This is a genomic window from Streptomyces kryoterrae (assembly GCF_054072135.1).
In genome coordinates this window covers 2,868,769-3,330,141 of record NZ_CM133358.1, presented here as the reverse complement: position 1 = coordinate 3,330,141, position 461,373 = coordinate 2,868,769, and the positions used below count along the sequence as shown (strand labels likewise).

Below are 461,373 nucleotides of genomic sequence, written 5' to 3'. Positions count from 1 at the left end.
CCGCGCTCGGCGAGGTCGGCGGAGGCCTCGTACGCGGCGAGCATGACGCGCTCGGCGATGCGCGTGGAGAGGGCCTTAGCCTCGGGCGAGTCGAAGGGGACGCGCAGCTTGAAGAAGACGTCCTGGAGGCCCATCGCGCCCAGGCCGACCGGACGCCACCGCGCGTTCGAGCGGCCCGCCTGCTCGGTCGGGTAGAAGTTGATGTCGACGACCCGGTCGAGGAACGTGACGGCGGTACGGACCGTCTCGTCCAGCCGCTCCCAGTCGATGTCCCCGTCGACCACGAACGCGCCGAGGTTCACGGAACCCAGGTTGCAGACCGCCGTCTCCCCGTCGTCCGTGACCTCGAGGATCTCGGTGCACAGGTTCGAGGAGTGGACGACGCTGCCCGGCTCGGCCGTCTGGTTGGCGGTGCGGTTGGCCGCGTCCTTGAAGGTCATCCAGCCTTGGCCGGTCTGCGCGAGCGTACGCATCATGCGGCCGTACAGATCGCGGGCCGGGATGGTCTTCCGGGCGAGCCCGGCCTCCTCGGCCGCGCGGTAGGCGGCGTCGAACTCGTCGCCCCACAGGTCGACCAGTTCTGGTACGTCGGAGGGGGAGAAGAGCGACCAGAGCGCGTCCGCGTTCACCCGGCGCATGAACTCGTCCGGGATCCAGTGCGCGAGGTTCAGGTTGTGCGTACGGCGGGCGTCCTCGCCCGTGTTGTCGCGCAGCTCCAGGAACTCCTCGATGTCGGAGTGCCAGGTCTCCAGGTACACCGCGGCGGCACCCTTGCGCCGACCGCCCTGGTTCACGGCGGCGACGGAGGCGTCCAGCGTCTTCAGGAACGGCACGATGCCGTTGGAATGCCCGTTGGTGCCGCGGATCAGCGAACCGCGGCTGCGGATCCGGGAGTACGACAGCCCGATGCCACCGGCGTGCTTGGAGAGGCGGGCGACCTGGTGGTAGCGGTCGTAGATGGAGTCCAGCTCGTCGACGGGCGAGTCGAGGAGGTAGCAGGACGACATCTGGGGGTGCCGGGTACCGGAGTTGAAGAGTGTGGGGGAGGAGGGGAGATAGTCGAGGCGGCTCATCAGCCGGTAGAGCGCGGCGACTTCGTCGAGGGCGCGAGTGGTGTCGTTCTCAGCGAGTCCGCTCGCGACGCGCAGCATGAAGTGCTGGGGCGTCTCGATGACCCGGCGCGTGATCGGGTGGCGCAGAAGGTACCGGCTGTGGAGGGTGCGCAGCCCGAAGTACCCGAAGCGGTCGTCGCCCTCGACGTCGATCAGCGTGTTCAGGCGGTCCGTGTGCAGCCGTACGAACTCGGCGGTGCGGTCGGCGATCAAGCCCTCCCGGTGGCCGACCGCGACCGACTCGGAGAAGGACGTGACGCCCTGTGAGGCGGCCTCCGCGGCGATGGTGACGGTCAGCAGGCGGGCGGCCAGCCGGGAGTAGGCGGGGTCCTCGGAGATGAGGCCGGCCGCGGCCTCGATGGCCAGCTCGCGCAGCTCCGGCACGTCGGCCCGCGCGGACCGGCCGCGCAGCGCGGCGGCGGCGACCCGGCCGGGGTCGGCGTCGGGCAGGTCTGCGGTCAGCTCGGTCAGGGTCCGCAGCAGCGCGGCACCGGGACCGTCCGTCTCCACCGGGGCCACTCGGGTCGCTGAAGCCGGTTCGGCTGGCGCGATGGTCACGTGGGGGCTCTCCCTCGCTCGGCACGGGGCCTTGCGGAGGGCAGCGGGGCACACGGACGCCTTACGGGTACGCGTGCGTCCACCGGCCCACTCCACGAGGCCCGGACGTCGGGCGCCCGGACCGGTCGGCCGGGCGCGCTGTCGACAGGTCCTCGGACTGGACACGCGCACAAACGTGCACGAGTACACCGTTGCGGGACAGTTCCGGATTCACACCGGATTCCCCTGCGGCGACAGCGAGCATGAGCATACATCTTGTGCCGGACCCTGGAAGCACCCCCACATGTTGTGTCGTATCGGAGAGTTGAGCGCTTTGGGGCGACGAGGGAGATACGAGGGGGATGCGAGGGAGATACGACGACGGGCCGCCGGATCTCTCCGGCGGCCCGTCGTGGAAGGCGTTCGTTCAGTGGGTGGAGCCCGCCGTGGCGGACGGCAGTTCGACCGCCACGCCCGGATCTCCTGCGTCCGCCGTGTAGTCCGACGGCTTCGTCTCGTCCACACCGTCCGGGGCCTTCAGCGCCTTCAGTACGAAGGTGAGGACCACCGTGACGACGAGGTTCAGGACGAACGCCGTCAGGCCGAGGTAACCGATCTCACCGATCCCCGGGATCTCCTTCGCGCTGCCGCCGAAGTGCTTCTGCGTCGGAGACGCGACCCCGTACGCCGCCAGCGTGCCGTACAGCATGCCGACCGCCCAGCCGGCCAGCAGGGCCCAGCGGTGGAACCAGCGGGTGAACAGGCCGCCGACCAGGGCCGGGAAGGTCTGGAGGATCCAGATGCCGCCCAGGAGCTGGAAGTTGATGGCGACCGTCTTGTCCATGGTCAGGACGAAGACCAGCGCGCCCACCTTCACCAGGAGCGAGACCAGCTTGGAGACCTTGGTCTCCTGTTCCGGTGTCGCGTCGGGCTTGAGGAAGTCCTTGTAGATGTTGCGGGTGAAGAGGTTCGCCGCCGCGATGGACATGATGGCCGCCGGGACGAGGGCCCCGATGCCGATCGCCGCGAAGGCCACGCCCGCGAACCAGGACGGGAACATGTCCTCGAAGAGCTGCGGGATCGCCAACTGGCCGTTGGTGACCTTGACCCCGGCCGCGATCGCCATGAAGCCCAGCAGCCCGAGCAGGCCCAGCATCAGCGAATACAGGGGCAGGATCGTGGAGTTGCGGCGGATCACGTCACGGCTGCGGCTGGAGAGGACGGCCGTGACACTGTGCGGGTACATGAACAGCGCGAGCGCCGAGCCGAGCGCCAGCGTGGCGTACGTCCACTGCGAGGCCTCGCCCGGGGCGAGGGCGCCGCGTGGTTTGCCGGTCGCCGGACTGGTCTGGGAGAAGGCGTCGCCCGCGGCCTTGAAGATGTCGTCGAAGCCGCCCAGCTTGATCGGGATGTAGATGATCGCGACCGCGATGACGAGGTAGATCAGCCCGTCCTTCACGAACGCGATCAGCGCGGGCGCCCGCAGTCCGGACGAGTAGGTGTACGCGGCCAGCACACCGAAGGCGATCAGCAGCGGCAGGTCCTTGACGAACCAGTTGGTGTTCTCGCCGCCGCCGACGCCCATCACGTCCAGCACGGCCTGGATGCCGACCAGTTGCAGCGCGATGTACGGCATCGTCGCCAGGATGCCGGTGACGGCGACCGCCAGCGACAGCCCCTTCGAACCGAACCGGCCGCGCACGAAGTCCGAGGTGGTGACGTACCCGTGCTTGTGCGAGACGGACCACAGACGGGGCAGGAACACGAACATCAGCGGGTAGATGAGGATCGTGTACGGCACCGCGAAGAAGCCGGCCGCGCCCGCCGCGTAGATCGCCGCCGGTACGGCCACGAAGGTGTACGCCGTGTAGAGGTCGCCGCCGAGCAGGAACCAGGTGACCCAGGTGCCGAACGACCGGCCGCCCAGGCCCCATTCGTCGAGGCTGTTCTGGTTCTCGGCCTTGCGCCAGCGCGCGGCCATGAAGCCGACGACCGTGACGGCCAGGAAGAAGATGATGAAGACGGCGAGTGCCACGCCGTTCACGCCGTCGTTCACGCGGACGCACCCCCGTCCTTGGCAGCCGCCCTGCGGGCGCGCTGGTCACGCTGCCAGAGCTGGTACGCGGTCATCGTCAGCGCGGTGGAGATGATCACCCACAGCATCTGGTACCAGTAGAAGAACGGGATGCCGATGAAGGCCGGATCGACCTTCGCGTACGAACCCACCCACAGCATCGCGACGAAGGGTGCGAAGAGGCAGAGCCCGATGACGACGCGGATCGGAGTCACCACCGGTTGTTCTGTGACCGGTTGTCTCACTTCAGGCGCTTCTGGCATGTCAAGACTCCGTCCCCTCACCGATTCCTGTGATCACCTTCCTGTGATCACCTGTGCAACGCGCAGGAATCTAGGGGACGGTCAGGCTTTATGGAACCCCGTCCGCATAACGGAAAACCCCTGTTGGTGAGGGGAATGTGTCAGCCGCGGCGGAACCCGTTCGCGTGTGCGGTCAGTCCAGTGGCCGCTTGAGCCGCGCGACGAACTTGTACCGGTCGCCCCGGTAGACGGACCGCACCCATTCCACCGGCTGGCCGTCCTTGTCCAGCGAGTGCCGGGACAGCATCAGCATCGGCAGGCCCACGTCGGTGCCGAGCAGACCGGCCTCGCGCGGGGTGGCCAGCGAGGTCTCGATGGTCTCCTCGGCCTCCGCGAGGTGGACGTCGTACACCTCGGCGAGGGCCGTGTAGAGGGACGTGTACTTCGCGAGTGACCTGCGCAGGGCCGGGAAGCGCTTCGCGGAAAGGTGGGTGGTCTCTATCGCCATCGGCTCGCCGTTCGCCATCCGCAGCCGCTCGATGCGCAGGACGCGCCCGCCCGCCGTGATGTCGAGCAGCCCGGCGAGGGCGTCGTCTGCGGTGATGTAGCCGATGTCGAGGAGCTGCGAGGTGGGTTCGAGACCCTGGGCGCGCATGTCCTCGGTGTACGAGGTGAGTTGCAGCGCCTGGGAGACCTTCGGCTTGGCGACGAAGGTGCCCTTGCCCTGGATGCGTTCGAGCCGGCCCTCGACGACCAGTTCCTGGAGGGCCTGACGGACGGTGGTGCGGGAGGTGTCGAACTCCGCCGCCAGCGTGCGCTCGGGCGGGACCGGGGTGCCGGGCGCCTGGGTCTCCGTCATGTCGAGCAGATGCTTCTTCAGACGGTAGTACTTGGGCACGCGCGCGGTACGGACGGTAGCCCCACCCTCGTTCTCCGCACTGCTCACGTCGGTGCTCATGCTCCGCCTTCCCGGCTCCTGGTGCCGCTTCGGCCGGCATTCCGCCGGTCCAGGTGCACATCGTGGCACGGTCGGCGCCGCGATTGACCTGTGAACGGTCTCTACGGACCCCACCGACCCTCACGCGCTCCGTGATCCCCTCTGTATACCTTCACGCCCCTCGCTGGTCTAGTCCACCGCACGGAAAGCCCCGGCCAAGGTCACGCTCCGGCACTCCTCCGAAGTGGTCTACCTCGTGCCGGATGGATATGCAGGATATTTCCGCCACGTTCTTACTTAAAGGTTCCTGCATATGTAGGTCGCATAACGGCTGGTCAAAGGCGTTCCAGCACCCTTGACACGTTGTTTGGTCTGAGCCAAGCTCCGCCTACTGGTCTACACCATTGGTCCAGCTCCTGAGGAGGTTGGCGTGAAGCGCAAGCTGATAGCCGCGATCGGTATCGCGGGCATGATGGTCTCCATCGCGGCATGCGGGGACAGTGACAGCGGCAGCTCGGACAACTCGGGCGCCGACGCCAAGGAGCTGACCGTCTGGCTGACCGTCGACGCGCAGAACAACTGGCCCGAGCTGGTGAAGGCCGCCGACGCCGCGCTGGTCAAGAAGCACCCCGACATCAAGATCAACCACGAGTACTACGGCTGGCCCGACAAGAACGCCAAGCTCGACGCCGTTCTCGCCACCGACAAGGCCCCCGACGTCGTCGAGATGGGCAACACCGAGATGCTCGGTTACATGGTCAAGGGCGCCTTCGCCCCCCTGGACCCGGCGAAGTTCGACAACTCGGCCGCCTGGCTGGACGGCCTCAAGGCCTCCGTCACCTACGACGGCAAGACGTACGGCGTGCCCTACTACGCCGGTGGCCGCGTCGCCAACTGGCGCAAGGACGTGGCGGCTTCGGTCGGCGTCAAGTCCGTACCGAAGACGTACGCCGAACTCACCTCCGATCTGGACAAGATCCAGAAGAAGGAGGGCGGCAAGTACAACGCCTGGTACCAGCCCACCCGTGACTGGTACGCCGGCATGTCCTTCGTGTACGACGCCGGCGGCTCGATCGCCGAGGAGTCGGGCGGCCAGTGGAAGGCGAGCCTCTCCTCCCCGGAGTCCGTCAAGGGCCTCACCGAGTTCAAGAACGTCATCGACAAGTACATGCACGGCGACAAGACCAAGGACGAGTCCGACCGCTACATCGTCTACGGCCAGGGCAGGACGAGCATGATCTTCGCCGCCGCCTGGGAGGGTGCTACCGCCGAGACGCCGGAGAACGACAAGACCGGCAAGCTCAAGGGCAACACGGAGAACTTCGTGATGCCCGGCCCGTCCGGCAAGAGCATGCCGGTCTTCCTGGGCGGTTCGGACCTCGCCGTCCCGGTGAAGTCGAAGGCGCAGACGGTCGCCGCCGAGTGGATCAACGCCTACACCGGTCCGAGCGGCCAGAAGGGCCTGATGGCCAAGGGCAACCTGCCCAACAACAAGACCGACCTCGCCACCCTGAAGAGCGACCCGGCGACGGCGGTCCCGGCGACGGCGGCCGAGTCCAACTGGTTCGTGCCGATGGCGCCGGGCTGGGGCCAGGTCGAGAAGGCCCAGATCCTGCAGACGATGCTGCAGAGCATCGGCACCGGCAAGAAGTCGGTCGAGGACGCCGCGAAGGAAGCGGACGCGGCGATCGACAAGGTCATCAACGTCAAGTAGCGAGCCGACGCGGGGCCCCGCCACGGGGAGGGCCCCGCTCGCCCGTCACCTGAAGGACGTGCAGGTCCTGCAGGACAAGGACCTGCAGGACCTGGACGACCGCAACGACCGTACGACCTGAGGGACCGCTGAGGAGCGCGCGGATGAGTGCCGCTGAAACGACCACCCCTGCCAAGCTGCCGCCGTCGACGCGGCACGCGCCGCCGACGCCGCCGCCCGGTACGGACGCAGCGCCGCCCCGAAGACGGCCCTCGAAGGCCACCGCCGCGATTCCGTGGGCCCTGCTCGCGCCCTGTCTGCTGATCCTCGCGCTGGTCCTCGGCTATCCCCTCGTGCGTCTGGTCACCCTGTCCTTCCAGAAGTTCGGGCAGTCCCAGCTGTGGGGTTTCCAGCCGGCCGAGTCGGTGGGCTTCGACAACTTCAGCACGGTGCTCGGCGACAGCGAGTTCTGGGACGTCGTCGTCCGCACGATCGTCTTCGCCGTCGGGTGCGTGGTCCTCACGATGGTCGGCGGCATGCTGATCGCACTGCTGCTCCAGCGGGTGAGCGGCTGGATGAAGACGCTCATCAACATCGTCCTGGTGGCCAGCTGGGGCATGCCGATCATCGTGGCGACCACCGTCTTCAAATGGCTGTTCGACTCCGACTACGGCATCGTCAACGCGCTGCTGAGCCGGCTGCCCGGCGTCGAGCTGATCGGCCACAACTGGTTCGCGAGCGGACCGCAGGGCCTGGCCGTGATCATGCTGCTCGTGGTCTGGGGCGCGGTGCCGTTCGTGGTCATCACACTAGGCGCGGGGCTGACCCAGGTCCCGAAGGAGCTGGAGGAGGCGGCCCGGCTGGACGGCGCGGGCGCCTGGGGCGTCTTCCGTTACGTCACCCTCCCGATCCTCAAGCCGATCATCGTGATGCTCACGACCCTGTCGGTCATCTGGGACATGGGCGTGTTCCCGCAGGTGTTCGTCATGCGGAACGGTCACCCGGAGGCCGAGTTCCAGCTCCTGACCACCTACTCCTACGACCGGGCCTTCGCCGTCAACGACTACGCCCAGGGCTCGGCGATAGCCCTGCTCACCGTGGTGCTGCTGCTCGGTGTCGTCGCCGTCTACATGCGCCAGATGCTGAAGATCGGAGACGTCGAATGACCAGCGTGACCAGCACGACCAGCGTGACCGGTATGAGCGCGGTGGCCCCCTCCGCGTCCCGGAAGCCGGGGAAACCCGGGAAGCCCCGGAAGTCGAAGGCCGGCTGGAACCTGCTGGGCCTGTTCGTCTTCCTGACGGCCGGCTTCCCTGTCTACTGGATGCTGAACACGGCGTTCAAACCGGCGAAGGACGCGATCGACCCCGACCCGAGCCTGCTGCCGACGGGCTTCACCCTCGCCAACTTCCGCCGCGCGCTCAACATCGCCGACTTCTGGGGCCCGGTCGGCCGCAGCCTCATCGTGTCCCTGACGGTGGTGGTGATCGGCATCGTCGTGGGCATGCTGGCGGCCCTCGCCATCTCGCGCTTCGCCTTCCGCGGCCGGAAGATCGTCATCGTCGGCATTTTGGCCGTGCAGATGGTCCCCCTGGTCGCGATGATCATCCCCGTGTTCCTGCTTCTCAACGACCTCGACCAGTACGACCGGCTGTCCGGCCTGATCATCACCTACCTCACCTTCATCCTTCCGTTCACGGTGTGGACCCTGCGCGGCTTCATCGTCAACATCCCGAAGGAACTGGAGGAGGCCGCGATGGTCGACGGCTGCTCCCGCACCACCGCCTTCCTCCGGGTGGTCTTCCCCCTGCTGGCCCCCGGCCTGGTCGCCACCTCGGTCTACGGCTTCATCCAGGCCTGGAACGAGTACCTGTACGCCCTGATGCTGATGAGCCAGAAGAACCAGACCGCCACCGTCTGGCTCGGCAACTTCACCACCAAGCACGGCACCGAGTACGCCCCGATGATGGCCGGCTCCACGATGATGGCCGTGCCGATCGTCGTCCTCTTCCTCCTCGTCCAGCGCAAGATGGCCGCGGGCCTGACCGCGGGCGCCGTGAAGGGATAACCCCACCCGATGACGACACTCGCCCGCCGCCCGGACACGCTCACCCGTGACGCGCTCACCGTCCTCCAGCCCGGCTTCACCGGCACCACCGCCCCCGACTGGCTGCTGCGCCGCCTCGCCGAGGGCCTCGCCTCCGTGGGCCTGTTCGGCCGCAACATCACATCCCCCACCCAACTGGCCGCCCTCACCGCCCAGTTGCGCGCCGAACGCGAAGACGTCCTGGTCGCGATCGACGAGGAGGGCGGCGACGTCACCCGCCTGGAGGTCCACACCGGCTCCTCCTTCCCCGGCAACCACGCCCTGGGCGCGGTCGACGACGTCCAGCTGACCCGGCAGGTGGCGTCCGAGCTCGGCCACCGCCTCCGGGCCTGCGGGGTCAACCTCAACTGGGCCCCGTCTGCGGACGTCAACTCCAACCCCGCCAACCCCGTCATCGGCGTCCGCTCCTTCGGCGCCGACCCGGAGCTGGTCGCCCGCCACACCGCGGCCTACGTCACCGGCCTCCAGACGGCGGGCGTCGCCGCCTGCACCAAGCACTTCCCGGGCCACGGAGACACGTCGGTCGACTCCCACCACGCCCTCCCACGCATCGACGCGAGCCGCTCCGTCGTCCTCGACCGCGAGCTGTCCCCGTTCCGCGCCGCGATCGCCGCCGGCACCAGGGCGGTGATGAGCGCCCACATCCTGATCCCGTCCCTGGACGCCGACCGCCCGGCCACCCTCTCCCACCCCGTCCTCACGGACCTCCTGCGCGGCGAACTCGGCTACACCGGCCTGATCGTCACCGACGGCATGGAGATGCAGGCCATCGCGGGCACCTACGGCATCGAACGCGGCAGCGTCCTCGCCATCGCCGCCGGTGCCGACGCCATCTGCGTGGGCGGTGGCCTCGCGGACGACGAGACGGTACGCCGCCTGCGCGACGCCCTGGTCAAGGCCGTCCGTACCGGCGAACTCCCGGAAGAACGCCTGGCGGACGCGGCGGAACGCGTCCGGACCCTGTCCCGCTGGACGGCGACACCACCGCGGGAGCCCTCCGCCACCAGGCTCACGGACGTCGGCCTCCTCGCCGCCCGACGCGCCGTGGAGGCGACGTACCCGGCGGACTCCGCCCCGTTCGAACCCCTCCGCGAACCCCCGTACGTGGCCGCCTTCACCCCCGTGGCGAACTTCGCCGTCGGCAACGAGACCCCGTGGGGTGTGGCAGCCGAGCTGGTACGTCTCCTGCCCGGCACCCGCACCGGCACCTTCACCGGCGAGGCCGCGGCCCAGGCGGCCCTGACCGAGGCGGGCCCGAGCCGCATCGTCGCCGTGGTCCGGGACGAACACCGCCACCCGTGGATGTCGGCGGCCCTCGACACCCTCCTCACCGCCCGCCCCGACACGATCGTCGTCGAGATGGGCGTCCCCCAGTCCCCCCGCCGAGGCGCCGCCCACCTGGCAACCCACGGCGCGGCCAGAGTCTGCGGCCGGGCGGCGGCGGAGATCATCGCGGGCCGGTAGCCCTGCGACGACAAGAGCGCCGGTCCCCCTTCAGAGGAGGGGGACCGGCGCTGACGCTTTCAGGGGCTTGCCGAAAACCGAACCCGGCAGACGAGTGGATCCCTCAGATCCCTCAGATCCCTTGCCACTCAGGCTTGTTGACAAAGGTGTGCCGAAAGTAATCCGCGAGCTTCAACTTGGAGGCCGCCCCCTCATCGACAACCACCGTCGCATGCGGATGCAACTGCAGGGCCGACGCGGGACACACCGCCGCGAGAGGTCCCTCGACGGTCGCCGCCACAGCATCGGCCTTGCCCTCGCCCGTGGCGAGCAGCACCACATGCCGAGCCTCGAGAATCGTGCCGATGCCCTGCGTGATGACGTGATGCGGCACCTGACCGATGTCACCGTCGAAGAACCGCGCGTTGTCGATCCGCGTCTGCTCGGTCAACGTCTTGATCCGGGTCCGTGAGCGCAGCGACGAGCACGGCTCGTTGAACCCGATGTGCCCGTCGGTCCCGATCCCCAGCAACTGCAGGTCGACCCCGCCGGCCTCGGCCAGCGCCCTGTCGTAGGCCTCGCACGCCCCCCGCACGTCCTCGGCGGTCCCGTCGGGCCCCATGAACGCGTCCATCCCGATCCCGAGCGGCTCCAGCACCTCGCGGCGCAGCACCGAACGGTACGACTCCGGATGCTCGGCCGGCAGCCCCACGTACTCGTCGAGCTGGGCTATCCGAGCCCGGGACACCTCCACGGCACCGGAACTCACCTGGGCCGCGAGCGCCTGGTAGACGGGCAGCGGGGTCGAGCCGGTGGCCACGCCGAGCAGGGCGGTCGGCTTGTGCCGGAGCAGCTGTGCCATGGCCCCGGCGATGAGTTCGCCACCCGCCTTGGCGTCCGGAACGATGACAACTTCCACGCTGGGCCTGCCGATCTGGAGAGAGCCGTGTGGTTTAGACCAATCTAACAGACGGTGGTAACGGTGGAAATTGGCCTGGCGATCCACCCCCGCACAGGAACCAACAGAGCTAGGCTGCATGGTGGACGCCTGGATGTCCGACTGGTTCTTTCGGGCAGTCTCCAGGTGTCCGGTTTGCTCGTGAAGGCACAGCAACAAACACTCTCGAACGCATGGACACAATCTGTGGTCTAGTCCACAATGCGTAGAGAGACATACGACGACGCATACGACGAGACGTATGACCAGAGCCTCCGTCTTCCCCGCACAGGAAGACGGATCGAGGAACCGGGGCTCTCTGCCCTGACTGCGCCGGCTCCTCATCCATCGGCCGACCGGGACCGCACACCCCACGGCCGTTGCTGCTCCGGGCTGCGGTGCCGGGAGGGCTGAGGGTCCCTCTCAGGCGCCGCGGCCCGCGGGTGTTTCCGAGCCCGTTCGAGGCCTCCACCCGCCACGGTTTCCGGCCATGTCCGAACCGGCGGGTACGCTCGCACACGTGCCCTCCATGAACGAACTCGTACGCCAGCACACCGCCCTGAGCGACTCCGACCTGGAGTGGCTGCACCTGCTGGTGTCGGAGTGGCAACTGCTCTCCGACCTCTCCTTCGCCGACCTCGTCCTGTGGGTCCCCACGCGCGACGGCACCCGCTATGTCTCGGTCGCCCAGATGCGGCCCAACACCGGCCCGACCTCGTACCAGGACGACATGGTCGGCCACCTCGTCCCCCGTGGCCGCCGCCCCATGCTGGACGCCGCCCTGGACGAGGGCCGGATCGTGCGCGAGGGCGACCCGGAATGGCGCGAGGAGGTCCCTGTCCGCGTCGAGTCGATCCCCGTACGCCGGGAGGGGCGCATCCTCGGGGTCATCGCGCGCAACACCAACCTGCTCACCGTCCGGACCCCGAGCCGCCTGGAGCTGACGTATCTCCAGAGCGCCTCCGACCTGGCCCAGATGATCGCCGCCGGATCGTTCCCCTTCTCGAACCAGGTGGTCGACATGGACGCCTCGCCGCGTGTCGGCGACGGACTGATCCGCCTCGACGCCGACGGCATCGTCCAGTACGCGTCGCCCAACGCGCTGTCCGCGTACCACCGTCTCGGCCTCGCCTCCGACCTCGTCGGCCACCACCTGGGTGTGACCACCGCCGAACTCGCTCCGTCCCGGGGGCCGGTGGACGAGGCGCTCTCCAAGGTCGCCAGCGGCTGGGCGCCGCGCGAGTTCGAGATCGAGTCCGTCGACGGGGTCATCCAGTTCCGCGCCATTCCCCTCAAGCCCAAGGGGACACGCATCGGTTCACTCGTCCTGCTCCGGGACGTCACCGAACTGCGCCGCCGCGAGCGCGAGTTGATCACCAAGGACGCGACCATCCGGGAGATCCACCACCGCGTCAAGAACAACCTCCAGACAGTGGCCGCCCTGCTGCGTCTCCAGGCCCGGCGCATCGAGTCGGAGCGCGGACGCGAGGCCCTGGAGGAGGCCGTACGGCGGGTCGGATCCATCGCGATCGTGCACGAGACGCTGTCCCAGAACCTGGACGAGCGCGTGGAGTTCGACGAGATCGCCGACCGCGTGCTCGCGATGGTCTCCGAGATCTCACCGGGCACGGTCACCGGCCGGCGCACCGGGCGCTTCGGCATTCTGGACGCGGAGGTCGCGACCCCGCTCTCCATGGTGCTGACCGAGATCCTGCAGAACGCCCTGGAACACGGCTTCGGACCGGGCGACACCGGCTCGGTCGAGGTCTCGGCGGTCCGCGGCGGCACGACCAAGGAGGCCCGCCTCCTCGTCACCGTCCAGGACGACGGCGTGGGTCTCCCCGAGGGCTTCGACCCGCACCGCTCGGGCAACCTGGGCCTGCAGATCGTACGGACGCTGGTGGAGGGGGAGTTGGGCGGCACGTTCGACATGGTGGCGGCGCCCGAGCGGGGTACGCAGGTGATCCTCGACATCCCGGTGCGCGCCAACAAGTAGCGCGCGCACGGCGGATGAGCCCGAGTGCGGCGAGAGGCCCGAGCACAGCGATGAGCCCCGGACCATGGGATGGTCCGGGGCTCAGATGCTTGTTGTCATGCGCATCGGTGTCACTGCGCGCTGCGGCTCGGGGGCGGGAGAAGCGTACTCGCTGTACGCGCCGCCAAGCTCAGGCTGTTACGGGGTGGGTTGTCAGGCGGTTGCCTGGCGGGCCCGGTTGCGGGCGGCGCGACGCTTCATGGCACGGCGCTCGTCCTCGCTGAGACCACCCCAGACGCCGGAGTCCTGGCCGGACTCAAGCGCCCACTGCAGACACTGCTCCATGACGGGGCAGCGACGACAGACGGCCTTGGCTTCCTCGATCTGCAGCAGCGCAGGACCGGTGTTGCCGATGGGGAAGAAGAGTTCCGGGTCTTCCTCGCGGCAAACGGCGTTGTGACGCCAGTCCATGGCTGCTACCTCTCCTTGGTATTACATGCACGTTGCTTGTGAATGTGAACGCTTTCACGAATCCCTCAACAAGTGAAGGGCCCATCATCAGACGGACTGATGTGGTCCTTTTTGGTGAGGAGGGGTTCTGGCTCTCTGTGGTGGCCGGTGTTGCGGGCCGTCCCGAGCGCCACGTAGAGACTCGCAAACCTCAGCGGCGGATACAACCCCTACCGGAAAGTTTTTTTTGATTCCTCGGTGTCGGCTCGGTCACAGCCGTACTTCCATGGGGTGGACCCTGGTCTAAACGTTCGAGTGGAAGGACTTTAGCCCGTTCCGCTCACACAATCACACGCAGTGCACGGCGTACGCCTGTGAACGTCACGCTCGTTCGCAGTCCCAGGTGGTCGCCGTCCATCTGGAGGGGTAGGGGGACCTTCGAATGCAAGGTGAAGTCCGTCAGGTCGTGCAGCGCGGTGGCATGCCTGCCATGGGGTCCCCGCTCGGGGGACGAAGTGAGCAACTGCGTGCCATACCGGGCAACCGCGCCCGTCGACATGCGGCTGAGAGCGAGTACGTCGAGCCCGGTATCGAACGAAGCCTTAGGCGACGCGTACACCGGACGATTACCCAGATACGTCCAGGGAGACGTATTGCAGACTATGGAAGCCACCAGATCCGTCACCGGGTCGGCGCCCGGCTGTTCCAGGGTGATCGTGCCGTGCCGGCGGTTGGCCTCTCCCAGGAATTGGCGCACAACCTGCCGCAGGTAAAGGGAATGGGTGGATTTACGGCCGCGTTCCCGCTGCTGTTCCACCCGGCCGATCACACCGGCGTCGAATCCCAGACCGGCACAGAACGTGAACCAGCGCTCGGCCACCGACTCGTCCTCGGTGCCCGGTGTGCCTCTCGCGACACCGAGGCCCACCGTGCGCTCCCGGTCCTCACGCAGGGCGTCCAGGAGGGCGCCGGTGGCCTCCACGGCGTCGTTGGGCAGACCGAGGGCGCGGGCGAAGACGTTCGTGGAGCCGCCGGGGACCACGGCGAGCCGGGGCAGCCGGTCCGGATCCGGGCCGTTGTGCAGCAGGCCGTTCACGACCTCGTTGACCGTGCCGTCGCCACCGAGGGCGACGACCAGCTCGATGTCCTTGCTCTCCGCCGCCTGCCGGCCGAGGTCACGCGCGTGTCCCCGGTACTCGGTGGTGACCGCCTCGAGCTTCATCTCGCTCGCGAGAGCATGGGTCAGCACATCGCGCGTACGTGCGCTTGTGGTGGTAGCCGCCGGATTGACCACGAGAAGTGCACGCATGCGAAGCAGGGTACCTACTGGGTGGTACTCGGCCACAGGGCAGGTTAGGGATCAGTAAGAAAAGCCGACGTGAGTCCTGCCACCAGGGCGCACGCCCCGGGAGTGCCGGGTGCGCCGGGGTAGTGCGGGGCGGGCCGAGCGCCGGGGTGCCCCGGGGCTACGCTTCAGGGGTGAGCGCTGAGCAGACCCCCGCCCCGGACATCCTCGAACCGACGGGGCCGCGACCCCTGCGGCTGACTGTGGCGGCCGTGCTCGCCGCTCTGGAGGGGCTGGCCCTGATGGTCGGCGGGGCCTTCATCCTCGTCCTGGGGCTGACAGGCGATCCGGACGACCGGCAGCAGGCCGTCACCGGCGGCGTCACGCTCATCGTTCTCGCGCTGCTGCCGCTGCTCGCCGCGCGCGGGCTGCTGGGGCGGCGGAGCTGGAGCCGGGGGCCGGCCGTCATCACGCAGATCATGGCGCTGCCCGTCGCCTACAACCTGCTCCAGGCCGACAGCATGGCCATTCCGGGCGGGATCGTGCTGGGCGTCGTGGCGGTCACCGCGCTGGTGCTGCTGGTGAACCAGGAGACGACCCGGGCCCTCGGGATCCGGGGGCCCGGCGGCGAACCCCGGTAGACCCCGAAGGGCTGCACGGTTACTCGGGGTTACTCCTCCACGAGCAGCTTCTCGCGCAGCTGGGCCAGGGTCCGGGCCAGCAGGCGTGAGACGTGCATCTGGGAGATGCCGACCTCCTGCGCGATCTGCGACTGCGTCATGTTGCCGAAGAAGCGCAGCAGCAGGATGCGCTTCTCGCGGGGCGGGAGATCCTCGAGGAGCGGCTTGAGCGACTCGCGGTACTCGACACCCTCCAGGGCCTCGTCGTACGAGCCCAGCGTGTCCGCGACCGCCGGCGACTCGTCGTCCGTGTCCGGAACGTCCAGGGACAGCGTGGAGTACGCGTTGGCCGACTCCAGGCCCTCCAGGACCTCCTCCTCCGAGATGCCCAGCTTCTCGGCCAGCTCGTGGACCGTGGGGGAGCGGCCGTGCCGTTGCGAGAGCTCCGCCGTCGCCGTGGTGAGCGAGAGGCGCAGTTCCTGGAGCCTGCGCGGGACGCGGACCGCCCAGCCCTTGTCCCGGAAGTGCCGCTTGATCTCGCCGACGACCGTCGGGGTCGCGTACGTCGAGAACTCGACGCCGCGGTCCGGGTCGAAGCGGTCGACCGACTTGATCAGGCCGATGGTGGCGACCTGGGTCAGGTCGTCCAACGGCTCACCGCGGTTGCGGAAGCGGCGCGCGAGGTGCTCGACGAGCGGCAGATGCATACGGACCAGCCGGTTGCGCAGCTCCGCGTACTCGGCGCTGGCGTCCGGCAGCGCGCGCAGCTCGTAGAACAGGGCGCGCGCTCCGCTGCGGTCTGTCGGGGAGTGCTGTGTGGCCTGCGCGGGCGCGGGCGCAGGGGCCTGCGCCGTCTGCTGTGCGCCCTGCGCGTCGTCTCGTTCGTGCTCGCTCATCGTCCCGCCTGTCGACCTTCCCGGAGTCCGAGCGTCGGCTCGAACAAGGGAGACCTCACTCGGCCCTTCCAGGGGCACACTCTGCACGGCACCTTCCCGATCCAGCCGCCCGTCGTCCATGAAGCCGGCCTCCGGGGGGTTGTCCTCCGGGTGCGGCCGGGCCTGCTCGGGGATGCCGGAGATACCGGCGATGCCGGAAACGTCGTCCGCCGTGCCTCGCTCTTCGTCACGCACCGGCCCGTCCCCGTTCCTCACGCCGACCCGGGTCCCGCGCCGCGCTTCTTGTGGAGACTGATCGACACGGTCTTGTCCTCGGCGACGGTCGAGTCGACCTGGCCCGCGAGGGCCGACAGGACGGTCCAGGCGAAGGTGTCGCGCGCGGGGGCGTGACCGTCCGTGGTCGGGGCCGAGACCGTGACCTCCAGGGAGTCGTCGATCAGTCGGAACACACAGCTGAGTACGGAGCCGGGCACGGCCTGCTGAAGCAGGATCGCGCAGGCCTCGTCCACTGCGATGCGCAGGTCCTCGATCTCGTCGAGGGTGAAGTCCAAACGGGCCGCGAGACCGGCCGTGGCCGTACGCAGCACCGACAGGTAGGCACCCGCGGCCGGCAGCCGGACTTCCACGAAGTCCTGGGTCGCGGGCTCGCCTGCGAACTGGGACACCCTCACCTCCAAGGTGGTACAAGCTCTTTCGGGGGCCGAGGGTCGCCCCCCGGGTAACGCGATAGGTGGTTCAGCGGTGACGCTACCGCGCTCTCGGCTTTCCTGTCCCGGGACCCCAGCCCCGTGCCGTCACTCATAGTAAACCTGTGTATACGCACAGTGGCTAGGGGTCTGCGGGCCCAATTGGGAAGAGCGCGCGCCGGGTTGACGTACCCAGACGTCAGACGGTCGAACCGTCCGGATCCAGAGTCACACGAGTACGCCCTCGGTCACCAATGCCCCTGCTCACAAGGGCGCGCGGTCATAGGAGGACATGGTCGACGAAGCACCAGCGCCAGCTCTCGCCGGGTTCGAAGGTCCGCATCACCGGGTGACCGGTCTCCTTGTGGTGTTCTGTCGCGTGGCGCATGGGCGAGGAGTCGCAGCAGCCGACGTGGCCGCACTCCAGGCACAGGCGCAACTGCACCGGGTGGGTTCCGGCCGCCAGGCACTCCGGACAGGTCTCGTTCTTCGGCTGGGGTTCCGGGAGCGGCAGCGCGTCGGCATGCGTGCACTGTTTCATGATTGCCAGGTTACGACGGCTGTGCGGCAGGCCGCGCGGAAAGCCGGAGTGCACGGATGTCAGGGTGGGTGGAAACGAGAGTGGGCCGAAACCGATGCATGTGATGCCACTGCTCCTGCTGGTCGCGGGCAGCGCCGCCATTGCCGCCGCGGGCCGCCGCACCCCTGTCCCGCCCCCGCTGCTGCTGGTCGCCGCCGGCCTGCTGTTCGCATACGTCCCCGGGGTGCCCGACTACGCGCTCGACCCGCATGTCGTCCTGCCGCTGATGCTGCCCCCGCTGCTGTACACGGCGGCCGTGGACAGCTCGTACCTCGATCTGCGCGCGCAACTGCGGCCCGTGGCACTGCTGTCGGTGGGATACGTGCTCTTTGCGACCCTGGTCGTCGGCTGGGCGGCCTACCTGATCGTGCCCGGGTTGCCGCTGACCGCCGCGCTGGTGCTCGGCGCGGTGGTGGCGCCACCGGACGCCGTCGCGGCCACGGCGATCGCGCGTCGGGTCGGGCTGCCGTCGCGGGTCACCACCATCCTCCAGGGCGAGTCCCTGGTGAACGACGCCACCGCGATCACCGCGTACCGCGTCGCCCTCGCGGCGGCCGTGGGAGAGGGCGCGACCTGGGCGGGCGGGATCGGCGAGTTCCTGCTCGCGGCGGTCGGCGGTGTCGGTATCGGGCTGATCGTGATGATGCCGATCCACTGGCTGCGCACGCACCTGCGGGAGGCGCTGCTCCAGAACACGCTGTCCCTGTTGATCCCGTTCGCGGCCTACGCGGTCGCCGAGGCCGTGCACGCCTCCGGGGTCCTCGCGGTGGTCGTCGTGGCGCTCTATCTGGGACATCGCGCGTGGGAGGTCGATTTCGCGACCCGTCTCCAGGAGGAGGCGGTCTGGAAAATGGTCGCCTTCGTTCTCGAATCGACGGTCTTCGCCCTGATCGGACTGCAACTGCCGGTCGTCCTGGAGGGCCTTGGGGAGTACGAGGGGGTCGACGCCGCCTGGTACGCGATCGCCCTCTTCCTCGTGGTCGTCGTCACCCGGTTCGCCTGGGTGTATCCGGGGACGTTCGTGCCCCGGCTGCTGTCGGCGCGGATCCGGGAACGCGAACCGAACCCGTCCTGGAAGGGCGCGTTCGTCATCTCCTGGGCCGGGATGCGGGGGGTCGTCTCGCTGGCCGTCGCCTTCTCGATCCCGCTCACGATGGAGGGCGGCGAGGCGTTCCCGGAACGGAACCTGGTGCTCTTCCTGACCTTCACCACGGTCATCGGCACGCTGGTCGTCCAGGGTCTGACGCTGCCCCCGCTGATCCGGCTGCTGCAGCTGCCCGGGCGGGACGCGCAGGCCGAGACGCTCGCGGAGGCGAACGCCCAGGCGCAGGCGTCCAGGGCGGCACAGCGGCGCCTGGAGGGCCTGCTGGAGGACGAGAGCAACACGCTGCCGCCCCCGCTGGCCGACCGGCTGCGCATGGTGCTGGAACGCAGGCAGAACGCCGTCTGGGAGCGGCTGGGCTCGGTCAACCCGGTGACCGGCGAGACGGTGGACGACACCTACCGGCGGCTGTCCCGCGAGATGATCAGCGCGGAACGGGAGGTGTTCGTGCGGCTGCGGGACGGGCGCCACATAGACGACGAGATGCTGCGGACCCTGCTGCGACGGCTTGACCTGGAGGAGGCGGCGGCGTTCAGGGAGGCGGAGTAGGGGGAGGCGCGTTCCGGCCGTCTACGCGAACGGGCGGCCTGTGATCACCGCCGCGACGGTGGTTCCGTTCGCGAACGCGCCTTCCTCCGCGAGGGCGACAAGTCCGTAGAGCATCTTGGCGACATAGAGACGTTCCACGGGTACGCCGTGACGGGCCTCGAAGTCGTCGGCGAAGGCGTGCAGTTCGGGGGTCGTACGGGCGTAGCCGCCGCAGTGGAAACGGTGGTCGAGGGTCCACGAGCCGCGGGGCCCGCCGAAGGTGAGGTCCTGGAGGGCCCGTATCTCCGCGTCCAGGAAGCCTCCCTTGAGGACCGGGATGCCCAGGGCGCGCTGCTCGGGGGCGAGGCCCGCGGCGAGGCCGGCGAGGGTTCCGCCGGTGCCGCAGGCGACCGCGACGACGTCGGCGTGGCCGCGCAGCTCCTCACCGAGGGCCCGGCAGCCGCGTACGGCGAGGGGGTTGCTGCCGCCCTCGGGTACGACGTACGCGTTCTCGGCGTCGGCCGCCCGGAGGACGGCGGTGAGGATGTCGGGGTCGGCCTTGTGCCGGTACGTCGATCTGTCGACGAAGTGCAGACGCATGCCGTTCGCCGCGCAGTGGGCGAGGGAGGGGTTGAGGGACCGGTCGGCGAGCTCCTGACCGCGGACCACGCCGACCGTGGGCAGCCCCAGAAGACGGCCGGCGGTGGCTGTGGCACGCAGGTGGTTGGAGTAGGCACCGCCGAAGGTGAGGATCGGCCGGCCGGCGGCGGCTTCCAGGTTGGGCACCAGCTTGCGCCACTTGTTGCCGATCAGGTCCGGGTGGATGAGGTCGTCACGCTTGAGGAACAGACGGAGGGAGCGCCGGGCGAAGCGGGGGTCGGTGAGTTCCTGGAGGGGGGTGGGGAGAGGCACGGGGCCATTGTCGGTCCAGCCCAGGCCCTGTTTCCCGCCCACCCGCCCGTTCACCGCATGAATTCACCGCGGGCCAGGTTGATTCAGCCCGTCCGGCGTTTGAGGACGAGGCCCCTTCAGGGCCGAAGGGGGGTCTGGGGGCGCAGCCCCCAGGGACGGGACGGGTAGGGGCGGCGGGGGCGAGGAACCCCCTACTTCAAACGGTCCCGTACCCGTTCCCTCAGCCACTGCATGGTGAAGCCCAGGGGATCGATCTTGCCGGGCTGCCATTCGAGGTGCCCGATCACCGACCGTTCCGTCCACCCGTGATAGCGGCACACCGCCGCGGCGACCTTCTCGATCGCGTCGAGCTGGGCCTGCGGCCAGGGATCCTCCCCGTCGCCGAGGTTCTCGCACTCGAAGCCGTAGAAATGCCGGTTGCCGTCCGTGTTCGCCTCGTTGTCCGGCGGCAGCGCCTTCTCCGCGATCACCGCACGCAGGACGTCGTCGTCACCCAGGCCCGCGTGGTTGGCCCTGCCGTACCCGACCAGATGGACACGGCCGTCCTTGGTGATGACGCCGTGGCACAGCGGACCGGGCAGCTCGGCGTATCCCGCACGGCACAGCTCCACCGTGTACTCGCTGCCCTCGGTCACCGTGTGATGGATCATCACGCCGTGGACCGGGCCCCAGGGACCCTTGTGATTGCGGTTGTGGTGGACCCAGTCGCCCACCTCGACGACGGTGACGCCTTCCTCCCTGAGCCGGTCCAGGAAGTCGGCAGCGGACATGGGTGGGGCCATGACCGTCTCCTTACGCGCTGCGCGACGGCCACCGGTCGTGACCGCCTCATATCGCAGCTTGTACCGGAATCCAACGGTCTGGGGCCAGCCGTTCGTACGGCGTGCGAGCCGATCCGGTCAATGACGCCGACAGGGCGTCACAGGCCGTCACTGGTGCAGGAAAGAGTCCCCGTTCACCGCGATGTGGCTCTCCAGCGCCTGCAGGGCCCGCTGCGTCGCGTCGGGGGAACCGCTGCCGCGTCGCTCCGCGTAGTACGCCGCGCCCAGTTTCTTGAGCAGGTCGCCGCCGGCCCGCTGGGCCTGCACCTCGTCGAGCTTCTGCTTGCCCTGCGTCAGGCCGCGCTGTGCCTGTTCCTTGGCGCGGTCCAGAAAGCCTGCCATCGATGTCTCCTTGTTCGTCTTTGTCGTTGTCCGGCAAGTTGTCCGGCAATTGTTCAAACGGCCGACCCGATCTTGAAGTTCCCCGAAAGAGTCATTCCCCGTTCGCCAGGTCGAACGAGCTGACGAAAAACCCCTGTGTGCCCACTCCGGAGATGATCCATTCCCGCTCATTCGTGTAATAGCACTGACACGCTCAGTGAGGAAGGCTGGTGTGCGCAGGCGTCCGACGCGGAGCACACCCGAGGGGGGCGACGCGTCGGCGCATTACGCGTTAATGGGAGGGCAGTTCTTTATGTCGGTAGGCGAAGAGATCCGCACGGAGCAGGACAGGCCGCAGCAGAGTCTCGGCACTTCGGCCGCGCGGAACCTGGCCACCACCACCAAATCCGTACCCCAGATGCAGGAGATCAGCTCACGCTGGCTGCTGCGGATGCTTCCCTGGGTGAACGTGCAGGGTGGTGCATACCGTGTGAACCGGCGGCTCACCTACTCCGTGGGAGACGGACGTCTGACGTTCGTGAAGACCGGTGAACGCGTGGAAGTGGTCCCCGCCGAGCTGTCCGAGCTGCCGGTGCTGCGGAACTACGAGGACGAGGAGGTGTTCGCCGAGTTGGCCCGGCGTTGCCAGCAGCGGGAGTTCGCACCCGGCTCGGAGATCGCCTCCTTCGGCAGCGCGAACGACGAGGTGTTCCTGCTGGCCCACGGCAAGGTCGAGAAGATCGGCACGGGCCTGTACGGGGACGACACCGAGCTCGGCATGCTGGCCGACGGCGCCTACTTCGGCGACCAGGCGCTCGTCGACCCCGACGCCCTGTGGGAGTACACGGCCCGCGCGGTCACCACGTGCATCGTGCTGACACTCTCCCGTCAGCACTTCGAGCAGGTCGCCGAGCGTGCCGACTCGCTGCGCGAGCACCTCCAGGCGCTGAGCGCGATCCCGGAGCAGAGCGCCAACAGGTACGGCGAGAAGGAGATCGACCTCGCGGCCGGTCACCACGGCGAAGCGGACATCCCGCGCACGTTCGTCGACTACGAGGCCAGGCCCCGCGAATACGAACTGAGCATCGCCCAGACGGTGCTGCGCATCCACTCCCGCGTGGCCGACCTCTACAACCAGCCGATGAACCAGACCGAGCAGCAACTCCGGCTCACGGTAGAGGCCCTGAAGGAGCGCCAGGAGCACGAACTCATCAACAACCGGGAGTTCGGGCTCCTCAGCAACTGCGAGTACGACCAGCGGCTTCAGCCGCACGACGGCGTACCCGGCCCCGACGACCTGGACGAACTGCTCAGCAGGCGGCGCGGGACCAAGTTCCTGCTCGCGCATCCGCGCGCGATCTCCGCGATCGGCCGTGAGCTGAACAAGCGCGGACTCGTCCCCGAGACGATCGACATGAGCGGCAACCGCATCCCCACCTGGCGCGGTGTGCCGATCTTCCCGTGCAACAAGATCCCGGTCACCGAGGCCCGTACGACCTCGATCCTCGCCATGCGTACCGGCGAGGCCGAGCAGGGGGTCATCGGGCTCCAGCAGGCCGGTATCCCGGACGAGATCGAGCCCAGTCTGTCCGTGCGGTTCATGGGCATCAACGAACAGGCGGTCATCAACTACCTGGTGACGGCCTACTACTCGGCGGCGGTCCTGGTGCCGGACGCCCTCGGCGTGCTGGAGAACGTCGAGATCGGCCGCTGGCGGTGACCCGGGCCCACGGCCCGGCCGAGACCATCGGGACCCTGGATCCGGAGAGGCGGAACCCCATCGGCAGTCCGGCGGAGAGGCCTTCGCAGAGATCTCCGGAGTCCGGGGGACGGGAGCGGCCGGCCGTGGGCACAGGGCACGCGAGGCAGGGGGGCTCATCCCCCGTACGTGTACGGGGGAAGGGGGAGGAGCGGGCGGCGTCCGGCGGGGCCGACGGGCAGGACGCCGCCCTCATCCTGGAGCAGGCCCGGACCGTGTTCGATCCCGTGCTGCGCGCGGCGATCGAGTCGCTGCCCGGGTCCATGCGCCGCGTCGCGCTCTACCACTTCGGGTGGGAGCACGCGGACGGCAGCCCGGCGGCGGACAACGCGGGCAAGGCGATCCGCCCGGCGCTCGTGCTGACCGCCGCCGCGGCACTCGGCGGCCGGCGGGAGGCGGCCGTACGGGCCGCCGCCGCGGTGGAGCTGATCCACAACTTCACCCTGCTGCACGACGACGTCATGGACCGGGACACCACCCGCAGACACCGGCCCACCGCGTGGACCGTGTTCGGCGACGCCGACGCGATCCTCGCGGGGGACGCCCTGCAGGCCCTGGCGCTGCGGTTGCTCGCCGAGGACCCGCACCCGGCGTCCGCCATCGCCGCCGCCCGGCTCGCGTCCTGCGTGGTCGAGCTGTGCGAGGGGCAGCACGCGGACACGGCCATGGAGAAGCGGGGCCCCGGCGAGGTCACCCTCGACGAGTGCCTCGTCATGGCCGAGGCCAAGACGGGCGCACTGCTCGGCTGCGCCTGCGCCCTCGGGGCGCTGTACGCGGGCGGGTCGGCCGAGGACGTCGAGGCGATGGACGCGTTCGGCCGGGAGGCCGGGCTCGCCTTTCAGCTCATCGACGACGTGATCGGGATATGGGGCGACCCGAGCCGCACCGGCAAGCCGGCCGGAGCGGATCTGGTCGCCCGCAAGAAGTCCCTGCCCGTGGTCGCCGCACTGGCCTCCGGCACACCGGCGGCCACCGAACTGGCCGAGTTGTACGGAGTTCCGTACGACGAGGCGCAGGAAGGGGCGCTGGAGCGGACGGTGCTCGCCGTCGAGCGGGCGGGCGGCCGGGACTGGGCGCAGCTCCAGGCGGCCGACCGGATGGCCCGCGCGATACACGAACTGTCCCGCGCGGTCCCCGACCCGGAGGCGGCCGGTGGCCTGCTTTCCCTGGCCGAGTTCGTGACCCGCCGCACCACCTGAGGCCCCGGAGCCACCCGCGGCTGGGGCGTATGGCCCTGACTCCGTGCGCCCCGCCGCGGCGCTCCGGTCTGGCGGGTCCCGCACATCCCCACGGTGTGCGGGCCCCGTCACACATTCCGTACCCGCTAGGCTCAACCGCCGTATGATCAACGGCGGTTGAGACAAAAGGGGCGGGGCATGGGCGTGGCGATACGTACGGCGGGCGAGGACGACCGGGAGCTGGTCGTCCGGCTGCTCGACGAGGCGTTCCAGGACGATCCGGTGAGCGGCTGGGTCTTCCCGGACCCCGCGCACCGCCGCGAGACGCATCCCAGGCTGATGGCCGCCTTCCTCGACATCGTGCTCGCCGAGGGCCGCGTCGACCTCGCCGAGGACGGCACGGCGTGTGCCCTGTGGCTGTCCGTCCCCGCCGACGCCCACCCGGAGGACGAGGCAGACGAGGCGGACGCGGAACAGGGCGACGACGCCGCCCGGATGCGCGAGGCCGTCGACCCGGACAACGAGCGCGTCGAACTGATCGCGCGGCTCACGGCCGGGATACACCCCTCCGGGCGCGCCCACGAATACCTGTGGATGATCGGGGTCGCACCGGGCAGCCAGGGCCGGGGGCTGGGTACCGCCCTCGTGCAGCATGTCCTCGACCGCTGCGACCGGGAGGGAGTGGCCGCGTATCTGGAGGCCACCAGCATCCGCAGCCGCACGCTGTACGAGGGCCTCGGCTTCGACCTCCTCGACCGCCCCCTGGACCTCCCGGACGGTCCCCGGATGTGGCCCATGTGGCGCGAACCCCGGATCTGACCAGAAAGCTCCGAACCGGTGGGGAGCGTCCTGGTCGCTCTCGCAATACCCTGAGGGCATGGGCAGAGAAGAGCACGACTGTCCCGTCTGCGGGCAGCACGTGACCACGGTGGTACGGCGGTACAAGACCCTGGGCGCATGGGTGCCGAAGTGGGTCGCCGGGCCGTGCCGGAACACCGAGTGCGAGGCGTACGTCGATCCGGAGGCCGAGGCGCAGGCCGCGGCCGGTTCGGCGGCGAAGGGCGGGCCCGCCACGGGGAACCCCTGAGTCCGGGCAGCCGGACGTGCCACGAGCACCGACCGGCGGGGGTACGCGCGGCACGGCCGGACCCGTAGGTTGGGTTCATGGCCGAACCGCACATACTCCACATCACCGAACGCTCCCTCTGGGACGCGGCCCGCGAGCGAGGCACGTACGAGATGTCGACCCGTGGCCGCACCCTCCAGGAGGAGGGCTTCATCCACTGCTCGACCCGCGCCCAGCTCCCGGCCGTCGCAGCCTTCCTGTACGGCTCCTACGACGGCCCCGACGACCTGGTGGTGCTGGTCGTGGACCCCGCGCGGCTCGGCGTACCCCTGAAGTACGAGGCCCCGAAGCCGGGCGGCGAGGAGTTCCCGCACGTGTACGGGCCGATCCCGGTGACCGCCGTGGTGGACGTCGAGGCGTGGGGGTGAGCCGCGGGGCGTGGCGGCGGGCCGTGCTCGTATGGGTGGTCGCGGTGGTCGTCGGGGGTGCGCTCACGGTGTGGCTGCGGGACTCGGCTCAGCCGCCGGAGACACACGGCAGGTACGGGACGGGCGGCGGCGATCCGACACCGGAGCTGCGGCCGGACGTGGAGGACGCGTGCGCGGCGACGCCGGGAGATTCCCCGGGGCCGACGCCGGAGGCCGGTCCGACAGCCGTGGTGTGCGCGTACGCGATCGTTCGCTAGGCGGGGTTTTTCGTGGGCGCCGCCTTCGGCAGCCCGCCCGTCTCGGGGTCGCGGCCGGTGAGGCAGTACGTGCCGCCGGCCGGGTCGCGCATGACCGTCCAGTGGGCGTGCCGGGCGACGACGGTGGCCCCCAACTCCTCGTGGCGGGCGCAGGTCGCCCCGATGTCGGCGCAGGCCAGGTCCGGATGGGCGGAGGCGGTGGGCCGGTCGGTGTCGAGGCGCTGGAGAAGGACCCGGACCGGGAGACCGGCCGGGGGCCTGAGGACGTGGAACTCCGGGAGTGAGCCGGTGAGGGAGTCCCAGGCGGTGAGGCGCTCCCAGAAGGCGACTTCCGTGCCGTAGGCGCTGGGCGGGATGTCGATGGACACCTGGTCGAGGCGGCTGCCGTCCACCACGGCGGGCCGTACCGCCTCCCCGTGCCAGGGCACGGCGCAGAACAGTTGCCCGGCGGGGGAGCGCAGCGCGGACCACCCGGCGTGCGCCCCGACGACCGTCGCCCCGAGCGCCGACGCCGATGCGACGAAGACGTCGACGTCCTCGACGGCGAGGTCGAGATGGGCGCCGCCGACCCCGGAGGCCACCCCCTGGACCTTGACGCAGGCGTCGCCCGCGCCCGGCAGCAGGGTCACGAACTCGCCCTGCTCACCCCGGGTTCCGGACAGCCGGGTGCCCGTGACGGCGGTCCAGAACGCCTGGGCTGCGCCGAGGAGTCCGGCGGGCCGGTCGACGAAGGCATAGGTCCATCGGATGCCGCTCTCGTTCCCGGTGCCGTTGCTCATGGGGTGATCGTAGAGGGGCGGGTTTCCACGGCACCTGCCGTTTTTCAAGGACCACGCTTTGCCCGCAGTTCGCCGCGAATACGCCTGCGCTTGCTTCCATCGAACACATGGACCACATCACGTTCCTGGTGGCGGTCGTCATCGTGACGGCCCTGGCCTTCGACTTCACCAACGGATTCCATGACACGGCGAACGCGATGGCCACCTCCATCGCCACCGGCGCCCTGAAACCGAGAACAGCGGTCCTGATCGGCGGTGTCCTCAACATCGTCGGCGCGTTCCTGTCCACCGAGGTCGCGAAGACGATCTCCGGCGGCATCGTCGACGACACGCTCGTCACCCCGGGGATGATCTTCGCCGGGCTGGTCGGGGCGATCCTGTGGAACCTGCTGACCTGGCTGGTGGGGCTGCCGTCGAGTTCCTCGCACGCACTGTTCGGCGGGCTGATCGGCGCGGTGTGGGTGGGCGCGGGAGCCGAGGGCGTGCACTTCACCAAGGTCGTCGAGAAGGTGCTGATCCCGGCGCTGGCCTCGCCGCTGGTGGCCGGAGTCGCTGCCCTGATCGCCACGTACCTCGCCTACCGGCTCACGGCCCGCGCCCGCAAGGACTCGGTGACCAAGGGGTTCCGCGTCGGCCAGATCGCCTCCGCCTCCCTCGTCTCCCTCGCGCACGGCACGAACGACGCGCAGAAGACCATGGGCATCATCACCCTGACCCTGATCTCCGCGGGCGCGCTCGGCCACGACGCCGGCCCGCCGGTGTGGGTGATCGCCTCGGCGGGGCTCGCCATCGGCCTCGGCACCTATCTGGGCGGCTGGCGGATCATCCGGACCATGGGCAAGGGGCTGACCGAGATCCAGTCGCCGCAGGGCTTCGCCGCCGAGTCGGCGTCCACGGCCGTCATCCTCACCTCCGCCCACCTCGGCTTCGCCCTCTCCACCACCCAGGTGGCCTCGGGCAGCATCCTGGGCGCGGGTCTGGGCAGGCGGCTGGCGGAGGTCCGCTGGGGCGTCGCGGGCCGCATGGTGATGGCGTGGCTGATCACCCTGCCCGCGGCCGCACTGGTCGGCGGGGTCTCCGCGGGCGCGGTCAGGTACGGCGGCACCTTCGGCACCGTGGTCGTCGCGCTGGTCGCCGTCGCGGTCGCGGCGGGCATCGTCCTCGCCGCGCGCCGCAACCCGGTGAGCGCGCACAACGTCAACGACACCCACGAGGTCAGCATCAAGCCGACGGCGCCGACGAGCGTCGGTACGGCCGCGTGAGAGAGGGAGAACCGACATGAAGCTGGACTGGACCGCCCTGGGCCAGGTGGCCGCCGTGAGCCTCGGGGTCACGGTCGCCGTGGTCGTCGTCTTCGCGTTCGGCGTCCTCGGACTCGCCCGGGTCGAGACCGCGCGCGAGAATGACGGAGGTACCCACACGCTCGGGTTCGCCCAGGCGGGGCTGTGCTTCCTGGCATGTGCGGCCGTGGTCGCGTACGGCATCTATCTGATCGTGCCGCAGTTCCACTGACCGCTGTTGATCACTGTTTATCGCCATTGACTGCTGATGTTGATGCCAAGGAGGCCGACGGTATGACACCACTGATGTCCGGACTGAAGGTCGACTACAGCGACCTCGACGAACCCGTCCTCGTCCGGCCGGACGGCACGCCGGTCGAGACCTGGCGGGAGAACTACCCGTACGCCGAGCGCATGGAGCGCAGGGAGTACGACCTGCACAAGCGGCTCCAGCAGATCGAACTGCTGAAGCTGCAGAGCTGGATCAAGCAGACCGGACGCCGGCTGGTCGTCGTCTTCGAGGGCCGGGACGCGGCCGGGAAAGGCGGCACGATCAAGCGCTTCACGGAGCATCTGAACCCGCGCGGCGCACGCGTGGTGGCCCTGGAGAAGCCCACCGAACGCGAACGCGGCCAGTGGTACTTCCAGCGGTACGTCGAACATCTCCCGACGGCCGGCGAGATAGTCCTCTTCGACCGCTCCTGGTACAACCGGGCCGGCGTGGAACGGGTCATGGGCTTCTGCACGGACGACGAGTACCGCCGTTTCACCCGCCAGGCCCCGCTGTTCGAGCGCATGCTCGTGGACGACGGCGTCGACCTGATCAAGTTCTGGTTCTCGGTCTCCCAGGGCGAACAGCGCACGCGTTTCACGATCCGCCAGGTCGACCCCGTACGGCAGTGGAAGCTGAGCCCCATGGACCTCGCCTCCCTGGACCGCTGGGACGACTACACGGCGGCCAAGGTCGCCATGTTCCGTGCGACGGACACCGAACAGGCCCCCTGGACGGTGGTGAAGAGCAACGACAAGAAGCGGGCGCGGGTGGAGGCGATGCGCAGCGTCCTGGCCCGCTTCGACTACGCGGACAAGGACGAGGAGGTCGTCGGCAGCCCGGACCCGAGCATCGTGGGTTCGGCGGTGAACCTGCTGGAGGCGGGGGAGGACGACGACGGCGTGTGAACGCCGCCCCACCCACACCCGCCGGCACGGACCGCGTCCGCCTCGCCAAAAGCGCGTACGCCAGTGACCGGGACCTGGCCGCCCGGCAGTCGCTCTACCGGTGGCAGACGCCCCGGCGCGACCTGCCGGGCATCGTCGTCGAGCAGTTGAGCGGTGTGCGGGGGAGCGGGCGCGTGGTCGACGTCGGCTGCGGCAACGGCAAGTACGTCCAGCGGCTGCGCGAGGCCCGGCCCGACCTGTCCGCACTGGGCCTGGACATCGCGCCCGGCATCCTCGCCACCGTCCCCGGCCCGGTCGCCGTGGCGGATGTCACGCGGCTGCCGCTGGCCACGGGGAGCGTGGACGCCGCCCTGGCGCTGCACATGCTGTACCACGTGCCCGATATCCCGCAGGCGGTGCGGGAGTTGGCGCGTGTCGTCGCCCGTGACGGGCTGGTGATCGCCTCCACCAACAGCGAGCGGGACAAGGCCGAACTCGACGACCTCTGGCACCGGGCCGCGAGCGACCTGCTCGGCACCGGACAGGAACCGGCCCGGTTCTCGATCGGGGCCCGCTTCTCCCTGGAGAAGGCCCCGGGCCTCCTCGGGGAGGAGTTCGGCCGGGTGCGGACGATCGAACTGCCCAGCACTGTCACGGTCCGCGATCCGGAGCCGGTCGTCGCGTATCTGGCGTCCTACCGGGCCTGGGCGGACCAGTACGACACGCCCTTCGACGCGACGATCGAGCGGGCCCGTGCCATCGTCACCGACCGGATCGCCCGCGAGGGGATGTTCGGGGTCAACTGCCGGGCGGGGATTCTCGTCTGCCGACGCTGAGCGGGCCGACGTGGCCGGGCCAGGGAGACAACCGGGACAGGGAATGGGCCAGGGCAGGGAAAGGTGCCAGGGCAGGGAAAGGTGCCAGGGCAGGGGAAAGGGCCGGTCAGCCTTCGACCGGCCCTTCGAAAAAGGCTTGCATCAGGCCTTCTTCGTCTCCCAGAAGATCTTGTCGATCTGGGCGATGTAGTCCAGCGCCTTCTGGCCCGTCGCCGGGTCCGTGGACGCCTTGGCGGCCGAGAGGGCCTTCAGGGTGTCGTTGACCAGCTGGTGCAGCTCCGGGTACTTCTCGAAGTGCGGCGGCTTGAAGTAGTCGCTCCACAGGACCGAAACGTGGTGCTTGGCGAGCTCTGCGCGCTGCTCCTTGATGACGGTGGCGCGCGCCTGGAAGTGCGGGTCGTCGTTGGCGGCAATCTTGTCCTGCACGGCCTTCACCGACTCCGCCTCAATGCGGGCCTGGGCCGGGTCGTACACACCGCAGGGCAGGTCGCAGTGAGCGCTGACCTTGACCTTGGGGGCAAACAGGCGGGAAAGCATGGAGCGTTCCTTCCTCGTGATCGTCTTCTCAGGTTGGACATTACTCCCTGAGAGAGGGGTTTTCGCGAGTGCCCCCATGGGCTTAGGACAAAAGTAGGGGGTCGGGCCGGGACTGGTGGAGGATGGACCGGGGAGGTGCCGGGATGCCGGAGCTGTCGCAGGAGAGCGAACACGGAAGCGAACACGAGAGCGAGCACGGGGGCGAGCGCGGAGGGGCCGCGAAGCTCTTCGGCTGGGTCGCCGTGACCGGACCGTCGATGGTGCCCACGCTGTATCACGGCGACTTTCTCGTGGTGCGGTACGGGAACCGGGTCAGGGCCGGGGACATCGTCGTCCTGCGGCATCCGTTCCAGCAGGACCTGTTGGTCGTCAAACGGGCCGTGGAGCGCCGTGAGGGCGGCTGGTGGGTGCTCGGGGACAACTCCTTCGCCGGCGGCGACAGCACCGACTACGGCACCGTGCCGCACGATCTGATCCTGGGCAGGGTCCGGTTCCGCTACCGGCCGCTCAAGCCGGGTCAGCGCTCGCCGCTGACGCTGCTTCGCTGGGCGGTGTCGGCCGCCAGGCCCGTCTTCTCGGACCGGTCCGCCTCCAGGCGCTTGCGGGCGCGATAGGCGGCCACGTTGGCCCGGGTCGCGCAACGGTCGGAGCAGTAGCGGCGGGAGCGGTTCGTCGAGGTGTCGAGGTAGGCGTTGCGGCAGGGCGGCGCCTCGCACAGGCCGAGGCGGTCCACGCCGTACTCGGTGAGGTGGAAGGCCAGGCCCATGGCGGCGATGGCCGCGAAGCCCGCCGTCGCGTTCGACGGGTGGTCGGCGAGGTGTATGTGCCACAGTGGGCGGCCGTCGTCGTCCCGACCCCTCCTGTCATCCGTCGCGGTGTGCCCGGAGATCTGAGGGCTCACCGGGAACTCCAGCAGGAGCGAGTTCAGCAGGTCCACCGAGAGCGTCTCGTCGCCCGTGTCCGCCGCCTCGAAGACCGCGCGCAGACGGGCCCGTACGGAGCGGAACCGGGTCACGTCGGCGTCGGTGGCGCGGCGGGCGGCCTGCTGGTTGGCGCCGAAGAGATCGCGAACGGCGTCGATCGAGGTCAGCGAGTCCTTTCCGCGGGCCGGTTCCTCGGTGTTGACGAGGCGCACGGCATAGTCCGAGTAATAGGCCAGTTCCACTTGTAGTCCTTACGAGGGCGCTCTATGGTCGTGGATGCGAGGAAGTAACGGCTGATACTGCTTCCAGGGTATTACGCATGTGTTCGAAGCGGGCGCGTGAGTGACTGACGGGGAGGGATTTTCCATGACCACCACCGGAACCACCGGACCCACTGGGACAAACGCCGGAACCGACTGGAATGCCTGGCAGACGAGCTGGGACCGGCAGCAGGAGTGGTATATGCCGGACCGTGAGGAACGGTTCCGGATCATGCTCGACATGGTCGAGGCCCTCGTCGGCCCCGCCCCGCGCGTACTCGACCTCGCGTGCGGCACGGGAAGTATCACGTCCCGGCTGCTCGACCGGTTCCCGCAGGCCACCAGCGTCGGCGTCGACCTCGACCCGGCGCTTCTCGCCATCGCCGAGGGCACCTTCGCGGGCGACGACCGGGTCACCTTCGTCACGGCCGACCTCAAAAACCCGCGGTGGACGAGCGGGCTGCCGCACGGTTCGTACGACGCCGTTCTGACCGCCACGGCCCTGCACTGGCTGCACGCCGAACCCCTCGCGGACCTCTACGGCCGGATCGCGGACCTCGTCCGCGGCGGCGGTCTGTTCATGAACGCGGACCACATGATCGACGACAGCACGCCCCGGATCAACGCGGCGGAGCGCGCACTGCGCCACGTACGTATGGATCAGGCCAAACACGACGGTGCCGTCGACTGGGCGGAATGGTGGCGGCTCGCCGCCCAGGACCCCGTCCTCGCCGGGCCGACCGCCCGCCGCTTCGAGATCTACGGCGAGCACGCCGAGGGCGACATGCCCTCCGCCGGGTGGCACGCGCGCGTGCTCCGCGAGAAGGGGTTCGCGGAGGCACGTCCCGTGTGGTGCTCACCCTCGGACACGCTGCTGCTCGCGCTCAAGTAGCTCGGCAACAGGGAAGGGGCGGTACGAGGATCTCGTACCGCCCCTGCGCATGTTTGTCCGCCGTCGTCAGAGCACCTTGGACAGGAAGGACTGTGTCCGTTCGTGCTGCGGGTTCGTCAGGACGTCGCGCGGGTTGCCGGACTCGACGACCACGCCGCCGTCCATGAAGACGAGGCTGTCGCCCACCTCGCGGGCGAAGCCCATCTCGTGGGTGACGACGACCATCGTCATACCGGACTCGGCCAGGTCGCGCATGACGTCGAGGACGTCACCGACCAGCTCCGGGTCCAGGGCCGAGGTCGGCTCGTCGAACAGCATCAGCTTCGGGTCCATGGCCAGGGCCCGGGCGATGGCGACGCGCTGCTGCTGGCCGCCGGAGAGCTGCGAGGGGTAGTTGCCGGCCTTGTCGGCCAGGCCCACGCGCTCCAGGAGCTGGCCCGCACGCTCACGGGCCTGCGCCTTGTTGACCCCCTTGACCTGGACCGGGGCCTCCATGACGTTCTCCAGCGAGGTCATGTGCGGGAACAGGTTGAAGCGCTGGAACACCATGCCGATGTCCCGCCGCTTCAGCGCGACCTCGCTGTCCTTCAGCTCGTACAGCTTGTCGCCCTTCTGGCGGTAGCCGACCAGCTCGCCGTCGACGTACAGGCGCCCGGCGTTGACCTTCTCCAGGTGGTTGATGCACCGGAGGAACGTCGACTTGCCGGAGCCGGAGGGGCCGATGAGGCAGAACACCTCGCCCGACTTCACCTCCAGGTCGATGCCCTTGAGGACCTCGACGGGGCCGAAGGACTTGTGGACGCCTTCGGACTTGACCATGGCGTGGGCGCCGCCGGTCTTCTCCACTGGGTTCATGGGGTCACCGCCGGTAGCCGGAGAGGGAGAGCAAATTGGCCTTGATCTTCTGGAACGGCGTGTCCGCGAGCGTACGGCTGGAACCGCGCGCGTAGTACCGCTCGATGTAGTACTGGCCGACGCTGAGGACCGAGGTGAGGATCAGGTACCAGGCCGCGGCGAGGAAGTACATCTCCACCGGGGCACCGGAGGTCTGCCCGATGTCCTGTGCGTAGCGGAACAGTTCGGCGAACTGGACCACCGACACCAGCGAGGTCGTCTTCAGCATGTTGATGACCTCGTTGCCCGTGGGCGGCACGATCACGCGCATCGCCTGCGGGATCACGATCCGGCGCAGGGTCTTGGCGTGGCTCATGCCCAGGGCGTGCGAGGCCTCGGTCTGGCCCTCGTCGACCGAAAGGAGGCCGGCGCGGCAGATCTCCGCCATGTAGGCGGCCTCGTTCAGGCCCAGGCCCAGGAGCGCCGTCAGCAGCGGCGTCATGAAGCTGGACCAGTAGTCCTTGTAGATCGGACCGAGGTTGATGTAGGTGAAGACCAGGCCCAGGTTGAACCAGACGACGAGCTGGACCAGGACCGGGGTGCCGCGGAAGAACCAGATGTAGAACCAGGCGATGGTCGAGGTCACCGGGTTCTTCGACAGCCGCATGACGGCGAGCAGGATGCCGCCGACGATGCCGATCACCATCGAGAGCACCGTCAGCAGAAGGGTCTTCCAGACGCCCGTGATGATCCGGTCGTCGAAGAAGTAGTCCGGTACGGCGCCCCAGTTGATGTTGCCCTGGGCGAACGCGTAGACGATCGCGACGAAGAGCGCGATCGCGACGACGGCCGAGACGTACCGCCCGTAGTGCCGGACCGGGATGGCCTTGATGGCCTCCGGTCCGGCCGGGGGAGTGTCCGCCGGTCCTGTCGCCTTGTCGATGTCAACAGTCACGGGTGTTGCCTTTCAGTGCCCGTAGCTTCCGTGAGCCTCGGGTCACTTGCCGCCGTTGACGGTGGCCGAGGTCACGGCGCCGTCCTCGACGCCCCACTTGGCGATGATCTTGGCGTACTCGCCGTTCTTGATGATCGCGTCGAGCGCCGCCTGCAGGGCGTCCCGCAGCTGCGTGCTCGACTTGGCGACCGCGATGCCGTACGGCGCCGCCTCGACCTGCTCGCCGACGACCTGGAAGTCGTTGCCGCCGCCCGAGGTCTTCACCGCGTACGCCGTGACCGGGAAGTCGGAGGAGCCGGCGTCTGCGCCGCCCGCGCGCACCCGGGTCTGGGCCTGCTGGTCGTTGTCGTACGGCTCGATGGCGATCTTCTTGCCGCCCGTACACTTCTTCGTCTCGGCCTTGGCGAGGTCCTCCGAGACCGTGCCGCGCTGGACCGCGATCTTCTTGCCGCACAGGTCGGACCAGCTCTTGATGCCCTGGTCGTCGCCCTTCTTGGTGTAGATCGACACACCGGCGGTGAAGTAGTCGACGAAGTCGACGCCCTCGCCGACCTTCTTGCCGTTCTCGGTGCCCTCCTGGCGGTCCTTGGTGTCGGTCATCGCGGACATGGCGATGTCGTACCGCTTGGAGCGCAGGCCCGTGATCAGGGTGTCGAAGGTGCCGTTCTGGAACTCGAACTTCACGCCGAGCTGCTTGCCCATGGCGTCCGCGAGGTCCGGGTCGATACCGACCGTCTTGCCGGAGTCGTCCTTGAACTCGACCGGCGCGTACGCGATGTCCGAGCCGACCGTGACGACGCCCTTGTCCCGGATCGCCTGGGGCAGCTTGGCGGCCAGCGGGGCGGAGCTCGTCGAGGCGCTCTCCGAGCCGGTGCCCTTGTCCTTGGTCTGGTCACCGCATCCGGTGAGCAGCAGTGCGCCCGCGACCGCGATCGCACCGACCGCGGCTAGCCGGTTGTGCGCTGCGGTCGTACGAAGGGTGGAGCTTGCGGTCATGGTGGGTTCCTCCGGCGATGGATGGTGAGCCATTGGGGCCGGCGCCCGCCCAGGGGGCGGACGATGCCGGCGGGTCGGTCGACTGGTGCACACATCTTTGAGTGTCGCGACCTTGTGTGATTACGGCATCTTGCCATTCGGGCGGAGGCATTCAGACGACCGGCTATGTCAAAATCGGATAACGGGTGACCCCCGTAGAGCGTCAGGTCGGTGCATCAGAGCCGGACCTTCCCGGATCTTCTACGGGAATCATTCGTTCCGGCCGGAAGACCTTCGGCGTATCTCGCCAGGTGAGCGGCTGTTGCATCCGTACGCACGGCCGCGGAAGGACTCCGCCCCGGCTCGTGGCCCCGTTCGTGGCCCCCGTGGCCCCGTTCGTGGCCCGACAGGGTCTCGACTCGGTCTCGTCACGGTGCCCGGCTCGCCGCCGACCCGCTTCTCCATTTGATCGATCATGCCCGGGTATGTGGCCATGTGTAGTGATGAGTCGTGTCGCCCCCGTGTGACCTTCGCGCCGTGGGGTCGTCGGCGGTGTCCTCCGTCCGGTAAGAAGGTTCTTTACACCCCTCATCAGGGGCTCAGGGCGCGTGTGCGGCGCGCCCGTCGCGTTCGTGCCCGTGCGCATCACTCACCGGGGCCTTGCGCGGTGCCCGCCCACCCCTCACCAGGAGTGGCCACCCTCAAACCGTGAAGACCTAAGGGGTACAACAAAGTGGCAGCGGAGATCGTCAATCCTCGCAGCGACATCGACACCGGCAGTGACGCCGTCGAGTTCGACCCGGCGTTCGCCCTGCACCGGGGCGGCAAGATGGCCGTGCAGGCCACCGTGCCGATCCGTGACAAGGACGACCTGTCCCTCGCGTACACGCCCGGTGTGGCCCGGGTGTGCACCGCCATCGCCGAGCAGCCCGACCTCGTCAACGACTACACCTGGAAGTCGTCCGTCGTCGCGGTCGTCACGGACGGTACGGCGGTCCTCGGACTCGGGGACATCGGCCCCGAGGCCTCCCTCCCGGTGATGGAGGGCAAGGCGATCCTGTTCAAGCAGTTCGGCGGCGTGGACGCGGTCCCGATCGCGCTGGCCTGCACGGGCGTGGACGAGATCATCGAGACGGTGGTCCGGCTGGCGCCGTCCTTCGGTGGGATCAACCTGGAGGACATCTCGGCACCGCGGTGCTTCGAGATCGAGCGGCGGCTCCAGGAGCAGCTGGACATCCCCGTCTTCCACGACGACCAGCACGGCACGGCGGTCGTGACACTGGCGGCCCTGCGCAACGCGGCGAAGCTCACCGGGCGGGAGCTCGGGGAGCTGCGGGGCGTCATCTCGGGCGCGGGCGCGGCGGGCGTCGCCATCGCGAAGTTCCTCCTGGAGGCGGGGCTCGGCGATGTCGCCGTCGCCGACCGGAAGGGCATCGTCTCGGCGGACCGGGACGACCTCACCCCGGTCAAGCGCGAGCTGGCCGAGCTGACGAACAGGGCCGGGCTGACGGGGTCGCTGGAGAGCGCCCTGGCGGGCGCCGACGTCTTCATCGGCGTCTCCGGCGGTACGGTCCCGGAGGCGGCGGTGGCTTCGATGGCCAAGGACGCGTTCGTGTTCGCGATGGCCAACCCGGACCCCGAGGTTCACCCGGACGTGGCGCACAGGTACGCGGCGGTCGTCGCGACCGGGCGCTCGGACTTCCCGAACCAGATCAACAACGTGCTGGCGTTCCCGGGGATCTTCGCGGGGGCGCTGCAGGTGCGGGCTTCGCGGATCACCGAGGGGATGAAGATCGCGGCGGCGGACGCGCTCGCGGCTGTCGTGGGTGAGGATCTGGCCGCCGATTACGTGATTCCGTCGCCGTTCGACCCGCGGGTCGCTCCGGCGGTGACGGCGGCGGTCGCTGCGGCGGCTCGGGCGGAGGGGGTCGCTCGCCGCTGAGGCTTGTGTCCAGCGGTGGCGCTGTCCGTCTCATCCCTGGGGGCTGCGCCCCCAGACCCCCGCTTCGGCCCTGAAGGGGCCTCGTCCTCAATCGCCGGACGGGCTGGAAATGCGGGCCGGTGCTGGTAGTTGGCCTCTCTGGCGTTTGAGGAGCGGGGGTTCGGGGCGGCCGGGGTTAATCAACAGGGCGTGTGTCACAGTGCCGCCTCGTTCCCCCGGCTCCGCCGGGCCCCTATCGTCAAGGTCATGTTCGCTGCCTACGCCGCCCGTATCGACCCCGACCACCCGCTCGACGGGCTGGAGTTGGGTGACCGCCCAGCCCCCGAGACGCGCCCCGGCTGGGCGACGGTCGACGTCAGGGCCGCCTCGCTCAACCATCACGACCTCTGGTCCCTGCGCGGCGTCGGACTCCCCGAGGACCGGCTGCCGATGATCCTCGGCTGCGACGCCGCCGGCGTCGACGCGGACGGCAACGAGGTCGTCCTGCACTCCGTCATCGGCCAGACGGGCCACGGCGTCGGCCCCAGGGAACCCCGTTCCATCCTCACCGAGCGCTACCAGGGCACCTTCGCCGAGCAGGTCGCCGTACCGGCGTGGAACGTCCTGCCCAAGCCCAAGGAGCTCTCCTTCGCGGAGGCCGCCTGTCTGCCCACCGCCTGGCTGACGGCGTACCGCATGCTCTTCACCAACGCGGGTGTACGCCCCGGCGACTCGGTGCTCGTGCAGGGCGCCGGCGGCGGTGTCGCGACCGCCGCGATCGTGCTCGGCAAGGCGGCGGGCCTGCGGGTCTTCGCCACCAGCCGGGACGAGGCCAAGCGGAAGCGGGCGGTGGAACTGGGCGCCGTCGAGGCGGTGGAGTCCGGGGCGCGGCTGCCGCAGCGCGTGGACGCCGTGATCGAGACGGTCGGGGCGGCCACCTGGTCGCACTCGGTCAAGTCGCTGCGGCCCGGCGGCACGCTCGTCATCTCGGGCGCCACCAGCGGCGACCGCCCCTCGCACGCCGAACTGACCCGCATCTTCTTCCTCGAACTCAAGGTCGTCGGCTCCACGATGGGCACGAAGGACGAGCTGGAGGACCTGTTGTCGTTCTGCGCCACCACCGGCGTACGTCCCGTCATCGACGAGGTGCTCCCGCTGGACCGGGCCCGCGAGGGCTTCGAACGCCTTGAGTCCGGTGACCTGTTCGGCAAGATCGTCCTCACCACCTCCTGACCTCCATCACGTACGTCTGTACATCTCACTGCGGTGGGCCCGGGTTTCCGGGCCCGCCGTTCGTGTGTTCGCGGCACTCCGCATGTCAACTAGGGTTGACAATGTCGATGATGTCAACCTAAGTTGACGTCATGACCGAAGCAACAGATCTCGCCGAGCGCGCGGGTGACCGCGATCCGCGGATCGGGCTGCGGGCCGTCTCCGCTCTGCGGAAGCTGGTCGAGCAGCTGGAGTCCGTGCAGGTGCGCAGTGCGCGCAATCAGGGCTGGTCGTGGCAGGAGATCGCCGCGGAGCTCGGTGTCAGCAGGCAGGCCGTGCACAAGAAATACGGGAGGCAGTGATGTTCGAACGGTTCACGAGCGATGCGCGTGCTGTGGTCCAGGGTGCCGTCGAGCACTCCGAGCGCGCCGGCAGTCGGTCCGTCGATGCCGAGCACCTGCTGCTCGCGCTGCTCGACCGCGAGGCGAGCAGGGCCTCCTTCGCCCTGGCTTCGCTCGGACTCGCCGACCGCAAGGAGTCGGTGAAGGACGCTCTGGCCGACGCCCGGCGCCGCGCCGGACTGTCCCAGGCCGAGGCCGATGCCCTCGCCGGGCTCGGAATCGACGTCTCCGACATCGTCTCCCGGGTCGAGGAGGTGCACGGCGTCGGCGCGATGTCCGGCGACCGCCGGGACCGGGGGTGGTTGTCGGGGCGCCGCACCTTCAGCCGGGACGCCAAGGAGGTGCTGGAGAGGTGCCTGCGCATCGCGGTGGCCCACCGGGACCGCCGGATCGGCGACGAGCACATCCTCCTCGCCCTCACGGCCCGCCCCGGCGTACCGGCGGAGGCCCTCGCCGATCAGGGAGTCACGTACGAGGCCCTGAGCCGTGTGCTGTACGGCGGGGGCGAGGCGAAGGCGGGCTGAGGCGGCGGGCCTGCGCGGCGGGTTGAGACGGGGTTCGGGGTGGGGCGGGGTCCGCCAGGTGGTTGAGCCGATCAACCGCACGGAACGCCGAGGGCACCGCCGGGCCGTGGCGGCTCGGGGGCATCCGTGGTGCTGACCGGCAGGTCGGCCGGGCGCGGAGCGGGAGCCGTGCCCCCATGGGCGGTCGGCGCGCGGCTCACCGGAACGCGTCGAGTGAGGTTGTTCGTACCATGAGGCGGGACGCGACCCGGTGTGGTGCCCTGCGTCTCGGCCGCGCCCTCTCTCACGCCTTCGGCGTCCGCAGTGCCGCCTCCACCAGTGTCGCCGCCGCGGACAAGTGGCCGCGGATCTCGTGGAGTTGGGGTTCCGTGACGCTGTGGTCGCGGGCCGTGTCGCGGATGCCGTCGCGGAAGCGGTCGAGCAGGCGGTCCAGGTCGCGGGCCGGGTCGCCGGTGGAGTCCTCGTGGGCCCAGGACGGTTCGTAGCCGGCGGGGAAGTCCGGGGGAGTGTCCGTGTACTGCGGGCGCTCCGGTTCCGGTGCCGTGGCCGTCGTGGTGCCGCCGGGGCGGGGGAAGCCGATGTCCTTGCCGAGGTTCTTGCCGAAGTCCTTCCCGAACTCGCCGAACTCCTTGGCCAGTTCGGTCAGGCCCTCCCGGACCCCCGTCGGCCAGTCGCCCCTGCTGAAGTGGTCCTGGACCTGTTCCTGGACGCGCCGGGCGATGCGCTGCACCTCCTCCTGGGCCTGCGCACGGGCGTTGTCCTGGGCCTCCTTCGCCTGGCGCCTGGCCCGCTGGGCCTCCTCGCGGGCCCGGCGGCTCTCGTCCTTCGCGCGCCGGGCCTGCTCCTTCCACTCCTGCTTGGCGCGCCGCATCTCCTCCTTCGCGGCACGCCACGACTCCTTGTCGCCGGCGTCGGTGTGGTCCCCGTACTCCCACGGTGTGCTCCGCGCGGCTCCGGGAGTGCCGCGGGCCTCGCTCGCCGCCGCGCGCACCTCCCGGCGCAGGTCGCCCGCCGCGCCCCGGACGTCGGCCCGGATCTCGGCGGCGAGTTCGGCGACCGAGTCGCGGATCTCCAGTTCCAGGTCGGCCAACTCGCCGCTGCGGTCGGCCAGTTCGGCGCGGCCCGCGTCCGTGATGGCGTACACCTTGCGGCCGCCCTCGGTGGTGTGCGTGACCAGGCCCTCGGTCTGCAGCTTGGCCAGGCGGGGGTACACGGTGCCCGCCGACGGCGCGTACAACCCCTGGAAGCGTTCCTCCAGGAGGCGGATCACCTCGTAGCCGTGGCGGGGAGCCTCGTCCAGCAGCTTCAGCAGGTAGAGGCGCAGGCGGCCGTGGGCGAAGACGGGAGGCATGTCAGAGCACCTTCTTGTTCGTCGGACCGGAGGTGTCCCCGGGGGCGGAGTCGGCCGGTTCGTCCTCCGGCTGGGGGCGGCGGAGCAGGGCGATCGAGCCGGAGACCGTCGTCGCCCGGAGCTTGCCGGTGCCCGCGCCCAGCCGGCCCGTGACGCGGTGGGCGCCCCACTGGCCGTGGACGCGGAGGTCGTCGAAGGCGTTCGAGATCCGGCCGCTCGCCGTGTTCGCCTCCACGTCGGCGTCCGCCGGATGCGGGAGCCGGATGGCGATCTCGCCCGAGACGTTCGTCAGCTGTACGTCCGTCGGGCCCTCCGGGTCGAGGTCGACGATCATCGAGCCGCTCACCGACTCCGCGCGCACCGAGGGGCCGGAGCCCTCGACGACGGTGAGGTCGCCGGAGACGGAGTTGAAGCGCAGGTCGCCCGTGACCGCCTGGGCCTCCAGGCTGCCCGAGACCGTGTCGGCGCGGACCGGCCCGGAGAGGCCGACGAGTGTCGTGTCGCCGGTGACGCCCTTGACCACCGTCGCCCCGGCGACTCCCGAGACGACCGCTGCGGCCCCGACCACGCCCACCTCGACGCGCGCGGCGGCCGGGACGGTCAGGGACACCACCGCGGTGCGGCGCCAGCTCTTGCGGTCCAGCCACTTGAGGAAGCCCTTCCAGGGCAGGTCCTCGTACGCCACGGTCAGGACGCCGTCCTCCTGGGTCACCACCAGGGGTGGGCCCTCGATCTCGGTGACCTCCAGACGGGCGGAACTCTCCTCCGTGCCCACCACGTTCACCGTTCCGTTGACGATGCGTACCCGCAGGTCCGTGATGGGCTCGGCGAAGGCGAGGTTGCCGGGCTCTTTGACGGACCACTCGGACGCGGATGTGATGGACATGGTGCGGACCCCCTTGGTGAACGGACGGGCTGACGAACGGCAGGCCGACGACCGGGTACGTCACGACACGCCATATCGCGTCTTCCGCTATTCACGATATATCGCGGTCACGGAAAGTCAAGACACCCGGACCGGAGCCGCCCGCCTCGCCCGCCCGCTCGTCACTCCTCGTCCTCGTCGTCGTCCAGCCGGGCCAGCCAGGTCGCCAGCCGCTCCACCGGGACCTCGAAGTCCGGGTTCAGGTCGACGAACGTCCGCAGCTGCTCGGCGAGCCACTCGAAGGTGACCTCCTCCTCGCCGCGCCTCTTCTCCAGTTCCTCGATGCCGCGGTCCGTGAAGTACATGGAAGGTGCTCCGTCGCTCGATGTAGGGCCGGTGTCCAGGATAAGAGCAGCTCGGCACTCCCCGGCCCGGCCCCTCTAGGTGCTCTCTAGGTGACTTCGAGTCGTTGGCAGGAGCCTCGGTTGAGCCAATGTTCCTGTTGGCCGAAATGATTCCGTAATATCACGGGGAAGGTCATGAGGCGAAGAGTCGTAATCACCGGAATCGGTGTGGCAGCGCCCGGCGGTATCGGAGTCAAGGCCTTTTGGGAGGCCCTTTCGGCCGGTAGGACCGCAACTCGGAAAATCAGTCTCTTCAACGCCGACGGGTATCGGTCCCGCATTGCCGCGGAATGTGATTTCGATCCCACCACGCATGGACTGTCCCCGCGGGAGGTACGGCGCATGGACCGGGCGGCGCAGCTGGCCGTGGTCAGCGCCCGGGAGGCGCTCGCGGACAGCGGCATCGACGACGCGCGGCCGGACCCGGACCGCGTCGGAGTGGTCATCGGCAGCGCCGTCGGATGCTCCATGAGCCTGGAGCGCGAGTACGCGGTCGTCAGCGACTCCGGCCGCGCGTGGGTGGTCGACCACGCCTACACCTCGCCGCACCTGTACGCGCAGTTCGTGCCCGGTTCCCTGGCCACCGAGGTGGCCTGGGCGGCGGGCGCCGAGGGTCCGGCCACCGTCGTCTCCGACGGCTGCACCTCGGGCCTGGACTCCCTTGGCCACGCCCTGGAGCTGATCCGCGAGGGGTCGGCGGACGTCGTCCTGGCCGGTGCCACCGACGCGCCCATCTCGCCCATCACGGTCGCCTGCTTCGACGCGATCAAGGCGACGTCGCCGCGCAACGACGACCCCACCACCGCCTCCCGCCCCTTCGACCGCACCCGCGACGGTTTCGTGCTCGGCGAGGGCGCCGCGGTGATGGTGCTGGAGGAGTACGAGCACGCCCGGCGCCGCGGCGCGCACGTCTACGCCGAGGTCGCCGGCTTCGCCACCCGCAGCAACGCGTACCACATGACCGGTCTGAAGGCGGACGGGCGGGAGATGGCCGAGGCGATCCGCGCGGCCCTCGACGACGCCCGGACCGCCCCCGGGAGCATCGGTTACGTCAACGCGCACGGCTCCGGTACCAAGCAGAACGACCGCCACGAGACGGCCGCCGTCAAGCGCGCCCTGGGCGAGCACGCGTACGCGACCCCGATGAGCTCCATCAAGTCGATGATCGGACATTCCCTGGGCGCCATCGGAGCCCTGGAGGCCGCCGCCTGCGCCCTGGCCGTCGAGCACGAACTGCTGCCCCCGACCGCCAACCTCCACGAACCGGACCCGGAACTGGACCTGGACTACATCCCGCTCGTCGCACGGGAGAAGCGGGTCGACGCGATCCTCAGCATCGGCAGCGGCTTCGGCGGATTCCAGAGCGCCCTGGTGCTCACCCGGCCCGAGAGGAGCGCCGTATGACACCGACCGCCGTGGTGACCGGACTCGGGGTGATCGCGCCCAACGGCGTGGGCACCGACGAGTTCTGGGCGGCGACCCTGCGCGCCGAGGGCGGGATCCGCCCGCTGGAGCGGTTCGACCCCGAGCCCTATCCGGCCCGGCTCGCCGGCCAGGTCCCGGAGGCGGCGTTCGACGCCGCCGAGCACCTGCCCAACCGTCTGCTGCCGCAGACCGACCGGATGACGCGGATGGCACTGGTCGCCGCCGACTGGGCACTCGCGGACGCCGGCGTCGACCCGGCCGCGCTGCCGGACTACGACATGGGCGTGGTGACCGCCAGCGCCTCCGGCGGCTACGAGTTCGGGCAGCGCGAGCTGCAGAACCTGTGGAGCAAGGGCCCCGAACACGTCAGCGCCTACCAGTCCTTCGCCTGGTTCTACGCGGTGAACACCGGCCAGATCTCCATCCGCAACGGCATGCGCGGCCCGAGCGGCGTCGTCGTCGGCGAGCAGGCCGGCGGGCTGGACGCCCTCGGCCAGGCCCGCCGGAACATCCGCCGGGGCACCCCGCTGATGATCAGCGGCGCCGTCGACAGCTCCCTGTGCCCGTGGGGCTGGATCGCCCACCTCTCCACCGAGCGGATCAGCACCCGGGAGAAGGCCGACGACGCCTATCTGCCGTTCTCCACGCGCGCGTGCGGCCATGTTCCCGGCGAGGGCGGGGCGATCCTCGTGGTCGAGGACGCGGACGCCGTACGACGCCGGGGCGGCGCCCGCCCCTACGGCACCGTCGCCGGCTACGCCGCCGGTCTCGACCCCGCGCCGGGCTCCGCCCGCCCGCCCGCCCTGCGCCGGGTCGTCGAACGGGCGCTGGCGGACGCGGGCGTGACGCCGGACCAGGTGGACGCCGTGTTCGCCGACGCGGCCGGGTCGCCCGACCTGGACCGCGCGGAGGCGGCGGCGATCAGTGCCGTCTTCGGGCCGCGCGGGGTGCCGGTGTGTGCGCCGAAGGCGCTGACCGGACGGCTGAACTCGGGCGGGGCGCCCCTCGACGTGGTGGCCGCGCTCATGAGCATGCGCCACGGCGTGCTCCCGCCGGCCGGGCCCGTCACCGAGGCGGCCGACGACTACGGCATCGACCTGGTGACCCGCGGACCCCGCGAACACCGGGTGCGCACGGCCCTCGTACTCGCCCGCGGAGAGGGCGGGTTCACCAGCGCGCTGGTGCTGACGGAGTCTTCCGGCGACCAGTGAACAGACCGCACGGCGGAACGAACCGCACGGCAGGACGATCGCACGGCAGGAAGGAATCAGAGATGACCGAACTGACCCTGGAGGAGCTCGTCGGGATCCTGCGCGAGAGCGCGGGCGAGGACGAGGGTGTCGACCTCAGCAGTGACATATCCGACACCCCCTTCACCGACCTCGGCTACGACTCGCTCGCGCTCCTGGAGACCGCGGGCCGAGTCCAGCGCGACTTCGGGATCGCCCTGGACGACGACGTCCTGGGCGCGGCGGAGACACCGAGGCTGTTCCTGGCCGCCGTCAACGAGCGGCTGGCCGCCGGCGTCTGACCCACGCCGTCCGACACCGACCCTGCTCCGGACGGGGAAGCGCCCTCCGCGAAGTGGCGACGCCGTGCGATCACCTTGCGTGCGTCAACTGCGGAGGGCGCTTTATTACCCGAAGACAGACAAAGGCAAACTTTAAGAACAATTGACGTATTCGGCGATGTGTTCGTATTAAGATGCCGGTGACCGCGGGGGTGAATTCTGCCCTCAGCAATTCATTGAGATAGCGGGCCTTAATACGGGGGGTATTGCCGCGCCTTGAATTTCCACGCGCATGTGATTGCACCGTTCTTTCGGCAGTCCAGTACGAGAATCTCCACATCCTCGGAGGCGCCAGTGATTGCCCGCGTTCTTGGAACACTCGACGTCAGAATCGGCGGACGCTCCGTCGTCCCCACGGCCCCGAAACCCCGCAAGGTGCTCGGATTGCTCGTCCTGCACGCCAATCACGTCGTCTCCACCTCGGCGCTGATGCGTGAACTGTGGGGCGAGAAGCCACCCGCCAGCGCCGCCACGACACTCCAGACCTACATCCTGCTGCTGCGCAAACTGCTGGCCGCCGCGCTCGACGGCGGTATGCCGGAGGCCAAGCGGATGCTCGCCACCTACCCGGGCGGATACAAGCTCCAGCTGCCCTGCGGCGCGGTCGACCTCGACCGCTTCGAGGAACTCTGCGCGGCCGGCCGCCAGTTCCTGGCCAGGGGCGAGGCCCTGGAAGCCGCCGACACCCTGCGCGCCGCGCTCGCCCTGTGGCGCGACGACGCCCTCGTCGACGTACCGACCGGGCCGCTGCTCGAGGTGGAGGCCGTAAGGCTGCGCGAGTGCCGGCTGGGCGCGCTGGAGCAGCGCATCGAGGCCGATCTGCGGCTGGGCCGGCATCACGAGGTGCTCAGTGAACTGGCCGCGCTGGTCGCGGAGTTCCCGCTCAACGAGAATCTCCACGCCCAGTTAATGCTGGCCCTGTACCGGTCCGGACGCAGGGCACAGGCCCTGGGTGTGTACCGCAAGCTGCGTACGTCGTTCATCGACGAACTCGGCCTCGACCCCTCCACCCGCATCCACGACCTGCACCAGGCGGTGCTCGCTTCCGAGCCCGCCCTGGACGCCGAGGCCGCCCAGTGGGCCCCGGCCGCCGAGTCGGCCCGCCTCGTCGGCGTGGTCTGACCGGAGGCGGTCAGGAGCCTGACCCCTCCTCCCCGCCGCCGCACGACATCCGATCCCCGCCGCTGTTCGTCCCAGGCCCTGTCGCCGCTCCCCCCACCGCCCCGAAACGGCACCCCCTGCCCACGGGGCCGCCCATCGGGCGTACGGCGCGAGCACGACGACAGGGCCTGGTGGCGTCGTACACCACCCGCCCCCGGCCGTCCCCTCACGTCGTCGCGTCGGACCAGTACGGAACCTCGTCGATCTCCACCACCGCCGCGGACCAGGTGAAGCCCGCGCCGACGCCCACCAGGAGCACCCGGTCGCCCGGGACGATCTGCTTGGTCTCCACCAGGTGCGCGAGGCCCGCGAACTGGTCGCCGCCGCCGAGATGCCCGACCCGCCGGCTCCATGGCCAGGTCGTCCGCTCGGGGTCGATGCCGAACGGGCGGAAGTAGGTGGCCTCCAGCCGCCGCCGGCCCAGATGCGGGAGCACGAAGCGGTCGATGTCCGTCAGCTCGACCCCCGCCTCCTCCAGTGCCCGGGTCAGCGCCCGGCGCTGGCCGCCCGACACCCACGCGATCGCCGACTGCCGGCCCACCCGGTCCAGGAACTGCCGCTTGCACTCGTCCAGGTCCACCCGCCGCGGCCCCTCCTCGGGCAGCGCGAAGGGATGGTCGCCGCGGTGCATGCCCTCCAGCCGGGGCTCGGACACCGTCACCAGGCTGCGCAGCCGGGCGAAGCCGCCCGTGCGGCTGAGCACCAGTGCGGCCCCGCCGTCCGCGTACACGGTGCCGGGGTCGCTGTGCCACCGGTCGAACCCGGGCGGCCCGAACACGTCGCCGGCCGTCAGCAGTACGGCGGGCCGCACGGTGCCCGCCCGCAGGAAGGCCGCGCCCAACTCCACCGCCCCCATGCCCCCGTTGGAGACCTGGCGCACCTCCAGGGCCGGGCACGGCTCGTGCTCCCCGGGCAGCGCCAGGGACTGCACGTACGCGGCTGAGGACCACAGGTCGTGCCCCTGGTCGTAGAGCGTCGCGTGCAGCACCAGCCCGATGTCCGAGGGGTGGTGTCCGGCCCGGTCCAGCGCGCGCGTCGCGGCTCTGGCGGCCAGGGCCGGGCCGGAGTCGGTGGGGGCCGCGACGGTCACGGAGGTGATGCCGGTGCGCGCGGCCTCGGCGGCGGAGCACTCGCCCCGGGCCACCGCTTCCTCGGCCGTCACCTCGGGAGGGAGGAAGGCGGCGCACCCGGCGATGTACAGATCGTCGAACGTCATGCCGTCACTGTCACCGGCTCCCCTCGAACGGGGCTCGACCTGGCCTGGAAGCCCGCTAGGGCCTGTCGTCGACCTCCCGCCCGCCCGGCGACGCCAGGCACGGACCCATCCGCCCGGACGACGGGAAGGTGACGACAGGTCCAGAACGCAGTCCGCCCCGCCCGGGCGTCCGCACTCCACCCACTCCACTCCACTTCACTCCACTCCGGTTCGAGGGCGATTCGAGGACGCGTGGCGAGCCTTGAGCGGAAGAACGGCCCGGTCGGCGGCGGTGGACCGGTCGGTGGCCCCACACGGAGGGAAACACGTGACACGCGAAACCGGAGCCGGTCGGCCGGTGGCGTTCCTGCTGCCCGGCCAGGGCTCGCAGCACATCCGTATGGCGGCCGGACTCCACGACTGGGAACCGGGCTTCACCGAGGCCCTCGACGCCCTCTTCGCCGCGCTCGGCGCGGACGGGCGCAGGCTGCGCGACGACTGGCTCGCCCCGCGGCCCGGCGTCGACCTCGACCATGTGACCCGGTCGCAGCCGCTGCTGTTCGCGATCGACTACGCGCTGGCCGAGATGGTGCGCCGCTGGGGCGCCGCCCCCGTCGCCCTGCTCGGCCACAGCGCCGGTGAACTGGCCGCGGGCGCCCTCGCCGGGGTGTTCACGCCCGAGGACGCCATGGGCCTCATGTGGGACCGCGCCCGGCGGCTGGCCACCCTGCCGCCCGGCGGGATGCTCGCCGTCGCCGCCTCCGCCGCCGAACTGCGGCCGTACCTCTACGGCGACGTCGTCGTCGGCGCCGTCAACGCCCCGCGCCAGACCATGCTGGCCGGACCCGCCCCGCAACTCGCCGACGTGACCGAGAAGTTGCGTGCGGCCGGGCTGACCTGCCGCGAGGTCCGGGCGACCACCGCCTTCCACAGTCCGGCCGTACGCTCCGCCTGCGGTACGGAGGCCTACGCCGGGGTGCGTCTCCAGGCCCCCGGGACCGCCCTCTGGTCTGCCTACGCCGCCGCGCGCCTCACCGACGCACAGGCCACCGACCCCGCGTTCTGGGCCAACCACCCGGCCGACCCGGTGCTGTTCTGGGCCGCCCTGGACGACCTGCTCGCCACCGGCCCCCTGCTCCTCGTCGAGACCGGCCCCGGCCAGCTGCTCTCCGGGCTGGCCCGCCGCCACCGCCGGGTCCGCACGGGTGAGTCCGCCGCCGTGGCCCTGCTGCCCGCGGTGCCCAAGGGCCCCGACGAGGACCGGCGCCAACTGGCCCGCGCCGCCGACCTCATCCGCGCGGAGGGACTGCCGCTCCCCGGACACGTCACCCCCGTAACGACCCCTGATCACCACGTGACAGACAGGACAGACTGACCGTGCAGCACACCTCCCGACCCGACGCGCCCGCGCACACCACGGGTTCCGCTCCACCGCCTGCCCAGCGGATGACGGAGCTCGTCGTCGGCTCCTGGGCCGCCCGCGCCGCCGTCGCCCTCGGCATCCCCGAACTGCTCGCCGGCCCGGACCCCGTCGACAGCGCCCGGCTGGCCGCGCACACCGGCGCCGGCCCGTCCGCGCTGCGCCGGCTGATGGACTACCTCGTCGCCCTGGAGATCTGCGCGGGCGACGCCGAGGGCTATCGGCGACGTCCTGCGCGCCGGCACGCCCGGCTCCGTGCACGACTACGTCCTGCCGGCCGGGCAGGAAGCCAACGGCGGCTCCAGCCTGGGCCGTTGAACCGGACCCGGCCGCTGGGCCAGACCGCCCCCAGACAGACCGCAGAGCCGGCCGAGTGCCGTACCGAGCGGACCGACCGCTAAGCCGGGCTGACCGACCGACCGACCGACCGACCGACCGACCGACCGACCGACCGCCCGCCCGACCGACCGCCCGCCCGACCGACCGCCCGACCGACCGCCCGCCCGGCCGACCGCCTGACCGGCCGTCTGCCTGACCGCCCGACCGGCCGCCCAAAGCCGGGCTGGCCGACCGCCAAGCCGAGTCAAGCGGCGCCGCGCCGGCCGGCCAGCCGCCAAGTCGAGTAGGCCGGACGGCCCCCGTGCCGTGTCGGCCCGGCGGGTCCGCCAGGGTCACCCACCCGTCCGACGACCGATCACGCCAAGCACTCAAGGAGACGAGACACGATGACAACCGACAGCGTTCCTTACGCCGACGTGATCGAGCTGGGGCGGCTCAACACCGCGTACGCCCAGTCGAAGATCCTGCACAGCGCCGTCGAGACCGGCCTGTTCGACCTGCTCGCCGAGGGGCCGGCGGACGAGGACGCGATCGCCGGGCGACTGGGGCTGCATCCCCGGCTGTTGGCGGACTTCCTGCGCGCCCTGACCGCGCTCGACCTGGTGCGGCGCACCGGCGAGGGTTACGTCAACGCGCCGCGCGCCGCGTCCTGCCTGGTGCCCGACAACCCGTACTACCTGGGCAACTCCGCGCGCGCCGCCTCCGCCCGGCACTACGCGATGTGGGGCCGGCTCACCGAGGCACTGCGCGACGGCGAGCCCAAGGCCGAACAGGCCGCCGGCCCCGGCGCCTTCGAGCGCCTCTACCAGAACCCGGAGGCCGCCCGGCGCTTCCTCGCCCACATGGACTCCGCACACGCCCTGGTCGGCCCGGAGCTGGCCCAGGCCGTGCCCTGGGGCCGCTACGGCTCCTTCGTCGACGTCGGCGGGGCCCGCGGCCATATCGCCGCCGCCCTGGCCGGCGCCCACCCGCAGTTGACCGGCGGCGTCTTCGAACTGCCCGCGGTGGAGCCGTTCTTCGACGAGCACATGGCCGAACTCGGTCTGGCGGACCGGATCACCTTCCACGCCGGCGACTTCTTCACCGTCCCGCTGCCCGCCGCCGACGTACTGGTCTTCGGCCATGTGCTGCACGACTGGGAGCCCGAGCAGCGCCAGTTCCTGCTGGACCGGGCCTACCAGGCGCTCGCGCCCGGCGGCGCGGTGGTCGTCTACGACCAGATGCTGGACGACGCCGAACCCGACCTCGCGTCCATTCTCGGCAGCCTCAACGTCGCTCTGGTGACGGGCGGTTCGGAGTATCTGGTGCAGGACTGCCGCGCCTGGATGGAGAAGGCCGGGTTCCGCGTGGAGAGCGGCCGGCGCATCCGCACCATCGGCAGCGACTACGTCCTCGTGGGGGTCAAGCCGTGAATACCGACACGACCGCTGCGGCCACCGAAGTGATCGTCGTCGGCGGCGGTCCCGTCGGGCTGATGGCGGCCTGCGAACTGCGGCTGGCCGGGGTGCGGACCGTCGTCCTGGAGCGCCTCCCCGAACCCAGCGGCCAGTCCCGCGCCCTCGGTCTGCACGCCCGCACCGTCGAGGTGTTCGAGCAGCGCGGCCTGCTGGACAAGGTGGAGAAACAGGCGCCGGTGTGGCCCAAGGGCCACTTCGCGGGCCTGCGCAAGGTCGACCTCACCAAGCTGGACGGTGACCACACCTACGCCCTGATGGTCCCGCAGTCGCGCACCGAGGAGCTGCTGGAGGAACGGGCCGCCGAACTCGGCGTCGACATCCGGCGCGGCCACGCCCTGACCGGCCTCACCCAGGACGACGACGCCGTCACCGCCGAGATCACCGGCCCGGACGGCACCTACACGCTGTCCGCCGGTTACCTCGTCGGCTGCGACGGCGGCGGCAGCCTGGTCCGCAAGCTCGCCGGCGTCGACTTCCCCGGCACCGCCTCCACCATCAACGCGGTCCTGGGCGACGTACGGATCCTGGGCGAGCGGCCGGACTCCCGCGAGCTGCGCAGGCTGCCCGGCGGGCTGTTCGGGCTGATCCCGCTCGACGAGGAGTGCTTCCGGGTCGTCGCTGTCGAGTTCGACACCGAGCCGGTGGCGCGGGACGTCCCGATGACACTGGACGAGCTGCGCGCCACCGCGAAGCGGGTGTCCGGCCTGGACCTGGACGTCGCCGACCCCCGGTGGTTGTCCCGCTTCGGCAACGCCACCCGCCAGGCCGAGGTCTACCGCAGCGGCCGGGTACTGCTGGCCGGGGACGCGGCGCACGTCCACTTCCCGGCCGGCGGGCAGGGCCTCAACACCGGCGTCCAGGACGCCCTCAACCTGGGCTGGAAGCTCGCCGCCACCGTGCGCGGCTGGGCCCCGGACGGCCTGCTGGACACCTACCACGCCGAACGCCACCCGGTCGCCCACCGGGTCTGCATGAACACGCGCGCCCAGCTCGCCCTGATGCACCCCGCCGACAGCATCACCCCGCTGCGCGACATGTTCAGCGAGCTGATGGACCTCGACCAGGTCAACACGTACATCGCGGAGATGATCACCGGCCTGGACATCCGCTACCCCATGGACGACGACGGCCCCGACCCGGCCCGGCACCCACTGTCGGGGCGGCGCATGCCGCCGCTGCGGGTGCACACCGACGAGGGACCGACCACCGTGGCCCGGCTGCTGCACTCCGGGCACGGCCTGCTGCTCGATCTCACCGACGGCGGCTCCCTCGCGCCGTTCACCGCGTCCTGCGCCGACCGCGTGCGCCACGTCGCCGCCCGGCCCGACGACCGGGCCAAGACAGGCGACCTCGCGGTGGCGCTGGTCCGCCCCGACGGCTACGTCGCCTGGGCCGGTTCCGACGGCCGCGACCACGCAGGCCTGCGCCGCGCCCTGAACACCTGGTTCGCGGCCGACACCACCGCCCCGGCCACCATCCCGAGCTGAGGACACCATGACCACGACCACGACCGCGCCGACCGGCGACACGACCGCCGCCCTCTACGCCGACATCCAGGACTTCTACGCCCGCCACATGCGGCTCATCGACGAGGGCCGGGTGGAGGAGTGGGGCGACACCTTCACCGTCGACGCGACCATCTCCAACAACGCCAACCCCCACCCCGCACACGGCCGCGAGGCCATCGTCGCGGTGATCCACCGCGCCCAGGCCGAGCTGGAACGCCGGGGCGTGCAGCACCGGCACTGGATGGGCATGCTCACCGTCGCCCCGGAGGCCGACGGCACCGTCCGCGCCACCAGCTACGCCCTCCTCATGGCCGTGTCCCGCGGCGGCGCCCCGCTCATCGACCGCTCCACCCGGTGCGAGGACCTGCTGGTGCGGGTCGACGGCGACTGGCAGATCCGGGTGCGCCGGGTCCACCACGACGGCAAACCCTGATCCGGATCCCGTATCCGGGAACAGACCAGAGGGGGCCGGCGCGAGCCGGCCCCCTCCGGTGTGTCCGTCGTACGGGGATCAGTCGTCGAGCGTCGCCACAGCCCGGGTCCAGCCGGCGCCCGCGCGGGCCACCTTGACCGGGAAGCAGGTGACCTGGAAGCCGTAGGGGGACGGCAGGGCGTCCAGGTTGGCGAGGCGTTCGATCTGGCAGTACTCGCGGTCGCGGCCGGCGAAGTGGGCCGGCCACAGCACGCCGGGGTCCTGCGTCCTGCGGTACTGGTCGATGACATAGGTGAACGGCGCGTCCAGGCTGAAGGCGTCCGTGCCGATGACCCGTACCCCGAGGTCCAGCAGGTAGTGCACCGCGGGGCCGTCCAGCCCCGCGAACTCGGTGAAGTAGCGCGGCGTGCCCACGTACGCCGACGCCCCCGTGTGCAGCAGGACGATGTCCAGCGGCTCCGGCGTACGGCCCAGCCTGCCGAACTCCTCCTTCAGCCGGTCGGCGCCGATCGTGCCGGTGCCCGCGTCCCGCACGTCCACCACGATCCCCGGCCGGCAGAACCAGTCCAGCGGCATCTCGTCGATGTGCCGGGCCCGGCCGTAGGACGCGGTGCCGTAGTGCGACGGGGCGTCGACATGGGTCCCGGTGTGGGTGGTCAGGGTCAGGGTGTCCATGGTCAGGAACTCCCCGCCGGGCAGCGTGTCCACGGGGAAGTCCAGGTCGAAGTGCTCCTTCATCTCCGACGCCATGTGCCGGGCGCCCTCGGCGGCGGACAGCACCTCGTGGGTGACGGGATCCGGTTCCCAGAACTCGGCGTCGACGGGAGACGACAGGTCGATCAGGCGCATCAGGGTCCCTCTCGGGCTACGAATGTCGAGTCACGAACATCGGGCTGCGAAGGTCGGGCTACGAACGGGTGAACAGGTCGGTCCGGATCCGCACCTCATCCGGGCCGTGGGCGAGCTTGTGCAGCACCCGGCGGTACAGCGGGGTGCGCGAGACCACCCGGGCCAGCACCGGGCGGACGGTGTCGGCGACCCGGTTGCGGGAGAGCATCGCCCGCCCCTGCATCGCCTGGAGCCGGAGCACGGCCGTGACCGCCGGCCGCCGCTCCTCCTCGAACCGGGACAGCGCCCGCACGCCGGTGTCCTTGGCGCGCACCGCCCCGACCAGCACCGGATGGAGCACCACGGCGTCCTGCAGGGCGAGGTTGATGCCCTGCGCGCCGATCGGGCCGTGCGTGTGGGCGCTGTCGCCCAGCAGGACCAGCCCGTCGGCGGCCCAGCGCTCGGCCTGCCCGGAGAAGACGTCCAGCAGCGACAGATCGCCGAGCGAGCGGATCCGCGCGTGCACGGCCTCCGCGTGCTCGGGCACCGCACGCGCGATCTGCTCCCTGACGTGCTCCACCCCGCGCTCGGCGACCTGCTTGTAGCCGCCGTGCGGCAGGGTCCAGCCGACCTGCACGCTGTCCGGCCAGGAGCGGTACACCAGCACCGGCGCCCCGGATCCCCGGCGCACCCGCACGACGTTCCGGCCCTCGTCGGGCGCCGGCAGTTTGAACCACAGCACGTCCTGGTCGAAGGCCTCGTCACGGACCGAGGCGATCCCGGCCAGCCGGCGGACCTTGGAGTTGCGTCCGTCGGCCCCGACCACCACGCGCGCGTGCACCTCGTGCTCACCGGCCACGACCCCGCACACCTGCCCGCCCTCCTGGACGAGCGCGCCCACGCGGGCACCCGGCAGGTGGGTGAAGCCGTCGAACGTGCCGCAGGCGGCGAGGAGTTCGTCCAGCAGATGCGCCTGCGGCAGGCTCAGTAGACAGTTGTACGGCGCCGGCAGCCGCCGGTAGTCGGCGTCCAGCAGGACCTTGTCGCCCTCGACCAGCTGGAAGCCGTCGTGGGTGAACGCGCCGCGCTCCCGCGCCGCGTCCAGCACACCCAGTTCGTCGAGGACGGCCTGGCCGCCCGGCTGGAGGATCTCGCCGCGGTACTCCCGTCGCGTGGAACGGGACTTCTCCAGCAGCGTCACCCGGATCCCCGACCGCAGCAGCAGCAGCGACAGGGCGAGCCCCGCGGGACCGCCGCCCACCACCACGACGTCCGTCGTGCTCACCGGCATGGCGACCAGTCCTCTCCGGTCCGTTCCGGCCCCTCAGGCCAGCAGTGAGAAGCCACCGTCCACCACCAGGGTCTGTCCGTGGATCCACGCCGCCTCGTCGGCGCACAGCAGCGCCACCGCGTCCGCGACGTCCTCGGGCACGGTGAGCCGTCCGGCGGGCGTGCGCGAGGCGAGGATCCTGAGCATCTCCGGGTTGGCGGTGTTGGTGGTCTCCGCGCCCTTGTCGAGCTTGGCGGTGGAGACCGCGTTGACCGCGATACCGCGGCCGGCCAGCTCCGCGGCCAGATAGCGCACCAGACTCTCCAGCGCCGCCTTGGCCACCCCGGCGCCGACATAGCCGCCCGGCACCACCGAGCGGGCGCCGGAACTGGACACCGCCACCACCCGGCCGCCGTCCGGCATCAGCTCGGGCAGCAGGGGAGCGGCGGACAGCAGCGGGGTCAGCGCGACCGACAGGTCGGTGCGCAGCAGTGCCGGCTCCACCTTGACCGCGGGCATCGGGTGCCAGGAGGCCGCGTTGTGCACCAGCACGTCCAGCCGCCCGTGCCGCTCGGCCACGGTGTGCAGCGCTGCCTCCATCTCGGCGGGCCGGCCCACGTCCGCCCGGACGGCCTCGACGGTGCCGGGCAGCCCCTCCAGCGAGCGCAGGACCGGCTCCGCGTCCGCCTCGGACCCCCGGTGGTTGAGCACCACCCGGCAGCCCGAGGCGCACAGCTTCCGCGCGATCGCCAGACCCAGGCCCCGGGTCGACCCGGTCACCAGGGCGACCCGGTCCTTGAGTCCCGGCATCGGGGCGGCGCCGGACGGGATACGGGCGTTCACGGGATCAGCTCTCCGCGCCGGCGGACGACACCGGCGCGTACAGGTCCGCCTCGACCTCCACCAGCGGGATCATCGCCATCACGTGCGTACGGAAGTCCTCGCTGCTGACGACCGCCTTGTGGGCCTCCGCGTCACGCCAGCGGCCCACGTTGACGTACACCTTGGGGTTGGACGTCGAGCGCTCCATGCGGTAGTCGACGAAGCCGGGCTGGGACGCCATGAAGTCCGCGTGGCCCTTGAACAGCCGCTCGAACTCGGCACAGTCGTCGCCCTTGACGGTGAACTTCGTGATGTGAGTGATCATGGTGCTGCCTCCTGGTTCGGAACGACCCGGCAGACCGCCGGGACGGTGGGGAAGGGTGCGCAGTCTGCGTTCCATCCGGGCCCGCAGTTCCTTGCGCGGGGCCTTGCCGTTGGGGGAGCGCGGGATGGACTCCACGAGCTCGATGTGCTCGACGGCCTGGTAGTACGGCAGTCCCGCGTTGACGTCGGCGGCGATGGCCGTCACGTCGTCCGTGGCGCCCTCGGCGAGGACGACGAACGCGGTGGCGACCGCGCCGTTCAGTGGGTCGGGGTAGTCGACGACCAGACAGTCCCGGACGGCCGGGTGGCGTTCCAGGACGCGTTCCACTGCCGTCGGCGAGACGATCCAGTTGTCGCGCTTGAAGACGTCCTTGAGCCGGTCGACCAGCACCAGCCGCCCGGTGGCGTCGATCTGGCCGATGTCACCGGTGGCCAGCCAGCCCTCGGCGTCGATGCAGGACGGCACGGACTCGCCGCGGTAGCCGAGCATCACCTGCGGGCCGCGCAGCTGCACCTCGCCCAGCTCGCCGGGGCCCAGCACCGCGCCGCCGCCCACACCGACCACGCGGGCCTCGGTGCCCGCCACGGGCCGGCCCACCGAGCCGGGGCGCCAGTCCGACGGGTCGTCGAAGTGCGTCAGCGGCGAGGTCTCCGCGAGTCCGTAGCCCTGCACCACCGGCACCCCGAAGTGCTCCGACAGCTTCCGGGCCGCGGCCGGGGAGAGCGCCGAACCGCCGGAGGCGACCACCCGCACGGTCTCGAAGCGCAGCCCGGCGAGCTTCTCGGACGCGGCCAGCGCCGACAGCCGCATCGGCAGGCTGTAGTAGTGCGTGGCCCGGTGCGTGTTGGCCAGCCGCACCGACTCCGCCGGGTCCGGGGCCGTGCACAGCACCTGCGTCGCGCCCGCCGCGATCGCCGAGTTCATGTGCATGGGGTGGAAGGTCGGCAGGTGGTTCAGGGCCACCGAGGAGTCGTCCACCGCCTGCGCCTGGGCCACCTGGACGGCGTTGACCAGCACGTTGCGGTGACTGAGCATCACCGTCTTCGGGGCGCCGGTGGTGCCGCTGGTGAAGTGCAGACAGGCCAGGTCGTCCGGACCGGCCGACCGCTGGGCCACGGGCTTCCGGGCCGCCTCCGCGTCGGCGAGCAGCTCCTCCAGGGAAACGACGTCCGGTGCCGCGTCCGGCGGCAGCGGGCCCAGGACGACGACCCGGCGCAGCCGCGGCAACCGCTCCCGGACCGCCGCGATCCGGCCGGCGCCGACCGCGTCCACCAGCGCCACCTCGGTACCGGACTCGCCCAGTACGTGCGCGAGTTGCTCCTCGCGCAGATACGGGTTGAGCGGCGCCGCCACGTTGCCGCTGCGCAGCGTCCCGTAATAGCCCACGACGAAGTCGGGGGAGAGCAGCGAGGTGATCGCCACCACGGTGCCCGGCCCCTCGGTGCACCGGAGCAGGGCTGCCGCACAACTGGTCACCGCCGCGTCCAGCTCCGCGTACGACAGCGAGCGGTCCCCGGCGACGATCGCGACGCGGTCCGGGTGGCGGGCGGCGCTCGCCGCCAGGAGGCCGTCGGCGGGGCCCTCCGGGTGGACGGGGGCGCCGCCCGGGCGGGATACGGAGCGCTCAGTCATGGAGCCCGGCCTCCGCGTACGCCTTGGCGTGCCGGAGCGTCGCCAGGCTGTTCGCGCCGAGCGCCCCGCGCACGAACTCCTGGGCGTCCCGCACCGTTTTGCCCTCGCCCAGCACCGGGACCACCGCCTCGGGCTTGATGCGGATGGTGTGCCGGGAGCCGGCCCACACCTTCCCGTCCTCGGTCCGGCGCAGCGTCCAGCACCCCGTGTGCAGGGTGAGCAGACCGGGCAGCACCAGCTGCTTGTAGAGGATCCGTTCGTCGGTGAAGCAGACGCGCACCGAGGCCGTGGTGTGCGTGCTGCCGTCCTTGGCCCGCGTGTCCATCTCCAGGTGCTGCAGCCCCGGCACGTCCTCGCGCAGGGTCACGGAGACCACGTGCGGCAGCCGCTCCTCCCACCGGCCCGCCTCGTACAGGAACGTGTACACCGACGACAGGGAGCCGTCGATCTCCACGGAGTCCTCGAACTCCAGCTCCAGGGCGAGCGCCTCGGCACCGCCCTCGGCCGCGGCCTTGAGCGTGCCCAGCTCGGCGGCGCTGTTGCGGTCCACCGCCTTGGCGATCCACTCGTCGGCGTCGGGCACGTCGTCGACGGGCACGTAGTCGTGGGTGAGCAGGACGCTGCTGCCGCCGCCGGGCAGCGGCTCGATGATCCACTCGCCGCCCATGGAGGCCACCGGCGACTGCGACTTCTCCTGGCGGAACGACACCCGGCGGCGCACCGGGTCCAGTTCGCGGCGCGAGGTCCAGGCCTTCACCTCGCCGTTGGCGGTGGCCCACAGGGCGATCAGCTCGGCGCCGCCCTCGGACCAGGTCCGCTCGGCGTGCACGGTCGGCCCGAACACCTGGGGCCAGCGGGTGACGTCGGCGACGATCCCGTACACCGCGTCGGGCTCGGCCGCCACCTCGATACGGTGCTCGGTGTGGCGTACGGCGGCGGGCGAGGCGCCCGTCGCGAGCTCTGAGAGCTCCATCCCCGGTCTCCTTCTCAGTAGTTGCCCAGTCCGCCGCAGACGTTGATCGCCTGCGCGGTGATCGCGGCGGCGGCCGGGGTCGCCAGATAGGCCACCATCGACGCCACTTCGTCGGGTGTCGTGTAGCGGCCGAGCGGGATCTTCGCCTCGAAGCGCTTCTGGACGTCGTCCGTCGTGGTCTCCCACGCCGCCGCGTAGCCCTGCCGGACCCGCTCGGCCATGGGCGTCTCCACATAGCCGGGGCACACCGCGTTCACCGTGACGCCGGTCTTGGCCAGCTCCAGGCCCAGCGCCTTGGTGAAGCCGACGACACCGTGCTTGGAGGCGGAGTACGGGGCGCCCATGACGACACCCTGCTTGCCGCCCGTGGAGGCGATGTTGACGATCCGTCCGTGGCCGGCGGCGAGCATGCCGCCGTCCTTCAGGACCTGACGGGTCATCCGGAACACGCTGTTGAGGTTGGTGTCGATCACATCCTCCCAGAGCTCGTCGGTCAGCTCCGCGGTGACGCCGCCGCCGTTGCGGCCCGCGTTGTTCACCAGGACGTCGATCCGGCCGTACCGCTCCACGGCCCGGCGTACGCAGGCCTCGACGTCCTCGGTCGACCGGACGTCGCACGCGGCGCCGTCGGCGTCGACGCCCTCGGCGCGCAGTTCCTTCACCACCGACTCGACGTCGTCGGCCGTCCGCGCGCACAGGAACAGCTGTGCGCCCGCGCGGCCCAGCTGCTCCGCCACCGCTCGACCGATCCCGCTGGTCGCACCGGTGACGAGGACAACCTGCCGGCTGTCGCTGTCGGGCATCGCTCCACCTCCTCGTCCGCCGCGTGACGTGGTGCCCCGCGGCCTACGGACACCCTGGGTACGGACCCTCGAACCCGCCTCGAAGCGGGGTCGAGATACACCGGAGCCCGGTCCCGCGAGCCGGGTTCGAGCGGGGTTCGAGGCGGGAGCACCAGTCTCGGCGCGGCAGGCTCGCGACCGTCCGTCGCGCCAGGACAGAGCCGGGACCGCCCGGCGAACGAGGAGGAACCGTGCCGTTCACCAGCCCCGTCGCAGCAGCCGGGACCGACACCGGCCGGTACGCCGGGATCCAGCACTTCTACGCCCGCCAGATGCACCTGCTCGACTCCGGGCAGGCGGACGCCTGGGCGGAGACCTTCACCGACGACGGGGTCTTCGCGGCGAACGCGCACCCGGAGCCGACCCGGGGCCGCGAGAACATCCGCGCGGCGGCGGCCAAGGCCAAGGCGCAGCACGCGGAGGCGGGCCTCCAGGTGCGCCACTGGCTGGGCATGCTGGACGTCACCGACCGTGAGGACGGCTCGGTGCTCGTCCGCAGCTACGCCCTGATCATCAACACCCCGAGCGGCGGCCAGTCCCAGGTGCACCTCAGCACGACCTGCGAGGACGTCCTCGTGCCGGACTCCGACGGCGGCTGGCTGGTCAGCGCCCGCCAGGTGGTCCGCGACGACCTCCGCTGACCGGCACGAACGAGGGCCCGCGGGGGCCTGCCTGGGAAGGCAGGCCCCCGCGGGCCCTCGTGGCGCGCGCAGCGGCGGCCGGTGCCACGCGGACGCCCGGCTCCTGTCCGGCGGAGCGTGCCGGAGACGCGGGGCCGAGGTGATGTCACCGCTCGGCGTCGGGCACCCCCCGGAGGGGCCCAGCGGCGTTGTGGTCACGTTCGACTTCGCTCGCAGAGGACCCCCGGCGGGTCGGTGCCCCCTCCGCCCTGCGGCCAGAAGCTCCCCACGCTCGAACAACCTCACGCGGGGAACCCCATGCACCCGCGCGGACGCGGCACCGCAGCTGCCCTCCGCCCCGATCCTCCGGCCATGCACTGGTACAGGCAGCCCGAGGCCCGCTCGCCCGTCCGGGCAATGGCAGGGGCGGGAGCCATGTCATGAGCGCCACTCACCCCGCTGGGTGCACCCGTTGGCTCGCACGCGGTTTCGCGAGCCGCCCAAGGGAGGCCGTCGGAAGCGGCCTCAGCACAGGCCGCCCGGTGAACAGCGGCAGGGGCGGGGGCCACTCCATGAAGGCCGCTCGCCCTGTCCGGGCGGACCCGCTGGTTCGCGCGCGGTTTCGAGAGCCGCCGAAGGGGGCGGCCGGAAGCGGCCTCAGCACAGGCCGCCCGGTGAACAGCGGCAGGGGCGGGGGCCACTCCATGAAGGCCGCTCGCCCTGCCCGGGCGGACCCGCTGGTTCGCGCGCGGTTTCGAGAGCCGCCGAAGGGGGCGGCCGGAAGCAGTCTCAGTGCAGGCCGCCCCCCCCCGGCCCGCCGCGGCAGTGACAGAGGCGGGGGCCCTTCCATGAGCGCCACTCACCCCGCCAGATGCACCAGGCGGGGTGCGCGCGACTTCGATAGCTGCCGGACGCGACACCGCCGGGAGCAGCCTCAGTCGGGCCGCCCCCACGCGCCGGGGCAGTGGCAGGGGCGGGAGCCACTCCATGGGTGCCGTTCACCCTGGCCGGGCGGACCCGCCGGCTCGTACGCGGGTTCGAGAGCTACTGAAGGGGGGCTGCCGGAAGCCGTCTCAGTGCAGGCCGCCCCCCGCCCGTCTGGGCAGGAGCAGGGCCGGGGCCAGGGCCAGGACGCTGAAGCCGAGGGTCCACCAGAAGACGTTGCTGAAGGCCGGGACGAGGTCCGCGGTCGAGCCCGAGCGGAGCGCCGCACCGGAGCCCGCCCGGTCCTCGTACGCGCGCGTCAGGACCAGCGTCAGCAGCGCCGTGCCCATCGAACCGCCCACCCGCTGCGCGATGTTGACCACGCTCGTCGCATGCGGCACCGACGCCTTGTCGAGGCCCTGATAGGCGGCGACCAGCGTCGGCATGAAGGTGGCGCCCAGGCCGATGCCCCGCACCAGCAGGGACACCGCCAACAGGCCCTCGGGGGTGTCGCCGTCGGCGAGGGCGTACGGCAGGGTGCCCAGCAGGGCCAGCGCGAGGCCGACCGGGACGACCCGGCCGGGACCGAACCGGTCCGTCAGCTTCCCGGCGTACTGCGCGACCGCCGCCGCCCCCAGCCCCTGCGGCGCCAGCAGCAGACCCGCGTGGAAGGCGTCCTGACCGCGCACCAGCTGGTGGTACATCGGAAAGAGGATCAGCGCGCCGAACAGCGAGGCGCCCAGCAGCAGCGAGGCCGCGGCCGACGCGGCGAAGCTCCGTATCCGGAACAGCCGGATGTCGACCAGCGCCCGCTCGCCGCGCCGCAGCGAGTGCACGGTGAACGCCACCAGCATCACCGCCCCGGCCACCAGCGCCGACACCGCGAGCGGCGCCCCGAAGCCCCGCTCGCCCCCGGCCTCGGAGAAGCCGAGGATCAGCAGGGCCAGCCCCGGCGACAGCAGGAGCACCGACAGCACGTCCAGCGGCACCGCCCGCACCTCCTCGCCGGCCGGCATCACCCGGGCGGCGAGCACCAGCGCGATCACACCGATGGGCAGGTTGACGTAGAACAGCCACGGCCACGACAGATGGTCCACGATCACACCGCCGACCACCGGGCCGAACACCGGCGAGAGCATGCCGGGGATGGCCGCGAGGCCCATGACCCGGCCCAGCAGCTTCGGCCCGGCCGCCCGCGCGAGTGCCGTCTGGGACAGCGGAAGCAGCATGCCGCCGCCCAGGCCCTGGAGCGCGCGGAAGGCGATCAGCGACTCCGCCGACCAGGCCAGCCCGCACAGCAGCGAGCACACGGTGAACGCGCTGAGCGCGGTCAGCCAACTGCGCCGGACGCCGAAACGTTGCACCGCCCAGCCGGTCAGCGGGATCACCATCGAGAACGCCAGCAGGTACCCGGTGGCCACCCACTGGATCAACCCGACCGAGGCGTCGAGATCGTGCCCCATCGCGTCGACACCGACCGACACGATGCTGGTGTCGAGCGTGGACATCACCACGCCGAGGGTCGTCACACCGGCGAGTACGAGCACCGCCCGGGGAATCCGCTCCGGCACTGCCTGGTCGGCACCCTCCGGCCGGGACGAGGCCGTGGTGTCCTGAGGTGGGTTCGTGGCCACAGGGGGGATTCCTCCGAAAGGGATGGACGTACGGGGCTGATGTGGTCGTCGGTTCTCCGGAGGCGGCGGGTTCCGCCGGAGAGACGTCCACAGAGATGCATAGCGCCGAAATCTCCCGCACCGGCCCGACGTTGGCGATCCCTTTACCGCTTTTTGGTGCCCTGCGGATCTTCTCCACGCACATTCGAGCCATCCTCGAGCCGATTCGGCCAGGGTCGGAGTCGGCACCGCACGAACCGGTGGACCGGTAAAGCAGGGAGGCGGGAGTGTCCGGAAATTCGTTGCAGGCCCTGATCGTGGGAGCGGGGCCCAGCGGGCTCACCACGGCCCATGAACTGGTCCGACGTGGCATCGAGGTACGGATCGTGGACGCGGCCGAGGGCCCGGCGGGAACGAGCCGGGCGCTCGCCACACATGCCCGGACGCTGGAAATCTACGACCAGATGGGAATACTCCCCGAGCTGCTCCCACAGGGCCGCCGGATACAGAAGTTCACACTGCATCAAAGCGGCCGCAAGCTCGCCGCCCTCAAGGCCGACTATTCCGAGCTTCCCACCCGGTTCCCGATGACCGTCATGGTCGACCAGGCGATTACCGAAAAGGTATTGCGGGACGCGGTGGCCGGCTTCGGCGGAAAGGTCGAATGGGGCGTACGGCTGGAATCGCTCGAACAGGACACGGACGGCGTCACCGTTCGGCTGCGCCACCCCGGCGACCGGGTGGAGACGCTCCGCACCGACTGGCTGGTGGGCTGCGACGGCGGACACAGCGTCGTGCGCAAGCAACTGGGGCTGACGCTGGTCGGCGACTCCAGCGAGACCTGGCTGATCGCCGACGCGGTCCTCGACGCCGGCCTCGACGACACCAGCCTGCACTGGCTGCGCACCCGGGACGGCGCCCTGATGGCCGTACCGTTCCCGGAGCCCGGCAAGTGGCGGCTGCTGGACACCGCCGACGCGACGTACGACGGCGACGCGCAGCAGATCGGCGAACGGTTCGCCCGGAAGCTGTCGCAGGCGGTGGGGCGGCCCGTGACCGTGCAGACGCCCACCTGGGTGTCGGTCTTCACCATCCAGCAGCGCATGATCACGCGGATGCGCTCGGGGCGCTGCTTCGTGGCCGGCGACGCCGCGCACGTCCACAGCCCCGCCTCCGGGCAGGGCATGAACACCGGCATCCAGGACGCGTACAACCTGGCCTGGAAGCTGGCCTCCGTGATCCGCGGGCACGCGGGCCAGGACCTGCTGGACAGCTACGGCGCCGAGCGCGTTCCGGTCGGCGCCCGGCTGCTGGGCTCCACCAACCGGGCCACCCAGCTCATCCAGCTCAAGAGCCCCGTCGCCGGACTGATCCTGCCGGTGATGTTCAAGGTCGTCTCCACGCTGCCGCCACTGCGGGCGAAGATCTCCCGCAAGATCATGCGCGCGATGTCCGCCCTCGACCTGAGCTATGCCGACAGCCCCCTGACCCGGGCCGCCGGTCCCGAGGACGCCGACGGGGTGGTACCCGGCGTACGGCTCGCGCAGCTGGTCGCGGCGGAGGCCGACGAGCCGGGCTTCGCCGCCCTGCTGGAGGAGCTGCGCGACCCGCGCTGGACCCTGCTGGCCCGCGGCACCGGGGCGGCCGATCCGGAGCTGGAGCGGCTGACGGACGCCCACGGGGAGTGGCTGTCGGTACGGACCGTGGTCCCGCCCGGCACCGACGCCCCCCACCCCCTGCCCGACCGCGGCCCCCTCACCGACCGTCTGTCCCTGCGGACCCCCGGCGACTGGCTGCTGGCCCGCCCCGACGGCTACGTCGCGGCCCGCGGCCGAGGCCCCGCCACCCTGACCGAGGCCCTCACCGCAGCGACGGCGGGCGCCTCCACCCGGCCCGGCCCGCAGAACACCGCCCCCTAGGGACTGCCGTCACATTCCCGCCTGCCGCGCGACGCCAAACGGGCTCCCCTGCTCGCCGCACCGGGCACAGACCCGCGTACACCCAGTACGAGGGCCCGCGCCCGGACCGGCCTGCGGGCTGACGACGGAATGTGGCGACGGGCCCCAGGGCCTGTCCCGCGGATCATGCCGCAGACGCGGGGCAGCCGGACGTACCAAGCCCCGCTCACCTGTGTTTGTCTGGCGCCGCAACCATCCTCCGACCTGATCCGCCGGACAGGTCCTGGTCGCGGCTCACCGAGAACGGGAGTACTCAATGGACTTCGCACTCGACGGCCGCACCGTCCTCGTGACGGGTGCCACCGGCGGTATCGGCGGCGCGGTGGCCCGCGCGTTCTCCGCGCAGGGGGCCCGGGTCGCCCTCGGCTACGCCCAGGACGCGGCGGGCGCCGAGGCCCTCGCCGAGGAGCTCGGCGCCAAGAACGACGACGCGATGACGGTCCGGTACCGCATCGGCGAGGACGGCTCCGCCGAGGCGGCCGTCGCCGCGGTCGAGGAGCGCTGGGGCGGCGTGGACGTCCTGGTCGCCGGGGCCATGATGGCGGGCGGTCTGCGCGCGCCGGGCATCCGCTTCGAGGAGCTGGCCCCGGACCAGTGGACCGGCTTCGTCACCGACAACACCCTGGACACGCTGCGCACCGTCCAGCTGGTGCTGCCGTCCATGCGGCGCGCCGGCTGGGGCCGGATCGTCCTGGTGTCGTCGGCGGTGGCCCGGCTCGGCAAACCCGGCCGGGAGTTCTACGGCACCGTCAAGAGCGGCCTCGGCGGCCTCGTCAGCAGCCTGGTGTGGGACCTCAGCGGCTCCGGCGTCCTGGTCAACCTCGTCAGCCCGGGGCTGACCCTGACCCCCAGGGCCGCCGCGATGGTGCCGGCCGCCCGCCGTGCCGAGGAGGAGGCGGCCACCCCGACCGGCCGGCTCAGCACCCCCGCCGACGTGGCCTCCGCCGTGCTCTACCTCGGCTCCGGTGCCAACGGCAACATCACCGGCCAGGACCTCGCGGTGACGGGAGGCCGCTGAACGGCGCCGTCACGACGACCGCCGTACGGGCCGCCCCGGCCCAGTACCCCAAAACCCGGAAGGGCCCGTTCCCAAGTCCTGGAGACTTGGGAACGGGCCCTTCGCGCAGGTGAGTTCGCAGGCCTACGCCTCGAACACCTGACTCACCAGCTGCTCCTGCTCCGCCTGGTGACGCTTCGCCGAACCCACCGCAGGGGACGAGCCCGCCGGGCGCGAGATGCGCTGCAGACGCTCACCGTGCGGGATGTCCGCGCCGACCGCCAGGTCCAGGTGGTCGATCAGGTTGAGGGCGATGAAGGGCCACGCGCCCTGGTTCGCCGGCTCCTCCTGCGCCCACAGGTACTTCGCGGCGTTCGGGTACTTGGCGATCTCCGCCTGGAGCTCCGCGCCCGGGAGGGGGTACAGACGCTCGATGCGGATGATCGCCGTGTCCGTGATGCCGCGCTTGTTCCGCTCGGCCTCAAGGTCGTAGTACAGCTTGCCGGCGCAGAACACGACCTTGCGGACGTCCGCCGGGGCGGCGGACGCGTCGCCGATGACCGGGCGGAAGGCGCCCGTCGTGAACTCCTCCGTCTTCGAGGCCGCCGCCTTGAGGCGCAGCATCGACTTCGGGGTGAAGACCACCAGCGGCTTGTGGTGCGGGTTGTGCACCTGCCACCGCAGGAGGTGGAAGTAGTTCGACGGGAGCGTCGGCTGAGCGACCGTCATGTTGTTCTGGGCGCACAGCTGGAGGAACCGCTCGATGCGCGCGGACGAGTGGTCCGGGCCCTGGCCCTCGTGGCCGTGGGGAAGCAGGAGCGTGACGCCGGACGTCTGGCCCCACTTCTGCTCCGCCGCCGAGATGTACTCGTCCACGACCGTCTGCGCGCCGTTGACGAAGTCGCCGAACTGCGCCTCCCACATCACGAGCGCGTCGGGGCGGGCCAGTGAGTACCCGTACTCGAAGCCCATGACCGCGTACTCGGAGAGCAGCGAGTCGTAGACGTTCAGGCGGGCCTGGTCGTCCGACAGGTACTGGAGCGGGGTGTAGTCCTCGCCGGTGACCCGGTCGATGAGGACCGCGTGCCGCTGGCCGAAGGTGCCGCGCCGGGAGTCCTGGCCCGAGAGGCGCACCGGGGTGCCCTCCAGGAGCAGGGAGCCGATCGCGAGCGTCTCGCCCATGCCCCAGTCGATCGTGCCGTCCTCGATCATCGCCGCCCGGCGCTGCAACTGCGGGATCAGCCGCGGGTGGACGGTGACGTGGTCGGGGATGTTGACCTGGGACTCGGCGATGCGCTTGACGACCTCCTGGGAGACCGCGGTCTGCACGGTCGCCGGGAACTCGGCCTGCGGGGCGCCGGAGTTCGCCTCGCCCGGGGTGGAGATGGCCTCGCGGACCTCCGTGAAGACCTTCTCCAGCTGGCCCTGGAAGTCCTGGAGGGCTTGTTCGGCTTCCTCGAGGGTGATGTCGCCCCGGCCGATCAACGACTCGGTGTACAGCTTGCGCACCGAGCGCTTCTTGTCGATCAGGTCGTACATCAGGGGCTGCGTGAACGCCGGGTTGTCGGTCTCGTTGTGGCCACGACGGCGGTAGCAGATGAGGTCGATGACGACGTCCTTGTTGAACGCCTGGCGGAACTCGAAGGCCAGGCGCGCGACGCGGACGACGGCCTCGGGGTCGTCGCCGTTCACATGGAAGATCGGCGCCTCGATCATGCGGGCCACGTCGGTCGCGTACATCGAGGAACGCGAGGACTCGGGCGCCGCCGTGAAGCCGACCTGGTTGTTGATGACGATGTGGACCGTGCCGCCGGTGCGGTATCCGCGCAGCTGCGACATGTTGAGGGTCTCGGCCACCACGCCCTGGCCCGCGAAGGCCGCGTCACCGTGCAGGGCGACCGGCAGGACCGTGAAGTCCGTGCCGCCCTTGTTGATGATGTCCTGCTTGGCGCGGGCGATGCCCTCGATGACCGGGTCGACCGTCTCCAGGTGGGAGGGGTTGGCGGCCAGCGAGACGTTGACCTGCTCGCCGTCCAGGCCGGTGAAGACACCGTCGGCGCCGAGGTGGTACTTCACGTCGCCGGAGCCGTGCATCGACTTCGGGTCGAGGTTGCCCTCGAACTCGCGGAAGATCTGCGCGTACGACTTGCCGACGATGTTCGCGAGAACGTTCAGCCGGCCGCGGTGGGCCATGCCGATGACGACCTCGTCGAGCCGGGACTCGGCGGCGGCGTCCAGGACCGCGTCCAGCAGCGGGATGACGGACTCGCCGCCCTCCAGCGAGAAGCGGCGCTGGCCGACGTACTTGGTCTGGAGGAACGTCTCGAACGCCTCGGCCGCGTTCAGCCGGCGCAGGATGCGCAGCTGCTCCTCGCGCTCCAGGTTGCTGTGCGGGCGCTCGATGCGGTCCTGGATCCACTTGCGCTGCTTGGGGTCCTGGATGTGCATGAACTCGACGCCGGTGGTGCGGCAGTACGAGTCACGGAGCACGCCGAGGATGTCGCGCAGCTTCATCAGCGACTTGCCCGAGAAGCCGCCGACCGCGAACTCGCGCTCCAGGTCCCAGAGGGTGAGCCCGTGCTCGGTGATGTCCAGGTCGGGGTGCTTGCGCTGGCGGTACTCCAGCGGGTCGGTGTCGGCCATGACGTGGCCGCGGACCCGGTAGGAGTGGATCAGCTCGAAGACGCGGGCGGGCTTGGTGACGTCGTCGTCGTGCGAGGCGTCGATGTCCTTGAGCCAGCGGACCGGCTCGTAGGGGATGCGCAGCGCCTCGAAGATCTCGTCGTAGAAGCCGCTCTCGCCGAGGAGGAGGTTCGCCACGACCCGCAGGAACTCGCCGGAGGCGGCGCCCTGGATGACCCGGTGGTCGTAGGTCGACGTGAGTGTCATGACCTTGGAGATGCCGAGCTTGTTCAGGGTGTCCTGGGACGTGCCCTGGAACTCCGCCGGGTAGTCCATGGAACCGACGCCCATGATGACCGACTGACCGGGCATCAGACGCGGGACCGAGTGGACGGTGCCGAGGCCGCCGGGGTTGGTCAGGGAGACCGTGACACCGGTGAAGTCGTCCATCGTCAGCTTGCCCTCGCGGGCACGGCGGACGATGTCCTCGTAGGCCTGCCAGAACTCGAAGAAGTTCAGCGTCTCGGCCTTCTTGATGCCGGCCACGACGAGCTGGCGGTCGCCGTTGGGCTTCACCAGGTCGATGGCCAGGCCGAAGTTGACGTGCGCCGGCTTGACGAGGGTCGGCTTGCCGTCCTTCTCCGCGAAGGAGTAGTTCATCGACGGCATGGCCTTGATGGCCTGCACCATCGCGTAGCCGATGAGGTGGGTGAAGGAGATCTTCCCGCCCCGGGCCCGCTTCAGGTGGTTGTTGATGACGATGCGGTTGTCGAAGAGCAGCTTCACCGGGACCGCGCGCACGGACGTGGCCGTGGGCACCTCGATCGAGGCGTTCATGTTCTTCGCCACCGCCGCGGACGGACCGCGCAGCGTCACGAACTCCGGACCGTCCACGGCGCCGGCCTCGGCCGCGGGAGCGGCCTTGGGCTTGGCGGCGGCCGGCGTGGGCGCCGCGGCGGCGGGCTTGGCGGCCGGAGCGGCTGCGGAGGACCGGGGAGCAGCGGCCGGAGCCGGTACGGCCGGGGTCACGGGAGCCGGCGCCGGGGTGGCCGGAGCCGCCGGGGCGGTCGTGGTGGTCTCTGCGGCCCCCGCGGCCGCAGCACCCGCCGTAGCCGTCGAGGCGTCTGGCGCCCCGGGCTTGTAGTCGGCGAAGAAGTCCCACCAGGCACGGTCTACGGAATTCGGGTCCTGGAGGTACTGCTGATAGATCTCGTCGACGAGCCACTCGTTGGGTCCGAACGCCGCCGCAGGGTTACCTGCGGGTTCGTCGGTCGAGATGCTCGATGAGTTACTGGGGGACTGTGCAGACACGGCGGCAACCGCCCTCTTCCGCTTCACAAGGTGATGGACAGCGGGAATTAAGGCTACGCCCCCGTGGCCGAAAGGTCAGTCCGGGTCCGTTCATCGTCGCGTAAGTCACATCGATAATCGGGTTTCGGGGGGTGAAATGGCGGGAAACAAGCGAGGTTCCGGTCCGAAAGGGACACGTCTGGGAAACCCAAATTGTCGGCCGGGCGCACCAAATGTGCGGGCCTGTGAGCAATCACACGTGTCCATGCGCGTCCGCCAGCGCGGATGCCAGGTGGATCTTGCGGCTCCGCTTCGCACTTTACGTCAACTTGGTCCGGACGGCTCTCCCGGAAGGGTGACCAAAATCCGGCAACCCCGCTCGGATTCGGCCACCCCGATCCGGCCGCCGTGCAGATCGACCGCCCAGCGGGCGATGGCCAGCCCGAGGCCCGTACCGCCGTCGCTGCCCGGCCCGTGCGGCGCGCTGACACCGCCGCGGTTGAACCGCTCGAAGACCCGGTGCCACTCCGAACGCGGGATGCCGGGGCCCTCGTCCAGGATCTCCAGCTCCAGCGACTCCGCCAGTGGCCCGCGCCGCGCCTTCACCGTGACCCGGCCGTGCGCGGGGCTGTGCTTGACCGCGTTGTCGATCAGGTTGGCGACGACCTGGTGAAGGCGCTCCGGGTCCGCGTGCGCGACCAGCTCGGGCGGGTTGACGTCGAGGTGCAGATGGACGTCGTTACGGGTGTGACCGCCGGAGCCCGACGCGATGCCCGCGCGCGTGGAGGCGAGCATGTTGGCCTCCTTGAGCACACCGGAGAGGTACGGCCAGACCTCGAACCGGCGCTTGCGCAGCGGTACGACCCCGTTGTCGAGCCGGGAGAGGTCCAGCAGGGTCTCCACCAGCCGCCCGAGGCGCTCGGTCTGCTTGAGCGCCGTCCGCATGGTCTCGGGATCGGCGGCCGAGACCCCGTCCACGACGTTCTCCAGCACGGCGCGCAGACCCGCGATGGGGGTGCGCAGCTCGTGCGAGACGTTCGCCACCAGCTCCTTGCGCTGACGGTCCTGGGCCTCCAGCTCGTCGGCCATGACGTTGATCGTCTGGGCCAGGTCGCCCAGCTCGTCCCAGCGGTTCTCGCGCACCCGGCGCGTGTAGTCGCCGTGCGAGATGGAACGGGCCACCGCGTTCATGTCGTCCAGCGGCGCGGTGAGCGAATGGGCCACGAACTGCGTAATCAGCAGTGTGGCGATCATCGAGAAGACCGTGATGAAGCGGAGCTCCGTCTTGGTGTGCACCGCGATCATCGACAGACCGGTGGTGATCAGCACCGAGACGACGACCAGTGCGCCCAGCTTGGTCTTGATCGAGAACGGGCGTACGCCGCCCCAGGGCTCCCCGGGGCTCCTCCGTGCGGCCGGCCGCCCCCGGTTCATGGCGTCGGTGTCTCCAGTGCGTAGCCGACCCCGTGCACCGTACGGATCCGCTCGGCGCCGATCTTCCGGCGCAGCGCCTTGATGTGGCTGTCGACGGTGCGGGTGCCGGAGGCGTCCGCCCAGTCCCACACCTCGGCGAGCAGCTGCTCGCGCGAGAGGACGGCGCGGGGGGTGTTCGCGAGACAGACGAGCAGGTCGAACTCGGTGGGCGTGAGGTGCACGTCCTCGGAGCGCACCCGCACCCGTCGCTGTGCGTGGTCGATCTCCAGCTCGCCGAGCCGCAGGATGCCGGAGCGCGGCGTCGACGCGGCGATGGCGGCCCGCTCGACCCGGCGCAGCAGCACATGCACCCGGGCGGCCAGCTCGCGCATGGAGAAGGGCTTCGTCATGTAGTCGTCGGCGCCGACCCCGAGGCCGACCAGCATGTCGGTCTCGTCGTCGCGCGCGGTGAGCATCAGGACGGGCACGGCCCGCTGGGCCTGCACCCGCCTGCATACTTCCAGCCCGTCGAACCCGGGCAGCATGATGTCGAGGATCAGCAGATCGGGCTGCCAGGCCTCGGCGGTGTCGACGGCGGCCGGCCCGTCGCCTGCGGTCTGCACGAGAAATCCCTCGGCGCGCAGACGGGCCGCGATGGCGTCGACGATCGTCGGATCGTCCTCGACCACGAGTACCCGGCGCTGGGCGCCGGGAGTCGCCGTCGCGCCGTTCTGGGAGGTGTGTGTCTGCTCCATCGCCCGCCCCTGAGTGTGCTTTCCGGAACCAGTGGGGTGGTTCCTTGGCTGCGCTTGTCCGCGCATGACTGCGATTGACGCACGACTGATCGGATGAGTGATCGGCGTCAGGGAAGCAGAGTACGGGCAGTCACCGCGAGGGGTCTATCCAGGTCGGACGGCGAGATGGACGACGTCCGGGACTCCCCGGGCAACGTGGATCTCTTCGGTGCGTACTGACCGGAATCCGGCATTCCGTAGAGTTCCCTCGAATTCCAGGGAGGGCTGCGCGGACCACACCGCGAGTACCCCGTCCGGCCTCAACACCCTTGCGCAGCTTGCCAGTCCGGCCTGCGAATACAGGCTCCGGTTGTCCTCCGTGACGGTCCAGTCCGGGCCGTTGTCGATGTCGAGACACAGCGCGTCGAATGTGGCGGAGGTCTCATTGACGTATCTCACGAGATCGGCTTCGACGATCGCGGTACGGGGGTCGTCGAGGGCGTCGGAGGAGAGCGGGGCGAGCGGCCCGTTCCGATGCCATCCGATGATCGCCGGTTCACGTTCGACGACGGTGATGCCGCCCCAGCGGGGGTCGGCCGCGGCGTGCACGAGGGAGAACCCGACGCCGAGGCCGCCGATGAGGACGTGCGGGGCCGAGGCCCGGGTGCCGGGGGTGAGGGCGTCGAGGGCGGCGTCGACGAGGAGGCGCTCGGACCGGCCGTCCGAAGTGTCCATCAGGAAGCACCCGTTGGCGATGATCTGCAGTAACTCCCCGTGCCGCCGCAGGACGACCTCGCCGTACGGCCCCTCGCGGCGGTCCAGGACTTCGGGGGTGTCGTGGGAGGTGGTCGGGTGGGTCATGGGGACATCTTGGCGCAGTGCGGCCCGGATGGGCTCGGCCTTTGTGCGGCCTGTCGGCTTGCTGTGAATCGGCCGGGTCGTGGCGCGGGTCACAGACAACAGCGTGGGCGGAGGCGAAGGGTGGGGCGAAACGGAAGGAGCGCCTCACCGTGGAACGGGCCGATGCGAAGGGTGATGTGACGACGGGTTCACCGGCGCCCTCGGGCGCGCCCGTCGCGGAGGGGGTACGGCTGCTGGACGGGATGCCGAGGCAGCGGGGACCGGCAAACGCCGTGTCCGTGCGGCCCCTGGCGCCTGAGAAGGCTGCCCCCGGGCGGCGGGTCGGCCGCCCCTGGCATCTCCTCCCCACCCCCACCGGAACCCCGTTCACCTTCACGTTCGCGGCCGTCCTCCTGGTCACGGCCTTCGTCGCCGAGCACGCCGACCCCGCCCTTGTGCACGCCCTCCACCAGGGCTCCAGTACCGATGTCGCCCATCTCCTGCGGACTCCCGTCTTCGTGCTGGCCGCCAGCGCGCTGTGGGTCGTGGGCGGCGTGACATCGCCGTACGCCGTTGTCCTCCTCCTTGTCCTTACCGCGCTGGAGCGGCGGATCGGCGGGCCGCGTACCGCCGGGGTGTTCGCGCTCGGCCATGTGCTGGCCACCCTCGCGACCGAGGTGCCGGTGGGGCTCGCGGTGCTGATGGGGTGGCTGCCCGAAAGTTCGTTGCACCGGCTCGACTACGGGGTCAGTTTCGGGGTCGCGGCGAGCGTGGGCGCGCTGGCGGGGTTGCTGCGGCCCTGGCTGGGGTGGCCGTTGCTGCTGCTGTTCGGCGGGATGCTGGTGCAGGACCTGGTCGCCTACACCGACCCGATGACCAACTGGGGTCATGTGATGGCGCTGGCCATCGGGGTCGCCACCTGGCCCTGGATCCGGCGGCGGAGGCGGGTCTAGGGCCTTCGGCCGGCCGCCCCGACGTACTTCGCGCTCGTCAGGAGCGCCTCGACCCGCCAGCCCAGGGCCTCGTACAGCGCCCGTCCGTCCGGAGTTCCCGCCAGTACGCCTCTCTCCGCGCCCTGGGTGACGGCCTCCTGGGCGAGTGTGCGCATCACGAAGGAGCCCAGGCCCCGGCGCTGGTGTGCGGGCGAGGTCGCCACCTGGTCGACGACCGCCGTCCGGCCCGTCGGGGCGAGCTGGCCGCGGGCCGCCCAGGAGCCGTCCGGCGCCGCGAGCAGGACGCGGGTCACTCCGCCGCGCGTCCACACGCGTACCCGGTAGCCGTCAGGGACGGCCGGCGGCTCCGCGGCGGTCAGCGGGACCGACATCAGGAAGCCCGGCTCGGGAGCGACCCACCAGCCCTCGCCGAGCCATCCGCCGACCGTCGCCGGGTCGTCGAACACCTTGAGCCACACGCCCGTTCCGGTCACCGCGTCGGCCACCTTCCGGACGGTCCGTTCCTCGACGCCGTCGTTCACCGCGTCGAGGACGTGCCGGGTGACCTGCTCGGCCGTGCCCACGTCGATGGTGTAGCCCCAGGGCTCGACCTGTGGCGGTGACGCCCCGCGCGAGACCACCCAGCCGTCGACCCAGGCCCGCACGGTTCCGTCCACGCCAACTCCCTGTGTAATGGTTGATATGCAGCAATGAGTGTTACGTGGATGACTGTATGTGCAGGTCCGGCCGGGGCGGCAGAGGTGATCGCTCACGGCGAACACGGGATGGGGAACAACCGGCCGTCGCCAAGCATTGAGTCGGCATAGCTCAACTTGAGTGCCGAAGGAGAGATCATGGCTTCGACGTCCACACCGCTCACACTGCCCGTGCTGCCGCTCGACGACGAGGTCGTGCTGCCCGGCATGGTTGTTCCGCTGGACCTGAACGACGCCGAGGTGCGGGCCGCCGTGGAGGCCGCCCAGTCCGCCGCGGGCAGCGAGCCCGGCAAGCCCAGGGTTCTGCTGGTGCCGCGTATCGACGGGACGTACGCGAACACCGGTGTCCTCGGCACCGTCGAGCAGGTCGGCCGGCTGGCCGACGGGGATCCGGGCGCCCTCATCCGAGCCCGGGGGCGCGTGCGGATCGGCGCCGGGACCACCGGCCCGGGGGCCGCGCTGTGGGTCGAGGGGACGCGGATCGACGAGACCGTCCCGGACCCCGTGCCCGGTCATGTCACCGAACTCGCCAAGGAATACAAGGCCCTTGCCACCGCCTGGCTCCGGAAGCGCGGCGCCTGGCAGGTTGTCGACCGCGTACAGGCCATTGACGACGTTTCCACCCTTGCCGACAATTCCGGTTACTCGCCCTTCCTCAGCACCGACCAGAAGATCGAACTGCTGGAGACCACCGACCCGGTGGCCCGGCTGAAGCTCGCCACCCAGCAGCTGCGCGACCACCTCGCCGAGCAGGACGTCGCCGAGACCATCGCGAAGGACGTCCAGGAGGGCGTCGACAAGCAGCAGCGGGAGTTCCTGCTGCGGAAGCAGCTCGAAGCCGTACGCAAGGAACTGCGCGACCTCAACGGAGAGAAGGACGGCGAGGAGTCCGACGACTACCGGACCCGCGTCGAGGCCGCCGACCTGCCGGAGAAGGTGCGCGAGGCCGCGCTCAAGGAGGTCGACAAGCTGGAGCGGTCCTCCGAGCAGTCGCCCGAGGGCGGCTGGATCCGGACCTGGCTCGACACCGTTCTCGAACTGCCCTGGAACGAGCGGACCGAGGACTCGTACGACATCCAGGGCGCCCAGGCCGTGCTCGACGCCGAGCACGCGGGCCTGGAGGACGTGAAGGAGCGCATCACCGAGTACCTCGCCGTGCGCAAGCGGCGCGCCGAGCGCGGGCTCGGGGTCGTCGGCGGGCGTCGTGGTGGCGCCGTGCTCGCGCTCGTCGGGCCGCCCGGGGTCGGAAAGACCAGCCTCGGCGAGTCCGTCGCGCACGCCATGGGGCGCAAGTTCGTCCGCGTGGCGCTGGGCGGGGTCAGGGACGAGGCCGAGATCCGCGGCCACCGGCGTACGTACGTCGGTGCGCTGCCCGGGCGCATCGTGCGGGCCATCAAGGAGGCCGGGTCCATGAACCCCGTCGTTCTCCTCGACGAGATCGACAAGGTCGGCTCCGACTTCCGGGGCGACCCCGCCGCCGCGCTGCTCGAAGTCCTCGACCCGGCACAGAACCACACCTTCCGCGACCACTACCTCGAAGTCGAACTCGACCTGAGCGACGTGGTGTTCCTCGCCACCGCCAACGTCCTGGAAGCCATTCCGGAGGCCCTGCTCGACCGGATGGAGCTCGTCCGGCTGGACGGGTACACGGAGGACGAGAAGGTCGTCATCGCCCGGGACCACCTGCTGCCCCGGCAGTTGGAGCGGGCCGGCCTGGAAGGCGCCGAAGTCGCCCTCGACGAGAGCGCGTTGCGCAAGCTCGCCGGGGAGTACACGCGGGAGGCCGGCGTCCGGAACCTGGAGCGGTCCATCGCGCGGCTGCTGCGCAAGGTCGCCGCACAGCACGAACTCGGGGAGCGGAAGCTGCCGTTCACCGTCACGGAGGACGACCTGCGCGGACTCATCGGGCGGCCCCACCATGTGCCCGAGTCCGCCACGGACCCGGCCGAGCGGCGTACGGCCGTACCGGGGGTGGCGACCGGGCTCGCGGTCACCGGGGCCGGCGGTGACGTCCTCTACGTCGAGGCATCGCTCGCCGATCCGGAGACCGGCGCCGCCGGACTGACCCTCACCGGGCAGCTCGGTGACGTCATGAAGGAGTCCGCGCAGATCGCGCTCTCCTTCCTGCGCTCGCACGGCGCCGAACTGGAGCTGCCCGTGGGCGACCTCAAGGACCGGGGCGTGCACATCCACTTCCCGGCGGGGGCCGTGCCCAAGGACGGTCCGAGCGCGGGCGTCACCATGACGACCGCCCTCGCCTCGCTGCTCAGCGGACGGCTCGTCCGGACGGACGTCGCCATGACCGGCGAGGTCTCGCTGACCGGGCGGGTGCTGCCCATCGGCGGTGTGAAGCAGAAGCTGCTCGCCGCGCACCGGGCCGGCGTCACCACCGTGATCATCCCGAAGCGCAACGAGGCAGACCTGGACGACGTCCCGGCCGAGGTCCTGGAGAAGCTCGACGTCCACGCCGTCACGGACGTCCGCCAGGTCCTCGAACTGGCGCTCACCCCGGCGGAGAACTCGGCGGAGGTGAGGGTTCCGGCAGCGGCGTGACGGACGCTGCCGGTCGGCTAGGGCCTGTCGTTTGGATCACGTCGGTTTCGGGCTGCGGCGCCTTTGTCTGCCGGTGAGCGGGGTGTGGTGCGTGCAGCTGCAAGGCGGAGGAGGGCGTCAACGCGGAGCGTTGGCAACCGACGACAACGCGGCAGATGTGCGTGCCACACCCCGCGGCCCAGGCGTGATCCAAATGACAGGTCCTAGGGCCCGGGTCCCGGAAGGGGTCCGGGCCTTCCCGTACGCCGGTTCGGAGGTTGGAGGGAACCCTCGGTGACACCGGCGCCCCAGCCTGCGAAATACTGTCCGAGCTGCGGCAATGGCCGTGTTGGGCGGAAACCTTCAGAGCGGCGAAACCGGATCAGGGGTGCTGACGTGCACGAGGACGGGAACGGCGAGGGGAACCCCGGCGGGCGGCATGTCGGGTCCACCACCCCCGGGCGCGGGGTCGAGCGGGAATTCCTCGCCCTGGAGCGCGAGTTGACGGTGTTCCTGCGGCGCGCCCGGGCCAGCTCAGGGGAGATGGCCCGCGAGGTCCATCCCGACCTGGAGGCGTCGGCGTACGGGCTGCTGGTGCGGCTGGAGGAGTGCGGGCGTCAGCGTGCCACCGAGCTCGCCGCCTACATCGGCGTCGGCAAGGCCACCATGTCCCGCCAGCTGCGCGCCCTGGAGGAGCTGGGCCTCATCGCCCGCGAGCCGGACCCGGCCGACGGACGCGCCTGGCTCGTCCACCTCACGGACGAGGGCCGCGTCCGCTTCCGCGCGGTCCGGGAGGCACGACGGGAGCGGTACGTGCGCGAGCTGGCCGCCTGGGACCGTGTCGAGGTGGCCGAACTGGCCCGGCTGCTGCACCGGCTCAACCTGGGCATGGAGAAGTAGACCCTTTCGCTCTACAGCTCCACGTACACCACCGTCGCGTCGTCGTGTGTCTTGCTGCGGCCAAGGCGTGTGCGGCCCCCGTCCGCGTCCGCCCGCTCCAGCTCCCTTACGCGGTTCACCAGCGCCCCCGGGCCCTCCTTGCGTACGGCGGTGAAGCAGGCCGTCCAGTCGCCCTCGGTGAACCTCTCCACCCAGCGGGTCGCCCCGTCCGTCAGCGCGGCCAGGGCGCGGACCTCGGCGCGCGGGAGTGAGCCCGTCACCGCGCGGGACGCCACCGACGGATCGGCCGCCGCCGTGAAGAAACCGCCCTCCCTGTTGCGTACCGTCGCGTCGGCGATCGCGTCCGTGGCCAGGGAAGCGCGGGGGACGCGGGACAGACGGTCGTCCAGGTGCGCGGTGACCGTGCCGTCCGGGGACTCGGTCAGCAGGGCCGAGTCGGACAGGACCAGGTGCTCGACGGTGGCCGGTGACCAGCGGGCGAGAACCACGGTCGCCTGGGGGGTGCGTGGGTGAGAAAGGTCACAGGTCCGCGCGTGGGTCCCGGCGGTGCGGGAGATCGCGGCCGCCAGGATCTCGGTGAGGGGCATATCCGGTTGTGAAACAGACAGTTCGGTCAGCGCGCCGCCGAGCCGGGCCGTGTACCAGGGGACGGAATGCAGACAACCCGTGGCGGCCCTGGGAGGAGTCACCCCGTCCAGCAGGACGAGCGAACCGCCCTGTCCCGAGGCGGGAAGTCCGATCGCCGCGAAGTCCTCATTGGGGCGGGCCGGATCGCCTGGCTCCGTGACGAGTTCAGTACGCATCCAGCCAGTCTGCACGAGCCCTTCACAAGCTTCCCAAAAGGCTGGCAACGATTGCCGAAACAGCGCGTAGTCGCTGGTCAGCGCCTGGTTTGGGGGAGAATGATCCACTCGGTGAAGACGTGGCAGCGGATAATGTCAAAGCCCGCCGCCCACGTCCACCCGACCCGACAGCGACGGTGGGGGCACAGGCCGGAGGAACTTGCCGCCAACTCCCCACCGATGTTGACTCCTTGATGTTCACTCCTTTGAGTGGCGGGTCGGGTGACGCGCGCTCCCTGCCCACCGGCATGGGAGGGTCGTGAGCCGGACCGTGCCGGAGGACCGGAACCGTACCGGTGAGCGGCAGGCCAGAACCATCCGGACGGCCATGCAGTTGACGGATCGTCATCCGGGTTTCGACGGACCGTCACCCGGGCCCATGGGCACACGAGTCAGGAATGCGAGCACCGGTGCAGAAGACGCGGCCTCGGCGCACAGGCAGGCAGACAGCTCCCGCAGGGGGCGCTACCGGTGACGCCCCGACCGATCCCGCGGGCCGGGGTCGTCCCGCCCACGTACGCAACCGGCTCATCGTGGCCGTCGCCGTCGTGGCCGCCGCGATCGCCGGGGCCGGCGCCCCGTCCGTCGTCGCCGCCTCCTCGCAGCTGCACGACTCCCAGGATCTCGTGACGCTCGCGACGCGGACGCAGGACGCCCTCACCCTCGCCCACGCGCTCGCCGACGAACGCGACGAGGTCACCGTCTACATCGCCGCCGGCCGCCCCAAGGCGAAGGCGCCCTCCGAGCAGCGCGCGGCCCGCGTCGACCGGGAGGTCGGCGACCTGCGCGCCGACCCCGACATCCCGGCCGCGCTCCGCGACGACCTCGACGACATCGCGGCGCTGCGCACCCAGACGCTCACCGGGAAGAGCACCGCTCTCCAGTCGCACGAGGCGTACTCCGCCGCCATCGCCGGGCTGCACCGCCTCGCGCAGCAGCTGGCCGACCAGCAGCCACCCCGCGCGGGCGCCGGCGCGTACGCCCTCGCCGAACTCGACTCCGCCGTCCAGCAGGCCGCCGCCGCCCGGGGTCTCCTGCTCGCCGCGCTCAGCGTGCCGACGTCCACCGAGAACGTGTACGACCCGGTCACCGGGCTGTCGTCCGAGCAGACCGTCACCGCGCCGGCCGACGCCAGGACGCGGGCCGCGCTCAGCGCCGCCGCCCAGCAGGCCCGGCTGCGCTCGGACGCGGCGATCACCGACTTCCGCGAGACGGCCCCCGAGGCCGCCGTCGGCAGCTACGACTCCACGGTCACCGGACCCGAGGTCGACACCGCCGACAAGTACCTCGCCTCGCTCACCGACCAGCCCACCCTGTCCACCAGCGAGATCGCCACCAGCCTCGGCGGCGTGGACGCGGCTGTCTCCGCCCGCCTCGAACTGATGCGCGGCGTCGAGTCCTCCCTCTACGACCGCCGCACCAAGGCCCTCACCAAGCTCCGCGACGACGACGTCACCGAGCTGGAGATCCGGATCGCCGCCCTCGGCGCCCTCCTCCTGGTCGCCGTCGGTATCGCCACCGCCATGGCCCGCAGCCTCACCCGCCCGCTCTCCGTGCTGCGCCGCGGCACCGCCCGGCTGGCCGAGGCTCCCGACCCGCTCGCCGAGGAACCGGTCAGGTTCACCGGCCGCAACGACGAGTTCGCCCAGGTCGTCCGCTCCGTCAACGCCCTGCACGCCCGCGCCCTCGCCGTCCACGAGCGCATCGCCACCCTGGAGTCCGACCGCAAGCACCTGGTCGGCCAGCGGCAGAAGATGGCCGACGCCCGCGAGGAACTGCGCGCCGAACTCGCCGACGCGGCGGGTCAGCTGGCCCGCACCCGGGACAGCATCCACGGCACCTTCGTGAACCTCGCGCTGCGCACCCTGGGCCTCGTCGAGCGTCAACTCGCCGTCATCGAGGGCCTGGAGGAGCGCGAGCAGGACCCGGACCGGCTCGCCACCCTCTTCAAGCTCGACCACTTCGCCACCGTCATGCGCCGGCACAGCGAGAACCTCCTCGTCCTCGCCGGCGCCGAACACGGCCACCAGCACGCGGGTGCCGTCCCGCTCGTCGACGTGGTCCGCGCCGCCGTGAGCGAGATCGAGCGGTACGAGCGGGTACGCATCGCCGCGCTGCCGCCGCACGCGCATCTCGCCGGGTTCGCCGCCGACGACGTCAGTCATCTGCTGGCCGAACTCCTGGAGAACGCCACCTCGTTCACCCCGCCCGAGCTTCCGGTGGAGATCTCCGGCTGGCTCCTGGAGAGCGGCGAGGTCATGCTCTCCGTCCAGGACGAGGGCATCGGCATGACCGCCGAGCGCCTGGTCCGCCTCAACTCCCGCCTCGCCGACTTCGATCCGGACGTCCCGCACGACACGTACGGGTCCGGCGAGGAGGGCGGCGCCGCCGAGGAGGAGGGCGGCGACGGGCTCGGGCTCGGGCTGTACGTGGTCGCGCGGCTCGCCCATCGGCACGGGGTGCGGGTGCAGTTGCGGGAGCAGAAGCAGGGCGGGGTCGCGGCGGTCGTCGTCCTGCCGAAGGCGCTGCTGGCCCTGGACCCGGCCGCCGTACCGCCGTCGGCCACGTCGACGCCCGGCGGCTCGGCACTGTCCTTCCCGGGGGCCGACGCCGAGGTCAACTCCAATGTCCTGCAAGGGCGTTCGGAGGCCGAGGACCCGGCCGAGGAGTCGGGCGAGAGGCCGGCCGACACCCCGGTCCCGGCCGACACCCCGGACCCGGTGATCGCCGCCGCGGAGCGGGCCGTACGGAACGCGGAGGCCGACGCCGAAGCGGACGCGGACGCGCCCGAGCCCCTCCCCGCGTCCGAGATCACCATGGAACTGCTCGTGCCGGAACCCCCGGCCGAGGACACCGCCGAGCCGGCCGTCCCCACGGCTCCCGACAGCGAGACCACCGCCCCGGACCCCTACGCCATCGGCCCCGACACGCATGAACGCGTCGAGGAGGAACCGATCACCGACAAGGGGCTGCCCAAGCGGACGCCGAGGATCACCGCGCCCGCCGCGCCGCCGAGACCACGGATGGGTTCCGTCGACGCCGAGGCCCTGCGCCGCAGGCTCGGCGGGTTCCACCGCGGTGCGCGCGACGGACACCGTGACGTCGAGGCGGAGCTCGCGGAGCAGACGGGACGGACGGCGCGCACGGCAGAGCCGGCACGTGCCGAAGAAACCACGGGGGGAACAGTCGAGGAGGCAAGCAGTTGACCGCGCCCAGTACCTTCGGCCTGAGTAGTGAAGCCCGCAACCTGCACTGGTTGCTGAGCAATCTCGTCGAGGAGGTGCCGGGACTGACATCGGTCGCGGTGGTCTCCTCGGACGGCCTGCTCCTGCTCTCGTCCGACCCAGACAGGAACGCGGAGCGCCGGCCCGACCGGCCGACCGGCCCCAGAGGCTCCGCCGCCGACCTCGCCACCATCGTCTCCGGCATCGGCAGCCTCACCATCGGCGCCGCCAAGCTGATGGACTACGGCGGCGTCAAGCAGACCATGGTCGCGATGGAGGACGGCACCCTCTTCGTGATGTCGATCAGCGACGGCTCGCTGCTCGGAGTGCACGGCTCACCGGACTGCGACATGAGCGTGGTGGCGTACCACATGGCGCTCTTCGTGGGCCGCGCCGGCCACGTCCTGACCCCCGAACTCCGCAGTGAACTACGGGAGTCGATCGAACGCGGGGCGGCGGACAACGAGCCGGCTGCGGTCGGTCCGATGGCCGTCCGGTCCGTGCCGGGCCGGTCCGCGGGGGGCGTCAAGTGAGTACGCCCGCCGCGCCCAGGCTGCCCGTCCGTGGCGGCGACCGCAAACCGGCCCGGGTACGCCCGTACTCGCTGACCGGCGGCCGGACCCGCTTCGGCCATGTTCTCCTCGTCGAGACGTTCGTCGCCGCGATCGAAGCGCCCGAGGAGCGCAAGGAGTTGGAGAATGGTTCCCTCAGCACCCGGGTCATGCCGGAGCTGCGGGCCATCGTCGAACTGTGCCGCCGGATGCGTACGGTGGCCGAGATCGCCGCGCTGCTGAAGATGCCGCTGGGCGTGGTCCGCGTGCTCCTCAGCGACCTCGCGGACCAGGGAAGGATCCGGGTGTACGGAACCGGTCACGGGCCGGGGCAGCCGGACCGCGCGCTGCTGGAAAGGGTACTGAGTGGACTCCGTCGTCTCTGACGTCGCCCGTGGTGTCTCCCCGCTTCTCCAATTGTCGCCCGACGAGGAAGAGTTGCGGCCGTGGCAGGAGGACCGCACCCGTGCGCCGATCGCCACGAAGATCGTGATCGCGGGCGGCTTCGGTGTCGGCAAGACCACGATGGTCGGCACCATCTCGGAGATCGAGCCCCTCCAGACGGAGGCGCTGATGACCGAGGCGAGCGAGGGCACCGACGACCTCACCGCGACCCCGCAGAAGAGCACGACGACCGTGGCCATGGACTACGGCCGCGTCACGCTCGACGACGACCTGGTGCTCTACCTCTTCGGTACGCCGGGCCAGCAGCGGTTCTGGTTCATGTGGGACGACCTGGTGCGCGGCGCGATCGGCGCGGTCGTGCTGGCCGACACCCGGCGGCTGAAGGAGTGCTTCCCGGCGCTCGACTACTTCGAGAGCTGCGGGCTGCCGTACGTCGTGGCCGTCAACCACTTCGACGGCAGCGCCGAGTTCGACCCGGAGGACGTACGGGAGGCGCTCACCGTCCCTGCGCACATACCTGTCATGATCATGGATGCGCGGCGCCGTCTCCCGGTGATCGAGACCCTGCTCGCCCTGGTGGGCCACGCGCTGGACGTCAGTCCCGAGTAACTGCGACGTAACTGCGACAAGGGGAGAGACCAGACAGTATGCGGAAGACACTCGTCGTCGGAGCCGGTCAGGCCGGCCTTCAGATTGCCCTCGGACTCCAGTCGCACGGGTACGAGGTCACCCTGATGTCCAACCGGACCCCGGACGAGATACGGTCCGGCCGGGTCATGTCCACGCAGTGCATGTTCCACACGGCCCTCCAGCACGAGCGCGACCTCCAGCTGAACTTCTGGGAGTCCCAGGCCCCGAAGATCGAAGGACTCGGCGTCTCGGTCGCGGCCCCCGGCTCGCACGATCCCGGCCCGACCCAGCGCGCGATCGACTGGGTCGGCACCCTCGACGGCCACGCCCAGTCGGTCGACCAGCGGGTGAAGATGGCCGGCTGGATGGAGACGTTCGCCCAGCGCGGCGGCCAACTGGTCATCCATGGCGCCGCGGTCGGCGACCTCGACTACTTCTCCCGTACGTACGACCTCGTCCTGGTCGCCGCGGGCAAGGGCGAGCTGGTGTCGATGTTCGCCCGCGACCCCGAGCGCTCCCCGTACCGCGAGCCGCAGCGCGCGCTGGCCGTCGCCTACGTCCACGGCCTGGGCCCGCGCCCCGAGCACCCGGACATGGACGCGGTCCGCTGCAACCTGGTCCCGGGCGTCGGCGAGCTGTTCGTCATGCCGACGTTCACCACCTCGGGCCGCGCCGACATCCTGTTCTGGGAGGGCATACCCGGCGGCCCCCTCGACGTCTTCCACGGCGTCCGCGACCCGGCCGAACACCTCTCCCTGACCCTGGAACTCATGGAGCGGTTCACGCCGTGGGAGTACGCGCGGGCGACCGAGGTCGAACTCACCGACGCGGGTGGCACGTTGGCCGGCCGCTACGCCCCCACCGTCCGCAACCCGGTCGGCCGTCTCCCCGGCGGCGGTCTGGTCCTCGGCGTGGCCGACGTGGTCGTGGCGAACGACCCGATCACCGGCCAGGGCTCCAACTCCGCCTCGAAATGCGCGGCTTCGTACCTCGCCTCGATCCTGGAACAGGGTGAGAAGGAGTTCGACGAGACCTGGATGCGGGCCACCTTCGACCGCTACTGGGACACCGCCCAGCACGTCACCAAGTGGACCAACGCGATGCTCGCCCCGCCGCCGGAGCACATCATCAACCTCCTCGGCGCGGCAGGCCAGTTGCCCCCGGCCGCCGACCGCTTCGCCAACGCCTTCGACGATCCGTCGGACTTCGAGAACTTCTTCTATGAGCCGGAGAAGACGGCCGCCTACCTGGGTTCACTCACGGGCGCGTAGTCGGCGGCGGTGTCGGTGGCCTGCGTGGGCTCGGTCGCGAGGGAGTACCCCTCGTCCGGGCCCGCCGTGGCGTCGGCGGGGAGCTTCGGCGGTGTGTACCGCCGCAGGGGCTCCCCGTCCGGGTCCGGCCGTACGGCGCCCAGCACCGGGTTGGCCGCGATCGGCGACACCTTCACCTTCGCGCCCGGACGCGGCGCCTGTACGACCATCCCGCCCCCGAGATAGAGGGCCACGTGCGTCGCCCCGGGGAAGTAGACGACCAGGTCACCGGGGCGCAGCTCGGCCAGCGGGATGTGCGGCAGCCGCGCCCACTGCTCCTGGCTGGTCCGGGGAATGGGCCGCCCCGCCTCCTCCCAGGCCTGTGAGGTCAGCCCAGAGCAGTCGAACGACGCCGGCCCCTCGGCACCCCACTCGTAGGGCTTCCCGAGCTGAGCCACGGCCTGCCGGAGCGCCCGCTCACCCTCCTCGGACGGCGTCCGGTCGGCGCTGAGGGCGCCGGAGGTGATGAACTCCCGCTGTTTCCCGGTCACTTCGCCGCGCTCCAAGTCGGCCAGATCGGCGAGCTGTTCGGTGCTGAGCGTGGCGAGCAGCTCCTCGACCTCCCTGAGCCGCTTCCGTACGGCGTCCCGGTCCCGCTTCTGCTGATCGGCGAGGGTGAGTTGCTCGTCCAGGGCGGCACGGGCCGCGCGCGCCAGACCGTCGGTGCGCCGCTCGCCGCCGACCAGCCGGCCCACCGTCTCGGCCCGCTCCAGCGACAACTGCCGGATCACATGGCCCTGTTCGAGCGCGTGCTGCGGATCGCGGGCCAGCAGCAGCTGGACGTACGGGGAGATGCCGGTGCTGCTCTGGTACTGCTGCCGGGCGAGCCGACCGAGGGCGCCGCGCCGCTCGTGCAGGGAGAGGCGGGCGCGCACGAGCTGTCCGTCCAGCCGTCGCACCTCGGCGCGCTGCCGCTTCAGCTGTCCGGCGGTGGCGTCGTAGGTCTCGGTGGCCCGCTCGGCCTCGCGGTACAGGCGCTGAAGATCCGTCAGGAGGGCGGCGACGGAGGGTTCTTCTCCAGCGGGCGGCTCGCCGGGGGACTGGGCCGCCGAGGGGCTCGGGTCCGGTGCGGCCAGTGCGGGGACGGGTGCGAGGAGTGTGCCGGCCGCCATGGCCGCCGTACAGACCAGACGCAGAAGCCTTCCTGACACGTCATCACCTCCGGTGCGGAGCAGCCCTTCCGCTCCGCACCGCGAGCTTGTGACGCGGACGCGAGCTCCGCGCGCCGAGCGTGCGCGGTTCGGCCCAACCCCGTCACCCGTCGGTGTCGTCCGGCTTGCCCTGCGGCGTGGCGGCTGGTCCTGTGGCCGGTTTCGACCACGGCCAGCGGAGTCTGCCGTCGCCGGCCGTGTCGCCCTCGGGGTCGTACGTGTACTTCCAGCCCGGGTGGAAACCCAGCTTTCCCGGCCGGCCCTTGGGGGCGCGCCGGTAGACCAGTACGGTCGGGGGGCCGCCGGCCGCGTCCGGTACCGGGACCTTGTACGTCTTCGGCGGGTGGCCGGTCGGCCCGAGCAGGATGGGCAGCACGCGGCCGTCCAGGGGGCCGCCCTCGAAGGCGGTGTCTTGGCTCTTCACGGGATCAGTTTCCGGTATCCGCGCCCAGCGCGTCGCGTACGACCGCCGCGGTCTGCGGGTCGCGTCCGGCGGTCACGGTGAGCGACGCCGCGAACTGCTCCACCAGCCAGTCCCGCAGCTCGCCTACCGGCGGCTCCTTGCCCTCGTCCAGCCAGATCAGCGAGGCCGCCTCGACCGAGGTGATCCACATCCGTACGGTCATCCGCAGCCGGGGGCCGGGTTCCACGACCCCGAGATGGCTGAGGATGTGCTGGGCGGCGGTACGGCGGACCCGGTCCACTATGGCCGTCGTACGGGACGTCTCGACGACGCTGCCGCCCTGGAGGAGGGCGCTGAAGCCGGCGTCGTGCTCGTCGACGAAGGCCAGGTAGCGGTCCAGGGCGCGGGAGAGGCGCCGGGGGAGCGGGCCCTCGGGGGGTTCGTCGAAGCAGAGTTCCAGTTCCTCGGCGGCGGAGCGGAGCGCGCCCTCGTACAGCTGCTGCTTGCCGCCGGGGAAGTAGCGGTACACGAGGGGGCGGGAGACGCCGGCCGCCTCCGCCACGTCGTCGAGCGAGACGTCCTCCGGGGGGCGGTGCGCGAAGAGGGAGAGGGCGGCTTCCAGCAGTTGGTGTCTGCGTTCCTCGACGCCTAGTCGTCGGTATGCGGGTGTGGGGGCGCCGGAGGTCATGAGCCGCAGCGTAGTCGCGGTCCTCAGTCGCCGGCCGGGCCGGAGGGCGCCAGCAACCCCGACGAGATCCACAGCCGCCGCCCCACCCCCCGCAACACCCCGATGTCGTCCAGGAAGTCGGTGAGCCGCCGTGCCCCCGTCCGCATCACCTCCCGCCGGTGTCCGCTCGCCCGGACCTGCGCCACCGCCTCCGCCCTGTCCAGGCCGACGTTCGCGTAGACGTCCGGGTTGACGAAGGCCACCGAGAACATACGGGCGAACTCGCCGGACGTGACGCGGGTGTACTCCTGGGACCACCTCGGGGCCGTCACCATCTGGCGGCGGAGCTCCTCGCGGGCGTAGCGGACGTGGCGGGCCTCCTCGACCACATGGATCCTCGTCACGCCCCTGATCAGCGGCTGGACACGTTCGTCCGGGAACGTCAGGCGCTGCATCCAGTCGAGGACCTCCTCGCCGAGCAGGGTCGCCGTGAAGGAACCGGGTGTGGTGGACACCGTCTTGAAGAAGCGGCCCAGGTTCTGGTGTGCGCGGCTGACCGGGTAGTACGGGGTGCCACCGCGGCTGATCAGCCGGGCGAACATCTTCGAGTGACGGCACTCGTCCTCGATCTCCGTCAGGGCGTAACGGACGTGCGCGCTCGTCGCCGCCTTGTCGTAGATGTGCCGTACGAGGAGCTGCATCAGGATGATCTCGAACCAGATGCCCAGCGAGGCGAGCGCCGCCGCCTCGTGCCGGGAGAGCAGGATGCGCTGCTCCTCGCTCATCCGTTTCCACAGGGGAGTGCCGTAGAGGGACACCAGCTCGGGCGGCCAGAACCACTTGCCGTCCTCGAAGGGGGCGTCCCAGTCCAGTTCCTTGTCCGGGTCGAAGGAGTGCTTGGCGGACGCGTCGAGCAGCCGTTCGGCGACCTGCTCCCGGTCCTTGAGCACGCCGAGCGCGTCGCGGAGTATCTCGGCTTCCGTCACTGTCGTCACACTCTTATGAGACCGCTTGTCAGCAAGTCGGTCAATGCCTTGGGGGCTACTTACGCGTAGACCCGCGCGAAGCCTTATGTGTGGCTTACGCCGTCACCCGAGTGCAGTAGCGTGCTGGCGTGTCCACGACTCCGCCGCCCCAGCCGCCCGACAACCCCTTCGGCCCGTCCCCGACGTCGGGGCCCTACGGCCAGCAGCCGCCTATGCCGCCGTACCAGAACCCGAGGCAGCCGGGGCCCTATGACCAGCAGGCGCCTCCGCCGCCGCAGCAGGGCCCGCGTCAGCCGGGCCCGTACGGCGAGCAGTCGCCGTACCCGCCGCCCTACGGGCACCAGCAGCCCTACGGCGCGCCCGATCCCGCTGCCTGGGGCGCCCCGGTGGCGCCGCCGCCCAGGAAGAGCCGGCTCGGGCTGATCCTCGGCATCATCGGCGGTGTCGTCGTGCTGGCGGTGGTGGGCGTGGCCGGCCTCTACTGGATCGGCGTGAAGTCCGACACCGGGTTTCCCGACGCCGAGTACAAGCTGACGCTGCCGCAGAAGGTGCTCGACGAGAAGTACGAGCTCGCCGGCGACCTCTCCCGCTCCGAGGGCAAGGCCATCGAGTCCGAGGCCGACGGCGCCTGGGACGCCCGGGACACCAAGGCCGTGGTCGGCCAGTACAGTCTCGGCGGCGACCAGGCCAAGGGCACGCTGGTGATCTCCGGCATGTACGGACGGTTCAAGAACACCGGCCTCGCCCGCGACAACATGATGAAGGGCGCCGCCGGCGGCGCCGGCGCCAAGGTGGCCGTCAAGCCCAAGGACTTCGAGCCGGCCGGCTCCGACGTCACCGTCACCTGCGAGGTGCTCGTCCAGACCCAGAGCGGTACGCAGCTCACCATCCCCATCTGCGGCTGGGTGGACGGCAACACCGGTGCCTCCATCGCCGAGATCACCGCCGACACGGTCACGAAGAAGCCCGCCGAGGTGGACCTGGCGACGGCTGCCGAGACCGCCGTCAAGATCCGCGACGAGATCAGGAAGCCGATCGGCTGAGCGACTCCGGTACCGGGTCAGGTGCGAGGTCCGGCACCGGGTCCGCCGGCGGACTCGCGGGGCCGGGCGGGAACGACGTACGCAGGGTGAACGCGTACTCCGTGGGTCCGTGTGCACGCAGATGGAGGAGGCGGGTCTCCGCCTCCTCCACGGTCGGCCGGTGTCCCGCGGGCACCCACCACAGGGTCGTGACCGCCTCCTCCAGCCGCTCGAAGAACTCCCGGCGGCGCGCCAGCAACTCCCGGTGCTGCCCCTGGTACATGAACGCCGTGAGGGCGTTCGTGTCCCGCCACACCGACATGTTCACCAGGATCCACTCGTCGTCGAACATGCGCGTGTCGGTCGCGTCGCCCGTCTCGCCCTGCAGCCTCCAGACGAATCCGTCCGAGGCGTCGGCGACGGCGTTGACGGGGTTGAGGCCGTCGGCGAACGGCTTCAACTGAGCTGAATCCAGAGGGGCCTTGAGGCGGCCGATGTTGACCTGGGCGAGTTCGTACGCGGCTTCGGATGATGGCGTCATGGCCGCACGGTAGGTCGGGGGTCCGACCCTCGCATCCCCTTTTCTCACCTGTCGAGCACCGCCTCCATCACCGCCCGCGCGATCGGCGCCGCCGTCCCGCCCCCGCTGATGTCCGTACGGTCGGCGGAGGCGTCCTCGACCACCACCGCGACGGCCACCGTCGGCTCGACGTCCCGTTCGCCCTGCGCCCAGGAGATGAACCAGGCGTACGGCGTACCGGAGTTGCCGATGCCGTGCTGGGCGGTGCCGGTCTTGCCGCCGACCGTGGCGCCGGGGATCGCCGCGTTCGTGCCGGTGCCCCGCTCCACGACGTCCCGCATCAGCTCGCGCATCCGTACGGCGGTCGACGGACTCATCGCCCGGAGCCGGCTCCGTACGCCCGAGGTCGCGACTGTCGTGCCGTGCGCGGTGGTTGTCCGCTCCACCAGGTAGGGGGAGGGCACCTGGCCGCCGCCTGCGACCGCCGCCGCGACCATCGCCATCTGCAACGGCGTGGCCCGCGTGTTGTACTGGCCGATCGCGGACAGCGCCAGCTGCGCCTTGTCGACGTGGCGGTCGAAGGTGCTCCGCGCGACCGAGAAGGGGACGCGCAGCCCCGCGTCGTTGAAGCCGAACCCGTCCGCCGTGGTCGTGAGGTCGGCGATGCCCACGTCCACGCCGAGTTTGGCGAAGACCGTGTTGCACGACCAGGTGAACGCGGCCCGCAACGAGGCGTCCGCACACCCGTCGCCCTCGTTCGTCAGGGCCGTGGACGTACCGGGGAGGCGGTACGGGTCGGGGGAGCTGGTCGGCTCGTCCAGGTCGGTGACCACCCCCGCGTCGAGCGCCGCCGCCGCCGTGACCACCTTGAACGTCGAACCCGGCGGATACGTCTGCCGCACCGCCCGGTTGAGCATCGGCTTGTCCGGATCGCCGTTCAGCCGCCGCCAACTCCTCTCCACGGCACGCCCGTTGCCGGACAGTGCCGCCGGGTCGTACGACGGCGCGGAGACCAGGGCGAGGATGCGCCCGGTCGACGGCTCCACGGCCGCCACCGCACCCTTGCGTCCGCCGAGACCCTCGTATGCGGCCTGCTGGGCGGCCGGGTCGATGGTGGTCACCACGTCGCCGCCCGGGTTCCGCGCGCGCGTCACGTCGTTCCACAGCGGGAACGGGGAGAGCAGCGGATCGGTGCCCGAGAGGATGCCGTCCTCCGCGTGCTCCAGGAACGTCGTGCCGTACACCTGGGAGGCGAAGCCGGTGACGGGGGCGTACAACGGGCCGTTCTTGTACGTCCGTTCGTAGCGGAGCTGCTCCCTGGTGTCCATGGACCCGGTGACCGGCCGGTGGCCGACCAGGATGGCGCCGCGCGGCCGGCCGTAACGGGCGATCACCTGGCGGCGGTTGGCCGAGTTGTCGTCGTAGCGCTGGGCCTGGACGACCTGGACGCGGGTGATGTTGACGAGGAGGGCGAGGAGCAGCAGGGCGCAGAAGAGGGCGGCGTGCTTGATGCAGCGCGTCATCTGCCGTGGTTTCCGCGGCCGTTCCGGTGGTCTTGTCATGGTGTGCGCCGCCTGTCGTCGTCCTCTACGGGCTGTCGGCGGGCCGAGTCGCTGATCCGGATCAGCAGCGCCACGATGATCCAGTTGGTGACCACGGACGAGCCCCCCTGCGCCAGGAACGGCATCGCCATACCGGTGAGCGGGATCAGGCCCGACACCCCGCCCGCGATCACGAACACCTGGAGCGCCACGATCGAGGCGAGGCCGACCGTGAGCAGCCGGCCGAAGGGGTCGCGCAGCGACAGGCCGGCCCGGTAGCCGCGCTCCACCAGAAGGGCGTACAGGATGACGATCGCGGAGAGGCCGGCCAGCCCGAGTTCCTCGCCCGCCGTCGCCAGGATGAAGTCCGACTTGGCCGCGAAGCCGATCAGGATCGAGTGGCCGAGACCCAGGCCGGTGCCGAGCATGCCGCCCGCCGCGAACGCGAACAGCGACTGGGAGAGCTGGTTGGGACCCTGGCCGGCCTCGATCGTCGCGAACGGGTGCAGCCAGTCCTCGACGCGGCTGTGGACGTGCGGTTCGAGGGTCCCGACGGCGAAGGCGCCCAGCGCGGCCAGCAGCAGACCGACCGCGATCCAGCCGGTGCGGCCCGTGGCGACGTACAGCATGACCACGAAGAGGCCGAAGAAGAGGAGCGAGGTGCCGAGATCGCGCTCCAGGACCAGTACGCCGACGCTGAGCAGCCAGATCGCGACGATCGGGCCGAGAACGCGCCCGGTGGGGAGCTGGAGCCGGCGCAGCCGCCAGATCTGGCGGCCGGTGTACGCGAGCGCGCCCCGGTTGGCGGCGAGGTACGCGGCGAAGAACACCGCCAGCAGCACCTTCGCGAACTCGCCCGGCTGGAAGGAGAAACCGGCGATCCGGATCCAGATGCGGGCCCCGTTCACCGCCGGGAAGAGGATCGGGAGGGTGAGCAGGACGAGGGCGGCGGCCACACAGACGTACGCGTACCGCTGGAGGACCCGGTGGTCGCGCAGCAGGACGACGACCACGATGAACAGCGCCACGCCGACCGTGGACCAGACGAGTTGGGCGGGCGCGGCCCGATGCCCCGGCGTCTCCAGGTCGAGCCGGTAGATGAGGACCAGACCGAGGCCGTTGAGCAGCACGCCGATGGGCAGCAGGAGCGGGTCGGCGCAGGGGGCGCGCCGGCGCACCGCGAGATGGGCGAGGAGCGCGAGCACGCCGAGCCCGGCGCCGTAACCGGCGGCGCCGGGCGGGACCGTGCCGTTCCTCGCGAGGCCCACATCGCAGTAGCCGTACACGGAGAGGAGGACGGCGACGACGAGGAGGGCCAGCTCGATGCCACGGCGCCGGGGGACGCGCGGGGCGGGAGCGGAGGGATCGGCGGGCTCCGACAGCCAGGGCTTCGGGGATTCCTCGTACTCCGCCGCCACGGTGGTTCCGGGCTTCGTCATGTCCGAAATCTACCTAAAATGGATGGAATTCCGCGTGACGCTGTGCCGGGTAAAGGGCACGACCAGGGTCAGCAGAAGCGCGGTGCGGCGCCGATGTTGTCGATGTACCGGGCGGCGCCCCAGGCCCAGGTGCCGTCCGTCAGGAGGTACCAGAGCGAGTTGCCGTCGACGTTCTCGCCGCCGGTCTTGCAGAAGATGTTGACGATCGCACCCTTCGGGACGACCCGGATGATCGCGCTGCCGCGGTTCGGCGCGCTGCGCAGCCGCAGTCCGCCGTTGGCGGTGACGATGCCCTTGTAGAGGACGGTGCTGTTGCTGTTGCTGCTGGTGTTGTTGTGCTGGCCCCAGTTGCTGTTGCTGCTCTGCTGGTTGCTGCTCTGTTGGTTGTTGCTTTGCTGGTTGTTGTTCTGCTGGTTCCAGCCGTTGTTGCTCTGCTGCTGCCCGCCGCCGTCGTTGTTGTTCTGCTGGTTCCAGCTGTTGTTGCTCTGCTGCTGCTGCTGCCCGCCGCCGTCGTTGTTGCTCTGGCTGCTCTGGCTGCTCTGGCTGCTCTGGCTGCTCTGGCTGCTCTGGCTACTCTGATTGTTCGGGTTGCTCTGGCTACTCTGATTGTTCGGGTTGCTCTGGCTGTTCTGTTGATGCTGCTGGTTCCAGCTGCTGCCCCAGTCGTCGTCGGCGGGGCTCGCGAGGGCCGGGGTGACGGCGCCGACGGAGAGTGCGGTGGTGGCGGCGGCGATGCCGAGGCGGGTCAGGGTGGTCCGCGGTGACATGTGGACTCCTTTGGCAGGACAGAGCTGACTAACCGCCACGCTAGGAGCGGGTCGTGTAAGGCGCCCGTCACGCTGGGCCGTTGGTGGCGGGCCCCCGTGATTCGGCCAGCGTGAGCGTCGCCAGAGCGCCACCGCCGTCACGCTCCGGCACGTTGGCGAAGGCGAGCCGGGCGCCCAGTACCTCCGCCTGGCCCAACGCGATCGTCAGCCCGAGCCCGTGCCCGGTCGCCCCGCCCTCCGTACGGAACCGTTGCGGCCCGTGCTCCACCAGGTACTCCGGAAAGCCGTCACCGTGGTCCCGTACGGTCACGACCGGCCCGTCGACGGTCAGCGTCACGGGCGTACGGCCGTGCCGGTGGGCGTTGGCGACCAGGTTCCCGAGCACCCGTTCGAGACGGCGCCGGTCGGTGTCGACGAGGGCGTCCCTGGCGACGACGATCTCCGTGTCGGCTCCGGTGGCTCCGGAAGCCCGCACGACCCGTTCGGCGAGGGCGCCGAGCGCCTCCGTGTCGGCCTCCAGCCGTTCCTTGCCCGTGTCCAGCCGGGAGATCTCCAGCAGGTCCTCGGTGAGCGTCCGCAGCGCGGCGACCCGGTCCCTGACCAGCTCGGTGGGCCGTCCGGCCGGCAGCAGTTCGGCCGCCGCGTGCAGCCCGGTGAGCGGGGTGCGCAGCTCGTGCGCCACGTCGGCGGTGAAGCGCTGTTCGCTGAGCAGTTTCCGCTGCAGCGAGGCGGCCATGGTGTCGAGGGCGGCGGCGACGGCGGCGACCTCGTCCGGCGAACGGTTCGGGTCCTGCGTACGGGCGTCGCCGACGCGGGCGTCCAGGTCGCCGGCGCTGATCCGGCGGGCCACCTGGGCGGTCGCGTGCAGCCGGCGGGTCACCCGGGTCACCGCGAACGCGCCGACCAGCAGCGTCGCGCCGATGGCGAGGCCCGACGACCACAGGATGGCCCGGTCGAGGCCCTCGATCGTACGGGCGCTCTGCGAGTAGTCGAGCGCCACGGCGAGCGCGTGTCCGCCGTCCGCGGGTCCGGCCGCCCACATCGTCGGCTCCCCGTCGTGGTCGGTGACCATCGTGCCGCGCTCCCCGGCCGCCGCGAGCGTCCGCAGCGCCTTCGGCAGCCCTTCGGGATCGATACCGGTGTGGGGCCGCAGAGCGTCCCCGGCCTCGTACGCGGCCGTGGCCTCCACCAGCCGGGACAGCGCGCGGTCGCGGGCCTGGTCGACGGTCTGGTGGGTCACCGAGACATGCACGAGGACGCCGAGCAGGGCGGCGAGGGCGCAGCACATGCCGGTGATGAACAGCGCGGCCTTGGCGGCGAGGGTGCCCGCCCATCCGGGCAGCGAGACCCTCACCGGGAGCTCGCGGAGGTGGCGGGCAGGGGGGAGGGGACGCGCTTGGGTTTGCCGGTACGCAGGAACTCGTCCCGGGTGAGCAGCATCGCCTTCTGGTCCGCGTCCCAGGTCCACTGGGTGCGGTACTCGTACCCCGGGATCTGCGACGGCGAGCGGATGATCACGGCCCGGCCGGCCAGTTCCACGGCGGTCACGGCGTCGTCGTTCGCCATGATCTGCACCAGCCTGTGCCGCTGGAAGGTGTACACGCGTACGGCCGTCCCGTTGCCCGGCAGCAGCCGGAAACCGAGGGCCATGTCGTCGCGGCCGTCGCCGGTGAGGTCGCGGTAGTAGGCCTTGAGGACGGGACAGGCGCCGGTCCTGCTTCCGGTACGGCCCTTGCCGCCGCAGGAGGCCATCCCGGCGGCCGTCCCGGTGTACGGGGCGCCGTCGGCGGTGTAGGTGTCGGCGTGCCGGGCGATCTCCGCCTGTACGACGGCCACCGGGTCGACCTTGTGGATGTCGTCGCCGGGGGCGGTGACGCCCTTCACGGTCTCGGTCTCGGCCTCGCCGTAGTCCCAGGCGGGACTGGACGCGGCGGGCAACTCGGGCCAGAGCCGGGCGGGGCTGACGGCGGTGGCGGTCGGCCCGGCCCCGCGCAGCCCGCCCGCGTCACCACAGGCGGAGGTAGCGGTGGCCAGGGCGAGGACGGCGAGGGTGGCGCGGGAGATCCGCGGGGCGCGGACAGCGCGGGAGATGCGGCTGGCGTTCACTGCACTCCTGCGTCGGCGTTGGCACGGGCGTCGGGAAGGGGACGGCGGGCGACGGTCGATGAGTCGCCACGTCCACGACACCTTATTCGCAGGGAAGGCGCATTTCGTCGGGCGGGTTACGCGGGTTACTCCGTCAGTTCCTCCAGCAGCCGGGCCGTGGGCAGGCCCGTTCGCAGATACTCCACGAACCGCTCGTTGTGCAGGGCCCACGGGGAGCGGCGGGACCTGATGAGGCGGATCGCCTCCTCCGTGTCGTACCCGTCGAGGACGAGGGCGTGCGCGACGACGAGCCCCGAGCGGTTGTAGCCGCTGTAGCAGCGCACGAGCACCCTGCGCCCGTCCTCCAGCGCGGCGCACACGGCCTCGGCGAGCCGGATCACACCGGCGAGCTGGGTCCCGTCGAGCGGCCCGTCCGGGATGGACCACACGTGATGCTCGACGCCGGGATCGGGCCCGTATCCGGGCAGCTTGAGCAGGGTCATGACCAGGTCGAACTCGTCGTGCACGACGGCGAACTCGATCTCACCCGGGCGACGTGTGAACTCGTGTCCGCCCATCCACAGCCCGGGCACGATCTCGCTCCACGGCTTGCCCGGAGCCGGCACGTCGGGCTCCTTCCCGCGGGTCCGCAACTACGCCGCCTCCCCCACTCGGGCACCCAACTCCGCCCCAACTCCCCTCAAAGGTAACCGGGTCCTTGCCCCGGCAGCACCCCGCCTGTTCCTATGGCCATGCGGGGATTGGGGTGATGGTGGATGAGCGGACTGCGCGTCGTACCGGCCTGGCGCCAAGGCCACGAGCGGTTGTACGTGTGCCTGACGGACGGGCGGAACATCGCCTGGTACGACCGTGAGTCGTCCCGGGTCAACCTGCTGAGCGACGATCTCAGAGGGGACGTGCTGGAAGCCCTGGGCCCGTTCCTGACGGGCCCGGTGACGGTGGGCCCGCCCCCGGTCCCCACCCCGGCGGAACTGGCCCGGCTCTCCCTCCACCCCGACGACGACCTGGCCCCGAACCGTCCCGGCGAGGCCCTCCAGATCGCCCTGGACCGCGACCCGGGCCCACCCCACCGTCTCCGCCCGGACCCCCGAAGGCGTGCCCTGACGGCGGAACAGGCGGTGGGTGAGGCACTGGAGGCGCTGGAGGGCGCGGGCTGGCACACCCTGCACTCGCTCCCGCTTCCCGGTGGTGACCGGATCCACCACCTGGTGATCGGCCCGGGAGGACTGTTCGCGGTGCACACGCTGTACGCCCGTAAACAGCGGGTACTGGTCGCCGACCCGATGGTCTCCCTGGGCCGCCGGGACCCGCACCCCCTGCTCCGCCGGGTACGTTCGGACGCCGACCGGGCCTCGTACGCGCTGACGGCCGAGGTCCACCCCGTCCTGGCCCTGGCAGGCCCGGCCGACCTGAGGATCACGGTTCCGCTGCGGGAGGTCAGGGTGCTCCAGGACACGGATCTGTCGGGGCTGGTGCGACTGGGGGGCGTACTCAAACCGGCGGACGTGGAGGCACTGCACGCGATGGCCCGGGACCGGGGGACCTGGGGGCGGGTGTGACGGGAGCCGGACGACGGTTCTGCTCGCTCACGGCCAACTCACCGGGAATCCAGCACCCTTGATATTCGAGTGAACGCGCGGGACGGGCTGCGTAGGGTGACGGCCGTGGACCCAGCTGACTTCTACACCGGCATCGTGGCGGAGCTCTACGGACCGCTGAAGTCCTCCTCCCAGAACCCCGAGCCCTACGCGGCATTCGTTCAGCAAGCCGGCCTGCCGGCGCTGGAGCTGGGCTGCGGAGACGGTGATCCGCTGCTCGAACTGCGCGGGCGCGGCCTGGATGTCGACGGCGTCGACTCCTCCGCGGACATGCTCGAACGCCTCCGTCGCCGGGCGGACGGACAAGGCATCGCCGCCACCGTCTTCCATCAGCGTATGGAAGCCCTGGACCTGCCCCGCCGCTACCGGGCGATCTTCCTCGCCGGACCGACCTTCACCCTGCTCCCCGACGACGACGCGGCCCTGGCCGCCCTGCGCGGTATCCGCGCCCACCTGGCGGAGGGCGGCACCGCCCTGGTGCCCCTGTTCACCCCCGCACCGACCCCGGCCGGACAGATCGGCCGCGTACGCACGGCTGCCGCACCCGACGGCGCGGAGCTCCGGTTCTCCGTCGTCGCCGAACAACGCGACGAGACAGCCCGGACCCAGACGACACTGCTGCGCTACGAACGCCACCACGGCCCGGACAGCAGCGTCGTGGAGCGCCCGTGGATCCTGCACTGGTACACCAGGGCCCAGTTCGAGAAACTGGCCACGACCGCCGGCCTGACCGTCACCGCGGTCACCGACCCTGACGGCAAGCCCGCCTCTGCGGACGCCACAGGCCTGCTGCACTTCCGGCTGCACGCCACCTGATCTGTCGAGATCCGCGCGAGGCGGTACGTGCCCCACAGCTCCCGTCCACAGGGCACTCGCCGACGTCGAAGACCACTGCCCGAATCATGAGAGTCGGCCAATTCATGGCTCTGCAACGGCCTCGGCCGGTCCGTCCGTTCATGGTGGCTGCGGCAGGAGGAGCGGAGACAGCAAGTCGCCGTACCTGTCCAGCCGGGACGCGATGTCACCGGCCCCGAACGTGAGTTGGGCCGGATCAGTGCACCCCGCCACCTCCTCCCACGTCACCGGTGTCGACACCGTCGGTTCCGTGCGGGCCCTCAGGGTGTACGGCGTTGCCGTGGTCTTCCGGGCCGCGTTCTGGCTGTAGTCGACGAAGACCTTTCCGGGGCGCAGGCTGCGGGTCATGCGGTGGACGACCAGGTGGGGGAGGGTGCGTTCCGCCTCGACCGCCAGGTCCTTCGCGTACGCCGTGATCTCGCCGGACGGGGTCCGGGCCGCCGGCGCTGTCAGGAGGTGCAGGCCCTTCGAGCCGGACGTCTTCGCGTACGTCTCCAGCCCGTCCGCCGCCAGCCGTTCCCGTAGCCACAGCGCGACCTCGCAGCACTCGACGATCGTGGCCGGGTGGCCGGGGTCCAGGTCCATGACCAGACGGTCGGCGTCACCCGGGGCGTCGATCAGCCACTGCGGGGTGTGGAACTCCGTGACCAGGTTCGCCGCCCACATGAGGCTCGGCAGGTCCTGGATCAGGACCATGCGTGCCGGGCCCTCCGAGCGTGGGACCTCCGCCGTCGTGACCCAGTCGGGCGTACCCGGCGGCACGTTCTTGGCGAAGAAGACCTGGCCGTCGGGGCCGTCCGGGTAGCGGAGGAAGGAGACCGGGCGGTCGTGGAGGTGGGGCAGGAGGACGTCCGCCGTGGTGGCGTAGTAGTGGAGCAGCTCGCCCTTGGTGAAGCCTGTCGCCGGGTGGATCACCTTCTCCAGGTTGGAGAGCGCCACCCTTCGCCCCGCCACCTCCGTGATCGGCGTCATACGATGAGAATCCCACGAAAGCGGGGCAAAGCCACCCTCGGAGGAAGGTTCACCTCGTGCGATCCATATGGAACGGCGCCATCTCCTTCGGGCTGGTCAGCATCCCGATCAAGCTCGTCAACGCCACCGAGAGCCACGCGATCTCCTTCCGGCAGATCCACGTCGAGGACGGCGGGCGCATCCGGTACCGCAAGGTGTGCGAGATGGAGGACCGCGAGGTCCGGGGGGACGAGATCGGCAAGGCGTACGAGGGTGCCGACGGGTCGATGATTCCGATCACCGATGACGATCTGGCGTCGCTGCCCCTGCCCACCGCCAGGACCATCGAGATCGTCGCCTTCGTGCCCGGCGACCGTATTGATCCGCTGCAGATGGACACCGCCTACTACCTGTCCGCGAACGGGGTCCCGGCCGCCAAGCCCTACACCCTGCTGCGCGAGGCCCTGAAGCGCAGCCAGAAGGTCGCCATCGCCAAGTTCGCGCTCCGGGGGCGGGAACGGCTCGGCATGCTGCGGGTCGTCGACGACGTCATCGCCATGCACGGGCTGCTCTGGCCCGACGAGATCCGGGACACGGACGGTGTCGCACCGGATGCCGGCGTCACCGTGCGGGAACAGGAGCTCGATCTCGCCGACGCCCTCATGGCCACCCTCGGCGAGGTCGACCTCGCCGACCTCCACGACGACTACCGCGAAGCCGTCGAGGAGCTCATCGCCGCGAAGGCCTCCGGCGAGGAGGCACCGCACGCCCCGGCGCCGAGCGGCGGTGGCAAGGTGCTCGATCTGATGGCCGCACTGGAGAAGAGCGTCCGGGAGGCCAAGGAATCGCGGGGCGAGGAGGTCGCGGAGGAGGCGGAGGTCAAGTCCATTCGGGCGCGTTCCGCAGCTCGTACGACGGCCAAGGCCGTCCCCAAGGGAGAGGTCGGGAAGAAGTCGACCTCCACAGCGACGTCCACGGCGACGTCCACAGCGTCTTCCACGCCGACCTCCACGGCGAAGAAGGCTGCGGCCAAGAAGACCTCTGCCACCAAGAAGGCCGCAACCACTGCCAGGTCGACCGGCGCCGCCAAGAAGACCACGGCCAAGAAGGCCACCGTCAAGAAGACAGCCGCCCGCAAGCGTTCGGCGTGACCTGCCTCCCCGCTTCCCCCGCGCCCCTCCCGCCCCCGAAGGGCCCTACCGCACCCGCCGCAACGCCAACACCGCGTTGTGCCCGCCGAACCCGAACGAGTTGCTGAGGGCCAGATCCCCGTGGTCCGGCAGCGGGCGCGGGCCGCCCCTCACCACGTCCAGGTCGATCGCCTCGTCCTGTTCCCCCGCCGCGCAGCCGATCGTCGGCGGGATCGTGCCGTGGTGCAGGGTCAGGGCCGTCGCCACCGCCTCCACCCCGCCCGCGGCACCCTGAAGGTGGCCGAGGTGGCCCTTCAGGGCCGTGACGGGGACGCGGGGTGTGCCCACCGCGCCCAGTACCGCCCGCAGCGCGTTCGCCTCCGCCAGGTCGCCGTCGATCGTGGCCGTGGCGTGGGCGTTGACGTGGACCACGTCGGAGGGCCGGCCACCGGCGTCGCGCAGGGCGCGGTGGAGGGCCAGCGCCACTCCGGTGCCGGACGGGTCCGGCGCCGCCATGTGGTGGGCGTCGGCCGACAGGCCCCAGCCGGCCGCCTCGCAGTAGACACGGGCGCCTCTCGCCCGGGCGTGCTCCTCGGACTCCAGGAGCAGGAAACCCGCGCCCTCGCCGTTGACGAAACCGTCCCGGTCCCTGGCGAAGGGGCGGGACGGCAGGTCTCCGGCGGGGCGCGTCGACAGGGCGCGCATCGCGGCGAACGACGCCATGATCGCCGGGGTGACCACCGCCTCGGCGCCTCCCGCGAGGGCGACGTCGACATGGCCGTACCGTATGCGGTCGATGGCCTGGCCGATCGCCTCCGTGCCCGACGCGCAGGCGCTGGTCACCGTGCGGGCCTCGCCCGTGATGCGCAGGGCCAGCGAGATCTGGGACGCCGTCTGCGACGGCACCGTCATGGGGGTGGTGAGCGGCGAGACCGCCCGGGGGCCCTTCTCACGGAGTCTGCGGTCGCCCCCGACCAGGACCGACGCGTCGCCGAGGATCGCGCCGACCGACACCCCCACGCGCTCGGGGGGCAGGCCGCTCGCCTCCGTGCCCGAACCGTCGAAGCCCGCGTCCAGCCAGGCCTCCCGCGCCGCCAGTACGCCGAACTGCGCGGCCCTGTTCATCCGGCGGGCCTGGGGGCGGGGGAGCAGGCCGGCCAGGTCCACGGGGACCGTGCCCGCCACGCGGACGGGCAGGCCGGTGAACTCCTCGCCGGTCAACTCCCTTATTCCGCACCGGCCTTCGAGCAGTCCCCGCCAGAGATCGGGGACTCCGACGCCGAGCGGGGTGACGGCGCCCAGGCCGGTGACGACGACTCGGCGGGCGACGGTGGAGTGCTGGCGGACATCCGGCTCGGGGTGCATGGCGAGGCTGCCTCCCGGAGTGCGGCGCGGGACGGTCGGCGCACCTCAACTCTGCCCATGCCAGGGGCAATTCATGCCGAGATGGTTCAGGCTTCAATCGTTAACGTACGTTCACTAGTCGCATGCGGCGCACGCGCCACACGTGATGCGTGCGCCGCGCCCGATGTGTGCGGTGCGTGGGACGTCCCCAGTGCCCGGCCCGCCGCCGTCCGCTCATTCCCGCGGCCACGGCCGTCCGTCCAGTCGCTCGACGTCACGGTTGAGGCGGCTCAGGTGGGCGGCGAAGTCGGCGACCTCCTCGGCCGTCCAGTCGACCATCACCTTGGCCAGGCCGTCCAGGTTCTCCGCGCGGTCGGAGGCCAGCCGGCGCTCGCCCTCCGCCGTCATCGCGAACTTGCGCGCCATGCCGCCCTCGGGGTCGGGGATGCGTTCGACGATTCCGGCCCGGAGCATCGCGGCGGTCTGTCGGTTGAGCGTGGACGCGTCCAGGCCGAAAGCGGCGCTGAGCTGGCCGATGGACATCGGCCCCTCCGCCTGGATACGGCTGAGGAGGATGTAGGCGCTGCGGTCGAGCCGTCCCAGCGCGCCCCGCGCTTTCGGCGAGAGCAGATGCATGTGCCGCCCGAGGAGCATGATCTCGAACTCGATCAGATCGACGGGTTTACCCAAGCCGCCGTCCACTTCACTGTCCACGGCGCTGTCCACATCGGTGTCCACGTCGCTGTCCGTGTAGATGTCCACGTCATGGACCGCGTCGTTGTCGACGCGGTCGGCCATGGGCTTGTCCATGCGGCTGCTTCCTTCGGCTCCTGAACGGGTCTCCCCCTCGGCGGACCCTCTCCCAAGTTAGTGCGTTCACCAGTGATATGTATGATGCACTTCTCGTGCATCATGCACATTGCCTGTGAGGGAGCGACCCCGTGGACAGTCCCAAGCCCGACGCCGGCTCCGGCAGAGTTGTCGGCATCCTCGCCTTCGCCGGCATCGTGGCCGCGATCACGCAGACCCTCGTGGTCCCGCTGATCGGGGAGCTGCCGACCCTGCTCGACACCTCCGCCTCGAACGCATCCTGGGTGATCACCGCCACCCTGCTGGCCGCCGCGGTCGTGACCCCGGTCGCCGGCCGACTCGGTGACATGTACGGCAAGAAGCGCATGCTGCTCGTCTCGCTCGTGCCGCTCGTCCTGGGCTCCGTCCTCTGTGCGCTGTCCTCCTCCGTGCTCCCGATGATCGCCGGGCGCGGACTGCAGGGCATGGGCATGGGCGTCGTACCCCTGGGCATCAGCCTGCTGCGTGACGTCGTACCGGCGGAGAAGCTCGGTTCGTCCATCGCGATCATGAGCGCGTCCATGGGGGTCGGCGGTGCGCTCGGGCTGCCGTTCTCCGCGGCGATCGCCGAGAACGCCAGCTGGCGGGTGCTGTTCTGGATCGTGGCCGCGCTGGGCCTCGCCTTCGCCGCGCTGATCTCGCTCTTCGTGCCCGCCGGGCGGGAGAACACCGACTCCGGGCGCTTCGACGTGCTCGGCGCGATCGGGCTCGGCACCGCGCTGGTCTGTCTGCTGCTCGCCGTGTCGAAGGGCGCGGACTGGGGCTGGGGCAGCGGTACCACCCTCGGGCTGTTCGCCGTCGCCGTGGTCGTGCTGCTGGCCTGGGGCTGGTGGGAGCTGCGCAACGCCGAACCGCTGGTCGACCTCCGGGTGACCGCCCGTCCGCAGGTGCTGATGACCAACGCGGCCTCGATCCTCGTCGGGTTCGCGATGTACGCCCAGGCCCTGGTCATCCCCCAGCTGATGCAGCTGCCCGAGGAGACCGGTTACGGCCTCGGCGAGTCCATGCTCGCCATGGGCCTGTGGATGGCACCGGCCGGTCTGATGATGATGGTCATGTCACCGCTCGGTGCCATGCTCTCCGCCAAGTCGGGCCCCAGGATCACGCTCTCCGTCGGCAGCCTGGTCATCGCCATCGGGTACGGGATCTCCCTGCCGCTCGTCGGCACCGGTTCCACCTGGGGACTGCTCGCCGTGACCATCGTCTGCAACACGGGTGTCGGTTTCGCCTACGGCGCCATGCCGGCGCTCATCATGGGCGCGGTCCCGCAGTCCGAGACCGCCTCCGCCAACAGCTTCAACACCCTGATGCGCTCGATCGGCAGCTCGGTGTCGGCCGCCGTCATCGGTGTCGTCCTGGCCCAGATGACCACCGACTTCGGTGGCTTCGCGCTGCCTTCCGAGGCCGGATTCCGGGCCGCCATGATGCTCGGCTGCGGTGTCGGCCTCGCGGCGTCGGTCGTCGCCTTCCTCATCCCGGTCCGCCCGGTGGGGGCCCCCTCGGCGGCCGAGGCGGCTCCGGAGGCCCTCGCTCCCGAGGTGTCCCAGGTGTCCGAGGCCAAGGGCTGACAGCGGCCACCCCGCTCTCGCGACGAGCCGACCTCCCCGGGTTTCCGCCGGGGAGGTCGGCTCGTTCTGTCGTGTCCTGCCTCTTGTTCAGGAAGGGGCAGTGGAATTAGATGGTCCGTCAGTGTCGCCCGGCAGTGGCCTTAGGCCGTGCCGAAGGGGCCTCTCAGGCATGGCCGGATTCGGTCGCAGGGATGCCGACATGAAGAATTTACAAGGTTTCCTTCGCCTGCCCGCAGTGTTTCCGAGGCGTGATCCGGAAGTGAATTCAACCGGGTTTCTGACAGGTCGCTGACTGCTGGGGGTGTGCCGTCGGGTCTGCGGTGATGTCGATACTGATTGGAATTGGGCGGTTTTTCGGGACTTGGGACGGCCGGGCGATGGTGGCTGAATGGAATCGGCCGCATACGGAATGTTCCACGCCATGTTGACTCGTGAGTAATGTCGGCGCTAGCTTCCCGGTGGTTTCCCCCTGAAGCGTTTCCCCCCCCGAAGTGAAGTGCCTCCGCGCCACAAAACCCCCACCGTGCAGTTTCACCGAATATTTCGGAGAATCATGACGTCTGCCGTGCGCGCCGTTGACATGATCATTGGAGTCACCCCGTTCGGCGAGCCCGACGCCAGGCTCGCCGCCGCGGTCAGCCGGGCAGGCGGCCTGGGGGTACTCGACCTGGGCCTCGGCGACCGGAGAGCCAGACACGCGCTGGCGCGAATACGCCGCCTCGCCGCTCCCTCCGGCCCCTCCGGCCCCTCCGCCCCCTCCACCTCCGACTTCCGCTACGGCGTACGGATCGGCCCCCACTGCCGACTCACCCCCGCCGACCTGGTCGGCGACGGCGGACCCGACACCGTGATCCTCGCCCCCGATGTCGCCGACGCGTTCAGGTCGGTCGCCGAGGCCGCCGGCCGCCACCGCGTCCTCGTCGAGGTCACCGACCTGGCGGAGGCCCTCGCGGCTGTCCACGCCGGTGCGCACGGGCTGATCGCCCGGGGCAGCGACGGTGGCGGCAGGATCGGTGACCTCAGCACCTTCGTCCTGCTGCAACGGCTCCTCGCCGAGCCCGGCATCGACCTCCCCGTGTGGGCCCGCGGCGGCATCGGCCCCCGTACGGCCGCCGCCGCCGTCGCCGGGGGAGCGGCGGGCGTCGTGCTCGACAGCCAGCTCGCCCTGCTCGCCGAGTCCTCGCTGCCGGAGGCGACGGCCGCCGCGCTGCGCTCGATGGACGGCTCGGAGACCGTCGTCGTGGCCGGTCACCGCGTGCTGCACCGGCGCGGCCCCGACGCCCCGTCCGTCCCGGCCGGTGATCCGGCGGCGGTCGCGGCGATGCTGGGCGCCCAGGACCCGCGCACCCAGCTCCTCCCGGTCGGCCAGGACGGCTTCCTCGCCGCCCGCTTCGCCGACCGCTGGGGCGACGCCGCCCGCACGGTCCGCGCCCTCACCGACTCGGTGCGCGATGTCGTACGGGACATCGTCCAGGATGACGTACGGGATGGCGTACGAGGCGACGGGCCCGTACGTGCGTTGCGCGCCGGTTCCCCGATGAGCCGGGCCCTCGGCACCCGACTCCCCGTCGCCCAGGGGCCGATGACCCGCGTCAGCGACCAGGCGCGGTTCGCCGCGGCCGTCGCCGGGGGCGGCGCGCTGCCCTTCGTCGCGCTGGCCCTCGCCAGTGGCGAGCAGACCCGGACCATGCTGGCCGAGACCCGGGAAGCCGTCGGAGACGACCGGCCCTGGGGTGTCGGCGTGCTCGGATTCGCGCCCGAGGAGCTGCGAAACGCCCAGCTCGAAGCCGTACGGGAGCTGCGGCCGACCCATGCCGTCATCGCGGGCGGCCGGCCGGCCCAGGCCGAGGCGCTGGAGCGGGCCGGGATCAGCACCTTCCTGCACGTGCCCTCGCCGGGGCTGCTGAAGCAGTTCCTGGAGGCCGGGGCCCGCCGGTTCGTGTTCGAGGGGTCCGAGTGCGGCGGGCATGTCGGACCGCGCGGCAGCTTCCCGCTCTGGGAGGCCCAACTCGCCGTCATCGAGGACTACTTGGCCGGGGCCGCAGACGGTGACGCCGAGCGGATCGAGGTGTTCTTCGCGGGCGGTGTCCATGACGAGCGGTCGGCCGCGATGGTCGCCGCCCTCGCCGCTCCACTGACCGCGCGCGGTGCGGCCGTCGGCGTTCTCATGGGCACCGCCTATCTGTTCACCGAGGAGGCCGTGGCCTGCGGAGCGGTCCAGCCGCTCTTCCAGCGCCAGGTCGTCGACGCGACCAGTACCGCGCTGCTGGAGACGGCCCCCGGTCATGCCACCCGGTGCGTACCCAGCCCGTTCAGCGACAACTACCGCGAGATCGAAGCGGAGTTGAGGGTGAGCGGGGTGCCGGATCGGCAGATCTGGGAGCAGCTGGAGCGGCTCAACGTCGGGCGCCTGCGGATCGCCAGCAAGGGCATCGAGCGGGACGCCGAGGGCGAGTTGGCGGCTGTGGACGAGCAACGGCAGCTCGCCGAAGGCATGTTCATGGCCGGGGAAGTGGCCGTGCTGCGCTCGGCGACCACGACCATCGACGCCCTGCACCACTCCGTGGCAGGCGGCGCCGCCGACTTCCTCACCGACCGGGCGGCGGAGCTGCGGGAGCGGCTCGGTGTGCACCCGCCCGAAGAGGCCCCGGCGCCCGCGCCCCTCGACGTCGCCGTCGTGGGCATGGCCTGCATGTTCCCGGACGCCCCCGACCTCGCCGCCTTCTGGGCGAACGTCCTCGGCGGTCACGACGCGGTGAGTGAAGTACCGGCCGACCGCTGGGACCCCGCCGTGCACTATTCGGCGGAGGCCGGGGACGGTGGCGTCACGCCGTCCAAGTGGGGCGGCTTCCTGCCCCGCATCCCCTTCGACCCGCTGTCGTACGGCATTCCACCCACCTCGCTCGGCAGCATCGAGCCCGTCCAGCTGCTGGCGCTAGAAGCCGCCCGGCGAGCCCTGGCGCACGCCGGATACGGGGACCGGGGGCGGGAGTTCGACCGCTCGCGCACCTCGGTCGTGTTCGGTGCGGAGGCGGGCAGCGACCTGTCCAACGCGGGCACGCTGCGCGCCGTACTGCCCTCGTACTACGGCAAGGTGCCGGACGGTCTCGTGGATCAGCTGCCCAGGCTCACCGAGGACTCCTTCCCCGGCATGCTCTCCAACGTCATCTCCGGCCGGATCGCCAACCGGCTCGACCTCGGCGGCGCCAACTACACGGTCGACGCCGCGTGCGCCTCGTCCCTGGCCGCCGTCGACGTCGCCTGCAAGGAACTGGTGGGCGGGACCAGCGACGTCGTGCTGTGCGGCGGCGCCGATCTGCACAACGGCATCAACGACTACGTGCTCTTCTCCTCCGTGCACGCGCTCTCCCCGACCGGGCGTTCACGCGCCTTCGACAGCTCGGCGGACGGGATCGCGCTGGGGGAGGGCGTCGCGTGTGTCGTGCTGAAGCGGCTGGCGGACGCGGAGCGCGACGGCGACCGCATCTACGGGGTCATCAAGGGCGTCGGCAGTTCCAGCGACGGGCGTTCGCTCGGGCTGACGGCTCCCCGGCCCGAGGGCCAGCGGGCCGCGCTGCAGCGGGCGTACCGCAACGCGGGGGTGTCGCCCGCCGAGGTCGGGCTCGTCGAGGCGCACGGCACCGGGACCGTGGTCGGCGACCGTACCGAACTCGCCATCCTGGGCGAGGTGTTCAGCGAGGCCGGTGCCAAGTCGGGTGCTGTTGCTCTCGGTTCGGTCAAGTCGCAGATCGGGCACACCAAGTGCGCCGCCGGACTGGCCGGCCTCATCAAGACCGTGCTCGCCCTGCACACCGGCGTCAAACCGCCCACCCTGCACGTCAGCAAGCCCAACTCCGCTTGGGAGGCAGGCAGTAGCCCGTTCGTGTTCCACGGGCAGGCGCGGCCCTGGGCGGCTCCGGCGCGCGAACGAGTCGCGGGGCTGAGCGCGTTCGGCTTCGGTGGCACCAACTTCCATGTGGTGCTGGAGGCCTACGCGGACTCCGCCCCGCCCGCGCACGGGCTCGACGCCTGGCCCGCCGAACTGTTCATGTTCCGGGCGGCCGACCCGGCCGGAGCCAGGCGGGCCATCGAGGACGTGCTGAAAGCGGCGGAGGACGAGCAGTCCTCCTGGCGGCTGCGGGATCTCGCGCTCGCCGCCTCGCGTCGCTCCGACGCCCGGCACGAGCCCGTGCAGGTGGCGGTCGTGGCGACGGACACGGCGGGACTCGTCGGGCAGTTGCGGCGGGCACTCGCGGGGGAGCACGACCCGCGAGCAGGCGTGCACCTCGCGCAGAACCAGCAGAACCAGCAGGAGACCTCGGGCCAGGTCGCCTTCCTCTTCCCCGGACAGGGCAGCCAGCGGACCGGGATGCTCGCCGACGTGTTCGTCGCCCTCCCCGAACTCCAGTACTACCTGGAACTCGGCAGTGACCACGCCGACCTCCTCTACCCGCCGACCGCCTTCGACGACACCACCCGCGACCGCCAGCACACCGCGCTCACCGACACCCGCGTCGCCCAACCTGCCCTGGGCATCGCGGGGCTCGCCGCGCACGCCCTCCTCACCACGGCAGGCGTACGTCCGGACATGGCCGCCGGACACAGCTACGGCGAACTCGTCGCCCTCAGCGCGGCCGGCGCCCTCGACCCGGAGGCACTCCTCGTGCTGAGCGCCGAGCGTGCGACCGCGATCCTCTCGGCCGCAGCCGAGGCCAACGGCGACGACCCGGGCACCATGGCGGCGGTGGCGGCGGGCGCCGAGGACGTCACGGCCGCCCTGCGCGCCGCCGAGGTGCCCGCCTCGGTCGTCGTCGCCAACCACAACTCGCCCAGGCAGACGGTGATTTCCGGCCCGACGGAAGCGGTCGACGAAGCCGTACGACTGCTGCGCGCGGCCGGGCTCGGCGCCAAGCGCATCCCTGTCGCCTGCGCCTTCCACAGCCCGCTGATCGCCGACGCCGGGGAGCGGTTCGCGACCGCACTGGCACAACAGCCGGTACGCGCACCCGAGTTCACGGTGTGGTCCAACCGGACGGCAGCGCCGTACGGCGCCGACGCCGACGCGGTGCGTGCCGAACTCGCCGCCCAGATCGGCGCCCCGGTCGGGTTCGTCGCCCAGATCGAGGCCATGTACGAGGCGGGCGCCCGGATCTTCGTCGAGGCCGGGCCCGGTTCCGTACTGACCCGCCTGGTCGGCCAGATCCTCGGCGACCGGCCGTACCGCACGGTCGCCTGCGAACCGCGGCCCGACAGCGGACTGCGCGGCTGGCTCGACGCGCTGGCCCAACTGGCCGTCGCGGGGCTGCCGGTGCGCACTGGATGGCTGTTCCACGGGCGCGACGCCGTCGACGCGACCCGGACCAAGGCACCCAAGCGCCCCGGCTGGACGGTCGACGGCCATCTGGTCCGCACCGCCGCCGGCGACCTCCTCCCCGGTGCCCTCGCACCGGCCCGACGCGTAGTGGAGACGACAGTGACCGCGAATCACCAGGACGGCACCCCGGCCGGTGGCAGGGACGCGCTGATCTCCGAGTTCCTGCGAGCCAGCCGCGAGATGGTCGCCGCCCAACGGGACGTACTTCTCACGTACTTCGGCGCGGCACCGGGACAGTGGATACCCGGGCCGGCGGCACCGGAGCCCCTGCGGATGGCGCAGGCCCAGGATCAGCAGGCGGTGCCCGCGCCCACGTATCCGCCCGCGCTCTACGCCGTACCCGCGCCTGCTGTTGCCCCTGCCGCCGTGGGGTTCACGGAGGCGGATGTGCTGGGGGTGGTGCTGGAGATCATCAGTGAGCGGACCGGGTATCCGGTGGACATGATCGAGCCGGATCTCGATCTGGAAGCTGACCTGAGCATCGATTCGATCAAGCGGGCTGAGATCGCTGGTGAGTTGGCGCAGCGGCTGGGTGTCGGGGGTGCTGGTGATCTCACCGTGCTCGACGATGCCGAGTTGGAGGAACTGGCCAAGGCCCGTACGGCGGCCTCGGTGACGGCATGGCTCGCGGCGCGGCTCACGACGGCCGTGTCCCAGCCTGTGTCTGCTGTTGCTCCCGCCGCCGTGGGGTTCACGGAGGCGGATGTGCTGGGGGTGGTGCTGGAGATCATCAGTGAGCGGACCGGGTATCCGGTGGACATGATCGAGCCGGATCTCGATCTGGAGGCCGATCTCAGCATCGATTCGATCAAGCGGGCCGAGATCGCTGGTGAGTTGGCGCAGCGGCTGGGTGTCGGGGGTGCTGGTGATCTCACCGTGCTCGACGATGCCGAGTTGGAGGAACTGGCCAAGGCCCGTACGGCGGCCTCGGTGACGGCATGGCTCGCGGCGCGGCTCACCGGCCCGGGCGAAGTCGGGGAACAAGGAGAGGACCCAGCAGCGGCACCGCAGTCCCTCCGGCCGGAGGCGGCCGAGGTGTCCCCCGAGGCCACCGGTGAGGCGCCGAAGCGCTTCCAGTTGCGGCCCGTGCTGCTGGAGCAGCAGGACGGGCACGGCACCGGGAACGGGACCGGGGCCGTCGACCCCGCCGCCGTACTGGCCGGAAAGCGCTTCGCGCTCCTCGGTGACGACGACGGTGGTGCGGTGGCCCGGGAGGTCGTGGCGCGGCTCGTCGGGCATGGCGCCGAGGCGGTGCTCCTCGGGCCCGAGCATCTGCTGACCGGGGCGGACGGGCCGGTGGACGGGGTGCTGTACCTCGACCCGCTGGCCTCGTCCCGGCCGCCGGTGCTGCCCGACGCGTTCCCCGTGTTCAAGGCGGCCCTCGGGCTCGGCCCGCGCTGGCTGTTCGCCGTACGGCTGGCTACGCAAGGCGTCCCGGACGGGGCCGAGTTGAGGTCTGCCGGCCTGCACGGGCTCTTCCGTACGGTCGCCCGGGAGTACCCGGAGACGGACGCGCGGATCATCGACCTCACCGGCGATGACACGGGTGCCGCCGCTGTCGCGGACGCGCTGCTCGGCGAGCTGCTCGCCTCCGACCGCACCCCTGTCGTCCTGCGAACTGTCGCCGGGCGCCACGGACTTGAGCTGGTCGAGACTCCGCTGGGCGCACTCGGCACCACCGGCGCCGGACCCGCCGGGGACGGTGCCGCAGAGGCCGCCGCCCTCGGACTGGACCGGGACAGCGTGGTGCTGCTGGTCGGCGGGGCGCGGGGCATCACCGCGAAGTTCGCCGCCGCGCTGGCGTCCGCCTCCCGCTGCCGGATCGAACTGCTCGGCCGCACACCCGCACCGGAGGGACCGGAGGACGCGGCCACGGCGGCCGCCGGCACCCGGACCGAACTGCGCGCGGCCCTCGCCGCCCGGGGCGGGCTGACCCCCGCCGAGATCAGCCGTGAGACCGAACTCCTGCTCGCCCAACGGGAGATCACCGCGACCCTCGACGAACTGGGGGCCCTCGGCAGCCCGGCCCGCTACCACTCCGTCGACTTCAGGGAACAGGACGCGGCACTCCAGGCCGTGAAGGAGATCCACGCCGAACACGGCCGCCTCGACGGGGTCGTCTACGCGGCCGGGGTGATCGAGGACCGGCTCATCGCCGAGAAGACAGCCGAGTCCTTCCAGCGCGTCTACGGGACGAAGACCACCGGCGCGGAGACCCTGCTCGCGGCATTGGAACAGCTCCCCAACAGGCCAGCCTTCGCCGTCCTGTTCGGCAGCATCTCGGCCGTCCTCGGCAACCGGGGCCAGGTCGACTACGCCGCCGCCAACGACGCCCTCCAGAGCCTCGGCGCCGCCTGGGCGGTCCGTACCGGCCGGCGGGCCCTGACCGTGCACTGGGGGCCGTGGGCGCCGACCGGCGGCCACACCGGCATGGTGACCCCCGAACTCGGGCGCGAGTACGCCCGGCGCGGGGTCAGGCTCATCGACCCCGAGGAGGGTACGGCCGCGCTGCTCCGTGAACTGGCCTGGGGCGAGGATTCGGCAGGCACGGTCGTCTACACCTCGTCGGGCTGGTAACCGACATGACGGACCGTCACGCGCGGTCGGCGGGTGGCACGTCGACACCCGTGGCCATCGTGGGTATGTCGGTGCTGCTCCCCGGCGCCGCCGACCTCGACTCCTACTGGCGCAACCTGCTCGCCGGTACGGACGCCATCACCGAAGTACCGGACGGGCGTTGGGACGCGGACGCCTACTATCGGCCCGACTCCGCCGGTGGCCGTGCCGTCGCCGACCAGGTGTACTGCCGGCGCGGCGGGTTCGTGGACGGGCTGGCGGAGGTGGAGGTGACCCGGTTCGGGATCATGCCGAACTCCGTCTCCGGCACCGAGCCCGACCAGCTCATCGCCCTCAACGTGGCCGCCGCAGCCCTCGCCGACGCGGGCGGCGACGACCACCTTCCCGACCGGCACCGCATCGGCGTGATCCTCGGCCGGGGCGGCTACCTCACCCCCGGACTCGTCCGGCTCGACCAGCGGGTCCGTACGGCCAGCCAACTCGTGCGCACGCTGGGCGAGTTGATGCCGGACCTGGATCCGGCCCAACTCGACCGTGTGCGGACCGCGTTCACGGACCGGCTCGGTCCCGACAGCCCCGAGTCGGCGATCGGGCTCGTCCCCAACCTCGCCGCCTCCCGGGTCGCCAACCGACTCGACCTGCGCGGACCCGCGTACACCGTGGACGCGGCCTGCGCCTCCTCGCTGGTGGCCGTGGACCAGGCGGTGAACGAACTCGCGTCCGGGCGCTGCGACCTGATGCTGGCCGGGGGAGTCCACCACTGCCACGACATCACCCTGTGGAGCGTCTTCTCGCAGCTCCGCGCCCTCTCGCCCAGCCAGCGCATCCGCCCCTTCCACCGGGGTGCCGACGGCATCCTGATCGGTGAGGGCACCGGCGTGGTCGTCCTCAAGCGCCTGGCGGACGCCGAGCGCGACGGCGACAGGATCTACGCGGTCATCCGGGGCACCGGCGTGGCCAGCGACGGCCGCGCCGCCGGGCTCGTCAACCCCGACCCCGGCGGCCAGACCCACGCCGTACGCCAGGCCTGGCGGGCCGCCGGACTCGACCCCGCCCGGCCAGGTTCGGTCGGCCTCCTGGAGGCCCACGGCACGGCGACCCCCGCCGGAGACGCGGCCGAACTGGCCACGCTGGCCGAGGTGTTCGGGCCCAGCGAGCGTGACGGTGCGGGCGGCAGTGTGCCTGCGGTGATCGGCTCCGTGAAGTCGATGATCGGGCACACCATGCCCGCCGCCGGGGTCGCGGGCCTGGTCAAGGCCGCCCTCGCCGTCCACCACGGCATGCTCCTGCCCACCCTGCACTGCGACGACCCGCACCCGGCCCTCGCGGCCACCCGTTTCCGCCCGCTGGACAGGGCGGCGCCCTGGGAGACCACGGCCGAGCAGCCGGTGCGGCGGGCGGCGGTCAACGCGTTCGGGTTCGGCGGGATCAACGCGCATGTGGTGCTGGAGGAGGCGCCGGGGGCGCGCACGAGGAAGACGACTTCCCCCGGGCCTGCCCCCAGGCATGCCCCCAGTCATGCCCCCAGTCCTTCGTCTGGTCCTTCCTCCGGACCGACGACGACCGTCGTCGAGCCCGAGCGCGTCCTCCTGCTCGCCGCCGACACCCCCGAGGCCCTGGCCGCTCTGCTCGACGCGGACGACGCGGGTGTCCTCGCCGCCGGTCTGGACGCCACCCGTACGCATCATCCACAGGCCGGACCCACCCGGCTCGGCATCGTCGACCCGACCGCGAAGCGGCTCACGCTGGCGCGCCGGGCGATCGCCAAGGGGCGGGCGTGGCAGGGCCGTAGCGACGTCTGGTTCCGGCCGGAGCCGCTACGGGCCGAGGTGGAAGGGGATTTGGGAGGCCTGGCCTTCGTCTTCCCGGGCCTGGAAGCCGACTTCGAGCCGCGCGTCGACGACATCGCCGCCCACTTCGGTCTCACCGACATCCTCCCGGCCGGTGAACGGGCCGAGGTCGGGGACGTCGGCCGGCACGGGTTCGGGGTCGTCGGGATCGGGCTGCTGCTCGACCGGGCGCTGCGCCGTATGGGCGTCGCCCCCGACGCGGTGGCCGGGCACAGCGTCGGCGAGTGGACGGCGATGACGGCCGCCGGGCTGTACGACGGCGACGAGGTCGGCGCCTTCATGGCGACCTTCGACCCGGACACGGTGACCGTGCCGGGGCTGGCGTTCGGGGCACTCGGCACGTCCGCCGAACGGGTCCTCGCGGCGCTCACGGAGGAAGGCTGGGCGGACGCCGGGATCGTGCTCTCGCACGACAACGCGCCGAGCCAGTCGATGGTGTGCGGCCCTGCTTCGGCGGTCGCGGAGTTCGTCCGGGCGTTCCGTGCCCGGGGTGTGCTCAGCCAGGTGCTGCCTTTCCAGTCCGGCTTCCACACCCCGATGCTGGCGCCCTACCTGGCCCCGATCCAGCAGGCCGCCGGCCGCTTCCGGCTCCAGCGGCCGACGGTCCCCGTCTGGTCGGGGACCACGGCGGCGCCCTTCCCGGCGGCCGAATCGGCCGTGCGTGAACTGTTCGTACGGCATCTGCTGGAACCGGTTCGCTTCCGGCAACTGGTCGAGGCGATGTACGCGGCCGGACACCGGACCTTCATCCAGGTCGGCACCGGCCAGCTCGGCTCCCTCATCGGCGACACGCTGTCGGGCCGCGATCATCTGGTCGTCGCCGCCAACTCCCCGCACCGCGACGGGCTGGCGCAACTCCGCCGCGTGGCAACGGCGTTGTGGGTGTCGGGTAGGCCGACGGCACCGTCGCTGCCACGCTCCAGCACCACTGACGCCACCGGCAACTCGGCTCCCCACGCCGCCGTCAGTAGCGCTGCCGGTGACTCGGCTTCTCGCGCTGCCGGTTCTGCCGAGCGGTCCGCGAGTCCGGCCGGGGCCGGGAGTCCTGTGGCGGCGATGCTGGGTGCTGCTGCGAGTAGCGCTGCTGGTGACTGCGCTTCCCGCGCCGCCGACTCTGTCGAGGGTTCCGCGACCCCGGCCCGGGTCGGGGGCCCTGTAGCGGAGATGTCGAGTGCCGCCACCCGTAACTCCGCTCCCCACGCCGCCGGTCCCTCCGACCGCTCCACGGAACCGGTCCGCGCCGGGAACTCCGTGCGGGGGGATCGGCCGTCCAAACGCCCGCCTGTCCGCCTCGACCTGGGCGGCGCCCTCGTCTCCCTCGACGAACCGACGCTCACGCGACTGCGTGCGGAGCTGAGTTCGGGCCTGAACCTCGCGGGGCCCTCCGCCACCGGGGCGGCTACCGCCGCGCTACCGGGCGCCGGTCCGTCGCCGATCGCCTCCCCGGCGCCTGCGACGGCCCAACGGAGGCGTGCCGCAGGGGTGTTGGGCGTCACGGAGATACCCGGTGCTGCCGGTCTCCCGGCCGCCGCCCCGTTGACGTCGTCCCTGGACGCGCTCGCGGGCCGCTTCCCGGCTGCCGCCGAACTCGGCGCCCTGCTACGGGAGACGGCGGACACCGCCGCCGAGCTGATCGGCGCGGGCCGCCGCCGTCCGGGTTCCGCGGCAGCCTACGCCGGGGGAGCCGCTCGGAGCCCGGGCGGGCCTGCCGGAGGTGCCGACCTGGCCGGCCCGGCAGGTAGCGCGCTCACCGGGGCCGTCCGACCGGCCCCCGGGACGCCCGCCGGGGACTCCTGGCAGGGCACAGTCCCGCCCGCCGGGGCTTCCACACGGCCCCCCACGACATCCGCCGGCGCTTCTCCCCAAGCCTTCAGCGCGCCCACCGGCCTGTCCGCACCGCCCCCCACCGCCCCGGCCACGGCGCCCCATCCCGCACCGGGCGCGGTCCCCACCGCCGCTCACCGCGCCCCGGGCTTCCCGGCCCCCGCCTCCCTGTCCCCGCCGCCGCGCCCCGGGGCAACCGCCCCAGGCGCCCGGCGGTTCCCCCCGACACCGCCCACCCCTCGGCCCGCCGAGGCCGCCCCACCCTCCTGGCGCACCACCGTCCACGTGTCCCCCGACACCATGCCGTACCTCCTCGACCACTGCTTCTTCCCGCAGCGTCCCGGCTGGCCGGACGTCGCGGACCGGTGGCCGGTGGTCCCGGCGACGACGATCGTGCAGCACATGATGGACGAGGCCCAGCGAGCGGCGAAGCAGGCCGACCCCGGCACCCGAGCCGTAGCCGTAGCCGTCCACGGAGCCCGCTTCGACCAGTGGCTCACCGCCACCCCGCCCCGCGACGTGGACGTGACGGTCACCCCCGTCCCGGCGACCCCCACCCAATACGCCGTCTCCTTCGGCCCCCGAGCCCGAGCCACGGTCGAACTCGCCTCCACCTACCCGGAGTTGGCGGCCCGCCCCATCCCCTGGCCCATCGGCCCCAGCACCGAACGCACCCCCGACCACACCGCCGCCCAGCTCTACGCCGAGCGCTGGATGTTCCACGGTCCGGCGTTCCAGGGGGTCACCGAGCTGACCGCGATGGGCGAGGCGCACGTACGGGGAGTCATCACGACCCCGCCCGCGCCCGGCTCGCTCCTCGACAACGTCGGGCAGATCCTCGGGTACTGGATCATGGCGACGCGTACCGAGCGTACGGTCGTGTTCCCGGTCGGTATGCGGGAGATGAGGTTCTACGGGCCGCACCCCGAGCCCGGCACCGACGTCGACTGCTTCGTCCGGATCACCTCGCTCACCGACACGGTCCTCGAAGCCGACGTCCAACTGACCGTCGGCGGCCAGATCTGGGCCGTGATCGGCGGCTGGCACGACCGGCGCTTCGACAACGACCCGCAGACCAGGCCCGTCGAACGATTCCCCGAGCGCAACACCCTCTCCCAGGCCCGGCCGGACGGCTGGGTACTGCTCCACGAACGCTGGCCCGACCTCGCCTCGCGCGACCTCATCATGCGCAACTCCCTCGGTGGGGAGGAGCGTTCGCAGTACGAACGGCACGCGCCGCGCGGTCGCCGGCAGTGGCTGCTCGGCCGGATCGCGGCCAAGGACGCCGTACGTCGGTGGCTCTGGGACCGCGAGGGCGAGGGGGACGTGTTCCCGGCCGAGATCCAGGTCCACAACGACGCGACCGGGCGGCCGTACGTCACCGGGACGCACGGCCGGACCCTGCCCCCGCTGGACATCTCGCTCGCCCACCGGGCCGAGGCAGGGGTGGCGATCGTACGGCGGACCCGGCCCGGTTCCACCCCCGGCGGCGGTCCGGGTACAGGGCCCGGGATCGACATCGAGGAGGTCGTCGAACGGGACGCCCCGACCCTGGCCACCGCCCTCGGCCCGGCCGAACTAGCCCTGCTACGGGCCAAGTCGGCTGCCGACGGCGAGTCCGAGGCGCTCTGGTTCACCCGCTTCTGGGCCGCCAAGGAAGCCGTCGCCAAGGCGGAGGGCACCGGATTCGGCGGCCGGCCAAGGGACTTCGCGGTACGGGAGGCCACGGACGCCGGCGACCGGCTCACGGTCTCCGGACGGCTCGCACCCGCCTACACCGTGCACTGCGAGCAGACGGGCAATCCCCCCGGACTGCCCGACAGGGAGTACGTCGTGGCCTGGACGACCGGACCGGACGAAGAAGTCGCAGCAGAAGAAGGGGAGTTGGAGTGATGACCAGCCTCAACGGGCACACGGGCACAACCGGTACCGGTAGCGAGGAGGCGGTGCTCGCCGACATCAGGGGCATGCTCGCGGTCCTCCTCGACGAGTACGGCCTCGACGACGTCGAGATCCGGATGGACACCACCTTCAACCGCGACCTGGAGCTGGAGAGCATCGACCTGGTGACCCTGGCCGGGCTGCTGGAGGAGAAGTACGGCAACCGGGTCAACTTCGCCGAGTTCCTGGCCGACATGGACTTCGACGAGATCATCGAACTCACCGTCGGACGGCTCGTCGAGCACGTCGTCGCCAGTCTCAAAGCGGCGGAGGCGGGCTGACCATGGGACACGTCGACATCGGCGGCGGCCTCAGGCTGCACGCCCAGCGCATCGGCCCGCGCGGCGGGCGTCCGGTCACCGCGACCGCCGTACTCGTGCACGGCCTGCTCACCGACAGTCTGGCCAGCTACTACTTCACCGTGGCACCGGCGTTCGCCGCCTCCGGCATCGACGTCGTCATGTACGACCTGCGCGGCCACGGCCGCTCCACCCGCCCCGCCACCGGCTACACCCTCGACGACAACATCGACGACCTGGAGGCACTCCTCGACCGTCTGGAGGTGACCGGCCCGGTCCATCTGGTCGGCAACTCCTACGGTGGGACAGTCGCGTTCGGATACGCGGCCCGCCACCCCGAGCGCGCCGCCAGTGTCTCCCTCGTCGAGTCGGAACCGGCCACCGCGGCCTGGGCGGGCAAACTCGACAGCATCCTCGGCCGGGTCATGCACCAACTCGCCCACAACGAGGCCGACGCCATCGCCTGGATCACCGCCAACCGCGGCCAGAACACCGCCCGCCTCGCCAAGGGCGCCGCCCGGCTGGCCCGCGAGACCACCCTCGCCCAGGACATCCCGGCCAGCCGCGTGCTCACCGACGGCGAGATAGGTTCCGTACGCTGCCCGGTCCTCGGCGTGTACGGGGGTGACTCGGACCTCGCCGAGCTGGCGCCCTGGATGGAGTCCGTACTGCCCGACTGCCGGACGGTCGTCGTGCCGGGGCACGAACACTCCGTGCTCGTCGAGGCGTCGGGGACGGTCGGCGGGCACATCCTGTCGCTCATCCTCGGTGCGACCGCTCCGGTGCGGCTGGCGGGGGCGGAAGCGCGGTGAGCCGGTTCCTGTTCGTCGTGCCGCCGCTCGTCGGACACATCAACCCGGCCGTCGGGGTCGCCGCTGAACTCGCCTCACACGGACACGAGTTGGCCTGGGCGTGCGCCGATCCGGGACTTGTGCGGCGGCTCGCCGGGGCGGACGCCACCGTCTTTCCGTGCGCCGGGCCCGTCCCCGGTTCCGGTGACGGCGTACGGCCGCCGGACCTGCGGGGGCCCGAGGCGCTGAAGTTCCTCTGGGAGAGGTTCCTCGCCCCGCTCGCCGAGGAGATGGCCCCCGGAGTCGCCGCAGCTGTAGGGGAGTTCGGACCGGACGTCGTCGTCGCCGACCAACAGGCCCTCGCCGGTGGCCTCGTCGCCGAACGGCTGGGCCTGCCCTGGGCGACCTCGGCCACCACCTCCGCCGAGTTCACCGACGTACTCTCCGGCATGCCCAAGGTCGCCGAGTGGCTCGACGAACTGCTCGCGGGCCTCCGTAACCGTGTCGGAGACCCTGCGGGCACCGCGGACCCCCGGTTCTCCCCGCACCTCGTACTCGCCTTCAGCACACCGGAGTTCGTCGGCCCGGAAGCCCGCACGGGCGACCAGATCCGGTACGTCGGCCCGTCCGTCGCCGACCGGCCCGCGCTGCCCGGTTTCCCCTGGGACTGGCTCGACCCGGCCCGCGCCACGGTCCTCGTCACCCTCGGCACCGCCAACACCGATGTCGGGGAACGCTTTCTGATCGAGTGTCAGGTCGCCGTACGGGAGCGGGCGGACCGGATGCAGACCGTGATCGTCGACCCGGCGGGCGTACTCGGCGGCACCCCGGGCGGGGAGGACGACAAGGGCGTACTGGTCGTCCCCTCCGTGCCCCAACTCCCGCTCCTCGAACGGGTCGACGCCGTCGTCTGCCACGCCGGGCACAACACCGTGTGCGAGGCGCTCTGGCACGGGGTGCCGCTCGTCGTCGCACCCATCCGGGACGACCAGCCCGTGGTCGCCGGACAGGTCGCGCTGGCCGGGGCGGGTATCCGGGTGCGGTTCGGGCGGGTCACCGCGCCGAAACTGGGCGCCGCGCTCGACGCCGTACTGCACGAGCCCGGCTACCGCCTCGCTGCGGGCCGGATCCGTACCGCGTTCCGGGCCGCCGGAGGTGCCTCCGCGGCGGCCACCCATCTTGAGCAACTCGCCATCGGCGCGCCCGCCAAGAAGACGGCATGAAGGAGACGGTATGAGTGACGACGAACACGAGGCCGGGCACGAGACCGACGCACCGGAAGCCCAGCCCGCTCCGACCCGGACCGAGCAGGTGGCCGCCCTCCGGCCCACCTATCAGGCCGACCTGGCCTTCGGCCTCGACCGGTTCTTCGAACCCCCGCGCACCAGTTGCCCCTGGTGCGGCTCGGCCCGGCTGGAGACCCGGCTGCGGACCACCGACCTGCTCCAGCACAAGCCCGGACGGTTCGTCCTCGACCGCTGCCAGGACTGCCGGCACACCTTCCAGAACCCCCGACTCAGCGCCGCCGGGCTGGAGTTCTACTACCGCGACTTCTACGACGGGCTCGGCGAGAAGCAGCTCGGGAACACCTTCGCGGGCCGCACGAAAATGTACGAGCAGCGGGCCCGCGCCCTGCTCCCCTTCGACGACGCGCCCAAGAACTGGCTCGACGTCGGCACCGGCCACGGCCACTTCTGCGAGTCGGCCCGGGGCGTCCACGCGGGCACGACCTTCGACGGGCTCGACTTCACCGACGGCGCCGAACTCGCCGAACAGGCGGGGCGCGTCGAGCGCGGCTACCGGGGCAGCTTCACCGAGCTGGCCCCCGAACTGGCCGCCCGTTACGACGTCGTCAGCATGTTCCACTACCTGGAGCACAGCACCGAGCCCCCACGCGAACTGGAGGCCGCGCGGCAGGCCATCCGCCCCGGCGGACACCTGGTGATCGAGGTCCCCGACCCCGACAGCCGTTACGCCCGGCTGCTCGGCCGCTGGTGGCTGCCCTGGCTCCAGCCCCAGCACCTGCACTTCGTCCCCGTCGACAACCTGCGGCAACGGCTGACCGACCTCGGCTTCACCGTCGTCCTGGAGCAGCACGCCGAGCCGCACGACCCGGTCGACCTGCTGGCCGCCGTATGGCTGGCCCTCGACAACGCGGCCCCGCGCGACAACCTCCCGTGGCTGCCGCAGCCCCCGAACGCCCTGCGCCGCATCCTGCGCGGAGCGCTACTGCTGGCCGGCGTCCCGGCGCTGATCCTGGGCACCCTGCTGGACCGCTTCGCCGTCCGGCCGATCTCCCACCGCCTGGGCGTCTCCAACGCGTACCGCCTCGTGGCCCGCCGGGACTGACGCGTGCTTCCGGGGGCTGCGACACCAGCGGCTCCGTCACGGGCCCCCGGACCGCAGGACCGCCCGCAGAGAGCAGGCCGGCGAGGACGACCGGCGCGGGCGGACATCGCGAGCCGAACCCGCATGAACACGACGTGCGTCACCACGCCTCAACACGACGTGCGTCACCGCGAGTCGGCACATCACAGGACCTGGGCGCACCACAACATCCGGTACGCGTCACAGCACCTTGGCCCGCACCAGCAGTGACAGCACGAGGGCGCCCGGCAGCAGCGGCAGCCAGACCGTCAGGACGCGGAAGCCGACGACGGTCGCGGTGGCCAGGGACAGCGGGGCGCCCATCGCGGCCAGCGTGAACACCAGGGCCGCGTCGACCGGGCCGATCCCGGCCGGCGCGGGTACGGCGCCGACGGCGGCGCTCGCGGCGAGGTAGGCGAAGACCACGTCCGGCCAGGCGATCGGCAGCCCGAGCGAGGCCCCGACGCAGGCCAGCACCGCCGCCTGGCACAGCGAGAAGCCGGCGGCACCGCCCCACAGCGCGGCGACCCGGACGGGCCGGGTGTGCAGCCGCCGTGCGTCGGTCAGGGCGGTGCGCAGACCGTCGAGCAGGGGGCGCCGCAGCGGACGTACGAAGGTCAGAACCAGCGTCACGACGACCAACGCGCCGGTCACGCCCAGGGCGATGGGCAGCAGCGTCCCCTGGTCGGGGAGGAGGTCGGCGGTGCCCAGGGAGGTCGGGAAGGTCGCCAGGAGGGCGAGGATCACCAGGAGCTTCGCGACCGGTTTGACCAGCGAGTACAGGGCGAGGGACGCGGTGGCCCGGGCCAGCGGGATGCCCCGGCCGGTCAGGAAACGCAGGGTGACGGCGTGGGCGCCGAGACCGGCGGGCAGCACGTTGTTGGCGGCGCCGGCGGCGAACTGCGAGGCCATCAGCAGCCCGGGCGGCAGCCGCTCCGGGATCGCCCCCTGCCGGGCGAAGGCGGCGGACACCCAGCACAGGAACGTGAACGCCGCCCCGATCGCCAGCCACCCGGGGTCGGCGGTGGTGAGCTGCCAGGCCCCGTCCTGCAGGACCCGCCAGTTGTCCGCCGCCCAGATCCCGATGAGCACGAGAGGCAGCAGACAGAGCACCCGGCGAGCGTGCCGGGCGGCGGGGAACCGGGAACAGAAGGAGGCGCGGGAAGCCGCGACGGAACAGTCCGCGGTGCCCTGGGGAGGGGACTGGACCGTCGGAGCGGGCGGGGCTATGGGGACAATCGGCAAAGAGGACACAGCGCGCGTCGTCCTTCCACGTTGCGCCCACGCGCTTGCGAGGGCGGACGGGGGGAATTGAAGAGCGAAGCAAGGGGGACGGCAGGAGCGTTCCCAGTCCGCGTGACGGGGTGGTGTCCAGGAAGAGAAGGGGTGAGGGCGGACGGGCGACACAGGTGATGCCTGAGGCTTTCTGTCACAGTCTCCCCTCGTCGCCTCCTGTCAACCTGTCAATACGTCCTTTTCACTACGTACGTTCAACGCCTTCGTACGGCCGCCGGTTCCCGCCGCCCCGCCGAACTCGCGCAAGGCGCCCTCGACGATCGCCGCCAGCCGCGCGTGGTGCGCACCCCGCCAGTACAGACGTTCGCACACCACACACTGCGCGTAGACGTCGTACGTACGCCGGGTCCCGTCCTCCAGCCGGTCGCCGACCGTCTGCTTGTCGGCCCGCTCCAGCAGTCCGTTGCAGGCGGTGCACCGGGTCCACGGGGCCAGTGCGGGCGCGAACCGGTCCAGGACGTCCCGGAGCTGGTCGTCCGGACGGTCGCTGTAGACGTACGCGCCCGCCCACAGCTCCCGGCGCCGCAGCAGACCCCGGTCCCGGGAGAGCAGCACGCGCTGCTCGGCCGCCGACAACGAGGCCAGCGCCGGGTCGCCGATGTCCTCGCTCTCGTACGCCGCGTCGACGCCAAGGAGCCGCAACCGGCGGGCGAGCGTGCCCAGATGGACGTCGAGCAGGAACCGCAGCGGCGCCCCCGGCACCGACTGCGGCCGGACGACGGCGCAGACCTCCACCGTCTCGCCCGCGCCCGGCACATGGGACACCGGCACCTCCCGGCCGTCGACCAGCAGCCGCCCGGCCTCGGTGAGCGGTACGCCCAGCGACTCCACCACGTGCCCAAGCGAGGACGACCCGTCGGTGACCACGGTCGTCGGCCCGGCGCGTCGCTCGGACGGGACGAAGAGCCGCAGCTCATGGGCGAAACTGAGGACGATCTCCGGTCTGCTCACCCGGCCAGCATGTCATCGCCCCGGCCGGGCACGCCCGCCGATTTCCGGTGCACTACTCTCAGCGCTCTCAACACCCCGGTCCGGTACCCGGCCGGGGCGGTCGGCCTCGCTGGTGGGGGAGTACGGCAGCATGCAGTTCGAACGTACGGGCGTGCCCGGTTACGAGGTCGTCGAGGTCCTCGGGCAGGGCGGGTTCGCCACCGTGTACCGGGCCCGCCAACTCGCTGTGGGCCGCGAGGTCGCCCTCAAGATGGACAGCCGGGTCCTGGCCACCGACCGCGACCGGTAGCGGTTCCTGCGCGAGGTCACCGCGGCCGGCCAGCTGTCGGGCCACCCGCACGTGGTGGCGGTGTACGACGCCGGGGTGCTCGACACCGGCCGCCCCTACATGGTCCTGGAGCTGTGCCCCGGCGGCTCGCTCGGCGACCGCCTCCACCGGCAGGGCCCGCTCCCGGCAGCCGAGGCGCGCGACATCGGCGTACGCATCGCCGACGCCACTGGCCGCGGCCCACGCCGGCGGTGTCCTGCACCGCGACATCAAGCCGGGCAACATCATGATCGACCGATACGGAAACGTCGGTCTCGCCGACTTCGGGCTGGCCGCGATGCCCCGGCCCGGGCAGGAACTGTCGGTCACCCGGGAGGCGTTGACACCCGCGTACGGCCCACCGGAGGCGTTCCGGCTGGCCGAACCCACCCCCGCCGGTGACGTGTACTCCCTCGCCGCCACGATCTACGCCCTCGTGCACGGCAGACCCCCGCACTTCCCGGCGGAGGGCAGCCTCGGCATCGCGAGGTCATCGTCCGGCACACCTGGCCCCTGCCCGACCTCCCCGGAGTGAACCCCCGCTTCACCGAGGTCCTCCGCCACGCCATGGCCCCGGACCCCGCCGACCGCCTGCCGAGCGCGGAAGCGCTCAGGGACGCGCTGGCCGCCGTGGACCTGACGGACTCGGCCGGCGGCGCCCCCGCCCGTGGCCCCGCCCCCTCTCGACGGCCCTGCCCACCACCGTCCCGCCCCGCGCCGCGTCCCCGCGCCGGACGAAGGTGAGCGTGCGGCTGTCCGTCGCGGCCGTCGCGGTGGCCGTCGTCGGTACGGGCGGGACGATGGCGTACCGGTATCTGCCGCCGTCGACGACGGAGGCACCCGCCACCGGATCCTCCACATCCGCCTCCGGTACGGGCGGGGCGGCCCGGGCCACGAGCGCCGGTTTCGGCGTACCGACGACGACCGAGGACTGCCCGGCGACCAACGTGGCCGGTATGGACGGGCGCTGCACCACGACCGCCGAATGCTGGGGCGGCATGGTCGTCACCGTCGGCATCGTCAGTGTGAACCGCTCCGACTGTGTGGTGGAGCACCCGTGGGAGACCTTCGCGATAGCCCCGCTCCCGTCCACCGGGATGACCAACAACCAGCAGGAGCTGGAGAAGCACCCCGACGTACGCAGGCTCTGCTCCCCCGAGGTCCTGGCCAGGTCCAGGCAGGGCGACGCGCTCAAGATCGACCCCGCCCGCTGGACCATCGACGTACTCCCGCCCACCCAGTCCCAGTACGCCGACGGTCTGCGTGTCCTGCGCTGCGTGGCCACGATCACGGGGGAGCAGTCGACGGAGGCGCACTTCCGGCCCCGGACGTGAGCCTTGCGCCGAGCCCCGGGCGCCCCGCCAACCTTGGCCGGTGACCTTCGGGGTGACCGCGTGCGCGAGGCAGCCGCACGGCGGACCCGGCGACGACTACGCGTTCGCGTGGGGCGGCGACCGGGCCGCCGCACCTACCGTGAGCTGCGGCGGGGCGCCCGGTTCACACGGCCTCCGCGAAGGGACACGGACGTTTCCCATGACCCGGAACACCGCGCTACCCGAGAGGGATCCCACATGAGCACCTCGACTCCCGTGCTGTTCATCCACGGCCTGTGGCTCCACGCCACGTCCTGGACACCGTGGATCGAGCTCTTCAGCGACCGCGGATACGACGCCACGGCGCCGGGCTGGCCCGGCGAACCGGACACCGTCCAGGAGGCCCGGGCTCATCCCGAGCGCCTCGCCGACCATGGCATCGACGATGTCGTCGAGCACTACGCGGAGATCATCCGCGGCCTCGACGCCCGGCCGATCGTGGTCGGGCATTCCTTCGGCGGCATGATCGCGCAGAAGCTGCTCGGCCGGGATCTGGCCGCCGCCGCGGTGGCGATCGACGCCGCGCAGATCAAGGGCGTACTGCCGTTGCCGCTGTCGGCGCTGCGGGCCACCCTGCCGGTGTTCAGGAACCCCGCCAACAGGCACCGGGCGATCTCGCTGACCAGCGAACAGTTCCGCTACGCGTTCGGCAACGCCGTCTCCGAAGAGGAGTCGCGGCAGCTCTTCGAGCGGTGGACCGTCCCCGCGCCCGGCAAACCCCTCTTCGAGGCCGCCGCCGCCAACTTCAACCCCCACTCGCCGGCGAAGGTCGACACCGGAAACACCTCGCGCGGTCCGCTGCTGCTGATCTCGGGCGGCCAGGACCACACGGTGCCGGAGGCCGTCACACGGGCGACGCTCAAGCAGTACCGGCATTCCGAGGCGATCACCGAGATCCTCCGGTTCCCGGACCGGGCGCACTCGCTGACCATCGACAGCGGCTGGCGCGACGTCGCCGACACCGTCCTGACCTGGCTCCACAAGCAGTCCCTCTGACCACACCGGCGACAGACCGGGGCCCGCCCGGGAGAACAGCGTCACGCCGTTCCCCACCGCCGGCCCCCGAGACCGCGCTGCCGACGTTCCTCGCGCGGCAGACCGTCAGATCAGCAGACCGCCGGGCAGCCGGGCAGATCAGCAGACCGTCAGATCAGCAGACCGCCAGGCAGCCGGGCAGCCCGCGCCAGCCCGGCAGCCCGGCAGGCAACCCGGCAGGTCAGCAGACCGCCAGGCACCCGGGCAGCCGAACAGCCAGGCGGCCAGGCAGACCGGCAGACCGGCAGGGCAGCAGCCCGGCAGGTCAGTGCCGATGCCCTTCCCCTGCGCACACCCGACCCCTTTCGCCCCGAGGAGCTCCTCCATGCCCGAAATCCCGACCGCCGCAATATCCGAGAGCGCTGCGATCACGTCCGCGGCCCCGAGCCGCAAGCGCGGGCGCAGGACTCCCGTAGCCCTGGCCGCCCTCGCCCTGCTGATCGTGACCGGTTCGCAGGCCGCCACCGCCGCGTCGACCTCCACCTCTGCTTCGACGTCGGCCGAGGGCCGTCACGCGGTGAAGCCGACCGTGGTTCTGGTCCACGGCGCGTTCGCCGACTCGTCGAGCTGGAACAAGGTCGTCGCCAGCCTCCAGCGCGCGGGGTATCCGGTGATCGCCCCGGCGAACCCACTGCGCGACCTGACCGGCGACTCCGCCTACGTCTCCAGCGTCGTGTCCACCATCCCGGGACCGGTCGTCCTGGTCGGACACTCCTACGGCGGCGAGGTCATCTCGAACGCCGCGGCCGGTCACCCCAACGTCAAGGCGATGGTCTTCGTCGCCGGATTCGCCCCCGAGCAGGGCGAGTCGGGCCTCGACCTGACCGCCAAGTTCCCGGGCAGCCTGCTGCCCACGAGTCTGCTCACCCGCGCGTTCCCGCTGCCCGGCGGTGGCACCGGCACCGACGCCTACATCGATGCCCGCAAGTTCCGTACGGCCTTCGCCGCCGACCTGCCCGCCCGGGACACCGCCCTGATGGCCGCCACCCAGCGTCCCGCGAGCCTGGCCGCCCTGGGCGAACCCAGTGGCCCGCCCGCCTGGAAGACCCTGCCCTCGTGGTACCTGGTCGCCGGCGCCGACCAGGCCATCCCGGCCGCCGCCCAGCGTTTCATGGCGACCCGCGCGAAGTCCCACACCGTCGAGGTCAAGAGCTCCTCGCACGTGGTCATGCTCTCGCACCCGGACGTCACCACCGACCTGATCGTCACCGCGGCCCGCGCCACCGGCAACTGAGCACGCCACGGCCTCTGTCGCCTCGGCTACTTCAACCAGCTCGGACTACCTCGGGCTTTGCGCTCCGAAAGGCGATTCCATGACAGTCGAATCCGGCGGGTCCTCGCACGCGGCCACCCGCGACCGACGCGTGTTCCTCAAGCGGATGGCGATCGCGGCGGCGGTGCCCACCACCGCAGCCGTCCTCGGTACCGCGTTACCCGGCAGGGCCGCGGCGGCCGAGCCCGACGGCCTTCCCGACTACGCGCCGATCCCCGCGGCGTCGGTCGGCCCCGACCGAAACGAGGACGGCTACTTCGTCGGCCGGATCAAGGGCAACCTGTACTGGGTCACCGACTCCTTCTACCAGGCCATGTTCCTGACCACGCGCGACGGTGTCGTCCTGGTCGACGCACCGCCCACGATCGGGCACAACCTGCTGCGGGCCGTCGAAGAGGTCACCCGGGCGAACGGGCGGCCGGGGAAAGTGACCCACCTGGTCTACTCCCACTCCCATGCCGACCACATCGGGGCCTCCTCCATCTTCGGCAGGAACGTGGTGCGCATCGGCCACACCGAGACGCGGCGCCTGCTGCGCATCGCCGCCGACCCGAACCGTCCCGCACCCTCGGAGACCTTCGACGACCGCTATGTCCTGCGGGTGGGCGGTGAGGTGCTCGAACTCGCCCACCACGGCCCGAACCACTCGCCCGACAACATCTTCGTCTACGCCCCCCGCCAGGCCACCCTCATGGTCGTGGACGTGCTCTATCCCGGCTGGGTCCCGTTCAAGGGCCTCGCGGTCTCGCAGGACATACCCGCCTGGATCAAGGCGCACGACGTGGCCATGAGCTACCCGTGGCGGACCCTCGTCGGCGGCCACCTCGGCCGCCTGGGGGTCCGAGCCGACGGCGATCTCCAGCAGCGGTACGTCGCCGACCTCGAAGCGGGCACCCGTGCCGCGATGGCCGCGGTGGATCCGGCGCCCTTCTTCCAGAAGTACGGGCCCTCGGGCAACTCCTGGGCCGTTTTCAAGACGTATCTCGACGCGGTCGCACAGCGGGCGGCGGCCCCTGTCGTGGCCAAGTACACCGGCGTACTCGCCGCCGTGGACGTCTTCACCCCCGACAACGCCTTCGCGATGCTCGAGTCGCTGCGCATCGACGCCGGGGAACTCGGCCCCTTCGGCACCCGTCCCTGACACCCATGCCCACCCCGGTCCCCCCGGACCGCCAACCACTCCTGGGGAAGCTCCGTGAAGAAAGCCCTGCTGTCCACGCTGGCGTCCACAACGGCCGTCGCCGCCGCCGTAGCCCTGACCGTGTACGTCGTCGACACTCCGGCACCCGCAGCGCCGGTCGCCAACACGGCGAACACGGCGAAGACCGTGAAGGACGACACCGCACCCACCGGCGAACGCCTCCCGGCCGGTTTCACCGAACGCAGACTCAAGGTCGGTGACGTCGACATCAACTTCGTCGAGGGTGGCCGGGGCAGAACCCTCGTCCTGCTCCACGGCTATCCCCAGACCTGGCACGAGTGGCGCGCCCAACTGCCCGAGCTGGCAAAGCACTACCGCGTCATCGCCCCGGACCTGCGCGGCGCCGGCGGGAGCGACGCCCCGGCCACCGGCTACGACAAGAAGACCCTCGCCGCCGACATCCACGGCCTCCTGACCCAACTGGGCCGGGACAAGGACGTACGGCTGGTCGGCCACGACATCGGCACGATGGTCGCCTACGCCTACGCCGCCGCGCACCCTCACGACGTCAAGAAGCTCGTCCTGAGCGAAGCGCCCATCCCCGACAAGAGCCTCTACAGCTTCCCGTCCCTGACCGCCCAGGGGCCGGGCTTCTGGAACTTCGGCTTCTTCTCCGTGGAGAACGGCCTGCCGGAACAGGCCGTCGACGGCCGCGAAACCCAGTGGGTCGAGGGCTTCACCGACCTGCTGGAGCACAACAAGGCCGGCATCACCCACGAGGACGCCGCCCTCTACGGCCACTACCTCAAGGACGACGCCCATCTGCGCGCCAGCTTCGAGTGGTTCCGCACCCTCGACCAGGACGTGGCCGACAACAGGATCAACGGCCGTACGAAGCTCACCATGCCGGTCCTGGCCCTCGGAGCCAGGTACAGCCTCGGCAGGGCCGTCCCCGACCAGGTGCGCAAGTACGCCACCCACGTCACCGGAAAGGTGATCCAGAACTCTGGCCACTGGATCTGGGAGGAGCAGTCCGACGAACTCACCGACACCCTCCTCACCTTCCTCGCCCCATAGGCCCGGGCCGCGACAGCAAGACAACGAGAGCACCAAAGACAACAAGCACCAAAGGCGACAAGAGAGATAAGCACGGCAAGAGCGATTGGGCCAAAAAGGGGAGTGCCATGGATCTGCATCTGTCCGACAAGGTCGCCGTAGTCACCGGCGCGAGCAAGGGCATCGGACTGGCCGTCACGCAGGCACTGGTGGCCGAGGGCGTGTATGTGGCGGCCGGTGCCCGTCACATCAGCCCCGAACTGTCCGAACTGGCCGCCGGTGGCCGGGTCCGCCCGGTCGAAGTCGACCTCACCACGCCTTCCGGTCCGGCTGAACTCGTCAGGGCCGCAGCCACTTTCGGCGGCGTGGACATCCTGGTGAACAACGTGGGCGCGGTCCGCCCGCGTACCGGCGGATTCCTGTCCGTCACCGACGACGACTGGACCACCACCCTGACGATCAACTTCCTCACGGCGGTCCGCGTCACCCGAGAGGCACTTCCCTACCTCCTCGACCGCGGCACCGGCACCATCGTGACCGTCACCTCGGTGAACGCCTCGCTGCCCGACCCGCTGGTCATCGACTACAGCGCGGCCAAGGCAGCCCTGGCCAGCTTCTCCAAGTCACTGTCCAAAGAGGTCGGCCCGCGCGGCATCCGAGTCAACACGGTGAGCCCGGGACCGGTCGCCACGGAGCTGTGGCTCGGCCCGGACGGAGTCGCGGCGACACTCGCCCACGCGGGTCAGACAGCACAGGACGCCGTGGTGAAGCAGGCCGCCGGAGACTCGGTGACGGGACGGTTCACACTGCCGGGGGAGGTGGCCGACCTGGTTCTCCTCCTCGCCGGTGACCGGGCGGGAAACGTGACCGGGGCTGATTTCATCATCGACGGGGGCATGACCAGAAGCCTGTGAGCGGCCCGCCCTTCGCCCGGGAAACCCAACTGCCACGTCCAGTACGCGTCTCACTCGATACGGTGAGGTGCGGTGCGCGCCTGCGTTCGGCAGCCCGCGTGATGGGGGAGACGTGGTTCGAGGAAGCGGCCGGCCCACGCCAGTGAGGGAGGGTGGCGGCTCGCATACGCCCGTTCCCCTCTTACCGGCGGAGAACGTGACACCCGAGGTGCGGTTCGCCGTACTCGGTACGGTACGGGCCTGGCGGGCCGGCACCGAACTGCACACCGGCCCCCCGCAACAACAGGCCCTGCTCGCCGTGCTGTTGGCGAGCGCCGGCCTGCCCGTGTCGCTGCACGAGATGGTGAACCTCCTGTGGGGCGGCAGCGCACCGCCCACCGCCGCGAACGTCATCCGGCGCCACATCGGCTCGGTGCGCCGGATGATCGAGCCGGCCCTGCCCCGTATGGCGCCCGGACAGTGGCTGCTGGGTGACGGCGGCGGATACCGCATCGACGTCGACGCCCGTTCACTGGACGTCCTGCACTTCCGCGAGCTGTACGCGCAGGCACGTGAAGCGCGCGACACGGGACGCACCGAACGGGCTGTCGACAGATATGCCAAGGCCCTCCAGCTGTGGCGGGGGCCCGCGGCGGCCGGGGTCGGCGCCGAAGTGCGCGGGCACCCCCTGTTCACGCATCTCGACAACGAACGTCTGACGGTCGCCAAGGAAGCGGCGGACCTCACCCTCCGGCTCGGAGACGCCGAGCCGATCCTGGGAGCCCTGCAGTCACTGACCGACCAGCATCGCCTGGACGAGCCGCTGCACAGCCGGCTGATCCTCGCCCAGGCGATGTCAGGGCGCCAGGCAGAGGCCCTGGAGGTCTTCCACGGCCTGCGCGACCGGCTGCGCGACGAACTCGGAGTCAGGCCCTCGGCCGGTCTGAGCCAGGCGCACCAGCGGGTACTGGCCGGGTCCCCGCTCGCGCCCCAGGCACCCGTCCCTCCCGTCGCAGCCGAACCCACCCGTCAGGGCACGCCAACCTCCCCTTTCCCGCGACCCGCCCAACTACCGGCCGCGCCGTCCCACTTCGTGGGCCGGGACGCCGAAACCGAACGCCTGCTGTCCCACGTGTCCGCCCACTCCTCTGCCCCCTCCTCCGATTCCTCCACCTCCGATTCCCCTTCCGACGGCGGCGCGACCACCGGATCCCGAGCCCTGATCATCAGTGCGATCGGCGGAATGGCCGGGGTGGGCAAGACCACGCTCGCCCTCCACCTCGCCCACCAGATCGCCGACCGGTACCCGGACGGGCAGCTGTACGTCAACCTCCGCGGCTTCGACCTCAACGGAGCGGCGACGACCCCCGCGGAGGCGATCCGCGGCTTTCTGGAGAACCTCGGGATCCCCCCTCGGCGAATCCCCGACGAACTGGACGCTCAGGCCGCCCTCTACCGGAGCCTGCTGGCCACCCGACGTGTACTGGTCCTGCTCGACAACGCCCGCGACGCGGAACAGGTCCGGCCTCTCCTTCCCGGATCGGCAGGCTCCCTGGTGCTCATCACGAGCCGAAACCAGCTGACCAGCCTGGTGGCGGCCCATGGAGCGCACCCGTTGACGCTGGACGTCATCTCCGCCGAGGGCGCCCGGGAAGCTCTCGTACGCAGACTCGGGACCGACCGTGTCGACAACGAGCCCGAGGCAACGGAAACGATCATCTCCCTGTGCGGCCGGCTCCCGCTGGCCCTGTCCGTCATCGCGGCCCGGGTCCTGATGAACCCCCATCTGCCGCTGAGCGCGATGGCCGCGCAGCTCCAGGAGGCCGACGGAAGCCTGGACGCCTTCCAGAGCATGGATCACTTCAGCGACGTACGGGCGGTGTTCGGGTGGTCCTACCGCACTCTCACCGACGCGACCGCCCGCCTGTTCCGGCTGCTGTCGCTGCATCCCGGAGCCACGTTCGACACTCGCTCCGCCGCCGCGCTCGCCGGGCTCACCCCCCGCGGGACCCGTACGCTGCTGGACGAACTCGTGCGGGCGCACCTCGTCGGCGTGGAGCAGCACGACTGTCACCGCCTCCACGATCTGCTGCGCGCCTACGGACGCGAGGCGACCGAGGCCGAGGACACCCAGTCCGACAGGGACGCGGCCAAGGAGAGACTGTTCCAGCACTACCTGCGGACAGCGCACGCCGCCCTGCGGCAACTGGACCCGGCCCGTATCTTCCCCAGCCCCATCCCCAGCCCCACCCCCGTCGGCAGCGGGCCGGTCGCGGCCGACAACGAACCCACCACTCCGGAAGCGGCGGTGCGGTGGTTCCGGACGGAACGGCTCACACTGACCGAGCTCGTACGTCAGGCCGCGCGGGACGACCTGCCCGGCAACGCCTGGCGGCTGGCACGCCTGCTCGACCCGATGTACGAGCGGGTAGGGCACTGGCACGACTGGGCCGACCTCCAGCTCACCGCACTGAGCGCCGCCCAGCAGTCGGGGGACGCGACCGGCCTGGCACACGCACACGCGGGCCTGGGGCGCGCCCACTCACTGCTGCGCCGGTACGAATCCGGTGAGGAACACCTGCGCCAGGCCCTCGCCCTGTTCGAAGCCGTCGGCGACGACATGGGCCAGGCACACTGCCTGCTGCTGCTCGGCTGGCTGATGACCCGCTCGGAACGGGACCGCGAGGCGATCGACCGCACCCGGCAGGCCCTCGACCTGTACCGGATCGCCGGGCACCTCAGCGCCCAGGCCGAATGCCTCAACGCCCTTGCCTGGTTCCAGGCCTCGCTGGGCGCGTACGACGACTCCGTCACGAGTGCGGTGCGATCGCTGCTGCTGTATCGCCGTACGTCCAACACATCCAACACATCCAACACATCCGACATGTCTGATACATCCAAGAGGTCCGACAGCGGCGGGTCGGAGCACGCCCGCGTCTGGGACACGCTGGCCTTCGCCCACCATCACCTGGGCAATCTGGCTCGGGCCCGGCTCTGTTACGAGCGGGCGATCCGCCTGCTGCGGGCCGGCGGAGACCGCTACAACGAAGCGGGCAGTGTCAACCGGCTCGGGGACACACTCGCTCTCGCCGGTGACAGCGAGGCCGCTCGTGCCCGCTGGCGTGAGGCGGTCGGCATCATCGCCCCGATGGATCCGGACTGGGCGGCCGAGATCCAGCAGAAGATCACCGCGGCGCCGTAGTGACCCGGTCCTGGTGTCCCGGCATCCGTCATCGGGACAGACGCTGGCGCACCGACTCCGCGTCGGGGTGCCCGAGGCGGTCCAGGATCAGCAGAGCCTGCCGCCAGGAGGTACGGGCCTCGGCGTTGTCGCCCGCCGCCTCCTGGCTGTCGCCGATGTGGACGAGGGTGTCGGCTTCGAGGTATTCGTCGTGAAGGAGCCGGTAGAGCGTCAACGCGTGCCGGTAACAGTCGACGGCCCGCTCGTACGCGCCCAGATGGTGGTGGGCATAGCCGAGGCTGTCCGAGGCGGCTGCTTCGCCGTTGACGTCATCCAGGTGATGGTGGAGATCGAGTGCCTGCCGGCACTCCACGAGCGCGTGGGTGTAGTCGCCGCGCAGGATGTGGGTCCAGCCCACCTCGTTGTGCACCTGGGCCCGGCCGCTGCGCTGCCCCATGTCCGTGTAGAGCGTGTGGGCGACGGCGTAGTGGGCCAGCGCGGCCTCGTGCCGGCCCTCCTTGTTCTCGAAGAAGGCCAGGTAGCGATGGGTTCGGGCCTCGCCGCCCGGGTCGGCGGCCGTCACGAACAGCTCCATGGCCGTGGCGAGATGTTCCCTCGCCTGTCCGGTGTCACCGAGGCGGCCGTGGCCGAACCCCAGAGCACGGTGTGCGTGGGCACGGCCGGAAAGATCCCCTGAGCGTTCCGCCGCATCGAGGGCCGCACTCTGCAGGGTGAGCTGTTCCTGCCACCGGCCATGCCGGTCGAGATGGAACTCCACGGTGCCGGCCAACTGCCAGCAACGGGACGGGGCATGCAGCCGAGCGGGACCGTGCGTGACAGCGGCCAGGATGACGGGTCTGTGCGCCTCCATCCAGTTGGCCGCCCCCTCACGGTCGGCGAACTCGACAGGGGCCGACCCGTCGACAGGCGCGGGGATGGCAGGCCGTTCCCGGTGCGGAGCGAGCATGGCACTCGCGCGGTGCGCACTGTGCAGCAGATGATCGAGCAGCCGGGTCAGAGCCTCGCCCTGGTCCCTCGGCGAGTCGTGGACGCGGAGCAACTCGCCCGCGTACGCCCGCAGCAGGTCATGGCACACGAAGCGGCCGGGAAAGCGTTCGGTGAGCAGGTGCGCGCCGATCAGCTCGGACAGGGCCGGCCCTACCCGCGCCTGGGGCAGGCCGAGAAGACTCGACGCGGTCGCGAGCGATATGTCCGGGCCAGGGTGGAGCGACAGGCGGCGAAAGACCTGGGCGGCGAGAGGCGTGAGTACCTGGTACGACCAGGACAGGACCGTCTCGATGTCGGTGGCCGGATCCCCTGCCGACAGGGTCGCCAGCCGGTTGCCCTCCTCCCGCAGTTCCGCGGCGAGGACGTTGAGATCGACGTGCGGGTTCATCACCGTACGGGCGCTGACGATGGCCAGCGCGAGCGGAAGACCGGCGCAGGAGCCGATGATGTCCTGGACCGCCCGAGGCTGCGCGGCCAGCCGCTCGTGACCCAGGCGGCGGGACAGGAACGTATGCGCGTCGGTGTCGTCGAGCACGTCGAGGGCGACCGGGTGCGCACCCTCGGCCACCAGCCCGGAGAGGAAGGTGCGGCTGGTGACGATGGCGAGGCAGCCGGCCGCGCCCGGCAGCAGCGGACGGACCTGTTCGGTGTCCCTGGCGTTGTCCAGTACGACCAGGACCCGCTTTCCGGCCAGGAGGCCGCGGAACAGGGAAGCCTGCGCGTCGACACTCACCGGTACCTGCTCCGGGGCGACTCCGAAAGCGTCCAGGAACGATCTCAGGATCTGTTCGGGGCCGACCGTAGCCCCGCCCGGGTCGAAGCCACGCAGGTCGGCGTAGAGCTGCCCGTCGGGATAGCGGTGCGCGGCCTCGTGCGCCCAGTGGATGGACAGGGCGGTCTTTCCCACACCGGCCATGCCTCCGATGACGCTGACGACGACGGACTGCGCGGACCCGCCGTCGGCGGGCAGCAGGCCGCGCGCCAGGGCCATCTCCGCCTGGCGCCCGGTGAAGACACCCAGATCCGGAGGCAGTTGCGCGGGCGGCGCGTGCAGGAAGGCGGCGCCGTGCGGCGTACCCGTACCCGTGCCGGTACTCGTACCCGTGCCAATATCCGTACCAGCACCCGTCTCCGTCTCCGTCTCCGCATCCGCATCCGTAGGAGTGCGGGTACGGAGACCGCTCTCGGCCGCTTCCTCCAGCTCCGGACCGGGGTCGAGCCCGAGTTCTTCGCTCAGCCGCCTTCTGACGTCCTGGTAGCACTGAAGCGCTTGCTGCGTGTGCCCCGTACGGAGCAGGACGGTGACGAGTCGTGCGTGCAGTACTTCGTCCAACGGATGGGAGGCCGCCGCCCGGCGCAGCAGCAGGAGTACGCGCTCCAGGTGCACGTCCCCGGCGTCGAGGGCGGCGTCGGCCCCCTCCTTCACGGCGTCCGGGTACTCACGGTCGATGCGCGTGAACAGGGGATGCGCGCGCACGGACGCCGGCAATCCGCTGACGAGCGGTCCGCGCCACAGGCTGAGCGCGTCCATCAGACGGCCCACGCACTCGACGTTCTCCCCGGCCCGTCTGTGTTCAGCGGCCCGGGTACGCAGGGCACGGAACTGAAGGAGGTCGAGCTGGTCAGCGCCGAGCCGCAATCGGTATCCGCCCGACGCCCGTACCAGAAGGGGGACCTGGGGGCTGCTGCCCGGCTGCGGACCGAGCACCTTGCGCAGCGCCCCGACATGACGATGCACGATGTTCGGCGCACTCTCCGGAGCCGTCTCGCCCCAGAGCACGTCGACGATCTCGGACATCAGAACGGGCCCGTCGACCTGAGTCAGCAGGACGGCCAGCAGAGCCCGCCGCGCGGACGGACCGAGATCAAGCTCTCTGCCGCCCCGCCAGGCCTTGAGCGGACCGAGCACCGTCGCACGCACCAGATCCAATTCCGCGCCTTCCGTCCCCTGCAGGCCCACGGTCGTCGCTGGGCATCACCTTTCGGTCACCCATCCGTCACCACGCCCTGAGTAGCGTGGGCACGGCCCGCTCGGCCGACGAGCGGGCAGGGAGCTGACCTGCGCATCTGGTCATTCGTCCGCCCGCGGACGGTATGGGAGACACGATGTTGTTGACGATCATCCACGACCCACGTCTGCTGCACGAACGGTTCCTGAAAGCATGCCGGACCACCACCGGCCCCGTAGTAGTGGTCAGCGACGTCACCTTGTTGATGAACAGCCCTGCGGCCGCGCTGATACGCGCCGACGACCGCACCCTGTTGTGGGGTTGGGCGCGCCAAAAGGTCGCGTCCAGCGCGCAGGGAGCGCCTGCGCCGCGGTCGGTCACGCTGGCATCCGGAGCCCGCCCACAACTCTGTGAGGGCATCTGGATGGGCCCCGCTCTGGTCGGGGTGATCGTCCAGCTCACCGTCCCTGCCTCCGCCCGGCCTCCACGTTCCATTCCCCGCGCTGAGCGCCGGCGCATGGACTGGCCCGATCTGACGGAGTCACAGCGGCTGGTGGCCGTACACGTCGCCTACGGCCTGACCAACCGCCAGACGGCCGCCCTGCTGTCCGTCTCGCGCCACACGGTGGACTACCACTTGCGGCACGTCTTCCGGAAGCTGCAGATCCATTCCCGCGTAGAACTCGCCCGCGTGGTGGCGGAGGCGGAAGCGGGAGCGGCTGCGGCCAAGGTGCCTCTACGTGCGTGAGCGTCCTGTGACGCTAGGCCTGCCCAGCCGGACACCCGACGGATCCGCTCCAGGCTGCGAATCTCGTGGGCGTCCACGAAAAGATCCTGCCCGACGGCAGTGGCTCGCAGCCGAGTTGCGACCTCCTCAGCAGTGAAGCCGGATGCGTACCGGAGATCGGCAAGGACGTCGGTTCCGCTCGGCGTACCCGTGAGCTCGGAATTGGCGCAGCCCACCCGTACGACCTACGGCACGCCTGCATCACGCGGTGGCTGAACGCAGGGGTCCCGATCGCTGAGATTGCCCGGCGGGTCGGCAACTCGCCCGAGGTGATCCACCGCCGGTACCACGGTTGTATCGACGGACACGAAGAAGCCGCCAACGCGAAGATCACAAAGGCTCTGGAGGAGGAAGGCGACGCGGCTTAAGCGAGGGGATCAGCCCCCTATACGTCTTCCGGCAGGTGGAAGTAGACGGTCCCTGACCGCCAGGGGCCATGTTCGGTCGTCTCTGACTCGATCACCACGTCCTGGACCTCGACAGGGCCCAACGCCTCGATGGCATCGGCCAGCCGTCGCAAGAGTGCCGGAACGCTGTCGCAGCCCGGGCCAGCGGGGTTGGCCTGTGAGAAATGGTGCACGGTCCAATGCGTCGGAGGATCAATCATGGGCTGATCGTAAGACCCGCCGTGGTCAGCAGACCGACCGATGGCACCGGGCGACTCACACCCCCGCGTCGGCCAGGTCGGCAACCGGCCGGACAAGTCAAATCGCCGCGCCTGACGCGTGTGTCGGAGGTGCGTCGCGTGTATCGCAGATAGTGCGTGAACAGTGAGAGAGCAAGAAAGAGCGGGAGTCAGTGAGACTGACTCCCGCTCTCTCATGTCGGCATCCGCCCAGCTCAGCGCGTGATTCTTGCTGGCTGTATGGCGAGTGCCCCCGGCAGGATTCGAACCTGCGCACACGGCTCCGGAGGCCGTTGCTCTATCCCCTGAGCTACGGGGGCGTGTCTGGCGCGTTGCGCGGTGACGAGTAGAACCCTACCAGCTCGTTCGGGGTGATCAGGAACGGGTTTTGGAGGTCGCGGCGGACCTGGCCGGCGCTCGATCGTGTTCGTGGAAGTGGGGAAAAGCCGGACGCGGTGGTCGGTCTCGACCTACCCTCGACTTGTGCCAGGCGTGTCCGGCCGGGTGCTTGTTGTGGACGACAACAAGGTCATCCGGCAGCTGATCAGGGTCAACCTCGAACTGGAGGGTTTCGAGGTCGTGACCGCGGCTGATGGTGCCGAGTGTCTGGATGTTGTTCATCAGGTGTGCCCCGACGTCGTCACCCTCGACGTCGCGATGCCTCGCCTCGACGGTCTGCGCACCGCCGCCCGGCTGCGCGCCGATCCCCGTACGCGCGACCTGCCCCTCGCCATCATCAGCGCCTGTACGCAGTACGAGGTCGAAGCCGGGCTCGAGGTCGGGGTCGACGCGTTTCTCGCCAAGCCGTTCGATCCCGCCGAACTGATCAGCCTCGTACGGGAGTTGGCCGAGCGGGCGCGGAACGACGCTTCGTACGAGAGTGTCCTCGGGCCGCCCCTTGGACCGTCCCTCGGACCAGTCATGGGCTCCCTCGGCGCCCCCACCGAGGCCGAGCGTGCCGCCCGAGGCGCCGTCGGCTGACCCGAGCGCCGCTCCACCTCGCCCGTACCTGCGCACCGCGCCACCCACCGGTAGTTGGGCGCCTTCCTCCATCACCGGGCATCGTTCGGGCCCCGAACCGGGCCGCTCCGCCGAACCCGGCACCGGAAGGGCACTTGCCACGCCAGTGAGCCGGATCGGGCCCATGTGGATCGGGCCCATGACGCCGCCGCCCCCGCCGGACCCCTGGCACCGCCGCTCCTCTCGCCCCCGTCCCCGGCCGCCCCCTCCGTCCACATACCGGAATAGCCAGCCCTCACCCCAAACCCATTCGCCTACCCACCCCCCTCCTCCCATACGCTTGTCCCGTGACCCCCGTCGAGCTCTCCCGTACCGTGCTGTGCGCGGTGCGTCGTGCCGTCGACGCGGGAGAGCTGAGTGTTGACGTCCCCGCACGTGCCGTTGTCGGCGCGCCCGGACCCGGTGGTTCCGGGGATTACGCCACGAACATCGCGCTGCAGCTGGCCAGGCCCGCCGGGCGCACCCCCCGTTACGTCGCCGAAGTCCTGCGCGAGCGGATCAGTGCCGCCCCCGGCGTCCGTGGCGTCGAGATCACCGGGCCCGGATTCCTCAACATCAGCCTCGACAGCGCCGCCCCCGCCGCCCTCGTACGCGAGATCCTCACCCAGGGGCCGAGGTACGGACACAGCGACGCCCTCGCCGGCCAGGTGCTGTCGGTGCGACTGCCCGTCGCGCACGAACCCCGGGCCGATGTCGTCGCCGACGCGGTCGCACGCATCGCCACCGCACAAGGCGCCCGAGTCCATCTCCACCGCGGCACCGGTGAACAAGGCGAACGAGGCGGACAGGGTGGACAGGGCGGACAAGGTGAACCAGGCGGAAAGAAGGTCGAGGTTTTCGACCTTCGTGGACTTCCTCCTGCCCCCCGCGACCCCACCCCCCTCGGGCCCGACGCCGCCCGCTGGGCCCTTCTTCACCCCGCGCCGCACGACCGACCCCGTATCGGCCCCGAGCATCTGGTCCAGCGGGAGAGCAACCCCCTCTTCAGGGTGCGTTACGCCTACGCCCGGACCCGCGCCCTCGGCCGCAACGCCGCCGGCCTCGGCTTCAGCGCCCACGCCGGTGACCTCACCGACGTACCGCCTTCGCTTCTCGCTTCCCTCGCCGACCACCCCCGCCTCCTCCTCGGCGCCGCCACCCACCGCGCTCCGGACCGGCTCGCCCGGCATCTCGTCACCCTTGCCGATGCCACGCTCGCCTTCCTTCCCACCGTGCTGCCGCTCGGCGACGAGAAACCCTCGGCCGCCCACCGGGCCCGGCTCGCGCTCGCCGAAGCCGCCGGGACGGTGCTGGCCGGCGGCCTGTCCCTGCTCGGTATCGACGTACCCGAATACCTTTGACATCGAAATACCTCTGACATCACCGAGGAAGCCGCACAGCCATGAGCCGTTCCGCACACCCCGCCGGGCCCCGTCACGCCGATGTGCTGCCCGAGGGTCACCCCTCCGCGCCGCCCGCCGACCTCAACCACCTGGACCGGAAGGTCTGGGCGTCGACCGTCACCCGTACGCCCGACGGTGTCGTCAGTGTCGGAGGGGTCGAGGTGACCCGGCTCGCCGAGGAGTTCGGGACCCCTGCCTATCTCCTCGACGAAACCGACTTCCGAGAGCGCGCCCGTGCGTGGCGTACCGCCTTCGGGGCCGACGCCGACGTCTTCTACGCAGGCAAGGCGTTCCTCTCGCGCGCTGTCGTGCGGTGGCTGCACGAGGAAGGGCTCAACCTCGACGTCTGTTCCGGCGGCGAGCTCACCACCGCCCTCTCCGGCGGTATGCCCGCCGACCGCATCGCCTTCCACGGCAACAACAAGTCCGTCGACGAGATCGAGACCGCCATTCGCGCCGGGGTCGGGAGGATCGTGCTCGACTCCTTCCAGGAGATCGTGCGCGTCGCGCACATCGCGCAGTCCCTCGGCAAGCGGCAGCGCGTGCAGATCCGTATCACCGTCGGGGTCGAAGCTCATACGCACGAGTTCATCGCCACCGCCCATGAGGATCAGAAGTTCGGCATTCCGCTTGCCGGTGGGCAGGCCGCCGAGGCCGTGCGGCGGGCTCTGCAGCTCGACGGGCTTGAGCTGATCGGCATTCACTCGCACATCGGGTCGCAGATCTTCGACATGTCGGGCTTCGAGGTTGCCGCCCATCGCGTTGTCGGGTTGCTCAAGGACATTCGTGACGAGCACGGGATCGAACTGCCCGAGATCGACCTCGGGGGTGGGCTCGGTATCGCCTACACCAGCGACGACGACCCCCGCGAGCCGCACGAGATCGCCAAGGCGCTCAACGAGATCGTCAGCCGGGAGTGCGAGGGCGCGAAGCTGCGCACCCCTCGTATCTCCGTCGAGCCGGGGCGGGCCATCGTCGGGCCCACCGCCTTCACCCTCTACGAGGTCGGCACCATCAAGCCGCTCGACGGGCTGCGTACGTATGTCTCCGTGGACGGTGGGATGTCCGACAACATCCGGACCGCGCTGTACGACGCCGAGTACAGCGTCGCTCTCGTCTCCCGGACCTCTGAGGCCGCGCCCATGCTCGTGCGGGTCGTCGGCAAGCACTGCGAGAGCGGGGACATCGTCGTCAAGGACGCCTTCCTGCCCGCCGACCTGGCACCGGGTGACCTCATCGCGGTGCCGGCGACCGGTGCGTACTGCCGGTCCATGGCCAGCAACTACAACCACGCCCTGCGCCCGCCGGTCGTCGCCGTGCGCGAGGGGGAGGCCCGGGTGATCGTCCGGCGGGAGACCGAGGAGGATCTTCTCCGTCTCGACGTGGGGTGACGTGGGGTGACGGCAGAATCGTGGAAGGTGGCGGAAGATCTCCTGTCTTCCGCCGCCCGGAAAACGAAATAGACATCTCACGATCCGGACGATGGGTAGAAACTTCAGTCCGGTGAGTGAGACTTATGAACCGTAGACGGTATGAGGAAACGAGGTCGGATGATGCGTACGCGTCCGCTGAAGGTGGCGCTGCTGGGCTGTGGGGTCGTCGGCTCAGAAGTGGCGCGCATCATGACGACGCACGCCGACGATCTCGCCGCGCGCATCGGTGCTCCCGTCGAGCTCGCCGGGGTCGCCGTGCGGCGGCCCTCCAAGGTGCGTGAAGGCATCGACCCCGCCCTCGTCACCACCGACGCCACCGCCCTCGTCAAACGCGGCGACATCGACGTCGTGGTCGAGGTCATCGGCGGTATCGAGCCGGCGCGCTCCCTCATCACCGCCGCCTTCGAGCACGGTGCGTCGGTCGTCTCCGCCAACAAGGCCCTCCTCGCCCAGGACGGCGCCGCGCTTCACGCCGCCGCCGGGGCCCACGGCACCGACCTCTATTACGAGGCCGCCGTCGCCGGTGCCATCCCGCTCATCCGGCCGCTGCGCGAGTCCCTCGCCGGCGACAAGGTGAACAGGGTCCTCGGGATCGTCAACGGCACCACCAACTTCATCCTCGACAAGATGGACTCCACCGGGGCCGGGTATCAGGAGGCCCTCGACGAGGCCACCGCCCTCGGGTACGCCGAAGCCGACCCGACCGCCGACGTCGAGGGGTTCGACGCCGCCGCCAAGGCCGCCATCCTCGCCGGAATCGCCTTCCACACGCGCGTGCGTCTCGACGACGTCTACCGCGAGGGCATGACCGAGGTCACCGCCTCCGACTTCGCCTCCGCCAGGAACATGGGCTGCACCATCAAACTGCTCGCCATCTGCGAGCGGGCCGGGGACGGCCAGTCCGTCACCGCGCGTGTGCATCCCGCCATGATTCCGCTGACGCACCCGCTCGCCTCCGTGCGCGGCGCCTACAACGCCGTGTTCGTCGAGTCCGACGCCTCCGGACAGCTGATGTTCTACGGGCCCGGAGCCGGCGGTGCGCCGACGGCCTCCGCCGTGCTCGGTGACCTCGTCGCCGTGTGCCGCAACCGGCTCAGCGGGACGACCGGGCCGGGCGAGTCGGCGTATACCGCGCTGCCCGTTTCGGGCATGGGCGATGTGGTCACTCGCTATCACATCAGCCTTGACGTCGCCGACAAACCGGGTGTTCTCGCCCAGGTGGCCACCGTGTTCGCCGAGCACGGTGTTTCCATCGATACGGTTCGGCAGACGGGCAAGGACGGCGAGGCCTCCCTCGTCGTCGTCACCCATCGTGCGTCCGACGCCGCCCTGGGCGGAACCGTCGAGGCGTTGCGCAAGCTCGACACCGTGCGGGGTGTCGCCAGCATCATGCGGGTTGAAGGAGAGTAACCAGCAATGACCCACCAGTGGCGCGGAATCATCGAGGAGTACCGGGACCGGCTGCCCGTCTCCGCCGGCACGCCGGTCGTGACGCTCCGGGAGGGCGGCACGCCCCTCGTGCCCGCGCAGGTGCTCTCCGAGCGCACGGGCTGCGAGGTCCACCTCAAGGTGGAGGGCGCCAACCCGACCGGGTCCTTCAAGGACCGCGGTATGACCATGGCCATCTCCCGTGCCAAGGAGGAGGGCGCCAAGGCGGTCATCTGTGCCTCCACGGGCAACACGTCTGCCTCCGCCGCCGCGTACGCCGTGCGCGCGGGCATGGTCTCGGCCGTGCTCGTGCCGCAGGGCAAGATCGCCCTCGGCAAGATGGGACAGGCGCTGGTCCACGGCGCCAAGATCCTCCAGGTCGACGGCAACTTCGACGACTGCCTCACCCTCGCCCGCTCGCTGAGCGACAACTACCCTGTGGCGCTGGTGAATTCGGTCAACCCGGTGCGTATCGAGGGGCAGAAGACGGCCGCCTTCGAGATCGTCGACATGCTCGGCGACGCGCCCGACATCCACGTCCTTCCGGTCGGCAACGCGGGCAACATCACCGCGTACTGGAAGGGCTACACCGAGTACGCCGTCGACGGCATCGCCCGGCGCACCCCGCGCATGTGGGGGTTCCAGGCGGCCGGCAGTGCCCCGATCGTGCGCGGCGAGATCGTCAAGGACCCCTCGACGCTCGCCACCGCGATCCGCATCGGCAACCCGGCCTCCTGGAAGCAGGCGCTGGCCGCGCGCGACGAGTCGGGCGGCTTCATCGACGAGGTGACGGACCGTGAGATCCTGCGCGCCTACCGGCTGTTGGCCGCCCAGGAGGGCGTTTTCGTCGAGCCGGCGTCCGCCGCGTCCGTCGCCGGTCTGCTGAAGGCGGCCGAGCAGGGCAAGGTCGACCCGGGCCAGACCATCGTCTGCACGGTCACCGGTAACGGCCTGAAGGACCCGGGCTGGGCCACCGAGGGCGCACCGAAGCCGGTCGTCGTCCCCGTGGACGCCGCGACCGCCGCCGAGCGACTCGGACTCGCGTAGACCGGGTACTGATCGCCCGAACCGGGGTACTCCCTACGTACTCCCTATGACGGGTGCACAGGGGGCTTACGACACGCATCGTGCGCCTCCTGTGCGCCCTATGTCGCCACAGAACCTTCCTTCGATAAGCTGGGGTGAACCCGCCCGCCGCATATGCCTCCGCGCGTATGGCGCGGCGCCGCGTCGCCCCAGCGGCCTGAGGGTCTCCCCGTAGGTCCTCAGCCGTTCCTTCAGTAGCCGTTCTCCAGTGTCGTATCGCATGTCATCGAATGTCTTCGACGAAATCGCAGCTCAAGGAGAGTCATCGAGCGATGGCCGGTCCAGCGTTCCGAGCCGCCGCCGTCCGGGTGCGCGTCCCCGCCACCAGCGCCAATCTCGGTCCGGGCTTCGACGCCCTGGGCCTGTCGCTGGGGTTGTACGACGACGTGGTCGTCCGGGTGGCCGACTCCGGGTTGCACATCGACATCGCGGGTGAGGGCAGCGAGACCCTCCCGCGCGACGAGAACCACCTCCTCGTAAGGTCTCTGCGCACCGCCTTCGACCTGCTCGGCGGACAGCCGCGCGGCCTCGAGATCGTGTGCGCCAACCGCATTCCGCACGGGCGGGGACTCGGGTCCTCCTCGGCCGCCATCTGCGCCGGCATCGTCGCCGCGCGGGCCGTCACCATAGGTGGTGACAGCCGTCTCGACGACGAGGCGCTGCTCGAACTCGCCACCGAGATCGAGGGACACCCCGACAACGTCGCCGCCTGTCTCCTCGGCGGGTTCACGCTCTCCTGGATGGAGTCCGGAGCCGCCCGGGCGATCAGGATGGAACCTGCGGACTCCGTCGTTCCGGTGGTGTTCGTCCCCGGGAAGGCGGTGCTCACGGAGACCGCGCGCGGCCTCCTGCCGCGCACCGTCCCGCACGTCGACGCCGCGACCAACGCGGGGCGCGCCGCCCTACTCGTCGAGGCTCTGACCAGGCGTCCCGAGCTGTTGCTGCCGGCCACCGAGGACCGGCTGCACCAGGACTACCGCGCCCCGGCCATGCCGGAGAGCGCGGCGCTGGTGGAGCGGCTGCGGGCCGACGGCATCCCCGCGGTGATCTCCGGCGCCGGACCCACGGTCCTGGCGCTGGTCGACGAGGCCACCGCCGACAAGGTCTCCCGGCTGGCGGGCGACGGCTGGGCCGCCAACCGGCTCGGACTCGACGCCCGGGGCGCGAGCGTGCTGCCGCTCGCGGCCCCCGGAGAGAGTTAGGCGACGACATCAACGGGGCGCGCACCAGCGAACTCACGACGTGCGGCGTTGCCGCGTTCGACGTCGCACATGGCGCCGCATACGGCGTCACGTCCGACGTCACGTCCGACGTCACGTCCGACGTCACGTCCAGCGCTGCGGCATTCGACGCGGCCACATTCAACGCTGTCACTTTCAACTACATACGGTTGCCGGATTTGGAGAGGGGGAATGTTTGTTGGATCCGGTAGTGTTAACCTCAAGTCTGCACCCGACCCCACCATGGCGAGGTGCTTTGTGTCCCCGTCCGGGACAGACTTTCTTCCGGGAGCCCCCCAAGCCACTCTGTGTTTCATGCGGCGTTCGTTTCGTCGTGTGCAGGCGCTGAGCGGCATTCAGGGCACGCTCCGGAACCGGTGTGACCAAGCCACCTGACACAGAACTCAGTGTCACGGCTTTGGGAAACGCCATCACCAGAACCTCTTCCGCCGCTTCGGCGGACCACCGCCCCGGCACGGTCCACTCATGAAGGACCGCAGCCGGACAGCAAAACCGGTCGCCGTGCCAGACAGGCCGACGTCCGCTCCAGGGAAGGACCCTTCGTGAGCGACACCACCGATCTGATGGGCGCACGTGTCGAGGAGACCGCTGCGGCGCCCTCCACGGACGCCTCCGCGCCTGCCACGGGTGCCGGCTCCCGGCGGCGCCGCGGTACCGGCCTCGACGGCATGGTGCTGGCCGAGCTGCAGCAGGTCGCATCCGGCCTCGGTATCAAGGGCACCGCGCGGATGCGCAAGAGCCAGCTGATCGAGGTCATCAAGGAGGCGCAGGCCGGGGGCGGGACCCCCAAGGCCGCCGCTGCTCCCGCCGGGGACGCCGCCGAGACCAAGCCCAGGCGCCGCGCCACCTCCAAGGCCCGTACGGGCGAGGACGCCGCGCCCGCCGCCGACGAGACGAAGGCGGCCGTGCAGGTCGTCGAGGCGCCCGCCGAGAAGGCCGTGGCCCAGCAGCAGATCGAGATCCCCGGCCAGCCCGCCAGCGAAGACGCCCCGGCCGAGCGCCGCAGGCGCCGCGCCACCGCCGAGGCCGGCAGCCCCGAGACGATCGTCGCCGAGGCGAAGAGCGAGCCGAAGACCGAAACGCAGGCCGCGCAGGCCGGTGACGTCGACGCTGACGGCCGCCAGGGCCGCCGTGACCGCCGGGACCGCGGCGACCGCGGCCGGGACCGCGACCGCCGGGGCAACAAGAGCGACGAGCAGCAGGGTGCCGCCCAGCAGCGCGGGACCCAGCAGGGTCAGCAGCAGGCGGGCGGTCGTCAGGACCGCCAGGAGCGTGCAGAGCGCCAGGACCGTCCCGAGCGCCAGGACCGTCAGGACCGCCAGCAGCGGGACACCGGTGCGCGCGACATCGGTCCACGTGACAACGGGCCGCAGGATGACGACGACTTCGACGGCGGACGCCGTGGCCGTCGCGGACGCTACCGCGACCGCCGGGGCCGTCGTGGGCGCGAGGAGTTCGGCCCGAACGAGCCGCAGGTCGCCGACGACGACGTCCTGATCCCCGTCGCGGGCATCCTGGACATCCTCGACAACTACGCCTTCATCCGTACGTCGGGCTACCTGCCGGGCCCCAACGACGTGTACGTCTCCCTCGCCCAGGTCCGCAAGAACGGCCTCCGCAAGGGCGACCACGTCACCGGTGCGGTCCGTCAGCCGAAGGACGGGGAGCGCCGCGAGAAGTTCAACGCGCTGGTCCGCCTCGACTCCGCGAACGGCATGGCCGCCGAATCAGGCCGTGGCCGCCCGGAGTTCAACAAGCTGACGCCGCTGTACCCGCAGGACCGCCTCCGCCTGGAGACGGACCCGGGCATCCTCACCACCCGCATCATCGACCTCGTCGCGCCGATCGGTAAGGGCCAGCGCGGTCTGATCGTGGCCCCGCCGAAGACCGGCAAGACCATGATCCTGCAGGCGATCGCCAACGCGATCACCATCAACAACCCCGAGTGCCACCTGATGGTCGTCCTGGTCGACGAGCGTCCGGAAGAGGTCACCGACATGCAGCGGTCGGTGAAGGGCGAGGTCATCTCCTCGACCTTCGACCGCCCGGCCGAGGACCACACCACGGTCGCCGAGCTCGCCATCGAGCGTGCCAAGCGCCTGGTGGAGCTGGGCCACGACGTCGTCGTACTGCTCGACTCGATCACGCGTCTGGGCCGTGCGTACAACCTCGCCGCCCCGGCCTCCGGCCGCATCCTGTCCGGTGGTGTCGACTCGACCGCCCTGTACCCGCCGAAGCGCTTCTTCGGTGCGGCCCGCAACATCGAGGACGGCGGCTCGCTGACCATCCTCGCCACCGCGCTGGTGGACACCGGGTCCCGCATGGACGAGGTCATCTTCGAGGAGTTCAAGGGCACCGGCAACGCCGAGCTCAAGCTCGACCGGAAGCTCGCCGACAAGCGCATCTTCCCGGCGGTGGACGTGGACGCGTCCGGTACCCGTAAGGAAGAGATCCTGCTCGGCAGCGACGAGCTCGCCGTCACCTGGAAGCTGCGCCGGGTGCTGCACGCGCTCGACCAGCAGCAGGCGATCGAGCTGCTCCTCGACAAAATGAAGCAGACGAAGTCGAACGCCGAGTTCCTGCTCCAGATCCAGAAGACGACGCCGGGCGGCAACAACAACGACTGACGGTCGGCAAAAGGCCGGCAAGCAGTCCACAAAGGGCCATCCCCTGTTATGGGGGTGGCCCTTTGTCGTGTTTGGGACAGGTGTACGATCGCGCTCTTCGGGCCGATTCTCGTGGTGTGCCCGAACTGACGATCCCTAGGGGGGACTTGAGTGGGTATATCCCAGTCCGGAGAAGGCCGCCACAGACGACGTGTGCGGATCGTGGTGCCCGCGATCGCCGCCGGCCTCGCCGCCGCGGTCACCGGTGCGCTGATGATGTCGTCCGCGAGTGCCGCCACCGCCCTGCCGAAGCCCACCGCCGACCTGAGCCGCAGCGCGCACAGCACCGCGGAGCTGGAGAAGCGTGTAGCGGGCGCGGCCACCGGTGACGACGTCCTGGCTGCCAAGAAGACGACGTTCACCGCCGGCGGCGTCGGCGGCACCAAGGACGCGAAGATCATCGGTGGTTCGACGACCACCCTCTCGGCGGCCCCGTACATGGCCCAGCTCTGGTACGACGACACCAGGGGCACGGACACGACGGACGACGACATCAGCTTCTTCTGCGGCGGCTCGGTCATCGCCCCGACGAAGGTCCTCACCGCCGCGCACTGCGTCAAGGGCTACAACTGGAACGCCAACGGCGCCGTCGTCACCGGTACCGCGACGCTTCCGGACGCCGACGGGAACACGGACGGGACCGTCTCGGGCGTCTGGCGCCAGTGGAACAACCCGTCGTACAGCTCGGTGACGTTCGACAACGACATCGCCGTCCTGACGCTCGCGTATCCCGTCACGGCACCGCCGATCCGGATGACGACGGCCGGTGACACCGCCTCCTACAAGGCGCTCACCAACGCCAAGGTCTACGGCTGGGGGCGCACCAGCTCCACCACGCAGGACATCTCCGCGACCCTGAAGACGGCCACGCTGCCCATCCAGTCCGACGCCACCTGCGACGGCAAGTACGGCAGCGACTTCGTCAAGGGCCACATGGTCTGCGCGGGCAATCCCGCCACCGGCAGCGACACCGGTACCACCACCGCCTGCAACGGCGACTCCGGCGGCCCGCTCGTGGTCGCGGGCAAGGTCGTCGGCGTCGTCTCGTGGGGTGTGACGGACTGCGTCGAGAAGGGCGCCTACAGCGTCTTCTCGAAGGTCACCTCTTACGTCGGCGCCGTGTATCCGCGGGTCGAGGACGCGAACCTCAGTGGCGACCACCTCGCCGACCTGTGGCTGCGCCGCGCCTCCACCAAGGTCGGCTACGAGAAGGACTCCAAGGGCACCAGCTTCGGTGCGAGCGAGGCCTGGGGCAACTGGGACGGCGTCAACGTCGTCCTGCAGACCGACCTGAACCGGGACGACTACCAGGACCTGGTGGTCCGCGACAGCGGCTCGGGCGCCGTCTACTGGATGCACTACGTGCCCAACGCCGACGGCAGCGCCGGAAGCTGGGCCACGAAGACGATCTTCGCCAACTGGAAGACCCGCACCCGGATCATCACCCCGGGCGACGTCACCGGCGACTACAAGCCCGACGTCCTCTCGGTCGACTCCGCGGGCGCCCTGTGGATCTACCCGGGCAACGGCAACGGCACCTTCGGGACGCCGTCGAAGGTCTCCACCGGCTGGAACCAGTACAACTCGATCGTCGGCCACGGCGACTTCAACGGCGACGGCAAGGCCGACCTGCTGGCCCGCACCAAGACCGGCTCGGTCGGCTACCTCCTCAAGGGCAACGGCAAGGCCGGCTCCCAGGCCTTCGCGGCCCGGGTCAAGGTGCGCACCTGGGGCGGCTACAACACCCTGGTCACCCCCGGCGACGTGACCGGCGACGGAAAGGCCGACTTCCTGGCCCGTACGCCCGCCGGGACGATGTACCTCTACCCGGGTACCGGCAAGGGCACGAGCGAGATCTTCGGCACACCGAAATCCGTCGGCACCGACTACAAGCAGTGGGACATCATCAGCTGAATCCGCAGGTGAACGGGGTCTTCTGGGCGATTCGCGAGGAACATCCCGTCCGTTCGGTCACGCACTGTGCCCTTCGCGCCACGCGAAGGGCACAGCTCGTTGTGCAACCCTTTTTCCGTAATGGCCGTCTGACCATCCGACCGACCGGGTGACGACGGAAACAGGACTGGCCCTGAAAGCAGGGGGTAACCGACCGGACGAGACCGAAGGAAGCACATGTCCGCCGAGAGCAATCCACACGATCCAGCGAAGCCGGCGAGGTGGCTCAGCCGCCGCAAGCCCGGCGGCAGGCACTCCAGGGCGCTGCTCGTCACCGCCTGGGTCGCCGCCGCCATCGTCGTGCTCGGCGGCACCGGCCTCGGATACGTGTACTTCAAGCTCAACGGCAACATCAAGAGCGTCGACATCAACCAGGTCCTGGGCACCGACCGCCCCACCAACGTCGACAACGGCTCCGAGGACATCCTCGTCCTGGGCTCCGACACCCGCTCCGGCGCCAACAAGAAGCTCGGCGGCGGCGCGGACGACGGCAGTGCCCGCTCGGACACCGCGATGATCGTCCACGTGTACGAGGGCCACAAGAAGGCCGGTGTGGTCTCCATACCCCGGGACACCCTCGTCGACCGCCCCCGGTGCACCGACGCCAAGGGCGTCACGCACGACGCGGCCTCCGGCGTGATGTTCAACAGCGCGTACTCCACGGGGGGCGCCGCCTGCGCGGTGAAGACCGTCGAGTCGCTCACCGGCATCCGAATGGACCACTACGTCGAGGTCGACTTCACCGGCTTCCAGAAGCTCGTCGACGAGCTGGGCGGCGTCCGGGTGACCACGACGAAGGACATCAAGGACTCCGACAGCCACCTGAACCTGAAGGCCGGCACGCACCGCCTCGACGGCGCGCAGGCCCTCGGCCTGGTCCGCACCCGCCACGGCGTCGGTGACGGCTCCGACCTGGGCCGCATCCAGCTCCAGCAGGCGTTCATCAAGGCGCTCGTCGACCAGATCAAGGACGTGGGCGTCCTGTCGAACCCCAAGAGGCTCTTCGACCTGGCGGACACCGCGACCAAGGCCGTCACGACCGACTCCGACCTGGGTTCCGTCCGCTCGCTGACCTCTTTCGCGACGGGCCTCAAGAGCATCGGCTCGGCCCACATGACCATGATCACAATGCCGGTGGAGTACGACCCGGCGAACCCCAACAGGGTCATAGTCGACAAGGCCAAGGCCCGGCTGGTCTGGAACGCCCTGAAGGCCGACCGGCCCATCCCGGCAGCCGCGACAAAGGGCACGGCAAAGGGCGACGCGGCAGGCGTGGTCAGCTAGAAACAGGGGGCGCGGCCCCCGCGGGGAATATCCGACCCCCGCCCCCGGTTTTGGGGGATGCGCCCAGTCCTGGCAGACTGGTACGTCGGTCCCGGTTCACGCACCCGCATCCCGCGGAGGCGACCCGGAGCCCTCCCGAAACTAGGAGAACCCCTTGAAGCGCGAAATCCACCCCGAGTACGTCGAGACGCAGGTCAGCTGCACCTGTGGCGCGTCGTTCACCACCCGCAGCACGATCACGAGCGGCAACATCCGCGCCGAGGTCTGCTCCGAGTGCCACCCGTTCTACACGGGCAAGCAGAAGATCCTCGACACCGGTGGCCGCGTGGCCCGCTTCGAGGCCCGCTTCGGCAAGGCCGCTGCCGGCTCCACGAAGTAGCGAGGCACCAGCGCCGGTCCACGGTCGCCCTCCGGGGCGTACCTGGACCGGCGTTTTTGGTCGCCCGCCGTCCCCACGCACCACACGTTTTCAGGAGCCCCCATGTTCGAGGCCGTCGAGGACCTGCTCATCGAGCACGCCGACCTGGAGAAGAAGGTCGCCGACCCGTCGGTCCACGCCGACCAGGCCAACGCGCGCAAGCTGAACAAGCGCTACGCCGAGCTGACCCCGATCGTCACGACCTACCGCTCCTGGAAGCAGACCGGGGACGACATCGGCACGGCGAAGGAGTTCGCCCTCGACGACCCCGACTTCGCCGCCGAGGTCAAGGAACTGGAGAAGCAGCGCGAGGAGCTCACCGAGAAGCTGCGCCTGCTGCTCGTTCCGCGTGACCCCAACGACGACAAGGACGTCATCCTGGAGGTCAAGGCCGGCGCCGGCGGCGACGAGTCCGCCCTGTTCGCCGGGGACCTCCTGCGGATGTATCTCCGCTACGCCGAGCGCGTCGGCTGGAAGACCGAGATCATCGACGCCACCGAGTCCGAGCTGGGCGGCTACAAGGACGTCCAGGTCGCCGTGAAGACCAAGGGCGGCCAGGGTGCCACCGAGCCCGGCCAGGGCGTCTGGGCCCGCCTGAAGTACGAGGGCGGGGTGCACCGCGTACAGCGCGTGCCCGCGACCGAGTCACAGGGCCGGATCCACACCTCCGCGGCCGGTGTCCTGGTCACCCCCGAGGCGGAGGAGGTCGACGTGGAGATCAACCCGAACGACCTGCGCATCGACGTGTACCGCTCCTCCGGTCCCGGCGGCCAGTCCGTCAACACGACCGACTCCGCGGTGCGCATCACGCACGTTCCCACCGGAGTCGTCGCCTCCTGCCAGAACGAGAAGAGCCAGTTGCAGAACAAGGAGCAGGCGATGCGTATCCTGCGCTCCAGGCTCCTCGCCGCAGCCGTGGAGGAAGCGGAGAGGGAGGCCGCCGACGCCCGCCGCAGCCAGGTCCGCACCGTCGACCGCTCCGAGAAGATCCGTACGTACAACTTCCCGGAGAATCGCCTCTCGGACCACCGCGTCGGCTTCAAGTCGTACAACCTCGACCAGGTGCTGGACGGCGACCTCGACGCCGTCATCCAGGCCTGTGTCGACGCCGACTCCGCAGCGAAGCTCGCGGCAGCGTAAGCCCCGTACGAGCCCCGTACGAGTGACGAGTACCGGAGGACCAGCGTGCAGCAGAACATTGGGGGACGGCCCCCGAGCTCCCGCAGCTTGCTGCTCGCGGAGGTGGCCCAGGCCACCCAGCGGCTGGCCGACGCGGGCGTGCCCTCGCCGCGCAACGACGCGGAGGAGCTCGCCGCGTTCGTGCACGGTGTGAAGCGTGGCACGCTGCACACCGTCAAGGACGTGGACTTCGACGCCCGCTACTGGGAGGTCATCGCCCGCCGCGAGGCCCGCGAGCCGCTCCAGCACATCACCGGACGCGCCTTCTTCCGCTACCTGGAACTCCAGGTCGGGCCGGGCGTGTTCGTACCCCGTCCCGAGACCGAGTCGGTCGTCGGCTGGGCCATAGACGCGGTCCGCGCGATGGACGTCGTCGAGCCGCTGATCGTCGACCTGTGCACCGGCTCCGGCGCCATCGCGCTCGCCCTCGCCCAGGAGGTCCCGCGTTCCCGGGTGCACGCCGTGGAGCTGTCCGAGGACGCCCTGGCGTGGACCCGCAAGAACATGGAGGGGTCCAGGGTCGACCTGCGGCAGGGCAACGCCCTGGACGCCTTCCAGGACCTCGACGGCCAGGTCGACCTGGTCATCTCCAACCCGCCGTACATCCCGCTCACGGAGTGGGAGTACGTCGCCCCCGAGGCCCGGGACCACGACCCCGAACTCGCCCTGTTCTCGGGCGAGGACGGCCTCGACCTCATCCGGGGCCTGGAACGCACCGCCCACCGTCTGCTGCGCCCCGGCGGCGTCGTCGTCGTCGAGCACGCGGACACCCAGGGCGGCCAGGTGCCGTGGATCTTCACCGAGGAACGGGGCTGGGCCGACGCGGCCGACCACCCGGACCTCAACAACCGCCCGCGCTTCGCGACCGCCCGCAAGGCCACGCCGTGAGCAGCACCCACACTTTCTACCCCCAGCAGTACGTGTACGAGGAGGCCCGCTAAATGGCTCGGCGATACGACACCAACGACGCGACCGACCGCACGACCGGTCTGCGCGAGGCCGCGTCCGCCGTCCGCCGCGGCGAGCTGGTGGTCCTCCCGACCGACACGGTCTACGGCATCGGCGCCGACGCGTTCTCCGCCGAGGCCGTCAACGACCTGCTGGAGGCCAAGGGCCGCGGCCGTGGCATGCCCACGCCCGTCCTGATCGGTTCCCCGAACACCCTGCACGGCCTCGTCACGGACTTCTCCGAGATGGCCTGGGAACTCGTCGACGCCTTCTGGCCGGGCGCGCTCACCCTGGTCGCCAAGCACCAGCCGTCCCTCCAGTGGGACCTGGGGGACACGGGGGGCACGGTCGCCGTACGCATGCCGCTGCACCCGGTGGCGATCGAGCTGCTGACCGAGGTCGGCCCGATGGCGGTCTCCTCCGCCAACCTGACGGGCCACCCGTCCCCCGAGGACTGTGACGCCGCCCAGGAGATGCTCGGCGACTCCGTCTCCGTCTACCTGGACGGCGGCCCCACGCCCGGAATCGTCCCGTCGTCGATCGTCGACGTCACGGGCAAGGTGCCGGTCCTGCTGCGTGCGGGCGCGCTGTCGGCCGAAGAGCTGCGCAAGGTGGTCCCCGACCTCGAGGTGGCGAATTGACAGCCCCTGACGCGGGGCGTGGCATAGGCATGCGTACGGGGGTCACGGGGGCTCAGCAGTGGAACGGGGCCTCGCGGGACGCCTTCCGCATCCTCTATGTCAGCACCGGCAACGTCTGCCGCTCACCGATCACCGAGCGGCTGACGCGGCATGCCCTGGCGGACCGGCTCGGCGACCCGCTGTGGGGCGGCCTGATCGTGGAGAGCGCCGGTACGTGGGGCCACGAGGGCGCGCCCATGGAGGCCAACGCGGAGGCGGTCCTCGCGGAGTTCGGCGCCGACCCCTCCGGGTTCACCGGGCGCGAGCTGCTCGACGAGCACGTGATCCGGGCGGACCTGGTGCTGACGGCCACGCGGGACCACCGCGCGCAGGTCATCTCCATGGGCCACTCGGCGGGCCTGCGCACCTTCACGCTGAAGGAGTTCACGCGCCTGGTGAAGGCGATAGACCCGGCGACCCTGCCCCCGCTGGACGACGGCATGATCGAACGGGCGCGCGCCCTGGTCCGCGCCGCGGCGGCTCTACGCGGGTGGCTCCTCGCGCCCACCGCGGAGGCGGACGAGGTGTACGACCCGTACGGGGCGCCCCTGACGTTCTTCCGGTCCATCGGGGACGAGATACAGCAGGCGCTGGACCCGGTGGTGACCGCGCTGACGGGAGTCGCCGCACGTACGTAGGTGTTGCGCGGGTGTACCGGGCGCACCCGCTCTCCCAGGCCTACATTGGACGTACGTCACCGTCGACGCCCGGAGTCCACCATGTCGGTCACGCATGCCCCTGAGGGCGATCTCGCTGTCGATGTGCTGCGCCGGCAGGACCCCGAGCTCGCCGAGGTGCTGCTCGGGGAGGCCGAACGGCAGGCGACGACGCTCCAGCTGATCGCCGCCGAGAACTTCTCCTCGCCCGCCGTGCTGGCCGCGCTCGGCTCGCCGCTCGCCAACAAGTACGCCGAGGGATATCCCGGCGCCCGGCACCACGGCGGCTGCGAGATCGTCGACGTCGCCGAACGCGTCGCCGTGGAGCGGGCCAGGGCGCTGTTCGGCGCCGAACACGCCAACGTCCAGTCCCACTCCGGGTCTTCGGCCGTTTTGGCCGCCTACGCCGCCCTCCTGCGCCCTGGCGACACCGTCCTCGCCCTCGGGCTCCCCTACGGCGGCCATCTCACCCACGGGTCGCCCGCCAACTTCTCCGGGCGCTGGTTCGACTTCGTCCCCTACGGGCTGGACCCGGAGAGCGGCCTCATCGACTACGAGCAGGTGCACGCCCTTGCCCGTGCGCATCGCCCCAAGGCCGTCGTCTGCGGGTCCATCGCCTACCCCCGGCACATCGACTACGCCGCCTTCCGCGAGATCGCCGACGAGGTGGGCGCCTACCTCATCGCGGACGCCGCCCACCCCATCGGGCTCGTCGCCGGGGGAGCGGCGCCCAGTCCCGTGCCGTACGCCGACATCGTCTGCGCGACCACCCACAAGGTGCTGCGCGGACCGCGCGGCGGGCTGCTGCTGTGCGGCGCCGAGCTGGCAGAACGGGTCGACCGGGCGGTTTTCCCGTTCACGCAGGGGGGCGCGCAGATGCACACGATCGCCGCCAAGGCCGTCGCCTTCGGCGAGGCGGCGACCCCGGCCTTCACGGCGTACGCCCATCAGGTGGTCGCCAACGCGCGGGTGCTGGCGGCGGGGCTGGCCGCCGAGGGGTTCGTCGTCACCACGGGCGGCACCGACACGCACCTCATCACGGTTGATCCGGCGCCCCTGGGAGTGGACGGACGCAGCGCACGAGGCCTGCTTTCCGCCGCCGGAGTGGTTCTGGACTGCTGTCCGCTGCCCCACGGGGAGGCGCGCGGGCTGCGGCTCGGGACGGCGGCGCTGACCACCCAGGGGATGGGGGAGGCCGAGATGGCGCGGATCGCGGTGCTGCTGGCCGGTGTGCTGCGTGGGGCCGTCGAGAGCGGTGGGGCGCGTGAAGAAGTGCGGGAGCTGGCCGGTAGATTTCCGCCGTATCCCGGGCGATGAGGGGTAGGCGTCAACGTGTGCACAGGCGCGCGTGCAACCATCTTCGCTACCCGGAAGTCCCTATCCCTATGCGTCCCTCGCTAGGGTGTGGGGCCTGGATGGCCAGCGAGACCTGTGGGGAAGCCTGTGCGTGAATACCTGCTGACGCTCTGCATCACGGCCGCGGTGACGTATCTGCTGACCGGGCCGGTACGGAAGTTCGCGATCGTGGCCGGAGCGATGCCGGAGATCAGGGCCCGTGACGTGCACCGGGAACCCACTCCGCGGCTCGGCGGGATCGCGATGTTCTTCGGGCTGTGCGCCGGACTGCTGGTCGCCGACCACCTCACCAACCTCCACGAGGTCTTCAAGAACTCGAACGAGCCGCGGGCGCTGCTCTCCGGTGCCGCGCTCATCTGGCTGATCGGCGTCCTGGACGACAAGTTCGAGATCGACGCCCTGATCAAGCTGGGCGGCCAGATGATCGCCGCCGGCGTCATGGTCATGCAGGGTCTGACGATCCTGTGGCTGCCGATCCCGTCCGTGGGCAACGTCGCGCTGACCCAGTGGCAGGGCACCCTGCTGACGGTGGCGCTGGTCGTCATCACCATCAACGCGGTCAACTTCGTCGACGGCCTGGACGGTCTCGCGGCCGGCATGGTGTGCATCGCCTCGGCGGCGTTCTTCCTCTACGCCTACCGGGTCTGGGTCTCCTACGGCATCGAGGCCGCCGCTCCGGCCACCCTGTTCTCGGTGATCCTGATGGGCATGTGCCTCGGCTTCCTGCCGCACAACATGCATCCCGCCCGGATCTTCATGGGTGACTCCGGGTCGATGCTCATCGGCCTGGTGCTGGCCGCGGGCGCGATCTCCATCACCGGGCAGATCGACCCCGACGCGATGAACCTGTTCTCCGGGTCCGAGCGCAACACCGTCCACCAGATGGTGCCGGTCTACATCCCGCTGCTGATGCCGCTCACCATCATCGCGATCCCGGCCGCCGACCTGGTGCTGGCCATCGTGCGGCGCACCTGGCGCGGACAGTCGCCGTTCGCTGCCGACCGGGGGCATCTGCACCACCGGCTGCTGGAGGTCGGGCACTCGCACAGCAGGGCCGTTCTGATCATGTACTTCTGGTCGGCGCTGATCGGCTTCGGCGCCCTGTCCTACTCGGTCAACAACGCGTCCATGTGGATCGTCCTCAGTGTGGTGGCACTGAGCGCGATCGGACTCGTCCTCCTGCTGCTGCCGCGCTTCACGCCGCGCACCCCGCGCTGGGCCGAGCGGTTCGTGCCGCCGCGCTACCGGCGCAGCCGCACGACGGAAGAGGCCGGGGCGACGGCGCCCGCCGCCTCGGTGCCGGCCCTGGCCGAGGAGGAGGCCACCCCGGAGCACCGTGCGCCGGTGCGGGCCGGTGTCTCGGGAGTCAACGGGGCGACGGCGATCGGTCCCCGTGCGCGGCTTCTGGACCGACGTAAAGCCGGGTCGTCGCGCTGAGGCAAGGTAAGAATCTGACTAACGCTTTGCTTGAAACAGAGAGAGCGTGGACGGGGTAAAGCACCCCAATACCAGACAAGTCGGCGCGGATTCTGCACAGGTGGGCGGGTTCACTCTCATGTGTGACACCGAGCACACCATTCAGGTAAAGACCTCATCAAATAGTTTGTGATACGGTTCACGAGAACCCAGGACAGAGCCGAAGGACCGTAGTGCGACGGTCCATTGGTGTGAGGAATCCACTCTCCGTCCAGGACTACGCTCGTCCATGACGACACCCCACGCCCCCTGCGAAAGCGGAGTTGCCGCCATGCCGTCCAATGACGCCCGGAACCTGTTGCACACCGCTGTCCCCACAGCGGCTGTCGGCGCGATTGTCATCGCCGTCAGCGCCGGGGTCGCCGGCGGCAAGGGTGCGCTCGGCGCCGCGGTCGGCACGGTTCTCGCGATCCTCTTCATGGGCGTCGGGTTGTACGTCTTGCAGTGGACGGCAAAAACGCTCCCGCACCTGTTCCAGGCCATGGGGTTGATGCTCTATGTCGCCCAACTGCTGCTGTTGCTGATCTTCGTGGGTCTGTTCCAGGACACCGACGCCTTCAATCCGAAGGCCTTCGCGGTCGCCCTGGTCGTGTCGACCGTCGCGTGGATGGCGGCGCAGGCTCGTGCACACATGACGGCCAAGCTCTTCTACATCGATCCGGACTCGGCGACGACTGACAAGTCCGAGAAGTCCGGGTCGACGTCGTGAGGGGTAGGGCCGGGATAAAGGCAGTCGGGTTCTCCTGCTATCGTCCGGTGCCAACTGCGGCATCGCGGGCGCGGGCATCTGAGCTGACGCCTGCTCAATCGCGAGGCTTGATGCCCCAAAGCCGCCCCCACATCCGTTTCACCAGTCCAGTGCCGACCCGCGGCTGCGTGCCGCGCCGACACAACGAGGTTGCCGTACCCATGCGTCACGCCGAAGGAGCCCGTGGTGAGTGCTGACCAGACCCAGCTCGCCTTTGAGTGGAACTGTCGGATCATGTCCGACAACGGCTGCGGCTTCCCGGCACCGGGCCTGCACTCGTTCCTCTTCCAGCCGATCGCGACGGTCGGCGGGTTCGAGTTCAACAAGGTGATGCTGCTCGCGCTCATCACCACCCTTCTTGTCATCAGCTTCTTCTACGCGGCTTTCGGCAAGGCCAAGGTCGTCCCGGGCAAGCTGCAGATGGTGGGCGAGGCCGGCTACGACTTCGTACGCCGCGGAATCGTTTACGAGACCCTCGGTAAGAGGGAGGGCGAGAAGTACGTCCCCCTGATGGTCTCGCTGTTCTTCTTCATCTGGATCATGAACATCTGGTCCGTGATCCCGCTCGCACAGTTCCCGGTGTCGTCGGTCATCGCGTTCCCGATGGTGCTGGCCGCCATCGTCTACGTGCTGTGGGTGTCGCTGACGTTCAAGAAGCACGGCTTCGTCGGCTTCTTCAAGAACGTCACCGGCTACGACAAGTCGCTCGGCCCGGTACTGCCGCTTGTCATGGTCATCGAGTTCTTCTCGAACCTGCTGGTCCGACCCTTCACACACGCCGTGCGACTGTTCGCCAACATGTTCGCCGGTCACCTGATGCTGGTCATGTTCACGGTTGCCTCCTGGTATCTGCTGAACGGCGCGATGGTCCCGGCAGCCGGTGTCTCCTTCGTGATGACCATCGTCATGATCCTCTTCGAGCTTTTCGTGCAGGCGGTCCAGGCGTACGTCTTCGTGCTCCTTGCCTGCTCGTACATTCAGGGTGCTCTCGCCGAGCACCACTGAGCGCACCTCCCGCAAGCCCTTAAGCGTCCGGTGGCCAACCCCCGCCGGTCCATGAAACAGAAGGAAGATTCAGCATGGCTGCCACTGAGACCCTTGCCGCTGTCTCCGGTTCGCTCGGCTCCATCGGCTACGGCCTTGCCGCCATCGGCCCCGGCGTCGGCGTCGGCATCATCTTCGGTAACGGCACCCAGGCCCTCGCCCGTCAGCCCGAAGCGGCCGGCCTGATCCGCGCCAACCAGATCCTCGGCTTCGCCTTCTGTGAGGCGCTCGCCCTCATCGGCATCGTTATGCCGTTCGTGTTCGGTAAGTAATCACCCTTACCCCGCACGTATCGACGAAAGGCACTGATGTGATCGCCAACCTGGTGCGGTTCGCCGCCGAGGAGGAGCAGAGCCCGCTCATTCCTGCGGGCCCCGAGCTGCTCGTCGGCGCCATCGCCTTCGCCATCGTGTTCTTCTTCTTCTGGAAGAAGCTGCTTCCGAACATCAACAAGGTTCTGGAGGAGCGTCGCGCGGCGATCGAGGGCGGTATCGAAGAGGCCGACGCCATGAAGGTCGAGGCCCAGAGCGTTCTTGAGCAGTACAAGGCTCAGCTCGCCGAGGCTCGGCACGAGGCCGCGCGACTGCGCCAGGAGGCGCAGGAGCAGGGTGCCACGCTCATCGCCGAGATGCGCGCGGAAGGCCAGCGGCAGCGTGAGGAGATCGTCGCCGCCGGTCACTCCCAGCTCGACGCCGACCGCAAGGCCGCCTCGTCCGCGCTCCGCCAGGACGTCGGCAAGCTCGCCACCGAGCTGGCCGGCAAGCTCGTCGGCGAGTCCCTCGAGGACCACGCCCGGCAGAGCCGTGTGATCGACCGCTTCCTCGACGACCTCGAGGAGAAGGCCGAGGCGACTCGATGACCGTGCACGGAGCCAGTCGCGAGGCTGCCGCCGCCGCACGGGAGCGTCTCGACGCGCTGACGGACTCCACGTCCGCCGACGCGAAGAAGCTGTCCGACGAGCTGGCTTCGGTCACCGCTCTGCTGCACCGCGAGGTGTCGCTGCGTCGGGTCCTCACCGACCCGGCGCAGCCCGGAGAGGCCAAGGCCGAGCTGGCCCAGCGCCTCTTCGGCAGCCAGGTCGGCGGGCCCACCACCGACCTGGTGGCCGGCATGGTGCGCTCCCGCTGGTCGCGTTCGCGTGACCTGGTGGACGCGCTGGAGGAACTGGCGGACATCGCCGACCTCACCTCGGCCCAGCAGGCGGGCGCGCTCGACAACGTCGAGGACGAGCTGTTCCGGTTCGGCCGGATCGTCGCTTCGAACACCGAGCTGCGCGCCGCGCTGACCGACCGTGCCGCGACCACCGGCGCCAAGAGCGAGCTGCTGCGCAGCCTGCTCGGGGGCCGGGCCGCGGCCACGACGGAGCGTCTGGTGACGCGCCTGGTGACCGCACCGCGGGGACGTAGCCTGGAGGCGGGACTCGAGTCCCTGTCCAAGCTCGCCGCCGAACGCCGGGACCGCATGGTCGCCGTCGTCACCTCCGCGGTCCCGCTGAGCGACCCGCAGAAGCAGCGCCTCGGCGCCGCCCTCGCGAAGCTCTACGGCCGTCAGATGCACCTGAACCTGGATGTGGACCCCGAGGTCCTCGGCGGGATCCGGGTGCTGGTCGGCGACGAGGTCATCAACGGCAGCATCGCGGACCGCATCGAGGACGCCGGCCGCCGTATGGCGGGCTAGCCCGCCCGGCAGCCACACAGCACGCAGCAACTCAATACTCGTAGTACGTACTTGAATGCGGCCCTGGTTGGGCCGTGCAGAGGATTCACCTCTTTTTGGGGGGAGTCCCCATCCCCCCAAGTGAAACTTCGGGCCCAACAAGGAGAGCAGGGAACCCAGATGGCGGAGCTCACGATCCGGCCGGAGGAGATCCGGGATGCGCTGGAGAACTTCGTCCAGTCGTACAAGCCGGACGCGGCCTCGCGCGAGGAGGTCGGTACGGTCACCCTTGCCGGCGACGGCATCGCGAAGGTAGAGGGTCTTCCCTCGGCCATGGCCAACGAACTGCTGAAGTTCGAGGACGGCACCCTCGGTCTCGCGCTCAACCTCGAAGAGCGCGAGATCGGTACCGTCATCCTCGGCGAGTTCAGCGGTGTCGAAGAGGGCCAGCCGGTCACCCGTACCGGTGAAGTCCTGTCCGTGGCCGTCGGCGAGGGCTACCTCGGCCGCGTGGTTGACCCGCTCGGCAACCCGATCGACGGCCTCGGCGAGATCGAGACCAGCGGTCGTCGCGCCCTGGAGCTGCAGGCTCCGGGCGTCATGGCGCGCAAGTCGGTGCACGAGCCGATGGAGACGGGCTACAAGGCCGTCGACGCGATGACCCCGATCGGCCGTGGTCAGCGTCAGCTGATCATCGGCGACCGTCAGACCGGCAAGACCGCGCTGGCCGTCGACACGATCATCAACCAGCGCGACAACTGGCGCACCGGTGACCCGAAGAAGCAGGTTCGCTGCGTCTACGTCGCCATCGGCCAGAAGGGCTCGACCATCGCCTCCGTGCGTGGCGCCCTCGAAGAGGCCGGCGCGCTGGAGTACACGACCATCGTCGCCGCCCCGGCGTCCGACCCGGCCGGCTTCAAGTACCTTGCGCCGTACACCGGTTCGGCCATCGGCCAGCAGTGGATGTACGAGGGCAAGCACGTCCTCATCATCTTCGACGACCTCTCGAAGCAGGCCGACGCCTACCGCGCCGTGTCCCTGCTGCTGCGCCGCCCGCCGGGCCGCGAGGCCTACCCGGGTGACGTCTTCTACCTCCACTCCCGTCTGCTGGAGCGCTGCGCGAAGCTCTCCGACGAGCTGGGCGCGGGCTCGATGACCGGTCTGCCGATCGTCGAGACGAAGGCCAACGACGTCTCGGCGTTCATCCCGACCAACGTCATCTCCATCACCGACGGCCAGTGCTTCCTGGAGTCGGACCTGTTCAACGCCGGTCAGCGTCCCGCGCTGAACGTCGGTATCTCCGTCTCCCGAGTCGGTGGTTCCGCGCAGCACAAGGCGATGCGCCAGGTGTCCGGCCGACTGCGCCTCGACCTCGCCCAGTACCGTGAGCTGGAGGCGTTCGCCGCCTTCGGTTCCGACCTGGACGCCGCGTCGAAGTCGCAGCTTGAGCGTGGTATGCGACTGGTCGAGCTGCTCAAGCAGGCTCAGTACCAGCCGATGGCCACCGAGGACCAGGTCGTCTCCATCTGGGCCGGTACCACCGGCAAGATGGACGAGGTGCCGGTCAACGACATCCGCCGCTTCGAGAAGGAGCTCCTGGAGTACCTGCACCGCAAGGAGCAGGGCCTCATGACCTCCATCAAGGAGGGCGCGAAGATGTCGGACGACACCATCACCGCCATCGCCGACGCCGTCGCGGAATTCAAGAAGCAGTTCGAGACCTCGGACGGCAAGCTTCTCGGCGAAGACGCTCCGGCCGCCGCGGCCAAGTGACGACGGAAGGGACCTGACTCATGGGAGCCCAGCTCCGGGTCTACAAGCGTCGTATCAAGTCTGTCACCGCGACCAAGAAGATCACCAAGGCGATGGAGATGATCGCCGCCTCGCGCGTCGTCAAGGCGCAGCGCAAGGTGGCGGCCTCCGCGCCGTACGCGACCGAGCTCACCCGCGCGGTCACGGCGGTCGGCACGGGCTCGAACACCAGGCACCCGCTGACCACCGAGGCCGAGACGCCGACCCGTTCCGCGGTGCTGCTCCTTTCGAGCGACCGCGGTCTGGCCGGCGCCTTCAACTCCAACGCGATCAAGGCCGCCGAGAAGCTGACGGCGCGACTTGAGGCGGAGGGCAAGGAGGTCGACACGTACATCGTCGGCCGCCGCGGTCTGGCCCACTACAACTTCCGCGAGCGCAAGGTCGTGGAATCGTGGTCGGGCTTCACCGACCAGCCCACGTACGCGGACGCCAAGAAGGTCGCGGCTCCGCTCATCGAGGCCATCGAGAAGGAGACGGCGGACGGCGGCGTGGACGAACTCCACATCGTCTACACCGAGTTCGTCTCGATGATGACGCAGAACGCGGTCGACGGCCGTCTGCTGCCGCTGCGCCTCGACGAGGTCGCGGCAGAGACGACCGGGAAGGGCGAGATCCTTCCGCTGTACGACTTCGAGCCGTCGGCGGAGGACGTCCTCGACGCCCTGCTGCCGCGGTACGTCGAAAGCCGTATCTACAACGCGATGCTCCAGTCGGCTGCTTCCAAGCACGCCGCCACGCGCCGCGCGATGAAGTCGGCCACCGACAACGCGGGAGACCTCATCACGACGCTCTCCCGACTTGCCAATGCGGCCCGACAGGCCGAAATCACCCAGGAAATCAGCGAGATCGTCGGTGGCACCGCAGCCCTGGCCGACGCGACCGCGGGGAGTGACAGGTAATGACGACGACAGTTGAGACGGCCGTTGCCACGGGCCGCGTCGCCCGGGTCATCGGCCCGGTCGTCGACGTGGAATTCCCCGTCGACGCCATGCCGGAGATCTACAACGCCCTTCACGTCGAGGTGGCCGACCCGGCCCTCGACGGCGCGAGGAAGACGCTGACCCTGGAGGTCGCCCAGCACCTGGGTGACGGCCTGGTCCGCACCATCTCCATGCAGCCCACCGACGGTCTGGTCCGCCAGGCCGTGGTCACCAACACGGGTTCGGGCATCACCGTCCCGGTCGGTGACTTCACCAAGGGCAAGGTGTTCAACACCCTCGGTGAGGTACTGAACTCCGACGAGACGTACTCGGGCGAGCGCTGGTCCATCCACCGCAAGGCCCCGCGTTTCGACGAGCTCGAGTCGAAGACCGAGATGTTCGAGACCGGCGTCAAGGTCATCGACCTTCTCACCCCGTACGTCAAGGGTGGAAAGATCGGCCTGTTCGGCGGTGCCGGCGTCGGCAAGACGGTGCTCATCCAGGAGATGATCTACCGCGTCGCCAACAACCACGACGGTGTCTCCGTGTTCGCCGGTGTCGGTGAGCGCACTCGTGAGGGCAACGACCTCATCGAGGAGATGTCGGAGTCCGGCGTCATCGACAAGACCGCGCTGGTCTTCGGCCAGATGGACGAGCCCCCGGGCACCCGTCTGCGCGTGGCCCTGGCCGGTCTGACCATGGCGGAGTACTTCCGCGATGTGCAGAAGCAGGACGTGCTGTTCTTCATCGACAACATCTTCCGCTTCACGCAGGCCGGTTCCGAGGTCTCGACCCTGCTCGGCCGGATGCCCTCCGCGGTGGGTTACCAGCCGACCCTGGCCGACGAGATGGGTCTCCTCCAGGAGCGCATCACCTCGACCCGTGGTCACTCGATCACCTCGATGCAGGCGATCTACGTCCCCGCGGACGACCTGACCGACCCGGCCCCGGCCACCACGTTCGCCCACCTCGACGCGACGACGGTTCTCTCCCGTCCGATCTCCGAGAAGGGCATCTACCCGGCCGTGGACCCGCTGGACTCCACGTCCCGCATCCTGGACCCCCGCTACATCACGGCGGACCACTACAGCACGGCGATGCGCGTCAAGGGTGTCCTCCAGAAGTACAAGGACCTCCAGGACATCATCGCGATCCTCGGTATCGACGAGCTGGGCGAGGAGGACAAGCTCACCGTCCACCGGGCCCGTCGCGTGGAGCGCTTCCTGTCCCAGAACACCCACGTCGCCAAGCAGTTCACCGGCGTCGACGGGTCGGACGTACCGCTGGACGAGTCGATCGTGGCGTTCAACGCGATCATCGACGGCGACTACGACCACTTCCCGGAGCAGGCGTTCTTCCTCTGCGGTGGCATTGAGGACCTCAAGGCCAACGCCAAGGAGCTGGGCGTCTCCTGACCCCCGGGCTCTGGGAGAGGGGCAGGGGAGCACCCTTCGCGGGGTGCGTCCTGCCCCTCTCCGCACTACCACTGCTGCATTGCCTGGGGACGTGTCATTTGCGGCTGACGCCGCGCGGCCCCCAGACCCCCGGCCGAACAGCTCGGGGCAGGCCCCGGCACATCGGTGCTCGGAGCCCTACTAGACTTATACGCAACACCCGGTGTCCCAGCCGGGTGGTGACCCGAGGAGCCAACCTTGGCTGCTGAGCTGCACGTCGAGCTGGTCGCTGCCGACCGTAAGATCTGGTCCGGCGAGGCCACTCTGGTCGTCGCGCGCACCACGTCCGGCGACATCGGCGTTATGCCCGGTCACCAGCCGCTGCTCGGTGTGCTGGAGTCGGGCCCGGTGACCATCCGTACGAGTGATGGTGGAACGGTCGTCGCCGCGGCGCACGGCGGTTTCATCTCGTTCGCGGACAACAAGCTGTCGCTGCTGGCGGAGATCGCCGAGCTGGCGGACGAGATCGACGTCCAGCGCGTGGAGCGGGAGCTCGAGCGCGCGAAGGCGGAGGGCGACGCCTCCGCCGAGCGGCGTGCGGACGTCCGACTGCGGGCCGTGGCGGCGCGCTGAACCACTGGGGGTACCTCCCAGGCCCTTTAGACACTGGGGGAGCTCCAGTGTGATGCTTTGCCTCAGCCGCGGCTGGGACCGGTTTGCGCCGGCCCCAGCCGCGGCTGAGGTAAATCCGGGTGTTTTTTCTTTTCCGTTACCTAGGAGACGAGGAGGTCGGTGTCGATGTTCCTCGCTCTGACTGTGGGCGGCTTGGTAGTGGCGGTCGTGGTGGTCGGCCTGTTCGTCTTCGGGCTGCGCCGCCGGCTCATCCAACGCTCCGGCGGTACGTTCGACTGCAGCCTGCGCTGGGACGTACCCGAGAAACCCGACCCCAGCGGCAAGGGCTGGGGCTACGGTGTCGCCCGCTACAACGGTGACCGCATCGAGTGGTACCGCGTCTTCTCGTACTCCCCCCGGCCGCGCCGCGTCCTGGAACGCTCGTCGATCGAGGTGGCCGGCCGCCGTGCCCCCGACGGCGAGGAGGAGCTGGCCCTGCTCTCGGACGCGGTCGTGCTCGCCTGTCTCCATCGGGGGACGAGACTGGAGCTGGCCATGAGCGACGACGCGCTGACCGGTTTCCTCGCCTGGCTGGAGGCCGCGCCTCCCGGGCAACAGGTGAACGTGGCCTGACCCTGACATACGGGGGCGGCGGGGTGGGTGCGTACGCACCCACCCCGCCGCCTTTGCCGTGAGCTACGCGAGCCCGCCGCTGATCGCGCTCACCAGCTCCCCGTTGCTCGTGTCGCCGCTGAACTCCCAGAAGAAGGCGCCGCCCAGGGACTGGTTCTTGGCCCAGGTCATCTTCCCGGCGATCGTCGCGGGAGTGTCGTACGACCACCAGTTGTTGCCGCAGTACGCGTACGCGGTGCCGGCGATCGTGCCGGTGGCCGGGCAGGACGTCTTGAGGATCTTGTAGTCCTCGATGCCCGCCTCGTACGTGCCCGGGGCCGCGCCGGTCGCCGTGCCGCCGGGGGCGGACTGGGTGACGCCGGTCCAGCCGCGGCCGTAGAAACCGATGCCCAGCAGGAGCTTCGCCGCCGGGACGCCCTTCGCCTTCAGCTTGGCGATGGCGTCGGCTGAGTTGAAGCCGGCGGCCGGGATACCGGCGTACGAGGTGAGCGGCGAGTGCGGGGCGGTCGGACCGTCCGCGTCGAAGGCGCCGAAGTAGTCGTACGTCATCACGTTGTACCAGTCGGCGTAGGCGGAGGCGCCGCCGTAGTCGGCCGCGTCGAGCTTGCCGCCTGAGGAGCCGTCGGCGGTGATGGCCGCGGTGACCAGGTAGTTCGCCCCGAACGTCGTACGCAGCGCCGACAGCAGGTTCTTGAAGGCCGGCGCCCCTGATGTGTCACAGGTCAGGCCGCAGGCGTTCGGGTACTCCCAGTCGATGTCGATGCCGTCGAAGACGTCCGCCCAGCGCGGGTCCTCCACGACCGCCTTGCAGGAGGCGGCGAAGGCGGCCGGGTTGGCGGCGGCCTGCGCGAAGCCGCCGGAGTAGGTCCAGCCGCCGAAGGAGTACAGCACCTTGATGTTCGGGTACTTGGCCTTCAGTTCCCGGAGCTGGTTGAAGTTGCCGCGCAGTGGCTGGTCCCAGGTGTCGGCCACCCCGGACACCGACTGGTCGGCGGTGTAGGCCTTGTCGTAGGCGGCGTAGGTGTCGTCGACGGTGCACTTGCCGTCCTTGACGTTGCCGAACGCGTAGTTGATGTGGGTGATCTTGGATGCCGAGCCCGAGGTCACCAGGTTCTTGACGTGGTAGTTGCGGCCGTAGACGCCCCACTCGGTGAAGTAGCCGAGCCTGACCTTGTTCCCGGTGGGCGGGGTGGTGGTGCCGCCGGTGGTGTGCACGGCGACGGCGCCGCTCACCGGACCGGTCTGGTCGGCGGTGTCCCGGGCCTGGACGGTGTACGAGTAGTCCGTACCCGCGCTCAGACCCGTGTCCGTGTACGAGGTGGCCGTCACCGTCGCGACCTTGGTGCCGCCGCGCAGGACGTCGTAGTTCTTGATGCCCTTGTCGTCGGTGGCCGCGCCCCAACTCAGCTTCACCGAGGTGTCGGTGATGCCGGAGGCGGTCGGAGTGCCGGGCGCCGAGGGGGCGTTGTCGCCGGGGACCGATCCGCCGTCACAACTGCCGCTGTTCAGCTTGCAGTTGGCGGGGGCGCCGGAGCCGGCGCCGTTGAAGCCGAAGGAGACGGCGGCGCCGGGGGCGAGGGTGCCGTTCCACGACTTGTTCTTGGCGGTCCAGTGGGTGCCGCTGGACGTGACGTCCGCGTCCCAGGCCGAGGTGACGGACGTACCCGAGGGGAAGTCCCACTCGACCGTCCATGAACTGATCGACGTGGTACCGGTGTTGGTGACCGTCCACTTGCCCTCGAAACCGGTGCCCCAGTCCTGGGTCTTGGCGTAGGTCGCGGTGGCCGAGGTGGCCGCCTGTGCCGGGCTCGCCAGGCCCACCAGGGCGGCGAGGGGGAGCAGCAGGGTTGTCAGGCCTGCCGTACATCTTTGTCCGAAGCGCATGCCGCGCCTCCTTGGAGGTGTCAGGGGGCGCGACTGAGCCTTCGCACCCACAGTGCCGCGAGAATAGGAAGGTCTGGACCACGGGTCAATAGGTCTGGACCACTTCGCGGAAAGCCTCCACTGATTCGCTAAACCCCCAACTCCTGCGCCGGCAGCGCCGCTTGCACCCGACTGCGCGGCTCCAGCTTGCCCGGCAACCGGCTGACGTGCGTATTCACCGCGGCCTCGGCCATGTGGAGACGGCTGAGGGTGCCCAGGGCGGCCGGGTCGGCGTTCGGCTCCTGTCGGCATGCACGGGGTGGTCGCGCCGACGTACGCGATCTGGCCGAAGTACTCGAACGCCGCGACGGACCTGGAGTCAGCGCTCCCCGCCCGGGACCCAGAGCACGTCCCCGACCGCCTTGTTGGCCGTACGCGCCAGGATGAACAGCAGGTCCGACAGCCGGTTGAGGTAGGTCGCGGTGAGCGGGTTCATCACCTCCGCGTGGACCTCCAGGGCCGCCCATGTCGAGCGCTCGGCCCGGCGCACCACCGTGCACGCCTGGTGCAGCAGGGCCGCGCCGGGGGTGCCGCCGGGGAGGATGAACGAGCGCAGTTTCTCCAGGTCTTCGAGGAACCGGTCGCAGTCCGCCTCCAGCTTGTCGACGTAGGACTGCTTGACCCGCAACGGAGGAAACTCCGGGTTCTCGGCCACCGGCGTCGCCAGGTCCGCGCCCACGTCGAAGAGGTCGTTCTGCACCCTGGTCAGCACCTTGACGACCGCCACCTCCAGCCCGCCCAGCGCGACGGCGGTCCCGATCACCGCGTTCGCCTCGTTGGCGTCGGCGTACGCGGAGATCCGCAGATCGGTCTTGGCGACCCTGCTCATGTCGCCGAGGGCGGTGGTGCCCTGGTCGCCGGTCCTGGTGTAGATGCGCGTCAGATTGACCATGCCGCCAATCTAGACGTTGCCCCCAGTCGTGCGGACATTCGCGTTTCGCACCCGTGGTTGAAGGTCGCGCCGTCCCACATCCTCCAGCAGACGTGCGTCTGCCGAAACTCGGGTGCGTCGGCTTCCGCTGGTCCCGCCCGCTCGGCGGCACGGTCAAGTCGGCCACGGTGTCCCGCGATGGCGTGCCGGGCAAAGATGAGGGCGATCACGCGCGCCGTCCGCGACCGCCGCCAGGATTTCCACGCTCGGACGGCCTGCCGCATCGTCGAGGCCGATGCCCTCGTGGTTCTCGAAGACCTCGACGTCGCGGACATGACCGCCACCGCGAGCCGAGGTGCGCACCGTGAACCCTGCCCACACATCGGTGACGTGCCCCGCCCGCGGACACGCGCATCCGGACAACCGCGAGAGCCGAGCGCGGTTCGTATGCGGAGTCCGTGGCCACCTGGAACACGCCGACACGTTGGCCGCGAAGAACACATCGGCCCGCGGGCATGCGGGTCACCGGGCGTGGAGACCTCCGCGCCGGCCGGTCTGCGAAGCGCCAACCAGTGGGAAACCGCAAGGAATCGGCACTCCGGCCGCTGCGGTCGGAATCCCTTCGGCTTCGGCCGTTGAGAGGATCGTCAGGTCCGTCAGATGAGACGTGACCAACGTGATCGGTGTCTCACGCCGTGAGACGTGAAACGCGTTACTAAGCGGTCACACAACCGCTCACGACCGCTAAGGTCCGGCGGAGAGGCCTTGTCGGGGCCCCTATCAAGGGATACGTAAACAGCGCGTCAGGGGAGTCGCACAGTGGCACGGAAGCTTGCCGTCATCGGAGCCGGCCTGATGGGTTCCGGCATCGCCCAGGTATCCGCCCAGGCCGGCTGGGACGTCGTACTGCGCGATGTCACCGACGAAGCGCTCACCCGTGGCACCGACGGCATCAAATCCTCGTACGACCGGTTCGTGGGCAAGGGCAAGCTGGCCGCGGCCGACGCCGAGGCAGCCCTCGGACGCATCACCGCGACGACCGACCTGGACGCGGTCGCCGACGCGGACATCGTCGTCGAGGCGGTCTTCGAGAAGCTGGAGGTCAAGCACGAGATCTTCCGCGCGCTCGACAAGATCGCGCGCGACGACGCCGTGCTCGCCTCCAACACCTCCGCCATCCCGATCACCAAGATCGCCGCCGTCACCGACCGCCCGGACCGGGTCGTCGGTACGCACTTCTTCTCACCGGTGCCGATGATGCAGCTCTGCGAGCTGGTCCGCGGCTACAAGACGAGCGACGAAACCCTCGCCACCGCGCGGGAGTTCGCCGAGTCCGTCGGCAAGACCTGCGTCGTCGTCAACCGGGACGTCGCCGGTTTCGTGACGACCCGGCTGATCTCGGCGCTGGTCGTCGAGGCGGCCAAGCTGTACGAGTCCGGTGTCGCCACCGCGGAGGACATCGACCTCGCCTGCAAGCTCGGCTTCGGGCACGCCATGGGCCCGCTGGCCACCGCCGACCTCACCGGGGTCGACATCCTGCTGCACGCGACGAGCAACATCTACACCGAGTCCCAGGACGAGAAGTTCGCTCCTCCGGAGCTGATGCGCCGGATGGTTGACGCCGGTGACATCGGCCGCAAGAGCGGGCAGGGCTTCTACAAGCACTGAGCGGTATCGCACGTAGTCAACAGGCACGGAAACCGCACGAACCCCTGGGGTGTCACCCTGTGGGGTGAATTGAGTATCGGTTCGCTCACAGACGGCAACCTGACCGCCCCTCAGGCAGTCAGACGTTGCATCACCTACCGACGCGGAGCACGACACGCACTCACGGGAGCGCATATGTACATCAGGGGCGACCACGCCGAGCTGGTCGTCGGGGGCCGCCTCGACGTCCGCAGCGCGGCGGACGCCCGTACGGTCCTGCATACGGCCGTCGACACGGGCGTCGGCGATCTGGTGCTGGACCTGTCCGAGCTGGACTCCTGGGACGCCACCGGACTCGGGGTGATCATGGGAGCCCACCGGCGGTGCGGGCGGTGCGGCAGACGGCTCGTGCTGCGCGACGTACCACCGCAGATGCAGCGCCTGTTGGTGGCCACCCGGCTGCACCGGATCCTGGCGATCGAGGGTGGTATCGGGGTGGAGTCGCTGCCCAGAGTGTGAACCAGTGGGTGTGAACCGGTGGGTGTGAACCGGTGAAGGTGAAAACGCGCTTCACGCACAATCCTCACGAGACTGTGACGTCTCGGACGGCGCGGTACCCCGGCCTGTCATAGATACTGTGCGAAGGTTTAGGGTTCGGTCGCCCGCTGCCTGACATCCCGCGAGCGGGCCCGGACCAGAAGCGACAGCGCAGTGTGCAGCAAGGCCGGGAGGGGCCTGGGTCCCGTCGACCCGCACACGACGCTTTTGGGGGGCTTGAACCTTATGGACCCGAACAACCAGGGCTCCGAGGAGTACGGCCACGACGCCGACGGCAGCACGCCGCGTCAGCGCCCGCCTCGCGATGCCCTCTCAACCGACTTCGGCCAGCACACGCCGGCGCTCGCCCGCACCGTGCAGCTCGTCTCGGGCGACTACCTGCTCACGGTCAACCCCGTCGACGGCAGCGAGATAGAGGTCTGCCCGCCCGGTGAACGGCCCGGCAGGCCCGCCAAGCTCACGGCGGCCGAGCGCGCCGAGATCTCCCGCGCCGCCCGGCCACCCGTACCGCCCGGGCCCGCGCAGCCCGAACTCCCACTCCTGGAGCGCGACGGCGAGCGTGAACGGCTGGTGCGACTGCTGGCCCGCGGCCGTTCCGTACGCCTCACCGGCCCGGCCGGCTCCGGCCGCACCACACTCCTCGACGCCGTCGCCGCGGACTGCGCGGACCTCGCCCCCGACGGCGTGGTCCGTCTCACCGGCTTCCACCGCACCCAGACCGATCTGCTCTACGACCTCTTCTACGCCGTCTACAGCGCACCTCTGTACCGGCCGGAACCGGACGAACTGCGCGCCCTCGTCCGCGAGGCCGGCGCGGTCGTCGTCCTCGACGACGTGGAGTTCGGCGGCGCCGCGCTCGACGAACTCATCGACGCGACCCCCGAGTGCGCCTTCCTGATCAGCGCCACCCCCGACGTGCCCGCGCCCTCCGCAGACGCGCTGATCGAGGAACTGTTCCTCGACGGACTCGACCGGTCCGGGGGCCTGGAACTCCTGGAGCGCGCCGTCGGCCGTGTCCTCACGGAGGAGGAGGCCAACTGGGCGGGCGATCTCTGGTTCGAGTCCGAGGGCCTGCCCCTGCGGTTCGTCCAGGCCGGCGCCCTGCTCAGGCAGCGCGACGGACTGCGTGCGGGCGCCGACGCCTTCGACGAGTTCGGCGTCTTCGACGACACCCCCATCGACGTGCCCGTCGCCACCGGCGACGAACCCGACGTACCGCTGCCCTCGCTCGCCGAGGGTGCCGCGCCCGCGCCGTTGCTCGCGTCCCGGCTCAGCGCGTCCGCGCGGGAGACCCTGCGGTTCGCCGTCGCGCTCGGCGGTGAGGTGCCCCACCAGGCGCATCTGCCCGCGCTGGTCGGCGACACCCACGCGGACGCCGCCCTCGGTGAGCTGCTCGGCTGTGCGCTGGTCTCCCCGGTCGGCTCCCACTACCGGCTCGCGGCCGGGGTGGGGACCCAGCTGGAGGCCGCCGGATACGGCGAAGGCGCCCAGGACCGGGCGTTCACCGCCGCCCGGCACTTCGCCTGGTGGGCCGGGCACCCGTCCGTGACCCCCGAGCGGGTCTGCGCCGAGGCCGACGCCCTGCTCGCCACCCTTGACGTCCTGGTCCCCGAGACCACGCCGCCGGGGGAGGACGAGGAGAGCACGGCCGTGCAGCTGGCCCGCACGGCGGCGCCCGCCTTCGCGGCCGGTCTGTACTGGAGCGCCTGGGAACACGCCCTGCACGCCGGCTCCGAGGCCGCCCGGCTCGCCGGGGATGTTTCGGAACAGGCCTATTTCCACCACGAGTTGGGCATCCTCGCGCTGTGCGGCGAACAGCTCGACCGGGCCCGTAGTGAGCTGGAGGGCGCCATCGGGCTGCGCGGTGCCGTCGCCGACAAGCGCGGCACGGTCGCGGGCCGCCGCGCCCTCACCCTGGTCGCCGACCGGTCCGGCGACACCCCGGGCCTCGGCTCCGGCCCGGGTTCCACGGCGGGCGAGGAGATGCCGGACGCGCGGTACGAGGAGTCGGCGTCGCCGCCCGGTGGCGTCCCGGCCGTCTTCGGGGCGGCGGGCTACCCGCCGCTCAAGGCGTCGCCCACGGGTTCCGGATCGGGTTCCGGTTCCGGCTATGCGGCCGGTGACTTCCCGGCGACGGTGATCACGTCCCGGTCCGGGGGCGGGGCGCACAAGGTCTCGGGCATCCAGCGGCTCGTGGGCGGTGCCCGGCGCAACCTCGTGGCGGCCGGCGCGGGCGCCCTGCTCGTGGCGGTGCTCGGCACGGTGGTGACGCTGGGCGCGACCTCGAACCACAACGACGCGCCGTCCGACCAGGTCGGCATCAACCCGTCCGCCAGTCCGGGCAGCGACGACGACAGCCTGGGCGCCGACAAGGCCGACAACGGCGACAGCGACAGCAACGGCGACACCGGTACGGCCACCAGCCGCCCGACCGACCCGGGCCCCGACGGGACCATGGGCACCTCGGACGACCCGACGCCGCCGCCGACGGACGGCCAGGAGCCGTCGGACGACCCGACGGGCACGAAGACACCGGGGGGCGGTGGGAGCACCGGGGGCGGGACCGCACCGTCCAAGCCGTCCACGTCCGCGTCTCCGACGCCCAGCTCCAAGCCGTCGACGTCGGCCTCCCCGTCGACGCCGCCGTCCGACACGGCCACGCCCACTCCTTCGGCGCCCGCGTCGCCCACGCCGTCCGAGGACGCGTCGCCCTCGGACCCCCCTGCCTCGGCCAGCGGCCCGGCCACCAGCCCGGTCCAGACCGAGCCGGCGAGCGGGCCGGCGAGTGATCCGGTCGACACCGACGCGCCGCCGATGATCTGACAGACAGCACGTGGAAGGGGGCGGGCCCGTAACAACGGGCCCGCCCCCTTCCACGTACAGCCGTGAACCGGTGTCAGAACAGCCGGAGTTTGTCGTCCTCGATGCCGCGCATCGCGTTGTAGTCCAGGACCGCGCAGCCGATGCCCCGGTCCGTGGCGAGGACGCGGGCCTGGGGCTTGATCTCCTGGGCGGCGAAGATGCCGCGGACCGGCGCGAGGTGCGGGTCGCGGTTCAACAGCTCCAGATAGCGCGTGAGTTGCTCCACGCCGTCGATCTCGCCGCGCCGCTTGATCTCGACCGCGACCGTCGCGCCGTCGCCGTCCCGGCACAGGATGTCGACCGGGCCGATGGCCGTCATGTACTCGCGGCGGATGAGGGTGTAGCCGTCGCCGAGGGTCTCGATGCGGTCCGCGAGGAGTTCCTGGAGGTGTGCTTCCACGCCGTCCTTGATCAGGCCGGGGTCCACACCGAGTTCGTGCGAGGAATCGTGGAGGATCTCCTCCATCGTGATGATGAGCTTCTCGCCCGCCTTGTTGATGACGGTCCAGATCCCCTCCTCTTCTCCGGCTCCCTCCTTCAACGTGCAGGGCGGAGACATCCAGTTGAGAGGCTTGTAGGCGCGGTCGTCCGCGTGGATCGAGACGCTGCCGTCAGCCTTGACCAGGATGAGGCGGGGGGCCGACGGGAGATGAGCGGTGAGCCGGCCCGCGTAGTCCACGGAACAGCGCGCAATGACGAGACGCATGGTCGGCAACGCTACTCGACGCGCGGTGGTCCACGCGATTCGCCCACCTCAGTAGCGCTGGCGGGGACTCCCTGGGCCGAAGGAACATGCCAGGGGCAACTGTTCGTTGATGGCTGATTGTGTGCCTACAGGGACGGTTCTGACCGGTCCTGTATCCGCGTTTTCCTGGTGCCGTCACGGTCCGTTGCCTACGGTAGTAACCGGGAGGTCGCGATGTGTGTACGGAGCGTGCTCGGTGTCGCGGGCTCCCTTTCCCTGTCCGGCAACCCCCGTGACCCGGGGGTGCGAGAGGAGAACTCATGTCGCTCGACGTCTCACCGGCCCTACTCGAACAGGCCGAGCGAGGCGAGGTCGACGAAGCTGAATTCGTCGACTGCGTCCGGACCTCCCTGCCCTACGCATGGGAGATGATCAGCTCCCTGGTGGCCCAGCTGAAGGTGGACGGCGGAGACTTCGCCGACAACCAGACGCCGCCGCCGGACGAGCAGGCACGGGGCCAGCTGCTGCGTGCGCTGGCGAGTGACGCGATACGCGGCGCACTGCAGCGGCACTTCGGTGTGCGGCTGGCCTTCCAGAACTGCCACCGGGTGGCGGTGTTCCCGCTGGACTCCTCGGTGGACGTCAAGCTGGCCCGCTTCACCTCGGTGCGCAGTCAGCTGCTGAACCAGTCCCCGGAATTCCGGGACTGCTGAGGCGCGGGGCAACGGCTTGCCGCCTCGTACGCGGGAGGTGTTTCTGTACGGGGCGGCAAGCTCCCCGCGGGAGCCCGGTGTTCAGCGCAGCTGGGTGACCACCTCGGTGCCCAGCCGCCGTACGTTCTCCTCCGTGGCCGCCAGATCTCCGGAACCCTCGACGAGCAGAGCGAAGCGCGAGATGCCCGTGCGCTCGGAGGTCGCCGCGAGCCGGTCGGCGCAGAGTCTGGCCGTGCCCACCGGGTGCAGCCCGCAGAGGAGTTCGGTGTACGCCACCGGGTCGCGCATCGAACGCTGCCGGCCGTCCACCGTGACATGCGCCTCCAGCCCCTGTCGCAGCCAGCCCGGCATCGCCTTCATCAGGGTCTCGACCGCGTCCGTGCGTGTGTCCGCGATCTGGCAGACGCCGGCCGACACATGGGCGGCGCCCCGGATCTCGTCCCCCGAGCGTCCGGCCGCGCGCGCCGACTGCCGCCACAGGGCGACCATCTCGGCCTTCTCCTCGTCCCCGACATGCATCCCGAGGAGCATCGGCAGCCCGCGCTCGGCGGCCAGCCGCACGCTCGACGGCGAGGTGCACGCGACGACGACCTCGGGCCCCGCGGTGTCCGTCAGCGACTCCGACGGGCTCGGTACGACGGCCACGTCGCGGAACCTGAACCGGTCGCCGTCGGCCGACACGGACGGCTCGCGCAGCCAGCGGACCAGCAGGTCGAGTGACTCCGGGAACGCCTTCTCGTACGCCTCGAGACCCGTCCCGAACACCTCCAGGTCGACCCACGGCCCACCGCGCCCCACGCCCAGCGTGAACCTCCCGCCGGACGTCAGATGCAGCAGCGCCGCCTGTTCGCCGAGCGCCACGGGGTGGGTGGTGGGCAGCACGCTCACCGCCGTACCGATCCGGATGCGCCGGGTGCGGCCCAGCAGCAGAGCCGCCAGGGTCGTCGCGGACGGGCAGGTGCCGTACGGCACGAAGTGGTGCTCCGCCAGCCAGACCGTGTCGAGGCCCGCCTCCTCGGCGACCTCGGCGGACCTGACCGCTCGGTGCAGCGCCTCCCCCTGGCCCTGGCCCGGGAACTGGGCCGCCAGCACAAAGCTTCCTACGCGCATTGCTCTTTCCTGCTTCCTAGGCCCCGACACGGAGCTCCCCCGCACGGCATAACCGTTCGACACGTGCCGAAGTCACGGCTTGGCGGAGAGATAGGCGGATTGTCTGCAGAATCGAGCAGCCGGGCGGAGGGGGCCGGAGTGCCGATGACGAGCCGACGGGAGATCGAGAGTTCGCGAGGACGTTCGAGAGGGGTGACGCGGACGCCGTTACCTACTTCTACCCCGGATCGCGCCGCGTAGGCTGGAGGGGACTCGTGCCCCCTGAACCGCCCCGTGAGGTGTCCTGTGTCCCCGCGCCGCAACCGACCCCAAGACCCCGGCGGCACGTTCGGCCGGAGCGCCGACGAGGACGATTCCGGCCGCTACGGCGGCTTCCAGTCCTCGGAGAGCTGGCAGGGCGAGAGCTGGAGCGTCCGGCATGTCGCGGGCGCCGGCGCCCAGGGCAAGACGTACCGCTGCCCCGGCTGTGACCAGCTGATCCCGTCCGGCGTTCCGCACGTCGTCGCGTGGGCCGAGCACACGGGCGTGGACGACCGGCGGCACTGGCACAAGGCGTGCTGGAACGCGAAGGACCGCCGCACCACGCGGGTGCAGCGGTCCCGTAACGCACCGAGGTTCTGACCGGGTCCGTGAACCTGCCCGGCGGCCGGGGGAGTTCACGCGTCCGGGTGAATCACACGTCCCGGCGGTCCAGCAGCACGAAGGCGCCGGCGATCGCCGCGGCGGTCAACCCGGCGAGCAGACCGAGCTGGGCACCGCCGTTGCCGTTCTCGTTGTCCAGCTGGAAGATCCTGGCGAGGGCGTTGGGCGCGTTGTACTCCATCATCTTCTCGCCGATCGTCCGCATGCTCTCGGACAGCATCAGGAACGCGGGCAGGATCGCCGGCACCAGCACGAGGCCCAGCATCGCGGTGATCGCGCCCGCCGAGTGACGCAGCATCGAGCCGACCGCGAGGGCGAGCACCCCGAGCAGCGAGACGTACAGCGCGCCCATCAGGACGGTGCCGCCCCACGGCTTGCCCGCACCGCCGTTGTGCATCGACTCGGTCGCCAGGCCGACGAGACCGATCGCGAACGCGGACACGACGAACGCGACCCCGAAGAAGATGATCAGCTTGGCGGCGAGCACCCGGTGGCGCTGCGGCGAGGCGGTGAACGTCGTACGGATCATGCCCGTGCCGTACTCCGACGAGATGACCAGCACGCCCAGCGTGATCAGGCAGATCTGCCCGAGGACCAGCCCGAAGAACGCCGGGATGGTGTACGGCACTTCACCGAAGTCCTCCTCGGTCGTCTGCACGGCGACCAGCAGGCCGATGCCGATGACGAGGAGCAGGAAGACCCCGAGCGTCCACAACGTGGAGCGCACCGACTTGATCTTCGTCCACTCGGAGGCCAGGGCATGACCGAGGTGCGTGCGCGTGACCGGGATCGGCGAGGTGTAGGGGGCGTACGAAGTGCCGGACGCCGCCTGCCAGTTGGGCGCGGCCTGTGGTGCCAGCTGCTGCGTCGGGGGCTGCTGGGGCGTGCTCATCGGGCGTCCTCGGGCTTGGTCAGGGCGGGGGCGGCCGGAGCGGCGGGCGCCTGCTGAGGGGCGGGGGCGGGCTGCGCGTACGGGTTCGCGAGACCCTCGACGGGAGCGACGGGAGCACCGGGGCCGCCAGGGGCGCCGTACGGCCCCGCGGGCTGTCCGTGCTGTCCGGGGTCCGTGAACGGCGGCCGGCCGCCCTGCTGGGGCGGCGGCGGGGCGTACCAGCCGGGCTGGTCCTGCCCCGGGACCGGCATCTGCACCGGCGGCTGCGCGCCCGGCGGCAGCGGCTGCTGGAGCCCGGCCCGCTGGTCGACGGTCGAGCGGTAGTCGACGGCGCCCTGCGTCATCCGCATGTACGCCTCCTCCAGCGACGCCTGGTGCGGCGACAGCTCCCACAGACGTACGTCGGCGGTGTGCGCGAGGTCGCTGATGCGGTGCAGCGGCAGGCCCATGACGCGCAGCGCGCCGTCCTGCTCGGGCAGCACCTGCCCGCCCGCCTCGGTCAGCGCCGCCGTCAGCTTCTCGCGCTGCTGCGGCTCGGTCTCCGGGGTGCGTACGCGCGCGAAGTCGGCCGAGTTGGTGGAGATGAAGTCCCGCACGCTCATGTCGGACAGCAGCTGTCCGCGCCCGATCACGATGAGGTGGTCGGCGGTCAGTGCCATCTCGCTCATCAGGTGGGACGAGACGAACACGGTCCGCCCCTCCGAGGCGAGCGCCTTCATCAGGTTGCGCACCCAGAGGATGCCCTCGGGGTCGAGGCCGTTGACCGGCTCGTCGAAGAGCAGCACCTGGGGGTCGCCGAGGAGCGCGGCGGCGATGCCGAGCCGCTGGCCCATACCGAGCGAGAACCCCTTGGAACGCTTCCGGGCCACGTCCTGGAGCCCGACGACCCCGAGCACCTCGTCCACCCGCCGCGCCGGGATGCCCGACAGCTGGGCCAGGCACAGCAGGTGGCTGCGGGCCGACCGGCCGCCGTGCACCGCCTTGGCGTCGAGCAGCGCACCGACCTGGCGGGGGGCGTTGGGCAGCTTGCGGTAGGGGAAGCCGCCGATCGTCACCTGGCCCGAGGTGGGCTGGTCCAGGCCGAGGATCATCCTCATCGTCGTCGACTTGCCGGACCCGTTGGGGCCTAGGAAGCCGGTGACGGACCCCGGCCGCACCTGGAAGGAAAGGTTGTACACGGCCGTCTTGTCGCCGTAGCGCTTCGTCAGGCCGACTGCCTCGATCATGCTCCGCACCCACCGAAAAATTCAGGACAGCAGGGCACACGCCCCCGTAAGGGTTAGGAGCTTATCCGGACGCTGACGGTTCCCCCCAGGAAGCAGCAAAAATGTCGGGTCCATGACCGCGAGGTAGAGATGAGCGGGGAACGTGAGGGGAGACATGAGGGGACGGGGCTCAGGCGTCCCGCTTCTTCAGCAGCACATACCCGCCGAGCAGGGCCACGACGACCCACGCCAGCATGATCGCGAGCCCGCCCCAGGGACCGTACGGAGTGTCGTCGTCGATCGGGGTGACCACCTGCATGATCTTGCTGCCGGCCTGGTCGGGCAGATAGCGGGCGACCTTCTTCGTCGCCGAGACGGCGCCCAGGATGTTGGAGATCAGGAAGAAGAACGGCATCAGCACACCCAGCGACAGCATCGGGCTGCGCAGCATCGCGGCCACGCCCATGGAGAACAGGGCGATCAGCGTCATGTAGAGCGCCCCGCCGATGACCGCGCGCAGCACGCCCGGATCGCCGATGGACGTCGAATGGCCGCCCAGCATCGCCTGCCCGAGGAAGAACGCGGCGAAGCTGGTGACGACGCCGACCGCGAAGGCGAGCCCGGCCGCCACCGCGAGCTTGCCGGCGAGGAACGTCCCGCGCTGCGGTACGGCGGCCAGCGAGGTGCGGATCATGCCGGTGCTGTACTCGTTCGACACGACGAGCACCCCGAACACGATCATCGCGAGCTGTCCGAGACTCATCCCCGCGAAACTCGTGTACGTCGGATCGAAGGACAGCCGGTCGTTCTCGCTGAGGTCGCTCCACTGGTTCTTGACGAGCAGCGAGATCAGCGCGCCTAGCGCGATCGTCACCACGGCCGCGAGACCGAGCGTCCACACCGTGGACGCCACCGACCGGATCTTGGTCCACTCCGAGCGGGTGACCTGAAGGGCCGTCATGACCGTCCTTCCTTCCAGCCGTCGCCCCAGGCACCCGCCGAGGAGCCGGGCGGGGGACCGGCCGGGAGGCCGGACGGGGCCGGTGTGCCGGAGTGCGCGTGGTACTCGACCGACTCGGCGGTCAGCTGCATGAACGCCTCCTCCAGGGATGCCTGCTGGGGGCTCAGCTCATGCAGTACGAGGTGGTGCTGCGCGGCGAGCTCACCGATCCGCTCGGCCTTCCCGCCGTCCACCTCCAGCGTCTCGCCGCCGGCCTGCACCGCGGTGATCCCGGCGGCGTACAGGACATCGAGCAGCCGTTCGCGCTGGGGGGAGCGGATACGGACGTACGAACGCGAGTTCTGCTCGATGAAGTTCGCCATGGAGGTGTCGGCGAGCAGCCGGCCCTGCCCGATGACGACCAGGTGGTCGGCGGTCAGCGCCATCTCGCTCATGAGGTGCGAGGAGACGAAGACCGTACGGCCCTCGGAGGCCAGCGATTTCATCAGGTTGCGGATCCAGTGGATGCCCTCGGGGTCGAGGCCGTTGACCGGCTCGTCGAACATCAGGATCCGCGGGTCACCGAGCAGCGCGCCCGCGATACCGAGGCGCTGCCCCATGCCGAGCGAGAACCCCTTCGCCTTCTTCCGGGCGACCGCCGTGAGCCCCACGGTGTCCAGCACCTCGTGCACCCGCGCGCGGGGGATGCCGTTGCTCTGCGCGAGACAGAGGAGGTGGTTGAAGGCGCTTCGGCCGCCGTGCATGGCCTTGGCGTCGAGGAGGGCGCCGATGTACTTGACGGGGTCCTTGAGCCGGTCGTAGTGCTGACCGTCGATCCGGACGTCACCGGCGGTGGGGCGGTCGAGGCCGAGCATCATCCGCATGGTGGTGGACTTGCCGGCGCCGTTGGGGCCCAGGAAGCCGGTCACGATGCCTGGTCTGACGGTGAAGGTCAGATGGTTGACCGCCACCTTCTCGCCGTACCGCTTGGTCAGCCCCTCTAGCTCGATCATGCGGCCACGCTAGTTGGAGGGGTAAGGGGGTGCCACTTGGCCTCGTGCGCCGGGTGCGGCCTGGTGTGAGGGCCGGTCGCGCCCACGCGGCGGAGCCGCAGTTGTCACAGCCCCGCGCCCCCAAGACGGATGCCCGCACCCCCGAAGAGAGGTGCGGGCATCTACAGCCGTCTACGCGACCGTCCGTTCCTGCTGCCTACCGGGACTGCTGGGCCGGGACCCCGCGGGTGATCGGCTCGTCGTCCGCGACCGGGGCGCCGGCGGCGGCGACCGCGGCTCCTGTCAGGGTGGCGAGCATCTCGCGGACGTTCGTCAGCTGGGCGTTGATCGAGTCGCGGCGGTTGGTGAGAGCCGCCAGCTCGCGCTCCGATTCCGAACGGATCCGGTCGGCCTTGGCGTTCGCGTCGGCCACGATGTCCTCGGCCTGGCGCTGGGCCGTCTCGACGGTCTGGCGGGCGCGGCGCTCGGCGTCCGTGCGCAGCTTCTCGGCCTCCAGGCGGAGCTGCTCCGCGCGGTGCTCGATCTCCGCGAGGCGCTTCTCGGCCTTGGCCTGACGGGACGCGAGGTCGCGCTCCGACTGCTCACGGCGCTTGGCGAGGTTCGTCTCGAAGTCCGCGGCGGCCTGAGCGGCCTTGGCGCGGGTCTCCTCGAAGAGGGCGTCCGCCTCCTCGCGCTTGGACTGCGCGTCCTTCGTCGCCTCCTGACGCAGCTGGGAAGCGTCGTTCTTGGCCTTCTCGACGATCCGGACGCCCTCGTCCTCCGCCTTGGACTTGCGGTCCGCAGCGAACGATTCTGCGTCGTTGCGCACCTGCTGGGCCGCCGACTCGGCGAGCTCACGGTGCTGCTCGGCCGCGCGACGGGCCTCCTCGCGCAGGTCCTTCGCTTCCTCCTCGGCGAGACGGAGGATCTTCTCGACACGCGCGCCGAGACCGGCGTACGACGGCTCTGCGTCGCTGACCTGGGCCTGGGCGTTCTGCGTTTCGAGGTGGAGCTCCTCGATGCGCTTTTCCAGAGCAGTGATACGAGCCAGAGCGCTGTCACGGTCGGAGACGAGCTTCGAGATGCGTTCGTCCACCTGAGCGCGGTCGTACCCACGCCGCACAAGCTCGAAGCCGTAGGGGGAAGTGTCGCTCATGGGGTTCCTGTCGAATGAGACCGGTGAGGTGATAGGTGGAATCCTAGGGGGCCAAGCGGCGTGTCATAGAGCAGAAGCCCGATTGATATGGAGAATCAGACCCCTTTTGAGTGGCTAACCGGCGGACTGCTTGCCCAAGAATTGGTCAAAGACCCCGGAAAGCCTCACAGAACGCACGCAAGGCACCCTCCCTGCTAGCCCTCTGACGACTTGCCACCCGAACGAGTCACGCCGACGGCAGCGCCCGCCTTGACGCCGCCGTCCTTGGTCGTCGACGGGGCCTCAAAAGACTCCAACGCTTCCAGGACGTCCTGGACACGGGAAATCTCCGCCTGAATGTCCTCGCGGCGCCGGACGAGGATCTCGAGCTCGCGCTTGCCCTCCTCGACCGTGGCCTTCGCCTCGCGGATCGCCTCGGCCCGCAGTTCCTCGGCCTCCCGGATCAGCGAGGCCTTCTTCTGCTCGGCCTCCTTCAGGAGCCCCTCGGCCTTCTTGACGGCGGCGATGCGAACCTTGCCCGCCTCGGAGCTGGCCTCCGAGACCAGGTCCCTGGCCTTCGTCTCCGCCTTGACGAGCTGCTCCTCGGCGGCCTTGATCAGCGCGTCGCAGCGGTCGCCGGTCGACCTCATGGTCTCGGCGGCCTCACGGCGGGCCCGCTCGTGCAGACTGTCGATCTCGGCCGTGATGCGGTCGCGCAGTTCCTCCGCGCGCTCCCTTATGGCGGTGGCGTCCCGGCGCGCGCCGACGAGCAGCTCGTCCGCGTCCGTACGGGCCTTCTCCACCGTCGAGTTGCCCCGCGCCGTCGCCTGGGACAGCAGGCGGTCGGCCTCGGCGCGGGCCGCGCCCACCATCGAGTCGGCCTGCGCCTCCGCCTCCGCGGTCGTCTTCTGCGCCGCCTGCTGCGACTCCGACAGGAGCTTGTCGGCCTCGGCGGCCGTCTCCGTGATGAGGGTGTCGACCTGCTCGGCCGCCTCGGAGCGCCGCTTGTTGGCCTCCTTGCGGGCCTCGTCCAGCGTGTTGTCGGCCTCGTCGCGCGCGGTCGACATGAGCCGGTCGGCCTCCGCCGCCGCCTCGGCCCTGACCCGCTGCGCCTCGGTACGGACCCGCTCCGCGTGCTGCTGCGCCGAACCGACCGTGTCGGCGGCCTCGGCCCGCAGCCGCTCCGCTTCCCCGGTCGCCTCCGACAGCAGCTGTTCGGCCGCGGCCACGGATTCGGCCCGGACCCGCTCCGCCTCGGCGTTGGTCTCCTCGGTGAGGCGCTCCGCCTCCGCCGTCACCTCGGTGATCAGCGTGTCGGCCTGCGTCGCCGCGTCCGAACGGATCCGGTTCGCGTCCTCGCGCGCCTCCGCACGGCTGCGCGCCGCGTCCTGCTCGGCGCCCGCGATGGTGTCGGACGCCTCGGTACGCACCCGCTGGGCGTGCGCGGCGGCTTCCTGACGCAGCCGCTCCGCCTCGGCGATCGCCTCGCCCACCGTGCGCTCGGCGAGCGCCTTGGCGTGCTCCGACGCCTCCGCCGCCTCGCGCCGCACCCGGCTCGCGTCCTCCGAGGCCCGCTCCCGCTCGGAGTAGGCGTCGGCCCGGACCCGGTCCGACTCCTCGGACGCCTCGCGGCGCATCCGGTCCGCGACGTGCTCGGCGGCGGAGCGCAGACCCTGGATCTCCTCCTGGGCCTGCTCGTGCAGCCCCGACACCGACTCCCGTACCTGCTGGGCGTGCTGTTCGGCCGCCGACACCATCTCGTTGGCCCGGCGGTCCGCCTCCTCGACCAGCCGTACGGCCTCGGCCTGGGCGTCCTCCACGCGCCTGCGCGCGGACGCCAGCAGCTCCTCGCTCTGCTCGCGGGCCCGCTCACGCTCCTGGTCGGCCTCCTGGCGGGCGGAACCGAGGGTCTCCTCGGCCTCGCGGCGACGCCGGGCGGCCTCCTCCTGGGCGGCGGCCAGCGTCTCCGACGCCTCCGTCGCCAGTCGCTCGGCAGCGGCCTGCGCCTCCGCCCGGACCCGGTCGGCGGTGTCCTGGGCCTCCGTCTTCAGCCGCTCGGCCTCGGCCGCCGCCTCGGACCGCAGGCGTACGGCGATGGCCTCGCCCTCCGCCCGGGACGCGGACGCGTCCGCCGCCGCCTCGTCGCGCAGCCGCTGGATCTCCGCGTCGGCCTGCGCCTGGAGGCTGCGGACGCGCTCGGCGGCCTCCGAACGAAGCCGCTCCGCCTCCTCGGACCCCTCGCGGCGGCTCCGGTCGGCCTCCGCGCGGGCGTCGGTGAGCGCCTGCTCGGCGGCGGTGAGCCGGTCCTCGGCCTCGGTGTGCAGCCGGGTGAGCTCGGCGGCGGCCTCGTCGCGGCGGACCTCTATGGCCCGCTCGGTCTCCTCGCGCAGCTCGCGCGCGGCCCGGTCGGCGTCCGCCGCGATGCCCTCGGCCTGCTCGACGGCCTCCGCGCGGTGCCGCTCGGCCTCCTTGCGGGTGCGCTCCAGGGTCTCCTCGGCCTGCCGGCGCAGCGTCGTCGCGCGCTCGATGGCCTCCGTACGGACCTTCTCGCTGTCCGACTGGGCGGTCTGGCGCGTCTCGTCCGCGTCCGCCTTCGCCTTGGCGAGGAGCTCCTCGGCGGTCCTGGCCGCCTCCTCGATCTGCTGGACGGCCTCACGGCGCGCCTCCGCGCGGATGCGCTCGCCCTCGGCGACCGCGTCGGCGCGCAGCTGTTCGGCCTCGCCGCGCAGCCGCCGGGCCTCCTCCTGGAGCTCGACGGTCTTGGCGCGGTACTCCTTGGTGTCGTCCTTCGCCGTGCCCTTGAGCTGTGTGGCGATGTCGTGCGCCTCGGCGCGCAGCCGGTCCGCCTCGGCCTCGGCCTCGGCACGGATGCGCTCGGCCTCCTCGGTGGCCGCCCTGGTGGTCGACTTCGCTTCCTCGGACGCCTTGTTCAGGACGTCCTCGGCGGTGCGGGCCGCCTTGGCCAGCTGGGAGGCGGTCTCCTCGGCGGTGAGACTGCGGGCCGTCTCCTCGGCCTCGGCGACGATCTTCTCGGCCTTGGCCCTGGCGTCGGCGACCACCTCTTCGGCGGACGCCTTGGTGGCCTCGGCCTCCTGGCTGGCCTCGGTGACCAGCCGGGCGACCTGCTCCTTCGCCGTACGGGTGCGCTGCTCGTTGGCCGACTCGGCGCTGGAGATCGCCTTGGTCGCAGTCTCCTTCGCCTCGGTGAGGACCTTCTCGGCCTCCGCGCGCGCCTCCCGCAGGGCCGCCTCGGCCTCCTGCATCCGCTGCTCGGCGGCGCGGCTCAGCTCGGTGGCCTGACGGCGGGCGCTGTCCGACTCGGTCACCGTGGAGGTGCGCAGCTGCTCGGCGTGGTCGGCGGCCTCACGGGCCTCGGAGGTCGCGCTGTTCAGGAGGCGCTCCGCCTCGGCACGCGCCCGGCGCAGCAGCTGGTCGGCCTCCGCACGGGCGGACTCGCCCTCGCTCTGCAGCCGCTGCCTGGCCTCGTTCGCGACCCGCTCGGCCTCGGCGCGGGCGGCGGCCAGCGCCTGCTCGGCCTCGGCGCGCGACTCGTCGACGAGCCGGCGCGCCTGGGACTCGCTGCGGGCCCGCAGCTGCTCGGCCCACGCCACGTTCTCGTTGACGTGCGACTCGACGGTCTGCCGCCGCTCGGCCAGCTCCTGATCGAGCTGCTGGCGCCGGGTGACCGCCTCCTGATGCAGCTCGGCCTGCAACCGGGCAGCCTGTTCGGCGTGCTCCTGCAGGATGCGCTGCGTCTGGGCGCGCGCCTGGGACATCTCGCGCTCGGCGTCCTGGCGCAGCTGGTCCGCCTGGATCTGGGCGTTCCGCAGCAACTGCTCGGCCTGATAGCCGATGTCACCGCCGTCATAGGCGGGCCGGGACATGAGGGTGCGGCGCGCCTCGTGAAGCTTGGCGCGCAGCACCTCGACCTGGTAGCCGAGGTCCTCGGCGTGCTGAATCGCCTTTTCCCGCTCGGTCTTCAGCCGCTCCATCTCGGCCTCGAACCGAGAGAGGTGGTCGACGTCAGCCGCCGGCTCTCGCTCCTGGCGTTCGTAGCCCCGCACTGCGCGGTCCCATCCGTCCCCTGGTCGCAACCTTCTCCGAACGAGCCACGTCCATCCGCCGGACGGGGCCCCCGGGGAATGGTGTCAGATCAACGGCGAAGCACGGTCTCCCGCCCTCGCCCTCGGCCCCCGAAACCTGTACCCCGGCCCTCGGATCCCGCACCTCCACACACCGGGATCCGGGCCGCTCCCCGACAACACGGCAGCGGCCGTCCCCAACCCTACCGGCCCATATGTACGAGGGTCAGTGCTCAGGTGACTCAACAGCCGCCGAAGTGACCAGTTCTGTCAGTACTCCGTGGCAATCCTTGGGGTGCAGAAAAGTGATCCGGGACCCCATGGAGCCGCGCCGAGGCTCCTCGTACAGAACGCGTACGCCCTTGCTGCGGACGTCCGCGGCGTCCCCGTCCACATCTGCCGTACCGAAAGCGATGTGGTGCACTCCCTCCCCGTTCTTGGCGAGCCACTTGCCCACGGCGGAGTCCTCGCGGGTCGGCTCCAGGAGCTGGAGGTAGGAGGCGCCGCCGTCGTCCGTGTTGTTGATCTTCAGCATGGCCTCGCGCACGCCCTGCTCCTCGTTGACCTCGGAGTGGTACACCTCGAAGCCGTACGTGGCCCGGTAGAACTCGACAGTCGTGTCGAGGTCGAAACAGGCGATCCCGATGTGGTCGATTCGCGTCAGCATGATGTCAGTGCAGCGCTCCGGAGGCGGTTACGCAACGTGCGCGCGATCACACCGACGGCCCGATGACGACGGGACTACCGCTCAGTACATTCCTAGTAAACCCTCGTTCACACTCCTCAGCTCCCCAGCTGAAAGGGGATCGCACCTCATGTCAGGAACGAACAGCAGTACCTCGGTGATCGTCGCGGGCGCACGTACGCCCATGGGACGGTTGCTGGGCTCGCTGAAGACCTTCTCCGGAGCCGACCTCGGCGGCTTCGCGATCAAGGCCGCCCTCGACCGTGCGGGTATCGGTGGCGACCAGGTGCAGTACGTGATCATGGGCCAGGTCCTCCAGGCCGGCGCCGGCCAGATCCCGGCCCGCCAGGCCGCGGTCAAGGCCGGCATCCCGATGAACGTCCCGGCGCTGACCATCAACAAGGTGTGTCTGTCGGGCCTGGACGCGATCGCCCTGGCGGACCAGCTGATCCGCGCCGGCGAGTTCGACGTGATCGTGGCCGGTGGCCAGGAATCGATGACGAACGCCCCTCACCTGCTGCCCAAGTCCCGTGAGGGCTACAAGTACGGCGCGATCGAGATGCTCGACGCGATGGCGTACGACGGTCTCACCGACGCCTTCGAGAACATCGCCATGGGCGAGTCGACGGAGAAGCACAACACGCGTCTGGGCCTTCTGCGCCCCGAGCAGGACGAGATCGGGGCCCTCTCCCACCAGCGCGCGGCGGCGGCCCAGAAGAACGGCGTCTTCGAGGCGGAGATCACTCCGGTGGAGATCCCGCAGCGCAAGGGCGAACCGATCGTTTTCAGCCAGGACGAGGGCATCCGGGCGGAGACGACGGCGGAGTCGCTGGGCAAGCTGCGCCCGGCGTTCACGAAGGACGGCACGATCACGGCCGGCACGTCGTCGCAGATCTCGGACGGCGCGGCGGCCGTGGTGGTCATGAGCAGGGCGAAGGCGGAGGAACTCGGCCTGGAGTGGATCGCGGAGATCGGTGCCCACGGCAATGTGGCGGGCCCGGACAACTCCCTCCAGTCCCAGCCCTCAAACGCCATCCTGCACGCCCTCGAGAAGGAGGGCCTGGGGGTCGAGGATCTTGACCTGATCGAGATCAACGAGGCCTTCGCGGCGGTCGCGGTCCAGTCAATCAAGGACCTCGGGGTGTCCTCGGAACGGGTGAACGTCAACGGCGGTGCGATTGCCCTGGGCCACCCCATCGGGATGTCCGGCGCACGGCTCGTCCTGCACCTGGCCCTGGAACTGAAGCGGCGCGGCGGCGGCGTGGGCGCGGCGGCCCTGTGCGGGGGCGGCGGCCAGGGTGACGCGCTGATCGTTCGGGTACCCAGGGCGTAGGCGGTCGCGAGGCCGGCCGGTACGGCTCGTACGTCTGAGATCGGAACGGAGTCGTGATGCAGGACGTCCCCACGCTGGTGGCCCAGGCCAGAGAAGGCCGACCGCGGGCCGTGGCCCGGCTGATCTCCCTGGTGGAGGGGGCGTCCGGACAACTCCGCGAGGTCATGGCCGCGCTGGCCCCGCTGGCGGGCAACGCGTACGTGGTCGGCCTGACGGGATCGCCGGGCGTCGGCAAGTCGACGTCGACGTCGGCGCTGGTCACGGCGTACCGGCGGCAGGGCAGGCGGGTCGGCGTACTCGCCGTCGACCCGTCGTCGCCGTTCTCCGGCGGCGCGCTGCTCGGCGACCGGGTGCGGATGTCGGACCACGCGTCCGACCCGGGCGTCTACATCCGCTCGATGGCGACCCGGGGCCACCTCGGCGGCCTGGCCTGGGCCGCCCCGCAGGCGATCCGCGTGCTGGACGCGGCGGGCTGCGACGTGATCCTGGTCGAGACGGTGGGCGTGGGCCAGTCCGAGGTGGAGATCGCCGCGCAGGCCGACACCAGCGTGGTGCTCCTCGCGCCGGGGATGGGCGACGGCATCCAGGCGGCCAAGGCGGGAATCCTGGAGATCGGTGACGTGTACGTGGTCAACAAGGCGGACCGGGACGGCGCGCACTCCACCGCCCGCGAGCTGAACCACATGCTGGGCCTCGGTCAGTCCAGAGCACCCGGCGACTGGCGCCCCCCGATCGTGAAGACGGTCGCGTCGCGGTCGGAGGGCATCGACGAGCTGGTGGAGGCCCTGGAGAAGCACCGCGCGTGGATGGAGGAGCACGGCGTCCTCACCGAGCGCCGCCGTGCCCGCGCGTCCCACGAGGTCGAGACGATCGCCGTCACCACCCTCCGCGAACGCATCGGCGACCTGCGCGGCGACCGGCGGTTGGATGCGCTGGCGGAGCGGATCGTGGCGGGGGAGCTTGATCCCTACGGGGCGGCGGACGAACTGGTCGCGGGGCTGACGGACGGGTGAGGCCGATGCGGGGGTCCGGGGGCGGTAGCCCCCAGGGACGGGGCGGGTAGGGGCGGCGGGGGCGTTCTCAGTCGGTGTCGGAGTGGTCCCGCGTGACCTTGCCCGTGTCGAGGGCGACCTTCCATTCGCTCTCCCTGCCGTCCTGCACGGTCTCCACGCTCCACGCCACCGTGCCGTTCTCCTCGTCGGCGCCGACCTCGGTGACCGTGCCCTTCGCGGCGGCGCCGAGGGCGGCCTGCCGGGCGTCGAACTTCGCGCCCTTCAGCGCGGCCGACTCGGCGCGGTCCTCACTGTCACGGTCGGTGTCCTCGTCGCTGTCGCGCTGCGCCCCCAGCACCTTCCCCGCGCCCGAGACCTCGACGTCGTACTCGGCCCCGTCGCCCCGCACGACCTCCACACCCCATGTGCCGTCGTCCTCCGGCTCGGCGGAGGACGCGGTTCCCGGGGTGTGCCGCAGCGCGGCCGTGATGGCCTCGGCGGCGGTGATGCCGCTGCCGCGGACCACCGTACGGTCGTCCGCGGTGTCGTCGTCCCGGTCGGAGACCACCTGCACGTTCGCTCCCGTCCGGGGCCGTGCCGCCGTCTCGTCGTCGCCCGCCGCGAAGGCCGCGACGGTGCCGCCGGCCAGGGCGGTGGCGGTGAGGGTGGCGATGACGATGTTCCGCTTCATGGAGTTTCCTGCCTGTTCACTCAGTTCGGTCGGTTCAGCGGTGATTCGCTCCGCTTCGATGACGGGAACCAAGCTGCCCGACGCCGCCTGAAGCGGGCCTGAAGGCACCTGAAGGCGTCTTCAGGTTTGCTTTGCGACGCTGTACGCATGCGACTGTTGATCGTCGAGGACGAGAAGCGACTGGCCCTGTCGCTCGCCAAGGGCCTGACGGCAGAGGGCTACGCCGTGGACGTCGTCCACGACGGCCGCGAGGGCCTGCACCGGGCCACCGAGACGCCGTACGACCTGGTGATCCTCGACATCATGCTGCCCGGCCTCAACGGCTACCGCGTCTGCGCGGCCCTGCGCGCCGCCGGCCACGACGTACCGATCCTCATGCTCACCGCCAAGGACGGCGAGTACGACGAGGCGGAGGGGCTCGACACCGGCGCAGACGACTATCTGACCAAGCCCTTCTCCTACGTCGTCCTGGTCGCCCGCGTGAAGGCGCTGCTGCGCCGGCGCGGGTCGGCGGGGGCCTCGCCCGTCCATGTGGTCGGCGAGCTGACGGTCGACACCGCCGCCCACCGCGTCCACCTGGGCGAGAGCGAAGTCACCCTCACCGCGAAGGAGTTCGCCGTCCTGGAGCAGCTCGTCGTGCGGGCCGGCGAGGTGGTGTCCAAGGCGCGGATCCTGGAGCACGTCTGGGACTTCGCGTACGACGGCGACCCGAACATCGTCGAGGTGTACGTCAGCACACTGCGCCGGAAGCTCGGCGCCCCGTTGATCCGGACCGTGCGCGGCGCCGGGTACCGGCTGGAGGCGCCGAGGTGAGACGCGCTCTCGGCTCCGTACGGGCTCGGGCGACCATCGGCGCCAGCGTCGTCGTCGCGGTCGCGCTGGTCGCCGCCGGGACCGCCGTGCTGCTCTCCCTGTGGTCCAACCTCAGCGGCCAGGCCGGTACGCAGGCGGAACGGACCGCGCGGGCGGTCGCAGCGGACCTGGCGGCCGGGACGGCGTACGACAAGCTGTCGCTCGACGCCGACGACCGGCCCGTCCAGGTCGTCGACGCCGCCGGGAGGCTGGTCGCGGCCAGCGAGGACCTGGAGCGGATCAGCGGCACGGGTGTGGCGGCCGTGCGCCCGAAGGCCCCGGCCGACGACGGTTCCCTCTCACCCGGCGAGACGGACGAGGACGTCTCCTTCACCGACGGGTCCGCGACCGTCGACGGGGACGAGGCCGACTACCGGTTCGCGGCCGTACGGGTCGAGGTCGACGACAAGGGGACGCTCACCGTCCACGCAGGCGCGCCGCTCTCCGCCGAACAGAGCGCCGTCAGCACCGCGTTGACCGTCATGCTGATCGGGTTCCCGCTGCTGCTCGGCGTCGTCGCGGGCGTCACCTGGCTGGTCACCCGGCGCGCGCTGCGCCCCGTCGAGGGCATCCGGGCCGAGATGGCCGCGATCACCGCCTCCGAGGACCTGGCCCGACGCGTCCCGGTGCCGGACACGCACGACGAGGTGGCCAGGCTCGCCCGGACCACCAACGAGACACTGGCCGCCCTGGAGGCTTCCGTGGAACGCCAGCGCCGGTTCGTCGCCGACGCCTCGCACGAGCTGCGCAGCCCCATCGCCTCCCTGCGCACCCAGCTCGAAGTCGGTGCCGCGCACCCGGCGTTGCTGGACGTCGAGGGCGCAGTCGAGGACACCGTACGGCTGCAACGTCTCGCCGCCGACCTGCTGCTGCTCGCCCGGCTGGACGCGGGGGAGCGGCCGGCCGACGCGCGCTTCGACCTCGCGGAGCTGGTCCGCGAACAGGCGGAAGGCCGGGCAGGACTGACAGTCGAGGCAGGCGCCGTGGAAGTGGCCGGGTCCCGGACGCAGTTGGGGCGGCTGGTCGCCAATCTGCTGGACAACGCTCAGCGGCACGCCCGGTCGGCGGTCACCGTCTCCGTGCGGCGGGCGGGAGCGCGGGCCGTGGTCGAGGTCGCCGACGACGGGGACGGGGTGCCCGTGGAGGACCGGGAGCGGGTCTTCGAGCGGTTCGTGCGGCTCGACGCCGCCCGCAGCCGCGACGACGGCGGCGCCGGGCTCGGACTCGCCATCGCCCGGGATGTCGCCGTACGGCACGGCGGCACGCTGACCGTGCGTGAAACGACCGCAGGCGGAGCCCTGTTCGAGCTCCGCCTGCCGATCACCTGAACCGTCGAATCAGATTGCACAGGTCGCACAGGTCGCACAGGTCGCACAGGTCGCACAGGTCGCACAGGTCCTACGGCCGGCCCCGCTGGCCGCGCAGGTGCTGCGCGACCGGCTTGAGTGACGTGCTGAGCTCGGCCAGGGCCTCCGGGGTCAGCAGCTCGATGAAGTGCCGCCGCACGGACGCCACATGATGGGGCGCGACCTTGTTCATCGTCTCCATGCCCTGCTCGGTGAGCACCGCGAACAGGCCCCGCCGGTCGGACTCGCAGTTCTCGCGGCGGACCAGGTTCGCGTTCTCCATGCGGGTGATCTGGTGGGAGAGCCGGCTCTTGGACTGGAGGGTGGCGGACGCGAGGTCGCTCATCCGCATGCGCACATCGTCGGATTCGGAGAGGTTCACGAGGATCTCGTAGTCGTTCATCGTCAGGCCGAACGGTTGCAGGTCCTTTTCGAGCTGGTATGCCAACAACCTGTTGACCTCCAGGTGGGTGCGCCAGGCGCACTGCTCCGCGTCGGTCAGCCAGCTTGTGGCCGTCTCGGTCTCCATGAATGAAGTCTACCTAAAAGGTTGAAAGGCGAACTAGTGAGGGTGGCGTGACGGCGCGCACACGTTCGACGTCACACTCCGCAGACTACCGCTCACAGCCCGAAGCGACGCTGGAGGTCACCGAGCTGTCCGGGAAGGCGTGGTACACCCGGTTGCTGTGGATGACCTGCGGGAGCCCCACCGCCACCCGGCACTCCGGGCTCGTGCGGAACCACCCCCGTGGCCTGCTCGGCCATGAGTGTCTCGCTGGACTGGAGCAGCACCGTACCGGCCCCGACGAACTCGAACTGGTGCTCCTCGCCGGAGGCCCCGCCGATGCCCGTCATCGCACGTAGACCGCCCATCAGGCCCGTCATGTACCCATGGTCGTAGTGGTGGCAGGGGGAGGGGCAGTCGGCCCAGCCGACCAGGGCCTGCGGGTCCACCCGGATCGGGGGTTCCATGAACACCACCGGGCCGTTCGACGCGGCCACGAACTTGCCCGTTCCGATGAGGGTGAGGAAGCCGGGCACGATCGACTGCTTGAGCGCGAGAGTTGGCTGAAAAGCGAGAAGGTTGCCCGAGCGAATGGTCAGGTTGCCCTCCTCCAGATCGTATGAATTCACGTCGAAGGCCCGGTCGGCGAGGAGCATCTTGCCCGAACCCTCGGCCACGACCCAGTCGCTCGCGTGCAGAGGCGAATGAAAAGACGTACGGACAAGACGGTCCAGGCGGCCGTGTCCGATGCCGTTGAAGTCGATCGAGCCGTAGTAGGCGATCATCTTCCCCTTCTGCAGGAACCACTGGCTCCCCTTGAGCTCCACGCAGAAGGTGTAGTTGTTGACGTTGTCGTCGGACGGCAGCGTCATCGGGTCGTGGACGACGGGCCCCGCGCCCGGGTAGGTGGTCACAGCTTCTCCTCGGACGCCTGGACGTACACCGCACCGCTGCCGCTGAGCTCCAGCTGGAACGCCTCGCCCGAGCCGCGGCCCACCATGTCGCGCCAGCCGAGCGCGGTGGACAGTTTGTTGCGGACGTCGCCGTGGTGCGCGACGTACGCCTGCGGGTCGACGTGGACCGGGCGCTGGGGGGTGATCGGCACCTCGATCACCCCGCCGTGGGCCATGACGGCGACCGCGCCGTGCCCCTTGAGGGTGGTGGTGAACAGCCCCTGGCCGGTCACCTGCCCCCGGACCATGCCCATGACGCCGCCCTGCGAGCCCATGAACATCGTGCCCTGCTGGAGTGTGCCGTCGAAGGCGAGCAGACGGTCCGCCTCGACGCACAGCGTGTCCCCGGTGAGGCTGATGACCTGGATGTGGTGGCCGCCGTGCCCGAAGAGGACCGTGCCGCTGCCCTCGACGGTCATCAGCGGGGTGGCCTCATTGGCGACCCGGCGGCCGATCATCGACATGATCCCGCCCTGGCCGCCCTGCATGTTGGGCGTGAAGGACACCTCGCCCTTGTAGGCGAGCATCGCCCCGCGCTGACTGAAGACGCGCTGGCCGGGCATGACGGTCGCCTCGACCATCTTGGAGTTGATCTCACGGAAGGGCATGTCACACATCCCCGGCGATCGTGTTGCGCTCACTGGGCTGGACGTACACCAGGCCGTCGCCCTCGAAGCGGATCTGGAAGGCCTCGCCGCCGCCCTCGCCCATGAGCGTGCGGAACGTCACACCGGACTGGAAGGACTGCCGGACGTTGCCCTGGTGCGCGATGTACGCACCCGGGTCGACGGTCAGCGGGAACTGCGGGCTGACGCGCAGCACCACCGCCGGCCCGTCCGACATGATCGCCGCCTGGCCGTGTCCCTCGACGGTCGTCGTGAACAGGCCGTTGCCCTGTGAGGCGCCGCGCATCCCGGTGAAGGACGTGCCCGTGCGCAGGCCCGAGTCGGTCGCCAGCAGGTTGGTCGACTCGACGTACAACTTGTCCCCCTGGAGCCCGACAAGGTTGATCTCGGAGGCGCGGTCGGCGAACCAGCACGTCCCGTGCCCCTTCACCTCCATCAGTGTCATCTGCTCACCGGTGATCCGCCGGGTGACCATCCCGCGGATGCCCTCACCGCCGCCGCTGAGCTTCTTGAAGTCCATCTGCCCGTCGTACGCCACCATCGAGCCGTTCTTCGCCTTGACGGCGTCCCCGGTCATGTCGATGGCCAGCACCTTGCTGCCTTGAAGTCGAAACATCGCCACGGGGCGAAGGTAGCCCGCCGGGCACCCCCGGCAACAGATCCCGAAGGTGGAGATCGCCCCTGAACCTCCCCCTAGGGGCCGAACACGCGTCCGCACCCCCCGTCCCGGCCGCCCGCGCCGCCGATGTCACAATGGGCGAACGTTTGTGCATCCATTCACAAAGCGACCCCTCGCACCCCCCCCCGAAGGTGACCCGTGGACATCAAGACCGCCTCCGCCCTCCGCCGCCTGCGGCTGGTCTCGGCCCCCGAAGCCGTTTCCTTCCTTCTCCTGCTGGTCTGCTCGGTGCTGAAGCGGACCACGGACTTCAACGCGGTGCCCGTCATGGGCGCGGTCCACGGACTCCTCTTCGTCCTCTACGTGATCTTCTGGGCGGACGCCTGGAGCCGCGCCAAGTGGTCCCTGAAGACCGCCGCCCTCTACTTCGTCCTCTCCGTCCTCCCGACCGGCGGATTCTTCGCCGAGCGCAGGCTGCGCCGCGAGGCCGAGAACGCGGTCGACGCCGTCATCGCCTCCCGTGCCCGCCAGGAGCGGGACGGGGCGGTCAAATCATGATCGTCGCCTTCTCCGTGACGCCCCTCGGTGTCGGCGAGGACGTGGGGGAGTACGTCGCCGACGCCGTCCGCGTCGTCCGCGAATCCGGCCTCCCCAACCGCACCGACGCCATGTTCACGTCCATCGAAGGTGACTGGGACGAGGTCATGGACGTCGTCAGACGTGCCGTCGCCGCCGTGGAGGCACGCGCGCCGCGCGTCTCCCTCGTCCTCAAGGCGGACATCCGCCCCGGAGTGACCGACGGTCTGACCTCCAAGGTGGAGACGGTGGAGCGCCACCTCTCCGCGTAAACCGGCTCGGCGCGCGCTCACCCGTCCGGGCGTGCCCAGTTCGACTCGCCGTCATATCTCCACTTTGGTGGGGATATCGGCTTGTTCGATCACTGGAGGGCGCTGTGCGGCCGGAGGGCTACGACTACGACACCCACAGCCGGCTCGCCGGACCCCTCACCGAGGCCCCGGCCGGATCCCCGTACCAGGTGCGCTACACCTCGCTCCTCTCCCGCGAGCCACGCCGAATACGCGCCGTCCTGCTCATGACCCTCGCGCCCCTGCTCACCGGCGCCCTGCTCGTCTACCTCGTCTGGCCCACCCACTGGGTGGAGCGCGAGGCCGGTGAGAAGTGGATGGCCGATCTCGACATCGTGATGCTCGTCGCCATCGGGCTGATCGAGCTGTTCATGGTCGTCAACGTAGTGTCCATCGCCCACGCCACCCTGGTCGCCCGCGACCCGGTCCCCGTCGCACCCGAGTCCGGCACCCGCGTCGCCTTCCTCACCACGTACGTCCCCGGCAGGGAATCCCTCGCGATGGTCCGGGCCACCCTCGAAGGCGCGATCCGTGTCCACCACACCGGCCCCCTGGACGTCTGGCTCCTCGACGAGGGCGACGACGACCAGGCCTGGGCGCTCTGCGCCGAGCTGGGCGTACGGCACTTCAGCCGGTACGGGGTCCCCGAGTGGAACCGGGCCAAGGGCGTCCACCGGGCACGTACGAAGCACGGCAACTACAACGCGTGGATCGCCATGCACGGCGACGAGTACGACTTCTACGCCTCCGTCGACACCGACCACGTCCCGCTCCCCAACTTCCTGGAGCGGATGACGGGCTTCTTCCGCGACCCGGACGTCGCCTTCGTCGTCGGCCCCCAGGTGTACGGCAACTACACCCACCCCGTCACCAAGGCCGCCGAGTCGCAGCAGTTCCTCTTCCACGCGCTCATCCAGCGCGCCGGCAACCGCTACCGCGCCCCCATGTTCGTCGGCACCAACAACGTCGTACGCATCGCCGCAGTCAAACAGATCGGCGGACTGTACGACTCCATCACCGAGGACATGGCCACGGGCTTCGAGCTGCACCGCCGCCGCAATCCGCGCACCGGGCACTACTGGCGGTCCGTCTACACGCCCGACGTGCTCGCCGTCGGCGAGGGTCCCGCCTCCTGGACCGACTTCTTCACCCAGCAGACGCGGTGGTCGCGCGGCACGTACGAGACGCTCTTCAAGCAGTACGGGAAGGCGCTCTTCACCATGCCCCCGGGCCGGCTCTTCTCGTACACGCTCATGCTCGTCTACTACCCGATGACCGCCGTCAACTGGTTCCTCGGCATTCTGAGCTGCTTCCTCTTCCTCTGGTTCGGGGCCTCCGGCACCCAGGTCGCCGCCTCCGTCTGGCTGATGCTCTACAGCGACGCCGCCGCCCTCCAGATCGGGCTGTACCTGTGGAACCGGCGGCACAACGTCTCGCCCCACGAACCCGAGGGCTCCGGCGGCCTCGCCGGCATGGCGATGTCGGCGCTCTCCGCACCGATCTACCTGAAGTCCTTCGGCGCGGCCCTGCTCCGCCGCCCCAGCCGGTTCGTCGTCACGCCCAAGGGCGGGGACGCCAGCCCCGACCGGCTGTTCACCTTCCGCGTCCACCTCTTCTGGGCCGCGGTCCTGGCGACCTCACTGATCGCCTCCGTCCACCTCGGCCACACCCATGTGGCCATGCGCACCTGGGCCGTCCTCGCCATGGCGATCTCCCTCGCCCCGGTCGGGGTGTGGATCACCACCAGGCTCAAGGACCGCAGGGAGAGCAACGGAGAGCGCGAGGAACCCGTCGTCGCCACGAACACCGTCGCCCCGGTCTCCGGCACGCCGACAGGAGGCAACTAGGCCATGGCCTTCCAACCGTCGAAGAAGACCAAGAAGACCGTCCTGGGTATCGGGGGCGTCGCTCTCCTCGCCGGTCTCAACGCCCCCGCCGTGCTCGGCTTCGCCGGCGAGCGTTACCACGAGTACAAGATCGCCCAGCCCGGCTACCAGGCGAAGTACGGCTCCTGGAGCTCGATCGACATCCCCAGGAAGTTCCGCACCAACGCCATCCACGCGGCCCTGCTGCACACCGGCAAGGTCCTGATCGTCGCGGGCTCGGGGAACGAGCAGAAGAAGTTCGACAGGGGCTCGTTCGACACGATCCTCTGGGACCCGAGGACGGACACCTTCAAGAAGATCGCCACCCCCGACGACTTCTTCTGCGCCGGACACGCCCAACTCCCCGACGGACGGCTTCTGGTGGCCGGCGGCACCGCCCGCTACGAACTCCTCGACGGCGAGGTCGAGCGAGCCGGCGGCGGCATGCGCGTCAAGAACGAGAACCCCGACAAGCCGGTGGTCCTGAAGAAGGGCACCCGCTTCCGCTCGCCCGCCGGGGTCGAGTACATCAGCCGGTTCGACGTCACCGTCCCCGAGGCCGAGCGCACCCAGAAGATCACCTACAACGCGGCCGGGGTCATGCAGCCCTGGGTGACGAAGGTCGTCCCGAGCGAGGCCCGGGTCTTCGTCGAGGCGGCCGAGGCCGGGCCCGTGTCGATCACCGCCAAGCAGGCGCAGTACGAGATCGTCGGCCTGAAGGGCAAGGACGCCGACAACACGTACGGCCTCTCCGAGAAGATCACCATGGACAAGCAGGACTTCCAGGGGATCAGGGCGGCGTACGAGTTCGATCCGAAGGCCGAGAAGTACCTCCCCGTCGATCCGATGGACAAGGCCCGCTGGTACCCGACCCTCGTCGGTCTCGACGACGGACGGGTCCTGGCCGTCTCCGGGCTCGACGACGTCGGCGCGATCGACCCCGGGGACAACGAGATCTACGACCCGAGGACCAAGGAGTGGAGCCCGGGCCCCAAGCGCTACTTCCCCACCTACCCCGCCCTTTTCCTCACCAAGGGCGGCAAGTTGTTCTACCCGGCCTCCAACGCCGGTTACGGACCGGCGACGATGGGCCGCGCGCCGGGCCTCTGGGACCTGGAGAAGAACACCTTCGAGAAGGTGCTGGGCCTCACGGACGCCGACGAGACCGAGACGTCCGCCTCCGTCCTCCTCCCGCCCGCACAGGACCAGAAGGTGATGATCCTCGGCGGCGGAGGCGTCGGCGAGTCCAAGAAGGCGACGCGACGCACGGCCGTGGTCGACCTGAAGAAGGACAACCCGGTCTTCGAGCCCGGCCCCGACCTTCCCCAGGGCACCCGCTACCTGAACAGCGTCCTCATGCCGGACGACACGGTGTTCACGTCCAACGGCTCCGCCGACTACCGGGGCCGCAGCGGCAGCAACATCCTCAAGGCACAGTTCTACGACCCCAAGGCGAACGCGTTCCGTACGGCGGCCTCCCCGAGGGTGGGCCGCAACTACCACTCCGAGGCGCTGCTCCTGCCCGACGGCCGGGTCGCCACCTTCGGCTCCGACCCGCTCTACGACAACCAGCAGAACACCAAGCTCGGCCACTTCGAGCAGCGGATGGAGATCTTCACCCCGCCCGCGCTGCACAGGAACGGCAAGAACCGTCCCGTACTGGGGGACGGCCCCCAGGAGACCGACAAACTCGGCCGCGCGACTTTCGCCACCACCCACCCCGAGCGGATCGCGAAGGCGCGTCTGATGCGCCCCAGCGCGGTCACCCACACGACGGACGTCGAACAGCGCTCCATCGACCTCCCCCTCAGCAGGGACCGCACCTCGGTGACGGTCGACGTACCGAAGGACCGGACGCTCGTGCCGCCCGGCTGGTACATGCTGTTCGTGACGGACGCGAAGGGGACGCCGTCGGAGGCGAAGTGGCTCCAGGTGCGGTGAAGAGGCCTACTGGGTACGGGAGTTGCGGGCCGGCCCGAGCGTGTGCCGGTGACACCGGGTTCCCCGGCGCCCGCCCGGCCGGACCGAAGGGCGAGACGGGGCTGACCGCGATATGACCGGCCGGTAAGGTCTGGTGCCGTGCCGAAGCCGCTCAGTCTCCCCTTCGACCCCATCGCCCGCGCCGACGAACTGTGGAAGCAGCGCTGGGGAAACGTCCCGTCCATGGCCGCGATCACCTCGATCATGCGCGCGCAGCAGATCCTGCTCGCGGAGGTCGACGCGGTGGTGAAGCCGTACGGTCTGACGTTCGCGCGCTACGAGGCGCTGGTGCTGCTCACCTTCTCCAAGGCGGGCGAGCTGCCGATGTCCAAGATCGGTGAGCGTCTGATGGTCCACCCGACGTCGGTCACCAACACCGTGGACCGCCTCGTGAAGTCGGGCCTGGTCGCCAGGCGCCCCAACCCCAACGACGGCCGCGGCACCCTCGCCACCATTACCGAGAAGGGCCGCGAGGCGGTCGACGCGGCGACCCGCGACCTGATGGCGATGGACTTCGGCCTCGGTGTGTACGACGCGGAGGAGTGCGCGGAGATCTTCGCGATGCTGCGGCCGTTGCGGGTGTCGGCGAGCGACTTCGACGAGGAGTAGGGCCGCGGGGCGGCGGCGGGGCGGGGGTGCCGGGGTCGCCGGAAGATCACCGGAAACAGGTGGTTACGCTCGTACGCATGAAGAAGAGCGTGTTGACCCGCTACCGCGTCATGGCCTACGTCACCGGTGTGCTGCTGGTTCTGCTGACCCTCGGCGTGTTCGCCAAGTACGTGCTGGACATCGACGGCGCCGACGGCTTCACGAGCGTCGTCGGTATCGCGCACGGCTGGCTGTATGTCGTGTACCTGGTCTTCGCCTTCGATCTGGGCTCCAAGGCGAAGTGGCCGGTCCGCAAGCAACTGTGGGTCCTGCTCGCCGGCACCGTCCCCACCGCCGCGTTCTTCGTGGAGCGGAAGGTCAGCCACGAACTGGCGGGGCAGATCGTGGAGCCGACGCCGGTGGCCGCCAAGGCGTAACCGCCAAGGCGTAACCGCCACGTAGCCGCTACTGGTTGCGGCTCAGCCCCAGCACCAGCACCCGGGTGAACGCACCGGCCCACTCGGAGTCCACCGGCTCCGCGCTCACCAGCGTGCGGTGCACCACCGCGCCCGCCACCATGTCGAAGATCAGGTCGACTGTGCGGGCGGCCTCCTCCGGGTCCGACTCCGGGGGGAGTTCGCCGCGCTGCTGGGCGCGGGCGCGGCCTTCCAGGACCAGGCGCTTCTGGCGGTCCACGATCGACGCGCGGATGCGTTCCCGCAGGGCGTCGTCGTGCGTCGACTCCGCGACCACCGCCATCAGGCCGCTCTTCGTCTCCGGGCGCACCAGGATCGCCGCGAACTGGAGGACGACGCCCTCGATGTCGGCGGCGAGGCTGCCCCGGTCGGGCATCTCCAGTTCGTCGAAGAGGGCCGCCACCGCGTCGACGACCAGTTCGTTCTTGCCGGGCCAGCGGCGGTAGAGGGTCGTCTTCGCCACCCCCGCGCGCGTCGCCACGTCCCCCAACGTCAGCTTGGACCAGCCCAGTTCGACCAGCGCGTCCCGCGTCGCCGCCAAAATCGCGGTGTCCGCGGTGGCACTACGAGGGCGTCCCGTACGACTGACGGGCGTGCGGCTGCGGCTCTGCATGGCATGACCATAACCGGCCATTCCCCTCCTGAGAGGCCGTGAGGGAGGTCACTTCGGGGTGCTCCCGGGGCTGCTTCCCAGGAGGCCGCCACTGCCGTTACGCTACGACTCGTAGCGAAAGCGGTGACCATCGACCAGGACCGCATTTCACAACGCCTTTCACATGTGCGCGCCGAACGGGGGAGGATAGACGCATGCAGCCACGGAACATGTCCATGAGCGGGGTCGTCGACCTCGCCGCGGTGAAGGCGGCCCAGGAGGCCAAGTCGAAGGCGGAGCAGGCACGCGCCGAAGCCGCCCGGCAGGGCGGGGGAGGGGCCGTCTCACCGACCGACCTCGTCATCGACGTCGATGAGGCCGGGTTCGAACTCGACGTCCTGCAGCGGTCGACCGAGGTGCCCGTCGTCATCGACTTCTGGGCCGAGTGGTGCGAGCCGTGCAAGCAGCTCAGCCCCGTTCTCGAGCGGCTGGCCGTCGAGTACAACGGGCGCTTCGTCCTCGCCAAGGTCGACGTCGACGCCAACCAGATGCTGATGCAGCAGTTCGGCATCCAGGGGATCCCAGCCGTCTTCGCCGTTGTCGCCGGACAGGCCCTGCCCCTCTTCCAGGGTGCCGCCGGCGAACAGCAGATCCGCCAGACCCTCGATCAGCTCGTACAGGTCGCCGAACAGCGCTTCGGCCTCACCGGCCTCACCGGCCTCGTCGTCGACGCGGACGCCGAACCCGGCGACCGCCCCGCCCCCGCCCCCCTGGACCCGGTCGGGCCGTACGACGCGCTGCTCGAAGCCGCCGTGCAGGCCCTGGACGCGGGGGACCTGGGTGGCGCGGTGCAGGCGTACAAGAACGTGCTGAGTGACGACCCCGGGAACATGGAGGCCAAGCTCGGCCTCGTGCAGGCCGAGTTGCTCCAGCGGGTGCAGGGGGTCGATCCGCAGCAGGTCCGCAAGGACGCCGCCGAGAAGCCGGGGGACCCGACCGCGCAGATCGTCGCCGCCGACCTGGATCTGGTGGGCGGCCATGTCGAGGACGCGTTCGGGCGGCTCATCGAGACGGTGGGGCGCACGGCGGGCGACGACCGGGATGCCGTACGGCTGCGGCTGCTGGAGCTGTTCGAGGTCGTCGGCGCGGATGATCCGCGGGTCGCGGCTGCCCGGAGGGCTCTGGCCAGGGCGTTGTTCTGACCGGTCGGTCGGGGTGGGCGGCGGGTCACAGTTCGATCAGTGGTCTGACCTGTCGCTAAACATCACGCCGCGTGTTGTCGGCGTGAAAAATTTGTCGATCGAGTGCTCACGCGGCCGTACTTTGCCAAATCTTGGTAATTGCGGCCGCTGTTACTTGGAGTAAGCCAAGGGCGTCGCACTGTCGGGTTTGAGTCAGGAAGCGGACGGTTTGTCACCCCGATCGGGGCCACCCAGCGTTGCCGATCGACACCTGCGGGTCGTTGCTCGGTTATCTGCCCGTTACTAGCCAGTAACGAACCCCCTTGTGCGGGCGGCGAGAATGCACCACGATCGGCGTCGCTCGGTCCTATCCCGTACGCCGACAGCCAGTCGGCCGGACGGGAGTTGTTGGGTCCCCACCGAGCAGAGTCGGCGGCAGTGGCGCCGGCTCTCGGGCAGGGGGGTCTTCGCCTTCGGGTGGAGCCTGTCCGGCAAGGTTGCGTGTGATGTGCGTCAGGCGCGACCAGTGGTTGTCGCTCGGGGGTGATCGCCGGTGAGCTCGGGCGCTGTTCGCGCCGTCGAGCGCGGGCGCTCTCCTACACCGAGGACGTAGCACTTCTCCCATCCCTGCCCGGCTGAGCCGCCGTCATTGGGGCAGTCAGGGCCAGGAGATGTACGTCCGAGAAGGAGGAAATATGGAGTCCCAGGTGCGTGGCGGGACAAGATGGAAGCGCTTCGCTGTGGTCATGGTGCCCAGCGTTGCCGCTACGGCATGTATAGGTGTTGCCCTCGCGCAGGGTGCCCTCGCCGCTTCGTTCAGCGTTTCTGGCCAGTCGTTCAAGGTCAAGGCTGACTACATCCACGGCGAAGGCTTCTCGCAGTACGGCGCCATCGATATGGGCAGCCCGAAGAACAAGGAGAACACCCACCCGGTTGCGGTGTCGGCGTTCTCCGATGCCACTATCCAGAACATGTGCCAGTCGGTCGTCACGCCGAACATCCCGTTCTTCGGCACTGCCACGCTGCAGCTGAGGGCGGGCGACAGCAGCGACCCGGACAAGCAGGTGGCTGCCAAGAACCTGTACATCGACGTCGAGGATCTCGGTGCCGAGAAGGCTGTGTTCAACGGCATGGACATCGGCGTCCGCGCCGGTGACCTGAAGAACCCGGCCATGAAGGGCGGCGGGGAGCTGTCGGACCCCAACGGCTTCGGCCAGCAGGCGAAGTCAGTGGACCTGTACGGGGTGAAGCAGACGGCGTGGGCCACCACCGCCGGAACCTTCACGCTGCCGGGTCTGAGCATGAAGGTACTCACGGGTACCCACGAGTGCTACTAAGCACTCGGTGACGGGTGGGGGAGGCCGTGAGGCGCCCCCACCCGCTCCACTCCGATCGGGTCTTCGCGCACCGCACCCTGTCACTGGCGAACGACCCTCTCATCACAGCAACACCGCACCAGGGAGCTATTTCCATGAGCGCCGAGACTCCTGCCGCCCCCAGTCTGCCCACTCGCTGGAGGCTGCGGTTCCGCGCCTGGCGGGGTTCGAGGCCGTTCTGGGCGGGCGTGTTTGTCATGATCGGCGGTGTCCCGATCATGTACTTCCCTTACGCGCACCTCACGATCGGTCAGCTGACGGTCCGTATGGCCACGACAGCCGGCGCGGGGTCACTGATCATCGGAGTCCTGCTCGTCGTCCTTGGCTTCAGCCTCTGGTTCCAGAAGCATGTACGGACCTTCGCCGGCACCGCCGCGATCCTGCTGGGACTGGTGTCCCTCCCGGTCTCCAACTTCGGCGGGTTCATCATCGGCTTCCTGCTGGCCCTGGTCGGCGGCGCGCTGGCCATCGCCTGGGCGCCCGGTGTGCCGGAGTCGGACACGAAGTACGGAGTGCCGGCGGGTAACGGCGGCACGGATGCGGCCCCTGCCGCGGAGGCCCCTGAGGCCCCGGTGTCTGCGGAGGCCACCGACGGAGCGGACCCGGTGGCCGAGTCGGGCGGACTGGACATGAGCAAGTCGAACGAGCCGAACGAGCTGTACGAGCCGAACGATCTGTCAGGAACGAGCCCGGTGAACGGGGCGAACGGGAGGCGCAGTGCCGGCTGACGAGGTGACCCACGGGACTGATGTGGAAGAGTCCCGCGGGCGAACCGGGCCGAGGCACGCGGCCCCGAGGAAGCCGCTGTTCACCAGGTTCCACATGCCCGCCGGAAAGGCGATAGCCCTGGCGGCGATGCCGACTGCGGTACTCATGGGCATGGGGTTCACGCCGACGCTCGCCAACGCCGATGAGCAGCCGGCGTCGAACGCCCAGCAGGCCGAGGAGTACAAGGCCTGCGTCGCGGCGATGACGGACGGCGCCTCGGCGTCGGCGAGCCCGTCGGAGACCCCCTCGGAGAGTTCGTCCGACGAGGACTCCGACGAAGCGACGCCGACCCCTTCGGCCTCCGCCGACAACTCGACCCCGAGCGACTCCTCTTCGTCGGATTCAGGTTCCGACGACGAGGCCACGCCGACCCCGACGCCTTCCGCGAGCAAGACGACGTCCAGTGGCAGCACCGGCGGCGGCAGCACCACGGCCACGCCCACCCCCTCGGTGAGCGCGAGCGCCACCGAGGAGAGCGGCAACCTGCTGGAGACCATCGGCGACGCGATCGTGGACGTCTTCACGGGTGGCAGCGACTCGTCGACCGACACGGCGTCCACGACGACGACCTCCACGGAGTCGACGGAGACCACCGAGTCGGCCGAGACCGCCACCCCGACGCCGACCGCGTCCCCCGCCGCGACCGCGGATGCGGCCGACAAGGGCACGACGACCGGTACCACCACGGTCAAGGACACGAAGCCGAAGGTCACCGAGGTTCTCAAGGACGTCACCGACACGGCGGCCAAGGCGACCGAGAAGACCACGGAGGCGGTCACGAAGGCGGCCGACGAGGCCACCACGTCCCCCAGCCCCTCGGCGAGCGCGACGACGGACGTGGACGACTGCCAGGTCGCCACCGAGGATGAGGGCGGTGTCGACAACACCATCCTGCTGCCCGCCGACCCGTGGACCCTGGAAGCGAGTTCGTTGCTCCTCACGGGCGCGGACTACCAGGGCATCGTCAAGGTGCGCACCGCCGACGGCACGGTCAAGGACGTCCTGAAGTACGTGATCTCCGGTGGCACGGAGATCGGTGACCTGCACCAGATCGTCCAGGACGACCTGTCCGGCAAGACCTACCACGCACAGGCGGCCAAGGGCTCGAAGTCCACGATCAACGACGGCAAGACGGTCATGTACACCGAGAGCATCTCCGGCAACCTGTTCGGCCTGATCCCGGTGACGTTCACCCCGAAGAGCCCGCCGCCCCTGAACATCCCGCTGATCTACTTCACGAACGTGAAGGTCATCCAGGCAGGCCAGTTCGGCGGCACGCTGACGATCCCGGGCCTGCACCAGTACACGACCTGAGCGTTCACATCCCCCGTTCGGGAGCCGCACCGAGGCCTGTGGCCCGGCCTACCGCTGTTGGCGGAGGGTCGGGCCACAGGCCTGTGCGGGAGGTGGGCGCGGTTCGAACGTAATGGCGAATTAAGGGTTTCGTAAACGCTTTCTCAGTGTCATGATGATCCGGCCCCTGTGGGAAGGGGGCCACGGGGGGCGCGTGTTGACCGCACGCGCAGCGGAGACGGGGGTCTCAGAACTTCCTGACTTTCCTTACGCGGCAGGCCGCCGGTGACACCACCGGCCGGCCGTGGCCGCGTGTTCGTCGTGCCTTCTTCCTGCCGGACGAGACCGATCATCCGGACCGACCATCCAGGCAGGCATCGACGTGCGAGCAACTCTGAGAAGACCTCAACGAAGCCGTCCGCAAAGGGACAAAGAGGCTTTGCGGCTGCCGCCGCCGTACTCGGCCTAGTGGTACCTGCGGCCCCGCGGTTTCCGACGAGCCTGGAACGCCGCTCTCGGCAGCACCGCAGGTCTGCCTCTGATCTGCTCAACGCCCCTGGCGGGCAAGGTAATCCTCAATCCACGCCTGCCACTCTCTGGGTGTCATCTTGCCCCCAGTTTCAGGCTTTTGTTCATGTTCGGACCCATTCCTTGAGCGACCGTCAGGTTCGAGGGCGCGAGGCTGCTGAGTCATGCAGGCCCAGCCGCATCCTTCGGTCGGCTCGCTGATCAGAACTGGTACTCCATTGCGCTCCAGACCCCCAGGGTTTCCCAAACCCCTGCTTCGGCTCTCTCGCTTGACCGGCCGTCTGCTGCCGCCGATGCTCGCCATGGCCCTGGTGGCCGGGGTGGATTGAGCACCGACTACACGGCACCGCAGACCGAGCTGGCCGCCGACTACGACTGGTACGAGGACACCGCCGCCGAGCAGTTGCGGCAGGACCAGTGCCTGATGAGTGACGTACTGCGGCTGGGCGGGCAGGCCATGGCCGCCACCGCGAAGGAAGGGCTCAACCAGAGTCCGGAGCGGCTGCGGGTGCTGGCCGACCGGAACTACTGGGAGGGCACTCCGCTCGCCACCGCGTACAAGTCGGACCGGGATGCCGCGCTTGTTGAGCTGGAGCGGCTCGACGCGCTCCACGACAGCTGGAAGATATCCGGGCTCGAGACGCCGGGCGGCTTCGGTTCCGTCGCATCCTTCCGGTGGCCGCCCGGGACCAGCGTTGACGACGGTGAGGACTTCCACTCTCAGACCGGCCTCACGGCGTGGATCGCCGACCGGTTCTGGAAGGCCGAGGACGACTTCTACGAGGACGCGACCCCGCCGGCCGACGCGGAGACCGTCGCGGCGGTCAAGGCTCTGGGGCAACCGCTGTACGGCAGCGACCCCGATCCGTCTTTGCCGGACTGGAACCGGCGGCTCGCTCTGCGAGACGCCTACGAGTACCTGACGCGCAGGAGCCTGGAGCCGACCGGCGCGGACAACGCCCGCATCTTCCTGAGCTCGGGCGGCTTCCCGAGCTCAGCACCGGTGCCGGGTACCGCCGAGCACCGGGTCGCGGTCGAGGACCTCAAGTCCCGGTTCGCCGCCTGTGCCTGGCGTGATCCGATAGACCCTGAGAAGGTCCTGGGCGAGGCATCCGCGACCGCTGCGGCGGAGTGGCAGCAGGAGATCGGCTCGCAGGCCGCCAAGCGCAACGACATCCTGACCGCGAACAAGAACGCCGTCCAGGCGCTGACCGTGGCCTCCGAGTCGATGGGCAAGATGCTCGGCCACTCGTGGGTCGCCGACCACATCACCCGCTGGCAGGACTACTGGTCCTCGGGCGGCATCGGTTGGATCGGCGAATCCCCGATGGCCGTCCAGATCCCGGGCGCGACCGGCAAGTGCCTGGGCGTGCAGGGTTCCGGCACCGCGAACGGCACGGCAGTCGAGGTCGTCGCCTGCTCCACGGCGGCCGCCCAGCAGTGGAGGGTCAACGGAGGCTACGGGGAGGGCTACAGCCTCCAGAACGTGAACTCGCAGAAGTGCCTCGACCTCGCCACCAACCAGACGAAGATCCAGATCTCGACCTGCCTCGGCACGCCCACACAGGTGTGGAAGTTCAGCGTCCGGGCCGGCGCCACCCTGCAGAACCTGGGGGCGAACAAGTGCCTGAACTTCCCCACGTACACAGCCGGGCAGGACGCGCTCGCGGCCGCCTGCAGCACCGCTGCCACGCAGAAGGTGCTGTTCAAGGTCTCCGCGCACAACGGCACCGTTCCACCGACGACGGAGTTCACCAAGGCGTCGCAGCGGCTGACCGCCGCGCGCACCGGAGCTCAGGCCGAGCTGGCCGAGCTCAAGCGCCAGGCCACGGCTGCGACGGCCGCCCAGACCGCCAGCGCCACCGCCGAACAGGCGGCGTACGCGATCGCGGACGCCAACGGGGCGCCGCGGGGCCGCGGTCTGCTGGTGGGCCAGCAGAAGGCACAGGTCACGCAGGGGGCGGCGGCTGCCGTCGCGGCGCTGGTCAAGGCCGGTGAGACCGCCGAGGCGGCCACCCGGGCGGCTGCCGCCGACAGCGCCACGATCGCCCAGCGGGCGCTGGCGCAGGCCGCGCAGTCCAAGGCGGAGTTCCGCAAGCAGGCGGCCTACCGGGCCGAATTACAGGCGAAGGCGGCTGCGGACGCGGCCAAGCTGCACCGCGACAACGCCAAGAAGGACAAGGAGCTGGCCGAGGCCGGCTGACCGAGTCCCTGGTCGCGGAGGCGAAGGCGGCGGCGGCTGACGCGCACGCCAAGCGGCTGAAGGCCGAGGCCGAAGAGGCCGCGGCGAAGAAGGAGAAGGAGACCGCGGACGTCAAGAAGTCGGAGGCGGCCCGGCACCGGCAGACCGCGGAAGCCGAAGCGGCCAACGCCGAGACCGCAAAGGACAGGGCCGAGGCGTCGGAGGCCACAGCGGTGGCCCGGAAGGGTGACGCTGAGACCGCCCGGGATCGTGCCAGGGAACTGCGCGACGACGCGTGGGACGCCGAGCAGAAGGCGGATGCGGAGCGCGCCAAGGCAGACGCCAAGAATGCCTACGCCGAATCTCTGGAAGCGGGGGATGCGGCGGACGCCGCGCGGGCGGCCGCCAATGAGGCCGACCGGCACGCGAACGACGCCGAGGCGGCGGCCGGCCGGGCCCGCACCGCGGCCGACGCGGCCACCCAGGCGGCAGCGGACGCGGACGCGGCGGCGACCCGCGCGGAGGCCGCCGCCAAGCGCTCCCGGGCAGCCGCGGACGAGGCGCAGGCGGCGAAGCTGCGGGCGGACGCCGCAGTGCGCACCGCGACCAGCGCCGCCGCCGACGCCATCGACGCCTCCGAGCACGCCTCGTCCGAGGCCGAGTTGTCGGTCAAGGCGGCCAACGAGGCCGAGGCGAAGGCGAAGACGGCCAAGGCCGAGGCGGACGCGGCGCAGGCCGAGGCCAACAAGGCCACCGCCGCCGCAGCGAAGGCGGCGGGGTTCGCCTACGTCACCGCGCAGGCGGCAGCGGACGCCGGGAACTCGGCCGCGCAGGTCGCGGCTCCCGCGAACGACGCGATCCAGCTCGGCTCGCCGTACGTCACCAAGGACTCGGCCGCTTCTCTGGTGGTCCTGTCCGGCCAGGCGGCGAAGACCATCGCCGAGCAGCAGAAGGCCGTCGCGGACGCCCACGCTACCAACGCGGCCGAGGAAGCGGCTGCCGCCCAGGTCATCGCCAACCAGGCACAGGGCGACGCCAAAGCCGCCTACCAGCACGCGGCGAACGCCGCGAAGTACGCCGCCGACGCCCGCACCTACTCCAAGGAGGCCCTCGGCTACGCGGCCGACGCCGCAAAGGCCGCGGCAGCGGCGCAGCGGTCGCTGGCCCGCACCATCGAGTACGACCGCCAGGCTACCGAAGACGCGACCGCCGCCGACCAGGCAGCCGGACGCGCCGAGGGCTACGCCAAGGACGCCCGCGACTCCGCGGACGAAGCCGCCCTCGACGCGGGAGCGGCCCGTGAGGCCGCGGCAGCGGCGGAACAGTCCGCCAGGGACGCGCGGGCCGCCGCCGACCGGGCGGACGTAGCCGCGACCGAGGCGGAACAGGCGGCGAAGGACGCGCTGAAGTACGCACGGGAGGCGCAGGAAGCCGCCGACAGGGCCGAGAAGGCCGCCAAGGGCAAGCAGATCACCGACGGAACCGTTCCCGACGAGAACGGCCACTCGATCGGCAACGTCTTCTACGTCATCGACCACATCGAGAAGATCGGCGCCCCGGAGGTCATCAAGAAGACCGACGGCTGCGACCACTGGTGGAACCACCTCGCTTACCGGGGCAACTGCACGATGACCACGAAGATCAAGTACAAGGCCGTCCTCGACCTGTACCTGTGCAGTGCTGAGGGCATCGACCCGCAGCAGTTCATGTGCCCGACCGAGGCCACGACGTATATCGGCGAGGTCAAGACCGACGAGCTGTCCCAAGAGGTCACGCACAACATCACGATCGCCGAATGGCAGGACGGCGTCGATCCCATCGACATCCTCTTCGGCAGCTGGATCGGTTGCGCCGAGAAGTTCTCCTCCGGTTTCGAGAGCGGCAGCTGGACCGGATGCGCCTGGGCGTCTCTCGACGTCGCGAGCCTGTTCGCCGGCAAGATCATCCGACCCATCGCAGAAGCATTGCGCGCCGTGGACGCCGCGTTCGTCACCGGCATCGGTGTCCGGGACGCGTTCAAGGCGCTCAAGGCCATCAAGGGCGTAGACCCGGTGGCGGTCGCCGCGATCGAGAGGGAGGTCGAGCTCTACGAGGAGATCGTGACCTCGTGCTCGCGCAACAGCTTCCTGGGCGGCGCCCAGGTAGTGATGGCCGACGGAACACGCAGGCCGATCAAGGACGTCCGCGTCGGAGACCTGGTGCTGGCCACCGACCCTGCCTCCGGCAAGGCGCGACCGGAGCCGGTCACCGACACCTTCCGGCATGACACGAACCATCTGGCCGACATCACCCTTGCCGGCGCCGGCACGCTGACGAGCACGACCGGACACCGTGTCTACGTGGCCGACCGCGGCTGGGTTCGTGTGTCCAACCTGCGGGTCGGGGAACAGCTGCGCGCAAGCGATGGCTCCCTGCGGACCGTGACCGCTCTGCACGACCGGGTCGGCATTGCCTCCCAGCGGGTCTACGACCTGACCGTCGAGGATCTGCACACGTTCTACGTGCGCTCCGAAGGGCGGCACTCGGCGGACCTGCTGGTCCACAACTGTATGAATCTGAGCGACGAGAGGCTCTATCCGGAATCGGGTGCACACACCCTCTCGAAGCACGTCGAGCGCACCCCGGCGGAGGCTGTCGCGGACGCCCAGGAGAATCTGCGCAAGGGTCTGGCCCCGATCAGCACGCTGTGGACCAATGCCGACATCGCGCAGCAGGCCGTCGACCGGGTCCTCGCCCAGTACTTCTTCCCCAACGGCAAGAAGAATGCCGCCAGACGCGCAGCGCTGGACAACTTCCTGGCCAAGCGGGGACAGTGGGCGGAAAAGACCGAGTTCCCGATCACCGGCAAGTGGGACGAGTACGAGTCGCTGGGCACCATCTACAAGGCCAGCGGCCCCTCGGAGGCTGCGGGGAACGGAGTACGAGTGGTCTTGAAGAGACTCCCGGGCAAGAAGGGCCATGAAGGCTTCATCGTGTTCAGTTCGTATCCGTTGCCCAAGTAGCCCTATGGACACCAAGACACACAGCGTGAACGGTTGACATCCACCGCGGGTGGGTCCGTCCCTGCAACGGGACGGACCCACCCGCCGACGTCTCTCGAAGGCAGGCCAATGCACCATGGCGAGACAGCGTGAGCAGTACGGCATTCTCTACGAGGGCGACTTCGGCCTCAGCGCACTCGCCGAAAAGCTGTCCGTGATGACCGGATACCCCGACGAGACGCGGGCACTGCGCCTCGCGTCCGAAGTCGCCGCTGCCGCCGAGGGCGAGGGCGCGGTCGAACTGGGCGTCGACGTGCGCTGCCTCCTGGACGCACCGTTGCCGGACGACATCATCCGCACAGCGTGGCTCGCTGCCACGCGCGGGCGCTTCGATCCGGCGGCGTGCGAGTCGGGCGTCCGAGGCTGGCTGCGCCGGATGGCCGAGCGCTGGCCGGAACTCGAGCGCAGGCAATCCCACGGACAGTGGGATGCCCGGCCGGGCATCGAGGAGGAGGAACTACGCACGGCCGTCGTCGCGGAGATCCGCGCATCGGCGGGCCCGGTCGACCAAGGCGTTGCCGAGAGCGACCACGTCGCACTGCCGTCCGGCGCCGTCGCCGAGTCGTTGGAGGCGGTCGCCCGGCAAGGTGATGGCGACCTCGGACTCCGGCTCTTCCTGCGCGTGTTGAAGGAGTACGACGTACCGGTCAACAAGGAGCAGTACGACCGTCTCATGGCCTTGGACACCGCCCTCGGCCTTCCCGGGCCGCTGGTGTACGACGGCCTGAACGTGCTGTGGCCTCCCATCGACACGGCGCGCCGCGACGCCTCGGGCGACTTCGGTCTTTCAGCGCTCACGTCGTGGTTCGAAGGGGGCTGGCAGGAGAACACCGCACGCGAGCGTGTCCGGCAGGCCGCGGCCGCCGATGACAGTGCGCAGACCCCGGGCTCGGCGGCGGCACTGTTGCTCGCGGACGCAGGCCGCCTGCTCGACTCCTCACTGCGCACCGAGACGATCAAGGTGCTGTGGCTGTCCGCCACGGGCCGGGGCTACAACATCGACCACCTCGGTACCGACGCGAAGGCCTGGCTCCGGCTGATCGAAGACGTGTGCGAAGAGTGTCTGAGGGGGATCGCCCCCCAGTACCGCCATGCCGGACCACCTGACCGGAGCGACTTTCATACCGACCTCCGGAGCGCCGTGCTACGAGCGGTCCGGGAGGCTGCACCGCTCCTGAAGGACGCCGTCATCAGCCCGCACTGGGAGCCGATTCCCGGCGCGACCGCGTTGGCTGCCGTCGAGGAGGTCGTCACCGACGTGGATGCCGACCTCGGATTCCGGCTCTTGCTACGGTTGCTCGACGTGGTGTCCCCGTCTCTCACCCAGGAGCAGTACAGCCATTACCAGGCGCTCGGCAGCCGGTTCGGCTACGGCGAGGACCACGTCACCGGGAAACTGGAGCAACTCGTAAGGCAAAGCTGACCACCGGACGGGGTGGCCAAGTCGACGGTCGCCCGTCCCCTCCAGGCCCCGCCCTCCCGCTGACCCGAACATCCGCGTGCCGAACGGATGACCACCGACAGCTTCCTGCTCCCCACCGAGGAACTGACGGCCCGTGGCCTGATGTCCCGGAAGGGTTTCCCCGAGTCGTACGACCGCCGGGCCCTGACCCGCTTCGTCGCTGACATCAAGGCGGGCAAGGACGAGGTCACCGCCCCCGTCCACTCCCACCTCATCTACGACATCGTCTCTGGCGAGAAGCTCACGGTCCGTCGGGCGGAAGACGAGGAATGCCAGAGGGTGAGCCTTGAATACGGCGTGGAAGTCGAGCCCAGGCGTCTGTTCCTGCTGGGCGGTGACCTGAAAAGCTTCGTCGTTTCAGCGCCTCCGCAGTGGTGTGAGGACGAAGGCGAGATGGACGATCCATCATGGTTCGGCCCCCTGCGCGGAACGTACTGAGACTGGTCGGGAGGCCCCTTCGAGGAGGGGCCTCCCGATGCCGTCCTGCCGCTCCCGGTATTTATCGGACCACCCAAGTCATCAGTGCGTGGTGTGCATCGTGAGCGCGCTGTTCACGGAAGTGGATTTCTCGGCCCGAGCCGCCAACGTCATCGCGCCTCCGGCGGCCTCTGACAAGGCATGTTCGGCCAGGCCCCGGTGCGGCGACCCCGAACCGCCCCTGGTGCACGGTCGCGTCCTGCCGGGGCAGCCCCATCCCCGCCGACTGGCGCGGCTGCATTGCCTTGTCGAGCTGACGCTCGGCGGGGCGAAGTGCTGCGGAGCGGCAGGTGTGGGCCCGAGGTGTTTCGGTGAGGTCGGCGTAGTTGCAGGCAGCGCCAATGACCGCGACGCCCCCACGTCACGCGCTCCCCGCCCCCGCGAACTCGCGAGCCCCGTGCCAGGGCAACACAGCCCACATCCGCGTCCCGCCCCCGGGTTCCCGGGCCTCCCCGAACCCCCACTCCCCGCCGCACGCCTCCACCACGCACCCGAGCACCCGGAGCGCATCTCCCCTCCGCTCGTCGCAAGCGGCGGCCAGTCGGGGGTGGTCGTGCAGTTGGTGGCCGTCGTAGAGGATCACTTGTAGCTCGCCGTCCCGGAAGCGCAGGGACACGTACACGGAGTCGTTGGCCGCGAACCGGCAGGCGCAGGCGGTCAGTTCGGCGACGACCTGCACGGCGGCGTCCGTCATGCCGGCCAGTCCGTGCGCCCGCAGGACGACCCGTGTCGTGGCCCGTACCACCCGCGAACTCGCCGCTCCGGCGGGCACGGTGAAGCTGTAGGCGAGGGTGTCCGGGGACGGCGGTGGTGTCTCCGACAGGTCGGTGGAGATGGGGCAGGCCGAGACGGTGACCGATGCGGACATGGCTGACTCCCTTGCTGGACAACGGACTTGATGTGCACGCCTGCAACCCCGACCAGTGGCCTGTCTCCCTGACGCGAGCCCGCCCCTCCCAGGGAATGAGAACCCGGGCAGGCTCGCGCGATGCGCTTCCGTTCAGTGCTGGGCGTAAGCGGTGCATCACTGACTGTAGACGTATCGAGTGGCTCTTTGCCACCTAGTCTCCGGAATTACCACTAGCCTGGTGGACCAACACGGCATCCAGAGGGCAGACTTGCGCCGCACCCGCAGGAGGAAATGACACATGCCGCCGAGGTCAACACCTACGGAACGCCAGAAGCGCTTGGGCGCCGAACTGCGCAAGATGCGTCTCGCAGCAGACGTGACCACGGAATACGCCGCCGGGTTGCTCGGGCTGGACCGGACGAAGGTGTCCAACATCGAGTCCGGGGTCCGGGCCATCAGCGCAGACCGACTGCGGACCCTGGCCTGCAACTACGCCTGCCACGACAAGGCGTACATCGACGCTCTGGTCGACATGGTCGGGACGCGTACGCGCGGCTGGTGGGAGGTGTACCGGGGGCAAATCCCCGCAGGGCTCCTCGACATCGCGGAACTGGAATGGCACTGCAGGAGTGTGCGGGTCGGTCTGTCGCTGATCCTGCCGGGCCTGCTTCAGACCGACGGCTACGCCCGCACTCTGTTCGGTGCCGCCCTGCCACCCCTTTCACCAGCAGAGGTCGAGCTGCGCGTGGCCCTTCGCCTGCAACGGCAGCAGGTGCTGTACAGGGATGAGCCGATCACCTACGTCGGATACGTGCACGAGGCCGCACTGCGCGTCGAGTACGGCGGAGCCAAGGTGATGCGCGGCCAGTTGGAGCGCCTGTGCGATGTGTCCGAGCACAACAATGTCGGCGTGCGCGTGATCCCCTTCAAGGCGGGGGCGTTTCCCGGTGCGGGGCAAGCGGTGATCTACGCCGAAGGTCCCGTCCCCCAACTCGACACCGTGGAGCTGGACTCGGCTCACGGTCCCGAGTTCACCCACGGGGTTTCTCAACTCGACAAGTACCGCGCCCAATTGGACTGGATGGAAGCCGCATCGCTCTCGGCCGACGCGTCCCGCGACTTCATCCACGGCATCGCCCGCCAACTCTGAGGAGTTTCCATGCCTGACATCACCTGGGAAGAGCCGTACTGCGCCGAAGGCGCCAACTGCTTCCGCATAGGCACCGACCCCACCGGCAACGCCTACATCGCCATCGCCGGTCAGGAAGACACCTACCTCACCGACACCCGAGAAGCCCTCCGCACCCTCATCCAGGACATCAAAGCCGGCAAAGCGGATCACCTTCTCTAGCGCGCCCGGCGCACCCCGTACGGCGGAGGGCGCCCCCTGTCACGTACAACAGGAGGCGCCCTCGCGGCCGTACAGCGGCGTCACGTCAGGCGTGTTCGCCCTCGCCCAAGTGATGCACCCGGACCATGTTCGTCGTGCCCGGGACGCCGGGCGGGGAGCCGGCTGTCATGACGACGACCTCGCCGATGTTGAAGCGGCCCAGCTTCAGCATCTCCTGGTCGACCAGGGAGACCATCTCGTCCGTGCTGTTGACGAACGGGACGACGTACGAGTCGACGCCCCAGCTCAGGGCGAGCTGGTTGCGGGTGCCCTCGTCGGTGGTGAAGGCGACGATCGGCTGGGCCGCGCGGTAGCGGGAGAGGCGGCGGGCCGTGTCGCCGGACTTGGTGAAGGCCACCAGGCCCGTGCCGCCGAGGAAGTCGGCGATCTCGCAGGCCGCGCGGGCGACCGAGCCGCCCTGGGTCTTCGGCTTCTTGCCGGGGACGAGGGGCTGGAGGCCCTTGGAGAGGAGCTCCTCCTCCGCCGCCGCCACGATCTTCGACATCGTGCGGACCGTCTCCAGCGGATACGCGCCGACCGACGACTCCGCGGACAGCATGACCGCGTCCGCGCCGTCCAGGATCGCGTTCGCCACGTCGGACGCCTCGGCGCGCGTCGGGCGCGAGTTGGTGATCATCGACTCCATCATCTGGGTCGCGACGATCACCGGCTTGGCGTTGCGCCGGCACAGCTCCACCAGGCGCTTCTGCACCATCGGGACCTTTTCGAGGGGGTACTCGACGGCGAGGTCGCCACGGGCCACCATCACACCGTCGAAGGCCGCGACGACGGCCTCCATGTTGTCCACCGCCTGCGGCTTCTCCACCTTGGCGATGACCGGGACGCGGCGACCCTCCTCGTCCATGATCTTGTGGACGTCGTTCACGTCACCGGCGTCGCGGACGAACGACAGGGCGACCAGGTCGCAGCCCATGCGCAGGGCGAAGCGCAGGTCGTCGATGTCCTTCTCGGAGAGGGCCGGGACGTTCACGGCCGCGCCGGGCAGGTTGATGCCCTTGTGGTCCGAGATGACGCCGCCCTCGATGACGATCGACTTCACCCGCGGACCCTCGACGTCCACGACCTTCAGCTCGACGTTGCCGTCGTTGATCAGGATCTGGTCGCCGCGCGACACATCACCCGGGAGGCCCTTGTACGTCGTACCGCAGATGGTCTTGTCACCGGGGACGTCCTCGGTGGTGATCACGAACTCGTCGCCCCGCACCAGCTCGACGGGGCCCTCCGCGAAGGTCTCCAGGCGGATCTTGGGGCCCTGCAGGTCGGCGAGGACACCGATGGCCCGGCCGGTCTCCTTGGCGGCGGCCCTGACCCGGTCGTACCGGCCCTGGTGCTCGGCGTGCGTGCCGTGGCTGAAGTTGAAACGGGCCACGTTCATGCCGGCCTCGATCAGCGAGACGAGCATTTCTTGGGAGTCGACCGCGGGGCCGAGAGTACAAACGATTTTCGAACGGCGCATGGGGCGATCCTATCGGTTTGTTTCGCTTCGGAATATTCCGCCTGGTGGACGACGTAGAAGCACGGACTGAACACAAAGGGGCGGGATAGCGCTCAGGTGAGGCTCTTCCGGCAATGTCTGCCAGATGTTTCCCAATGTTCGTCCAATATCCGTTAAGTGTCTTCAGTTGTCCGTTCTCACGCGCTCGCCGATCCCACCAGCGCGTACGTCTGTGTCGCGATCTCCAGCTCCTCGTCCGTCGGGACGACCGCCACCGCGACCGGGGAGCCCGCGGGCGAGATCAGCCGGGCCTCCTGGCTCCGTACGGCGTTCAGGGCGCCGTCCACGGCCACGCCGAGGCCCTCCAGGCCCGCCACCGCCGCCTCGCGCACCGGCGCCGCGTTCTCGCCCACTCCGGCCGTGAACGCGATGGCGTCCACCCGGCCGAGTACCGCGTAATAGGCGCCGATGTACTTCTTCAGGCGGTGGATGTAGATGTCGAAGGCCAGCCGGGCCGCCGGGGCGTCCGTGCCGCCCTCGTCGATACGGCGGCGGATTTCCCGCATGTCGTTGTCTCCGCACAGACCGAGCAGGCCGCTCTTCTTGTTGAGAAGAGTGTCGATCTCGTCCGTGGACATTCCGCCAACACGCGTCAAATGGAAGATGACGGCCGGGTCCAGGTCACCGGACCGGGTTCCCATCACCAACCCCTCCAGTGGCGTCAGCCCCATGGAGGTGTCCACGCACCTGCCACCCCGTACGGCCGACGCGGACGCCCCGTTGCCCAGGTGCAGCACGATCACGTTCACGTCCTCGGGTGCCCGGCCCAGGAGCCGCGCCGTCTCCCTCGACACGTACGCGTGGGACGTGCCGTGGAACCCGTACCGCCTGATGCGGTGCTCGTCGGCCGTCTTCACGTCGATCGCGTAGCGGGCCGCCGACTCCGGCATCGTGGTGTGGAAGGCCGTGTCGAAGACCGCCACCTGGGGGAGGTCGGGGCGCAGGGTCTGGGCCGTACGGATGCCGGTGAGGTTGGCCGGGTTGTGCAGCGGGGCCACCGGGATCAGGCGCTCGATCTCCGCCAGGACCGAGTCGTCGATGACCGTCGGCTCGGTGAAGGTCAGGCCGCCGTGCACCACCCGGTGGCCGATGGCCGCCAATTGAGGTGAGTCCAGGCCCAGTTCGTCCTTCGCCAGTTCCTCCGCCACCGCCTTCAGGGCCGCCTCGTGGTCGGCGATCGGGCCCGTGCGCTCGCGCGACGCGCCGCCGGTCGCCAGCGGGGTGTGCTTCAGACGGGACGTCTCCTCGCCGATGCGTTCCACCAGGCCCACGGCGAGCCGGCTGCTGTCGCGCATGTCGAGCAGCTGGTACTTCAGCGAGGACGAGCCGGAGTTGAGGACGAGGACGCGGGTCGCGGTCACTGGTGGGATGCCTTCTGAGTGGGGACCTGGCTGGGGACGGAATCGGTGGTCTGGGCCTGGATCGCCGTGATCGCGACCGTGGTGACGATGTCCGGGACCAGGGCGCCCCTGGACAGGTCGTTGACCGGCTTGCGCAGGCCCTGGAGGACCGGGCCGACGGCGATCGCGCCGGCCGAACGCTGCACAGCCTTGTAGGTGTTGTTGCCGGTGTTGAGGTCCGGGAAGATCAACACGCTTGCCTGGCCCGCGACTTCGGAACCGGGCAGCTTGGTGGCGGCCACGGTCGGTTCCACGGCCGCGTCGTACTGGATCGGGCCTTCGACACGGAGGTCCGGGCGCCGCGAGCGCACCAGTTCCGTGGCCTCCCGCACCTTGTCGACGTCGGCACCCGATCCCGAAGTGCCAGTCGAGTACGACAGCATCGCGATCCTCGGCGCCACGCCGAACTGCTCGGCGGTGGCCGCCGACTGGATGGCGATGTCGGCCAACTGCTCGGCGTTCGGGTCGGGGTTGACCGCGCAGTCGCCGTAGACGAGGACCTTGTCGGCCAGACACATGAAGAACACCGAGGACACGATGGCCGCGTCCGGCTTGGTCTTGATGATCTCGAAGGCGGGCCGGATCGTCGCGGCCGTGGAGTGCACCGATCCCGACACCATGCCGTCGGCCAGGCCCTCCTGGACCATCAGGGTGCCGAAGTAGTTGACGTCGGAGACGACGTCGTAGGCGAGTTCCACCGTGACGCCCTTGTGGGCGCGGAACCCGGCGTACTTCTCGGCGAACGTGTCCCGCAGCTCGGAGGTCTGCGGGTCGATCAGCTGGGTGCCGCCGAGGTCGATGCCCAGGTCGGCGGCCTTCTTGCGGATGGCGTCGACCGGGCCGAGCAGCGTCAGGTCGCACACGCCCCGGCGCAGCAGCACCTCGGCGGCGTGCAGAACGCGTTCCTCGGTGCCCTCGGGGAGGACGACCCGGCGCTTGTCGGCGCGGGCGCGTTCGAGGAGCTTGTGCTCGAACATCATGGGCGTGACACGGTCGCTGCTGGGTGCGGAGACGCGCTTGAGGAGTTCGGTCGTATCCACGTGGCGTTCGAAGAGGCCCAGCGCCGTCTCCGCCTTGCGCGGAGTGGCCGCGTTCAACTTCCCCTCCAGGGAGAAGAGTTGGGCGGCGATCGGGAAACTCGTGCCGGCGACCGAGACGACCGGGGTGCCGGGGGCGAGACGGGCGGCGAGGGTGAGGACCTCGTCGCTCGGGCGCTCGTTCAGCGTCAGCAGGACGCCCGCGATGGGCGGCGTACCGGCGCTGTGTGCGGCCAGGGCCCCGACGACCAGGTCGGCGCGGTCACCTGGGGTGACGACCAGGCAGCCGGGGGTCAGCGCGGTCAGGAAGTTGGGCAGCATCGCGCCGCCGAAGACGAAGCCGAGCGCGTCACGGGCGAGACCCGAGTCGTCGCCGAGGAGCACTGTGCCGCCGAGCGCCTGGGTGATCTGGGCGACCGTCGGCGCGGAGAGGGCGGGCTCGTCGGGGAGGACGTAACAGGGCACGGGGAGACGGGAGTCGAGGCCCGTGGCTATCGCGGCGCGGTCCTCGCGGGCGACACGGTTGGCGACCATGGCGAGGACGTCGCAGCCCAGCGCCTCGTACGCGCGGTACGCGTTGCGTGTCTCGGCGAGCACCGACTCGGCGGTCTGGTCGCGTCCGCCCACGACCGCGACGACGGACGCGCCGAACTCGTTCGCGAGGCGGGCGTTGAGGGCCAGCTCGTCCGGGAACTGGGTGTCGGCGAAGTCGGTGCCGAGGACGAGGACGACGTCGTACTCGCGGGCGACGCGCAGGAAGCGGTCGACGAGGGTGGAGACGAGTTCGTCGGTGCCCTGCTCGGCCTGGAGCGCGGACGCCTCCGGGTAGTCCATGCCGTACACGGTCGCCGGGTCCTGGGAGAGGCGGTAGCGGGCGCGCAGCAGCTCGAAGAGACGGTCCGGGTTGTCGTGCACCAGGGGGCGGAAGACGCCCACGCGGTCGACCTGCCGGGTCAGGAGTTCCATGACCCCCAGCTCGACGACCTGGCGGCCGTCGCCCCGGTCGATCCCGGTCACGTACACGCTGCGGGTCGTCACGCGTGCTCTCCGTTTCCTCGCTCGCGAATATGGCTCACCGCGGTGAGCGGAACCCTCTTGACAGTACCCGCGGCGCTGGCTAAGGCGCCCGCCAGGATCGAGGGTCCGGCCAGGGCGTGAAACAATTGGAATGGCTCACCGGCATCACAGGCAACCAGAGCGATCAGACCGAGTCAGACCGATCACAGCGAGCAGGAGACAGAGCACGATGCGCATCGGAGTTCTCACCGCAGGCGGCGACTGTCCGGGCCTGAACGCAGTGATCCGGTCGGTTGTGCACCGAGCGGTCACCCAGTACGACGACGAGGTCATCGGCTTCGAGGACGGTTACGCAGGGCTCCTCGACGGCCGCTACCGCAGCCTCGACCTCGACGACGTCAGCGGCATCCTCGCCCGCGGCGGCACCATCCTCGGCTCCTCCCGGCTCCAGCGCGACCGGCTGCGCGAGGCCTGCGAGAACGCGCAGGACATGGCCCGCGAGTTCGGTATCGACGTACTGATCCCGATCGGCGGCGAGGGCACGCTGACGGCGGCCCGGATGCTGAGCGATGCGCGCCTGCCGGTGGTCGGTGTCCCGAAGACGATCGACAACGACATCTCGTCGACGGACCGCACATTCGGCTTCGATACGGCGGTGGGTGTCGCGACAGAGGCGATGGACCGCCTGAAGACCACCGCCGAGTCGCATCAGCGCGTGATGGTCGTCGAGGTCATGGGCCGGCACGCCGGCTGGATCGCCCTGGAGTCCGGCATGGCCGCCGGCGCGCACGGCATCTGCCTCCCCGAGCGCCCCTTCGACCCCGCTCACCTCGTGAAAATGATCGAGGAACGGTTCTCGCGCGGCAAGAAGTTCGCCGTCATCTGCGTCGCCGAGGGCGCCCACCCCGCCGAGGGCAGCATGGACTACGGCCACGGCGCGATCGACCAGTTCGGCCACGAGCGCTTCCAGGGCATCGGTACGGCACTGGCGTACGAGCTGGAACGACGGCTCGGCAAGGAGGCCAAGCCGGTCATCCTCGGCCACATCCAGCGCGGCGGCACGCCCACCGCGTACGACCGCGTCCTCGCGACCCGGTTCGGCTGGCACGCGGTGGAGGCCGCGCACCAGGGCCAGTTCGGGCGGATGACAGCGCTGCGCGGGACGGACGTGGTGATGGTTCCGCTGGCGGAGGCGGTCACCGAGCTGAAGACGGTCCCGAAGGACCGGATGGACGAGGCGGAGTCGGTGTTCTAGGTCGGGGCGGCCAGGGCTGTCCAGGAGGTCAGGTCGGTCAGCGGGTGTTCGGGCTGTTGGGGATGTTGGAGTCGACCCTCGCCCAGAAGTGCTCCACGATCCGGTCGAGGAAGTCGCGTCCGATGTGACTCGCCTCGGTCGCCGCGGAGCCGTCCGACCAGGTCAGGGTGGCGGCCAACTGCCCCTGGTAGTAGCGGTGGAGCTCCTGGAGGGTGCTCTCCAGGAGGCGCCGGTTCAGCGGCACCATCTTGTTGACGGGCCGGACGTACGCCTGCCAGCGCGTCGTTACCGCGCTGCGCAGCAGGCCGGCGAGCTTGCCGTCGAGGCCGGTCAGGGTCATGAAGCCGGCGAGCGAGAGTTCGAGCACCTCGGCGAGAATCGCGGACTGCCGCTCGGTGCCGCGCCACTCGCCGCTCTCCTCCATCCGTACGTAGACGAGGAGTTCGAGCCCGACGGCACGAGCGACGTCCTCGGCGGTCAGCCCGCGCGCGGCACGGTGCTCGCGCAAGGTCTGGGGACGGCCGATGAGTTCGCCGGGGGCACACCACAACACCCCGGCGAGAGCGGTGAGTTCACTGGTGCCCGGGGCCATGATGTTGCGCTCCCAGGCGATCACGTGGTCGGGCGTGATGTACGGCAGCCCGAACGAGACCCGCATTCCGTACGCGACGTGTTCGGGGCCCATTCCGAGGGCCGTACGGAGTCTGCGGGCGGCGTGGGCGTCGAAGGGCGGGGTCGGCGGCGTGGGCGGTGGAGGCGGAACTGGGGGTCGGCGCACGCGCCACAAGCTAGGGGTGCGGGGCGGCGGTGACTACGTTCTGTTCGGCCACAATCACGGATTGTAGGAAGCTACGGGTTGGGGGCGATTCCAGTCGGTCCAGTGCCGGCCCGGGGCTCGTGGGGTGGGGGGCTGGGTAGGAGTGCGCGGACGGCTTTCGCAGGTGACCGATCGTGCGAACGGCAAGGTGGTGGGGCATATGCGCGGGCGTTCGTCGGTGGGCGGGCGAGGGCTTGCGGTGGTTGCGGTGTCGGCGCTGTGGGCGAGTGTCGAAGGTGGGTGCGGTGTGGTGGGGGGTTCGGTGGGGTGGTGTGGGGCGGGTGACTGGCGAGTAGGGGCGGCGTGAAATGTGCGGTCCGATGGCGGGTCGCCGGTGTCTTGTCGCTTTTGCGGTAACTGCCGTGGGGGCCGTCTCTCCCTTGAGTCCGATGGGTGTGCGAGCGTCAAGTACGCGTTCAGCTGGGCATGTTGGGCTTATTGGGAGGCTGGGGCGCGTACCGTGACCGGAGGCTGCGGGTTGCGGTCGGACTGGGGCCGGGTTGCCGGGGTGGGTGGCTTGGCGGGTTCTGGAGGGCGCATGGTGGCGTCGGAAAGTGGTGGTCCTGTGAGTGGTGAGCCGGAGAAGATCGAGGGGCACATACGGGAGCGCCTGCTCGCCCCGAACTTCTGGCACCTCGCGACGGTCGGTGCGGACGGTATGCCGCAGGTGTCGCCGATGTGGGTCGACATCGAGGGCGACCACGTCATGGTCAACACGGCCATCGGCCGCGTGAAGGAGGAGAACCTCCGCCGCAATCCCCACGTCTCGCTCTCGCACCACGACCCCGAGAACCCGTACGACCGTGCGGAGATCCGGGGGCGCGTGGTGCGGTTCGTGGAGGGCGAGGAGGCGGAACGTTCCATGGACCGGCTCACCAAGAAGTACATCAACGAGGACCGGTATCCGTGGCTGCTGCCGGGGGAGCGGCGCGTGATGCTGCTCATCGAGGTGACGCGGGTGCGGCGGGTTGTGGGGGTGGAGCCGTTCAGGGCTGGGGTGTTGCCTGAGGTGTGAGGCGGTTCTCGCTCCTGCTGTCGCCTTCTCGACCCAAAATGTCGTCAAGACGAGACGTAGGGCGCGTGGGCGAAGAGGCCGCCGTCGACGGACAGGCTCTGCCCGGTGATGTAGCGGGCATCGCGGAGGCGGGGAACGCGACCGTCGAGGCGATGCCCTCGGGAGTGCTCGGATCGGCCGGGCGCGGTGAGGGCGATACCGCGTTATACGGCGTTGGCGGCTCCGCGCGCTGTAGCGCGCAGCCGCTCACCGGTACCAGGCGTGGGAGGATCCCTGGCGAACTCCGCGACGCAGGAGCCATGAACGCGCTGCTCCTGGCACAGTGACGGCTTGAAGTACGTCTGGAAGTCCGTCGTGTCGCCCAGCGCTCCGTGGCCGCCTGTTCCAGGCGGTGTGACGCCCGCCGGCTTCGGGGTCGACCCTCGTCGTCGGCCGTTCTCCTTTTCTCCTGCACGTTCCGTGATCCGCCAATGTGCTTGTGCATAACGAATGTTGGCCAGGTGGAGCGGGCGTGCCGTGAAGTGGAAGCGTCGCTTCCTGTGGATATTGATTTCGCGGAAGGAAATTCTCGGGTCTCAATCGGATAACGGCCAAAAAGAAGGCGCGTGGACATCCCTAGGATTGTCCCGATTGCAAGTGTGGTGCGCACATAAATCGAACACGGGCCGCTGGTCGATAATTCGATATCACTTGCGAATGTTTTGTCGACTGCCTCGCGCGCTCGGCAACTTCATCGACTTGATCCGGTGTGTGGTGCGCGATTCTGCAACTCGGGAGGATAGACGGTGGCGGTAGAACCAGTTTTCGCCGGTGTCCATACGCTCTTGTCACTGATCAAGGGACTGACCGAGAGACCACGTTTCCTCTCCCGGCCGTTGGAGCACGAAAGGCGTGGTGACCAGCCATTGCCCTTGCTCTGCCTGCAGCGCGAGGCGGGTCCGGATGGATTCCTCACCGCACTCGCGGCGCGACTGGAAAGAGCTTCGCAGCCAAGGGTGCCGCACGCCTTTGTCGACGCGGACACCGCGCAGGAGCAGTCGAGGCACCGGTGGACGGCGGCGGGAGATCCTTCCGAGGTCCCGCCCCTCAGGGAGGAAATGCCTCTCCTTCCGTTGCTGGACGTCATGAGCGTCAGCCTCGCCGCAGACCGGTTCGGGACCGGACAGTTGACCCGGTTCGACTACTACCGGCTTGCGGACTGGCTCACCGGCCAGCCGTTGCCTCCGTCGCAGGGGCGCAACGACCGGCCCGTGATCCGACTTCTGCGGCAGTGGAGCGGCAAGGAGAGGCAGCCCGCGGATTCCAGTGAACTCTCCAGCGCGATCGACGGGACGACCAGCGGGGCGACACGGATCGGTCTGCGCTTTCTGCTGTGGGTAGGTCGCCGTGTCGGCTTCCGCTGGCTGGAGGCACGAGTGCCGGGGCTGAGCAGGGAATCGCGGTGGTTCATCAGGCGGCAGAATTACATGATCCCCCGGCATTCGGTGAACTTCCTGGGCTTCGCCGAACGGCTCACCCTTGACCGGCGTGGCTCCGAAAGCCTGGAGCAGATCAAGAAGCTGCTCGTCCACGCTTTTCTTGAGGATCTAAGGCTCGCTTACCGGCGTCGCCGGTGGAGGATTGTGCCGAAGCGGTCAGGATGGCGCCGCACCGGGTATCTGACCGTTCTGCTCGACAATGTCAGCGAGCAGAACGGCGGCTGGGAACTGCTCCAACTGATCAATGAGGTTCGTAACGAAACCGGCGAGCTCGATCCCCTGTTCATCGTCGCCGCGAGCGACGAGGCTCCGCCGGCGGCGGCCGAAATGGAGTGCGAGGTCGTCGACCCGGTCGAAGCGGACCACGCGTTGTCGGAATGGCAGCGCACTCTGCCGAGTAGACGTCAGCAACTCGTCAAGGACGCCCGGTACTTCCGGGTCCGGCTGCCCCATCCCGTCGAGCCCGCCCACACCCGGTCGCTCCCCAGGGACGACCGCACCGCGTGGGACGTGGCCGCCGACTTCCGCTCTCGCCCGGTCCCACAGCTGGCCCGGCGTGGCCTGATCGAGGGGCCGCTGGTCATCGCCCTGGTGCTGGCACTGGTACCCGCCTTTCACAACGTGCAGGACTACTGGGCGGCCAACTGCTCCTACTTCCGCCCCCGGTTCACCGACGGGGTCGCGGTGCGACTGGCCAAGTTCGGTCCGAAGGACACGCAGTGCATCGGCTACAGCGACAACGACTCGCAGGTCTTCGGCACCGATGAGCGGTTGCAGGGCGCCCAGAGAGCGATCTTCGAACAGAACCGGCGGGCCGAGCAGTTGCATGAGGAGGACGCCAGGCGCTCGTACATCGGCATCGTGTACTTCGTCGGGCTGACGCACTCGGAGGCCGCCCCGGACACAGAGGACGCCTCCGCGGAGGAACTGGAAGGCCTGTACCTGAGGCAGAGCCAGCAGAACGTGGAATCCAAGTCGTTGCCGCTGCTCCGGGTGATCGTCGCCAACGGCGGGAGCGGGATGAAGAAGGCCCCCCAGGTCGTGCGCGAGATGCTGCGCCCGCTCTTCGCGTCCGATCCGACCATTCTCGGCGTGCTGGGCCTCGACCGCACCGTTGCCGAAACGGAGGAGGCGATCACCCAACTCGGCCTCGCGGGCATTCCGGCCGTCGGCACGACGCTCACCGGGACCGGCCTCGCGGACCGCTCTCCCCTGTACTTCCAGTTGGTTCCCGGTAACCCGCGCCAGGCCGAACTGCTCACCAAATACGCCCTGTACGTGCACGCGAAAAAGGTCACGGTCTACCATCCGGAGCTGAGCAGCGGCGACAACTACGTCAAGACCCTGGTCGAAGCGGTGCACAGCACGCTCAAGAAGGCCAAGGTCGCGTCCGGGGACGAGCCCTGGACGTACTCGCCGACGGATCGCGCCCCCCTGTGCGGCGTCCCGGCGGACCGGAGCGACGAGATCATCTATTACGCGGGGCGCGAGGACGACTTCGGAGACTTTCTCACCGGGGTGGCCTGCTACAACCGCGACCAACTGCCGCGGATCATCGCCGACGACTCGGTGTCACGGTTCATCGCGCAGGCGAAGAACCGCAGGAACCCGAAGCTGGCTGGGCTGTCGGTGTCGTACGTCGGGATGGGCAGCCTGGTGACCCTGGCCGGTCCACCCTGCCTCAAAGAAGGCACTCCCGCGCCGCTGGTGGGTGGGGGATCGCCGCTCAACACCTTCTGCGCGGGTTACAGCGACCTCCACAAGGGACTCGCCAAGACCATGGGCAAGCACAGGGCACCGGCTCTGTTGTGGCCGGCCGAGCTTTCCGGACTCGCCTATGACGGGGCCGGGCTCTTCGTGGAGGCGATCGAACAGATGCGACGCCGACTGCACCCGCCGCAGGGCACTTTCCGGCCGGACCGAGGAGCGGTGGCCCAGCAGTTCCGGGAGATGACATTCAAGGGCGCCACCGGGGCGATCACCTTTAGCAGATCGCGCATCGGCGACGACCGCAACCTTGCCATTCTGAGGCTGGACAATGTCCGCGATCTCAAGGCCGAGCCCCAGTGCGTCTATCTCATCGGCGCTCTCTTCGAGAAGAAGCAGGCCCGTAGTGCCAACGGCTGCCCGACCACGGGAACAGGCGGACGCGGTAGGGAGAGCACGGGTGCGGGCGCCGCGGCGGACTGACAGCGGACGGGGGACGCGTTCACCAGTGGTGACGGTCGGCCCGTGCCGGAAGATCCAGCACCCTCACCGGCCCGGGCCGGCCGGCCGGGGGCAGTTCGTCCAGCGCCTCCAGCCGAGGGGTTCGTGACGCGGCGGCGGTCCGCAGCAGCCGTATGAGGTCTTCCCCGCTCCAGGGGCGCACCTGGCGACCGCGGTCGCGCGGCACGGCCGCCCGGCCCCAGCGGCAGGCGAGCCCCATCGCGAAGTAGGCGGGAGGTTCGAGCGGCTTCCGCCGCCACAGAACGGCCTCGCCCCGCTCTTCGAGCGCCCGCACCCGCTCGATGTTGCGCAGCGTGAAGTCACCCAGTGCGAGCGGACACAGCGTGATGGCGTGGATGTACAGCCCGGCTGCCTCCAACAGCCGCGCGGCCCTGCGCGGAGTTGAGTAGCTTCCGATGGTGAGCGCGAGATCGCTCCGCAGCGAACGGCAGTGTCCGATGACCGCCGGGAGCAGTCTCAACCCGTCCGTCCCGCCGTCGATGGACGGACGCGGTGCGTTTCGCCGTGCCGGGAGGGGGACATACGGTGGGTTGCTGGTGATGACCAGTGGGCGGGGGAGCGGCTTTGGCGCAGTGGCCATCAACTCCTCGGCGGACAGTACGGAGAAGTCACCGAGGGCGAAGGTGACCCTTGGGTCGGTTCCTCGGGAGGCGTAGCGCTCGGACGCCCATGCGACTGTCTCCGTGCCTCGGTCCACGCCGTGCACCCGTGCACCGGCCCGAGCCACTGCCGCTGCTGCGGCGCCACTGCCCGAGCCGAGGTCAAGCACCCCACATCCCGCTGTGATGAGATCCCGGGTGGCCCAGATTCCGGTCTCCGTATCGGCTGGGTCGAAGAACACCTGTACGGACGGGGGTTTGACGAGATCATCCGCCCGCAGGTGCTCGTAGGCGACGACACGCGAGATGTCGAGCATGGCAACCTCGGTCCGTGAAGGGGTGATCAACCGTGCGGCGCGGTGGTCCATTCCAGGATCGTCATGGCACTGGCCAGTTTCATCGACGCCTGGGTCCACGCCAGTGACCGCAGGCCGTCGAGGACCTGTCCGCTGACCTCCTCACCACGGTGGGCGGGCAGATCGTGCATGAACAACGCACGCGGCCTGCGTCCCAGGAAGGCGTCGTCCACGTGGAAGGGGCGGAACGCCTCACGCCAGGCGGGGTCCGACTTCTGGGTGCCGGTGGTCTGCCAGCGGGTCGTGTAGACGACGTCCACGTCCTTCGGGGCCAGCGCCAGATCGTGAATCTGTTCGACTGTCGCCCCGACCGCCTCGGCGTGCCTGGTCGCGACTCTCAGCTCGCGTTGCGGCACGCCGTATCCGACAGGCGTGGCAAAGGTGACGTGTGCGTCCGGTACGGCGGCGAGGCCGTGGGCTAGGGCCACCGCCGTGTTGTTGCCCTCGCCCACGTAGAGCAGGTTCACCCCGGTGGGATCGCCGAGGACCAGGCGGAGTGTCGCGAGGTCGCACAGGCCCTGGCTGGGATTCTCCTGCGCCGCCATGGCGTTGACCACCGGGAGGTGACCCTGGCGGGACAGCACCCTGAGTTCGTCCAGCGGCCCCGCGGTGCGGGCGACCAGAGCGTCGAGCATCGAACCGAGCACCCGCCCGGTGTCCTCCAGCGCTTCCCCGGTGTTGAGTTGGAGATCGTGCGGACCGAAGGGGACGGCGGTGCCGCCCAGACGGATGGCGCCGACCGTGAAGGCGGTACGGGTGCGCGTGGAGGTCCTGGTGAACAGCACACCGGCGGCCTGGCCCTCCAGCGGGCGGTCGTGGGTGTTCGGGTCGCGGAACAGTTCGACCGACCGCGTGGAGAGGTCCTTGATCAACGCTGGTTCCAGGTCAGCCAGTGAGAAGAGCCCCTGCTCGGGCACCGGACCTGGCCAGGCATGCGGATGGTCGTTGTCCATGTGTTCTGCCCCCCCCGTCGAATAGTCGAATCCGTTTCCCTCACCCCTTGACTGCCCCACCCAGAGCGAACCCCCCACCGACCCGCCGCGCCACCAGCACATACAAGAGAATCACCGGCGTCGAGTAAACAACCGAAAAGGCAGCCAACTGCCCATAAACAACCGTCCCCCGATTCCCGAAGAAGTCATTGATGCTCACGCTCGCCGGCATCTGATCCGGCGTCAGCAGCAGCATGAACGGCACGAAGAAGTTCCCCCACATCACCACGAACGAGAACACCGTCACCACCGCCACGCCCGGCCCCATCAGCGGCAGTACGATCCGGATCAGCGACTGGAACGATGACGCCCCGTCCGTCCACGCGGCCTCCTCCAGCTCCTTCGGGACGCCGTCCATGAAGTTCTTCATCAGCCAGATGGCGAACGGGAGTTGGGATGCCGCGAAGAAGAGGATCGTGCCCTGCATGGTGTCGATCAGGTCCACCTGAACGAACAGTGCGTACACCGGCACCATGATCGCTGTGATCGGCAGGCTGGTCGCGAACAGGATCGTCAGCAGGAACGGGCGGTTGAAGCGAGAGCGGAACCGCGACAGCGGGTACGCCGCCAGCGCCGCGCACACCACCGTCAGCAGGGTCGCGCTCCCGCACAGGATCAGGCTGTTGAGAAGCGGAGTGAAGGTGATGTCCGGGGTCAGCACCGCGTCGAAGTTGTCCAGCGTCAGGCCGTCGGGGGCCTTCACCCGCAGGTCCGCGTGCGGGTCCAGGGACGACAGGACCACCCACGCCAGAGGGAGGACGAAAGCCGCCGCCACCGCCAGCAGACTCGCGTCCGCAGCCAGACGGCGGCTGGTGCGGCGGGAGTTGAGCGTCGTCACCTCACACCTCCGTACGCAGCAGGCGCATGTACAGGACCGAGAACAGCGAGCCCACCACCAGCAACAGCAGGGCCACCGCCGTGCCGTACCCGATCATGCTTTTCTGGAAGGCCTGTTCGTACATGAAGAGAGGCAGCGTCTGGCTTCTGTTCCCCGGGCCGCCCCTCGTCATCACCCAGATCAGCCCGAAGACCGACAGCGTCTGCAGCGTGTTCAGCATCAGGTTCGTGCCGATCGACCGTCGGATCATCGGGAGCGTGATGTGCCACAGGCGGCGCCAGCCGCCCGCGCCGTCCACCTCCGCCGCCTCCGTGATCTCCTTCGGGATCTCGTTCAGCGCGGCCGAGTACACCAGCATCGAGAAGGCTGTTCCCCGCCACACGTTCGCGAACGACACCGCCAGGATCGGCAACGTGAACAGCCAGTTCTGGGACGGGAGATGGAGCCAGTCCAGGATGGCGTTGAGGGTGCCCTCCCTCCGGAAGAAGGCGTACAGCAGGAACCCCGCCACCACCTCCGGCAGTACCCACGCCGTGATCACGATCCCGCCCACCAATGTCCGCACCGGCTTCGACGCGCGCTGCATCAGCGACGCCAGCGCCAGGCCCAGCGTGTTCTGGCCAATGAGGGACGACAGGACCGTGAACACCAGGGTCAGCCATACGGCGTTCAGGAACGCCTCGTCCTTGAACGCCGTACGGAAGTTCTCGAAGCCGATGAACGACGACTCGGCCTGGCCCGTCAACTCAAGGTCGGTGAAGGCGATGTAGGCGCAGTACGCGATCGGGCCGGCGAGGAAGAGGAGAAGCAGGACCACCGCCGGTGTGACCGGAAGCGCCCGCGTCAGCGTTCGGGGAAATGAGCGCATGGTCACGCTCACCGTTTCTCTACGACCTGGTTGTTCGTCGCCGACTTCAGTGCCTCGTCGTACGCGCTCGCCGCCTCCTCCACCGACGCGTCGCCCGTCGTCACGCCCTCCATCGCCTCCTGGATGGCCGTCGAGACCTTCGGGTACGCCGGATACGCCGGGCGGTAGTGCGTGCTCGCGACCAGGTCCGTGAAGAACTTGATGCCGGGCTGGGCGTCCACGTATGCCGGGTCTGCCGCCACGTCTTTGCGGACCGCGATGCCCGAGTTGGCGATGTACCACTTCTGGGCGTTCGCCTTCGTCTGCATCGTCTTGATGAACTCGAAGGCCAGGTCGGGGTTGCCGGCCTTCGCCGGGATCGCCCACGTCCAGCCGCCCGACATGCTCACCTTGCCCGGCGCCTGGCCGTTCTGGGTCGGCATCGCCGCCAGGCCCAGCTTCGTCGACCACTCCGTCCATTCGTGACCGCTGCCCGGCAGCCAGTCCTGGGGGAGCCAGGAGCCGTCGAGGTTGATGCCCAACTTGCCCTGGGGGAGCCACTCGCCGCGGACGCGGGTCGCGACGTTCGGGTCCAGCGCGTCCGACACGTCCGGGCCCAGCTTCTCCTCGTAGACCGTTTCGACGAACGTCAGGGCGTCCTTGAAGGCCTGGCTTCCCGCGATCCACTTCTTCGACGAACCGTCGTACAAGGGGTCACTCGCGGCCGTCGCTCCCGCACCCCCCGTTCCGTACAGCAGCATCTCGAAGCCCTGCATCGTGGCCGCCTCGCCCGCCGCCTTGCCTGTGTAGACGTTCAGAGGCGTGACGTCCGGCACCTTCTCCTTGATCGTGCGGGCCGCGGACAACACCTCCTCCCATGTCTTCGGCTGCCAATCGGCCGACAGGCCCGCCTTCTTGAAGATGCCCTTGTCGAACCACAACCCCCGCGTGTCCGTGCCGTCCGGGACGCCGTACGTCTTGCCGTCCTCGGCCTCGGCCGCCGTCTTCGCCGTGTCGATGAACTGGTTCCAGTCCGGCCACTTGGCGAGGTAGGCGTCCAGCGGCTTCAAGTACCCGCTGGTGATGTCCGAGTTGATGAGGAACGTGTCCTCGTACACCAGGTCTGGGGCCGTCTTGGGGGAGCGGAGCATCTGCTGGACCTTGGTGTAGTACTCCGAGTCCGGGGCCTTGATCGGGACCAACTCGACCTTCTTGCCCGGGTTGGCCTTCTCGAACTGTTTCCTGACGTCCGCGAGGTAGGTGTCCATCACCTTGACGGAGTTGTCGGTCGACTGTTTGAAGGAGATCTTCACGGTGTCCGGATCACTCCCGGAGCCGCCGCCGCACGCCGTCAGTGAACCGGCGGCGATGGTGAGGGTGGCGGCAACGAGCAGGGGGAATGGGGCAGTTGGGCGGGCGGCGGTGGGGCGCACGAGCACGACCTCCTACGGGCTTGAGCCTGTACGGCTGCCCGGCGAACGTAAGAGGAGTGGTCTAGTCAGGTCAATGACCCTGCAGTGACCGGCGACCATTCGCTCAGCAGATACTCAACACAACAGACATCGGAAGGAAGAACCGTGCCGGAGTCACCTGAACCACCGGAATCACCTGAATCGCCGGGGACAGGTGTCGACCTCGGGCAGCTCCTGCTCACCGAGTACTCGGTCCTCAAGGAAGAGCAGAAGACCCGTATCGGATTCCGCGACAACCTCCTCTACGTCACCCTCACCGTCGTCGCCGCCGTCATCGCGGCTGCCGTGCAGGCCAAGCAGCCCGCCATCGTGCTCGCCCTGCCGCCGGTGTGCGTGGTCCTCGGCTGGACCTACCTCGTCAACGACGAGAAGATCTCCGCGATCGGGACGTATGTGAGGGACGAGTTGGGGCCACGTCTCGCCCAACTCGCACAGCTCACCCAACCTGCCCAGGGCGAGGGAGTTTTCGGCTGGGAGCGGGTCCACCGCGCCAACCTGCGTCGGCGTTCCCGCAAGGTCGTTCAGTGCGTCATCGATCTGCTGGCCTTCTGTCTCGTCCCGCTCGCCGGTCTCGGCGTCTACTGGGCGGGAGGTCAGGGCAGCCCCGGTCTGCTCGTGCTCTCCGGCGTCGAGGCAATCAGCGTTGTCGGACTCGCCTCCCAAGTCATCGCCTACGCACGGCCGATGAGGTGAAACGCAATCCAACCCGCTCAACGTCCCTTCGCCCGCTAGCCCTTCACCCACCGGTACTGCAACTCCGGCCGCCCCACCTGCCCGTACTGCGGACTCCGCGCCGCCCGGCCCGCGTCCACCAGGTGTTCCAGGTAGCGCCGGGCCGTGATGCGCGAGATGCCGACCTCCTCGGCGACCCCGGCCGCGGTGAGCCCCTCGGTGCTGGCCCGCAGGGTCACCGTGACCCGTTCCAGGGTGGGAGCGCTGAGGCCCTTGGGGAGGGCGGCGGGGCCCGGTGCGCGCAGGGTGGCCAGCGCGCGGTCGACCTCGTCCTGGCCGCTCGCCTCGCCCGCCGACGCGTGGTACTCGGCGTACCGCACCAGACGGTCCCGGAGGGTCGCGAAGGTGAACGGCTTCAGGACGTACTGCACGACCCCCAGCGAGACCCCCTCCCGGACCACCGCCAGGTCCCGCGCCGACGTCACCGCTATCACGTCCGCGTGGTAGCCGGCCGCCCGCAGCGAGCGGGCCAGCTGGAGCCCGTGTCCGTCCGGGAGATGGAAGTCGAGAAGGAGCAGGTCGACGGGCGTACGGTCCAGCGCGCGCCGCGCCTCCGCGCCCGTGTGCGCCTTGCCCACGGCCGTGAACCCGGGCACCCGGCCCACGTACATGACGTGTGCGTCGGCGGCGACCGGGTCGTCCTCCACGACGAGAACGCGGATGGGGTCGGTCGTCGTGTCCCTGCGCATCGTGTCTCTCGGGTCGGTCATACGTCGCCTCCTGGCAAGGCGGGCTCAGTGTGCTCGGCGGGCTCAGCGATCTCAGCGGTATCAGCAGCTGACCTGGTAGTGGTGGACCTGACGGGAGTGTGAGGCCCCGAAGCGTTCGTTGCCGGAACCACCACGGGCGCCGCAACCTTGGGCAACGGCAGCCGTACCTCGAACTCCGCCCCGCCGCACGCCGCCTCGGCCACCGTCAGCGTCCCGTCGTGCCGCGCCACCGCCTGCCGTACGAGTGCCAGGCCGAGGCCCCGACCGCCCGGTCCCGCCGGCTTCGTCGTGAAGCCCCGCTGGAACACCGCCTCCGCGTGGGCCGGGTCGACGCCGGCGCCCGTGTCCGACACCCGCAGCACCAGCAGGGAGTCCTCCGTCAGGGCCGTCACCGTCACCCGGGACGCGCCCATGCCGCCCTCCACGCTTCCCTGGGCCGCGTCCACCGCGTTGTCGATGAGGTTCCCCAGGATGGTGACCAGGTCGCGGGCGGGGAGCGTGTCGGGGAGGAGGCCGTCGTCGAGGCTGCTGTCCTCCGAGACGACCAGCTCCACGCCCCGCTCGTTCGCCTGAGCCGTCTTGCCGAGCAGCAGGGCGGCCAGCACCGGTTCGCTGACCGCCGCGACGACCTGGTCGGTGAGCGCCTGGGCCAGTTCCAGTTCGGCCGTCGCGAAGTCCACGGCCTCCGCCGCCCGGCCCAGCTCGATCAGGGAGACGACGGTGTGGAGGCGGTTCGCCGCCTCGTGCGCCTGCGAGCGCAGCGCCTGCGTGAAGCCGCGCTCGGAGTCCAACTCGCCCATCAGGGACTGGAGTTCCGTCACATCGCGCAAGGTGACGACCGTGCCCCGGCGCTCACCGCTCGACACCGGGGAGGTGTTGACGACCAGAACCCGGTCGGCGGTCAGATGCACCTCGTCGACGCGAGGCTCGGCCGACAGCAGCGCACCCGTCAGCGGCGCCGGCAGCCCCAGCTCGGCCACGGACCGGCCGACGACCTCACCCTTGTCCCTGCCCTCGCCGTTACTCTCGCTCTCGCCCTCGTCAAGGACGCCCAGCAGCTCACGCCCGCCGTCGTTCATCAGCGCCACCTTGTACTGCCCGTCCAGCATCAGCAGCCCCTCGCGTACGGCGTGCAGGGCGGCCTGGTGGTAGTCGTGCATACGGCTCAGCTCGGCCGCGTTCATCCCGTGCGTGTGGCGGCGCAGGCGCGCGTTGATGACGTACGTGCCGATCGCGCCCAGCGCCAGCGCGCCCGCCGCGACCCCGAACAGTGCCGTGACCTGGTCCTGGACCCGGGCGGTGATCTCCTCGACCCGGATACCCGCGCTGACCAGCCCGATGATCTCGCTGTCGGCACCGCCGGCGCGGATCGGGGTGACCGCGCGTACGGACGGGCCGAGCGTGCCGGAGAAGACCTCAGTGAACGACTCGCCGCGCAGCGCGCGCTCCCGGTGCCCGAGGAAACGCTGCCCGATCTGCGCCTTGTCGGGATGGGTCCAGCGGATGCCCTCGGGGTTCATGATCGTGATGAAGTCGACGTCCGTGTGGTGCTGCACCTGGAGGGCGTACGGCTGGAGCAGCGTCGTCGGCTCGGGAGCGGTGAGGATCGCCTCTCGCACCGAGGGGGCGTCCGCGACGGAACGGGCGACGGCCATCGCCTGGCGGCCCGCCGCGTCCTCGGCCTGACTGCGGTCGCTGAGGTAGGTGAACAGCGCACATCCAGCCACCACGACCGCGATCAGCACGGCCTGCATCGCGAACAGCTGGGCGGCCAGACTGCGGGGTCCGGGGACGCGGGGAAAGCGCATGGGGTCAGTCTGCCTCTCCTTATAAGTGTGAACTAAATGAACGGAAGGGTGACCGCCCTCACAGGCCGAGGGATAGTCACGGCATCGCAGGGACGCGATTCACGGGCCTTGGCCTGTTTTCGGTCGCCGCCCGCGACCCCGAAGCACCATCGCATCCCCAGCACAACTTTCTCCCCATCCCCCGGACGTGAGCCGCACGCCGGTGATGCCGACGACGACGTCAAGGAGGGCAGCCGTGGCCACCTCATCCTCAACGGCACCTGCCGCACCCGCCGCCAAGCGGGACGGTACCCACTACCTCTACATCGCGGTCATCGCCGCGGTGGCAGCCGGTATCGCCGTGGGCCTGATCGCCCCGGACTTCGCGGTCGAGCTGAAGCCGATCGGTACCGGCTTCGTGAACCTGATCAAGATGATGATCTCGCCGATCATCTTCTGCACGATCGTGCTCGGAATCGGTTCGGTACGGAAGGCCGCGAAGGTCGGCAAGGTCGGCGGTATCGCGCTCGGCTACTTCGTGCTCATGTCGTTCGTCGCGCTGGGCATCGGCCTGGTCGTCGGCAACATCATCGAGCCGGGCACCGGCCTCGCGCTGACCGACGCCGTCAAGGAGACCGGCCAGGCGCAGGTCGTGGCCGAGGCCAAGGACACCACGGAGTTCCTGCTCGGGATCATCCCGTTGACGTTCGTCTCCGCCTTCACCGGCGGCGAGGTCCTCCAGACGCTGCTCGTCGCCCTCCTCGCCGGGTTCGCCCTGCAGGCCATGGGCTCGGCCGGCCAGCCGATCATGCGCGGTGTGGAGCACATCCAGCGCCTGGTCTTCCGCATCCTCGGCATGGTGATGTGGGCCGCGCCCGTCGGTGCGTTCGGTGCCATGGCCGCGGTGACGGGGTCCGCCGGGGTCGACGCGCTCAAGCAGCTCGCCATCCTGATGCTCTCCTTCTACCTCACCTGTTTCCTCTTCGTCTTCGTGGTGCTCGGCGCGCTGCTGAAGATCTTCACGGGCCTCAACGTCTTCTCGCTCTTCAAGTACCTGGGCCGTGAGTTCCTGCTGATCCTCTCGACCTCCTCCTCCGAGTCCGCGCTGCCGCGCCTCATCGCGAAGATGGAACACCTGGGCGTCAGCAAGCCCGTGGTCGGCATCACCGTCCCGACCGGCTACTCGTTCAACCTCGACGGCACCATGATCTACATGACCATGGCGTCCCTGTTCATCGCCGACGCCATGGGTACGCCGATGTCGGTCAGCGAGCAGATCCCGCTGCTGCTCTTCCTGCTCGTCGCCTCGAAGGGCGCGGCGGGTGTCACCGGCGCCGGTCTCGCGACCCTGGCCGGCGGTCTCTCCTCGCACAAGCCCGCCCTGGTGGACGGCCTCGGCCTGATCGTCGGCATCGACCGCTTCATGAGCGAGGCCCGCGCCCTCACGAACTTCGCGGGCAACGCGGTCGCCACGGTCCTGATCGGCACCTGGACCAACGAGATCGACAAGGAGCGCGTCGCGGAGGTCCTCGCCGGCCGGCACCCGTTCGACGAGAAGACGCTCATCGACGAGAACGACGGCTTCCACCCGGAATCCGATGCCGCGGACGTCCCCGAGCAGGGCGGCGAGAAGGAACTCGCCAAGGCCTGATCCAAGGCCTGATCCAAGGCCTGACCCCCGGTCCGGTCTCGCGCGGTCCCGGTCCGGTCCCGCGCGGTCCGGTCCGGTCCCGTCCGGTCCCGTGCGGTCCGTCCAGTTCAGTCCGGTCAAGCGCGTTCAGTGCGATCCGGCCCGAACCCGCCGACTCCGGGCGGCTGAGGTGCTCCCCCGTCCCTCAGCCGCCCGGGCACAGGACCCCCGGCGGGCCGGAACAACAGTCGGATCCCCCAAAACCCCGGGCGGCCCGGACACTCCCCGGTAGTCCGGCCACCCGGCCTGGGCGCCCCGGCAGGTCCGCCGTAGCCCCAGGACCTCGAAAAACGCCGAGCGGCCAGGCATTCCCCCGAAGCCTGGCCGCTCGGCTATTTCCATGCCCGGTACGACAGTTCACCGGCCCGACAGTCCGCCCGTACGACAGTCCGCCCGTACGGCGCTCAGCCGACGCGTCGCTCAGCCGACACATCGCTCAACTCGGCCACCAGCGCGGTGGCCCGGGAGCCGGACACGCCCGCCGTGGTCAGCAGGGTGACCGCGGCGGAGGGACCCGCTTCCTCCGCTGCCAGGAGCCCGTCGTTCACCGCCTCCATCAGCGCGAACAGCATCTGCTCGTGCACGTACGCCAGTGCCGGCGCGGGCAGGGGTGAGGTGAACATGCCCTCCTCCAGGCCCCGCCGGAGCACCTCGATACACGCCTCGCGGACCGGGGTGAACCGGTCACGGATGCCCTGCACGGTAACGCTGCGCTGGGCGAGCCCCACGAGGATGCGGTAGCGGTCGGCGACCCGCCAGACCGCGAGCGTGGACCGGGCGACGCACTCCGCCGGATCCTCGGCGGCGCCCGCGATCCCCTCGGCGTGCGCGGCGGCCACCGCCTCGACGGCGCCGTCGAGCAGCGTGCTGATCAGCGCCTCCCGGTTGGGGAAATGCCCGTACACCGTTCGTCGTACGACACCCGCGGCGCGCGCGATCTGGTCCATCGTGGCGTCGGGGTCGCGCAACAGCTCGGCGAGCGCGACGTCGAGTATGCGGCGGCGATTCACGTCGGCGCGGCTGGTGGTACCCGTGGTCATGGCTGACATTGTGCCTTCCCTTCCTTCTATTTGCACACCACTGTGCATCGGGGTATGTTGCACATTATTGTGCAACTGCACGCCACTGTGCAAAATGATCAACCGTCAGCCATCAACCATCAGCCAGTGATCACCAGCCAGTAAGGAAGGCGACCCCGTGGCCATGCGATTCGTCAGGACGGAACCAGTCGAGGGGATGACCCACCCCTACGCCCGGCGCTGGTGGGCGCTCCTCGTGCTCTGTCTGAGCCTGCTGATCATCGTGATGGCGAACACCGCCCTCACCGTCGCCGCCCCCGACATGACCCAGGACCTGGGCCTGTCCAGCGCGGACCTCCAGTGGGTCATAGACGGCTACACCGTCCCGTACGCGGCTCTGATGCTGCTGCTCGGTGCGATCGGCGACAAGTACAGCCGGCGCGGGGCGCTCGTCCTCGGCCTGGTCGTCTTCGGTGCCGGGTCGGTCGCGGGCTCGCTGGTCGGCTCGGCCGCCGGGGTCATCGCGGCTCGTGCCGTCATGGGCGTGGGTGCGGCGCTGATCATGCCCGCGACGCTCTCGCTCCTCGCCGCGACCTTCCCACGCGCCGAACGCGCCAAGGCGATCACCCTGTGGACCGCCACCGCAGGCCTCGCCATCGCGGCCGGCCCGCTGGTCGCGGGCGCACTTCTGGAGAGCCACGGCTGGGCCTCGACGTTCCTGATCAACGTGCCGATCGCCGCGCTCGCGATCATCGGCGCCCTCGTCCTCGTACCGCCGTCCAAGGCGGGCCACCACGACCGGATCGACTACGTCGGCGGGCTGCTGTCCGTGGTGTGGATCGGTGCGCTGGTCTACATGATCATCGAGGGGCCGCACTTCGGCTGGGGCGTCAAGGCGATCACGGCGGCGGTCGCGGCAGGCCTGGGCCTCGTCCTCTTCGTCGGGTGGGAGCTGCGCCACCCGCGCCCGGTCCTCGACGTACGCCGCTTCACGCAGCGCCGGTTCGCGGGCTCGAACCTCGCGGTCGCCCTGTTCTTCCTCGCTGTCTTCGGCGCGTTCTACTACCTCACCCAGCACCTCCAGTTCGTGCTCGGCTACGACGCCCTGGACACCGGCCTGCGCATGCTGCCGCTGGCCGGCGCGGTCTTCGTCGGCTCGGGCCTCACCGGCTACTTCACCCCGCGTGTCGGCATGAAGGTCACGGTCACGGCGGGCATGGTCGGCGGTACAACGGCCCTCGCGCTGCTCTCGCAGGTGGACTCCGGTTCGTCGTACGGGACCTTCGTCGCCCCTCTCGTCGTCCTCGGCCTCGCGATCGGCCTCGCGCTCTCCCCGTGCACCGACGCGATCATGGGGGCGTTCCCCGAGGCCGAACTGGGCGTCGGCGGCGCGGTGAACGACACCTCGCTGGAACTGGGCGGCTCACTCGGCATCGCGATCCTCGGCTCACTGCTCTCCACGTCGTACGCCTCCCACCTCACCGGCGCGACGAACGGCAGCAAGCTGCCGGCGGGCGCGCTGAGTTCGGCCCAGGACTCGGTCGGCGCGGGCTACCAGGTGGCCCAGACGATCGGCGCACAGGCCCAGCAGCTCGGGGCGCAGGCGTCGCGGGCGGCGAGCGCGGGGAAGGCCGAGCAGGCGGCGGAGTTGAAGGCGCAGGCGACTCAACTCGCCCAGGGGGCACGGCAGATGGCGGACGCGGTCGGCTCGTCCTTCTCGGACGCGGTGGCCCACACCAGCCTGATCGGGGCGGTGATCCTGGGAGTGGGGACGGTACTGGTCGCCGTCCTGCTGCCGGGGAAGGGGAGCGAAGGCGGTCGTACGGAGGACACGGAGCCTGAAGCGGACGTACCCGCCGAGTCCGCCGGGTCCGCCGGGTCCGCCGGGTCCGCCGAGACGTCCGAGGCATCCGAGGCGTCTGAGACGTCCGAGTCGTCCTCGGTCACGTCCCGCGCGGTGGTGTAAGCGATCATGGGCTCACCGTCCGGTACCCGGCTCGCGAAGATCTCTCCGCCGGCCGCGGTACGCGAAGCGGCCCGGTCGGGCGCCGGGAGTGCCCCCAACCGGTCGAACTACCCGACGTGACCTGCGAGTTCCGGCCTGCTGATCGGCTACACCCTTCGGCGGGACGCCATCTCGTCATCCTCGTCCGAGCTCACGCGTACGGGTCGGTGATCTCCCTCAACAGCGTGAGTGCCTCGCGGAGTTGAGTCATCCGGCGCTTGCCGATATGGGCCTCCCACTCCGCCTCCACCTCGGCCACCACCCTCGCGGCGACGGGCTGCGCGGCCCGCGCCCGCTCCGCGAGACACACCAGCCGGGCCCGTCTGTCGGACGGGTCCGGCTCCCGTGTCACATAGCCGGCCTTCTCCAGCTGGTCGACCAGGAATCCCGCGGTCTGCTTGGTGATCTGGGCCTGCTCGGCGAGTTCGGTGAGCCGGGTGCCGTCCGGGCCGACACGCTGGAGCACACGGGCCTGGGCGGGCGTGAAGTCGTCGAAACCGGACTCGGCGAGCACGGCGAAGATGCGGTTCTCCAGGGCCCGGTACGGGAGGAAGAGGAGCAGCCCGGTACTGAGCTCACTCTCGGGCGAGGCGGGCGAGGCGGCCATGGTCGACACTTCCCTCCGACTTGACTTCAGTCAGTGACGCTGACTAATTTGGTCAGAGAAGCTTACCACTTGAGTCGGCGGTGATCCCCATGGGTGTCGTGCTGGAGACGGACGAACGCTGGCAGGTGGTCGATGCCGAGCGGGCGAGCCTGGCGGAGCTGCTGGCAGGGCTGAACGCTGCGGAGTGGAAGCGGCCCACCCAGTGCGGCGACTGGCGGGTACGGGATGTGGCCGCGCATCTGACCATCGCGGCACGCCTGTCGTACGGAACGGTGGCACGGGAATTCGTCCGCGCCCGGGGGAACGTCGACCGGATGATCCACGACACGGCGGTCCAGGAGGCGCGGCTGCCGGTCGAGGAGATCGTCGCCAACCTGCGCGCGACGATCGGTTCCCGTCGGCTGGCGCCCGGCACGACCCGCCGCGAACCCCTGATCGACATCCTCGTCCACGGCCAGGACATCGCACGCGCGCTGGGCAGGGAGCGCGTAATGCCTCCGGCGGCGGCACGAGATGCGGCAGACCGGGTGTGGACGATGCGGTTTCCGCCGCGCCCGTGGCCGTTGCCGGACGCGCGGCTGGTCGCCACGGACATCGAGTGGACCCGGGGCGAGAAGGGCAGGGAGATCAGCGGCCCGATCTCGGAGCTGCTGCTTCTGCTTACGGGGCGGGGGCAGGCCCCCTTCAGCCCGTCTGGGGGTCCCCCTCTGGGGGAGTTCGAGGACGAGGCCCGTTCAGGGCCGAAGCGGGGGTCCGGGGGCGCAGCCCCCGACGGGTAGGGGCGGCGGGGCGAGGATCTCAGAGCCTGAGGTCGGCCACGAGGCGGAACCGTTCCAGTACCGCCGGGGTCGCGTCGTCCACGGTGAACCCCGGGTCCCCCAGCGCCGCCCGCATCCCCGCGCTGTGCCAGAACCGCTCGTGACCGGCCCGCCACGCGGCCACGTCGGGGTAGCCCTCGCCCTCGTCGAGCGCGTGCGCGAGATCCACCTCGGCCAGCGGAACGACCCGTACGCCCGTGACCTCGATGATCCCGACCGGCCGGTCCTCGGAGTCGACGACCACCGAGCGGCTCCCGACCTCCGGCAGAGCCTCACCCTCGTGCTCGTAGTCGACGACGAGCCCGGTCGTGGACGTCTTCGAACCGTCGAGGATCGCGGCGACGAGCTGGTCGCGCAGCGGGCCGGGAAAGGCGAACTCGGCCTTGGGAAGCCCCTCGGGCGTCGGAGGGTTCGCGGGCTGCGGCTGCTGCTCGGGGGTCGTCATGAGGTCCTCAGCGTCTCGGCGACAGCTCGGGGCAGCCACTCCTGGACATGGCCGAAGGCGAACCCGAGCCCGGTGGCCCGGGAGTTGTCCATGGCGTACGAGCGGGAGAAGGAGAACGGGGAGACCTTGCCGACGTCGACGTTCTGGAAGACGGTCCGGCCGTTCGGGATGTGCCCTGCCACGGCCGCGCACAACTCCTCGGTGGTCAGCAGGCCGTGGGAGGCGGCGTTGACCGGCCCGGTGAAGTTCTCGCCCACCGTCCAGAACAGGAAGTCGGCGATCTCCTCGACATGGATGTAGGTCGCGGGCCGGTTCTCGGTCGGTACGGCGATCGGACTGCCGGTACGGATGCGCTGGGCGTAGTGGTCGAGCCGGCCGGTGAAGTCGTCGTCCCCGCCCAGGACATGGGCCACGCGCACGGCGGTGTGCGGAAACCCCGTACCGCCGGCCGCGGTGGCGCCGGAATCACCGGCGTCTCCCGCGTCATCGATGTCGAAGGCGTCGTCGGCCGCGAAGACCGCCTCGGCCTGGCGCTTGCCCTCGCCGTAGTGCGTCTCACGGAACTCCGGCTTGTGCCACGGGAGTTCGAGCCGGACAGGGACGGTACGCGCATCGACGGCGTCCTCGCGCACGGGGACGACGGTGTCCTCGTAGACGAGGGAGTCCTCGTACTCGTACACCTCGACCGTGGACGTCATCACATAGCGGCGGGTACGGGCGCCGGCGAAGACGCGCCGGGCGATCGCCGCCTGCTGGGGCGTGTAGCAGACCTGGTCGACGACGACGTCGAAGGCACGGTCGCCGAGAGCGGAATTCAGGGCGGGCTCGTCGTCCCGGTCGGCGACCAGGTGAATTGCCCCGGCGGGCGGTGAAGCGGTACCCCGGTTGAGAACGGTGACCCGGTCTCCGGCGGCGATGAGCCGGCTGATGAGCCGTTTTCCGAAATAGCGATTACCGCCGATGACCAATACGTCACGCATGACGTCCCCTCCCCGTTGTGGACCTTGTGATCATAATTCTCCTGGCGCACAGTGGAGTTCTGAAGGGAGAGTCATGGGACATCCGGCCGGTCTACCGAAAGAACCACGGCGGTCGCGAGCCGGCGCCAACGAAACGTCGGTGGCCTTCGACAGGCTGGACCGCCAGATCCTGGAGCTCCTCCAGACCGACGGCCGGATCAAACCGAGCGAGCTGGGCAGGCGCGGGCGGCGGCCCGGCGGCGGTCACGGAGCGCGTACGCGGGCTGGAGTCGGCGGGCGCGGTCAACGGGATCGGCGCCCGTGACGCCCCCTCGTGCCTGGACTACGGCATCCAGGCCGTGATCCGGGCCGACCCGCACGGCGGCTACACCCTCAAGCACCCCCGGACCCTGGAGCTCCTCGCCCGTCCCGAGATCACGGAGGCCCACCACGTGGTCGGCGAGGACTGCCGGATCCTCAGGGTGGCCGTGGAGAACACCGTCCACCTGGAGGACGTCCTCGAACAGGCGTCGGCGCTGGGCCGGACGACGACGTCGATCGTCCTGTCGTCCCCGGAGGAGGGGAAGCCGCTGCTGCCCCCGGGGTGAGCCGGCCGAGCTTGCCTTGACGTCGGGGTCAAGGACTACGTTCGTACGTATGCGAATCGGCATGCGAATCGGCGAGCTGGCGGCGCGGGCCGGGACCACCACACGGACCCTGCGGTACTACGAGTCGCGGGGGCTGCTGCCCGCGCGGCGCACGGACAACGGCTACCGCGCCTACGACGAGGACGACCTGAAGCTGCTCCGGCAGATCCGGACGCTCCAGGACTTCGGGTTCGACCTGGAGGAGACGCGGCCCTTCGTGGACTGTCTGCGGGCGGGGCACCCGGAGGGCGACTCCTGCCCCGCGTCACTGGCCGTCTACCGCCGCAAGCTGGGCGAACTCGACGAGCTGATCGGCGAGTTGCGGTCGGTACGGGCGAAGGTCGGTGAACAGCTGACGCGTGCCGAGCGGGCGCGTGACGCCTTGGCGGCCGAGGCGACGGTTCCGGGCGGTCCGGAACCGGCATGCGAGTGGGGAGGGTGAACGCGATGATCAAGGCAGCGGGCGTGGCCGAGGTGACGGACGCGGACTTCGAGGCAGAGGTGATCGGGGCGGATCTGCCGGTCCTGGTGGAGTTCACGGCCGACTGGTGCCCACCGTGCCGTCAGATGGCCCCGGTCCTGAGCGCCCTCGCGGCGGAGGAGTCCGCCCGTCTGAAGGTGGTCCAGCTCGACGTGGACACCAACCCCCTGACGACCAACGCCTACCGGGTCCTGTCGATGCCGACCTTCATGGTGTTCCGGGGCGGCGAGCCGGTGCGGTCGATGGTGGGTGCCCGGCCGAAAAGGCGGTTGCTGGAGGAGCTGTCCGACGTACTCTGACGCACTCCGAGCCGTAGACCCGCCGGCCCGTGGACGAAGAAAGAAATCCCCCGAGCGATTGCGCTCGGGGGATTTCTTTGCGTATATTCAATGGTTCGCGACTTTGCTGTAATTGAGCCGCGAAAAGTTCAATGAGCAGAGTATATCCGAGCGGGAGCGGAATTGTCAAACAGGGGCGCAAACACGGAATCAACTCGCGATGAATTGCTGAGTGAGCAGGAATTCGTCGACGGGCTCTACACCCGCGTCGACGCCCTGCGCGGCGACACCGAGCACTCCGTCACGGACGCGCTCGCGCAGGGCAGTACGCCGATGCAGGCCCGGCTCGAACGGGACGTGCTCGTCGCCGAGCGGTCCGGGCTGCTCGCCGCGCTGAACGCCGTCGACGGGTCGCTCTGCTTCGGGCGGATCGATCTCACCTCCGGTGTCACGTACCACATCGGCCGTATCGGACTGCGCGCCGACGACGCCGAGCGCACCCCGATGCTCATCGACTGGCGGGCCGAGGTCGCCCGGCCCTTCTATCTCGCCACCGGGCACACCACGATGGGGCTGCGCCGGCGTCGGCACATCAGCACGGACGGGCGACACGTCACCGGGCTGCACGACGAGATCCTCGACCTCGGTGACGAGACACGCACCGGCTACGAGGACCCCTCCGGCGATGCCGTACTGCTCGCCGCGCTCGACTCCGCCCGCACCGGCCGGATGAACGACATCGTGCAGACCATCCAGGCCGAGCAGGACGAGATCATCCGTGCCCCGCACCGGGGTGTGCTGGTGGTGGAGGGCGGGCCCGGCACCGGCAAGACCGCCGTCGCGCTCCACCGGGCCGCCTATCTGCTCTACGAACACCGCGAACTCCTCGCCAAGCGGGCCGTGTTGATCGTCGGCCCCAACCCCGCCTTCCTCGGCTACATCGGTGAGGTGCTGCCCTCGCTCGGTGAGACCGGGGTGCTGCTGGCGACCGTCGGCGAGCTGTTCCCGGGTGTGAAGGCCACCGCCGCCGACACGGCCGAAGCCGCTGTGGTCAAGGGGCGGGCCGGGATGGCCGACGTGCTGGCGGCCGTCGTACGGGACCGGCAGGGGCTGCCGGACCCCGTCATCGCCATCGAGCACGACCGGGACATCCTCATGCTCGACGCCGGGCTCGTGAACATGGCGCGGGAGCGCACGCGCGAGGCGAAGCTGCCGCACAACGTGGCGCGCGAACACTTCGAGGGGCACATCCTCAACACGCTGACCGAGATGGTCGCGGAGCGGATCGGCACCGACCCCTACGACGGCAGCAACCTCCTCGACCCCAGCGACATCACCCAGATCCGCGACGACCTTGCCGAGAACCGTGAAGTCTGGGACGCCATCGACCGGTTGTGGCCCCGCGTCACCCCGCGGCGACTGGTCGCGGATTTCCTCGCCGCACCTGAGGAGTACGTGTCGGAGGCCGACGCGGACGCCATCCGACGGCCCGTCACCCGGGCCTGGACGAAGGCCGACGTACCGCTGCTCGACGAGGCGGCGGAGCTGCTCGGCGAGGACGACCGGGTGGCCCGGGCGCGGGCCGAGCGCGAGCGCAGCAGCCAAGTCGCCTACGCCCAGGGCGTGCTGGACGTTTCGTACGCCTCCCGCACGTACGAGTTCGAGGACCTGGAGGCGGAGGACTCCGAGATCCTTTCCGCGCACGACATCATCGACGCGGAGCGGTTCGCCGAGCGGCACGAGGAGGACGACCTGCGCAGCGCCGCCGAACGGGCGGCGGCCGACCGTACCTGGGCGTTCGGGCACATCATCGTCGACGAGGCGCAGGAGCTGTCGCCGATGGCGTGGCGGCTCCTCATGCGGCGCAGCCCGACCCGGTCGATGACCCTGGTCGGGGATCCCGCGCAGACCGCCGAGCCGGGTGGCGTCGGGTCCTGGGAGGACATCCTCGCGCCGTACGTCCCCGGCCGCTGGGAGCATGCCCGACTGGGCGTCAACTACCGGACGCCGGCCGAGATCATGGAGGTGGCGGCGGCCGTGGTGCGGGCGGAGCGGCCGGACTTCGAGCCGCCCGCATCCGTACGGTCGACCGGGGTACGGCCGTGGGCGCGGGCAGTGGGCGAGGGTGAGGAACTGGCCGCGGTCGTGGAGAAGGCCGTCGGTGAGTTGACGCCCGTCGAGGGACGGCTCGCCGTGATCGCACCGCGCGAGCTGCACGGGGAGTTGGCGGCGCGGCTGGACGGTGTGGAAGCGGGAGCGGAGCCGGACCTGACACGGGATGTCGTGCTGCTCGATCCCCGGCAGGCCAAGGGGCTGGAATTCGACTCCGTGCTGGTGGTGGAACCCGGGGCGTTCGGTACGAGCGATCTGTACGTGGCACTGACCCGGGCGACCCAGCGCGTGGGCGTGCTGCACCAGGGGGAGCTGCCGGTGGCGTTGGCCGCTCTCGGGACCTGAGGGGGCCGGGTACATCCACGGAACACGTGCACCAAGAGTCACCAAGACGTAACAGTTCGCGCCATGGTCACTGCACGTGTACGGCCGGTGCGGTATGCGTGTGCGTATGGAAGCCCATCCGTTCGCGACCGCACCCGCCGACAGCCCGGCGCTCGGGTCGTTGCCCGTGGAACCACTGTTGACGTCGGAGTTCGACGCCGACCCGGGCGGGGTCTACGCGCGACTTCGGCGCACCTACGGACCCGTGGCGCCGGTGGGGCTGATGGGGGTCCCGGTGTGGCTGGTTCTCGACTACCGCGAGGTGCTGGAGGTACTGCGGAACGAGAGTGTGTGGCGGCGGGACGTGCGGTACTGGCGGGCCCGGGCGCAGGGCCGGCTGCCACCGGACTGGCCCCTGCTCGCGGGCTACGAGGTGCGGCAGACGATGTTCATGGACGACGAGGAGCATCTCGCCGCCCGGCACACCCACCATGCGGCGCTGCGGCCGTTCCAGGACGGACGGACCCCGCAGGGCTGGGAGTTGCGGGCGACGGTCGCGCGGTACGCCGACGAGCTGATCGGGATGCTGGCGGCCGAGTCGGGCACGGTGGGGTTCGTCGACCTCGGGGCGCAGTACACGCGGCCGTTGCTGCTGATGGTCACCACGAAGCTGTTCGGGTGCCCCGTCGAGCTCGGGGACGAGCTGGTCATGGACCTGTGGCGGATGCTGGACGGTGGGCCGGACGCGGGCCCGGCCACAGGGCGGGCGCTGGCCGCCATGACGCGGCTGGCCGCGCACCGGCGGGCGCGGCCCGGGGACGACCTGACGTCGTACATGCTGCTGGCCGACCCCGAGCTGTCGGACGAGCAGTTGGGGCGTGAGCTGTTCATGAACGCGGTGTACCTGAACGACATCACCGGGAACATGGTGCTGAACACGCTGTTGGAGGTGTTGCGCGGGAACGCGACGGTGCGGCGCAGCCTGTCGGCCGGGCAGCTCGGGGAGACCGTGAACCGGGCGGCGCTGGTGAATCCGCCGGTGGCCAACATGTGCTTCCGGTTCGCGGCGCGGGATGTGGCGTTGGGGAACTTCTGGATCCGAGGCGGGGACATCGTCTCGCCGTCGGCCGCGGCGGCGCACGGGGACCTGATGGCGATCGGGGCGTCTCATCTGGTCGGGGCGGCGGTCAGTACGCGGGCACATCTGGGGTGGGGGGCCGGGCCGCATCAGTGTCCCAGTGCGGCCCGGGAGCTGGGCGGGATGATCGTGAGTACGGCGGTGGGGCGGATCTTCGAGCACCTGGCGAAGGCCGAACTGACGTTGCCGGCGGATCAGTTGCCGTGGCGTTCGGGGCCGGTGGTGCGGGGGTTGCGGTTGCTGCCTGTTCGGTACGAGTTGAGTGGGCGTGGGGTGGACGGCGGTGTCGGTGTCGGTCTCGGTGCCGGGGAGTGGCGAGGGGATGCGGGTGGCGTGGCGGGGGCGGCCGGCGGGGACGGGCAGGTGAAGGGGGTGTTGGGGGCGTTGCGGAGGTTGATGTTCGGGGGGCGGTGAGACGGGGTGCGCGGCGGGGGTGTTTCGCCCCCGCCGCCCCTACCCGTCCCTCCCCCCAGAGGGGGGACCCCCAGACGGGCTGAAATGGCGCCGGTACAGGTGGGAAACTCCGTCTACGCCGGGCGCAGCCACACCGTCGCCAGTGGTGGCAGGGTGACGCGGATGCTGGCCGAGCGGCCGTGCCAGGGCTGGGGGTCCGGTTTTACGGGGTCCGGGTTGTGGATGTCGGCGCCGCCGTAGCGGGACGCGTCCGTGTTCAGGGTCTCGTGCCAGGCGGGGACCGTGTCCGGGACGCCGATGCGGTACTCGCCTCGGACGACCGGGGAGAAGTTGCTGATCGACAGAAGGGGGGCGCCCTCCGCGTCGTGGCGGACGAAGGCGAAGACGTTGTCCTCCGCCGCGTCCCCGACCAGCCACTCGAAGCCCGCCGGGCTCGTGTCCAACTGCCAGAGGGCCGGGGTCTCCCGGTACACCGTGTTCAGATCGCGGACCAGGTCCCGTACGCCCCGGTGGTCGGCCTCCGCGCCGTAGGCGGGGTCGAGCAGCCACCAGTCGGGGCCATGGGCCTCCGACCACTCCGCGCCCTGTGCGAACTCCTGCCCCATGAAGAGGAGTTGCTTGCCGGGGTGCGACCACATGAACGCCAGGTACGCCCGCTCGGTGGCCCGTTGCTGCCACCAGTCGCCCGGCATCTTCGACACCAGCGAGCCCTTGCCGTGGACGACCTCGTCATGGGAGATCGGCAGGACGTAGTTCTCGCTGTACGCGTACACCATGGAGAACGTCATCTCGTGGTGGTGGTGCTTGCGGTGGACCGGGTCGTGCTGGACATAGCCGAGCGAGTCGTGCATCCAGCCCATGTTCCACTTCAGCCCGAAGCCCAGGCCGCCGAAACCGCCGGGGCCGATGTGGTGCGTGGCCCGGGTGACGCCGTCCCACGCCGTCGACTCCTCGGCGATCGTCACGACCCCCGGGACCCGCCGGTACACGGTGGCGTTCATCTCCTGGAGGAAGGCGACCGCGTCCAGGTTCTCCCGGCCCCCGTGCTCGTTCGGCACCCACTGGCCGGGCTCACGCGAGTAGTCGAGGTAGAGCATCGAGGCGACCGCGTCGACCCGCAGGCCGTCGATGTGGAACTCCTCGCACCAGTAAACGGCGTTCGCCACAAGGAAGTTGCGCACCTCCCGCCTGCCGAAGTCGAACTCCAGGGTGCCCCAGTCGGGGTGGGCGGAGCGCAGCGGGTCCTCGTGCTCGTACAGCGGGCGGCCGTCGAACTCGGCCAACGCCCAGTCGTCGCGCGGGAAGTGGGCCGGGACCCAGTCCATCAGTACGCCGATGCCGGCGCGGTGCAGCGCGTCCACCAGGTACTTGAAGTCGTCCGGGGTGCCCAGCCGGGCCGTGGGCGCGTAGAACCCGGTGACCTGGTAGCCCCATGAGCCACCGAAGGGGTGCTCCGCCACCGGCATCAGCTCCACGTGCGTGAAGCCCAGGTCCCGTACGTAGGCGGGGAGTTGCTCCGCCAGTTGACGGTACGTCAGGCCCGGGCGCCAGGAAGCCAGATGGAGCTCGTAGATCGACATCGGAGCCTCGTGCGCCGGGGCCTCCGCCCGCCGCGCCAGCCACTCCGCGTCCTCCCACTCGTAGCGTGAACTGTGCACGATGGACGACGTGTTGGGCGGGATCTCGGTCCGGCGGGCCATCGGGTCCGCGCGCTGTGTCCTTGAGCCGTCCGGGCGCGTGATCTCGAACTTGTACAGCTCACCCTCGCCGACGCCCGGCACGAACAGTTCCCACACCCCGGTGCCGCCCAGCGACCGCATCGGATACGCCGTACCGTCCCAGAAGTTGAAGCCCCCGGTCACCCGTACCCCGCGCGCGTTCGGCGCCCAGACGGCGAAGCGGGTGCCGGTGACGCCCTGGTGGGTCATCGGCTCGGAGCCCAGCGCCTTCCACAGCTCCTCGTGCCGGCCCTCGCCGATGAGATGCAGGTCCAGGTCGCCCAGCGCGGGCAGCAGCCGATACGCGTCCTCGGTCTCCTGCACCTGCTCCTCGTACGCGATGACCAGCCGGTACTCCGGGACGCCCCGCAGGGGCAGCGCACCCGAGAAGAACCCGTCGCCGTCGTCGTGCAGCTCGGCCCGCAGATCCCCGGCCACGACGGTCACGGATCGGGCATACGGCCGCAGCACCCGGAAGGCGACCCCACCCGGCAGCGGATGCGCGCCCAGGACGGAGTGCGGGTCGTGGTGCGTGCCGGCCAGCAGCCGCGCGCGGTCGGCGGCGTCCAGCGCGGGGGAGGGGGGCAGAACGGTCTCCTCCGGACCGGCCTCGACCACCGGTTCCGAGGCGGGTTTCCCTGCCACGGGCGCGGTGACCGGAGTCGGTTCCGGCGCGGTGACCGGAATCGTTTCCGGTGTGGTCTGCGGCGCGGTCACCGGAGCCGGTTCCGGTGTCGTCTCCGACACGGTCACCGGTGTCGTTTCCGGCGTCACTTCCGGCGTCTTCTCCCGCTTGCTCTTCAACTTCTTCTCCAACTCCTTCGCTGCCTCCTTCGCCGCTTGCTTCGCCGCCTGCTTTGCCGCTTTCTTCCCGGGGTCCTTCTTCGCGGACGTCTTCTTCTTCGGGTGCTTCGAGCCGCTGGACGGGGAGTGCGGGGTCACGGGCGGGGGCCTTTCGGAGGTGAGTCAGGGTGAGGTGGGGCGGGGTGACGCGGGAGGTCAGCCGGGTGCGGCCAGGCGCTGTACCGCCGACATCGGTACCGGAAGCCAGTCCGGGCGGTGCCGTGCCTCGTACACCACCTCGTACACCGCCTTGTCCGTCTCGTACGCCCGCAGCAGTACGGGATCGGTACGGGGGTCCCGGCCGGCGGTCTCCGCGTATCCGGCGCAGTACGCGGCCCGGCACAGCGCCGCCCAGCCGGGCGGCCGGGGGTGGAGCGAGTGGGCCGCGTAGTCGAAGGAGCGGAGCATGCCCGCGATGTCCCGGGCCGGCGGCTGCGGCAGTCGCCGTTCCGCGAGCGACTTGGACGGCTCGCCCTCGAAGTCGATCAGCGACCACTCCCCGGACGGAGAGCGCAGGCACTGCCCGAGGTGCAGATCGCCGTGGATGCGCTGGGCCGTCCAGGTCTGGCCCTCGGCGGCGAGGTCGGCCAGTGCCTCGTACGCCGAGCGCAGGCCGGACGCGTACGGGTGGAGGGCCGGTACCGCCTGGACCGCCGCGTCCAGGCGGTCGATCATGCCGTCGACCAGCGGACGCAGCTGCGCGTGGCCCAGCGTCACGGTGGGCAGGGCGCGGGCGAGCGCCATGTGGACCTCGGCGGTGGCCCGCCCCAGCGCCCGCGCCTCCGCGCTGAAGTCCTCCCCCTTGGCCAGCTCGCGCAACGCCAGCTCCCAGCCGTCGGCGGCACCCCGCACGAAGGGCTGGAGGACGCCGAGTACGTAACTGTCCTCGGCGTTCAGTTCCGCGTCGGGGTCGGTCGCCCCGGTGGCGTCGGTGTGTATCCACGCCACCGGGGCCGGTACCCGGGGGCAGCCCTCGCGGGCCAGCGCCAGCGGCAGTTCCAGGTCGGGGTTGACACCCGGTACGACCCGGCGGAGCAGCTTCAGGATGAACGTATCGCCGTAGATGATCGACGAGTTGGACTGCTCCGCGGTCACCACCCGGGCCACCAGCCCCGCCGGTATCTCGCTCTCACCGTCGTCCCCGGCCGCGCCCTTGTCGTCCTCGTCCCCGTCGCCGTGACGGTCGAAGCGCAGCGCGCCGATCCGGGCCCGGGTCCGCATCGCCTCCAGGAGCACTTCGGCCGGCCGGGCGTCGTACAGGGCGTCGTACACCGTCCGTCCGGTCAGCGGGCCCAGGTCAGCATGTCCGATCAGCGCGGGCGCCAGCCGGGGCGGCAGCGCCTCGCGCGCGCCTATGAGGAGCTGGTAGCAGTCTCCGGGGCCCTGCAGTGCGGGCTGATGAGCGCGTACGAGGAGGTGGTACAGGCCGAGCTGTGTGGTGACCGGCAGTAGTTCGGTGGCCGCCACCAGGGAGAAGTCGGTGACCGGACGTCCCTTGCCGGCGAACCAGCGCTGTCTCGGCAGCCATTCGCGCAGCAGTGGGTCCAGGGACGTGAGGAGGTCGGGACTGGTCGTGGCGGAGCGGGTGATGGCTTCCGACATGGCGTCTCGTCCTTTCCCCAGGGGCGGGGTGTGACTGTTGCGTGCCCCGGGCGGGACGGGAGAAACCGGCCCGCCGGGGTTCGGCACGTACGACCGTGTACGTCCAGGTAGGACCATTATCTACCCGGCTATCTACCCGGCGTCCTTCGCGTCCTTCCGCAGCCGGAACCAGTAGAAGCCGTGGCCTGCGAGGGTGAGGAGGTAGGGGAGTTCGCCGATGGCGGGGAAGCGGACTCCGCCGATCAGCTCGACCGGGTGTGCGCCGCTGAAGGCGCGGAGGTCGAGTTCGGTGGGCTGGGCGAAGCGGGAGAAGTTGTGGACGCACAGGACGAGGTCGTCCTTGTGTTCGCGCAGGAAGGCGATGACGGCGGGGTTGGAGGAGGGGAGTTCGGTGTAGGAGCCGAGGCCGAAGGCGGGGTTCTGTTTGCGGATCTCGATCATGCGCCGGGTCCAGTGCAGGAGCGAGGACGGGGACGACATGGAGGCTTCGACGTTGGTGACCTGGTAGCCGTAGACGGGGTCCATGATCGTGGGCAGGACGAGGCGGCCGGGGTCGCAGGAGGAGAAGCCCGCGTTGCGGTCGGGGGTCCATTGCATGGGGGTGCGGACGGCGTCGCGGTCGCCGAGCCAGATGTTGTCGCCCATGCCGATCTCGTCGCCGTAGTAGAGGATCGGTGAGCCGGGCAGGGACAGCAGGAGAGCGGTGAACAGTTCGATCTGGTTGCGGTCGTTGTCCAGGAGCGGGGCCAGGCGCCTCCTGATCCCGATGTTGGCGCGCATGCGGGGGTCCTTGGCGTATTCGGCCCACATGTAGTCGCGTTCCTCGTCGGTGACCATTTCGAGGGTGAGCTCGTCGTGGTTGCGCAGGAAGATGCCCCACTGGCAGTTCGACGGGATCGCGGGGGTTTTCGCGAGGATCTCGGAGACCGGGTAGCGCGACTCACGGCGGACGGCCATGAAGATGCGGGGCATGACGGGGAAGTGGAACGCCATGTGGCATTCGTCGCCGCCGCTGCTGTAGTCGCCGAAGTAGTCGACGACGTCCTCGGGCCACTGGTTCGCCTCCGCCAGCAACACCGTGTCCGGGTAGTGGGCGTCGATCTCCTTGCGCACGTGCTTGAGGAAGTCGTGCGTCGCCGGGAGGTTCTCGCAGTTGGTGCCCTCGGCCTGGTAGAGGTAGGGGACCGCGTCCAGCCGGAAACCGTCGATGCCCAGGTCGAGCCAGAACCGCAGCGCGGAGATGATCTCCTCCTGCACGGCCGGGTTCTCGTAGTTGAGGTCCGGCTGGTGGGAGAAGAAGCGGTGCCAGAAGTATTCCTTGCGGACCGGGTCGAAGGTCCAGTTGGAGGCTTCGGTGTCGACGAAGATGATGCGGGCGTCCTGGTACTGGTCGTCCTTCTTGGCCCACACGTAGTAGTCGCCGTAGGGGCCTTCGGGGTCGTTCCTTGACTCCTGGAACCACGGGTGCTGGTCGCTGGTGTGGTTCATGACGAAGTCGATGATGACGCGCATGCCGCGTTGGTGGGCGGCGTCGACGAACTCGACGAAGTCGGCGAGGTCGCCGAACTCGGGGAGGACGGCGGTGTAGTCGGAGACGTCGTAGCCGCCGTCACGCAGGGGTGACTTGAAGAAGGGGGGCAGCCACAGGCAGTCGATGCCGAGCCACTGGAGGTAGTCGAGTTTGGCGGTGAGGCCTTTGAGGTCGCCGACTCCGTCGCCGTTGCTGTCCTGGAAGGAACGGACGAGGACCTCGTAGAAGACGGCGCGTTTGAACCACTCGGGGTCCCGGTCCTTGGCGGGAGTGTCCTCGAAGGTGTCCGGGACAGGCTCATTGACGATCATGTGGTGGGTGACCCTCCGATCTGCGGGGTGGACGGTCGCAGGACGGTCAGGATGTGCGCGGGGCGCGTACCCGGTTCCAGGCGCACATAGTTCGTCCTGCCCCATTGGTAGGTCTCGCCGGTGAGCTCGTCGCGCACAGGCAAGGACTCGTGCCAGTCCAGGCCGAGTTGCGGCATGTCCAACGAGACCGTCGCTTCCTGGGTGTGGTGCGGGTCGAGGTTCGCGACCACCAGAACCGTGTTCGATCCCCGGCGCTTCGAGTAGACGATCACCGCCTCCTGGTCCGCGTCGTGGAAATGGAGATCACGCAGTTGCCGCAGGGCCGGGCTGCGCCGCCGGATCGCGTTGAGCGTGCCGATCAACGGCGCGATGCTGCGTCCGTCACGCTCCGCCGACTCCCAGTCACGGGTACGCAGCTGGTATTTCTCGGAGTCCAGGTATTCCTCGCTGCCCTCGCGCAGGGGGGCGTTCTCGCACAGTTCGTAGCCGCTGTAGACGCCCCAGGTGGGTGAGAGCGTCGCGGCCAGCACGGCCCGCACCTCGAACGCCGGACGGCCGCCCCGCTGAAGATACTCGTGCAGGATGTCGGGGGTGTTGACGAAGAAATTCGGCCGCATGTACGCCGCCGCCTCACCCGACAGCTCGGTGAGGTACTCGGTGAGCTCGGGCTTGGTGGTGCGCCAGGTGAAGTAGGTGTACGACTGCTGGAAGCCGACCTGGGCCAGCGTGTGCATCATCGCCGGCCGGGTGAACGCCTCCGCCAGGAAGATCACGTCCGGGTCGCTGCCGTTGATCTCCGCGATCACCCGCTCCCAGAACACGACCGGCTTGGTGTGCGGGTTGTCGACCCGGAAGATCCGCACCCCGTGTGCCATCCAGTGCCGCAGCACCCGCACCGTCTCGGCGACCAGCCCCGGCAGGTCGGCGTCGAAGGCGATGGGATAGATGTCCTGGTACTTCTTCGGCGGGTTCTCCGCGTACGCGATCGTCCCGTCCGGGCGGTGATGGAAGAACTGCGGATACTTCCGCACCCACGGATGGTCCGGCGAGCACTGCAGCGCGAAGTCCAGCGCCACCTCCAGCCCGTGCCGGGCCGCCTCCGCGACGAAGAAGGCGAAGTCCTCCACCGTGCCCAGATCCGGGTGCACGGCGTCGTGCCCGCCCGCCTCGGAACCGATCGCCCACGGCACCCCCACATCCTCCGCCGACGCGGACAGGGTGTTGTTGGGGCCCTTGCGGAAGGTGTGCCCGATCGGATGGATCGGCGGCAGGTACAGGACGTCGAAACCCATCGCGGCGATCGCCGGGAGCCGCCGCGCCGCCGTCCGGAACGTCCCGTGCGGCTGCTCCGGCGTCCCCTCCGAACGCGGGAAGAACTCGTACCACGCCCCGTACAGGGCCCGCTCCCGCTCCACCACCAGCGCCAACGGCTCACTCGACGTCACCAGCTCACGCAACGGATGCCGACGCAGCACCTTGTCCACCGCCGGGGTGAGGGCAGCCGACAGGCGGGCCGTCGCCGGGCGTCCGACATCCCGGAGGGCCTCGGCGGCGGCCAGGATCACGTCCCGTTTGCCCTTGTTCTTCGGTACGCCGGCGGCGGCACGCTCGTAGAGCTGCGCGCCTTCCTCCAGCACCAGCTCTGTGTCGATCCCGGCCGGGATCTTGATGCCCGCGTGATGCCGCCAGGTGCTGATCGGGTCGCCCCACGCCTCCACGGTGTACGTCCAGTCACCGGGCGCGTCGGCCTCGACGGTGGCGCCCCAGCGGTCGGTGCCCGGCGCCAGCTCGCGCATCGGCGTCCAGCGGCCGGGGCGGCCCTTCGGGTCGCGGAGCACGACGTTGGCGGCGACCGCGTCATGGCCCTCGCGGAAGACCGTGGCCGAGACCTCGAAGGCCTCACCGACCACCGCCTTCGCCGGCCGGCGCCCGCCCGTGACGAGGGGCCGGACGTCCAGGACGGGGATACGGCCGACCGCGGTGCCGGTGACGGCGGGGCCGGGCGGGGCGCTCTGGGGGGCCGGGGCCGGTTTCGTGGCCGGAGGGGTGGTGGCGGAGCGGGTGTCCGACGCCGGTTGGCCGGAGACGGGCGGTGTGGCCGGGGCGAGCTTGCCCGTGAGCGAGGGCGTGCCTGAGGTCGGCTTCCCCTTGGCGGAGCGTGCGTCGGGGGGTGGCTCCGGGGCGGTGGTCCGGGTGGCGGACGGGGTCCCCAGGGCGGGTTTGCCCGTGAGGGGAGGGGTGTCCGATGCCGGTTTGCCGGTGGCCGAGGGCGTGCCCGGGGCCGGCCTGTCCTTGGCGGGGCGTGTGTCGCCGGCCGTTGGGCCGGGGGCGGAGGGTTGTTCCGGGGCGGCGGACGGGGTCTCCGGGGCCGGTTTGCCGGTGGCCGAGGGCGTGCCTGGGGCCGGCCTGCCCTTGGCGGGGCGTGCGTCGCGGGCCGTCGGACCGGCGTCGGGGGAGGCCTCCGGGGCCGTGGGCCGGGTGGCCGACGGGGGGCCCGGGGCCGGAGAGGGTGTTTCCGGGGTGGCCGCTGGGACGGTGGTGTCCGTGGGGCGTATCGGGGGTGTGTCGGACGTGGGTGTCGGGGGTGGTGACGAGTGGTGCGTGGCGGGCATTACCGCTCCTGTCCGCGTCAACGTGGGTGGGCGGATGGATGTGGGGGAGGGTGTCCTGCGTGGTGTACCCCGGTCGTGTACCGGGGGAGCCTTCCCACCCTATTCGGGTAGGCAATCCGGCACTTTGCCAACTACTCACGCGTATGTCCGCACCCAGGATCAGCCAGGTCGGCGAACGATGTCGGCCCCGTCCGGTGGACGGGGCCGACAACGCCACAGTGCTCCTAGGGAAGCGGTGTCCGCAGGAGTTTGTTCGGTGAACCGGCCTTCTTGTCGGAGACTTTCCCGGACGTCGCCAGAGCCTTCAGCGCCTTGGCGACCTGTGCCGGACTGGATTTCGGTTGTTCCGCCAAGTAGAGGGCCGCCGCGCCCGCCACATGCGGCGCCGCCATCGACGTACCGGAATAGGTCACCCGGCCGGTGTCACTGGCGTACGACGCCGAGGTGATTGAGACACCCGGGGCGAACAGGTCGAGAGCCGGTCCCCAGTTCGAGAAGTCGGCCCGGGCGTCCGTCGGCCCGGTCGCGCCGACCGTGATCGCCTCCTTGACGCCCGCCGGCGAGTAGGCCTCCGCCGGCTCCCCGGCGTTCCCGGCGGCGACCGTGTAGGTCACCGCGGACGCGATCGAGTTCCGTACGGCCGTGTCCAGCCGGGTGTTGCGGTAGCCGCCGAGGCTGAGATTGGCGACAGCGGGTTTCCCGGCGTGTCTCGTCACCCAGTCGATACCCGCGATGACCTGCGCCGTCGTACCGCTGCCCGCGTCGTCGAGGACGCGTACGGAGACGACCCTGGCCTTCTTCGCGACGCCCAGGGCCGAGCCCGCGATCGTCGCCGCGACATGCGTGCCGTGGCCGTTTCCGTCGCCGGCCCGTCTGTCGTCGCCGACGAAGTCCCAGCCGTAGCTCGCCCGCCCGCCGAAGTCCTTGTGCGAGATACGGATACCGGTGTCGATCACGTACACCGTGACACCCGTGCCCGCCGACCTCGGCCAGGTGTAGCCGCCGTCGAGCGGCAGTCCGGCCTGGTCGATCCGGTCCAGGCCCCAGGACGGCGGGATCCGCCGGCCGCGTTCGCGGGCGCCGTCGTACGTGATCCGGGTGTCCTGGGCGACCGAGGCCACGCGGGAGTCCGCCGCGAGGCGCCTGGCCTGTTTCTCGTCGGCCCGCACGGCGTAGCCGTTGAGGACGGTGCTGTAGGTGTGGCTTATTTTCGCCCCGTACTTCGCGGCGAGTCTCCTGCCGTCCGCCGACGGAGCCGCCGTACCTCCCTTGAGTGTCACCAGGTAGCTTCCGCCGACGGAGCCGGGTGCGCCGGCGCCGGCTATGCGGCCCTCCGGGGCGGCCTGCGCGGGTGCGGTGACCGAGAGCACCGAGAGCGTGGCCACCGCGGTCAGGCCCGCCGCCCAGCGCAGATGTCCGGTACGCGTCCGTTTCATGCTGGGAGTTCCCCCTCCTCGGCCACCGGCGTCCGGCGGCCTTGGGGGCAGCCTCTCGTGCGGGGAGAAGTGTCACAAGGTGGCCTACGGGGGTGGAATCGGCCATATCGGCAGTCGGCCCTGACGGGGGCGCGCAACACGCGCCATGGTTCCCGCGCTCCCTCACCGATACCGTCAAGGGGATGATGACGGGACGCACACGGTCGTGCGTCCCGGTACATACAGGTTTGATAAGGCACGACCACCGAGGTGGAATGTGAAGGCGATCCGTCGGTTCACCGTCCGTCCCGTTCTCCCTGAGCCCCTCCGGCCGCTCAGTGACCTGGCCCGCAATCTGCGCTGGTCCTGGCATGCGGAGACCCGTGAACTCTTCCAGTCCGTCGACCCCGAGCGCTGGACCGACTCGGAGTGCGACCCCGTACGGCTTCTGGGCAGCCTCTCGCCCGAGCGGCTCACCGAGCTCGCCGAGGACCACCGCTTCCTGCGCCGCCTCACCGCGGTCGCCGACGACCTGCACGACTACGTCACCGGCACCCGCTGGTACCAGGCGCAGAATCAGGGGCAGGGGGGTGAACTTCCCGCCGCCGTCGCGTATTTCTCTCCCGAGTTCGGTATCACGGCTGCCCTGCCGCAGTACTCCGGGGGCCTCGGCATCCTCGCCGGGGACCATCTGAAATCGGCCAGCGACCTCGGCGTACCGCTGATCGGCGTCGGACTCATGTACCGGCACGGCTACTTCCGCCAGTCGCTCTCCCGGGACGGCTGGCAGCAGGAGCACTATCCGGTCCTCGACCCCAACGAACTCCCCGTCGCCCTTCTCAAGGAATCCGACGGCTCCGCGGCCCAGGTATCCCTGGCCCTGTCCGGCGGCCGGTCGCTGCGGGCCCGGATCTGGCTGGCCCAGGTGGGCCGGGTGCCTCTCCTCCTCCTCGACTCGGACGTGGAGGAGAACGACCTCGGCGAGCGGGGTGTCACGGACCGGCTGTACGGGGGCGGCAGCGAGCACCGGCTGCTCCAGGAGATGCTGCTCGGCATAGGAGGAGTGCGCGCGGTCCGGACGTACTGTCGTCTGACCGGTCACCCCGCCCCCGAGGTGTTCCACACCAACGAGGGCCACGCGGGCTTCCTCGGCCTGGAGCGGATCGCCGAACTCGGCGACGAGGGGCTGGACTTCGACGCGGGACTGGAAACGGTCCGCGCGGGGACGGTCTTCACGACCCACACGCCCGTCCCGGCCGGCATCGACCGCTTCGACCGCGAACTGGTCGCCCGCCACTTCGGCCCCGACGCCGAACTCCCGCGCATCGACGTGGAACGCGTGCTGAGCCTGGGCATGGAGACGTACCCGGGCGGCGAGGCCAACCTCTTCAACATGGCCGTGATGGGCCTGCGGCTGGGCCGTCAGGCAAATGGTGTGTCCCTCCTCCACGGTCAGGTGAGCCGGGAGATGTTCGCGGGGCTGTGGCCGGGCTTCGACCCGGCCGAGGTTCCGATCACCTCGGTCACCAACGGTGTGCACGCGCCCACCTGGGTCGCGCCGGAGGTGTTCAGGCTCGGTGCCCGTCAGATCGGCGCGGAGCGCACCGAGGACGCGCTGACGGTCGGCGGCTCGGACCGGTGGGACGCGGTCGCGGACATCGCCGACCAGGACATCTGGGAGCTACGACGGTCCCTGCGTGAGCAGTTGGTGGTGGAGGTACGGGAGCGGCTGCGGGCGTCCTGGCGGCAACGCGGCGCGGGTACGGCGGAGTTGGGCTGGATCGACGGGGTGCTCGACCCGGACGTCCTGACCATCGGATTCGCGCGCCGTGTCCCCTCGTACAAACGCCTGACCCTGATGCTGCGCGACCGCGACCGGCTGCTGGATCTGCTCCTCCACCCGGAACGGCCGATCCAGATCGTCATCGCGGGCAAGGCGCACCCCGCGGACGACGGCGGCAAGCGGCTGATCCAGGAGCTGGTGCGCTTCGCGGACGACCCGCGCGTCCGCCATCGCATCGTCTTCCTCCCGGACTACGGCATGGCCATGGCGCAGAAGCTGTACCCGGGCTGCGACATCTGGCTCAACAACCCCCTGCGGCCCCTGGAGGCGTGCGGCACGAGCGGTATGAAGGCGGCGCTGAACGGCTGCCTCAACCTCTCGGTTCTGGACGGCTGGTGGGACGAATGGTTCCAGCCCGACTTCGGCTGGGCGATCCCCACGGCGGACGGCGTCGCGGGCACGAACCCCGACCACCGGGACGACGTGGAGGCCGCGGCCCTGTACGACCTGCTGGAGCAGCGAGTCACCCCGCGCTTCTACGAGCACGGCGAGACGGGCCTGCCCGACCGCTGGATCGAGATGGTCCGCGAGACCCTGACCCACCTGGGCCCGAAGGTCCTGGCCGGCCGTATGGTCCGCGAGTACGTGGAACGCCTGTATGCCCCCGCGGCCCGTGCACACCGCACCATGACCCCGGACACGGCAAGGGAGTTGGCGACCTGGAAGTCCCGGGTCCGCTCCGCCTGGCACACGGTGACGGTCGACCATGTGGAGACCTCGGCGGCGACCGCCCCCGCGCTGACGGCGGAACTGGGGAGCACACTCTCGCTCCGCGTGCGGGTGGGGCTCGGTGGCTTGGCTCCGGACGACGTCGAGGTCCAGGCGGTCTCGGGGCGGGTCGACTCGCAGGACAGCATCACCGACGCGACGACGGTGCCACTGAAGGCGGTCGGCGGGCCGGACGCGGAAGGGCGCTGGCAGTACGAAGGGCCGCTGTCCCTGCACCGGACGGGGCCCTACGGATACACGGTGCGGATTCTGCCGGCGCACCGGCTGCTGGCGTCCGGCGCGGAGATGGGGCTGGTGGCGGTGCCCTCGGAGGACCTGGTGGAGGGGGCGGGGGTTCTGATGCGGTGACCTCTGGTCCTGACCGGTGGTGACCGCTTGTCACTGGTCCTGGCGACAGGTCAGGACCAGTTCCACGCCTGGTTGGGGTTGCCCGCGCAGCTCCACCCCTGTGTCGCCCGGCCCTCCTGCCCGGACGTGGCGGCCTCCGCGTCCAGGCAGAAGCCGTCCGGGACGCTGATCAGTGACTGGCCGGCGTTCTCGCCGGCGTCGCCGAGCTGCCAGTGCTGGGCGCTCAGGCCGTCACAGGCCCTGGCGTGGATCTTCTGGCCGTTCTGGGCGGCGGTGGCCGCGTCGGCGTCCAGGCAGTGGTGGTTGCCCTGGTTGACGACGAGGTACGTGGCGGCCGGACCGGGCACGCGGTACAGGGCCCACTTCTGGGCGGACGTGCCCTTGCAGGTCCACACCCCGACGGTCGGGCTGTTGCGGGCATCGAGGCATCGGGCGATCAGGGCGCCGTTGTTCTCGGTCACCGTCAGTGAACCGGTGCGGACCGGCCCGCGGGCCGTGGCGTACAGGGCTTCCTTGGTCTGGGCGCCGACCCTGCCGTCCACGGTGGTCCCGGCCTCCGCCTGGAAGGCCTTCACCGCGGCCAGGGTCTGCTGCCCGAACCGGCCGTCCACCGTGACGTACAGGCCGTGGCCGCCGAGGAGGAGTTGCAGGGCCTCCACGCAGTCGCTGGCGGCGCCCGACGCGAGTTCCGTTGCACACGCGGCGGACCGGAGATCCAGCGTCGCGGGGTTCCGGTCGATCGTCGGGCTCGACTCCGGCTGTGGTGTTCGGCCGTCCGGCTTCGAGGGGGTGGGTGCGACCGCGTTGCGTGGGGCGGCGGATGCGGTCTGCGTCACGGACGGGGATGTCTCCGGCTCCGCGGCGGCCGGCGTACCGCTGCCGGCGCCGGTGTCTGCGGCGGTTGTCGTCCGGTCGTCGTCCAGTCCCCGGAGTGCCAGGGTGACGCCCCCGGCGGCCAGGAGCACTGCCGTGGCGACGGCAACTGCCGTCACCTTCCCGCGATTTCCGCGTCTTGCGGGTGTGGCGGGCGGGGCCGGCGGGGCGGGTTCGGCGGCCCGGGGCGGTGCTTCGGGAAGGGCCTTCGGTCTGGGCCTGTTCGTGGGTGACGGTGCCGGCACCGGCGCCGACATCTGATGCCCGATGGCCGTCCTGAACACCGTCTCCGGCAGGGGGCGCCGCTCCGGATCCTTGTCCAGGCAGGTGCGGATGAACGCGGCGAGTTCCGCGTCGACGGTCCCCACCTGGTCGAGGATCTCCTCGCGGGGCGGCTCGAAGGCCACCCCGAAGAGGACGTCGACGCCCGTCCCCTCACCGAACGGCGCGTGCCCCGTGACGGCGTACGTCAGGGTGGAGGCCAGCGAGAAGACGTCGGAGGCGGCGGTCACCTCGCGGCCCCTCGCCTGTTCCGGGGACATGTAGGCGGGCGTTCCGACGTTCTGGCCCGTGGCGGTGATCGCGGTGCCGTCGGGGGACTGGACGACGCCGAAGTCGATGACGCGGGCACCGTCGGCGCCCAGGATCACGTTGGACGGCTTGAGGTCGCGATGGACGAGCCCCGCCTGCCAGATGGACTCGATCGCGCGCCCCACGTCGGCCAGCAGCCGCCAGGCCGACGCCGGGTCGATCGGTCCGCGCGCGTTGACGACGTCGGCGAGGGTGGGCCCCGGTATGTACTCGGTGGCGACCCAGACCAGGTCCTCCTCGCAGCCGCTGCCCAGCAGCCGCACGATGTGCGCGCCCTGGATGCTGTCCAGCGCGCCGACCTCCCGCTCGAAACGCCTCCGGAAGAGCGGGTCCTCCGCGTACTCGGGCCGGATCACCTTCACGGCGGCCAGGCCCGTCCCGCCGGTGGTGTTCCGGCCCAGATAGACCCGGCCCATGCCGCCGGCGCCGAGCACCGACTCCAGCAGGTAGGGGCCGGCCTGCCTCGGATCGTTCCTGCGCAGCGGGACCACGGGAGGCGGTTCCATACCGGCCGCCGCGTAGGCCAACTCTTCGGTGCGGCTGCGGTGTTGGGGTGGCATGTGGGCCCTGGTCTCTCGGGTGGCACGGGTGACCGAGAGATTAGCGCAGCACGCCTGTGCGAAACGGGGAGTTGGACCGGTTCCGCGGACAGGAATGCGCGCAGCCGCCGGCCTGTCACAGCCTGCGTGAGTCCGCGTCAGCGCAAGTCGGTGCGCGTCAGTCCTCTTCGTATCCCCCGCACAGCCGCCGCAGCACCACCCCGCACCGCCGTGCGTAGGCATGCTGCAACCCGCGTGTCGCGGGCCCGCCCGCCTTGGCGTACCACTTCGCCGGGCGGCTGAACGCGCTGATCGTCAGCCACACCGTGCCGTCGCCCGTGCGGTCCACGACGAAGGACTCCTCGCCGCACTCCGGGTGACCGGCCAGGGTGCCGTACGCCCAGCCGGCGCGGCGGTATTCCTCCACCGTCCAGACCACGCGACAGGGGGCCTTGATGACACCGGCGAGGGTGACGGTCACATCGACGTCCGGGGCCGCCCGTTCGGAGGTGGCTTCGATGCCCACGCCCATCGCCCGGTGCATCTCCCAGGTGAGGACGGCCTCGGCGGCGCGCCGGAAGACCTCCTCGCCCTCGCCGAGGCGGGTGCGCACCTGCATGGGGTGGAAACCGGGCGGGCAACGGAAGCCGCGCTCGCGGGTCGCGCCGACGTCCGCGTACGTGAAGGACATGGGGCCCAAGGGTAGGGCGGGGGGTACGCGCGGCTGTGCGGCGGGGTGCGGGATTCGGACGCACGTACGGCGGGGCGGTACCCGGAAATGCCTCCGTTCCGGGTACCGCCCCGCCGGTCAGCTGCTCACCCGCCGCTCATGCCGAGCGGCGCGTGTCACGCGTCACGCGGTGACGTTGACCGCGGCCCAGGCCGCGTTCACGGCCGCGTACTCCGTGCTGCTGGCGCCGTACAGGGCCGAGGCCGCCGACAGGGTCGCCGTGCGGGCGCCCTTGTAGTTGGTCGTCGACGTCATGTACGTGGTCAGCGCCTTGTACCAGATCTGGACGGCCTTGGCGCGGCCGATACCCGTGATCGTGGAGCTGTTGTAGGTCGGGGAGTTGTAGCTGACCCCGTTGATGGTCTTCGAACCGCTGCCCTCGGAGAGAAGGTAGAAGAAGTGGTTCGCGGGACCGGAGGAGTAGTGGACGTCGAGGTTCTTGACCGTCGACGACCAGTAGTTGGCCGAGCCGCCGTCCTTGCTGGGCTGGTCCATGTAACGCAACGGCGAGCCGTCGCCGTTGATGTCGATCTTCTCGCCGATGAGGTAGTCACCGACGTCGGAGGTGTTCGCCGCGTAGAACTCGACGGCCGTGCCGAAGATGTCGGACGTCGCCTCGTTCAGGCCACCGGACTCACCGCTGTAGTTCAGGCCCGCCGTGTTGGCGGTGACGCCGTGGGTCATCTCGTGGCCCGCCACGTCCAGCGAGGTCAGCGGGCTCACGTTGCCCTCGCCGTCGCCGTACGTCATGCAGAAGCAGCTGTCGTCCCAGAAGGCGTTGACGTACGCGTTGCCGTAGTGGACGCGGGAGTAGGCGGCGACACCGTTGTTCTTGATGCCGGAGCGGCCGAACGTGTCCTTGTAGAAGTCCCACGTCTTCTGCGCGCCGTACGCGGCGTCGACGGCCGCGGTCTGGTCGGTGGTCGAGCTGGACGCCGCGCCGGTGCCCCAGGTGTCGTCGGCGTCGGTGAACAGGGTGCCGGCGGACGTGGTGGTGGCGTGCGCCTTGTTGTACGTCTTGTGGCCGCCGCGCGTGCCGTCGGTCAGCTGGTACGTCGAGCCCGACAGCGTCGTGCTCAGCGAGACTGTGCCCGAGTACAGGCTCTTGCCGGTGCCGGTCTCGATGCCCTGGTACTCGTACAGCTTCTTGCCGGTGGCCGCGTCGGTGATGACGTGCAGCTCGTTCGGGGTGCCGTCCTCCTGGAGGCCGCCGACGACGGTCTCGTAGGCGAGGGTCGGGGTGCCCGAGGCGGCCCAGATCACCTTGCGGGGGGCGTTGGACGCCGCCGACTTGGTGGATCCGGCCTTCTTGGCGAGCGTGACGGCCTGCTTCTCGACGGCGGCCGTGGTGACCTCGGGGGTGAGGTCGGTGACCTTGATGGCGGCGTTGTTCGCTCTGGTCACGCCCTTGGTCACACCGGCCGCGTTCTCGTGCACGACGAGGTCGCCGCCGAGGACCGGGAGGCCCGCGTAGGTGCGCTCGTAGCGGGTGTGCAGCGTGCCGTCGGCGTCCTTGAGGACGTCACGGACGACGAGCTTCTCCTTCGCGCCGAGGCCTATCTCGTCGGCGGTCGCCGGGGCTTCGGCGGCGGCTTCCTTGATGAGGGCCGTGCGGGCGGCGGGGGACAGCGTCACCGGGACGGCGGAGACCTTGGCCTGGGTCCCGGCCGGCTCGCTCTGCGCGGAGGCACCGGTGGTCAGACCGGTGGTGATGAGGGCTCCGGCCGCGACGGCGGTGGCGATGGCGAGCGTGGTGCGCTTGTGACGCGCGTAGAGGGGGGTCACGCGAACTCCTTTTGTGGGGGTTCCGGGCGGTCTTGGGGTGATCGCCGGGAAGTGCTTGTGAAGTTGGAGTGCTGCTGCGGCGTGCGTTGGAAGAGTGACATTGGGGGCGCGTACATGTCAGGACCCCAAAGTGATGTTGGCCGAAAATCGACTGTCAGCCGAACGTTTCATGCATGTAACACGGTGCGATCGTGGTAAAGCGGGAACAAAGACCGGGCACAGTGCCAACAAACGCGCAGTACAAGGGCCGCAAAGGCAGCGCCGCCCCGGGGAGTTGATCCACCGGGGCGGCGCCCTGCCGCTGACAGGTCCTGAACGGGGCTCCAACGGGCCCTGGATCGCTGTGTGTTCAGGCTGACGGGAAGGTGATCTTCCAGCCGTTGATCTTGCCCGTGTCCTGCGCCGCCTTGTCCTGGACCCTCAACTGCCAGGTCCCGTTGGCGACCTCGGAGGAGGCGTTGACCGTGTAGGGCTCGGTCACGTTGTCCGCGGAGTCCGAGGAGCTGAACGGCTTCAGGTTGTAGACCGAGCCGTCCGGCGCCACCAGGTCGACGACCAGGTCGCCGCGCCAGGTGTGCGTGATGTTCGGCGTGACCACCAGGTTGGTCGGCGCGTTGCCGGTGATGCCGGTGACCGCGAGCGACGAGGTCACGGCGGCACCGTTGTCCGGAATCGATACGACGGTCGTGGACTCGAAGGAGGTGCCGGTGCCACCGCCACCGCCGCCCGGACGCGTACCGACGTTGATACCGGCCCACGCGTTCTGCACGGCCGTGTACTCGGCGCTCGTCGTGCCGTACAGCTCACCGGTCGCCGCGAGGGTGCCGGTGCGGGCCGCCGCGTAGTTGGTGGTCGTCGTGAACTTCGTGCTGAGCGCGCGGAACCAGATCTTCTCCGCCTTGTCCCGGCCGATGCCGGTCACCGGGAGCCCGTCCGAGGTGGCCGAGTTGTAGCTGACGCCGTTGATGGTCTTGGCGCCGCTGCCCTCGCTCAGCAGGTAGAAGAAGTGGTTCGCCGGGCCGGACGAGTAGTGCACGTCCAGGTTGCCGACGCCCGAGTACCAACTGTCCGCCGAGCCGCCGTCCTTGCTCGGCTTGTCCATGTAACGCAGCGGCGTGCCGTCGCCGTTGATGTTGATCTCCTCGCCGATGAGGTAGTCACCGACGTCGGAGGAGTTGTTCGCGTAGAACTCGACCGCGGTGCCGAAGATGTCCGAGGTGGCCTCGTTGAGGCCGCCGGACTCACCGCTGTAGGTGAGGCCGGCCGTGTTGGCGGTGACGCCGTGCGTCATCTCGTGGCCGGCCACGTCGATCGAGGTCAGCGGGTTGGTGTTGCCCGACCCGTCGCCGTACGTCATGCAGAAGCAGCTGTCCTGCCAGAAGGCGTTGACGTAGGCGTTGCCGTAGTGGACGCGCGAGTACGCTCCCACGCCGTCGCCCTTGATGCCCGAGCGGCCCTGGACGTTCTTGTAGTAGTCCCAGGTGAGCGCCGCGCCGTAGTGGGCGTCGGCGCCGGCCGACTCCAGGTTGGACGCGAGGCCGTTGCCCCAGATGTCGTCCGGGCCCGAGAAGAGGGTGCCGGTGCCGGAGGTGCCGCGGTTCAGGTTGTACGTCTTGTGGCCGCCGCGCGCGCCGTCGGTCAGGTTGTACGTCGAACCCGACTGTGTGGTGGTGAGGGCGACCGCGCCGCTGTACACCGTGTTGCCGGTGCCGGTCTCGACGCCCTGGTACTCGAAGAGCTTCTTGCCGGTGGCCGCGTCGGTGATGACGTGCAGCTCGTTCGGGGTGCCGTCGTGCTGGAGGCCGCCGACGACCGTCTCGAACGCGAGCACCGGGGTACCGGAGCCGGCCCAGATGACCTTCCTGGGCTCCTTGCCGATCTTCGGGCTCTTCGACTCGGCCTTCGCGGCGGTCAGTGCCTGCTTCTCCGCCTTCGCGACGGGCAGCGAGGCCTTCGTCGTCGCCACCTTGATGGTGGCCCGGGCCGCCTTCACGACGCCTTCCGTGGCACCCGACTTGGCGGTGTCGACGATCAGGTCGCCGCCGAGGACGGGGAGTCCGTCGTATGTGCGCTCGTACCGCGTGTGCACGGTTCCGTCGCCGTCCTTGAGGACGTCACGGACGACGAGCTTCTCCTTGGCGCCCAGACCGAGTTCCCGGGCCGTCTCCACCTTGGTGGCGTTGGCCTCGGCCAGCAGTGCGGCGCGCTGTGCGGGGGACAGCTTGACGGACTCGGCGCCCGGTATGACCTTGCCCGCGGCCGACGGTGCCTTCTCCGGGGCCGCGGTGGCGGCACCGGACTGAACTGCCGCTGCCAGTAGGGCGGTTACCGCGACGAGGGCACCGGTGGCGACCCGTCGCTGCGTGGAGCGGGAGAACTCGGTGGAGGTGGCGTGGGGGGCGCGTCTGTGTGACTGGCGTCTCAACACTGACTCCTTCTGCGTGGCCACTGGTCGAGCGGCCAGGGGGGACCGAACGGTGTCGTCCGTCCGGGGCAGAACAGGTGCGTGCGGATGCGCGACGACGAACACAGCGGTGTTGCTGTGGAGTTGCTGTGAAGTCGCCGTGGGAAGAGTGGCAGGCGGGGCCGTATGCTGTCAGGACCGCGTCAATAAGTTGGCTGGAAAAGGTTCGTTGTCCGGTTGGTCATGTTCGGTATACGGGCTATTCAGTCTTTTGCATGGACGCCGGCTGCTGCTCCCCGTGCCACGACCACCACAGCGCCGCATACGCTCCGCCCGCCGCCACCAGCCCCTCGTGCGTGCCGAGTTCGGTGATCAGCCCGTCCTCCATCACGGCCACCCGGTCCGCGTCGTGCGCGGTGTGCAGCCGGTGCGCGATCGCGATCACCGTCCGCCCCTCGAGTACGGCGGCCAGCGCGCGCTCCGTATGACGCGCGGTCGCCGGATCCAGCAACGCCGTCGCCTCGTCCAGGATCAGGGTGTGCGGGTCGGCCAGCACCACGCGCGCCAGGGCCAGTTGCTGGGCCCGTGAACCGTCGGTCGACTCCCCGTCGGGGCCCAGCCCGGTGTCCAGCCCGGCCGGCAGCTCGCGCACCCAGCCGGCGGCGCCGACAGCGGCCAGCGCGGCCCACAACTCGGCGTCCGTGGCGGCCGGTTCGGCGATCAGCAGATTCTCCCGCACCGTGCCCAGGAAGACATGGTGCTCCTGCGTGACCAGCACGACCTGCCGCCGCAGCTCCTCGGGTCCGAGTGAGGAGATCGGTACGCCGCCCACGGTCACCGTGCCCGAACGCGGCTCGTCGATCCCCGCGAGCAACCGGCACAGCGTCGTCTTGCCCGCCCCCGACGGCCCCACCACCGCGAGCCGTTCACCAGGCCGCACCGTCAGATCGACGCCGCGCAGCACCTCGCCCCCACGGTCGTACGCGTACCGCACCCCCGTCACATCGATCCGGTCGCCCACCGGCACCGGCGACGCCTCAGACCCGCCCTTCGGCGCCCGTCCCAACCCCTCCACCCGCGCGAACGAGGCGCTGCTCGACTGCAGTTGCTCCATCCACGTCAGCACCTCGTCGAGCGGCGCCTCCAATTGCCGCAGATACAGGGCCGCCGCCACGACCGCGCCCAGACTGATCGCCCCCTGCCCGTGCAACACGCCGCCCACCACCAGCACGACGACCACGGGAAGGACGTACGACACCTCCACGGGCGGAAAGAACACCGTCCGCAGATACAGCGTGTGCAGGCGCCTGCGCCGGGAGTGGTCCAGCGCCTCCCGGCTCACCGCCACCCGCCGCTCCGCCAGCCCGAACGCCTCGACCGTGCGCGCCCCCGAAGCGGTCGCCGCGAGAATTTCGGCCACCTCGGAGTTCGCGGACCCCTCGGCGAGATACGCGGTGCGCGCCCGGCGCAGATACCAGCGCAGCGCGAACCAGATGCCGGTCTGCGCGAGCACCGCGGCCAGCCCGAGCAGCGGATCGAGCGCGAACACGGCGCCGACGATGAACAGACACTGCACCGAGGCGATCAGCAGATCCGGCCCGGCATCGCGCAACGTCGTGCCGACCGTGCTGACGTCGGCCGTCCCCCGGGCCGTCAGATCGCCGGTCCCGGCCCGCTCCACCACCGACGCGGGCAACGCCAGCGCCCGGTCCACGAACTGCTCCCGCACCCGCGCCAGCGTCCGCTCCCCGAACCGGTACCCCACGTTCCGTGCCCAGCGCGCCAGCAGCAACTGGCCCACCGCGCACCCCACGATGACCAGCCCGAGCCGGTCCACGACCGAGACCCCGGCACCCGCCCGCACCTCGTCGATGATCCGCCCCAGCAGCCACGGCGCGACGAGCCCGGCACCGGCGGCGGCCGAGTTCAGCAGCAGAAGCGCGACGAAGGCACGGCTGTCGGCGCGGATCAGCCGAACGGCGGCCCGGCGGACGTCGGTGGCTGAGGCGATGGGCAGTTGGGCACTCACCGTGCGGGCTCCTCGATGTTCGCCGTGCCCTCTTCGGCCGCCAGGTCTGTCGGGCCTTCTTCCTCGTCCGGCTCGTCCGCGTCGCGCGCCACCAGGGCCCGGTATCCCGGTTCCTCCGCGAGCAGCCGCTGATGGCTGCCGACGGCCGCCGCCTTGCCGTCGACCAGGTAGTACACGGTGTCCGCCCGGTCCAGCATCAGCGGCGAGGTGGACGCCACGACGGTCGTACGGTCCGTGTGCTCGCCGCGCTCTGCCCGCAGCCGGTCCGCGACGGCGGCCTCGGTGTGCGCGTCCAGCGCCGAGGTCGGCTCCACGGCGAGCAGTACCTCGGGGTCGGCGAGCAGCGCCCGCACCAGCCTTACGCGCTGCCGCTGGCCGCCGGAGAGGTTGCGGCCCTGCGCGTCGATCGCCGAGTCCAGTCCCTCCGGCAGCCCGAGGACGATGTCGTCGGCGACGGCCGCGCGCACCGCCCGGGCGATGGCCTCCGCACCGTGCTCCCCGCGCCCGGAGACCAGTTCACGCAGGGTCCCGGCGAACAGGTCGGCCTCGTTGTCGGCGACCAGGATCCGGGCGCGCACCTGGGCGAGGGCGATCTCGTCGAGCCGTACCCCGCCCCAGGTCGCCGCCGACGGCACGAACCGGCCGAGCCGGTCGACGACGGCGGTGGCATCGGCGGGCCGGGCACCGGCGAGCGCGGTCAGCCGCCCCGGCACGACGGTCACGCCGGAGTCGGGGTCGTGCAGCGCGGACGGCGACGCGGGCGCGTCCAACCCCCGGCCAACGCTGTCGTCGTCGGGGTCGAGCGCCAGGAACCGTACGACCCGTCGGGCGGCCACCAGGGCGCGGCTGATCTGGAACCCGCACTCGATGAAGAAAGCCACCGGCATGATCAGCACGGCGACGTAGCCGTACACGGACACCAACTCGCCCACGGTGATGGACCCTTGGGCGGCCAGCCGGGCCGCGAGCCAGGTCACCACGGCCAGGAACAGCGTCGGCAGCCCGACCCCGAGCGCCTGGATCCAGCTGCTCACCGCCCCGACCCGGTACCCCTGCTCCTGCAGGCGGCGCGAGTCACGGCGGAAGGCGTCGGCGAACAGCCCTTTTCCGCCAAGGCCGTTGAGGACACGCAGCCCGCCCGAGAGGTCCCCGATCCGGGCGGTCAGGACACCCTGCCGCTCCCGGTACGACGACTCCACTCCCTGGAGCCGGCCGAGCAGCGGTCCGACGAGTACGGCGACGACGGGCACACCGAGCAGGATCACGGCGGCGAGCGCCGGCGACACCGACAACAGCAGTCCGGCGACCACGCCGTACGAGACCATCGCGCCGATGCCGGGCCCGACGAAGGTCAGCGACTGGCCGATCGTCTGCACGTCACCGACGCCGATCGTGACGACCTCACCGGCCCCGACCTGCCGGGGCAGCGCGGCCCCGAGCCGCACGGCCTGCCCGACCACGACCTTGACCGTACGGAAGTTGGCGTCCATCCGGATGCGGGTCATCGTGCGGTGCCGCATGATGCTCAGCCACGCACTGAACGTCCCGGCGGCGAGGATCGCGCCCGCCCAGCCGGCCAGCACGGCCTGGTCGCCCGGTTCGAGACCGTCGTCGACGGCCCGGGACATCAGATACGGCGACAGCGCCATCAGCGTCGTCCAGGTGCTGGCCAGCAGCGCCCCGAGCGCGGACCGCCGCCACTGCTGCCGCACCAGCCACAGCAGATAGCGGGCGGGGCCGCGGGAGTCGGGCGTGCCGGGATCCTCGTACGCGTCGATCATTTTCCCTCTTGTCCCCCGTCCCGTCCGCCCACCCACAAGCTCACGAACCGCTCACCAACCGCTCATGAACTCACGCCAGGCTGTCCCGCCAGGCCCGGTGCAGAGCCGCGAACCGACCCGTACCGGCGATGAGTTCGGCCGGGGCGCCGTCCTCGACGACCCGCCCGTGTTCCATCACCAGCACCCGGTCGGCGATCTCGACGGTCGACAGCCGGTGCGCGATCACGACGGCCGTACGCCCCTTCAGAACCGTCGACATCGCGCGCTGCACGGCCCGTTCACCCGGGATGTCGAGCGAACTGGTCGCCTCGTCGAGGATCAGCACCGCTGGATCGGCGAGCAACGCCCGTGCGAACGCGACCAGTTGGCGCTGCCCGGCGGAGATACGGCCACCTCGCTTGCGTACGTCCGTGTCGTAGCCCTCGGGCAGGGCGGTGATGAAGTCGTGGGCGCCGATCGCCTTGGCCGCCCGCTCGATCTCCTCGCGCGGGGCGTCCGGGGAGCCGATGGCGATGTTGTCGGCGACGCTGCCGGAGAACAGGAAGGCCTCCTGTGTCACCATCACGACCCCGCGCCGCAGGTCGGCGCCCGACAGGTCGCGCAGCTCGACGCCGTCGAGGCGGACGTGTCCCTCGGTGGGGTCGTAGAAGCGGGCGAGCAGCTTGGCCAGGGTGGACTTGCCGGCGCCGGTCGAGCCGACGACCGCCACGGTCTGCCCGGCCGGAAGGGTGAGGTCGAAGCGGGGGAGCACCTCGCCGCCGGTGCGGTAGGCGAACCGGACGCCGTCGAAGACGACCTCGCGACCCGGGTGCTCGGACTCGAGTACCGGAAGCTCGCGCGGAGTCGACGGCTCCGGGACCGAGGGCACCTGGGCGAGCAGCCCGGAGATCTTCTCCAGGGAGGCGGTGGCCGACTGGTAGGAGTTGAGGAACATACCGAGCCGGTCGATCGGGTCGTACAGCCGGCGCAGGTACAGCACGGCGGCGGCCAGCACCCCCAGCTCCAGTGAGCCGTCCGCGACCCGGTGGGCGCCCCACAACACCATCGCGGCGACAGCGGAGTTGGCGACGACCCGGGAGCCGACGACGTAACGGGCCATCTCCAGGATGGCGTCGCCGTTCTTTCGCTCGTGATGGCGGTTGAGGGCCTCGAACTCCGCGTCGTTGGCGGCCTCGCGGCGGAACGCGCGCACCGGCCGGATGCCGTTCATCGTCTCGACGAACTTGACGATGACGGCGGCGATCGCGGTGGACCGCAGCGCGTACACACGGCCGGCCCGGCGCCGGTAGAGCCGGACGAGGAGGTACAGCGGCACGAAGGAGGCGATGGCGAGCGCGCCGAGGCTCAGATCCAGCCAGAGCAGGACGGCCGAGATGTAGGCGAAGGACAGCGCGATGGTGACGAGTTCCTGGAGCCCGTCGTTCAGCAGCTCGCGCAGCGACTCGACGTCCGCCGTGGAACGGGAGATCAGCCGGCCCGAGGTGTAGCGCTCATGGAAGTCGAGGCTGAGCGCCTGCGCGTGCCGAAAGATGCGCCCGCGCAGATCGAGCAGCGCGTCCTGGCTGACCCGGGCGGCGGCGGAGACGAACCAGTACTGCAGCGCGCCCGAGGCCAGCGCGCAGAGCAGATAGCCGACCCCGACGGCGACGAGCGGCCCGTGGTCGTGGTCGCGGAAGGCCGGTACGGCACGGTCGATGGCGTACGCGACGAGCAGCGGGCCTGCCTGGACGGCGGCCTGCTGGAGCAGCAGAAGCACGGCGGTGAGGGCGACGCGGCCCTTCATCGGCGCGAGAAGAGACCGGAGCAGTCCGGCGGTGGCGCCCTTGGGGGTGGGCAGGTCGTCCTGATCGAAGGGGTCGCCGGGGGCGGGGGACCGGGGAGCGACGGGGCCGGCTCCGGCGCCCGACGCGGTGTCCGGCCTGGCGGCTGGTCCGGCGTTCAGTTCGGTGTCTGGTCCGGCGTTCGGCGGGGTGTCCGGCCTGTCGGCTGGTGCAGCGTCCAGCCCGGTGTCTGGGGCGGCGTTCAGTTCGGTGTCTGGCTCGGAGTTCGGCGGGGTGTCTGGCCTGGCGGCTGGTCCGGTGTTCAGTTCGGTGTCTGGGCCGGCGTTCGGCGGGGTGTCCGGCCTGGCGGCTGGTGCAGCGTCCAGCCCGGTGTCTGGGGCGGCGTTCAGCTCGGTGTCTGGCTCGGCGTTCGGCCTGGTGTCCGAGCTGGCGTTCGGCGCGGTGTCTGGGGCGGCGTTCAGTTCGGTGTCCGGGGCGGCGTTCGGCGCGGCATCTGGCCCGGCATCTGGCCCGGTGTCCGGCCTGATGTTCGACCCGGAGGGCCGTTCGTCGTCGGGGGTCGGCGCGGTGGTCGTGGGCGCCGTCATCGGGCGGCCTCCTCGAAGCTCTCGGTGCCGTGGGGGGTGTCGCGGCGGTCGGTCTCCTCGTCCGCGCCGGCCATCAGCCAGGCGTACTCGGCGTTCGTCCGCAGGAGTTCGTGATGCGTGCCCACGGCGACGATCCGGCCGCCGGAGAGAAGGGCGACGCGGTCGGCGAGCAGGACCGTGGAAGGGCGGTGCGCCACGATCAGGGCCGTGGTGTCGGCGAGGACCCGGCGCAGCGCGGCCTCGACGGCGGCCTCCGTGTGCACGTCCAGCGCGGACAGCGGGTCGTCCAGGACGAGGAACCGGGGCTTGCCCACGACCGCCCGGGCCAGCGCGAGCCGCTGCCGCTGGCCGCCGGACAGGCTGAGGCCCTGCTCACCCACCTGGGTGTCGGTGCCCTGCGGAAGCGAGTGCACGAAATCGGCCTGGGCCACGGAGAGCGCGTGGCGCAACTCGGCCTCGCCCGCGGAGTCCTGGGCCCCCATGAGGACGTTGGCGCCGACGCTCGCCGAGAAGAGGGTGGGTTCCTCGAAGGCGACGGCGACCAGGGCACGCAGCTCTTCCCTGGGCAGGGCGGAGATGTCGTGCCCGTCGAGGGTGATGCGCCCCGAAGTCACCTCGTGCAGCCGGGGGACGAGCGCCGTGAGCGTGGTCTTGCCGCTGCCGGTCGTGCCGACGAGGGCCATGGACTCGCCGGGCCGGATGTGGAGGTCGACGCGGTCGAGGACGGGAGGGGAGCCGGCGGGGGCGTCGGGATACCGGAAGGAGACGTCGTGGAAGCGGAGCCCCCGGTCGGCGTCCGAAGTATCGGAGGCAGAGGTAGAGGCAGGGGGATGGGCGCCGGGGAGCAACTCCCCCTCGTCCTCCGGATCCTCGTCCATCACCTCGAAGTACCGCTCCGTGGCGGTGGCCGCGTCCTGGCTCATCGCGAGGAGGAAACCGATGGAGTCGACGGGCCAGCGCAGAGCGAGGGCCGTGGAGAGGAAGGCGACCAGGGTGCCGGCCGACAGGTCACCGTCGGCGACCTGCACCGTCCCCAGCACGAGCGCCGCCCCGATCGCCAGCTCCGGCAGCGTGACGATCACCGCCCAGATCGCCGACAGCAGCCGGGCCTTGTGCAACTCGGTCCCGCGCAACGTCCCCGACAGCTCACGGAACGCCCGCGCCTGACTCCGGTGCCGCCCGAACCCCTTGATGATCCGGATGCCGAGGACACTCTCCTCGACGACCGTCGTCAGGTCGCCCACCTGGTCCTGTGCGCGCCGGGCGACGAGGTGGTAGCGCCGCTCGAAGACGATGCACACGATCAGTACGGGGACGGCGGGCCCCAGGATCACCAGCCCCAGCGACCAGTCCTGGACCAGCATGATGATCACGCCGACCAGGATCGTCACCGCGTTGACGAAGAGGAACGTCAGCGGGAAGGCGAGGAACATCCGCAGCAACTGCAGGTCCGACGTCGCCCGGGACAGCAACTGCCCGGACGGCCAACGGTCGTGGAAGCCGACCGGCAACCGCTGGAGCCGCCGGTACAGGCTCGCCCGCATCGCCGCCTCGACCCCGGCCAGCGGCCGGGCCACCAGCCACCGCCGCAGCCCGAACAGCAGCGCCTCCCCGAGCCCGAGGAGCAGCAGCCACAGCGCCCCGAACCCCACACCCCGCGAGTCACGGTCGGCGATCGGCCCGTCCACCATCCACTTCAGGACGAGCGGGATCACCAGCCCCATGCACGAGGCGAGCACGGCGACGAAGGCGGCGGCGAACAGCCGTCCACGCACCGCCCGCACATAGGGCCACAGGCGCAGCAGAGTGCGTACGGCGGAACGGCCGGTGGGGACCTCGGGGTCCTTTGCGGTTGCACGTGTCGTGGGCATCGATCCGAGCCTACAAACCACCACTGACAGTGCCTACCGAGTTTTGACCCGAACCCGGTCGGCCGAAGGTCCTACGACCTGCGTGTTCGAGAAGTCGTACGCGCGTATCAACCGATCGGCTGATGCCGCTCCGAGCGCGTCGGCCGATGTGCCGCCCCGTCCCGCACCGCGACGCTGGTTGCATGTCCGTCATCGAATTGAATCCTCCCCCTCGTGAACGAGGGGGATTCCTGGCTCAGGCCGCCTCCCGGAGCGGCGCTCCAGGAGGTCTTACGCCCTCGACACCAGCCGGGTTGAGACCAGCCCGGACGAGCATCACGCGGGCGGAGTTCTTGTCTCTCGGCGAGACGGCTCCGCACGCGGTGCAGGTGTAGGTACGTTCCGACAGCGGCAGTGCGTGCTTGGCTCTCGCTCCGCAATGCGCGCAGTCCATGGTGGTGTGTGCGGGGTGCACGAGCCGGACATCCCGCCCGTGCTTACTGCCCATCTCGGTCAGAGCCTTCTTGGTGGCGCCGATCGCGGCGTCGGCCGCCTTGCGGGCCATCGAGGACTTGGCGAGGAACTTCGGGCGGAAATCCTCCACCGCGATCGCGTCATGGTCGCGGACAACCTTCTTGGCCCACTTGCGGCCGGCGTCCTGCCGCTGCCGGGCGATCTTCGCGTAGGTCCTTGCGCGCAGCTTCTTGGCCGCGCGATAGCCCTTGGAGCCGGGCTGCCCCTTGGCGGGTTTGCGTCGGGCCATCATCCGGTCGTACCGCGACAGCTTCGCCTGGGCTTTTCTGCCGTGCTCGGCGTGCGGGAGGTCGTGGGCGTCCGAAGTGGTGGTGGCGGTCTCCTTCACGCCCCAGTCGACACCGATCACCTCGCCCGTCCCGGGCAGCGGCTGGATTTCGGCCGGGACGACGAACGAGGCGTACCAGTGGCCGACGCTGTCCCGGTACACCCGCACCGAGGAGGGATCGGCGGGCAGGTCCCGCGACCACACGACCGTCAGCACGATGTTGCCCGCCAGGTGCAGGAGGCCGTCCTTCAGCCGGAATCCGCGCTTGGTGTAGTTAAGGCTCGGGTCGGCCTCGTGCTTCTTCTTCCACCTGGGCATCCCGGCCCGCTGCCGCTGGGGCAGACGATCCCGAATGTCCTTCTGTGCCTTCGCACGGGACTTGCCGAAGTCGCGGATGATCTGCTGCTGCGGAACCGACGAGCCCTCTCGCAGCCACGGAGTGCGGGTGCGGGCCTCGGTCAGCATTTTGTCGAGCTGTGCGGGACCGCTCGTCCGCTTGTCCTCGCCCTCGGGCCGATGCTGGTTCCAGGCATGCCCGGCCTTGGACTTGGCGACGCACTCGTTCCACACCCACCGGCACCGGCACCGGCTCCACTCGGCTTCCAGGGCGGTGCGGGCGGTGGACGACACGCGCAGTCGACAGGTCCACCGGGCGTGCCCGGTCTCCCCCGCTTCACGTGATGTCATCATGCGGCTACAGTAGCATCATGATTCGTTTTGCGTTGCGTATCCCCGATGACCTCCATGCCCGACTCACCGCGCAAGCCGCTGCGGATCGGCGGTCCATCAACTCCGAGATTCTGCACCTCATCGAGGTCGCGCTCAGCACTATCGAGGTGGACGACGAATCGCCCTGACGACAATGCGTCTGCTTCTGCCCTGCTACGCGGGAAGCCGGATTCCTCGCCGACCTGAAGGCCGGGGCATCCTCCGGTTGGCAGGTGAACGAACTGCGCAACACAGCGATCTTCTCGATCACCGCAGAGGAATGGCCGGCCTGCCGGGCCGGCCTCGAACAACGCCTCACGCGGTGACACCGGGGCCGACCCTCACCTGACCACCCGCAGCAACAGCACAGCCCGCCCCGGCACACTGATCTCGTCCCCCGCCCGGTACTCCAGCCCCGGTGCCTCCCCCTGCTCCTCCCGCGACGTGTCGACGACGACCTCGTACCGTTCCGCCCAAGGAGCCCCCGGCAGTGCGAAGTCCGTCGGGAGGTCGCCCGTGTGGAGGATCGCGAGGAAGCTGTCGTCGGTGATCGGTACGCCCCGGGCGTCGCGGCCGGGGATGTCGCGGCCCGAGAGATACATGCCCAGCGTCTCCGCCGGGGCGTACCAGTCCCCTTCCGTCATCTCCGCGCCCCGGGCCGTGAACCAGGCCAGGTCCCGCAGCCCGTCGGCCGGATGGGCCCGGCCGGAGAAGAACGCCCGCCTGCGCAGTACGGGATGGCGGTGCCGCAAGTCGATGAGGCGGGCGGTCAGTTCGGTCAGCGCGCGCCAGCCCGGGTCCTCCAGCAGGCTCCAGTCCACCCAGCTGATCTCGTTGTCCTGGCAGTACGCGTTGTTGTTGCCCCCCTGCGTACGCCCCAGCTCGTCGCCCGCGACCAGCATCGGAACGCCCGTGGACAGCAACAGGGTTGTCAGCAGGTTCCTCAACTGGCGCCGCCGCAGGGCCAGTACGTGCTCGTCGTCCGTCTCGCCCTCCGTGCCGCAGTTCCACGCACGGTTGTCGTCGGTGCCGTCCCGGTTTCCCTCCCCGTTGGCCTCGTTGTGCTTGCGCTCGTACGACACCATGTCCCGCAGCGTGAAACCGTCGTGCGCCGTGACGAAGTTGACCGAGGCGTAGGGCCTGCGACCGCCCCACGCGTACAGGTCGCTCGACCCCGACAAGCGGTAGCCCAGGTCCCGTACGTCCGGCAGCGCACCCCGCCAGAAGTCCCGTACCGCGTTGCGATAGCGGTCGTTCCACTCCGTCCACAGCGGGGGGAACGCGCCCACCTGGTAGCCGCCGGAACCGACGTCCCACGGCTCCGCGATCAGCTTCACCCGGCGCAGCACCGGGTCCTGGGCGATCACCGCCAGGAAGGGGGAGAGCATGTCGACGTCGTGCATCGAGCGGGCCAGGGCCGCCGCCAGGTCGAAGCGGAAGCCGTCCACCCCCATCTCCGTCACCCAGTACCGCAACGAGTCCGTGATCAGCCGCAACACGTGCGGCTGGACCACGTGGAGCGTGTTTCCGCAGCCCGTGTAGTCCGTGTAGCGGCGCGCGTCGCTCTGCAGGCGGTAGTAGCCCCTGTTGTCCATGCCCCGCAGGGACAGTGTCGGGCCGTGTTCGTCCGCCTCCGCCGTGTGGTTGTAGACCACGTCGAGGATGACCTCTATGCCCGCCGCGTGCAGTGCGCGCACCATGCGCTTGAACTCGCCGACCTGCTGGCCCGCCGTACCCGTCGCCGCGTATCCCGCGTGCGGGGCGAAGTAGCCGATCGAGTTGTAGCCCCAGTAGTTCTTCATGCCCCGGCGCAGCAGATGGTCCTCGTGCGCGAACTGGTGCACCGGCAGCAGTTCCACCGCCGTCACGCCCAGTTTCGTCAGGTGTTCTATCGCCGCCGGGTGGGCCAGGCCCGCGTACGTGCCCCGCAGCTCCTCCGGGATGCCCGGGTGCAGCTTGGTGAAGCCCTTGACGTGGACCTCGTAGATCACCGAGTCCGCCCACGGAGTCTTCGGGCGGCGGTCGTCCGCCCAGTCGTCGTCGGGGGCGTCGTCGTGGACGACGACGCCCTTCGGGACGAACGGCGCCGAGTCGCGGTCGTCGCGCACGGTGTCCGCGACCTGCTGCTGGGGCCAGTCGCGGACGTACCCGTACACCTCGGGGGGCAGGTCGAAATCACCGTCCACGGCGCGCGCGTACGGGTCGAGAAGCAGCTTCGCCGGATTCCAGCGGGCGCCGGTCCACGGGTCCCAGCGGCCGTGCACGCGGTAGCCGTACCGCTGGCCCGGCATGACCCCGGGCACGAAGCCGTGCCAGATCTCGTGCGTCAGTTCGGTGAGGGGGACACGGGTCTCCACCTCCCCGCCGCCCTCCTCCACCTCGCCGAACAGGCACAGCTCCACCGCCTCCGCTCCGCCCGCCCACAGCGCGAAGTTGGTGCCCGACACCCCGTCCGGGCCCGTGCGGAAACGTGCGCCCAGTGGCATGGGAGTCCCCGGCCACACGGGCACGGCGGGCAGCGCGGCGCGGGTCGCGCCGGTCGGCGCGCTGTCGCGATCCCTGTCACTGTCGGTGTCGGGATGGGTACCGGGGTCGATATCGATGTCGGGCAACACGGCTTCGGGGCGCCTTTCCTCGACGGCTCGCTGTGTGGCGACCGCCTTCTGCTCTGCTGCGCTGGACACCTCTCCGCCTCCCGCGACTCATGGAAAGAGTAGAACGAGTGAAACGAAGCGAGCGCAGCTAGAACAAGTGTGCGGCGTCCCGGCCGCGGCGCCCTGTTGCGTTGCTCTCCGCATCGCTCTCTGCGTCGTTTCTCCCCCCTGTTCTGCCCAGAGCGCGGCTCGCACTCACGTTTCCCCGGGGCGTGCCGAGTCGTTGGGTCCTGTGTGAGGCACGTACAAGGGCGCGCTGGGCGCGCGAGGGCCGGGCTGGTCGCCGTACTGACATGGGCAGGACTGCTGGCAGGAGCCGCCGGCTGCACTTCGGAGGGGGTGGGCGGCGCGGACTCGGTGTTCGGGAAACCCCGGGCGCCGCAGGACGTGATCCGCGTCTCTCCCGACGACGGCAGCCGCTCCGTACGCCCGGACAACCCCCTTCTCGTACGGGTGCCCAGCGGGCGCCTGGAGTCGGTCAAGGTCGTCAGGGCCCAGGACGCGCAGGAGTCGGCGGTGTCCGGGCGGGTCTCCGAGGACGGGCTGTCCTGGCGGCCCGACGACCCGCGGCTCGCGCTGGCCGCCAGGTACACGGTCGACGTCGTGGCGCTCGACGCCCACGGACGCCGTTCGGCCCGGCACACGACCTTCACCACCTACGTGCCCGATGAGCGGTTCATCGGATACGTCACCCCGGAGAACCGCGCCACCGTCGGCACCGGAATGATCGTGTCGCTGGAGTTCAACCGCGAGATCAGGAACCGGGCGGCCGTCGAACGCGCCGTCCACGTCACCGCGGAGCCCGCCGTCGACATCCGGCCGCACTGGTTCGGCGCCGAGCGCCTCGACTTCCGCCCCGAGGAGTACTGGGCGCCGGGCACCAGGGTCACCGTCGATCTGGCACTGCGGGACGTCGAGGGGGCGCCGGGGGTGTACGGGATCCAGCGCAGGACGTTCGCCTTCACCGTCGGCCGCAGCCAGGTCTCGCTGGTCGACGCCGCCGCGCACACCATGGAGGTGCGGCGCGACGGCGACCTCCTCGCCACGGTGCCGATCACGGCGGGGTCGCCGAAGAACACCACGTACAACGGAAAAATGGTGGTCACGGAGATGCTCGAAGTGACCCGGATGAACAGCCGAACGGTCGGTTTCGGCGGTGAGTACGACATCCCGGATGTGCCGCACGCGATGCGGCTGACCACCTCCGGCACCTTCCTGCACGGCAACTACTGGGCGCCGGACGCCTTCGGCAACACCAACGTCAGTCACGGCTGCGTAGGACTGAAGGACGTGAAGGGCGGCAGTTCGGACAGTCCGGCGGGCTGGTTCTTCGACCGGAGCCTGGTCGGGGACGTCATCGAGGTCGTCCACAGCAAGGACAAGAAGGTCGCTCCCGACAACGGACTCGGCGGGTGGAACATGGGCTGGAAGGAGTGGACGGCGGGCAGTGCCGTGAAGTAGCGGCGAATTCAGCGACCCAACGGTCGGTGGAGCGACTTCGACGGTCACAGGAGTGATGTAAACAGTCGGGTCCGACAATCTGATGATGTTGGGACGGAATGGTGACCTTCAGGGGCCGCCGGGGGGCGTGACCTTGTGCTTAATATGCGCCCGGGTGCGTGGGACGCGCCGGGGAAGCGGGCCTGAGTCAGGCCACGGGAGGGGAGAAAGCTTGAACACGCGACCGATATCGGGGGCTTCGGCTGCGGCACGGCGGGGCGGGGCACGGGCAAGCGGGACACGGGGCATAGCAGGCATACGGGGCAACAGGGGGCCGCTGGCGCTGCTCGCCGGTGTCCTGCTCGTCGCCGTCACCGCGTGCGGCGGCGGAGGCGGCGGCTCGGACTCCGGGTCCGACGACGCCAAGCCGAAGGGCAAGGACTCCACCACCGCGCAGACCCAGCAGTCGCAGGCGGTCGTCACCATCGCGCCCAAGGACGGCGCCAAGTCCGTGGACACCAGCGGCGCCCTCAAGGTCAGCGCCGCCAAGGGCAGGCTGACCGAGGTCAAGGTCGAGGACTCCAAGGGCAAAGCGGTGGCGGGCGCGCTGACCGCCGGCGACACCAGGTGGGCGCCCGCGACGCATCTCGCCGCGTCGACGACGTACAAGGTGCACGTGGTGGCGAAGGACACCGAGGGGCGCACGGCGGCGGAGGAGTCCTCCTTCACCACCCTCACCCCGAAGAACACGTTCGTCGGTACGTTCACGCCCGAGGACGGTTCGAAGGTCGGCGTGGGTATGCCGTTCTCGATCCGCTTCACCCGGGGCATCACGCACCCCGAGGACGTCGAGAAGGCCATCACGGTCAAGACCGAGCCCGCCGTCGACGTCGAGGGCCACTGGTTCGGCAACGACCGCCTCGACCTCCGCCCGGAGAAGTACTGGGCGCCGGGTACGAAGGTCACCGTTTCCCTCGCTCTCGACGGCGTCGAGGGACGCCCCGGCGTCTACGGCAAGCAGGCCAAGCAGATCTCCTTCACCATCGGCCGCAGCCAGGTCTCCACGGTCGACGTCAAGACCAAGAAGATGGTCGTACGACGGGACGGCAAGGTCATCAAGACCATCCCCGTCACCACCGGCAAGCCCGGTTACGACACCTGGAACGGCCAGATGGTCATCACCGAGCGCCTCGAAGTGACCCGGATGAACGGCGAGACGGTCGGCTACGGCGGCGAGTACGACATCAAGGACGTTCCGCACGCCGAGCGCCTGACCGACTCCGGGACCTTCATCCACGGCAACTACTGGGGCGGGGACGCCTTCGGCAACTACAACGCCAGCCACGGCTGCATCGGCCTGCGGGACGTGCGCGGCGGCTACGACAGCGGGGTGGCGGCGGCCTGGTTCTTCAACCGGTCGATGATCGGCGACGTGGTGATCGTGAAGAACTCCAACGACCGGATCGTCGACCCGGCCAACGGGCTCAACGGCTGGAACATGTCCTGGGAGAAGTGGAAGGCGTAGCTCCTTCCCTCCGTTCCGTCCGTTCCTTCGCTATGACGCTCAGCGGGCCCGGTGTGACCGACAGCACCGGGCCCGTTCCCGTTAGCCCCCGTTAACCTGCGTACATGACTGTGCATCTCGAAGTCGCCGAGGGCGTCGGCACGATCCGGCTGGACCGGCCGCCCATGAACGCGCTGGACGTCGCCACCCAGGACCGCCTCAAGGAGCTCGCGGAGGAGGCCACCCGTCGAGAGGACGTACGGGCGGTCGTCGTGTACGGCGGGGAGAAGGTGTTCGCGGCCGGCGCGGACATCAAGGAGATGCAGGCCATGGACCACGCGGCGATGGTCGCCCGGTCCAGGGACCTCCAGGACTCCTTCAGCGCCGTCGCCCGTATCCCCAAGCCCGTCGTCGCCGCGGTGACCGGCTACGCGCTCGGCGGCGGCTGCGAGCTGGCGCTCTGCGCGGACTACCGCATCGCCGGCGACAACGCGAAACTCGGTCAGCCGGAGATCCTGCTCGGAGTGATCCCCGGTGCGGGCGGTACGCAGCGACTGGCCCGGCTGATCGGCCCGTCCAGGGCCAAGGACCTGATCTTCACCGGACGAATGGTCAAGGCCGACGAAGCGCTGTCGCTCGGCCTGGTGGACCGCGTGGTACCGGCCGCCGACGTGTACACCGAGGCGTACGCGTGGGCGGCGAAGCTCGCCCAGGGACCCGCGATCGCGCTGCGCGCGGCGAAGGAGTCGATCGACGCGGGTCTGGAGACGGACCTGGAGACAGGGCTCGCGATCGAGCGGAACTGGTTCGCCGGCCTGTTCGCGACGGAGGACCGCGAGACCGGGATGCGGAGCTTCGTGGAGGAAGGTCCCGGCAAGGCGAAGTTCCTCTGACTCCCGCCGCGTTCCGCCGAGTTCCCCTCGGTTTCGTCGAACAAAGTGCTCGCAGTTGACGCCATGTCTTATCCGGGTCCCTCGATCGGGCGGTTTATGGGAGCCTTGAACCAGCCTTGAGTCCGTCGTGTCGAGGGGGCCCGTCGCTTGCCCGAAAGTGAGCTTCCGTCGCAGGTCGGAGGGGATTCAGGGGCCGATGGAATGCCATCGGCATATGCCGGACGGCCTATTCGGAATGATGTGTTCCGGGGGGCGTATTCCTCCGGAACGGCCCCCCGGGACGGCTTGGGCGGCCATGATGGGGGCATGGCGGGGCTGGAGGGCATGGAACAGCCGCGGGGACACGGCCGTGCGACCGCGGCGCGGTGGTCGCCTGCGGTGGAGGATGAACGGGCACTCAAGGCGTTCGAGTTGTTCGGAAACCCGACGGAGGCCGAGGTTCCGCTGCCGTCCCGCCCCGAGTCCGCCGCGACCGCGCGCCGCCTCGCCCAGGTCGTCGTGCTCCGCCAGTGGGGGCTGACCCCCAAGATGACGGAAGACGCGGTGCTGCTCGTCTCCGAACTCGTCGGCAACGCGGTGCGCCACACCGGCGCGCGGGTGTTCGGCCTGCGGATGCGCCGGCGCCGCGGCTGGATCCGGGTGGAGGTCCGGGACCCCTCGCGGGGGCTGCCGTGTCTGATGCCGGTCCAGGAGATGGACATCAGCGGGCGGGGACTGATGCTGGTCGACAAGCTCTCCGACCGATGGGGCGTCGACCTGTTGCCGCGCGGCAAGACGACGTGGTTCGAGATGCGGGTCGCCGACCGTTAGGGCCTGCCCGGCGGATCATGCCGGGGGCGCGGGGTCGCGGCGGCATCGGCCGCTCCGCGGCGGGCGCCCGTCCGTGCTTGCCCGGCGCCGCCACCTTCCTCCGACCTGATCCGCCGGACGGGCCCTGGGGTGCGCGACCGGGTGCGAGGCCGCCTGACCGTATGGGCGGTGACCGTTGGGCGGGCCGCCGATCGGGCTAATCGCCTGTTTTCCGGACCGATCCCCCTTAAATGGTGCGGGTGACCACGACCGATCGTCGGGCGGTGCTGCGCGCGGGCGCCGGAATCGTTGCCTCGGGGGTGCTGACCACCGGGTGCGCGACCGGTACCGCCCCCGGCGGTACCGCCGCTCACCCCGTCGCCGCCGCCTCCCCCGCACCGGCCTCCCGTACCCCCGCCCCCGCTCCCGCGCGCCTCCTCCACTACCCGACCCAGATCCCCCACGGCCCCCGCGACCGCCCCCGGGTCGCCCTCACCTTCCACGGCAACGGCGACCCCGCCACCGCGCACGCACTGCTCGCCGCCGCCGAGAAGCACGGCTCCCATGTCACCGTGTTCGCTGTCGGGACCTGGCTCGACGCCCATCCCGGCCTCGCTCGCCGCGTCCTCGACGGCGGTCACGAACTCGGCAACCACACCCTCCGGCACCTCGACATCAACGCCATGGCGGAGGCGGACGCCGACGCCGAGATCAGGGGGTGCGCCGAGCGGCTGAAGGGGCTCACCGGGTCCATCGGCACCTGGTTCAGGCCCTCCCGGGCCGCCCGCGCCTCCCCGCTCGTCGAACGGCTCGCCCAGCACGCCGGCTACCCGCACGTCCTGTCCTACGACGTCGACTCGCTCGACTTCACCTCTCCGGGCGCCCCCGCCGTCGTACGCAACGTCATGACCGGCATCCGCGCCGGATCGATCGTGAGCCTGCACTTCGGCTACGCGGACACGGTTGCCGCGTTCCCCGGCCTCCTGCACGAACTCGACCGCCGCGGCCTGCGCGCGGTGACCACCACGGAGTTGCTGACCTGATGCCCCCCACCGTCACCGCCATCACCCGCGCCCTCGCCACGGGGGCCGCTCTCACCGTCCTCGCCGGACTCGCCGGCTGCGGCACCGAGGCCCGCGACCAGCCGAACCGGGCCCTCGGCACGGTCAGGCCCGCCAGGCCGGCCGTCCCCGCCGAGCCCGTCGTCCGGGGACTGCCCGGCATGCCGCCCGTCCTCAACCCGCGTGACGTGTACGCCGCCGACCGGCCGGGCAGGCTGTCGCCGGTCGTCCGGGACTTCCCGTCCCGCGTCTACGTGCCCAACACCGAGTCCGACACCGTCTCCGTCATCGATCCGAAGACGTACGAGATCGTCGAGACGATCCACGTCGGGCGCCAGCCCCAACACGTCGTGCCCTCCTGGGACCTGAAGACCCTCTGGGTCAACAACGACCGCGGGCACACCCTCACACCCATCGACCCGAGGACCGGGAAGGCGGGCGAACCGGTCGACGTCCACGACCCGTACAACCTCTACTTCACGCCCAACGGCAAGTACGCCGTCGTCATGGCCTCCCTCGACCGCGAGCTCGTCTTCCGCGACCCCCACACCATGAAGATCGCCAAGACCGTGCCCGTCAGCTGCTACGGCGTCAACCACGCCGACTTCTCCCTCGACGGCCGGTACTTCATCGTGTCCTGCGAGTTCAGCGGCGAGCTGCTCAAGGTCGACACCGAGAAGATGAAGGTCGTCGGACAGCAGAAGCTTCCCTACGAGGGCGCGATGCCCCAGGACGTCAAGATCTCGCCGGACGGCAAGCGGTTCTACGTCGCCGACATGATGGCCGACGGCATGTGGGTCCTGGACGGCGACACCTTCACCCGGCCCACCCTCCTGCCCACCGGCAAGGGCACCCACGGGCTGTACGTCAGCCGCGACTCCCGCGAGATGTACGTCTCCAACCGGGGCGAGGGCACCGTCTCCGTCTTCGACTTCGAGAAGGGCGAGGTCACGAAGAAGTGGCGGCTGCCCGACGGCGGCAGCCCCGACATGGGCGGCGTCTCCGCCGACGGCAAGGTCCTCTGGCTGTCGGGCCGTTACCACGCCGAGGTGTACGCCATCGACACCCGGACCGGGAAGCAGCTGGCCCGCGTCAAGGTGGGCCGCGGCCCGCACGGACTCGCCGTCTACCCGCAGCCCGGCCGCTATTCACTCGGCCACACCGGCATCTTCCGCTGATCCGGGCCCAGTTGGACCACCTGCGCCACGTCGGGTGACACGCCGCCGATCGAGTGACGATCCCCGGCCCGCCGCCGCGGACCCGACAGGGTGCATCCATGATCACAACTCGCCTGCGGCGGCGGACCGCTGCCGTCGCCTTCTCCCTGGCCGCGGTCTTCGCGACCTCGGCCGCCACCCTGCCCGCAGCGGCTCCGAAGGCCGGCACCCGGGCCGCCGCCCCGTCCTGCCCCCAGTTCGACGACCCGGTCAAGGCGGCCGTCGACCACCGCGTCGACGTCGACCGCATCACGCCCGACCCGGTCTGGCGCAAGACCTGCGGCACCCTCTACCGCAGCGACGGCCGCGGCCCGGAGATCGTCTTCGCGGAGGGACTCAAGCCCAGGGACGTCATCAACGGCCAGTACGACATCGAGAAGTACGTCCTGGTCAACCAGCCCTCCCCGTACGTCTCCACGACGTACGACCACGACCTGTACAAGACGTGGTGGAAGTCGGGATACAACTACTACATCGACGCCCCGGGCGGCGTGGACGTCAACAAGACCATCGGCGACACCCACAAATGGGCCGACCAGGTCGAGGTCGCCTTCCCCGGCGGTATCGACCGGAAGTACATCATCGGCGTCTGCCCGGTGAACAAGACCACCAAGGTCGAGATCATGAGCGGCTGCCAGAGCAACCCGCACTTCGAGGCCTGGCACTGAGCCCACCCCGGACGTCTACGGGGCGAGCAACAGCGCCTCCCCGCCCACCGGAACGAACCCCGCCGCCTGGAACGCCCGCACACTGCGGGCGTTCCCCGGGGCCAGCTGCGCCCAGACCGGCTCCCCGCCGCTCAGGTACCGCGCCGAGGACGCCAGCGCCCGGCCCAGCCCCCGGTGCCGTACCGCCTCCGCCACCTCCACCGCGGCCTCCAGCCGGCCCGCGACCCCGCGCCCGAGGATGAGCACCCCGCCGTCGGCCGCCCACACCCGGACGTCGTCGCGGTGCTTGTGGGCGCGGGCGATCCGGTGATGCCCGGGGTCGTCGATCTCGGTCAGCGTCAGCGGCGGGTCGCCCTGGACCGGGGAGGCGACCGCGAGCAGGTCGATCGTCTCGTTCGAGCGGCCCGTACGGTCCATGAGGGCGGCCAGGAAACGTGGGTTCATCGGCGCGGAGAGCGCGTCGCTGTCGACACCGGCCAGGGTCCGGTGTACCCACGCCGGGTCCTCGTCCGTGAAGACGACCGCGTGCGCGCTGAAGGCGAGCACCCCGGCGTCGCGGTGGGAGGCCTGGGGCACGATCGTCGTACGGCCGTCGGGAGGCGGGAAGACGCCCCGAGCCACGGAGTCGAGAATGTCCTTCAGCGTTTCCCCCACAGTGCCCCTCCCGGCCTCTTGAGTCTCCACCCACTGGAAGGCCCGGACTCACGAACATGATCGATGACGGCACCGGACATCTCACCATCGGCGAGCTGGCCCGGGCCACCGGACTGACCGTACGGACCATCCGCTTCTGGTCCGACGAGGGCGCCCTGCCGCCCGTCACCCGGTCGTCCGGCGGCTACCGGCTGTACGACGCCGGCTCCGTGGCCCGCCTCGAACTGATCCGCACCCCTGCGCGAGTTGGGCCTCGGCCTGGACCACGTACGCGCGGTGCCGGCCGGCGAGACGACGGTCGCGGAGGTGGCCGCCGCACGTGTGGCGGCGCTGGACGCGCAGATCCGGACCCTGCGGGTGACCCGGTACCTCCCTGTGGTTGATGAGCCGTCTGGTGCGGCTCGCGGGCGAGGCCCGGGAGCGGGGCGTCGAGCCCGGCTCGCCGGAGGCCGAGGAGACGCCGGCCGGGCTGCTCGGCAACGCCGACCGGGCCGCCGTACGGGAACGGGTCGAGTTCGCGGCGCGCGACGAGATGGCCCGCTTCCGGGAGCTGAAGGCGTTGGTCCGAGGCACGGACCCGCTGCCCTCGCACCACAAGGAGTTCGCGTGGGTGGTCGCGGCGCTGAGTGCCCGCTTGGCCAGCTAATCTGACCTCGTCAGCAGTACGTACATGAAGGGGCGGGTCCCGGTGGCGGACATCGAGGAAGCACGCAAGCAGTTCGATCGGATCGACACGAACGGTGACGGGTTCATCACGGCCGCCGAGTTCAAGACCGCCCTGGCGCAGGCAGGCGACTGGAACGTCACCGAGTCCGTGGCCGAGGTCATCATCGCCTCTCGTGACCTCGACGGCGACAAGCTCCTGTCGTTCGACGAGTTCTGGACGTACCTGAACAAGTAGCGTTGATCGATACGTGTTCGGGGCGCCCGCCGGATCGTCGGTGGGCGCCCTCTCACGTTCCTGCCGGAGGCATCGCGCGGGGCCGTGAGGGAGCGGTCCTTCAGACGGCTGCCCACTCCTGCAGCGCCTTCTTGGTCGCGAAGTCGCCGACGTTCGTGTCGACCGGGTCGTCGGTGTACTGGTGGAAGCGCCACGTCGCCTGGATACGGGGCTCGCCGGCCGTCACGTAGTCGGCGATCCACAGTCCGTCGCCCGTGTAGGAGGTCGTGTCGACGTTCAGCCAGTAGTTCCTGTTGCAGTAGAGGACGACCCGGTTGTCCGGCCGCAGCTCCTTCAGCTTGCGGATGAAGGTGTCCTTCTCGGCGTTCGAGGCGTGGGTGCCGTCGCCCGTCGTCTCCCAGTCGACGGCGAGGATGTCGGCGCCCGCCCGCTCCGAGGCCTTGCTGAGGAAGTAGTCGGCCTGGGCGGTCAGATTGCCGGGCCAGAGGAAGTGGTAGAACCCGACCACACAGCCGCCGTCCCGGGCCCGCTCCGTCTGGGCCGCGAGCTTGGGATTGACGTACGAACGGCCCTCCGTCGCCTTGATGAAGACGAAGGAGAGGCCGTCGGTGTCGTAGGTGGCGGACTGGTACGCACTCACGTCTATGCCGCGCAGCATGGGGTGCTCCCTGAGGTGCCGGTGGGGGAAGTGCCGGTGGGGGGACAGGAGTTGCTGGTTCCCCACCTTTGCACAAGTGATTCCGAGGCATGGGCGATTGCCGGTTCAGCCGCTGGTCGTCACCGAACCGGGCATCGACGCCGGCTTGGCCGACCCGACCGGGCCGAGACCTCCGTGTCCGTCGGCGGCGTGTCCGAGATCGCGGTCGCCCGACGATGGCGCGCGGGCGCTCCGGGAGCGGGCGCGGGAGGTGCCGGCGCACGCTTCGGTGGCTTTCGCGCGACGTCGACAGCGCCAGACCCGACACCTGGGACCTGGCCGGGATGGGTAGCATGCGGCAGGTGGACGTGGTGATGGGTGCGCTGCCCCGGGGGCTCGGACTGGTGGAGCGGGTGGTTCGCGGGGAGCTCGACACCCGGGGAGGGCCTGGCGTCGTCCGGCTGGCGGAGGAGAGCGGGCTGGACAAGGGGCAGGCCTCGCGCCTGCTGCGGGATCTGGTCGGGGCCGGAGTGCTGGCCCGTGACGGGCACGAGTTCCGCGCCGGGACGGATCTGCTGGCCGTGGCGGCGCAGGTCGGCCCGTGGGGAGCGGAGAGCCGGGCGCTGCTGCGAGGCCTGGTGGCCCGGTTCGGGGCGTGTGCGTACGTGGACGTGCTCGGCGGGGCGATGGTGCTCTCGGTGCGGGCCGAACTGGCGGCCTGGGCCGAGTTCGCCTGGGCACGGGCGGGGCGGCAGACGCCGGTCTGGTGCACCGGAGCGGGGCGGGCGCTGCTGTTCGACCACTCCCGGGAGGCGGTCGCCGAACTGCTCGGCGGCGAGGACTTCATCGGGGCGGGCGGTCCCTACGCGCCGCGGACCGTGGACGACCTGTTGGCACGGGTCGCCGCCGACGCCGCGCGGGGGGTCGCGGTGTGCGAGAGCGAGTACGACGAGGACGTACTGGAAGTCGCCGCGCCGGTGCGGGATCCGCGCGGGGACATCGTGGCGGCGGTGAGCGCGGTCGTTCCGCACGCGGCGGTCAGGGACGACCGGGCCGAGCTGGTCACGGCGGTGGGTGACGCGGCGTCGCGGCTGGCCCGTCTGCTGGGCTGAGTCTCGGGCGTGGTCGGTCGAGCTCCAGTGGTGGTGGGTGAGCTGGTCGGAGCGGCCGGTGTCGCGGGTGGCTCGTCTGTTGGATGGAGCCCCGGTCGTGGTCCGTCGAGTTCGTCGGGGAGGTCGGTGGCGTGGTGGCGCGGCCGGCCGGGCTGCTGGGCTGAGTCTCGGGCGTGGTCGGTCGAGCTCCAGTGGTGGTGGGTGAGCTGGTCGGAGCGGCCGGTGTCGCGGGTGGCTCGTCTGTTGGATGGAGCCCCGGTCGTGGTCCGTCGAGTTCGTCGGGGAGGTCGGTGGCGTGGTGGCGCGGCCGGCCGGGCTGCTGGGCTGAGTCTCGGGCGTGGGCTGCCGAGCTGGTCGCGGCGGTCGGTGACGCGGCGCGGTGGGCGCGCCGGCCGGTCTGGGCCGGTCATGGTCCGTCGCACTCGTCGCGGCGGTCGGCGGTGCGGCCGGCCCGGCTGCTCGGGTGAGCCTCAGTCCTGGTCCGTCGAACGCAGCGCGGCGGTCAGCCAGTTGCTCCAGCGGACCACCGAGTCGGCACAGGCGGCTGTCGCCGGTTCGAGGCGGTGGCGGGGGCCGACGACCTGGACGGCGGCGACGACCTCGCCGCGAAAGTCCCTGACCGGGGCGGCGAGCGAGTACAGACCGGGCTCTGCCTCCTGGTCGACGATGGAGTAGCCCCGCTGCCGGGACGCGTCGAGCCGGGCGAGGAAGTCCTCCAGGTCGGCCGGGGTGTTGGGGCCGTGCCGGACGAAGGCCGTGCGGGAGAGGACGGCCTCGACCTCGGCGCGCTCGGCGTCGAACAGCAGTGCCTGTCCGGCGTCGCTGCAGTAGGCGGGGTAGCCGCGGCCCACCCAGGACACGAACGAGGACAGGGCCGGTGGCATCGACTCGAGGATCGTCACCGAGCTGGCGCCTCGCAGGACTCCCAGGTAGGCGCACTCGTTCGTGTCGGCGGCGACACCCTCCAGCGCGGTCCGGCCGTCCCGGTGCAGCCGTGCCTCGGTGATCTGCTGGGCCCGCGCGTACAGCTCCCAGGCGCCGGAGTAGCGCAGCGACGCGGGGTCGCGGCGCAGGAACCGGCCTGCCTCCAGGCTCCGCAGTATGCGCGAGACCTGGCTGCGCTCCCGGCCCAGCAGTACGGCGACCTCGGCGGCGGTGTGGCCGCGGGGGTCCGGCGAGGGGTGCTCGGCGAAGAGGCGCAGGACGGCCAGGCCGCGTTTGAGGCTGTTGTCGGTGGTCATCGCGGGCCGAGCTTAGCGCCGGGTGAGCGCCGGGCCGAGCGCCTCTGTTGCGGGAACATTGCAGGTTGATGGCAATGGTCGTGCAGGATGAGCAACTGGATTTGTTTATTTCGCATCGAAGGTTAGCCTCCTTCCCATCCCGACCCTCGGAAATCAGGCTCATCAGGAGTTCCCGTTGTCCGCTCTGCGCCCGTTCGTACTCCTCGGCTCCGCGACGCTTCTCTTGGCGGGCTGCGCCGACCCCTCCGAGCCGACCGCCACGTCGTCCGGACCGAAGTCCACCGCTTCCGCTTCCGCCGCCGCGATCGCCGAGAACGCCACGCTCGCCGGCAAGGTCCCGTCCACGGTGAAGGCCGACGGGATCACGGTCGCCAGCGACGTCAGCTATCCCCCGATGGACTTCTTCGCCGCCGACAACAAGACGGTCATCGGCGCCGAGGCCGACCTCGGCGCGGCTCTCGGTACGGTCCTCGGCGTCAAGGTCACCGTCGTCAACGTGCCCTTCGACTCGATCATCCCGGGCCTGCAGGCGGGCAAGTACCAGCTCGGCATCTCCTCCTTCACGGACACCGCCGAGCGGGAGAAGGTCGTCGACTTCGTCACCTACTTCAACGCGGGCACGTCGTTGCTGGTCCAGGCGGGCAACCCCGAGGCGCTCAAGCCGGAGGGCGACTCCCTGTGCGGCCGGACCGTCGCCGTGGCGAAGGGCTCCACGCAGGCGCTGGTGGACCTGCCCGCCCGCGCCAAGACCTGCAAGACGCCGATCAAGGTCAGCACCTTCCCGGACGGCACCGGTGTGAACCTCGCCGTCACCAGTGGCCGCGCCGACGCCGCCCTGGCCGACTCGCCGGTCGCCGCCTACACGGCCAAGCAGTCCGGCGGCAAGCTCGACGTCGTCGGGGACTCCTACGGCAACGCGCCGTTCGGCATCGCGGTCCCGAAGAAGAGCGAGCTGACCGATCTGCTGAAGTCGGCCCTGGAAGACCTCAAGACGACCGGCGGCTACCGGCAGATCCTCGCCAAGTGGGGCCTGGAGTCCGGGGCGCTCGACGACTTCGAGATCAACGCGGCCTCATGACGAAGGCGACGAAGGCGGGAGAGACGGGAGAGGCGACGGACGCCACGGATGTGATCGAGACGACGGAGTCGACGGAAACGTTGGAGGAGTTGCCGGTCATCCGCCGGCGCAGACCCGGCCAGTGGGTCCTGACCTTCGTCGTCCTGCTCCTGGCCGCGGCACTGCTCCGGTCGCTGATCACCAACCCGCGCTTCGGCTGGGACACGGTCGGCGCGTGGCTGTTCAGCCGGACCGTGCTGAGGGGGCTGCTGGCCACCCTGGAACTCACCGCCGCGGCCATGGCGATCGGTCTCGTGCTGGGCGTCGGACTGGCGCTCATGCGTCTGTCGGACAACACCGTTGCCCGGACCGTCAGTTGGGCGTACATCTGGCTCTTCCGGGGCACACCGCTGCTGGTCCAGCTGCTGTTCTGGGGATTCATCTCGGCGTTGTACCCGACGCTGTCCCTGCACCTGCCGTTCCTGCCGGCGGTCGGCGAGGTCCCCGCGAACACCGTCGTCACCACCTTCGCCGCGGCCCTGCTGGGCCTCGGCCTCAACGAGGCCGCCTACCTCGCCGAGATCATCCGGGCCGGGATCGTCTCGGTCGACCACGGGCAGACCGAGGCCGCGGAGGCGCTGGGCCTGTCCCGGGCCAGGACCCTGCGCCGGATCATCCTGCCCCAGGCGATGCGGGTGATCATCCCGCCGGTCGGCAACGAGACCATCTCCATGCTCAAGACGACCTCGCTGGTCAGCGTGCTGGCCTACACGGAACTCCTGTACTCCGTACAGATCGTGTACTCCAAGACCTACCAGACGATCCCGATGCTGATCGTCGCCAGCATCTGGTACCTGGCCGTCACCACCCTGCTCAACGTCGGTCAGCACTACCTCGAGCGCCACTTCGCGAAAGGCAGCCACCGATGATGGTCCAGGCCACCGGGGTCCGCAAGTCCTTCGGCGGACAGGAGGTTCTGCGCGGCATCGACCTGGCCGTGCCGCCCGGGACGGTCACCTGTGTGATCGGCCCGTCCGGCTCGGGGAAGTCCACCTTCCTGCGGTGTGTGAACCACCTGGAGCGGCCCGACAGCGGCCGGATCGTGGTGGACGGATCTCCGATCGGGTACGAGCGGCACGGGCGGGGGCTGCGCGAACTGCGCCGCCGCGACCTGGCCAGGCAACGCCGCCGGATCGGGATGGTCTTCCAGCGTTTCCACCTGTTCCCGCACCTGACGGCACTCGCCAACGTCGTCGAGGGACCGGTGGGCGCCGGCCGACCGCGCTCCGAGGCCGCCGACGAGGCCATGGCGCTGCTGGACCGGGTCGGCCTGGCCGACAAGCGCGACGCCTACCCCGCACAGTTGTCCGGCGGCCAGCAGCAACGGGTGGCCATCGCCCGCGCCCTGGCGATGCGGCCGAAGCTCATGCTGTTCGACGAACCGACCTCGGCGCTCGACCCGGAACTCGTCGGCGAGGTCCTGGACGTCATGCGCGACCTCGCCGCCGACGGTATGACGATGCTCGTCGTCACCCACGAACTGGCCTTCGCCCGCGAGGTCGCCGACGACATCGTCTTCCTCGACGACGGCCGGGTGCTGGAGTCCGGGCCGCCCGCCCGCATCCTCACCGCCCCCGACCACCCCCGAACCCGCGACTTCGTGACGAGAGTGCTGTGACGACCTTCACCGAGGCCCTGGCCGCCGGACCACTGGTCCTGGACGGCGGCATGTCCAACGAACTGGAGGCCCAGGGCCACGACCTGAGCGGCACGCTCTGGTCCGCCCGCCTGCTGCGCGACGCCCCCGAAGCGATCAAGGCCGTCCACCGTGCCTACTTCGCGGCCGGTGCGCAGATCGCCATCACGGCCAGTTACCAGGCCACCTACGACGGCTTCGCCCGCCTGGGAATCCCCCGCGCCGAGACCACGGCCCTGCTGCGACGCAGCGTGACCCTGGCCCGCCGGGCCGCCGCCGGAACGGGCTGGGTGGCCGCGTCGGTCGGCCCCTACGGCGCGATGCTCGCCGACGGTTCCGAATACCGGGGCGGCTACGGCCTCACCGTGGCCGAGCTCACCCGTTTCCACCGCCCCCGGCTGGAGGCGCTGGCCGAGGCGGGCCCCGACGTCTTCGCCGTCGAGACCATCCCCGATCTGCGGGAGGCCGAGGCGGTACTGACCGCCCTCGACGGCCTGGGCATCCCGGCCTGGCTCTCCTACAGCATCCGCGGTACGACCACCAGCGCGGGCCAGCCGCTGACCGAGGCCTTCGCCCTGGCCCGCAGCAGCGACGCCGTCGTCGCCACCGGCGTCAACTGCGCCCCCGCCGCCGACACCGCCGCGGCCCTCGCGCTGGTCACCGGCCTGCCCGGCGTCGCCTATCCCAACGGCGGCGGAGTCTGGGACCCCGAAACCCGCGGCTGGCAGGGCGCCGAGGACGAGATCGCGAACCTGGCCCCCTCCTGGCTCGCCGCCGGCGCGGCGATCCTCGGCGGCTGCTGCCGGGTCGGCCCCACCGAGATCAGGGAACTGGCCTCCAGCCTTCACGCCGAACCGGCGGCCCGGCCCGCACCCATCGCCCGCTGAGGCGGCACGCCACGCCTTGCCGGCACCACACCCACACCCACGACCACTGAACCAACGCTCTCCCGGGACACCATCCATGCCTGAACCCATCGGCCTCCCCGTGATCGACCTCTCCGCCCTCGACCGTGACGCGCTCCACCGGGCCGCCCGCGACGTCGGCTTCTTCCAGCTCACCGGCCATGGCATCACCCCGGCCGAACAGGCCCGGCTCCTGGGCACCGCCCGCGAGTTCTTCACCCTGCCCGAAGCCGACCGGCACGCCATCGACAACCTCAACTCCCCGCACTTCCGCGGCTACACACGGATCGGCAACGAGCAGACCCAGGGCCGCCGCGACTGGCGCGACCAGCTCGACATCAGCAACGAGCTGCCCAGCCATGTGCCCGGCCCCGGCGAACCCCCGTACTGGTGGCTGGAGGGCCCCAACCAGTGGCCGGACGCCCTTCCCGCACTGCGCGAGGTCGCGCTGGAGTGGATGGACCGCCTCAGCGCGGTCGCCCACCGGCTGCTGCACGAACTGCTCGCGGCCATCGGCGGTCCGGCGGACTTCTACGACGACGCCTTCTCCGGCAACCCGCGCAACAACCTCAAGCTGATCCGCTACCCGGGGCGGGCCCCGGAAGGGGACGACCAGGGCGTGGGCGTCCACAAGGACTACGGCTTCCTGACCCTGCTGCTGACGGACGAGGTGCCCGGCCTCCAGGTGGAGTCACCGGACCGGGACGGCTTCATCGACGTTCCGCACCTGCCGGGCGCGTTCGTGGTCAACCTGGGCGAGCTGCTGGAGGTGGCGACGAACGGCTACCTGAAGGCGACGAACCACCGGGTCCTCTCCCCGCCCGGAGCACGCGAGCGGTTCTCCGCGCCCTTCTTCTACAACCCCCGCCTGGACGCCCACATCACCCCCCTGCCCTTCCCCGGCGCGGCACAGGCGAGCGGGGTCACCGAGGACCCGGACAACCCGCTCTACGCAGAGTTCGGCTGGAACGAACTCAAGGGCTGGGCCCGCGCCCACCCCGAGGTCGTCAGGAAACACCACCCTGAGCTGCTGACCGCCTGACGAGGCACGGGAAGGGACGCCCTCACCAAAACCGGCCGCCTCAGCACTCGATGATGTTCACCGCGAGCGCGCCGCGCGCTGTCTCCTTGTACTTGACGTTCATGCTGGCCCCAGTTGCGATCAGTCCTTTGACCTGCGGGTTCAGGGTCAGTTTCTTGATCCATCCGGCTGGCAGGGACTTCTCAGGGGCAATCTGCGGTTGATCTTGGTGCAGCCATGCGTTCATCGCGGCCAGGCCGCGCTGCCCGGCTCCGGGCATGAAGTGGGCGTAGTGGTCGAGTGTGATCTTCGGCGAGGAGTGTCCGAGCCACGCGGCCAGGCTCACGACCGACTCGCCGGCCTCCAGCTGCACGCTGGCGTAGGTGTGCCGCAGGACATGGAACATGTCCTCGCGCTGAGCCGCGTAGACGGGAGTCCGCCGGATCCGGCCGCCGTCCCGGCGGACCTTCTCGCCCACGGCAGTGATGAGACCGGCTGCTGCCAGGGCCGGCTTCCAGCTGCGGTCGTTCCATGTCCGGTAGTAGATGCGGTGGCCGTGTGACGTCGTAAACACCAGCTGCACAGTGATGGGGTGGCCCACGGGGCGCGCGAAGCGGCCGGCTACCGTACAAGGCCGCCGCCTCTAACAAACCTGGGCCTCCAGCCGGTCAGCGGCTCGCGGCGATGGTGTAGATATCGCATTTCAAGCCGGTTGGCAATCTTCTAGAGAGTGCGGTGACGCGTGAACTCGTGCACGGTAACGAATCACGTAAACCGCAGCGTAGGTGTCGGCCACACCACCACGGGATGTGACGAACTACCGCTGTCCCGGCTTGCGGCTTCGGGTCACTAAGGAGGCCAGTGCGGCGCGGGAGTGCACTCCTGTCTTGCGGAAAATCCTGGCGATGTGGGATTCGACGGTGCGCGGGCTGAGGTAGAGCCTTGCGGCGATGGTCTGACTGGTGAGACCTTCCGCGACCAGGCCGGCGATTTCCCGTTCGCGGGCGGTCAGCGAGGTGAGATCGCCGGCCGGCTCTGGCAGGACACCGAAGACCGCCGGGCGTATGCGTTCGGCCAGTTCGACGAGCAGACGCGTGCCACCTTCCGAGGCCAGACGTGATCCCCGGTGCCACATCACGACCGCCGCGGCGCTGTCTCCGGCGGCTTTCCTGTGCGGGGACGCCAGGAGCAGGGACTGCGCAACACGGAGTGTCGCCCCGGACCGGGCGCTTTCCGTTGCGGCTGCGGCGAACAACCGGGCCGCCTCGGCCGAGTTGCCATGGTGCGCGGCGATGTGAGCGAGGCTGCGCAGTGCCGCTCCGCACTGGGCGGGCAGGCCCAGCTCTTCGGCTTCCTGACGGGCGCGCTCGGCCCAGTGTGCGGCGTCTTCCGTGTTGCCGACGGCAAGGGCTGCGCTGGTGAGCGTCTCCAGGTAGTTGGGACGTACGGTGGGCTGCAGACGGTGCAGGTCGCTCCCGCCGCCTGCGCGCAGCAGGATGTCCAGCACTCGGTGCGGATCTCCGGCGTCGAACGCGCCGTAGGCGAGCATGCACGCCGCCAGGTTCGGCCACCAGCCGTCATTCGTGCCGGCCGCGGCCACGGCCTCCTCGGCCACGGCCACTGCGTCCGGACGGCCCGGAGGGCGGGCCTGCAGCAGAATCTGGGACTGGAAGGCCAGGGTGAAGGCGAGCATGTCGCCGCTGCCCAGGGTCCGCGCGATCGGCTCGGCCTGGTCGGCCAGTTCCAGCGCGGTGGTGATCCGGCACGTGGTGAGGTGGATGTACGCCTTCGCCGTCAGGAACTGCGGCACGAGATACACCTGGCCGGTGCGCCGGGCGATCTCCAGCCCACGGTCGAGGTGGCCTTCGGCCTCGTTGTAGTTCTCCAGGAACACCTCGGTCCAGCCCAGCGTGAACAGGTACTCGCACAGTTCGGCGAGGTCGGTGTCGGTCAGCGCGTCCGCCAGCTCGGCTGCTGACCTGGCGAAGTCGCCCGCCGTGGTCATGTTGCCCTCGTACGCCTCTCCCATGGCGATCAGCGTCAGGGCGCCCACCTCGCCGACCTCGTCGCCGAGGAGACGGGCGGTCGCCAGGACGCTGGTGATGTCGGCCCGGACATCCGGAAAGCGGGAGGCGGAGATCGCGCAGGAGCACAGTTCGAGGCCGAGCCTGACCCTCTGGGACGGCGATGGCCTGGGGCTGCGGGCCAGTTCGCGGCGGAGCAGCGCTTCGGCTTCCCGGTGGCGTCCGAGCTGCCGCTCCAGCAGGGCGCGCAGCGTGACCGCGGAGGTTCGGATGTCGTCGTAGGCGCCCAGGTCAGGTATGTCAGTCACCTGGTGCAGCAGGTCTCGGCCCTCTTTCAGCCCGCCGCTCACACCGAGCGCCCGGGCTCGCAGCAGCGTCAGCTCACGGCGCGCGGCGAGGTGTTCGGGGCTGTCCGGCAGCAGCCGCAGCACGACCTGGAGCCAGTGGGCGGAGGCCGCCGGGGAGGTCGTGGCGGTCTGCTCGGCGGCGGCGATGAGTACGGCGGCCGCCTGTGGGTCCCAGTCGCTCACCGACTGTTCGACGTGGTGTGCCCGCTCGACGACGGAGGCGCCGGCCGCCGCGAGTTCCGCCGCCGCCCGGCGGTGCAACTCCTCGCGCTGCCAGGGGGCGATGCTCTCGTGGACCAGCGCTCGGATCAGCGGGTGGCGCAGGGCCAGCCGCCGCCCGCCGTGCCCCGGCCGCAGGAGGTCGCGCCGCATCAGCTGTTGCAGCGCCTCGATGACGTCCTGGGTGACGGAGCCGGTGAGGGAGCCGATCTTCGCGGGGGTGGTGTGGTGGTCCCCGAGGACGGCGGCGGCTTCCAGGATCCGGCGTTCCAGTGGGCTCAGCGGCGCGAGTTCGTCGAGCAGCAGCGGTCCGAGCCCGCTTGGCAGGCCGTCCGGTTCGCCGAGCACCGTGTGGGCCACTGCCGGGAAGGCTGCAGGTAGCGGGCGCGTCTCGCGGTGAGCCTGGAGGAGGGCGAGGAAGTACAGCGGGTTGCCGTCGCTAGCCTCGTAGAGCTCGGCCGCCCGCGCGTTCGGAAGGTCGCCTGCCAGTTCCTCGACGCAATCGCGTTCGGCGAGCGGGCCCAAGGCGATCCGTAGCACGGCCCCGGTGTCGACGCCACGGGTGAGCGCAGCGGTGAGGGCCGGCGAAGTCTGCCGGTCCCGGCGTGAGACGACGAGCAGGAACGGGGCCGGTACGGGGTGCCGGACGAGGTGGTCCACCAGCTCCAGCGACGCCGGGTCCGCCCAGTGCAGATCCTCCAGCGTCATGGCGAGCCCCGCCCCGCCCAGTTGGCCCAGCACGGCGGCCGTGGCCTGGTACAGGCCGAAACGGTCGGCGGCTCCCGGCCAGGCGGGTGGATCGCCGGCACCGCGCAGTACCGGAGACAACTTCGCCAGCGCGGGGAAGCGGCGCACCACCGACGGGGCGAGGTCGGCGAACGCGTCGGCGAACGGCCCGAACGGGCTGTGCCGTTCGTACTCCGTGGCCCGGCCCCGCAGCACGGTCAGCCCGCGCCCGCGGGCCCGGTCACAGAACTCCGCCAGCAGCCGGCTCTTGCCGATCCCCGCCTCACCTGTGACGTCGACGACGGCCGGACCTTCCCGCCCCAGCTGTTCCAGTACCGAATCCAGCCGACCGAGCTCCACGAACCGGCCGACGAACGGCGCCCTGCCGGTTCGTTCCCCCGTCCGGCCATACGCGTCAACCACGGCGATCTCTCCTCCGGCACCGGAGCCTGGTCACGGCACTCGGCTGCTGACCGTCCGGGGAACAATACCCCGTCGGAATGCACGGTTCCGTTGTTCACGCACGGCACTTCCGTCGCGAAAATCCTTGGCCATGCGGCGGCCCGGCGGTGCCGTGATGGGGCGGCAACATCACCACGGCGCCCGCCTGCTCGGCACTGCTGCTGTCGCTGCCGAAGAGATACCGCGTGACGGATCCGGCAAGCCCTTCGCGGAAACCGGTGGTGGCTTCTGCCACAAGGACGACGTGGGGCCGGTCCAGGTCGATGCCGAGGCGGCGGCCTAGCGCCGGAGCACAAGCAGCAGGGCGGTGACGACGCCGGCGTGCTCGAACAGCCGTCGGTCGGATTCCTCAAGGTGGGGGCGGTTGTGAAGGACGATGCTGCCCAGTACTTCCTGGCCGGCGAGTACGGCGCAGATCCAGCGATTGTCCCGGCGCACGGTCCGCGGCCGGCTGCTGAACCGAGTGTGCAGCCGTCCACCGCGATCCGGATGATCGACCGGCTGGTGGCGGTGGACATGGTCGCGGGCACTCTCGGTACCAGCAGCTCCACCTCAATCTCAACGCCGCGCAGCGTAGGGTTTGTTCACGGTTCAATCGGCCGCCCGCAACTGGGATTGTTTTGAGCCGTATGTTCATGGACACGGCTAGTGTGCCGTTCATGGCTCATGATCTGGGGGATGGTGGCCCGCTTGTCGGTGACGACGGGGCCGTACGTTCTGAGGCTGGTGACATGGCGCCGCTGTCCTACGGGGTGACTGCTGGTGCGCGTCAGCTGTTCGGGCGGGACGCCGAAACCGAGGCGCTGCTGGCGGCATTGGCCGGCCTGAAGACGGGATCGGGGCGGGCGATCGCGTTTGTCGGGGAGCCGGGCATCGGCAAGAGCGCGCTGATGCGGGCGGCGGCGACACAGGCCCGGGCCGACGGAGTCCGAGTGCTCGCGGCACATGGCCCGGGCGCCGCCATACCCCCACTGGGCGGCTACGAGGTGGCGGCGCGTACGGCACAGGGCAGTGCCGTGGTGGCGGTGGATGATCTGCATCATCTTGCGGCCGACCGGATTCCGGGCGTGGAGCAGCTGATAATGGCGGCTGCGGCCGGTCCGGTCCTGTGTCTCCTGGCCTACCGACAGCGCCAGCTTTCGCCCGCGCTCGCGGCTGTGCTCTCCCGCGCGGCGTCCGCCGGCCTGCTGGAGGTGTGGAACCTCGGGCCGCTGTCCCGGGAGCAGGCCCGGGATCTGCTCGGCGACCATCCGAACGCCGACGAGGTCTACCGGGAGGCCGCGGGCAATCCGCAGTACCTCAAGGTGATCGCCGCCCAGGGCGAGGGCAGCCACGATGCCGGCACCGCGATCCTCGGCGAACTGGCCGACCTCGATCCCACGGCCCTCACCGTGGTCCAGGCCGCGGCGGTCCTCGGGGAGCCGTTGCACCCGGAGCTGCTGGCCGCGGTCGCGGGCCTGGATGTGCCCGAGACCACGAGCGCGCTGGACATGCTCACCCGCCTCGACCTGGTTCGGCCGACCGAGCCCGCACCGCAACTGGCCCTGCGCCACAGGACGGTGGGAGACGTCGTATACCAGCGGCTCGCACCCAGTCGACGCATCGCCCTGCATCGGCGCGCCGAGACCGAGTTGGCCAGGCAAGGGGCTCCGATCGCGCAGCGTGCCCACCATGTCGCGCGGGCCGCCGACCCGAGCCGGCCGGAACACGCGACGACCCTGATCGCCGCGGCGCGTGGCATGCTCTACGCCTCTCCCGCGGTCGCGGCCGGCTATCTGCAGACCGCGCTGTCGTTGCTCGCGGAGGGCGAGGCACACCGGCACGAAGCGCAGGTCCTGCTGGCTCGTACACGTCTGCTGACCGGCGACGCCTCCGAAGGCCAGGCACTTCTCGATGCGCTGCGGTCGGCCATGCCCGGTGGGCAGCCCCGCGACGTGACCGCGCTCGCCGACTCCAGCCGGATCGAGCGGCGGCTCGGCCGGTACACCGAAGCGGGCGCCATCGCACGCGCCGGGCTCGCGACGCTGGCCGACCACGACACCGCGACTGCCGCCGCCCTGCACACCGAACTGGCCGACTACGCCTACGACCTTCAGGACTACGAGATCTCCCGGCAGCATGCCGACACGGCCGCAGCCATCGCGCGCAGACACCATGACCGTGTCGGGGAGGCCAACGCCTTGGCCCAGGCAGCCCTCGGACACCTGTGCACAGGCGACCAGGCCACGGCGCAGGCCACGACGACCAGGGCGGCCGAACTCCTGGACGCCGCCTCCGACTCCACCCTCCTGACCAACCTGGAGGCATCGTTCCAGCTGGGCATGGCTGAAGGGATGATGGGAAGGCTGGTCGACGCCGAACGCCATCTCACACGCGGCGCGGCGTTGTCCCGGCGTACCGGGCAGACGTACATCCAGCCACAGTTCCACATGGCGTTGGCAAACGCCCAGGTGCGTTCCGGCAACCTGCGCGGCGCACTGGCGAACCTCGACGAAACCGCCCACCATGTCGAACGGGTCGGCAACCCCGCGACCGAGGCGGTCATCGCGATTCTGCGGGCCGAGATCCTGTTCTGGCGGAACAGCCCGGGTGATCTGCCGGCTGCGGTCGCGATGGCCGAGCGTGCCACGGCGATCGCCGCTGGTACCCCGACCGCGTGGGCGGTTAACGTACGCTGCCTCAACGCCAATCTCGTACTGCTCACCGGCGACAGCGCGCGCGCCAGATGGCTCCTGCTGGACGCCGCGGGCGGAGCCGACCTGCCGAGGCTCGCCACCTGGCGCAGACCACGCTGGTGCGACGCCCTGGCGCAAGCTGCCCGTGCCGATGGCGACCACACGGCGGTCGACCACTGGGCGCGAGTCGCCGAGGCCTGCTTCGAACAGCTTCCCTCCGCCGGCGCGCAGGGTTTCGCCCTGCGCGCCCGTATGCAGGCCCACGCCGTGCGCGGGGCCACCGAGCAGGCGGTGCGCAGCGCGCACGAAGCGATCACGGCGTTCTCTGTCGGCGGTGAGCGCATCGAGGTCTGCCGCACGCTGCTGGACGCCACCGCGCTGTCCCTGGACGCCGGGCAGACCGACCAGGTGGCCGACTGGCTGGCCCGGGCCGCCGTTCTGGCCGACCAGTGCGGTTCCGCACGTCTGGCCGACGTGGTCACCCATCAGCGCGGCAGGCTTCTCGCCGCGCACGCCGGTGCGGCCGACATCCCCGACGCGCTGGCCTTACTCACCGCACGGGAACGGGAAATAGCCGACTTGGCCAGTGACGGAATGACGAACAGCGAGATTGCCGCGGCGCTCTTTCTCAGTGTGCGGACCGTGGAGAGCCACATGGGCCGGATATATCGCAAACTCGATGTCTCCAACCGCGCGAGCCTGACCCGCACCATGCTGAACAGCGGCGGCTTGCGCGCCCGGTAGGTGGCGGCCATCAGGCGGCGCAGTGCCGGGTCGGGGAAGGCCAAGGAGGTCGTGGAGCCCACGAGTTGGGGGACCAGTTCGGCCAGTACCTCGGCGGAGGGCACCACGCCCCCGCCCGACCAGCGTGCCGATCGGCGCGGCAAGCGTCCCCCGGACGACACGGGCGATCGCCTCCGGCACTCCCGTGTCCGCGGGCAGGCCGGTGTCACGGTGCTCTTCGGGCGTGACCGGAACGACGAGCCAGTCGGCCTGCGGCGAGCCGAGCATACGGCCGGACCGGAAGCCGCAGGTCCTGGTGGGGTTTCCCCCAATGTTAGGGGTCGCTGTCCACGGCAGAGTCGTCCCTGGCCCGATGTGTCTGCCGGTGCGGCGAGCCCCAGCCCCAGGCCTCGGTCGCCCCCTGTCCCGCTGAACAGGAGCGCATGTGTACGTCCCCGTGATCGACCACATCACCAACACCGGATGTGACGCATGGCCCGGTACGGACATCTGAAATGAGTGACACCGGATCTCCGGGACCACCCTGGAACCGGTGGGAGAGCCAAGGGGTGCAATGAGCAACACCGACCTCGATATCGTGCACGTCTCGCTACTGCCGGGATTCGTCTGCCGCGTGAACCTCCAGGTCATCGACCTCAGCGAGATCCAGCAGCGGCTCGTCGTGGCCCTCGCGCTCAGCGAAAGCCCGGTGCGGCGCGACGACCTCGCAACGCGGCTGTGGCCCGACGTCTCGTCGGCACGCGCCACGGCGCGGCTGCGTCAGACTCTGTGGCGGCTAAACCAGGTGACCGCCGGGCATCTGCTCCAGACCTCGCACACCACCGTCGTCCTCGCTGACCAGGTCGAAGTGGACTACCACATGGCTGCGGGGCTGGTCTCGGCGGCGTCGGGAGCCGACGACGTTCCGGCGGACGGCGGCGGATGCCCGCACGCGTGGGACGCGCTCCGACACCCGCTCCTGTCCGGCTGGGACGTCGACTGGCTTCTGCCGTTCCAGGAGAAGTGGGAGCTGCGGCGCGTACAGACGCTGGAGGGCCTCGCCGAGCAGTTCCTCCGGCGGCGGCAGCACTTCGTGGTGCTCGAACTGGCCGACGCCGCGGCCCAGGTCGATCCGCTACGGGAAGGGCCCCGGCGCATCGCCATCCAGTCGTGCCTGTACGCCGACGAGGTCGCCGACGCACATCGCCGCTACCGCCGGTACCGGGAGCTGCTTCTGTCGGAACTCGGCGTCACGCCGAGCAGCGCCATCCCGCAGCTGCTGAAGCAGGACCGCGAGCGCCAGCTCGCCTTGGCGGCCGAATGCTGATCCCGGGCGCCGCCCGGCAAACGGGGCCTGGCACGAGAAGCGCGCAACCGCAAGCCCCTTACCACCATCAGGTCCTGCCCGCGGCCTGGCCAACGGAACCTTTATGAGATCTGCGCCCAACGTCGAAAGCGAAGAACCGCCTGACGGCACTCCCGAGCTCCTCCAGGCTGGAGAAACCCCGTCGAGCCATCTCGACCTCCGGCGATGAGCCGCGCTGCTGCCAGTGCCGTAGAAAGAGCTTCGCGCAGATCGTCGGCGGGGGAACCACCAACTGATACCGCCTCTCCTCCGCGACCTCGTCGGCGCGGACGACGAGGTCGGACCACTCTCCCCAGTGTTCCGACTCCCGGAGGCTCGTCAGGACCGTCGGCCGCCAGTCGAACGACTGCCAGACCGGCCATACCCTGGCCATGACGAGCCGCGTCTGCTCCGCTACGGCGAGACTGTTCAGCTCCCGCTCGGTGAGCCACCGCGCGAGGTTGTCCGGCAGCGCGGACCCGCCATCGACTCCAAGCCTCGCGTGTACATACGCGTCGACCGTCATGCCGTCGGTGCGGGCCAGTTCGTCCAGCAGGGCGGTCAGAACGTACTCGTGCCGCTCGGGATACCCGGCGTCGAACAACCGTGCCGCGTCGAGGACGTCGAGGTCGGACATCCACCGGCCCGGCGCGTACTCCCGCCGGGACTGCCGGGTCAGCGACTGCGTGTGACTGATCCCGATGAGAGGTACTCGGGACGGGACAGAGCCGCTCTTCACGGCCTCGCCGTTCGCAATCGCGCACAGCGTCGCTGTGGCGTCCAGCCGCTTGAGGTCCCAGACGCCCGACAAGGTCATCTCCTCCAGCGTCTCCAGGGCCTCCCGATCCCCCTCGCTCAACGTCCGGCCGATGTCGGACCACGTGCGGAACGTGAAAGGCAACGCCTTCGCCGCCGCCAGGATCCGCTGTCCGGCGTCGAACGGGACCAACTCCGTCTCAGCACCCTGAGCGCAGCCGTAGCGCAGGTTGACGAGCGCGACGGTCAAAGGCGGATATCCCTTGTCGGCCGGCCCGTGCAGCACGCCGACCTCGTCGTCACCGTCGATCTCACCCGAGACGTACATGCCATAGACGGTGCCCGCGCCCCGCATCCCGCACGGAGCCAGCTCCATGGCACGCAGCGCACCCATGCTCGCGGTGCCGACGACGTCGGCGCCTTCGCTGAGAACGCGCAGGATCTCCTTGTGACCGACGGACCGCCGCTCGCGGAAGTACCCGTCGATCACCACGGCCACATCGCCCCGGCGCCAGTCCTCCGCCAGCAGATCCCCCCGGGCGGCAGGTGCCCGTACCACCGCGTGAGGGAGCACGAAGCGGACCTCGTCGGGAGAGATCGTCGGCCCGGCGTAGACGACCACCTTCGGCGCACGCATCACAACACCTCCGAACACACGCGACTCCCCGGTGCCACAACCTTGACGACCGGCACTCCGATCTCCTCCTGTGTCAGGTCGACCATGAGCGGCGCGTGGGAGAACGCCGCCGTCGCCCGCGTGACCACGTAGTCCAGGTCATCGAGCAGGCTCTCGTGGTCGACGGGCTCCGTGAGCAGCTCTCCGAGGTCGGCCGCCGCGCCGGACGCAGCGGTTCGACCGCCGGTGTCCACGATGACGAAGTCGTCCTGGAGGTCGTCGCGTGCCCCTGCTATGTAGCTGAGCCTTGTCTGCGCGGCCTCGGTGATCGCCCGCGTCATCGCGATCTCCGGATTGAGGTGACAGCCGAACCCGAACATGGCCGCCGGGTAGTCATGGCAGGCGACCCAGGACAGGAAGCACGGGAGGCCGGTCGGCGATGGCACCAGGCGGACCTCTAGCGTGACGTCGGCCCGCTCGATCAACGTGCACAGCTCGTCGGCCACCGCTGACCCCAGTGATCGCGGATCCACGCGCACGCCCATGGAGTGGTTGTCGGCCACTCCCGCCGTCATCGCGTCCCGCTCGATGATCTCGTACAGCGCGTGCAGCACCGCTTCGACGATCGTGTTGCCGCTGGCCAGGCCGTTGGTCGACTCGAAGAACGCCGGCGGGTTCCAGCCCTGCTTCTGTTCCAGCGTCAGCCGCACCGTGTTCACGGGCACAAGAGTCTCCGCGCCGTCGGCCAGCGACCGGGCCGCCACCCATTCGAGCGGCAGCCCGTCGTGCAGTACGGAGGGAACACACTGCGCCAGTGCGAAGACGTCATAGCCCAACTCGCGGCCGACATCACGGGCGCCAGCGGTCGCCACCGCCTTCATCGGCTGCTCGACGTGCCACATCTCGACCGACTCCATCACCGCGGACAGCCTGGCCAACTCGGGCGTCACACCCTTTCCCTGTGAGACGGCGAGCGTCCGGGACAGTGGCCTGACGGCTTGGAACGTCGGGATGCCGATGGTGTCGAGCCGCGTGATGTCCGCGACCCGGCTGACCCCGACTTTCCCGGCAGCCCGGGTCGCCATCTCCCAGGTGGCCGCCGGGAGCCGAGCTCGACGGGTCCCCGGCAATCGGAGCATGGACTGATCCTGGGGCGACGCGATCCAGGACAGGTGTGAATGGTCGATCCGCACAGTGAAGAACTCCTGGGAGTCAGAGGTTCCGGGTCCGCCGCAGTAGCGCACGGCCGGCGATGCCGTTGGCGACGATCGCGACGACGAAGAGCACGATGAACGTCGGCCATGCCGTGCCGATGCCGAAGATCGCGGCGTCGCGCATGCCCTCGACCGCGTAGGTCACCGGGTTGCCGTAGGAGATCCAGCGCAGAATGGTGGGAAGCTGCTGCGAAGTGGACAGTGACGGGGCGGCGAACACGAGTACGGGCACCGATACGCTGGTGAGAACCATGAACGTGCGGAAGTCCCTGATGAGGACCGCGGCGGCCAGATACATCCCGTTGAACGCCGCCGAGGCCAGTACGAGCGCCACCAGCATCCAGATCCAGTGCGCGGCCTGGAACGGGTACTTGAAGATGATCGCGGCGACGGCCAGGGCGAGCAGGCTCTGCGCCAGTACCAGGGACACGCCGGCCAGTAGCTTGCCGGCCAGGAAGCGGGATCTGCGGAGCGGCCATGACCACAACTGGGTCGAGACGCCGCTCATCTCCTCCTGGAACAGAGCCATGCCGGTCGTCCCCGACGCGCTGACCACCGACATCGCGAGCACCATCGGCAGCAGGAAGACCGAGAACTGCAGCTCGGTGCCCCGATAGGAGATGTCGCCGACGACGTTGCCGAGCGAGGTGTTCACCAGCAGTAGGTATACGAGCATCGGCGTCAGGCCGAGGATGAGGTTGACGCGGTTGCGGGCAAGCAGCGCGTATTCGCGGTAGAACACTGCGGAGAGGTCGGCCGCGTTCTTTTTCGCGACCGGGGGAGAGTTCCTGAATGCCAACTCGGCCACGGTGTCAGTCCTTGTTCTCGGTCATCGCCAGGAATACCTGCTCCAGCGAGTCGGTGACGGTGGAGAACCCTGATATCGCGACACCCGCGTCCTGGCAGTACCGCGACAGCCCTGGAAGCACGTCGCGGACCTGAGCGTCCTCGATGCGGACCTCGGTGTCCTCGGCCGTGGCCGTCAGTCCCGCCGCCTCGGCCCACTCCTTGACGACCTTGGATGCCACCGCGTCGTCGACGGTCACCCGCAGGTGCACGCCGCCGAACTCCCGGGCGAGTTCGGTGGGCTGGGCGAAGCGGACGACCTTGCCCTTGTTGATGACCAGGACGCGCTGGGCGTTTCGCTCGATCTCCTCGATGATGTGGCTGGTCCAGATCACGGTCATGCCGTACTCGCTGCGCAGCCACCGTACGAACAGCTCGATCTCGTGCCGGCCGGCCACGTCCAGTCCCGCGGAGGGCTCGTCGAGGATCAGCAGCCTGGGGATGGTGAGCAGGGCCCGCACGAGCTGCAGCCGCTGCCGCTGCCCGCCGGAAAGCTGGAAGACGAGTTGGCCGAGGTTGTCCTTCAAGCCGAGGTACTCGGCCACCTCCAACGCCCACGGCTTCGTGGTGCGCCAGGGCAGGCCCATGAATTTGGAGGCTATCCGCAGGTTGTCGAAGCCCGACAGCATCTCGTCGTAAGGCGCCGACTGGTGCATCGCGCCGATGCTGCTCTTCGCGGCGACCGGGTCGCGGACCGGGTCCGCGCCGAACACCCGGATCTGGCCGGTGGTGGGCGGCGTGACACCGCAGATCATCTTCATCAGGGTTGTCTTCCCGGCACCGTTGGGTCCCAGCAGCCCGATGGTCTCGCCTTTCGCGATGCCGAACGAGACTCCGTCCACTGCCGGTTTCTCCTTGCCGCGATAGCGCTTGACCACCTCCTGCGCCGTCACCACATCACTCTCCACGATTTCTTCCCTCCGGAATTCCATGAATAAAGCGAGAAAAGGGCGTCGTCGAAATCTTTGAGGATCATTGATCGAGCCCCGATTTGACCTTACGCCTGTCGGACAGCGGAGGAAATTCCGGTCGGAAAGCTGCCGCAGTTCTGCCGCAGAACTGCCGCCCCATTCCTGATCTCGTTGACTAGCATTCGGAACATGGGTCGTTCGAGAATCGCTGAATACCATGATGGCAGCCCCGTCGTGGTGCTCGTGAATTGTGTCGGCGGTCGCGAATTGGAGATCGTGGACGACTTGTTGACGAGTGCCCTGGACACGCCGACGCTGCTCATCGGCCCAGCCGACCTCGGGTCGACGCCCATGGCGTTCGACTTTGAGACCGGCCTTCTGGATGTCGGCGGCCGCCGGGTCAGACCGGCCGTGGTCTGGGTGCGCCACTCATCGGCCGCCGCACTGGTGGCCCACGCTTGGCCGGCCGGCTCGGTGCGGCCGCTGGAGGCGGACTCGTGGTCCGGATTCCTCCAGCAGGTGGCGTCGGCCGCGACCGTGTCCCTGCCCGGAAACACACTCGTCGGACTACGCCAGTTGCCGGAGGCCGCGAGGCTCGGCGTCAAGACGCCGCGCACCATCGTCACCAACGACGTGGCGGAAGGCGTGCGCGCCATGAAGACGCCGCGAGTGATCGTCAAGACACCGGACTTCCGGCTGTTCGAGCCCGACCGGCGGAACTGGCCGTCATGCCTCCCGTCGGTTGTCGACCGGGACGCCATGACGTCCGACGGCACATCACAGCACCCCGCGACGCGCGACCGGGCGTCCGGTGGGAGTCCGGTCGTCGTTCAGGAGTACGTGCCCCACGCCCGTGAACTCCGCGTCTACCACCTCGACGGCGGGATCTGCGCCTTCGAGGTCCGCAAGCCCGACCCGGCGAGCACGTGGACGGATCCCGACAGCGTCACCGTGACGCGCGTCGATTGTCCGCCCGCACCGGCGGACATCGTGCGAACTCTGTGCGCCGAGTGGAAGCTGCGCTTCGGGGCGTTCGACCTGCTCGTCTCCGACACCGGGGAACCGGTGTTCCTGGAGGCCAATCCGGACGGCGACTGGCTCTGGTTCGAAAGCAAGGCGCGCTGGCACGGAGTTTCGTTCATGGCCGCGGTCATGTTGCGTGAGTTGTTCGTCCGACATTCGTCCTAAGGAGCCCGACCTGATGACCGCAACCCGCGGTGACACGATCTCCGCCCGGGACATACTCCTCGTGGCCATGTTGGCGAGAGGCCACACGACGGCGCGCGCCGCCCGAGAACTGTGCCTGAGCCGGCACACCGTCGGCGAGGAGATCAGCATCCTTCTCGAACGGTTCAACTGTAGGAACCGGGCAGAACTGGTGGCCTACTGCTACGCCCACCGGCTCCTGCCGATCGGCACATGGCCGCCCCCGTACAACCCCTACGAGACCGGGACGACGGAGAACTCCGCGCGACCGACCGGCGTCCGCACTCTATCGGTGAGGTGAGTGACATGTTCGATCCATTGATCAGCCTGCGCGAAGCGGGGCTCCCGGTCGACCAGTTGAGCTCGGCCCAGCAGAGCGTGCTCGCCTCGCTGACCGAGGACGAGGCAGCCGTCCTGGTGTCCGTCCAGAGCCGCCTGGCCGAGGCCGACGCAGAGGTCATGGCCCACGACTTGAAGCTGCTGTAGGGAGTATGAGCCGCAGGCTTGTGGTCGTCCTCTTCCTCGACCTCGTCGGCTGGACCCGGCTGTCGGAAAGCGTCGATCCGGAGCCGCTTCAGCAGCTTCTCGAGAACTACTACGAGATCTGCTCGACCGCGGTCGAGGAGCACGGTGGGGTCGTGGAGAAGTTCATCGGAGACGCGATCATGGCGGTCTTCGGCGCCGACACGTCTCAGGAGGACGACGCGCCGCGGGCGCTCCGCGCGGCCACCCGGATCCGGGCTGAGGTAGGAGAGCTGCGGACGCCGGACATCGACGCTCCGCAGGTGGAGATCCATTGCGGGATCGCCGCGGGTGTGGCGCTGGTGACGCGTTCGGCAGTGGCCGGCATCCGGGTGGTGGGCGACGTGGTCAACCTGGCCGCGCGCCTGCAGTCGGCGGCGGTGGCCGGGGAGATCGTGGTCAACGAGGTCGTGGCGCACCTCGCCCGGCAGCACTTCGCCATGGTCCCGATACCGCCGCTGACGTTGAAGGGCAAAGCGGAACCCGTACCCGCCCTGGTGGTGACCGGCCAGGCCACGGCCGGATTCGCGGCGGACGACCGGTCACGCATGGTGGACCGCAGCGCCGAACGCCACCGGCTGCGCGAGGCATTCCACCGGGTGGCCCGCGATCGACGGCCGGAGGTGGTGACCGTGCTCGGGCCGCCGGGCATCGGCAAGACGCGGCTCGTCAGGGCGGTGGCGGACGAGCTCGTCACCGCCGGAGCGGAGCCCGTTGCCGTGTTCGGCAACTGCCCGTCGTACGGGTTGAACGGAAACGACGCGGCACTCGTCGAGGTGCTGGAGGCCCTGACTCGCCAGGCGGCGGGCGCGGAGCTGTTCCGCGCCGACAGCCGGGTCGCCGCGGTCGTCAGCGGTCTGTCCGACTCGGCGCGGTCCCGCCGCGCCGGCGCGAATCCGGGACCAGTCGTGGAAGAGGTGTTCTGGGCGACGCGGGAGTTGCTCGCGGCCGCGGCCGTGCGACCGCTCGTCGTGGTCTGGGACAGCCTCGAATGGGCCAGCGGCTCGTTGCTGCGGCTCATCTTCGAACTGGCGGAGAGCCTGACGGACCTTCCGCTCCTCATGGTCTGCGTGGGCAGACCGGAACTCGCCGAGCTGGACGCGCCTTGGATGCGCGGTCCGCGGGACGGCGAGGTCATCGACGTCGGCGCGCTGGCCCCGGGCGACAGCGTCCAGTTGGCGGCACTGCTGGCTGCCGACGAACTCGCCGCCGACGTCGTCCCCCACAGCCTCGACCTGGCCGAACGGGTCGCGATCTCCAGTGCGGGCAATCCCTTGTTCATCCGGCTGATGGTCGAGTGGGCGACGGCCGGCCGGGCCCTTGAGGACATGCCGCCTACCATCACCGCCATGGTCGGCGCGATGATCGATCGGCTGCCGGAGCCCGCTCGGCGCCTGCTCGGCGCGGCATCGGTCGTCGGTCCGGCATTCACGCTGGACCAGGTGGCCCTTCTCGGCGAAACGGCCTCGCCGGCGATCATGGAGGTGCTCCTGGAGCAGCGGCTCTTCCGGCCGACCGACGAGAACGGCGGCTTCCGATTCGTCCAGCAGCCCGTCCACGAGGTGGCCTACGGACGCCTGGAGAAGGAGCGACGTCTCGCCTGGCACCGGCGTCTGGCCGAGTGCGACTTCAGCCCCGCGTTCCACTTCGAAGCGGCTATGCGTTTCATGGCCGACCTCCGCCCGAACGACGCAGAACTCCCCCGGCTCGCGCGGCACGCCGCCGAAGCCCTCCTCCAGGAGGGCACCACGTCCCTCCGCCAGCGCGATATGCCGGCCGCGATCGAACTCCTCTCCCGCGCCCTCGATCTGACGCCCGGCACGTCGGACCCGTGGCGCTCGGTCGCCTCGATCCGTCTCAGCGACGCACTCATGTTCTCCGGTGACACCCCGCGCGCGTTGGAGGTGGCACGGCGACAGGACCAACTGCCCTGCCTGGTCCAACAGCACCTGCTGCAAGCCCGCCTCGGCAAGGTCGCGGACGTGGACGTCGAGAAGCTGCTCGCCGACCTGGTAACCGACCGGTCCGACCGGTTCGCCTGGTGCCGCTTCGAGCAGCTTCGGATGTTGATCCATCTCGGTGAGGGCCGCTTCGGGGCGGCCGAGCAGGCGGCCATCGCCGCGCTGGAGCATTCCCGGGCCATCGGGGACCCGTACGAAGAGGACCGGCTCCTCGTGGCGCTCTGCGAAGTCCGGCAGTGGTCGCCGACACCGGTCGAGGAGCAGCTGGCGGGCTGCGCGGAACTCCTGGAACGCTTCGCGGCCGACCGGTTCCTGCTCCTGCCCGCGCTGGCCGCCAGGGCCCGGTGCCTGGCGCTGATGGGCGACCGGGTCGGCGCGCGGACGGCGTTGGCAGAAGCCGAGTCAGTGGTCGAGCAACTGCGGGTGACGATCGGACGGGTCCTGGTGGATCAAGTGGCCGGCCTCGCCAGCTCGCTGGAAGGCGAGCACGGCGAAGCGGAGTGGCACTACCGCGCCGCGGCCGACGCGCTGGAGAAGGCCGGCCATACGCCGATCGCCTTGACCATGCGGGTCCAAGCCGCCCGCGAACGCTCCCGGCTGCCCTCGGGGGCCGGAGCGGCCGAGGAGATCGCGGCCCTCCTCGAACGGCACGACGAGATGGACTTCCGTGGACGGCTGCTGTGCATGGCCGCCCAGGCCAGGCTCGCCGCCGAGAGCGGCCGCCGCGACTCCGCGCTCGACGACCTGCCGCACCTGCTTCAGGACACGGATGATCCCTGTCTGCGCGGCGAGATCTCCTTCGACCTCGCCCAAGCCCACCGGCACCTGGGCGACATGTCCGAAGCCCGCGTGTCGGCCGCAGCAGCCATCGACAGCTACCTCGCTGTCGGGGCGACGAAACCCCTCGGGCAGGTGCGTGCATGGATGTGATCGGTGTGCCATGGCGGCGCGAACGGCCGGCGCACTCGTCCGGCATGCCGGCGTGGAGCAGGTCAGCCGACGGGAGCGGGGACGACCCGCTGCCCGCGACCCTGTTCAACGGGCTCGACTCCGACTGGTCGTGGCAGGGCGCCGACGGCGCGGGCGTCCGCGTCTGCGTGCTCGACAGCGGTGTCGACGCGACTCACCCGCTGGTCGGGACGATCGACCAGGCGTGGGAAGTGGTGACGGCCGAGGGCCGGGTGCCGCGCGTCCAGACGTGCGAGCCGCGCGACACCGCAGGGCACGGCACGGCGTGCGCGGGGATCATCCGCGGCCTCGCCCCGAAGGTCTCCCTCAGCTCGCTCAAGGTCCTCGGAGACGGGAAGTCCGGAAGCGCCGCCGCACTGATCTCAGGACTCGCCTTCGCCATCGAGGAAGGCTTCGACATCATCAGCATGAGCCTGTCCACGTCCAGACTCGAGTTCCGCAGCCGCCTCGCCGAGCTGTGCGACCGCGCGTACTTCCGCCGGACGACGGTGGTGGCGGCGGCGCACAACCTGCCGATCGAGAGTTTTCCGTGGAACTTCGCGTCCGTGATCTCGGTGGCCAGCCACGCCGAGCCGGACCCAATGCGCTTCTACTACAACGCGTCCCCACCGGTCGAGTTCCGCGCCCGCGGCGTGCGCGTCCCGGTGGCGAGCCTCGGCGGCGGGACGACCCACAACACCGGCAATAGCTTCGCGGCACCGCACATCGCGGGGATCGCGGCCCTCGTCTTGAGCAAGCATCCGTGGCTTACACCCTTCCAGCTCAAGAGCGTCCTTTACCACTGCGCAGCCAACGTTTCGGCCTAGGGAGTTGGAGATGGAGTCGTTGCAGAACATCCCGATCGGCGGGACCACAGAACGTCAGCTCCTTCAGTCTGTCGTCGCGGTCGCCCGGTATGTGTACGGGGCCGCCGCGTCCTCGGTCTTCACGGTGAGCCCGGCCACCGGCGAACTGGTCTTCGCGGCGGTCGCCGGCAAAGGCGAGGAGGGCCTGGTCGGGAAGCGCTTCGCGCCGGGTACCGGCATCGCCGGCTTGGCCGTGGCCAGCGGACAGCCCCTTATCGCGGACAACGTGGCCGAGTCCGACCAGTTCGCCCGCGAAGCCGCCGCCTCCACCGGCTACATCCCGTCGAGCATCATGGCCGCCCCGCTCATCGCGGACGGGGAGAGCATCGGTGTGCTCTCGGTGCTGGACCGTCACACCAACGCGGAGAACGACCCGAGCCGCGAACTCGACGACACCGAACTGCTCGGCCTGCTCGCGACGCAGGCCGCGCTGAGCCTGGCCCTGCTGAGACGCAGCGAACAAGGCGCCTGTGCGGTGCCGCACATGGGCGAACTGCTGGCCCGGCTGTCGGAGCACGTCGTCGTGGACTCGTCCGACCCGCTGGCCCTCGCGCTGCTGAGCGTCTCGCTGGACCTGCTGGAACGGCGCACCCCGCTCACCGCTACGCCGAGCTGACCGGCGGCTATCAGCCAGCGTCCGGCCCGTACTCCGGCGTCGTGGCCAGGTGCGGCTCGGGCGGCCCCAGACCTTGGCCGGGCAGACGCGGGTTGGCGCTGCGGAGCGGATGCCGCGGCGTGACAGAGGAGCGATGATGCGGAGAAGGAGTGGAGGCGATCTGGAGACGGAGCGGGGACGCTCCGCAGACGCCGACGGCACGCGAACGGAACGGTCCCCGCATACTGTCCTGCGATGTGACAGACGAAGCCGTGCTATCGGATCGCCCGTTCCCCGACCTGCTCCGGTTCCACCGCCTCCGGGCCGGGCTCACCCAACGGGCGCTCGCCGGGCTCTCGACGATCAGTCCTCGGACGATTCGGGATCTGGAGGCGGGGCGGGCCAACGCCCGGACGCAAACCGTCCGTCTGCTCGCGGATGCGTTGCGGTTGCAGGGGCTACCACACGACCTGTTCATCGATGCGGGCGTCGGCGGGCGGTTGGCGGGGCCGCCTGGCGCCGATCTCGGGACGATGGTGCGCAAGCCCGTCAACGCCTTTGTCGGGCGCGATGCCGAAGTGCGCGTGCTGGTCGACGCGCTGGCCTCCGGCAGCCGGCGGATGATCGCCCTCTCGGGTCTCCCCGGGGTGGGCAAGTCCCGGGTGGCGGCGGAAACAGCCGCTCGGATGAGTGCGCGTCGAGGGTGGCCCGTGGTGTGGGTCGGGACGGAGGAGCCGGCCTTCGACCGGCACGGCGCGGCTTTCGGGCCGTTGCTGCGGTCGCTGCGGGTGTTGATCGAGTCCGGGACGCGGGACGTCTCCCAGGTCCAGCGGCTGGTCGGCCGGCACGAGGTGCTAGTGGTGCTCGACGGGGTCGCCGACGGCAGGACTCCGCTGGGCGTGGAGGAGTTGCTGGCCTATTGCCCCGGTGTTCGGGTGATCAGTACTTCGCGTGTCTCATGGCATGTCGCCGGTGTCCAGGGGACCGTGGTCTCGCCGATGGCCACGCCGGGGCCGGAGTGGGATGCGGTACCGGTGGTGGATTCGCTGGCCGGTGTGCCTTCGGTGCAGTTGCTCGTGGAGAGGTTGTCGGAGGTACGGCCCGAGTTCGCCCTCGGTCAGGACGATGCCGGCGCGGTGGTCGAGGTGTGCCGGAGGCTGGACGGCCTGCCGCTCGCCCTGGAGGCGGTGGCCGGCCTGTTCAGTGTGCTGAGTCTGCGTCAGCTCGCGGAGGTGCCGACGGTGGATCTTCTCGATCTGACCACGCCGACGAGGTCGGGTGGGCCGACCGCGTCCGGAGGCGGGGCCGGGACGATAGGCGGGCTGGTCGGGTCGGTAGTCGACCTTCTGGACGACCGGCATCGCTCGATCCTGCGGGAGTTGGCGGCGTTCGAGCGGTCGTGGACGGTCACAGAAGTGGCTGGGCTGTTGCGTCGGCCCTTGACCGAGGTGGTGGACGATCTGGGCGTGTTCATCGGGTGCGGGCTGGTCCGAGCGGCCTACGGGGAGCCGGTGATGACGTTGCACGTCCCGAATCTGCTGCGGGCCGTTCTGGCGCGCTGAGCGTGTCCACCGATGCTGAACAAGTTCAGAGCCTGTGTCCGATCCCCGGTAGCGCAGGCTCTCACCGATACCGATACCGATACCGATACCGACGCGGAGGCACAGTGACCGGCATGACCAGGCTCGACCATTCCTTCGACCCGACGTCTTCGGAGCATCGCCGCGATCCGTACCCGCTCTTTCGGCGGATGCGCGAAGTGGCACCGGTCCATCGTCACGTGAATCCGGTGAGCGGCCTCGCGGCCTGGTACCTGACGCGGTATGAGGATGTGCGGCGGGTGTTGCGCGATCCCGCTGTCGGGCGCCAGCTCGACAGGCTTCCGGACGAGATGGCCGCCGGTCATCGGCGCTGGGCTTTCGATCCGCTGGCCATGGTGCGGCGAAACGTGTTCAACCTCGATCCGCCCGACCACACTCGACTGCGGCAGTTGATCGCACCCGCGTTCGGGCCGCGGACCGTCTCGGCGATCGCCGGGCGCGTTCAGCAGGTCGTCGACCAGCTCGTCGAGGGGATCGCGGAGGCGGTGTCAGACTCGGGCTCGCTCTCCCCGGGCACCGGGGCGATCGACGTGATCGAGGCGCTCGCGCTGCCGCTGCCGGTCTTCGTCGCCGCCGAGCTGGTCGGATTTCCGCTGGACGACGTGGCCCGGCTGCGGTGGTGGAGCGATGAGATGCTCAGGAACCGGGATCCGGTTCGAGTGCGGCGGGCCGGTCTGGAGTTCATCGCGTACATCGAGGACAAGATCGACGAGCGGCGGAGCCGGCCGGGTGAGGATCTGCTGACGCAGCTTGTCCAGGCGGAGGCCGGCGACGCGATCAGCCATGCCGAGCTGGTCTCCAGCGTCTTTCAGTTGCTGCTGGCGGGGGATGAGACGACGGTCAATCTGGTGGGCAACGCGACGCTGGAGCTGTTGCGCCATCCCGCCGAGTTCGCCCTGCTGCGCGAGCGGCCGGAGCTGATCGGCTCCGCCATCGAGGAGGCGATCCGGTTCAACGGGCCGGTCGGGCATTCGCGGCCGTCCTATGCAGTGGCCGACGTCGAGATCGGGGGGGTCGTGATTCCGCGCGGTGACACCGTGGTGCCCGTCCTGCTGGCCGCCAATCGTGATCCGGAGGCGTTCCGCGATCCGGACGTGTTCGACATAGGCCGCGATCCCAACCGGCACCTGGGCTTCGGGCACGGCATCCATTTTTGCCTCGGTGCGGCGCTGGCCCGGATTCAGGCGCGAGCCGCCGTCGGCGCGCTGGTGCGCCGTTTTCCCGGTCTGGCCCTGGCCGTCGAGCCCGACGAGCTGGAGTGGACGCCGGACCTGTTCCTGCACGGAGTGCGCCGGCTGCCGGTGCTGGTAGGAGGACACTGATATGTCGGAGGCTCGGGACTTCGCGACCCTCTCCCGGATGACGTTCGGGTACGTGTCGGCGCAGATCGTCCACGCGGCCGTGCGGCTCGGGATTCCGGACGCGCTCGCCGTCGGCCCGATGCCGACGGAGAAGCTGGCGGACCGGGTGGAATGCAATCCCGACGGGCTGACCCGGCTCGTGCGGGCCCTCATCGTGCTGGGAGTGCTCCGGGAGGTGCCACCGGGGCAGGTGGCCCTGGCAGATCTGGGACGGCCGCTGTGCGCGGACCATCCGCGGTCGATACGCTCCAGCGTGCTCTTGTACGGCGATCCAGCCGTCTGGCAGGCGTGGGGGGCGTTGACGCACGGCGTGCTCAGTGGCAAGGCCGCGTTCGACGCCGCGAACGGCCGGCCCTTGTTCGACTACCTCGGCGATCATCCTGACCTGTCAGAAGTCTTCAACACCGCGATGCGTGAGGGCACTGCCCCGATCGCCCCTGAGGTTGCGCTGGCGCACGACTTCACCGGTGCGCGCACCGTGGTCGACGTCGGCGGCGGGAACGGCACGCTGCTGGCGGCGGTGCTGGCCACCGCGCCGGACGCGCGCGGGATCCTGTTCGACAGCGCCGAGGGCTTGGCGAGGGCCGGCGAGACGTTCCGGGGTGCCGGGTCGGCCGATCGCTGCTCGGCTGTCATCGGCGACTTCTTCGCATCAGTGCCCGAAGGGGATGTGATGGTGCTGAAGGGCATCCTGCACGATTGGGACGACGAACGGTGCGTCGAGTTGTTGCGCAACTGCCGCGCGTCGATCGCGGCGGACGGTCGGCTGCTGGTTGTGGAACCGGTGCTACCGGATCAGCTCGCGGCGCCCGAGGCGATCGGCGTCGTCCTGAGCGACATCGCCATGCTCGTCTACACCGGCGGACGCGAGCGGAGCAGGGGAGATTTCCGCACTCTGCTCGCGGCCGCCGGGTTCGAGCTGGTCGAAGTCACACCACGGCTCGCGGGTACGGCGATCCGGGTACTGGTCGCGAAGCCGGTCTGAACCCGTCGGTCAGTGGAGGTGGTTCAGCACCTGGTATACGAGGAATGCTGGCCATACCAGCGACTTTCCGATGCCGGTGATCACCGGCCAGAAACTGTGCGCCTGTCCGCAGTAGTACACCAGTGCCCCGATGAACCCCAGCCCGTACACGGCGTCTCCGCCGCCTCGCTTGCTGCCCCACTCGCGTCTGTCGAACTCAGCCATGGTCGTCGGTCCTTCCGTGGATTCTGTGAGTCCGCAGCTATGAGAGGTGTTCGGCCAGGAACCGCTCGACCGCCGCGTAGTACGCCTCGCGGTTCTGCGGTCTGGCGAGGCCGTGTCCCTCGTCCGGGAACAGGAGGTACTCGTGCGGGAGGCCCTTGTCCTTCAGCGCCACGACGATCTGCTCGGCCTCCTGTTGCGTCACCCGAACGTCGTTGGCGCCCTGGGCCACCAGGACCGGGATCGAGATGTCGTGGACACGTGACAGCGGCGACCGCTCCCACAACATGTCGTGCTCGGTCTCCGGGTCCCCCACGTTCGCGTACATGAACGCCTGGAGCGGGGTCCGGTACGGCGCTCCGGCCGCGAGCAACGTCAGCAGGTTCGACGGACCGCACAGGTCGATGGCACACCTGAAGACGTCCGGGGTGAAGGCCGCCCCGACCAGAGCCGCGTACCCGCCGTACGAGCAGCCCATGATCGCGACTCGGGACGCGTCGATGCCTCCCGACGCGACGAGATGCTTGACGGCGTCGAGCAGGTCGGTATGCATGGCGGCGGCCCACTGTTTGGCGCCGATGTTGCGGAAATGCTTGCCGTATCCCGTCGACCCCCGGAAGTTGACCTGGACGCACGCGTACCCGCGATTCGCGAGCAACTGCGCCTCCTCGTCGAACGCGAACGAATTGCGCGCCCACGGACCGCCGTGCACGTTCACCACGGCCGGCAGGTCCCTGCGATCCGCGTCGGCCGGCCATGTCACGTAGCCGTGCACCGGGACACCGTCCCGCGCGGCGAAGTCGAACGGTTCCATCCGGGCCAGCCGGTACCGCTCGAGCTCGGGCTGATGGCTGAACAGATAGCGCAAGGTGCCGTCGGTCCGCGAGTAGACGTAATAGAGGACCGGTCCGGCTCCTGTCACCACGGAGACAGTCCACAGCTTGTCGGACCGGTCGGTGCGGTCGACGTACACCTCGCCGTCGATCGCCCGCACGGTGAGTTCGCTGCGGATTCTCCCGAAGTCCTCAGCGAACTCGTCGTCGAGGAACGTCCACTCGTCACGGTCCTTCGCGAACACCACCGCCTGCGGCACGCGGCGCATCGGATCCATCTCCACCTGCTTGACGTCATAGGTGGGGTCCTGGGCGAGCAGGGTCTGCGTGCCGGACGCGACATCGACCGCGAACAGCCGGCTGGCGTTCGCGCCAATGGAAGACAGCAGATGGAACGTGCCGCCGTCGCGCGTGAACCCGATGACGCGCGTTCCCATGGCGTCTTCGTACGGCACGTCCAGCCACGGCTTCGCGATTTCCGGCTCGGGCGGATCCACGTAGATCGCCATGCCGCCGTCGGGCTTCATCGCCGACCCGCCCCGCACGTTCAGGTCCGTGTCGATGATCCACGACAGGTACCCGGGGTTCTTCGCGACCTCGACGAGCGCACCGGTCACCAGATCGAGGCTGTAGACGTCGTGCAGGTCCCGTCGGTCCAGGTTCAAGCCGACGAGGACGGTGGTCGGATGCCACCGGTTGTGCGCCAGAATCCTCGTCTGGACGCCGTCGAACGGCGTGGCGCAGCGCTCCTCGCCGGTCTCCAGATCGACCAGGTAAAGCCGCCAGCTCTCATCGCCGTTCTCATCGCGGAGATAGAAGAGCGTCCGGTCGTCGTGGCAGACCCCGTACGTCCGGATGCCCCGTCCGCGATCGCGGGTCACGGCCGTGGCTGCGGCCGGCCGGTCCACCGGAGCCGCCCAGACGTTCGTCACACCTTCGTCCGGCGCCAGGAAGAACAGCCGGGTCCCGTCCGGCGAAATCTCGGGGAGCAGAAATGTCGGGTTGCCGAACAGGACGGCGAGCGGAATCAGTGGAACGTCTTCAGTCGTCACGGTCTTCTCCTCGCCACGATGGTCGGCGCGGCCGGGCGTCCCGAAAGCCACCACTCGGACAGCCCGGGGTACTGCGCGATCGCTTGGTCGGTGCTCAGGGGCAAGCCCGGATCCAGGGACAGCTCCCGGAGAAATGAGGGGTCCACGGCGGCCTGTGAGGGGATCAACGTCTGGGCTCTGAACAGTTCTGCCATCAGTACCGGGCTGTTCAGCACGGCCCTGGCCGTCCTGGCCCGCACCCGCTGCTCGAATGGGGACGCCTCTGGTGACGGGCCGGTGTGAACCCGGTCCTGTTCGATCGCCATCCGCCACGATCTGTCCGCCACGTCGGCCATGGCGGCCTGGAGGGCGGGGAACACCGACGGGTCGGTGCCGAGCCGTGTCAGTTCCCCGTCCAGTCTCAGGGCACTCATGGCCGCGATCGACATGCCGTGGGAGTGGACCGGGTTCACCGCCACCAAGGCGTCGCCGAAGACCAGGAGACCGTCAGGTCGGGGGCGTCGCTCGAAGTACCGCCTGCGGTTCTTGGTCCCGCCGTACGGACGGACGCCGCCCGCCGGCTTGGCCGCGGCCATGAGCTCGGCGATGACAGGGGACCGCAGCGCATACGCGCAGTCCGTGAATCCCTGCTCGTCGATCGGCGGTTCGCAACCGCGGGTGCCGGTGAGGGTGACGATCCACCGGTCCCCCTCGATCGGGAACAGTGTCGCGCCATGGCCCGGCCGCCCGTTGTCAGGACTCGGATGCACCATGACGGCCGGGATCTCGGCCGCGAGACCCGCAGGCGCGCGATAGACCCGGGTGGAGTACACGAGGCCCGAATCGACTGTCTCCTCCTCGACGGGCGGGCCGCCGATCGCGGACAGCCAACGTCCGGCGCGGGAGCGCCGTCCGGTCGCATCCACCACGATGTCGGCCCGCAACGTGAGCTCGCGGCCGTCCTCCAGCCCCAGCACTGCTCCGGTCACTCGCGACGCGTCACCGACCAGTCCCAGCACCCTGGTTCGTTCCCGCACTGATACCGCGCCCCTGGCCACGTCCGGCGCCAGCGCGCGCTCCCGGACGACGTGATCGGTCAGCCATCTGCTGCACGCGATGAGGTACGCGTCCGTCGCGTGGCGGCGGAACCAGCCGTCGGCGCTCAGGATCAGCGCGTCGCCAGGGAGGCCGCGACGGTGCGCACCGTGAGCGAGCAGCGCGTCCACGGTCCCGGGAAGCAACGCGTCCAACGCCCGAGCGCCGCCGGTGACGAGCACGTGGTTGTGGTGGGCCTGGGGCAGCCCCGACCGAACACCGGGGCCGACCGGATACCGGCCGCCCTCGACGACTACGACGTCATCGGTGTGCCTCGCGAGCACGTTGGCGGCCAGCACACCCGCGAACCCGCCACCGAGGACGATCGCTGTGGTCATCGCGGCTCTGCCGGACCGTGCGCCAGGATCATGCCGGCACGCTCTCGGTCTCGGTCTCGTCGAGCAGCCCCGCCTCGACCATGGCGCTGATGAACCCGTCCACCTCCGCGCGGATACGCGCGCCCATCGCGGCGTTGTGCCCGGCGAACAGCAGCGCCAGCTTCGCGGCCACCTGCTCACGTTCGCCGTCGCTCGCCACCAGCACCCAGATCTTCGCGCCGGTTTCGTTCAACGTTCGGAATTCGCCGGTCTCAGTGTGGTAGAGCGAGACGCCTCCCGCTGCCTCCTGCCAGATGACCGCATCACTGATGTGTAGGGACAACGCCCAACCTCCTGTTGACCGGCGTGATGGACAGCAGCTCGCCGACCTTGATCGAGGGCTGCGGTGTGGGGGTGTAGGTCTTCCACTGGTCATGGACTGCGTGGATGTCACCTGTCGCGACCATGCGCGGGACCGTCATCTCCAGGTTCTTCTCGGCGAGCTCCGCGCGGCTGATCCCGGTTTCCTGCCACAGTTGCGTGGTGACGCCGTGCCGCAGAATCCGGCACAGGTGCCGGCTGTTGCGCCGGGGGGTTCCGGACTCCGACATGTGCGAAGCACGACATCCACCGCCGCAGTTCGCCTTGATGTAGCACTTCGCGCAGTCGTCGTGGAACTCCCCGCCGTACACCGTGCTCCGGCGCATCGCGCCGAGGACCGGGCTCGCGAAGATCTCGGAGAGCGGCTTCTGCCGGATGTTCCCGGCGTGTTCCGCCTTGCCGGTGATGAGCTTGCACGGATACACGTCACCCAACGAGTTGATGTAGATCTCGTTCCCGCCCATCCCGCAGTTCCCCTTGACGGAGCAGGGGGTCACCGGCTTGGGGCCGTCCGGCTTGAGCTGCCCGGCTACCGGGGACGTCCACACGAGCTGCTGGACCCGCAGGTGGTCCTTCCACCCGAAGTCGTATGCGTCGTCGACACCGCGTCCCAGGTCGTTGTGGTTCATCAGGCGCACGCCACCGGTCTCGATCCCGTCGAGGAAGCCTGCGAAGTCCTCCAGCTCGTCGATGTTGTCCGAGGTGACGATGTGGTTGATGGAGGGGACCACGCCCGCGTCGTTGAGCAGCTGGAGCGCTTTGTACGTCTTCGCGAACGCCCCTTTGCCGCGAGTGCGGTCATGCGTCTCGGCCGTGCCGCCGTCCATGCTGACGGTGACGGACTTGAAGAGCTCGGCGAAGCGCTGTGCCGTCTTCGGGGTCCGGATCATCGTCGCGTTCGTGATGATGTGGGAGCGCAAGCCGAGGCTGTTGGCGTGCTCGACGATCTGGAACAGATCCCTGCGGAGCATCGGCTCGCCGCCGGTGAAGACGATGATCTTGGCGCCGAGCGCGGCGATCTGCGTCACCAGGTCCAGTGATTCGGCGGTGTCGAGCTCGCCCGGCAGGCATTTCTCGGAGGACGCGTAGCAGTAGGGGCAGCGCAGGTTGCAGCCGTCAGTGATCGCGTAATATGCGTAGGTCAGCGGCGCCTCTTCGATCTTGACCACTGGCTTGTTGCCGTTGAAGTACACGATCCAGTTCAGAATGAGCTTGGCCAGGGCCCGCTCGGTCTCGTCCGATTCCGCCAGCGGCACCGTCTCCCCGGTCGGCCCGACGCCGCCGGTCAGTGCCTTGAGGACCCGGAACTCCGACGGCGTGAGGACACACCGCGCGCCCACTTCCGGGTTGACCACGAGATATTCCTCGTCATGCACGAAGTACGTCAGATCCTGGGGTACGTCGAACGACGCCCGGCCGCGGGTCAGATTCCCTCGCATCGCGCCTCCTCTCGTGCTCTGTCACGCGCGTGGCCCGACGGACCCAACCGCCGGGCCACGCGTGTGTGGGGAGTACAGGAACTAATTGGCGTTGCCGCTGCCGGACCAGGCGCCACACGCGCACAGCATCGCCGCTTCGAAGCCCTGCTCCGTCGCCTCGGGGGTGTTCCAGTCCTGGGAGTGCGCCACGACGTCGGGGAGCACCTCCATGAGGCGGGTCTTGGTCGAGATGAGAACGTTGACCTCTTCCGCCGTCAGGCTGGCGTAGAACTCTTCGAGTGCGGGCGCCATCGTGCCGCCGAGAATGCCGGCTCCACGCAGAGCCTCGACTGAGTTGAAGGACATGCCGGTTCCTTTCGCTATCGGGATAGATCCGGGGACAAGACGAGACTGCATCCACGGTCACGGCAGTCACAACCCCACGATCGTGGGGTTCCCCGGCCCCGAAAAGGGCACCACCCCCAAGGTCCTGGAACGCCGTCCGGGTAGGTGCGGGACTGGCGGCGAGGACTTAGCCCCCCTGCGGATCGTCTTACTCCGGGCCAACTTCAGACCGCTTCGGCAGTCGCCTCATTTCTCGGTGCCCAGGCCAGTTCGGTCTTCCTGCTCGACGAGGGAGCCGGTGAACTGGTCTTCCAGGCGGTCTCCGGCCAGGGCGAGGAGTTCCTGGTCGGCCGGCGCTTTCCCGCGGGGCGGGGCATCGTTGGCTGGGTGGCGGTCTCCGGTGAGCCGATCGTGGTCGACGACCTCGCCGCCAGCACGTCCTTCGACCGCTCGCTGGCCCAGTCCACCCAGACGTACCCGACACCCTGATGGCGGCACCGCTGATCCACGACGGCCGGGTGCTGGGCGTGCTGGAAGTCCTCGACCCGGGCCGAACAGGCCCGCTCAGGCCTGCCCGAGCTCGACCTGTTGTCCCTCTTCGCCAGACAGGCCGCCACCGCTCTGTGGTTCGCCACGTCGCGGCACACCGATGCCGACCACGTTTCGGCGGGTCTGCCGCCGGTCCGACGGGCCGCTGCGAATCGGTTGATCCGCGAGCTCGAAGACCTCCTGCTGGAGGTGCCCGGGCGTGAGGGGGCGGGGGCATCGGAGGTGAACCTCCTGACGTAATTGCGTAGTTGTACCGAAGCCAAGCGAACATGAGATGGATGATGATCAGTTCTGGACCGGAGGGACGCCGGCCTCGTGATGCGAACGGCAGGCACTGGAGTCAGAACTGAGGAGTCCCATGACCGCGCAGAGACAACGGCAGGCCGGGGCGGGAAAGGCGCGGGGGGCGGGCCGGAATGTTTTCCCCAGACCGCTCGTCGGACGGGAACACGAGATGGGACTGCTGCGGTCTGCGGTCGCCGCCTGCACGGAAGGCGTCTCCACGTTCATCGAGATCACCGGCGATCCCGGACTCGGCAAGACCAGACTGCTCTCCGAACTGGGTGAGCTGGCCGCAGCGGAGGGCTTGACGGTGCTGTCCGGACGGGCCTCGGAGTTCGAACAGCAGCGCTCCTTCGGGGTGTTCGCCGACCCCGTCCGCTGGTGTTTCGAGCGTCTGACGGAGTCCGGGCAGGAGCCACTGCGCGAGGAGATGGCGGTGCTGCTGGACCTGGTGCTTCCCGACAGTGCGGCATCTCATCCCGGCCGTCCCCGGTTTCCCGAAGTGGAGCGCTACCAACTGCACCATGCCGTGGGCCAACTCCTGGCGGACATCGGCGGGAACGTCGGGGTGGTGCTCTGTCTCGACGACCTGCACCGGGCCGACGAGGGCAGCGTGGCACTGCTCCACTACCTTCTCCGGGAGCCGCCGAGGACCGCACTGGTTCTCGCCTGCGGACACCGCCCCCGGCAGGCGACGGCACGACTGCTGGCGTCCTTCCAGAACACAGCCGCCGACTACCGCGTCGAACGCATCCCGCTGTCCCCGCTAGACCGACAGGCGTGCCGGCGCCTGCTAGGCACCACACACACCCCCGGCCGGCGCGACCGGCTCTGCGCGGTCAGCGGCGGCAACCCGCTCTACCTGGAAGTGCTGGCCCAGCTCACCACCGACGGCATCGGCGTGACGGAGGGTCTCGCCGACCTGCCGGACACCCTGCGAGCCGCTGTGGCCCGCGAGATCGCTCTGCTGACCGAGGGCGAACTCACCGCGCTCCGAGCCGCCGCCGTACTGGGCGACCCCTTCGACCCCATGCTGCTGGGCCCGGTCGCCGGCCTGGCCACCGGGCCCGCCCTGGAGGCGCTCGACGTCCTCGCGGGGATGGACCTCATCCGGTCCGTCCGTCCGGCCGGTCCCCGGCCGGACGGACGCCAACTGCTTCAGTTCCGGCATCCGCTGCTCTGTGAGGTGGTGTCGCGGGACACACCGCCGGGCTGGTGGCTGGCTGCCAACGCCCGGGCCGACGAGACACTGCGAAGAAGTGGGGCGAGCCCTTTGGAACGCGCACCCTACGTCGCACGCTCGGCGCGGGCCGGCGACCTCGAAGCCGTCCGCGTCCTCACCGAGGCGGCCACTCTCACCACCCACTCCGCACCCGCGACCACAGCCGCCTGGCTGCGCGCGGCACTGAAGTTGTCAGCCCCGGACCGCTCCGAGGAGTCGGCCCGGCGCCGGATCGGGATGCTGATCGGACTGGCGAAGGCATGCGGAATGACCGGTGACCTCACGGCCTGCCGCGACGCCCTCGCGCAGGCCTTGGACCTCGTACCGCCGGACCGTCGCGACCAACGCGTACCCATCGTGGCGCTGCGGTCGGTGATCGAACGGATTCTCGGCAGCAGCAAGCGGGCCAAACTCGCGCTCACGGACGAACTCGCACGTTGGCCGGACAACGACACAAGGGCGAATCCGCTCCGCTTGCAACTCGCGACCGTAGGCATGGCGCAGGGAGACTTCGACGAGGCGGCCGCCCACTTGGACGCACTCCTCGTCCGCACCCCCGCCCCGGTCGACCGCAAGACCCTTACCGCGGTGGCAGCCTGCCGCGCCCTCGGCGCCGCATACAGCGGACGGACCGTTCCCCTACGGGAGTACGCCACCGAAGCAGCCGCCTCGATCGACGTCATGGAGGACGGGGAACTGGCCAGCTTCCTCGACGAGGTCGGCCAGCTCGGCTGGGCCGAAGTCCTTTCCGAACGCCACCACGACGCCACCCGCCACCTGACACGCGGCATCCGGATCGCCCGGCTCACCGGACAGAGCTACATGATGCCCTACCTGCTGCTCGGCCAGTCCTATGCACAGCAGGCGACCGGCGACCTCGACGACGGGATAGCGTCGGCGGCGAGCGCCGAGGAGATGGCTCACCTGCTCGACCGACCGGACCTCATCGGATACGCCCTGACGTTGCGCGCGGCAGGCACCGTGCTGCGCGACGGACCGGCCGCGGCCGTCGACGCGGCCGAAGAGGCCCTGCGCTCGGTCGGACGCCGCGGACGCCTGTGGGAGCTGTCCGCCGCTGTGCTCGCCTCGGTCCGCCTCGACCAGGGGCGCCCCGACGACTCCATCGAGCTGCTCACGCAGACCATTTCCGGCACCGACCGTTCGGCGACGACGCACGCGCTCAGAGCCATGTGGTACTGCACCGCGACCCAGGCCGAGATGGCCCGGGGGGAGGTGGCCGCGGCCCACAACTGGGCAGAGCACGCCGCCCGCGCTGCGGATGCGGTGACGCTGCCGGGACAGTCGGGCTACGCCACTCTCGCCATGGCCGTCACCCGGGACGACGACCCGTCCGCCGCTGCTGAACTCTTCTCCACCGCGGCCGAGTCCTTCGCGGCCGGCGGTCTCGTACTGGCGGAGAGCCGCGCACGACTCCTGCTCGGCCGGGCGCTGGCCACGGCCGGGCGGCTGGACGACGCCGCCACGGCCGTCGGGCGCGCGAAACAGCTCGCCGACGCCCACGGCGCGGGGCACCTGAGCGCTCTGGCCATCAACGCCCAACGCCAGATCGGAGCCCGCCGACCCCGGGCGGCCGGCCACGACGCACCACCCCATGGCGCTCTCTCCGAACAGGAACGCCGCATTTCCCGGATGGTGGCCGGAGGCCTGTCCAACCGCGACATCGCGTCGAACCTGTTCGTATCGGTCAAGACCGTCGAGGCCCACCTCACCCGCGTCTTCCGCAAGCTCCAGGTGAGGTCGCGCTCCGCACTGATCAGCGCCCTCGCGGACCTGCCGACAACAGAGGATCAACGCACGGCGGGGTGAGGCTGCACGGGACCGCCATGTCGTTCATCCCGGAACCCGGGCGCACGCGTCGCGGGCGGCGACTCGCGATCCTGCTGTGCTGCCGGCCCCGGGGCCGGCAGCAGGACTGCCACGAACCCCTAGGTCAAGCGCCTATCCCATGGGGATTTCCTGGGGACTTTTCGGGGACTTCCACGCCTGCCCCAGGGACATTCGGGGGACTTTCCGCCGCGTAAGCAGGGAAGGCCCTGACACCGCTGAAAGACCCGAACGTGCTGGTCAGGGCCTACTTTCTCAGCACTCGATGATGTTCACAGCCAGCCCGCCCCGGGCCGTCTCCTTGTACTTGACGTACATGTGGACGGCTGATGATCATGGGATTGACCTGCGGTTTTGATATACCCCAGGCTTACCTTGAATCACGTCAGGGACTTTTTGGGGACTTCTTGTCGGGGGCTGATTACAACGTATCCCATGCTGCGTGAGACGCCTGTGGGGGTTGGGTCGTTGATGCTCGGGCGGCATCCGATGACTTCGGTGAGCCCCGCACTCCTAATGTGGTGCTCACACACGAGCGCCCTCCCGGGAAGTGGAAGGGCGTTCAACGATGACCAACGTCGACACCGCCAACAGCTCAGCAGCAGGTCAAGAATTTGATCGAGGAGACGGCCGCAGATCACGGCCGCCGTTGACCAGTTGTGGCTGTGCAGTAGTCGGAGCACAGAGCCAAGGTCCGGGGCTCGGACAACAGGGAGGTCAGCCGAACCTCGAGCTGCTACGGACGGGCGGAAATGAAAGAGCGCGCTGCACGGGTGCGAGGAGTCTGAGGGAATCGGAAGGCGCATCAGGTTCCGGCTGGCGTCGGTCGGTTCAGCGACCGACAGTTCCTGGCGTGCGGGGTGGATCAGAACAGGGCCGACGGCATCGCGCACAGTTCGAAGACTGGCGGCAGAACTTCATAGCCGGGCAGGGTCATGGACGGATCGTGGTGTTGTCTCCGGTGACGGCCGTGCCGATTGTCTGTGCGGCGATAGACCGTTCACCGGACGCGGTGATCGTCACCGCACCGGCCGCGGGAAGCTTGGCGGCCAGTTCCGCAAGCAACTGCGGATTCTCCATTAGCGTCCGCTTGATCTGCTGACGCAGCGCGGCTGCAGCATCGGTGTCCCCCGGCTCCTCGGCCGCCTCATGCACCGCCACCTCCAGCTCGGGGCGTCCGGCCGGGCTCCGGCGCCGCCAGACCGCGTGCAAAATACTGTGCCCTACGTTCGCCGTGGCTCCCACCGCAGCGTCCTCAGCTCGGGCCAGTACCCCCGCGCCATAGGCACCCAGGGCCGCGCCTAGATACGGCCCTGCCTGCTCAAAAAACTGCACGATCTCCGCTTCCACAATCCACCCCTGAAATCCTGTCATTGACTGAGGCCAGGGCATCAGACTAAGCCGCCAGCCAGCGCGTACGCGGCAACTCTGCATTCGCGGACGATCGACCGGCCTCACTCCACGCGAGCCAAGCGAAGACCTTCCTGCCCCTGTCGCGGCCTGGCTATGCTCCCGTCTGCCAGGCCGCTGACCAGGCAGACGGTGAGCTTCAATGGAGTACTAACGGTCAGACCTCGAAGTGGCGTACTCGGCTGCGTCGATCCTTGCGCGGATCTGTGCGACGAGCGGGTTCTCCGGGCCCAGGGTGGGCTCGATCCGGCCGAGGGCTACGCGATAGACGGCGATCGCCTTTTGGTGTGCACCGGCTTCCTGGTGGGCGTCCGCCAGGGTGAGTTGGGTGCTCAGGACATTCGGGTGGTCGCCGAGGGTCTGCTGCCAGTGAGCGAGGTTGGCTTCGTACAGCGGCACAGCCAAGTCGGGTTGGTCGTTGGCCCGATAGATCTCAGCCAGGTACTGCCGTTGCTTGACTGTGTCCGGGTGGGTGACGCCGAGTTCCTTCTCGGCGAGCGCAACGCTGTGTTCCAGCAGTTCGGTCGCTCGGGGGAGGCCGCCGGACCCGCCGAGGGCGCGGGCCAGCATGGCGGTGCCGTGAAGTGTTTGCGGGTGGACGCGGCCGAGTTCGGCCTCCAGCTGGGCGCGGAGGTCTTCCAGGACGGCGACTGCCTGTGCCGTGTTGTCGGACTCCATGTGAGCGGCGGCCAGGTTTATCCGGCTGGTGACCGTGTGCGGGTGTGTGTCGCCGAAGATGAGGCTGGCGTTGCACACGGCGGCTTCGAGGAGCTGGACGGCGCGCGGAGCGTCGCCAACTGTGAGGTGTGCGAGGGCCAGGTTGCTCCGACACACCATGGTGTGCGGGTGGTCCTCGCCGAGCGAACGGACGCACCGCTCCAGCGTTGACTCAGAGAGAGGCACGGCCCGTGCCGGATTGTCCGTCTGGCGTAGTGCGTCGGCCAGGCCGATGTAGTTGGACAGGGTGTCCGGGTGGGACTCGCCGAAGACCTGCTCGCACTGGGCGACGACGGTTTCGAACAGCGGGACGGCGCGATCAGGGTCGCCCGCCGCGAGGTGTGCATGCGCGAGGCCGCTTCGGGTGGCGAGGGTATGGGGGTGGGTCTCGCCGAGCAGCGCGGCACGGTGCTTGAGGACGGTGTCGTACTGGGCGATCGCCTGTCCATCGTGGCCGGCGGCCTGGTATGCCCGCGCCAGCCCGTTCCTAGTGGTCAGGGTCTGGGGGTGGGTATCGCCGAGAAGGTGGGCGCTCTGCGCGGCCGCGGTCTCCAGCAATGGAAGCGAACGGGTGGAGTCTCCAGCGTCCCGGTAGGCACAGCCGAGGTTCGCACGGACGGCAATGGTCTCTGGGTGCGCCTCGCCGTACACCTCCTCGCACCTGGCCAGGGCCGTCTTGAGGTGCTGTGCTGCCTGGTCAGGGCGTCCGGCGGTCAGATAGGCGTAGGCAAGGTTGTTCCGGCTGGTGATGGTCTCGGGATCACTGTCGCCGAGCGCCTGCTGCCATTGTGCGAAGACGGCGGTGTACATCGGAATGGCGCGGGACAGATCGCCTGAAGCGAGGTAGACCGCTGCTAGACCGTGCTGGCTGGACAGCGTGGCAGGGTGAGTTGGTCCTAGGAGTCGCTGGTACTGCGTGAGTGTGGCCTCATGCAGAGAGACAGCACGATCCAGGTCGCCGGACGCATGGTAGGTGCGGGCCAGTTCCTCGCAGCTGACGAGAGTGTCGGGGTGATCGTTGCCAAGTGCTTTCCTACGCCGGGCCAACGTCTCCTCGTGGAGTGTGATGGCACGGGCCAGATCGCCGTAGTCACGGTACGAGTTGGCAAGGTTAGCGGCGACGGTGAGCGTCCCCGGATGCGAGTCGCCGAATACCTGCGCGCACTGGGGGACCAACGGTTCGAGGGTGGCGATGGACCGTTCGAAGTCCCCGGCTCCGTGGTAGGCGTGGCCCAGGTTCGAACGGACCTTCATGGTGAGTTCGTGCTCGGCGCCAGCGAGCGCTTCGCAGCGGGCGAGGGCCGCCGTGAGCAGCGGAACGGCGCGGGCGTCATGACCGAGGCCCTGGAGATAGAGTGCAGCGCTCGCGTACCGTCCGGCGGGAAAGGTGTCAGCGTGTCCGTCAGGAGTGGTGGCCGCCAGCGCGACGAGGTGCGGGAGCAGCCGATCCCAGGCGGGGGACCGGCCAGAGTCGGGCGGTTCTCCCAGGGGGGCGACCGCAGCGCTCAGCAGCCGTTCGGCCTCTAGCCTGCCGGTTGGCGCGCTGTCACCGATGGGCGGCTGGTTCCGGAGTGTGGTCTGGACGAGGCGGTGGATGCTCACCGAGTCCTGAGTGAGGGAGACCATGCAGTAGACAGCAAGCACCCCAAAGGCTTCGTGAAGGTCGTCGCTGTCGTCGGTGATAGGGGTCAGCAGTCCAACTGGAATGTCGTCGGGGGCCAGCCACGCCAGTGTGGACAGGACGCGGACTGCCAGGGGGTTGCGCTCTGTGAGGGTGCTGATCGTCTGGCGCCAGATCCGGGCGACGGTGCGCTCTGGGTCTACACCTTCGGGAGCCTTGTCCAACTTGCCGATCAGCTTTTGGCGGTAACGTTCGATGCTGATCGTCGGATTCTGCGCGAGGTAGGCGCCGGCCTGCATCAGTGCGATGGGAAGCTGCCCCAGGTCAGCGGAGAGGGCCCGGGTCTCCTGCATCTGATGGTGGGTCGGCGAAGTCGCGCCGAGCACCTGGCTACAGAGGAGTTCACTCGCTGCAGCCAGGTCGAGTACGTCGAGGGCCAGCGTTGCGACGGAGGTCGGCCAGCTAGCTGATCGTCGGCTGGTGGCGATGACGTGGCCGTTAGACGTGCTGACGTAGGGCTGCAGATCGGCCGGATCCTCAACGTTGTCGAAGATCAGCAGCCACCCCGGATGCCACTGCAGCCACAACATCGCCCAGGCGGCGCGATCTTTGGTAGACGCGCTGCCGGCCCACACGGGGATCAGCCGCAGAGCGAGGTCGGCCAGCGATTGCTCGATGTGGTCGGGTGATGCGGCGGCAATCCACCACATCACGGTGTAGTCGCGACGGTGTCTGTGGGCGTACGCAAGCGCGAGGGTGCTCTTGCCGACGCCGCCAAGGCCTTGGACGACTGCAGTCCCGGCGGCCGGCTTCCCGAGCGTGCCGCGCAGCCAGCGCAGCTCGCTCGTGCGGCCGAAACACAGAGGGAGCGGCGGCAGGTTGGTGAGCCCGGCAGGCGCCTGGACATCGCGCGCCGAGTTCATCAACTCGGCCGTCAGAACGGTGACCGGGCCGGTGATCGCTGTCCCGATGCGGTGGGCGGCGACGGATCCGGTCCCTATCACCTCGAAAATGAAGTCCGTCACTGCAGGACCCGCCGACTCTCGTGGCCAACGGTGACCGTCGACTTTTCTCTGCCGCTTCGGGGCATGGCCCGGAACGGAAAAGTGTGGCGCACCGACGGCCTACTGTGTGCCCTCATCTCAGTCCCCTCTGCAGGACGGCTGGATGTCGTGCTCTCCAGCACGGAGCGTACGTGTTCCTCATGGTGGGTCAGTTGTGGTCTCAGTTGGTGGGGAATCTGGGGTGGTCCACTTTCGTCCATGGTCGTCCGACATCAACACTGACCAGGTGTGTCGTTGTCGTGGTGGACGCCTGTTGAAGCCGGTGGGCCAAGATCGGACAACTCGTAATGCGTACGTCTCGGGTTCGCCCTGAAGCCTGGCCGGTCGGCCGGGTCTGGTTCATGACCACGTGAGGGTCACCGCACTCCAAGTGAGGGTGATGGCATCGTCGTTGAGAAGTGTGTCGGCGAAGGCGGTGACCTGTCGGACGACGTCGGTGAAGCGTTCGGGGTAGCCGGTCGCGGCGGGGCCCTGTCTCCGGCGCCAGGCGGTGTACGAGGTCTGGCGGCGCTCGCCGAGGTCACTGATGGCGGTGCTGAGGGGTTTCAGGGTGATGCCGCGGTGTGCGGCGGTGGCGGTCAGCGCGGTGGTGAGTTCCTGGCCGTCGAGGTCGTTGAGAGTGAGCAGGCGGTAGAGGTCGCCGTAGTCGCGGTCGCGGGTGTTGAGGTCGCCGAGTGAGACGGCGGTGGAGAGTTTCTCGGCGATGACGGTGGCGAGCGGGTAGCCGAGGATCTGGAAGCTCTCCGGCGTGAGCTGTTGTGGGTAGTCGATGACCCGGGGGCCGGGGGTGACGGGGTCGCCGAAGCTGACATCCAGTTGGAGCTTGAGCCGGGCCCGGGCGATGGAGGCGGCCATGGACAGGCGTACGCCGTGGTACTCGTCCTCCTCGCGGATGGGGACGGTCTTGAGTGTCGCGGGATCGAATGCGACTCCGTCGTCGATCTCGGTGGCGGCGATGACCGCGATCCTGCGGATGATCTCGGTTTCGGTGCCTGGGAACGAGCGGCCGAGGATGTCGATGTCACGGGTCATCCGGCGGGCGCCGAACTGGGCCAGCAGCAGGCCGCCCTTGAGGACGAAGTGCTCGCGGCCGAGAGGTGATGCGGCCAAGCGGTAGAGGAACCGTTCGAGGACGTACTCGACCATGGTCTCGTCCGTGGACCGGCTGGTGCGGCGGGCCAGGTTGCGCAGGTCGTTGTAGACGCGACCGGCGGTGGTGTCACGCGCGGGGTTGACCATCAGGCGAGCACCGCCTCAACGGCCGGGCGGATGATGGAAAGGGCGCCCAACTCACGTGCAACATGCTGGAGTTCGCTGACTTCACTGCGCCCCTCTCGGCGCAGGTAGCGGCCAAGCGCGGACAGGGCGAGGGTCTCGCCGATGCGGCTGCGGTGGCGCATCGCATCGACGACGCTGCGGGCGGCGTTGTACACGGGGACGGTCTCTCCCGGGGCTGCTTCGAATCGTTCGACGCCGAGGGCGAAGGTCGCCGGGGCGTACTGCGCCACCACGGTCGGCGGGTAGGAAATCGTGGGACGGCGTGCACCACGCGGCACGGCGATGTGTACCGCTGCGGGGATGTCGTCGATCAGCTCATGCAGGGCCAGGGCGGACTCACCGCACACGACGGCGCGCGGAGCCCGCGCACACACGGCCAGCAGATCCGCGTGCGCGGTCTCTGGTGCGTCTGCCCGTCGATAGACCCCCCGGGACAGTTCGTCTATCTCTCCCGCCGCGACCAGGGACGCCAGATCACGAGGGGAGAGCTGGATCTGACGTGCCTGCGCCGTCGTGAACGTGGGGAAGAGGCTGGTCAGCCGCTGTTCCAGGCGCGAGGTCTCCGCAGCACTCATGTATCGAATGGTACCCCTCTGGCGATCTCATGGGATCGATTTGATACATCCTTGCGGCTGTCGGCTGTCGGCTGTCGGCGGCCGGCGAGGCGGAGCAGCCATCGAGGGTGTCGCGAATTCCCAGGTCAAGCGCCTGTCCCGTGGGATTTCCCCGGGACTTTTCAGGGACTTTCACATCTGTCCCAGGGAGTTTCCAGGGACTTTCCGCCGCGTAAGCAGGGAAGCCCCTGACAGCACGGAAGACATGAACGTGCTGGTCAGGGCCCGTACCCTCAACACTCGATGATGTTCACCGCGAGCCCGCCCCGGGCCGTCTCCTTGTACTTGACGGACATGTCGGCCCCCGTCTCCTTCATCGTCTTGATGACCTTGTCCAGGGACACCTTGTGCGAGCCGTCCCCCCGCATCGCCATCCGGGCCGCCGTGACCGCCTTCACCGCGGCCATGCCGTTGCGCTCGATGCACGGGATCTGGACCAGGCCGCCGACCGGGTCGCAGGTCAGGCCGAGATTGTGTTCCATGCCGATCTCGGCCGCGTTCTCGACCTGCTCGGGGCTGCCGCCCAGCACCTCGGCCAGCGCGCCCGCCGCCATCGAGCAGGCCGAGCCCACCTCGCCCTGGCAGCCGACCTCCGCGCCGGAGATGGACGCGTTCTCCTTGAACAGCATGCCGATCGCGCCGGCGGCGAGCATGAAGCGGACCACGCCCTCCTCGTCGGCGCCCGGCACGAAGTTGATGTAGTAGTGCAGGACCGCCGGGATGATGCCCGCGGCCCCGTTCGTCGGGGCCGTCACGACCCGGCCGCCCGCCGCGTTCTCCTCGTTCACCGCCATCGCGTACAGCGTGATCCACTCCATCGCGCGCGCCAACGGCTCGCCCTCCGCCCGGAGTTGACGCGCCGACATGGCTGCGCGCCGACGGACCCGGAGCCCGCCCGGCAGGATGCCCTCGCGGGACATTCCGCGTGCCGTGCACGTCTGCATCACGCGCCAGATGTCCAGCAGACCGGAGCGGATCTCGTCCTCCGTGCGCCAGGCCCGCTCGTTCTCCAGCATCAGCGCGGAGATCGACAGACCCGTCTCCTGCGTCAGACGCAGCAGCTCGTCGCCCGTGCGGAAGGGGTACTTGAGGGCCGTGTCGTCGAGCTTGATGCGGTCCGCGCCCACGGCGTCCTCGTCGACGACGAATCCGCCGCCCACCGAGTAGTACGTCTTCGAGAGGAGTTCGGCGCCTGAGGCGTCGTACGCCCAGAGGGTCATGCCGTTCGCGTGGTAGGGGAGTGTCTTACGGCGGTGCAGGACCAGGTCGTCGTCGAAGGAGAAGCCGATCTCGTGGTCGGCCAGCAACCTGAGCCGGCCCGACTTCTTGATCTGCTCCACCCGTTCGTCGGCGCCCTCGACGTCCACCGTGCGCGGTGAGGCGCCCTCCAGGCCGAGCAGCACCGCCTTGGGAGTGCCGTGACCGTGTCCGGTCGCGCCGAGCGAGCCGTACAGCTCCGCACGGACCGACGCCACCGCCCCGAGGACCTCCTCGTTGCGCAGCCGGCGGGCGAACAGCCGCGCCGCGCGCATCGGGCCGACCGTGTGGGAGCTGGACGGGCCGATACCGATCGAGAACAGGTCGAAGACCGAGATGGCCACGGGAACTCCTCAGAACGGGGGCGGTGGGCTCCGCACCGGGCGGAGCCCACTCACCCCAGGGGTACTACTTGTTCAGGCCGGGGTACAGCGGGTGCTTGTCGGCCAGCGCCTTCACGCGGGCCTTCAGACTGTCGGCGTCGTAGGACGGCTTGAGGGTCTCGGCGATGACGTCCGCGACCTCCGTGAAGTCCTCGGTCGTGAAGCCGCGGGTGGCCAGCGCCGGGGTGCCGATCCGCAGGCCCGACGTCACCATCGGGGGGCGCGGGTCGTTCGGGATCGCGTTCCGGTTGACGGTGATGCCGACCTCGTGGAGACGGTCCTCCGCCTGCTTGCCGTCCAGCTCGGAGTTCCGCAGGTCGACGAGGACCAGGTGGACGTCCGTACCACCGGAGAGGACGGACACACCGTGCTCGCCGACGTCCGCGCGCACCAGACGCTCGGCGAGGATCTGCGCGCCCTCGACCGTACGGCGCTGGCGCTCCTTGAACTCGTCGCTCGCCGCGACCTTGAAGGAGACCGCCTTCGCCGCGATCACGTGCTCCAGGGGGCCGCCCTGGAAGCCCGGGAAGACGGACGAGTTCAGCTTCTTCGCGAACTCCTTCTTCGCCAGGATGATGCCGCCGCGCGGCCCGCCCAGCGTCTTGTGCGTGGTGGAGGTGACCACGTCCGCGTACGGCACCGGGTTCGGGTGCAGGCCCGCCGCGACCAGACCGGCGAAGTGCGCCATGTCGACCCAGAGGTACGCGCCCACCTCGTCCGCGATCCGGCGGAACTCCGCGAAGTCCAGTTGCCTCGGGTACGCCGACCAGCCCGCGATGATCACCTTCGGCCGGTGCTCCTTGGCGAGCTGCTCCAGCTCCGCCATGTCGACCAGACCGGCCTCGTCCACGTGGTAGGCGACCACGTCGAACTGCTTGCCGGAGAAGTTCAGCCGCATCCCGTGGGTGAGGTGGCCGCCGTGGGCCAGGTCCAGGCCGAGGATGGTGTCGCCGGGCTGGGCCAGCGCGAACAGCGCGGCCTGGTTGGCGGAGGCGCCCGAGTGCGGCTGCACGTTGGCGTACTCGGCGCCGAACAGCTCCTTGACCCGGTCGATCGCGATCTGCTCGGCGACGTCGACGTGCTCGCAGCCGCCGTAGTAGCGGCGGCCGGGGTAGCCCTCGGCGTACTTGTTGGTGAGAACCGAGCCCTGGGCCTCCATGACCGCGACCGGAGCGAAGTTCTCCGAGGCGATCATCTCCAGGGTGGACTGCTGGCGGTTCAGCTCGGCGTCGACGGCGGCGGCGATGTCGGGGTCGAGCTCGTGCAGGGGAGTGTTCAGAAGCGACATGGGGTCAGTACGTCCTTACGTCCTTGTGCCTGGGGCTCAGCTGCCGGAGAACGCGGTGTACTCGTCCGCGGAGAGCAGGTCGCCCGGCTCCTGGGAGACGCGCACCCTGAAGAGCCAACCGCCTTCGAACGGGGCGGAGTTCACCAGCGACGGGTCGTTGGAGACGTCCTCGTTGACCTCGGTGACCTCACCGGTGACCGGGGAGTACAGGTCGCTGACGGACTTGGTCGACTCCAGCTCACCGCAGGTCTCACCCGCGGTCACCGCGGCACCGACCTCGGGAAGCTGGACGTACACGACATCGCCGAGCGCGTTGGCCGCGTGCTCGGTGATACCGACCGTCGAGACGCCGTTCTCGGCGCCCGACAGCCACTCGTGCTCCTTGCTGTAGCGCAGCTGCTGGGGGTTGCTCATGGCCTGAATTCTCCTGTACGCGGGGGACTGGTCATGCATGGGGTGCTACGCAGGGAAACTGCCTGCCCGTCAGCGGGCAGGACACGGGATAGGAGACACGGGATACGGGATCGGGTTGCGTCTGACGCCGGAGCGGCCGGCCGGGACGACAGCCGTGGCTACTTCCGGCGCCTGTAGAAGGGCAGCGCCACGACCTCGTACGGCTCGTGGCTGCCCCGGATGTCCACGCCCACGCCCGCCGTGCCCGGCGCCGAGTGCGTGGCGTCGACGTACGCCATCGCGATCGGCTTCCCGAGCGTGGGGGAGGGGGCGCCCGAGGTGACCTCGCCGATCACCCGGCCGCCGGCGACGACCGCGTACCCGGCGCGCGGGACACGCCGGCCCTCGGCGACCAGGCCGACGAGTACCCGCGGCGGCTCGTACGAAGCGCGCTCGGCGGCCTCGCGCAGGGCCGCGCGGCCCACGAAGTCGCCCGCCTTCTCGAACTTGACGACCCGGCCGAGGCCGGCGTCGAAGGGGGTGAGGGAGGTGGTCAGCTCGTGCCCGTACAGCGGCATGCCCGCCTCCAGGCGCAGCGTGTCCCGGCAGGACAGACCGCAGGGGACGAGCCCGGCGGGGGTGCCCGCGTCGGTCAGCGCCTGCCACACCTTCTCCGCGTCAGCCGGCGCCACGAACAGCTCGAAGCCGTCCTCGCCGGTGTATCCGGTGCGCGCGATCAGGGCGGGGACGCCGGCGACCGTGCCGGGCAGACCCGCGTAGTACTTCAGGCCGTCGAGATCGGCGTCGGTGAGGGCGGCGAGGATGCCGGGGGCCTCCGGGCCCTGGACGGCGATCAGCGCGTACGCGTCCCGGTCGTCGCGGACCAGCGCGTCGAAGCCGTCGGACCGCTCGACGAGGGCGTCCAGCACGACCTGCGCGTTGCCGGCGTTGGCCACGACCAGGTACTCGGTCTCGGCCAGGCGGTAGACGATCAGGTCGTCGAGGATGCCGCCGTCGGCCCGGCAGATCATGGTGTAGCGGGCGCGCCCGACGGCGACGGAGGCGATGTTGCCGACCAGCGCGTAGTCCAGCAGAGCGGCGGCCTCCGCCCCCGTCACGGTGATCTCGCCCATGTGGGAGAGGTCGAAGAGGCCGGCCTTCGTGCGCACGGCCAGATGCTCGTCGCGCTCGGAGGCGTACCGCAGGGGCATGTCCCAGCCGGCGAAGTCGGTCATGGTGGCGCCGAGCGAACGATGCAGGGCATCGAGCGCGGTCGTACGCGGAGGGGTGCTGCTCATCGGTAGTGCTCCCAGGGCATGACGGCGAGGTCGTTCCTCCCCATCTGTCATCGGAACCTGAGAGGTTCGTCGTGACCGGAAGCGTGAAAACGCAGGTCACTGACTTGCACCTTGGGTGGAGCCACTGGTCACGACGACCCGCGGCCCGCTTTTCAGATGTGCCTCGCCCGCGCGGTAACGGGGCCTGAGAGATTCAAGGGAGGGACTTGCTCCTTCGGCGCCCGGGTACCCATAGGTGCCCGGAACTCTCCCGCGCGGATTCAAGCGGCCGGTATGCAGTTGGCGGGCACATCATCGCACGCATTCCCCCGGCACGGCAGGGGGACCCTTCACAGGGGGGACACAGCCCCGCCGCAGGGGCGCATATCGCCCTGTAGCAGGCCTGTTGCAGTAAGCGGACCCAACCGAGAGGCGCCGCGTATTACCTTCTCTTTACACTCGACGGGGACGGTACTTCCCGACCCCCATGGGAGGACGATCACGGTGAACAGGACTACGGCGTACGCGACGGCCTCGGCCCTCGCGCTGACCGACGCGCTGCCCAACCAGCCGGCCGCCCCGGCCCGGGAGGCGTGCGCCGCGCGCCCGGAACCCGTGATCCGCGACCTGCGGGAGCGCTCGGGCCACAGCCCGCACGGCCTCACCTTCGGCGCCCGCGACCTCGTCGTGGTCACCGGCCTGCCCGGCAGCGGCAAGTCCACGCTGATGCGCCGGGCGGTGCGCGCCACCGGCATCGACTCCCAGAACACCCGCGACCACTGGGACGCCCGTACGCCCTCCTTCCTCCCGTACGCCGTCTACCGCCCCCTCGTCCGCCTCGCCCACTACGCAGGACTGCGCCGCGCCCTGCGCTCCGGCGCCGGCGTCGTCGTGCACGACTGCGGTACGCAGGCCTGGGTGCGCGGCTGGCTGGCCCGCGAGGCCCGCCGCCGGGGCGGCACCCTGCATCTGCTCCTCCTCGACGTCACCCCGGACGAGGCACTGGAGGGCCAGCGCGAACGCGGCCGGGGCGTCTCGCGGTACGCGTTCCTGCGTCACCGCCAGGCCGCCTCGCGGCTGCTGCGTTCGGTGGAGAAGGGGAATCTGCCGGAGGGCTGCGGCTCGGCGGTGCTGATCGACCGCGACGCGGCGGACATCCTGCGCAGGATCGACTTCGCGGACTGACCACCGTGGTCGCCGGGGCCGGTTAGGGTTTTGCTCATTAAGGGACTCCCACCCAGGGACTCATGACAGCGGTTCACAGCAGGCGGTAGGCAGATGGACATCCCGGCGGACTTTCCCCCGGACTTTCCCGGGGGCTTCCCCGCACAGGCACACCCGCACTCGCACGGCGGGTGGCCCGGCAACGAGCTGGAGGAGGTGCTCTCGGCCTCCCTCGGGGTCCCCGGCGCGGGCGCCCGTATCGTCGAGGTCCTCGGCCGCAGCTTCGTCTGGGTCCCCCTCCCGTCCGGCGGCGGCCCCTACACCGGCCCCCTCGACCTGCCCACGATGGACATCCAGGGCCAGGCGTACGTGCCGGTCTTCAGCTCGGAGGAACAGTTCCGGCAGGTCGTCGGCGGCCATGTGTCGTACACCGTGGCCCCCGCCGTCGAGTTCGCCCGGGGCCTGCCGCCCCAGGTCGGCATCGCCGTGAACCCGGACGGCATGGTCGGCGTCCCGCTGCCCCCGCAGGCCGTGGCCCAGCTCTGCCGCTCCGGCCGCACCGTCCTCGACGGCGTCGGCGGCGGACGGGTCCGCCTCTACGAGCCCGACTGGCAGGAGGACCCGGTCGCCTTCCTCACCGCCGCGGCGACGGAGTTCGCGGGCACGGGCGTGGTCCGGACGGCCCGCCGCTGCCTGGCGGCGATCGAAACGGCCGCCCCCGTCATGTTCGTCGGCGTCGAACTCTCCCCCTGGGACCCGCTGGCCCGCACCATCCCGATGGACGCCCTGGCCAGAGCACTGGGCCACACACCCTCCCCCTGGCCGGTGAACCTGGTCTTCCTGGACATAGCCCAGGACCCGGTGACGGACTGGCTGCGGGAGCGGGTCCGCCCCTTCTACCAACACGGCTACTGAAAGCGCCCCCAAGGCACGCGGAGACCTCCGCGACCAGCCACGAACCACCCGCACTCCGCCGACAACACCAGGCCCCGAGCTCTCACCGGCCTACCCTGCGGAGCGCCTAAGCTAAGAAGCGCACAACTCGGTCAGGGTTACGAAGGGTCGGTAATGGTGAGCGCGTCGGGCACGGCCGCGGCCGGTCAGGTCGAGCACATGCTGCGCCAAGTCACGCCCGGGCGTTACGACGCCTACGAGGCGCTCCTGCGCGCCCTCGCGACCCCGTCCTCCGGCCGGATCTGGATGCTGCTCTGGCACGGCCAGGCCGGCTCCCCCGACGCGCAGTACGGAAACATGCAGGTCGACGGGTACGGCTACGCGCCCTGTGTCACCTCCGCCCAGGAACTGTCGGTCAGCGGCTGGAACAGGTCGTACGAGGTCGTCGACGGCCTCGACGTGGCCCGCACCCTCTACCCGGACCAGTACGGCCTCTGGCTCAACCCGCACTCCCCGGGTGGCGGCGTCGGCATCCCCTGGCTCGACCTGCGCCGGATCGCGGCGGGCCTGGAGCGCCAGCCCGCCGGCCCGCTGCGGCTGGCCGAACCCGGCATCGAGATCCCGCAGTTCTACGCCCTCCTCTCGCAGAACGCCCACCGCACCCCGGCGGTCCGCTCCCTGCGCCGCGCCTGGGTGCAGCCGGCGCTCGGCGCGCCGTATCTGGCCATCGGGCTGGACGTGTACGACACGTCGCCGCCCGCCGTGGACTCGGTGCGCGCGATGATGCAGCAGTCGATCGGCGCGGTCCCCGACGGGCTGCCGGTGTCGACGGTCGCGATGTCGGACGAGCGGGACCCGGTCGTGATGTGGCTGCGCGCGAACGCCCGGCCGTTCTACGACCGGGAGGCGCACGCGATCGCCGCGCCGCCCCAGACCCCGCAGGCTCCGGCCGGTGGATACGGGTATCCGCCGGCGCGGGGTCGTTACTGAGTGGATCTTCACACGTACGGCCGAACTCACGCGCCACGGTCTCCGCGCGTAGATAGCGACGGATAGTCGCGATAGGGTTTGGATGTCCCTTCTGTACCAACTGCGCCGCGTCCGAGGGGCGTTACCCGCTGTTCGGATAACGGAATCCACAGGACAGCATCACGTTTGCGCATACTTTCGCCGACAGGTCTTTCACGTGATCGCCGAATCACTGAAGACTCGCCTGTCAGACGATGGGGTCATCGATCCTGCGGTCGGCAGCGCATGGCTAAGTCGACTAATCAGCACGGATCGTCAGCAGGAACGAACAGTCGGTTACCCGGGCCGCACCATCTGCGGCCCGTACCCGGCGAGCAAGTGAATCAAGCCGCAGACAGCGGCAGGCGTAGGCCGGTCACCACCGGCGAGAGGGGTCGGGTCACTGTGACCGCACCGATCGAGACCACCGCAGCGGCAACCGAGGTACAGCCGGAGGCTGTGCTCGTCGGTGCCGGCAAGGGGCAGATCGAGGGCCGTTCCCTGGGGCAGATCGCCTGGTCCCGGTTCAAGAGGGACAAGGTGGCGGTCGCCGGTGGCGTCATCGTCATCCTGCTGGTCCTGGTCGCGGTCCTCTCCCGGCCCATCCAGGCGCTGTTCGGCCTCGATCCCAACGCCTTCAACCAGGATCTGATCGACCCCAACAGCTCCCTTCCCACGAGCGGCTTCGGCGGCATGAGCTGGGACCACCCGCTCGGTGTCGAGCCGAAGTTCGGGCGCGACATCGCCACCCGCATCATCGAGGGCTCCTGGGTCTCGCTGGTCGTCGCGTTCGGCGCGACGATCCTGTCCAACGTGATCGGCACGGTCCTCGGTGTGGTGGCCGGCTACTACGGTGGACGGGTCGACACGGTCATCAGCCGACTGATGGACACCTTCCTGGCCTTCCCCCTCCTGCTCTTCGCCATCGCCATCTCCGCCACGCTCCAGGGCGGCGCGTTCGGCCTTGAGGGGCTGCCGCTCCACATCAGCGTGCTGATCTTCATCATCGGTTTCTTCAACTGGCCCTACCTGGGACGCATCGTCCGCGGCCAGACCCTGGCCCTGCGCGAGCGCGAGTTCGTCGACGCCTCCCGGGGGATGGGCGCGAAGGGGCCGTACATCCTCTTCCGCGAGCTGCTCCCGAACCTGGTCGGCCCGATCATCGTCTACTCGACGCTGCTCATTCCGACCAACATCCTCTTCGAGGCCAGCCTGAGCTTCCTGGGCGTCGGCATCCAGCCCCCGCAGGCGTCATGGGGCGGGATGATCAGCGAGGCCGTCACCTACTACGAGGTCGATCCGCAGTTCCTGATCGTGCCCGGCCTCGCGATCTTCGTCACCGTGCTGGCGTTCAACCTGCTCGGCGACGGTCTCCGCGACGCTCTCGACCCGCGCAGCCGCTGATCAGCGGCTGCGCCGAGAGTCCATCAAGATTTCCAACAATGGAGGAAGCAGACCATCATGCGAAGGTCAGCGCTGGCCGCGGTTGCGGCCATCGGTTCTGTGAGCCTGCTGCTTGCAGGCTGCAGCAAAGCCGATGACAACGAGGGCAATGACGGAACGAAGTCGGCTGGGGCCAACGCAGCGACCAAGGACGTCGTCAACGCCTCGACCAAGAAGGGCGGGACGGTCACCTACGAGTACTCCGACGTCCCGGACTCCTTCGACCCGGGCAACACGTACTACGCGTTCATGTACAACCTCAGCCGGCTGTACGCCCGCCCGCTGATGACCTTCACGCCCGGCGCGGGCGAGAAGGGCAACGAGCTGGTCCCGGACCTCGCGGCGAGCCCGGGTGTGCCGACCGACGGCGGCAAGACCTGGACGTACAAGCTGCGTTCGGGCCTGAAGTACCAGGACGGCACGGCGATCACGTCGAAGGACGTGAAGTATGCCGTGGAGCGCTCCAACTTCGCGCGTGACGTGCTCTCCCTCGGCCCGAACTACTTCCAGCAGTTCCTGGCCGGCGGCGACAAGTACAAGGGTCCCTACAAGGACAAGAGCGCCGGGGGCCTGGCCTCCATCGAGACGCCGGACGACACCACGGTCGTCTTCAAGCTCAACCGCGCCTTCCAGGAGTTCGACTACCTGGTCGCCACGCCGCAGACGGCTCCGGTGCCGCAGGCCAAGGACACCGGTGTCGACTACGTCAAGAGCATCGTGTCCTCGGGCTCGTACCAGTTCGAGAGCTACCAGGACGGCAAGCAGGTCACCCTCGTCCGCAACAAGAACTGGGACGCGTCGACCGACCCGCTGCGCAAGCAGTACCCGGACAAGATCGTCGTCAAGCTGAAGGTCAACGCCGAGACGATCGACCAGGACGTCCTGGCCGGTAACGCCATCGACCTGGGCGGTACGGGTGTCCAGGCCGCGACGCAGGCAAAGGTCGTCAACTCCGCCGACCTGAAGGCCAACACCGACAACGCCTATGGTGGCCGTCTCGTCTACCTGGCGATCAACACCAAGCTCGCGCCGTTCGACAACGTCGCCTGCCGCAAGGCCGTCGAGTACGCGGTCGACAAGGTCTCGGTGCAGACCGCCGAGGGCGGCCCGATCCGCGGTGACATCGCCACCACCGTCCTCCCGCCCGACATCCCCGGCTACGCGAAGTCGGACGTCTACGCCACCACCGGCAACAAGGGCGACGTGGCCAAGGCCAAGGAGCAGCTCCAGGCCTGCGGCAAGACGACGATCAGCACGAACATCTCCGCGCGCAGCGACCGCCCGGCGGAGATCGACGCGGCCACCGCGATCATCAACTCGCTGAAGGCCGCCGGCATCAACGCCAGCCTGAAGCAGTACCCGTCGGGCAAGTACTTCACCGACAACGCGGGTGTCCCCGAGTTCGACAAGAAGAACAACATCGGTCTGATGATGATGCAGTGGGGTGCCGACTGGCCTTCCGGCTACGGCTTCCTGCAGCAGATCCTGCACGGTGACGCGATCGGCGCGTCCGGCAACACCAACCTGTCGCAGCTCGACAACCCCGATGTCAACAAGACGCTGGAGACGGCGATCGGCACCGAGGACAAGGCGGCGCGTGACGCCCAGTACACCGAGGTCGACAAGAAGGCCATGGACGAGGCAGCCCTCGTTCCGCTGACCTACTTCAAGGTCCTGCTGTACCGCCCGGCCGGCTTCACCAACCTCGTCTCCTCCTCGGCCTTCAGCGGTCAGTACGACTACCTCAACATCGGCACGACCAAGAAGTAGCCCCGGAAGGCAGGTGAAGGCATTGGTGCCCGCGGGCTTAGCGGCCCGCGGGCACCAGCGCCGGTCCCCGTGATCTCGTACATCCTCCGCCGGATGGCCGCGGCAGTGATCCTGCTGCTGGTCGTCACCGCGGTCACCTTCGCCATCTTCTTCGTACTGCCGCGGTTCGCCGGTCAGACCGCCGACTCGCTGGCCCAGCAGTACATCGGGAAGAACCCGTCGGCGGCCGATATCGCCGCGGTCAAGCACAACCTGGGACTGGACCAGCCCCTCTACGCCCAGTTCTGGCACTTCATCAAGGGGATCGTGGTCGGTGCCACCTACGACCTCGGCCCCACCACGGCGCACTGCGACGCGCCCTGCTTCGGCTACTCCTTCAAGACCCACCAGGCGGTCTGGCCGGAGCTCACCTCCCGCATTCCGGTGACGGTCTCGCTGGCCGCCGGTGCAGCGGTGCTCTGGCTGGTGTCGGGTGTCACGGCCGGTGTGGTCTCCGCGCTCAAGCCGCGCTCGTTCCTCGACCGCACCTTCATGGGCATCGCCCTCGCCGGCGTCTCGCTGCCCATGTTCTTCACGGGCAACCTCGCACTGCTGCTCTTCACCTACCAGTGGCCGATCTTCGGGCGCACGTACGTCCCGTTCACCGAGAACCCCGCGGAATGGGCCAACACCCTCTTCCCCGCGTGGTGCTCGCTCGCTCTCCTCTACTCCGCCATCTACGCGCGGCTCACCCGCTCGGGCATGCTGGAGACGATGAACGAGGACTACATCCGTACGGCACGCTCCAAGGGCCTGCGTGAGCGCAAGGTCGTGGTCAAGCACGGACTGCGGGCCGCCCTGACCCCGATCATCACGATCTTCGGCATGGACCTCGGTCTGCTGCTCGGCGGAGCCGTGATCACCGAGAGCGTGTTCTCGCTGCCCGGCATCGGCCAGTACGCGGTACAGGGCATCACCGACAACGACCTGCCCAAGATCCTCGGTGTCACCCTGCTCGCCGCTCTCTTCGTCGTGATCGCAAATCTTCTGGTGGACCTGCTCTACGCGGCCGCCGACCCGCGGGTGAGGCTCTCGTGACCGAACTGTCCAGGACCGGCGCCGCGGTGGGCGAACCCTCGCCCTCGAACGCGCCCAGTGCCTTCCTCGAAGTCCGCGACCTCAAGGTCCACTTCCCGACCGACGACGGCCTGGTCAAGTCCGTCGACGGACTCAGCTTCCAGCTGGAGAAGGGCAGGACCCTCTCCATCGTCGGCGAGTCCGGCTCCGGCAAGTCCGTCACCTCGCTGGCCATCATGGGCCTGCACCGGCTCGGGGCACGCGGCAAGAACGTGCAGATGTCCGGTGAGATCTGGCTGGACGGCAAGGAACTGGTCGGCGCCGCCCCGGACGAGGTGCGCAAGCTGCGGGGCCGTGAGATGGCGATGATCTTCCAGGATCCGCTGTCCGCGATGCACCCGTACTACACGATCGGCAACCAGATCGTGGAGGCGTACCGCGTCCACCACGACGTCAGCAAGAAGGTGGCCCGCACCCGGGCGATCGAGATGCTCGACCGGGTCGGCATCCCCGAGCCCAACAAGCGCGTCGACGGCTATCCGCACGAGTTCTCCGGCGGTATGCGCCAGCGCGCGATGATCGCGATGGCGCTGGTCAACAACCCCGAACTGCTCATCGCGGACGAGCCGACCACCGCCCTGGACGTGACCGTCCAGGCGCAGATCCTCGACCTGATCCGGGACCTGCAGAAGGAGTTCGGCTCCGCGGTCGTCCTCATTACCCATGACCTCGGCGTGGTCGCCGAGATCGCCGACGAGGTCCTGGTGATGTACGGCGGCCGGTGCGTGGAGCGCGGTCCGGTCGACGAGATCTTCGAGCAGCCGCAGCACCCGTACACCTGGGGTCTGCTCGGTTCCATGCCCCGCATCGACCGGGAGACCTCCGACCGGCTCATCCCCGTCAAGGGCCAGCCGCCGAGCCTCATCAACGTCCCCTCGGGCTGCGCCTTCCACCCGCGCTGCCCGTACGCGGACATTCCCAAGGGCGACGTCACCCGTACCGTGCGCCCGGAGCTCCAGCAGGTCGCCGGCGGGCACTTCTCCGCCTGTCACCTCTCGCCGGAGGACCGTACGCGGATCTGGACCGAAGAGATTGCGCCGAAGCTGTGAGTACTGCATCCTCCCGGGGGACGACCCCCGGACCCCCAGCAGAAGAGCAGGTCGGCCGGGACAGTCGGCGCGACCTGGCCACCGACGAGCGTGAGGTACTGCTCAAGGTCGAGGGCCTGGTCAAGCACTTCCCCATCAAGAAGGGGATCCTGCAGCGTCAGGTCGGCGCGGTGAAGGCCGTCGACGGCATCGACTTCGAGGTGCGCAAGGGCGAGACCCTCGGCGTGGTCGGCGAGTCGGGCTGCGGCAAGTCGACCATGGGCCGGGTCATCACCCGCCTCCAGGAACCGACCGCCGGCTCGATCCACTTCGAGGGCCAGGACATCACCCGGCTGAACGCGGCCGGGATGCGTCCGCTGCGGCGGGACATCCAGATGATCTTCCAGGACCCGTACGGCTCCCTGAACCCGCGTCACACCATCGGCTCGATCGTCTCGGCGCCCTTCCGGCTCCAGGGCGTGGAGCCGGAGGGCGGGGTGAAGAAGGAGGTCCAGCGCCTCCTGGAGCTGGTGGGCCTGAGCCCCGAGCACTTCAACCGCTACCCGCACGAGTTCTCCGGCGGCCAGCGCCAGCGCATCGGCATCGCTCGTGCGCTCGCCCTGAAGCCGAAGCTGGTCGTGGCGGACGAGCCGGTGTCCGCGCTGGACGTGTCGATCCAGGCGCAGGTCGTGAACCTGATGGACGACCTCCAGAAGGAACTCGGCCTGACCTACGTGATCATCGCGCACGACCTGTCCGTCGTACGCCATGTCTCGGACCGGATCGCCGTGATGTACCTCGGCAAGATCGTCGAACTCGCCGACCGGTCCTCCCTGTACGAGGCGCCGATGCACCCGTACACCAAGGCCCTGATGTCGGCGGTGCCGGTACCGGACCCCAAGCGCCGGGGCGCCAAGAGCGAGCGCATCCTGCTCAAGGGCGATGTCCCGTCGCCGATCGCGCCGCCGAGCGGCTGCCGCTTCCACACCCGGTGCTGGAAGGCGACGGAGATCTGCAAAACGACCGAGCCCCCGCTCCTGGAGCTGAGGCCCGGCCAGCAGGTCGCCTGCCACCACCCGGAGAACGCGGCGGACCAGGCCCCGCAGGACACCGAACTGCTGACGGCGGCCCGGGAGGCGGTGGAGCTGGTACCGGACTCGGTGGCAGCGAAGCCGACGGAGAAGCCGGTGGTGAAGTCGGCGGACAAGGTCGCGGAGACACCGGTGGAGAAGCCGGTTGCCGAGGCGCCCGCCGACGCCGCTCCGAGTGACCCTCAGGAGTCGACCGGCAAGTAGGCATGACGAGTTGGCAAAGTCATGTACATGGCTGAACGGGAGAGCGCAGAGTCGTACGTGTCCGTCTTATGTGACTGGTACACGCTCGAAAGGGACGACTCATGGCACTCTCCCGTTCGGCACGTTTAGGGGCCGTCGCCACCGCGGCGGCCTCTTTCCTTGTCATCGCCGCTTCCTCCGCCCCGACCCCCGGCGCCGACGGCATCGGTGACTCCTACTTCCCGCAGCTCGGCAACGGCGGCTTCGATGCCCGTCACTACGCCCTCGACCTCGCGTACAACCCGGACACCGACCGTCTCGACGGCCTGACGACCATCACCGCCCGCGCCACCCAGAACCTCTCGTCCTTCGATCTGGACCTCCAGAAGCTGGAGGTCACGCGGGTCGAAGTGGACGGCAGACGCGCCCAGTTCACGCGCGAGGGCGACGAGATCCGCATCACGCCCCGCGGTCACGTGTCCAAGGGGCAGGACTTCGAGGTCGCCGTCACCTACGGCGGAGTGCCCGAACCGCTGGGCGGGCCCATCGTCTTCGGCTCCAGCTACGGGTGGATGAAGACAGACGACGGCGTCTTCGTCGCCTGTGAGCCCAACGCCGCCTCCACCTGGTTCCCGTCCAGCGACCACCCCGCCGACAAGGCGGCCTTCGACATCCGGATCAAGGCGCCGAAGGGGCTGGCCGCCGTCTCCAACGGCCGGCTGGTCTCGACGTACGACAAGGGCGACTCGACGTACACCCACTGGCGCGAGAAGAAGCAGATGGCGACCTACCTCGCCACCGCGACCATCGGGAAGTTCGACGTCAAGACGGGCGTCACGCCCGGCGGTACGCCGATCTACGTGGCCATCGACCCGGTGCTGGCCAACAGCAACAGCGTCGACGTGTACGCGGTGACGGCCGAGGCCACCGACTACTGGTCGCAGGTCTTCGGTCCCTATCCGTTCGAGGAGACCGGCGCGATCGTCGACGACATGCCGGCGGCCGGGTTCTCGCTGGAGACGCAGACGAAACCGGTCTACTCGGCCGTGCGCAGCGAGACGACCATCGTGCACGAGCTGGCCCACCAGTGGTTCGGCGACTCCGTGTCGGTGGACCGCTGGAAGGACATCTGGCTCAACGAGGGGTTCGCGACCTACTCCCAGTGGCTGTGGGCCGAGCACAAGGGCACCCGCTCGGCACACGACTCCTTCCTCGCCGGGTACAACGCCCGCCCCGCCGACAGTGCCTTCTGGCAGACCGTCGTCGGCGACCCGCAGCGCGACACCATGTTCGCCTCGGCCGTCTACCAGCGCGGTGCGATGACCCTCCAGACGCTCCGTGAACGCATCGGCGACGCCGCTTTCTTCCAGCTCCTGCCCACCTGGACCAGGCTCCACCGGTACGGCAACGCGAACACGGACGACTTCGTCAGGCTCGCGGAGAAGATCAGCGGGAAGCAGCTCGACGACCTCTTCCGGACGTGGCTCTTCACGACCGGCAAGCCTGTCATCTAGCAGTCAGGCCACCTGGCCATCTGGCCTTGTTTTGTAAGGCGCACACCCGGTTCTGAGTAAGAATATGGGGGTGATCCAGCAGCTCTTCAGCCCTTCCGTCCAGCACACCCTGGACCTCTTCGGCATCTTCGTCTTCGCGATCTCCGGCGCCCTGCTCGCCGTCCGGAAGAACTTCGACGTCTTCGGGATCGCCGTACTCGCCGAGGTCACCGCGCTGGGCGGAGGGCTGCTGCGGGATGTGGTCATCGGGGCGGTGCCCCCGGCGGCGTTCACGGATCTCGGGTACTTCCTGACGCCACTGCTCGCCACCCTGCTGGTCTTCTTCCTCCACCCGGAGGTGGAGCGCATCCAGGCGGGGGTGAATGTGTTCGACGCGGCGGGGCTCGGGCTGTTCTGTGTCACGGGCACGGTGAAGGCGTACGACCACGGTCTCGGCCTCACCGCCTCCGCCGCCCTCGGGCTCGCGACCGCGGTGGGCGGCGGAGTGCTGCGTGACGTGCTCGCCAACGAGGTTCCCTCGCTGCTGCGGTGGGACCGTGACCTGTACGCGGTCCCGGCGATCGTCGGCTCCGCGCTGGCCGTCCTCTGTATCCGCTACGACGTGCTCAACCCGTTCACCAGCGGGTTGGCGGTCGTCACGGCTTTCGTACTGAGGCTGCTCGCGATGCGGTTCCACTGGCGAGCTCCGCGCGCGTGGCACCGGCGGTCGACGGCTCGTGAGGATGAGTCCGCCGGGTAGAGCCGGTCGCGGAGCCGCCGTAGGCCTTCCGGCCGCCCGCGTCGAACTGCTGGGTCAGCCAGCGGAACACCGTGGTGATCTGGGGCCGCCACAGGGCCATGTTGTGGCCTCCGTCGCTGCGCGGCAGGTACACCACGTCCACCGCCGTCGGCGGCTTCGCCACCCTCTGCAGGGCCAGTCCCGCCTCGTAGCCGTCACCGGACTCGCCGGAGACGTAGAGCGCGATCGCGGGCGGGACGCGGTCGTGCTTGAGGATCAGGTACGGGTTGTTCGCCGCCCTCAGCTGCGGGGTCCGGGCGGCCAGTGAAAGGGGTTCGCCGGCCGGGTCGTTGTAGCCGGACATGGACACCGCGGCCCGGTAGCGGTCGGGGTGCGCGACGGCGAGCTTGGCCGCGCAGTGCGCTCCGGCCGAGTACCCGGCGACGGCCCAGCCGCCCGGGCCGCCCTCGGCGCGGAAGTTGTCCGTGACCATCTTCGGTACGTCGACGCTGAGCCAGGTGTCCGCGTCGACCCGGCCCGCGATGTTGGCGCAGCCCGTGTCCGCGTCGGCGATGAGGGTCGTGCGCGGCGACACCAGGATGAAGGGTGTGATCTGGCCGCTCTTCATCAGCGGCAGCAGTTGCTGGGGCGCGTGCAGCGAACCGAACCAGGACTTCGCCGAGCCCGGGTAGCCCGGCAGCAGCTCGACGACCGGGAACCTGCGGTGCCGGTAGGCGGCCTGGTGGTACTGCGGCGGCAGCCAGACGTAGACCTCGGCGTCGACGCCCGAGACCTGGCCCCTGAGGTCGGTGACGTCGACGCCACCGGCCGCGTGCATGCCCGGCCCGTCGGCCTCGCGGAACGTCTGCCTCACCTTCGGCAGTCCGCGCAGCGAGATACCGCCGGTGCCGTCGGGACCGAGGTCGGCGGCGGCCTGGACGTGGTCTCCCGTACCGAGGAGGTCGCCCCAGGTGTCGTACAGGTTGTTGGAGTCGTTCACCAGCAGGAACACCAGGGTGACCGCCGTGGCCTGGGCGAACAGCACCATCAGCAGCCGGGCGGCGCCACGCACGAGCGCGGGCCCGCGCACCCGGGACCAGAGGGCGAGGGGCAGCAGTACGGCGACGGCGACGAGCGCGATCGTCGTGAGGAGGAACGGCGTACCGGTGAGGCTCATGTCTGTGAGGAGGACGATCCGGCGCCGGAGGTCACGGCCGCGGACGAACCCTTACCCAAGACATTCCGGGCACTTACCAAGCGGTGGTCCTGCCCGCCCCATCGAGAAAGCTACCGCTTAGTATTTTCCTGCTGTACCGTGCACACATGCCAGAAGCAGCTTCCGCGCAGACCGCGCGAGCCATCATCGGCGACAGCGAGTTCGACCGCGACACCGCCGTCGTCCGGCGCGCGCCCGGTGTCTACGACACGGAACTCTCCGCCGGCTGGACCGTCCTCGGCGCCGTCAACGGCGGCTATCTGCTGGCGGTGCTGGGCCGCGCGCTCGCGGACACCCTCCCGCACGGCGACCCGTTCAGTGTCTCCGCGCACTACCTCACCGCGTCCCGCCCGGGTCCGGCCGTCGTCCGTACGGAGGTGGTCCGCAGCGGACGCTCGCTGTCGACCGGCACGGCCTCGCTCTTCCAGTACGACGACCAGGGCCAGGAGGTCGAGCGGATCCGTGTCCTCGCCTCCTACGGCGACCTGGACGCCCTCCCCGACGACGTCCGTACGACCGCCGAGCCGCCCGTGCTGCCGCCCATGGACCAGTGTTTCGGCCCGCAGGCTGCATCTGATATCCGACTACCGTCGGGTGGCCCCGAGCCGGTACCCGGCGGCTCCGCCATCACCGACCGGCTGATGCTCAGGCTCGACCCGTCCACCCTGGGCTGGGCGCTCGGCGCGCCCTCCGGCAAGGGTGAGATGCGGTCCTGGTTCGGGCTCGCCGACGGCCGTGACGCCGACCCGCTCACGCTGCTCCTCGCCGTCGACGCGCTGCCGCCGACCGCGTTCGACATCGGCCTGTCCGGCTGGGTCCCCACGGTCGAACTGACCGTGCATGTGCGCTGCCGGCCCGCCCCGGGTCCGCTGCGGGTGTCGATATCGACCCGCAACCTGGCCGGCGGCTTCCTCGAGGAGGACGCCGAGGTCTGGGACAGCGCCGACCGACTCGTCGCCCAGTCGCGGCAGTTGGCGAGCGTACGGCTCGGATGAGGGCCGCGCGGCGGCTTCTGTCACGGCCCTGTACCAGCGGGTAGTCGGCTCTGGTGGGCTCTCGGGAGAGAAATCGCAGGTCAAGTGCGTTCATATAGACGTGCTTTACCTGACGCACAGGCAGAGAACAGGGCGTGCTCAAGGAAGCACTAGGTGTCGTTGATTCGATGCCCGCCTCGAAACTCTTTCATCTTCCTGGAGTTGTTTCTCATGAAGCGTGTGCGTCTCGTCCCCGCCGTGGCCCTGCTGGCGCTGTCCCCGCTGCTCGCCGCCTGCGGTTCCGGTGACTCGTCGTCCTCGAACACCGGCAACTCCGGTACCTCCGGACAGAGTTGCCAGGCCCCCTCCGGCGCTCCCTCGGGTGCGCCCAGCGGCGCCCCCTCGGGTGCGCCGACCGACGGTGCCTCAGGGGCGCCATCGGGTGCGCCGACCGGAGCGGCTCCGTCCGGCGCTCCCTCGGGCATGCCGACCGGTGGTCCCGGCGGCGGTGGCGGCCAGGGCGGCGGTCAGGGTGGTGGCGGTGGCTGTGGTGGTGGCCCCGGTGGCGGCCAGGGCGGCGGGCAGGGCCAGCAGGCTCAGCAGCAGGGCTGACGACAGGCCCTGGGGGCCTCGCGGGTACGGCATGGGCGGCGCGCCCGACGGACGGGCGCGCCGCCCACGTGTGTTCCGGGAGCGTTCCGTGCGGGTCAGGCCAGCCAGTGTCCGCGGCCGATGGCGATCAGGCGCATCCGGCGGGTCGCCAGGTGGGCCACCTGCTCGCGCCGCGCCGCCGGGGCGTCCAGTGTCTCCAGGAACTGGGAGGCCGTCACCAGCATCTGGTCGACGTACAGGCCCGCCAGCATCAGCAGGTCCTCCTGTGTCCAGCCCTCGGACTCGGGCTGTTCGGCGAGCGCGTCCCGCACCTCCTCGGCGAACCGGGCCAGTTGGTCCCGGATGGCCTCGCGGACCGGCAGGACCCCGCCGTGCCGCTCGCGCGCGATGAAGCGGACGTGGGCGGGCTGTGTCCGGACATGGCCGGCGATGAGGTCGACCGCGCGGACTATGCGGTCCTCGCTGTCGCCGGACCCGGACACCGTCGTACCGATCATCGGGTGGAGGCTGCCGAGCGCCTCCTCGACGAGGGCGACACCGAGGTCGGCCGTCGAGCGGAAGTGCCGGTAGAAGGCGGTCGGGGCGACGCCCACCGCGCGGGTGACCTCGCGCAGACCGAGGCTGCTCAGGCTCTGGTCCTCCAACAGGCCGAGCGCCGCGTCCAGGAGCGCCTGCCGGGTCTTCTGCTTCTGGACCTGTCGGATGCCGAGAGTGTGACTCATGCCATGCAGTTAACAACTGTTCTCTGTAATTGAAAAGCCGGGAGACGCGCTAGACTCGAGAGTCAGTGAACAAGTGTTACTACAAGCGTTCACTGAACTGTAACGAACGAAAGGGATCTCCTCCCATGTTCTTCCTCGTGGCCGCCCTTCTGCTGCTGGGCATGGTGCTGGGCACCGTCGCCCATCTCCCGTTCTCGTTCACCGTCCTGGCCGCCGCCGGCATCGCCGCCTGGCTCGGCATCTTCGCGCTCCGTGAGCGCCTCGCACGTCGGAGCTGATCACCATGCAACTCACCGCATCGGCCACCGGCCGTACCGAGCGCACCGCCCCCCGCGACGCCGACGGCATGGCCGTCGCGTCCTTCGTCCTCGGCCTGCTGGGCCTGCTGGTCCTCAACATCTTCCTCGGCCCCGTCGCCATCGCGCTGGCCGTCGTCGCCCTCTGGCGCGGCACGAAGCGGCCCGGCCGGGCCTGGCTCGGGCTTGGTCTCGGCATCGCCGACCTGGTCGTACTGCTCACCCTCATGCAGATGGACAACACCGTCTCGTGGAGCCTCTGACGCCCGCGCCGGAAGTCTGAGGACCGCACCCCGCCCGCCGCATCGCCCTCCGGAGGAGGCCGTGCCGGCGGGTCGGTCTTTGGTGGACCCCCGCTCCACCAAAGGCGTGGGAGTGGTACCCGGTGGAGAGAGCCGTCCCCCGCGCTCCTCCATCGGCGGATGACGCGACCCGCCCGCGCCCGAAGGATCTGTGCCGTTCGGCCGAGGTGTCCGAGCGATTTCCAGGTCCCTTGGGGGAGAAGTGAACGAGCACGCAACGGCCCGTCGCATATCGGTCTTCGACACCACCCTCCGCGACGGTGAGCAGGCGCCGGGCAACGCGATGACGCCCGACCAGAAACTGGAACTGGCCCTGCTCATCGCCGGGTTGGGGGTGGACACCATCGAGGCGGGCTTCCCCGCCTCCTCGCCCAGCGACTTCGAGGCGACCCGGCTGATCTCGAAGGAACTGGCCGGCACCAGGTTCGCCACGTTCTCCCGGACCGCCCGCCGGGACGTCGAACTCGCCGTCGAGGCGGGCGGCATCGACAACCACCAGGTGCAGATGGTCGCCACCGGCAGCCAGATCCACCTGACCCACAAGCGGGGCATCACCCGGCACGCGGCCGTCCGGGAAGTCGTCGACACCGTGCGGTTCGCCGCCTCGCTCGGCGTCACCGACATCGCCGTCGGCATCGAGGACGCCAGCCGCGGCGAGGACGACCTGCTGCGCGCCCTGACCGAGTCCGCCGTGGACGCGGGCGCGACCTGCATCATCCTGGCCGACACGACCGGCTGCCACACGCCCGAGGAGTTCGGCGCCCTCATCGGCAAGATCCGCCGCTGGGCACCGCCGCCCATCAAGGTCTCCACCCACTGCCACAACGACTTCGGCCTGGCCACCGCCAACACCCTGGCCGGACTCGCGGCCGGCGCGGACGAGGTCCAGGTCGCTCTCGGCGGCATCGGCGAACGCGCCGGCAACACCTCCCTGGAGGAGGTCGCCGCGGTCCTCGCCTACAAGACCGAGATCCTCGGCCTCACCACCGACATCCGCCTCGACACCATGTACCCGGCCTACCAGCGCCTGCGCGAGATCATCCGGCTGGAGGAGCCCCGCAACAAGCCCATCTTCGGCAAGTACGTCTTCGGCACCGCCGCCGGCATCCACCAGCAGGGCATGCTCAGCGACCCGAGCACCTACGAGTACGTCGAGCCCGCCCGCTTCGGCCGCGAACGCTCCCTGCTCATCGGCCGCCACTCCGGCCGCACCGTCCTGCGCCACCTCCTGGAGCAGCTGTCCGTACGGGTCGACGAGGCCGAGCTGGACGAGCTGTACCGCGTCCACATCGCCGAGCGCGCGCAGGGCGACTGCGAGGACCTGTCCGTCGTACGGGACCGGCTCGCCCGTGACCTCGGCGCCCGGGCGGCCGGCGAAGCGCTGACCACGGTGGGCGCGGGCCGATGAAGTACGCGTATCTGGGCCCGGAGGGCACCTTCACCGAGTCCGCCGTGCGGCGGCTCGCGGGGGGCTCGGTACGCGGCGCCGTACCGTTTCCCAGCGTGCCGGCCGCCGTGGAGGCGCTCGTGTCCGGCCGGTCCGAGCGGGCGGTGGTGCCGCTGGAGAACTCCGTGAGCGGTGTCGTACCGGCCACGCTCGGCGAACTCGTCGCCCACGCCGGGCGGGTCAGGATCGACGCCCAGGTGTCGATCGGCGTCAGCTTCGACCTCATGGCCGCCGCCGGAACCGAACTGTCCGACGTACGCCGGGTGGTGACCCATCCGCACGCGCACGGGCAGTGCGGCCGGTGGGTGCGGCTCCATCTGCCGCACGCCGAGCTGGTCACCGCCGCCTCCACGGCGGAGGCCGCCCGCGCGGTCGCGGAGCGGACGGCACCCCGCGACGCGGCGATCGCCGGCTCCGCCGCCGCCGCCCGCTACGGACTGACCGTGCTGGCCTCGGACATCGGCGCCCGCCAGGACGCCATGACGCGGTTCGTGTCGCTGCGCCGCAGCGGCCCGGAGGAGTCGTCGCCGACCGACCGGGACCGCACCGCCCTGCTGATCACCTCCGACCGCTCCGATCCCGGTGTGCTCACCGGCGTCCTCGGCGAGCTGAGCGCCCGGCAGGTGTCGGTGACCTGGATCCAGTCCTGGCCCCGCCCGGCCGAGCACGGGCGCTACCACTTCCTGGTCGAGGTCGACGGGCACATCGAGGAGGGCGGCCTCGCCGAGGCCGTCGTCGCGATGCGCCGGGGCGTCGACTCCCTGACGCTGCTCGGGAGTTACCCGTATCTGGTCGACCACACCCTGGTCGGGGAGAGGACCGCCGCATGAGCGGGACACGTATCGCCGTGATAGGCAGCGGGCCCAGAGGAATGATGGTCCTCGAACGGCTCGTCGCCCGCCTCGCCGAGCAGCACGGCCGGACGGGTGCGCAGGAGCCCCTGGACGTCAGGATCTTCCTGGTGGACGCGGTGGAACCGGGCGCGGGCCAGGTCTACCGCACCGACCAGCCCGACTGGTTCCTGATGAACACCGTGGCGGGTCAGATCTCCGCCTACTCGGGTGTGCCCGACGGCGGCCCGGCCCGGGCGGGCGCCGGCCCCTCGTTCGGCGAGTGGTGGCAGGCCGTCGACCCGGCGGACTATCCCGGCCCGGACAGCTACGCGCCCCGCGGGCAGTACGGCCGCTATCTGCGCTCGGTGCTGGCCGCAGTCCAGGAGTCACTGCCGCCCGGCGTACGGCTGCGCTGCATCAGGGAGCGCGTCGAGGACGTCGTCCGGGGCGCCGGCCGCTACCGGCTCACCCTCTCCGGCGGCGAACGGCTCGACGTCGACCGGGTCGTCCTCACCACCGGCCACGCGAGCAACGAACTCACCGGCCGCGAGGGCGAGCTCGCCGACTTCGCCGCGCGCCACCCCGGACTCCGGTACGTGCAGGGCGGCTCGGCGGCCGACATGCCCCTCGACGACATCCCGGCCGGCTCCCACGTCGGGGTCATCGGCCTCGGCCTGTCCTTCTACGACGTGATGGCCGCCCTCACCCTGGGCCGCGGCGGCACGTTCGCCGAGAACGCGAACGGCACCCTCCGCTACCTCCCCAGCGGCACCGAACCGGTGATCGTCGCCGGGTCCCGCAGCGGGATGCCGCTGCACGCCCGGGGCCACAACCAGAAGCCCCCGGCCTACTCCTACCGCCCGGTCCTCTTCACCCCGGAACGCGTGCGCGCCCACCGCCCCTGGGGGCCGCTGGACTTCGCCGAGCACGTCTACCCGTGGCTGAAGGCCGAGATCGACCTCGTCTACTACGGCACCGCCCTGCGCCGCGCCCTCGGCACCGACGCCGCCGCCCGGTTCGCCGACCGGGTGACCGGCGCCGCCGACCACGGCGTACCGCAGGTCGCCGACGTGGCACGGCAGTTCGGGCTGCGCGACCAGCCGCCGCTCGATCTCGACACCCTGGCCCGGCCGTTCGAGCAGCACGGGTTCACCGGTCCCGGTGAGTTCCGCCGGGTGCTGTGCAAGGAGATCGAGCAGGACCTCGCGAACGCCGCCGAGGGCAACGTCGACTCGCCGCTGAAGGCAGCGCTGGACGTCATGCGCGACACCCGCTGGGTCATCCGCGAACTGGTCGACTTCTCGGGCCTGACGGCGCGCTCGCAACGGGACGACTTCCTCGGCTGGTACGTGCCCAGGGCGTCGTTCCTCGCGGCGGGCCCGCCGAGCGTCCGGCTCCGGCAGGTGCTGGCCCTGCTCGACAGCGGCCTGCTGCACATCGTGGGCCCGCACACGCGCTACGACACGGACGCGGCGACCGGTCGGTACCTGGTCTCCTCGCCCCGCGTCGACGGCTCCGCCCTCCCGGTCACCACCCTGGTGGACGCCCGGGTCCCCGACCCCGACCTGCGCCGCAACACCCAGCCCCTGACGGCGCGGCTGCGCGAGCGGGGCGTGTGGACGAGCTACGTCAACCGGGAGGACGTCCATCGGGAAGGCGGTCATCGGGAGGCGGGCGAGGTCTACGACACGGGCGGGGTCGCGGTGACCCGGAGCCCGTTCCATCCCGTCGACCACGAGGGCCGCGCCGACGAGGGCATGTACGTGCTCGGCATCCCCACGGAGCACACCCGCTGGTTCATGCAGGTCGGCAGCAGCAGGCCCGGCATGTGGAGCGACTTCGTCCGGGACGCCGACCGGATCGCGGAACACGCGCTGGAGGCACGGCCGGCGAGCTCGGCCGTGCGCGCCACCGGTGAGCGGCCGGCGGAGAGGCGGGCGGGATGAGCGACGGGACGAGAGGGCGGTCGAGGGAGAGCGGCGGGGTGGGTACGGACCGGGTGAGCGGCGTACGCGTCGCACAGCGCTTCTCGGGGGTCGAGCGGTCCGCGACCGTGGCCCTGCTGGAGACCGTCCAGCGGCTGCGCCGCGAAGGTGTCGCCGTGCTCGATCTCAGCGGCGGGGAACCGGACTTCACGACCCCGCGGACCGTGATCGCGGAGGCCGTGTCGGCGCTGGAGGGCGGCGACACGCACTACACCCCGAGCCGGGGCCTGCCCGAACTCCTGGGCGCCATCGGGAAGAAGCTGGCCACCGAGAACGGCGTCCACGTCGATCCGGCCACCGGGATCATCGTCACCCCCTCCGCCAAGCAGGCGTTGTTCACCGCGCTGATGACGGTGCTCGACCCGGGCGACGAGGTGATCGTGCCGACGCCCGCCTGGGTCAGCTATCCGGCGATGGCCGGACTGATCGGGGCCCGGGCGGTGTCGGCGGAACTCCGCGCGGAGGACGGCTTCCGGCTCTCCCGGCAGCTGCTGGAGGGGCAACTCACCGACCGTACCCGGGCGTTGGTGGTCAACACCCCGGCCAACCCGACGGGCCACGTGCTGGACGGGGAGGAGGCGGCGGAGATCGTGGCGTTCGCGGTCGAGCACAACCTCGTGCTGATCGTGGACGAGATCTACGAGAAGATCGTGTACGACGGCCACCGCCACCTCAGCCTCGCGAGCCTGCCCGGGGCGGCGGAACGGACCCTGACGGTCAACGGCTTCTCGAAGGCGTACGCCATGACGGGCTGGCGTCTGGGCTACCTCGCCGGCCCCGGTCCGCTGATCGCGCAGGCACTCAAGGTCCAGGAGCACACGGTGAGTTGTGCCGCGTCCTTCGTGCAGCGCGGGGGAGTGGCCGCGCTGACCCGGGCGGCCGACGACGTCTCCGCGATGCTGAAGGAGTACACCGTCCGCAGGGAGCTGACGGTCACCGCCCTGAACGCCCTGCCCGGTGTCACCTGTGCCTGGCCGGAGGGCGCCTTCTACGCGTTCGCCGACATCCGGGGCACCGGCCTGACCTCGGCGGCCTTCGCCCGACTCCTGCTGGAGCGGGCGGCGGTGACGGTCGCGCCGGGCTCGGCGTTCGGTGCCGGCGGCGAAGGGTACGTACGCCTGTCGTTCGCCGCGTCACGGGACGTGCTGGAGGGAGTGGGCGAGCGTCTGGCCAGGCTGGCCGGAGAGTGGCCGAACGACTGACACAGCCCCGCGCCCCGGTAAGGGGGCGCGGGGCTGTGTCGGCATGCGGCTGCGCCGCGTGGGCGCGACCGGCGCCCATCGGGCCTCAGGGGACCGCGTATCCCGCCGAGCGCTCGCGCTGCTGGAAGAGCAGCACCGCCTCGAGACGGTTCCGGGCGCCCAACTTGGTCAGTACGTGAGAGACATGACTCTTCACCGTCGCCGGTGACACCCGAAGCCGCACCGCCGTCTCCGCCGTCGACATGCCCTCCGCGAGATTGCGCATGACCTCCCGCTCACGTGAGGTGAGTGTGTGCAGGGGGTGTTCCGTGCCGGCCGGGGCCGGGCTCGGCGCGGCGGGCGTCCGCCGGGCGTAGAGGGTGTGCAGTTCCGGCGAGAGCACCGTGTGCCCGGACGCCACCGCGCGGATGGCCGCCGCGAGCCCGGCGACCTTGATGTTCTTCACCAGACAGCCCATGGCCCCCGCCTCGAAGGCCGCGTCCAGGCGTCGCTGGGTCCAGCCGGTGCCGATGAGCAGTACGCCCACCTTCCGCAGCTCCAGCTGCCTGACCAGTCCGGTGCACTCCTCGTGCGGGGCGACCGCCAGGACGACCACGTCGACCCGGTCCAGTGGCCACTGCCGCAGCGGCTGGTGGTTGTTGACACTGCCCGTCACCACGAGCTGTGGGGAAGCGCCGAGGACGCGGGCCAGAACGTGCCGGGAGATGGGGTCGTGGTCCGCCACCAGCACACGCGCTGTGGTCTCCGCGGCATGGTCCAGGCCGAAGAGGTCACGCTCGAGAGACATGCTGTAGGCCCTTCGTATGTCTGCGAATAAGGCTTGGCATGATCATGGAGCGTAGTCAGCCGAATACGATTCAGCAATACTGAACCGTGTTTTGACTCAATGGTGACGATCCATGTCCTGGCCCGGTTTCCCTCTGCGTGGAATCCCGGCCACTGTGGCGTGATTGCGATCGTGCGTTCGCAAAGTTTGTCCGTCCTTGGTGCAGACGTCGTTGACCATGATCATGGTGAGGCATAGCGTCTGTTTTCCAGGGGGCGATGACTGTGGCTGAGGGGTGCTGTTGTGGACAGCGTGCTGGCCAGGGACTGGATCTGGGCCTTTGCGACTGCGGCCCATACGGAGAAACGGCGGCTGACCACCCTCGACTCCGCGATCGGTGACGGGGACCACGGTGTGAACCTGTGTCGCGGCCTGTCACGCGTACGCGAACTGTTGCTGAGGGACGAGGAGGAACCGGGCACGGTCGGTGAACTGTTCACCGAGACCGGGGCGTTGCTCCGTTCCCATGTCGGCGGCGCCTCGGGGGTGCTGTACGGCAGCGCCTTCCAGGCGATCGGTGGCGCGCTGCCGGTGAGCGAGGTCGGCGTGGACCGGTTCGCGGACGCGCTCGCCGCCGGGCTCGCCGCCACGGTCAAGCTGGGGGCGGCGGTGCCCGGCGACAAGACCATGGTCGACGCCTTCACCCCGGCGGTGGCCGCGTTCCGTGACTTCCGGTCGGCGCAGCCGGCCGGCGTCGGTGCGGGCTCCCGGGTCACCGCCAGGGCAAGGGACCTGACCGACGCGGCGGAGGCCGCGGCGGTGGCCGCCAGGGACGGCGCCCTGGCCACCATCCCGATGCAGGCCCGCAAGGGGCGCGCCTCCTACCTCGGCCCGCGCAGCATCGGCCATCTCGATCCCGGCGCCGCCTCCACGGAGTTGCTCTTCAGATCCCTCGCTCTGGCGGCGAAGGGGTGGGCCGTCACCTCGTCGGCCTGAGGGCGCGTCGTGTCAGGGGGCGCCCCAGGCGCCCGCCACGGTGAACGCCTGCTGAGGGTTGAGCCGGGGGTCGCACAGCGAGGTGTAGTGCTCGGCCACGCCGGCCACGCCGTCGGCTCCCCAGGCGCACTCGGTCACCGCGTCGGGGGTGGTCTCCAGGTGCAGTCCCGCGGCCACCCCGCCGGCCCCGGCGACGGCCGCCTGGAAGCCCACGACCTCCTCGATCAGTACCGGCACGAGCCGGGTCTTGTGGCCCGACGGCGCGGTGACCGTGTTGCCGTGCATCGGGTCGCACAGCCAGGCCGCCGGATGCCCCGCCTCCCGGAGTGCGGTGACCAGCCGGGGCAGTCTCGACGCCACGGAGGCCGCGCCCATGCGGGCGATGAGGGTGAGCCGGCCGGGTTCCCGGTCGGGGTCCAGCAGGTCGCACAGGCGCAGCAGGGCGTCGGGCTCGGTGGTGGGGCCGACCTTGCAGGCGAGCGGGTTGGTGACCTGGGCGAGCATCCGGGCGTGGGCCGCGTCCGGCTGACGGGTGCGTTCACCGATCCACGGCAGATGCGTGGACGTCAGCATGGTCTGGCCGGTGGGCGTGCGCCGCAGGAACGGCAGCTCGTAGTCGAGGAGGAGCGCCTCGTGGCTGGTCCACACCGGCGCCCCGGTGGGCGGGTTCCAGCCACCGGTGCGCCCTCGCAGGAACGCGGTGGCCCGCTGCGCCGCCGCGTAGCACTCCAGCATGCGTTCGGCCCGGGCCTGCCTGGCCTCCGCGTTCGGCGCCGGATCGTTCACCAACGGCCCCCGGAACACCGGGAGTTCCACGCCGTCCACGTATTCGGTCGGTGAGCTGCGCGGTTTGGCGAACTGGCCGGCGATCCGACCGATCCTGATCACCGGCCTGCCGGTGTTCACCTTCATGATCCCGGCCAGCGCGTCGAGCACCCCGACCTTGCGGGCGACCGCCGACGGGGTGCACTCCGCGGGGTCCTCGGCGCAGTCGCCGGCCTGGATCACCTGGTACTCCCCGGCGGCGGCCTGGGCCAGCAGCATCCGCAGGACCTCCGTCTCCTCCCAGGTCACCAGACCGGGCAGCCGGGCCAGTTCGGCCCGCACGGCGGTGGCCCGGAGCGGATCGCTCCACTGCGGCTGCTGGTGCGCGGGTGCGGCCGACCAGGCGTCCGGGGTCGCGGGTTGCGGCTCGGTGGGGTCGTAGAGGGGCAGCGAGGGCGGGTACGACGAGGTCACGGTGGGGCTCCTTCGGGCCGGGGCGTGCGGGCGGCCGGGGTCGGTCGTTCATCGGGGCGCCGGAGGCGACGGTGTCGGTCCGGCGTGGGGGAGCGTGCGACGGTCGGCGGCACCGGACGCCGCCGCGGCGGGCGACACGTACATGAAGTCCCGGACGGTTCGGGCGGGTTCGGCCTCGTCCAGGCCGCCCGGGCCGGACGGGAAGCGGCCCTCCGGGGAAGCGCGTGCCGCGCCCCTCGTCCACGGCTCGATGTCCAGGGCTCGATGTCCACGGCTCGATGTCTACGGCTCGATCGGGCCGGCGGGCCCCAGGTCCGGGCGCAGGGCTGCCGCGCCGCGCAGGTAGACGTGCGCGGCGGTGGACCGGGAGCGGGTGGAATGGGTGTGCACGAGGACGCGGACGGTGCGCGGAATCCCGTGCGGTACGGCGAGTTCGGCCGCGCACATCAGGGGGACGTCGACCAGGCCCATCTCGCGGGCGGCGCGCGCCGGATAGTCGGCGGTCAGGTCCGGACTGGCGGTGAACCAGATGCTGATCAGGTCCGCCGGATCGAGCACGTTGCGGTTGAACAGCTCCTGGAGCAGCTCGGTGGTGGCCGAGACGATGAGCCGGGGGTCGTCGGAGTCCACCTGGGTGGCGCCCCGCAGGGCCAGCACCCTTGGCAGGGGCGGCAGTTGACGGCCGGTGAGGGGCTCACCGGCCCGGGGCGCGTCCGTGGCGTGGGGGTGCCCGGTGACAAGGTGTCCGTTCACTTCTTCTCCGGATGTGCTGAGGACAGACCGAACAGGTGCGGACCGCGCGTTCATGGTGAGGGATCAGGGCCCCGGCGTCTTCCACCGACGGAGGACTCCGGCGCCCCGCACGGCCGGGCTGCGCCGAAGGAGGAACGCCGTGCACCGGGGGAGGAGACCTCCACCATCGGCCGATGCCACCCCCGTGCCGCGTGGACGAGCCTGTCGGCCATGGGTTCAACGCTTGCGCAGAAGGTGTGGGCCGGTCACACGGTCCGCAGGGGTGGGTCCGGGGGCGACGATCTGCTGTACGTCGACCTGCATCTGCTCCATGAGGTGAACACGCCGAGGGCGTTCGACGGTCTGCGGGCCGCCGGCCGCACCGTACGGCGTCCCGACCTGACGGTGGGCACCGAGGACCACAACGTGCCCACCATCTCCCTGAACGGTCTGTTCGACGACCCGGCGGGCCGCCGTCAGGCCGCCCAACTGCGGGACAACTGCGACGCCTTCGGGATCCCGGTGCACCGGCGCGGTGACGACGGGCACGGCATCGTGCATGTCATCGGGCCGGAACAGGGCCTGGTCCGGCCCGGGATGACCGTCGTGTGCTGCGACTCGCACACCACCACACTGGGCGCCTTCGGGGCGCTGGCCTTCGGGATCGGCACCAGCCAGGTGGAACACGTCCTGGCCACGCAGACCCTGTGGACGGGCCGCCCGAAGGACATGGCGGTCACCGTCACGGGCACCCTCCCGGCGGGCGCGACCGCCAAGGACCTGGTGATGACGCTGATCGCGCGCATCGGCACCGGTGGCGGCCAGGGGCACATCATCGAGTACCGGGGCGAGGCCGTCGACGCCCTCTCCATGGAGGGCCGGATGACCCTCTGCAACATGTCCGTGGAGGCCGGCTCCAAGGCCGGTGTCGTCGCCCCCGACGAGACGACGTTCGCCTATCTGCGCACCCGCCCCGGCATGCCCGAGGGCGCGGACTGGGACGCGGAGGTGGCGTACTGGAAGAGCCTGCGCACCGACCCGGACGCGGAGTTCGACCGGGAGGTCGTCCTCGACGCCTCGACGATCCGGCCGTACGTCTCCTGGGGGACCAACCCGGCGCAGAGCGCGCCGGTGGACGCCCGGGTGCCGAGCCCGGACGAGTTCGCCACCCCCGAGGAGCGGACGGCGGCCGAGCGCGCGCTGACGTACATGGACCTGCGTCCGGGCAGCCGGCTCCAGGACATCGGGATCGACACGGTGTTCGTCGGCTCCTGCACCAACGGCCGGATCGAGGACCTGCGCGCGGCGGCCGACGTGCTGCGCGGACGCCGGGTCGCCGACGGGGTACGGATGCTCGTCGTGCCCGGTTCGGCCGCCGTGCACCGGCAGGCCGTGGACGAGGGCCTCGACAAGGTCTTCACCGGGGCGGGCGCCGACTTCCGGCCCATCGCGGGCTGCTCGATGTGCTGCGGCCTCAACGAGGACCGGATGAAGGCCGGCCAGCGTGCCGTGTCCACCAGCAACCGCAACTTCGAGGGCCGGCAGGGCAAGCAGGCCCGTACCCACATCGCTTCCCCGGAGGTGGCGGCGGCCAGCGCGGTCACCGGCCGGATCACCGCCCCCGCCGATCTGGGAGACGGACGGTCATGAACCGGTTCACCGTGCACGTCGGTACGGCGTTGCCGCTGCGGCGCAGCAACGTCGACACCGACCAGATCATCCCCGCCCGCTTCGTCCCCTACTTCCAGCTGACCGGACAGGGCAACGGCCTGTTCGCCGACTGGCGCGACGACCCGGCGTTCGCCACCAACCAGCCCCAGTACCAGGGGGCGACCATTCTGGTGGCCGGCAACGAGTTCGGCACCGGCTCCTCCCGGGAGTCCGCGGTCTGGGCGCTGCAGAAGGCCGGCTTCCTGGTCGTACTCGCCCCACGGTTCGGCGACATCTTCCGCGAGAACGCCCTGATGCGCGGTCTGCTCCCGGTGCAACTCCCGGCGCTGGCGATCGAGTTGCTGTGGGTGCTCACCGAGGCCGACCCGAGTACGCCGGTCACCGTCGACCTGGAGGCACAGCAGGTCCGGTTCGCCGACCGCACCGAGGAGTTCGAGGTGCCCGAGGCGGCCCGCCGACGGCTGCTGAACGGCACCGACACCATCGGCGACACCCTGCGCCACGAAGCGGAGATCACCCTGCACGAGCGCGCCCGTCGGCCGCTCCTGCCCCGGACGAGGAGTGCCGTATGACGACGACCCAGGCCGCGGTGACACGGCGTCCCGCCCTGCTCGTGCTGGACCTGATCAACGAGATCTCGCACCCCGAGGGCAAGTACAACGACGTCTGCCTCGACCAGATCGAGAGCCGGGGCGTCCTCGGCCACGCCCGGCGTGCCGTGGACCGGGCCCGCGCGGCCGGCATCCCGGTCGTGTACGTGGTCGTCGGTTTCTCCCCGGGTCTCGCCGACTGGCCCGAGACCTCACCCCTGTTCACCGAGGCGGCCGACGGTGACCGGCTGATCCTGGGCACCTGGGGCACCGAGGTGCACGAGTCGCTGAAGCCCCTGGCCGACGAACCGGTGGTCGCCAAACGCCGGGTGAACCCGTTCCACGGCACGCACCTCGAACTGATCCTGCGCGCCCGGGGCGTGAACACCCTGCTGCTGACCGGCGTGACCACGGACCTCGTCGTCCTCTCCACCGCGCGCGAGGCGCACGACCGGGACTTCCTCGTCGAGGTCCTGGAGGACGCCACCGCCACCTCGGACCCCGAACTGCACGAGGCGGCGCTGACGTTGCTGCGCCGCACCGCCGAAGTGACCACCGTGGACGCGGCGTTGGGCGCGCCGCGGACCACCGACCTCGCAGCCACCGCCGACACCGAAGGGAACGTGTGACGCCGATGCAGCCGTGCCATTCCATCAGCGACCGGGAGAAGGACGAGCTGTACGGGGTGCTCGAAACCGTCGAGACCAATCCGTACACCGACTACCCGGCCTTCTCCGCCGCCGTGCGGCAGGCGACGGCGGGCAAGGTGCCGGCCTCGCTGGTCGCGGCGGCCGACCGGATCCGCGCCGAGCGCGAGCAGGGTGTCTCGGACACCCATGTGCTGCGCAACTGCCCGGTGGACAAGGACCTCCCGGAGCTCGGCCACGACGACCCGCAGGCCGACAAGTACGCCCGGAAGCACACCTTCGTCGCCGAGGGTTTCCTCGAACTCATGGGGCAGCTGACCGCGACCCCGCTGATGTCCTACGCGACCCGCTTCAACGGGGACTTCTTCACCGACGTCTACTCGATCAACAAGTACCACGGCAAGCAGACCGGCTACAGCGACGGCGAACTCGTCTTCCACAACGACCGCACCGCCCACCCCGTGCGCGCCGACTACATCACCCTCCTGGGCATGCGCTGCCCGCTGGAGGAGTACACCGTCACCAGCCTGGTCGAGGCCCGCACCCTGCGCGCCGCCCTCTCCGAGGACACCCTGCGCGTCCTGGGGGAGCGGCACTTCGTCACCCCCTTCGACGTGGTCTCGCGGGACAACAACAGCGAGCTGACCGTCTCCGACAAGCACGCCGTCTTCGAGGGCGACTACGGCATCCGGTACCTGGACACGCACACCACGGTCGCGCCGGACGCGCCCGGCGAGGCCAAGGACGCGCTGATCGAGCTGAAGAACGCGCTCACCCGGGCGGAGAAGAAGCGGCACCGCATCCTGGAGGGCGACCTGCTGATCTTCGCCAACCAGAACGGTCTGCACAGCCGGGAGAAGATCGAGGTCATCGACGCCGAACGGTCCCGCTCGCGCTGGCTGCTGAAGACGTACGCGTTCCGCAGCCAGGCCGTCGCGGACGGCTTCGCGGACCGCTGGACGGACGGCACCCCGGGCCGCGTCGGCGACTGACCGCCCCGCGCCCCCGCCCCTCGACCTCCCCTCCGCAAGCCCCGTACGACGCAACCGAAGGGAACACCCCCATGACACCGCCCTCGACCTCAGCGGCGACCTCCACCGAGGACTACGTCGGCGCCCCGCTGCCCACCCTGTTCACCGGTATGCCCGGTCTGTCCTTCGCCCCGCAGGAGCTGGTCTTCCAGCCGGTCGTGGCCGACGGGCGGACCCAGGCCGAGATGGCCCCGCTGTACACCGTCGCGCAGACCGGCGAGGACGGCCCGGCCGCCGCGGTCATGCACTACCTCCCGGGCGCCAAGGCCCCCTCCCACCTCCACCCCGGCTTCGAGCTGATCTATGTGCTCAGCGGCGAGCTGGAGACCGACGACGGCGTCTACGCGGCGGGCAGCCTCCTCGTGATGCCGCCGAACAGCGTGCACGCGCCCCGCAGCCCCAAGGGGTGCGTCGGCCTGGTCGTCTGGGAGCGCCCGGTCCAGGTGGTGTGAGCGCGGCGGACCGGGGGCGGGGGCGGGTGGGCGACCACCCGCCCCCGTCCGTCGTACGGGTCAGGCGTGCCGCGAGCGGTACAGGGCGGCCTTGGCCCGGTTGCCGCAGCGCGTCATGTCGCACCAGCGCCGGGAGCCGCGGTGGGACCGGTCGACGTACAACCGGGTGCACCGGGGCGCCGCGCACTCCTTCACCTGCTCCGGCGTACGGGTGATCAGCTCGACGGCGTCACGGGCCAGCGTCGACAGGACGGCCCCGATCGTGCCGTGGCGTACGACGGTGCCGTCGGGCAGCAGTTCGCAGCGCACCGGGTTGCGGGCGGCCGCGCGGTTGACGACGGCGCAGTCCTCGGGGGGCAACAGGGATCCGTTGGTCGAGGCGACCACCAGCCGGTAGATCGCCTCGCGCAGGTGCAGAGCCGTGGTCAGGTCCGCCCTGGTCGCCGACGCGGGGGAGTCGAGGGATCCGGAGGCGACGGACCAGTCGGTGAGGTCGGCCGGTGCGGTGAGCAGGTCCAGCGCGTCGTCACGTCGGTTCTGGACCGTACCGACGAAGTCGAGGGCCGCGCTGCCGCTGACAAATGCGAACTTCATCATCCCCCGAGGGTAACCGCACGGGCAGGTTGCGAGAAGTAAAAAATAACCTCACTGAATGGTTACCTGGACTTCAGACATAACCGCATTGACTGGTTGCTGGGCCGTCGGTAGGGTCCGAATAACCCACCTGACTGGTTACTTGCTCGACGAGAGGCCACCCCTGTGATGGAACGCGACGACCTGAAACTCGCAGAGGCCGATGCGGCCACCGACGTCGAGGCGCCGCAGGCCGCCGTGGCGCCGGCCTGGGTCTCGGCGGCGATCCCCGCCGTCTTCGTGGTCCTCTGGAGCAGTGCGTTCATCGCGGCGGTCATCGGCACCGACGCCGCCCCGCCCCTGCTGCTGACCTTCTCCCGCTTCGCGGTCGCCGGTGTGCTGCTCACGATCGTCGCCCTGGTCACCAAGGCGCCCTGGCCCAGGGGGCGGATGCTGCTCCATGTGATCGTCGTCGGTCTGCTGATGCAGGCCGTGCAGTTCGGCGCCTTCTACACGGCCATCGGCGCGGGCCTGCCCGGCGGTGTCGTCGCGCTCATCCAGGGCTTCAACCCCGTGCTGATCGCCCTGCTGGCGGGGTTCCTGCTGGGTGAGGAGATCACCAAGCGGCAGTGGCTCGGCTTCGCCATCGGCGGCGCGGGCGTCGCGCTCGCCGTCGCCGGGGCGCTGCACTTCTCCACCAGCGCCATCGTGCTGTCCTTCGTCGGCCTGCTCGGCCTGAGTGTCGGCACGGTCTACCAGAAGCGCTACACCCAGGGTGTGGACGTCCGCAGCGGTACCGCCGTGCACTTCCTCGCGGGCGCCCCGGTGATGGGCGTGATGACCCTGATCCTGGAGGACCCCAAGGTCACCGACTGGGGTGCCTTCGGCGGCGCGCTGGCCTGGATCGTGCTGATCAACTCGGTGGGCACGTTCCTGCTGCTCAACTTCATGCTCAAGAAGCAGGACGCCAGCCGCGTCGGCACGCTCTTCTTCCTGACCCCGGCCGTCACCGCCCTGCTCGCCTGGATCGTCATCGACCAGACGCTGAGCCTGTCGGCGATCATCGGCCTGGTCCTGGGCGGCGTCGGCGTACTGCTCGCGGCCCGCAAGTAGCGCGAGCGGCACCCGGATCCCCTCCCGCACCCAGAGAAGAGACGAAGGAATCATGAGCATCAAGGTCGCCATCAACGGGTTCGGCCGCATCGGCCGGGGCTTCTTCAGGGCGGCACTCGCCCAGGGCGCCGACCTCGACGTCGTGGCGGTGAACGACCTCACCGACGCGAAGACCCTCGCCCACCTGCTCGCCTACGACAGCACCATGGGCCGGCTGAACGCCCAGGTCGAGGTCGACGGCGACACCCTGGTCGTCGACGGCCGCCGGATCGTCGTGCACGCGGAGCGCGACCCCGCCAAGCTGCCGTGGGGCGAGCTGGGCATCGACGTGGTCGTGGAGTCCACCGGCTTCTTCACCGACGGCAAGAAGGCCGCGGCGCACCTGGAGGCGGGCGCCCGCAAGGTGCTCATCTCCGCCCCCGCGTCGAACGAGGACCTCACCCTCGCGTACGGCATCAACCACACGAGCTACGACCCGGCCGTCCACCACATCGTCTCCAACGCGTCCTGCACGACGAACTGCCTGGCCCCGCTCGCCCAGGTGCTGCACCAGGGCCTCGGCCTGGAGCACGGTCTGATGACCACCGTGCACGCCTACACCCAGGACCAGAACCTCCAGGACGGCCCGCACAAGGACCTCCGGCGCGCCCGTTCGGCCGCGCTCAACATCGTGCCCACGTCCAGCGGCGCGGCGAAGGCCATCGGCCTCGTCCTGCCCGAGCTGAACGGCCGCCTGGCGGGCGCCTCGCTGCGCGTACCGGTGCCGGTCGGCTCGATGACCGACCTCACGGCGTACGTGGGGCGCCCGACCACCGTCGAGGAGATCAACGACCTGTTCGCCGAGGCCGCCGCCGGACCGCTGGCCGGTGTCCTGCGCTACACGGACGCCCCGCTCGTCTCCACCGACATCGTCGGCGACCCGGCGTCCTGCGTCTTCGACTCCCAGCTGACCACGGTCACGGGCGGGGGCCGCCATGTGAAGGTCTTCGGCTGGTACGACAACGAGTCGGGCTTCTCCCACCGGGTCGTGGACGTCGTACGACTCCTGGGCACCCAGGTCTGACGTCCGCTCCGTGACCGGCTCCGGTCACCCGGCACTGCCCCGCGTGACGCCCTGAAACGTCGCACGGGGCAGTGCTGTCGGTCCGGGCGGCCCGGGGGACGGGCGGTCGGCGCTCAGTCGCAGACGCGCCAGGCCACGCCCCGGCCGGCACCGAGTTCACGGGAGAGCTGGGTCGCCACCTCGCGTACGGCGACGGCGTGCTGCTGCTGGTCCGCCTCCGTGAGCAGCCGCTCCACGGGGCCGACGATACCGATGGCCCCCGTCGGGCCGCCGTGCCGGTCGAACACCGGCGAGGCGATACCGGCCTCGCCGAGGGCGCTCTCCTGGTCCTCCAGCGCGTAACCGATGCGCTGGGTCCGGGCCAGTTGCTCCGCCAGAACGGCGGGATCGACCACGCTCTGCCCGGTCAGCCGGGCCAACTCCCCCTCCAGCAGGTCCTTCTGCTGGCTCTGGGGCAGGAACGCGACGACCGCCTTGCCGAGCGCGCAGGTGTTCCACGGAATGCTGGCGCCGAGTTCCAGGATCTGCACCCCGCTCCCGTGCCGGAAGGCATGGTGCACGACCAGCACGTGCCGACGATCGTCGAGTACGGCGACCCACACCGCCTCGCCGGTGCGCTCGGCCAGGGTGTCGGCCCAGGCGACCGACCGGCACCGCAGCTCCTGGGTCTCCAGGTAGGAGTTGCCGAGCCGCAGCAGGGCCGGGCCCAGGAGGTACTTGCTGGTCTCCCTCTCCTGGCGCACCAGCCCCTCGGCCTCCAGGGTGCGCAGCAAGGCGTGCGCGGTGGGCTTCGAGACACCGATCCGGTCAGCGAGGTCCGTGACACCCAGGCGAGGGCCCGAAGCCGCCAGCTCCCGCAGAATACGGGCCGCGCGCTGAACGGACTGCACCGTCATTCTTACCCACATTCAGTATGTCCGAACAATGTTCGGGAAGCGTAAGGCCTGGTAGTAGCTTAGGGGGAGTTTGCTGGTAAGGGACATGTATGAACGGAGCCGCGGTGGGGGCGCACTGTACGTGGCTGGACCGGGCGCAGTAAGGCCTCGGCCATGGGCGGGTCATCGGGGCGCCGTAGAATCACGGCACCATGGCATACCTCGACCACGCCGCGACCACCCCGATGCTTCCGGAGGCGGTCGCGGCTATGACCGCGCAGCTGGGTGTCACCGGTAACGCCTCCTCACTCCACGCGGCCGGCCGCAGGGCCAGGCGCACGGTCGAGGAGGCCCGGGAGACGCTCGCCGAGTCGCTCGGCGCCCGGCCCAGCGAGGTCGTGTTCACCTCGGGCGGCACCGAGGCCGACAACCTCGCCGTCAAGGGGCTGTACTGGGCCCGGCGGGACGCCGATCCGGCCCGCGTCCGCGTCCTCGCCAGCCCCGTCGAGCACCACGCCGTCCTCGACGCCGTGCACTGGCTCGGCGAGCACGAGGGCGCCGTCGTCGAGTACCTGCCGGTCGACCCGTACGGCCGGGTCCACCCCGACGTCCTGCGCGAGGCCATCGCCCGTGACCCCGGCAGTGTGGCCCTGGCCACCGTGATGTGGGCCAACAACGAGATCGGCACGATCATGCCGGTTCGTGAACTCGCCGACGTGGCAAGCGAGTTCGACGTTCCGCTGCATGCCGACGCCGTGCAGGCCTTCGGCCAGGTGCCCGTCTCCTTCGCCGGCTCGGGGCTCGCCGCGATGACCGTCTCCGGCCACAAGATCGGCGGCCCGTACGGCATCGGCGCGCTGCTGCTGGGCCGCGAGTACAGCCCCGTACCCGTGCTGCACGGCGGCGGGCAGGAGCGGCACGTACGCTCCGGGACTCTCGACGTGCCGGCCGTCGCCTCCTTCGCGGTGGCCGGGCGGATCGCCGCCGAGCAGCAGGAGTGGTTCGCGCACGAGATCGGCGTCCTGCGCGACTCCCTGATCGAGGAGGTGCGCAGGGTGGTGCCGGACGCCGTGCTGGGTGGCGACCCGGCCGACCGGCTGCCCGCCAACGCGCACTTCACCTTCCCCGGCTGCGAGGGCGACTCCCTGCTGCTGCTGCTGGACGCCCAGGGCATCGAGTGCTCGACGGGGTCCGCCTGCACGGCCGGTGTGGCCCAGCCCAGCCATGTCCTCCTGGCCACCGGCACGGACCCCGACCTGGCCCGCGGCACCCTCCGCTTCTCCTTCGGCCACACCTCCACTCAGGCGGACGTGGAGGCGGTGACGAAGGCGATCGGCCCCGTGGTGGAACGGGCGCGGGCGGCCGGGCTGAGTTAGCCGGGGGCGGCTTCGGCGGCGGGTCCGTCGGGCGGCGCCGCCGGGGTGGTCGGGCGGTTCGACCGGCTCCCCCCGCGGGCCAACGCCCTGCACGTGCCGCTCGGCGACGGCATACGGACGGCTGCCGTCGGCACTTCCAACGCCGGCGGCAGCCGTCCTTCGGGGCCGCCGGGAGGCGTCAGCTGTCCATCACCATGAGGGCGGCCATCATGCCCTCGTCCTCGTGCTGCAGCAGATGGCAGTGGAGCATGTACATGTACGTGTCGTCGGTGAAGTCGGTGAACTTCATCGCGATCTTGATCGAGCCGCCGCCGACCACCTCGTAGGTGTCGAACCAGCCCAGGTCGGTGCCGGTGGGCGCGACTCCGTTGATCGCGATCAGCTGGAACGGCACGTCGTGCAGATGGAAGGAGTGTTCCAGCTGGGTGGTGTTGGAGATCGTCCAGACCTCCTCGGCGTCCAGGGTGGTCATGATCGTCGCCATCGAGGCCATGGTGGTGCCGGACTTGCCGTTGATGTTCATCGCCGCGCCCACCTGGCCCAGCGTGACCGTGCGGGTGGCGAAGTCCGTCGTGTCGTACCGGGTGATCGTGTTGAGCGAGCTCGGCAGGTCGGCCGGGGTGTCGGAGGCGTCCGGCGTGACGGTCAGGAAGTCGTACGTCCCGCTGCCGCCGCGCACCCAGCCGGTGGTGACGACGGTCTGCAGGGTCACCGCGTCGGTGAGGTCGAGGACGAACTCGGCGCGGGCGCCCGCCACCAGCCGGATGGAGGTCACCTCGGTGGCCGTGGTCAGGTAGCCCTGGTCGGTGGCGATCTGGGTGAGGGTCCCGCCGTCGCTGCGCTGGAGGGTCATGATGTCGGAGGGGGAGGCGTTGAGCACCCGGAACCGTGTACGGGTCTTGGTGGCCGTGAAGTTGAGGGTGGTGGCGTCGACGTTGGTGCCGTTGCACAGCACCGGATAGACCAGGCCGGAGGTGAGGTAGCCGGCCAGGTTGTACTTGACGTCGCCCGAGGTGCTGGAGGCCAGGCACTGCAGGATCAGCGGGATGTCGTCAACGCCGTACTCGCTCGGCAACGCCGCCGAGGCGTCCGAGTCGTCCTCGACGATGATCATCCCGGCCAGACCGTGGACGACCTGCTCGGCCGTGGTGCCCAGGGCGTGCGGGTGGTACCAGAGGGTCTTGGCCTCGTCCTTGATCTCGAACGTGGGCGACCAGGTCGTGCCGTCGGCGAAGGCGTTCTGCGGGCCGCCGTCCATCTTGGGCGGGATGTGGGCGCCGTGGAAGTGGACGGTGGTGTCGGCGCCCAGGCTGTTGGTGATGTTCAGCAGGACGGTGCTGCCGTTGGTCCACTTCATGGTCGGGCCGAGGTAGGACCCGTTGTAGCCGGCCGTCGTACTGGTGACGCCGCTGACCACCTCGCCCGTCCCGGTCTGCGCGGTCAGGGTGAACGTGGTGGTGCCGTCGGAGGTGGTGCCCTCCAGCAGGTCCGGGATGTTCAGGGTGGTGCCGGCCGCGGAGGCCTTGAAGGCGTTGCCGTCGGTCAGCAGGGCGAAGGTCGCCCCCGCCGCGCCGACCGCCGCCAGCCCCGCCCCGGCCATTCCGCCGAGGAACTTCCGCCGGTGCAGACCTTTGCTCTTCGTTTCGCTCATGGCAGCGGAGCTTTGGGCCAAGGGCTGTGTAAGGACTGGGCCGAACTTTTGAAGTCCCGCGAAAACCTGTGGAAACCGAAATCCCCGATCCGATCCTCAACTCCATGAGAGCGCAGGCGAGTTGCCGGTGAGCTGGTCAGGATCGGGGTGCGGGACACTTCGGGCGGCCGGCGCTCATCAATCGCTCACGATCTCGGCGACTGTGACATGCGTCACGATGATCTTCACGCGGTGCCGGCGGAGGCCTCTTCGACGAGCCGCAGGTACTTCTTCCAGTCCCAGCCCTTCCCGGGGTCGGTGTGGTCCGTGCCCGGTACCTCCACATGCCCGATGATGTGTTCCCGGTCGACGGGTATGCCGTACCGTGCGCAGACCCCGGCCGTCAGCCGCGCGGAGGCGGTGTACATCGCGTCCGTGAAGTCCTCCGGCTTCTCCACGAAGCCCTCGTGCTCGATGCCGACACTCCGCTCGTTGTACTCCCGGTTGCCCGCGTGGAACGCCACGTCCAGCTCGCGGATCATCTGCGTGACCTGCCCGTTCCTGCGGACTATGTAGTGTGCCGCCGCGCCGTGCCCCGGGTCCTGGAAGACCTTCACCGCGCTCGCGTAGCCGCCCTGCGTGACGTGGATGATTACCCGGTCCACGCCGTAGTCGTCGGGCCGGTCGGCCATCCGCCAGTTCGCCGACGAGGCCGCCACCCAGCGCGCCCCCGCGTAGTCGACCTCACCCGCCTTGCGCGGCTTCGACACCCCGGGCACCCGCCACCACAGCCGCGTCAGTTCGTCCCGCGCGAGCACGCCCGTGGCGACGGCGGCCACCGCCCCGCCGACGAGCAGGGCGCGCCGTCCGATCCGCCGGTCGCCGTCCCGCGTGGCATGTGTTTCCTCCATGTGATCGTCAACGGATACTCGCGCGCCCCGGTTCCCGGCGCCCCGTACCCTTGAAGGGTTATGACTCACACCTCGCAGCAGCCCCTCCGCGTACTGGCCGCCATGTCCGGCGGCGTGGACTCCGCCGTAGCCGCCGCCCGCGCGGCACAAGCCGGCCACGACGTCACGGGCGTCCACCTCGCCCTCTCCGCGAACCCGCAGTCGTTCCGCACGGGCGCGCGTGGCTGTTGCACCATCGAGGACTCCCGCGACGCCCGCCGAGCGGCCGACGTCATCGGTATCCCCTTCTACGTGTGGGACCTCGCCGACCGCTTCCGCGAGGACGTGGTGGACGACTTCGTCGCCGAGTACGAGGCGGGGCGCACCCCCAACCCGTGCCTGCGCTGCAACGAGAAGATCAAGTTCGCCGCACTCCTCGACAAGGCCCTCGCCCTAGGCTTCGACGCGGTCTGCACGGGCCACTACGCGCAGGTGATCGTCCATGAGGACGGCACGCGCGAGCTGCACCGCGCCTCCGACATGGCCAAGGACCAGTCGTACGTCCTCGGGGTGCTCGACGACCGTCAGCTCGCCCACGCGATGTTCCCCCTCGGCGACACCCTCACCACCAAGGACGAGATCCGCGCGGAGGCCGAGCGGCGCGGCCTCGCGGTCGCCAAGAAGCCCGACTCGCACGACATCTGCTTCATCGCCGACGGCGACACCCAGGGCTTCCTGGCGGGCCGTCTGGGGCGCGCCGAGGGTGACATCGTCGACGAGTCCGGCGCGAAGATCGGCTCGCACGAGGGCGCGTACGGCTTCACCATCGGCCAGCGCAAGGGCCTGCGCATCGGCACCCCGGCCGCCGACGGCAAGCCGCGCTACGTCCTCGACATCTCCCCGGTGGACAACACGGTGACGGTCGGCCCGGCCGCCGCCCTCGACGTCGACGCCCTCACCGCGATCAGGCCCCGCTGGTGCGGAGCGGCCCCCACCGGCCCCGGCACCTACACCGCCCAGCTGCGCGCCCACGGCGGCGAGACGGAGGTGAGCGCCGAACTGGTCGACGGCACCCTGGAGGTCAGGTTCACCGAGCCGGTGCGCGGGGTGGCGCCGGGCCAGGCGATCGTCCTGTACGACGGCACACGCGTCGTCGGCTCGGCGACGATCGCCACGACGAACCGTGCCGCGGCGGGCGTGGCCTGAGCCGACGTACGGCCACCCCGCAGGAGGCGCGGGGGCGTTACGGAAGCGGTGGAGCGGGACGCCCCGGGAGGTCTACAGGGTCTCGATCTCGTAGAAGCAGAAGTGGTCCTTGATCAGGGCCACCTCCGGCTTCGGCTCGGGGTACCCCCAGACGAGGTCGGCGGCGTCCGGGAGGGACCAGTAGGACGCCGTGCCCTTGAAGGGGCAGTACGTGTGGGTCTCGGAGGGCGTCAGCAGGTCGAGGCGGACGTCCTCGGCGGGGAGGTAGTACCGCGGGGGACAGCCGGTCTCGTGCAGGACGAGGGCGCGCTCGCTCTCGGCGAGCACCTGGCCGCCGTGGACGGCCCGGACGCGGGCGGCGGTCTGCTCGATGGTGATCGTGTGTCCTTCAGCCATACCCGAAGAGCGTTCGCGGGGCCGGGGTTGTTCCCGCCGGGGGAGTGGGAACGGCTGGGGACTGGCGATGATGCGAGCATGGCGGGCATGGCTACTCATGTGATCACCGGGGCGGGTTCGGGCATCGGTGCGGCGGTGGCGAGGCGGCTGCACGCGCGCGGGGACGAACTCGTGCTGCACGCGCGTGACGCGGGCCGCGCGAAGGAGCTGGCGGCACAGTTCCCGGGGGCGACGACGCTGGTGGGCGATCTGTCGGACCCGGACCGGCTGTCCTGGGCGTTCTCCCACCAGACGCTGCCGGACCGGGTGGACTCCCTGCTGCACATCGCGGGAGTGGTCGATCTGGGCCCGGTCGGCGACCTGACCCCCAAGTCCTGGCGTCACCAGCTCAACGTCAACCTGATCGCCCCCGCCGAACTGACCCGTCACTTCCTGCCCCAACTCCGTGTCGCCCAGGGGCAGGTGGTGTTCGTCAACTCCGGCGCGGGCCTGAACGCGCATGCCAACTGGTCCGCGTACGCCGCGTCCAAGCACGGGCTGAAGGCTCTGGCGGACTCGTTGCGCCAGGAGGAACACGGGGCGGGGGTGCGGGTGACGACGGTGTATCCGGGGCGTACGGCGAGTCCGATGCAGGCGAAGGTGCACCAGCAGGAGGGCAAGGAGTACGACCCGTCGAAGTGGATCGACCCGGAGTCGGTGGCGACGACGATCCTGCTGACCCTGGACCTCCCCCGGGACGCGGAGATCAACGACGTGACGGTACGCCCGGGCCGCTGACCTCGGATTCTCGCCCCCGCCGCCCCTACCCGTCCCATCCCTGGGGGCTGCCGCCCCCAGACCCCCGCTTCGGCCCTGAAGGGGCCTCGTCCTCAAACGCCGGACAGGCTGAAAATCAGCCCCTCCGGCGTTTGAGGAGCGGGGCTTCGGGGGCAGCGCCCCCGAGGACGGGATGGGACGGGTAGGGGCGGCGGGGGCGAAGAAACATAGGCTGCCCCACGTGAACGCGAACCCCACCTTCGGCCCCGCCACCGGCATCGGTTCCCTGCCCGGCGGCGACGCCCGGGAAGCCGTCAAGGCGGCCACCGGGACCTTCGACGACTTCCCCTTCCTGCCCGAACTCCCCGCCCGCGGCCCCGGCGCCGACATGATCGGCCGCACCGCCGGAATGCTCGTCGAGATGTACGCGCGTGTGGAGCCCAGCGGCTGGCGCCTCGGCGACCGCCCGGGACGGGACACCAAGCGGGCCCGCTCCTGGCTCGGCGAGGACCTCGACGCACTGGAGGAGTTCACCCAGGGGTACGAGGGGCAGGTCAAGGTGCAGGCAGTCGGCCCCTGGACGCTGGCCGCCGCCCTCGAACTCAGGAACGGTGAGCTCGCCCTCTCCGACCTCGGCGCCTGCCGCGACCTCGCCGGTTCCCTCGCCGAGGGCATCCGCCTGCACCTCGACGAACTGCGCCGCCGCATCCCGGGCGCCCAACTCGTCCTGCAACTCGACGAACCGTCCCTCATGGCCGTACTGCGCGGCCAGGTGCGGACCGCCAGCGGCTACCGCACCCACCGTGTCCCCGACCGCCAGATCGCCGAGGCGATTCTCCGGGAGGTCATCGGCGTGCACGGCGACGGGCCCGTCGTCGTCCACTCCTGCGCGCCGGACGTCCCGTTCGCCTTCCTCCGCAGGGCCGGCGCCGCCGCCGTCTCCTTCGACTTCTCGCTCCTCACCGAGCGTGACGACGACGCGATCGGTGAGGCGGTGGAAGGCGGCATGCGGCTCTTCGCCGGTGTCGTGCCCGGCACGGACGGCCCATTGTCAGACCCTGCCGGTAGCGTCAGTGGTGTCAGAACGCTGTGGCGCAGGCTGGGGCTGCATCCGGGGCTTCTCGCGGAGGCGGTCACGGTCACTCCGTCGTGCGGACTCGCGGGCGCTTCCCCGCGGTACGCATGGGAGGCGCTCGCCCACTGCGTCCAGGCGGCGAGATCACTCGCGGACAACCCGGAGTAACGGAGGACGACACGGTGGCCGGCGAACAGCACGCACAGACCACATCGGTGCCCGCCGAGGCGCGCGACAGGCACGCCCAGCTCGCCGAGCGCATCGAGGAGCATCGCTTCCGGTACTACGTGAACGACGCTCCGGTCGTCAGCGACGCGGAGTTCGACAAGCTCCTGCGCTCCCTGGAGGCGCTGGAGGAGGAGTATCCGGAGCTGCGCACGCCCGACTCCCCGACCCAGAAGGTCTCGGGGGCGTACGAGACGGAGTTCACCTCCGTGGAGCACCGCTCACGCATGCTCTCCCTCGACAACGCCTTCGACGACCTGGAACTGGCGGCGTGGGCGGAGCGTGTCCACAAGGACGTCGGTGCCTCCGAGCACCACTTCCTGTGCGAGCTGAAGGTCGACGGCCTGGCCGTCAACCTGACGTACGAGCACGGGCGTCTCACCCGCGCGGCGACCCGTGGCGACGGCCGCACCGGCGAGGACATCACGTCCAACGTGCGGACGATCGCCGAGATCCCGGACCGGCTGACGGGCGACCGCGTCCCGGACCTGGTGGAGATCCGCGGCGAGGTCTACTTCCCGATGGAGAAGTTCGAGGAGCTGAACGCCCGTCTGGTGGAGGGCGGCGACAAGCCGTTCGCCAACCCGCGCAACGCGGCGGCCGGTTCGCTCCGCCAGAAGGACCCGCGCGTCACCGCCACGCGCCCGCTGCACATGGTGGTCCACGGCATCGGCGCCCTGGAGGGCTACGACCCGCTCGCCCGTCTCTCCGAGGCGTACACCCTCCTGCACGGGTGGGGCCTGCCGACCACGCAATACGCGAAGCGGGTCGACGACCTCGACGGCGTACGGGAGTTCATCGCGTTCTACGGCGAGAACCGCCACTCCGTGGAGCACGAGATCGACGGGGTCGTCGTGAAGCTCGACGAGATCCCGCTCCAGGGCCGCCTCGGCTCGACCTCGCGGGCGCCCCGCTGGGCGATCGCCTGGAAGTACGCGCCCGAGGAGGTCAACACCAAGCTCATCAACATCCGCGTGGGCGTGGGGCGTACGGGCAGGGTCACGCCGTACGCGCAGGTCGAGCCGGTGACGGTGGCCGGCTCGGAGGTCGAGTTCGCCACGCTGCACAACCAGGACGTCGTCAAGGCCAAGGGCGTGCTCATCGGCGACACCGTGGTGCTGCGCAAGGCCGGTGACGTCATCCCGGAGATCCTCGGCCCGGTGGCCGACCTCCGCGACGGCACGGAGAAGCCCTTCGAGATGCCGGCCGAGTGCCCCGAGTGCGGTACGCCGCTGCGGCCCATGAAGGAGGCCGACGTCGACCTCCGCTGCCCCAACGGGCAGAGCTGCCCGGCCCAGTTGAGAGAGCGGCTGTTCTATCTCGGCGGGCGCAAGTGCCTGGACATCGAGAACTTCGGTTACGTGGCCGCCGCCGCGCTCACCAAGCCGCTGGAGCCGTCCGAGCCGCCGCTCGTCGACGAGGGCGACCTCTTCGACCTCACCATCGAGCGGCTGCTGCCCATCAAGGCGTACGTCCGGGACCAGGACAGCGGGCTGCCCAAGCGGGACCCGAAGACCGGCGAGGAGAAGATCGCCACGGTCTTCGCCAACCAGGAGGGCGAGCCCCGGAAGAACGCGGTCTCGATGCTCGCCAACATCGCCGCCGCCAAGGACCGTCCGCTGGCCCGGATCATCACCGGTCTGTCGATCCGGCACGTCGGTCCGGTCGCCGCCGAGGCACTGGCCCGGGAATTCCGCTCGATCGAGCGCATCGAGCTGGCCTCCGAGGAGGAGCTGGCGACCACGGACGGGGTCGGCCCGATCATCGCGGCCTCGCTCAAGGAGTGGTTCGCGGTGGACTGGCACCAGGAGATCCTGCGCAAGTGGCGGGCCGCCGGGGTCCGGATGGAGGAGGAGGGCTCCGGCGAGGACGAGGGACCGCGCCCGCTCGAAGGGCTCACCGTCGTCGTGACCGGCACGCTCGAACACCACACCCGGGACGGCGCGAAGGACGCATTGCAGAGCCGTGGAGCAAAAGTGACCGGTTCTGTTTCGAAGAAGACGTCTTTCGTGGTTGTGGGTGACAATCCTGGTTCGAAGTTCGACAAGGCCATGCAGTTGAAGGTGCCTGTTCTGAACGAGGACGGCTTCGCCGTACTGCTCGAACAGGGAGCCGAGGCAGCGGCCGAAGCGGCGCTTCCGAACGAGGAGTAGGGGTTGAAGACCACCCGATCGGCGCATACCAGATGCATACGGGTGGCCGGGTCGCATTCGGGCAACCGTCGACGACCGCTGCCCGTGGAAGCCTTCTGCGGCCTACTGTTGACGTATGCGCCTGCCGTGCCCGGATGCGGTTACGGACGCGTTGCCGGTCGACGGACATCGGACCGCGTGGCGTGGGCACCGCCGGCTGTGAGAGGGACGGAATGGAACCGACCGATAGCGCCGCCCCTCCCTCTTGGCTGCGCGGACGCCGGATATCCGGCGTCTGGCGCTGGGGCTCCGCCCTCCTCGCGGGCAGTCCCGAGCCCGGCCGGGAACCGGACGCGGGCCGCCGGACGGCACGGTTCCTGGAACGGGCGGGCGTCGGCATCCGTGCTACCGGACCGGCGAACAGGAGTGGCGCGGCGGGCGGCACCGGACATCGCATCGTCGCCGACAGCAGGGTGTCGACCCCGCTGACGGCCCACCTCACCGCCGAGGAACGCGTCGCCCATCTGCACGCCCACGACCCCGCGCGCCAGTTGTCCTGGCCCGCGCTGCCCGCGGCGGTCGTCGCGTCGGGCGGCTTCGTTCTCGGCGCCGGCTTCTACCGCGGCTTCACCGGCCACAGCGCGCTCTTCCCGTCCGGCACCGTCGGCTGGGCCCTCGCCGTGCTCACCGGTGTCATCGTCGGCCACCTCGTCGCCCTCGGCCGCGCCCGCTGGTGGGGCGGCACCGGCTCGGGCGCCGCCCTCACCCTCTCCGTACTGCTGCTGTTCGGGTGGGTCCCGGCCGGCCTGGTCAGCCTCACGGTCGTCGTCCTGGTCGGCGTGGCCCGGCGCCACCGCTGGCGGCAGGGCATCCTGCACGGCGCGGTGGACATCCTCGGCATCGGCGCCGGCGCGCTGGTACTCGCCGCGTTCGGCCGGGTCCCGTCCGTCGAGACGCCGTGGAACCCGCAGACCTGGAGCGTCTACACGGCGCCCGAGGTGATGCTGATCGCGGTCACCTACCTCGCGGTCACCCGCACCCTGCTCTGGTATCTGCACACCCCGCGCGGCGGGCTGCCCACCGCCGCCCGCTCCGCCCTGGTCAGACAGGGGCTGGTCGCGGTCGCGCTGCTCGCCATCGCGCCGCTGATCTGCGTCGTCGCCGTCGCCCTGCCGATCCTGCTGCCGCTGTTCGCCATCCCCCTCATCGCCCTCGACTCCACCCTGTGGATAGCCAGGGCCCGGGCCGAGGAACAGCTGCGCGACCCGCTGACCGGACTGCCCAACAGACAGTGGCTCCTGGAACGGACCTGGACGGCCCTCGACGATGCCGAACGCATCGACGCGCGGGCCGCGTTGATGCTCATAGACCTCGACCGATTCCGGTCCGTGAACGACACGCTGGGCCACCTCGCCGGTGACCGTCTCCTTCTCCAGATAGCCGACCGGCTGCGCCTCGCACTGCCGCGCGGCGCGGAGGCCGCACGGCTCGGCGGCGACGAGTTCGCCGTGTTACTGCCGGTCGTCGACTCCACGACGTCGGCCACCCGCGTCGCCCGCAACCTGGTCACCGTGCTCGGCTCCCCGCTCGACCTCGACGGCCTCACCCTCGTCCTGGAGGCCAGCGCCGGCCTCGCCGTCTTCCCCGACCACGCGCTCGACGCGGAGGGCCTGCTGCGGCGCGCCGACGTCGCGATGTACCAGGCGAAGCGGGACCGTACGGGCGTCGAGGTGTACGAGTCCAAGCGGGACTCGAACACCCCGGACCGGCTCGGCCTGCTGGGCGACCTGCGGCGCGCGCTCGACGCGCACGAGGTCGAACTGCACTACCAGCCCAAGGTGCGCTTCGACGGACAGGTCGTCGGCCTGGAGGCGCTGGTGCGGTGGGTGCACCCGGAGCGCGGAAGGGTGCCGCCGGACGAGTTCATCGCGATCGCCGAGTCGTCCGGGCTGATGCCCCACCTCACGGAGTACGTGCTGGAGACGGCGCTCGAACAGGTCGCGAAGTGGCGCTCCCAGGGGCTGTTCGTCCCGGTCGCCGTCAACGTCTCCCCGCGCGACGTCCACACCCCCGGCTTCGCCGGTTCCGTCGCCGCGCGGCTGGCCAGGCACGGGGTCCCGGCGGCGGCGCTCCAGCTGGAGATAACGGAACACGTGCTCCTGGAGGATCCGCAGCGGGCCGCGGACACGCTGGCCGCGCTGACCGGGCACGGCGTGAAGATGTCGCTGGACGACTTCGGGACGGGGTACTCGTCGCTGGTGCATCTGCGGCGGCTGCCGGTGAGCGAGCTGAAGATCGACCGGTCGTTCGTGGCGCGGCTGGCGGTGGACACCGAGGACGCGGAGATCGTGCGGTGCACGGTGGATCTCGCGCATTCCCTGGGGCTGCTCGTGGTCGCCGAGGGTGTTGAGGACGACGAGACGTGGGAGCGGTTGCGGGACATGGGGTGTGACGCGGTGCAGGGGTGGCTCGTCGCCGCCGCGATGCCTCCCGAGGAGGCCACGGCCTGGCTGCTGGCGCGGGGGACCCGTGGCTGGCAGCGGCCTCGGGCGGCCTTGCCCGCCGCGGAATCATAGGGAGATCTCCCACCCGCGCACCGCGCGTTTACCGCCCGTCAAGAGGCTGACGTCTCCCGTGGAGGGCTCTCGCCGTCGGTGGCCTCGGGCGCGATGGGATCGACCCGTGCGCGGGTTGTCCCGTCCGCCCCCTAGGATTGGGGCCAAAACCCACACCGCACTCACCCCAGAGGATCGCTGCATGCCTGGCATCACGCGCGAGGAGGTCGCCCACCTCGCACGGCTGGCGCGTCTGGAGCTGAAGGGCGAAGAGCTCGACCACTTCGCAGGCCAGCTCGACGACATCATCGGCGCGGTCGCCCGCGTCAGCGAGGTCGCCGACCAAGACGTACCGCCGACCTCGCACCCGCTGCCGCTGACGAACGTCATGCGCGCGGACGAGGTCCGTCCGTCGCTCACCCCCGAGCAGGCGCTCTCCGGCGCCCCCGCCCAGGAGCAGCAGCGTTTCAAGGTGCCGCAGATCCTGGGGGAGGACTAATCACCATGTCGGACAACAGCAACGTCAACATCATCCGGCTCACCGCAGCCGAGACCGCCGCGAAGATCGCTTCGGGCGAGCTCACCGCCGTACAGGTCACCGAGGCCCACCTGGCCCGGATCGAGGCCGTCGACGAGAAGGTGCACGCCTTCCTGCACGTCGACCGGGAGGGCGCGCTCGCCCAGGCCCGTGCCGTCGACGCCAAGCGCGAGCGCGGGGAGACGCTGGGCCCGCTGGCCGGCGTACCCCTCGCGCTCAAGGACATCTTCACCACCGAGGGGATTCCGACCACCGTCGGGTCCAAGATCCTCGAAGGGTGGATCCCGCCGTACGACGCGACCGTCACCAAGCGGCTGAAGGCCGCCGACGTCGTCATCCTCGGCAAGACCAACATGGACGAGTTCGCCATGGGGTCCAGCACCGAGAACAGCGCGTACGGGCCCACCGGCAACCCGTGGGATCTCACCCGCATCCCTGGCGGCTCCGGTGGCGGGTCCTCCGCCGCCCTCGCCTCCTTCCAGGCGCCGCTGGCCATCGGGACGGACACCGGCGGTTCCATCCGCCAGCCCGCCTCCGTCACCGGCACGGTCGGCGTCAAGCCGACGTACGGGGCTGTGTCGCGGTACGGCATGGTCGCCTTCTCGTCCTCCCTCGACCAGGGCGGGCCCTGCGCCCGTACGGTCCTGGACGCCGCGCTCCTCCACGAGGTCATCGCCGGGCACGACCCGCTCGACTCCACCTCGATCGACGCGCCGGTCCCGCCGGTCGTCGAGGCCGCCCGTAACGGCAGCGTCGAGGGCATGCGCGTCGGCGTCGTCAAGCAGTTCCGCGGCGAGGGCTACCAGGCCGGCGTCATCCAGCGCTTCGACGAGTCAGTCACCCTGCTCAAGGAGCTGGGCGCCGAGATCGTCGAGCTGGACTGTCCGTCCTTCGACCTGGCGCTCTCCGCCTACTACCTGATCGCGCCGAGCGAGTGCTCGTCGAACCTCGCCCGCTTCGACGGACTCCGCTACGGCCTGCGCAGCGGCGACGACGGCACGCACTCCGCCGAAGAGGTCACCTCCCTCACCCGCGCGGAGGGCTTCGGCCCCGAGGTCAAGCGCCGCATCATGCTCGGCACGTACGCGCTCAGCTCCGGCTACTACGACGCGTACTACGGCAGCGCCCAGAAGGTCCGTACGCTCATCACGCGGGACTTCGAGAAGGCGTTCGAGTCTGTTGACGTGATCGTGTCGCCCACGACCCCGACCACCGCCTTCCCGATCGGCGAGCGTGCCGACGACCCGATGGCGATGTACCTCGCGGACCTCTGCACCATCCCGACCAACCTGGCCGGTAACTCGGCCATGTCCCTGCCCTGTGGTCTCGCACCGGAGGACGGACTGCCGGTCGGGCTCCAGATCATCGCCCCGGCGCTCAAGGACGACCGTCTTTACAAGGTCGGCGCGGCCGTCGAGGCGGCGTTCGTGGAAAAGTGGGGGCACCCGCTGCTCGAGGAGGCACCGTCGCTGTGAGCAATGCTCTTTCGAAGGCCAAGGGCTTCAAGAAGTCCAAGTCCGGCACCTATCTGTCCATCGCCGGGACCGCGTTCGGCGCTCTCGGTGTTGCCAAGCGGCTCAAGAAGGCCCGCGCCGAAAAGGACACCCTGGTCCTGATCGACGCCACCGTGTCCGCCGTCGCCATCGTCACCGGCCTCGCCATCCTCTACCGCGAGCTGAAGCGGCTGGGCGACGACGACGTCCTGCTGGGCTGAGAGGGAACTTTTCACCGTGACCACCACGACCGACGAGTTGGTGTCGTACGAGGACGCCTTGGCGACGTACGACCCCGTCATGGGCCTCGAAGTCCATGTCGAACTCGGCACCAAGACCAAGATGTTCTGCGGCTGTTCGACCGAGCTGGGCGGCGAGCCCAACTCGCAGACCTGCCCGACCTGCCTCGGCATGCCCGGCGCGCTCCCGGTCGTCAACGCGATCGGCATCGAGTCCGCCATCAGGATCGGCCTCGCGCTGCACTGCGAGATCGCCGAGTGGTGCCGCTTCGCCCGGAAGAACTACTTCTATCCGGACATGCCGAAGAACTTCCAGACCTCCCAGTACGACGAGCCGATCGCCTTCAACGGCTACCTCGACGTCCAGCTGGAGGACGGCGAGACCTTCCGCGTGGAGATCGAGCGCGCCCACATGGAGGAGGACACCGGCAAGTCGCTGCACGTCGGTGGCGCGACGGGCCGTATCCACGGCGCCTCGCACTCGCTCCTCGACTACAACCGCGCCGGCATCCCCCTCATCGAGATCGTCACCAAGCCGATCGAGGGCGCCGGCGAGCGCGCTCCCGAGGTCGCCAAGGCGTACGTCGCCGAGCTGCGCGAACTCATCAAGGCGCTCGGCGTCTCGGAAGCCCGCATGGACCAGGGGCAGATGCGCTGCGACGTGAACCTGTCGCTGCGCCCGCACGGCCGCGAGAAGTTCGGCACCCGCAGCGAGACGAAGAACGTCAACTCGCTGCGTTCCGTGGAGCGTGCCGCCCGCTTCGAGATCCAGCGGCACGCCGCCGTACTGAACTCCGGCGGGACGATCATCCAGGAGACCCGGCACTTCCACGAGGACACCGGGTCGACGACCTCGGGCCGCGTGAAGGAGGAGGCCGAGGACTACCGGTACTTCCCCGAGCCGGACCTGGTGCCGGTGGCCCCGTCCCGCGAGTGGGTCGAGGAGATCCGCGCCGGGCTGCCCGAACTGCCGCTGGCCCGCCGCAACCGGCTCCTCGCCGAGTGGGGCGTCACGGCGACCGACATGCAGTCGATGCTCAACGCCGGTGCCATCGACCTGATCGTCACCACCATCGACGCCGGCGCTGACGCCGCCTCCGCCCGCAAGTGGTGGATGGGCGAACTCGCGCGCAGCGCCAACGAGTCGGGCACCCCGCTCGACGCACTGCCCATCACGCCCGAGCAGGTCGCCCGGGTGGCCGCGCTGGTCACCTCCGGCGATCTGAACGACAAGCTGGCCCGTCAGGTCATCGAGGGCGTTCTCGCGGGCGAGGGCACCCCGGACGAGGTCGTCGAGAAGCGCGGCCTGAAGGTCGTCTCCGACGACGGCGCGCTCAACACGGCCGTCCAGGAGGCCATCGCCGGCAACCCGGGCATCGCCGACAAGATCCGCGGCGGCAAGGTGGCCGCGGCCGGTGCCCTGGTCGGCGCGGTCATGAAGGCGACCCGCGGTCAGGCCGACGCGGCCCGCGTCAAGGAACTGATCCTGGAGCAGCTGGGCGTCAGCGAGGGCTGAGTCGAGCAGTGAATCTGGGGGCGCATCGGAAACCCGATGCGCCCCCAGCTGTTGTCAGGTTACGTACGACGCCCCACGACCCGCACGAAGCCCAGGGACCGGCCCTGGTCGGCACGCACCAGCTTCACCGAGTCGCGGGCCATGGCCGCCATGAACTCCTCGGTGCTCTCCTCCGCGCACACCTCGCTCCACAGCAGCCAGTCGCGCCAGCCGTCCGGCAGCCAGTCCGCGGCCTCCACGGTCACGGCCCCGCTGCGCGTCCACTGCCGCCGCCACCAGTCGGCGGTGTGGAACGCCCAGAACCCCGGGTCCCAGAACGGCCTGAGGTGTTCCGGCGGCTCGACGCCGTCCGGCTCCTCACGCAGCGCCGGTACGACGACGCCGATCCGCCCGCCCGGCTTCAGCAGCCGGGTGAGGCTGGGCAGATACAGGTCGTTCGTGCCGAAGTACTGGTACGCGTCGATGCTCACGATCGCGTCGAACGACTCGTCGCCGAACGGCAGTCGGTGTGCCTCGGCGTACACGGGCAGCACCCGGTCGGCGACGCCCGCCCCGGCGATGCGCCGGGCGTTCTTGCCGGGTTCGATCCACAGGTCGGCGGCGGTGACCTGGACGTCGTACTCCTTGGCGAGGAAGACCGACGTCATGGCCTTGCCGCAGCCCAGGTCGAGCACCCGGGCGCCCGGCGGGAGGGTGTCGAGGCCGAGCGCGGGGGCCAGCCACTCCAGCAGCCACAGGGCGTGCGGGCCCATCTGGTTGTCGATGGTCCAGCGCGCGTCGTACCGGCTGCTGCGCGGGTAGTGGGGATGGTTCAGCCGCTCAGCGAGCGGGTCGGGACGGTCGTTCGAGGTGCTGGATGTGATGTCGGACATCGGTGAGCGGGCTCCTCGGGTTCTGTGACGAGAAAGAACGGAAGGCGTCGGAGCTCGGTCGGACCTTCAAACAACGCACCTGCTCGGGGAGACGGCGAAAAGCCGGATACGGACAGTCGACGGCCGGACGCTAGCAGTGGGCATCAGGCGTCCGCATCCGAATTCTCAGGTGGGCGCGCTACGCTCCCGCGCCATGGATGAGAACGCGGAGGAGTACGAGGAGGAGTACGAGGACGCGCGGCGCGCCCGCTGGACGGCGACCGGAACCGGGGCACTGCTGGCCCTCGTGGGGCTCGCTGCCTCGACGCTCCGCCTCGCGGGCTCAGCGCCCGTGCTGGTACCCGGCGCGTACGCCTTCGGCGCCGCCGTCTGCGGGCTCGCGTCGGTACTGGGGGCGCGGGGGCGCACCAGACGGGCCCTGTGGCTGCTGATCGTCGGCGTGATGGTGATGGCGCTCGGCGACCAGTTCGACTGAGTCCTCTGGTGGGTGTCCTCTGGTGGGTCTTCTGCTGAGGCGACAGAGTTCACGTGATTGTCCTGTGATGTGACTCGCACTCCTGTGAGTAAAGGCATCAACGCCATAAACGATCACCATCGCCTGCGACAGTGGTCCGGTATCTCTCTTGCTTTTTTTCGTTTCTTTGCGGGCCGTTCTGTTCATTCACGACTGTTCCCGGTCAAAGATCCACCTTCATCCAGGGAGCACGTCTGTGGCAGTCCTCGCACGCTGGTGTGTCAGGCACCGCCTCGTCGTCGTTCTGGTCTGGCTCGCCGCCTTCGCCGGCGTGACCGCCGCCGCGGCCGTCGCGGGCTCGGCGTACTCGAACGACTACGAAGTCCCCGGCACCGAGTCGGGCCGCGCCACCCAGCTCCTGGAGAAAGGTTTCCCCGGTCTGGGCGGCGACACCGACACCGTCGTCTGGCACACGGCCTCCGGCTCCGGTACGGTCCGCGCCGCCGACGTCGAGCAGACGATGACCCGCACCCTGGACCGGATCGCCGACCTGCCCGGAGTTGCCTCGGTCGTCAGCCCCTACGAGGGCCGCGACACCGGCCGCATCAGCGCCGACGGGCGTACGGCCTACGCCACCGTCACCTTCGACAGGTCCGCCGAGGACATCGGCGAGGGCGAGGCGCGGGCCGTCGTCGACGCGGCCGAGGCGGCGCGGGCCGACGGACTCCAGGTGGAGCTGGGCGGCAGCGCCATCGCGCTCACCGAGTCGTCCGGCGGGCACCTCGCCGAGGTCGTCGGTGTGGTCGTCGCGGCCGTCGTGCTGTTCCTCGCCTTCGGCTCGCTCGCCGCCTCCCTGCTGCCCATCGCGACCGCCCTGGTGAGCGTCGGCACGGCGTACGCCGGGATCGTGCTGCTCGGGCACACGATGACCGTCGCCGACTTCGCACCCATGCTCGGGATGCTGATCGGGCTGGGTGTCGGCATCGACTACGCGCTGTTCATCGTCACCAGGCACCGGCGCGGCCTCAAGCGCGGCCTGGCCGTCACCGAGGCGGCGATCAACGCCGTCACAACCACCGGACGCGCCGTCGTCTTCGCGGGTGCGACAGTTTGCATCGCCCTGCTCGGCATGCTCATCCTGCGACTGGGCTTCCTCAACGGGGTCGCGATAGCCGCCTCCCTGACGGTGGTCCTGACCGTCGCGGCCTCCGTGACCCTGCTCCCCGCCCTGCTGTCGTTCATCGGGCCCCGCGCCCTGAGCCGGCGTGAGCGGCGCAGGCTGGCCGAGCACGGGCCCGAGCCGGAGCTGCCCACCGGGTTCGCCGCCCGCTGGTCCGCGTTCGTCGAGCGCCACCCCAAGGTGCTCGGCGCCGCCGCCCTGGCCGTCGTGGCACTGCTCGCCGTGCCCACCCTCTCGCTCCACCTCGGCACCTCCGACCAGGGAAACAACCCGAGGGCGACGACCACGCGCCAGGCCTACGACCTCCTCGCCGACGGCTTCGGCCCCGGCGTCAACGGCCCGCTCACCCTCGTCACGCCCGTCTCCGACGCCGAGGACAAGCTCGTCCTCGACAACCTCGCCGCGACCCTCCGGACCACCGAGGGCGTCGCGTCGTCCTCGCCGGTCACCTACGGCGCCGACGGCTCCACCGGGTACCTCACCGTCGTACCGGAGTCCTCCCCGCAGTCCGCGCGGACCAGCGACCTGGTGGAGCGGCTGCGCGAGAGGGTGCTCCCGCGCGCGGAGACCGGAACCTCCCTCGACCTGCAGGTCGGCGGGGTCACGGCGAGCTACGACGACTTCGCGGATGTGATCGTCGGCAAGCTGCCACTGTTCGTCGGTGTCGTGATCGGCCTGGGCTGTCTGCTGCTCCTGCTCGCGTTCCGGTCGATCGGCATCCCGCTCAAGGCCGCCGCGATGAACGTCGCCGCCGTCGCCTCCGCGTTCGGTGTCGTCGTCGCGATCTTCCAGTGGGGCTGGGGGAGCGAACTGCTGGGCCTCGGCAGCGCGGGCCCGATCGAGCCGTTCCTGCCGGTCATCATGGTCTCGGTCCTCTTCGGGCTCTCCATGGACTACCAGGTCTTCCTGGTCAGCCGGATGTACGAGGAGTGGCTGGAGACCGGCGACAACCGGCGGGCCGTCCGGGTCGGCCTCGCCGAGACCAGCCGTGTGATCAACTCCGCGGCGGTCATCATGATCTCCGTCTTCCTCGCCTTCGTCCTCTCCGGCGACCGCGTGATCGCCATGTTCGGCATCGCCCTGGCCGCCGCCGTCGCCCTCGACGCCTTCGTCCTGCGTACGCTCCTGGTGCCGGCGCTGATGCACCTGCTCGGTGGCGCCAACTGGTGGCTGCCCCGCTGGCTGGACAGGCGCCTGCCGCGCATCAGCATCGAGCCGCCCGAGTGCCGGAGCGCCGCCGGGCAAATGCCGGGCGTCGGGGAGGCCGCCCGTGCGAGCATGCCGGACGTACTCGACGTGGACGTCATGGACGTACTGGTGAAGGAGCGACCGCAGGATGTACGCGATATCCCTGGGTGACGACGGCGCGGAACTTCGGCCCCTGGAGCCCTGGCACGCCGAGGAGTTCCTCGCCCACCTCGACCGGGGGCGGGACTTCATCACCCGGCACATCCCCTTCGGCATGAAGTCCACCGACCTCGACTCCGCGCGGGAGCAGCTCCAGCGGTACGCCGACCAGCGCGCCGCCGACACCGGGTCGCTGCACGGGATCTGGCTGGACGGGAAGCTCGTCGGCGGGGTGCTGTTCCTCAACTTCAGCGCGGAGCACGGCAACTGCGAGGTCGGCTGCTGGCTGGAACCGGCCGGCACCGGGCGCGGACTGATCACGCGCGCGATGCGTGTCCTCATCGACTGGGCGATCGACGTACGTGGCATGCACCGTGTGGAGTGGCACGCGTCGTCCGTCAACGAGGCGAGCATCAACGTGGCGCGGCGACTGGGTATGAGCCGTGAGGCTCTGCTGCGGGAGAACTACCCGCACCGGGGTGTCCGCGCGGACACCGAGATCTGGTCGGTACTCGCGCCCGAGTGGCACGACGCACGCGCGCGTGCCGCTCACAAGGATCATTAAGGAACTTCTCAGACGACGTCCGTACGGTGCGAGGCATGGGAACCAAGACAGCAGACGAGACCGGCGCCGAGACCGGTACCGAGGCGAAGAGCGACGACGTGAAGAGCGGTAACGAGACGGTGGACATCACCAAGGACGAGCAGCAGCCGGCAGAGGCCGCGGCCGGCACCGAGGTCGAGGTCCTGGGCGACGCGGACGAGTACGAGGGCGACGACCTGGACGACCTCGCGGAGCTGGAGGCGGCAGAGCTCGCGGCCGAGAAGGAAGGCCCCTCCGGCGTGGGCCAGGGCGCTGCCGCCGTCGCGTCCGCCGTCCTCGGCTTCGTCTCGCTCACCGGCAGCTGGGTCGGCACGGTGGCCGCCGCGCGCGAGGAGCTCAGCGGCCAGCTGGCGATGCAGGCCGCGTCGTCGCCGAGCATTGCCACCACGATCAAGGAGGTCTACGGCGACGCCTGGCAGACCACCGCGCTGTGGGGCGGCATCTTCGCGCTCCTCGGGCTGCTGGTCGGTGTCGCGGCCCTCGCCCGGCCCGCGTTCGGCGCCCCGGGCAAGCCGCAGGCCGTCTGGATCAGGTCGGTCTCCTGGGCGGGCGTCGGCCTCGGCATCCTCGGACTGCTCCTCGCGGTCCTGAAGTACACCGACGTACTGCTGGGCCTGCCCTCCGCGTCCTGACCCGGGGGCGGAATCACCGCAGGTCATGAGGGGCCTTAGGCCGGTCGTAAGCACCTTACGGCTCGGCTGGGGCCCCTCACCCGTTCCTAAGGCCCCCACCCCCTCGGAAGATGCGGAACTCTCCCGATGTGGCGGACCCCCCTGGCAGACGAAGGTTGGGACATCGCGGAAAGCGAAGACCAACCGAAGTCACCAGGACCCGAGGGGCATCACATGTTCGAGTACGAACTCCACCAGATCCGTTCCGCCGAACTGCGCCGCGAGGCCGCGGACGAGCGCCTGGCCCGGGAAGCGGTCCGCGGTGCCCGTGCCGCCCGCCGCGAGGCAGCCGGCCGGGCCGCCGAGGGCGAGGTGCATACCGACCGCACGCGCCGGCACTGGTTCACCCGGGCCGCGTGAGCACCGGGGGACGGGCGGACGGCTCTCCCCCGGCGGCGCTCCTTCCCGCGCCCGCCAAGGCCGTCCACCCCACGACCCACAACGGGCCGGTCGCCGTCACGGTGACCGGCCCGTCCAGTACCTCGCCCGCTCCGGCCGTCGGCCCGATAACCAGTCCCGCGATGTCAGAGCCCTGTGCGATGCTCTGGCCCGTGGAGACCAGGTCCGTCTGTCCGGTGTTCGTCGGTCGCGCCGATGAGCTGGGGGTGTTGCACGACGCGCTCGCCCGCGCCGCCGCCGGTGAGCCGCAGGCGCTGCTGCTCGGTGGGGAGGCAGGGGTCGGCAAGACGCGGCTGGTCGAGGAGTTCGCCGATGCCGCCTCCGGCAGGGGCGCCGTCGTCGCGCTCGGCGGCTGCGTCGAGATAGGCGCCGACGGGCTGCCCTTCGCGCCCTTCTCCACCGCCCTGCGCGCCCTGCTGCGCGCGCTGCCCGACGAGTTGGCCGCCGCCGCTGCCGGTCAGGAGGAGGAACTGGCCCGGCTGCTACCCGAGTTGGGCGAGACCGGCGCCGGGCGGCACGACGAGGAGGGCATGGCCCGCCTCTTCGAACTCACCGCGCGCCTGCTGGAACGCGTCGCCGCGGACCGTACGGTCGTCGTCGCCCTCGAAGACCTCCACTGGGCCGACGCCTCCACCCGCCACCTCCTCGCCTATCTCTTCCGTACCCTGCGCACCGGCCGCCTCGTCGTCCTCGCCACCTATCGCGCCGACGACATCCACCGCCGCCACCCACTGCGCCCACTGCTCGCCGAACTGGACCGGCTGCGCACCGTCCGCCGCATCGAGCTGAGCCGCTTCAACCGCGCCGAAGTGGGCCGTCAGATCGCCGGCATCCTCGCCGCCGAACCCGAACCGGCCCAGATCGACGAGATCTTCGACCGCTCGGACGGCAACGCCTTCTTCGTCGAGGAACTCGCCGTCGCCGCCCACGAGGGCTGCCGCACCCGGCTCACCGACACCCTCCGGGACCTTCTCCTCGTCCGTGTCGAAAGCCTGCCCGAGAGCGCCCAGCGGGTCGCCCGGATCGTCGCCGAGGGCGGCTCCACCGTCGAGTACCGGCTGCTCGCCGCTGTCGCCGGGCTCGCCGAGGACGACCTCATCGAGGCGCTGCGCGCGGCCGTCGGCGCCAACATCCTGCTCGCCACCCCGGCCGGCGACGGCTACCGCTTCCGCCACTCCCTGGTCCGCGAGGCCGTCGCCGACGACCTCCTCCCCGGCGAACGCTCCCGCCTCAACCGCCGCTACGCCGAGGCCCTGGAGACCGACCCGACGCTCGTCCCCGCCGACGAACGCGCCATGCGCCTGGCCAGCTACTGGTACCACGCCCACGACCCGGCCAAGGCTCTCCCCGCCGTCCTGGACGCCTCGGTCACCGCCCGCCGCCGGTACGCGTACTCCGAGCAACTGCGGCTCCTGGAAAGGGCGATGGAGCTCTGGGACGCCGTCCCCGACGCCGTACGGACCACACTCCGGCCCGTCGACCACACCGAGGTCTACCCGCCCTGCGGCTGTGATCCGGCCACCACCCCCCTGCGCTATCTGGACCTCATGGCCGAGGCCGCCGTCGCGGGCCGGCTGTGCGGGGAGCGCGAACGCGCCCAGAAGATCATCAAGCGTGCCCTGCACCTCCTGGAGGAGGACACCGACCCCCTGCGCGCCGCCTGGTTCTGGTGCCAGCGCTCCCGCCTGGTCCAGGCCCAGTCCCGCGGCGACGGCTGGAAGGAGCTCGGCACCGCCCAGGAACTCGTCCGCGGTCTGCCGCCCTCGGAGGTGCACGCCGAGGTCCTGGCCAACGTCGCCGCCTGGTCGATGCTGCACTCACCCGGGCCCGACGCCCTGGCCGCCGCCGAACAGGCGGTCGAGTACGCGCGCATGGTGGGCGCTCACGAGACCGAGCTGCACGCCCGGCTCACCCACGGCGGCCTCCTGATCGACGCCGGTGCCACGGAGACCGGGTTCGCGGAGATGCGCGCGGTCAAGGAACAGGCGGTCGCGGAGAACATCTTCTTCGTCGCCGGACGTGCCTACGTGAACCTCCCCAGCGGGCTTGAGGCGGTCGGCCGCTCCCGGGACTCCGTCCCCATCCTGGAGGAGGGCATCGCCTACACCCGTAGGTTCGGCCTGCTGGACTCCGAGGCCTGGGTATGGGGCAACCTCTCAGAGGCGCTGTACTCGCTCGGCCGTTGGGACGAGGCCGCCGACGCCGCGACCAACGCGCTGCGGCGAGGCCACAGCACCAAGCCTCAGGGCGCCGGCGCCATCTGCCTGGCCCGGCTCGCCCTGGACCGGGGTGACCTGCCCGAGGCCGCGCGCCAACTGGCCACCGCCCACAAGCACTTCGGCACCCACGACCCCATGCCCCAGCACGACCTGCTGCTCGCCCTCGTCACCCTCGGCGTCGCCGCCGCCGAGGGCCGGCTCCTGGACGCCCGCACCGAACTGGGCCATGTCCTGGACACCGGCTTCCCGCCCGGCACCCATCGCTACGGCTGGCTGCTGCTCCTGGCCGCCGCCACCGCGGAGGCCGACGCCCGAGCCCTGCCCAGCGTCGAGGCGGGCCGCCCCGAGGCACTGGCCCGCATCCTCGACACCGCCAGGAAGCTCACCACGGGCGCCCCCGTCTGGCTCGCCCACGAGCAGTGGGTCCGCGCCGAACTCCAGCGCGCCGCCGGCACCGCCACCCCCGACACCTGGTCACGGCTCGTCACCGCCTTCGAGGCACTGGACCGCCCCTACGACCTCGCCCGGGTCCGCCACCGCCTCGCCGAGGCCCTGCTGACCGGTGGCGCCGAGCCCGACGACCGCGACCGGGCGGCCGAACTCCTCCGCCTGTCCGCCACCGTCGCCGACCACCTGGGCGCCCGCCCCCTCGCCGACGCCGTCGCCCTCCTCACCCCGGGCCGGGCCCGCCCCACGGCGGACCCGGTGGAGTCCCTGGGCCTGACCAGCCGCGAACGGGACGTCCTGCGCCTGGTCTCCGCCGGCCGCACCAACCGCCAGATCGCCGGGGAACTCTTCATCTCCCCCAAGACGGCGAGCGTCCACGTCTCCAACATCCTGGCCAAACTGGGCGTCTCGGGCCGGGGAGAGGCGGCGGCGCTGGCCCACCGGCTGGAGCTGTTCCCACCGGGGGCGATGCCTGCCCGGACGGCCGGGTGAGGGGGAGGGTTACGCTGCAGGGGACCCAGGCCCACGGGAGGCCCCGTGTTCAACATGTTCGAGGAACTCTTCGCCCCGGGACGCAAGCACACCCGCGACGAGCAGAACCGCCTGGAGCTGACCCGCGAGGACGTCGGCGACGGCGACCCCGGACGCGGCCCGATAGACCTCGCGTCCGGAAAGGTCGTCGTACGCCCGTCCGACCAGCCGGAAGAACCGGAGCGACCTGAGCGGCCGGATGCTTCCCAGGAACTCTGACCGGGCGCATCGGGCCGGGGAGCGGCCGCTGCGGTGGCACACCGGCTGGGGCTGTTCCCGGTTGGTGCACGCCGACCGCCTCGACGCGGGATACTGGCAGCAGGACAAACTCCGCGGAGGAGCCGTGTTGTACCAGATCGAGTTCACCGAGCGTGCCGCCGCACAGCGCGACAGGCTTCCCGAAGACCGACGCAAGCTCCTGGAGCGCGGGCTGCTGAAGCTGGCCGAGGATCCCTTCACGCCCGTGTCCCAGGCCGTCAGCGGCGAGGACATCCGTGTGGTGTCCGTCGCCCCGGGGCTGACCGTCGACTATATGGTCCACCGGGCGTTCCTGATCCTGGTCTCGGTGGCGATCCTCGACCAGTCGTTGATAGACGAATAGGCCACTGCCGGACAGCTACGTCACCTGAAGCTCCAGGATCCGGTCGTCCCCGCCCTCCGGGGACCCTCTCCCGTCCGTCTCGCTCGTCACCAGCCACAGCTTGTCGCCGCCCGCCGACACGACCGTACGGAGCCTGCCGTACTCGCCCTCCAGGAACGCCTGCGGGGCGGCCGCGGTCTCGGTGCCCTTCAGGGGCACGCGCCACAGGCGCTGGCCCTTCAGCCCCGCCATCCATATCGAGCCCCCGGCGTACGCGATGCCACTGGGCGACGCGTCGTCCGTGTGCCACTGGGCGACGGGGTTCCGGAACGCGGTGTCGTCGCCCTTGCCCTCCGCCTCGGGCCAGCCGTAGTCGGCGCCCGGCTCGATCTGGTTCAGCTCGTCCCAGGTGTCCTGGCCGAACTCCGAGGCGAACAGGCGCTGCTTCGAGTCCCAGGCGAGGCCCTGCACGTTGCGATGGCCGTACGAGTACACCGGGGAGTCGGTGAAGGGGTTGCCCGGGGCCGGTTCGCCCTCCGGGGTCATGCGCAGGATCTTGCCGCCCAGCGAGGCCTTGTCCTGGGCCAGCCCGGTGTCGCCGCTCTCGCCCGTGCCCGCGTACAGCATCCTGTCCGGGCCGAAGGCGATCCGGCCGCCGTTGTGGATGTAGCCCTTCGGGATGCCCCGGAAGACCGTGTTGGGGGCGCCCAGCTGTTCGCCCGCCGGCTTCTCCTCCTCGTACAGCATCCGGGCGATGCGGTTGTCCGACTCCGTCGTGAAGTACGCGTAGACCATGTGGTCCGACGCGAAGTCAGGAGACAGCGCGAGGCCCAGCAGACCGCCCTCACCGGCCGGGGAGACGCCCGGCACCTCGCCCACCTCGGTCTTTTTGCCCGTCTCCGTGTCGATCCGGGTGATCGTGCCCTCGTCACGGGAGGAGACCAGCAGATCGCCGTCCGGCAGCGGGGCCAGGCCCCAGGGCGTCTTCAGGCCCTCGGTGACCGTGCGCACCACCTTCACCGAACCCTTGGCCGGCGGGGCCTCCTCGGTCGCCCGCGCGGAGGGCGACGTCTGCGGACCCGTACGGCTCGGCGACGCGCTGTCGTTGCCGCCCGGGCCGCCGCCGTCTCCTCCCCCGTCGGAGGAGCAGCCGGCCGTGAGCAGGAGCGTGGCCGCGGCCAGTACGGCCGTCACAGCTCTACGTTGCACGATCATGGTCCCTTCGACGCGACGGGTTCTCCCTGTCATACATCGCTCGCTCCTCACGAGTTCCCGGTCACGAGTTCCTGATCGGAGTTCCCGATGCCCGGAGCCTGATTCCGGCGTCAGTCCCACGACCCCTGCGCCCTGGGCAGTCCCGCCACCTCGGCCAGGTCCGCCGACGACAGCCGCAGCCGCGGCGCCCCCGCGTTCTGCGCCACCCACCGTTCGTGCTTCGCCCCCGGTACGGGCACCACGTGCCGGCCCTGCGCGAGTACCCACGCCAGCGCCACCTGGGCCGGGGTGACCCCCGGACCGATCCGTGCCGCCACGCGGCGCAGACCCGCCACGATCGGCTGGTTCGCGGCCATCATGTCGGCCGTGAAGCGAGGGTGGCGGGCGCGGATGTCCTCCGGTTCGAAGCCCTCGCCCGGGGTCAGCGTCCCCGTCAGGAAGCCGTTGCCCAGGGGCATCGCCGCCAGGAAGCCGATCCCGCGCGCCGCGCACCACGGCAGCAGCGCGTCCAGCGCCTCCCTCGACCACACCGACAGCTCGGCCTGCACCGCGCTGACCGGAAACACCTGCTGCACCCGCTCCAGTTGGCGGATCGTCGCGTCGTGCAGCCGCGCCCCCGGCCGGCGCCCGGACCGCGCGCCCATCGCCGACAGCCCCAACGCCCGTACTTTTCCCGCCTGTACGAGTTCCGCCAGCGCGCCCCAGGTCTCCTCGACGGGTACCTCCGGGTCCGCGCGGTGCAGTTGGTAGAGGTCGATGACGTCCGTCTGGAGGCGGCGCAGCGAGGCGTCGCACGCCCGTTTCACGTATCCGGGGCGGCCGTTGGCCACGATGTGCTGATCGCCGACCAGCAGACCGACCTTCGTCGACACGAAGGCGTCCCGGCGCCGTTCCCTCAACACCCGTCCCACCAGCAGTTCGTTGGTGAACGGGCCGTACATGTCGGCGGTGTCCAGGAGCGTCGAGCCCTCGTCCAGGGCCCGGTGCACGGCCCGCAGCGACTCCTCGCCCCGCCGCCGAGAGGCGCTGTACGCCCAGCTCATCGGCATGCACCCGAGGCCAACGGCCCCCACTTCGAGCGCCGCCGCGCCGATCGTCCTGCGCTCCACCTGGTCGTGAACCTCTCTCTCCTTGCCCCCCAAACCTAACCTCTGTACGCACAGGGGTTCGCCTACGCTCGTGACCATGACTGCTGACGTGTGGCTCCCCATCCCGCCGGAGGAGATCGGGGGCCTGCCCGAAGGGCCCCGCTATCTCTTCTGGAACGGCGATCACGACTACCCGGGGGACCCGGCCGACTGCGCGTTCTACGTCGTGCCGTACATGAAGCCCGTCGAGGTCTGCGTACGTCCCCTGCCGGACATGACAGGCGTACAGGTGCTGCAGACGCTGTCCGCCGGAGTCGACAACATCCAGCCCGGGCTCGGGCAACTGCGCCCGGGCGTAAGGCTGTGCAACGCGCGTGGGGTGCACGAGGCGAGCACCGGTGAGCTGGCCCTCGCCCTGATCCTGGCCTCACTGCGCGGCATCCCCGACTTCGTGCGGGCACAGGACAAGGGGGAGTGGCGGGGCGGATTCCGGCCGGCGCTCGCCGACAGGACCGCCCTCATCGTCGGCTACGGGTCCATCGGCGCCGCCATCGAGGACCGGCTCGCGCCCTTCGAGCTCGCGCGGGTGGCGCGCGTCGCGCGCTCTGAGCGCACCACGGCGCGCGGACCGGTGCATCCGCTCACCGAACTGCCCGCCCTGCTGCCCGAAGCCGACATCGTGATCCTCGCCACGCCCCTCACCGATCAGACAAGAGGGCTGGTGAACGCCGATTTCCTGGCCCGGATGAAGGACGGCGCACTGCTCGTGAACGTGGCCCGCGGGCCCGTCGTCGTCACCTTGGCACTCCTCGCCGAGCTGGAGTCCGGGCGCCTCACGGCCGCCCTCGACGTCACCGATCCGGAGCCGTTGCCTCCGGCGCACCCCTTGTGGCAGGCGCCCGGCGTGCTCATCAGCCCGCACGTCGGCGGCCCGACCACCGCGTTCCGGCCGCGCGCCGAGAGGCTCCTGGCGGACCAGTTGAGTCGTTTCATGAACCAGGAGCCGCTGCGGAACGTGATCCTTACGACAGGGGCGGTCGGCGCGTAGCCCGGTTCGGGCACCCTCCGCATTCCCCCGTATGCGGGGTGTGTCGGCATCGCCGTCGGCCGTTACGGAGAGTAGAGGAACTATGTCCCTGAGTGACGAGACTGGTGTATCGTCCCGACAGGGGCTGCGCCGCGAACCGTTCGGCGCCGGGGATGGACATTGCAGACTGTGAGGGGGGCGACGGGCGATGCACGGCCTATGGACGAACGATCCGACGCGGCGGGGCCGCCGACGGCGACCCTGGTGCACGGCCGCGCGCAGACGCGGCCACAGCAGCCATCACCAGCACCGCCGGCACAGCGGTCGCCGGAGGCACACCCACACCGCACCGCCGGTACCCGGCGCGCACCCGGCGCAGTGGGCCGCGCGGGACACGGTCGCGGTGCGGGCCCGGAGCGTCCGGTGAGTTCCCCCGGGGCACTGCTGGCCCGCCGACCGGTCCTCGGCGGCGGGACGAGCCTGGTCTCGCAGCTCACGCTGGCCCTGGTGTGCGCGGGATACGCCGTCGGTTCCGCGCTCGGCTGGGGGTCCCCCCGACTCGCCCTGATCATGGGCGACTTCGGGCTGAGTGTCGCGGCGGGCGCCGCGGCCGTGTCCTGTTTCCTCTATGCGCGCCGCCGGATCCGCTTTCGGCCCGCCTGGCTGCTCTTCGCGCTGTCGTCCACCATGGCCTGCCTGGGCAACCTCGTCTGGGGCTGGTACGAGGTCGTGCTCGACCAGGCCGTGCCCAGCCCCAGCTTCGCCGACCTGTTCTTCCTGTGCTTCGCCCCGCCCGCCATCGTGGGGCTCCTGGTCCTCGCCAAGCGGCCGGTGACGAAGGCCGGCTGGGTCTGCATGGTCCTGGACGCCTGGCTGATCGGCGGCTCGCTGCTCACCCTGTCCTGGAGCCTCGCACTGGCGCAGGCCGCGAAGGCCGACGGGCCGAGCGTCGCGCACACCGCGCTGTCGCTGGCCTACCCGCTGCTCGACATCGCCCTCGTCAGCATGGTCCTCGCGCTGCACTTCCGGCGTTCCACCGTGAACCGCTCCGCCGCGAACACCGCGATCGGCGCGCTCGCCCTGACCGTGGGCTGCGACGCCCTGTTCACCTCGCCCCTGATGCACAACAACTACCACTCGGGTCAGCTGCTCGACGCGGGCTGGTTCGCGGGCTCGCTGCTGCTGGCGTACGCCCCCTGGGTGGGCTCCGGGCGCGGCGGCCAGGGCGAGTCCGACGGGCACACACGCGTGGTGCACGAACACCGCCCCGGGCGGCAGCACCCGGGCAGGCCCGAGGGGCGCCGGCCGGCACCCCACCAGGGCCGTCCGCCCGTCCGCAGGCAGGGGCAGCCACCCGTACCGGGAGGCGATCACGGCCGGTATCCGTTCACCCGGCCCATCACCGGCTCCCTGGCCGCGCTCACGCCGTATCTGGCCGCCGCCGTGTGCACGCTGGGCGTCCTCTACAACGTTCTCAACGGCCGCAGCCCCGACCGCGTGGTGCTCATCACCGCGGGCGGCGTCGTCCTCGCGCTGGTCGTGCGCCAGGGCATCATGCTGCTCGACAACATCACCCTCACCCAGGAACTGGCCCAGAAGGAGAACCACTTCCGCTCCCTGGTGCAGGGCTCAAGCGACGTCATCATGATCGCCGCTCCGAACGGGATGCTGCGGTACGTCAGCCCGGCCGCCGCCGGGGTCTACGGACGGTCCGCGGAGGAACTCGTGGGCACCGAACTGGCCCACCTCATCCACCCGGAGGACCTGGGCTGCGTGGTGCACGAAGTGCGCCGCTTCCTCGCCGCCAGCCCCGAAGACGAACCCACCACCCGCATCGAGTGCCGCTTCAAGGCCGGCGGCGGGGGCACCTCCCGCTCCGGGGGCACCTCCCGGCCGGAGGCTGGGGGAGAAGCCGAGAGCGGGGGAGGCTGGCTGAACGTCGAGTCCACCGTCAACCGGCACCACGGCGGCCTCATCTTCAACAGCCGGGACGTCACCGAACGGGTGCGGCTCCAGGCCCAGTTGCAGCACAACGCCGAACACGACCCGCTCACCGACCTGCCCAACCGCGCCCTGTTCACCCAGCGCGTGCAGCAGGCCCTGTCCGGCCGCCGCTCCACCGACCGCGGCACGGCCGTCCTGTTCATCGACCTCGACGGCTTCAAGGCCGTCAACGACACGATCGGACACCAGGCGGGCGACGAACTGCTCGTCCAGGCCGCCCGCAGGCTCCAGGACTCGGTCCGCCAGGGGGACACCGCCTCCCGGCTCGGCGGTGACGAGTTCGCCGCCCTGATCGTCGGCGACGGCACCCGGGACCGTGCCGCGCGTGAACGCCACATAGGGGAACTGGCCGACAGACTGCGGCTCACCCTCTCGCAGCCCTACGACATCGACGGCAACGATGTCCGCGTCAACGCCTCCATCGGCGTCGCCTTCGCCGAGCCCGGCCTCGGCGCGGGCGAGCTGCTGCGCAACGCCGACCTGGCGATGTACCGGGCCAAGGCCTCCGGCAAGGGCCGCGTGGAGCTCTACGCGCCCCAGATGCAGCAGGACGTCGTACGGAAGGCGGAACTGGCCACGCGGCTGCGTGCCGCACTGCACGACGGCGAGTTCGCGCTGCTGCACCAGCCCGTGGTGGCGCTGGACAGCGGCCGGATCACCTCGGTCTCCGCCCAGGCGCGCTGGCGCTCCTCCCAGGGAGTGTTCTTCACGCCCGCCGAGTTCCTGTGCGTCACCGAGGACAGCGACAGGACCGCCGAGCTGGACCGCTGGATGCTGGAGGAGGCCGTCGAACAGGCCGCCGAACGCGCCGCGACCGGACTCGCCGTACCCGTCGCCGTCCGGATGAGCGCCCGGCGGCTCCTCGACCGCTCCCTGCCCCTCGGGTCTATCGAGACCCTGCTGACCCGCCACGGGCTCCCCACCGGCGCCCTGGAGATCGAACTGACGGACACCGACCCCCGGGTCTCCCTGGACGAGCTGGAGCGCCGGCTGAACGCCTTCAGATGCCTCGGCGTACGCATCGCGCTGGACGGCTTCGGCAGCGGCTACGCGCCGATCACCGCACTGCGGCGGCTCCCCGTCGACGTACTGAAACTCGACCGCGGCCTGGTCGAGGGTGTCGTCGAGTCCACGCGGCTGCACAAGATCACCAGCGGGCTGCTCAGAATCGCCAATGACCTCGGGCTCCAGTCCGTGGCCGACGGTGTGGACCTGCCGGAGCAGGTGGTCGCCCTGCGCGCGATGGGCTGCACGCACGGACAGGGCATGGCCTTCTCCGGGCCGCTGGACGAGTACCGGCTGCGCCGGGCACTGTCCACCGGCCGCTATCCGGTGCCGCACGGCCCGGCCGAGCCCGCGTTCGCGGGCGGCGGCTCCGGGGTGTACACAAGTACGGGTGTGCCCGCTGTTTTCGGAGGCGGAACAGCCCTCCGCTCACATAATGAGACTCCCGTCCCACCCACTTGACAGTCGGTGCGTGCCGGGGGGAGGGTCGACCCCATGCGCACCCGAATTCTCGTACTTGGAAAGCGCGTCGGCTGACGCTGGTGATGTTCCGGACGGACCCGGAACTTCCAGCGACCGCACCCGGCGCGCTCCCCTCGCTTGCCTCACGGCACGAGGGGTTTTTTGTTGCACCGGCGCAGGTCGGACCGCAACGCACACCGTACAAAACTCGCAAAAACCCTCAGCATCGAGAAGAGAATGCCGATGACCGAGCAGGCCACCGGGGCCCATCACCCGCAGCCGCGGCCCCGTTCCGGAGGACAGTCGTCCGCCCCCGAGTACGTGACGGGTGCGAAGTCCCTCATCCGCTCGCTCGAGGAGGTCGGGGCCGAGACGGTATTCGGCATTCCGGGGGGCACCATCCTGCCGGCGTACGACCCGATGATGGACTCCACGAGGGTGCGCCACGTGCTGGTCCGCCACGAGCAGGGCGCCGGCCACGCGGCCACCGGTTACGCGCAGGCCACCGGCAAGGTCGGCGTGTGCATGGCGACCTCCGGGCCGGGCGCCACGAACCTGGTCACCCCGATCGCCGACGCGCACATGGACTCCGTGCCGCTGGTCGCGATCACCGGGCAGGTCGTGTCCAAGGCGATCGGCACGGACGCCTTCCAGGAGGCGGACATCGTCGGCATCACCATGCCGATCACCAAGCACAGCTTCCTGGTCACCAAGGCGGAGGACATCCCCCGGGCGATCGCGGAGGCGTTCCACATCGCCTCCACCGGCCGCCCGGGCCCGGTCCTGGTCGACATCCCCAAGGACATCCTCCAGGCCCAGACCGTCTTCCAGTGGCCGCCGGTCACCGACCTGCCCGGCTACCGCCCGGTGACCAAGCCGCACGCCAAGCAGATCCGTGAGGCCGCGAAGCTGATCACCGCCGCCAGGCGGCCGGTTCTCTACGTCGGCGGCGGCGTCCTGAAGGCCGGGGCCACCGCCGAGCTGAAGGTCCTCGCCGAACTCACCGGAGCGCCCGTCACCACCACCCTGATGGCGCTCGGCGCATTCCCCGACAGCCACCCGCTGCACGTGGGAATGCCGGGCATGCACGGTGCGGTCACCGCCGTCACCGCGCTGCAGAAGGCCGACCTGATCGTCGCCCTCGGAGCCCGCTTCGACGACCGTGTCACCGGCAAGCTGTCCAGCTTCGCCCCGCACGCCAAGATCGTCCACGCCGACATCGACCCGGCGGAGATCGGCAAGAACCGCGCCGCCGACGTCCCGATCGTCGGGGACGCCCGCGAGGTCATCGCCGACCTGGTCCAGGCGGTGCAGAGGGAGCACAGCGAGGGCCACGCCGGCGACTACACCGCGTGGTGGAAGGATCTCAACCGCTGGCGCGAGACCTACCCGCTGGGCTACGAGCAGCCCGACAACGGCTCGCTCTCCCCCCAGCAGGTCATCGAGCGCATCGGACAACTCGCCCCCGAGGGCACGATCTTCACGGCGGGCGTCGGCCAGCACCAGATGTGGGCCGCGCACTACATCCAGTACGAGAAGCCCGCGACCTGGCTGAACTCCGGCGGCGCCGGAACGATGGGGTACGCGGTCCCGGCCGCGATGGGTGCCAAGGCCGGCGCCCCGGACCGTACGGTCTGGGCGATCGACGGCGACGGCTGCTTCCAGATGACCAACCAGGAACTCACCACCTGCGCGCTCAACAACATCCCGATCAAGGTCGCCATCATCAACAACGGCGCCCTCGGGATGGTCCGCCAGTGGCAGACCCTGTTCTACAACCAGCGCTACTCCAACACCGTGCTGCACTCCGGGCCCGACGACGTCAATCCGCAGGCCAGGGGCACCCGTGTCCCCGACTTCGTGAAGCTGTCCGAGGCGATGGGCTGCTACGCGATCCGCTGCGAGTCCCCCGACGACCTCGACAAGGTCATCGAGGAGGCGAACTCGGTCAACGACCGCCCCGTCGTGATCGACTTCATCGTGCACGAGGACGCCATGGTGTGGCCGATGGTCGCCGCCGGCACCTCCAACGACGAGATCATGGCCGCCCGGGACGTCCGCCCCGACTTCGGCGACAACGAAGACGACTGAGCGAGAGAGACCCCCAAGACATGTCCAAGCACACCCTCTCCGTCCTCGTCGAGAACAAGCCAGGTGTCCTCGCCCGGATCACCGCCCTGTTCTCCCGGCGCGGCTTCAACATCGACTCGCTCGCCGTCGGCGTCACCGAGCACCCCGAGATCTCCCGCATCACCATCGTGGTCAACGTGATCGAGGCACTTCCCCTCGAACAGGTCACCAAGCAGCTCAACAAGCTCGTCAACGTGCTGAAGATCGTCGAACTGGAATCCGGCTCGGCCGTTCAGCGTGAACTCGTTCTGGTGAAGGTGCGCGCGGACAACGAGACGCGCTCCCAGATCGTCGAGATCGTCCAGCTGTTCCGCGCCAAGACGGTCGACGTCTCCCCGGAGGCCGTCACCATCGAGGCCACCGGCAGCACCGACAAGCTGTCCGCGATGCTCAAGATGCTGGAGCCGTACGGCATCAAGGAACTGGTGCAGTCCGGCACCATCGCGATCGGCCGCGGCGCGCGCTCGATCACGGACCGGTCGCTGCGGGCCCTCGACCGGTCGGCATAACCAGCGTCAAGGACGGCGGATACGGGTGGCCGGGTGATTCCGGCCGCCCGTATACCGAGACCCCGAAACCTCACTTCCGCCCGCCGTCATACGGTGGGACGCAACACCTGCACCCAAGGAGAGAACCCAAAGTGGCCGAGCTGTTCTACGACGCCGACGCCGACCTGTCCATCATCCAGGGCCGCAAGGTCGCGGTCATCGGTTACGGCAGCCAGGGCCACGCCCACGCGCTGTCGCTCCGCGACTCGGGTGTCGACGTCCGCGTCGGTCTGCACGAGGGCTCCAAGTCGAAGGCGAAGGCCGAGGAGCAGGGCCTGCGCGTGGTGACCCCCGCCGAGGCCGCCGCCGAGGCCGACGTCATCATGATCCTCGTCCCGGACCCGATCCAGGCCCAGGTCTACGAGGAGTCCATCAAGGACAACCTCAACCAGGGCGACGCGCTGTTCTTCGGCCACGGCCTGAACATCCGCTTCGACTTCATCAAGCCCCCGGCCGGCATCGACGTCTGCATGGTCGCCCCCAAGGGCCCGGGCCACCTCGTGCGCCGCCAGTACGAGGAGGGCCGCGGCGTTCCGTGTATCGCGGCCGTCGAGCAGGACGCGACCGGCAACGCCTTCGCGCTGGCCCTGTCGTACGCCAAGGGCATCGGTGGCACCCGCGCCGGCGTCATCAAGACGACCTTCACCGAGGAGACCGAGACCGACCTGTTCGGTGAGCAGGCGGTTCTCTGCGGTGGTACGGCCGCGCTGGTCAAGGCGGGTTTCGAGACGCTGACCGAGGCCGGCTACCAGCCGGAGATCGCGTACTTCGAGTGCCTGCACGAGCTGAAGCTGATCGTCGACCTCATGTACGAGGGCGGCCTGGAGAAGATGCGCTGGTCGGTCTCCGAGACCGCCGAGTGGGGCGACTACGTCACCGGCCCGCGGATCATCACCGACGCCACCAAGGCCGAGATGAAGAAGGTCCTCGCCGAGATCCAGGACGGCACGTTCGCGCGTGAGTGGATGGCCGAGTACCACGGCGGTCTGAAGAAGTACAACGAGTACAAGTCGCAGGACGAGCAGAGCCTCCTGGAGACCACGGGCAAGGAGCTGCGCAAGCTCATGTCCTGGGTCGACGACGAGGCGTGACCCCGTCGGTCGGGCCGTGCCGCCGGTGCTGACCGGCGGCACGGCCCGGCTGTCTGCCGGGGCGCGCCCAGGGGGCTGAAAAAAGCACGTGCGAGTGATCCTTCCGCGCAGGCACCAGGAAGCCCCTGCCGCGCCACTACACTGCCGTACTACATTCGCGTCGGGCCCACAGCGTCGTGCGTCTTCCACGCGGTTAGCGACACCAGAGAATTTCAGGCACGCCCCCACGCCGCCCGGCACGCACTCTCGCCGCACCGGCCGAAGGCCCTCGTAGCTCCGCTACGAGGACCTCCAGCCGGCACACCGAGAGCACGCACCGAACGACCCGGGAACACACCTGAAATTCCCCGGCGCCGCTCCCTCCACCGCCTGCGGCCGTCGGGACGGCCGTCCGCATAGGACTGAGTGAGGACCTCACGTGAGCTCGAAACCTGTCGTACTCATCGCTGAAGAGCTGTCGCCCGCGACCGTCGACGCGCTCGGCCCGGACTTCGAGATCCGGCACTGCAACGGAGGGGACCGAGCCGAACTGCTCCCCGCCATCGCCGACGTCGACGCGATCCTGATCCGCTCGGCCACCAAGGTCGACGCCGAGGCGGTCGCCGCCGCCCGCAAGCTGAAGGTCGTCGCACGAGCCGGCGTCGGCCTGGACAACGTGGACGTCTCCGCCGCCACCAAGGCCGGCGTGATGGTCGTCAACGCCCCCACCTCGAACATCGTCACCGCCGCCGAGCTGGCCTGCGGTCTGCTGCTGGCGACCGCACGCCACATCCCGCAGGCCAACACCGCGCTCAAGAACGGCGAGTGGAAGCGCAACAAGTACACCGGCGTCGAGCTGGCCGAGAAGACCCTCGGTGTCGTGGGCCTCGGGCGCATCGGCGCGCTCGTCGCCCAGCGCATGTCCGCGTTCGGCATGAAGGTCGTCGCGTACGACCCGTACGTCCAGCCTGCCCGGGCCGCGCAGATGGGCGTCAAGGTGCTGTCCCTGGACGAGCTCCTGGAGGTCTCCGACTTCATCACCGTGCACCTGCCGAAGACCCCCGAGACCGTCGGTCTCATCGGTGACGAGGCACTGCACAAGGTCAAGCCGAGCGTCCGCATCGTGAACGCCGCGCGTGGCGGGATCGTCGACGAGGAGGCGCTGTACTCGGCGCTCAAGGAGGGCCGCGTCGCCGGCGCCGGTCTCGACGTGTACGCGAAGGAGCCCTGCACGGACTCCCCGCTGTTCGAGCTGGACCAGGTCGTCTGCACCCCGCACCTCGGCGCGTCCACGGACGAGGCGCAGGAGAAGGCCGGTATCGCCGTCGCCCGCTCGGTTCGCCTCGCGCTCGCCGGTGAGCTGGTCCCGGACGCGGTGAACGTCCAGGGCGGTGTCATCGCCGAGGACGTCAAGCCGGGTCTGCCGCTCGCCGAGAAGCTCGGCCGTATCTTCACCGCCCTCGCGGGCGAGGTCGCGGTCCGCCTCGACGTCGAGGTGTACGGCGAGATCACCCAGCACGATGTGAAGGTGCTCGAACTCTCCGCTCTGAAGGGCGTGTTCGAGGACGTGGTCGACGAGACCGTGTCGTACGTCAACGCCCCGCTGTTCGCCCAGGAGCGTGGCGTCGAGGTGCGGCTGACGACCAGCTCGGAGTCCGCGGACCACCGCAACGTCGTGACCGTGCGCGGCACGCTCAGCAGCGGCGAGGAGGTGTCGGTCTCCGGCACGCTGGCCGGCCCCAAGAACCACCAGAAGATCGTCGCGGTCGGCGAGTACGACGTCGACCTCGCGCTCGCCGACCACATGGTCGTGTACCGGTACGCGGACCGGCCGGGTGTGGTCGGCACGGTCGGCCGGATCTTCGGCGAGGCGGGGATCAACATCGCCGGGATGCAGGTCTCCCGGTCGGTGGCGGGTGGGGAGGCGCTGGCCGTCCTGACCGTCGATGACACGGTTTCCCCCGGTGTGCTTGCGGAGGTTGCCGAGGAGATCGGGGCGACGTCGGCCCGATCGGTGAACCTGGTCTGAGGTGACCGTCTCTCTGGGGGCTCCGCCCCCAGACCCCCGTTCGCCCTGAACGGGCTCGTCCTCAATCGCCGGACGGGCTGGGATTGCCGGGCGGCGCTGAAAAGCGGTCGTTGGCCAGGCTGCAAGTGGTCGTCGGCCAGGTCTTGAACGCGAACGCCGGGTGGGCTGGTTGTCCCAGTCCACCCGGCGTTTTCCGTTGCCCTAGACGCAGCAGTCCTCCGCCTTTTCCACAGCCGTCTCCCGCACAGTCACTCCCCGAAGCGTCCGCGCCGCCAGCACCGCCGCCCCCAGCAGCAGTACCACCCCCGCGATCGCAGCCGCCTGCATTCCGTGGGCGTACGCCTCCCGGGCGGTCGCGATCAGCGCGTCTCCCGTGCGCGCCGGGAGCCGCTGGGCCACTGCCAGCGCGCCGCCGAGGGTCTCCTGGGCCGGGGCGGGTGCCGAGGCCGGGATGTCGTGGCGGTAGACCGCCGTACCGATCGAGCCCAGTACCGCCATGCCGAGCGCGCCGCCGAACTCCGCGCCCGTCTCCAGCAGGGAGGCGGCGGTGCCCGCCCTGTCGAGGGGGGCGGTGCTCAGGCCCAGGTCCATCATCTGGGACATCACGACGACGATGCCGGCGGCGAGGACGCCCGCCCCGGCCAGGACCAGCCACAGTGAGTCCGTGCCCGCCAGGGCCAGCAGTCCGTATCCGCAGGCCGCCGTGACGAAGCCGCCGGAGACGACATGGGCGCGCTGCACACCCCGCTGGACGAGGGCGGCGGCGACGGGGGCCGCGATGCCGACCAGGACCGTCGGCAGCAGGCCCCACAGCGCGGCCTCGATGGAGCTCTTGCCGAGCACCGACTGGAGGTACTGCGTGGTGAAGTACGCCGAGCCCATCATCGCGAACGCCGAGAGCAGGTTCAGGGTGACGGCCGGGCCGAAGCCCCGCCCGCGGAACAGCGCGGGGGAGATGAGGGGCGAGGCCGATGTGCGCTGGCGCTGGACGAAGAGGTAGGCGAAGAACACGCCGACGGTGACGGACAGGACGTACTCCGTGTGCCAGCCCTCCGACGGGATCTCCTTGAGGCCGTAGACCACGGGGAGGACGGCGGCCATCGACAGGGGGACGCTGAGGAGGTCGAAGCGGCCCGGGTCCGGGTTCTTCGACTCGGGCAGCAGGATTGGGCCGAGGACCAGCAGCAGTGCCATCGCGGGCAGGTTGACCAGGAAGACCGAGCCCCACCAGAAGTACTCGACCAGCGTGCCGCTCATCACCGAGCCGAGGGCGATGCCGCCGGTCATCACGCCGGACCACATGCCGATCGCCTTGGCGCGCTGGCCGGGGTCGCGGAACATCGTGCGGACCAGGGCCATCGTCGACGGCATCAGGGTGGCGCCGCCGATGCCGAGGACCGCGCGGGCCGCGATCAGGGTCTCGGCGCTGTTCGCGTAGGCGGCGAGCAGCGAGCCCGCGCCGAAGGCGGCGGCGCCGATGAGCAGGAGCCGGCGGCGGCCGATGCGGTCGCCGAGCGAGCCCATCGTCATCAGCAGACCGGCCAGGACGAAGGCGTAGATGTCGAAGATCCACAGCTGCTGGGTGCCGGTCGGCTCCAGGTCCGCGCTGATCGCTGGAACGGCGAAGTAGAGGACGGAGACGTCCATCGAGACCAGCAGCAGCGGCAGCATCAGCACGCCCAGCGCGGTCCATTCTCGGCGCCCGGCACGGGTGCCGGGCGAAGTGGTCGGGCTCGTCGAGCTCGTCGGGTTTGTCATGCCAGGGAATATACGGCTGTATTAAACGAGTGTCTAGAACGATCGTGTAATTCGTTTGTATAGGACGATCGTATGGATCGCGGGTAGGGTGGCCGCATGGGACATCGCGAGGATCTGCTCGAAGGCGCCAAGCGCTGCCTGCTGGAGAAGGGCTTCGTGCGCACGACCGCGCGCGACATCGTCAAGGAGTCGGGGACCAACCTGGCGTCGATCGGCTACCACTACGGCTCGAAGGACAAGCTCCTCGCGGAGGCGTACATCTCCCTGGTGGAGGGGCTCTCCGACGACTTCACCCCCGTCATGGGGACGGCCGGCGACACCTCCCCCGGCTCGCTCGACCGGTTCCAGGAGATCTGGTCGAACATCATCGCCACCATGCAGGGGCCGGGCTCGCTGTGGCGCCTGAGCATGGAGATCGTGACCATGGGGGACCAACTGCCCACCGTCCGCGACCACTTGGCGCAGGCCCAGCGTGAGGCGGGGCGCGGCCTCATCCCGCTGTTCCTCGGGGGCAGAGAGGAGGACGTGTCGGAGGACGACGTCGACTCCGCCGGCCAGTTCTACAACGTCCTGATGACCGGGCTCATCTGCCAGTACGTCTTCGACCCGACGACGGCGCCGACCGCGGAACAGCTCACCGAGGGGTTCCGCCGGGTCATCGGGGCAGTCGGGTCCACGTCCGCGTCCTAGAGCCGCGCACTCTTCAGCGCCATGTGCAGCAGCAGGCGGTCCTCGCCGTCGTCCAGGTCCAGGCCCGTCAGCTGTTCCACCCGGGACAGGCGGTAGTACAGCGTCTGGCGGTGGATCCCCAGCTCGGCCGCGGTGCGGCCCGCCTGGCCGGCCCGGTCGAGGTAGACCTCGGCGGTACGGGCCAGTTCCTGGTGGGCGGGGGCGAGCAGGGTGCGTACGGCGGGGTCCTGGGCCGTGTCCGGGGGCAACGCCGTGAGGAGGCGGTACGGGCCGATCGCGCCCCACTCCGCGACCGGGCCGAGGTGCGGCTCCGCCAGGGCCGCGCGGGCCGCCGCCGAGGCCTCCTGCCAGCCGGCGCCCAGTCCGGCCAGGCCGGTGCGCGGCGCGCCGACACCGGCCGCGACGGCACCCTCCCTCTCCTTGCTCTCCGTCTCCTTCAGCAGCCGGGACGCCGCCGTCAGCGCCGGGGCGGGTACGTCCGTCGCGCGCAGCCGGATCAGCAGCGCCAGGCTCTGGGCCGCCGTGCCCCACGGCACCGTGCACACCGCCGTCGCGTGCGGCACCGTACGGGCCGACGGGGCGTCGTCCGGATCCGCCGACGGCCACGGCGCCACGCACACCACCGCGTGCGGGCCCTCGCCGCGCGCCCCCAGGGCCGCACGCAGCGCCGCCACCGCCATGTCGCGCTGCCAGCCGCGCTCGGCGGTCAGCACCGTCCGGAACTCGCGGGTCAGGTCGGCCCCCGCCTGCGCCTCGTCCGCGAGCAGCGCGCCGATCCGGTCCGCCACCTCCATGGCCGCCGCCAACTGCTCCGCCGGGGGCCCCGGATCGTCGTCCAGCAGCCAGACGTAGCCGAGTACGACACTCCGATGGCGCACGGGGAGACAGATCCGCCCCCGGTACACCCCCGCCTCCGGGGTGGGCGGGATACGGACCGGGCCGGTCGCCCGCGTGATGCCGAAGCCCTCGAACCACGCGCGCACCGCCGACGTCGAGCGGCGGGTCAGGATCGAGCGGGCGCGCACCGGGTCCAGCGCCGACGCGTCCAGTTCGCCCTCGCTGTCGTACGCGCCGAAGGCGAGCAGCTCGAAGTCGCGGTTCTCCAGCGTCGCGGGGGCGCCGAGAAGCTCCGAGATGTCGTCCACCAGTTCCTGGTAGTCGCCGTGGTGGTCGCCGCTCGCCTGGCCCATGGGGGCATTCTCGCGCATTCCGGCGCCGCTTTCAGACATCTGTATGAGATCTGGGGCACGGATGCGTGACAGGTGTCGATGGCCCACGATCGGAAGGATCCCTAGGTTTCACGGTGGTTCTCCGGTTCTCCGGTTCTCTGTTTACCCGGCCTTTTGTGGAGGTGCCCCGTGCTGGGTCCCGTGATTCTCGCCGCCTCGCGCAGCGACCGGATGCGCCGACTGATCTCGGCGGCGCCGGTGACCAGGCCGGTCGTCGACCGCTTCATCCCCGGCGAGACGGTCGACGACGTCGTACCGATCGTCCGGGAACTCACCGACCGCGGTCTGGCGGTCACCCTCGACGTGGTCGGTGAGGACATCACCACCCCCGAGCAGGCCGCCGCCGCCCGGGACGCCTATCTGGAACTGGTCGAGCGGCTCGGGGAGCTGGAGCTGGGCACCCGCGCCGAGATGTCCGTCAAGCTGTCGCTGTTCGGACAGTCGCTGGACGGCGGCCACGAGCTGGCCCTCGCCAACATCCGCCCCGTCGTCGAGGCCGCCGCCGCGATCGGTACGACGGTCACGCTCGACGCCGAGGACCACACCACCCTCGACTCGATGTTCGCGATCCACGAGGAACTCCGGAAGGACTTCCCGCAGACCGGCTGCGTCATCCAGGCCTACCTGTACCGCACCGAGGCCGACGCCCGCCGCCTCGCCGACAGCGGAAGCCGCGTACGGCTGGTCAAGGGCGCGTACAAGGAACCCGCCGAGGTCGCCTACCAGCAGAAGTCCGAGACCGACAAGGCGTACGTCCGCATCCTGCGGACCCTGATGGAGGGCGAGGGGTACCCGATGATCGGGTCCCACGACCCGCGCCTGATCTCCATCGCCCAGGAACTGGCCCGGCGCGCGAGCCGCAAGCCCGACGAGTACGAGTTCCAGATGCTGTACGGGATCAGGAGCGACGAGCATCTGCGCCTCGCCGCCGAGGGACACCGGATGCGTGTCTACACCGCCTACGGGACCGACTGGTACGGGTACTTCATGCGGCGGCTGGCCGAGAAGCCCGCCAACCTGCGCTTTTTCGCCCGCAGCATGCTGACCCGAGGTTGAGGGATGACGCTCACTGAAGATTTCGGCCGGGGGGGCCGGCCCGTGGCGCAGCCACTGTCAGGCGCAGCGTCCCCCGGGTAAGCACAGCGGACGCTCGATCCTCACCAAGGGCTGAGACCAAGGGATTTGGCCCCCGACAACACCCGCTCACCCGCCCCGCAAGGAGATTCGGACACAATGGACGCCGTCACCCAGGTTCCCACCCCCGTCAACGAGCCGGTGCACGGCTACGCCCCCGGGTCGCCCGAGCGGGCCCGGCTGGAGGCCAAGCTCAAGGAGCTCGCCGAGAACCCCGTCGACCTGCCGATGACCATCGGTGGCGCGCGGCGCATGGGCGGCGGTGAGCGGTTCGACGTCGTACAGCCGCACCACCACAAGGCCCGCCTCGGCACCTACGCCAACGCCACCGGGCAGGATGCCCAGGACGCGATCGACGCGGCCCTCGCCGCCGCGCCCGCCTGGCGCGCGATGGCCTTCGACGACCGTGCCGCGATCATCCTGCGCGCCGCCGAACTGCTGGCCGGCCCCTGGCGCGAGACCCTCGCCGCCTCCACCATGCTCGGCCAGTCGAAGACCGCCCAGCAGGCGGAGATCGACTGTCCGTGCGAGCTGGTCGATTTCTGGCGCTTCAACGTCAAGTACGCGCGCGACCTGCTCGCCGAGCAGCCGCCCGCCAACTCCCCGGGCGTCTGGAACCGTCTCGACCACCGCCCGCTCGAAGGGTTCGTCTACGCGATCACCCCCTTCAACTTCACGGCGATCGCGGGCAATCTGCCGACCGCGCCCGCCCTCATGGGCAACGTGGTGGTGTGGAAGCCGTCCCCGACGCAGACCCACTCCGCCGTACTCCTCATGCAGTTGCTGGAGGAGGCCGGGCTGCCCAAGGGCGTCATCAACCTCGTCACCGGTGACGGCATCGAGGTCTCCAAGGTGGCTTTGGAGCACCACGATCTGGCCGGCATCCACTTCACCGGGTCGACGAAGACCTTCCGGTACCTGTGGAAGACGGTCGGCGCGAACATCGAGAAGTACCGCTCGTACCCGCGTCTCGTCGGTGAGACCGGCGGCAAGGACTTCGTTGTCGCCCACCCGAGCGCCGACCGGGCGGTCCTGAAGACGGCCCTCACGCGCGGTTCCTTCGAGTACCAGGGGCAGAAGTGCAGTGCGACCTCCCGCGCCTACATCCCGGCCTCCATCTGGAACGACGGCTTCCGTGAGGAGTTCGCCGCCGAGGTCGACCACCTGACCATGGGTGACGTCACCGACCTCGGCAACTTCATCGGCGCGGTCATCGACGAGCGTGCCTTCGCCAAGAACAAGGCCGCCATCGACCGCGCGAAGTCCGACCCGACGTGCACGATCGTGGCGGGCGGCACGTACGACGACTCGGTCGGCTGGTTCGTCCGCCCGACGGTCGTGGAGTGCACGGACCCGGCCAACCAGGTCTTCACCACCGAGTACTTCGGCCCGTTCCTCGCCGTCTACGTCTATGAGGACGACAAGTACGACGCCATGCTGACCCAGATGGAGTCCGTGTCCGACTACGCGCTGACCGGCTCGGTCATCTCCGGCGACCGTGCGGCAGCCGCGTACACGATGGAGAAGCTGCGTTACGCGGCCGGCAACTTCTACATCAACGACAAGTCGACCGGCGCGGTCGTCGGGCAGCAGCCGTTCGGCGGCGGGCGCGCGTCCGGCACCAACGACAAGGCGGGTGCCCCGCAGAACCTGATGCGCTGGACCCTGACCCGCGCCATCAAGGAGACCCTGGTCGCCCCGACCGACTACCCGTACCCGCACATGGGCTGACGGCCAGTCGTTCACGGAGGGACGCCGGGCCCGCGCACAACGCGGGCCCGGCGTTCGTCATTTCGCCTGCTTCTCGCAGGTCGTACGGCCCGGCTGCCAGCGGCAGGCGAGTGCGGCGAAACCGCCGTCCGTGACGACCGGTACGGCGAGGGTGGAACCGCCGCGTACGACACGTCCCTCGCGCACCAGCCCCGACGGGCCGTCCGTCACCGTCTCCACCAGCCAGCGGCCGGCGCCGAGCCGCAGCGGTACGTCCGCCGTTCGCGCCGCGCCGGCGAACGTACCGCCGATGAACCACCGGCCGTCCGCCGCGCGTCGGGCGAGTACGGCGGCCCTGCCCGGGTCGCCGGTCAACAGCCGTGTCTCGTCCCAGCGTCGGGGCAGCTGTTCCAGGTAACGGCGGGCCTCGGGACGCGCCTCGTACGACTCCGGGGTGCCGGAGAGGTTCTGGATGCCCGACTCGTACAGCACCGTCAGGCCCAACTCGCCCGCGTCGGACGCGACGTTGGGGCGGTACGGGCGGTGGAAGGCGCCCGGGGTGAAGTCCATCGAGCCGATGACGTTGCGGGTGAAGGGGAGCGAGGCGAGCTGCTCGGCGGTGTTGTTGCGCTTCTCCTCGCCGCCCACGCCCTCCATCGTCATGACCTGCGGCCAGGTGCGCTGGATGCCCTTCGGGATCGTCGAGCCATGGAAGTTGACGAGGAGGTGATGGCGGGCCGTCGCTTCCAGGACCTCGTCGTACCAGCGCATCCGGTCCTGTGACTCCGAGTCCATGAAGTCGATCTTCACGCCCCTGACGCCCCAACTCGCCAGCGTACCGAGCCACTTCTCGCGCTCCACCGGGTCGGTGAGCAGGCTGTAGTGCAGCCACACCTGGATGCCCACGCCCCTCGGCGCCGCATAACGCACCAGCTCCGGCATCCAGTTGCTCGTCTGCCAGTCCGGGTCGATGACGTCCCATTCCCCGGGCTTGAAGTACCAGCCCGCGTCGACGATCTCGTACGGCCAGCCGCGCTCGGCCGCGTAGTCGACGTACTCCTTCTGCGCCGCCAGGCTCTGCCCGGCGGTCCTGCCGCCCGCGAGCCAGGTCCACAGGGCCGGGCCCGGCTTGATCCAGGACGTGTCCCTGACCCGGGAGGGCGCGGCGAGGTCGTCCACGAGGGTCGACTCCGTCACGGTGTTCAGGTCGCCGGTGACGATGGTGCGCCAGGGGGTCGTCAACGGGCCCCGCGCTTCGACGGGTTCGTCGTTCCAGAGGCTCACCTTGTACGTCGGTGAGCCCGCCTCGTGCGTCAGGTGGGCGCCCGCGTAGGTGCCGTTGAGGTCGGACTCGGCGATGAGCGCGTAGCCGCCGGGCGTGTTGAAGAGGGCCTGCATCGAGTAGCCGCCCGCCGGCGCTGTCGCCGCCGACTCGTAGCGTTTGAAGGGGAGTTCGTTGTCGGCCCGGTAGGCGTTGATGACGGCCTGGGTGTCCGCGGGGAGGGTGAAGGCGGAGGCCTCGCGCAGGACGTTTCCGGTGGCGCGCGGCAGGGAGTAGCGGTAGGCGACGCCGTCCTGGGCCACCCGTACCAGCAGGTCGAGGCGGGCGCCCCCGGTCGTGCGGAAACGGAAGCGGGACTCGGTCATCCGGGCAACGCGCTTGCGGGACTTGCCTGTTGTGGACGTGTAGCGCTCGGTGACCGTGCGCGTGGTGCGGCCGGATAACTCCAAGCCCTTGGAGAAGTCGGCCTGTTCGGTGACCAGGCCCAGGGGGGAGGGGGCGAGGACCTGTTCGCCGGCGCGTCCCACCGTGAGGGTCGGGCTGCCGTCGGCCGGGTCCAGTGTGACGACGGCCGTCGGGGAGCCGGGCGGGGCCTTCACCTCCCAGGCCGCCGCCGTCCCGGTATGCCCTGTCGCGGCTGCCTCGGCAGGCAGTGCTGTCACCGCGGTGGCGAGCAGGGCGGAGCAGAGCGTCAGCGCGATCGACATGAAAGTACCCCTCCAGTCGTTCAGTCATCCGATGACTGTGAGGCTGGTGGGTGGCAATAGGGCTGTCAAGGTGTTGTGCAGCGCTGTCTGGATGCTGGAGGTCGGATCAATGTTCGGCTGCGGGTGCGGTGACAGGGCCCGTCGGTGTGGTGTGACCCAATCCCCCGTCTCAGATAGTAGGAAGTCCGAGTAATTGTGGAGACAGATGCCCTGTCCTCGCCTAGCTTTGTAGAAGCCGAACGTGCCGCTGGACCAAGCGCATGACGGTAGTGAGCCGGTGCCCCGTGCAGGCAACCCCTGCGGCACCGCTGCTCCCCGTCCGATCCGGCGTCTCGAATCCCCCCTGCCGTTCCCCCCTGGCTTCCTTGAAGGAGTCGATTTCCCATGGCCGAGACGACTGTCCGCCGCCGAGTCCGCCACGTCTCCCCGACGAGCGAGTCCGACCGCAAGAACGCCGCCGCAGCCCTCCAGCGCGCCCTCGACCGCCGGGACAACGGCGGCCAGACAGGTCACTGACGGCAGTCCGCCGGCTCGCTACCCGCGCCGCACCTCGAAGTGGTCGATCCGCTCCCCGCTCTGCGCCAGCGCGGACACCGTGAGCCGGGGAGGCGTGCCCGGCACGCCCGCCGCCGCCTCCACCGAGAGGAACGAGTAGCCGGTGTAGCGCACGCGTGACCACTCCACGGTGTCCTCGTGCCGCTCCTGCGACTTCGTCCAGTGGTAGCTCTCCACCGACTCCCGGTCGGCGACCTTCCCCTCGAAGCTGTCCTTCACCCCGTACGGGAAGCTGTACAGGCTCTGACCCGCACCGCCCGCCGTCACGTACACGGTGCCGTCCCGTGTCGGGTCGGTCGCCGCGCCGACCGGCACCTGCCGGCCCACCCGGCCGCCCCTGAGGGCGTCCGTCCGCTCGTACACATGGTTGTGGCCGTTGATCACCAGGTCCACCTGGTGCTTGTCGAACAGCGGCAGCCAGGCGTCCCGGACGCCGCCGTCGGAGGCGTGGGCGGACGTCGTCGAGTACGCGCAGTGGTGGAAGAACACCACGACGAAGTCGATCGCGTCCGACGCCCGCAGCTCGGCCAGCCGCCGGTCCAGCCACACCGTCTGACGGCCGTCCGTGTGGCCCAGGTTGGCCGGGATCTCGTACGACACGTCGTTCGCGTCGAGTGCCACGACCCCGACATTGCCGTACGTGAACGAGTAGGCGCCCGGTGTGTTCCGGGCGTCGAAGCCGTTGTCCGGGAGTGACCAGCGGGCCGACTGGCCGCCGTAGCCGTTCGGCGAGTACCAGGCCTCCATGTCGTGGTTGCCGGTCGTCACCATCCACGGCACCGACCTCGCGACCGTCTCCGTCTGCTTCAGGAACAGGTCCCAGGCGGTCGGGTCGTAGCCGTCCGACTTCTCGCCGTGGCCGGTGACGTCCGCGTAGCAGATGTCACCCGCGTGCAGGTGGAAGGCGGGGTTCCGGCCCAGGAGCACCTTGTCGTTGGCCAGCGCGTCGGGCGTGACGCCCTGGTCGCCGAAGGCCGTGAAGACGAAGCTCGCGGGGGCCGTCGCGGGAGCTGTGCGGAACGTGTTGAGGGTCGAGGTGTGCGCGCTGGACGCCGGGTCGAAGCCCTCGTGGCCGACGCCGTAGTAGTACGTCGTCCCGGGGCGCAGTCCGTCGAGGGCCGCGTGCACGTAGTACTGGTCCAGGTCGAGGCGTACGCCCGTCACGCCCGGCGTGTGCAGCGGGCGGACCTCGGCCTCAATGCGGCGGCTCAGATCGCTGGGTGACGGGCCGACGCGTACGTAGGGCTTCCGCACCGCGAACGGGACCTGCCAGGAGACCCGCATCTGCGTCTTCGGGTCGGCCCCGAAGGCGAGGTGGCGGCCGAAGGGGGTGACGGCGGAGCCGGGGACCCTGCTGGTCGCGGGGTTCGCCGTACCCGTGCTCGACGAACAGCCGGTGAGCAGGCCGCCGCCGGCCAGTGCGCCCGCCGTCACCAGCGCGCGGCGCCGGGTGAGCCGCGCCCGCAGGTACTCGTACTGCTCCGCCATGCTCATCCGGCGGGCCAGCTGCGGCGGGATGCCGACGTCGGGGGTGTCCGGGGGACTGTCCATGGGAGGGAACTTCCCAGCAATCCCCAACGTCCGCCAGACATGCAGGTGAACGCCGGTCGAAGAGCGGGCGCCGCCGGTTGTCACCCGCCCGGCGGCGTGTCCGTATCGCGGACGCGGTGTGTCATCCCATGGGACCCGGAGTACGGTGCCGTTATGTCTCGCAGCATCAATCTCGCAGTGATTCCCGGTGACGGCATCGGCCAGGAGGTCGTGGCCCAGGGGCTGAAGGTGCTCTCCGCCGTCCTTCCGCAGGATGTGAAGCTGGAGACCAAGGAGTACGACTTCGGCGCCCGGCGCTACCGCGCCACCGGTGAGACCCTCACCGAGGCCGACCTGGACGCGCTCAAGAAGCACGACGCCATCCTGCTCGGCGCGATCGGTGACCCGAGCGTGCCCTCCGGTGTCCTGGAGCGCGGCTTCCTGCTGAAGCTCCGCTTCGCCTTCGACCACCACGTCAACCTGCGTCCGTCGAGGCTGCTCCCCGGGGTCGCCACCCCGCTGGCCGGGCAGCCCGAGATCGACTTCGTGGTCGTCCGTGAGGGCACCGAGGGCCCGTACACCGGCAACGGCGGCACCATCCGGCAGGGCACCCCGCACGCGGTCGCCACCGAGGTGTCGCTGAACACCGCCTTCGGCATCGAGCGGGTCGTCCGCGACGCCTACGCCCGCGCCCAGGCCCGCCCCCGCAAGAAGCTGGCGCTCGTCCACAAGAACAACGTGCTCGTGCACGCCGGTCACCTGTGGACGGACATCTTCAACAAGGTGGGCGAGGAGTTCCCCGACGTCACCACCGAGTACATGCACGTGGACGCGGCGACGATCTACCTCGTCACGCAGCCCGAGCGCTTCGACGTGATCGTCACCGACAACCTCTTCGGCGACATCATCACCGACCTCGCCGCGGCCGTCTCCGGCGGCATCGGCGTCGCCGCGAGCGGGAACATCAACCCGTCCGGCGAGTACCCCTCGATGTTCGAGCCCGTGCACGGCTCGGCCCCGGACATCGCCGGTCAGGGCAAGGCCGACCCCAGCGCCACCGTCCTGTCCGTCGCCCTCCTGCTGCGCCACCTCGGCTACGAGTCCGAGGCCGCCCGCATCGAGGAAGCCGTCACCGCCGACCTCGCGGAGCGCGGCACCACGGCCCGTACGACCGAAGAGATCGGCGACGCCCTCGCCGTACGAGTAGCCGGCTGACCCGCGGCGCTCCACTCGAAATCTTTCGAAGCCGCCGGGTCGCGTACGCACCCGGCGGCTTCTCTTATGTCCCCGCCGGGTGTCACCATCATCCCCTGGGTCGCATTCACGCCCTTTTCGTCCATGGCCCCCTTCGCGCGATAATCGAACGCGGAGCCGCGGACCGAGGGAATGCTTGGACGTCCTCACACCGACCACCAGTCAGTCACTGGTGACCGGTCACGGGCGGCCATGGGCGTGGGGCGCGGCCCGTCACACACAAAACCGGTGAAGGACACCCACTCATGACGACGCCCACGATCGAGCTCAAGCCCTCGGCCTCGCCACTCTCCGGCGCGGAGCGCGAGGCGATCCTCGCCAGCCCCGGCTTCGGCCGCCACTTCACCGACCACATGGTGACGATCAAGTGGACCGAGGGCCGCGGCTGGCACGACGGACAGCTCGTCCCGTACGGCCCGCTCTCCATCGACCCCGCGAACATGACCCTGCACTACGCGCAGGAGATCTTCGAGGGACTCAAGGCCTACCGCCGGCCCGACGGCTCCATCGCCACCTTCCGGCCGGAGAAGAACGCCCTGCGCTTCCAGCACTCCGCGCGCCGCCTCGCGATGCCCGAGCTGCCCGTCGAGACGTTCATCGGCGCGATCGACGCGCTGGTGAGCCAGGACCGGGACTGGGTGCCGGCGCACGGCGGCGAGGAGTCCCTCTACCTGCGCCCCTTCATGATCGCCACGGAGGTCGGCCTCGGCGTCAAGCCGGCCAACGAGTACCTGTTCCTGGTGATCGCGTCCCCCGCCGGCGCCTACTTCCCCGGTGGCGTGCGGCCCGTCTCCATCTGGCTCTCCGAGGACCGCGTCCGCGCCGTCCCCGGCGGCATGGGCGACGCCAAGACCGGCGGCAACTACGCGGCCTCCCTGCTCGCCCAGGCCGAGGCCGCCGAGCACGGCTGCGCCCAGGTCTGCTACGTCGACGCCGTCGAGCACAAGTGGATCGAGGAACTCGGCGGCATGAACCTGTACTTCGTGTACGGGGACCGCATCGTCACCCCCTCCCTCACCGGCTCCATCCTGGAGGGCGTCACCCGCGACTCCCTCCTCACCGTCGCCCGCGACCTCGGCTACACCGCCGAAGTGGGCCGCGTCTCCGTCGACCAGTGGCAGCGCGACGCCGAGAACGGCACCCTGACCGAGGTCTTCGCCTGCGGTACGGCGGCCGTCATCACCCCCGTCGGCACCGTCAAGCGCACCGGCGTCGAGTGGCAGCAGAGCGGCGGCGAGCCCGGCGAGGTCACGCTGCGACTGCGCGAGGCACTCCTCGACATCCAGCGCGGCACGGCCGAGGACAAGCACGGCTGGATGCACCCTCTGGGCTGAGTCCGCCCAAGCGCGTCGCGTGTTCCCCCGGTGGGTGTCCACTCGGTCCACCGGGGGAGCGCGACAGCAGGACCGCCGGTGGACCGGAGTCCGCCGCCGCCTTCGTCACCCTCCGGGTCCCCGCCTCACCCATTTACGGCGCACCTACGACCCCGATGCGGCCTGGTGGGCCCCGGTTCCCGGTCGCTGTCCGTCCGGGGTCACGAGCCCCGATGCGTAGGCCACCACCACGACCTGTGCTCTGCTGTCCAGGCCGAGGGCGACCGGTTTCAGGACGTCCGGCTCGCGGGCGGTCAACGCCTCCAGATCGGGGCCGGTCAGCGCTGCCACGGTCAGCGCATCGACGGCGCGAGGGTGGATCCGCAACGCAGCAGCGTAGAGCCGGTCCCCGCGGATGGGCGTCAAACTTCCGCGGTACCGCGGAAGTTGCAGGAACCGCGCGCCTACCGCGCTGGTCTGTACGGGAGTTCAACCCCGCGTGGGACGCGCGTCGTACGCGGCGGACCGTACGTTCTGGGATCACAAGTCCGGCGTCCGTCGGCCATCACCTGCTCTTGAGGCCTTCCGGACCCCTGCCATGCCTTTCGGAGAAGGAGCTGCCCCGTGTCGGGTTCTGCATCACAACGTGGCCTGATTCGATCCATCGTGAACGCTCTGCTCGCGGCCTTCATGGTGTTCGGAGCCGGCGCCGCACTCGCGCCGTCTGCGAACGCCGCCGCCCAGGCGAAATGCTGGACCCCCAGCGCCAACGGCGAGGGGCGTGGGTACATGAAAGGGGGATTCAATCTCAAGAGCGGTCCCTACCAGTCCGGGTGCGCCAACACCGGATGGGCTCCTGAGGGCAGCACGGTCTACTTCCAGTGCTGGACCACCAACTCGTACGGCAACGACTGGTGGTACGTCCGGCTCGCGGGAACTCAGACCTACGGCTGGACGTCGGAAGCCAATATCGGGTTCGATCCGGTGGACGAGAACGGCGACGGAGTGATCGTCTTCGCTCCGTGCTAGAAGGCTGACGAAGATCTTGACGGGGTCGTTCGGCCGTGAGGCCGGACGACCCGTTCGCCATGTGGCGGCAGGGCTGAGCGTCCAGGTGCCGTGACCGGCCGCCGAATCAGGTCACCCGGGGTTCGCATGCTGAGACGCTCCGGAGCGCGGGGGCAGGGATGTGCCAGAATGCCCCCGTGCTCTCGTTCGCCACGATTATTGGCAGCAGGCGCGCCGGTCCGCAGTGACCACCACGTACGACCAGGTACGGGTGGCCTCTTCGTCCTCGACCCGCGCGCAGACCTCTCGCACCCGCGAGGGGTTTTTCGCTTTTCTGGCCCACCTCCAGCCAAAGAAGCAGCGCGAGGGATCATTGAGGGACGGTGGAGCCGGTCATTCCGGTACAGACCGAGATCGACATCCTCAGGAGCCTTGAGATCATGACGCAACCCAGCGAACCCAGCGAACCCAGCGAGCTCGACGACGCGTTCCACGTCTTCGACACCACCCTGCGCGACGGCGCCCAGCGCGAGGGCATCAACCTCACCGTCGCCGACAAGCTGGCCATCGCACGGCACCTGGACGACTTCGGCGTCGGCTTCATCGAGGGCGGCTGGCCGGGCGCCAACCCGCGTGACACCGAGTTCTTCGCCCGCGCCCAGCAGGAGATCGACTTCAAGCACGCCCAGCTGGTGGCCTTCGGCGCCACCCGCCGCGCCGGCGGCAGGGCGAGCGAGGACCCGCAGGTCAAGGCCCTCCTCGACTCGGGCGCGCCGGTCGTCACCCTGGTCGCCAAGTCCCACGACCGGCACGTCGAGCTGGCATTGCGCACGACCCTCGACGAGAACCTGGAGATGGTCCGCGACACCGTCGCCCACCTGCGCTCCCAGGGCCGCCGCGTCTTCGTCGACTGCGAGCACTTCTTCGACGGCTACCGCGCGAACCCCGAGTACGCGAAGGCCGTCGTGCGTGCGGCGTCCGAGGCCGGCGCCGATGTCGTCATCCTCTGCGACACCAACGGCGGCATGCTCCCGGCCCAGGTCCAGGTGGTCGTCGCCACGGTCCTCGCCGACACCGGCGCCCGCCTCGGCATCCACGCCCAGGACGACACGGGCTGCGCGGTCGCCAACACCCTCGCCGCCGTCGACGCGGGCGCGACCCACGTCCAGTGCACGGCGAACGGCTACGGCGAGCGCGTCGGCAACGCCAACCTGTTCCCGGTGGTGGCGGCCCTGGAGCTGAAGTACGGCAAGAAGGTCCTGCCCGAGGGCGCGCTGCGCGAGATGACCCGTATCTCCCACGCCATCGCCGAGGTCGTCAACCTGACGCCGTCCACGCATCAGCCGTACGTGGGGGTCTCGGCCTTCGCCCACAAGGCGGGCCTGCACGCCTCGGCCATCAAGGTCGACCCCGACCTCTACCAGCACATCGACCCCGAGCAGGTCGGCAACACCATGCGGATGCTGGTCTCCGACATGGCGGGCCGTGCGTCGATCGAGCTCAAGGGCAAGGAACTCGGCGTCGACCTCGGCGACGACCGCGAGCTGGTCGGCCGGGTCGTGAAGAGGGTCAAGGAGCGTGAGCTGCAGGGCTACACGTTCGAGGCGGCCGACGCGTCCTTCGAGCTGCTGCTGCGCGCGGAGGCCGAGGGCAGGGCCCGTGTGTACTTCGAGGTCGAGTCCTGGCGCGCGATCGTCGAGGACCGCCCCGACGGCAGCCACGCCAACGAGGCCACGGTCAAGATCTTCGCGAAGGGCGAGCGCATCGTCGCGACGGCGGAGGGCAACGGCCCGGTGAACGCCCTCGACCGCGCGCTGAAGGTGGCGCTGGAGAAGATCTACCCGCCGCTCGCCAAGCTGGAGCTGGTGGACTACAAGGTCCGCATCCTGGAGGGCAAGCACGGTACGCAGTCCACGACCCGCGTCCTGATCTCCACCACGGACGGCAAGGGCGAGTGGTCGACGGTGGGCGTCGCCGACAACGTCATCGCCGCGTCCTGGGAGGCGCTGGCGGACGCCTACACGTACGGGCTGCTGCGGGCGGGCGTGGAGCCCGCGAAGTAGGGACACGTGATCCGGGCAAAGTGGCGTGAGGCCTGTTCGGCACCTTGACGGTCCCCTGGGGCACTTGTTGACTCACGGCGTGTTCCCAGCCGTGAGCACACGCGAGGTGTTCAGGTGGACTCAAGGACTCCGAGAGCCGAGGGAAGGTCCATGCGACGAACCGCCCTGCTCGTCTGCGCCACTTTGCTGACCGGGCTGCTGCCCCTGGCCGCCGCGGGCACGGCGGCCGGGGCGGACGACCCCGCCCCCGTCCCGGTGGACCGCTTCGAGGGCGAGGTCCCCTTCGCCTCCCCGCCCGCCGGAGGCATCTTCACCTGGGGCGGCGACGCCGACGACCCGCCCCGACTCGCCCTCACCGAAAGGGCGGACGCCCCCGAGGGCGCCAAGGTCCTCACCGGCACCTACGACATCAGCGGCTACGGCGGCTTCACCCACGACTTCGCCTTCGCCGAGCCCGCCCACGACTGGTCGGCGAGCAAGGGCGTCCGCTTCTGGTGGGAGGGCAGGAACAACGGCAGCAAGGTCAGCTTCGAGCTCAAGGACGGCGGCGCCAACGGCGAGGCCTCCGAACTCTGGACGACCTCCTTCACCGACGACTTCACCGGCTGGAAGCGGATCGAGATCCCCTTCACCGACTTCGCGTACCGCACGGACTACCAGCCGGTCGGCGGTATCGACCAGATCCTCGGCCTCACCGGGATCTGGGGGTACGCCCTCACGCTCCCCGTCGGGATCAGCGGCCGGTTCGCCATGGACGGCGTCGAGTTGTACGGCAAGGCGGATCAGTCGCTGCGCGCCTCCGTCACCACCGGCTCCGCCGTGTACCCGGTGAAGGAGGGCGCCACGGCGACGGTCGGCGTCACTCTCGGCACGACCGGTTCCGCCCCGATCACCGACCCCGTGACCGTCACGTACGAGACGACCACCGGGGGTACGGCATCGGACGGTGCCGACTACACACCCGTCCGCGGCGAGTTCACCTTCCCCGCGGGCACCGCATCCGGCACCTCCCGCACGATCCAGGTCCCCACCCGCAAGGACAGGGCTGCGGAGTCGGCGGAGACGATCCCCCTCAAACTCACGGTCACCGGAGCCAGGGCCCCGGCCGAGACCCCGCAGATCGTCATCGACGCGCACGGACTCCCGTATCTGAACGGCAAGTTGCCGGTGAAGCGGCGGGTCGCCGACCTCCTCTCCCGGATGTCCCTGGCGGAGAAGGCAGGCCAGATGACCCAGGCCGAGCGCGGCGCGGTCGCGGCGACGCCCGGTGACATCGCCTCCTACGACCTCGGCTCACTGCTCTCCGGCGGCGGCTCGACGCCCACGCCCAACACCCCGGCGGCCTGGGCGAAGATGGTCGACGGCTTCCAACTCCGGGCGCAGGCAACTCGGTTCCAGATCCCGTTGATCTACGGGGTGGACGCGGTGCACGGCCACAACAACCTCACCGGCGCCACGATCCTGCCGCACAACATCGGCATCGGGGCCGCCAGAGATCCCCAACTCGCCTACGGGGCAGGGAAGGTGACGGCGGCCGAGGTCCGGTCCACGGGCATCTCCTGGGACTTCGCGCCCTGCCTCTGCGTGGCCCGTGACGAACGCTGGGGGCGGACGTACGAGTCGTTCGGTGAGGACCCGGCGCTCGTCGAGTCGATGGAGACGGTGATCCAGGGCCTGCAAGGGCGCGCGAACGGCACGGAGTTGAAGAGGAACGACAAGGTCCTCGCCACCGCCAAGCACTTCGTCGGCGACGGCGGCACCGCGTACGGCTCCTCCACCACCGGCTCGTACACCATCGACCAGGGCGTCACCCAGGTCACCCGGCAGCAGCTGGAGGCGGTCCACCTCGCGCCCTACCAGGACGCCGTCGACCGGGGAGTCGGCTCGGTCATGCCGTCCTATTCCTCCCTCGACATCGCGGGGGACGGCCAGGGACCGGTGAAGATGCACGCCCGCGCGGACATGATCAACGGCGTGCTGAAGGGCCGGATGGGCTTCGACGGCTTCGTCATCAGTGACTGGCAGGCCATCGACCAGATTCCCGGCGACTACGCCTCCGACGTCCGTACGTCAGTCAACGCGGGCCTCGACATGATCATGGTCCCGTACGCCTACAAGGACTTCCACACCACCCTCGTCGCCGAGGTGAACGCCGGCCAGATCAATGGCAGCCGGATCGACGACGCCGTCTCCCGCATCCTCACCCAGAAGTTCAAGCTCGGCCTCTTCGAGCGCCCGTACGCCGACACGAGCGGCGCGGCGGACATCGGCTCGGCCGAACACCGTTCGGTGGCACGGCAGTTGGCGGCGAAGTCACAGGTACTGCTGAAGAACGCCGACAGCGTGCTGCCCCTCAGCAAGTCCCAGAAGGTGTACGTCGCCGGGTCCAACGCCGACGACATCGGCAACCAGACCGGCGGCTGGACCGTCACCTGGCAGGGCTCCTCCGGCGACATCACCGAGGGCACGACCATTCTTGAGGGCATGCGGAAGGCCGGCGGCGACATCACCTACTCCAAGGACGCCTCCGCCCCGACCGCCGGATACGACGTCGGTGTGGTGGTCGTCGGCGAGACCCCGTACGCCGAGGGCGTCGGCGACGTCGGCAACGGCAACGACCTGGCGCTGAGCGACGCCGACAAGGCGGCGGTCGACCGGGTGTGCGCGGCGATGAGGTGCGCGGTGCTGGTGGTCGCCGGGCGCCCCCAGCTCGTCGGCGACCGGCTCGGTGACATCGACGCCCTGGTCGCCTCCTGGCTGCCGGGCACCGAGGGCGACGGCGTCGCCGACGTGCTCTACGGCAGGCGCGCGTTCACCGGCCAACTCCCGCTCACCTGGCCGAAGTCGGAGGCCCAGCTGCCGATCAACGTGGGCGACGCGGCGTACGATCCGCAGTTCCCGTACGGCTGGGGTCTGACGACGAGGACCAAGATCCCGGAGGGCGGCGAGAAGACCCTGAAGGAGCTGACGGCCGTGGCGGGCGTGGCCGAGCGGGCGCACGACGGGAAGACGGGACTCGCCCTCGTCACCCGGGCACGGCTGATCGTGCAGCAGAAGATCGGGCAGAACGTCACGTCGGCCGCCGCCAAGCCCTTCGCCGACGCCGACCATCTGCTGCTGACCGGGCGGTACGGCGCGGCCGTGGAGAAGCTGCGGGCCGCGTACCGGGCGGCCTGAGCCATGCGGGAGCGGTCCTGGTGAGGAAGGGGGGCGGAAGCCTCACCGGGACCGATCTCCGTTTCCGCGCCGGCTCAGGTAGCGTCGAGGATATGAAGGCCGAGGACATGAAGGCCGTATCGGTCCGACCTCTCGTACGCCTGCTGCTGGTGCCTCTCGTCGCGACACTCGCGGTACTCGCGCTGCTGACGGCCGCCGCGCCCGGCGCACACGCGGTCACCGACCTCTCGAAGATCGCCGAGGCACTGCGCGCGGGCCCGGTGTACGTGGACCCGGCCGCCTCCGACCTGCTGTCCTCGTCCGACGCGGACGCGCTCGCCGCCAGGATCAAGGACGCGGACAAGCCCGTCTTCGTGGCTGTCCTCCCGGCCGGCTACCCGACCGAGAACCTCGCCACGAACCTCCGTACGGAGACGGGTATCACAGGGCTGTACGCCCTCCGTGTCGGTGACGTCTTCGACGCGCGGGCCGACGACAGGGTGCTCAGTCGGTCGACGGTCGGCAACCTGGTGACAGCGGTCCGGAGCGCGGGCGACACGAAGGCGCAGCTCAACGACTTCGTCGATGCGGCATTGCGCGGCAACGTCGGCGGTTCGGCGCCCGCCACCTGGAGCGGCTCGGAGGGCGGCGATGACGGCGGAGTGAACACGGGGGCGCTGATCGCGTTCGGCGCGGTGCTGGCGGCGTGCGGGGCCGGTACATACGCGCTGGTCCGGCGCAACCGCGCGCGGCGCGAGGACGAGCGGCGGGCCGCGCTGGCCAAGCTGACGGTCGTCGTCGACGAGGACATCACCGCGTTCGGCGAGGAACTCGACCGGCTCGACTTCCACCCCGCCGAGGCGGGCGCCGACGACGCGATGCGCGCGGACTACGAGCGGGCGCTGGACGCGTACGAGAAGGCGAAGTCGCTGATGGCGGCCATCCGGCGGCCGGAGGAGGTGCGCGCGGTGACGCAGGCCCTGGAGGACGGCCGGTTCTCGCTCGCGCAACTCGCCGCGCGCCGCGAGGGCCGCCCGCTGCCCGAACGCCGTGGCCCCTGCTTCTTCGACCCGCGCCACGGCCCGTCGGTCGCCGACGCGACCTGGACACCGGCGGGCGGCGCACCCCGCGAGGTCCCGGTCTGCGCCGCCGACCGCGCTCGTCTGGCCGACGGCCTCGACCCGACGATCCGCGAGGTGGAGACCGCCTCGGGGCCCCGCCCCTACTGGGACGCGGGCCCGGCGTACGGCCCCTGGGCGGGTGGCTACTTCGGCGGTGGTATCCTCCCCGGCCTCCTGGTCGGCACGATGCTCGGCAGCATGATGGCCACGCCGTCCTACGCGGCCGACTACGGCTCCGGATACGGCGACTTCGGCAACACCGGTGGCTTCGAGGGCGGCGACGTGTCCGGCGCTGACTTCGACCCGGGTGACTTCGGGGGCGGGTTCGGGGGAGGGGACTTCGGCGGGGGCGGGGATTTCGGGGGCGGTGGGGACTTCGGCGGGGGGTTCTGAGCAGACGCCGGAAAATCCAGCCTCTTGGGGATCCCCCCTCGGGGGAGTTTGAGGAGCGGGGGTTCGGGGGCAGCGCCCCCGAGGACGGGACGGGTAGGGGCGGCGGGGGGACTCACTCCGGACACGGACACGGACACGGGCCCGGCGCTGGGAGCGCCGGGCCCGCGGACGTCGTACGGGATGCGATGAAGACGAGGCTCAGAGAGTCGACGCCGCCGAGGCGATGGCGGAGGCGAAGGTCGAGACCTCGCTGTAGACGCCGGGGGCATTGGCGCGGGCGCAGCCGTCGCCCCAGCTGACGATCCCGACCTGGACGAACGCACCGGCGTTGTCCTTGCGGAACATCGGGCCGCCGGAGTCACCCTGGCAGGTGTCTACGCCGCCCGAGGCGAAGCCGGCGCAGATCTCGTCGCCGGCGATGAGCCCGCTGTAGCTGCCGCCGTACGCCTTACAGGTGGCGTCACTGATGAACGGCACCGTGGCCTTCAGCATGTAGCGCTGCTGAGCGCCGCCCTCACGGGCCGCACCCCAGCCGGCGACGGTGAAGTCACCGGTGTTGTACTGCGTGGTGGTGGTGATCTTCAGCGTCGGCAGGTTGATCGGCGTGGCGAGCTTGATCAGCGCCCAGTCCTTGCCGTTGCCGTTGTAGCCCGGGGCCTGGAGGACCCGGGTGGACTTGACCTGGACACGGCCGGAGGTGGACTGGAGGTCCACGACACCGGCGGTGGCCGTGATGCTCGTGTTGGCGCCCGAGCCGCTGACACAGTGCGCGGCGGTGAGCACGATCTGCTGTGTGTACAGCGCGCCGCCACAGCCCATGGACAGCCGGACCATGAAGGGGAACTCGCCCTGCGCGGCACGGGTTCCGCCGACGACGGGAGCCGGGGCGGCCTGCGCGGCGGAGAGAGGCTGCAGGCTGATGATCGCGAGCGCGGCGGCGCCGGCGGCAGCGGTTCTCTTGAGCGCGGTGATGAGCTTCTTCAACGTGATGCCTTCCGTGGGGGGTTGGACATACGCAGAAATGTCAGGCCCATGCCAAAGAAACAGAAAGAACTCGTGCTTTTGCTGGCATGAGCTGGTCAAAATCTGTTGAAGGATTATGAGAACGCTGTGAGGGCGCCCACAAGGGGCGAATTCAGGCCGCGCCGATCGAGCCACCGGGCTGGATCGGGGTCGGAGGAGGTCTGTGTCCGGGGTTATCCGGCGGCGTCGGGCAGCCGCAGCCAGTCCGCCCAGGACAGCTCCCGCCCGATGAACCGGGGCTTCACGAAGGGCCAGTCGTCGGCGATCCACTGCGGCACAAGAGCGTCGAGGGCCTGCTCCACCACACCGCCCACGGCGCTGTCCACAACCCACCAGGAGATCTCGGCGTCGGCGCCGGCCTTCTCGGGCGGATCGATGTAGACGCATCCGAGTTCGACGGTCTCGTCGTCGTTGAGCAGCACGTAGTTGAAGGACTCGTGGGCGTCGGCCTCGGCGGCGTGCCGCTCCAGATCGGCGAGATTCGCCTCGTACGTGATGGTGTCGGCGGGCCACCCCCAGGCCTCCCCGAAGATGCTCCACAACCGCTCGCGCGAGCCCATGACGGTCGGGTGGTCGAGCGCGGCGTCGGCCCCACGAATCGGCCGCAGATGAAGCCCGCCGGGCACGTCGACGTGCGGCGGGTGAACGAAGTCAGCGGGGAGCCAGGTCATGGACGGAGGCTAACTCGCGGGCGGGGGCCTCGCACCGGGTTATTCACACCGGGTTGTTCCGGGGGAGCGGGCCACCGGCGGCCGTACCGTTCCCCGGCGGCGTGCCACCAGCCGGGCGGTGAGACGCCGTTGCCGTGAGGGGACGTCACCTGCCCGGGGTGAAGCCCGAGCTTCCGCAGCGCGTTCGACGTCACGTACACGGTGAACCATCCGCGCCAGTGCCCATCGTTCCCGGGCCCACACGCGAGGTCGTACCGAACCTCGTCGGGGACGAACGGCATCCAGTCGACGCCGCGTTCTCGCAGTCAAGCCCGCACGGCGGCAAGGGGCCCGGGTCGCCCGGGAAGGTTCTCGCAGGAGGCAACGATGATCCACTCGGTGTTGTCCATGGGGTGATTGTCCCCTGGGAGTCAGGCCCGGTCGAGGAAGGTGGCCCAGGTGCTGGGGGCGACGGTGAGGACGGGGCCGGAGGGGTTCTTGGAGTCCCGGATGTGGATGCCGGAGGTGTGGGCGGCGACTTCGAGGCAGTTGCCGCGGCCCGGCGGCTTCGCGGAGGTCGACGCGGCCCAGGCGGACGGGCGTTGGGAGGCGGCGTACGAGTCCCAGCGCAACGCCTCCGTCCCGGACGACCTCGTCGCCGCGCTGGAGGGTGACCCTCGCGCCAAGGCGGCCTTCGAGGCGCTCGGCAGGACGGATCAGTACCAGCTCGTACTACCGCTGCTCAAGGCCCGTACGCCGGACATCCGGGCCGCACGCCTCGCGGCAGCCGTCGCCGGACTCGCGGAAGGAGCGCCAAGTCCAGGAGCCTGAGCGGGAGTCTGGGCACCCGACACACGGCCGCCCGCCTGGTCGGGGAACGACCGGGCGGGCGGTTCGTCTCCGCTCCGTGGGTGCCGGCGTCGCGGCATCCGGAGCGGCGCGCGTCGTGTCACGCGTTCCTGATGGCCGAGATGTCGAAGTTCAGCTTGATCTTGTCCGACACCAGCACCCCGCCCGTCTCCAGCGCCGCGTTCCAGGTCAGGCCCCACGCCGAGCGCAGGATCTCCGCCTTGCCCTCGAAGCCCACGCGCTCGTTGCCGAACGGGTCCTTCGCCGCGCCGTTGAACTCCAGGTCGATGGAGATCGGCTTGGTGGTGCCGAGGATCTCCAGGTCGCCGGTGATGCGGTAGTCGGCGCCGCCGAGGGACTCCGCCTTGGTGGAGCGGAACGTCATCGTCGGGAACTCGTCCGTGCGGAAGAAGTCCGCGCTCTTCAGGTGGCCGTCACGGTCGGCGGAGCCCGTCTCGATGCTGTTCATCGTGATGTCGAGGGAAGCTGTGGAGTTGGTGGGGTCGGCGCCGTCGAGGTGCAGGGTGCCCTCGAACTCCTGGAAGCTGCCCTTCACGTTCGTCACCATGGCGTGCCGGGCGACGAAACCGAGGGTCGTGTGGGACGGGTCGATCGTGTAGTCGCCGGTCAGCGCGGCGAGCTCGGGGGCCACCGCGGTCGCCACGGACGAGGTGGCGGCGTCGCTGTCGGTGGTGTTCTTGCGGCCGAAGATGCTCATGACGGGACTCCTTGGGGCGGGTTGTTGAATCTTTAATCAGTCCAACGAGATGAACCATAGCCTCATTCCGTTCAATGTTCAACATTATCCGTAGGGTGCTCGCGGCGTTACCCCCAGTGGCGTAGTCCCGCCCGATGAACTCCGAGGGCCCCGCTTCGCCGCTCGTACCTGGCTCGCGTCCCACTCGGGCCCCGGTCGACGCGCGCTCGACGTTCGCTCGACAGCTTTGTGGAACTTCTACAAGGCGCATGCCCTCTGAGCAGTCGGGTCGCCTGCATGCCGGCGTTGTTCTGTTCAGGGGTACCAGGAAAACGCGCCGGAGACTGTACGGAGTCGACGGCCCGGTTTCGTCGCTCGGCTTCGTATGGTCGCTACATGACCGTTTTGGATGAGGCGCAGGGTGAGTCCACGGGCGAGCCGACGGGGGAGCTGGCGGGGGAGCCGACGGACGCGCGCGGGCGTGTGGCCGAACTGCACCAGATCCGTGCGCAGGCTCTGGCCGGGCCCAGCGAGAAGGCCACCGAGGCGCAGCACGCGAAGGGCAAGCTGACCGCCCGGGAGCGCATCGAGCTGCTCCTCGACCCGGACTCGTTCAACGAGGTCGAGCAGTTGCGCCGGCATCGGGCGACCGGGTTCGGTCTGGAGGCCAAGCGGCCGTTCACCGACGGTGTGATCACCGGCTGGGGCACGGTGGAGGGCCGTACGGTCTTCGTGTACGCCCATGACTTCCGTATCTTCGGCGGCGCGCTGGGCGAGGCCCACGCCACGAAGATCCACAAGATCATGGACATGGCCATCGCGGCCGGGGCCCCGCTGGTGTCGCTCAACGACGGCGCCGGCGCCCGTATCCAGGAGGGCGTCAGCGCCCTGGCCGGATACGGCGGCATCTTCCAGCGCAACACCAGGGCCTCCGGCGTCATCCCGCAGATCAGCGTGATGCTCGGCCCGTGCGCCGGCGGCGCGGCCTACAGCCCCGCCCTGACCGACTTCGTCTTCATGGTCCGCGAGACCTCACAGATGTTCATCACCGGCCCCGACGTCGTCAAGGCGGTCACCGGCGAGGAGATCACCCAGAACGGCCTCGGCGGCGCCGACGTCCACGCCGAGACCAGCGGCGTCGCCCACTTCGCCTACGACGACGAGGAGACCTGCATCGCCGAGGTCCGCTACCTCCTCGCGATGCTCCCCCAGAACAACCGCGAGAACCCCCCGCGCGTCGACTCCGAGGACCCCGCCGACCGCCGCGGCGACATCCTGCTCGACCTCGTCCCCGCCGACGGCAACCGCCCCTACGACATGACCAAGGTCATCGAGGAACTCGTCGACGACGGCGACTACCTCGAGATCCACGAACGCTGGGCCCGCAACATCATCTGCGCACTCGGCCGCCTCGGCGGCCAGGTCGTCGGCATCGTCGCCAACCAGCCCCAGACCCTCGCCGGCGTCCTCGACATCGAAGCATCGGAAAAAGCTGCGCGCTTTGTCCAGATGTGTGACGCTTTTAACATCCCGATCGTCACGCTGCTGGATGTCCCCGGCTTCCTGCCGGGCGTCGACCAGGAGCACGGCGGAATCATCCGGCACGGCGCGAAGCTGCTCTACGCCTACTGCAACGCGACCGTTCCGAGGATCTCGCTGATCCTGCGCAAGGCGTACGGAGGCGCGTACATCGTCATGGACAGCCAGTCCATCGGCGCCGACCTCACCTACGCCTGGCCGACGAACGAGATCGCCGTGATGGGCGCCGAAGGTGCCGCAAACGTCATCTTCCGACGCCAGATCGCGGACGCAGAGGACTCCGAGGCGATGAGGGCTCGGATGGTCAAGGAGTACAAGTCCGAGCTGATGCACCCCTACTACGCCGCCGAGCGCGGTCTGGTCGACGACGTCATCGACCCGGCCGAGACCCGCTCGGTGCTCATCAGGTCGCTCGCGATGCTGCAGACCAAGCACGCCGACCTGCCCTCGCGAAAGCACGGCAACCCCCCTCAGTGATCCCCCCTGGTAACCCAGCGGATCCTTCGCGGTCCATCCGCGGAAACCTCTCTCACGGAGACTGTGACCTATGAGCACCTCTGACATTCGCGTCGAGAAGGGCCACGCCGAGCCCGAGGAAGTCGCCGCCATCACGGCGATCCTGCTGGCCCGCGCGGCATCGGCACCGGCGAGCGCCCCGTCCCACCGCGGACGCCCGAAGGCCGGCTGGCGCCGCCTGGAGCGCGAGGGCGGCTTCCGCGCCCCGCACAGCTGGCACTAGCCGTACGACGCGGCGAAGGGCCCCTCTACCTGTAGAGGGGCCCTTCGCCGCGTCAGGGGCGCGAACAAGCCACTGGGCCGCCGCGGACGATGTACAACCGTCCGGGGCAGCCCAGTAGCCGCAAGAACCACCTACTACCGCAGGCGAGCCATCAGCGCGTGCTCCACGAGAGTGATCAGCGCACTCTTCGCATCCGCCCGATGACGAGCGTCCGTCGTGATGATCGGAGTGTCAGGCCCGATCTGCAGAGCCTCCCGCACCTCGTCCGGGTTGTACGGCTGGTTCCCGTCGAACCCGTTCAGGGCGATCACAAAGGGAAGCCCCGAGTTCTCGAAGTAGTCGACGGCCGGGAAGCAGTCGGCAAGGCGCCTCGTGTCGACGAGGACGATCGCGCCGATCGCGCCGCGCACCAGGTCGTCCCACATGAACCAGAAGCGGTCCTGGCCGGGCGTACCGAAGAGGTACAGGATCAGGTCCTGGTCCAGGGTGATACGGCCGAAGTCCATGGCCACCGTGGTGGTGGTCTTGTCCCCGGTGTGCGTCAGGTCGTCGATACCCGCGGACGCGGACGTCATGACGGCCTCGGTACGCAGCGGATTGATCTCCGAGACGGCCCCGACGAACGTGGTCTTGCCCACGCCGAAGCCGCCCGCCACCACGATTTTCGCGGACGTGGTGGAGCGGGAAGGCCCTCCGCTAGAGCTTGCGAAGTCCACTGAGCACCCTTTCGAGCAAAGTCACGGCTGGCTGCCCGCCGGCGCTCTCGTCGCCGCCGGGCTGATGAATGGCGACCAGGCCTGCCTCCGCCAAGTCGGCGACGAGGATCCTGGCCACGCCGAGGGGGATGGTCAGCAACGCCGAGATCTCGGCCACCGACTTGATCTCTCGGCAGAGGTTGCAGATGCGCTGATGCTCGGGCAACTGGCCCTGCATCTGGTGCGGCTGCGCAGTGGTGTGCACCAGCGCCTCGATGGCGAGCTGGTAGCGCGGGCGCGTCCGGCCGCCGGTCATGGCGTAGGGACGCACCAGGGGATTGCTCGCGCCTCCGGCGGGCGACGGCTCCGAAGAGCGGCGCTGCGGCTGCACGGGCTGGATGCGCGGCGCCGGCGGCTGGTCGTACGGCGACGGCCCGGGACCCTGCGGGTTATGGGGCGCGTACGGCGGCTGCCGACGGTGACTCGGTGCGGAGGGGAAGTTGTACCGGTTCTGGTCACCCTGGCCCTGACCCTGGCCAGGGCCGTACGACCAATTGCCCGAGGGCGAACCGCCTGGGGGTGTTGCCACTTTCTTCTCCTCCTCCGACTGTGCCGGGCACCGCATCACTGTGGAGCCGCGTCCGAAACCTACCGTCCCGGGACGCCAAAACGCACCGTCTGACTGTTAGTTGAGAATGCTCCCTTGGAGCTCCGCACGCAGATCGGGTGTCAGGACCGTACCGGCACGGTCGACCAGAAGCGCCATCTCGTACCCGATGAGACCGATGTCGGCCTCCGGATGCGCAAGCACAGCGAGGGAGGAACCGTCGGAAACGGACATGAGGAAGAGGAATCCCCGCTCCATCTCCACAACCGTCTGGTTCACGCTGCCGCCCTCGAAAATGCGCGAGGCACCCGCGGTGAGGGAGGTCAGACCGGAGGCGACAGCGGCGAGCTGGTCCGCACGGTCCCGCGGAAAGCCTTCGGACATCGCCAGCAGGAGTCCGTCGGCGGAGACCACCACCGTGTGCGACACCCCGGGGGTGTTGTCCACGAAGTTGGTGATCAACCAGTTCAGGTTCTGCGCCGCCTGGCTCATCGGACTCACACTAACGCTCCTGGTTGTAGGTGCTGTCAGGCCCACCGTGGTGATTCCTGGTGGCCTGGCCGTTCGTCTCACTACCTGCGGTGCGACCCCGCTGGACGCCCCGGCGCAGGTTGCTCAACCTGCCCCGGATGTCCTCGGGAGCGCGGGAGACCGACGGGCCGCCCTGGGCGGTCGCTTCCGCGGCGCCCTCGATCAGGTTGGCCTTCGGTACCCGGCGCGGCAGGCCGGAGGAGGTCACCCCGCCCGCCTTGGGCTTGCGGAGCTGTGAGGCCTGCTGCCAGCGCTCGTCGTTGGCCGAGCGCCAGTCGTCGGGACCGGTTCCGTTCCCGTTCCCGTTCGCGTTGCCGTTCTGCTCCGCGGGAGCGAGGGCGGGCGCCGGTGTCTCCTGGCCCACGTGCTGCCGGGAGGTGCCGTTGCTGGTGCCGTTGCTGGTACCGCTCGTGGTGGATCCACGGCGGGGGAGCCCGGCATCGGTGAGCGCGTGGGCGGCGGAGGGCGCCGGTCCCGGACGCTCGAAGCCTACGTGATTTCGCTCACTCACGTCAGCGGCCTGCGCGGACTCCGTTTCAGGAGCGTACTCGGAGCTGTGCCCGTTCTGGTAACCGTCCGGCTGCGGCCAGTCATCCTGGTGCCGCCGCTCCTCGAAGGGCGAGAAGCTCTCCGGTGCGGAGGCGTGGGCCGGGGCGGGCTCTTCCTGGACGGGTTCCGCGTACCCGGGCTCCGGGTAACCGCCGTTCCCGTTCGAGGACGGGTAGCCGCCGTTCGTCGACGGGTACTCGCTGCCGGTCGACGTGAAGTCGTCCGTCTGCTGGAAGCCGCTGCTTCCGTTCCCGTTGTAGTACGGCTCCTCGTACGACGGCTGCTGCCGCTCCTCGTACGCGGTCTGCTGGTCGTAGCCCGCGAAGGGCTCCTCCAGGGCCGGGGTCTGGCCGTTCGGCGCGCTGAAGTCGTCGCCGTACGCGGGGGCCTCGTTGGCCTCCTGCGGGCCCGACTCGGGGTGCGACTGCGCCTCGAGCTGCGCCCGGCGCTCCTCACGCATCAGGGAGCGGCCCACCGGGTCCAGCTCGCGGATGTCGTCCGGGACCTCGGTGTAGCGGCTGTCGTCGAAGCCGAGCTCGGCGGCCGTACGCATCGGCTGCATCTGGGCGGCCTGGAAGTTCTCACCGACGTACTGCTGTTGCTGCTGCTCGGGGATGATCTGCGAGACGGTGAACTCGTCGCGCTGCATCTGCTGCTCGCCACCGCCACCGTGGGTGATGGCGTCCGGGAGCATGACCAGCGAGGTCGTACCGGCCTGCTCGCCCGAGGGGCGGAGCTGGACGCGGATACCGTGCCGGTCGGACAGCCGGCCGACCACGAACAGGCCCATGCGCTGGGAGATCGCGGCGTCCACGGTCGGCGGGTTGGCCAGCTTGTGGTTGATGTCCGCGAAGTCCTCGGCGGTGAGGCCGATGCCCTTGTCGTGGATCTCGACCATGATGCGGCCGTCGGGAAGACGGGTCGCCGTGACGCGGACCTTGGTCTGCGGGGAGGAGAACGTGGTGGCGTTCTCCAGCAGCTCGGCGAGCAGGTGCACGAGGTCGGTGACCGCGCGGCCGTGGATCTCGGCCTCCGGTACGCCCGACAGCTCGACGCGCTCGTACTGCTCCACCTCGGAGGAGGCGGCGCGCAGGACGTCGACCAGCGGGACAGGCTGGTCCCAGCGGCGGCCGGGCTCCTCGCCGGCGAGCACGAGGAGGTTCTCGCCGTTGCGGCGCATACGGGTCGCGAGGTGGTCCAGGCGGAAGAGGTTCTCCAGCTGGTCCGGGTCGGCCTCGTTGTTCTCCAGCTCGGTGATCAGGGTCAGCTGACCCTCGATCAGGGACTGGTTGCGGCGCGACAGGTTGGTGAAGATCGCGTTGATGTTGCCCCGCAGCAGGGCCTGCTCGGCGGCCAGTCGGACCGCCTCGCGGTGGACCTGGTCGAAGGCGCGGGCGACTTCGCCGATCTCGTCCGTGGTGTTGATGGGGATGGCGGCGACCCGGGTGTCGACGCGTCCGGGGTCGGTGCGCGAGAGCTGGTCGACCAGCATCGGCAGACGCTGCTCGGCGATGCCGAAGGCGGCGTTGCGCAGCTGGCGCATCGCGCGGCTCATCTGGCGGGCCACCATGCCGGCCAGGATGAACGCGGCGAGCAGGGCGACCACGACGGCCGCGCCCACGATGAACGCGTCGCGCTTGGCCTCGTCGGAGATGTTGGACGCCTCGTTGACCGCGCCCTTGGAGAGGTCCGACTCCAGCTTCAGGTACGCGTTGTACTTCAGCGTGTTGACCGCCCACCAGTTCTGGGGCGTGATGCCGCTCGCCGCGAGGCCGGCGCGCGCACTGGCGTCGGTCGTGGAGAGCGAGGCGATCCCCGAGATCATCTTGGTGGGATCGGCCGGCGGCGCGACATAGGTCTCGCCCTTGGCCGCGGCGGCCTGCGCGGCCTGCTCGGCCATCGCCTTGCCGTCGGCCGTGACCTGGACCGTCGCGTCCTGGAGCTTCTTGGCGTCCTGCTCGGTACCGCCCGCGATGTACTCCGCGACGGCGATCCGCTCCAGGTACGCGTACGAGGAGAGGGCGATGCGCTGGCTCTGGAAGCTGCTCTGGCCGGGGCCGGGCTTGATCAGCAGGTGCATGCCGATGGCGCGCTCCAGCGACACGGAGGCCTTGGTGAGCGAGATGGCGTACACGGTCCGGCCGTAGCTGGTGATGTTGCCCGTGCCCAGGCCCAGCTCGTTGGAGAACTCCATCAGGGTGTGCGTGAGAGCGGTGTAGCTCTCCTCGGACTGCACACCGGTGAGCTTGGAGGTGTAAGCGGCCGCACGGACCGCCGCCAGCTGCGGCTCGACCTCGCGGAACAGCTTCAGCCGGCGCTCGACGCTCGGTTTGTCCGGGATCTTCTGCGCGGCGACGTCAAAGGCGTCGGCCGCCTTGTCCGTGGCGGCGCGGGCCTTGACGACCGTCTCGTCGTCCTCGCCCTTGCCCTGGAGCAGGGGCGCCGCGGTGATGTCGCGCTCCTGGAAGAGGGCGTCGCCGTAGACCAGAGCGGCCTGCACGAGGCGCGCGGTCTTCTCCGCGTCCTCGGCCTCCTGCCAGGTGTCGATCGAGCTCTTCACCTGGAAGCCGCCCATGACAAGGCCGACCACCACGGGTATGAGCAGGATCGCGTTCAGCCTGGTCGGCACGCGCCAGTTGCGCGGGGAGAAACGGCTGCCGCTCGGGGGGAGTGGCGCCATCGGCTCCGAGCCGGGCACCTGGCTGGACGCCACTCCGCGCGGCGGCGGGGTGAAGTTGCCCCGCGCCGACGGCTCGGGACCGTTCTTGCTTCGCCTCACTCGACCAACAACCTCTCGGCGGAAGGCACCAACGTTGTGCCGCAGTCTCTCAGAGCCGGTAAGCCAAAGCCCCTCCGCAGAGGTACGTCTTTGACTATTAGGCAGTTCAGGCATTCCAGCACGTCAGCCTTCGCTCTTCCAAACGTCGAAATGCGAAGATCCATAACGATGTAAGCCCCAGATAAAACGGTCATAAAGAACGAGCCCCGCCAAAAGGCGGGGCCTATGTGAGCGCAGCGAGACCAGGTGACCGCGACGCGTGGCCATACCACCAGATATCTCTGTCGAAACGTTATGAACACCGAGGCCGACCGTGTCAAAGGCCACAGTCGGCTCCGGTGTATCTACGACAACTGCCGTAGGGCATGGTTGTTCTGGCTACCGCAGGCGTGCCATCAGCGCGTGTTCCACGAGAGTGATCAGCGCACTCTTCGCATCCGAGCGGTGCCGGGCGTCCGTCGTGATGATCGGAGCGTCCGGCCCGATCTGGAGCGCCTCGCGCACCTCTTCGGGGTTGTACGGCTGGTGTCCGTCGAAGCCGTTGAGCGCGATGACGAAGGGCAGGCCGCTGTTCTCGAAGTAGTCGACCGCGGGAAAACAGTCCGCGAGCCGGCGGGTGTCGACCAGGACCACGGCACCGATCGCGCCGCGCACCAGGTCGTCCCACATGAACCAGAAACGGTCCTGACCCGGCGTACCGAAGAGGTACAGGATCAGGTCCTGGTCCAGGGTGATACGGCCGAAGTCCATGGCCACCGTGGTGGTGGTCTTGTCCCCGGTGTGCGTCAGGTCGTCGATACCCGCCGAGGCCGAGGTCATGACGGCCTCGGTACGCAGCGGGTTGATCTCCGAGACGGCACCCACGAACGTGGTCTTGCCCACGCCGAACCCGCCCGCGACCACGATCTTCGCGGAGGTGGTGGCCCGGCCCCCGTCAGAGCTTGCGAAGTCCACTGAGCACCCTTTCGAGCAGTGTCACCGCTGGTGCACCGCCGTTGTTCTCGTCGCCGCCCGGCTGGTGGATGGCGACCAGTCCGGCCTCGGCGAGGTCCGCGACGAGGATGCGGGCCACACCGAGGGGCATGGCCAGGAGCGCCGACACCTCGGCCACCGACTTGACCTCGCGGCACAGATGGCAGATGCGCTGGTGCTCGGGCAGCAGACCCATCAGCTGGGCCGGGTCGGCCGTCGTGCTGATCAGCGCCTCGATGGCGAGCTGGTAGCGCGGCCGGGTCCGGCCGCCGGTCATGGCGTACGGCCGGACCAGCGGCTGGTCGCCCTCGTCCTCGTACGTATGAGCGTACGGATCATGAGAGGCGGTGGGCGGGGTCATGAATCCTCCGGGCGGGACAGCGTCGGTCAGTCTTGCCGTCTGACAGGGCCGGTGGGGGAGATGTGGCGGCCGGACGGTGTTTTGGTGAGGCGGGTGGATCCGGAGCGGTCAGTGGAGCAGACTGCCCTGTAGTTCGGCACGCAGGTCGGGGGTGAGCACTGCGCCCGCCCGGTCGACCAGGAGTGCCATCTCGTAGCCGACAAGGCCGATGTCGCACTCGGGGTGGGAGAGGACCGCCAACGACGATCCGTCCGAGACGGACATGAGGAAGAGGAAGCCCCGCTCCATCTCGACGACCGTCTGGGCCACCGTGCCGCCCTCGAAGATGCGCGAGGCACCCGCGGTGAGCGACGTGAGCCCGGAGGCGACGGCGGCGAGCTGGTCGGCGCGGTCCCGGGGGAAGCCCTCCGACATCGCCAGAAGGAGGCCGTCGGCTGACACGACGACGGTGTGGGACACACCGGGGGTGTTGTCCACGAAGTTGGTTATCAACCAGTTGAGGTTCTGTGCCGCCTGGCTCATCTGGCTCAACTATCGCTCCTGCTGGTGAGTGGGGCTGGGGAAGCTGCCCGTCTGGTCGGGGCCGGTACCGGCCTGTCGACCTTGGGCGATGCCCCTACGGAGATTGGTCAGCCGGCCGCGCACGTCATCGGGCGCACGCGAGACCGCCGGACCACCTTGGTGCTGTTGTTGCTGGGCCGTACCCGGTACGAGGTTCGCACGCGGGACCCGGCGCGGAAGGCCGGAAGTAGTGACGCCACCGGCGGCCGGCTGGCGGACGCCCGCGGCCTGCCGGACCAGCTCGTCGTTCGGCGAGGTGCGCCAGGAGCCGGTCGCGGCCGGCGTGGTCGCCGGACGCGGGGGAGTCGGCACGGAGGACGGCTGCGAGAGCGCCGAACCGTTGCCGTTGGTGCTGCTCCCGTTGCCGTTTCCGTTGGCCGGCGGCTGCCCCTGCTGACCCTGCCCGTGGAACCAGTTGGTCTCCAGGGTGTCGTACAGCGGTGTCCGTCCGTCACCGGGGCCGGCCGGCGGCAGTGCCTCCGGCTGCGGCGGGCGCGGCGGGACCGGCGGACGGGAGCCGCCGAAGTCGGCGGGACCACGGCCCGCGCCCGGCTGCGGGCGCTCGAACTGGCCGGTGGACGACGGGTCCTGCTGACGGCGGGGCACCGGGCCCCGGCCGTCGAAGCCGGAGGGCGCGGGGAACTGGCCGGTCGAGCCGGAGTCGTACCCGGTCGGCGCGGGGAACTGGCCCGTCGAACCGCTGTCGTACGACGACGGCGTGAACTGCCCGTTGCTCGGGGGGTTCTGAGGACTCTGGGGTCCGCCGGGCGGGGTGCCGAAGACGTCCGAGCGGACGTACGACCCGTTGTTCTGCTGGCCGTTGGTGTCGCCGGAGCCGTTGTAGCCGGGCAGCGGGAACTGGCCGGTGTCCGAAGGGCCGCCCGGACGCGGGGCGTTGAAGTCGGGGCGGGCGAACTCGGAGGTGACGCCCGGGTTCTGGAGATCGTCGAGGCGGGGCATCCGTGAAGTGGAGTCCGGCTCCTCGTGACCGCGCGGGGTGTCCAGCGAGGCGCGCGGCACCGGAGGCTGCGCGTTCTCGTCGCTCCAGCTCGGACGCGACGGCGCGTTGCCACCGGGCAGCTCCGGACGCGTCGCACCGCCACGCGGCGGGAGCTGCGGACGGCGCCCGCCGCCCTGTCCCTCCCCGCGCTGCGGTGTCGCGGGACCGCGCGAGCCGCCGAAGGCGTCCTGACGTCCGGCGTTGCCGAAGGCGTCCTGGCTCTGACGCGCGCCGGATCCGTCACCGAAACCGCCGGCGGCCTGGAGGCCCTGCGGAGCACCCGGCGCCTGGCCGCCGAAGCCGCCCGCGCCCGCCCCGGCCGGAGCCGGCCTGCCGCCCTGCTGAGGAGCACCGGGACCCTGCGGTCCACGCGGCGCTCCGCCGTGTCCACCCGGGCGACCGCCCGCGTCCCGGCCGGGCAGCGCGGCACGTGCGCCCTGGCCCGAGCCGACCTGACCGCGCGGCGCGGCACCGGCGCCGAGGAGTCCGCCACCGGCGGGAGCGCCCTGGCCACCGCCCCGGCGAGCCGCGGCCACTCCGGCGGCGGCCTGCGCGGCGGCGGGACCGCCCACGGCGGGAGCGCCCTGGCCGCCCTTGCCGGCCGGAGCGGGCTTCTTGCCGCCCTGGGCGACATCGACGGGGAGCATGACCAGCGCGGTCGTACCACCGGAGTCGGAGGGACGCAGCTGGATCCGGATGCCGTGGCGCTGCGAGAGGCGGCCGACCACGAACAGACCCATGCGGCGGGAGACCGACACGTCCACGGTGGGCGGTGCGGCGAGCCGCTCGTTGATCGCCGCGAGGTCCTCGGGCGAGAGGCCGATACCGGTGTCGTGGATCTCGATCAGGACGCGGCCGTCGGGCAGCGCGTGACCGGTGACCTTGACCTTGGTCTGCGGGGAGGAGAACGACGTGGCGTTCTCCAGCAGCTCGGCGAGCAGGTGGACGAGGTCGTTGACGACCCGGCCGGCGACCTCGGTGGTCGGGACCGAGGAGAGCTCGATGCGCTCGTACTGCTCCACCTCGGAGGCCGCGGCGCGCAGCACGTCGACCAGCGGGACCGGACGGGTCCAGCGACGGCCGGGCTCCTCACCGGCGAGGACGAGAAGGTTCTCGCCGTTCCGGCGCATACGGGTCGCGAGGTGGTCGAGCTTGAAGAGGGAGGACAGCTGGTCCGGGTCGGCCTCGCGGGACTCCAGTTCGGAGATGAGCGACAGCTGACGCTGGATGAGGCCCTGGGAGCGGCGCGAGAGGTTGGTGAACATCGCGTTGACGTTGCCTCGCAGGAGGGCCTGCTCGGCGGCCAGTCGGACGGCCTCGCGGTGCACGTCGTCGAAGGCCGCGGCCACCTGGCCGATCTCGTCCCGGGAGTGCACACCGACCGACTCGACGGACGTGTCGACGTCCTGCGGGTCGGACTCGGACAGCTGCTTGACCAGCTCGGGCAGCCGGTCCTGGGCGACCTTGGTCGCGGTGTCCTGGAGCCGGCGCAGCGAGCGGATCATGGACCGGGCGACGACGAAGGCGCCGACCAGCGAGACACCGAGCACGAGCAGGATCAGCGCACCGGAGATGATCGCTTCCTGCTCGGCCTCGTTGCGCAGCTCACGAGCCTTCTGCTCCATCTGGTTGAGCAGCGTGATCTCGATGGTCTTCATCTGCTGGATCTTCGCCGAGTCGTCGTCGATCCAGTCCTTGTAGGAGCGCTTCTGCAGCCCCTGGATACCGTCCCTGCTCTGCAGGATGCGCTTGGCGTAGAGGTCGGCCGCCGTGATCGTCGGGCTGCCGTCGTCGATCGACTTGAGGAGATCCTCGGAGCCGCCGCCGTAGATGCTCTTGAAGCTGTCGAGTTCGGAGTCCTGGCTGTTCAGCGCCGACTCGGCGTAGAGCCGGTCGTTCTCCGACAGCTTGCCGAGCGTCTTGTTGTCCTCGGGCAGCGCCGCCGCGATGACCGCGCGCTGGATGGACGCGTACTCCTTGGCCGAGGAGAAGGCGGCCAGCGAGCGGGTACGCGTGATCATCTCGGGGTTGCTGGTCGCCTCGGCCATGTCCTGGGAGAGGTCGAGCAGCTGGGTGACGAGCCGGTGGTAGGCCTCGACCGTCTGCGTCGAGTTCCTCTGGTCCTCGTAGGCGTTGCTGCGGATCTCGCTGAGCTTGCTCAGCTCGGCGACGAGACCCACCAGGCTGTCGCGGACGCCCTCGAGGGTGCCGCTCTTGCTGGCGGTGTCGATCTCCTCGGAGCCGTCGATGAAGTTGGCGAGGGCGCGGTCGGTCTTGTCGCGTACGCCCTTGACGCTGTAGTCACTGGCGGACGCACCGTGCGCGAGCGGACCGGCCGACTGGTCGCGCTCCTCCTGGAGCGCGGCGGACAGCTCGGTCGCCTGCTTGGTGATGTCCGTCAGCAGCCGCATGTTGTCGAGCTGCTGGATGTCGTCCATGTTGTCGCTGATGCGCAGTGCGCCGAGCGAGGTCGCCGCGACCACGGGGAGCGCGAGCAGCGAGACCAGACGGGTCGAGATACGCCAGTTGCGCAGGGCTATTCGCGAACCGGGGCCGGTGGGGGCCTTGGCGGGCCTCTCGGGTGGCGTGGCGGGCGCGGGCCCACCGGACGCCGGGCCCTTGCCGCCGGGCGCACCACTGCCGAGGCGTGTCGACCGCTCGCCGTTGTCGCCGGACAGAGCTGCCTGGCCCGCGTTCTGGGCGTGCTGGGGGGAGGAACCGTTACCGGCTCCGTTGTGTGGCTCCGGCTCCGCCGAAGCGCTGCCATCCCTCTTGAAACGTCCCTGCACTAGCGTCGCAACCTCTGGACCAGGCGCCCTTCCGCGTGAACGGACGGACGGTGTCGGCGTATAGGGGGCGCCCTGAAATACGCCCCCCATGGTGGTCGTGAGTAAACCCGGCGCGGTTCCCCCTAACGTGCCGCCGCTCGGCGCTGCGTTCGCGCCCCCTGTGCGCCGGCTCGTATCCCGCGGCGGTCCGTGGAATTCCAGCACAGTGCAGGATCTCCAACAAGGCCAATGGGTCACGGTGTGACGACGATGACACCTCGTGAGCACCGTGTCACGAGGCGTAGAAAGCGATTCCCTACATACCGGACGAAATCCCACGTGTCGCGTGGACAGTCACGGTGTCCAGGTCGCCATGATCAGGAGCGGAATGAGGGCTTCAGTGAGGCAATGTCCGTTTCATGAAGGAGGGTCGAGGGTCGGAATTGACCGGTTTGCCCGTGGATTCGTGAGCAAACTCACATGCCGTTCGGGGGGTCCCCATGACTTCCCCGGGGAATCGCATGTTTAGCCTGACGCTTTACAGAGATGGCAAATCCGACAACCCGTGCGCGGACGGCGGCTCCCCGCCGGTCCGGGCACCCCGACACGACAGGGTCGAGGACTACAACAGTGAAGACGACGACGATGTTCCACAACATCGCAAACCCGCGCCGCACGACGCTGGCGCACCTGACGGACGCCGACGAGCTGGCGCCCGTCGAGCAGCCGGAGCACTCCGTAGACCTCCCCACCCAGACCGCCAACCCCCGCCGCACCATTCTCATGGACGCCCCGGTCGCGGCCTCCGTCGCGGAGTAGTACGCGCGATCACCGCCCGGTTGTTCAGGGCGGACACGGCGAATATCTGTGTGTCAAGGGCGCCTCTGCCCCTCGTGCCCGGTCCACGGCGTACGAAGGGCATGGGCGCCCTCGCCTTATTGCGCGAGGCGCCCGCCCGCGGCGCGTTAGCCTGGACCGTCAGACGTCGGCCGGACCAGCAGAGGGGCGCAGGAATCCCGTGCGCATCGCCAGATTCTCCATTGACGGGAACGTCGCCTTCGGCGCTGTCGAGGGCGACAAGCCGGACGAACTAGTCCTCGACATCATCAAGGGCATCCCGTTCGCCGACTTCGAGCTCTCCGGCACGAAGGTCCCCCTCGACAAGGTCCGGCTGCTGCCGCCGGTGCTCCCCAACAAGGTCGTCGCCTACGGCCGCAACTACGCGGAGCACGCGAGGGAACTCGGCAACGAGGTGCCCGACGCCCCGTTCGCCTTCTTCAAGCCGTCCACCTCGGTGATCGGCTCCGGCGACGACATCCAGTACCCGTCCTTCTCCGAGGAACTGCACCACGAGGCCGAACTCGCCGTGGTCATCGGCCGGATGTGCCGCGAGGTCCCGCGCGAGCGCGTCAAGGAGGTCATCCTCGGCTACACCTGCGCCAACGACATCACCGCGCGGGACGTCCAGAAGCGCGAGAAGCAGTGGGCCCGGGCGAAGGGCTTCGACACCAGCTGCCCCCTCGGCCCCTGGGTGGAGACGGACCTCGACCCGTCCGACCTGACGATCCAGCTCACGGTCAACGGCGAGCAGCGCCAGCTGGGCCGCACCAGCGAGATGATCCACTCCATCGAGGACCTGATCGTCAACATCACCGAGGCCATGACGCTGCTCCCCGGCGACGTGATCCTCACGGGCACCCCGGCAGGCGTCGGACCGCTCACCGTCGGCGACGAGGTCGCCGTCACCATCGAAGGCATCGGCACTCTCACCAACAAGGTTGTCAAGCGTGGCTAGCGCACCCGACCCCGCCGTCCGAGTACGGTTCTGCCCGTCGCCCACCGGTAACCCCCATGTGGGCCTGGTCCGTACGGCCCTGTTCAACTGGGCGTACGCCCGCCACACCGGCGGCACGTTCGTCTTCCGCATCGAGGACACCGACGCGGCCCGCGACTCCGAGGAGTCGTACGAGCAGCTGCTGGACTCGCTGCGCTGGCTGGGCTTCGACTGGGACGAGGGCCCGGAGATCGGCGGCCCGCACGCCCCGTACCGCCAGTCGCAGCGCATGGACACCTACAAGGACGTGGCGGCCAGGCTCCTGGAAGCGGGCCACGCGTACCACTGCTACTGCTCCACGGAGGAGCTGGACGCCCGCCGCGACGCCGCCCGCGCGGCCGGCAAGCCCTCCGGCTACGACGGCCACTGCCGCGCGCTGACCGCCGAGCAGGTGTCGGCGTACACCGCCGAGGGCCGCAAGCCGATCGTCCGCTTCCGGATGCCCGACGAGACGATCACCTTCACGGACCTGGTCCGCGGCGAACTGACCTTCACACCGGAGAACGTCCCGGACTACGGGATCGTACGAGCCAACGGCGCGCCCCTGTACACACTGGTCAACCCGGTCGACGACGCGCTGATGGAGATCACGCACGTCCTGCGCGGCGAGGACCTGCTGTCGTCGACGCCGCGGCAGATCGCCCTGTACAAGGCGCTGACGGAGCTGGGCATCGCGAAGTCCGTGCCCGCCTTCGGGCACCTGCCGTACGTGATGGGCGAGGGCAACAAGAAGCTCTCGAAGCGCGACCCGGAGTCGTCGCTGAACCTCTACCGGGAACGCGGCTTCCTCCCCGAGGGCCTCCTCAACTACCTTTCCCTCCTGGGCTGGTCGCTCTCGGGCGACCAGGACATCTTCACGAGCGACGAGATGGTCGCCGCCTTCGACGTGGCGGACGTGAACCCCAACCCGGCCCGCTTCGACCTGAAGAAGTGCGAGGCGATCAACGCCGACCACATCCGGCTGCTGGACGTGAAGGACTTCACGGAGCGCTGCGCACCCTGGCTCCGGGCCCCCTTCGCCCCCTGGGCGCCGGAGGACTTCGACGAGACGAAGTGGCAGGCGATCGCCCCGCACGCCCAGACCCGTATCAAGGTCCTCTCGGAGATCACGGACAACGTCGACTTCCTGTTCCTGCCCGAGCCGGCCTCCGACGAGGCGTCCTGGACGAAGGCGATGAAAGAGGGCAGCGACGCCCTGCTGATCACGGCGAGGGAGAAGCTGGAGGCCGCCGACTGGTCCTCCGCCGAGTCCCTGAAGGAGGCTGTCCTGGCCGCCGGCGAGGCCCACGGCCTCAAGCTCGGCAAGGCCCAGGCCCCGGTCCGCGTGGCCGTCACCGGCCGCACGATCGGCCTGCCGCTCTTCGAGTCCCTGGAAGTCCTGGGCAAGGAGAAGACCCTGACCCGCATCGACGCGGCACTGGCCAGACTGGCCGCGTAGCCAAGGCACTTGGGAGGGCGGCGTCCGATCCGGGCGTCGCCCTCCAGCATGCCCGGCCCGGCCGTTCCCCTGGATTCCAGTGGGTCCCCGCGGCTTCCCGCAGCTCCTGCCCAAACGGAGCCCGTTCCTCCGTACAACTCTCCCTCCCTGGCCGGAGTCTGTGTGCGTGATGTGCCCTTCGTTGACAGGGGGGTTCCGGATTCGAGGGAGAGAAACGCGATATGACCCGTTCGCGGAGTCTTGTCAGGCTGGTCGCGTTCGCCGGAGCGGTGGCCCTGGCGTGCACCGTGCCAGCCATGCCCGCCCAGGCGGCGCCCACGGCCGACACACCGGTCGGCACCGTCACGCTCAAGTCGGCGAGAGAGGCCGATCTGACGTACAGGTGGGCGGGCGCGTCCGGATTCCAGTACACGGCGTGGAGCGCGGACCCGGTATGGGTGGACTACAAGGGCGTGGTCCCGCCCGCCCACGCGGGCCCCGACGACCTGCCCTCGGGCACGGACGTGGTCAGCACCGTGAGCGGCTCCACCGTGACCCAGAAGCACCGCTCCACCGGTGTGACCGCCACCGTCACCCTTCCGGCCGGCCAGGCCTACAAGGCCGCCTCGGGCTGGAGCGTGCTGACCGAGGACGCCGCCGGTACCCCGCACGTGCTGCGCGCGACGGCCGACGGCACCACGGACCTGACCGTCAAGGGCCTGCCTGCAGGCGCCCGGCCCGTGAAGTACGTCAACGGCGGCTCGGTCCGTCGCATCGGCCTCGTCTACCTGCTGGACGACAAGCGGTCCGTGGGCCTCGTCGATCTCGCGGACGGTGCCTTCCGTACGTACGTCAGCGGCACCGACGAGTTCGCGGCGGTCACCTTCAACGACCGCTGGCTGGTGGCCGACTGGAAGTCGGTACGCGTGGACGCGCCGCCTGGCACCGAGCCCACCGCGCTCGCCGTCCCGGCCTTTCCCTGGAAGCACTACGCGGTTGTCGGCGACCAGCTCCTCATCGGCTATCCGGTCAACTACGGCGTCACCGGCCCGGCGTTGACCGCCCGCTCACTCGTCACCGGCGCCACATCGACCGCGCTCGCCCAGTCGTACATGTCGTTCGCACCGACCGCTGACGGCGGCGCGCTCGCCACAGCCGGACCCTCCGGCCTCGACTGGCACGTGTACCGCATCACGCCCACCGCGGCCGGCACCACCGCCGCCGAGGAGGTGACCCAGCTGCCCACGATCGTGTCGTACGTGCCCGCGCTGGCCCTCGCCGGCGGCGAGTTGTTCCTTTACGGCGACTCGCCGTCCGCCAGCGTCTTCAGCAGCTTCGCCCTGGACGCCACAGGCCGGCCCGTGGGTCCGCAGACCCTCCGCAGCCCTGAGATGAACGCGTACGACTGCATCGCGGGCGACGTCACCTGTCCCCAGATCGAGGCACTCGGCGACGGCCGGACCACCTCCAACTGGAGCGTCTGGCCCGACATGGACAACGCGGGGCCGCAGAACGTGCGGGTCACCGGACTGGACACGAAGACCCAGGTCAACGCCGCCACGGGTAGCAGACTCGGGCGTATCACGAGCGGCAGCGGCCGTTACGTCCTCTACAACGGCGGCACCACCAACGTGCAGAAGGTCATCGACTTCCCCAACGGCGCCACCGCCGGCACGGTCGTCCTCACCCGTACCCGCACGCCCGCGTCGGTCTGGGGCCAGGTCCTCTGGTCGACCGGCAGCACCAAGGGATCCGTCGTCGGACTCAACCTCAAGACCAAGAAGACCGTCGCCACCATCGCCACCGGCGCGCCCTGCAAGCCCACCGACGTCCAGGCCGTCAACACCTGGCTGTACTGGTCCTGCGGCGCGGCGGGACCGGCGGGCGTCTACGACCGCGCGGCCAAGCGCTCCATCCCGGTCCCGTCCGGAGCCGCCCCGGCCCGCCTCGCCGACGGCTACCTCGTCCGCGAGGACCGCGCCACCCACGAGCTGCGGCTCACCGACTTCCACACAGGTCGGGCGACCACCCGTACGGTGGCCGTCCTGCCCGAGCAGGACGTGACGCGCGGCGGCAGCAACGGGCGCTGGGCCGTGGATCGGTTCGGCGGTCACATCGCCTACCAGAAGGGGTCGCGCGGCGAGGTGGCGATCGTCAGGAGCGGGGTACCGGCCTCGTCGCTCGCCCAGACGGAGGCCCAGACGGCACCTCGGGCGGGCGGGCCGACCGCCGCGAAACCGTGGGAGCCCGTCTGGCAGCTCAACAAACCCGCCGCCTGGACCCTGACGCTCACCAACGCCGCCGGAACCAGGGTTCGCGCCCTCACCGGCGACACCTTGGGAGCCGCGGTACGTGCCTCCTGGGACGGTCTGCGGTCCGACGGACAGCGGATCAAGGGCACGTACACCTGGAGGCTCAGCGCCACCCCGCGCGACCACCAGGGCCCCACCCTGACTCTCACGGGTACGACCGTCGTCAACTGAGTCACAGGGGGCGCCCGTTGGCTGTTCTGGCTGTTTCCTGTGCGCATGATGCGCGTGCGCACTCCGTTGCAGGATCTACCGGCGAGGAAAGATGAACCGTTCACGAAGACTTGCCAACGCTGTGCTCGGCGTCGCCGTGGCGCTGTCCTGCGTCACGCTGACCGTGCCCGCACAGGCGGCGCCCGCCGTCGATCCGCCGGCCGGCACTGTCCGGCTTGCCTCCGAGAAGCCGGCCACCGTCGCCTACCGGTGGGTCGGCTCGTCCGGCTTCCAGTACACGTCGACCGGCACCAATCCCGTCCTGTCGGTCGACTACCCGGGCACCGTCCCGCCCGAGCACGCGGGCTCGGACGACCTGGCCAGTGGCACCGATGTCATCAGCACCTTCAGCGGCTCCACCGTCACGCAGAGGCACCGCTCCACGGGCGTGACCGCCACCTTCACCATCCCGGCCGGGCAGAGCGTCAAGTCCGCCCCCGGCTGGAGCGTGCTGACCCGCGACACCGCCGGCACTCTGCACGTCCTGCGCGCCGCCGCGGACGGTACCACCACTGACATACCGGTCACCGGTCTTCCCGCGGGCGCCGAACCGACCACCTACGTCAAGGGCGGCTCGGTCCTCCGGCTCGCCGTCGTCTACACCCTGGACGGTGTGACCTCCGTGGGCCTGGTCGACCTCGCGGACGGCATCTTCCGCACCTATGTCACCGGCGTGGCGACCAGCCCCCCGGTCCGCTTCAACGACCGCTGGCTGGTGGCCGACTGGAAGTCCATACGCGTCGACGCCGAGCCCGGCACCCAGCCCACCGCCCTCAGGAGTTGGGACGTCGAACTCGAAGCCGTCGTCGGCGACCAACTCCTCGTCGCCAACCCGGAAATCGTCTTCAGCGGCACCAAGATCGAACTGACCGCCCTTTCACTCGTCACCGGCGCGACGTACACCGCCCTGGCCGAGTCGTCCGGCAACTTCACCCCGACCCCGGACGGCGGCGCGCTCGCCACCGCCGGACCGTCGAGTCTCGACTGGAACGTCCACCGCGTCACCCCCACGGAGGACGGCCGCACGGCCACCGAGAAGGTCGTCAACATCCCGGCCTCCTCGACCCGGGTGGACGGACTGGCCCTGGCCGGCGGCGAGTTGATGCTGTACGGCGCAACCGCCGGGGGCAACCACCGGTTCAGCAGTTTCCAACTCGACGCCGCGGCCAAGCCCGTTGGCGGGCAGACCCCGCGCAGCACGGTCCTGAGCCCGTCGACCTGCCTGGCCGGCGACGCCGCCTGCCCCCAGCTGGAGGCCCTCGGTGACGGCCGGGTCGCCTACCTGTGGACCAACGCGAACGGTCAGGAGTACGTGAGCATCGCCGGGCTCGACATCTCCGCCACCAGCATCGTCAGCGCGGGCACAGGAGACGCCGGCGGCCGTATCCCGAGTGCCAGCGGCCGCTACGTCCTCTACAACGGCGGCACCCCCGGCGTACAGAAGGTCGTCGACTTCCCGCGCGCCGCCACCGCCGGCGCGGTCGCGCTGAGCCGTACCCGTACCCCCGCGGCCGTCTGGGGCCAGGTCCTGTGGACGACCGGCAGCACCCAGGGGACGGTCGTCGGAACCCACCTCAAGACCCAGCAGACCGTGGCCACCCTCGCGACCGGCGCGCCCTGCACTCCGACCGACATCCAGGCCGTGAACACCTGGCTGTACTGGACCTGCGGCACGGCAGGACCCGCCGGCGTCTACGACCGGGCGACCAACCGCACCATCCCGGTCCCGTCCGACCAGGCGCCGGCCCGCCTCGCCGACGGCTACCTCGTGCGCGAGAACCGCACCACCCACGAACTGCTGCTCACCGACTTCCACACGGGTACGGCGACCACCCGTGCGGTGGCCGTACTGCCCACGGCGGACCAGAACACCGGTGGCAGCAACGGCCGTTGGGCGGTCGACCGGTTCGGCGGCGACATCGCCTACCTCACCTCCGCGAACGGTCAGGTGGCGCTCGTCGACAGCGGGGTCCCGACCTCGTCGCTGGCCCAGACCGAGGCCCAGACGGAGCCCCAGGCGGGCGGCCCCTCCACCGGTTCCCCCTGGCGGCCGGTCTGGCAGCTCAACAAGCCCGCTACCTGGACCCTGACCCTGACCGACAGCGCCGGAACGACGGTCCGCACGCTCACCGGCAGCACCAAGGCGGCCGCGGTGCGCGCTTCCTGGGACGGTCTGTGGTCCGACGGCCACTACGCCTCAGGCACCTACACCTGGAAGCTGACCGCCGAACCCAAGGACTCCCAGGGCCCGGCCCTGAACCTCATGGGGACGACCACGGCCGGCTGAGCCGACTCTGCGGCGGATCCCGGAATCCCAAGGCGGTCCTCCACGGCGACGGCGGGGTCATCGGGCTCCGCCGCCGCCCGAACACGCCACTCCTGCCCCTCCACCCACCCGAACACGACCCACCCCGAACCGCGCCCCGACCGCGCTACCGTCGGACCGAGACGATCAGAGCCGTGGCCCGGGGCATCGACGGGGGGGATAACCCCCGGGCCCCCAGCCGGTCGGCGGTACCGTCGGTGTCATGACGATCCGAGCCGTGGTCTGGGACATCGACGACACGATCTTCGACTACACCACGGCGGACCGCGCCGGCATGCGGGAGCAGCTCGCGGCAGAGGGCCTCCTCGACGGGTACGCGACCGTCGAGGAGGCCCTCGTCCGCTGGCGGGAGGTCACCGACCGGCAGTGGGCGCGGTTCGCGGCGGGGGAGATCGACTTCCTGGGGCAGCGCCGGGAGCGGGTGCGGATGTTCCTGGGCGAGGAGCTGACCGACGCCGGGGCCGACGCCTGGTTCGACCGCTACATCGGGCACTACGAGGCAGCCTGGGCGCTCTTCCCGGACGTACTGCCCGTCCTTGACCTCCTCGCCGCCAGCCACCGGCACGGGGTGCTCTCCAACTCCAGCATCCGGGTGCAGGACCGCAAGCTGCGCGTGCTCGGCGTACGCGACCGCTTCGAGGCCGTGCTGTGCGCGGCCGAGCTGGGCTTCCACAAGCCGGACACCCAGGCCTTCCACGCCGCCTGCGGCGCACTGGGCCTGCCCCCGGAGGAGGTGGCGTACGTCGGCGACCACCCGGAGATCGACGGGCGGGGCGCTGTCGACGCCGGAATGCTGTCCGTGTGGATCGACCGGTGCGGCCCCGCAGTCGTCGAGCAGGCCTCCACGGGCCCGCACCGGATCGCTTCCCTCGCCGAACTCCCGGCGATCCTCGGCGCCGATACCCGTTTTGGAGCGCCGTCCACCTTCGGGTAATGTTCTTCCTGCGCCGCCGGAGAGCGGGCCGAAAGGCCGGGAACCGAAGGCGCAAGCTAGAACAGGAGCTCCGCAGGGGCTCGCGTTCCAGTGGCCTATGGTGTAATTGGCAGCACGACGGTTTCTGGTTCCGTTAGTCTTGGTTCGAGTCCAGGTAGGCCAGCTCGCAGATTGCTTCAAATCTGCACCGTGGAGATCAGAATCCACACAAGCCCCCGTTGTGTAGCGGCCTAGCACGCTGCCCTCTCACGGCAGTAGCGCCGGTTCGAATCCGGTCGGGGGTACAGATCCTTCCCGGAGGGTCAGACCGGGTCGCACCCGCTGACCCTCATGCAGGATCGCTAGGGCCCCCGTTGTGTAGCGGCCTAGCACGCTGCCCTCTCACGGCAGTAGCGCCGGTTCGAATCCGGTCGGGGGTACGCTTTACTCTGAATTGCCTTGGTCTATGGTGTAATTGGCAACACTACGGTTTCTGGTACCGTCATTCTTGGTTCGAGTCCAGGTAGACCAGCTCAGATCTGCGGCGTTATGGTTTGAGCGCCTGCAAGATCCTCGCCCCCGTTGTGTAGCGGCCTAGCACGCTGCCCTCTCACGGCAGTAGCGCCGGTTCGAATCCGGTCGGGGGTACGTCAGGCACGGTGGCCCTCCGCTTCGGCGGAGGGCCGCTTTGCGTGTGCGGTCATGTGCAGCCGGGCTGCGGCCACCTGCCCAGCCACCCGCCTACAGCCCGTACCGCCGCGCCGACTCCTCCTCCTGGGCCAGCCGGTGCAGAGCCGTGAGCACCGGTTCGAAGAGCACGGTCGCCGCGACCGCCGTCTCGACCCGCTCCGCGTCCGACGCGTGCGTCTCCAGATAGTCCAGGTCCCGTCTCGCCACCTGGTGCATCAACTCCGCGTACGGCGCCATCAGTTCGGCGTCCCAGGAGTACCCCAGCCGGATCAGCGCGGCCACCGCCACCACCAGCGAGCGGTGCACGGGGGAGAGGGGGCTCAGCTCGCGCGCGGTCTCCCAGCCCAGACTCACCAGCAGCCGGTCCACCTCCCGGCGGGCGGCGGCCACGGCAGGGTCCTCCTCGTCCGGCTCGGCGCCCTGCGGCAACGCCCACAGGGCCGCGCCCAGGCGGATCGTGCGGCCCAGGGACTCGTCGTCGACGTGGCCGAGCACCTCACGGGCGGTGGCGACGGGGATACGGCCCACCTGGATCATCGCGCGTACCAGTCGCAGCCGGCGCAGATGCTCCTCGTCGTACTCCGCGGTCGTCGTGTTGATCTGCCGTCCGGGCGCCAACAGGCCCTCGCGCAGGTAGTACTTGATGGTCGCGGTGGCCACCCCGCTGCGCTCGCTCAACTCTGCCAGCCGCATGCCTTGCGCCTTTCCTCGGACGACGGCACGATCCAAGCACGCGGTGGTCGGATAGTGCCGCTAGCCAACGGGGTGCGCAGTCCCGACCGGGGAGGTCCCATGTTCGTGAAGCCCAACGCGGGTCGTACGACAGCGGCAGCCGAGGGGGATGTCGTCGTTCTGCTCATCGGGATGCGCATCAACCACTTCTGGGCCGTGCACCACTGGTTCCCGGTGTTCGCGGCCATGCCGCGGATGCTGCGGGAGCTGGCGAAGGATCCTTCACGCGGGCTGCTGAAGCATGTCCTGCTGACGGCGTCGCCACGCACGTACTACGTCGTCCAGTACTGGGAGTCCAAGGAGAAGCTGTACACCTACGCCGCGGCGTCGGACATGTTCCATCACCAGGCGTGGGCGAGGCTCAACCGCAAGGAGCGGGAGGGGAAGGTCCGGCAGCATGTGGGGCTGTGGCACGAGACGTATGTCGTGCCCGAGGGGTCCTACGAGTCGATCTACGCGGACATGCCGGCCTATGGGCTGGCGGCGGCGCACGGGGTACTGCCGGTGGAGCGGCGGGGGCGGTCCGGCAAGGAGCGGTTCGCGCATCGGACGGAGCCGCAGATCGACACAGCCCCACGCCCGTGAAGAGCGGGCGTGTTCGTCGGTGAAGGTCTGCCGCGGCGTTGAGGCCGACCCTCTCTGACCTTGGCGCCCGGGGTCAGCTCGTGCGGCGCAAGGCCTCCGAGAGGCGGGCCGCCGCGTCGATGACCGCCTGGGCGTGCATGCGGCCGGGGTGGCGGGTCAGGCGTTCGATGGGGCCGGAGACCGACACGGCGGCGACCACGCGGTTCGACGGGCCCCGGACGGGGGCGGAGACCGAGGCGACGCCCGGTTCGCGCTCGCCGATGGACTGGGCCCAGCCCCGGCGTCGTACGCCCGACAGCGCTGTCGCGGTGAAACGGGCGCCCTGGAGACCGCGGTGCAGGCGCTCCGGCTCCTCCCACGCCATCAGGATCTGGGCCGACGAGCCCGCCTTCATCGTGAGCGTCGAGCCGACCGGGACCGTGTCCCTCAG

At 70.2% G+C, this 461,373-nt stretch carries 378 protein-coding genes, 6 tRNA genes, 8 pseudogenes and 3 riboswitches (2 of these 395 cut by a window edge); of the genes and pseudogenes, 234 read left to right on the top strand and 158 right to left on the bottom strand.

The genetic code is table 11. The features are described 5' to 3' along the window. The 4 genes from ACW4TU_RS13945 to ACW4TU_RS13930 all read right to left on the bottom strand — a co-directional run. On the bottom strand, positions 1–1,670 hold the 5' portion of the coding sequence (locus ACW4TU_RS13945; protein WP_457428069.1) for a ribonucleoside-diphosphate reductase subunit alpha. 691 nt of this gene lie to the left of the window's left edge; the window shows 1,670 of its 2,361 coding nt (coding positions 1–1,670); the start codon lies at positions 1,668–1,670; its stop codon lies beyond the left edge, outside the window. A gap of 126 nt (positions 1,671–1,796) precedes the next feature. Next, a riboswitch (cobalamin riboswitch) is annotated at positions 1,797–1,920 on the bottom strand. A 156-nt stretch (positions 1,921–2,076) separates the two neighbouring features. Continuing rightward, a complete protein-coding gene (gene mctP, locus ACW4TU_RS13940) occupies positions 2,077–3,705 on the bottom strand; it encodes a monocarboxylate uptake permease MctP (protein WP_457428067.1) in 1,629 nt (542 codons plus the stop codon). After that, positions 3,702–3,986 (bottom strand): DUF3311 domain-containing protein, encoded by a 285-nt coding sequence (locus ACW4TU_RS13935; protein WP_457428065.1) that lies wholly within the window; start codon positions 3,984–3,986, stop codon positions 3,702–3,704. The genes mctP and ACW4TU_RS13935 overlap by 4 nt, the downstream gene beginning before the upstream one ends. Positions 3,987–4,158: 172 nt before the next feature. Beyond that, entirely contained in the window at positions 4,159–4,923 is a 765-nt protein-coding gene (locus ACW4TU_RS13930; RefSeq protein ID WP_457428063.1) for a GntR family transcriptional regulator, read from the bottom strand. A 409-nt stretch (positions 4,924–5,332) separates the two neighbouring features. On the opposite strand from ACW4TU_RS13930, the gene ACW4TU_RS13925 reads away from it, so the two are divergent. The 4 genes from ACW4TU_RS13925 to ACW4TU_RS13910 all read left to right on the top strand — a co-directional run bounded on the left by ACW4TU_RS13925 (position 5,333) and on the right by ACW4TU_RS13910 (position 10,166). Continuing rightward, on the top strand, positions 5,333–6,616 hold the full coding sequence (locus ACW4TU_RS13925; RefSeq protein WP_457428061.1) for an extracellular solute-binding protein: 1,284 nt from the start codon (positions 5,333–5,335) through the stop codon (positions 6,614–6,616). Positions 6,617–6,759: 143 nt separating this feature from the next. Further along, a complete protein-coding gene (locus ACW4TU_RS13920; RefSeq protein ID WP_457428059.1) occupies positions 6,760–7,761 on the top strand; it encodes a carbohydrate ABC transporter permease in 1,002 nt (333 codons plus the stop codon). 32 nt (positions 7,762–7,793) lie between these two features. Beyond that, positions 7,794–8,663: a carbohydrate ABC transporter permease gene (locus ACW4TU_RS13915; RefSeq protein WP_457430083.1), complete on the top strand. Its 870-nt coding sequence runs from the start codon at positions 7,794–7,796 to the stop codon at positions 8,661–8,663. A 9-nt stretch (positions 8,664–8,672) separates the two neighbouring features. Beyond that, positions 8,673–10,166 (top strand): glycoside hydrolase family 3 protein, encoded by a 1,494-nt coding sequence (locus ACW4TU_RS13910; protein WP_457428057.1) that lies wholly within the window; start codon positions 8,673–8,675, stop codon positions 10,164–10,166. A 112-nt stretch (positions 10,167–10,278) separates the two neighbouring features. Here the strand turns inward: ACW4TU_RS13910 and nagB are convergent, their stop codons facing one another. Beyond that, positions 10,279–11,064 (bottom strand): glucosamine-6-phosphate deaminase, encoded by a 786-nt coding sequence (nagB, locus tag ACW4TU_RS13905; protein ID WP_457430081.1) that lies wholly within the window; start codon positions 11,062–11,064, stop codon positions 10,279–10,281. Between the two features lie 538 nt (positions 11,065–11,602). On the opposite strand from nagB, the gene ACW4TU_RS13900 reads away from it, so the two are divergent. Continuing rightward, entirely contained in the window at positions 11,603–13,078 is a 1,476-nt protein-coding gene (locus tag ACW4TU_RS13900; protein WP_457428055.1) for a sensor histidine kinase, read from the top strand. Between the two features lie 192 nt (positions 13,079–13,270). On the opposite strand, the gene ACW4TU_RS13895 is transcribed toward ACW4TU_RS13900, so the two are convergent. Further along, entirely contained in the window at positions 13,271–13,528 is a 258-nt protein-coding gene (locus ACW4TU_RS13895) for a WhiB family transcriptional regulator (protein WP_006380970.1), read from the bottom strand. Positions 13,529–13,847: 319 nt separating this feature from the next. Further along, on the bottom strand, positions 13,848–14,816 hold the full coding sequence (locus tag ACW4TU_RS13890; RefSeq protein WP_457428052.1) for a diacylglycerol/lipid kinase family protein: 969 nt from the start codon (positions 14,814–14,816) through the stop codon (positions 13,848–13,850). A gap of 170 nt (positions 14,817–14,986) precedes the next feature. Between ACW4TU_RS13890 and ACW4TU_RS13885 the strand changes: the two genes are divergently transcribed. Then, a complete protein-coding gene (locus ACW4TU_RS13885) occupies positions 14,987–15,433 on the top strand; it encodes a hypothetical protein (protein WP_457428050.1) in 447 nt (148 codons plus the stop codon). 29 nt (positions 15,434–15,462) lie between these two features. On the opposite strand, the gene ACW4TU_RS13880 is transcribed toward ACW4TU_RS13885, so the two are convergent. The 3 genes from ACW4TU_RS13880 to ACW4TU_RS13870 all read right to left on the bottom strand — a co-directional run bounded on the left by ACW4TU_RS13880 (position 15,463) and on the right by ACW4TU_RS13870 (position 17,535). Next, positions 15,463–16,542 carry an RNA polymerase sigma factor SigF gene (locus ACW4TU_RS13880; protein WP_457428048.1) on the bottom strand — a complete coding sequence of 360 codons (1,080 nt, stop codon included), beginning with the start codon at positions 16,540–16,542 and terminating at the stop codon, positions 15,463–15,465. Positions 16,543–16,559: 17 nt separating this feature from the next. Further along, positions 16,560–16,973 (bottom strand): ATP-binding protein, encoded by a 414-nt coding sequence (locus ACW4TU_RS13875; RefSeq protein ID WP_457428046.1) that lies wholly within the window; start codon positions 16,971–16,973, stop codon positions 16,560–16,562. Between the two features lie 301 nt (positions 16,974–17,274). Then, a complete protein-coding gene (locus tag ACW4TU_RS13870) occupies positions 17,275–17,535 on the bottom strand; it encodes a UBP-type zinc finger domain-containing protein (protein WP_457428044.1) in 261 nt (86 codons plus the stop codon). Between the two features lie 94 nt (positions 17,536–17,629). Between ACW4TU_RS13870 and ACW4TU_RS13865 the strand changes: the two genes are divergently transcribed. Continuing rightward, positions 17,630–19,225 (top strand): Na+/H+ antiporter, encoded by a 1,596-nt coding sequence (locus ACW4TU_RS13865; protein WP_457428042.1) that lies wholly within the window; start codon positions 17,630–17,632, stop codon positions 19,223–19,225. A 21-nt stretch (positions 19,226–19,246) separates the two neighbouring features. On the opposite strand, the gene ACW4TU_RS13860 is transcribed toward ACW4TU_RS13865, so the two are convergent. From ACW4TU_RS13860 to ACW4TU_RS13850, 3 genes are all read right to left on the bottom strand, one after another. After that, a complete protein-coding gene (locus ACW4TU_RS13860) occupies positions 19,247–20,116 on the bottom strand; it encodes a 1-aminocyclopropane-1-carboxylate deaminase/D-cysteine desulfhydrase (protein WP_457428040.1) in 870 nt (289 codons plus the stop codon). Positions 20,117–20,307: 191 nt separating this feature from the next. After that, a complete protein-coding gene (locus ACW4TU_RS13855; protein ID WP_457428038.1) occupies positions 20,308–20,898 on the bottom strand; it encodes an N-acetylmuramoyl-L-alanine amidase in 591 nt (196 codons plus the stop codon). 147 nt (positions 20,899–21,045) lie between these two features. Continuing rightward, positions 21,046–21,279: a hypothetical protein gene (locus ACW4TU_RS13850; RefSeq protein WP_164322491.1), complete on the bottom strand. Its 234-nt coding sequence runs from the start codon at positions 21,277–21,279 to the stop codon at positions 21,046–21,048. A 292-nt stretch (positions 21,280–21,571) separates the two neighbouring features. Here ACW4TU_RS13850 and ACW4TU_RS13845 point away from each other — a divergent pair, with 292 nt between their 5' ends. From ACW4TU_RS13845 to ACW4TU_RS13820, 6 genes are all read left to right on the top strand, one after another. After that, positions 21,572–22,978 (top strand): family 2B encapsulin nanocompartment shell protein, encoded by a 1,407-nt coding sequence (locus ACW4TU_RS13845; RefSeq protein ID WP_457428036.1) that lies wholly within the window; start codon positions 21,572–21,574, stop codon positions 22,976–22,978. Beyond that, entirely contained in the window at positions 22,969–24,216 is a 1,248-nt protein-coding gene (locus ACW4TU_RS13840; RefSeq protein ID WP_457430079.1) for a family 2 encapsulin nanocompartment cargo protein polyprenyl transferase, read from the top strand. Before ACW4TU_RS13845 ends, ACW4TU_RS13840 begins: the two co-directional genes overlap by 10 nt. Before the next feature lie 177 nt (positions 24,217–24,393). Continuing rightward, complete coding sequence (locus ACW4TU_RS13835) at positions 24,394–25,014, top strand: GNAT family N-acetyltransferase (RefSeq protein ID WP_457428034.1); 621 nt, start codon at positions 24,394–24,396, stop codon at positions 25,012–25,014. Positions 25,015–25,072: 58 nt separating this feature from the next. Next, positions 25,073–25,282: a hypothetical protein gene (locus ACW4TU_RS13830; RefSeq protein WP_457428032.1), complete on the top strand. Its 210-nt coding sequence runs from the start codon at positions 25,073–25,075 to the stop codon at positions 25,280–25,282. A gap of 77 nt (positions 25,283–25,359) precedes the next feature. Next, positions 25,360–25,689 carry a DUF952 domain-containing protein gene (locus ACW4TU_RS13825; RefSeq protein WP_457428030.1) on the top strand — a complete coding sequence of 110 codons (330 nt, stop codon included), beginning with the start codon at positions 25,360–25,362 and terminating at the stop codon, positions 25,687–25,689. Then, positions 25,686–25,946 (top strand): hypothetical protein, encoded by a 261-nt coding sequence (locus ACW4TU_RS13820; RefSeq protein ID WP_457428028.1) that lies wholly within the window; start codon positions 25,686–25,688, stop codon positions 25,944–25,946. Before ACW4TU_RS13825 ends, ACW4TU_RS13820 begins: the two co-directional genes overlap by 4 nt. Here ACW4TU_RS13820 and ACW4TU_RS13815 read toward each other — a convergent pair. Beyond that, positions 25,943–26,725, bottom strand: coding sequence for a VOC family protein (locus ACW4TU_RS13815; protein WP_457428026.1), 783 nt, complete (start codon positions 26,723–26,725; stop codon positions 25,943–25,945). The two genes, ACW4TU_RS13820 and ACW4TU_RS13815, sit on opposite strands and share 4 nt — an antisense overlap. Before the next feature lie 107 nt (positions 26,726–26,832). On the opposite strand from ACW4TU_RS13815, the gene ACW4TU_RS13810 reads away from it, so the two are divergent. From ACW4TU_RS13810 to ACW4TU_RS13795, 4 genes are all read left to right on the top strand, one after another. After that, positions 26,833–27,987, top strand: a complete 1,155-nt coding sequence (locus ACW4TU_RS13810) for an inorganic phosphate transporter (protein WP_457428024.1) — start codon at positions 26,833–26,835, stop codon at positions 27,985–27,987. 16 nt (positions 27,988–28,003) lie between these two features. Beyond that, positions 28,004–28,237 carry a hypothetical protein gene (locus ACW4TU_RS13805; protein ID WP_457428022.1) on the top strand — a complete coding sequence of 78 codons (234 nt, stop codon included), beginning with the start codon at positions 28,004–28,006 and terminating at the stop codon, positions 28,235–28,237. Between the two features lie 62 nt (positions 28,238–28,299). After that, positions 28,300–29,184 carry a polyphosphate kinase 2 gene (gene ppk2, locus ACW4TU_RS13800; protein WP_457428020.1) on the top strand — a complete coding sequence of 295 codons (885 nt, stop codon included), beginning with the start codon at positions 28,300–28,302 and terminating at the stop codon, positions 29,182–29,184. Beyond that, positions 29,181–29,999 carry a class I SAM-dependent methyltransferase gene (locus ACW4TU_RS13795; RefSeq protein WP_457428018.1) on the top strand — a complete coding sequence of 273 codons (819 nt, stop codon included), beginning with the start codon at positions 29,181–29,183 and terminating at the stop codon, positions 29,997–29,999. Before ppk2 ends, ACW4TU_RS13795 begins: the two co-directional genes overlap by 4 nt. A 141-nt stretch (positions 30,000–30,140) precedes the next feature. Here the strand turns inward: ACW4TU_RS13795 and sodN are convergent, their stop codons facing one another. Then, positions 30,141–30,536, bottom strand: coding sequence for a superoxide dismutase, Ni (sodN, locus tag ACW4TU_RS13790; protein ID WP_164409275.1), 396 nt, complete (start codon positions 30,534–30,536; stop codon positions 30,141–30,143). 143 nt (positions 30,537–30,679) lie between these two features. Between sodN and sodX the strand changes: the two genes are divergently transcribed. Next, positions 30,680–31,150: a nickel-type superoxide dismutase maturation protease gene (gene sodX, locus ACW4TU_RS13785; protein ID WP_457428017.1), complete on the top strand. Its 471-nt coding sequence runs from the start codon at positions 30,680–30,682 to the stop codon at positions 31,148–31,150. Here the strand turns inward: sodX and ACW4TU_RS13780 are convergent. Then, complete coding sequence (locus tag ACW4TU_RS13780; RefSeq protein WP_457428015.1) at positions 31,054–31,701, bottom strand: CGNR zinc finger domain-containing protein; 648 nt, start codon at positions 31,699–31,701, stop codon at positions 31,054–31,056. The two genes, sodX and ACW4TU_RS13780, sit on opposite strands and share 97 nt — an antisense overlap. Positions 31,702–31,825: 124 nt before the next feature. On the opposite strand from ACW4TU_RS13780, the gene ACW4TU_RS13775 reads away from it, so the two are divergent. Beyond that, positions 31,826–32,611: a class I SAM-dependent methyltransferase gene (locus tag ACW4TU_RS13775; protein WP_457428013.1), complete on the top strand. Its 786-nt coding sequence runs from the start codon at positions 31,826–31,828 to the stop codon at positions 32,609–32,611. 66 nt (positions 32,612–32,677) lie between these two features. Here the strand turns inward: ACW4TU_RS13775 and ACW4TU_RS13770 are convergent, their stop codons facing one another. Genes ACW4TU_RS13770 through ACW4TU_RS13760 form a run of 3 tightly spaced genes read right to left on the bottom strand, consistent with a single transcriptional unit; the run spans position 32,678 to position 35,396 of the window. Further along, positions 32,678–33,466 (bottom strand): amino acid ABC transporter ATP-binding protein, encoded by a 789-nt coding sequence (locus ACW4TU_RS13770; RefSeq protein WP_457428011.1) that lies wholly within the window; start codon positions 33,464–33,466, stop codon positions 32,678–32,680. Positions 33,467–33,470: 4 nt separating this feature from the next. Then, entirely contained in the window at positions 33,471–34,400 is a 930-nt protein-coding gene (locus tag ACW4TU_RS13765) for an amino acid ABC transporter permease (RefSeq protein WP_457428009.1), read from the bottom strand. 42 nt (positions 34,401–34,442) lie between these two features. Further along, positions 34,443–35,396, bottom strand: coding sequence for an ABC transporter substrate-binding protein (locus ACW4TU_RS13760; protein WP_457428007.1), 954 nt, complete (start codon positions 35,394–35,396; stop codon positions 34,443–34,445). A gap of 712 nt (positions 35,397–36,108) precedes the next feature. On the opposite strand from ACW4TU_RS13760, the gene ACW4TU_RS13755 reads away from it, so the two are divergent. The 4 genes from ACW4TU_RS13755 to ACW4TU_RS13740 all read left to right on the top strand — a co-directional run bounded on the left by ACW4TU_RS13755 (position 36,109) and on the right by ACW4TU_RS13740 (position 39,433). Beyond that, positions 36,109–37,317, top strand: coding sequence for an NAD(P)-dependent malic enzyme (locus ACW4TU_RS13755; protein ID WP_457428005.1), 1,209 nt, complete (start codon positions 36,109–36,111; stop codon positions 37,315–37,317). A gap of 246 nt (positions 37,318–37,563) precedes the next feature. Then, on the top strand, positions 37,564–38,529 hold the full coding sequence (locus tag ACW4TU_RS13750) for a zinc-binding dehydrogenase (RefSeq protein WP_457428003.1): 966 nt from the start codon (positions 37,564–37,566) through the stop codon (positions 38,527–38,529). Between the two features lie 131 nt (positions 38,530–38,660). Next, positions 38,661–38,870, top strand: coding sequence for a helix-turn-helix domain-containing protein (locus tag ACW4TU_RS13745; RefSeq protein WP_055525534.1), 210 nt, complete (start codon positions 38,661–38,663; stop codon positions 38,868–38,870). Further along, entirely contained in the window at positions 38,870–39,433 is a 564-nt protein-coding gene (locus ACW4TU_RS13740; RefSeq protein WP_457428001.1) for a Clp protease N-terminal domain-containing protein, read from the top strand. The genes ACW4TU_RS13745 and ACW4TU_RS13740 overlap by 1 nt, the downstream gene beginning before the upstream one ends. Positions 39,434–39,716: 283 nt before the next feature. Here ACW4TU_RS13740 and ACW4TU_RS13735 read toward each other — a convergent pair whose 3' ends face one another. From ACW4TU_RS13735 to ACW4TU_RS13725, 3 genes are all read right to left on the bottom strand, one after another. Next, entirely contained in the window at positions 39,717–40,784 is a 1,068-nt protein-coding gene (locus ACW4TU_RS13735; protein WP_457427999.1) for a helix-turn-helix transcriptional regulator, read from the bottom strand. 1 nt (position 40,785) lies between these two features. Then, on the bottom strand, positions 40,786–41,670 hold the full coding sequence (locus ACW4TU_RS13730; RefSeq protein WP_457427997.1) for a DUF4097 family beta strand repeat-containing protein: 885 nt from the start codon (positions 41,668–41,670) through the stop codon (positions 40,786–40,788). Positions 41,671–41,831: 161 nt separating this feature from the next. Continuing rightward, positions 41,832–42,014: a DUF6104 family protein gene (locus tag ACW4TU_RS13725; RefSeq protein WP_018571400.1), complete on the bottom strand. Its 183-nt coding sequence runs from the start codon at positions 42,012–42,014 to the stop codon at positions 41,832–41,834. Between the two features lie 174 nt (positions 42,015–42,188). Here ACW4TU_RS13725 and ACW4TU_RS13720 point away from each other — a divergent pair, with 174 nt between their 5' ends. The 4 genes from ACW4TU_RS13720 to ACW4TU_RS13705 all read left to right on the top strand — a co-directional run bounded on the left by ACW4TU_RS13720 (position 42,189) and on the right by ACW4TU_RS13705 (position 46,170). Next, on the top strand, positions 42,189–43,457 hold the full coding sequence (locus ACW4TU_RS13720) for a beta-ketoacyl-[acyl-carrier-protein] synthase family protein (RefSeq protein ID WP_457427994.1): 1,269 nt from the start codon (positions 42,189–42,191) through the stop codon (positions 43,455–43,457). After that, positions 43,454–44,689, top strand: a complete 1,236-nt coding sequence (locus tag ACW4TU_RS13715; RefSeq protein ID WP_457427992.1) for a ketosynthase chain-length factor — start codon at positions 43,454–43,456, stop codon at positions 44,687–44,689. The genes ACW4TU_RS13720 and ACW4TU_RS13715 overlap by 4 nt, the downstream gene beginning before the upstream one ends. Positions 44,690–44,751: 62 nt before the next feature. Beyond that, positions 44,752–45,009, top strand: coding sequence for an acyl carrier protein (locus tag ACW4TU_RS13710; protein ID WP_457427990.1), 258 nt, complete (start codon positions 44,752–44,754; stop codon positions 45,007–45,009). A gap of 414 nt (positions 45,010–45,423) precedes the next feature. Beyond that, positions 45,424–46,170 (top strand): AfsR/SARP family transcriptional regulator, encoded by a 747-nt coding sequence (locus ACW4TU_RS13705; RefSeq protein WP_457427988.1) that lies wholly within the window; start codon positions 45,424–45,426, stop codon positions 46,168–46,170. A 205-nt stretch (positions 46,171–46,375) separates the two neighbouring features. On the opposite strand, the gene ACW4TU_RS13700 is transcribed toward ACW4TU_RS13705, so the two are convergent. After that, positions 46,376–47,425: a ketoacyl-ACP synthase III family protein gene (locus ACW4TU_RS13700; RefSeq protein ID WP_457427986.1), complete on the bottom strand. Its 1,050-nt coding sequence runs from the start codon at positions 47,423–47,425 to the stop codon at positions 46,376–46,378. Between the two features lie 307 nt (positions 47,426–47,732). Between ACW4TU_RS13700 and ACW4TU_RS13695 the strand changes: the two genes are divergently transcribed. The 5 genes from ACW4TU_RS13695 to ACW4TU_RS13675 all read left to right on the top strand — a co-directional run bounded on the left by ACW4TU_RS13695 (position 47,733) and on the right by ACW4TU_RS13675 (position 52,561). Then, positions 47,733–48,779, top strand: coding sequence for an acyltransferase domain-containing protein (locus tag ACW4TU_RS13695; protein ID WP_457427984.1), 1,047 nt, complete (start codon positions 47,733–47,735; stop codon positions 48,777–48,779). A 2-nt stretch (positions 48,780–48,781) separates the two neighbouring features. Next, a complete protein-coding gene (locus ACW4TU_RS13690) occupies positions 48,782–49,225 on the top strand; it encodes a methyltransferase family protein (protein WP_457427982.1) in 444 nt (147 codons plus the stop codon). Positions 49,226–49,549: 324 nt separating this feature from the next. After that, positions 49,550–50,575, top strand: a complete 1,026-nt coding sequence (locus ACW4TU_RS13685; RefSeq protein ID WP_457427980.1) for a methyltransferase — start codon at positions 49,550–49,552, stop codon at positions 50,573–50,575. Continuing rightward, complete coding sequence (locus tag ACW4TU_RS13680; RefSeq protein WP_457427978.1) at positions 50,572–52,107, top strand: FAD-dependent monooxygenase; 1,536 nt, start codon at positions 50,572–50,574, stop codon at positions 52,105–52,107. Before ACW4TU_RS13685 ends, ACW4TU_RS13680 begins: the two co-directional genes overlap by 4 nt. A gap of 7 nt (positions 52,108–52,114) precedes the next feature. After that, positions 52,115–52,561, top strand: coding sequence for a nuclear transport factor 2 family protein (locus tag ACW4TU_RS13675; protein ID WP_457427976.1), 447 nt, complete (start codon positions 52,115–52,117; stop codon positions 52,559–52,561). 78 nt (positions 52,562–52,639) lie between these two features. Here the strand turns inward: ACW4TU_RS13675 and ACW4TU_RS13670 are convergent, their stop codons facing one another. Genes ACW4TU_RS13670 through ACW4TU_RS13645 form a run of 6 tightly spaced genes read right to left on the bottom strand, consistent with a single transcriptional unit; the run spans position 52,640 to position 59,214 of the window. Continuing rightward, positions 52,640–53,410 carry a cyclase family protein gene (locus tag ACW4TU_RS13670; RefSeq protein ID WP_457427974.1) on the bottom strand — a complete coding sequence of 257 codons (771 nt, stop codon included), beginning with the start codon at positions 53,408–53,410 and terminating at the stop codon, positions 52,640–52,642. A 58-nt stretch (positions 53,411–53,468) separates the two neighbouring features. Further along, positions 53,469–54,680 (bottom strand): FAD-dependent monooxygenase, encoded by a 1,212-nt coding sequence (locus ACW4TU_RS13665; protein ID WP_457427972.1) that lies wholly within the window; start codon positions 54,678–54,680, stop codon positions 53,469–53,471. Between the two features lie 33 nt (positions 54,681–54,713). Then, positions 54,714–55,502, bottom strand: a complete 789-nt coding sequence (locus ACW4TU_RS13660; protein ID WP_457427970.1) for an SDR family oxidoreductase — start codon at positions 55,500–55,502, stop codon at positions 54,714–54,716. A gap of 4 nt (positions 55,503–55,506) precedes the next feature. After that, positions 55,507–57,438: an AMP-binding protein gene (locus ACW4TU_RS13655; RefSeq protein ID WP_457427968.1), complete on the bottom strand. Its 1,932-nt coding sequence runs from the start codon at positions 57,436–57,438 to the stop codon at positions 55,507–55,509. Beyond that, positions 57,431–58,411, bottom strand: coding sequence for an aromatase/cyclase (locus tag ACW4TU_RS13650; RefSeq protein ID WP_457427966.1), 981 nt, complete (start codon positions 58,409–58,411; stop codon positions 57,431–57,433). The genes ACW4TU_RS13655 and ACW4TU_RS13650 overlap by 8 nt, the downstream gene beginning before the upstream one ends. 14 nt (positions 58,412–58,425) lie before the next feature. Beyond that, positions 58,426–59,214: an SDR family NAD(P)-dependent oxidoreductase gene (locus ACW4TU_RS13645; protein WP_457427964.1), complete on the bottom strand. Its 789-nt coding sequence runs from the start codon at positions 59,212–59,214 to the stop codon at positions 58,426–58,428. Between the two features lie 230 nt (positions 59,215–59,444). Here ACW4TU_RS13645 and ACW4TU_RS13640 point away from each other — a divergent pair, with 230 nt between their 5' ends. Continuing rightward, the gene (locus ACW4TU_RS13640) at positions 59,445–59,894 is read left to right on the top strand and encodes a nuclear transport factor 2 family protein (RefSeq protein WP_457427962.1); all 450 of its coding nucleotides are present in this window, start codon (positions 59,445–59,447) and stop codon (positions 59,892–59,894) included. A 1,052-nt stretch (positions 59,895–60,946) separates the two neighbouring features. Here the strand turns inward: ACW4TU_RS13640 and ACW4TU_RS13635 are convergent. After that, entirely contained in the window at positions 60,947–62,431 is a 1,485-nt protein-coding gene (locus ACW4TU_RS13635) for a DHA2 family efflux MFS transporter permease subunit (RefSeq protein WP_457427960.1), read from the bottom strand. A gap of 266 nt (positions 62,432–62,697) precedes the next feature. Between ACW4TU_RS13635 and ACW4TU_RS13630 the strand changes: the two genes are divergently transcribed. Then, entirely contained in the window at positions 62,698–64,329 is a 1,632-nt protein-coding gene (locus tag ACW4TU_RS13630; RefSeq protein WP_457427958.1) for an FAD-dependent oxidoreductase, read from the top strand. Between the two features lie 295 nt (positions 64,330–64,624). Then, complete coding sequence (locus ACW4TU_RS13625; RefSeq protein WP_457427956.1) at positions 64,625–65,386, top strand: SDR family NAD(P)-dependent oxidoreductase; 762 nt, start codon at positions 64,625–64,627, stop codon at positions 65,384–65,386. Between the two features lie 123 nt (positions 65,387–65,509). On the opposite strand, the gene ACW4TU_RS13620 is transcribed toward ACW4TU_RS13625, so the two are convergent. The 4 genes from ACW4TU_RS13620 to ACW4TU_RS13605 all read right to left on the bottom strand — a co-directional run bounded on the left by ACW4TU_RS13620 (position 65,510) and on the right by ACW4TU_RS13605 (position 72,285). Then, entirely contained in the window at positions 65,510–69,298 is a 3,789-nt protein-coding gene (locus ACW4TU_RS13620; protein WP_457427954.1) for a multifunctional oxoglutarate decarboxylase/oxoglutarate dehydrogenase thiamine pyrophosphate-binding subunit/dihydrolipoyllysine-residue succinyltransferase subunit, read from the bottom strand. A 303-nt stretch (positions 69,299–69,601) separates the two neighbouring features. Further along, positions 69,602–70,711 (bottom strand): HAMP domain-containing sensor histidine kinase, encoded by a 1,110-nt coding sequence (locus ACW4TU_RS13615; RefSeq protein ID WP_457427952.1) that lies wholly within the window; start codon positions 70,709–70,711, stop codon positions 69,602–69,604. Then, the gene (locus ACW4TU_RS13610) at positions 70,708–71,445 is read right to left on the bottom strand and encodes a response regulator transcription factor (protein ID WP_006383578.1); all 738 of its coding nucleotides are present in this window, start codon (positions 71,443–71,445) and stop codon (positions 70,708–70,710) included. Before ACW4TU_RS13610 ends, ACW4TU_RS13615 begins: the two co-directional genes overlap by 4 nt. Before the next feature lie 144 nt (positions 71,446–71,589). After that, positions 71,590–72,285, bottom strand: coding sequence for a spermine/spermidine synthase domain-containing protein (locus ACW4TU_RS13605; RefSeq protein WP_457427949.1), 696 nt, complete (start codon positions 72,283–72,285; stop codon positions 71,590–71,592). 149 nt (positions 72,286–72,434) lie between these two features. Here ACW4TU_RS13605 and ACW4TU_RS13600 point away from each other — a divergent pair, with 149 nt between their 5' ends. Further along, positions 72,435–73,217, top strand: coding sequence for a rhomboid-like protein (locus ACW4TU_RS13600; protein WP_457427947.1), 783 nt, complete (start codon positions 72,435–72,437; stop codon positions 73,215–73,217). Here the strand turns inward: ACW4TU_RS13600 and ACW4TU_RS13595 are convergent. Then, positions 73,214–73,873: a GNAT family N-acetyltransferase gene (locus ACW4TU_RS13595; protein WP_457427945.1), complete on the bottom strand. Its 660-nt coding sequence runs from the start codon at positions 73,871–73,873 to the stop codon at positions 73,214–73,216. The genes ACW4TU_RS13600 and ACW4TU_RS13595 overlap by 4 nt on opposite strands. Positions 73,874–74,050: 177 nt before the next feature. On the opposite strand from ACW4TU_RS13595, the gene lon reads away from it, so the two are divergent. Together lon and ACW4TU_RS13585 are read left to right on the top strand one after the other, a co-directional pair. After that, positions 74,051–76,465 carry an endopeptidase La gene (gene lon, locus ACW4TU_RS13590; RefSeq protein ID WP_457427943.1) on the top strand — a complete coding sequence of 805 codons (2,415 nt, stop codon included), beginning with the start codon at positions 74,051–74,053 and terminating at the stop codon, positions 76,463–76,465. A 375-nt stretch (positions 76,466–76,840) separates the two neighbouring features. Further along, positions 76,841–77,344, top strand: a complete 504-nt coding sequence (locus ACW4TU_RS13585; RefSeq protein WP_457427941.1) for a MarR family winged helix-turn-helix transcriptional regulator — start codon at positions 76,841–76,843, stop codon at positions 77,342–77,344. An 11-nt stretch (positions 77,345–77,355) separates the two neighbouring features. Here ACW4TU_RS13585 and ACW4TU_RS13580 read toward each other — a convergent pair whose 3' ends face one another. Beyond that, positions 77,356–78,147 carry a hypothetical protein gene (locus tag ACW4TU_RS13580; RefSeq protein WP_457427939.1) on the bottom strand — a complete coding sequence of 264 codons (792 nt, stop codon included), beginning with the start codon at positions 78,145–78,147 and terminating at the stop codon, positions 77,356–77,358. A gap of 437 nt (positions 78,148–78,584) precedes the next feature. Between ACW4TU_RS13580 and ACW4TU_RS13575 the strand changes: the two genes are divergently transcribed. Genes ACW4TU_RS13575 through ACW4TU_RS13555 form a run of 5 tightly spaced genes read left to right on the top strand, consistent with a single transcriptional unit; the run spans position 78,585 to position 84,267 of the window. Then, positions 78,585–81,392 (top strand): sensor histidine kinase, encoded by a 2,808-nt coding sequence (locus tag ACW4TU_RS13575; protein ID WP_457427937.1) that lies wholly within the window; start codon positions 78,585–78,587, stop codon positions 81,390–81,392. After that, the gene (locus tag ACW4TU_RS13570) at positions 81,389–81,943 is read left to right on the top strand and encodes a roadblock/LC7 domain-containing protein (protein WP_457427935.1); all 555 of its coding nucleotides are present in this window, start codon (positions 81,389–81,391) and stop codon (positions 81,941–81,943) included. The genes ACW4TU_RS13575 and ACW4TU_RS13570 overlap by 4 nt, the downstream gene beginning before the upstream one ends. After that, complete coding sequence (locus ACW4TU_RS13565; protein ID WP_457427933.1) at positions 81,940–82,347, top strand: DUF742 domain-containing protein; 408 nt, start codon at positions 81,940–81,942, stop codon at positions 82,345–82,347. The genes ACW4TU_RS13570 and ACW4TU_RS13565 overlap by 4 nt, the downstream gene beginning before the upstream one ends. After that, positions 82,328–82,975 carry a GTP-binding protein gene (locus ACW4TU_RS13560; protein ID WP_457427931.1) on the top strand — a complete coding sequence of 216 codons (648 nt, stop codon included), beginning with the start codon at positions 82,328–82,330 and terminating at the stop codon, positions 82,973–82,975. Before ACW4TU_RS13565 ends, ACW4TU_RS13560 begins: the two co-directional genes overlap by 20 nt. A gap of 38 nt (positions 82,976–83,013) precedes the next feature. Then, complete coding sequence (locus tag ACW4TU_RS13555) at positions 83,014–84,267, top strand: styrene monooxygenase/indole monooxygenase family protein (RefSeq protein ID WP_457427929.1); 1,254 nt, start codon at positions 83,014–83,016, stop codon at positions 84,265–84,267. On the opposite strand, the gene ACW4TU_RS13550 is transcribed toward ACW4TU_RS13555, so the two are convergent. The 4 genes from ACW4TU_RS13550 to ACW4TU_RS13535 form a co-directional block, all read right to left on the bottom strand. Then, positions 84,240–85,457, bottom strand: coding sequence for a C40 family peptidase (locus tag ACW4TU_RS13550; RefSeq protein WP_457427927.1), 1,218 nt, complete (start codon positions 85,455–85,457; stop codon positions 84,240–84,242). The genes ACW4TU_RS13555 and ACW4TU_RS13550 overlap by 28 nt on opposite strands. A 103-nt stretch (positions 85,458–85,560) precedes the next feature. Next, positions 85,561–85,881, bottom strand: coding sequence for a hypothetical protein (locus ACW4TU_RS13545; protein ID WP_457427925.1), 321 nt, complete (start codon positions 85,879–85,881; stop codon positions 85,561–85,563). A 4-nt stretch (positions 85,882–85,885) separates the two neighbouring features. After that, positions 85,886–86,548 carry a TetR/AcrR family transcriptional regulator gene (locus tag ACW4TU_RS13540; RefSeq protein ID WP_457427923.1) on the bottom strand — a complete coding sequence of 221 codons (663 nt, stop codon included), beginning with the start codon at positions 86,546–86,548 and terminating at the stop codon, positions 85,886–85,888. Between the two features lie 23 nt (positions 86,549–86,571). Further along, on the bottom strand, positions 86,572–87,522 hold the full coding sequence (locus ACW4TU_RS13535) for an AurF N-oxygenase family protein (protein ID WP_457427921.1): 951 nt from the start codon (positions 87,520–87,522) through the stop codon (positions 86,572–86,574). Positions 87,523–87,641: 119 nt separating this feature from the next. Between ACW4TU_RS13535 and ACW4TU_RS13530 the strand changes: the two genes are divergently transcribed. After that, a complete protein-coding gene (locus ACW4TU_RS13530; protein ID WP_457427919.1) occupies positions 87,642–88,556 on the top strand; it encodes a hypothetical protein in 915 nt (304 codons plus the stop codon). Here the strand turns inward: ACW4TU_RS13530 and ACW4TU_RS13525 are convergent. From ACW4TU_RS13525 to ACW4TU_RS13495, 7 genes are all read right to left on the bottom strand, one after another. Further along, positions 88,537–89,076, bottom strand: coding sequence for a DUF3291 domain-containing protein (locus ACW4TU_RS13525; RefSeq protein ID WP_457427917.1), 540 nt, complete (start codon positions 89,074–89,076; stop codon positions 88,537–88,539). The two genes, ACW4TU_RS13530 and ACW4TU_RS13525, sit on opposite strands and share 20 nt — an antisense overlap. Positions 89,077–89,120: 44 nt before the next feature. Then, positions 89,121–90,578, bottom strand: a complete 1,458-nt coding sequence (locus tag ACW4TU_RS13520) for a penicillin-binding transpeptidase domain-containing protein (RefSeq protein WP_457427915.1) — start codon at positions 90,576–90,578, stop codon at positions 89,121–89,123. Positions 90,579–90,613: 35 nt separating this feature from the next. After that, positions 90,614–92,035 (bottom strand): FtsW/RodA/SpoVE family cell cycle protein, encoded by a 1,422-nt coding sequence (locus ACW4TU_RS13515; protein ID WP_457427913.1) that lies wholly within the window; start codon positions 92,033–92,035, stop codon positions 90,614–90,616. A 68-nt stretch (positions 92,036–92,103) separates the two neighbouring features. Beyond that, positions 92,104–92,802, bottom strand: a complete 699-nt coding sequence (locus ACW4TU_RS13510; protein WP_457427911.1) for an SH3 domain-containing protein — start codon at positions 92,800–92,802, stop codon at positions 92,104–92,106. Between the two features lie 67 nt (positions 92,803–92,869). Further along, positions 92,870–94,156, bottom strand: a complete 1,287-nt coding sequence (locus ACW4TU_RS13505; protein WP_457427909.1) for an ATP-binding protein — start codon at positions 94,154–94,156, stop codon at positions 92,870–92,872. Further along, entirely contained in the window at positions 94,153–94,908 is a 756-nt protein-coding gene (locus ACW4TU_RS13500; protein ID WP_457427907.1) for a hypothetical protein, read from the bottom strand. The genes ACW4TU_RS13505 and ACW4TU_RS13500 overlap by 4 nt, the downstream gene beginning before the upstream one ends. 125 nt (positions 94,909–95,033) lie before the next feature. Further along, positions 95,034–95,540, bottom strand: coding sequence for a protein-tyrosine phosphatase family protein (locus tag ACW4TU_RS13495; protein WP_457427905.1), 507 nt, complete (start codon positions 95,538–95,540; stop codon positions 95,034–95,036). Between the two features lie 123 nt (positions 95,541–95,663). On the opposite strand from ACW4TU_RS13495, the gene ACW4TU_RS13490 reads away from it, so the two are divergent. Continuing rightward, a complete protein-coding gene (locus ACW4TU_RS13490) occupies positions 95,664–96,467 on the top strand; it encodes a nuclease-related domain-containing protein (protein WP_457427903.1) in 804 nt (267 codons plus the stop codon). A gap of 105 nt (positions 96,468–96,572) precedes the next feature. After that, entirely contained in the window at positions 96,573–97,322 is a 750-nt protein-coding gene (locus tag ACW4TU_RS13485; protein WP_457427901.1) for a class I SAM-dependent methyltransferase, read from the top strand. Positions 97,323–97,460: 138 nt separating this feature from the next. On the opposite strand, the gene ligD is transcribed toward ACW4TU_RS13485, so the two are convergent. Beyond that, a complete protein-coding gene (ligD, locus tag ACW4TU_RS13480; RefSeq protein WP_457427899.1) occupies positions 97,461–98,333 on the bottom strand; it encodes a non-homologous end-joining DNA ligase in 873 nt (290 codons plus the stop codon). Positions 98,334–98,389: 56 nt separating this feature from the next. On the opposite strand from ligD, the gene ku reads away from it, so the two are divergent. Next, positions 98,390–99,463, top strand: a complete 1,074-nt coding sequence (gene ku, locus ACW4TU_RS13475) for a non-homologous end joining protein Ku (protein WP_457427897.1) — start codon at positions 98,390–98,392, stop codon at positions 99,461–99,463. A 45-nt stretch (positions 99,464–99,508) separates the two neighbouring features. On the opposite strand, the gene ACW4TU_RS13470 is transcribed toward ku, so the two are convergent. Beyond that, positions 99,509–100,807: a beta-ketoacyl-[acyl-carrier-protein] synthase family protein gene (locus ACW4TU_RS13470; protein ID WP_457427895.1), complete on the bottom strand. Its 1,299-nt coding sequence runs from the start codon at positions 100,805–100,807 to the stop codon at positions 99,509–99,511. A 213-nt stretch (positions 100,808–101,020) separates the two neighbouring features. Further along, positions 101,021–101,476, bottom strand: coding sequence for a MarR family winged helix-turn-helix transcriptional regulator (locus ACW4TU_RS13465; RefSeq protein ID WP_457430077.1), 456 nt, complete (start codon positions 101,474–101,476; stop codon positions 101,021–101,023). 251 nt (positions 101,477–101,727) lie between these two features. On the opposite strand from ACW4TU_RS13465, the gene ACW4TU_RS13460 reads away from it, so the two are divergent. The 7 genes from ACW4TU_RS13460 (at position 101,728) to ACW4TU_RS13430 (ending at position 120,208) form a co-directional block, all read left to right on the top strand. Beyond that, the gene (locus ACW4TU_RS13460; RefSeq protein ID WP_457427893.1) at positions 101,728–103,203 is read left to right on the top strand and encodes an MFS transporter; all 1,476 of its coding nucleotides are present in this window, start codon (positions 101,728–101,730) and stop codon (positions 103,201–103,203) included. Between the two features lie 580 nt (positions 103,204–103,783). Then, complete coding sequence (locus tag ACW4TU_RS13455; protein ID WP_457427891.1) at positions 103,784–111,154, top strand: SDR family NAD(P)-dependent oxidoreductase; 7,371 nt, start codon at positions 103,784–103,786, stop codon at positions 111,152–111,154. A gap of 5 nt (positions 111,155–111,159) precedes the next feature. Further along, entirely contained in the window at positions 111,160–116,721 is a 5,562-nt protein-coding gene (locus ACW4TU_RS13450) for a beta-ketoacyl synthase N-terminal-like domain-containing protein (RefSeq protein WP_457427889.1), read from the top strand. Next, on the top strand, positions 116,721–117,050 hold the full coding sequence (locus ACW4TU_RS13445) for an acyl carrier protein (protein ID WP_457427887.1): 330 nt from the start codon (positions 116,721–116,723) through the stop codon (positions 117,048–117,050). The genes ACW4TU_RS13450 and ACW4TU_RS13445 overlap by 1 nt, the downstream gene beginning before the upstream one ends. 2 nt (positions 117,051–117,052) lie before the next feature. After that, positions 117,053–117,880, top strand: coding sequence for an alpha/beta fold hydrolase (locus ACW4TU_RS13440; protein WP_457427885.1), 828 nt, complete (start codon positions 117,053–117,055; stop codon positions 117,878–117,880). Continuing rightward, entirely contained in the window at positions 117,877–119,082 is a 1,206-nt protein-coding gene (locus tag ACW4TU_RS13435) for a glycosyltransferase (protein ID WP_457427883.1), read from the top strand. Before ACW4TU_RS13440 ends, ACW4TU_RS13435 begins: the two co-directional genes overlap by 4 nt. Positions 119,083–119,092: 10 nt before the next feature. Next, the gene (locus tag ACW4TU_RS13430; protein WP_457427881.1) at positions 119,093–120,208 is read left to right on the top strand and encodes a class I SAM-dependent methyltransferase; all 1,116 of its coding nucleotides are present in this window, start codon (positions 119,093–119,095) and stop codon (positions 120,206–120,208) included. Positions 120,209–120,427: 219 nt separating this feature from the next. On the opposite strand, the gene ACW4TU_RS13425 is transcribed toward ACW4TU_RS13430, so the two are convergent. Both ACW4TU_RS13425 and ACW4TU_RS13420 read right to left on the bottom strand, forming a co-directional pair. Then, complete coding sequence (locus tag ACW4TU_RS13425; protein WP_457427879.1) at positions 120,428–121,339, bottom strand: lysylphosphatidylglycerol synthase transmembrane domain-containing protein; 912 nt, start codon at positions 121,337–121,339, stop codon at positions 120,428–120,430. 342 nt (positions 121,340–121,681) lie between these two features. Further along, entirely contained in the window at positions 121,682–122,473 is a 792-nt protein-coding gene (locus ACW4TU_RS13420; protein ID WP_457427877.1) for a Mut7-C RNAse domain-containing protein, read from the bottom strand. A gap of 130 nt (positions 122,474–122,603) precedes the next feature. Between ACW4TU_RS13420 and ACW4TU_RS13415 the strand changes: the two genes are divergently transcribed. The 10 genes and pseudogenes from ACW4TU_RS13415 to ACW4TU_RS13370 all read left to right on the top strand — a co-directional run bounded on the left by ACW4TU_RS13415 (position 122,604) and on the right by ACW4TU_RS13370 (position 132,753). After that, positions 122,604–122,762, top strand: a complete 159-nt coding sequence (locus ACW4TU_RS13415) for a hypothetical protein (RefSeq protein ID WP_457427875.1) — start codon at positions 122,604–122,606, stop codon at positions 122,760–122,762. A 51-nt stretch (positions 122,763–122,813) separates the two neighbouring features. After that, positions 122,814–122,909 (top strand): annotated as a pseudogene (locus ACW4TU_RS13410) (hypothetical protein); the annotation flags it as partial. A gap of 10 nt (positions 122,910–122,919) precedes the next feature. Next, positions 122,920–123,315, top strand: a pseudogene (locus ACW4TU_RS13405) (protein kinase domain-containing protein); the annotation flags it as partial. Between the two features lie 211 nt (positions 123,316–123,526). Beyond that, on the top strand, positions 123,527–124,114 hold the full coding sequence (locus tag ACW4TU_RS13400; protein ID WP_457427873.1) for a hypothetical protein: 588 nt from the start codon (positions 123,527–123,529) through the stop codon (positions 124,112–124,114). Positions 124,115–124,351: 237 nt separating this feature from the next. Beyond that, entirely contained in the window at positions 124,352–125,149 is a 798-nt protein-coding gene (locus ACW4TU_RS13395; RefSeq protein ID WP_457427871.1) for an alpha/beta hydrolase, read from the top strand. 364 nt (positions 125,150–125,513) lie between these two features. After that, the gene (locus ACW4TU_RS13390; protein ID WP_457427869.1) at positions 125,514–126,422 is read left to right on the top strand and encodes an alpha/beta fold hydrolase; all 909 of its coding nucleotides are present in this window, start codon (positions 125,514–125,516) and stop codon (positions 126,420–126,422) included. A gap of 79 nt (positions 126,423–126,501) precedes the next feature. Further along, on the top strand, positions 126,502–127,602 hold the full coding sequence (locus tag ACW4TU_RS13385) for an MBL fold metallo-hydrolase (RefSeq protein ID WP_457427867.1): 1,101 nt from the start codon (positions 126,502–126,504) through the stop codon (positions 127,600–127,602). A 54-nt stretch (positions 127,603–127,656) separates the two neighbouring features. Next, complete coding sequence (locus ACW4TU_RS13380) at positions 127,657–128,679, top strand: alpha/beta fold hydrolase (RefSeq protein WP_457427865.1); 1,023 nt, start codon at positions 127,657–127,659, stop codon at positions 128,677–128,679. A 107-nt stretch (positions 128,680–128,786) separates the two neighbouring features. Continuing rightward, positions 128,787–129,572: an oxidoreductase gene (locus ACW4TU_RS13375; RefSeq protein ID WP_457427863.1), complete on the top strand. Its 786-nt coding sequence runs from the start codon at positions 128,787–128,789 to the stop codon at positions 129,570–129,572. Positions 129,573–129,768: 196 nt separating this feature from the next. Further along, the gene (locus ACW4TU_RS13370; RefSeq protein ID WP_457427861.1) at positions 129,769–132,753 is read left to right on the top strand and encodes an AfsR/SARP family transcriptional regulator; all 2,985 of its coding nucleotides are present in this window, start codon (positions 129,769–129,771) and stop codon (positions 132,751–132,753) included. A 28-nt stretch (positions 132,754–132,781) separates the two neighbouring features. Here the strand turns inward: ACW4TU_RS13370 and ACW4TU_RS13365 are convergent, their stop codons facing one another. Then, positions 132,782–135,661: an AfsR/SARP family transcriptional regulator gene (locus ACW4TU_RS13365; RefSeq protein WP_457430075.1), complete on the bottom strand. Its 2,880-nt coding sequence runs from the start codon at positions 135,659–135,661 to the stop codon at positions 132,782–132,784. A 185-nt stretch (positions 135,662–135,846) separates the two neighbouring features. Between ACW4TU_RS13365 and ACW4TU_RS13360 the strand changes: the two genes are divergently transcribed. Together ACW4TU_RS13360 and ACW4TU_RS13355 are read left to right on the top strand one after the other, a co-directional pair. Then, positions 135,847–136,437 (top strand): helix-turn-helix transcriptional regulator, encoded by a 591-nt coding sequence (locus tag ACW4TU_RS13360; protein WP_457427859.1) that lies wholly within the window; start codon positions 135,847–135,849, stop codon positions 136,435–136,437. Positions 136,438–136,502: 65 nt separating this feature from the next. Continuing rightward, positions 136,503–136,844, top strand: a complete 342-nt coding sequence (locus ACW4TU_RS13355; protein ID WP_457427857.1) for a site-specific integrase — start codon at positions 136,503–136,505, stop codon at positions 136,842–136,844. 505 nt (positions 136,845–137,349) lie between these two features. Here the strand turns inward: ACW4TU_RS13355 and ACW4TU_RS13350 are convergent. Next, positions 137,350–137,421: transfer RNA gene (locus tag ACW4TU_RS13350), tRNA-Arg, on the bottom strand. Between the two features lie 163 nt (positions 137,422–137,584). On the opposite strand from ACW4TU_RS13350, the gene ACW4TU_RS13345 reads away from it, so the two are divergent. From ACW4TU_RS13345 to ACW4TU_RS13220, 26 genes are all read left to right on the top strand, one after another. Next, positions 137,585–138,082 (top strand): response regulator, encoded by a 498-nt coding sequence (locus ACW4TU_RS13345; RefSeq protein WP_457427855.1) that lies wholly within the window; start codon positions 137,585–137,587, stop codon positions 138,080–138,082. A 326-nt stretch (positions 138,083–138,408) separates the two neighbouring features. Beyond that, positions 138,409–139,461 (top strand): ArgS-related anticodon-binding protein NrtL, encoded by a 1,053-nt coding sequence (nrtL, locus tag ACW4TU_RS13340; RefSeq protein WP_457427853.1) that lies wholly within the window; start codon positions 138,409–138,411, stop codon positions 139,459–139,461. Positions 139,462–139,502: 41 nt separating this feature from the next. Continuing rightward, the gene (lysA, locus tag ACW4TU_RS13335; protein ID WP_457427851.1) at positions 139,503–140,894 is read left to right on the top strand and encodes a diaminopimelate decarboxylase; all 1,392 of its coding nucleotides are present in this window, start codon (positions 139,503–139,505) and stop codon (positions 140,892–140,894) included. Positions 140,895–141,053: 159 nt separating this feature from the next. Continuing rightward, positions 141,054–142,346, top strand: coding sequence for a homoserine dehydrogenase (locus ACW4TU_RS13330; RefSeq protein ID WP_457427850.1), 1,293 nt, complete (start codon positions 141,054–141,056; stop codon positions 142,344–142,346). Between the two features lie 6 nt (positions 142,347–142,352). After that, positions 142,353–143,411 carry a threonine synthase gene (thrC, locus tag ACW4TU_RS13325; RefSeq protein ID WP_457427848.1) on the top strand — a complete coding sequence of 353 codons (1,059 nt, stop codon included), beginning with the start codon at positions 142,353–142,355 and terminating at the stop codon, positions 143,409–143,411. Positions 143,412–143,722: 311 nt separating this feature from the next. Then, positions 143,723–144,652 carry a homoserine kinase gene (thrB, locus tag ACW4TU_RS13320; protein ID WP_457427846.1) on the top strand — a complete coding sequence of 310 codons (930 nt, stop codon included), beginning with the start codon at positions 143,723–143,725 and terminating at the stop codon, positions 144,650–144,652. Positions 144,653–145,233: 581 nt separating this feature from the next. Beyond that, complete coding sequence (gene rho, locus ACW4TU_RS13315) at positions 145,234–147,318, top strand: transcription termination factor Rho (RefSeq protein ID WP_457427844.1); 2,085 nt, start codon at positions 145,234–145,236, stop codon at positions 147,316–147,318. A gap of 192 nt (positions 147,319–147,510) precedes the next feature. Continuing rightward, positions 147,511–149,271, top strand: coding sequence for a trypsin-like serine protease (locus ACW4TU_RS13310; RefSeq protein ID WP_457427842.1), 1,761 nt, complete (start codon positions 147,511–147,513; stop codon positions 149,269–149,271). Between the two features lie 216 nt (positions 149,272–149,487). After that, on the top strand, positions 149,488–150,594 hold the full coding sequence (locus ACW4TU_RS13305) for an LCP family protein (RefSeq protein ID WP_457427840.1): 1,107 nt from the start codon (positions 149,488–149,490) through the stop codon (positions 150,592–150,594). A 154-nt stretch (positions 150,595–150,748) separates the two neighbouring features. Beyond that, complete coding sequence (gene rpmE, locus ACW4TU_RS13300; RefSeq protein WP_019060712.1) at positions 150,749–150,973, top strand: 50S ribosomal protein L31; 225 nt, start codon at positions 150,749–150,751, stop codon at positions 150,971–150,973. A 102-nt stretch (positions 150,974–151,075) separates the two neighbouring features. Further along, positions 151,076–152,152, top strand: coding sequence for a peptide chain release factor 1 (gene prfA / locus ACW4TU_RS13295; protein ID WP_457427837.1), 1,077 nt, complete (start codon positions 151,076–151,078; stop codon positions 152,150–152,152). A gap of 87 nt (positions 152,153–152,239) precedes the next feature. Continuing rightward, positions 152,240–153,079 (top strand): peptide chain release factor N(5)-glutamine methyltransferase, encoded by an 840-nt coding sequence (gene prmC, locus ACW4TU_RS13290; protein WP_457430074.1) that lies wholly within the window; start codon positions 152,240–152,242, stop codon positions 153,077–153,079. Between the two features lie 53 nt (positions 153,080–153,132). After that, positions 153,133–153,780, top strand: coding sequence for an L-threonylcarbamoyladenylate synthase (locus ACW4TU_RS13285; protein ID WP_457427835.1), 648 nt, complete (start codon positions 153,133–153,135; stop codon positions 153,778–153,780). Beyond that, positions 153,777–154,457 (top strand): arsenate reductase/protein-tyrosine-phosphatase family protein, encoded by a 681-nt coding sequence (locus ACW4TU_RS13280; RefSeq protein WP_457427833.1) that lies wholly within the window; start codon positions 153,777–153,779, stop codon positions 154,455–154,457. Before ACW4TU_RS13285 ends, ACW4TU_RS13280 begins: the two co-directional genes overlap by 4 nt. Positions 154,458–154,538: 81 nt before the next feature. Continuing rightward, complete coding sequence (locus tag ACW4TU_RS13275; protein WP_457427831.1) at positions 154,539–155,792, top strand: serine hydroxymethyltransferase; 1,254 nt, start codon at positions 154,539–154,541, stop codon at positions 155,790–155,792. Between the two features lie 126 nt (positions 155,793–155,918). After that, positions 155,919–157,268, top strand: a complete 1,350-nt coding sequence (locus tag ACW4TU_RS13270; RefSeq protein ID WP_457427829.1) for an MraY family glycosyltransferase — start codon at positions 155,919–155,921, stop codon at positions 157,266–157,268. Between the two features lie 310 nt (positions 157,269–157,578). Continuing rightward, the gene (locus tag ACW4TU_RS13265) at positions 157,579–158,016 is read left to right on the top strand and encodes a Cg1360 family ATP-synthase-associated protein (RefSeq protein ID WP_457427827.1); all 438 of its coding nucleotides are present in this window, start codon (positions 157,579–157,581) and stop codon (positions 158,014–158,016) included. 273 nt (positions 158,017–158,289) lie between these two features. Beyond that, complete coding sequence (atpB, locus tag ACW4TU_RS13260; RefSeq protein WP_457430073.1) at positions 158,290–159,060, top strand: F0F1 ATP synthase subunit A; 771 nt, start codon at positions 158,290–158,292, stop codon at positions 159,058–159,060. A gap of 74 nt (positions 159,061–159,134) precedes the next feature. Next, positions 159,135–159,371: an ATP synthase subunit c family protein gene (locus ACW4TU_RS13255; RefSeq protein WP_015657805.1), complete on the top strand. Its 237-nt coding sequence runs from the start codon at positions 159,135–159,137 to the stop codon at positions 159,369–159,371. 38 nt (positions 159,372–159,409) lie between these two features. Further along, positions 159,410–159,958, top strand: coding sequence for a F0F1 ATP synthase subunit B (locus tag ACW4TU_RS13250; protein ID WP_457427825.1), 549 nt, complete (start codon positions 159,410–159,412; stop codon positions 159,956–159,958). A gap of 2 nt (positions 159,959–159,960) precedes the next feature. Next, positions 159,961–160,776, top strand: coding sequence for a F0F1 ATP synthase subunit delta (locus tag ACW4TU_RS13245; protein ID WP_457430071.1), 816 nt, complete (start codon positions 159,961–159,963; stop codon positions 160,774–160,776). A gap of 159 nt (positions 160,777–160,935) precedes the next feature. Continuing rightward, complete coding sequence (gene atpA / locus ACW4TU_RS13240; protein WP_457427823.1) at positions 160,936–162,528, top strand: F0F1 ATP synthase subunit alpha; 1,593 nt, start codon at positions 160,936–160,938, stop codon at positions 162,526–162,528. Positions 162,529–162,548: 20 nt separating this feature from the next. Next, complete coding sequence (locus ACW4TU_RS13235) at positions 162,549–163,466, top strand: F0F1 ATP synthase subunit gamma (RefSeq protein ID WP_457427821.1); 918 nt, start codon at positions 162,549–162,551, stop codon at positions 163,464–163,466. Next, positions 163,466–164,902: a F0F1 ATP synthase subunit beta gene (gene atpD / locus ACW4TU_RS13230; RefSeq protein WP_457427819.1), complete on the top strand. Its 1,437-nt coding sequence runs from the start codon at positions 163,466–163,468 to the stop codon at positions 164,900–164,902. The genes ACW4TU_RS13235 and atpD overlap by 1 nt, the downstream gene beginning before the upstream one ends. 237 nt (positions 164,903–165,139) lie before the next feature. Further along, positions 165,140–165,514, top strand: a complete 375-nt coding sequence (locus ACW4TU_RS13225; protein WP_164315328.1) for a F0F1 ATP synthase subunit epsilon — start codon at positions 165,140–165,142, stop codon at positions 165,512–165,514. A gap of 165 nt (positions 165,515–165,679) precedes the next feature. Next, the gene (locus ACW4TU_RS13220; RefSeq protein WP_457427817.1) at positions 165,680–166,126 is read left to right on the top strand and encodes a DUF2550 domain-containing protein; all 447 of its coding nucleotides are present in this window, start codon (positions 165,680–165,682) and stop codon (positions 166,124–166,126) included. Between the two features lie 63 nt (positions 166,127–166,189). Here the strand turns inward: ACW4TU_RS13220 and ACW4TU_RS13215 are convergent, their stop codons facing one another. Together ACW4TU_RS13215 and ACW4TU_RS13210 are read right to left on the bottom strand one after the other, a co-directional pair. Then, a complete protein-coding gene (locus tag ACW4TU_RS13215) occupies positions 166,190–168,010 on the bottom strand; it encodes a glycosyl hydrolase family 18 protein (protein ID WP_457427815.1) in 1,821 nt (606 codons plus the stop codon). A gap of 358 nt (positions 168,011–168,368) precedes the next feature. After that, positions 168,369–168,941 (bottom strand): cob(I)yrinic acid a,c-diamide adenosyltransferase, encoded by a 573-nt coding sequence (locus tag ACW4TU_RS13210; RefSeq protein WP_457427813.1) that lies wholly within the window; start codon positions 168,939–168,941, stop codon positions 168,369–168,371. A 334-nt stretch (positions 168,942–169,275) separates the two neighbouring features. On the opposite strand from ACW4TU_RS13210, the gene ACW4TU_RS13205 reads away from it, so the two are divergent. The 4 genes from ACW4TU_RS13205 to ACW4TU_RS13190 all read left to right on the top strand — a co-directional run bounded on the left by ACW4TU_RS13205 (position 169,276) and on the right by ACW4TU_RS13190 (position 173,948). Continuing rightward, positions 169,276–169,584 carry a zinc ribbon domain-containing protein gene (locus tag ACW4TU_RS13205; protein ID WP_457427811.1) on the top strand — a complete coding sequence of 103 codons (309 nt, stop codon included), beginning with the start codon at positions 169,276–169,278 and terminating at the stop codon, positions 169,582–169,584. A gap of 155 nt (positions 169,585–169,739) precedes the next feature. Further along, entirely contained in the window at positions 169,740–170,588 is an 849-nt protein-coding gene (locus ACW4TU_RS13200) for a 3-hydroxyacyl-CoA dehydrogenase family protein (RefSeq protein WP_457427809.1), read from the top strand. 174 nt (positions 170,589–170,762) lie between these two features. Continuing rightward, on the top strand, positions 170,763–171,086 hold the full coding sequence (locus tag ACW4TU_RS13195; RefSeq protein WP_006382151.1) for an STAS domain-containing protein: 324 nt from the start codon (positions 170,763–170,765) through the stop codon (positions 171,084–171,086). Positions 171,087–171,350: 264 nt separating this feature from the next. Beyond that, complete coding sequence (locus tag ACW4TU_RS13190) at positions 171,351–173,948, top strand: ATP-binding protein (RefSeq protein WP_457427807.1); 2,598 nt, start codon at positions 171,351–171,353, stop codon at positions 173,946–173,948. 73 nt (positions 173,949–174,021) lie between these two features. Here the strand turns inward: ACW4TU_RS13190 and nucS are convergent, their stop codons facing one another. Further along, entirely contained in the window at positions 174,022–174,693 is a 672-nt protein-coding gene (gene nucS / locus ACW4TU_RS13185; protein ID WP_457427805.1) for an endonuclease NucS, read from the bottom strand. Between the two features lie 299 nt (positions 174,694–174,992). On the opposite strand from nucS, the gene ACW4TU_RS13180 reads away from it, so the two are divergent. Further along, positions 174,993–175,385, top strand: coding sequence for an SCO5389 family protein (locus tag ACW4TU_RS13180; protein ID WP_006381684.1), 393 nt, complete (start codon positions 174,993–174,995; stop codon positions 175,383–175,385). A gap of 81 nt (positions 175,386–175,466) precedes the next feature. Here ACW4TU_RS13180 and ACW4TU_RS13175 read toward each other — a convergent pair whose 3' ends face one another. Beyond that, entirely contained in the window at positions 175,467–176,495 is a 1,029-nt protein-coding gene (locus tag ACW4TU_RS13175) for an LLM class flavin-dependent oxidoreductase (RefSeq protein ID WP_457427802.1), read from the bottom strand. A 285-nt stretch (positions 176,496–176,780) separates the two neighbouring features. On the opposite strand from ACW4TU_RS13175, the gene ACW4TU_RS13170 reads away from it, so the two are divergent. Beyond that, a complete protein-coding gene (locus ACW4TU_RS13170) occupies positions 176,781–177,116 on the top strand; it encodes an ATP/GTP-binding protein (RefSeq protein ID WP_457427800.1) in 336 nt (111 codons plus the stop codon). A gap of 52 nt (positions 177,117–177,168) precedes the next feature. On the opposite strand, the gene ACW4TU_RS13165 is transcribed toward ACW4TU_RS13170, so the two are convergent. The 7 genes from ACW4TU_RS13165 to mce all read right to left on the bottom strand — a co-directional run bounded on the left by ACW4TU_RS13165 (position 177,169) and on the right by mce (position 187,050). Next, on the bottom strand, positions 177,169–178,029 hold the full coding sequence (locus tag ACW4TU_RS13165) for an ABC transporter permease (protein WP_457427798.1): 861 nt from the start codon (positions 178,027–178,029) through the stop codon (positions 177,169–177,171). Next, on the bottom strand, positions 178,026–179,255 hold the full coding sequence (locus tag ACW4TU_RS13160) for an ABC transporter ATP-binding protein (RefSeq protein ID WP_457427796.1): 1,230 nt from the start codon (positions 179,253–179,255) through the stop codon (positions 178,026–178,028). Before ACW4TU_RS13160 ends, ACW4TU_RS13165 begins: the two co-directional genes overlap by 4 nt. A 169-nt stretch (positions 179,256–179,424) precedes the next feature. Next, entirely contained in the window at positions 179,425–180,195 is a 771-nt protein-coding gene (locus ACW4TU_RS13155; RefSeq protein WP_457427794.1) for an ABC transporter permease, read from the bottom strand. After that, positions 180,192–181,187 (bottom strand): ABC transporter ATP-binding protein, encoded by a 996-nt coding sequence (locus ACW4TU_RS13150; protein WP_457427792.1) that lies wholly within the window; start codon positions 181,185–181,187, stop codon positions 180,192–180,194. The genes ACW4TU_RS13155 and ACW4TU_RS13150 overlap by 4 nt, the downstream gene beginning before the upstream one ends. A 196-nt stretch (positions 181,188–181,383) precedes the next feature. Further along, entirely contained in the window at positions 181,384–182,322 is a 939-nt protein-coding gene (locus tag ACW4TU_RS13145; RefSeq protein ID WP_457427790.1) for a coiled-coil domain-containing protein, read from the bottom strand. 194 nt (positions 182,323–182,516) lie between these two features. Continuing rightward, on the bottom strand, positions 182,517–186,365 hold the full coding sequence (gene scy / locus ACW4TU_RS13140) for a polarized growth protein Scy (RefSeq protein ID WP_457427788.1): 3,849 nt from the start codon (positions 186,363–186,365) through the stop codon (positions 182,517–182,519). Positions 186,366–186,609: 244 nt separating this feature from the next. Next, positions 186,610–187,050, bottom strand: a complete 441-nt coding sequence (gene mce, locus ACW4TU_RS13135) for a methylmalonyl-CoA epimerase (protein ID WP_457427786.1) — start codon at positions 187,048–187,050, stop codon at positions 186,610–186,612. 148 nt (positions 187,051–187,198) lie between these two features. Between mce and ACW4TU_RS13130 the strand changes: the two genes are divergently transcribed. Together ACW4TU_RS13130 and meaB are read left to right on the top strand one after the other, a co-directional pair. Continuing rightward, positions 187,199–188,401, top strand: coding sequence for an acetyl-CoA C-acetyltransferase (locus ACW4TU_RS13130; RefSeq protein WP_457427784.1), 1,203 nt, complete (start codon positions 187,199–187,201; stop codon positions 188,399–188,401). 56 nt (positions 188,402–188,457) lie between these two features. Beyond that, positions 188,458–189,414 (top strand): methylmalonyl Co-A mutase-associated GTPase MeaB, encoded by a 957-nt coding sequence (meaB, locus tag ACW4TU_RS13125; RefSeq protein ID WP_457427782.1) that lies wholly within the window; start codon positions 188,458–188,460, stop codon positions 189,412–189,414. A 67-nt stretch (positions 189,415–189,481) separates the two neighbouring features. On the opposite strand, the gene ACW4TU_RS13120 is transcribed toward meaB, so the two are convergent. After that, a complete protein-coding gene (locus ACW4TU_RS13120) occupies positions 189,482–190,084 on the bottom strand; it encodes a PepSY domain-containing protein (protein ID WP_457427780.1) in 603 nt (200 codons plus the stop codon). 147 nt (positions 190,085–190,231) lie between these two features. Between ACW4TU_RS13120 and ACW4TU_RS13115 the strand changes: the two genes are divergently transcribed. Continuing rightward, complete coding sequence (locus ACW4TU_RS13115; RefSeq protein WP_457427778.1) at positions 190,232–190,897, top strand: response regulator transcription factor; 666 nt, start codon at positions 190,232–190,234, stop codon at positions 190,895–190,897. Then, the gene (locus ACW4TU_RS13110) at positions 190,894–192,264 is read left to right on the top strand and encodes a sensor histidine kinase (RefSeq protein ID WP_457427776.1); all 1,371 of its coding nucleotides are present in this window, start codon (positions 190,894–190,896) and stop codon (positions 192,262–192,264) included. Before ACW4TU_RS13115 ends, ACW4TU_RS13110 begins: the two co-directional genes overlap by 4 nt. A gap of 70 nt (positions 192,265–192,334) precedes the next feature. Here the strand turns inward: ACW4TU_RS13110 and ACW4TU_RS13105 are convergent, their stop codons facing one another. The 4 genes from ACW4TU_RS13105 to ACW4TU_RS13090 form a co-directional block, all read right to left on the bottom strand. Further along, positions 192,335–192,811, bottom strand: coding sequence for a MarR family winged helix-turn-helix transcriptional regulator (locus tag ACW4TU_RS13105; protein ID WP_164409392.1), 477 nt, complete (start codon positions 192,809–192,811; stop codon positions 192,335–192,337). A 92-nt stretch (positions 192,812–192,903) separates the two neighbouring features. Continuing rightward, positions 192,904–193,659 (bottom strand): AIM24 family protein, encoded by a 756-nt coding sequence (locus ACW4TU_RS13100; protein ID WP_203730536.1) that lies wholly within the window; start codon positions 193,657–193,659, stop codon positions 192,904–192,906. 38 nt (positions 193,660–193,697) lie between these two features. Continuing rightward, complete coding sequence (locus ACW4TU_RS13095) at positions 193,698–194,348, bottom strand: AIM24 family protein (protein WP_457427774.1); 651 nt, start codon at positions 194,346–194,348, stop codon at positions 193,698–193,700. A 1-nt stretch (position 194,349) separates the two neighbouring features. Further along, positions 194,350–194,982: an AIM24 family protein gene (locus ACW4TU_RS13090; protein WP_164315596.1), complete on the bottom strand. Its 633-nt coding sequence runs from the start codon at positions 194,980–194,982 to the stop codon at positions 194,350–194,352. Positions 194,983–195,183: 201 nt separating this feature from the next. Between ACW4TU_RS13090 and ACW4TU_RS13085 the strand changes: the two genes are divergently transcribed. The 6 genes from ACW4TU_RS13085 to ACW4TU_RS13060 all read left to right on the top strand — a co-directional run bounded on the left by ACW4TU_RS13085 (position 195,184) and on the right by ACW4TU_RS13060 (position 200,721). Next, positions 195,184–195,543 carry a DUF3817 domain-containing protein gene (locus ACW4TU_RS13085; protein WP_457427772.1) on the top strand — a complete coding sequence of 120 codons (360 nt, stop codon included), beginning with the start codon at positions 195,184–195,186 and terminating at the stop codon, positions 195,541–195,543. Continuing rightward, a complete protein-coding gene (locus ACW4TU_RS13080) occupies positions 195,540–195,833 on the top strand; it encodes an MTH1187 family thiamine-binding protein (protein ID WP_457427770.1) in 294 nt (97 codons plus the stop codon). Before ACW4TU_RS13085 ends, ACW4TU_RS13080 begins: the two co-directional genes overlap by 4 nt. Positions 195,834–195,937: 104 nt before the next feature. After that, entirely contained in the window at positions 195,938–197,698 is a 1,761-nt protein-coding gene (locus ACW4TU_RS13075; RefSeq protein ID WP_457427768.1) for a glycosyltransferase family 2 protein, read from the top strand. Between the two features lie 3 nt (positions 197,699–197,701). After that, positions 197,702–199,657, top strand: a complete 1,956-nt coding sequence (gene glxA, locus ACW4TU_RS13070; protein WP_457427766.1) for a radical copper oxidase GlxA — start codon at positions 197,702–197,704, stop codon at positions 199,655–199,657. 138 nt (positions 199,658–199,795) lie between these two features. Next, positions 199,796–200,305, top strand: coding sequence for a MarR family winged helix-turn-helix transcriptional regulator (locus ACW4TU_RS13065; RefSeq protein WP_457427764.1), 510 nt, complete (start codon positions 199,796–199,798; stop codon positions 200,303–200,305). Between the two features lie 77 nt (positions 200,306–200,382). Next, positions 200,383–200,721 carry a DUF3817 domain-containing protein gene (locus tag ACW4TU_RS13060; RefSeq protein WP_457427762.1) on the top strand — a complete coding sequence of 113 codons (339 nt, stop codon included), beginning with the start codon at positions 200,383–200,385 and terminating at the stop codon, positions 200,719–200,721. Positions 200,722–200,749: 28 nt separating this feature from the next. Here ACW4TU_RS13060 and ACW4TU_RS13055 read toward each other — a convergent pair whose 3' ends face one another. After that, positions 200,750–201,373 carry a TetR/AcrR family transcriptional regulator gene (locus ACW4TU_RS13055; protein ID WP_457427760.1) on the bottom strand — a complete coding sequence of 208 codons (624 nt, stop codon included), beginning with the start codon at positions 201,371–201,373 and terminating at the stop codon, positions 200,750–200,752. Positions 201,374–201,567: 194 nt separating this feature from the next. Here ACW4TU_RS13055 and ACW4TU_RS13050 point away from each other — a divergent pair, with 194 nt between their 5' ends. From ACW4TU_RS13050 to ACW4TU_RS13020, 7 genes and pseudogenes are all read left to right on the top strand, one after another. Next, positions 201,568–202,554 carry a tetratricopeptide repeat protein gene (locus tag ACW4TU_RS13050; RefSeq protein ID WP_457427758.1) on the top strand — a complete coding sequence of 329 codons (987 nt, stop codon included), beginning with the start codon at positions 201,568–201,570 and terminating at the stop codon, positions 202,552–202,554. Between the two features lie 674 nt (positions 202,555–203,228). Continuing rightward, positions 203,229–203,870 carry a DUF6230 family protein gene (locus ACW4TU_RS13045; protein ID WP_457427756.1) on the top strand — a complete coding sequence of 214 codons (642 nt, stop codon included), beginning with the start codon at positions 203,229–203,231 and terminating at the stop codon, positions 203,868–203,870. Between the two features lie 134 nt (positions 203,871–204,004). After that, positions 204,005–204,637, top strand: coding sequence for a DUF6114 domain-containing protein (locus ACW4TU_RS13040; RefSeq protein WP_457427754.1), 633 nt, complete (start codon positions 204,005–204,007; stop codon positions 204,635–204,637). After that, the gene (locus tag ACW4TU_RS13035; protein ID WP_457427752.1) at positions 204,627–205,991 is read left to right on the top strand and encodes a hypothetical protein; all 1,365 of its coding nucleotides are present in this window, start codon (positions 204,627–204,629) and stop codon (positions 205,989–205,991) included. The genes ACW4TU_RS13040 and ACW4TU_RS13035 overlap by 11 nt, the downstream gene beginning before the upstream one ends. 832 nt (positions 205,992–206,823) lie before the next feature. Continuing rightward, positions 206,824–211,682, top strand: a pseudogene (locus tag ACW4TU_RS13030) (RICIN domain-containing protein). 115 nt (positions 211,683–211,797) lie between these two features. Then, on the top strand, positions 211,798–213,144 hold the full coding sequence (locus ACW4TU_RS13025; RefSeq protein WP_457427750.1) for a hypothetical protein: 1,347 nt from the start codon (positions 211,798–211,800) through the stop codon (positions 213,142–213,144). A 12-nt stretch (positions 213,145–213,156) separates the two neighbouring features. Continuing rightward, a pseudogene (locus tag ACW4TU_RS13020) lies at positions 213,157–213,444 on the top strand (type I pantothenate kinase); the annotation flags it as partial. 577 nt (positions 213,445–214,021) lie between these two features. Here the strand turns inward: ACW4TU_RS13020 and ACW4TU_RS13015 are convergent. Then, positions 214,022–214,528 carry an ATP-binding protein gene (locus tag ACW4TU_RS13015; RefSeq protein WP_457427748.1) on the bottom strand — a complete coding sequence of 169 codons (507 nt, stop codon included), beginning with the start codon at positions 214,526–214,528 and terminating at the stop codon, positions 214,022–214,024. Positions 214,529–214,868: 340 nt separating this feature from the next. Between ACW4TU_RS13015 and ACW4TU_RS13010 the strand changes: the two genes are divergently transcribed. Both ACW4TU_RS13010 and ACW4TU_RS13005 read left to right on the top strand, forming a co-directional pair. After that, complete coding sequence (locus tag ACW4TU_RS13010) at positions 214,869–215,660, top strand: helix-turn-helix domain-containing protein (RefSeq protein ID WP_457427746.1); 792 nt, start codon at positions 214,869–214,871, stop codon at positions 215,658–215,660. A gap of 9 nt (positions 215,661–215,669) precedes the next feature. Next, entirely contained in the window at positions 215,670–215,861 is a 192-nt protein-coding gene (locus ACW4TU_RS13005) for a hypothetical protein (RefSeq protein ID WP_457427744.1), read from the top strand. An 85-nt stretch (positions 215,862–215,946) separates the two neighbouring features. Here the strand turns inward: ACW4TU_RS13005 and pyk are convergent, their stop codons facing one another. The 3 genes from pyk to pta form a co-directional block, all read right to left on the bottom strand. Further along, the gene (gene pyk / locus ACW4TU_RS13000) at positions 215,947–217,377 is read right to left on the bottom strand and encodes a pyruvate kinase (RefSeq protein WP_457427742.1); all 1,431 of its coding nucleotides are present in this window, start codon (positions 217,375–217,377) and stop codon (positions 215,947–215,949) included. Between the two features lie 176 nt (positions 217,378–217,553). Beyond that, positions 217,554–218,777, bottom strand: coding sequence for an acetate kinase (locus ACW4TU_RS12995; RefSeq protein ID WP_457427740.1), 1,224 nt, complete (start codon positions 218,775–218,777; stop codon positions 217,554–217,556). Continuing rightward, entirely contained in the window at positions 218,774–220,891 is a 2,118-nt protein-coding gene (gene pta / locus ACW4TU_RS12990; protein ID WP_457427738.1) for a phosphate acetyltransferase, read from the bottom strand. Before pta ends, ACW4TU_RS12995 begins: the two co-directional genes overlap by 4 nt. A 208-nt stretch (positions 220,892–221,099) precedes the next feature. On the opposite strand from pta, the gene ACW4TU_RS12985 reads away from it, so the two are divergent. Further along, positions 221,100–222,125: an ATP-dependent 6-phosphofructokinase gene (locus ACW4TU_RS12985; protein WP_457427736.1), complete on the top strand. Its 1,026-nt coding sequence runs from the start codon at positions 221,100–221,102 to the stop codon at positions 222,123–222,125. 37 nt (positions 222,126–222,162) lie between these two features. Here ACW4TU_RS12985 and ACW4TU_RS12980 read toward each other — a convergent pair whose 3' ends face one another. Next, the gene (locus ACW4TU_RS12980; RefSeq protein ID WP_457427734.1) at positions 222,163–222,912 is read right to left on the bottom strand and encodes a helix-turn-helix domain-containing protein; all 750 of its coding nucleotides are present in this window, start codon (positions 222,910–222,912) and stop codon (positions 222,163–222,165) included. Between the two features lie 595 nt (positions 222,913–223,507). Between ACW4TU_RS12980 and ACW4TU_RS12975 the strand changes: the two genes are divergently transcribed. Further along, entirely contained in the window at positions 223,508–223,957 is a 450-nt protein-coding gene (locus ACW4TU_RS12975) for a PPOX class F420-dependent oxidoreductase (RefSeq protein WP_457427732.1), read from the top strand. Between the two features lie 1,097 nt (positions 223,958–225,054). Then, entirely contained in the window at positions 225,055–227,625 is a 2,571-nt protein-coding gene (locus tag ACW4TU_RS12970; RefSeq protein WP_457427730.1) for a type 1 periplasmic-binding domain-containing protein, read from the top strand. Positions 227,626–227,644: 19 nt separating this feature from the next. On the opposite strand, the gene ACW4TU_RS12965 is transcribed toward ACW4TU_RS12970, so the two are convergent. From ACW4TU_RS12965 to ACW4TU_RS12945, 5 genes are read right to left on the bottom strand one after another with little or no spacing between them, the layout of a single operon-like run. Next, complete coding sequence (locus ACW4TU_RS12965; RefSeq protein ID WP_457427728.1) at positions 227,645–228,631, bottom strand: methyltransferase domain-containing protein; 987 nt, start codon at positions 228,629–228,631, stop codon at positions 227,645–227,647. Next, on the bottom strand, positions 228,607–229,572 hold the full coding sequence (locus ACW4TU_RS12960) for an ornithine carbamoyltransferase (RefSeq protein ID WP_457427726.1): 966 nt from the start codon (positions 229,570–229,572) through the stop codon (positions 228,607–228,609). The genes ACW4TU_RS12965 and ACW4TU_RS12960 overlap by 25 nt, the downstream gene beginning before the upstream one ends. A 40-nt stretch (positions 229,573–229,612) precedes the next feature. Beyond that, positions 229,613–230,449 carry a carbohydrate ABC transporter permease gene (locus tag ACW4TU_RS12955; RefSeq protein ID WP_457427724.1) on the bottom strand — a complete coding sequence of 279 codons (837 nt, stop codon included), beginning with the start codon at positions 230,447–230,449 and terminating at the stop codon, positions 229,613–229,615. 1 nt (position 230,450) lies between these two features. Further along, positions 230,451–231,317, bottom strand: a complete 867-nt coding sequence (locus ACW4TU_RS12950) for a carbohydrate ABC transporter permease (RefSeq protein WP_457427722.1) — start codon at positions 231,315–231,317, stop codon at positions 230,451–230,453. Between the two features lie 8 nt (positions 231,318–231,325). Then, a complete protein-coding gene (locus tag ACW4TU_RS12945; protein WP_457427720.1) occupies positions 231,326–232,735 on the bottom strand; it encodes an extracellular solute-binding protein in 1,410 nt (469 codons plus the stop codon). Between the two features lie 138 nt (positions 232,736–232,873). Between ACW4TU_RS12945 and ACW4TU_RS12940 the strand changes: the two genes are divergently transcribed. Further along, complete coding sequence (locus ACW4TU_RS12940) at positions 232,874–233,461, top strand: hypothetical protein (protein WP_457427718.1); 588 nt, start codon at positions 232,874–232,876, stop codon at positions 233,459–233,461. 35 nt (positions 233,462–233,496) lie between these two features. On the opposite strand, the gene ACW4TU_RS12935 is transcribed toward ACW4TU_RS12940, so the two are convergent. After that, positions 233,497–234,210 carry a response regulator gene (locus ACW4TU_RS12935; RefSeq protein ID WP_457427716.1) on the bottom strand — a complete coding sequence of 238 codons (714 nt, stop codon included), beginning with the start codon at positions 234,208–234,210 and terminating at the stop codon, positions 233,497–233,499. Further along, entirely contained in the window at positions 234,207–236,018 is a 1,812-nt protein-coding gene (locus ACW4TU_RS12930) for a sensor histidine kinase (protein WP_457427714.1), read from the bottom strand. Before ACW4TU_RS12930 ends, ACW4TU_RS12935 begins: the two co-directional genes overlap by 4 nt. 205 nt (positions 236,019–236,223) lie before the next feature. Between ACW4TU_RS12930 and ACW4TU_RS12925 the strand changes: the two genes are divergently transcribed. Then, positions 236,224–237,648 (top strand): cation:dicarboxylate symporter family transporter, encoded by a 1,425-nt coding sequence (locus tag ACW4TU_RS12925; protein WP_457430069.1) that lies wholly within the window; start codon positions 236,224–236,226, stop codon positions 237,646–237,648. 443 nt (positions 237,649–238,091) lie between these two features. On the opposite strand, the gene ACW4TU_RS12920 is transcribed toward ACW4TU_RS12925, so the two are convergent. Further along, entirely contained in the window at positions 238,092–238,736 is a 645-nt protein-coding gene (locus tag ACW4TU_RS12920) for a TetR/AcrR family transcriptional regulator (RefSeq protein ID WP_457427712.1), read from the bottom strand. Between the two features lie 154 nt (positions 238,737–238,890). Here ACW4TU_RS12920 and ACW4TU_RS12915 point away from each other — a divergent pair, with 154 nt between their 5' ends. After that, entirely contained in the window at positions 238,891–240,672 is a 1,782-nt protein-coding gene (locus ACW4TU_RS12915; RefSeq protein WP_457430068.1) for an MFS transporter, read from the top strand. A 190-nt stretch (positions 240,673–240,862) separates the two neighbouring features. Here the strand turns inward: ACW4TU_RS12915 and ACW4TU_RS12910 are convergent, their stop codons facing one another. Then, positions 240,863–241,318 carry a MarR family winged helix-turn-helix transcriptional regulator gene (locus ACW4TU_RS12910; protein ID WP_457427710.1) on the bottom strand — a complete coding sequence of 152 codons (456 nt, stop codon included), beginning with the start codon at positions 241,316–241,318 and terminating at the stop codon, positions 240,863–240,865. A gap of 89 nt (positions 241,319–241,407) precedes the next feature. Here ACW4TU_RS12910 and ACW4TU_RS12905 point away from each other — a divergent pair, with 89 nt between their 5' ends. Beyond that, positions 241,408–242,097 carry a maleylpyruvate isomerase family mycothiol-dependent enzyme gene (locus ACW4TU_RS12905; protein ID WP_457427708.1) on the top strand — a complete coding sequence of 230 codons (690 nt, stop codon included), beginning with the start codon at positions 241,408–241,410 and terminating at the stop codon, positions 242,095–242,097. Between the two features lie 19 nt (positions 242,098–242,116). Here the strand turns inward: ACW4TU_RS12905 and ACW4TU_RS12900 are convergent, their stop codons facing one another. Both ACW4TU_RS12900 and ACW4TU_RS12895 read right to left on the bottom strand, forming a co-directional pair. Beyond that, positions 242,117–242,581, bottom strand: coding sequence for an ASCH domain-containing protein (locus ACW4TU_RS12900; protein ID WP_457427706.1), 465 nt, complete (start codon positions 242,579–242,581; stop codon positions 242,117–242,119). Next, positions 242,578–243,561 carry an NAD-dependent epimerase/dehydratase family protein gene (locus ACW4TU_RS12895; RefSeq protein WP_457427704.1) on the bottom strand — a complete coding sequence of 328 codons (984 nt, stop codon included), beginning with the start codon at positions 243,559–243,561 and terminating at the stop codon, positions 242,578–242,580. Before ACW4TU_RS12895 ends, ACW4TU_RS12900 begins: the two co-directional genes overlap by 4 nt. A gap of 139 nt (positions 243,562–243,700) precedes the next feature. On the opposite strand from ACW4TU_RS12895, the pseudogene ACW4TU_RS12890 reads away from it, so the two are divergent. The 5 genes and pseudogenes from ACW4TU_RS12890 (at position 243,701) to ACW4TU_RS12870 (ending at position 248,934) form a co-directional block, all read left to right on the top strand. Continuing rightward, positions 243,701–244,148 (top strand): annotated as a pseudogene (locus ACW4TU_RS12890) (Lrp/AsnC family transcriptional regulator). Between the two features lie 61 nt (positions 244,149–244,209). Further along, positions 244,210–244,629, top strand: coding sequence for a MerR family transcriptional regulator (locus tag ACW4TU_RS12885; protein WP_457430066.1), 420 nt, complete (start codon positions 244,210–244,212; stop codon positions 244,627–244,629). A gap of 5 nt (positions 244,630–244,634) precedes the next feature. Then, on the top strand, positions 244,635–244,967 hold the full coding sequence (locus ACW4TU_RS12880) for a thioredoxin family protein (RefSeq protein ID WP_457427702.1): 333 nt from the start codon (positions 244,635–244,637) through the stop codon (positions 244,965–244,967). A 204-nt stretch (positions 244,968–245,171) separates the two neighbouring features. Further along, positions 245,172–247,403, top strand: a complete 2,232-nt coding sequence (locus ACW4TU_RS12875; RefSeq protein WP_457427700.1) for a HelD family protein — start codon at positions 245,172–245,174, stop codon at positions 247,401–247,403. Positions 247,404–247,509: 106 nt separating this feature from the next. Further along, positions 247,510–248,934 (top strand): cytochrome P450 family protein, encoded by a 1,425-nt coding sequence (locus ACW4TU_RS12870; protein ID WP_457427699.1) that lies wholly within the window; start codon positions 247,510–247,512, stop codon positions 248,932–248,934. Between the two features lie 113 nt (positions 248,935–249,047). Here ACW4TU_RS12870 and glgB read toward each other — a convergent pair whose 3' ends face one another. The 5 genes from glgB to ACW4TU_RS12845 all read right to left on the bottom strand — a co-directional run bounded on the left by glgB (position 249,048) and on the right by ACW4TU_RS12845 (position 258,987). After that, positions 249,048–251,594 (bottom strand): 1,4-alpha-glucan branching enzyme, encoded by a 2,547-nt coding sequence (gene glgB / locus ACW4TU_RS12865; protein ID WP_457427697.1) that lies wholly within the window; start codon positions 251,592–251,594, stop codon positions 249,048–249,050. A gap of 57 nt (positions 251,595–251,651) precedes the next feature. Continuing rightward, positions 251,652–253,097, bottom strand: coding sequence for a maltokinase N-terminal cap-like domain-containing protein (locus ACW4TU_RS12860; protein WP_457427695.1), 1,446 nt, complete (start codon positions 253,095–253,097; stop codon positions 251,652–251,654). A gap of 132 nt (positions 253,098–253,229) precedes the next feature. Beyond that, positions 253,230–254,939: a maltose alpha-D-glucosyltransferase gene (gene treS / locus ACW4TU_RS12855; RefSeq protein WP_457427693.1), complete on the bottom strand. Its 1,710-nt coding sequence runs from the start codon at positions 254,937–254,939 to the stop codon at positions 253,230–253,232. Further along, positions 254,936–257,551, bottom strand: a complete 2,616-nt coding sequence (locus tag ACW4TU_RS12850) for an alpha-1,4-glucan--maltose-1-phosphate maltosyltransferase (protein ID WP_457427691.1) — start codon at positions 257,549–257,551, stop codon at positions 254,936–254,938. Before ACW4TU_RS12850 ends, treS begins: the two co-directional genes overlap by 4 nt. 224 nt (positions 257,552–257,775) lie before the next feature. Further along, entirely contained in the window at positions 257,776–258,987 is a 1,212-nt protein-coding gene (locus ACW4TU_RS12845; RefSeq protein WP_457427689.1) for a S8 family peptidase, read from the bottom strand. A 256-nt stretch (positions 258,988–259,243) separates the two neighbouring features. Here ACW4TU_RS12845 and glgP point away from each other — a divergent pair, with 256 nt between their 5' ends. Further along, positions 259,244–261,886, top strand: a complete 2,643-nt coding sequence (glgP, locus tag ACW4TU_RS12840) for an alpha-glucan family phosphorylase (protein WP_457427687.1) — start codon at positions 259,244–259,246, stop codon at positions 261,884–261,886. A gap of 50 nt (positions 261,887–261,936) precedes the next feature. Here glgP and ACW4TU_RS12835 read toward each other — a convergent pair whose 3' ends face one another. The 9 genes from ACW4TU_RS12835 to ACW4TU_RS12795 all read right to left on the bottom strand — a co-directional run bounded on the left by ACW4TU_RS12835 (position 261,937) and on the right by ACW4TU_RS12795 (position 278,325). Beyond that, positions 261,937–263,910, bottom strand: a complete 1,974-nt coding sequence (locus ACW4TU_RS12835) for a protein kinase domain-containing protein (RefSeq protein ID WP_457427686.1) — start codon at positions 263,908–263,910, stop codon at positions 261,937–261,939. Positions 263,911–264,067: 157 nt separating this feature from the next. Further along, the gene (locus tag ACW4TU_RS12830) at positions 264,068–264,580 is read right to left on the bottom strand and encodes a DUF1990 domain-containing protein (RefSeq protein ID WP_457427684.1); all 513 of its coding nucleotides are present in this window, start codon (positions 264,578–264,580) and stop codon (positions 264,068–264,070) included. 162 nt (positions 264,581–264,742) lie between these two features. Further along, positions 264,743–266,404 carry a M4 family metallopeptidase gene (locus ACW4TU_RS12825; protein WP_457427682.1) on the bottom strand — a complete coding sequence of 554 codons (1,662 nt, stop codon included), beginning with the start codon at positions 266,402–266,404 and terminating at the stop codon, positions 264,743–264,745. A gap of 349 nt (positions 266,405–266,753) precedes the next feature. Then, a complete protein-coding gene (locus ACW4TU_RS12820; RefSeq protein ID WP_457427680.1) occupies positions 266,754–268,832 on the bottom strand; it encodes a M4 family metallopeptidase in 2,079 nt (692 codons plus the stop codon). Positions 268,833–269,067: 235 nt separating this feature from the next. Beyond that, complete coding sequence (locus ACW4TU_RS12815) at positions 269,068–270,837, bottom strand: ABC transporter ATP-binding protein (protein ID WP_457427678.1); 1,770 nt, start codon at positions 270,835–270,837, stop codon at positions 269,068–269,070. Then, on the bottom strand, positions 270,834–272,618 hold the full coding sequence (locus ACW4TU_RS12810; RefSeq protein ID WP_457427676.1) for an ABC transporter ATP-binding protein: 1,785 nt from the start codon (positions 272,616–272,618) through the stop codon (positions 270,834–270,836). The genes ACW4TU_RS12815 and ACW4TU_RS12810 overlap by 4 nt, the downstream gene beginning before the upstream one ends. Positions 272,619–272,688: 70 nt before the next feature. Next, positions 272,689–274,986 carry an ABC transporter ATP-binding protein gene (locus ACW4TU_RS12805; RefSeq protein WP_457427674.1) on the bottom strand — a complete coding sequence of 766 codons (2,298 nt, stop codon included), beginning with the start codon at positions 274,984–274,986 and terminating at the stop codon, positions 272,689–272,691. Beyond that, positions 274,983–276,857, bottom strand: coding sequence for an ABC transporter ATP-binding protein (locus ACW4TU_RS12800; protein ID WP_457427672.1), 1,875 nt, complete (start codon positions 276,855–276,857; stop codon positions 274,983–274,985). The genes ACW4TU_RS12805 and ACW4TU_RS12800 overlap by 4 nt, the downstream gene beginning before the upstream one ends. A gap of 235 nt (positions 276,858–277,092) precedes the next feature. Then, positions 277,093–278,325 carry an RNA-guided endonuclease InsQ/TnpB family protein gene (locus ACW4TU_RS12795; RefSeq protein ID WP_457430064.1) on the bottom strand — a complete coding sequence of 411 codons (1,233 nt, stop codon included), beginning with the start codon at positions 278,323–278,325 and terminating at the stop codon, positions 277,093–277,095. 20 nt (positions 278,326–278,345) lie between these two features. Between ACW4TU_RS12795 and ACW4TU_RS12790 the strand changes: the two genes are divergently transcribed. Continuing rightward, entirely contained in the window at positions 278,346–278,495 is a 150-nt protein-coding gene (locus tag ACW4TU_RS12790; protein ID WP_457427670.1) for an Arc family DNA-binding protein, read from the top strand. 192 nt (positions 278,496–278,687) lie between these two features. On the opposite strand, the gene glgX is transcribed toward ACW4TU_RS12790, so the two are convergent. Continuing rightward, the gene (gene glgX / locus ACW4TU_RS12785) at positions 278,688–281,030 is read right to left on the bottom strand and encodes a glycogen debranching protein GlgX (RefSeq protein WP_457427668.1); all 2,343 of its coding nucleotides are present in this window, start codon (positions 281,028–281,030) and stop codon (positions 278,688–278,690) included. A gap of 204 nt (positions 281,031–281,234) precedes the next feature. Here glgX and ACW4TU_RS12780 point away from each other — a divergent pair, with 204 nt between their 5' ends. The 7 genes from ACW4TU_RS12780 (at position 281,235) to ACW4TU_RS12750 (ending at position 288,572) form a co-directional block, all read left to right on the top strand. Beyond that, a complete protein-coding gene (locus tag ACW4TU_RS12780; protein WP_457427666.1) occupies positions 281,235–282,461 on the top strand; it encodes a L,D-transpeptidase in 1,227 nt (408 codons plus the stop codon). Between the two features lie 211 nt (positions 282,462–282,672). Further along, on the top strand, positions 282,673–283,965 hold the full coding sequence (locus tag ACW4TU_RS12775) for a L,D-transpeptidase (protein WP_457427664.1): 1,293 nt from the start codon (positions 282,673–282,675) through the stop codon (positions 283,963–283,965). A gap of 104 nt (positions 283,966–284,069) precedes the next feature. Further along, a complete protein-coding gene (locus ACW4TU_RS12770; RefSeq protein WP_457427662.1) occupies positions 284,070–284,837 on the top strand; it encodes an enoyl-CoA hydratase/isomerase family protein in 768 nt (255 codons plus the stop codon). A gap of 306 nt (positions 284,838–285,143) precedes the next feature. Beyond that, complete coding sequence (locus ACW4TU_RS12765) at positions 285,144–285,647, top strand: ATP-binding protein (RefSeq protein WP_457427660.1); 504 nt, start codon at positions 285,144–285,146, stop codon at positions 285,645–285,647. A gap of 230 nt (positions 285,648–285,877) precedes the next feature. Then, positions 285,878–286,669 carry a polysaccharide deacetylase family protein gene (locus tag ACW4TU_RS12760; RefSeq protein WP_457427658.1) on the top strand — a complete coding sequence of 264 codons (792 nt, stop codon included), beginning with the start codon at positions 285,878–285,880 and terminating at the stop codon, positions 286,667–286,669. Beyond that, positions 286,669–287,865: a YncE family protein gene (locus tag ACW4TU_RS12755; RefSeq protein ID WP_457427656.1), complete on the top strand. Its 1,197-nt coding sequence runs from the start codon at positions 286,669–286,671 to the stop codon at positions 287,863–287,865. Before ACW4TU_RS12760 ends, ACW4TU_RS12755 begins: the two co-directional genes overlap by 1 nt. Before the next feature lie 98 nt (positions 287,866–287,963). After that, positions 287,964–288,572 carry an ADP-ribosyltransferase gene (locus ACW4TU_RS12750; protein WP_457427654.1) on the top strand — a complete coding sequence of 203 codons (609 nt, stop codon included), beginning with the start codon at positions 287,964–287,966 and terminating at the stop codon, positions 288,570–288,572. Positions 288,573–288,587: 15 nt separating this feature from the next. Here ACW4TU_RS12750 and ACW4TU_RS12745 read toward each other — a convergent pair whose 3' ends face one another. Next, on the bottom strand, positions 288,588–289,226 hold the full coding sequence (locus ACW4TU_RS12745) for a GNAT family N-acetyltransferase (protein WP_457427652.1): 639 nt from the start codon (positions 289,224–289,226) through the stop codon (positions 288,588–288,590). Between the two features lie 56 nt (positions 289,227–289,282). On the opposite strand from ACW4TU_RS12745, the pseudogene ACW4TU_RS12740 reads away from it, so the two are divergent. Both ACW4TU_RS12740 and ACW4TU_RS12735 read left to right on the top strand, forming a co-directional pair. Next, positions 289,283–289,872: pseudogene (locus tag ACW4TU_RS12740) on the top strand (helix-turn-helix domain-containing protein). Between the two features lie 42 nt (positions 289,873–289,914). Beyond that, on the top strand, positions 289,915–290,127 hold the full coding sequence (locus ACW4TU_RS12735; protein ID WP_457430063.1) for an EF-hand domain-containing protein: 213 nt from the start codon (positions 289,915–289,917) through the stop codon (positions 290,125–290,127). A gap of 100 nt (positions 290,128–290,227) precedes the next feature. On the opposite strand, the gene ACW4TU_RS12730 is transcribed toward ACW4TU_RS12735, so the two are convergent. Continuing rightward, entirely contained in the window at positions 290,228–290,785 is a 558-nt protein-coding gene (locus ACW4TU_RS12730; RefSeq protein ID WP_457427650.1) for a glycoside hydrolase family 25 protein, read from the bottom strand. A 332-nt stretch (positions 290,786–291,117) separates the two neighbouring features. On the opposite strand from ACW4TU_RS12730, the gene ACW4TU_RS12725 reads away from it, so the two are divergent. After that, positions 291,118–291,876, top strand: coding sequence for an IclR family transcriptional regulator (locus tag ACW4TU_RS12725; RefSeq protein ID WP_457427648.1), 759 nt, complete (start codon positions 291,118–291,120; stop codon positions 291,874–291,876). Between the two features lie 470 nt (positions 291,877–292,346). Here ACW4TU_RS12725 and ACW4TU_RS12720 read toward each other — a convergent pair whose 3' ends face one another. After that, a complete protein-coding gene (locus ACW4TU_RS12720) occupies positions 292,347–293,117 on the bottom strand; it encodes an IclR family transcriptional regulator (RefSeq protein ID WP_457427646.1) in 771 nt (256 codons plus the stop codon). Positions 293,118–293,292: 175 nt separating this feature from the next. Here ACW4TU_RS12720 and ACW4TU_RS12715 point away from each other — a divergent pair, with 175 nt between their 5' ends. From ACW4TU_RS12715 to ACW4TU_RS12695, 5 genes are all read left to right on the top strand, one after another. Next, entirely contained in the window at positions 293,293–294,195 is a 903-nt protein-coding gene (locus ACW4TU_RS12715; RefSeq protein WP_457427644.1) for an ABC transporter substrate-binding protein, read from the top strand. Continuing rightward, positions 294,192–295,103, top strand: a complete 912-nt coding sequence (locus ACW4TU_RS12710) for an amino acid ABC transporter permease (protein WP_457427642.1) — start codon at positions 294,192–294,194, stop codon at positions 295,101–295,103. Before ACW4TU_RS12715 ends, ACW4TU_RS12710 begins: the two co-directional genes overlap by 4 nt. After that, a complete protein-coding gene (locus ACW4TU_RS12705) occupies positions 295,103–295,852 on the top strand; it encodes an amino acid ABC transporter ATP-binding protein (RefSeq protein WP_457430061.1) in 750 nt (249 codons plus the stop codon). Before ACW4TU_RS12710 ends, ACW4TU_RS12705 begins: the two co-directional genes overlap by 1 nt. Before the next feature lie 50 nt (positions 295,853–295,902). Beyond that, positions 295,903–296,757: a homocysteine S-methyltransferase gene (mmuM, locus tag ACW4TU_RS12700; RefSeq protein WP_457430060.1), complete on the top strand. Its 855-nt coding sequence runs from the start codon at positions 295,903–295,905 to the stop codon at positions 296,755–296,757. A gap of 76 nt (positions 296,758–296,833) precedes the next feature. Continuing rightward, a complete protein-coding gene (locus ACW4TU_RS12695) occupies positions 296,834–297,817 on the top strand; it encodes an isopenicillin N synthase family dioxygenase (protein WP_457427640.1) in 984 nt (327 codons plus the stop codon). Between the two features lie 40 nt (positions 297,818–297,857). On the opposite strand, the gene ACW4TU_RS12690 is transcribed toward ACW4TU_RS12695, so the two are convergent. The 3 genes and pseudogenes from ACW4TU_RS12690 to ACW4TU_RS12680 form a co-directional block, all read right to left on the bottom strand. Continuing rightward, entirely contained in the window at positions 297,858–298,397 is a 540-nt protein-coding gene (locus tag ACW4TU_RS12690) for a hypothetical protein (RefSeq protein ID WP_457427638.1), read from the bottom strand. Positions 298,398–298,613: 216 nt separating this feature from the next. After that, a complete protein-coding gene (locus ACW4TU_RS12685) occupies positions 298,614–301,535 on the bottom strand; it encodes a helix-turn-helix transcriptional regulator (RefSeq protein ID WP_457427636.1) in 2,922 nt (973 codons plus the stop codon). A 136-nt stretch (positions 301,536–301,671) separates the two neighbouring features. Next, positions 301,672–302,018, bottom strand: a pseudogene (locus ACW4TU_RS12680) (diguanylate phosphodiesterase); the annotation flags it as partial. A gap of 287 nt (positions 302,019–302,305) precedes the next feature. Between ACW4TU_RS12680 and ACW4TU_RS12675 the strand changes: the two are divergent. Together ACW4TU_RS12675 and ACW4TU_RS12670 are read left to right on the top strand one after the other, a co-directional pair. Further along, positions 302,306–304,993 carry a helix-turn-helix transcriptional regulator gene (locus ACW4TU_RS12675; RefSeq protein WP_457427634.1) on the top strand — a complete coding sequence of 896 codons (2,688 nt, stop codon included), beginning with the start codon at positions 302,306–302,308 and terminating at the stop codon, positions 304,991–304,993. 553 nt (positions 304,994–305,546) lie between these two features. Then, positions 305,547–306,299 (top strand): AfsR/SARP family transcriptional regulator, encoded by a 753-nt coding sequence (locus ACW4TU_RS12670; protein WP_457427632.1) that lies wholly within the window; start codon positions 305,547–305,549, stop codon positions 306,297–306,299. Between the two features lie 67 nt (positions 306,300–306,366). Here ACW4TU_RS12670 and ACW4TU_RS12665 read toward each other — a convergent pair whose 3' ends face one another. The 4 genes from ACW4TU_RS12665 to ACW4TU_RS12650 form a co-directional block, all read right to left on the bottom strand. Then, positions 306,367–307,710: a TfuA-like protein gene (locus ACW4TU_RS12665; protein WP_457427630.1), complete on the bottom strand. Its 1,344-nt coding sequence runs from the start codon at positions 307,708–307,710 to the stop codon at positions 306,367–306,369. Beyond that, positions 307,710–308,828, bottom strand: coding sequence for a YcaO-like family protein (locus ACW4TU_RS12660; protein ID WP_457427628.1), 1,119 nt, complete (start codon positions 308,826–308,828; stop codon positions 307,710–307,712). The genes ACW4TU_RS12665 and ACW4TU_RS12660 overlap by 1 nt, the downstream gene beginning before the upstream one ends. A gap of 73 nt (positions 308,829–308,901) precedes the next feature. Beyond that, positions 308,902–309,711, bottom strand: coding sequence for an ABC transporter permease (locus ACW4TU_RS12655; protein ID WP_457427626.1), 810 nt, complete (start codon positions 309,709–309,711; stop codon positions 308,902–308,904). 4 nt (positions 309,712–309,715) lie between these two features. Beyond that, complete coding sequence (locus ACW4TU_RS12650; protein WP_457427624.1) at positions 309,716–310,657, bottom strand: ABC transporter ATP-binding protein; 942 nt, start codon at positions 310,655–310,657, stop codon at positions 309,716–309,718. A gap of 192 nt (positions 310,658–310,849) precedes the next feature. Here ACW4TU_RS12650 and ACW4TU_RS12645 point away from each other — a divergent pair, with 192 nt between their 5' ends. The 9 genes from ACW4TU_RS12645 to ACW4TU_RS12605 all read left to right on the top strand — a co-directional run bounded on the left by ACW4TU_RS12645 (position 310,850) and on the right by ACW4TU_RS12605 (position 320,705). Further along, the gene (locus ACW4TU_RS12645) at positions 310,850–311,848 is read left to right on the top strand and encodes an MvdC/MvdD family ATP grasp protein (protein ID WP_457427622.1); all 999 of its coding nucleotides are present in this window, start codon (positions 310,850–310,852) and stop codon (positions 311,846–311,848) included. A gap of 13 nt (positions 311,849–311,861) precedes the next feature. Next, the gene (locus ACW4TU_RS12640; protein WP_457427620.1) at positions 311,862–312,167 is read left to right on the top strand and encodes a response regulator transcription factor; all 306 of its coding nucleotides are present in this window, start codon (positions 311,862–311,864) and stop codon (positions 312,165–312,167) included. A 5-nt stretch (positions 312,168–312,172) separates the two neighbouring features. Continuing rightward, positions 312,173–312,352 (top strand): aroma-sacti cluster domain-containing protein, encoded by a 180-nt coding sequence (locus ACW4TU_RS12635; protein WP_457427618.1) that lies wholly within the window; start codon positions 312,173–312,175, stop codon positions 312,350–312,352. Positions 312,353–312,357: 5 nt separating this feature from the next. After that, positions 312,358–315,279, top strand: coding sequence for an AAA family ATPase (locus ACW4TU_RS12630; protein ID WP_457427616.1), 2,922 nt, complete (start codon positions 312,358–312,360; stop codon positions 315,277–315,279). 44 nt (positions 315,280–315,323) lie between these two features. Next, complete coding sequence (locus ACW4TU_RS12625; RefSeq protein WP_457430058.1) at positions 315,324–316,124, top strand: S8 family serine peptidase; 801 nt, start codon at positions 315,324–315,326, stop codon at positions 316,122–316,124. Between the two features lie 10 nt (positions 316,125–316,134). Continuing rightward, positions 316,135–316,779 (top strand): GAF domain-containing protein, encoded by a 645-nt coding sequence (locus ACW4TU_RS12620; RefSeq protein WP_457427614.1) that lies wholly within the window; start codon positions 316,135–316,137, stop codon positions 316,777–316,779. 251 nt (positions 316,780–317,030) lie between these two features. Further along, the gene (locus ACW4TU_RS12615) at positions 317,031–318,320 is read left to right on the top strand and encodes an AAA family ATPase (RefSeq protein ID WP_457427612.1); all 1,290 of its coding nucleotides are present in this window, start codon (positions 317,031–317,033) and stop codon (positions 318,318–318,320) included. A 113-nt stretch (positions 318,321–318,433) separates the two neighbouring features. Then, a complete protein-coding gene (locus ACW4TU_RS12610; RefSeq protein WP_457427610.1) occupies positions 318,434–319,681 on the top strand; it encodes a cytochrome P450 family protein in 1,248 nt (415 codons plus the stop codon). A 37-nt stretch (positions 319,682–319,718) separates the two neighbouring features. Then, positions 319,719–320,705 (top strand): methyltransferase, encoded by a 987-nt coding sequence (locus ACW4TU_RS12605; protein WP_457427608.1) that lies wholly within the window; start codon positions 319,719–319,721, stop codon positions 320,703–320,705. Between the two features lie 9 nt (positions 320,706–320,714). Here the strand turns inward: ACW4TU_RS12605 and ACW4TU_RS12600 are convergent, their stop codons facing one another. The 6 genes from ACW4TU_RS12600 to ACW4TU_RS12575 all read right to left on the bottom strand — a co-directional run bounded on the left by ACW4TU_RS12600 (position 320,715) and on the right by ACW4TU_RS12575 (position 326,347). Further along, a complete protein-coding gene (locus ACW4TU_RS12600; protein ID WP_457427606.1) occupies positions 320,715–320,909 on the bottom strand; it encodes a hypothetical protein in 195 nt (64 codons plus the stop codon). A gap of 37 nt (positions 320,910–320,946) precedes the next feature. Beyond that, positions 320,947–322,791 carry a S9 family peptidase gene (locus ACW4TU_RS12595; protein ID WP_457427604.1) on the bottom strand — a complete coding sequence of 615 codons (1,845 nt, stop codon included), beginning with the start codon at positions 322,789–322,791 and terminating at the stop codon, positions 320,947–320,949. Continuing rightward, complete coding sequence (locus ACW4TU_RS12590) at positions 322,788–324,203, bottom strand: NAD(P)/FAD-dependent oxidoreductase (protein ID WP_457427602.1); 1,416 nt, start codon at positions 324,201–324,203, stop codon at positions 322,788–322,790. Before ACW4TU_RS12590 ends, ACW4TU_RS12595 begins: the two co-directional genes overlap by 4 nt. A gap of 28 nt (positions 324,204–324,231) precedes the next feature. Further along, a complete protein-coding gene (locus tag ACW4TU_RS12585) occupies positions 324,232–324,525 on the bottom strand; it encodes a PqqD family protein (protein ID WP_457427600.1) in 294 nt (97 codons plus the stop codon). Beyond that, the gene (gene stsB, locus ACW4TU_RS12580; RefSeq protein WP_457427598.1) at positions 324,506–326,002 is read right to left on the bottom strand and encodes a StsB family radical SAM/SPASM domain sactipeptide maturase; all 1,497 of its coding nucleotides are present in this window, start codon (positions 326,000–326,002) and stop codon (positions 324,506–324,508) included. The genes ACW4TU_RS12585 and stsB overlap by 20 nt, the downstream gene beginning before the upstream one ends. 81 nt (positions 326,003–326,083) lie before the next feature. Beyond that, a complete protein-coding gene (locus ACW4TU_RS12575; RefSeq protein WP_457427596.1) occupies positions 326,084–326,347 on the bottom strand; it encodes a StsA-related sactipeptide RiPP in 264 nt (87 codons plus the stop codon). A 144-nt stretch (positions 326,348–326,491) separates the two neighbouring features. Here ACW4TU_RS12575 and ACW4TU_RS12570 point away from each other — a divergent pair. Next, positions 326,492–327,115, top strand: a pseudogene (locus tag ACW4TU_RS12570) (GAF domain-containing protein). 118 nt (positions 327,116–327,233) lie between these two features. Next, a complete protein-coding gene (locus tag ACW4TU_RS12565; protein WP_457427594.1) occupies positions 327,234–330,206 on the top strand; it encodes a helix-turn-helix transcriptional regulator in 2,973 nt (990 codons plus the stop codon). 951 nt (positions 330,207–331,157) lie between these two features. On the opposite strand, the gene ACW4TU_RS12560 is transcribed toward ACW4TU_RS12565, so the two are convergent. From ACW4TU_RS12560 to gcvT, 8 genes are all read right to left on the bottom strand, one after another. After that, positions 331,158–331,598: a hypothetical protein gene (locus ACW4TU_RS12560; protein ID WP_457427592.1), complete on the bottom strand. Its 441-nt coding sequence runs from the start codon at positions 331,596–331,598 to the stop codon at positions 331,158–331,160. Positions 331,599–331,784: 186 nt separating this feature from the next. Next, the gene (locus ACW4TU_RS12555) at positions 331,785–334,997 is read right to left on the bottom strand and encodes a tetratricopeptide repeat protein (RefSeq protein WP_457427590.1); all 3,213 of its coding nucleotides are present in this window, start codon (positions 334,995–334,997) and stop codon (positions 331,785–331,787) included. A gap of 378 nt (positions 334,998–335,375) precedes the next feature. After that, on the bottom strand, positions 335,376–336,275 hold the full coding sequence (locus tag ACW4TU_RS12550; RefSeq protein ID WP_457427588.1) for a nucleotidyl transferase AbiEii/AbiGii toxin family protein: 900 nt from the start codon (positions 336,273–336,275) through the stop codon (positions 335,376–335,378). Further along, a complete protein-coding gene (locus ACW4TU_RS12545) occupies positions 336,275–336,889 on the bottom strand; it encodes a type IV toxin-antitoxin system AbiEi family antitoxin domain-containing protein (RefSeq protein WP_457427586.1) in 615 nt (204 codons plus the stop codon). The genes ACW4TU_RS12550 and ACW4TU_RS12545 overlap by 1 nt, the downstream gene beginning before the upstream one ends. 272 nt (positions 336,890–337,161) lie before the next feature. Next, positions 337,162–338,529, bottom strand: coding sequence for an L-serine ammonia-lyase (locus ACW4TU_RS12540; RefSeq protein WP_457427584.1), 1,368 nt, complete (start codon positions 338,527–338,529; stop codon positions 337,162–337,164). A 64-nt stretch (positions 338,530–338,593) separates the two neighbouring features. Continuing rightward, positions 338,594–339,856: a serine hydroxymethyltransferase gene (gene glyA, locus ACW4TU_RS12535; protein WP_457427582.1), complete on the bottom strand. Its 1,263-nt coding sequence runs from the start codon at positions 339,854–339,856 to the stop codon at positions 338,594–338,596. A gap of 36 nt (positions 339,857–339,892) precedes the next feature. Continuing rightward, positions 339,893–340,270: a glycine cleavage system protein GcvH gene (gene gcvH / locus ACW4TU_RS12530; protein ID WP_457427580.1), complete on the bottom strand. Its 378-nt coding sequence runs from the start codon at positions 340,268–340,270 to the stop codon at positions 339,893–339,895. Positions 340,271–340,428: 158 nt separating this feature from the next. Continuing rightward, complete coding sequence (gene gcvT / locus ACW4TU_RS12525; RefSeq protein WP_457427578.1) at positions 340,429–341,547, bottom strand: glycine cleavage system aminomethyltransferase GcvT; 1,119 nt, start codon at positions 341,545–341,547, stop codon at positions 340,429–340,431. A 34-nt stretch (positions 341,548–341,581) separates the two neighbouring features. Continuing rightward, positions 341,582–341,709, bottom strand: a riboswitch (glycine riboswitch). Continuing rightward, a riboswitch (glycine riboswitch) is annotated at positions 341,710–341,810 on the bottom strand. A 220-nt stretch (positions 341,811–342,030) separates the two neighbouring features. Between gcvT and ACW4TU_RS12520 the strand changes: the two genes are divergently transcribed. From ACW4TU_RS12520 to ACW4TU_RS12475, 10 genes are all read left to right on the top strand, one after another. After that, on the top strand, positions 342,031–342,711 hold the full coding sequence (locus ACW4TU_RS12520; protein WP_457427576.1) for an AAA family ATPase: 681 nt from the start codon (positions 342,031–342,033) through the stop codon (positions 342,709–342,711). Positions 342,712–342,804: 93 nt separating this feature from the next. Continuing rightward, positions 342,805–343,605 carry an enhanced serine sensitivity protein SseB gene (locus ACW4TU_RS12515; protein ID WP_457427574.1) on the top strand — a complete coding sequence of 267 codons (801 nt, stop codon included), beginning with the start codon at positions 342,805–342,807 and terminating at the stop codon, positions 343,603–343,605. A 156-nt stretch (positions 343,606–343,761) separates the two neighbouring features. After that, on the top strand, positions 343,762–344,574 hold the full coding sequence (locus tag ACW4TU_RS12510; protein WP_457430056.1) for an enhanced serine sensitivity protein SseB C-terminal domain-containing protein: 813 nt from the start codon (positions 343,762–343,764) through the stop codon (positions 344,572–344,574). A 423-nt stretch (positions 344,575–344,997) separates the two neighbouring features. After that, complete coding sequence (locus tag ACW4TU_RS12505) at positions 344,998–345,996, top strand: ABC transporter permease (protein WP_457427572.1); 999 nt, start codon at positions 344,998–345,000, stop codon at positions 345,994–345,996. Positions 345,997–346,053: 57 nt separating this feature from the next. Next, positions 346,054–347,805, top strand: a complete 1,752-nt coding sequence (locus ACW4TU_RS12500; RefSeq protein WP_457427570.1) for an ABC transporter substrate-binding protein — start codon at positions 346,054–346,056, stop codon at positions 347,803–347,805. 69 nt (positions 347,806–347,874) lie between these two features. Then, on the top strand, positions 347,875–348,882 hold the full coding sequence (locus tag ACW4TU_RS12495) for an ABC transporter permease (protein ID WP_457427568.1): 1,008 nt from the start codon (positions 347,875–347,877) through the stop codon (positions 348,880–348,882). Beyond that, the gene (locus tag ACW4TU_RS12490) at positions 348,879–349,970 is read left to right on the top strand and encodes an ABC transporter ATP-binding protein (RefSeq protein WP_457427566.1); all 1,092 of its coding nucleotides are present in this window, start codon (positions 348,879–348,881) and stop codon (positions 349,968–349,970) included. The genes ACW4TU_RS12495 and ACW4TU_RS12490 overlap by 4 nt, the downstream gene beginning before the upstream one ends. Continuing rightward, positions 349,967–351,244: an ABC transporter ATP-binding protein gene (locus tag ACW4TU_RS12485; RefSeq protein WP_457427564.1), complete on the top strand. Its 1,278-nt coding sequence runs from the start codon at positions 349,967–349,969 to the stop codon at positions 351,242–351,244. Before ACW4TU_RS12490 ends, ACW4TU_RS12485 begins: the two co-directional genes overlap by 4 nt. 101 nt (positions 351,245–351,345) lie before the next feature. After that, positions 351,346–352,737 (top strand): M1 family metallopeptidase, encoded by a 1,392-nt coding sequence (locus ACW4TU_RS12480; protein ID WP_457427562.1) that lies wholly within the window; start codon positions 351,346–351,348, stop codon positions 352,735–352,737. A gap of 70 nt (positions 352,738–352,807) precedes the next feature. Continuing rightward, positions 352,808–353,476: a trimeric intracellular cation channel family protein gene (locus tag ACW4TU_RS12475; RefSeq protein ID WP_457427560.1), complete on the top strand. Its 669-nt coding sequence runs from the start codon at positions 352,808–352,810 to the stop codon at positions 353,474–353,476. Here the strand turns inward: ACW4TU_RS12475 and ACW4TU_RS12470 are convergent. Continuing rightward, positions 353,373–354,632 carry an alpha/beta hydrolase gene (locus tag ACW4TU_RS12470; protein ID WP_457427558.1) on the bottom strand — a complete coding sequence of 420 codons (1,260 nt, stop codon included), beginning with the start codon at positions 354,630–354,632 and terminating at the stop codon, positions 353,373–353,375. The two genes, ACW4TU_RS12475 and ACW4TU_RS12470, sit on opposite strands and share 104 nt — an antisense overlap. Positions 354,633–354,778: 146 nt before the next feature. Between ACW4TU_RS12470 and ACW4TU_RS12465 the strand changes: the two genes are divergently transcribed. Continuing rightward, positions 354,779–355,666, top strand: coding sequence for a thioesterase family protein (locus tag ACW4TU_RS12465; protein ID WP_457427556.1), 888 nt, complete (start codon positions 354,779–354,781; stop codon positions 355,664–355,666). Positions 355,667–355,876: 210 nt separating this feature from the next. Beyond that, a complete protein-coding gene (locus ACW4TU_RS12460; RefSeq protein WP_457427554.1) occupies positions 355,877–356,257 on the top strand; it encodes a hypothetical protein in 381 nt (126 codons plus the stop codon). Between the two features lie 95 nt (positions 356,258–356,352). Here ACW4TU_RS12460 and ACW4TU_RS12455 read toward each other — a convergent pair whose 3' ends face one another. Continuing rightward, positions 356,353–356,979, bottom strand: coding sequence for a TetR family transcriptional regulator (locus ACW4TU_RS12455; RefSeq protein WP_457427552.1), 627 nt, complete (start codon positions 356,977–356,979; stop codon positions 356,353–356,355). 125 nt (positions 356,980–357,104) lie between these two features. Here ACW4TU_RS12455 and ACW4TU_RS12450 point away from each other — a divergent pair, with 125 nt between their 5' ends. From ACW4TU_RS12450 to ACW4TU_RS12425, 6 genes are all read left to right on the top strand, one after another. Then, a complete protein-coding gene (locus ACW4TU_RS12450; protein ID WP_203690980.1) occupies positions 357,105–357,257 on the top strand; it encodes a hypothetical protein in 153 nt (50 codons plus the stop codon). Positions 357,258–357,262: 5 nt separating this feature from the next. Next, positions 357,263–357,538 carry a DUF4190 domain-containing protein gene (locus ACW4TU_RS12445; protein WP_457427549.1) on the top strand — a complete coding sequence of 92 codons (276 nt, stop codon included), beginning with the start codon at positions 357,263–357,265 and terminating at the stop codon, positions 357,536–357,538. Between the two features lie 241 nt (positions 357,539–357,779). Then, a complete protein-coding gene (locus tag ACW4TU_RS12440) occupies positions 357,780–358,985 on the top strand; it encodes a LeuA family protein (protein WP_457427547.1) in 1,206 nt (401 codons plus the stop codon). Beyond that, positions 358,982–359,854, top strand: coding sequence for a prephenate dehydratase (gene pheA, locus ACW4TU_RS12435; RefSeq protein WP_457427545.1), 873 nt, complete (start codon positions 358,982–358,984; stop codon positions 359,852–359,854). The genes ACW4TU_RS12440 and pheA overlap by 4 nt, the downstream gene beginning before the upstream one ends. Beyond that, positions 359,851–361,803, top strand: coding sequence for an FAD/NAD(P)-binding protein (locus ACW4TU_RS12430; protein ID WP_457427543.1), 1,953 nt, complete (start codon positions 359,851–359,853; stop codon positions 361,801–361,803). Before pheA ends, ACW4TU_RS12430 begins: the two co-directional genes overlap by 4 nt. After that, a complete protein-coding gene (locus ACW4TU_RS12425) occupies positions 361,800–363,044 on the top strand; it encodes a pyridoxal phosphate-dependent aminotransferase (RefSeq protein WP_457427541.1) in 1,245 nt (414 codons plus the stop codon). Before ACW4TU_RS12430 ends, ACW4TU_RS12425 begins: the two co-directional genes overlap by 4 nt. Positions 363,045–363,129: 85 nt before the next feature. Here ACW4TU_RS12425 and ACW4TU_RS12420 read toward each other — a convergent pair whose 3' ends face one another. Next, positions 363,130–363,831 (bottom strand): response regulator transcription factor, encoded by a 702-nt coding sequence (locus ACW4TU_RS12420; RefSeq protein ID WP_457427539.1) that lies wholly within the window; start codon positions 363,829–363,831, stop codon positions 363,130–363,132. A gap of 282 nt (positions 363,832–364,113) precedes the next feature. Between ACW4TU_RS12420 and dhaL the strand changes: the two genes are divergently transcribed. Next, a complete protein-coding gene (gene dhaL, locus ACW4TU_RS12415) occupies positions 364,114–364,806 on the top strand; it encodes a dihydroxyacetone kinase subunit DhaL (RefSeq protein ID WP_457427537.1) in 693 nt (230 codons plus the stop codon). Positions 364,807–364,818: 12 nt separating this feature from the next. Here the strand turns inward: dhaL and ACW4TU_RS12410 are convergent, their stop codons facing one another. Beyond that, positions 364,819–366,045 carry a 3-deoxy-7-phosphoheptulonate synthase gene (locus tag ACW4TU_RS12410; RefSeq protein WP_457427535.1) on the bottom strand — a complete coding sequence of 409 codons (1,227 nt, stop codon included), beginning with the start codon at positions 366,043–366,045 and terminating at the stop codon, positions 364,819–364,821. A 282-nt stretch (positions 366,046–366,327) separates the two neighbouring features. After that, a complete protein-coding gene (gene aroH, locus ACW4TU_RS12405) occupies positions 366,328–366,702 on the bottom strand; it encodes a chorismate mutase (protein WP_457430054.1) in 375 nt (124 codons plus the stop codon). A gap of 306 nt (positions 366,703–367,008) precedes the next feature. On the opposite strand from aroH, the gene leuC reads away from it, so the two are divergent. The 5 genes from leuC (at position 367,009) to ACW4TU_RS12380 (ending at position 371,168) form a co-directional block, all read left to right on the top strand. Continuing rightward, positions 367,009–368,427 (top strand): 3-isopropylmalate dehydratase large subunit, encoded by a 1,419-nt coding sequence (gene leuC, locus ACW4TU_RS12400; RefSeq protein ID WP_457427533.1) that lies wholly within the window; start codon positions 367,009–367,011, stop codon positions 368,425–368,427. Then, positions 368,424–369,020, top strand: a complete 597-nt coding sequence (gene leuD, locus ACW4TU_RS12395; RefSeq protein ID WP_457427531.1) for a 3-isopropylmalate dehydratase small subunit — start codon at positions 368,424–368,426, stop codon at positions 369,018–369,020. The genes leuC and leuD overlap by 4 nt, the downstream gene beginning before the upstream one ends. Next, entirely contained in the window at positions 369,017–369,667 is a 651-nt protein-coding gene (locus tag ACW4TU_RS12390) for a cysteine hydrolase family protein (protein WP_457427529.1), read from the top strand. The genes leuD and ACW4TU_RS12390 overlap by 4 nt, the downstream gene beginning before the upstream one ends. Positions 369,668–369,672: 5 nt before the next feature. After that, positions 369,673–370,677: a TauD/TfdA family dioxygenase gene (locus ACW4TU_RS12385; protein WP_457427527.1), complete on the top strand. Its 1,005-nt coding sequence runs from the start codon at positions 369,673–369,675 to the stop codon at positions 370,675–370,677. 71 nt (positions 370,678–370,748) lie between these two features. Beyond that, positions 370,749–371,168 (top strand): cupin domain-containing protein, encoded by a 420-nt coding sequence (locus ACW4TU_RS12380; protein WP_457427525.1) that lies wholly within the window; start codon positions 370,749–370,751, stop codon positions 371,166–371,168. A gap of 60 nt (positions 371,169–371,228) precedes the next feature. Here ACW4TU_RS12380 and ACW4TU_RS12375 read toward each other — a convergent pair whose 3' ends face one another. Beyond that, positions 371,229–371,765, bottom strand: coding sequence for a CGNR zinc finger domain-containing protein (locus ACW4TU_RS12375; protein WP_457427523.1), 537 nt, complete (start codon positions 371,763–371,765; stop codon positions 371,229–371,231). Positions 371,766–371,930: 165 nt separating this feature from the next. Between ACW4TU_RS12375 and ACW4TU_RS12370 the strand changes: the two genes are divergently transcribed. Together ACW4TU_RS12370 and gap are read left to right on the top strand one after the other, a co-directional pair. Continuing rightward, complete coding sequence (locus ACW4TU_RS12370) at positions 371,931–372,854, top strand: DMT family transporter (protein WP_457427521.1); 924 nt, start codon at positions 371,931–371,933, stop codon at positions 372,852–372,854. Between the two features lie 52 nt (positions 372,855–372,906). After that, positions 372,907–373,917 carry a type I glyceraldehyde-3-phosphate dehydrogenase gene (gap, locus tag ACW4TU_RS12365; RefSeq protein ID WP_457427519.1) on the top strand — a complete coding sequence of 337 codons (1,011 nt, stop codon included), beginning with the start codon at positions 372,907–372,909 and terminating at the stop codon, positions 373,915–373,917. A gap of 113 nt (positions 373,918–374,030) precedes the next feature. On the opposite strand, the gene ACW4TU_RS12360 is transcribed toward gap, so the two are convergent. Continuing rightward, positions 374,031–374,813, bottom strand: a complete 783-nt coding sequence (locus ACW4TU_RS12360; RefSeq protein WP_457427517.1) for an IclR family transcriptional regulator — start codon at positions 374,811–374,813, stop codon at positions 374,031–374,033. Positions 374,814–375,004: 191 nt separating this feature from the next. On the opposite strand from ACW4TU_RS12360, the gene ACW4TU_RS12355 reads away from it, so the two are divergent. Continuing rightward, positions 375,005–376,168 carry a cysteine desulfurase family protein gene (locus ACW4TU_RS12355; RefSeq protein WP_457427515.1) on the top strand — a complete coding sequence of 388 codons (1,164 nt, stop codon included), beginning with the start codon at positions 375,005–375,007 and terminating at the stop codon, positions 376,166–376,168. Between the two features lie 178 nt (positions 376,169–376,346). Here the strand turns inward: ACW4TU_RS12355 and ACW4TU_RS12350 are convergent, their stop codons facing one another. Both ACW4TU_RS12350 and ACW4TU_RS12345 read right to left on the bottom strand, forming a co-directional pair. Beyond that, on the bottom strand, positions 376,347–377,819 hold the full coding sequence (locus ACW4TU_RS12350) for a multicopper oxidase family protein (protein WP_457427513.1): 1,473 nt from the start codon (positions 377,817–377,819) through the stop codon (positions 376,347–376,349). Between the two features lie 224 nt (positions 377,820–378,043). After that, on the bottom strand, positions 378,044–378,709 hold the full coding sequence (locus tag ACW4TU_RS12345; protein ID WP_457427511.1) for an N-acetylmuramoyl-L-alanine amidase: 666 nt from the start codon (positions 378,707–378,709) through the stop codon (positions 378,044–378,046). A 60-nt stretch (positions 378,710–378,769) separates the two neighbouring features. Between ACW4TU_RS12345 and mnmA the strand changes: the two genes are divergently transcribed. Beyond that, the gene (gene mnmA / locus ACW4TU_RS12340) at positions 378,770–379,894 is read left to right on the top strand and encodes a tRNA 2-thiouridine(34) synthase MnmA (protein ID WP_457427509.1); all 1,125 of its coding nucleotides are present in this window, start codon (positions 378,770–378,772) and stop codon (positions 379,892–379,894) included. A 72-nt stretch (positions 379,895–379,966) separates the two neighbouring features. On the opposite strand, the gene ACW4TU_RS12335 is transcribed toward mnmA, so the two are convergent. Further along, positions 379,967–380,290 carry a DUF427 domain-containing protein gene (locus ACW4TU_RS12335; RefSeq protein WP_457427507.1) on the bottom strand — a complete coding sequence of 108 codons (324 nt, stop codon included), beginning with the start codon at positions 380,288–380,290 and terminating at the stop codon, positions 379,967–379,969. Between the two features lie 78 nt (positions 380,291–380,368). Here ACW4TU_RS12335 and ACW4TU_RS12330 point away from each other — a divergent pair, with 78 nt between their 5' ends. The 8 genes from ACW4TU_RS12330 to gatB all read left to right on the top strand — a co-directional run bounded on the left by ACW4TU_RS12330 (position 380,369) and on the right by gatB (position 390,819). After that, positions 380,369–381,067, top strand: coding sequence for an SDR family oxidoreductase (locus ACW4TU_RS12330; RefSeq protein ID WP_457427505.1), 699 nt, complete (start codon positions 380,369–380,371; stop codon positions 381,065–381,067). 220 nt (positions 381,068–381,287) lie between these two features. Then, the gene (locus ACW4TU_RS12325; protein ID WP_457427503.1) at positions 381,288–382,289 is read left to right on the top strand and encodes a methionine synthase; all 1,002 of its coding nucleotides are present in this window, start codon (positions 381,288–381,290) and stop codon (positions 382,287–382,289) included. Positions 382,290–382,303: 14 nt separating this feature from the next. Next, entirely contained in the window at positions 382,304–384,499 is a 2,196-nt protein-coding gene (ligA, locus tag ACW4TU_RS12320) for an NAD-dependent DNA ligase LigA (RefSeq protein WP_457427501.1), read from the top strand. A gap of 212 nt (positions 384,500–384,711) precedes the next feature. Further along, positions 384,712–387,054 carry a putative bifunctional diguanylate cyclase/phosphodiesterase gene (locus tag ACW4TU_RS12315; protein ID WP_457427499.1) on the top strand — a complete coding sequence of 781 codons (2,343 nt, stop codon included), beginning with the start codon at positions 384,712–384,714 and terminating at the stop codon, positions 387,052–387,054. A 181-nt stretch (positions 387,055–387,235) separates the two neighbouring features. Continuing rightward, complete coding sequence (gene gatC / locus ACW4TU_RS12310; RefSeq protein ID WP_015036350.1) at positions 387,236–387,532, top strand: Asp-tRNA(Asn)/Glu-tRNA(Gln) amidotransferase subunit GatC; 297 nt, start codon at positions 387,236–387,238, stop codon at positions 387,530–387,532. A gap of 5 nt (positions 387,533–387,537) precedes the next feature. Beyond that, on the top strand, positions 387,538–389,046 hold the full coding sequence (gene gatA / locus ACW4TU_RS12305; RefSeq protein ID WP_457427496.1) for an Asp-tRNA(Asn)/Glu-tRNA(Gln) amidotransferase subunit GatA: 1,509 nt from the start codon (positions 387,538–387,540) through the stop codon (positions 389,044–389,046). Further along, a complete protein-coding gene (locus ACW4TU_RS12300; protein WP_457427494.1) occupies positions 389,043–389,285 on the top strand; it encodes a hypothetical protein in 243 nt (80 codons plus the stop codon). Before gatA ends, ACW4TU_RS12300 begins: the two co-directional genes overlap by 4 nt. 16 nt (positions 389,286–389,301) lie before the next feature. Next, positions 389,302–390,819 carry an Asp-tRNA(Asn)/Glu-tRNA(Gln) amidotransferase subunit GatB gene (gene gatB, locus ACW4TU_RS12295; protein WP_457427492.1) on the top strand — a complete coding sequence of 506 codons (1,518 nt, stop codon included), beginning with the start codon at positions 389,302–389,304 and terminating at the stop codon, positions 390,817–390,819. Positions 390,820–390,878: 59 nt separating this feature from the next. Here gatB and ACW4TU_RS12290 read toward each other — a convergent pair whose 3' ends face one another. Further along, a complete protein-coding gene (locus ACW4TU_RS12290) occupies positions 390,879–391,691 on the bottom strand; it encodes an SAM-dependent methyltransferase (RefSeq protein ID WP_457427490.1) in 813 nt (270 codons plus the stop codon). 193 nt (positions 391,692–391,884) lie between these two features. On the opposite strand from ACW4TU_RS12290, the gene ACW4TU_RS12285 reads away from it, so the two are divergent. The 8 genes from ACW4TU_RS12285 (at position 391,885) to ACW4TU_RS12250 (ending at position 400,144) form a co-directional block, all read left to right on the top strand. Next, the gene (locus tag ACW4TU_RS12285; protein ID WP_457427488.1) at positions 391,885–392,166 is read left to right on the top strand and encodes a hypothetical protein; all 282 of its coding nucleotides are present in this window, start codon (positions 391,885–391,887) and stop codon (positions 392,164–392,166) included. A gap of 235 nt (positions 392,167–392,401) precedes the next feature. Beyond that, entirely contained in the window at positions 392,402–394,684 is a 2,283-nt protein-coding gene (locus ACW4TU_RS12280; protein WP_457427486.1) for an MMPL family transporter, read from the top strand. Next, positions 394,662–395,237: a GNAT family N-acetyltransferase gene (locus ACW4TU_RS12275; protein ID WP_457427484.1), complete on the top strand. Its 576-nt coding sequence runs from the start codon at positions 394,662–394,664 to the stop codon at positions 395,235–395,237. The genes ACW4TU_RS12280 and ACW4TU_RS12275 overlap by 23 nt, the downstream gene beginning before the upstream one ends. Before the next feature lie 35 nt (positions 395,238–395,272). Next, on the top strand, positions 395,273–395,908 hold the full coding sequence (locus ACW4TU_RS12270) for a hypothetical protein (RefSeq protein WP_457427482.1): 636 nt from the start codon (positions 395,273–395,275) through the stop codon (positions 395,906–395,908). A 213-nt stretch (positions 395,909–396,121) separates the two neighbouring features. Further along, the gene (locus ACW4TU_RS12265) at positions 396,122–396,307 is read left to right on the top strand and encodes a hypothetical protein (protein ID WP_457427480.1); all 186 of its coding nucleotides are present in this window, start codon (positions 396,122–396,124) and stop codon (positions 396,305–396,307) included. A 179-nt stretch (positions 396,308–396,486) separates the two neighbouring features. Further along, positions 396,487–399,504, top strand: a complete 3,018-nt coding sequence (locus ACW4TU_RS12260; RefSeq protein ID WP_457430052.1) for a helix-turn-helix transcriptional regulator — start codon at positions 396,487–396,489, stop codon at positions 399,502–399,504. 45 nt (positions 399,505–399,549) lie between these two features. Further along, positions 399,550–399,762 carry a DUF6191 domain-containing protein gene (locus ACW4TU_RS12255; protein ID WP_457427478.1) on the top strand — a complete coding sequence of 71 codons (213 nt, stop codon included), beginning with the start codon at positions 399,550–399,552 and terminating at the stop codon, positions 399,760–399,762. Positions 399,763–399,886: 124 nt separating this feature from the next. Further along, positions 399,887–400,144, top strand: coding sequence for a type II toxin-antitoxin system RelE family toxin (locus tag ACW4TU_RS12250; protein ID WP_457427476.1), 258 nt, complete (start codon positions 399,887–399,889; stop codon positions 400,142–400,144). Positions 400,145–400,159: 15 nt separating this feature from the next. On the opposite strand, the gene ACW4TU_RS12245 is transcribed toward ACW4TU_RS12250, so the two are convergent. Beyond that, the gene (locus ACW4TU_RS12245; RefSeq protein WP_457427474.1) at positions 400,160–401,371 is read right to left on the bottom strand and encodes a PQQ-dependent sugar dehydrogenase; all 1,212 of its coding nucleotides are present in this window, start codon (positions 401,369–401,371) and stop codon (positions 400,160–400,162) included. Between the two features lie 77 nt (positions 401,372–401,448). Next, positions 401,449–402,447: an aldo/keto reductase gene (locus tag ACW4TU_RS12240; RefSeq protein WP_457427472.1), complete on the bottom strand. Its 999-nt coding sequence runs from the start codon at positions 402,445–402,447 to the stop codon at positions 401,449–401,451. 76 nt (positions 402,448–402,523) lie between these two features. On the opposite strand from ACW4TU_RS12240, the gene ACW4TU_RS12235 reads away from it, so the two are divergent. The 6 genes from ACW4TU_RS12235 (at position 402,524) to serA (ending at position 412,701) form a co-directional block, all read left to right on the top strand. Continuing rightward, entirely contained in the window at positions 402,524–403,474 is a 951-nt protein-coding gene (locus ACW4TU_RS12235; RefSeq protein WP_457427470.1) for a 2-hydroxyacid dehydrogenase, read from the top strand. A 402-nt stretch (positions 403,475–403,876) separates the two neighbouring features. Continuing rightward, a complete protein-coding gene (locus tag ACW4TU_RS12230; protein WP_457427468.1) occupies positions 403,877–406,924 on the top strand; it encodes a putative bifunctional diguanylate cyclase/phosphodiesterase in 3,048 nt (1,015 codons plus the stop codon). A 243-nt stretch (positions 406,925–407,167) separates the two neighbouring features. Continuing rightward, positions 407,168–409,015 carry an acetolactate synthase large subunit gene (locus ACW4TU_RS12225; RefSeq protein WP_457427466.1) on the top strand — a complete coding sequence of 616 codons (1,848 nt, stop codon included), beginning with the start codon at positions 407,168–407,170 and terminating at the stop codon, positions 409,013–409,015. Positions 409,016–409,035: 20 nt separating this feature from the next. Then, positions 409,036–409,563 carry an acetolactate synthase small subunit gene (gene ilvN, locus ACW4TU_RS12220; protein ID WP_164323015.1) on the top strand — a complete coding sequence of 176 codons (528 nt, stop codon included), beginning with the start codon at positions 409,036–409,038 and terminating at the stop codon, positions 409,561–409,563. A gap of 131 nt (positions 409,564–409,694) precedes the next feature. Further along, a complete protein-coding gene (gene ilvC / locus ACW4TU_RS12215; protein ID WP_457427464.1) occupies positions 409,695–410,693 on the top strand; it encodes a ketol-acid reductoisomerase in 999 nt (332 codons plus the stop codon). A gap of 418 nt (positions 410,694–411,111) precedes the next feature. Continuing rightward, positions 411,112–412,701, top strand: a complete 1,590-nt coding sequence (gene serA, locus ACW4TU_RS12210) for a phosphoglycerate dehydrogenase (RefSeq protein WP_457427462.1) — start codon at positions 411,112–411,114, stop codon at positions 412,699–412,701. A 201-nt stretch (positions 412,702–412,902) separates the two neighbouring features. Here the strand turns inward: serA and ACW4TU_RS12205 are convergent, their stop codons facing one another. After that, a complete protein-coding gene (locus ACW4TU_RS12205) occupies positions 412,903–414,459 on the bottom strand; it encodes an MFS transporter (protein ID WP_457427460.1) in 1,557 nt (518 codons plus the stop codon). 96 nt (positions 414,460–414,555) lie between these two features. On the opposite strand from ACW4TU_RS12205, the gene ACW4TU_RS12200 reads away from it, so the two are divergent. Further along, entirely contained in the window at positions 414,556–415,149 is a 594-nt protein-coding gene (locus tag ACW4TU_RS12200; RefSeq protein ID WP_457427458.1) for a TetR/AcrR family transcriptional regulator, read from the top strand. Here the strand turns inward: ACW4TU_RS12200 and ACW4TU_RS12195 are convergent. Next, positions 415,146–416,357: a PucR family transcriptional regulator gene (locus tag ACW4TU_RS12195; protein ID WP_457427456.1), complete on the bottom strand. Its 1,212-nt coding sequence runs from the start codon at positions 416,355–416,357 to the stop codon at positions 415,146–415,148. The two genes, ACW4TU_RS12200 and ACW4TU_RS12195, sit on opposite strands and share 4 nt — an antisense overlap. Positions 416,358–416,507: 150 nt before the next feature. Here ACW4TU_RS12195 and ACW4TU_RS12190 point away from each other — a divergent pair, with 150 nt between their 5' ends. Beyond that, positions 416,508–417,434, top strand: a complete 927-nt coding sequence (locus ACW4TU_RS12190; protein WP_457427454.1) for a proline dehydrogenase family protein — start codon at positions 416,508–416,510, stop codon at positions 417,432–417,434. Positions 417,435–417,611: 177 nt separating this feature from the next. After that, the gene (gene pruA / locus ACW4TU_RS12185; RefSeq protein ID WP_457427452.1) at positions 417,612–419,243 is read left to right on the top strand and encodes an L-glutamate gamma-semialdehyde dehydrogenase; all 1,632 of its coding nucleotides are present in this window, start codon (positions 417,612–417,614) and stop codon (positions 419,241–419,243) included. Between the two features lie 57 nt (positions 419,244–419,300). Here the strand turns inward: pruA and ACW4TU_RS12180 are convergent, their stop codons facing one another. Further along, positions 419,301–421,211 (bottom strand): glycoside hydrolase family 97 protein, encoded by a 1,911-nt coding sequence (locus ACW4TU_RS12180; protein WP_457427450.1) that lies wholly within the window; start codon positions 421,209–421,211, stop codon positions 419,301–419,303. A 384-nt stretch (positions 421,212–421,595) separates the two neighbouring features. On the opposite strand from ACW4TU_RS12180, the gene ACW4TU_RS12175 reads away from it, so the two are divergent. Beyond that, complete coding sequence (locus ACW4TU_RS12175) at positions 421,596–421,727, top strand: hypothetical protein (RefSeq protein ID WP_006374903.1); 132 nt, start codon at positions 421,596–421,598, stop codon at positions 421,725–421,727. Between the two features lie 18 nt (positions 421,728–421,745). On the opposite strand, the gene ACW4TU_RS12170 is transcribed toward ACW4TU_RS12175, so the two are convergent. Further along, positions 421,746–423,317, bottom strand: a complete 1,572-nt coding sequence (locus tag ACW4TU_RS12170) for a purple acid phosphatase family protein (protein WP_457427448.1) — start codon at positions 423,315–423,317, stop codon at positions 421,746–421,748. A gap of 153 nt (positions 423,318–423,470) precedes the next feature. On the opposite strand from ACW4TU_RS12170, the gene ACW4TU_RS12165 reads away from it, so the two are divergent. Then, positions 423,471–424,511 carry a 3-isopropylmalate dehydrogenase gene (locus ACW4TU_RS12165; RefSeq protein WP_457427446.1) on the top strand — a complete coding sequence of 347 codons (1,041 nt, stop codon included), beginning with the start codon at positions 423,471–423,473 and terminating at the stop codon, positions 424,509–424,511. Positions 424,512–424,795: 284 nt separating this feature from the next. Further along, positions 424,796–425,884 carry a branched-chain amino acid aminotransferase gene (locus ACW4TU_RS12160; RefSeq protein ID WP_457427444.1) on the top strand — a complete coding sequence of 363 codons (1,089 nt, stop codon included), beginning with the start codon at positions 424,796–424,798 and terminating at the stop codon, positions 425,882–425,884. Positions 425,885–426,028: 144 nt separating this feature from the next. Here the strand turns inward: ACW4TU_RS12160 and ACW4TU_RS12155 are convergent, their stop codons facing one another. Further along, complete coding sequence (locus ACW4TU_RS12155; RefSeq protein WP_457427442.1) at positions 426,029–426,250, bottom strand: hypothetical protein; 222 nt, start codon at positions 426,248–426,250, stop codon at positions 426,029–426,031. Between the two features lie 279 nt (positions 426,251–426,529). Between ACW4TU_RS12155 and ACW4TU_RS12150 the strand changes: the two genes are divergently transcribed. From ACW4TU_RS12150 to ACW4TU_RS12135, 4 genes are all read left to right on the top strand, one after another. Next, a complete protein-coding gene (locus ACW4TU_RS12150) occupies positions 426,530–426,892 on the top strand; it encodes a hypothetical protein (RefSeq protein WP_457427440.1) in 363 nt (120 codons plus the stop codon). A gap of 419 nt (positions 426,893–427,311) precedes the next feature. After that, complete coding sequence (gene cimA / locus ACW4TU_RS12145; RefSeq protein ID WP_457427438.1) at positions 427,312–428,934, top strand: citramalate synthase; 1,623 nt, start codon at positions 427,312–427,314, stop codon at positions 428,932–428,934. Positions 428,935–429,084: 150 nt separating this feature from the next. After that, complete coding sequence (locus ACW4TU_RS12140; protein ID WP_457427436.1) at positions 429,085–432,111, top strand: glycoside hydrolase family 3 protein; 3,027 nt, start codon at positions 429,085–429,087, stop codon at positions 432,109–432,111. A gap of 107 nt (positions 432,112–432,218) precedes the next feature. Continuing rightward, positions 432,219–433,604, top strand: coding sequence for a hypothetical protein (locus tag ACW4TU_RS12135; RefSeq protein WP_457430050.1), 1,386 nt, complete (start codon positions 432,219–432,221; stop codon positions 433,602–433,604). Between the two features lie 198 nt (positions 433,605–433,802). Here ACW4TU_RS12135 and ACW4TU_RS12130 read toward each other — a convergent pair whose 3' ends face one another. The 3 genes from ACW4TU_RS12130 to ACW4TU_RS12120 form a co-directional block, all read right to left on the bottom strand. Beyond that, positions 433,803–434,588: a S1 family peptidase gene (locus tag ACW4TU_RS12130; RefSeq protein ID WP_457427434.1), complete on the bottom strand. Its 786-nt coding sequence runs from the start codon at positions 434,586–434,588 to the stop codon at positions 433,803–433,805. A 212-nt stretch (positions 434,589–434,800) separates the two neighbouring features. Next, a complete protein-coding gene (locus ACW4TU_RS12125) occupies positions 434,801–435,298 on the bottom strand; it encodes a GNAT family N-acetyltransferase (RefSeq protein WP_457427432.1) in 498 nt (165 codons plus the stop codon). Between the two features lie 410 nt (positions 435,299–435,708). After that, complete coding sequence (locus tag ACW4TU_RS12120; RefSeq protein WP_457427430.1) at positions 435,709–435,909, bottom strand: DUF397 domain-containing protein; 201 nt, start codon at positions 435,907–435,909, stop codon at positions 435,709–435,711. Between ACW4TU_RS12120 and ACW4TU_RS12115 the strand changes: the two genes are divergently transcribed. After that, positions 435,827–436,108 carry a YdeI/OmpD-associated family protein gene (locus ACW4TU_RS12115; RefSeq protein WP_457427428.1) on the top strand — a complete coding sequence of 94 codons (282 nt, stop codon included), beginning with the start codon at positions 435,827–435,829 and terminating at the stop codon, positions 436,106–436,108. The genes ACW4TU_RS12120 and ACW4TU_RS12115 overlap by 83 nt on opposite strands. Before the next feature lie 118 nt (positions 436,109–436,226). On the opposite strand, the gene ACW4TU_RS12110 is transcribed toward ACW4TU_RS12115, so the two are convergent. Next, positions 436,227–436,844, bottom strand: a complete 618-nt coding sequence (locus ACW4TU_RS12110) for a YceI family protein (RefSeq protein ID WP_457427426.1) — start codon at positions 436,842–436,844, stop codon at positions 436,227–436,229. A gap of 375 nt (positions 436,845–437,219) precedes the next feature. Here ACW4TU_RS12110 and ACW4TU_RS12105 point away from each other — a divergent pair, with 375 nt between their 5' ends. Together ACW4TU_RS12105 and ACW4TU_RS12100 are read left to right on the top strand one after the other, a co-directional pair. Beyond that, the gene (locus tag ACW4TU_RS12105) at positions 437,220–438,839 is read left to right on the top strand and encodes an acyl-CoA carboxylase subunit beta (RefSeq protein ID WP_457427424.1); all 1,620 of its coding nucleotides are present in this window, start codon (positions 437,220–437,222) and stop codon (positions 438,837–438,839) included. A gap of 70 nt (positions 438,840–438,909) precedes the next feature. Next, the gene (locus tag ACW4TU_RS12100; protein ID WP_457427422.1) at positions 438,910–439,101 is read left to right on the top strand and encodes an acyl-CoA carboxylase subunit epsilon; all 192 of its coding nucleotides are present in this window, start codon (positions 438,910–438,912) and stop codon (positions 439,099–439,101) included. A 134-nt stretch (positions 439,102–439,235) separates the two neighbouring features. On the opposite strand, the gene ACW4TU_RS12095 is transcribed toward ACW4TU_RS12100, so the two are convergent. The 8 genes from ACW4TU_RS12095 to ACW4TU_RS12060 form a co-directional block, all read right to left on the bottom strand. Then, complete coding sequence (locus ACW4TU_RS12095; protein ID WP_026248371.1) at positions 439,236–439,817, bottom strand: GTP-binding protein; 582 nt, start codon at positions 439,815–439,817, stop codon at positions 439,236–439,238. Next, complete coding sequence (locus ACW4TU_RS12090) at positions 439,798–440,385, bottom strand: DUF742 domain-containing protein (RefSeq protein WP_457427419.1); 588 nt, start codon at positions 440,383–440,385, stop codon at positions 439,798–439,800. Before ACW4TU_RS12090 ends, ACW4TU_RS12095 begins: the two co-directional genes overlap by 20 nt. 96 nt (positions 440,386–440,481) lie before the next feature. Then, positions 440,482–440,895, bottom strand: coding sequence for a roadblock/LC7 domain-containing protein (locus ACW4TU_RS12085; RefSeq protein ID WP_164323062.1), 414 nt, complete (start codon positions 440,893–440,895; stop codon positions 440,482–440,484). A 10-nt stretch (positions 440,896–440,905) separates the two neighbouring features. Beyond that, the gene (locus ACW4TU_RS12080; protein WP_457427417.1) at positions 440,906–444,262 is read right to left on the bottom strand and encodes a sensor histidine kinase; all 3,357 of its coding nucleotides are present in this window, start codon (positions 444,260–444,262) and stop codon (positions 440,906–440,908) included. Between the two features lie 378 nt (positions 444,263–444,640). Beyond that, entirely contained in the window at positions 444,641–445,216 is a 576-nt protein-coding gene (locus ACW4TU_RS12075; RefSeq protein ID WP_006375318.1) for a GTP-binding protein, read from the bottom strand. Beyond that, on the bottom strand, positions 445,197–445,595 hold the full coding sequence (locus tag ACW4TU_RS12070; RefSeq protein WP_006375303.1) for a DUF742 domain-containing protein: 399 nt from the start codon (positions 445,593–445,595) through the stop codon (positions 445,197–445,199). The genes ACW4TU_RS12075 and ACW4TU_RS12070 overlap by 20 nt, the downstream gene beginning before the upstream one ends. A gap of 108 nt (positions 445,596–445,703) precedes the next feature. After that, a complete protein-coding gene (locus ACW4TU_RS12065) occupies positions 445,704–446,117 on the bottom strand; it encodes a roadblock/LC7 domain-containing protein (protein WP_010984127.1) in 414 nt (137 codons plus the stop codon). Between the two features lie 9 nt (positions 446,118–446,126). Next, entirely contained in the window at positions 446,127–449,945 is a 3,819-nt protein-coding gene (locus ACW4TU_RS12060; RefSeq protein WP_457427414.1) for a sensor histidine kinase, read from the bottom strand. 609 nt (positions 449,946–450,554) lie between these two features. Between ACW4TU_RS12060 and ACW4TU_RS12055 the strand changes: the two genes are divergently transcribed. The 11 genes from ACW4TU_RS12055 (at position 450,555) to ACW4TU_RS12005 (ending at position 459,584) form a co-directional block, all read left to right on the top strand. Beyond that, entirely contained in the window at positions 450,555–450,743 is a 189-nt protein-coding gene (locus ACW4TU_RS12055) for a hypothetical protein (protein ID WP_457427413.1), read from the top strand. 199 nt (positions 450,744–450,942) lie between these two features. Then, positions 450,943–451,719: a fumarylacetoacetate hydrolase family protein gene (locus tag ACW4TU_RS12050; protein WP_457427411.1), complete on the top strand. Its 777-nt coding sequence runs from the start codon at positions 450,943–450,945 to the stop codon at positions 451,717–451,719. Then, entirely contained in the window at positions 451,712–453,196 is a 1,485-nt protein-coding gene (gene gltX / locus ACW4TU_RS12045; RefSeq protein WP_457427409.1) for a glutamate--tRNA ligase, read from the top strand. The genes ACW4TU_RS12050 and gltX overlap by 8 nt, the downstream gene beginning before the upstream one ends. A gap of 221 nt (positions 453,197–453,417) precedes the next feature. Continuing rightward, entirely contained in the window at positions 453,418–455,658 is a 2,241-nt protein-coding gene (locus ACW4TU_RS12040; RefSeq protein WP_457427407.1) for a hypothetical protein, read from the top strand. Positions 455,659–455,749: 91 nt separating this feature from the next. Beyond that, positions 455,750–457,984 carry a FlgD immunoglobulin-like domain containing protein gene (locus ACW4TU_RS12035; protein WP_457427405.1) on the top strand — a complete coding sequence of 745 codons (2,235 nt, stop codon included), beginning with the start codon at positions 455,750–455,752 and terminating at the stop codon, positions 457,982–457,984. Between the two features lie 241 nt (positions 457,985–458,225). Then, the gene (locus tag ACW4TU_RS12030; protein WP_457427403.1) at positions 458,226–458,957 is read left to right on the top strand and encodes an HAD family hydrolase; all 732 of its coding nucleotides are present in this window, start codon (positions 458,226–458,228) and stop codon (positions 458,955–458,957) included. Between the two features lie 91 nt (positions 458,958–459,048). Beyond that, positions 459,049–459,120, top strand: a tRNA-Gln gene (locus ACW4TU_RS12025). A gap of 48 nt (positions 459,121–459,168) precedes the next feature. Further along, positions 459,169–459,241 (top strand) — tRNA-Glu (locus ACW4TU_RS12020). A gap of 62 nt (positions 459,242–459,303) precedes the next feature. After that, a tRNA-Glu gene (locus tag ACW4TU_RS12015) sits at positions 459,304–459,376 on the top strand. A gap of 20 nt (positions 459,377–459,396) precedes the next feature. Then, a tRNA-Gln gene (locus ACW4TU_RS12010) sits at positions 459,397–459,468 on the top strand. Between the two features lie 43 nt (positions 459,469–459,511). Further along, positions 459,512–459,584 (top strand) — tRNA-Glu (locus ACW4TU_RS12005). 93 nt (positions 459,585–459,677) lie between these two features. Here the strand turns inward: ACW4TU_RS12005 and ACW4TU_RS12000 are convergent. After that, entirely contained in the window at positions 459,678–460,319 is a 642-nt protein-coding gene (locus ACW4TU_RS12000; protein WP_457427401.1) for a MerR family transcriptional regulator, read from the bottom strand. 99 nt (positions 460,320–460,418) lie between these two features. On the opposite strand from ACW4TU_RS12000, the gene ACW4TU_RS11995 reads away from it, so the two are divergent. Further along, the gene (locus tag ACW4TU_RS11995) at positions 460,419–460,943 is read left to right on the top strand and encodes a DUF4188 domain-containing protein (RefSeq protein ID WP_457427399.1); all 525 of its coding nucleotides are present in this window, start codon (positions 460,419–460,421) and stop codon (positions 460,941–460,943) included. A 73-nt stretch (positions 460,944–461,016) separates the two neighbouring features. On the opposite strand, the gene ndgR is transcribed toward ACW4TU_RS11995, so the two are convergent. Beyond that, a protein-coding gene (ndgR, locus tag ACW4TU_RS11990) for an IclR family transcriptional regulator NdgR (RefSeq protein ID WP_164418275.1) crosses the window boundary here: on the bottom strand, positions 461,017–461,373 show its end. The gene runs 360 nt beyond the window's last position; the window shows 357 of its 717 coding nt (coding positions 361–717); its start codon lies off the right edge, out of view — the gene reads right to left on this strand; the stop codon is at positions 461,017–461,019.

What these genes read in the sequence shown, in the direction of transcription:
- ACW4TU_RS12550 (WP_457427588.1), bottom strand. Translation starts at nt 336,275, where the DNA reads ATGGTCAACCCCGCGCGTGACACCACCGCCGGTCGCGTCTACAACGAC.
- ACW4TU_RS13555 (WP_457427929.1), top strand. Translation starts at nt 83,014, where the DNA reads ATGCGGAAGACACTCGTCGTCGGAGCCGGTCAGGCCGGCCTTCAGATT.
- ACW4TU_RS12905 (WP_457427708.1), top strand. Translation starts at nt 241,408, where the DNA reads ATGGGTGTCGTGCTGGAGACGGACGAACGCTGGCAGGTGGTCGATGCC.
- ACW4TU_RS13910 (WP_457428057.1), top strand. Translation starts at nt 8,673, where the DNA reads ATGACGACACTCGCCCGCCGCCCGGACACGCTCACCCGTGACGCGCTC.
- stsB (WP_457427598.1), bottom strand. Translation starts at nt 326,002, where the DNA reads ATGCGAGGGAATCTGACCCGCGGCCGGGCGTCGTTCGACGTACCCCAG.
- ACW4TU_RS13700 (WP_457427986.1), bottom strand. Translation starts at nt 47,425, where the DNA reads ATGACGTTCGACGATCTGTACATCGCCGGGTGCGCCGCCTTCCTCCCT.
- ACW4TU_RS12125 (WP_457427432.1), bottom strand. Translation starts at nt 435,298, where the DNA reads ATGACCTGGCTCCCCGCTGACTTCGTTCACCCGCCGCACGTCGACGTG.
- ACW4TU_RS12480 (WP_457427562.1), top strand. Translation starts at nt 351,346, where the DNA reads ATGGCACTCTCCCGTTCGGCACGTTTAGGGGCCGTCGCCACCGCGGCG.
- ligD (WP_457427899.1), bottom strand. Translation starts at nt 98,333, where the DNA reads ATGACGCCGATCACGGAGGTGGCGGGGCGAAGGGTGGCGCTCTCCAAC.
- ACW4TU_RS12670 (WP_457427632.1), top strand. Translation starts at nt 305,547, where the DNA reads ATGAGCAACACCGACCTCGATATCGTGCACGTCTCGCTACTGCCGGGA.
- ACW4TU_RS13090 (WP_164315596.1), bottom strand. Translation starts at nt 194,982, where the DNA reads ATGTTTCGACTTCAAGGCAGCAAGGTGCTGGCCATCGACATGACCGGG.
- ACW4TU_RS12285 (WP_457427488.1), top strand. Translation starts at nt 391,885, where the DNA reads ATGGATGAGAACGCGGAGGAGTACGAGGAGGAGTACGAGGACGCGCGG.
- ACW4TU_RS12175 (WP_006374903.1), top strand. Translation starts at nt 421,596, where the DNA reads ATGGCCGAGACGACTGTCCGCCGCCGAGTCCGCCACGTCTCCCCGACG.
- ACW4TU_RS13735 (WP_457427999.1), bottom strand. Translation starts at nt 40,784, where the DNA reads ATGCCTCCCGTCTTCGCCCACGGCCGCCTGCGCCTCTACCTGCTGAAG.
- ACW4TU_RS13515 (WP_457427913.1), bottom strand. Translation starts at nt 92,035, where the DNA reads ATGACGAAGCCCGGAACCACCGTGGCGGCGGAGTACGAGGAATCCCCG.
- ACW4TU_RS12725 (WP_457427648.1), top strand. Translation starts at nt 291,118, where the DNA reads ATGCGGCAGGTGGACGTGGTGATGGGTGCGCTGCCCCGGGGGCTCGGA.
- ACW4TU_RS13385 (WP_457427867.1), top strand. Translation starts at nt 126,502, where the DNA reads ATGACAGTCGAATCCGGCGGGTCCTCGCACGCGGCCACCCGCGACCGA.
- ACW4TU_RS12770 (WP_457427662.1), top strand. Translation starts at nt 284,070, where the DNA reads ATGACTGTGCATCTCGAAGTCGCCGAGGGCGTCGGCACGATCCGGCTG.
- ACW4TU_RS12765 (WP_457427660.1), top strand. Translation starts at nt 285,144, where the DNA reads ATGGCGGGGCTGGAGGGCATGGAACAGCCGCGGGGACACGGCCGTGCG.
- ACW4TU_RS13675 (WP_457427976.1), top strand. Translation starts at nt 52,115, where the DNA reads ATGACCACGACCACGACCGCGCCGACCGGCGACACGACCGCCGCCCTC.
- ACW4TU_RS12345 (WP_457427511.1), bottom strand. Translation starts at nt 378,709, where the DNA reads ATGGAGGAAACACATGCCACGCGGGACGGCGACCGGCGGATCGGACGG.
- ACW4TU_RS12610 (WP_457427610.1), top strand. Translation starts at nt 318,434, where the DNA reads ATGACCAGGCTCGACCATTCCTTCGACCCGACGTCTTCGGAGCATCGC.
- ACW4TU_RS12135 (WP_457430050.1), top strand. Translation starts at nt 432,219, where the DNA reads ATGAAGGCCGTATCGGTCCGACCTCTCGTACGCCTGCTGCTGGTGCCT.
- ACW4TU_RS12350 (WP_457427513.1), bottom strand. Translation starts at nt 377,819, where the DNA reads ATGAGCGAAACGAAGAGCAAAGGTCTGCACCGGCGGAAGTTCCTCGGC.
- ACW4TU_RS13080 (WP_457427770.1), top strand. Translation starts at nt 195,540, where the DNA reads ATGATCGTCGCCTTCTCCGTGACGCCCCTCGGTGTCGGCGAGGACGTG.
- ACW4TU_RS12445 (WP_457427549.1), top strand. Translation starts at nt 357,263, where the DNA reads ATGCAACTCACCGCATCGGCCACCGGCCGTACCGAGCGCACCGCCCCC.
- ACW4TU_RS12560 (WP_457427592.1), bottom strand. Translation starts at nt 331,598, where the DNA reads ATGACAGGATTTCAGGGGTGGATTGTGGAAGCGGAGATCGTGCAGTTT.
- leuD (WP_457427531.1), top strand. Translation starts at nt 368,424, where the DNA reads ATGAACCGGTTCACCGTGCACGTCGGTACGGCGTTGCCGCTGCGGCGC.
- ACW4TU_RS13650 (WP_457427966.1), bottom strand. Translation starts at nt 58,411, where the DNA reads ATGGAGCTCTCAGAGCTCGCGACGGGCGCCTCGCCCGCCGCCGTACGC.
- ACW4TU_RS13720 (WP_457427994.1), top strand. Translation starts at nt 42,189, where the DNA reads ATGAGGCGAAGAGTCGTAATCACCGGAATCGGTGTGGCAGCGCCCGGC.
- ACW4TU_RS12545 (WP_457427586.1), bottom strand. Translation starts at nt 336,889, where the DNA reads ATGAGTGCTGCGGAGACCTCGCGCCTGGAACAGCGGCTGACCAGCCTC.
- thrC (WP_457427848.1), top strand. Translation starts at nt 142,353, where the DNA reads ATGACCCACCAGTGGCGCGGAATCATCGAGGAGTACCGGGACCGGCTG.
- ACW4TU_RS12970 (WP_457427730.1), top strand. Translation starts at nt 225,055, where the DNA reads ATGCCTCTCCTTCCGTTGCTGGACGTCATGAGCGTCAGCCTCGCCGCA.
- ACW4TU_RS13830 (WP_457428032.1), top strand. Translation starts at nt 25,073, where the DNA reads ATGGGCAGAGAAGAGCACGACTGTCCCGTCTGCGGGCAGCACGTGACC.
- ACW4TU_RS13145 (WP_457427790.1), bottom strand. Translation starts at nt 182,322, where the DNA reads ATGAGCGACACTTCCCCCTACGGCTTCGAGCTTGTGCGGCGTGGGTAC.
- ACW4TU_RS13215 (WP_457427815.1), bottom strand. Translation starts at nt 168,010, where the DNA reads ATGCGCTTCGGACAAAGATGTACGGCAGGCCTGACAACCCTGCTGCTC.
- ACW4TU_RS12260 (WP_457430052.1), top strand. Translation starts at nt 396,487, where the DNA reads ATGCTCTGGCCCGTGGAGACCAGGTCCGTCTGTCCGGTGTTCGTCGGT.
- ACW4TU_RS12985 (WP_457427736.1), top strand. Translation starts at nt 221,100, where the DNA reads ATGCGCATCGGAGTTCTCACCGCAGGCGGCGACTGTCCGGGCCTGAAC.
- ppk2 (WP_457428020.1), top strand. Translation starts at nt 28,300, where the DNA reads ATGACACCACTGATGTCCGGACTGAAGGTCGACTACAGCGACCTCGAC.
- ACW4TU_RS12335 (WP_457427507.1), bottom strand. Translation starts at nt 380,290, where the DNA reads ATGGCTGAAGGACACACGATCACCATCGAGCAGACCGCCGCCCGCGTC.
- ACW4TU_RS12965 (WP_457427728.1), bottom strand. Translation starts at nt 228,631, where the DNA reads ATGGACCACCGCGCCGCACGGTTGATCACCCCTTCACGGACCGAGGTT.
- ACW4TU_RS12205 (WP_457427460.1), bottom strand. Translation starts at nt 414,459, where the DNA reads ATGACAAACCCGACGAGCTCGACGAGCCCGACCACTTCGCCCGGCACC.
- gap (WP_457427519.1), top strand. Translation starts at nt 372,907, where the DNA reads ATGAGCATCAAGGTCGCCATCAACGGGTTCGGCCGCATCGGCCGGGGC.
- ACW4TU_RS12830 (WP_457427684.1), bottom strand. Translation starts at nt 264,580, where the DNA reads ATGTCCTTCACGTACGCGGACGTCGGCGCGACCCGCGAGCGCGGCTTC.
- treS (WP_457427693.1), bottom strand. Translation starts at nt 254,939, where the DNA reads ATGATCGTCAATGAGCCTGTCCCGGACACCTTCGAGGACACTCCCGCC.
- pheA (WP_457427545.1), top strand. Translation starts at nt 358,982, where the DNA reads ATGAAGTACGCGTATCTGGGCCCGGAGGGCACCTTCACCGAGTCCGCC.
- ACW4TU_RS12200 (WP_457427458.1), top strand. Translation starts at nt 414,556, where the DNA reads ATGGGACATCGCGAGGATCTGCTCGAAGGCGCCAAGCGCTGCCTGCTG.
- ACW4TU_RS13625 (WP_457427956.1), top strand. Translation starts at nt 64,625, where the DNA reads ATGGACTTCGCACTCGACGGCCGCACCGTCCTCGTGACGGGTGCCACC.
- ACW4TU_RS12635 (WP_457427618.1), top strand. Translation starts at nt 312,173, where the DNA reads ATGTTCGATCCATTGATCAGCCTGCGCGAAGCGGGGCTCCCGGTCGAC.
- ACW4TU_RS13095 (WP_457427774.1), bottom strand. Translation starts at nt 194,348, where the DNA reads ATGCCCTTCCGTGAGATCAACTCCAAGATGGTCGAGGCGACCGTCATG.
- ACW4TU_RS12675 (WP_457427634.1), top strand. Translation starts at nt 302,306, where the DNA reads ATGGCGCCGCTGTCCTACGGGGTGACTGCTGGTGCGCGTCAGCTGTTC.
- ACW4TU_RS12565 (WP_457427594.1), top strand. Translation starts at nt 327,234, where the DNA reads ATGACCGCGCAGAGACAACGGCAGGCCGGGGCGGGAAAGGCGCGGGGG.
- ACW4TU_RS13440 (WP_457427885.1), top strand. Translation starts at nt 117,053, where the DNA reads ATGGGACACGTCGACATCGGCGGCGGCCTCAGGCTGCACGCCCAGCGC.
- ACW4TU_RS12850 (WP_457427691.1), bottom strand. Translation starts at nt 257,551, where the DNA reads ATGCCCGCCACGCACCACTCGTCACCACCCCCGACACCCACGTCCGAC.
- ACW4TU_RS13615 (WP_457427952.1), bottom strand. Translation starts at nt 70,711, where the DNA reads ATGAACCGGGGGCGGCCGGCCGCACGGAGGAGCCCCGGGGAGCCCTGG.
- gatC (WP_015036350.1), top strand. Translation starts at nt 387,236, where the DNA reads ATGCCTGGCATCACGCGCGAGGAGGTCGCCCACCTCGCACGGCTGGCG.
- ACW4TU_RS12575 (WP_457427596.1), bottom strand. Translation starts at nt 326,347, where the DNA reads ATGTCCTTCAACTCAGTCGAGGCTCTGCGTGGAGCCGGCATTCTCGGC.
- ACW4TU_RS12600 (WP_457427606.1), bottom strand. Translation starts at nt 320,909, where the DNA reads ATGGCTGAGTTCGACAGACGCGAGTGGGGCAGCAAGCGAGGCGGCGGA.
- ACW4TU_RS13855 (WP_457428038.1), bottom strand. Translation starts at nt 20,898, where the DNA reads ATGGCCCCACCCATGTCCGCTGCCGACTTCCTGGACCGGCTCAGGGAG.
- lon (WP_457427943.1), top strand. Translation starts at nt 74,051, where the DNA reads ATGGCTTCGACGTCCACACCGCTCACACTGCCCGTGCTGCCGCTCGAC.
- ACW4TU_RS13645 (WP_457427964.1), bottom strand. Translation starts at nt 59,214, where the DNA reads ATGCCCGACAGCGACAGCCGGCAGGTTGTCCTCGTCACCGGTGCGACC.
- ACW4TU_RS13130 (WP_457427784.1), top strand. Translation starts at nt 187,199, where the DNA reads ATGTCAGGAACGAACAGCAGTACCTCGGTGATCGTCGCGGGCGCACGT.
- ACW4TU_RS13670 (WP_457427974.1), bottom strand. Translation starts at nt 53,410, where the DNA reads ATGCGCCTGATCGACCTGTCGTCTCCCGTCGACGCCGAGTTCTGGGAA.
- ACW4TU_RS12455 (WP_457427552.1), bottom strand. Translation starts at nt 356,979, where the DNA reads ATGAGTCACACTCTCGGCATCCGACAGGTCCAGAAGCAGAAGACCCGG.
- ACW4TU_RS13005 (WP_457427744.1), top strand. Translation starts at nt 215,670, where the DNA reads ATGCCTGACATCACCTGGGAAGAGCCGTACTGCGCCGAAGGCGCCAAC.
- ACW4TU_RS13685 (WP_457427980.1), top strand. Translation starts at nt 49,550, where the DNA reads ATGACAACCGACAGCGTTCCTTACGCCGACGTGATCGAGCTGGGGCGG.
- ACW4TU_RS13235 (WP_457427821.1), top strand. Translation starts at nt 162,549, where the DNA reads ATGGGAGCCCAGCTCCGGGTCTACAAGCGTCGTATCAAGTCTGTCACC.
- ACW4TU_RS12040 (WP_457427407.1), top strand. Translation starts at nt 453,418, where the DNA reads ATGACCCGTTCGCGGAGTCTTGTCAGGCTGGTCGCGTTCGCCGGAGCG.
- ACW4TU_RS13805 (WP_457428022.1), top strand. Translation starts at nt 28,004, where the DNA reads ATGAAGCTGGACTGGACCGCCCTGGGCCAGGTGGCCGCCGTGAGCCTC.
- pyk (WP_457427742.1), bottom strand. Translation starts at nt 217,377, where the DNA reads ATGCGCCGTTCGAAAATCGTTTGTACTCTCGGCCCCGCGGTCGACTCC.
- ACW4TU_RS12710 (WP_457427642.1), top strand. Translation starts at nt 294,192, where the DNA reads ATGACGAAGGCGACGAAGGCGGGAGAGACGGGAGAGGCGACGGACGCC.
- ACW4TU_RS12315 (WP_457427499.1), top strand. Translation starts at nt 384,712, where the DNA reads ATGGAACCGACCGATAGCGCCGCCCCTCCCTCTTGGCTGCGCGGACGC.
- ACW4TU_RS13935 (WP_457428065.1), bottom strand. Translation starts at nt 3,986, where the DNA reads ATGCCAGAAGCGCCTGAAGTGAGACAACCGGTCACAGAACAACCGGTG.
- ACW4TU_RS13715 (WP_457427992.1), top strand. Translation starts at nt 43,454, where the DNA reads ATGACACCGACCGCCGTGGTGACCGGACTCGGGGTGATCGCGCCCAAC.
- thrB (WP_457427846.1), top strand. Translation starts at nt 143,723, where the DNA reads ATGGCCGGTCCAGCGTTCCGAGCCGCCGCCGTCCGGGTGCGCGTCCCC.
- ACW4TU_RS12000 (WP_457427401.1), bottom strand. Translation starts at nt 460,319, where the DNA reads ATGCGGCTGGCAGAGTTGAGCGAGCGCAGCGGGGTGGCCACCGCGACC.
- ACW4TU_RS12760 (WP_457427658.1), top strand. Translation starts at nt 285,878, where the DNA reads ATGGTGCGGGTGACCACGACCGATCGTCGGGCGGTGCTGCGCGCGGGC.
- ACW4TU_RS12800 (WP_457427672.1), bottom strand. Translation starts at nt 276,857, where the DNA reads ATGCCCACGACACGTGCAACCGCAAAGGACCCCGAGGTCCCCACCGGC.
- ACW4TU_RS12695 (WP_457427640.1), top strand. Translation starts at nt 296,834, where the DNA reads ATGCCTGAACCCATCGGCCTCCCCGTGATCGACCTCTCCGCCCTCGAC.
- ACW4TU_RS12330 (WP_457427505.1), top strand. Translation starts at nt 380,369, where the DNA reads ATGGCGGGCATGGCTACTCATGTGATCACCGGGGCGGGTTCGGGCATC.
- ACW4TU_RS12420 (WP_457427539.1), bottom strand. Translation starts at nt 363,831, where the DNA reads ATGTCTCTCGAGCGTGACCTCTTCGGCCTGGACCATGCCGCGGAGACC.
- ACW4TU_RS13015 (WP_457427748.1), bottom strand. Translation starts at nt 214,528, where the DNA reads ATGTCCGCATCGGTCACCGTCTCGGCCTGCCCCATCTCCACCGACCTG.
- ACW4TU_RS13740 (WP_457428001.1), top strand. Translation starts at nt 38,870, where the DNA reads ATGTTCGAACGGTTCACGAGCGATGCGCGTGCTGTGGTCCAGGGTGCC.
- ACW4TU_RS12935 (WP_457427716.1), bottom strand. Translation starts at nt 234,210, where the DNA reads ATGACCGACCCGAGAGACACGATGCGCAGGGACACGACGACCGACCCC.
- ACW4TU_RS12960 (WP_457427726.1), bottom strand. Translation starts at nt 229,572, where the DNA reads ATGGACAACGACCATCCGCATGCCTGGCCAGGTCCGGTGCCCGAGCAG.
- ACW4TU_RS12915 (WP_457430068.1), top strand. Translation starts at nt 238,891, where the DNA reads ATGCGATTCGTCAGGACGGAACCAGTCGAGGGGATGACCCACCCCTAC.
- ACW4TU_RS13190 (WP_457427807.1), top strand. Translation starts at nt 171,351, where the DNA reads ATGGACCCGAACAACCAGGGCTCCGAGGAGTACGGCCACGACGCCGAC.
- ACW4TU_RS13525 (WP_457427917.1), bottom strand. Translation starts at nt 89,076, where the DNA reads ATGACGCCATCATCCGAAGCCGCGTACGAACTCGCCCAGGTCAACATC.
- ACW4TU_RS13430 (WP_457427881.1), top strand. Translation starts at nt 119,093, where the DNA reads ATGAGTGACGACGAACACGAGGCCGGGCACGAGACCGACGCACCGGAA.
- gcvT (WP_457427578.1), bottom strand. Translation starts at nt 341,547, where the DNA reads ATGAGCAGCACCCCTCCGCGTACGACCGCGCTCGATGCCCTGCATCGT.
- gcvH (WP_457427580.1), bottom strand. Translation starts at nt 340,270, where the DNA reads ATGAGCAACCCCCAGCAGCTGCGCTACAGCAAGGAGCACGAGTGGCTG.
- ACW4TU_RS13605 (WP_457427949.1), bottom strand. Translation starts at nt 72,285, where the DNA reads ATGACCCACCCGACCACCTCCCACGACACCCCCGAAGTCCTGGACCGC.
- ACW4TU_RS13100 (WP_203730536.1), bottom strand. Translation starts at nt 193,659, where the DNA reads ATGACGCTGCCGTCCGACGACAACGTCAACAACTACACCTTCTGCGTG.
- sodX (WP_457428017.1), top strand. Translation starts at nt 30,680, where the DNA reads ATGCCGGAGCTGTCGCAGGAGAGCGAACACGGAAGCGAACACGAGAGC.
- ACW4TU_RS12430 (WP_457427543.1), top strand. Translation starts at nt 359,851, where the DNA reads ATGAGCGGGACACGTATCGCCGTGATAGGCAGCGGGCCCAGAGGAATG.
- ACW4TU_RS12795 (WP_457430064.1), bottom strand. Translation starts at nt 278,325, where the DNA reads ATGACATCACGTGAAGCGGGGGAGACCGGGCACGCCCGGTGGACCTGT.
- ACW4TU_RS13180 (WP_006381684.1), top strand. Translation starts at nt 174,993, where the DNA reads ATGTCGCTCGACGTCTCACCGGCCCTACTCGAACAGGCCGAGCGAGGC.
- ACW4TU_RS12645 (WP_457427622.1), top strand. Translation starts at nt 310,850, where the DNA reads ATGGGTCGTTCGAGAATCGCTGAATACCATGATGGCAGCCCCGTCGTG.
- ACW4TU_RS12880 (WP_457427702.1), top strand. Translation starts at nt 244,635, where the DNA reads ATGATCAAGGCAGCGGGCGTGGCCGAGGTGACGGACGCGGACTTCGAG.
- leuC (WP_457427533.1), top strand. Translation starts at nt 367,009, where the DNA reads ATGGGTTCAACGCTTGCGCAGAAGGTGTGGGCCGGTCACACGGTCCGC.
- ACW4TU_RS12225 (WP_457427466.1), top strand. Translation starts at nt 407,168, where the DNA reads ATGACCGAGCAGGCCACCGGGGCCCATCACCCGCAGCCGCGGCCCCGT.
- ACW4TU_RS13890 (WP_457428052.1), bottom strand. Translation starts at nt 14,816, where the DNA reads ATGCGTGCACTTCTCGTGGTCAATCCGGCGGCTACCACCACAAGCGCA.
- pruA (WP_457427452.1), top strand. Translation starts at nt 417,612, where the DNA reads ATGGACGCCGTCACCCAGGTTCCCACCCCCGTCAACGAGCCGGTGCAC.
- ACW4TU_RS12900 (WP_457427706.1), bottom strand. Translation starts at nt 242,581, where the DNA reads ATGACGACCCCCGAGCAGCAGCCGCAGCCCGCGAACCCTCCGACGCCC.
- ACW4TU_RS12275 (WP_457427484.1), top strand. Translation starts at nt 394,662, where the DNA reads ATGTACGCGATATCCCTGGGTGACGACGGCGCGGAACTTCGGCCCCTG.
- ACW4TU_RS12630 (WP_457427616.1), top strand. Translation starts at nt 312,358, where the DNA reads ATGAGCCGCAGGCTTGTGGTCGTCCTCTTCCTCGACCTCGTCGGCTGG.
- ACW4TU_RS13330 (WP_457427850.1), top strand. Translation starts at nt 141,054, where the DNA reads ATGATGCGTACGCGTCCGCTGAAGGTGGCGCTGCTGGGCTGTGGGGTC.
- gatA (WP_457427496.1), top strand. Translation starts at nt 387,538, where the DNA reads ATGTCGGACAACAGCAACGTCAACATCATCCGGCTCACCGCAGCCGAG.
- ACW4TU_RS13895 (WP_006380970.1), bottom strand. Translation starts at nt 13,528, where the DNA reads ATGGACTGGCGTCACAACGCCGTTTGCCGCGAGGAAGACCCGGAACTC.
- ACW4TU_RS13770 (WP_457428011.1), bottom strand. Translation starts at nt 33,466, where the DNA reads ATGAACCCAGTGGAGAAGACCGGCGGCGCCCACGCCATGGTCAAGTCC.
- ACW4TU_RS12810 (WP_457427676.1), bottom strand. Translation starts at nt 272,618, where the DNA reads ATGATCGACGCGTACGAGGATCCCGGCACGCCCGACTCCCGCGGCCCC.
- ACW4TU_RS12450 (WP_203690980.1), top strand. Translation starts at nt 357,105, where the DNA reads ATGTTCTTCCTCGTGGCCGCCCTTCTGCTGCTGGGCATGGTGCTGGGC.
- ACW4TU_RS13115 (WP_457427778.1), top strand. Translation starts at nt 190,232, where the DNA reads ATGCGACTGTTGATCGTCGAGGACGAGAAGCGACTGGCCCTGTCGCTC.
- ACW4TU_RS13255 (WP_015657805.1), top strand. Translation starts at nt 159,135, where the DNA reads ATGGCTGCCACTGAGACCCTTGCCGCTGTCTCCGGTTCGCTCGGCTCC.
- ACW4TU_RS11995 (WP_457427399.1), top strand. Translation starts at nt 460,419, where the DNA reads ATGTTCGTGAAGCCCAACGCGGGTCGTACGACAGCGGCAGCCGAGGGG.
- ACW4TU_RS13195 (WP_006382151.1), top strand. Translation starts at nt 170,763, where the DNA reads ATGTACATCAGGGGCGACCACGCCGAGCTGGTCGTCGGGGGCCGCCTC.
- ACW4TU_RS12720 (WP_457427646.1), bottom strand. Translation starts at nt 293,117, where the DNA reads ATGACCACCGACAACAGCCTCAAACGCGGCCTGGCCGTCCTGCGCCTC.
- ACW4TU_RS13845 (WP_457428036.1), top strand. Translation starts at nt 21,572, where the DNA reads ATGTCGGTAGGCGAAGAGATCCGCACGGAGCAGGACAGGCCGCAGCAG.
- ACW4TU_RS13395 (WP_457427871.1), top strand. Translation starts at nt 124,352, where the DNA reads ATGAGCACCTCGACTCCCGTGCTGTTCATCCACGGCCTGTGGCTCCAC.
- ACW4TU_RS13050 (WP_457427758.1), top strand. Translation starts at nt 201,568, where the DNA reads ATGCAGCCACGGAACATGTCCATGAGCGGGGTCGTCGACCTCGCCGCG.
- ACW4TU_RS12790 (WP_457427670.1), top strand. Translation starts at nt 278,346, where the DNA reads ATGATTCGTTTTGCGTTGCGTATCCCCGATGACCTCCATGCCCGACTC.
- atpD (WP_457427819.1), top strand. Translation starts at nt 163,466, where the DNA reads ATGACGACGACAGTTGAGACGGCCGTTGCCACGGGCCGCGTCGCCCGG.
- ACW4TU_RS12625 (WP_457430058.1), top strand. Translation starts at nt 315,324, where the DNA reads ATGCCGGCGTGGAGCAGGTCAGCCGACGGGAGCGGGGACGACCCGCTG.
- meaB (WP_457427782.1), top strand. Translation starts at nt 188,458, where the DNA reads ATGCAGGACGTCCCCACGCTGGTGGCCCAGGCCAGAGAAGGCCGACCG.
- glyA (WP_457427582.1), bottom strand. Translation starts at nt 339,856, where the DNA reads ATGTCGCTTCTGAACACTCCCCTGCACGAGCTCGACCCCGACATCGCC.
- ACW4TU_RS13710 (WP_457427990.1), top strand. Translation starts at nt 44,752, where the DNA reads ATGACCGAACTGACCCTGGAGGAGCTCGTCGGGATCCTGCGCGAGAGC.
- mnmA (WP_457427509.1), top strand. Translation starts at nt 378,770, where the DNA reads ATGACTCACACCTCGCAGCAGCCCCTCCGCGTACTGGCCGCCATGTCC.
- ACW4TU_RS13750 (WP_457428003.1), top strand. Translation starts at nt 37,564, where the DNA reads ATGTTCGCTGCCTACGCCGCCCGTATCGACCCCGACCACCCGCTCGAC.
- ACW4TU_RS13045 (WP_457427756.1), top strand. Translation starts at nt 203,229, where the DNA reads ATGGAGTCCCAGGTGCGTGGCGGGACAAGATGGAAGCGCTTCGCTGTG.
- ACW4TU_RS13775 (WP_457428013.1), top strand. Translation starts at nt 31,826, where the DNA reads ATGACCACCACCGGAACCACCGGACCCACTGGGACAAACGCCGGAACC.
- mce (WP_457427786.1), bottom strand. Translation starts at nt 187,050, where the DNA reads ATGCTGACGCGAATCGACCACATCGGGATCGCCTGTTTCGACCTCGAC.
- ACW4TU_RS12100 (WP_457427422.1), top strand. Translation starts at nt 438,910, where the DNA reads ATGAGCACCTCTGACATTCGCGTCGAGAAGGGCCACGCCGAGCCCGAG.
- ACW4TU_RS13375 (WP_457427863.1), top strand. Translation starts at nt 128,787, where the DNA reads ATGGATCTGCATCTGTCCGACAAGGTCGCCGTAGTCACCGGCGCGAGC.
- ACW4TU_RS12885 (WP_457430066.1), top strand. Translation starts at nt 244,210, where the DNA reads ATGCGAATCGGCGAGCTGGCGGCGCGGGCCGGGACCACCACACGGACC.
- ACW4TU_RS12030 (WP_457427403.1), top strand. Translation starts at nt 458,226, where the DNA reads ATGACGATCCGAGCCGTGGTCTGGGACATCGACGACACGATCTTCGAC.
- ACW4TU_RS12730 (WP_457427650.1), bottom strand. Translation starts at nt 290,785, where the DNA reads ATGCTGCGCGGCATAGACGTGAGTGCGTACCAGTCCGCCACCTACGAC.
- atpB (WP_457430073.1), top strand. Translation starts at nt 158,290, where the DNA reads ATGTCCGACAACGGCTGCGGCTTCCCGGCACCGGGCCTGCACTCGTTC.
- ACW4TU_RS12390 (WP_457427529.1), top strand. Translation starts at nt 369,017, where the DNA reads ATGACGACGACCCAGGCCGCGGTGACACGGCGTCCCGCCCTGCTCGTG.
- ACW4TU_RS13490 (WP_457427903.1), top strand. Translation starts at nt 95,664, where the DNA reads ATGAGCGGACTGCGCGTCGTACCGGCCTGGCGCCAAGGCCACGAGCGG.
- ACW4TU_RS12425 (WP_457427541.1), top strand. Translation starts at nt 361,800, where the DNA reads ATGAGCGACGGGACGAGAGGGCGGTCGAGGGAGAGCGGCGGGGTGGGT.
- mmuM (WP_457430060.1), top strand. Translation starts at nt 295,903, where the DNA reads ATGTCCAACGAACTGGAGGCCCAGGGCCACGACCTGAGCGGCACGCTC.
- prfA (WP_457427837.1), top strand. Translation starts at nt 151,076, where the DNA reads ATGTTCGAGGCCGTCGAGGACCTGCTCATCGAGCACGCCGACCTGGAG.
- ACW4TU_RS12920 (WP_457427712.1), bottom strand. Translation starts at nt 238,736, where the DNA reads ATGTCAGCCATGACCACGGGTACCACCAGCCGCGCCGACGTGAATCGC.
- ACW4TU_RS13275 (WP_457427831.1), top strand. Translation starts at nt 154,539, where the DNA reads ATGTCGGTCACGCATGCCCCTGAGGGCGATCTCGCTGTCGATGTGCTG.
- ACW4TU_RS12245 (WP_457427474.1), bottom strand. Translation starts at nt 401,371, where the DNA reads ATGACAGGGAGAACCCGTCGCGTCGAAGGGACCATGATCGTGCAACGT.
- ACW4TU_RS12170 (WP_457427448.1), bottom strand. Translation starts at nt 423,317, where the DNA reads ATGGACAGTCCCCCGGACACCCCCGACGTCGGCATCCCGCCGCAGCTG.
- ACW4TU_RS12860 (WP_457427695.1), bottom strand. Translation starts at nt 253,097, where the DNA reads ATGTCGGAAGCCATCACCCGCTCCGCCACGACCAGTCCCGACCTCCTC.
- ACW4TU_RS12265 (WP_457427480.1), top strand. Translation starts at nt 396,122, where the DNA reads ATGTTCGAGTACGAACTCCACCAGATCCGTTCCGCCGAACTGCGCCGC.
- ACW4TU_RS13745 (WP_055525534.1), top strand. Translation starts at nt 38,661, where the DNA reads ATGACCGAAGCAACAGATCTCGCCGAGCGCGCGGGTGACCGCGATCCG.
- ACW4TU_RS13470 (WP_457427895.1), bottom strand. Translation starts at nt 100,807, where the DNA reads ATGCACCCCGAGCCGGATGTCCGCCAGCACTCCACCGTCGCCCGCCGA.
- atpA (WP_457427823.1), top strand. Translation starts at nt 160,936, where the DNA reads ATGGCGGAGCTCACGATCCGGCCGGAGGAGATCCGGGATGCGCTGGAG.
- ACW4TU_RS12195 (WP_457427456.1), bottom strand. Translation starts at nt 416,357, where the DNA reads ATGCGCGAGAATGCCCCCATGGGCCAGGCGAGCGGCGACCACCACGGC.
- nucS (WP_457427805.1), bottom strand. Translation starts at nt 174,693, where the DNA reads ATGCGTCTCGTCATTGCGCGCTGTTCCGTGGACTACGCGGGCCGGCTC.
- ACW4TU_RS13540 (WP_457427923.1), bottom strand. Translation starts at nt 86,548, where the DNA reads ATGACCTCCGGCGCCCCCACACCCGCATACCGACGACTAGGCGTCGAG.
- ACW4TU_RS12355 (WP_457427515.1), top strand. Translation starts at nt 375,005, where the DNA reads ATGGCATACCTCGACCACGCCGCGACCACCCCGATGCTTCCGGAGGCG.
- ACW4TU_RS12110 (WP_457427426.1), bottom strand. Translation starts at nt 436,844, where the DNA reads ATGAGCATCTTCGGCCGCAAGAACACCACCGACAGCGACGCCGCCACC.
- ACW4TU_RS12070 (WP_006375303.1), bottom strand. Translation starts at nt 445,595, where the DNA reads ATGACCCCGCCCACCGCCTCTCATGATCCGTACGCTCATACGTACGAG.
- lysA (WP_457427851.1), top strand. Translation starts at nt 139,503, where the DNA reads ATGAGCCGTTCCGCACACCCCGCCGGGCCCCGTCACGCCGATGTGCTG.
- ACW4TU_RS12750 (WP_457427654.1), top strand. Translation starts at nt 287,964, where the DNA reads ATGATCACAACTCGCCTGCGGCGGCGGACCGCTGCCGTCGCCTTCTCC.
- ACW4TU_RS13285 (WP_457427835.1), top strand. Translation starts at nt 153,133, where the DNA reads ATGGCTCGGCGATACGACACCAACGACGCGACCGACCGCACGACCGGT.
- ACW4TU_RS13850 (WP_164322491.1), bottom strand. Translation starts at nt 21,279, where the DNA reads ATGGCAGGCTTTCTGGACCGCGCCAAGGAACAGGCACAGCGCGGCCTG.
- ACW4TU_RS12085 (WP_164323062.1), bottom strand. Translation starts at nt 440,895, where the DNA reads ATGAGCCAGGCGGCGCAGAACCTGAACTGGTTGATCACCAACTTCGTG.
- ACW4TU_RS12705 (WP_457430061.1), top strand. Translation starts at nt 295,103, where the DNA reads ATGGTCCAGGCCACCGGGGTCCGCAAGTCCTTCGGCGGACAGGAGGTT.
- ACW4TU_RS13930 (WP_457428063.1), bottom strand. Translation starts at nt 4,923, where the DNA reads ATGAGCACCGACGTGAGCAGTGCGGAGAACGAGGGTGGGGCTACCGTC.
- ACW4TU_RS12460 (WP_457427554.1), top strand. Translation starts at nt 355,877, where the DNA reads ATGAAGCGTGTGCGTCTCGTCCCCGCCGTGGCCCTGCTGGCGCTGTCC.
- ACW4TU_RS12640 (WP_457427620.1), top strand. Translation starts at nt 311,862, where the DNA reads ATGACCGCAACCCGCGGTGACACGATCTCCGCCCGGGACATACTCCTC.
- ACW4TU_RS12165 (WP_457427446.1), top strand. Translation starts at nt 423,471, where the DNA reads ATGTCTCGCAGCATCAATCTCGCAGTGATTCCCGGTGACGGCATCGGC.
- ACW4TU_RS13305 (WP_457427840.1), top strand. Translation starts at nt 149,488, where the DNA reads ATGTCCGCCGAGAGCAATCCACACGATCCAGCGAAGCCGGCGAGGTGG.
- ACW4TU_RS12470 (WP_457427558.1), bottom strand. Translation starts at nt 354,632, where the DNA reads ATGAGCCTCACCGGTACGCCGTTCCTCCTCACGACGATCGCGCTCGTC.
- ACW4TU_RS13210 (WP_457427813.1), bottom strand. Translation starts at nt 168,941, where the DNA reads ATGGTCAATCTGACGCGCATCTACACCAGGACCGGCGACCAGGGCACC.
- ACW4TU_RS13730 (WP_457427997.1), bottom strand. Translation starts at nt 41,670, where the DNA reads ATGTCCATCACATCCGCGTCCGAGTGGTCCGTCAAAGAGCCCGGCAAC.
- ACW4TU_RS12140 (WP_457427436.1), top strand. Translation starts at nt 429,085, where the DNA reads ATGCGACGAACCGCCCTGCTCGTCTGCGCCACTTTGCTGACCGGGCTG.
- ACW4TU_RS13105 (WP_164409392.1), bottom strand. Translation starts at nt 192,811, where the DNA reads ATGGAGACCGAGACGGCCACAAGCTGGCTGACCGACGCGGAGCAGTGC.
- ACW4TU_RS13055 (WP_457427760.1), bottom strand. Translation starts at nt 201,373, where the DNA reads ATGCAGAGCCGCAGCCGCACGCCCGTCAGTCGTACGGGACGCCCTCGT.
- ACW4TU_RS12515 (WP_457427574.1), top strand. Translation starts at nt 342,805, where the DNA reads ATGGACATCCCGGCGGACTTTCCCCCGGACTTTCCCGGGGGCTTCCCC.
- ACW4TU_RS12925 (WP_457430069.1), top strand. Translation starts at nt 236,224, where the DNA reads ATGCCGACGACGACGTCAAGGAGGGCAGCCGTGGCCACCTCATCCTCA.
- ACW4TU_RS12930 (WP_457427714.1), bottom strand. Translation starts at nt 236,018, where the DNA reads ATGCGCTTTCCCCGCGTCCCCGGACCCCGCAGTCTGGCCGCCCAGCTG.
- ACW4TU_RS12290 (WP_457427490.1), bottom strand. Translation starts at nt 391,691, where the DNA reads ATGTCCGACATCACATCCAGCACCTCGAACGACCGTCCCGACCCGCTC.
- ACW4TU_RS12380 (WP_457427525.1), top strand. Translation starts at nt 370,749, where the DNA reads ATGACACCGCCCTCGACCTCAGCGGCGACCTCCACCGAGGACTACGTC.
- ACW4TU_RS13360 (WP_457427859.1), top strand. Translation starts at nt 135,847, where the DNA reads ATGTTGTTGACGATCATCCACGACCCACGTCTGCTGCACGAACGGTTC.
- ACW4TU_RS12870 (WP_457427699.1), top strand. Translation starts at nt 247,510, where the DNA reads ATGGAAGCCCATCCGTTCGCGACCGCACCCGCCGACAGCCCGGCGCTC.
- ACW4TU_RS13155 (WP_457427794.1), bottom strand. Translation starts at nt 180,195, where the DNA reads ATGACGGCCCTTCAGGTCACCCGCTCGGAGTGGACCAAGATCCGGTCG.
- ACW4TU_RS12605 (WP_457427608.1), top strand. Translation starts at nt 319,719, where the DNA reads ATGACGTTCGGGTACGTGTCGGCGCAGATCGTCCACGCGGCCGTGCGG.
- ACW4TU_RS13825 (WP_457428030.1), top strand. Translation starts at nt 25,360, where the DNA reads ATGGCCGAACCGCACATACTCCACATCACCGAACGCTCCCTCTGGGAC.
- ACW4TU_RS13610 (WP_006383578.1), bottom strand. Translation starts at nt 71,445, where the DNA reads ATGGAGCAGACACACACCTCCCAGAACGGCGCGACGGCGACTCCCGGC.
- ACW4TU_RS13040 (WP_457427754.1), top strand. Translation starts at nt 204,005, where the DNA reads ATGAGCGCCGAGACTCCTGCCGCCCCCAGTCTGCCCACTCGCTGGAGG.
- ACW4TU_RS13725 (WP_018571400.1), bottom strand. Translation starts at nt 42,014, where the DNA reads ATGTACTTCACGGACCGCGGCATCGAGGAACTGGAGAAGAGGCGCGGC.
- ACW4TU_RS13575 (WP_457427937.1), top strand. Translation starts at nt 78,585, where the DNA reads ATGCGAGCACCGGTGCAGAAGACGCGGCCTCGGCGCACAGGCAGGCAG.
- ACW4TU_RS13920 (WP_457428059.1), top strand. Translation starts at nt 6,760, where the DNA reads ATGAGTGCCGCTGAAACGACCACCCCTGCCAAGCTGCCGCCGTCGACG.
- ACW4TU_RS13510 (WP_457427911.1), bottom strand. Translation starts at nt 92,802, where the DNA reads ATGTCACCGCGGACCACCCTGACCCGCCTCGGCATCGCCGCCGCCACC.
- ACW4TU_RS12375 (WP_457427523.1), bottom strand. Translation starts at nt 371,765, where the DNA reads ATGATGAAGTTCGCATTTGTCAGCGGCAGCGCGGCCCTCGACTTCGTC.
- ACW4TU_RS13445 (WP_457427887.1), top strand. Translation starts at nt 116,721, where the DNA reads ATGACCAGCCTCAACGGGCACACGGGCACAACCGGTACCGGTAGCGAG.
- ACW4TU_RS13870 (WP_457428044.1), bottom strand. Translation starts at nt 17,535, where the DNA reads ATGAAACAGTGCACGCATGCCGACGCGCTGCCGCTCCCGGAACCCCAG.
- ACW4TU_RS13520 (WP_457427915.1), bottom strand. Translation starts at nt 90,578, where the DNA reads ATGACGCGCTGCATCAAGCACGCCGCCCTCTTCTGCGCCCTGCTGCTC.
- ACW4TU_RS13665 (WP_457427972.1), bottom strand. Translation starts at nt 54,680, where the DNA reads ATGCCGGTGAGCACGACGGACGTCGTGGTGGTGGGCGGCGGTCCCGCG.
- ACW4TU_RS12950 (WP_457427722.1), bottom strand. Translation starts at nt 231,317, where the DNA reads ATGCGCTCATTTCCCCGAACGCTGACGCGGGCGCTTCCGGTCACACCG.
- ACW4TU_RS13415 (WP_457427875.1), top strand. Translation starts at nt 122,604, where the DNA reads ATGCAGTTCGAACGTACGGGCGTGCCCGGTTACGAGGTCGTCGAGGTC.
- ACW4TU_RS12065 (WP_010984127.1), bottom strand. Translation starts at nt 446,117, where the DNA reads ATGAGCCAGGCGGCACAGAACCTCAACTGGTTGATAACCAACTTCGTG.
- ACW4TU_RS13835 (WP_457428034.1), top strand. Translation starts at nt 24,394, where the DNA reads ATGGGCGTGGCGATACGTACGGCGGGCGAGGACGACCGGGAGCTGGTC.
- ACW4TU_RS13265 (WP_457427827.1), top strand. Translation starts at nt 157,579, where the DNA reads ATGCCGTCCAATGACGCCCGGAACCTGTTGCACACCGCTGTCCCCACA.
- ACW4TU_RS12500 (WP_457427570.1), top strand. Translation starts at nt 346,054, where the DNA reads ATGCGAAGGTCAGCGCTGGCCGCGGTTGCGGCCATCGGTTCTGTGAGC.
- ACW4TU_RS13760 (WP_457428007.1), bottom strand. Translation starts at nt 35,396, where the DNA reads ATGACCGCAAGCTCCACCCTTCGTACGACCGCAGCGCACAACCGGCTA.
- ACW4TU_RS13220 (WP_457427817.1), top strand. Translation starts at nt 165,680, where the DNA reads ATGTTCCTCGCTCTGACTGTGGGCGGCTTGGTAGTGGCGGTCGTGGTG.
- ACW4TU_RS13655 (WP_457427968.1), bottom strand. Translation starts at nt 57,438, where the DNA reads ATGACTGAGCGCTCCGTATCCCGCCCGGGCGGCGCCCCCGTCCACCCG.
- glxA (WP_457427766.1), top strand. Translation starts at nt 197,702, where the DNA reads ATGGCCTTCCAACCGTCGAAGAAGACCAAGAAGACCGTCCTGGGTATC.
- ACW4TU_RS13160 (WP_457427796.1), bottom strand. Translation starts at nt 179,255, where the DNA reads ATGATCGAGGCAGTCGGCCTGACGAAGCGCTACGGCGACAAGACGGCC.
- ACW4TU_RS13455 (WP_457427891.1), top strand. Translation starts at nt 103,784, where the DNA reads ATGATCATTGGAGTCACCCCGTTCGGCGAGCCCGACGCCAGGCTCGCC.
- cimA (WP_457427438.1), top strand. Translation starts at nt 427,312, where the DNA reads ATGACGCAACCCAGCGAACCCAGCGAACCCAGCGAGCTCGACGACGCG.
- ACW4TU_RS12105 (WP_457427424.1), top strand. Translation starts at nt 437,220, where the DNA reads ATGACCGTTTTGGATGAGGCGCAGGGTGAGTCCACGGGCGAGCCGACG.
- ACW4TU_RS12360 (WP_457427517.1), bottom strand. Translation starts at nt 374,813, where the DNA reads ATGACGGTGCAGTCCGTTCAGCGCGCGGCCCGTATTCTGCGGGAGCTG.
- ACW4TU_RS12845 (WP_457427689.1), bottom strand. Translation starts at nt 258,987, where the DNA reads ATGAAACGGACGCGTACCGGACATCTGCGCTGGGCGGCGGGCCTGACC.
- ACW4TU_RS13025 (WP_457427750.1), top strand. Translation starts at nt 211,798, where the DNA reads ATGGCGAGACAGCGTGAGCAGTACGGCATTCTCTACGAGGGCGACTTC.
- ACW4TU_RS13175 (WP_457427802.1), bottom strand. Translation starts at nt 176,495, where the DNA reads ATGCGCGTAGGAAGCTTTGTGCTGGCGGCCCAGTTCCCGGGCCAGGGC.
- ACW4TU_RS12910 (WP_457427710.1), bottom strand. Translation starts at nt 241,318, where the DNA reads ATGGCCGCCTCGCCCGCCTCGCCCGAGAGTGAGCTCAGTACCGGGCTG.
- ACW4TU_RS12895 (WP_457427704.1), bottom strand. Translation starts at nt 243,561, where the DNA reads ATGCGTGACGTATTGGTCATCGGCGGTAATCGCTATTTCGGAAAACGG.
- ACW4TU_RS12805 (WP_457427674.1), bottom strand. Translation starts at nt 274,986, where the DNA reads ATGACGGCGCCCACGACCACCGCGCCGACCCCCGACGACGAACGGCCC.
- ACW4TU_RS12620 (WP_457427614.1), top strand. Translation starts at nt 316,135, where the DNA reads ATGGAGTCGTTGCAGAACATCCCGATCGGCGGGACCACAGAACGTCAG.
- sodN (WP_164409275.1), bottom strand. Translation starts at nt 30,536, where the DNA reads ATGCTTTCCCGCCTGTTTGCCCCCAAGGTCAAGGTCAGCGCTCACTGC.
- ACW4TU_RS12465 (WP_457427556.1), top strand. Translation starts at nt 354,779, where the DNA reads ATGCCAGAAGCAGCTTCCGCGCAGACCGCGCGAGCCATCATCGGCGAC.
- ACW4TU_RS13010 (WP_457427746.1), top strand. Translation starts at nt 214,869, where the DNA reads ATGCGTCTCGCAGCAGACGTGACCACGGAATACGCCGCCGGGTTGCTC.
- ACW4TU_RS12835 (WP_457427686.1), bottom strand. Translation starts at nt 263,910, where the DNA reads ATGCCACCCCAACACCGCAGCCGCACCGAAGAGTTGGCCTACGCGGCG.
- ACW4TU_RS12385 (WP_457427527.1), top strand. Translation starts at nt 369,673, where the DNA reads ATGCAGCCGTGCCATTCCATCAGCGACCGGGAGAAGGACGAGCTGTAC.
- ACW4TU_RS13865 (WP_457428042.1), top strand. Translation starts at nt 17,630, where the DNA reads ATGCATGTGATGCCACTGCTCCTGCTGGTCGCGGGCAGCGCCGCCATT.
- ACW4TU_RS12270 (WP_457427482.1), top strand. Translation starts at nt 395,273, where the DNA reads ATGGGAACCAAGACAGCAGACGAGACCGGCGCCGAGACCGGTACCGAG.
- ACW4TU_RS13810 (WP_457428024.1), top strand. Translation starts at nt 26,833, where the DNA reads ATGGACCACATCACGTTCCTGGTGGCGGTCGTCATCGTGACGGCCCTG.
- ACW4TU_RS13450 (WP_457427889.1), top strand. Translation starts at nt 111,160, where the DNA reads ATGACGGACCGTCACGCGCGGTCGGCGGGTGGCACGTCGACACCCGTG.
- ACW4TU_RS12180 (WP_457427450.1), bottom strand. Translation starts at nt 421,211, where the DNA reads ATGTCGATCGCGCTGACGCTCTGCTCCGCCCTGCTCGCCACCGCGGTG.
- ACW4TU_RS12665 (WP_457427630.1), bottom strand. Translation starts at nt 307,710, where the DNA reads ATGCGTGCGCCGAAGGTGGTCGTCTACGCCGGGCCGACGATCTCTCCC.
- ACW4TU_RS13390 (WP_457427869.1), top strand. Translation starts at nt 125,514, where the DNA reads ATGCCCGAAATCCCGACCGCCGCAATATCCGAGAGCGCTGCGATCACG.
- ACW4TU_RS12755 (WP_457427656.1), top strand. Translation starts at nt 286,669, where the DNA reads ATGCCCCCCACCGTCACCGCCATCACCCGCGCCCTCGCCACGGGGGCC.
- ACW4TU_RS12590 (WP_457427602.1), bottom strand. Translation starts at nt 324,203, where the DNA reads ATGACCACAGCGATCGTCCTCGGTGGCGGGTTCGCGGGTGTGCTGGCC.
- ACW4TU_RS12160 (WP_457427444.1), top strand. Translation starts at nt 424,796, where the DNA reads ATGACGACGCCCACGATCGAGCTCAAGCCCTCGGCCTCGCCACTCTCC.
- ACW4TU_RS12660 (WP_457427628.1), bottom strand. Translation starts at nt 308,828, where the DNA reads ATGCTCCGATTGCCGGGGACCCGTCGAGCTCGGCTCCCGGCGGCCACC.
- ACW4TU_RS13060 (WP_457427762.1), top strand. Translation starts at nt 200,383, where the DNA reads ATGAAGAAGAGCGTGTTGACCCGCTACCGCGTCATGGCCTACGTCACC.
- ACW4TU_RS12370 (WP_457427521.1), top strand. Translation starts at nt 371,931, where the DNA reads ATGGAACGCGACGACCTGAAACTCGCAGAGGCCGATGCGGCCACCGAC.
- ilvN (WP_164323015.1), top strand. Translation starts at nt 409,036, where the DNA reads ATGTCCAAGCACACCCTCTCCGTCCTCGTCGAGAACAAGCCAGGTGTC.
- ACW4TU_RS13165 (WP_457427798.1), bottom strand. Translation starts at nt 178,029, where the DNA reads ATGAGCACGCCCCAGCAGCCCCCGACGCAGCAGCTGGCACCACAGGCC.
- ACW4TU_RS13915 (WP_457430083.1), top strand. Translation starts at nt 7,794, where the DNA reads ATGAGCGCGGTGGCCCCCTCCGCGTCCCGGAAGCCGGGGAAACCCGGG.
- ACW4TU_RS13150 (WP_457427792.1), bottom strand. Translation starts at nt 181,187, where the DNA reads ATGATCGAGCTAGAGGGGCTGACCAAGCGGTACGGCGAGAAGGTGGCG.
- ACW4TU_RS13120 (WP_457427780.1), bottom strand. Translation starts at nt 190,084, where the DNA reads ATGAAGCGGAACATCGTCATCGCCACCCTCACCGCCACCGCCCTGGCC.
- ACW4TU_RS12235 (WP_457427470.1), top strand. Translation starts at nt 402,524, where the DNA reads ATGACTGCTGACGTGTGGCTCCCCATCCCGCCGGAGGAGATCGGGGGC.
- ACW4TU_RS12035 (WP_457427405.1), top strand. Translation starts at nt 455,750, where the DNA reads ATGAACCGTTCACGAAGACTTGCCAACGCTGTGCTCGGCGTCGCCGTG.
- ACW4TU_RS13815 (WP_457428026.1), bottom strand. Translation starts at nt 26,725, where the DNA reads ATGAGCAACGGCACCGGGAACGAGAGCGGCATCCGATGGACCTATGCC.
- ACW4TU_RS13580 (WP_457427939.1), bottom strand. Translation starts at nt 78,147, where the DNA reads ATGCGTACTGAACTCGTCACGGAGCCAGGCGATCCGGCCCGCCCCAAT.